The 330,000-nt window shown below is 45.6% G+C and carries 266 protein-coding genes, 5 tRNA genes and 1 pseudogene (1 of these 272 only partly in view); 136 read left to right on the top strand and 136 right to left on the bottom strand.

Going from position 1 to position 330,000, the window contains the following annotated elements:
* Both FN124_RS15930 and FN124_RS31645 read right to left on the bottom strand, forming a co-directional pair.
* Positions 1-952: the 5' portion of a proline and serine-rich protein 1 family protein gene (locus FN124_RS15930; RefSeq protein WP_142685804.1), read on the bottom strand. The gene continues 566 nt to the left of window position 1, outside the view; only the first 952 of its 1,518 coding nucleotides appear in the window; its start codon is at positions 950-952; its stop codon lies off the left edge, out of view.
* A gap of 36 nt (positions 953-988) precedes the next feature.
* On the bottom strand, positions 989-1,486 hold the full coding sequence (locus tag FN124_RS31645; protein ID WP_142685803.1) for a biotin/lipoyl-containing protein: 498 nt from the start codon (positions 1,484-1,486) through the stop codon (positions 989-991).
* 136 nt (positions 1,487-1,622) lie between these two features.
* Here FN124_RS31645 and FN124_RS15920 point away from each other — a divergent pair, with 136 nt between their 5' ends.
* Positions 1,623-4,169, top strand: coding sequence for a M1 family aminopeptidase (locus FN124_RS15920; protein ID WP_142685802.1), 2,547 nt, complete (start codon positions 1,623-1,625; stop codon positions 4,167-4,169).
* Positions 4,170-4,330: 161 nt separating this feature from the next.
* Here FN124_RS15920 and FN124_RS15915 read toward each other — a convergent pair whose 3' ends face one another.
* From FN124_RS15915 to FN124_RS15900, 4 genes are all read right to left on the bottom strand, one after another.
* Positions 4,331-5,260, bottom strand: a complete 930-nt coding sequence (locus tag FN124_RS15915) for a hypothetical protein (protein WP_142685801.1) — start codon at positions 5,258-5,260, stop codon at positions 4,331-4,333.
* A gap of 18 nt (positions 5,261-5,278) precedes the next feature.
* Positions 5,279-6,058, bottom strand: coding sequence for a TPM domain-containing protein (locus FN124_RS15910; RefSeq protein ID WP_185937232.1), 780 nt, complete (start codon positions 6,056-6,058; stop codon positions 5,279-5,281).
* Between the two features lie 35 nt (positions 6,059-6,093).
* Positions 6,094-6,552 carry a TPM domain-containing protein gene (locus FN124_RS15905; protein ID WP_142685800.1) on the bottom strand — a complete coding sequence of 153 codons (459 nt, stop codon included), beginning with the start codon at positions 6,550-6,552 and terminating at the stop codon, positions 6,094-6,096.
* Between the two features lie 82 nt (positions 6,553-6,634).
* Positions 6,635-7,213: a LemA family protein gene (locus FN124_RS15900; RefSeq protein WP_142685799.1), complete on the bottom strand. Its 579-nt coding sequence runs from the start codon at positions 7,211-7,213 to the stop codon at positions 6,635-6,637.
* Positions 7,214-7,601: 388 nt separating this feature from the next.
* Between FN124_RS15900 and FN124_RS15895 the strand changes: the two genes are divergently transcribed.
* Positions 7,602-8,066, top strand: coding sequence for a response regulator (locus FN124_RS15895; protein WP_142685798.1), 465 nt, complete (start codon positions 7,602-7,604; stop codon positions 8,064-8,066).
* A 113-nt stretch (positions 8,067-8,179) separates the two neighbouring features.
* Here the strand turns inward: FN124_RS15895 and FN124_RS15890 are convergent, their stop codons facing one another.
* Complete coding sequence (locus tag FN124_RS15890; protein WP_142685797.1) at positions 8,180-8,953, bottom strand: hypothetical protein; 774 nt, start codon at positions 8,951-8,953, stop codon at positions 8,180-8,182.
* Positions 8,954-9,184: 231 nt separating this feature from the next.
* Here FN124_RS15890 and FN124_RS15885 point away from each other — a divergent pair, with 231 nt between their 5' ends.
* The 4 genes from FN124_RS15885 to FN124_RS15870 all read left to right on the top strand — a co-directional run bounded on the left by FN124_RS15885 (position 9,185) and on the right by FN124_RS15870 (position 14,867).
* A complete protein-coding gene (locus FN124_RS15885) occupies positions 9,185-10,555 on the top strand; it encodes a dipeptidase (RefSeq protein WP_142685796.1) in 1,371 nt (456 codons plus the stop codon).
* Between the two features lie 46 nt (positions 10,556-10,601).
* On the top strand, positions 10,602-11,000 hold the full coding sequence (gene hslR, locus FN124_RS15880) for an Hsp15 family ribosome-associated heat shock protein (RefSeq protein WP_142685795.1): 399 nt from the start codon (positions 10,602-10,604) through the stop codon (positions 10,998-11,000).
* A gap of 86 nt (positions 11,001-11,086) precedes the next feature.
* Positions 11,087-12,310 (top strand): diaminopimelate decarboxylase, encoded by a 1,224-nt coding sequence (gene lysA, locus FN124_RS15875; RefSeq protein WP_142685794.1) that lies wholly within the window; start codon positions 11,087-11,089, stop codon positions 12,308-12,310.
* A 223-nt stretch (positions 12,311-12,533) separates the two neighbouring features.
* The gene (locus FN124_RS15870) at positions 12,534-14,867 is read left to right on the top strand and encodes a GAF domain-containing protein (protein WP_142685793.1); all 2,334 of its coding nucleotides are present in this window, start codon (positions 12,534-12,536) and stop codon (positions 14,865-14,867) included.
* A 69-nt stretch (positions 14,868-14,936) separates the two neighbouring features.
* Here FN124_RS15870 and FN124_RS15865 read toward each other — a convergent pair whose 3' ends face one another.
* The gene (locus FN124_RS15865; RefSeq protein ID WP_142685792.1) at positions 14,937-18,590 is read right to left on the bottom strand and encodes a BamA/TamA family outer membrane protein; all 3,654 of its coding nucleotides are present in this window, start codon (positions 18,588-18,590) and stop codon (positions 14,937-14,939) included.
* Positions 18,587-19,435, bottom strand: coding sequence for a YjiK family protein (locus tag FN124_RS15860; protein WP_142685791.1), 849 nt, complete (start codon positions 19,433-19,435; stop codon positions 18,587-18,589). Before FN124_RS15860 ends, FN124_RS15865 begins: the two co-directional genes overlap by 4 nt.
* Before the next feature lie 161 nt (positions 19,436-19,596).
* On the opposite strand from FN124_RS15860, the gene FN124_RS15855 reads away from it, so the two are divergent.
* The 5 genes from FN124_RS15855 to FN124_RS15835 are packed head-to-tail and all read left to right on the top strand — an operon-like array spanning position 19,597 to position 25,342.
* Positions 19,597-20,859 carry a Pycsar system effector family protein gene (locus FN124_RS15855; RefSeq protein WP_142685790.1) on the top strand — a complete coding sequence of 421 codons (1,263 nt, stop codon included), beginning with the start codon at positions 19,597-19,599 and terminating at the stop codon, positions 20,857-20,859.
* 6 nt (positions 20,860-20,865) lie between these two features.
* Positions 20,866-22,857, top strand: a complete 1,992-nt coding sequence (gene ppk1 / locus FN124_RS15850) for a polyphosphate kinase 1 (protein ID WP_142685789.1) — start codon at positions 20,866-20,868, stop codon at positions 22,855-22,857.
* Between the two features lie 27 nt (positions 22,858-22,884).
* The gene (locus FN124_RS15845; protein ID WP_142685788.1) at positions 22,885-23,388 is read left to right on the top strand and encodes a thioredoxin family protein; all 504 of its coding nucleotides are present in this window, start codon (positions 22,885-22,887) and stop codon (positions 23,386-23,388) included.
* A gap of 7 nt (positions 23,389-23,395) precedes the next feature.
* The gene (locus FN124_RS15840) at positions 23,396-23,905 is read left to right on the top strand and encodes a DUF4442 domain-containing protein (protein WP_142685787.1); all 510 of its coding nucleotides are present in this window, start codon (positions 23,396-23,398) and stop codon (positions 23,903-23,905) included.
* Between the two features lie 33 nt (positions 23,906-23,938).
* Positions 23,939-25,342 (top strand): MBL fold metallo-hydrolase RNA specificity domain-containing protein, encoded by a 1,404-nt coding sequence (locus FN124_RS15835; protein WP_142685786.1) that lies wholly within the window; start codon positions 23,939-23,941, stop codon positions 25,340-25,342.
* Positions 25,343-25,388: 46 nt separating this feature from the next.
* Here the strand turns inward: FN124_RS15835 and FN124_RS15830 are convergent, their stop codons facing one another.
* A complete protein-coding gene (locus tag FN124_RS15830; protein ID WP_142685785.1) occupies positions 25,389-28,586 on the bottom strand; it encodes a sensor histidine kinase in 3,198 nt (1,065 codons plus the stop codon).
* A gap of 389 nt (positions 28,587-28,975) precedes the next feature.
* On the opposite strand from FN124_RS15830, the gene FN124_RS15825 reads away from it, so the two are divergent.
* Positions 28,976-29,815, top strand: coding sequence for an alpha/beta fold hydrolase (locus FN124_RS15825; RefSeq protein WP_185937231.1), 840 nt, complete (start codon positions 28,976-28,978; stop codon positions 29,813-29,815).
* Positions 29,816-29,862: 47 nt separating this feature from the next.
* Here the strand turns inward: FN124_RS15825 and FN124_RS15820 are convergent, their stop codons facing one another.
* Positions 29,863-30,831, bottom strand: a complete 969-nt coding sequence (locus FN124_RS15820) for an ISAon1 family transposase (RefSeq protein ID WP_142685727.1) — start codon at positions 30,829-30,831, stop codon at positions 29,863-29,865.
* 7 nt (positions 30,832-30,838) lie between these two features.
* Positions 30,839-31,192: an ISAon1 family transposase N-terminal region protein gene (locus tag FN124_RS15815; RefSeq protein WP_260607324.1), complete on the bottom strand. Its 354-nt coding sequence runs from the start codon at positions 31,190-31,192 to the stop codon at positions 30,839-30,841.
* A 928-nt stretch (positions 31,193-32,120) separates the two neighbouring features.
* Here FN124_RS15815 and FN124_RS31455 point away from each other — a divergent pair.
* The 17 genes from FN124_RS31455 (at position 32,121) to FN124_RS15740 (ending at position 48,627) form a co-directional block, all read left to right on the top strand.
* Entirely contained in the window at positions 32,121-32,249 is a 129-nt protein-coding gene (locus FN124_RS31455; protein ID WP_260607469.1) for a hypothetical protein, read from the top strand.
* A 158-nt stretch (positions 32,250-32,407) separates the two neighbouring features.
* Entirely contained in the window at positions 32,408-33,586 is a 1,179-nt protein-coding gene (locus FN124_RS15810; protein ID WP_142685783.1) for a hypothetical protein, read from the top strand.
* 161 nt (positions 33,587-33,747) lie between these two features.
* On the top strand, positions 33,748-35,952 hold the full coding sequence (locus tag FN124_RS15805; RefSeq protein ID WP_142685782.1) for a peptidase domain-containing ABC transporter: 2,205 nt from the start codon (positions 33,748-33,750) through the stop codon (positions 35,950-35,952).
* 120 nt (positions 35,953-36,072) lie between these two features.
* Positions 36,073-37,260 carry a beta-barrel domain-containing protein gene (locus FN124_RS15800; protein WP_185937230.1) on the top strand — a complete coding sequence of 396 codons (1,188 nt, stop codon included), beginning with the start codon at positions 36,073-36,075 and terminating at the stop codon, positions 37,258-37,260.
* 18 nt (positions 37,261-37,278) lie between these two features.
* On the top strand, positions 37,279-38,733 hold the full coding sequence (locus FN124_RS15795; protein ID WP_142685780.1) for an MBL fold metallo-hydrolase: 1,455 nt from the start codon (positions 37,279-37,281) through the stop codon (positions 38,731-38,733).
* 136 nt (positions 38,734-38,869) lie between these two features.
* Entirely contained in the window at positions 38,870-39,142 is a 273-nt protein-coding gene (locus FN124_RS15790) for a hypothetical protein (RefSeq protein WP_142685779.1), read from the top strand.
* Between the two features lie 30 nt (positions 39,143-39,172).
* Positions 39,173-39,778 carry a hypothetical protein gene (locus FN124_RS15785; RefSeq protein WP_142685778.1) on the top strand — a complete coding sequence of 202 codons (606 nt, stop codon included), beginning with the start codon at positions 39,173-39,175 and terminating at the stop codon, positions 39,776-39,778.
* 166 nt (positions 39,779-39,944) lie between these two features.
* Positions 39,945-40,202: a hypothetical protein gene (locus FN124_RS15780; RefSeq protein ID WP_221887819.1), complete on the top strand. Its 258-nt coding sequence runs from the start codon at positions 39,945-39,947 to the stop codon at positions 40,200-40,202.
* A 23-nt stretch (positions 40,203-40,225) separates the two neighbouring features.
* The gene (gene tnpA, locus FN124_RS15775) at positions 40,226-40,492 is read left to right on the top strand and encodes an IS66 family insertion sequence element accessory protein TnpA (protein ID WP_142685777.1); all 267 of its coding nucleotides are present in this window, start codon (positions 40,226-40,228) and stop codon (positions 40,490-40,492) included.
* A gap of 140 nt (positions 40,493-40,632) precedes the next feature.
* Positions 40,633-40,914: a hypothetical protein gene (locus tag FN124_RS31780; protein WP_512745574.1), complete on the top strand. Its 282-nt coding sequence runs from the start codon at positions 40,633-40,635 to the stop codon at positions 40,912-40,914.
* 38 nt (positions 40,915-40,952) lie between these two features.
* Positions 40,953-41,234, top strand: coding sequence for a hypothetical protein (locus FN124_RS15770; protein ID WP_142685776.1), 282 nt, complete (start codon positions 40,953-40,955; stop codon positions 41,232-41,234).
* A 21-nt stretch (positions 41,235-41,255) separates the two neighbouring features.
* On the top strand, positions 41,256-42,866 hold the full coding sequence (locus FN124_RS15765; RefSeq protein ID WP_142685775.1) for a hypothetical protein: 1,611 nt from the start codon (positions 41,256-41,258) through the stop codon (positions 42,864-42,866).
* A gap of 165 nt (positions 42,867-43,031) precedes the next feature.
* Complete coding sequence (locus FN124_RS15760) at positions 43,032-43,430, top strand: plasmid mobilization protein (RefSeq protein ID WP_142685774.1); 399 nt, start codon at positions 43,032-43,034, stop codon at positions 43,428-43,430.
* Positions 43,415-44,722, top strand: coding sequence for a relaxase/mobilization nuclease domain-containing protein (locus tag FN124_RS15755; RefSeq protein WP_142685773.1), 1,308 nt, complete (start codon positions 43,415-43,417; stop codon positions 44,720-44,722). Before FN124_RS15760 ends, FN124_RS15755 begins: the two co-directional genes overlap by 16 nt.
* A 24-nt stretch (positions 44,723-44,746) precedes the next feature.
* On the top strand, positions 44,747-46,732 hold the full coding sequence (mobC, locus tag FN124_RS15750) for a conjugal transfer protein MobC (RefSeq protein ID WP_142685772.1): 1,986 nt from the start codon (positions 44,747-44,749) through the stop codon (positions 46,730-46,732).
* Between the two features lie 258 nt (positions 46,733-46,990).
* A complete protein-coding gene (locus FN124_RS15745; protein WP_142685771.1) occupies positions 46,991-47,758 on the top strand; it encodes a hypothetical protein in 768 nt (255 codons plus the stop codon).
* Between the two features lie 107 nt (positions 47,759-47,865).
* Positions 47,866-48,627 carry a hypothetical protein gene (locus tag FN124_RS15740; protein ID WP_142685770.1) on the top strand — a complete coding sequence of 254 codons (762 nt, stop codon included), beginning with the start codon at positions 47,866-47,868 and terminating at the stop codon, positions 48,625-48,627.
* A 123-nt stretch (positions 48,628-48,750) separates the two neighbouring features.
* Here the strand turns inward: FN124_RS15740 and FN124_RS15735 are convergent, their stop codons facing one another.
* The 6 genes and pseudogenes from FN124_RS15735 to FN124_RS15710 all read right to left on the bottom strand — a co-directional run bounded on the left by FN124_RS15735 (position 48,751) and on the right by FN124_RS15710 (position 52,535).
* Positions 48,751-49,608 carry a hypothetical protein gene (locus FN124_RS15735; RefSeq protein WP_142685769.1) on the bottom strand — a complete coding sequence of 286 codons (858 nt, stop codon included), beginning with the start codon at positions 49,606-49,608 and terminating at the stop codon, positions 48,751-48,753.
* Between the two features lie 10 nt (positions 49,609-49,618).
* The gene (locus FN124_RS15730; RefSeq protein WP_142685768.1) at positions 49,619-50,233 is read right to left on the bottom strand and encodes a DUF6630 family protein; all 615 of its coding nucleotides are present in this window, start codon (positions 50,231-50,233) and stop codon (positions 49,619-49,621) included.
* Positions 50,234-50,236: 3 nt separating this feature from the next.
* Positions 50,237-50,455 (bottom strand): bacteriocin immunity protein, encoded by a 219-nt coding sequence (locus tag FN124_RS15725; protein WP_221887818.1) that lies wholly within the window; start codon positions 50,453-50,455, stop codon positions 50,237-50,239.
* Positions 50,443-50,952, bottom strand: coding sequence for a hypothetical protein (locus FN124_RS15720; protein ID WP_142685767.1), 510 nt, complete (start codon positions 50,950-50,952; stop codon positions 50,443-50,445). The genes FN124_RS15725 and FN124_RS15720 overlap by 13 nt, the downstream gene beginning before the upstream one ends.
* Before the next feature lie 426 nt (positions 50,953-51,378).
* A pseudogene (locus tag FN124_RS15715) lies at positions 51,379-52,257 on the bottom strand (IS3 family transposase); the annotation flags it as partial.
* 11 nt (positions 52,258-52,268) lie between these two features.
* Entirely contained in the window at positions 52,269-52,535 is a 267-nt protein-coding gene (locus tag FN124_RS15710) for a transposase (protein WP_142685765.1), read from the bottom strand.
* 976 nt (positions 52,536-53,511) lie between these two features.
* Between FN124_RS15710 and FN124_RS15705 the strand changes: the two genes are divergently transcribed.
* Positions 53,512-56,307 (top strand): lantibiotic dehydratase, encoded by a 2,796-nt coding sequence (locus FN124_RS15705; RefSeq protein ID WP_142685764.1) that lies wholly within the window; start codon positions 53,512-53,514, stop codon positions 56,305-56,307.
* Here the strand turns inward: FN124_RS15705 and FN124_RS15700 are convergent.
* Both FN124_RS15700 and FN124_RS15695 read right to left on the bottom strand, forming a co-directional pair.
* Entirely contained in the window at positions 56,297-57,022 is a 726-nt protein-coding gene (locus tag FN124_RS15700; RefSeq protein ID WP_142685763.1) for a LytR/AlgR family response regulator transcription factor, read from the bottom strand. The two genes, FN124_RS15705 and FN124_RS15700, sit on opposite strands and share 11 nt — an antisense overlap.
* On the bottom strand, positions 57,019-58,062 hold the full coding sequence (locus FN124_RS15695; protein WP_142685762.1) for a sensor histidine kinase: 1,044 nt from the start codon (positions 58,060-58,062) through the stop codon (positions 57,019-57,021). Before FN124_RS15695 ends, FN124_RS15700 begins: the two co-directional genes overlap by 4 nt.
* A gap of 647 nt (positions 58,063-58,709) precedes the next feature.
* Here FN124_RS15695 and FN124_RS15690 point away from each other — a divergent pair.
* The gene (locus FN124_RS15690) at positions 58,710-59,006 is read left to right on the top strand and encodes a hypothetical protein (RefSeq protein WP_142685761.1); all 297 of its coding nucleotides are present in this window, start codon (positions 58,710-58,712) and stop codon (positions 59,004-59,006) included.
* Here FN124_RS15690 and FN124_RS15685 read toward each other — a convergent pair.
* The 6 genes from FN124_RS15685 to FN124_RS15660 all read right to left on the bottom strand — a co-directional run bounded on the left by FN124_RS15685 (position 59,001) and on the right by FN124_RS15660 (position 67,959).
* Positions 59,001-60,479 carry a TlpA family protein disulfide reductase gene (locus FN124_RS15685; RefSeq protein ID WP_142685760.1) on the bottom strand — a complete coding sequence of 493 codons (1,479 nt, stop codon included), beginning with the start codon at positions 60,477-60,479 and terminating at the stop codon, positions 59,001-59,003. The genes FN124_RS15690 and FN124_RS15685 overlap by 6 nt on opposite strands.
* A gap of 6 nt (positions 60,480-60,485) precedes the next feature.
* Complete coding sequence (locus FN124_RS15680; protein ID WP_142685759.1) at positions 60,486-61,877, bottom strand: RagB/SusD family nutrient uptake outer membrane protein; 1,392 nt, start codon at positions 61,875-61,877, stop codon at positions 60,486-60,488.
* A gap of 10 nt (positions 61,878-61,887) precedes the next feature.
* The gene (locus tag FN124_RS15675; protein ID WP_142685758.1) at positions 61,888-65,490 is read right to left on the bottom strand and encodes a SusC/RagA family TonB-linked outer membrane protein; all 3,603 of its coding nucleotides are present in this window, start codon (positions 65,488-65,490) and stop codon (positions 61,888-61,890) included.
* A gap of 137 nt (positions 65,491-65,627) precedes the next feature.
* Positions 65,628-66,800, bottom strand: a complete 1,173-nt coding sequence (locus tag FN124_RS15670; RefSeq protein WP_142685757.1) for a FecR family protein — start codon at positions 66,798-66,800, stop codon at positions 65,628-65,630.
* A 105-nt stretch (positions 66,801-66,905) separates the two neighbouring features.
* Positions 66,906-67,514, bottom strand: a complete 609-nt coding sequence (locus FN124_RS15665; protein WP_142685756.1) for an RNA polymerase sigma factor — start codon at positions 67,512-67,514, stop codon at positions 66,906-66,908.
* Positions 67,515-67,608: 94 nt separating this feature from the next.
* Positions 67,609-67,959 carry a hypothetical protein gene (locus FN124_RS15660; protein ID WP_142685755.1) on the bottom strand — a complete coding sequence of 117 codons (351 nt, stop codon included), beginning with the start codon at positions 67,957-67,959 and terminating at the stop codon, positions 67,609-67,611.
* Positions 67,960-68,059: 100 nt separating this feature from the next.
* Between FN124_RS15660 and FN124_RS15655 the strand changes: the two genes are divergently transcribed.
* Both FN124_RS15655 and FN124_RS15650 read left to right on the top strand, forming a co-directional pair.
* On the top strand, positions 68,060-68,938 hold the full coding sequence (locus FN124_RS15655; protein ID WP_142685754.1) for a LytR/AlgR family response regulator transcription factor: 879 nt from the start codon (positions 68,060-68,062) through the stop codon (positions 68,936-68,938).
* A gap of 271 nt (positions 68,939-69,209) precedes the next feature.
* On the top strand, positions 69,210-70,055 hold the full coding sequence (locus FN124_RS15650; protein WP_142685753.1) for an RteC domain-containing protein: 846 nt from the start codon (positions 69,210-69,212) through the stop codon (positions 70,053-70,055).
* Between the two features lie 295 nt (positions 70,056-70,350).
* Here FN124_RS15650 and FN124_RS15645 read toward each other — a convergent pair whose 3' ends face one another.
* The gene (locus FN124_RS15645; RefSeq protein ID WP_142685752.1) at positions 70,351-71,322 is read right to left on the bottom strand and encodes a hypothetical protein; all 972 of its coding nucleotides are present in this window, start codon (positions 71,320-71,322) and stop codon (positions 70,351-70,353) included.
* 328 nt (positions 71,323-71,650) lie between these two features.
* On the opposite strand from FN124_RS15645, the gene FN124_RS15640 reads away from it, so the two are divergent.
* From FN124_RS15640 to FN124_RS15530, 23 genes are all read left to right on the top strand, one after another.
* Positions 71,651-72,070 (top strand): hypothetical protein, encoded by a 420-nt coding sequence (locus FN124_RS15640; RefSeq protein WP_142685751.1) that lies wholly within the window; start codon positions 71,651-71,653, stop codon positions 72,068-72,070.
* Between the two features lie 36 nt (positions 72,071-72,106).
* Positions 72,107-72,439 (top strand): DUF4134 domain-containing protein, encoded by a 333-nt coding sequence (locus FN124_RS15635; RefSeq protein WP_446681733.1) that lies wholly within the window; start codon positions 72,107-72,109, stop codon positions 72,437-72,439.
* Between the two features lie 11 nt (positions 72,440-72,450).
* A complete protein-coding gene (locus FN124_RS15630) occupies positions 72,451-72,822 on the top strand; it encodes a hypothetical protein (protein WP_142685750.1) in 372 nt (123 codons plus the stop codon).
* 3 nt (positions 72,823-72,825) lie between these two features.
* The gene (locus FN124_RS15625) at positions 72,826-73,668 is read left to right on the top strand and encodes a hypothetical protein (RefSeq protein ID WP_142685749.1); all 843 of its coding nucleotides are present in this window, start codon (positions 72,826-72,828) and stop codon (positions 73,666-73,668) included.
* On the top strand, positions 73,668-74,003 hold the full coding sequence (locus tag FN124_RS15620) for a DUF4133 domain-containing protein (protein WP_142685748.1): 336 nt from the start codon (positions 73,668-73,670) through the stop codon (positions 74,001-74,003). Before FN124_RS15625 ends, FN124_RS15620 begins: the two co-directional genes overlap by 1 nt.
* On the top strand, positions 74,000-76,549 hold the full coding sequence (locus FN124_RS15615) for a TraG family conjugative transposon ATPase (protein WP_260607468.1): 2,550 nt from the start codon (positions 74,000-74,002) through the stop codon (positions 76,547-76,549). The genes FN124_RS15620 and FN124_RS15615 overlap by 4 nt, the downstream gene beginning before the upstream one ends.
* On the top strand, positions 76,546-77,244 hold the full coding sequence (locus FN124_RS15610) for a conjugal transfer protein TraI (RefSeq protein WP_142685747.1): 699 nt from the start codon (positions 76,546-76,548) through the stop codon (positions 77,242-77,244). Before FN124_RS15615 ends, FN124_RS15610 begins: the two co-directional genes overlap by 4 nt.
* Before the next feature lie 3 nt (positions 77,245-77,247).
* The gene (locus FN124_RS15605; RefSeq protein ID WP_142685746.1) at positions 77,248-77,682 is read left to right on the top strand and encodes a hypothetical protein; all 435 of its coding nucleotides are present in this window, start codon (positions 77,248-77,250) and stop codon (positions 77,680-77,682) included.
* A 41-nt stretch (positions 77,683-77,723) separates the two neighbouring features.
* A complete protein-coding gene (locus FN124_RS15600; protein ID WP_142685745.1) occupies positions 77,724-78,191 on the top strand; it encodes a hypothetical protein in 468 nt (155 codons plus the stop codon).
* The gene (locus FN124_RS15595; RefSeq protein WP_142685744.1) at positions 78,188-78,826 is read left to right on the top strand and encodes a hypothetical protein; all 639 of its coding nucleotides are present in this window, start codon (positions 78,188-78,190) and stop codon (positions 78,824-78,826) included. Before FN124_RS15600 ends, FN124_RS15595 begins: the two co-directional genes overlap by 4 nt.
* A 27-nt stretch (positions 78,827-78,853) precedes the next feature.
* Positions 78,854-79,492 carry a TerB family tellurite resistance protein gene (locus FN124_RS15590; protein WP_142685743.1) on the top strand — a complete coding sequence of 213 codons (639 nt, stop codon included), beginning with the start codon at positions 78,854-78,856 and terminating at the stop codon, positions 79,490-79,492.
* Positions 79,493-79,503: 11 nt separating this feature from the next.
* Entirely contained in the window at positions 79,504-80,493 is a 990-nt protein-coding gene (gene traJ / locus FN124_RS15585) for a conjugative transposon protein TraJ (RefSeq protein ID WP_142685742.1), read from the top strand.
* Positions 80,494-80,586: 93 nt separating this feature from the next.
* On the top strand, positions 80,587-81,204 hold the full coding sequence (traK, locus tag FN124_RS15580; protein WP_142685741.1) for a conjugative transposon protein TraK: 618 nt from the start codon (positions 80,587-80,589) through the stop codon (positions 81,202-81,204).
* A 302-nt stretch (positions 81,205-81,506) separates the two neighbouring features.
* Positions 81,507-82,772 (top strand): conjugative transposon protein TraM, encoded by a 1,266-nt coding sequence (gene traM, locus FN124_RS15575; protein ID WP_142685740.1) that lies wholly within the window; start codon positions 81,507-81,509, stop codon positions 82,770-82,772.
* Between the two features lie 30 nt (positions 82,773-82,802).
* On the top strand, positions 82,803-83,627 hold the full coding sequence (gene traN, locus FN124_RS15570) for a conjugative transposon protein TraN (protein ID WP_142685739.1): 825 nt from the start codon (positions 82,803-82,805) through the stop codon (positions 83,625-83,627).
* A 13-nt stretch (positions 83,628-83,640) separates the two neighbouring features.
* Complete coding sequence (locus tag FN124_RS15565; protein WP_142685738.1) at positions 83,641-84,180, top strand: hypothetical protein; 540 nt, start codon at positions 83,641-83,643, stop codon at positions 84,178-84,180.
* A 25-nt stretch (positions 84,181-84,205) separates the two neighbouring features.
* On the top strand, positions 84,206-85,042 hold the full coding sequence (locus tag FN124_RS15560; RefSeq protein ID WP_142685737.1) for a hypothetical protein: 837 nt from the start codon (positions 84,206-84,208) through the stop codon (positions 85,040-85,042).
* Positions 85,043-85,083: 41 nt separating this feature from the next.
* Positions 85,084-86,004: a hypothetical protein gene (locus FN124_RS15555; RefSeq protein WP_142685736.1), complete on the top strand. Its 921-nt coding sequence runs from the start codon at positions 85,084-85,086 to the stop codon at positions 86,002-86,004.
* Between the two features lie 34 nt (positions 86,005-86,038).
* Positions 86,039-86,854 (top strand): DNA adenine methylase, encoded by an 816-nt coding sequence (locus FN124_RS15550; protein ID WP_142685735.1) that lies wholly within the window; start codon positions 86,039-86,041, stop codon positions 86,852-86,854.
* A 99-nt stretch (positions 86,855-86,953) separates the two neighbouring features.
* The gene (locus tag FN124_RS15545; RefSeq protein WP_142685734.1) at positions 86,954-87,262 is read left to right on the top strand and encodes a hypothetical protein; all 309 of its coding nucleotides are present in this window, start codon (positions 86,954-86,956) and stop codon (positions 87,260-87,262) included.
* 189 nt (positions 87,263-87,451) lie between these two features.
* A complete protein-coding gene (locus tag FN124_RS15540; protein ID WP_142685733.1) occupies positions 87,452-88,894 on the top strand; it encodes a recombinase family protein in 1,443 nt (480 codons plus the stop codon).
* A 57-nt stretch (positions 88,895-88,951) separates the two neighbouring features.
* Positions 88,952-89,305, top strand: a complete 354-nt coding sequence (locus tag FN124_RS15535; protein WP_142685728.1) for an ISAon1 family transposase N-terminal region protein — start codon at positions 88,952-88,954, stop codon at positions 89,303-89,305.
* A gap of 7 nt (positions 89,306-89,312) precedes the next feature.
* Positions 89,313-90,281 (top strand): ISAon1 family transposase, encoded by a 969-nt coding sequence (locus tag FN124_RS15530; RefSeq protein WP_142685727.1) that lies wholly within the window; start codon positions 89,313-89,315, stop codon positions 90,279-90,281.
* Between the two features lie 136 nt (positions 90,282-90,417).
* Here FN124_RS15530 and FN124_RS15525 read toward each other — a convergent pair.
* From FN124_RS15525 to FN124_RS15495, 7 genes are all read right to left on the bottom strand, one after another.
* A tRNA-Glu gene (locus FN124_RS15525) sits at positions 90,418-90,489 on the bottom strand.
* A gap of 109 nt (positions 90,490-90,598) precedes the next feature.
* Positions 90,599-91,285 (bottom strand): DUF1345 domain-containing protein, encoded by a 687-nt coding sequence (locus tag FN124_RS15520; RefSeq protein ID WP_185937228.1) that lies wholly within the window; start codon positions 91,283-91,285, stop codon positions 90,599-90,601.
* A 61-nt stretch (positions 91,286-91,346) separates the two neighbouring features.
* Positions 91,347-92,345 carry a PorP/SprF family type IX secretion system membrane protein gene (locus FN124_RS15515; protein WP_260607467.1) on the bottom strand — a complete coding sequence of 333 codons (999 nt, stop codon included), beginning with the start codon at positions 92,343-92,345 and terminating at the stop codon, positions 91,347-91,349.
* A 9-nt stretch (positions 92,346-92,354) separates the two neighbouring features.
* A complete protein-coding gene (locus tag FN124_RS15510) occupies positions 92,355-93,290 on the bottom strand; it encodes a T9SS type B sorting domain-containing protein (protein ID WP_142685732.1) in 936 nt (311 codons plus the stop codon).
* Positions 93,291-93,295: 5 nt separating this feature from the next.
* On the bottom strand, positions 93,296-94,213 hold the full coding sequence (locus tag FN124_RS15505) for a hypothetical protein (protein ID WP_142685731.1): 918 nt from the start codon (positions 94,211-94,213) through the stop codon (positions 93,296-93,298).
* Between the two features lie 3 nt (positions 94,214-94,216).
* On the bottom strand, positions 94,217-95,644 hold the full coding sequence (locus FN124_RS15500) for an immunoglobulin domain-containing protein (RefSeq protein WP_142685730.1): 1,428 nt from the start codon (positions 95,642-95,644) through the stop codon (positions 94,217-94,219).
* Between the two features lie 316 nt (positions 95,645-95,960).
* Positions 95,961-97,844, bottom strand: coding sequence for an ATP-binding protein (locus FN124_RS15495; protein WP_142685729.1), 1,884 nt, complete (start codon positions 97,842-97,844; stop codon positions 95,961-95,963).
* A gap of 172 nt (positions 97,845-98,016) precedes the next feature.
* On the opposite strand from FN124_RS15495, the gene FN124_RS15490 reads away from it, so the two are divergent.
* Both FN124_RS15490 and FN124_RS15485 read left to right on the top strand, forming a co-directional pair.
* The gene (locus FN124_RS15490) at positions 98,017-98,370 is read left to right on the top strand and encodes an ISAon1 family transposase N-terminal region protein (RefSeq protein WP_142685728.1); all 354 of its coding nucleotides are present in this window, start codon (positions 98,017-98,019) and stop codon (positions 98,368-98,370) included.
* A 7-nt stretch (positions 98,371-98,377) separates the two neighbouring features.
* Positions 98,378-99,346 carry an ISAon1 family transposase gene (locus FN124_RS15485; RefSeq protein ID WP_142685727.1) on the top strand — a complete coding sequence of 323 codons (969 nt, stop codon included), beginning with the start codon at positions 98,378-98,380 and terminating at the stop codon, positions 99,344-99,346.
* 117 nt (positions 99,347-99,463) lie between these two features.
* Here the strand turns inward: FN124_RS15485 and FN124_RS15480 are convergent.
* Positions 99,464-99,535 (bottom strand) — tRNA-Glu (locus FN124_RS15480).
* A 140-nt stretch (positions 99,536-99,675) separates the two neighbouring features.
* On the opposite strand from FN124_RS15480, the gene gap reads away from it, so the two are divergent.
* The 3 genes from gap to FN124_RS15465 all read left to right on the top strand — a co-directional run bounded on the left by gap (position 99,676) and on the right by FN124_RS15465 (position 103,590).
* Entirely contained in the window at positions 99,676-100,692 is a 1,017-nt protein-coding gene (gene gap, locus FN124_RS15475; RefSeq protein ID WP_142685726.1) for a type I glyceraldehyde-3-phosphate dehydrogenase, read from the top strand.
* Positions 100,693-100,849: 157 nt separating this feature from the next.
* Positions 100,850-102,043 (top strand): phosphoglycerate kinase, encoded by a 1,194-nt coding sequence (locus FN124_RS15470; RefSeq protein ID WP_142685725.1) that lies wholly within the window; start codon positions 100,850-100,852, stop codon positions 102,041-102,043.
* Between the two features lie 134 nt (positions 102,044-102,177).
* Positions 102,178-103,590 carry a cation:proton antiporter domain-containing protein gene (locus tag FN124_RS15465; RefSeq protein WP_142685724.1) on the top strand — a complete coding sequence of 471 codons (1,413 nt, stop codon included), beginning with the start codon at positions 102,178-102,180 and terminating at the stop codon, positions 103,588-103,590.
* A 75-nt stretch (positions 103,591-103,665) separates the two neighbouring features.
* Here FN124_RS15465 and FN124_RS15460 read toward each other — a convergent pair whose 3' ends face one another.
* The 9 genes from FN124_RS15460 to FN124_RS15420 form a co-directional block, all read right to left on the bottom strand.
* The gene (locus FN124_RS15460; protein ID WP_142685723.1) at positions 103,666-104,946 is read right to left on the bottom strand and encodes a lytic transglycosylase domain-containing protein; all 1,281 of its coding nucleotides are present in this window, start codon (positions 104,944-104,946) and stop codon (positions 103,666-103,668) included.
* 10 nt (positions 104,947-104,956) lie between these two features.
* Positions 104,957-106,402, bottom strand: a complete 1,446-nt coding sequence (gatA, locus tag FN124_RS15455; RefSeq protein ID WP_142685722.1) for an Asp-tRNA(Asn)/Glu-tRNA(Gln) amidotransferase subunit GatA — start codon at positions 106,400-106,402, stop codon at positions 104,957-104,959.
* Positions 106,403-106,462: 60 nt separating this feature from the next.
* The gene (locus FN124_RS15450; protein ID WP_260607465.1) at positions 106,463-106,714 is read right to left on the bottom strand and encodes a Sec-independent protein translocase subunit TatA/TatB; all 252 of its coding nucleotides are present in this window, start codon (positions 106,712-106,714) and stop codon (positions 106,463-106,465) included.
* 191 nt (positions 106,715-106,905) lie between these two features.
* On the bottom strand, positions 106,906-107,253 hold the full coding sequence (gene rplS, locus FN124_RS15445; RefSeq protein WP_079473603.1) for a 50S ribosomal protein L19: 348 nt from the start codon (positions 107,251-107,253) through the stop codon (positions 106,906-106,908).
* A 119-nt stretch (positions 107,254-107,372) separates the two neighbouring features.
* Positions 107,373-108,044, bottom strand: coding sequence for a tRNA (guanosine(37)-N1)-methyltransferase TrmD (gene trmD / locus FN124_RS15440; protein WP_142685720.1), 672 nt, complete (start codon positions 108,042-108,044; stop codon positions 107,373-107,375).
* A gap of 14 nt (positions 108,045-108,058) precedes the next feature.
* Positions 108,059-108,580, bottom strand: a complete 522-nt coding sequence (gene rimM / locus FN124_RS15435; RefSeq protein ID WP_142685719.1) for a ribosome maturation factor RimM — start codon at positions 108,578-108,580, stop codon at positions 108,059-108,061.
* A gap of 115 nt (positions 108,581-108,695) precedes the next feature.
* Positions 108,696-109,160 (bottom strand): 30S ribosomal protein S16, encoded by a 465-nt coding sequence (gene rpsP, locus FN124_RS31775; protein ID WP_142685718.1) that lies wholly within the window; start codon positions 109,158-109,160, stop codon positions 108,696-108,698.
* A gap of 109 nt (positions 109,161-109,269) precedes the next feature.
* Positions 109,270-110,595, bottom strand: coding sequence for a signal recognition particle protein (gene ffh / locus FN124_RS15425; protein ID WP_142685717.1), 1,326 nt, complete (start codon positions 110,593-110,595; stop codon positions 109,270-109,272).
* Positions 110,596-110,962: 367 nt separating this feature from the next.
* Positions 110,963-111,829, bottom strand: coding sequence for a sigma-70 family RNA polymerase sigma factor (locus FN124_RS15420; RefSeq protein WP_079473598.1), 867 nt, complete (start codon positions 111,827-111,829; stop codon positions 110,963-110,965).
* Positions 111,830-112,193: 364 nt separating this feature from the next.
* On the opposite strand from FN124_RS15420, the gene FN124_RS15415 reads away from it, so the two are divergent.
* A complete protein-coding gene (locus FN124_RS15415) occupies positions 112,194-112,574 on the top strand; it encodes an START-like domain-containing protein (protein WP_142685716.1) in 381 nt (126 codons plus the stop codon).
* Here FN124_RS15415 and FN124_RS15410 read toward each other — a convergent pair.
* On the bottom strand, positions 112,571-113,182 hold the full coding sequence (locus FN124_RS15410; RefSeq protein WP_142685715.1) for a hypothetical protein: 612 nt from the start codon (positions 113,180-113,182) through the stop codon (positions 112,571-112,573). The two genes, FN124_RS15415 and FN124_RS15410, sit on opposite strands and share 4 nt — an antisense overlap.
* Positions 113,183-113,314: 132 nt before the next feature.
* On the opposite strand from FN124_RS15410, the gene FN124_RS15405 reads away from it, so the two are divergent.
* From FN124_RS15405 to FN124_RS15395, 3 genes are all read left to right on the top strand, one after another.
* On the top strand, positions 113,315-114,760 hold the full coding sequence (locus FN124_RS15405; protein WP_142685714.1) for an LptF/LptG family permease: 1,446 nt from the start codon (positions 113,315-113,317) through the stop codon (positions 114,758-114,760).
* 33 nt (positions 114,761-114,793) lie between these two features.
* Positions 114,794-115,468, top strand: coding sequence for a phosphatase PAP2 family protein (locus FN124_RS15400; protein ID WP_142685713.1), 675 nt, complete (start codon positions 114,794-114,796; stop codon positions 115,466-115,468).
* A 63-nt stretch (positions 115,469-115,531) separates the two neighbouring features.
* Positions 115,532-117,154: an ArnT family glycosyltransferase gene (locus tag FN124_RS15395; RefSeq protein ID WP_142685712.1), complete on the top strand. Its 1,623-nt coding sequence runs from the start codon at positions 115,532-115,534 to the stop codon at positions 117,152-117,154.
* 190 nt (positions 117,155-117,344) lie between these two features.
* Here FN124_RS15395 and FN124_RS15390 read toward each other — a convergent pair whose 3' ends face one another.
* Complete coding sequence (locus FN124_RS15390; RefSeq protein ID WP_142685711.1) at positions 117,345-118,073, bottom strand: superoxide dismutase; 729 nt, start codon at positions 118,071-118,073, stop codon at positions 117,345-117,347.
* A 451-nt stretch (positions 118,074-118,524) separates the two neighbouring features.
* Here FN124_RS15390 and FN124_RS15385 point away from each other — a divergent pair, with 451 nt between their 5' ends.
* From FN124_RS15385 to FN124_RS15360, 6 genes are all read left to right on the top strand, one after another.
* Positions 118,525-119,622 (top strand): Rv1355c family protein, encoded by a 1,098-nt coding sequence (locus FN124_RS15385; protein ID WP_142685710.1) that lies wholly within the window; start codon positions 118,525-118,527, stop codon positions 119,620-119,622.
* A gap of 86 nt (positions 119,623-119,708) precedes the next feature.
* Entirely contained in the window at positions 119,709-120,359 is a 651-nt protein-coding gene (locus tag FN124_RS15380; protein ID WP_260607464.1) for a hypothetical protein, read from the top strand.
* Positions 120,360-120,426: 67 nt separating this feature from the next.
* Entirely contained in the window at positions 120,427-122,577 is a 2,151-nt protein-coding gene (locus tag FN124_RS15375; RefSeq protein WP_142685708.1) for a sensor histidine kinase, read from the top strand.
* A gap of 19 nt (positions 122,578-122,596) precedes the next feature.
* On the top strand, positions 122,597-123,694 hold the full coding sequence (locus FN124_RS15370; protein ID WP_142685707.1) for a sensor histidine kinase: 1,098 nt from the start codon (positions 122,597-122,599) through the stop codon (positions 123,692-123,694).
* Positions 123,636-124,097, top strand: coding sequence for a response regulator (locus FN124_RS15365; protein WP_142685706.1), 462 nt, complete (start codon positions 123,636-123,638; stop codon positions 124,095-124,097). Before FN124_RS15370 ends, FN124_RS15365 begins: the two co-directional genes overlap by 59 nt.
* 54 nt (positions 124,098-124,151) lie before the next feature.
* Positions 124,152-124,224: transfer RNA gene (locus FN124_RS15360), tRNA-Ala, on the top strand.
* 133 nt (positions 124,225-124,357) lie between these two features.
* On the opposite strand, the gene FN124_RS15355 is transcribed toward FN124_RS15360, so the two are convergent.
* The 5 genes from FN124_RS15355 to FN124_RS15335 all read right to left on the bottom strand — a co-directional run bounded on the left by FN124_RS15355 (position 124,358) and on the right by FN124_RS15335 (position 131,527).
* Complete coding sequence (locus FN124_RS15355; protein WP_142685705.1) at positions 124,358-125,641, bottom strand: hybrid sensor histidine kinase/response regulator; 1,284 nt, start codon at positions 125,639-125,641, stop codon at positions 124,358-124,360.
* Positions 125,642-125,717: 76 nt separating this feature from the next.
* Positions 125,718-126,290: a chemotaxis protein CheB gene (locus FN124_RS15350; protein ID WP_142685704.1), complete on the bottom strand. Its 573-nt coding sequence runs from the start codon at positions 126,288-126,290 to the stop codon at positions 125,718-125,720.
* Between the two features lie 17 nt (positions 126,291-126,307).
* The gene (locus FN124_RS15345) at positions 126,308-127,153 is read right to left on the bottom strand and encodes a CheR family methyltransferase (RefSeq protein ID WP_142685703.1); all 846 of its coding nucleotides are present in this window, start codon (positions 127,151-127,153) and stop codon (positions 126,308-126,310) included.
* The gene (locus FN124_RS15340) at positions 127,138-127,512 is read right to left on the bottom strand and encodes a response regulator (RefSeq protein ID WP_142685702.1); all 375 of its coding nucleotides are present in this window, start codon (positions 127,510-127,512) and stop codon (positions 127,138-127,140) included. The genes FN124_RS15345 and FN124_RS15340 overlap by 16 nt, the downstream gene beginning before the upstream one ends.
* Before the next feature lie 4 nt (positions 127,513-127,516).
* The gene (locus FN124_RS15335) at positions 127,517-131,527 is read right to left on the bottom strand and encodes a response regulator (RefSeq protein ID WP_142685701.1); all 4,011 of its coding nucleotides are present in this window, start codon (positions 131,525-131,527) and stop codon (positions 127,517-127,519) included.
* Positions 131,528-131,662: 135 nt separating this feature from the next.
* Here FN124_RS15335 and FN124_RS15330 point away from each other — a divergent pair, with 135 nt between their 5' ends.
* Entirely contained in the window at positions 131,663-132,085 is a 423-nt protein-coding gene (locus FN124_RS15330; RefSeq protein ID WP_142685700.1) for a response regulator, read from the top strand.
* Positions 132,086-132,234: 149 nt separating this feature from the next.
* On the opposite strand, the gene FN124_RS15325 is transcribed toward FN124_RS15330, so the two are convergent.
* A complete protein-coding gene (locus tag FN124_RS15325) occupies positions 132,235-133,635 on the bottom strand; it encodes a S41 family peptidase (RefSeq protein ID WP_142685699.1) in 1,401 nt (466 codons plus the stop codon).
* A 127-nt stretch (positions 133,636-133,762) separates the two neighbouring features.
* Here FN124_RS15325 and FN124_RS15320 point away from each other — a divergent pair, with 127 nt between their 5' ends.
* A complete protein-coding gene (locus tag FN124_RS15320; protein WP_142685698.1) occupies positions 133,763-136,051 on the top strand; it encodes a tetratricopeptide repeat protein in 2,289 nt (762 codons plus the stop codon).
* 81 nt (positions 136,052-136,132) lie between these two features.
* Here the strand turns inward: FN124_RS15320 and FN124_RS15315 are convergent, their stop codons facing one another.
* Both FN124_RS15315 and FN124_RS15310 read right to left on the bottom strand, forming a co-directional pair.
* On the bottom strand, positions 136,133-136,549 hold the full coding sequence (locus FN124_RS15315) for a VOC family protein (RefSeq protein ID WP_142685697.1): 417 nt from the start codon (positions 136,547-136,549) through the stop codon (positions 136,133-136,135).
* A gap of 58 nt (positions 136,550-136,607) precedes the next feature.
* A complete protein-coding gene (locus tag FN124_RS15310; protein ID WP_142685696.1) occupies positions 136,608-137,831 on the bottom strand; it encodes an ROK family transcriptional regulator in 1,224 nt (407 codons plus the stop codon).
* Between the two features lie 233 nt (positions 137,832-138,064).
* Here FN124_RS15310 and FN124_RS15305 point away from each other — a divergent pair.
* The 5 genes from FN124_RS15305 (at position 138,065) to FN124_RS15285 (ending at position 142,239) form a co-directional block, all read left to right on the top strand.
* Positions 138,065-138,146, top strand: a tRNA-Leu gene (locus FN124_RS15305).
* Between the two features lie 216 nt (positions 138,147-138,362).
* The gene (gene tig / locus FN124_RS15300; RefSeq protein ID WP_142685695.1) at positions 138,363-139,742 is read left to right on the top strand and encodes a trigger factor; all 1,380 of its coding nucleotides are present in this window, start codon (positions 138,363-138,365) and stop codon (positions 139,740-139,742) included.
* Positions 139,732-140,433 carry an ATP-dependent Clp endopeptidase proteolytic subunit ClpP gene (gene clpP, locus FN124_RS15295; RefSeq protein WP_142685694.1) on the top strand — a complete coding sequence of 234 codons (702 nt, stop codon included), beginning with the start codon at positions 139,732-139,734 and terminating at the stop codon, positions 140,431-140,433. The genes tig and clpP overlap by 11 nt, the downstream gene beginning before the upstream one ends.
* Before the next feature lie 219 nt (positions 140,434-140,652).
* Entirely contained in the window at positions 140,653-141,897 is a 1,245-nt protein-coding gene (gene clpX, locus FN124_RS15290) for an ATP-dependent Clp protease ATP-binding subunit ClpX (RefSeq protein WP_142685693.1), read from the top strand.
* 54 nt (positions 141,898-141,951) lie between these two features.
* Complete coding sequence (locus FN124_RS15285; protein ID WP_142685692.1) at positions 141,952-142,239, top strand: hypothetical protein; 288 nt, start codon at positions 141,952-141,954, stop codon at positions 142,237-142,239.
* A gap of 282 nt (positions 142,240-142,521) precedes the next feature.
* Here FN124_RS15285 and FN124_RS15280 read toward each other — a convergent pair whose 3' ends face one another.
* The 6 genes from FN124_RS15280 to porX all read right to left on the bottom strand — a co-directional run bounded on the left by FN124_RS15280 (position 142,522) and on the right by porX (position 148,514).
* Positions 142,522-143,091, bottom strand: a complete 570-nt coding sequence (locus FN124_RS15280; protein ID WP_142685691.1) for a hypothetical protein — start codon at positions 143,089-143,091, stop codon at positions 142,522-142,524.
* Between the two features lie 483 nt (positions 143,092-143,574).
* Positions 143,575-144,714 carry an acyl-CoA dehydrogenase family protein gene (locus tag FN124_RS15275; RefSeq protein WP_142685690.1) on the bottom strand — a complete coding sequence of 380 codons (1,140 nt, stop codon included), beginning with the start codon at positions 144,712-144,714 and terminating at the stop codon, positions 143,575-143,577.
* A gap of 15 nt (positions 144,715-144,729) precedes the next feature.
* Complete coding sequence (locus FN124_RS15270; protein ID WP_142685689.1) at positions 144,730-145,752, bottom strand: ComEA family DNA-binding protein; 1,023 nt, start codon at positions 145,750-145,752, stop codon at positions 144,730-144,732.
* A 73-nt stretch (positions 145,753-145,825) separates the two neighbouring features.
* Positions 145,826-146,587, bottom strand: a complete 762-nt coding sequence (locus tag FN124_RS15265) for an MBL fold metallo-hydrolase (RefSeq protein WP_142685688.1) — start codon at positions 146,585-146,587, stop codon at positions 145,826-145,828.
* Between the two features lie 23 nt (positions 146,588-146,610).
* On the bottom strand, positions 146,611-146,934 hold the full coding sequence (locus tag FN124_RS15260; RefSeq protein WP_142685687.1) for a hypothetical protein: 324 nt from the start codon (positions 146,932-146,934) through the stop codon (positions 146,611-146,613).
* A gap of 26 nt (positions 146,935-146,960) precedes the next feature.
* Positions 146,961-148,514, bottom strand: a complete 1,554-nt coding sequence (gene porX / locus FN124_RS15255) for a T9SS response regulator signal transducer PorX (RefSeq protein ID WP_142685686.1) — start codon at positions 148,512-148,514, stop codon at positions 146,961-146,963.
* 340 nt (positions 148,515-148,854) lie between these two features.
* Between porX and FN124_RS15250 the strand changes: the two genes are divergently transcribed.
* The 8 genes from FN124_RS15250 (at position 148,855) to FN124_RS15215 (ending at position 156,727) form a co-directional block, all read left to right on the top strand.
* Complete coding sequence (locus FN124_RS15250; RefSeq protein ID WP_142685685.1) at positions 148,855-150,099, top strand: HD domain-containing protein; 1,245 nt, start codon at positions 148,855-148,857, stop codon at positions 150,097-150,099.
* 72 nt (positions 150,100-150,171) lie between these two features.
* Positions 150,172-151,221 carry a UDP-3-O-(3-hydroxymyristoyl)glucosamine N-acyltransferase gene (lpxD, locus tag FN124_RS15245; protein WP_079473567.1) on the top strand — a complete coding sequence of 350 codons (1,050 nt, stop codon included), beginning with the start codon at positions 150,172-150,174 and terminating at the stop codon, positions 151,219-151,221.
* Between the two features lie 40 nt (positions 151,222-151,261).
* Complete coding sequence (locus tag FN124_RS15240) at positions 151,262-152,677, top strand: bifunctional UDP-3-O-[3-hydroxymyristoyl] N-acetylglucosamine deacetylase/3-hydroxyacyl-ACP dehydratase (RefSeq protein ID WP_142685684.1); 1,416 nt, start codon at positions 151,262-151,264, stop codon at positions 152,675-152,677.
* Positions 152,678-152,681: 4 nt separating this feature from the next.
* On the top strand, positions 152,682-153,482 hold the full coding sequence (gene lpxA, locus FN124_RS15235) for an acyl-ACP--UDP-N-acetylglucosamine O-acyltransferase (RefSeq protein WP_079473565.1): 801 nt from the start codon (positions 152,682-152,684) through the stop codon (positions 153,480-153,482).
* Positions 153,466-154,083, top strand: a complete 618-nt coding sequence (locus tag FN124_RS15230; protein ID WP_142685683.1) for an ABC transporter ATP-binding protein — start codon at positions 153,466-153,468, stop codon at positions 154,081-154,083. Before lpxA ends, FN124_RS15230 begins: the two co-directional genes overlap by 17 nt.
* A gap of 47 nt (positions 154,084-154,130) precedes the next feature.
* Positions 154,131-155,405 carry an MFS transporter gene (locus FN124_RS15225; protein WP_142685682.1) on the top strand — a complete coding sequence of 425 codons (1,275 nt, stop codon included), beginning with the start codon at positions 154,131-154,133 and terminating at the stop codon, positions 155,403-155,405.
* A 44-nt stretch (positions 155,406-155,449) separates the two neighbouring features.
* Entirely contained in the window at positions 155,450-156,289 is an 840-nt protein-coding gene (locus FN124_RS15220) for an MBL fold metallo-hydrolase (protein ID WP_142685681.1), read from the top strand.
* 57 nt (positions 156,290-156,346) lie between these two features.
* Positions 156,347-156,727: a co-chaperone GroES gene (locus FN124_RS15215; RefSeq protein ID WP_260607463.1), complete on the top strand. Its 381-nt coding sequence runs from the start codon at positions 156,347-156,349 to the stop codon at positions 156,725-156,727.
* An 83-nt stretch (positions 156,728-156,810) separates the two neighbouring features.
* On the opposite strand, the gene FN124_RS15210 is transcribed toward FN124_RS15215, so the two are convergent.
* Both FN124_RS15210 and FN124_RS15205 read right to left on the bottom strand, forming a co-directional pair.
* Entirely contained in the window at positions 156,811-157,014 is a 204-nt protein-coding gene (locus FN124_RS15210) for a helix-turn-helix domain-containing protein (RefSeq protein ID WP_142685680.1), read from the bottom strand.
* Positions 157,015-157,035: 21 nt separating this feature from the next.
* Complete coding sequence (locus FN124_RS15205) at positions 157,036-157,518, bottom strand: DUF2975 domain-containing protein (protein ID WP_142685679.1); 483 nt, start codon at positions 157,516-157,518, stop codon at positions 157,036-157,038.
* A 166-nt stretch (positions 157,519-157,684) separates the two neighbouring features.
* Here FN124_RS15205 and FN124_RS15200 point away from each other — a divergent pair, with 166 nt between their 5' ends.
* Positions 157,685-159,238: a helicase HerA-like domain-containing protein gene (locus FN124_RS15200; protein ID WP_142685678.1), complete on the top strand. Its 1,554-nt coding sequence runs from the start codon at positions 157,685-157,687 to the stop codon at positions 159,236-159,238.
* 51 nt (positions 159,239-159,289) lie between these two features.
* Positions 159,290-160,336: a Gfo/Idh/MocA family oxidoreductase gene (locus tag FN124_RS15195; RefSeq protein WP_142685677.1), complete on the top strand. Its 1,047-nt coding sequence runs from the start codon at positions 159,290-159,292 to the stop codon at positions 160,334-160,336.
* A gap of 192 nt (positions 160,337-160,528) precedes the next feature.
* Here FN124_RS15195 and FN124_RS15190 read toward each other — a convergent pair whose 3' ends face one another.
* Both FN124_RS15190 and FN124_RS15185 read right to left on the bottom strand, forming a co-directional pair.
* Positions 160,529-162,433, bottom strand: coding sequence for a RecQ family ATP-dependent DNA helicase (locus FN124_RS15190; protein WP_142685676.1), 1,905 nt, complete (start codon positions 162,431-162,433; stop codon positions 160,529-160,531).
* A gap of 486 nt (positions 162,434-162,919) precedes the next feature.
* Complete coding sequence (locus FN124_RS15185; RefSeq protein ID WP_142685675.1) at positions 162,920-165,037, bottom strand: heavy metal translocating P-type ATPase; 2,118 nt, start codon at positions 165,035-165,037, stop codon at positions 162,920-162,922.
* A gap of 195 nt (positions 165,038-165,232) precedes the next feature.
* On the opposite strand from FN124_RS15185, the gene tsaE reads away from it, so the two are divergent.
* Entirely contained in the window at positions 165,233-165,670 is a 438-nt protein-coding gene (gene tsaE, locus FN124_RS15180; RefSeq protein WP_185937226.1) for a tRNA (adenosine(37)-N6)-threonylcarbamoyltransferase complex ATPase subunit type 1 TsaE, read from the top strand.
* Positions 165,671-165,712: 42 nt separating this feature from the next.
* The gene (locus FN124_RS15175) at positions 165,713-166,930 is read left to right on the top strand and encodes an alanine dehydrogenase (RefSeq protein ID WP_142685673.1); all 1,218 of its coding nucleotides are present in this window, start codon (positions 165,713-165,715) and stop codon (positions 166,928-166,930) included.
* Positions 166,931-166,932: 2 nt separating this feature from the next.
* On the opposite strand, the gene FN124_RS15170 is transcribed toward FN124_RS15175, so the two are convergent.
* The 3 genes from FN124_RS15170 to FN124_RS15160 all read right to left on the bottom strand — a co-directional run bounded on the left by FN124_RS15170 (position 166,933) and on the right by FN124_RS15160 (position 168,994).
* On the bottom strand, positions 166,933-167,733 hold the full coding sequence (locus FN124_RS15170; RefSeq protein ID WP_142685672.1) for an undecaprenyl-diphosphate phosphatase: 801 nt from the start codon (positions 167,731-167,733) through the stop codon (positions 166,933-166,935).
* A 75-nt stretch (positions 167,734-167,808) separates the two neighbouring features.
* A complete protein-coding gene (locus FN124_RS15165; RefSeq protein ID WP_142685671.1) occupies positions 167,809-168,084 on the bottom strand; it encodes a DUF3098 domain-containing protein in 276 nt (91 codons plus the stop codon).
* Between the two features lie 37 nt (positions 168,085-168,121).
* Entirely contained in the window at positions 168,122-168,994 is an 873-nt protein-coding gene (locus tag FN124_RS15160; protein ID WP_142685670.1) for a cell division protein FtsX, read from the bottom strand.
* 259 nt (positions 168,995-169,253) lie between these two features.
* Between FN124_RS15160 and leuS the strand changes: the two genes are divergently transcribed.
* A complete protein-coding gene (gene leuS / locus FN124_RS15155; protein WP_142685669.1) occupies positions 169,254-172,019 on the top strand; it encodes a leucine--tRNA ligase in 2,766 nt (921 codons plus the stop codon).
* Positions 172,020-172,166: 147 nt separating this feature from the next.
* On the opposite strand, the gene FN124_RS15150 is transcribed toward leuS, so the two are convergent.
* Genes FN124_RS15150 through FN124_RS15140 form a run of 3 tightly spaced genes read right to left on the bottom strand, consistent with a single transcriptional unit; the run spans position 172,167 to position 174,604 of the window.
* Positions 172,167-172,433: a hypothetical protein gene (locus tag FN124_RS15150; RefSeq protein ID WP_142685668.1), complete on the bottom strand. Its 267-nt coding sequence runs from the start codon at positions 172,431-172,433 to the stop codon at positions 172,167-172,169.
* A 10-nt stretch (positions 172,434-172,443) separates the two neighbouring features.
* A complete protein-coding gene (locus FN124_RS15145; RefSeq protein ID WP_142685667.1) occupies positions 172,444-173,853 on the bottom strand; it encodes a radical SAM protein in 1,410 nt (469 codons plus the stop codon).
* Positions 173,846-174,604: a prolipoprotein diacylglyceryl transferase gene (locus FN124_RS15140; RefSeq protein ID WP_142685666.1), complete on the bottom strand. Its 759-nt coding sequence runs from the start codon at positions 174,602-174,604 to the stop codon at positions 173,846-173,848. The genes FN124_RS15145 and FN124_RS15140 overlap by 8 nt, the downstream gene beginning before the upstream one ends.
* A 66-nt stretch (positions 174,605-174,670) precedes the next feature.
* Here FN124_RS15140 and FN124_RS15135 point away from each other — a divergent pair, with 66 nt between their 5' ends.
* Both FN124_RS15135 and FN124_RS15130 read left to right on the top strand, forming a co-directional pair.
* On the top strand, positions 174,671-175,357 hold the full coding sequence (locus FN124_RS15135) for a peptidoglycan DD-metalloendopeptidase family protein (RefSeq protein WP_142685665.1): 687 nt from the start codon (positions 174,671-174,673) through the stop codon (positions 175,355-175,357).
* A 109-nt stretch (positions 175,358-175,466) separates the two neighbouring features.
* A complete protein-coding gene (locus FN124_RS15130; protein ID WP_142685664.1) occupies positions 175,467-176,318 on the top strand; it encodes an endonuclease/exonuclease/phosphatase family protein in 852 nt (283 codons plus the stop codon).
* Between the two features lie 77 nt (positions 176,319-176,395).
* Here the strand turns inward: FN124_RS15130 and FN124_RS15125 are convergent, their stop codons facing one another.
* The 3 genes from FN124_RS15125 to FN124_RS15115 all read right to left on the bottom strand — a co-directional run bounded on the left by FN124_RS15125 (position 176,396) and on the right by FN124_RS15115 (position 181,029).
* The gene (locus FN124_RS15125; protein WP_142685663.1) at positions 176,396-177,157 is read right to left on the bottom strand and encodes a hypothetical protein; all 762 of its coding nucleotides are present in this window, start codon (positions 177,155-177,157) and stop codon (positions 176,396-176,398) included.
* A gap of 138 nt (positions 177,158-177,295) precedes the next feature.
* Positions 177,296-178,609, bottom strand: coding sequence for a M28 family metallopeptidase (locus tag FN124_RS15120; protein ID WP_142685662.1), 1,314 nt, complete (start codon positions 178,607-178,609; stop codon positions 177,296-177,298).
* 8 nt (positions 178,610-178,617) lie between these two features.
* Positions 178,618-181,029, bottom strand: a complete 2,412-nt coding sequence (locus FN124_RS15115; protein ID WP_142685661.1) for a TlpA family protein disulfide reductase — start codon at positions 181,027-181,029, stop codon at positions 178,618-178,620.
* 105 nt (positions 181,030-181,134) lie between these two features.
* Here FN124_RS15115 and ruvB point away from each other — a divergent pair, with 105 nt between their 5' ends.
* On the top strand, positions 181,135-182,163 hold the full coding sequence (gene ruvB, locus FN124_RS15110; protein WP_142685660.1) for a Holliday junction branch migration DNA helicase RuvB: 1,029 nt from the start codon (positions 181,135-181,137) through the stop codon (positions 182,161-182,163).
* A 181-nt stretch (positions 182,164-182,344) separates the two neighbouring features.
* Here the strand turns inward: ruvB and FN124_RS15105 are convergent, their stop codons facing one another.
* From FN124_RS15105 to FN124_RS15095, 3 genes are all read right to left on the bottom strand, one after another.
* Positions 182,345-183,046 carry a response regulator transcription factor gene (locus tag FN124_RS15105; RefSeq protein ID WP_142685659.1) on the bottom strand — a complete coding sequence of 234 codons (702 nt, stop codon included), beginning with the start codon at positions 183,044-183,046 and terminating at the stop codon, positions 182,345-182,347.
* 123 nt (positions 183,047-183,169) lie between these two features.
* Positions 183,170-183,961 carry a DUF3108 domain-containing protein gene (locus FN124_RS15100; protein WP_142685658.1) on the bottom strand — a complete coding sequence of 264 codons (792 nt, stop codon included), beginning with the start codon at positions 183,959-183,961 and terminating at the stop codon, positions 183,170-183,172.
* 9 nt (positions 183,962-183,970) lie between these two features.
* Complete coding sequence (locus FN124_RS15095) at positions 183,971-184,837, bottom strand: lysylphosphatidylglycerol synthase domain-containing protein (protein ID WP_376765850.1); 867 nt, start codon at positions 184,835-184,837, stop codon at positions 183,971-183,973.
* A gap of 154 nt (positions 184,838-184,991) precedes the next feature.
* Here FN124_RS15095 and ruvC point away from each other — a divergent pair, with 154 nt between their 5' ends.
* Together ruvC and FN124_RS15085 are read left to right on the top strand one after the other, a co-directional pair.
* On the top strand, positions 184,992-185,552 hold the full coding sequence (ruvC, locus tag FN124_RS15090) for a crossover junction endodeoxyribonuclease RuvC (RefSeq protein ID WP_185937224.1): 561 nt from the start codon (positions 184,992-184,994) through the stop codon (positions 185,550-185,552).
* Between the two features lie 182 nt (positions 185,553-185,734).
* Positions 185,735-186,430, top strand: coding sequence for a response regulator transcription factor (locus FN124_RS15085; RefSeq protein ID WP_142685655.1), 696 nt, complete (start codon positions 185,735-185,737; stop codon positions 186,428-186,430).
* Between the two features lie 3 nt (positions 186,431-186,433).
* Here the strand turns inward: FN124_RS15085 and FN124_RS15080 are convergent, their stop codons facing one another.
* From FN124_RS15080 to rsmA, 4 genes are all read right to left on the bottom strand, one after another.
* Positions 186,434-186,823, bottom strand: a complete 390-nt coding sequence (locus FN124_RS15080; RefSeq protein ID WP_142685654.1) for an HIT family protein — start codon at positions 186,821-186,823, stop codon at positions 186,434-186,436.
* 84 nt (positions 186,824-186,907) lie between these two features.
* Positions 186,908-187,381 carry a transcription elongation factor GreA gene (gene greA, locus FN124_RS15075; protein ID WP_142685653.1) on the bottom strand — a complete coding sequence of 158 codons (474 nt, stop codon included), beginning with the start codon at positions 187,379-187,381 and terminating at the stop codon, positions 186,908-186,910.
* 185 nt (positions 187,382-187,566) lie between these two features.
* Positions 187,567-188,496 carry an NAD(P)-dependent oxidoreductase gene (locus tag FN124_RS15070; RefSeq protein WP_142685652.1) on the bottom strand — a complete coding sequence of 310 codons (930 nt, stop codon included), beginning with the start codon at positions 188,494-188,496 and terminating at the stop codon, positions 187,567-187,569.
* Positions 188,493-189,248, bottom strand: a complete 756-nt coding sequence (gene rsmA, locus FN124_RS15065) for a 16S rRNA (adenine(1518)-N(6)/adenine(1519)-N(6))-dimethyltransferase RsmA (protein ID WP_142685651.1) — start codon at positions 189,246-189,248, stop codon at positions 188,493-188,495. Before rsmA ends, FN124_RS15070 begins: the two co-directional genes overlap by 4 nt.
* Before the next feature lie 130 nt (positions 189,249-189,378).
* Here rsmA and pdxA point away from each other — a divergent pair, with 130 nt between their 5' ends.
* Complete coding sequence (gene pdxA, locus FN124_RS15060) at positions 189,379-190,440, top strand: 4-hydroxythreonine-4-phosphate dehydrogenase PdxA (RefSeq protein WP_142685650.1); 1,062 nt, start codon at positions 189,379-189,381, stop codon at positions 190,438-190,440.
* A 2-nt stretch (positions 190,441-190,442) separates the two neighbouring features.
* Here pdxA and FN124_RS15055 read toward each other — a convergent pair whose 3' ends face one another.
* The 11 genes from FN124_RS15055 to FN124_RS15005 form a co-directional block, all read right to left on the bottom strand.
* Entirely contained in the window at positions 190,443-190,739 is a 297-nt protein-coding gene (locus tag FN124_RS15055; protein ID WP_142685649.1) for a winged helix-turn-helix domain-containing protein, read from the bottom strand.
* A 103-nt stretch (positions 190,740-190,842) separates the two neighbouring features.
* Positions 190,843-191,493, bottom strand: a complete 651-nt coding sequence (locus tag FN124_RS15050) for a hypothetical protein (protein WP_142685648.1) — start codon at positions 191,491-191,493, stop codon at positions 190,843-190,845.
* 11 nt (positions 191,494-191,504) lie between these two features.
* Positions 191,505-193,661, bottom strand: a complete 2,157-nt coding sequence (locus FN124_RS15045; RefSeq protein WP_142685647.1) for a TonB-dependent receptor — start codon at positions 193,659-193,661, stop codon at positions 191,505-191,507.
* 111 nt (positions 193,662-193,772) lie between these two features.
* Entirely contained in the window at positions 193,773-208,931 is a 15,159-nt protein-coding gene (locus tag FN124_RS15040; protein WP_185937223.1) for a DUF8696 domain-containing protein, read from the bottom strand.
* Positions 208,932-209,350: 419 nt separating this feature from the next.
* Entirely contained in the window at positions 209,351-210,928 is a 1,578-nt protein-coding gene (atpA, locus tag FN124_RS15035; protein ID WP_142685645.1) for a F0F1 ATP synthase subunit alpha, read from the bottom strand.
* Positions 210,929-211,010: 82 nt separating this feature from the next.
* Positions 211,011-211,571: an ATP synthase F1 subunit delta gene (gene atpH / locus FN124_RS15030; RefSeq protein ID WP_142685644.1), complete on the bottom strand. Its 561-nt coding sequence runs from the start codon at positions 211,569-211,571 to the stop codon at positions 211,011-211,013.
* 68 nt (positions 211,572-211,639) lie between these two features.
* A complete protein-coding gene (gene atpF / locus FN124_RS15025) occupies positions 211,640-212,134 on the bottom strand; it encodes a F0F1 ATP synthase subunit B (RefSeq protein ID WP_142685643.1) in 495 nt (164 codons plus the stop codon).
* 123 nt (positions 212,135-212,257) lie between these two features.
* A complete protein-coding gene (gene atpE / locus FN124_RS15020) occupies positions 212,258-212,515 on the bottom strand; it encodes an ATP synthase F0 subunit C (RefSeq protein ID WP_079471016.1) in 258 nt (85 codons plus the stop codon).
* Positions 212,516-212,608: 93 nt separating this feature from the next.
* Entirely contained in the window at positions 212,609-213,760 is a 1,152-nt protein-coding gene (gene atpB / locus FN124_RS15015; RefSeq protein WP_260607461.1) for a F0F1 ATP synthase subunit A, read from the bottom strand.
* Between the two features lie 274 nt (positions 213,761-214,034).
* Entirely contained in the window at positions 214,035-215,795 is a 1,761-nt protein-coding gene (locus FN124_RS15010) for an ABC transporter ATP-binding protein (protein ID WP_142685641.1), read from the bottom strand.
* 130 nt (positions 215,796-215,925) lie between these two features.
* The gene (locus tag FN124_RS15005) at positions 215,926-218,124 is read right to left on the bottom strand and encodes a hypothetical protein (protein WP_142685640.1); all 2,199 of its coding nucleotides are present in this window, start codon (positions 218,122-218,124) and stop codon (positions 215,926-215,928) included.
* Positions 218,125-218,493: 369 nt separating this feature from the next.
* Here FN124_RS15005 and FN124_RS15000 point away from each other — a divergent pair, with 369 nt between their 5' ends.
* The gene (locus FN124_RS15000; protein WP_079471020.1) at positions 218,494-219,177 is read left to right on the top strand and encodes a response regulator transcription factor; all 684 of its coding nucleotides are present in this window, start codon (positions 218,494-218,496) and stop codon (positions 219,175-219,177) included.
* Between the two features lie 169 nt (positions 219,178-219,346).
* Positions 219,347-220,396 (top strand): sensor histidine kinase, encoded by a 1,050-nt coding sequence (locus FN124_RS14995; protein WP_185937222.1) that lies wholly within the window; start codon positions 219,347-219,349, stop codon positions 220,394-220,396.
* A gap of 120 nt (positions 220,397-220,516) precedes the next feature.
* Here the strand turns inward: FN124_RS14995 and FN124_RS14990 are convergent, their stop codons facing one another.
* On the bottom strand, positions 220,517-222,064 hold the full coding sequence (locus tag FN124_RS14990; RefSeq protein WP_142683762.1) for an IS1182 family transposase: 1,548 nt from the start codon (positions 222,062-222,064) through the stop codon (positions 220,517-220,519).
* Positions 222,065-222,215: 151 nt separating this feature from the next.
* Entirely contained in the window at positions 222,216-223,463 is a 1,248-nt protein-coding gene (locus FN124_RS14985) for a porin (protein ID WP_260607460.1), read from the bottom strand.
* A gap of 253 nt (positions 223,464-223,716) precedes the next feature.
* On the opposite strand from FN124_RS14985, the gene FN124_RS14980 reads away from it, so the two are divergent.
* Entirely contained in the window at positions 223,717-224,640 is a 924-nt protein-coding gene (locus tag FN124_RS14980; protein WP_142685637.1) for a helix-turn-helix transcriptional regulator, read from the top strand.
* A gap of 6 nt (positions 224,641-224,646) precedes the next feature.
* Here the strand turns inward: FN124_RS14980 and FN124_RS14975 are convergent, their stop codons facing one another.
* The 12 genes from FN124_RS14975 to FN124_RS31880 all read right to left on the bottom strand — a co-directional run bounded on the left by FN124_RS14975 (position 224,647) and on the right by FN124_RS31880 (position 245,213).
* Positions 224,647-226,131 carry an MBOAT family O-acyltransferase gene (locus tag FN124_RS14975; protein ID WP_142685636.1) on the bottom strand — a complete coding sequence of 495 codons (1,485 nt, stop codon included), beginning with the start codon at positions 226,129-226,131 and terminating at the stop codon, positions 224,647-224,649.
* Positions 226,118-227,404: a GDSL-type esterase/lipase family protein gene (locus FN124_RS14970; protein WP_142685635.1), complete on the bottom strand. Its 1,287-nt coding sequence runs from the start codon at positions 227,402-227,404 to the stop codon at positions 226,118-226,120. The genes FN124_RS14975 and FN124_RS14970 overlap by 14 nt, the downstream gene beginning before the upstream one ends.
* Positions 227,376-228,782, bottom strand: a complete 1,407-nt coding sequence (locus FN124_RS14965) for an SGNH/GDSL hydrolase family protein (protein WP_142685634.1) — start codon at positions 228,780-228,782, stop codon at positions 227,376-227,378. The genes FN124_RS14970 and FN124_RS14965 overlap by 29 nt, the downstream gene beginning before the upstream one ends.
* Before the next feature lie 21 nt (positions 228,783-228,803).
* Positions 228,804-229,379, bottom strand: a complete 576-nt coding sequence (locus tag FN124_RS14960; RefSeq protein WP_185937221.1) for a glucosaminidase domain-containing protein — start codon at positions 229,377-229,379, stop codon at positions 228,804-228,806.
* A 326-nt stretch (positions 229,380-229,705) separates the two neighbouring features.
* Entirely contained in the window at positions 229,706-231,457 is a 1,752-nt protein-coding gene (aspS, locus tag FN124_RS14955) for an aspartate--tRNA ligase (protein ID WP_142685632.1), read from the bottom strand.
* Between the two features lie 128 nt (positions 231,458-231,585).
* A complete protein-coding gene (locus FN124_RS14950) occupies positions 231,586-232,635 on the bottom strand; it encodes an NAD(P)/FAD-dependent oxidoreductase (protein ID WP_185937220.1) in 1,050 nt (349 codons plus the stop codon).
* Positions 232,636-232,704: 69 nt separating this feature from the next.
* Positions 232,705-238,722, bottom strand: coding sequence for an alpha-2-macroglobulin family protein (locus FN124_RS14945; protein ID WP_142685630.1), 6,018 nt, complete (start codon positions 238,720-238,722; stop codon positions 232,705-232,707).
* 147 nt (positions 238,723-238,869) lie between these two features.
* Positions 238,870-239,757 (bottom strand): succinate--CoA ligase subunit alpha, encoded by an 888-nt coding sequence (gene sucD / locus FN124_RS14940; RefSeq protein ID WP_142685629.1) that lies wholly within the window; start codon positions 239,755-239,757, stop codon positions 238,870-238,872.
* Between the two features lie 221 nt (positions 239,758-239,978).
* Positions 239,979-240,794, bottom strand: coding sequence for an ABC transporter ATP-binding protein (locus FN124_RS14935; protein WP_142685628.1), 816 nt, complete (start codon positions 240,792-240,794; stop codon positions 239,979-239,981).
* A gap of 2 nt (positions 240,795-240,796) precedes the next feature.
* Entirely contained in the window at positions 240,797-241,540 is a 744-nt protein-coding gene (locus FN124_RS14930; RefSeq protein WP_142685627.1) for an MlaE family ABC transporter permease, read from the bottom strand.
* A gap of 62 nt (positions 241,541-241,602) precedes the next feature.
* Complete coding sequence (locus tag FN124_RS14925) at positions 241,603-242,634, bottom strand: hypothetical protein (RefSeq protein WP_142685626.1); 1,032 nt, start codon at positions 242,632-242,634, stop codon at positions 241,603-241,605.
* Between the two features lie 260 nt (positions 242,635-242,894).
* Complete coding sequence (locus FN124_RS31880; protein ID WP_142685625.1) at positions 242,895-245,213, bottom strand: NADP-dependent malic enzyme; 2,319 nt, start codon at positions 245,211-245,213, stop codon at positions 242,895-242,897.
* 145 nt (positions 245,214-245,358) lie between these two features.
* Between FN124_RS31880 and FN124_RS14915 the strand changes: the two genes are divergently transcribed.
* Positions 245,359-245,799, top strand: a complete 441-nt coding sequence (locus FN124_RS14915; protein ID WP_142685624.1) for a DUF4293 domain-containing protein — start codon at positions 245,359-245,361, stop codon at positions 245,797-245,799.
* Positions 245,800-245,876: 77 nt separating this feature from the next.
* On the opposite strand, the gene uvrA is transcribed toward FN124_RS14915, so the two are convergent.
* Positions 245,877-248,696, bottom strand: a complete 2,820-nt coding sequence (uvrA, locus tag FN124_RS14910) for an excinuclease ABC subunit UvrA (RefSeq protein WP_185937219.1) — start codon at positions 248,694-248,696, stop codon at positions 245,877-245,879.
* A 286-nt stretch (positions 248,697-248,982) separates the two neighbouring features.
* Between uvrA and FN124_RS14905 the strand changes: the two genes are divergently transcribed.
* The gene (locus tag FN124_RS14905; protein WP_235015960.1) at positions 248,983-249,564 is read left to right on the top strand and encodes an RNA polymerase sigma factor; all 582 of its coding nucleotides are present in this window, start codon (positions 248,983-248,985) and stop codon (positions 249,562-249,564) included.
* A 557-nt stretch (positions 249,565-250,121) separates the two neighbouring features.
* Here FN124_RS14905 and FN124_RS14900 read toward each other — a convergent pair.
* Positions 250,122-251,321: a thiolase family protein gene (locus tag FN124_RS14900; protein WP_142685623.1), complete on the bottom strand. Its 1,200-nt coding sequence runs from the start codon at positions 251,319-251,321 to the stop codon at positions 250,122-250,124.
* Positions 251,322-251,566: 245 nt separating this feature from the next.
* On the opposite strand from FN124_RS14900, the gene FN124_RS14895 reads away from it, so the two are divergent.
* From FN124_RS14895 to FN124_RS14880, 4 genes are all read left to right on the top strand, one after another.
* On the top strand, positions 251,567-253,495 hold the full coding sequence (locus FN124_RS14895; RefSeq protein WP_142685622.1) for a peptidoglycan DD-metalloendopeptidase family protein: 1,929 nt from the start codon (positions 251,567-251,569) through the stop codon (positions 253,493-253,495).
* A gap of 147 nt (positions 253,496-253,642) precedes the next feature.
* Positions 253,643-254,686, top strand: a complete 1,044-nt coding sequence (rlmN, locus tag FN124_RS14890; protein WP_142685621.1) for a dual-specificity RNA methyltransferase RlmN — start codon at positions 253,643-253,645, stop codon at positions 254,684-254,686.
* A 54-nt stretch (positions 254,687-254,740) separates the two neighbouring features.
* Entirely contained in the window at positions 254,741-256,303 is a 1,563-nt protein-coding gene (locus FN124_RS14885) for a pseudouridine synthase (protein ID WP_142685620.1), read from the top strand.
* A 15-nt stretch (positions 256,304-256,318) separates the two neighbouring features.
* Positions 256,319-257,062, top strand: a complete 744-nt coding sequence (locus FN124_RS14880; RefSeq protein WP_142685619.1) for an RluA family pseudouridine synthase — start codon at positions 256,319-256,321, stop codon at positions 257,060-257,062.
* 133 nt (positions 257,063-257,195) lie between these two features.
* On the opposite strand, the gene FN124_RS14875 is transcribed toward FN124_RS14880, so the two are convergent.
* From FN124_RS14875 to FN124_RS14845, 7 genes are all read right to left on the bottom strand, one after another.
* A complete protein-coding gene (locus FN124_RS14875) occupies positions 257,196-258,929 on the bottom strand; it encodes a metallophosphoesterase (RefSeq protein WP_142685618.1) in 1,734 nt (577 codons plus the stop codon).
* Positions 258,930-258,953: 24 nt separating this feature from the next.
* Positions 258,954-260,498, bottom strand: coding sequence for a RagB/SusD family nutrient uptake outer membrane protein (locus FN124_RS14870; protein WP_142685617.1), 1,545 nt, complete (start codon positions 260,496-260,498; stop codon positions 258,954-258,956).
* 20 nt (positions 260,499-260,518) lie between these two features.
* Entirely contained in the window at positions 260,519-263,824 is a 3,306-nt protein-coding gene (locus FN124_RS14865) for a TonB-dependent receptor (protein ID WP_142685616.1), read from the bottom strand.
* 255 nt (positions 263,825-264,079) lie between these two features.
* On the bottom strand, positions 264,080-265,087 hold the full coding sequence (locus FN124_RS14860; protein WP_142685615.1) for a FecR family protein: 1,008 nt from the start codon (positions 265,085-265,087) through the stop codon (positions 264,080-264,082).
* Between the two features lie 171 nt (positions 265,088-265,258).
* On the bottom strand, positions 265,259-265,861 hold the full coding sequence (locus FN124_RS14855) for an RNA polymerase sigma-70 factor (RefSeq protein ID WP_142685614.1): 603 nt from the start codon (positions 265,859-265,861) through the stop codon (positions 265,259-265,261).
* Between the two features lie 308 nt (positions 265,862-266,169).
* Positions 266,170-266,805 carry a peroxiredoxin gene (locus FN124_RS14850; RefSeq protein ID WP_142685613.1) on the bottom strand — a complete coding sequence of 212 codons (636 nt, stop codon included), beginning with the start codon at positions 266,803-266,805 and terminating at the stop codon, positions 266,170-266,172.
* Positions 266,806-267,241: 436 nt separating this feature from the next.
* Positions 267,242-267,871, bottom strand: coding sequence for a hypothetical protein (locus FN124_RS14845; protein WP_142685612.1), 630 nt, complete (start codon positions 267,869-267,871; stop codon positions 267,242-267,244).
* A 139-nt stretch (positions 267,872-268,010) separates the two neighbouring features.
* On the opposite strand from FN124_RS14845, the gene FN124_RS14840 reads away from it, so the two are divergent.
* Complete coding sequence (locus FN124_RS14840; protein WP_142685611.1) at positions 268,011-269,015, top strand: helix-turn-helix transcriptional regulator; 1,005 nt, start codon at positions 268,011-268,013, stop codon at positions 269,013-269,015.
* A gap of 46 nt (positions 269,016-269,061) precedes the next feature.
* Here the strand turns inward: FN124_RS14840 and FN124_RS14835 are convergent, their stop codons facing one another.
* Positions 269,062-269,784, bottom strand: a complete 723-nt coding sequence (locus FN124_RS14835; RefSeq protein ID WP_142685610.1) for a LolA family protein — start codon at positions 269,782-269,784, stop codon at positions 269,062-269,064.
* Positions 269,785-269,892: 108 nt separating this feature from the next.
* On the opposite strand from FN124_RS14835, the gene ade reads away from it, so the two are divergent.
* Positions 269,893-271,533 carry an adenine deaminase gene (gene ade / locus FN124_RS14830; protein WP_142685609.1) on the top strand — a complete coding sequence of 547 codons (1,641 nt, stop codon included), beginning with the start codon at positions 269,893-269,895 and terminating at the stop codon, positions 271,531-271,533.
* A 52-nt stretch (positions 271,534-271,585) separates the two neighbouring features.
* Here ade and FN124_RS14825 read toward each other — a convergent pair whose 3' ends face one another.
* Entirely contained in the window at positions 271,586-272,677 is a 1,092-nt protein-coding gene (locus tag FN124_RS14825; protein WP_142685608.1) for an anhydro-N-acetylmuramic acid kinase, read from the bottom strand.
* Between the two features lie 99 nt (positions 272,678-272,776).
* Between FN124_RS14825 and FN124_RS14820 the strand changes: the two genes are divergently transcribed.
* The 5 genes from FN124_RS14820 to FN124_RS14800 all read left to right on the top strand — a co-directional run bounded on the left by FN124_RS14820 (position 272,777) and on the right by FN124_RS14800 (position 278,202).
* Complete coding sequence (locus FN124_RS14820; protein ID WP_142685607.1) at positions 272,777-274,654, top strand: vWA domain-containing protein; 1,878 nt, start codon at positions 272,777-272,779, stop codon at positions 274,652-274,654.
* 43 nt (positions 274,655-274,697) lie between these two features.
* Positions 274,698-275,351: a uracil phosphoribosyltransferase gene (upp, locus tag FN124_RS14815; protein WP_142685606.1), complete on the top strand. Its 654-nt coding sequence runs from the start codon at positions 274,698-274,700 to the stop codon at positions 275,349-275,351.
* A gap of 170 nt (positions 275,352-275,521) precedes the next feature.
* Positions 275,522-276,535: a PorP/SprF family type IX secretion system membrane protein gene (locus tag FN124_RS14810; protein ID WP_142685605.1), complete on the top strand. Its 1,014-nt coding sequence runs from the start codon at positions 275,522-275,524 to the stop codon at positions 276,533-276,535.
* 189 nt (positions 276,536-276,724) lie between these two features.
* Positions 276,725-277,489, top strand: coding sequence for an EI24 domain-containing protein (locus FN124_RS14805; RefSeq protein WP_142685604.1), 765 nt, complete (start codon positions 276,725-276,727; stop codon positions 277,487-277,489).
* Positions 277,489-278,202 carry an SAM-dependent methyltransferase gene (locus FN124_RS14800; protein ID WP_142685603.1) on the top strand — a complete coding sequence of 238 codons (714 nt, stop codon included), beginning with the start codon at positions 277,489-277,491 and terminating at the stop codon, positions 278,200-278,202. Before FN124_RS14805 ends, FN124_RS14800 begins: the two co-directional genes overlap by 1 nt.
* A 38-nt stretch (positions 278,203-278,240) precedes the next feature.
* On the opposite strand, the gene FN124_RS14795 is transcribed toward FN124_RS14800, so the two are convergent.
* Together FN124_RS14795 and FN124_RS14790 are read right to left on the bottom strand one after the other, a co-directional pair.
* Positions 278,241-278,630, bottom strand: a complete 390-nt coding sequence (locus FN124_RS14795) for a hypothetical protein (protein WP_142685602.1) — start codon at positions 278,628-278,630, stop codon at positions 278,241-278,243.
* Between the two features lie 23 nt (positions 278,631-278,653).
* Entirely contained in the window at positions 278,654-280,027 is a 1,374-nt protein-coding gene (locus tag FN124_RS14790) for a M20/M25/M40 family metallo-hydrolase (RefSeq protein WP_142685601.1), read from the bottom strand.
* 179 nt (positions 280,028-280,206) lie between these two features.
* Between FN124_RS14790 and bshA the strand changes: the two genes are divergently transcribed.
* Entirely contained in the window at positions 280,207-281,346 is a 1,140-nt protein-coding gene (gene bshA / locus FN124_RS14785; protein ID WP_142685600.1) for an N-acetyl-alpha-D-glucosaminyl L-malate synthase BshA, read from the top strand.
* Here bshA and FN124_RS14780 read toward each other — a convergent pair.
* From FN124_RS14780 to porU, 8 genes are all read right to left on the bottom strand, one after another.
* Complete coding sequence (locus FN124_RS14780; RefSeq protein ID WP_185937218.1) at positions 281,343-282,716, bottom strand: murein hydrolase activator EnvC family protein; 1,374 nt, start codon at positions 282,714-282,716, stop codon at positions 281,343-281,345. The two genes, bshA and FN124_RS14780, sit on opposite strands and share 4 nt — an antisense overlap.
* Before the next feature lie 86 nt (positions 282,717-282,802).
* Entirely contained in the window at positions 282,803-284,239 is a 1,437-nt protein-coding gene (locus tag FN124_RS14775; protein ID WP_185937217.1) for a murein hydrolase activator EnvC family protein, read from the bottom strand.
* A 90-nt stretch (positions 284,240-284,329) separates the two neighbouring features.
* Positions 284,330-285,166 (bottom strand): lipoprotein insertase outer membrane protein LolB1, encoded by an 837-nt coding sequence (gene lolB1 / locus FN124_RS14770; RefSeq protein ID WP_142685597.1) that lies wholly within the window; start codon positions 285,164-285,166, stop codon positions 284,330-284,332.
* Positions 285,167-285,190: 24 nt separating this feature from the next.
* Positions 285,191-286,927, bottom strand: coding sequence for a tetratricopeptide repeat protein (locus FN124_RS14765; protein ID WP_142685596.1), 1,737 nt, complete (start codon positions 286,925-286,927; stop codon positions 285,191-285,193).
* A 3-nt stretch (positions 286,928-286,930) separates the two neighbouring features.
* The gene (dut, locus tag FN124_RS14760) at positions 286,931-287,374 is read right to left on the bottom strand and encodes a dUTP diphosphatase (RefSeq protein ID WP_111579902.1); all 444 of its coding nucleotides are present in this window, start codon (positions 287,372-287,374) and stop codon (positions 286,931-286,933) included.
* A 37-nt stretch (positions 287,375-287,411) separates the two neighbouring features.
* Positions 287,412-287,900, bottom strand: a complete 489-nt coding sequence (gene ispF, locus FN124_RS14755; RefSeq protein ID WP_142685595.1) for a 2-C-methyl-D-erythritol 2,4-cyclodiphosphate synthase — start codon at positions 287,898-287,900, stop codon at positions 287,412-287,414.
* A 124-nt stretch (positions 287,901-288,024) separates the two neighbouring features.
* A complete protein-coding gene (porV, locus tag FN124_RS14750) occupies positions 288,025-289,197 on the bottom strand; it encodes a type IX secretion system outer membrane channel protein PorV (RefSeq protein ID WP_142685594.1) in 1,173 nt (390 codons plus the stop codon).
* A 102-nt stretch (positions 289,198-289,299) separates the two neighbouring features.
* Entirely contained in the window at positions 289,300-292,602 is a 3,303-nt protein-coding gene (porU, locus tag FN124_RS14745; RefSeq protein ID WP_185937216.1) for a type IX secretion system sortase PorU, read from the bottom strand.
* 255 nt (positions 292,603-292,857) lie between these two features.
* Here porU and FN124_RS14740 point away from each other — a divergent pair, with 255 nt between their 5' ends.
* Complete coding sequence (locus FN124_RS14740; RefSeq protein WP_142685592.1) at positions 292,858-294,408, top strand: SUMF1/EgtB/PvdO family nonheme iron enzyme; 1,551 nt, start codon at positions 292,858-292,860, stop codon at positions 294,406-294,408.
* Between the two features lie 32 nt (positions 294,409-294,440).
* Here the strand turns inward: FN124_RS14740 and bcp are convergent, their stop codons facing one another.
* Together bcp and FN124_RS14730 are read right to left on the bottom strand one after the other, a co-directional pair.
* Positions 294,441-294,902: a thioredoxin-dependent thiol peroxidase gene (gene bcp, locus FN124_RS14735; protein ID WP_142685591.1), complete on the bottom strand. Its 462-nt coding sequence runs from the start codon at positions 294,900-294,902 to the stop codon at positions 294,441-294,443.
* 30 nt (positions 294,903-294,932) lie between these two features.
* Positions 294,933-296,621: a M23 family metallopeptidase gene (locus FN124_RS14730; protein WP_142685590.1), complete on the bottom strand. Its 1,689-nt coding sequence runs from the start codon at positions 296,619-296,621 to the stop codon at positions 294,933-294,935.
* 334 nt (positions 296,622-296,955) lie between these two features.
* On the opposite strand from FN124_RS14730, the gene gldA reads away from it, so the two are divergent.
* The 7 genes from gldA to FN124_RS14695 all read left to right on the top strand — a co-directional run bounded on the left by gldA (position 296,956) and on the right by FN124_RS14695 (position 303,437).
* Positions 296,956-297,882 carry a gliding motility-associated ABC transporter ATP-binding subunit GldA gene (gene gldA, locus FN124_RS14725; RefSeq protein WP_142685589.1) on the top strand — a complete coding sequence of 309 codons (927 nt, stop codon included), beginning with the start codon at positions 296,956-296,958 and terminating at the stop codon, positions 297,880-297,882.
* A gap of 90 nt (positions 297,883-297,972) precedes the next feature.
* On the top strand, positions 297,973-299,262 hold the full coding sequence (gene eno / locus FN124_RS14720; RefSeq protein WP_142685588.1) for a phosphopyruvate hydratase: 1,290 nt from the start codon (positions 297,973-297,975) through the stop codon (positions 299,260-299,262).
* Between the two features lie 87 nt (positions 299,263-299,349).
* The gene (locus FN124_RS14715) at positions 299,350-299,661 is read left to right on the top strand and encodes an FtsB family cell division protein (RefSeq protein ID WP_142685587.1); all 312 of its coding nucleotides are present in this window, start codon (positions 299,350-299,352) and stop codon (positions 299,659-299,661) included.
* A gap of 110 nt (positions 299,662-299,771) precedes the next feature.
* A complete protein-coding gene (locus tag FN124_RS14710; RefSeq protein ID WP_142685586.1) occupies positions 299,772-299,990 on the top strand; it encodes a hypothetical protein in 219 nt (72 codons plus the stop codon).
* A gap of 39 nt (positions 299,991-300,029) precedes the next feature.
* A complete protein-coding gene (gene nth / locus FN124_RS14705; RefSeq protein WP_142685585.1) occupies positions 300,030-300,677 on the top strand; it encodes an endonuclease III in 648 nt (215 codons plus the stop codon).
* A gap of 331 nt (positions 300,678-301,008) precedes the next feature.
* Positions 301,009-302,226 (top strand): nucleoside permease, encoded by a 1,218-nt coding sequence (locus FN124_RS14700; RefSeq protein ID WP_142685584.1) that lies wholly within the window; start codon positions 301,009-301,011, stop codon positions 302,224-302,226.
* 20 nt (positions 302,227-302,246) lie between these two features.
* On the top strand, positions 302,247-303,437 hold the full coding sequence (locus FN124_RS14695; RefSeq protein ID WP_142685583.1) for a Gfo/Idh/MocA family protein: 1,191 nt from the start codon (positions 302,247-302,249) through the stop codon (positions 303,435-303,437).
* Between the two features lie 55 nt (positions 303,438-303,492).
* Here FN124_RS14695 and FN124_RS14690 read toward each other — a convergent pair whose 3' ends face one another.
* Both FN124_RS14690 and FN124_RS14685 read right to left on the bottom strand, forming a co-directional pair.
* Entirely contained in the window at positions 303,493-304,080 is a 588-nt protein-coding gene (locus tag FN124_RS14690; RefSeq protein WP_142685582.1) for a DUF6134 family protein, read from the bottom strand.
* A gap of 129 nt (positions 304,081-304,209) precedes the next feature.
* Positions 304,210-306,060, bottom strand: coding sequence for a 2-oxoacid:acceptor oxidoreductase subunit alpha (locus FN124_RS14685; protein ID WP_142685581.1), 1,851 nt, complete (start codon positions 306,058-306,060; stop codon positions 304,210-304,212).
* A gap of 281 nt (positions 306,061-306,341) precedes the next feature.
* Between FN124_RS14685 and FN124_RS14680 the strand changes: the two genes are divergently transcribed.
* The 3 genes from FN124_RS14680 to FN124_RS14670 all read left to right on the top strand — a co-directional run bounded on the left by FN124_RS14680 (position 306,342) and on the right by FN124_RS14670 (position 308,571).
* Positions 306,342-307,082, top strand: coding sequence for a Bax inhibitor-1/YccA family protein (locus tag FN124_RS14680; protein WP_142685580.1), 741 nt, complete (start codon positions 306,342-306,344; stop codon positions 307,080-307,082).
* 250 nt (positions 307,083-307,332) lie between these two features.
* Entirely contained in the window at positions 307,333-307,650 is a 318-nt protein-coding gene (locus FN124_RS14675; protein ID WP_142685579.1) for a carboxypeptidase-like regulatory domain-containing protein, read from the top strand.
* A gap of 174 nt (positions 307,651-307,824) precedes the next feature.
* Positions 307,825-308,571, top strand: a complete 747-nt coding sequence (locus tag FN124_RS14670; RefSeq protein WP_185937215.1) for a head GIN domain-containing protein — start codon at positions 307,825-307,827, stop codon at positions 308,569-308,571.
* 103 nt (positions 308,572-308,674) lie between these two features.
* Here the strand turns inward: FN124_RS14670 and FN124_RS31640 are convergent, their stop codons facing one another.
* The 6 genes from FN124_RS31640 to FN124_RS14635 form a co-directional block, all read right to left on the bottom strand.
* Positions 308,675-310,012, bottom strand: a complete 1,338-nt coding sequence (locus FN124_RS31640; protein ID WP_312847228.1) for a 2'-5' RNA ligase family protein — start codon at positions 310,010-310,012, stop codon at positions 308,675-308,677.
* Positions 310,013-310,021: 9 nt separating this feature from the next.
* On the bottom strand, positions 310,022-311,290 hold the full coding sequence (kynU, locus tag FN124_RS14655) for a kynureninase (protein WP_142685577.1): 1,269 nt from the start codon (positions 311,288-311,290) through the stop codon (positions 310,022-310,024).
* A gap of 407 nt (positions 311,291-311,697) precedes the next feature.
* Positions 311,698-315,255, bottom strand: coding sequence for an efflux RND transporter permease subunit (locus tag FN124_RS14650; protein WP_142685576.1), 3,558 nt, complete (start codon positions 315,253-315,255; stop codon positions 311,698-311,700).
* A 29-nt stretch (positions 315,256-315,284) separates the two neighbouring features.
* On the bottom strand, positions 315,285-316,406 hold the full coding sequence (locus FN124_RS14645) for an efflux RND transporter periplasmic adaptor subunit (RefSeq protein WP_142685575.1): 1,122 nt from the start codon (positions 316,404-316,406) through the stop codon (positions 315,285-315,287).
* Between the two features lie 36 nt (positions 316,407-316,442).
* Positions 316,443-317,801: a TolC family protein gene (locus FN124_RS14640; RefSeq protein ID WP_142685574.1), complete on the bottom strand. Its 1,359-nt coding sequence runs from the start codon at positions 317,799-317,801 to the stop codon at positions 316,443-316,445.
* A gap of 4 nt (positions 317,802-317,805) precedes the next feature.
* A complete protein-coding gene (locus FN124_RS14635) occupies positions 317,806-318,417 on the bottom strand; it encodes a TetR/AcrR family transcriptional regulator (protein WP_142685573.1) in 612 nt (203 codons plus the stop codon).
* A 165-nt stretch (positions 318,418-318,582) separates the two neighbouring features.
* Here FN124_RS14635 and FN124_RS14630 point away from each other — a divergent pair, with 165 nt between their 5' ends.
* The 11 genes from FN124_RS14630 (at position 318,583) to FN124_RS14580 (ending at position 329,783) form a co-directional block, all read left to right on the top strand.
* Complete coding sequence (locus FN124_RS14630; RefSeq protein ID WP_142685572.1) at positions 318,583-319,191, top strand: DUF502 domain-containing protein; 609 nt, start codon at positions 318,583-318,585, stop codon at positions 319,189-319,191.
* Between the two features lie 108 nt (positions 319,192-319,299).
* Entirely contained in the window at positions 319,300-320,280 is a 981-nt protein-coding gene (locus tag FN124_RS14625; RefSeq protein WP_260607459.1) for a zinc dependent phospholipase C family protein, read from the top strand.
* Positions 320,281-320,473: 193 nt separating this feature from the next.
* On the top strand, positions 320,474-321,544 hold the full coding sequence (gene serC, locus FN124_RS14620) for a 3-phosphoserine/phosphohydroxythreonine transaminase (protein WP_142685571.1): 1,071 nt from the start codon (positions 320,474-320,476) through the stop codon (positions 321,542-321,544).
* A 98-nt stretch (positions 321,545-321,642) separates the two neighbouring features.
* Entirely contained in the window at positions 321,643-322,887 is a 1,245-nt protein-coding gene (locus FN124_RS14615) for a DUF1015 domain-containing protein (RefSeq protein WP_142685570.1), read from the top strand.
* 63 nt (positions 322,888-322,950) lie between these two features.
* A complete protein-coding gene (locus FN124_RS14610; protein ID WP_142685569.1) occupies positions 322,951-323,790 on the top strand; it encodes a CPBP family glutamic-type intramembrane protease in 840 nt (279 codons plus the stop codon).
* 95 nt (positions 323,791-323,885) lie between these two features.
* Positions 323,886-324,959 (top strand): tetratricopeptide repeat protein, encoded by a 1,074-nt coding sequence (locus tag FN124_RS14605; protein ID WP_185937214.1) that lies wholly within the window; start codon positions 323,886-323,888, stop codon positions 324,957-324,959.
* Positions 324,960-325,053: 94 nt separating this feature from the next.
* Positions 325,054-326,709, top strand: coding sequence for a phenylacetic acid degradation protein PaaN (gene paaN, locus FN124_RS14600; RefSeq protein ID WP_142685567.1), 1,656 nt, complete (start codon positions 325,054-325,056; stop codon positions 326,707-326,709).
* Positions 326,710-326,769: 60 nt separating this feature from the next.
* A complete protein-coding gene (locus FN124_RS14595) occupies positions 326,770-327,435 on the top strand; it encodes a YceI family protein (RefSeq protein ID WP_142685566.1) in 666 nt (221 codons plus the stop codon).
* Between the two features lie 82 nt (positions 327,436-327,517).
* On the top strand, positions 327,518-327,808 hold the full coding sequence (locus FN124_RS14590) for a 2TM domain-containing protein (protein ID WP_142685565.1): 291 nt from the start codon (positions 327,518-327,520) through the stop codon (positions 327,806-327,808).
* A 28-nt stretch (positions 327,809-327,836) separates the two neighbouring features.
* Positions 327,837-329,651, top strand: coding sequence for an AMP-dependent synthetase/ligase (locus tag FN124_RS14585; protein ID WP_142685564.1), 1,815 nt, complete (start codon positions 327,837-327,839; stop codon positions 329,649-329,651).
* 60 nt (positions 329,652-329,711) lie between these two features.
* Positions 329,712-329,783 (top strand) — tRNA-Arg (locus FN124_RS14580).
* The last annotated feature ends 217 nt before the right edge of the window (positions 329,784-330,000 follow it).

The raw sequence follows: 330,000 nt of genomic DNA, 5'->3' as shown, positions 1-330,000 counted from the left end.
GCACTTCCACTACTGAAGGCGCGGTGGCAGCGGCTTCAGTTGCTGCTGCAACAGGTGCAGGTGCGCCATCATCCTGGAATTCTATAAAGTCAGGATCCCCTTCCTTTGCCTTGCGTTTCTTCGATTTCTTTTTTACCGGCTCTTCTGTACCCGTGGCGACCTTGACAGCTTCTTCTGCAGCAGCTTCGCTGGCAGCTGTTTTATTTTCTTCTGCCAGTACCCCGCTCAAAATTGCCTGTTCTTCTTCCGTTAAAGGTGCTCTTTCTCCCCTGTTACGTTTCTTCCGGGATTTCTTCACTTCTCCTCCGGTAGCTACAGGCACGGCTTCCGCAGGAGCTACTTCCTTTTTCACTTCGGGCACCGGCTCGGGCTCGTCCCTGTCATCGCCACCCACCACTACTTTATCCAGCGCAGAGGCAAAGGAATTGCCTGATTTTGCCGGGGCAGATTTAGATGGACCGGTTACAATGGCTTTATCAGCAAAAGTGGTTTCAAGGTCTTTTTGCAGGTTGGACATCATTTCTTTTTTGGCGGTGTCCAATTCAGGCACAACAGCATCCGGAGCCGACGGAGCTGCTGCCAAAGCGGTTTCTCCTGCATCGGACCTGAGCTCCCGGAAGGTTTGCAGGTTATATAAAGAATAACCGGCTTCGCCAGACTGCTTCAGCAGGAAGCCCTGATCACTTTTGGTTATTCTCAGGTTAAACTGTGCTTCTTTGGATTCTTTGTTGGGGAAACCTACCGTAATAGGCGCTGTACCGGTTTCCAGCCGGGGGATGATAATATAGCCCCTGTCGGTGGAGCTCAACACTTTGCCGTTATGCTTTACATAAAACGGCTGTCCCTTCTCGCTCTGAATATATACGTAGTGAAGCTGTTCCTGCGCCCGCAACCGGCCGCATAGTAACAGACATGCCCATACGAATATTACTGTCCTGTATTTAAGATGCATACTATAGATTGGTATAAAACTGTCTCAGTGCAAATATTATTCCAGCACGATCAGCACTTCGCCCTTTTCCACCGCAGTGCGCTCTGACACCTTGATTTCTTTTACAATGGCGTCTGAACCGGCCTTGAACACATTTTCCATTTTCATGGCTTCCAGGATCAGTACCGGGTCGCCTTTCTTGATGGCCTGCCCCGGGGTTACCAGTACCTTGAGCACCAGGCCCGGCATAGGCGCCTTAATATCATTCACCTTCCTGGCCATAGCATCTTTAATCCCCATAGACGCCAGCAGCTGATCGATCGGCTCTTCTATCACCACCTCAAACTGCTGCTGGTTTACCTGTAACACTACAGTTTTAGTGTCTTTCTCTATCCTCAACACCTGCGCCTGGTAGCTGCGGCCGTCCATAATAACGCTGTAATCGCCGGAAGGCAGTTTCACCGCCGACCAATCCACTTCCTGGTTATCGCAGGTAATCCTTGTATCGTTATTAATGGCAAATGCAGATCTGCCATTCACTATTGCTTTGATCATAATGTTGTTTTTACCGGCCCCCGGGCGTAACAAAAATAGCATTTTTAACCACTTACCTCATATTTGGCCCATTTGTTTAAATTTGACCCTTTTAAATTGGCCCAAGCCAATACATTTGTTTAAAACAGTCTTTTACATGAATCTACATCTGAAGCAATCCCTGATGGGGATGCTGATCGGAGGAATAGCCGGTCTGGCGATGAGCACTAACCTGATGGCCCAATCCGACAACACAGCCCAGGACGACCCCGCATTAAAGATTTACCGCGCATCTGCCACCAAAGTGAACGACCTCGTACATACGAAGCTGGACGTACGTTTCGACTACGCCAAACGGTACCTCTATGGTAAGGCCTGGATAACCCTCAAGCCACATTTTTATGCCACCGACTCCCTCACGCTGGATGCAAAAGGCATGGACATTAAGGATGTAGCGATAGTAAAGGCAGGTAAAAACAGTCCGCTAAAATACAGCTACGACAGCCTCCAGCTGCATATCGCACTGGATAAACGTTACAAAGCCACCGAATCATATATCATCTATATAAGTTATACAGCAAAACCCGATGAGCTCAAAGTAAAAGGCAGCGCTGCTATCTCCGATGCCAAAGGGCTCTATTTCATCAACCCCGATGGCAAAGATCCAAATAAGCCCACCCAAATATGGACCCAGGGAGAAACAGAAAGCTCTTCTGCCTGGTTTCCCACTATCGATAAAACCAACCAGAAGTGCACCGAGGAGATCAGTATGACGGTGGAAAAGAAATATGTGACCCTTTCCAACGGTAAACTGGTAAAACAGCAAAACAATGCCGATGGTACCCGTACCGACACGTGGAAAATGGATCTTCCTCACTCCCCTTACCTGTTTATGATGGCCGTGGGCGAATATGCCGTTGTAAAAGACAGCTGGCGCGGAAAGGAAGTAAGCTATTACGTAGAAAAGCCTTTTGAGAAATATGCCAAAGCCATTTTTGGTAACACACCTGAAATGCTCAGCTTCTATTCCAAAATACTTGGATACGACTATCCCTGGGTGAAATACTCCCAGATCACCGGCCGCGACTATGTTTCCGGCGCCATGGAAAACACTACTGCCACGCTTCACGGAGAATTTATGCAGAAAACTGACCGTGAACTGCTCGATAACAACAACTATAACGAAAGCGTAATTGCCCACGAGCTGTTCCATCACTGGTTCGGCGACCTGGCCACTGCCGAGTCCTGGAGCAATCTTACCGTAAACGAATCCTTTGCCGATTACAGCGAATACCTGTGGCTGGAACATAAATACGGTAAAGACGCAGCAGACGAACATAGCCTGGAAGCAACGCAAACGTATATGTCGGCGATACAGTACTCCGGCGATAAAGACCTGGTACGCTTCCATTACCACGACAAAGAAGATATGTTTGACCAGATCACCTACCAGAAAGGCGGCCGTATTTTACATATGCTTCGCAATGCAGTTGGAGATTCTGCCTTCTTCAAGTCCCTGAACCTTTACCTGAAAACAAATGCCTTTAAGGCCACGGAAGCGCACCAGCTGCGCCTGGCAGTAGAAGAAGTAACCGGCAGGGATATGAACTGGTTCTTTAATGAATGGTACTTTGGTAAAGGCTTCCCCCAGCTGGATATCAGCTATAAGTATAATGACGCCGCCAATACGGTAACCGTTATCTTACAGCAGATCCAGAAAGACAGCAAAGTATGGCATATTCCAATGGCCATAGATATCTACGCAGGTGGTAAAACAGAAAGACATAACATCTTCATGGAAAACAGGATCGATTCCTTCACCTTCTCTTACACCACCAAACCAGACCTGGTGAATGTAGATGCAGATAAGGTAGTTTTGGCCAAGATAGATGATCACCGTGCATTCAGCACCTATGCTTATCAATACGCACACGCTCCCAACTATATGGACCGCCACATCGCTATTGATGAAGCAGCGGATGCACAAGCCACCAATCCTGAAGCAGTGAAGCTCCTGAGGCTGGCCCTGAAAGATAAATACCATGGTTTAAGAACCTATACAATAGGTAAGCTGAACCTGGGCAATGCAGCAGTAAAAGCGGCTGCCCTGCCCATCCTGATAGATCTTGCCAAACAAGACCCCAGTTCACTGGTACGCGCTGCTGCCCTGCAGCAACTGGGTGAACTGAAAGATCCACAGTACGCATCCTTATTTGAAGCAGCTACAAAAGATAAATCGTACGGTGTAGAGGCTGCTGGCCTGGAAGGCTTAGCCACACTGGATCTTGACAAAGCCTATAACATTGCCAAACAACTGGAAAGCGATACCAAAGGCAAACTGGTAAATGCTATTGCCGGTGTATACGCCAGAAAAGGAAATGCCGCAGACATAGCTTTCGTGGCCACCAAATTTGACGAAACCTCCGGCCAGGATAAGCTGAATGCGGCTTTCGACTACCTGGGCTTCCTCTCTAAGATCAACAATACCCCCGCGGTTATAAAAGGCGTGGACCAGGTAAAGGCTATGACTGTTCAATTCAACAATTCACAGGTAAGCACTTACATCACTAACTGGATGCAGGAGATCAGCAAAAGCAAATCGCAGGAGGCAACCGCCGTTTCCGGTGCCAACCGCGAGGAGCTGCTGAAGCAGTCGGACTATTTCCGTAAGGCGTCTGAGGAGATCCGGAAGAGTATTAAATAATGCAGCGGATTTTGTCTGACTCAGGATTATGATGATTTCGCTGAATATCCTGATTTTTATTTTTGAATTTTATATAAGAAGGGAGATGAAAGCAATACCGCTTTTATCTCCCTTTTTTATCTTACTAAAAAATAAATCAGCAAAATCATCATAATCCTGAGTCAGACAAAATCCGTTTCAATCTTCACAAGGGCATTGAGTTCGGGATCCCAGCGCCAGGGAGTGTTAGCGAGTCGGACTCCTCCGAGCCAGCGATGCTCCAATGATGCGTAGTCGAGGTAGTTTTCTTCTTCTTCCAGTATTTCTCTTCCAAGACTGGTAATTTTCAGCATCTGGTCATGCTCTTCGATTACGCCGGCGTTAGCCATGCGGTGTACGAGGATATCCAGCTGGAAGTTGGTGAAGCCGTAGATTTCAAGCTCGCTCCAGAAAAGCATGTAAAGGTCGTACCAGCGGTAGCTGCCGAGTACGAGGCGGAGCAGGAAGTAGTTTTCGATGATGCTCAGGCCGGTGTTGATATCAGGGAATCTTTTCAGGTGCGCAGTAATAGCCTCCGGGAGGTATTTCAGGTTTCCGGGAGGCAGCTTGCTAACGGTTTCCAGTACCTGTGGTGTGCTCAGGCACCAGGCATCCCAAACATCGGCGGCCCAGGTAAGGTCGCTGGGCTGAAGTGGTATGCGTTGTTCAAAAATTTGCGGGAACTCATCCGCTGTGGGGTGATGATGAAGATCTACCAGGCTGATAGTGGGAAGAGTGGTGAGCCGGCTGCTGAGATAATGGAGGATGAACAGCATATTGACCTGGCAAAACAGGTCGTACTCAAACCAGAGCACTATTTCGTCTGCAGCGGAGCCGGAGAGGTCTAACTTCTCCAGCTCCTGTACTACATTGGTAAAATAAGTTTGCCTGTCAATTCCGTAATGATATTCGAGGTGTTTGGCGCGGCTTTCAAAGAATTCTGTAAGATCTTTTGTGTATTTCACTTTGCCCTCGCACATCATTTCCCGGCACACCACAATTTCTCCCGGCACCTTGCTTTGCCGGAACAAGGCAAGGGTAGCATCTCCGTTTAACACATGCAAATATGACATAAAATAGTTTTCCTGCTATTACCAGCTGCCACTGGCGCCACCGCCGCCTCCGGAGCCTCCTCCGAAACCGCCGAAGCCACCTCCGCCTCCACCGCCGGACCATCCTCCACCGCTGCTGCCGCCTCCACCGAAGCCGCTCATGCCGCCTATCACCGGCCATATCCATCCGCCACGCCGGTTGTAGGTAGTACCACCACCCCGGCCGCCGCCACCGCGACTAATGATGGAAATGATAATCACGATCACCATAATGATCAGGAATATAGCTCCCGGGCTGATACCTGGTTCACTTTGCCTGGGGTCTGCACGGTATTCGCCGGCGGCTGCCTTCTGAATGGCTTCCACGGCTCCATCCAGCCCCTGGTAGTAGTGGCCTTCACGGAAGGCCGGTTTTATGATCTGGGAAATGATCTGGTTAGCGGTAGCGTCGGGCACTACGCCTTCCATACCATAACCTGTCTCTATCCTGATCTTCCTGTCTTCCAGTGAAACAAGAATAAGGATACCATTGTTCTTGCCTTTGGTACCTATTCCCCAATCACGCAATATTTTTAATGATACCTGGCTGATATCGTAGTCACCGATGGACTTGAGTGTAACAATGGCTATTTGAGTGGAGGTGCTGTCGAAGTAAGCCACTACTTTTTGTTCGAGGGCCTCATCTTCGCTTTTCAGCAGTATCCCTGCAAAGTCGTTCACTAAAGTGGGAGGATTAGGCCGGGGCGGTATATTCTGTGCATTGGCCAGCAAACCCGCCATCATTAATAATCCCGGTAAAAACCAGCGTAGTATCCTCATTGTATCAAAGCTAAAATCGTTAAAAAGAGTGGCTTTTATTTGCCGAAGACGATATCGTCGGGCAGTTCATTAGCATCATTACCGGCTTCATGCGGGAAAAAGGTACGGAGTGATTCCCCTATTTCCGCTATACATGCTTCGATGCCATCGATAATACGATTCTCCTGAAAGTGGCTGATCAATAACCCGGCTTCTTTTATCCAGAAGTCATTACCTACTTTCTCGTGTATGCCCTGGTCGCCCAGGATGGCAAACTGCCGGTCTTTGATGGCCACATATACCAATACGCCGTTGCGCAGTCTTGTTTTTCCCATATCCAGTGATACGAAGGCTTCCTTCGCTCTGTCCATAGGATCTACATAGCTGCAATGGCTTTCTACAAACAACCTGATTTCCCCTGAGGTAAGCCGTTCTGCTACCCGGATAGCGTGCACCAGTCTTTCTTTTTCTGATTCTGAAAAAATCTCTTTCCGTTTAAAAGGGAAAATGCGCATGCTGTATATTTTTTAATTCCGGTCCGGGATGCAGGTGTAATACCTGCATCCCGGAGGCGGCCAATCTTTTATGGGTTGCTTTTTAGAATTTTACCTGCGGAGCATTCTCGGAACCGGCAGCGGCTTCGAAATAGCCTTTCTGTTTAAAGCCGGTGATACCAGCCACGATATTATTCGGGAAGGTGCGCACGGAGCTGTTGTACACGTTTACTGCATCGTTAAAGTCGTTACGGGCTACGTTGATCCTGTTTTCCGTTCCTTCCAGTTGTGCCTGGAGGTTCTGGAAATTGGCGTTCGCCTTCAGGTCGGGGTAAGACTCAGATACGGCGAGCAGGCGGCCGAGAGCCTGGCTTAACTGTCCTTGTGCGGCCTGGTATTGCTGAATTTTTTCAGGGCTGAGATCATTCACATCGACTTTGATCTGGGTAGCGCTGGCACGGGCCTGTACTACTTTTTCAAGGGTTTCCGTTTCGAAGTTGGCAGCGCCCTTTACAGTGGCCACCAGGTTAGGGATCAGATCAGCACGGCGTTGATAGCTACTCTGTACCACTCCCCATTTATTTTTCACGGCTTCATCTTTGGTCACGAGGCCATTGTATTTTCCACAACCTAACATGACCAACAATGCGAGTACTACGATAACAATAATTCCTGTTTTCATCTGAATTTAAGTTTAAGTTTTAAGTGCCGGCAAACGTGCAAAAGGTATTCCCTAATTTACACTTGCCGGTGTAAGTAGTTTTTTCTCCGGTGAACGCTATAAAAAAAGCGGTTAACGCATGCTTTTCATGGCTACACGAAAATATGGAAACTCCCCCACTAAATAGCTATTGGATAAGGAAACGGCTATTTTTTAAAAAAGTTCATTCATCCTTGAAATATTCGTCATAAAACAGTATGTTTATATGTACCTTTGCCAGGTGTAAAACGTTGAACGTTTTACTATATACTTTAAGTTGAATGGGGCAGAATGGATACAAAATCGATATCGAAAGTTTCATTGTTTCTAACTCATTTATTATCAATAACTTGGAACTAAGTCTGCTTAAATGAGTGCACAACACATCCATATACTCTATATTGATGATGAAATACACAATCTGAATGCCTTTAAGGCTTCATTCAGGAGGCTGTACAACATAGTTACAGCCAGTTCCGCGGAAGACGCGGAAAAACTGCTGGCAGAAAACGAATTTCATATCATTATTTCCGACCAGCGAATGCCCAAAACTACCGGGATAGAGTTTTTTGAATCGATACTTGAAAAGTACCCCGAGCCAATACGTATGCTGCTTACCGGCTATGCCGACATTAATGCCGTAGTAGATGCCATCAATAAAGGACAGGTTTATAAGTATTTCTCCAAACCCTGGAATGAAGAGGAGCTGAAGCACAATATTGAGAAAGCATATGAAGTATACGCCCTCCGGAAAGAGAACAAGGAATTAACCGCCAAATTGCTTGATGTAAACCAGAAACTGGAGTTCCTGGTAAGACAAAAATTAATTTCCTGATCATTTACAGTAGTAGTGAAGATAAAGAGGGATGCCTGTGAAGTGGCTTCCGGATTGCTTATGCGATACTTTTGCCATGTACATAAGGTGGACTTGATCAGGAGAGGATATGCTCATTCCCGTTGTTGGGTTGCTACTGTATAAGGTATACCCGAAGTAACGGGGCACTTTTTAACGGCTTTCTTTTTATAAGACAATACCCTTTTGAGATCAGGCATTGCCTTTACCCGCTGTTTTGTTTTTGCCGGAACAACCACCCCGAGTATGTTTGCGGCCACAAAACAACGGTTTGCAGAAGCCTGTTGTTCATGGAAGCTTCTCGCCTGCAGGACTACCAGCAACGTGCCTTTTCCCGGTATTGCTGCGTCCAGTTCCATACCAGGAAAATGCGTATTTAAATTGATCATTACAACAGCTGTAGCCTGGCCGGTTACCAGGTGCTCTGCAAAACTGATGCGTACCGCAACCAGCTTTACTTCCATATAGGTAGCGGTTCCCTGCGATGGTAATGTTTGCGCGGGTATTGTTACCGTTCCTCCTGGTGAGATCAGTGGCTGGAGGCTGAAGAATTGCTCCACACCCGTATGCCTGTTGAACCGGAAGCCGTTTATAGTTTGCAGCTGATCTTTTCCTGCGGAGATCAGCGCTTTGTTGAGGCGGTTCACAAGTGATCCATCACAGGGGATGTTGAGGAGGGGAACGATAGCCTGCCGGATCAGCTTTCCTTTCCTGCTGGCGAGGCCAAAGTCCCTGGCTGCGTGCCCGGTAGCGGCGGTTTGCCGCACAGTTTCAGGCATGGTACGGAGAAAGTACTGACCGTTCCTCCGGTAACCGATCAGGTTACCCAGTTTGCCTGTAAAAGTGTTTATTCCTGTTTGTTTTGCCATTTGGGTTAACGTTTTTATTAAAAATACGGTAAAGCAGCGAATGCTTATCTGCCTGGAATTTAGCGAACCACAAACGGGAGAGCATTGGGCATTGGAGGTTATCCAAACAGAGATGGCCCGGTGTTGTCTTTTCTCTAAAGTGCAATGCTCTCCCCTTTGAAACTATCTAAATCTGCAAATGTTGATTTTCCTTTAACTTGCACCACATTGTGAACTTAATTTCATAGCATCATGCAAGTTTGGAAAGATTACCAGGCAGAGAATAAAGATCGTTTCCTGGAAGAATTACTGGAGCTGTTACGCATTCCTTCTGTGAGCGCGGATTCCCGTCACAATCAGGATACCCAACAGTGCGCAGAAGCGGTAAAAGTACGTTTGGAAGAAGCCGGCGCTGATAAAGTAGAAGTATGCCAAACGGCCGGCCACCCGATCGTTTATGGCGAAAAGATCATAGATCCTTCCTTACCCACAGTACTGGTGTACGGCCATTACGACGTACAGCCTGCAGATCCGCTGGAGTTGTGGCACAGCGGTCCGTTTGAGCCCGTGATCAAAGACGGTAATATATATGCCCGCGGCAGCGCGGACGACAAAGGCCAGTTTTTCATGCATGTGAAGGCTTTTGAAACCATGCACAAAACCAACACTATTCCCTGCAACATCAAATTCATGATTGAAGGGGAAGAAGAAGTAGGCTCTGCTAACCTGGGCATCTTCCTGAAGGAAAACAAAGAACGCCTGAAAGCTGACGTAGTATTGATTTCAGATACTTCCATGATCAGTCTTGATAACCCGTCGATAGATACCGGTTTGCGCGGGCTCGCCTATATGGAAGTAGAAGTAACCGGTCCTAACCGCGATCTGCACAGCGGCGTATACGGTGGCGCAGTGGCTAACCCGGCTACCATCCTGGCAAAAATGATTGCCTCCCTGCATGATGAAAATAACCACATCACTATTCCCGGCTTCTATGATAAAGTACAGGAACTGAGCACAGAAGAAAGAGCAGCACTGAACGCCGCTCCTTTTGATGAAGAAGAGTATAAAAAAGACCTTGGTGTAGCTGATGTTTGGGGTGAGAAAGGATATTCTACCATTGAAAGGACAGGTATCCGTCCAACGCTGGAGGTAAACGGTATATGGGGTGGCTACACCGGCGAAGGCTCCAAAACCGTATTGCCCTCCAAGGCTTTTGCCAAAATTTCCATGCGGCTTGTTCCTAACCAGGACTGGCACGAGATCTCTGACCTGTTCACCAAACATATTGAAGCCATTGCGCCCAAGAGCGTAAAAGTGAAAGTAACGAAGCATCATGGCGGCAGTCCATATGTTACCCCTATTGATTCAGTGGCATTCAAGGCGGCCCACCAGGCCATCCATACTACTTTTGGCAAAGATCCTATCCCCGTGCGGGGTGGAGGAAGTATTCCCATTGTAGCGTTATTTGAAAAAGAGCTGGGACTGAAAACAGTGCTGATGGGCTTTGGACTGGATAGCGACAACCTGCATTCTCCCAACGAGAAGTATGGTTTAGCCAATTATTACAAAGGCATTGAAACCATTCCTTATTTCCACAAATTTTTTGCGGAACTGAGCAAATAGTATTACTGGCGGCAGCTGCGGCTGTCGCCAGCTTAAAGTTTTGAATATGAGCAATACCGAAAAAGTACGCGTTGATAAATACCTCTGGTCTATCAGGGTGTTTAAAACCCGCAGCCAGGCTGCAGATGCCTGCGACAGCGGTAAAGTGAAGATGAACGGCGCATCTGTAAAAGCCGCCAAACCAGTAAACATAGGCGATAAGTTTGAAGTGAGGAGCGAAGCCCGTAAGTGGGTGATAGAGGTAACAGGGTTGATCTCCAACAGAGTGGCCTATTCTGAAGCCATTAAATATTACATCGACAATACCCCGGATGAAGACAAACTGGCTCCTGCCTATATTCCATCCGTATTCCAGACCGGTAAACGCCAGAGTAAGATCGGAAGGCCTACGAAAAAGGATCGCCGGAGCATTGAAGGGTTTATGGAAGGGGATGAAGAAGAGTGAGGGGTGATGAGATTCTCCCTTTTTTCTACAATTTCTCACTTTTGCGTAGTAATTTTGCATCCTCATTCTTAAACTAAGGATTTTCAATGCCTAAACAAAGCGACGTACTTACTGCCGATTTCCTCGTGAAAGTAGCAGAAGAATTTGGTACCCCGGTGTACATTTACCATGCAGAAAAGATTAAGACCCAGTATGAAAAGCTGCAGAAAGCGTTTCATAAGGCAGACACCCGCTTTTTCTACGCCTGTAAGGCATTGACCAACATCAATATCCTTAAGTACATCAATTCCATTGGCTGCGGCCTGGATACTGTGTCTATTCAGGAGGTACAGCTGGGCCTCCGGGCAGGTTTTGATCCGAAAAATATCATTTTTACCCCCAACTGTGTAGACCTGCAGGAAATTATTGCAGCGAAAGACCTGGGCGTGATCATTAATATAGACAACCTCTCTATCCTGGAGCAGTTTGGCAATAAGTTCGGCGGCAGCTACCCGATCTGTATCCGTTTGAACCCGCATATTATGGCAGGGGGCAACTTTAAGATCTCTACGGGGCATATCGACAGCAAGTTTGGTATTTCCATTCACCAGATGCGTCATATCGAACGCATTATCAATTCCACTAAACTGAAGGTAACGGGTCTGCATATGCACACCGGGTCCGAAATCAAAGACGTGGATGTGTTCCTGCGCGGTGTGGAAGTAATGTTTGAAATGGTGCAGCACTTCCCGGACCTGGAATCTATTGACCTGGGCAGTGGCTTCAAGGTAGCCTATCAACAGGGAGATCCCGAAACGGATATCGACCTGCTGGGCAAAAAACTGAGCGAAGCCTTCAACAACTTTGCTAAATCGTATGTACGCCCGCTGCAACTGTGGTTTGAACCAGGAAAGTTCCTGGTAAGCCAGAGCGGTTACTTTGTGGTGAAAGCTAATGTGATCAAGCAAACCACCGCCAACGTATTTGTAGGGGTGAACTCCGGCTTCAATCATTTGATCAGGCCGATGTTCTACGACGCATTCCACCTGATCCGCAACATCTCCAACCCTAAGGGTACGGAACGGATCTATACTGTAGTGGGTAATATTTGTGAAACAGACACTTTTGGCTGGGATCGTAAGATCAACGAGGTCCGGGAAGGCGATTACCTGGTGTTTTACAACGCCGGCGCCTATGGCTTTGAAATGTCGTCTAACTTTAACTCCCGCCTGAAACCGGCGGAAGTACTGGTAAAAGACGGTAAGCCACACCTGATCCGCAAACGTGATACTTTAGAAGATCTGCTTAAAAACCAGATCGAATTGCAATAGATCTTCTGGATTTCGACGGATTCAGGTATTTGATTATCAGGCTTATAGTACTTTTGACAAATACCTGAATCCCGGAATTCAAAATTGATACAATATTTCCCCTACCTTTGCGTCTACAATAGTACTCCCCTCTGTTATTCCTGCAATGTTTTACTGTAAATTGTAATAATAAGTTTATTACTGGCACTAAAAGGACAGCCTTTGGTTATAATTGTACGACAATATGAAAGTTTTAACTGCACACCCCGGCGTATTTAACGATGATAAAGTAATTGAGTCCAATATATCATTCGTACCATTCCTGAATTATCTGAAGGAAAAGGTAACCCATGAAGGAGAGGCCCGTTCATCTTTCTATAAACTGATCATTGACAAGTTTGAAAGCAACCCGGCGGTACTCAAGCCCATTCCCAGCGATGGAGATCTTACGCCTTATAAAGAATACCTGGATCTGCTGATAGCTGCTATTTTCCCGGTTACCACAGACTCCAGCAAAGACATCTATGGTATAGGCGTTCCTTTTAAGTTCGCCATCTTCCATTATTCTGATCTGTTTAAACAACTGTTCACAGATAACGGCTCTGAACTATCGGCTGTTCCGGATGGCATTTCTATAGCACAGGTAAAAAAAGACAAGATCACCTGGCTGTATAAACTGATCCTGGAAAAGGTGTTCCACTTCCCGATGAGCTATAAGAACGAGATTATCCATACAGTGGAAACACCCAATGGAAGCAAGCGTTACGTGAAAGTGAATATAGATCCCAGGTTTGTGGATGTAAAAGTGAACGGTGAACTGCCGAACCTGAACTACGACATGTTCTGTTCCAAACAGATGACCCCGGAAGCACTGCAACAGCTGCTGCCTACCAGTATGTTTTCCCTGGAAGGCTTTGTTATATGGACAGTGAAGGATGTGACCCAATCGGAATCGCTTAATAACATTAAGAGCCTGGTGATGAACATGCGCACCAGCAACGAAGTGGAAAGCTACCGGACCGTGGAAAAAATGGTTCCGGTGATCCTGGGCCTGCCTGATGTAACTGCCCACCTGGTGCCCTTCCCCAAAGTGAACGGTAAAAATGTACTGGAGGAACAGTTCTCCATTACAGACCCTATCCTTGGCGTAGGCAACAAAAAACAACAGCAACATTTCTTCCAGCTCCTGCTGGATCACCTGCAGCAAAACCCGGTACCGCTGATCGTGCCCGATGTGAATGATAATTCCATCGCGCCGCATGCGTTCCTGAAATATCTGCCCATCAAGAATATCCGGAGCTTCGTGATATTTCCCATCACCCATAAGAAAGAAATACTGGGTGTACTGGAACTGGCTTCATCTACTCCCAACGGGTTATCGGCTGAGCCGTTGTGGAAACTGCAAAACACTTATCCCCTGCTGGTGCTGATGCTGAACCGCAGCATGAACATCCTGGAAAGCCGGCTGAATGAAGTGATCAAAGACCAGTTCACGGCATTGCAACCCTCCGTGGAATGGAAGTTTGTGGATGCCGCATGGAACTACCTGCTCACACCGGAAGAGGAAAGAAAAGATATTGAAAGCATCAGCTTTGACGAAGTATACCCGCTGTACGGCGCTGTGGATATCCGCAACTCCTCTGTACAACAGGGCGCTGCCATCCGGGAAGATTTACAGGAACAGCTGGAACTGATCCGGGATACCCTGGAAACCATCGGCAAAACTATTCACCTGCCGTTGCTGGAAGAGCTGCAGTTCAAAACAAACGACCTGCTGGAGAACCTCAGCAATAGCCTGCAGGCAGGCGAAGACCTGAAGGTGAACGAATTCATGGACCAGGAAATTAAACCGGTACTGGAGCATTTGTGTGAAGACAATGCAGACCTGAAGCCGTTGCTGAACAGCTACTTTACCCAGATGGACAAATCAGAAGGACGTGTTTACCATCACCGGAGAGAGTATGAAGAAAGCCTGGCCAACATTAACATGGCTATCAGCCAGTACCTGGAGAAAGAGCGCCAGTACATACAGCAATCGTTCCCCTGCTACTTTGAAAAGTACCGTACCGATGGCGTAGAATACACTATTTATATTGGCCAATCTATAGCCCAGGAGAAAAAGTTTGATCAGCTGTACCTGCGGAACCTCCGCCTGTGGCAGCTTTCCTCTATGGCGCATATTGCAAGGCTCACGCATAAACTGGGACCTAAATTAAAAGTACCGCTGCAAACCACGCAGATGATCCTTATGCACAGCGCTCCTATCACCATCAGTTTCCGCAGCGATGAGCGCCGGTTTGACGTGGAAGGCGCCTACAATGTGCGTTATGAGATCATCAAAAAACGTATCGATAAAGTACACGTAAAAGATACCGGCGAACGCTTAACACAACCCGGTACTATTGCCATGGTATACTCTTACATAAGGGAAATGGAAGAGCTGAAAAAGTATATCACTTTCCTGCAAAGCAAGAAAATACTGCTACCGGAAATCGAGATGCTGGACCTGGAAGAATTACAGGGAGTAAGCGGCCTGAAAGCGCTTCGTGTAAAAGTAAATATGGAAGCTACAATATAAGAGAGTGAATCGTTGAAATATGTTCTCTACAAAAGAAAGGCCGCCTCGTTGTATGAGGCGGCCTTTCTTTTAAAATTTAAACCCGAAGGTGATATAAGGTACCGTTTCTTCTTTTGAATGTCCTACCACCGCCGTGATGATCAACGCATTTATAGGCGCTATATAAACGCCTCCCCCATATCCGTCGTGCCACACATGGGAAGTTTCATTTTCCCTCCATACACGGCCCACATCATTAAAGGCGATAAGCCCAACGCCTGCAGGCAGGATATATGTTTTCAGATCAAATAACTTCACGCGTATCTCCGTATTGTTATATACACTGGCATCGCCGGCAAAGCGGTAATTGCGGTAACCGCGGAGGTTTTGCACACCTCCCAGGGTAAGCGCCTGGAAGTATTCATAGTTACCCCATAATTTGCCGCCACCAAAACGGCTTACGATCACAAAGTTGGCCGGGATACGGAAGCTCATATAGAGGCTCAGATCCGACTGCAGCGATGTGGTGCTATAACTGTTACTGTTCACACCGAAGTTGCCGGCATAAGTGGTGGTCCACAGGATACCGCGGGTAGGAATGATCTTGTTGTTGCGGGTGTCGATAGTAGCTACTATTTTGCCACCGGCATATGCTTTATTGGCATAGATGCCTGCAGAATCCAACCCGTTGTTTTTAAAATCAGTGATGAAACGGTCATGGTTCTCATCTTTATTAAAAGCATAGTTATTAAATGCAGGCCCGTACGCAATGGTCATGTGATTACCCACGCTTGTTCTCAGCAATGCTTCTGCTGTATAAAAATTATACCGTGCCCTGTACCAGGAAATGGTTTTATTATCCGACTTATCAAACACTGTTTCATTTCCATAACCAAAGAAGTTGATGGTATTGTTTGGCGCCTTTGCCCTGGCGAACAACAACAGGTCCGTTTTCCCGATCACATCTGTATACTCTCCTTCGTAGCGGAAGTTCCAGGCGCGGGTGGCCAGCGAGTGTGTAGCAGTGAACAGATGTTTTGTGGAGAATGGCTCCCGGCGCCAGGAATGGCGGGTAAGGGACAAGCCCAAACCGAGTAAAACACCATCGTCGCGGTTATATCCACCGGCCAGTAGCGGCATTGCTTTTTCATACTGGAAGGCGTTGCGGTTATATTTGATATTGGCAGGATCGTTCGACAGGCGGCGTTGCTCATTACCGGTGAGCGCAAAGGTATCTTTACCGGTACGCTGATCGTATATGCGTACCCGTTTGCCTGCTTTTACAGTAGTGCTATCGATATAAGCATCTGCTTCCTTACCACCTACCAGGCGGATACGGATGGGCGTTGCATGATCCCCCTTTACCACGAAGCGGTCGTTTCCACCCATACCGTAAACATTTACTTCTTTGGTAACAGAAGGATCGAAAGTACGGGAGTAGATGTTTTGCTGAACGGCTCCTTTCTTGCTGATCTTGAAGATATCCAGCGCTACTTTGCCACCAGCCTGCTTTTCAACGGTGATGAGCTCATTCTTTTCTGTGGCCGGCACATCAACGCCTTTGGCGAGAAAACGGTAATACCTGAGGGTATTCTTTTCCAGGATATTGCGGCGGGCAGATAACCTCTCTATCATCATTGGGCCTACCTGCGACCGGATAGTATCGGGAAAAGCTTTTACTGCAGCTTCGATCACGCTGTCGGTCATCTTCCTTAATAACTTATCTGTTTGTTTCTTCCAGTCGCTTTCATCCATTTCGTTAAGGAAAGACCGGTCGAAATAGCGGGTGCTGAAGTTAAAGCCGTTGATATCCGGAATATCTTTCCGGAAGCCCTGTATAGCCGGCATGAACCAGGGACGGGCAGCCATCCAGGGGATTAGACCTCCGTTGAGGAAAAATGCCTGGTCGCGGTCGCGTGGCACGGGGTAATAATATTCCTCTCCTTTATGCTTCTCTTTATACCAGCGCCACTGGTCGTCGTGACGATCGAAATCCATGATATACATATCGAAGATACGTGCGCGGAGCACTGATTTCTGGTCGATGTGCACATCATTATCGCCCCAGATCTTAGCCAGTACTTTTGGTGTGTTGTAGGTTTTATCGTTGCTGCCGGTAACGGGCTCCCTTTCTTCGAAGAGGAACACTTCGTTGCCATAGTCGTTTGCATAGATGCCGAGCGAGCTATCGGCGGGCAGGTATACAAAGGTTGGATTGGTATGCGGCACACCGGCTGCTTCAGCCAATACGCTTACTGCCAGCGGGGCATAAGGATTGGCGGCGGAGATCTGGTCCTGTACCACATCGCGGGCAATGGTTTCACGCAGCATTTCAGGAATAGCCGCCAGCGGGAACTTTTTCAGGGAGCGCATGGACCATTCCGTGCCGGTACTGTCTTCCAGCCGGAGTGAATGCGTTTGTTTCCCGCCGCCGCGTTGCAGGATCTTCAGGCCTCCTTTGGCGGTTTTCAGGTCCAGCACCGGGAAATTCAGCGGGGTAGCCCATACCTGGCGATAGTTTTCGCCCAGTAATTTTTTATGAAAATTGGAGACATGGATATATTGTGTATCAGCAGCCACCCTGATAACTGGCGGCAATGATGCAGGCGGATGATAGGCAAGCGCCTGCTGCGGAATATCCTGCAGGCGGAACAGCGTATTGGTAAACACCGGTTGTGTGCCGTTGTCTGCAATATAATATTGTACCCTCACGGTACTGTCAGACATCAGTTCAATAGCGCTGAAGCCGTTGGCGGTGCTGGCGAACAATGATTTGGGCCCTTTCTTTACCCGGTTATTTTTCGCACCGCTGCCGCTTACCACATAGGCGTTCTGGTTATCTTTTATGAGCTGGAGCGTATGATCATGACCGGAAACAAATACCACGGGGCCATGCGGTTTCAGGGCAGTTTCCACTCCCTTGATCATCTGCTGGTACTTTGGATTCGGAATATCTTCCGGCGTACCAAAAACACCGCGGGCAATCGGATAGATAGAGCCTATCACGGGCAGTGGTACAAACAGCGCCGGGCGCAGGTCTGTGAGCGGGAAAATATGTTGCTTGATGGTATAGTAGCCTCCGTGGATACCATAACTGCGGAAGGGGTGATGCGTAGCAAATATGATCAGCTTGTTGCGGTTCATAGCCACTATTTCCGACAGCCTGCTGAGCACTTCGTCGTTGTCTTTACAATCGCAGGAAGATTCAAGGCCAGGTTTCTGGTAGGGGAACACCCACCACTCACTGTCCATGATAATGAGGGTAATGTTATCGGAGATCTTTACTTCCGTGGGGCCAGGGCAACCTTCTTTAGGCTCAAAGTGTACATTGTCCAGGTGCTGGGAATCCACGTAATGCTGCTGGTTGCGGATAATATCCCATCCATCGGGTTTGCTTTTGTCCCAGTCGTGGTTGCCGGGAATGATATATCCCTGTGCATTGGTACCGCGTACCAGGCCGATCTGGTAATCGATGATTTCCTTTGCCTGGGGAAATTTGTTGCTGGCGGAGTCGGGTAACCCTCTCGGGTATACGTTGTCGCCCAGGAAAAGGATGGTATTGCGGTTGTCCTGCAGGTCGAAGGTATTGCGGACGGCGTCCACTACAGAATTTTTACCGTTCTCGTGCAGTTCCCCGGCGTCGCCGATAAGGATCACCCGTTTTACCACCTGTGGCGATTGGGAGTAGCCGGTAGTGCAGGCAAAAATGAGTAAGGCGATAAAGATTATGGTTGATCTGATCATCTGGACTTGTAACTAAATTTAAGAATATTGGCGGTACCGTCGTAACCCCCTTCATTGGAAATATACATATCGCCATTCGGAGCAAAGGCCAGGCCTTCGGGCTGGAGGAACAAGCGGTGTTTCAGGTTATAGGCTTCCTGTACGTGGCCCTGCAGATCCGTGATCACAAGCAGCCCGTTTACAGAGGCAACAATATATAACCGTTTTTCGATAGGATGAATGGCTGCTGCCGATGGTTTAAAGAAGCGCATATCTGATCCTGCCAGGCGGGCAATTTCCTGGTTATTGAACCGGTAAGTGGCAGTGGTATCAAATGTTTTGCTAGCCAGGTTAAAGCGATAGGCGCTGGTAACGCCCAGCTTTTTATCATCTTCACAGTTTTTACAGATCATTACAATACTGTTGCCGGCGCGATCGTAATAAGTTGCTTCAAATTCCTTTTTCCCAGGTTTTTCCATTTTATAATGATCGCTGTATACGCTGTCGGTGAACAGGCCATGTACCTGGAACAGGGAACCATTACTTTTAAGCACAAACCAACCTCTATCGGTATGGCATATATCTTCATAGTCCCCATCCTTTGCAAATTTAAAATGGGGATAAGGTTCTTTTGCCAGTACATCCAACTGGTAAATACGGCCTTCCTCATCGTTGATAGCTATGATCCTGTGCTCATCGGGGAATAATTCGATGCCGGAAATTTCCTGCATGGATTCCCTTACCCGGTAGCGTACCGGCTCTTTCAGGTCGTATCCCCGGGGGGAGGCATATACTTTTTGTTCTCTGTCGCTCAGATTACATGACAGTAAGAAAAGGAGAAAGATTAACCCGATCCGGACATCCATAGTGTAACTTTATAGCATAAATTTAACTCAAAAATGCAGTAACTTAGGTTCAATTTGCGATTTGTAATACGCGAAATAGCGAACATACCGTTATTAGTACCATAAAGTACAAAGTAATAAAACGTATTTCGCAGTTCCTTATCTTAATTTTCGTCTTCCTTATGCAAAACAATGCTATTATAGATGCGGCCCGGGACTATGTTATGGCCCAGTATCAGCAACATCCGCGCCCTAACCTGGTTTATCATAATCTTGTACATACACAACAGGTAGTGCAGGCTGCCGGGCAGATTGCGGCCCATTACCGTTTGCAGGACGACGAATTAGCGGCAGTGTATGTAGCTGCCTGGTTCCATGACGCCGGCTACCTGCTTGGCGAAGGCAGCGCACACGAAGAAAACGGCGCCAAAGAGGCCCTGCAGTTCTTACAGCAACAACAGGTGCCTGAAAATGTTCAGTTGATGGTAAAGGGCGCTATCCTGGCCACCAAAATGCCACAGTCGCCCCAGAACCTGGTGGAACAGATTGTTTGCGACGCCGATCTTTCCCACCTGGGCTCCAAAGAGTTTGCCGACCGTAACAAACTGCTGCGGCAGGAAATGGAGCTTACCTATCATATAGATATCCCTGGTATCAAATGGCTGACCAACAATATTAAGTTCCTGACGGATCATCATTACTGGACCGATTATGCCCAGACCCTGTTCAAACAACAGAAAGAAGATAACCTGGAAAAGCTGAAAAAGAAACTGGAGAAGAAAACAAAAGAAGCCGGTGAAGAGCATCTGGCCTCTGTTGCCGCAGCGGCAGTTACGCCAGGTACCGAAGAAGCTCCTGTTACCGCTACGGAGAAAAAGAAAAAAGATAAAAACAAAGATAAGAGCAGTAAATCGGAACGCGGTGTGGAAACCATGTTCAGGACCACCTCCACCAATCATATCAGGCTCAGTTCCATGGCCGACAGCAAAGCGCATATTATGATCTCGGTGAATTCCATTATCATATCAGTGATATTGAGCGTACTGGTAAGACGGCTGGAAGATTATCCCAATATGGTGATCCCTTCCATTATTTTCCTGTTCACCGCGGTACTCACTGTAATCTTCTCCGTGCTGGCTACCCGTCCTAATGTAACCAGCGGTACTTTTACCAAAGCAGATATTGAAAAGAAAGATGCCAACCTTTTGTTCTTTGGCAACTTTTACAAGATGCACCTGGAAGAATACCAGTGGGGGATCAGGCAGATGATGGATGATTCAGACTTCCTGTACAGCAGCATGACAAGAGACATCTACTATCTCGGCGTAGTGTTGGGTCATAAATATAAACTGCTGCGTATCTCATATAATATTTTCATGTTTGGCCTGATCATTTCTGTAGGCGCATTCCTGATTGCAGCCATTTTCTTCCCGGTAAAAGCTTAACGATCCATGGGTATTCCTTTATATAACCGCGATCTGAGCTGGTTATCCTTTAATTACCGGGTGTTGTTGATGGCGGCTAACAAACAGGTACCGCTATACGAAAGGATTAAATTCCTTTCCATCTTTTCTTCCAACCTGGACGAATTTTTCCGGGTAAGAATGCCAGCCATTCTTACTATCAACAAAGTGCTGGAGAATGATCCGGCCGCCGGCGAAAATGAGTCCATCAGCAGTGATACGCTGCAGCAGGTATTGCAGGAAATAAACCGGCAGCAGCAGGAATACGGGCAGATCTTTACCGGTAGCGTGTTACCGGATCTGCAGGCACGGGGCGTACAATTGTATTATAACCAGCCCCTTCAAGCCGCTCATCTTCCCTTTACCAAAAATTATTTCCTTACTACCATACTGGCCTACCTGCAACCGGTATGGCTCAACGGAAAACATGAAAAGCTGTTTCTTGAAAACAACCAGTTATATCTTGCAGTAACACTGGTACCGGAACACAATACCGGCATACAGGAATATGTAATTGTAAATATACCTGCCGCCCTGCCCCGTTTCCAACAGCTGCCGTCCCTGGATGGCGTTCATTACATTGCTTTTCTCGACGATATTATACGCGCCCATCTCCCCTACCTGTTCCCCGGCTATACCGTGGAAAGCTGCCATAGCGTGAAGCTTACCCGCAACGCGGAAATGGATATGGACGAAATGAAAGGCGATATCCTGGAAGAGGTGGAAACACTGATCCGCAAGCGGGAACTCGGCGTGCCTACCCGTTTCCTTTACGATGCCACTATTCCCAGGTCGCTGCTGCATTTCCTGGCTATCCAGTTTGATGTGCAGGAAGATGAACAGGTGATGGGTGGACGTTACCACAACCTGAAAGACCTGGCTAACCTGCCGGCGCCGGCGGGATTGCAGCAGGTGGATTATCCCAAAGTTATTCCGGCGGAAAACAAAGCCATTGCGGCTACCGACCGGTTACTGGACCTGGTGCTGCAACAGGATCTGCTGGTGCATTTACCCTACCAGCGCTACGATTATATCCTCCGTTTTTTTAACGAAGCAGCTGCCGATCCTGATGTAGCTGAGATATATGTAACGCTGTACCGTATCGCTTCCGGCTCGCAGATAGCGCAGGCCCTGATCAGTGCAGCGAAGAACGGGAAAAAAGTGACGGTGTTCGTAGAACTGAAAGCCCGTTTTGATGAAGCCAATAATATCCGTTGGGCAAAGAAAATGAAAGACGCCGGTGTAAAGCTCATTTACAGTATCCCTGGCATGAAAGTACATGCCAAAACAGCGCTGGTAAAGCGTAACCGCGGCTACCAATGGGATTATTGCGGCCTGATTGCCACAGGTAATTTCAACGAAAGCACCGCGCGTTTTTATACTGATCATGTACTGTTTACCGGTCATAAAGATATTACCCGGGAGATGGAACTGCTGTTCCTTTACCTGCAAAGCAGGGAACAACCGGTTGGTTACCAGTTTTTGCAGTTCCGGCATTTGCTGGTAGCGCAGTTTAATATGACAGAGCGTTTTGCCGGGCTGATAAACCGCGAAATTGTGAACGTAAAAGAGGGAAAACCAGGCAGGATCATCATCAAAATAAATAACCTGCAGGAAAGAGGAATGATCAGCAAGCTGTATGAAGCCAGCCAGGCGGGGGTACAGATAGACCTGATTGTTCGCAGCATCAACTGCCTGGTGGCAGATATCCCTGAAAGTAAGCATATCCGCATAACCCGTATCGTAGACCGGTACCTGGAACATGCGCGGGTATTCATCTTCCATAATAATAACCAGGAAGAAGTATACATGGGCTCGGCCGACTGGATGAACCGTAACCTGCACCGCAGGATAGAAGTATGTGTGCCGGTATATGATCCCGCGCTTCAGCAGCAGCTGAAAGATATTGTGCAATTACAGTTGAAAGATCCCGGCAATGCCCAGCTGGCCATCCAGGGGTATGTGCAAAATATAGTGTAAATTAGATATCCTGATCAATTGTTTTTTATGAAGAAGTTTGTTTGGACATTGTTATTAAGTATGGCCTTTGCGATTCCTGCCACACAGGCGCAAACACATGACCTGGAACATATTTACAACCCTTCCGCCGATGCGAAGGCGGACATAGCTGCTGCAGAACAAAAGGCAGCTAAAGAAAACAAGCATGTATTGCTGCAAATAGGCGGCAACTGGTGTATCTGGTGTAAAAGACTGTATCAATTTGTGGAAGATGATGCAGCGCTGAAAGCAGCACTGAACGACAATTATGTAGTATATCATCTTAACTACAGTAAAGAAAACAAGAACCTTCCTATCCTGAAGGAGCTGGGTTATCCGCAGCGTTTCGGGTTCCCGGTGCTGGTGATACTGGATGCCAAAGGCAACCGGCTGCATACGCAGAATTCCGGTTTGCTGGAATCCGCCGATTCCTACGACAGGGAAAAAGTGCTGGAGTTCCTGAAACAATGGTCACCCGCTGCGTTGCAGCCCTCCCACTACATCAACGAATAAACTCGTTATGGATAACGGCATTACCACTTTCAACACGGATGCTGTGCAATCTTTTCAAAAGTTTGCACAGCATCCGTTTAAGTTTTCGGCCTACCTGTTCTGGAAACTGCCCGCAGCGTGGCTTGCGGGCGTGCGTTTAAAATCGCTGGAAACCAATACCTGTGTAACCACTGTTCCTTTCCGCTGGTTGTCGCAAAATCCTTTCCGTTCCACGTACTTTGCCTGCCTGGCCATGGCCGCAGAGCTAAGTACCGGTTTGCCCGCCATGATGTATGTGCGAAGCGCGCCGCGTCGTGTATCCATGCTCGTTACCGGGATGGAATCTTCCTTTGTGAAGAAGGCTACCGGTATCACTATCTTTACCTGCGCAGAGCTGCCGCTGCTGAGAGCCGCCATAGAACGCGCACTGAACGATAATTCCGCAGAAACTGTTACCCTTCACAGTGAAGGCAGGGATAAAGACGGCATATTAATTGCCTCCTTTGCCATCACCTGGTCGTTTAAATGTAAATCGTAAAATGGTGAACTATGTTCGCCCTAAATTTCAGATATGAAAATTGCATTTCATGGCGCTGCGCGCACTGTTACAGGATCAAAACACCTGATCACACTTAAGAATGGCAAAAAGGTTTTATTGGATTGCGGTATGTTCCAGGGCATGGGCCATGAAACAGATTCCCTTAACAGGGAGTTCGGGTTTGACCCGCAGGAGGTAACGTACATGGTGTTATCCCACGCGCATATTGACCATTCCGGTCTTATACCGCGATTGGTGAAACTGGGCTTCAGGGGCAGCATTTTCTGCACGCCTGCTACCCGCGACCTGGCGGAAATACTGCTGCTCGATTCCGCTGAAATACAGCGCGATGATGCGAAATTCACCAATAAAAAAATGGCCAAAGAAGGACTGCCATTCATAGAGCCATTGTATACTATAGACGATGCCAAACTGGCTATTGACAGTTTGAAGCCGATGGGTTATAATACCTGGACGAATATTGATCCGGATATACAACTGATGTTTACTGATGCAGGACATATTGTAGGCGCAGCTTCCGTACACCTGCGTATCACCGAGAACGGCAAAACGGAGCAGGTATCTTTCAGCGGCGATATTGGCCGTTATAACGATGCGATCCTGAAATCGCCACAGGTATTCCCTCAGGCAGATTATATCCTGATAGAATCCACCTACGGCAGTACCCTGCATGCCGATGCCGCTCCTGCTGATGATGAGCTGCTGCGGCATATCCGGGAAACCTGCGTGGGCAAAAAAGGGAAACTGATCATTCCGGCCTTTAGCGTGGGGCGTACCCAGGAACTGTTGTATGCGCTGAACAATGCGCAGCTGGCGGGCAAGCTGCCAAAGGTAGATATATTTGTAGACAGCCCTCTTTCCACGGAAGCAACGGCGGTTACCAAAGCACATCCCGAAGTGTTTAACAGGGAAGTAGCCAATATCCTGAAAAAGGATGATGATCCATTCGATTTTCCGGGTTTACGCTATATCAAAACAGTAGATGAATCCAAAGCACTGAACTTCCGCCAGGAGCCCTGTGTGATCATTTCTGCATCAGGCATGGCCGAAGCAGGACGTGTGAAACATCATATTGCGAATAACATCGACAATGCACGTAATACCATCCTTATTGTTGGTTATTGCGAGCCGCAGTCGCTGGGTGGTAAACTGATGCGCGGCGCGAAAGAGGTATCTATTTACGGCACCCGCTTTCATGTAAATGCGGAGGTGGGCGTGATCCGTTCTATGAGTGCGCATGGCGACTATGAAGATCTGAGCCAGTGGCTGGCCTGCCAGAATCCGAAAGGGGTGAAAAAACTTTTCCTGGTACATGGCGAATACGATGTGCAGCAGATCTTTAAAGCATGGCTGTTTAAAAAGGGTTTCCTGGATATTGAGATCCCGGACCGTCATTATGAAGTAGGCCTTGCATAAAAAATACTCCTGCAAAAGGAAAGACCGGCAGCGGTTTTTCCTTTTGCTATTCTTCTACAAACGGGAACCATAAGTTCACCCTTGTTCCCAGTGCTTTTCCTTCCTCATCTACCAGGTCTTCAATATCGAAGCTGGCATCTACATTAAAACGGCTATTGTACAACGAAAGACGGTCGCGGGTAATTTGCAGTCCGCGGGACTGGTGACGGGGTTTATTCACCCTTTTCATAGCCGCTGATTTTTCCCTGCCGATACCGTTATCTTCAATCGTGCACAGGATGCGGTCATCTACTTTTTTAAAGGTAATGGTTACTTTCCCTTTTCCTTTATCATGCAGCAACCCGTGCCAGATAGCGTTTTCCACGAAGGGTTGAATCACCATGGTGGGCACATCTACCATATGCGCATCGAGGGAAGGATCAACGATTATCTCGTATTCAAATTCATCAGTAAAGCGGAGCTTTTCCAGTTCCATATAGTTTTCCAACACACCGATTTCCTGTGCTACTGTAATGTTATTAAGCTGCGAATTATCGAGCACATTACGGATCAGTTTTGCAAAGCGGCTCAGGTAGGCCAGGGCCTGTTCCGTTTCGCTTTTCATCATGAAGGTTTGTATAGAGTTCAGCGCATTGAAAATAAAATGCGGGTTCATTTGAGCGCGCAGTGCTTTCATTTCCAGCTGGGCAATTTGTTGTTGTATTGCCTCGCGTTGTTTTGCTTCTTTTTTAATACCGGCAATACGGAGGCGGTAATAGAGGTATACCAGCGAGCCCGCCAGCAGCAGGCACAACAGCCGGAACCAGGTAGTTTGCCAGAAGGCCGGTTTAATAAAGATCTTCAGTGTGCTGATATGTTGTGAAAAGGTACCGGCAGTGTTTACAGCCCGTACGCGGAATGTATAATTTCCCGGAGGCAGGTTGGTATATTTTGCCATCAGGATATTATCTGTAAGCACCCAGTTCTCGTCTACTCCTTCCAGCTGGTAATAGTAGCGGATTCTTTCATCGTGGTATTGGAGGCTTTTGAATTCGATGCCTATAAAATTCTGTTTGTGGCTGAGGGTAACCGGCGTACTGTCGCGCAGGGCCGATTGGATCAGGATAATACTATCGAGCGCTTTCAGGTTCAGGATGGTTACATCCGGCGGTGGCGGTGCAGCATTCAGGCTGGCCGGATCGAAAGCAACAATATGATCGGAGGCGCCTACCAGCAGATTCCCATCTGCCAGCTTCACAATACGGCGTCTCACCTTGCGGGTATTATCAATAATATCGTCGCCCTGGATAAAGGTTTCCAGCCGGTTATCGGCCACGTGATAGCGATAAAATCCGTATTGTGTGGTGAACCATATCCTGCCGGGCCCGTCTTCCTCCATACTCAGTACCCATTGATCAAACAATTCGGTATTGGTGAGGAGCGGCTTATAGGTATGCCGCCGGGTGTTGTAGATCCACAACCCATGATCGGTGCCTGCCAGCAAAGTGGTGTCATTAAAGCGGTGCAGACTGGTGATATTGCTGTATATCTTTGTGTTCCATTCAAAGGTTTGCCGGTGCACTATACGCCGGGAACGGATGTTAAACTGAATAAGGCCTGCACTGCTGGAACCGAGCCACAGCAGGGAATCTCCATCTGGCACAATATCCATTACCGAAACGGGACGTTTTAAGGAATCCACTATTTCATGATAATGTTGAAAAGTATTTTCCTGTGGATTCCAGCTGGCAAGCCCTCTTTTATATAAACCTATCCAAACAGTAGTATTGTTTTGCGGATGCAGGTTAAGTATTGTTTGTTCATAGAGAACCGGAGATGTAAGATGTTTGATAAATTTCCCGGTTGTAGGATTAAATACGGAGATATAGGCGTTTTCCTGTCCGACGAGGACATCTCCATTTTCCAGTTCCGCGAAAGTCCATACCAGTCCACGTTCTTCGGGGAGAGTATATGCCGGGTCTCCATTATCGTGCACATAATTCCGGACCAGTTCCAGGTTTTTGTTTAAGCGGCTGAAGCCTTTTCCCCAGTAGCCCACATACACATCGCCACGGGATGACTGGAAGATGCCTGTTACTTCCATTGCGAGCAGGTGCTGGGAAGTATTGGGAAAAACGGTTCTGTTATCGAGGAGGCGGAATGTTTTGTTATGGAGGCTGATGATATTCACGCCCCGGTCCGTACCTATCCAGAGGTGGCCTTCCCGGTCGCTCAGGAAGCAATTGGCTTCGTAGTTGTAGTGAAATCCTTTTTCGTCGGTATTGTTAGCGATGATGTTCAGATCAAAGGTTTTCAGAGCGCGGTTAAAACGTAGTATTCCACCTTTTTCGGTGGCTATCCAGAGGTTTTTATCGCTGTCGGTAACCAGGTCGAAGATGGCATCATAATCTTCATCTTTGTCCTTTCCACCGGGCGGTTCAAAGGTATAGTGAGTGAGTTGCCGGGATGCCGGATCATAATTGTACAGGATACCGTGGCGGCCAGCCATCCATACCTGGTGATAAGTGTCTGTAAATATTTTCCTGAAGGTGTTATCGATGTTGAGCACCGGTAGTTGTTGCGGGTTATTGGCGGAGCTGTACAAGTTTTCCCGTTGGCGGTCCAGTATATATACACCGTGTTTACCGCTGATCCACAGGTTTCCGCTTTCATCTTCCATGATGGCATCCATCATCTGGATGCGGTCTTTTTCCGGGATAACGTCTGCTTTCCGGAAGTTAAAGTCTTTTTCGCTGAATTGCAGGAGCCCGTCGTGGGTAGTTGCCCAGATAACGCCGTTGTGGTCTTCCAGGATCTGGCTGCATTGGAGCCCTTCCGGGCGTACATCGCGGCCGGCCACCAGGAGGGATTTTACCCTATCTGTTACGGGGTCGTAGACGCGGATATTATCCGGGGTGCCCATCCAGATACGGCCTTTTTTATCTTCACACAGGCAGATATCATCGTAATAAATGGAACCGGGTACCCTGTCGAAACTGGCCACCGTTACGAGGTTGGCGCCATCATAGCGTTGCAGGGCGGTACTGGCGATCCATATAAATCCTTTCCTGTCTTGCAAAATGGCCGATACGTGGTTACTGGCCAGGCCGTTGTTGATATCGAGATGCGAGAAATTATAGGTAGGTGTTTCCCTTTTCTGGGCGGTGGCCGTGATAAGGGATAATAATATCCACAGCAGGTAAAAACTATACCTGGCTACAGTTTGCCATCGTTGGGCGTGCGCCTTTATATGACCATTAATCATTTCAGATTCAGGGAAAGTAGTGCTGTCGGATAAATGTACTAAATGTTGTTGTGAATTTGTTGCAGGAGGGATGATAAATGGAGGAAAATGGGGAAAAGACTTCGGGGAGGGAGGCGAAGAGAATAAGATGAAGGGCGGCGGCCATTTAAGTGAAGCTCAGCGGGCCTTCATTTTTTTTGACACATCCTGTTATTGTATAACTATATGGCATCAGGATTGTATTGAAACGGAACAGGCTTATGAAGATGCAGTAACGGATCAATACGTTAAAGAGCCCATAATTGTCACATAAACAATTGTCATCAGGATTCTTTTTATGATGGCAGCAGCTTTGTCAAACTAAATCTGCAATTGGTATGTCAAGACAAATCTATAACAGGACCATTAAGGTGGATGGAATTGATCTATTCTACCGGGAGGCGGGAGATAAAAAGAACCCCGCCCTGCTGCTTTTACATGGTTTTCCGACTTCATCGGTAGTTTTCAAAAACCTGATGATTGCGATGTCCGATCAGTATCATCTTGTTGCTCCGGATTACCCGGGTTTTGGCTTTAGTCAATTTCCCGTACCAGATGATTTTGAGTATACATTTGGGAACATATCGGTGTTGATAAACAAATTAACCGAAGCAATAAATTTAAACAAGTTCTTTATTTATCTCCATGATTACGGTGCACCGATCGGGCTTCAATTATGCATAAATCATCCTGAAAAGATTGCAGGGATAATTGTTCAGAGCGGCAATGCACATCGTGAAGGGATGGGGCCGGAATGGGACGAGTATATTGAATACTGGTATAACCCTACAGCCGAAAAAAAGAAGAAGCTTATTAAATTTTTAAGCGCCGAAGGTATAAAAAATCAATACTTCGGTGGGCTTCCCGAAGAGGTATTATCCAGGGTGAGCCCGGAATTCTGGATGCTTGACTGGGAGTTTCTGAGGAGACCAGGTAATATTGAAAAGCAGTTTGAGCTTAACTGTGATTTCAAAACTCACCTGGAAATGTTTCCTGCTTACCAGGAGTTTTTCCGTAAGCACCAGCCACCGGCGCTTGTTATGTGGGGAAAATATGATATATTTTTTTCAGTGAAGGAAGTTCCTTGTTATAAGCGCGACCTGCCCGGGGCGCAAATCCATGTTTTAGAGGGTGGGCACGATATACTGGATACTCATTTCGATGAGGTACTGACGCTGATAAAAAACTTTGTAAAGGAACAGGGAATCTAAGACATTGCTATGGATCAAGTTGAAAAGTTGGGGGATGTCCATAAATTTTAAGCATAGAGTTTAGTTAATCTATAGAGAAAGAATTCTACATCCCGCACCCCTCGTAGTGCATTTCTAAAGGACTTTACTTTTGCATTGAATGATTCTGCCGCCGCATTGGTGGCTCTGTTGTTGAAGAAGTTGAGGATACCCAGATAATGAGTTCTGATAGTCCTGGCAACGGTCTTGAAGGATAAAATCCCCGCTTCCTCCACGTCATTATACCACAAAGCCAGCTTCTTAAATGCTTCTTCTTTACACTTACAATGTCTGTAAACCTCACCGAGTCGCAGGGATAGCTGGTAGGATTTATGAATAAGGGGGTAATGACTAAATAAAAGTTCCGCTCTCTGCTGCTGCTCTCTGGTCCATAGTCTGGGATGCTTAAATAGCAAGTATCGGCTTCTGGCCAGCAGCTGTTTAGCTGTATCGCCGTTAGCGAGCCTGACTGGCTCATACTTCATTGCGGCTCGTTTTGCCTGCTCGTATTCCAGATTCTCCTGTTCCAGGGCTTCCCAGCGATGCTTTATTCTGATTTCCTGTACCGCATCAAAAGCCAGGTGTTGCACATGGAAGCGATCTATCACCCGATGGGCGTTAGGGAAACAGGCTTTAACAGCGCTATTAAGGCTACCAGACATATCGATGGTAACTTCCTGTACCATCCTACGCAGGCGCTTAGGGATTTTAAACAGTATTTCTTTCAGAAATTCAGACTGAGTGCCCTTGATCATAGCCACTATTGAGCCTTTGCGCCCTTTGGCCAGCTTATTAGTGACAATTGTATACAGTTCTCCACTGGAAAAGGCTGTCTCGTCTATACTTAAAGCGGCACCAATGTTTTGTTCAAAAAGCATCCATTCAGTAGCATGTTCTTTCTGCTCCCAACTGGAAAAATCACTTAAATGATGTTTGTATTGTTGCCCGAGTTGTTTACCGTCAACATTGTAAAGATGGCCAAGTTGAACGGGGCTGATGGGGTGATTATCTAAGTAGTCCTTTTAAAAAATAACCGAATTCCAATGTCATTCGCGTTCCTTTTTTCACTATTTCCCAATCTCTTGTTACTGTTTCTCCGGTGGCTACAACCTCCCACCGACGCCGCTTTACATATAAAGTAACCTTCTTTCTGCGGATAGGAAAATCCTGAACAGCAACGGGAGGAAGAAAGTCTTTGGCGTGAAGTTTTTTATGCTGATGCTCAGCTGGAACAATATTCTTTTCTTCTAAATAAATACTTATTTCAGTCTCACTTTGACAAGCATCAGTTATCTCGAAATAATATAAAATCCCTTCTGGTAGCAGGGCCTCGATCAGAAGGCTAAAATTCTTATCCACGGCTATTAATCTTAATTGGGCGCAAAAAAACTATTTTTTATCCTATCCCCCAACTTTTCAACTTGATCCATTGCTATTCCCGGAAATGACACAATAAAAAAAGCCTGCAAACTGCAGGCTTTTTGTACCGTGCTCGGGACATGGTTTGAACACTTGGGCAATTTATTCGATCATTTAGAGCCAATTTTGAAAGATAATAAAGTGTTGAAAAACAAGAGTATAAAATTATGAATTGGATTTTTGAAAATCTCCTAAGGGCTAAATTTCGAAAAACCACTTCTGCAGTTTGGCAAAACCTCTGAAACAAGTATGCCTGAATACTCAAAAATGACAAGACTGCTCGGATTTTCTTTGAACACTTTTTTGTTTGCACAATGTGGAAATGTCATTTATTTTTTCAGCAACGGTCAGAAACTAAAAAAAGGATTTATTAGAGCAAAGACAACAGCAATACAAGCAATTTAGAAATGTGCTAATAGCAGAGTTGACCGAAAAGTTGGGCTTTGCGTTATTTGCCCGATGAGCTAATTACATATGACCTTTGTTGTTTGGCAGCCAAAAATGGTGCCATCTTGGAAATTCCGACACGCCTGACCAGGTGATTCCGCAATTAGTTGACCATGACTGCAGTTGATATTCAATGCATTTCCTGATCAATGACTGTCGGAATGACATGATCTAGGTTTCCGGAGTATGAAGTGTATACGCCCTGTCAGCTGAAACAAACATGCCCCCGAGAGTTAATATTATCATAAATAATGTTTTTGTAGTGCATTTAAAATGCGTGCCGATATATCTTTAATTGAAAATTTACTAATTTTTAAATATTCATATTCTTAAACAATATCTCTCTACCTTTTTTGTACAAACGCTGAACAACCGTCCCATGGCGATAGACAGGGAAGGAAAATCTTAAATCTTAATATATATGCAACAAAACAAGAAGCTTTCTCTGGAAGAGCTGAAAGCAAAAGCCGCAACCACAAACATCCTTCAGAATGTTGAAGCCATTAAAGGCGGCGTAGCCGCAGATTGCCACGTTGGCAACAATGGTTAATCTTTAACCGATGAACAGAAACACGTTTGTGTTTTCTGGAAATCATACATTTTCAAGGTGGGAAGCTGACAGTTGCTGTCAGCTTCTTTCCTTAGCACCCTATAAATAAGCCTTGTTTATTGACATCATCATAGACCAGAAAACCTATAACTTTTAACATGTTAGCTTTTACCATTGAACCGCAAATTATCGAAAACGGTCTTAACGAGCTTTCAGAATGGATGAAGCTACACCTGCTTCAGGTAAATCCGGATATTTTTGACCGCCTGGATTTCGATAATGAGTCAACGTTCCTGGAGCCCGCACTCATTTTTCATTTTCTGGTCGGACAGCAAGCGGGTAACGCGTCACCGCTCGAGCAAATCCTCTGGGGGTATCGGCCAGACGAGTATAAAGATTCGGGTGTTAAAGTATTTGCCGACCAGTTCGGAACAATCAACCTGCCCAATTATGGTTGTTATAAATACCATCCACATCAGCACCTCACGCTTCACTGGGACAATCAGGCAAAAGTACCTTATTTCAAAAGCGATGCAGAAATTGTAAGTCTTGAAAAAATGGAAGATCGCTACCTGTCCGGTACGTCAATAAAATTATGCAACCATGTTCCTGAATTACTGACTAAGAGTTTTGGTACGCCTTTCTTGGAAGCAGTTGCAGAAACCACGGCAACCTTTCAAAAGAGCTGTGAGGAAGGGTTAGATATCATAAAGCAAATGGTGCCTGATCTGTATCACGCCATGTCTATGACTTGTCGGGAGGTTACTCTATTCAACAGTGAACACCAGGTATCGATGGCTGCGCTGGACTACTACGGAACCGCATTCCTGAATATCGAAAACCAGGATCACGACGAAGTTTTTTTTGTAGATGACCTTGCTCATCAATGCGGCCATCTTGTCTTTTATGCATTGACCCTACATCCCGAGAACTTTTTAAGGGTCTCCCGGGATACGCCACTGAAGGACTTCAGTGGTGTGGAATGGGAAGGCAGAAAAGTATATGGCATTTTTCATGGCCTCTTTACATACACCTGCATATTGTCCTGCCTGGACCGGTGTCTGGAACATGCTCTTTTTAGCGGAAAACAATACCGGGAAGCACTGGGGAGACTAGGGTTCTATATGAATAAGTTCCGGTGCGACCTTGGTTATATAAATGACCGGAGAATACTTTCCGCTGCTGGCTTTGCGTATTTTGATCAGTTTAAGGAGGGATACGACCGGCTGTACTGGAAATACAGGCACCTTCTTCACGAACTGGATTATAGCAACCAACCGTATATATTCAAGTTCGACAGATTTTCTGCGCTAAACACAAATCTTCAGCCAGTATAAAAAGCCGATAATAAGCCTGCAACGATATACTGCTGCTGGGGCTTCCAAAACCTGCTGATCTTTCCTTTATGGAAACAGACAGCGAACGATACAAAAGTGAACGACAAGTACCCAATAACATGAAATCAAAAAAACAAACCAACCCTTAAGTAAAACGTATTGTGCCTAAAAAATTTCAATTTTACAAACAACTGGATACGCATGACTGTGGACCGACCTGTCTGAGGATGATTGCAAAACATTATGGGAAAGCGATTACCCGGGAAGCACTCCGGGAAAAGACACATATTGGCAGGGATGGGGCTACTTTTGGCGGACTTGCAGATGCCGCAGAGGCAATCGGCATGCAAAGCCTGGCCTTGTCTGCAGACTTCGAGATGTTATCTAATGATATTCCTTTACCCTGCATTGCTTTCTGGAGGCAACGTCATTTTATTGTTATAGTCGAGATCCGGAAGGATAAGATCGAGGTTGCGGATCCTGGCTTCGGTCTTATTACCTATACGCACCAGGAGTTCCTGAACGGATGGCTGCCCAATAAGGATCGGGAAGGCGCTGTATTGGTACTGGAGCCTTTGCCAGGTTATGAAGACGATCATAGTTTAGCAGAACGGAGTGATAAAAAAAGAGAATTTACGGGCACATTGCTTGCTTATGTTAAGCCGCATCGCAGATTGTTGTTTCAGTTGTTTGCAGGATTACTTTTAGGTACGGCGATCCAGCTTGTATTTCCATTCCTTACGCAACTTATCGTGGATAAGGGGATCAACTATAACGACATCAACGTTATCAACCTCATCCTGGTAGCGCAGCTTGTATTGTTTATAGCAAGATATTCCGTAGAGGTGATCCGAGCCAGGATACTACTTTTCATTACAGGAAGAATGAACCTGAAGTTACTTTCCAACTTCCTGATGAAAGTAATGCGGCTAAAGATCAGTTTCTTTGAATCTAAGAATATCGGCGACCTGTTACAGCGGATACAGGATAATAATAGAATCCAGAATTTCCTGTCTTCTACGACAATATCTATTCTTTTCTCGTTAATCAATATCGTCATCTATGGTATTGTTCTTTGCATATACAATGTTTATATCTTTCTTGTATTTCTGCTGGCTTCAATATTGAATGTGCTTTGGATCCGGCTATTCATGAAGAAAAGGGCGATATTGGATTACAAGCGCTTCGACCAGTCTTCCTATAACTCCACGACAATTATTCAGATGCTGAACGGTATGCAGGAGATAAAGCTAAATGGATCGGAGAAAAGAAGAAGGTGGGAATGGGAGGCTATCCAGGCCCGGCTTTTCAGACTATCGGAAAAAAGCCTGTCCCTTTCCCAGGCACAGGATGTCGGAAGTAGTTTCATTATCCAGCTTATGAATATTATTATCACGTTTATTGCAGCAAAAGCTGTACTGAACGGCGATATTTCCCTTGGCGCCTTATTGTCAGTACAGTTCATGGTAGGACAGCTGAATGCCCCAATCTCCGGTTTGATTGGCTTTATCCAATCCTGGCAGGATTCTAAGCTTAGCTTTGAACGACTCGACGAAATTTTCACCATGCCCGATGAAGAGCATAATTCAGAAATTGTAATAAAGGACCGTCTGCCTGAAAACAAAACGATATCCTTTCATGCTGTCGGCTTCCAGTATGGGAGTTCAAGTTCACCTTGGGTATTGCGCGATATCAATATGACGGTGCCTAATCAAAAAGTAACGGCGATCGTAGGCGCCAGCGGAAGTGGTAAGACCACACTGTTGAAAATGCTTCTCAAATTCTTTGATCCAACAACCGGCAATATACAGCTTGGAGAAAACGATCTGCGCAAATACGGGAATAAACTGCTCCGCAGTTATTGCGGCGTGGTCATGCAGGACGGATTTCTTTTTGCCGATACTATCGCTAAAAATATTTCCGAATCAGACTCTGAAGCCGACATAGATTATGGACGTATGAAAAATGCCGCCAGAATCGCCAATATTCTTGAATTGATTGATGGCCTGCCCCTTGGATTCAATACAAAGATCGGGCGAAGCGGTATGTCGTTGAGCGGTGGCCAGGTACAGCGTATCCTGATCGCAAGGGCTGTATATAAGGATCCCGATTACATTTTCTTTGATGAAGCGACCAGCGCTTTGGATGCCAATAATGAAAAAGTAATCATCGACAATTTGCAGCAGTTCTTCCAGGGCAAGACCGTTGTTGTCGTTGCCCACAGGCTCAGTACCGTAAAAAATGCAGACAACATTATTGTGCTGGAAAACGGCGTAATTGTTGAGCAGGGTCAGCACAGTGACCTCATAAGGCAGAAAGGGTATTATTTTAATCTCGTTAAAAACCAACTGGAATTGGGCAACTAATATACTATGCCAGAACTGGAACCTATTGAAGCACCCGAAAGTCAAAGTCCTGATTTTTCCACTGCGATTAATGACATCGTATCCAATAGACCGGATTTCATTATCCGAAACGGAAGCGTCATGATCGTTTTTGCCGTCGTGCTCTTGCTTTTTATTGCCTGGTTTATCAGATATCCGGAAATCGTAACCACCTCAGCGGTTCTCACCGGGACAGATGCGCCCAAGGCCATCGTGGTACGACAAAACGGGAAATTACTAAAGCTGTTCCGGCAAAACAGCAACCATGTGCAGGCTAAGGAAATCATTGGTTTTATGGAAACTACCGCCGACTGGAATAAGGTAACCCGGTTGTCCACCCTCGTAGATTCGGTATGTCATTCAGTCAATAAAAATGATTACACCGGCGTGAAACTACTGGCAGGGGAAGATTTTGCCGACCTGGGAGAACTGCAAATGGCCTTCCAGGCCTTCGCACAGGCTTATGTGCCCTTCCGGGACTATGTACTGGGAAATTATGCGGGGAAGAAAAAAGCATTATTACATAGTGACATCACAACCTTAAATCAATCGAAGGCCGCATTACAGCAGCAACAGGAACTATATAGTCAGGATATGGTATTGAGTCAAAAAACACTGGATATCCATAAACAGTTGTTGCAGGATGGCGTTATCTCGCAACAGGAATACCGGCAAATGAACAGCGCGGCCATCAGCAAGAAACTTCCGCTTCCGCAGGTACAATCCAGTATCCTGGCCAATCAGTCCCTGAAGATCGAGAAGGAGAAAGAAATACTGGATCTGGATAATCAGGTAGCTACGCAAGTGACCCTATTTCGAGAAGCCCTGTACAATCTTAAAAGCGCGATCGACGAATGGAAGCGTCAATATCTTCTGGAAGCTCCGGTGTCCGGCATTCTTTCTTTCACAGGTTTCTTCCAGGAGAACGAACAGCTGGCGAACGGTGAAACAATAGCCTATGTTGTCCCGGAAGGCAACAAATACTATATGCAAGCAACGATACCCCAGGGTAACTTTGGGAAAATCAGTAAGGGGCAAAAAGCAATTCTGAAATTTCAGGCCTACCCCTGGCAGGAGTTTGGCAGCGTTGAAGGAGAGATAGATTACATCTCGCCGGTACCGATAGACAGTACCTATATAGCCCGGATTGTTTTGCCGAATGGCTTGCTCACCAATCATCATAAAAAACTTTTCTTTCGCCAGGGGCTGACTGCCAGGGCCGAAGTGATAACGAAAGATATGAGACTCCTCGAGCGCTTTTATTATAACATTATCAAACTGGAACAGTAATTGTAAAGCCACAACTGTATGAAAACTAAATTGATGTTGACATTTGGAATCTACGCATTTTGCTTAGCTGGGGCCAGGGCGCAGCAGTCAAAAAATGAGCTTGTCTTATGCTTTGACAGACAGGTGAAGCCCCTATTGTCGTCGCCGATCTCGCTGGCATACGAAGAAAAGCTCAGCCAGCTTGAACACAATGCTGTGCCTTGGCAGGCGACGGAGTACACCGGCCGTGGAAGCTTAGGGTACGGAAATGATTTTTTTTATAAGCAGGACACACTTCGTATCAGGGATAAAGTTTTCTATTCGCTCACCAACTTTAACGCACTCGGCTATCAGTTTAGAGACTATGGAGATAAACAAAACTCTGTTGTCACTTACCGCATGAAAGAGGAATTCCCGGTTACCGCAGCAAGATATGCACCAGTTCTGTTGCTACAGCATCTTGCCAAAGCGGCAAAAATAAATGAAGCGGCTGGTAACAAGTTCTATGCCGTATATACAGGGGAGATCGGCCGCTACAGGGTGAGCCTTTTTATCGGCAAAGTAAAGCACACGTTGGATAGCATACAAGTACGGTACTATGACGGCCTTTATGGTGATCTTACCGATGTGTATCATTATAGTGATTATCGTCAATTCGGTACATTATCATATCCTGCAAGGGTAACGATTAGTAAAAACAATAAACGATTGCAGGATACGGTCTTCCTAACCCGGAAAGAAAAGATTCCCGTGGCACCACAGGAGCTGTATAGTCCCGAAGGATATAAACTAACGGAAGAGCAGGCCGTAAAGACGGAAGTCAATGTTACCAGGTATTCAGATCATATCTATTTTGCCGAGCTTAAACACACGGACGACCGGTCAATGATTGTTGTATTCAAAGATTTTGTACTAGTGGCCGAAGCGCCGCTCAATAGCGAAAACGGGGACCTGATTATCAATGAAGCCCGAAAAATTGCGCCAGGTTTACCTATAAGATACTTCGTATTTGGCCATCACCATCCCCATTACATTGGTGGTATCCGTTCTTTTGTCCACGCGGGTGCAAGTATACTAACAGTACCGGAGAACCTGTCTTATGTCCAATCCCTGATTACTGCACAACACTCCTTAAATCCCGACAAACTGCAGCTGGAGGCTAAGCCATTAAAGACGCTATTGATTAAAGACAGCCTCCGAATAGCCGACAGCAGCTTTGCTTTGAATATTTATCATATCGGTAAACAATCCATGCATACTGATGATTACCTGATATATTATTTCCCCTCTGAAAAAATGCTATTTCAAGACGACCTTGTATGGATTCCGACAGACGGTGCGCAAAGGAAGGCTAGCCCCCGGCAGCGGGGACTTTATAGTGCGATTAAAAATCTGGGGCTTGATATCGAGGTCATTGTTCAGTCGTGGCCGGTTAACAATGAAGGTGTGATGACGATAATACCATTTAAGGTTTTAGAAGACCGGTCAAAGTAGTCGCATATAATCATAACCGTGATAATAAATAGAGGAGCCATCCTGTGCTCTAACACTTTATGCGGGCTATAATAATCCATTCGGTGATAGTGTAAATGTTGCCGGTATCTATGAAAAAAATGACAAGGGAGAATTTGTGAATCCTGGCGCAGTCGCGGGATTCGAATATTTTGCCTCAACAAAATTAGGTAAGCAGTACTTATTAGAGCATGCTGAAAAAGGATTTTCCTTGGAAGGAAGTGTAGTAAAAGATTTGAATATAGTAGCATCTGAAGAAGGATCGGCAAGTGCAAATGGTATCGACATAACATTTGGATTAGGAAATGATGTTGGTTCAGCTGCAGGAGCATATACTTCGTCATACGTCATTGGTTTAAGTTCCTGTAATCAGAAAATCAACAGATCATAATGTAAGCGACAATTAATCCGGCACTTTAAAATGAACAACAGAATACTTAAAGACATTCGTTACTACGAGAGTGACAAACCAAATATCGAAGGGCAAAGTCTGCCCGGAAACTTAGGCGGCATTTTCCTGCCTACAAAAGACACAAACTATATCGGACAAAGAATTGCCCGGAAGCTGAATGAACTAAAGTATTCATTCGGGGAGTGCGACCATCTCTATATCAATTTAACGACTGTTATCGGCGAAAACCAGATTCAGGTTTGTAATAGAAATATCGACAAAACAATTAAGTACATTGACTTTGGTGTCAGCCAATCAAGATACAACTCACTTACTGACGAACAAAAAGAAACTTTTCTAAAATCTTCGACCATCAACATCCTAAAGTCAATTAGTGACAAAGAGAATTTGGAATTAATAAAAGAAATGGAAAAGCAGGTTTTGCAGTTTGATACAGGGTTAAATATTCACTATAAAACAAAAGAAACAAGCGTTTATAAAATTGATATTTACTATCAAATAGCGCCCAGGGACAGTTTTACAAAAGCAATAATTGAATATCAGGAAAAAAAAACGGGACCTGTTATCGGGCTCATTTCAAATTACATTTTTACGAGGACATTTATCTATTGGTAGACACGGTGATATTAAAAGACAACAAAGTTGTTTTAAAACCCAGAAAATCTTTTAGAGCAGACCTATATAACGGAAGGTATAAGACACCAATTGAATTAAATATTAATGATTTTGAGAAATTTAACTGTAGCTAACAATATTTTTAAAGTGAACTTAATAAAGCGAAATGGATAGAGAAGAACCAATAAATATTTCATTGACAGGCACCAATAGTCATAGTTTCAAAATCTCACCAGGACAAGGAAGTTTTTCTATTGGCCTAGTGGGTATGGACAAGAAAAAATATGATGCTCTTGTTGAAGAAAAATTACCCATTAACTGGAGTGCATTCAATGAACTTTACACACCGCACGGAAAGCAAAATTCGCACTTGCACCCTAATGGAGATTGTGTAATCTCCCCTAAAATTAGCTACGATTATTAATGTAGTTTTATAAATTAGGGACAATGAAAAAAAGCAAATTCAGCGAGCCACAGATCATCAAGATCTTATCATTCCAGGAGTCAGGGCAATCGGTATCAGACATCTGCCGTGAGCATGGAATCAGTCAGGGAACATTCTATTCGTGGAAAAGCAAGTACTCAGGTCTTGAGCTTAATCAGCTCAAGCGGATGAAGGAGTTGGAAGCAGAGCTGGCCCAGTACAAGCGTATCGTAGCAGAGCAGACTTTTCAGATCACGGTAATGAAAGATGTGATTGAAAAAAAGCTTTAGGGCCTGCCGAAAAGCGAGAACTGGTTTCTTACTGCCATACGCATTACAGAACCAGTATTCGGCAGGCTTGTAATTGGTTCCACATTCAACCATCAGTGTATTACTACCGGCCACAACCTAAAGATGATGATCAGATAAGGATGTTGCTGTCAGAGTTGTCGATCCTTCATAATCGTTGGGGGTTCTGGATGATGCATTATCACTTACGTCATCTGAACTATCATTGGAATCATAAGAAGGTGTACCGCATTTATACAGCCATGAAATTAAACCTGAAACGGAAGTGTAAGAAGCGTTTGCCTGCAAGAGTTATGGAGCCTTTATTACAGCCGATCCATCCCAACATTACCTGGTCTATGGACTTCATGCATGATGTGCTGAGCACAGGCGTTAATTTTCGCTCTTTGAACTTACCAAAGTAGAAGGGCCTGCACGCAGCGAAATTGAAACCTTTCTATCCATGTTACCTGTTGATGACATGGATAAGAATGGTATACTTACTAGGTTGCTTCGAGGTGATATCTGTACAACCACACTCTATGGATTGGAGCCAATGCAGGTCAATATTTCGGTCGACCTGACTGCGAAAGCTTTAAAAATAACTACTCCGGATGGTCAGTCGATCCCTTATAACTTCAGGCTGGAGCCGCAAAAGCAGCAGCCACCACATAATATTCATCCGGGAAAATGGGAGCAGAGATCATCAAAAAAAAATAAAAAACGTAAAGGGCGAGGGATCTGATAACAATTAAATCAAAATAATATGAGCGAACAGGAAATGCAGGATCTGCTGGATGATCTTTCCAAAAGAGGCTTTAATGATGACCAACTAAGACAGGATATCGAAAAAAATGAAGCATATGGGTTGCCTCGCTTCTCTATTTCCAGGGTAAAAGAATTTGGAGAAGAACGTATGTATTACAAGTTAACTTTTCAATGGATGGAAAGCAGCCTTGGCTATGATTTTACCGCCATCCACGCCAACCACCGCATGCCAGTGGATATCGATCAAAAAATAGTTAATGGGATAAATTCCATCCAGCTTGACAAGGAGATGGCGAAGTTAAACTGGCCCAAGTATTGGGAAAGTAGATTAAAGGCAGAGCCCATTAATAGAGAATTTGAAATGGTTCCGCACTGCATAGATGGCCTTGCACAGCTTCTTTTATCAGAATCCTTACAGGCAAAATTTACAGGGGAATCGTTAATGTATAAACACTGGCCCTTCGATGTTTTTAAGAATTTTACTGAGGAACCGGGTAGGATGCGGCGCCTATACGAGCACGTATTTAGTTTCGATCTAGAAGACCATCCCCATATGACAGCAGAGCTGGCCTACCTGATCATATCCGAAAGGATAGATGCTATTAATATGCATATAAAGGATCTTGGAGCCAGCCAAATAAAAGAATCAGTAATCGAAAGGGAAGCTCATTCAATGCTGAAAGGACATCCAGAGAATACGAGTTTAAAGTTCTCTTTTTCCAGCCAGGAGTATTTTGCTACCCTGGAAGTACCTATATTCCTGGATAAGGGCTGGTACAATCTGGAGGGCTATACACTTGGCTTGGTCCAGCTTCCGGAAATAAATCATGGCACCTTTAATGGTGTGGACTCCGAGCGGCTGGATAAAAAATTAAGCACCGTGAACTGGAGAGAGGACAAAGACATTGTCTTTGTCGAAAAAGATTCTGAGGTTTGGTTCCCAAAGGATATCGAGTTATTGCAGGAGGAACTGTTCCGGATGGCACTCCATCCTGAAGGGAAGGAAGCAGCCGACCTGCTGATGCTCAAACACTGGCTTTACGCTCCCGTATTTGAGGATTTTATAAGTGAACAAGCAAAAGAAACTCTGTTAAGTCTTCCTATAAAAGCAGCGAAATTTTCATCAGATATTCAGGTTGATAAAGCCATAGGCTTGCTGTCCGGACGGCCAGTCTTCAAGGAATTGTCCGCAGATCACCTGAAAGGAATCTGGCAACGTATTGTTACGCCCATGGACGGACGGCCTGTTGGATTGGAAACCTTTGAGGCAATTTCAAAAAGGCAGCTCGGCGCCATTTATGACATGATCCCTGTTCCTGAAAACAAAAAAGAAACAATCCTTCACGAATTATTGAATGGCAAGGAGGTTATCGTGCAGGCAAATAACGGTCAAATGTTGTGTCTGGAGCTTACTGAAAAAGTCGATGGAGTCAGGATTGTTGACAGCAATGGCCAGGAAATTCCTTTCAATTTTCACCTTGACCCACTCTGGAAACCGGAACAGAAACAGGTCTTTTTTCAGCGGGACAGTCGGAAAATGTCCCAAAAAAACTCAATTAGCATTAGTGCAGAAAAAAGGAGCAAAAATAGCAAAGGAAGAGGCTTATAACTTTTCAGAATATGATGAATATCAAAATTGATGAAAAAACCTTTTTGTTTCTGGTTTTTAGCAAGATGTAGGTTTGTCGGACAAACCCATCTTGCCCTCAGCTTCCGGAGTCGCTGAGGGGCCGAAAAAACCTCCGGAGTCGGTTTTTTAATGTGAAGCATGATCATGAAGAAAGAGAAACAAAAACCAGAGACTGGGCGCAGGATTACGTTCAGACTTTCCTTCACCGAATGGCAAAATTTGGATACACTTCGCCGCAAAAGTAATTGTAGAACTGTAAGTAGCCTGATAAGAAAATCACTTTTCGATGGTAAGATCAAGCTGATAACCTATGACCAGTCCCTGGATAAAGTCATGGAGGAGTTATCGGCCATCCGGGAGGAGATCCGGTGTATTGGGGTCAATATTAATCAGGCGACAAGGAAGCTTCACCAATCTTCAAGCGCGGAAGGCAGGCTATACTCTGTTATGGAAATCACCCGACTGTACCAACAGACAGAGCAGAAGGTGACGGCTTTATTTGCTATAGTTTCCAATCTTTCCCGCCGATGGTTGCCCGAATAGTTAGCGGCAAAAGCATCAGGGGAATCCTAAATTATAATGAGCATAAAGTTAGCGAGTCGGAAGCGAAACTGCTTCTGGCTTCAGGGTTCCCACGTGATGCCAGCGAGCTATCTTTCAAAAGTAAGCTGGAGCGCTTCGAGAAATTGACGATGCTCAATGAACGTACAAAGACTAATGCGCTACATATAACGCTCAACTTTTCCAGGCAGGATCAGGTAGACGATGAGCTACTTTGTCAGCTGGCAAAGGATTATATGCAAGCTATTGGCTTTGGCGCACAACCTTTTTTGGTCTATAGGCATTTTGATGCCGCCCATCCTCATATCCATTTGGCTACGGTTAATATTGATTCCGATGGAAACAGGATCGAAACCCATAACATCGGTAAGATCCAATCTGAAAAAGCTCGCAAGGAAATTGAGCAGCGTTACGGCCTGATCAAAGCCGAAGACCAAAAAAAGGAGATCAATTTTCAGCTTAGAAAGATTGACCTGGAACGAGCTATCTATGGCAAGAGGGAAACCAAGGCAGCTATCTCATCCATTGTCCGGGAGGTTGTCGGCACTTATAAAATTGCTTCCCTGGCGGAGCTCAATGTTGCGCTCGGACAATTTGGAGTGGTAGCAGACCCAGGAGAGGAGGGTACCCTCATGCGAAGCAGGGGTGGGCTGATCTACAGTTTACTTAATGAGAAGGGTGAACGTTTGGGTATCCCTATAAAAGCCAGCTCAATTTACTCTTCACCAACGTTGAAGAATCTAGAGATTAAGTTCTCCATTAATAAGGAGGAAAGGAAACCTTATCTCCAGCGGATAAAGCACCTATTGGATAAGGCTCTTCGAACCGCAAAAAATGAGCATCATTTCCAGGAGCTACTCCATGCTCAGGGTTTGCGGATACTTATGCGGGAGAATATACAGGGGCAGGTCTATGGGATAACCTTTATTGATAATGCAACCCGAATTGTTGTCAATGGCAGCACACTCGGCAAAGAATATAGCGCCAGAGCATTTGCGGAAAAGCTGAATGCTTTACAGCGAGGGGCGTCCGAGCCACAGAATTTTCCTGTTGAAGATAGCGGACATGTTGCCCGCATCCAGGCGGAAGTTTCCAGTCCAACAGGCCGGGCAGCAGGGTCAGAAAAATCTGATATACCATTCCATCCCGCCTCTCAGGAAGCTACCATTGAACGGTTGCTCGATGTCGCTTTTTACGATGAGCATGACCAGGTTTCTTTTGACCCATTCCAAAGAAAGAAGAGAAAGAAGAAACGGCTGCAATCGCAGTCGTGAAGTGTTGAATTAAATATGTGAAGAATGAATACGGGGGAGAATGCTGAGGCATTAAGAAAGATCATTGATTTTATAAGGAAAGTTAGTTTACTGATTTTATTCCTTCATTTTTATGTTTACTGTTACAGGGCCTTTGATGAGTGGGGGCTGACCCATAAGATCGTCCGGGGTATATTGGAGCGGATCGGCAATACAGGATTATTTTCCGATTTCCAGTTCTCGAAGCTTGGAGCGCTGCTGCTGCTTATCGTATCCCTGGTCGGTTCGAAAGGTAAAAAGGACGAAAAGCTTAAACTCCTTACAGCACTTCGTTATTTTATTGTCGGTCTTATTATATATACAGTCAGCTACCTGCTCCTTAGCATGGAGGCGTCGGTGCAGGTTCTTGCCGGAATTTATATGACTGTGACCGGCATTGGTTATCTCCTGATCCTGCATGGGGGAAGCCTGTTATCCAGGATCATTCGTAACCGCCTAAATACTGATGTCTTTAATAAGCTTCAGGAAACTTTTCCCCAGGAAGAGCGCCTTCTGGAAAATGAATTCTCCATTAATCTGCCAGCCAAGTATAACCTTAAAGGAAGAGTTAGACAGTCCTGGATAAATTTTATCAATCCTTTCCGGGCATTGCTTGTCGTTGGAACGCCAGGTGCCGGCAAGAGTTATTTTGTTGTCCGGCATGTGATTACACAGCATATTGCCAAGGGCTTTTCGATGTTCATCTACGATTTCAAGTTCGATGACCTGTCGATCATAGCCTATAATGCCTTCCTTAAAAATAAGCACCGGTATAAAGTAGAACCGAAATTTTATGTTATCGACTTCGATAACATTTACCATAGATGTAATCCACTTTACCCGGAAAGCATGACCGATATCACGGATGCAACGGAAAGCAGCCGAACGATCATGCTGGGGCTCAATCGAGAATGGATCAAGAAGGCTGGGGATTTCTTTGTCGAGTCCCCAATCAATTTCCTTACCGGTATTATCTGGTACTTGCGCAAGTATAAGAATGGTAAATACTGCACCCTACCTCATTGCATCGAGCTGATGCAGATGCCTTACGACCAGCTTTTTCCGGTCCTTCGAACAGAGCCTGAGATTGAGGTGTTGATCAACCCTTTTGTTACCGCTTATATCAACGGCGCCATGGAACAGCTGGAAGGCCAGATCGCCTCAGCCAAGATAACTATGGCGAGGCTGGCATCGCCGAAGCTATACTATGTTCTTACCGGCAACGATTTTACCCTGGATGTCAATAATCCCGGAGACCCTAAGATCGTTTGTGTTGGTAATAACCCACAGAAGACCCAGGTTTATGGCGCAGTACTTTCTTTGTATGTTGCCCGAATGCTTAAGCTTGTCAACCAGAAAGACAAACTTAAAAGCTCTTTAATATTCGATGAATTTCCTACAATTTATATAGGCGGTGTTTCCGGTATTGAAGGTACTATAGCGACTGCACGCGGCAATAAGGTGGCTACAGTGCTTGCGGTCCAGGATATATCTCAGTTACGCAAAGATTACGGCAAAGAAAGTGCAGATGTGATCTTCAATATTGTCGGGAATGTCATTTCAGGACAGGTTTTGGGAGATACGGCTAAGACCCTCTCGGAAAGGTTCGGGAAGATCATGCAGGAGCGGGAAAGTCTATCCATTAATGCCAGTGACACTTCAGTAAGCAAATCAACTCAGTTGGAATCAGCAATACCCGCATCCACTATTTCCTCGCTTTCATCCGGAGAGTTTGTTGGCTCTGTTGCTGACAATCCCGAGCAAAAAATCGAGTTGAAAAATTTCCATTGCGAAATCATCAATGACCATGCTGCCTTAAAAGCTGAAGCCGATGCCTATGTGCCGATCCCAAAACCAAGGGAAGTTACTGCTAAAGAAATTGAGGAGAACTATCTACGCATCAAAGAAGATGTATTAATGATCATTGAATCAGAAATGGAAAGAATTTACGAAACTCCGGAGCTTGCACACCTGCTGATTGTAAGAGATTAAAACAGGAAAATAGAACACCAAATCAAAGTAATTGTCAAAAAAAAGATCTCACTAATGCGCGGCAGAGGAGCCAATGTTTACATACGCATTTGAGGTATTTTTTCAATAGACCAAAACTTAGGAAGTCTGCATAGCAGAATAAAATTTAAAGTTACCGAATGGTTCCAAAATTGAATAGCTACCCCAATAGTATCAATAATTTGATCTATTGATTTTCATATTTGAAACGGAAATATTTCCAGATTTAAAAGATTAAATATGAAAACTAAATTCTTATTATTTACTGTTTTGATTACAGTATTTTTTTTTGGGTGCAAGGATAATCCTGAAACTCAAGAATTAAACCATGATGAGCCGTCATCAGAATTGAAATCAGCTATCCCAATTAATAAGGCAGTAGCTAATTCAGCAAATCCATTCGATTTCTTAGGGGAAATACACAATATGGGTCTGCAGGAGCTCTTTAATTATACCGTTGCTACAGGAGATACTACTCGCCGCGGAAAAAGGCAAGTGTTAAGAAGATTTTTCAAGGAACGATTTGAAGTAACACCCAAGGGAAAAACAAACCCAGAACTCGAAAAAGTCATACTGAAGGATTATAGGTTAGTTCATGGATCTTTAAAAATGTCTCCTCTGGCCCATAGCTTCGTTGAAAACTTGAATAAATGTATTGATGATATTAAGACCCTAAATGAGTTTAAAGAATTCAAAAGGAAATTTGTTGATATCGAACTTAAGATTTCTAGATCGTCGCTTTCCCGTTTTGAACGAGAGTGCCTTCTAAAAACAGCTGCAATAATGAGGTATTCTGCATACTATTGGTTCAATTTCGCAAATAATAACGATAAAGCTGTTACAATGGGCTTGTTGCGAAAAATTGCTGGTATTATAACAGGAATTGCTGCCGACGGTACGTCAGCCTTATACTATGCTTTCGTAAGTGCAACCCTTTTTAAAATGCTTGAGAATAGTATTGAAATGTCGGAAATGTGCGGATTTTATACCGGGGGATTTTCATATTAGTAGATATCCGTTATTCTTTATGCTAGCCGGCTTCTCTATGCTTATTTTACAATTGTTGAATTTACACAAATCAATCCCCAATGCCCAATCACTTAAATTACACAAGAATGAAAATTAAAATGATATGCCTTATGGTTGTAGCTCTGACTGTAGGATGCAGCAAGGATGTTACAAAACCGGAAAATACAAATACAATAACCAAGGTCGCAAAAAAAGCAATAAAATTGGATCGTCCTGAGAACCCCGAAAATCCAGCCGATTCCATTGGGATCATTCACAACCAGGCTCTAGCCTATGTGTATCAAAAGCTCACGGTGAAAAAGGATTTCAGTAAAGACCTTAAAAAGAAATACGTCGTGGAATATTTTGAGAATCGTTATGGTGGGAACCTTATGAAGTCGATCGATGAAAGAGACGAAATTTACCGTAGGTATGATAATGTCCCAATTCTCGCCTTAACAAAAGAACTGCCATGCTCTGATGTTCTTGCACAGGTGGTCAATAGCATCATCTATGCTGCTTATGAAATGAAAGTTCCTGATGACTATAACACATTTAAACAGAAAATCATAACTCTTGAACAGCAGGTACTCAAAGGTAAAATAAAGATTAGTAGGACAGAAGCAGATCAATTATTACATTTTACCTCCATAATTCGACATTCAATGTGGTTTTGGATGGAGGCCGTTCCGAAAAATGAAAACCTTAATGAAACTAACTTTCTTCGTGGTTTTTTTAGGGGATTGCTTGGAGGACTTGCTGATGCACATGGAGCTTTGGTCAGCCTATTCAGCTACATGAGTTTTAGGTATGTGTTGGAAGATGCTGCCTTGGATAGTGCGATGATGCTTTTGGCATTTGGTTATTGATACCAATTCGACAAATCCTGAAACTGAGGAGTATTTCTTTGCTGAAATACTCCTTTTATTTGCATTAAATCATTTGTATTGAGGGTAATTATGTTTTACACGATGCTTTAATGAAAGATGACGTTAGTATTCTACCATATTAACCATTACTGCTTCAGGTTCATTTTGGCCATTGGGAAAATGGACGAAAATATCAACAACAGTTTTACGTGTTCCTTGAATTATGGCAAGTGCCCCCTCTCCGGATGGCTTTACCAGATGTAATAGTTTTCCATCACCGACGATTTCTACATATGAGCTTTTTAATCCACCAAGCTTAATGCCACCTTTATTAATGTAATTTTTCCAGCCGTTATACTGTTGTATTGCTTCGGCTTCTGACAAATAGTTAGTCTTAAATACAAGCATTTCCGCACCAGATAGCATTCCCATAAATGCATTGCCATTTCCCGCTTTCAGGTATTCAGCCATCTGCATGAACCAGGATTGGGCTTTTGTCATTCTTACTCTGTCATCCTTATTTACCACTGTGCTTTGTTGCCAGCCGGTTATTTTATGGGGGACATCGGCGTAGAAGGTGCCCGAATTAGCGCCCTTGCCTTCAAATCTCCATAGTTCTTTCGGTTCTTTCAGGCCACCGCCTTTTTGCCAGGCAGTTTCCGCTACAATCGCCTTGAGGCTACTACCTGCTTTAGCCTCGGACTTATAATCTATCCTGATCCGTTGCACACCGCTATTGAGAATTGCTGAATTGGCAAAGAAACTTAAGCTTCCCGAAATGCTTGTGCTCATTAATGGAATGTCATTTATAAAGACCCTATATGGGGTCTTTTCTGCTTCAACCGTTACTTTATAAACTGCACGGTTTTCGGGAATCGATAATTTACTAAAGTCCGGGGTCGCCGGTTTTATTGCATTTTGTGCGCCGACGACATTCGCCAGTAGGATGCCCAACAGAACAAAAATGTATTTAAACTTCATATGCTCTTAACTAAATATAATCCTTGATAACCTTAAATGGACAGTTTCCATTTGCATCAAAGAGTTGCCTTTCACAGTCCTGGCAGGTATCATCAGTTATGATTTCTCCACGTTTGACCTGCCAGACATTCGTGCTGCCACATTCACAGTTTACGGTATAAAGTACCTCACCTCTTGAATTACCAAATACAACAAACTTCCATGCGATATCGGTTTGCTTCTTTAATTTATCAATGTCCGTTTGCTTCATCAAGCCAAGGTAGTAACTGTCATTTCCAAGTTCCAGTAGCACTATGGTTAATCCAATTTTTTTTAACTGTGCCTTGAACTGTTTTAGAAGAAATGTTACACTGTCTCCCACAACCATTCTGCCATTTTTTACCTCAGCTATCAATTTAGAATAGGGTTCATGCACGCTTAGTGGTTCTCCGAATAAGGCTCGGGTTCTTTTCTGCAAGAAGTTGCCTATCTGCCAGTCTTCCTCTTCTCCCTTCCAATCTACTAGCAGCAGAAGCCGATGCTTAAAAAGGTATTCGAGCAGTTCTTCTCTGTCGGTAAAGGAAAATTGCGCAAATGTCTCGCGTTCACTTGAACTCATGAGCAATTGGGTAAACGTGGTTTCCATATTTTACAGTTGAATAGATTTATAAGCCAGCGCTTTATTTACAATTTCTTCGGAAGTAAGGTCTTCGTACTCTTTTTCATAAATATAATTGGCTGCTTCCGGATCTGGAACGTTTTCTAAAAATAAATCAAGAAGAGCATCATTTTCTTCTTCAGTCTGACCTTCTGCATTCCTGATCTTATTAACCAGCTCAACCAATGCATCTTTATTCATTTGTTCCATAACATTTCAACAATTTCATTAACACTGTACTCGTAATATTTACCACTTTTGTCCTTGTTCCTTTGAAATTGCTTGATATCATAATTTTCGAAATTCAGGGATAAAAGTTTATGATAGTATTGGTCAAGATAAATGGCAAAAGTTTCCGTGATATTTTCTTCATTTCCACGGGGTAGCTCAGGATTTTTTATTCTGGTAACGATCTCTGTAAGCTCTTCCTTCGTAAAATCCGGGACCTTTAAGGGATATGGCAGGCTGATCCTGAAGGCCAGAACCTCATCACCTTCCTCCTCCCACCATTCATCGAGGTTATAGGCTGCCATATCTTTCCCTGTAAGCTCATGGAGGATAGTAGTAAGTTTTGTGTAGGCATCTAAAGACTCGTCCCCGGATTCATCGATTAATTTTGTATAATCCCGTATAGCCTGCAGTACTATTGGATACCGCTCTTCGGCTAATGCTACATCAGGTTCAATTATGCTTCTTAATTTATTCATGATCCTTTTTAGAGGATAATTTTTTTTAATAGGGTAACCTATATTACGATTCGTACGACAAAGACAATTCCACAAATAATTAAAAGGAATTGAGCCTTTTTAGGCTGGGGACGTCACTAACTCATTATGCAGCGAAAATTATGCCATAGAATGAGAGAGTTACGGCTTTCTAAAATGACATAATAGCATATAGTCGCCACAGTCTTTAATATAATTGATAATAATTGAATCTTTCGCAGGCTCCAGTGTTTTTCTAAAAATGCCATTATTTCTCAATTCAAATTTGTCTTCCGGTAGTCTGTCAATTAGCTCTATTAGTGGCACTGTAAGCTCACCCTGACTGCTAACGATTAAAAGTAGAGTTTTCGATTTTTGATCATACTGTTTTTGCCCTATAAACCCTGGAGCCAGGGAAAATAAGATCTGTCATACTGTTGCAGCATTTACTAATTTTTCCCAGTTGCATTGTTCGTCTGCTATGAAGGTCGGGAAGTTAGTTTGCTTTTGATGTTGCTCTAAAAATGCAACCGGAGGCTTGTAATTCAGGGATTGATGAGGTCTTTGATTGTTGTATATCCACATCCATGCATGGGCCATAGCCTGAGCCTCTTTTATCCTGGTAAAACAATAAGCATCCAGAACTTCTTCCCTGAAGCTTCGGTTAAACCGCTCCATAAATCCATTCTGAAATGGTTTGCCTTTCTCTATAAATTTAAGCTCTATGCCACGTTCACTTGCCCATGAGGCCATAGCCTGTGCCACAAATTCAGGTCCGTTATCAACCCTTATTTTCCGGGGAACGCCACGCCAGCCGACTAACTGATCCAGTTGTCTGATTACACGTTTGCTGTTCAATGTTGTGTCAATAGTAATGCCAAGACATTCACGATTATAGTCATCAATAATATTCAAAGAGCGGAAATTAACGCCTGTGCTCAGCACATCATGCATGAAGTCCATAGACCAGGTAATGTTGGGATGGATCGGCTGTAATAAAGGCTCCATAACTCTTGCAGGCAAACGCTTCTTACACTTCCGTTTCAGGTTTAATTTCATGGCTGTATAAATGCGGTACACCTTCTTATGATTCCAATGATAGTTCAGATGACGTAAGTGATAATGCATCATCCAGAACCCCCAACGATTATGAAGGATCGACAACTCTGACAGCAACATCCTTATCTGATCATCATCTTTAGGTTGTGGCCGGTAGTAATACACTGATGGTTGAATGTGGAACCAATTACAAGCCTGCCGAATACTGGTTCTGTAATGCGTATGGCAGTAAGAAACCAGTTCTCGCTTTTCGGCAGGCCCTAAAGCTTTTTTTCAATCACATCTTTCATTACCGTGATCTGAAAAGTCTGCTCTGCTACGATACGCTTGTACTGGGCCAGCTCTGCTTCCAGCTCCTTCATCCGCTTGAGCTGATTAAGCTCAAGACCTGAGTACTTGCTTTTCCATTGATAAAAGGCCGCCTGGCTGATACCATGCTCCCGGCAAATCTCAGCAACGGGTTTTCCCGTTTCCTGCTCTTTCAAAATGCCAAGAATCTGGCTCTCTGTGAATTTTGATTTTTTCATTGCTTCAACTTTAAAATTAGCATTTTTATCTACTTTTAAATGCTACGATTTGAAGGGAAGCTTACAGCACCTCGCTTATTAGAGGGTAAGCCGCCGAGGAAGATGTAAACAGCATATTGATTCCTTCTTTATAGGGAACAATTGCAAGAACCTCGTCGGTATCGATCCTCACTGGTTGGCCATATTGGTAAATAGCAATGTCCTTTAAATTAGAGCTGCTGAATTCTTTCAGATATACAGGTAGGTCGAGATAGAAAAGGAGCAAAGTAAAATTAAAGAGTACCTCCAATTCAAATACCATGGCAATTGACCGATGGCTAATTAATTCCGGTGAAATATTAACAGCTGCAGTAGGTAAAAATGTAATACCGAATAGTTTTGGGGCAATTGAAGAATTAATAATAGGGGTAAGGTCAAACCAAAAATAATCTGCGCGAGCACAACTTTCGTTAATTTATGGGAGTCTGAGAACTGGAACTTAAGAGACCAAAATAAGTGCGTCCGATAGTTATACTCCAATAATAATAGAGTACAAAGGCAAATTATGCTTTTTGTTATCCAGTAATTTCCGTCAGAAATACTTTTCCCGGTGCTAATATAATTGAAGTCCATAATAAAGAAACCGGAAAGAACAGCAATTGTCGACCGAACCAATAATGTTGGATATTCTTTCAAATTCTCTGCACGTTTAATTAAAATTGGTCTGATTTTCAATGGGAATGATTTAGAAAGGTTTTGGAGTTAATCATCAAAAGTATTAAATATAAATATATGATTGGTCCTTTTAATTGATTCAACATTCCTTGGAAACCTATCCGACAAATTCTGAATTACAGAAATTGTTAACGACAAAAAATCATCATTAATTTCAGATAGCTGTTTAGGCATTTCACATAGTTATCTGCGCATTTTAAATAGCATTCTATAAAAATGGCCATTGTAAATGTTCAAATTGGTAGTATAGTTCTGCTACTCCATGAAAATGAAAATTGCAAACAAGATGCTGGTGCGCACACCCGCATTTTCAATCTGCGCGACACTTGAGCAAAGCTGGTCTGAATTAAAGGAAGCAATTAGATCAGCATCTCCGGATTTTTATAAGGAAATTAAGGATATCGAATTTGACGATATAGATCGGCTATCCCAGAGGCATAAGCTTACCATATATAAGTACTTCAACCGTGCTAAATACAGGCCAGTGCCATTTGGCGCGTTTTGTTCTGTTTCACTCCTTAATAACGATATAAATAAAGACGCAGTCCAGATCAGTCGTAAGCAAACATTATACAAACTACTGGACTGGCAAACGAAAAAAAATATAAAATTTACTTTCCAAGATCTCTTGAAAGCAAATGCACTTATTCAAGCCAATACCACCTGGTATAAGGCAGCTGGAAATATCCGTTTTATAACGGCTGGGCAGGGAAATAAATTTGAGATGAACGATATTCCATCAGATACGAACATCCTTTTTGCACTGGAAATTGCCAGTCAGGGTATTGCTATACAGGATTTGATATACAAGCTTCAAATCAAGTTAGGTGGGAATGCTGAGGCACTAAATTTCGTCGAAGCGTTTATCCATTCTGGTTTAGTTGTGACGAGCCTCGATGCTAATATAATTGGTGAGGACTATTTCACACGCATTGGTCATAAATTGGAAGAAAATTATCTGGATTATATTATAGCCCAAAGGTCCATTTCAGGAGGTTCTCCAAAGGAATTGCTAAAACAAATTCCGGAATTGATAGAAAGGCTTAGCATGATTGAGCAGCAAGAACAGCTTACGACTGATCTAGAGCGATTCAGAGACCTTTTTAAAGAGAAATTTGATCTGGAAGAAGTTTCATTAATGGTTGCTATCGATCCTGAAATTGGCGTAGGATATGGAAAGATGGAATCTGCGGCTTCAGCAAGCACTTTGATAGACTCTCTGTTACAAAGCACAAAGAACAACAATAAACGTAAAGATACCTATAAAGAACTTTTCGCTTCTGCTTTCGAATTTGAAGTCCCATCCTGTATCAATCTTGAAGCTGTTCTTCCTTTATCAGAAAAAAGATCTTCACCAAAGAAAATGGCCAATAGCATAAGTTGTATATTTTCAATCTCTGATGACCTTTTGATATTGGACCATATCGGCGGCTATAGTTTTAATCAAATTGCAGGAAGATTTACGATAGCCGATAAAGGGATATTAGATTTCTGCAGACAGCAGGCATCACTTGAAACTGAAGCAAATGCTGAAGTGGTTTTCTTTGACATCGGATACCTCTGCGAAATTCATGTGGATAATGTAAACCGACGAAGTTCTATTTATGATTATGAGCTACCCATTTTGTCTTATAGTACTTTGCCCGAATTTATTACACTCGGGGAGCTATATATCCGAATGTCTGGAAACGAGATCGTACTTTTCAGCAGGCGCCTCGGCAAACGTGTTGTTCCTAGAATGGCCACTGCCTATAATTTTGAACGCTCCAGTCTGCCACTGCTCAAATTTCTATGTGATTATATGCATTACGGCCTTAAGACGGAATTTCTACCCCAGATCTCCGGACTATTGCCGGGATTAAGACAGTATCCAAGGATTCAATTCAGAAATATCGTTTTGGGAAGAGCCCAATGGACTGTCTCCATTGATCATATCAAAGATCTGACTGCAGAACGGCTTAAAGAGCATTTAAAACAGCGTCAAGCACCGCGCTTTATACGTATTGGACAGGCTGATCAAACACTTGTTCTTGATTTGGATAACGGCCAAGATTACGAATTTTTATTTTCGCTTCTTAGAAGCAAAAAAGAAATCACGGTTGAAGAGGCAATATTGCCGGAAAGATCTTTGGTCACAGATGAGCATGGCAAACCATATATGGCACAGTTTGTTGCTGCATTAAACCATCATGAAAATGTATATTATAAGGCAAGGCCGATATGGATTGATTCAAAAAAAGAACAGGGATTCTTCCCTCCGGGATCTGAATGGTTATATTGCGAGATCTACAGTCATACCAATCATGCTAACAGTATATTATTTAAGTTAAATGCTTTTGCAGATGAGCAGCGGTCAACTATCGACAAGTGGTTTTTTATCCGTTATAATGAACCCCAGGATCACTTACGTGTACGTTTTTTGCTCCGAAAAGCTGAAGATGCCCAGGCTTTGCTAACTAACCTTAAAGCCTTGCTTGAAGAAGTAATGCAAAAAAGAATAGTTTCAGATTTCCAGGTCAAGGTTTATAAACGAGAGATGGAGCGTTATGGATTTGCAGGTATTGATAGAGTTGAAGCGCTGTTTTGTTTTGACACGCGATATACTCTTCAGATTCTTCAATTACCCGATCCGTTGAAATATCGACTTGCAATAATACTGTTGACCGGCATTATAAGCAGATTATCTCTGGATTCTGAAACAGTTCAAAACTGGCTTCAGAAAATCAGGGACGGCTACAATCATGAACATGGCTTAAAAGGAGAGGGTTTTAAACAGATTAACCAATATACGCGTGACCAGCATCTACTGGATGACAGTTTGCTGGATGAAACACAAAAACGGGAACTCCAAAGGATTTCCGACCAATATTTTAGCGTACTGAAAGAGCTGGAAGGTATAAGGGTTATGCCACTTCTTACCGATTTCTTTCATATGCATATAAACCGTTTATTTAGTGATCATCAGCGGTTACATGAAACGGTGATATATAATATTAAAGAAGCGGTGGATAGAAAAACAAAGGCGGATAGAAAAATTCAGATCAGTGCTAATTCCTAAAATCAATAAACCGCATTGTCTTCTCAAAATTATCTCGATAAGATTTGCTGACCGGGATTTCGTCACCATTAATTAAGAATACTGTTGTGGAATTATAACGGTCAATCTTGCTGACATTTACCAGATAGGATTTCTGTGTCCTGACAAAATGTGGCATGGGCAGCATTTCTTCGAACTTGGCAAGGGTGATATAAGTCATTATTTTCTCCTTTTCCAAATAGATATTACTGTAATTGCTTGCGGCCATTATATAGTTTATGTCTTCAATGGCAATTCTCCGCTTCATGGTTTTGCTGTTCTCCGGCACAGCGATCACGGGGTTCAGTTTAGAAAATTTAAACCTATTCAGTTCCGACCATTTCAGTTTTGCCTTTTCGACGGCCTGCACAAAATCTTCATAGAAAAGCGGTTTCAGTCTGTAATCGGCTACATTAAGTAAAAACGCCTCAGGACCATAATGTCTATGGCCGGAAACAAGCACAACGGCCATTTCTTTACTGATGATCGAAGTAAGTTCTGTTCCTTTAAAATGGGGCATTTCAATATCCATAAATACAATATCGGCCTTCAGCTTACCGCTTAGTAGTGATTCCCTGGCCTGACGTGCGTCTGTCTCTATTCCGATCAGGTAGAGTTCAGGATGTCTTTCTATATAGGAGCTCAATAAATCCGCACTCGATTGGTCATCATCAATTATTAACGCCCCTAATTTCATAGCTCCATATTTAACGTGAGTTCAAAAAGCATTTCATCATCGGTGACCCGCAAGTCATATTTACCGCTATAATAGCGTTCGAGCCTGTCTTTGAGATTGTTTAAGCCGATCCCCGTGCTTTGTGTTTCTATTCCAATCTTCGGTTTATGATTACTGGTATATAATGAAAACACTTTGCCTTGTTGACTGATGACAATTACGGCAGGCTCTGCAGAGGAATCATAAACCCCGTACTTTATAATATTGTCTACCAAGTCTATAAATAAAAGTGGCGGAATCATAATCTGTGGATCTTCATTACTAATATTTAGTTTGACATAAAATTTACCCTGCTTCAAAATGGTATGCAACTGTATGTACCTCCTAAGATTCTCCATGTCTTCGCTTAGTGGAACCTTACCAAGCTTATCTCCTGGTTGAAGACAATAATGGGTAACACCAGACCACAGTCTGAGGATTTCCAATGTATTTGTATCCTCAGCACTCAATCTCGCAAGAATACCATTGATAGAATTATTTAAAAGGTGAGGATTGATCTGGGAACGATACAACTCATTTTCAAGGCGGAGTATTTCATTTTCATTGAAAAGCATAGCTTTTTGCTCATCAGCGAGTTGACGCTCTTTGCTAACTCTATATTTGTTTTCCCAGACACCGAATGATATGGCCATTAAAAAAAAGCTTCTTGTCAATGCTACCAGATAATCTTCCTTTGAAATGAAAAATGTAAATGTACCTGTGAGATATGCCTTGGTAAGCAAATTACCCAGTATTAATATGCACGAATTGAACAAAACTGTAGCTGAAACAGCTATGAACCGTTTAATCTGTTGCGTATAATGGGTATATATGCCCGGCAGGAACCGGTATGCAGTCATGATGAAAATTGAAACATCTACCACGTAAAAAATGATATAAATGCCTGTGTCCATCATTTTGCCTCGCGCGATGATCAACCACAAGATATCCCAGGTCATATAAGCCAATATAGCGACTGTAAACCATGGAAATAATCTGTTAGAGTTAGCTAATATTTTCATTTCAAATAGTCATTTGCAGGTTTCAGATAGTTATTGTAGCATTTGAAATAGTTGTAGATCCCCACTGTAAATTCATGTTGTACTTTTATGTTGTACTTCATTAGGAAGTAATAACCAACATAAAACGCTATGAATAAAAACAATGAAAACACAATTTTTAAGCGGACCAAGGTTTTCGCTTTTAAGAAACAGGTAGAGAATAGCAATGCAAAAAGTACATTGCATCCCACCGCTACAACCGGTACAAATACATCTTATGTATTTGTATGCCATAAGTAAACTGGGAAGCTGCACTGCAGCTTCCTTGAATCCAGGAACCTGACGTTCCGAAATTAAAGTAGTACAAATTTTCAGCTCATTTTCATGAAGGATGATTGTAATGATCCAAAATAAAAGGAGCGGGTCGCGAACCCATAGATCGGTAAAACATGAAATTACGATATGTCTGTATACTAAACATCATTTTTAAATACTTAAATACCAGATTAAAAACTCAAATTTTTAAGATAAAAACCTGAATCACCTCATAATATAACCATTCACATTTTCTCACAGTGCTTGTAAAAGTTGCCTCCTCGAGGCTACAGTGGCACGCCTTTTCCTCAAAGTTTCTAAACCATCATTTTTTTACCACAAAAACATTTCTTATGAAAAAAGTAATCTTCGGCCTGTCCCTTCTGGCCCTGACCACCGCTGCATTTGCAAAAAATGAAATCCCTTCAAAAACAGAAGGAAAAACTCAGGCGTACTCAAATGTCTACTATGTTACCTCCTTTGATGGAACTAACTATCACCTATCAACCAATCCACCTGCGGAAGGTTGTTCAGTAGGTAGTGATCCTTGTGAGATCACTACCAAAGATCCGCAGGGTGACATGCAGATTACCCCATCAGAACTCAGTAATCCGAGCTTAGCAACAATTGAGGAAACTCGCGAACTATAAACCTAATTGTTTCTTTAGTAACTGAGTTACTTCATTTTTCAATGATGATTCTGAATAGAGCAAGGTTGTATTGAATTGTTCAATATAACCTTGCTTGTTTATTAAAATTGCGCAAGGCATGCCAGGAATATTAAAATCACTAATAAAAGGATGCCGAACTCCCAATTTACCTATATGTAAGTTATCCGCACCCTTTTCCGAAGTGTATAAACCACTAGCAATCCCTTCTTTCCACAGCATTGTGCGCTTGTCAACACAAATCGAAACAACCTTAAAGTCCCTATTGTCTTTAAAATACTCTTCTACTTTGGAAACTGTATGCTCGTAAAAGTAAGCACAACCACCACATCCAGTAAACCACAGATCGATCAACACGACCTTTCCTTTATAGGAGGCTAGGTTTACGCTGTTTCCTTTTATATCTTCAAAAATATAGTTACCTAAAGCGGCGTATTCGTATTTAGCTCTTATTTCTTCCAGAGCGATCCTATACTTTTTTGATTTAATTATTTGAAGGGCATTTTTATAATGAACAGTCGTAGAATCATCACCATCATTTCTGAGAAAAAACATAACCAGCAATTTTTCCTTCAATTCCTGATCGCTTTCTTTTAAGATTTTCCTAAAAACCAGACTTGGACGTTTTTTTCCATAATAGGCGACGGTTTGGGCGAATAGTGCGTTTAGGTAATATCTCGGATATTTGATTGAATATTTATAGTACTTTTTATCCTGCCTAGGAATATTGATGTTAAAGACAATTGAATCAAAATTTTGAACCAACATTTTTCGTTGAACAGAATCCTTAACTGCGCCACTAAAAACACTTACAGATCCACCATGATCTCTTTTGTATAAATTGTCAGCTTTCATTATCTGCAAGCTTTTGTACGATATTTTAGGTGAAAATTTCTGAAAAATATGCGACACCTTTTCAAGTGCTAAAGAATCGCCGTTTCGGAAAATGGAATCCTTCATATCTGCATATGGAACATCTCTTAAGTATAAATTTTTCAGTTCATTTTTTACCTGATATTTGGCACTTCCTTTCCCTTCAAAAGAAAATTCTGCCCATTCCGGCCTTCTTTCATGGAAAGGGAAGTAAATACCTATTTTTACATCGTCACCGATCTCCCAAAGACAATCCGTAAATATTCCCTTTAAATCGTATGATTTTCTGATTTTTTCAGGAAGTATTTTTGCTATGGATAAATAACCGGAGCTATCTTCAACAGGTATCCTAAAAAAGAATTGTTGACCTGAGATACGATCGGCTTTAATACTGCGGTGATGAAGATTATCCAAACCAGGATAAAGTACATTTTGCATTACTACAATTATCGTATCTGTGACAGGTCCCTTATAATTGACCTGTAGGTTAATGTAACCGATAGAATTTTGCAATTGGGTTTGCCCATTAACTCCCCAAATAAATAAAAGTGAAAGGCATACCATTAATATTAAATTTTTCATCTTTTCTTATCTTGGGTTTTGAATTAAACCGCTCAACTGAATTTCATTGTTCGGTATCGGTAATACATACTTTGGATCATTTGGCAATAGATCATATTGCACATTTTCCAGTCTTCTAGAAGTGCTAATAGCAGTGGAGTTATCCAGATTTAACCTGCGCAAATCCTCCCATCTGATATTTGCAGTAAAGGGTAACTCCTTTCTTCGCTCCGACAATATTGTTTTCAGAACATTTTCAATTGATGTAATAGGTGTAAATACATCTCTGGAAATTCTGTTCTTCAAAAGAAGGTTCAAATCTGCTATTGCTCCGCTAATATTTCCTGCTCTGCTTCTGCATTCGGCCCGGATCAATAGTATTTCATTGGTAGCTAGTCCCGAAAACAAAGCACCGGTACCGGAATAAGTGCCACAAAACCTTTTATAACCACTGGCTTGATCCGTTATATAAAAGAAGTTTTTTCGCAAATCATGCTCTGCATAAGAATTCATGAGCAGGGTATCAACAAAGGCAGGAGCTGCTGGACCTGGAACGATTGCACTATATCCATACCCATTACCAAAAAAAATGATCTCTGGGTTATCCCTTCCTGAAGCTGGAAAGCGATATGTTGTATTGAGGTCTGCCAATCGGCTGTTAAAGTCCATAAGACTACTCTTTGCTTTCAAAACCTGATCTGCATATAAAGCCGCCTGAGCATATTCTGCCTTTAGTAAATAGGCTTTACTGAGCAGTGCATGAGCCGCAATTTTGGAGGCCCTGTTTATCGACACAATATATTCGGGTAATAAATCGGCTGCAGTTTCTGCATCACCTATAATTCTTGTATAGGTTTCAGAAACCGTTGCTCGTTCAAATAGTATATTCACATCCGAAGTTGTGCGCAGTGGTATGCCCAGGTCAGTTGATGCAGACGAAGCAGCATATGGTTTGCAGAAGATCTGGGCAAGGTTATAGAAAGCCATTGCTCTGAGAAAATATGCTTGTCCTAATATAAACTTATATTCAGAAGAACTTTTGTTTTCCATCTTGCTCAGGCCATCAATAACAATATTGGTATACTCTACAATCTTGTAGCTATTTTCCCAATCAACAGACCTGTCCGTATCCCAAACGATTTTATCCCAGGTGTATAAGTTTCTCTGCACCTGAGAAAGCGTATTAAACACGTTTTGCGTGAGGAAGTAATTATCTGTGCCTAACAATCCGGCTATGGTGTTATGTTCGATTATAGTATTGTAATCGTCTAGAATGGCTTGGTAATCTGCTAAAGTTTCCGGTACAACAAGTGACTTTTGATTTTTGGCTTCTAGCCATTCATCCTGCTTCGCGCAACCGGATATTACAATCAGAAGGCAAGCAATTGTGAGGTAATTAATGTATTTTTTCAGTTTCATAATAATCAAATTAAAATTCTGCCGTAATACCAAAGGAATAGCTAGTTGGGTCTTTTATATCAACAACTGTTGAGCCCCCGGAACCGGGAGCATCAGGATCTATTCCCAATTTGTTTTTTCTCCAGATGATACCGAGGTTCTGAACATATCCATATACCTCGAATTTTCTAAAGCCAATTTTATCTATTAATGACTTTGGCAGGCTATATCCCAGACGGATATCTTGAAACCTGATATGATCGCCACTTTCCACCAATTCACCGGAGTAGCGATAAAAAGAATTTCTTCTGGAGTTTGATGGATATACCAAAGATGGAACGGAAGTGAAATTTTCATCCCCCGGTTTCTGCCAACGCGCATTATAATCTACATGCTGATACATGCCCAGGATATCCGTATAATTCAAACTGGTGCTTGTCCTACGGAAATAATAGTCAAGTTTATAAACAAGATTGATGGACAAGTTAATCCTTTTGTAACTAAAATCATTTCTGAACCCTCCAAATATTTTAGGTCTGCTACTGCCATGAAAATTCACACTATCAGGAGAAATATTATTCATGATAGCACTATAGTTTTTACTTGGTCCTCCGTTTAACCATCCGATAGGATCACCATTTTCAGGGTCCAATCCTTCCCATTTGTAACTGAAAATACCATATAGCGGATAACCTACAATTGGCGTAGGGGCACCGTTTGCCTGCAAATAAAATGAAGTTGGTTTTGGATCATAAGTAATCAGCTTATCACTTATAGTACTTAAGAGTAGGTTACTGCTCCAATTGAAAGCGCCCTTGATATTAGTTGAATTTAGTATCACATCTAGTCCCTTAGTCCTGGTTTTGGCAGCATTACTGATGTAATTAATAAACCCGGTCTGTGAAGCCAACGGGGTATTTTGGAGCAAGTCGCTTCCCTCTTTGTGGTAGTACTCAATTGTTCCATTGATCCTGTTATCTAAAGCCGCAAAATCAAGCCCCCAATTAATATTGCGTACTTTTTCCCATCTTAATTCAGGATTTGGTGGACTCGATATCCTAATGGAATTGTACCCGGTTATTGCGTCGTTGAAATAATATCCGTTCAGAAAAGCGGAAGTATTTCTCAAATTGCCATTATAACCATAACTGGCGCGAAGTTTTAAATAAGGGATAACATCACTAAGACCATAGAATTGTTCTTTATTGATAGTCCATCCCAACCCTGCTGACCACAGTGGCGTGACCTTTTTATTGGTATTGACACCAAAAATATTTGATCCGTCCTTTCGCGCGCTTAAAGTCACCTGATACTTGTCATCATAAATATAACTGGCGTTGGCGAAGTAGGATACATATCTTTCAAGATTTCCATCCATCGAATTACTCGGAACTGGAATAGTAGAACTACCTGTCGGTAAGATTGGGTAGGACTGTTGATAATTGAAATTGCCTACCGAAGTTCCGAACTGCTCATCATAACCATACAATGTCTGACTCCAGGTGTCCGACTTTAATTCCCGGATTTCAAATCCCGCCAGTCCGGATATCAAATGTTTGCCGATCTTGTTTTCATAATTCAGTTGCGCCCTAAAGTTATTATTCAGCCAGTCGGCAGAATTTTTATTGAATATAGCTCCATCAGGAAAAATATTTATTAATCTGCCGGAAGCCTGATCTGTCTGTGTAAATCTATTGACTAAGTTGCGAGCATAGTAGCTGTCTTTACCTTGAATATTTTCTGTATTGAATCGTTGCCGTTCATTAGAATATTGAAGGTCTAAATTGAGATTATCTCCAAACTTGTATTTTATACCTAGGCGGAAAAGAATATCGTTTACGTTGGTGTTGTAGTTGGCATTATTTATTTCGTCGATGGGCCGATAATACCAATCCTTATAGCCTAAGGCTTTTAGTCTTTCTATGTATTGGGAGGTATAACCTTTGAGAATTGATGATGGATTGCCATTTTCGCCCATTAATTGAGCATAGGGTAACATCTCAGTATACCATCCACCTAACGCATAAGAAGCATTTCCAAAAGTATTACTGAGGTTATTTAAAGCAGTGTTACTGTTTGTATAGTTAATCCCAAAAGAGATTTCCAGGTTCTTTATAGGAGTATAAGTGTTATAGGAATTTATGGTTGCCCTATTAAAACCATTTCTTTTAACAACATCATTACTTTTATCAAATCCGGCAGAAAGAGAATAAGCTAAATTATTAGTACCACCCCGTATCCCAATTGAATACTGCTGCCGGACACCAGGCTGATAAACGTATTTATTAAAATCCTCCCGGACATCACGGCTTTTAATGTAATTAATCTGTTCCTCTGCCTCCGCACTGCTGATCAAACCTCTTTTTTCTTTATCGAGAATTTCAACAACAGGTGAGACAGGTGTAAAAGTAGTGGTATTGACTAAATCCTGATTAAAAATACCTTTTGTGAATAGAAATTTCTCAACTTCGATATAATCACTGGACTGAAGATAATTTTTGACATTATAGAGATCGGGTTTGCTTGTTATCGTCAAATTACTGTTTACGGTAAAGCTCATTTTGCTACCAATTTTTCCTTTTTTTGTAGTTATGACAATTACACCGTTTCCCGCCCTCGCGCCCCAGATACTGGCAGCTGCGGCATCCTTTAAGATAGTTATGGATTCAATATCGTTTGGATTGATATTTTTAATTTCACCAGCGTAAGGGAAGTTGTCAAGGACAACGAGTGGGTCTTTCGCACTTAATAAAGAGCTTTCCCCTCGTATCGAGATACCTAAACGATCACCCGGAGATGCTTCCGGTATATCCATTCTATCCATTCCATTGAAATATAGTCCACTTGTTACTCCATCCAATCGGTCAATTATATTTGTAGATACTCGTCTGTTAATAATTGCACTATCAATTACTACAAAAGATCCTGTTGCTCTTTCTCTCGATATGGACTGATAACCGGTATTTACTGTAACTACAGCTTCGGACAGCATACCTTCAAAGGCTTGCATGATAATTGTCATGCCATTTTCGGGATCATTAATTTCTTGTCCACGATACCCTAAAAGGCTCATCGTGATAACGGCATTATCAGGTAAGTCGCGTAAATAAAAATTTCCTGAGTTATCAGACCTAGTAACCTGATCTGAATTTTTAATCCTGACAGTTACATTGGCAAGTGGACGCCCCAAACTATCGGCTACTGAACCTTTGAACGGTCTCTGTTCTTTATTAATTATTGTTTTGGTTGGTACGGTAGGAGTAACGGTTATTACTTTTCCGTTGATCTCATAACCTAAAGGCTGTCCTTTAAAGGTGAGTGGCAAAACTTGCAGAATTTCCTTATCCTTTACATTTAATGTCACAGGTTTGGCCTTGGCCATCAGCTGGTCATTGAAGATAAAGGCATAACCGCTTTGCTGCCGGAGTGATTGTAGTACCTCTTTTAATGGTCTGTCTGTTACATTTACACTGACTTTTTGTGCAGATGCTGCCAGGTAAAGAAATGTAAAAAATATTAACAGGAAGATGAATCTGAACCAGCTGTTCAGACCATATTTCTCAGGTACCCCCAGGCTCCTGAGCGTTATGCACTTATTTTTGTGCATAGTTCTTCGATGAATTTTATAATTCATACTTTTGTTTCTTAGTTAGGATATAAAATTAGTTTGCTTTGAACGGTACTCTTTTTTTAACCCTGGCATTAGCCGGAAGCGCTAACTTCCGGCTTTCTTATGCCAAGGACATAACATATTTAAACACATCTCTTTTCTTATCTGCCCACGATCCTCCTTCCTTCGATTTTAAATTTTATACCTGTTGCCCTCTCCAATGATTGAAGAAAATCTGCAAGTGCAATATTTCGGGGAAACTCGCCGGAGAAAGTATTTGCAGACTTCGGCAACTTTACCTCTACAGTCACATTATACCACCGCTCTACCTGTCTCATAACTTCATCCAGCCCCGCTTTACTGATCACAAACAGACCATCTTTCCACGCCGTTAATTCATATATATTGACCTTACGAACTTTTAAATTACCGGCTGCTGAAAACGCTTGTTCTCCCGGAGTAATTAAAACTGTTTTTTGTGATTTTGTATCTGATACGCGCAAGGAGCCTTCTACCAAAGTGGCAGCCCCATACGGTTCATTGGAATAGGTATTGACGTTAAACTGGGTACCCAGTGCCGTAACTTCCAGCGTTGAGGACTTTACTGTAAATGGTAACTTTTTATTTTTTACTACATCAAAATATCCCTCTCCAGTTAATTCCATGATACGGGATTGTGTGCCGAAACTAACCGGGTATCGAAGGGATGATCCTGAATTAAGCCAGGCTTTACTGCCATCGGGTAAGATTACTTTATACTGCCCACCTCTAGGTACCAATATGGTGTTGTAGGCCGATTCACCAGTATTTATGTTCCTGTTGCTGGAAATGTAACTGAGTGTACCATCAATGACCTGAGCGATATTTTCTCCTGAGCTATTTGTAATTATTGAATTGCTACTATCTGTAAGTGAAACTCTGCGACCATCAGAAAGGACAAGCACTGCCTTGTCCGTTCCGGGATGTATGTCTTGCCGTGCAGTTTGGATGGTATCGTTTTGCGGAATTTTACCGAGTTCAAAAACGTAAATCGCTGCAATACTTATTGCCAGTAGTATAGCAGCTGCTGCTGCAAGATAGATCCAGATTTGCTTTCCAGTTTCATTAGGCCGCAAACGTTCATCCAACCTCATTTTTACCTCTTTGCCTATTTGAGCAATATCATCTTGTTTAGCTTCGTAATCAGATTCCAGGACACTGCGGATTTCTGCCATAAGCGTTTCATCAGCCTCCTCTTTTCCAAAGTAATCCAAAAGAACTTGTAGTTCCGATTTGCTAATAGGACCGTTAAGGTATTTATTAAATAGCGTAAAGATATCTGTATTGGCTTTCACGGTTTATCTCCTTTTATAAGCCAATACGACCGGAATATAATTATCAATAGCTGTGATCTGCTATTTTTTTAAAAATCCTAAAATTCTTTGTTTGTGGCAGTAACCTTAAGACAAGTTCCCCAATAACACTGTAGCTGTTATAAGAGCAGGAAGACTTGGATGGCTGGAGAAATATTCTTTGAGAAAGGCATTAGCCTTAGTAACATGATCATTTACCGCGGCAGTAGAAATTCCGAGCATTTCACTTATTTCTTTATAGCTTTTTTCTTCAAGTTTACAGAGGCTATAAACTTTTTTGCGCTGTGGGGGTAATTTTTCTATTGCATTGTAAAGCATTTGCCTGTTTTCTTTTTCAAAAAGGGTCTTTTCAATGTGCTCGTAAGCTTCCGTGGTAAAGGCCATAAAATAGGCACGCATTTTTTCATCACGGGCGGCTTTACGGAAAGTATCATAAACGAGGTTCTCGCCAATTCGGAAGAGATAGGCTTTTATCGGTTTTTCTGGATCTACATTTTTTCGGTTATTCCAGAGACGTATAAAAATTTCTTGCAGGGCTTCGCCAACTAGGTCCCTGTTTTTAAGGAGTTTCATCAGATTGCCGGTAAGCTGTCGGTAGTAGCGCGCGTAGATCTCCTCAAAGGCTTCATAATCTCCCTCTTTAAGCCTTGTCAATAGGGCTCTCTCATCATCTGGTTCATGACCTCTGCTGCTCATCATTTTGGTAATTGGACTGGTCTAATGTCAGCATAATTATTCCTGAATCCAAGGAAAAAAATCTTTTTTACTTAAGAGCTTTAATCCTGCTCCTTTATTCTACGCTACTTTTTAACACAAGAATATTAATGGCTTTCCTTTGGGGATCGTTCTTAGCGCTTATCCTTTTACTTTTAGGTATGTCAGGGCCAACAAAATTTATGTTGAAATCATATCTGTTAATCAAACCTTCACCAACAATCATCGCAAATTCTACCTTAAAACTATCGTCCTGCTGGTAAAGCCAGTTTATTTGCTCATCATCTAAAATAAAATGATTGATGGACCAGTCTACAATATTAGTGTAAAGGTGGTTCGCTTCGATGTTTAACTGAGCGTCATCGAGACCATAAAGTTCATGCTGCTTCATCGCAATACCTACAGGAGTAAAAAGTACTTTCTGCATATTAATTCTGCTATTAATTTGAATATATTCTAATATAACAAAAATTTTGTAACTTTACATATACCAGATGGTTAAGGGGTAATAAATCTAAATTTATTGTATGGAGAACAGGGTTTATACAAACGGAGATACACCTGCGTATAATGATGTTTTTAAGCGAGTTATTTTATCGCTCTTAGGTGCACATTTTATCGTAGTATATGGTGATACAGAAGACATAGGAAAGATTATAAGGCAATTTGATTATTATAATGCGCTCATCGTAAGTTTTGTCATTGCTTTTCTTTTGCTGTATTACATCTGGATGATCACCCGGTACCTGGACCAAAAACTGGATTGGTTCCAGGAAACTAATAAAAGAATTGCAGCGCAGGTACTTCTTGGTGTTGTTCCAGCAGCAGCAATTGCGGTATTGCTCGCTTGGGTATATTTTAGCATGTATGGGCACAAGATCACTGAAACACCTTACTTTGACAGCGATTTTCCTGTAATAGTCCTATTCATTTTCCTGGCCAATATCTATTACTTCCTTTATTATCTTGTAGCCACCTTCTGGCCAAGGGACGAACTTCCTTCAGTTCAAAAAACAACGCCAGAGCAACAAACTACACCTAACACAACTTCCCTTGAACAAGAAAAATATAGAAAGGTAATTCTTGTTCAAACTCCGCTTAAAAGTATTCCTGTATCTGTAGAGGATATCGGATATTTTTTCAGGGAGAACAAACAAAACTATCTCCGCAAAAAAGATGGCGAGATTTATGAAATACAACTTTCCCTTGATGAATTGGAAGCGACACTCGACCCTTATGACTTCTTTCGGATCAATAGACAGATGATCATCTGTTTTTCATCCTGTAAGGAAATCAGGCCAACCACAGGTCCCCGCCTGGACTTACAACTGCTACCTGTTTATAATGATCAGGTGCTGGTAAGTGAAACCAAAGTAGCGGCCTTCAAGGGCTGGATCGAACGCTGATTCTGAATTCAAACAGCAAAAACCGGAATTCGTTGCACAAAATTCCGGTTCTGACCTTTTATTAGGGTCATATTCCTCCTGCAATTTATTCGCAGCAGACATAAACACTCTTCTTTCTCACGTAGTAATTGCTCATAATCTGAATTCGGACGTCAATTTACCGAATCCGGACATTTCTAATTATTTATGATTTCGAAATACGCTATACCAGCTATTAATTTTGAACCAATGCGACAGGGTGCACACTGTCAAAAACTAAATAAATCGAATTATGAATCAATTTCTCATAGACTTACAGAATAATATGGAGGTTGCTATGCAAGCTATCGCTGCAGAATCTGAGCACGATCTGGATATGGCAAAACGGAACCGGGCTTACCTCAACTCCACCATGAAAATGCTCAACGATTTTGTGCGGGATTACGAGTTTGAAACCGAACAGGATGAGATCCGTTTTTTTAAAGAACAAAGACCTTTGTTCTACTCAGAATTTATTTACTGGAATGAATTGGTATTTTTTGAGTCAAATCTTCAGGTAGGAAAAAAATGGCATATAGATTTTCTCAAAAAGAATTTAAAAAGGTTAAACGATTATATTGACCGGAACAAAGATCTTCATAAGTATTACAAGCAACAACAAACCATCCATGATCAATTGTTATTTGTAAGGTACCCTGACCAGTTACTACTTACCACGGAGGAAAATCCTGAATTGGATAGCCGCGTTTCAACTGCATATAGTTCAGTCTTTTCAAAATTCATTGCTTTTGAACGCTTGGCGTCAAAAATCCAAATGTCGATCACTAAACTCAAAGCCAATGATGGTATAGCTGATAAAAATCCAGGACAACGTTTGCAATGGACAGGTACTAAAGCTCAATTGATCGAGTTAATTTATGCCCTCGCCAGCAGTGGCATGATAAATAATGGAAAGATCACAGTAAAGCAGCTTTTTCAGATGTTGACTGATTTTTTCGGGATAGAAATTACCCATTTTTATCCCTATTTCCAGCGAATGAGGATCAAAAAGAAAGACAGGGCTCAGTTTCTTTCTTACCTGATGGAGTGTTTAATACGAAGAATGGATGAGAGTGATGAATTCCCCAGGTTTTCTTAATAAACAGAGTATAATTGAAATAGCCACCTGAAAAGGTGGCTATTATTTTTCCCTGTTTCGGCCTTAGCTGTTCCATTTTTAAATGGATTTATAACGATCGTAATTCGTAGTGCTTACAGGTAATGAACAAACGGGGATACCAATAAAATTCTCTATGTGTCTACAAATCAGACACAATATCTAAAAGTCCATGGGAATTTAATGCCCCTGGACTTTTGATTTCAATAACATAATACGAGAAAAAAAATAGCATTATCGAATCGGAAAAAATCAACCGATATGTTAAGTGCTAAAATTAACCTTGTTGTTCTGCACGCTTATTACCAGAGGCTTCTTTCCCGGCTTTAATGCCATCACCAAGTTTTACGTTGTAGCTCGCATTAGGGGTAACTTTTCCCGTTTCAGGATTGCGGCTGGCACCGGCACCAACACTTCCTGCCGATACAAACCCGCCAATATCCGCACCAGTCCGAGCGAACCAATTTCCAACGGCTTTAAGTACTTTCCCAATTCCTAACGTATTCATGGCACCAGGCAATAATCCTGGAACTGTATTATCGCTTTGATCAAAAACGACATACCAGTTACTTGTGGGCTGATTAAGCTTCTCATGCCAGTAATAGTAGCTGTATTTCCCAATTGCACAAGCTATAAGTAAATAGGTGGCCTTACCGTCATTGGTAGTAAGGTTAATTGTCCTATTAAGGTTTAAAGTAGTTGGAGCACCGTATTGCTGGATAATAGACAGTTCCAGTGCCTGAACATCGGTGGTAGCCTGATTCGGTGTTTTAGCATCAGAAATACTGGTAATGCCAGTTAGGGGCATGTTAATACCCAATGCAGATTGCAGGGCTAAGAGCTTTTGTCGTACATCCTCGGAAATGCTTCCAACGGTTTTAAGCTCATTAGGAATATTCAATGACTCCGCGAGACTGTAATTGGCATACTCTACGGCATTTGCAAGAGTGGCGAAACTGGTTGGATCAATCGACAAGCTACTGTTGGAAAAGCCTTCAACAATATTATGAACAGCCTGATCGGTAAGTGTAGCAAAATTCTGGTTGTTCCCTATTAGATCAAGGGCGGCATTATGACTTGCGCCAACGAAATTAAATGGATTCGTATTGTTGACGGTTAATGTCATTGTCTGTGATGGCGCTGATCCCTCAGGCGAATCTTGGGGACTTGGTGAAAGCTTTGTTGTTTTTTGACAGGCGCTCAGTAAAAGAGCGAAACCAGCTGCACTGGCAATCGTTTTAACTCTCATTTTTTGATGGTGTTTTATGGTTAAAGAAAAAGTTTATGTGTTTTTTTATTAAGGAATAACCCCAACAAAACTTCGCTGCAACTTTCCATCCGTCTCTCCTTTACAGCCACATTTACTACGCTGGCAATAACAATATAATGCTGCAGCGTGGCTTCCTTTTAACTGTGATGCAAACATCGAAATGCCCGGTGGCAAAAAATGCCCCCGGTTAAAAAAAAATAAAAAAAGGGTAGCTACCTCGTAAGTATCATTTTTTGAATCCGACTCTGGACAATTTTGCCTTCGTCAATCAGCAGGAAATGAATCCTGTTGAAAAAGCAAAAGCACTATGTTCAAATCAATATCCTGGCAAACTTATTTCCAGATTGTCGCCATCGTATCCGGTATTTATTACTGTGCAGTTATCCTGATTTTCTACCGTAAGGAAGCAGGATCACTCATCAGAAGGCTAATTGCTCCCAAGCCGAATAAAGTTCTGCAATCTACAATTGACAGCACACCGCACACTGAAATCCTTCAACAAAAAATAGACGATTTAAGGGGTATCCTTTTTCGTGCCGGAAGAGAGTGCAACAAGCAACAGCTCCTGGCATCACTACAAGACTCCCTGGCCGGTTATGACGGGCTACATCTTTCCTTACACAAGGACGCCCTTATCCTCTTTGTTTCCACTCAAGCTATGCAGATCTGCGGATTGGATCTGAGTGATCGTGAGATAGAAGAAGGTATTCCAGCCTTGGGCCAATAAACAGTATTAGTAAAAACTAAACACAAGTGAAGAGAAATGAAGAGAATGGAAAAAGTGTTTTTCAGAGGACTGGCCATCCTTACAATAATGGCTTTGAACGTAATATCCTCTTATGGACAGGGGCCTGGATCAAATACAGGATCAGCAGGTATTACCAATGCAACTAACGAAGTCAAGGGATATTTCGCTGTCGGTGTGGATCTCATGTATGCCATTGGTGCCATTGTTGGCTTAGTGGGAGCAGTCAAGGTTTACAATAAATGGAGTAACGGTGAACAGGATACCTCAAAGGTGGCATCAAGCTGGTTCGGCGCCTGTATTTTCCTGGTCGTGGTTGCTTCCATCTTAAAAGGATTCTTTAAAGTATAAAATAACGCTTTATGGGTAGAAAACTCTCAACCGTAGATATCAAAGGCACACTGTTCGAAGTAGATGCCTTCAGGGAAGCACTGATTGAAAAGGATTGTCCAAAAAATCGAATACCCTTTCAGGTATTCGATCAGGAAGGCAATGGTTATAGGTTTTTATACGACCAAAAGGAAAAGAACGTTCCCCGTAAAAAATCTGAAGTGCTGGAAGATCCGGAACGTTATTGCTGGGTTATTATCCAAGCTCTTATGGAACTCGATCCCGAAGGAATCGCCATGCGTTATGATATTCCATTGGAAATACTATGTCCCGATAGAACCATTATTCCGCGGAACATTATTGCAAACATAAAGCAGCTGAAGCTGCCTACTTCAAAATCCTGATCTATGGAAACGAATTTACCTATATACGAAATAAGGGATGTCCCTTTCTATGTCGATGTCGACAATAACCGCCTGTTTCAAAAAGGAAACGAGGACAATGTGCTCAGGTTTGATGACATGGAATATTGTCCGACGGGTTATGTAGCCCGCATTAATCCAGAATGTATGAGCCAGGCAAACCATTTTTCTAAACAAATCGTCGAAGAACCCATCGAACATATGGTAAAGCTCGATCCCGAAAGGATGGCAAAAAAATATGGTACCTCGGTAGATAAACTTCCGGTGAGCGATGGCTTGCTTACTTATAACAAAGATAATCTGGTAAGAAGGGTTATGGGCGAACTGCCAAGGATGATGATCTACGGCCATGAATTCATCATTGACCTTCGACTTGGCTTACTCAGGCCAGTAGATGATTTCCGTACTATGGGTATTGTTATTGATGAGCTACTTATGGATGCTTCCGGATCAGTTTATCAGTGCTTGTATGACTTCAATATGCATACCATAGCCATACCAGATATGTCGATTACCAGTATTCCTAAAAATATCATTCCTATTGAAATACCGAATGATGATACACTTGACCCATTTTTCTGTGCCAAAAAATATAGTGAACTCAATGGTCTTAGCAGGCAGTATCCGATTGGGAAAGCTGAGGTGGCCAATGCCATAGATTGGGAAAAGACAGAAATGTCGCAGTACTTCAGTCGGTACCCAGTGCGCTTCAATCTCGAAGCCAGGATTATTCCTTGGGAACGTACAGGGGTTATGGAAGTAATTAAGAAAAATCGGGACTTCCAAAAGAAAAATATGCCAAGGAAGAGAAAAGGAAAGGGTTTATAATGGATCGCGAAATCAGCTATACAATTAATAAAGGAATTAATAGGCCGCTCGAATTCAGAGGCTTGAAAGGCCAATATATATTCATACTTGTAATCGGCCTGGTCGCTTTACTCGTAGGATTCTCTATGATGTACATAACGGGGGTACCCTTATACGTTTGCGTGCCGGTAGTGTTTGTGTTTGGCTCTGGTTTGTTTATGGTGGTATACCGGCTTAATGCAAAGTATGGGCAATTCGGTCTTATGAAGGCCAGAGCGTTGCGAAGGGTGCCTTCCGTTATTTTCTCAAAGAACAGAAAAAGGATTTTTGAACGACTAAAGAAGGAAAAGCGATGATGACCGTAATGTTGATCCTTGCTGCAGTTGTACTGGCAGCAGTTCTATTGCAGATTAACCCACCAAGAAGCGGGGGTATAGAAATGGAAGAAATACTACCGATATGGAAGGTAGAAAAAGGATGTATACTCTCCAAAAAAGGAGACGTGACTATTGCCTTTAAAGTGACACTTCCAGAGATATTTACACTGTCCAGTGATGAGTATGATAGTCTGCACCATAGCTGGCTTAAGGCAATTAAGGTACTTCCGCACGGTACCATAGTTCATAAACAAGATTGGTTTTTAAAGAGCAGCTATAAACCAAAGTACAGCGGGGACAGCCAGTTTCTGTTGCAGGCAAGCGATCAGTTCTTTAATGAACGTCCTTTTCTCAGCCATGATTGTTACCTGATGATTACCCTCAAAGGGCCGGACCGTAAACCATCAAGCTCTGCGTTCTCCTCGCTCGTTCGCAGAAATATGGTGCCGGTTCAGTTAAGAGATGGTAAGCGCATGGAACGTCTTATGGAGCTTATTGGACAGTTCAGACGTATCCTGACCGATGGTGGTCTCATTGAATTGGAACAGCTTTCTGAGCAGGAAATTGTGGGAACTGCTTCAGCTCCGGGGTTATTGGAACGTTACCTGTATCTGAATGACCAGGGCACAGCACCGGAATTGAAAGACGTGGTTTTCAGACCCGAATGGAAAATCGGCAATAAAATCTGCAGGCTTTATTCCATGGCTGATGTAGAAGACTTGCCCGGTACAGTGGAGCCGAGAACCCATTATGATCCGTACTCCACAGACAGGACGCGTTTCAGCATCGGATTTGCAACACCTGTTAGTCTTTTGCTGCCAACCAACCATATCTATAATCAGTATATGGTAATCGGCGATCCGGCAGCAACCTTTAAACGGCTGGAAGGTAAACGAAGGAGGTTACAGTCCCTTTCAGATTTTAGCCGTGAAAATGCCATCGGACGCGATGCAACACAGGACTTTCTTAATGAGGCAATTTCTGAAGCGAGGACACCGATCAAAGCACACTTCAATATTATGTGCTGGACGGACGACCCCGCCGAAGTCAAGGAAATGCAGAACCTTACCGCTTCTGCGCTGGCCAAGATGAATATTGTGCCGCATCAGGAAACAGATGGCGCCCCACAATTATGGTGGGCGGGTATTCCGGGAAATGCGGCTGATCTACCGGAGAATGACACTTTTGAATCTTTTGCAGAGCCCTGTAGCTGTTTCCTCAATATGGAGACTGCTTATCGATCCTCAAAAAGCCCCTTCGGTATCCGTCTGGGAGACAGGCTTACAGGTACTCCGGTTCACGTAGATATCAGTGATGAATTGATGGGCAAGGTCATCAGCAACAGAAATAAGGTCGTTGTGGGCAGTAGTGGAGCTGGAAAGAGCATGTTCATGTGCCATCTTTTGCACAGCTATGTACAGCAACATGCCCATTGTGTCGTTATCGATGTCGGCCATAGTTATTCGGGACTTTGTGAATTACTGGGAGGATATTACTATACCTATAGCGAAGAAGATCCGATACGCTTCAATCCTTTTTACATCCCTGCAGGTGATGTTTTGGACACAGAAAAAAAGGAGAGCATAAAAACCTTGCTTGTCGCTCTGTGGAAACAAAGTGATGAAAGTTTCCGCAGAAGCGAATATGTGGCCATTTCCAATGCCCTACAATCCTATTACCTGCTGCTGGATAAACGGCCTGATATCTTTCCATGCTTTAATTCTTTTTATGAATTCCTACAGGAACATTTTGTAAAAGAGCTGGAAGCAGATAAGGTAAAGGACCGGGACTTTGATATGGCTAATTTTCTGTACGTCCTGAGACCGTTTTACCTGGGCGGGGAATTTGATTATTTATTGAATGCGCAGGAGAACCTGGATGTGCTCAATCAGCCCTTTGTAGTCCTAGAACTGGACAATATTAAGGATCATCCCATACTTTTTAGTATCGTGACCCTGATCATATGCGAGCTATTCATCTCAAAGATGCGCAAGCTTAAAGGTGTACGCAAGGTTATCGTCATTGAAGAAGCCTGGAAAGCGATAGCGAAGGCGGGCATGGCGGAATTTATGAAGTACCTCTACAAGACCATTAGGAAGTATTTCGGAGAGGCCATCACCGTGACGCAAGAGATAGATGACATTATCAGCTCGCCGATCATCAAAGAGGCCATTATCAATAATGCGGACTGCAAGATCATCCTGGACATGAAAAAATTCCAGAACAAATTTGAGGCGATCCAGCAAGTGCTTGGCATGTCAGACAAGGGCCGTGACCTGGTGCTTTCCATAAACAAGGCAAATGAAAAGGGACGTAACTACCGGGAGGTCTATATTGAACTGGGGAACCAGCTGATGAAGGTTTACCGTTATGAACCCAGCCCGCAGGAATATTTTGCTTATACAACAGAGCAGCCGGAAAAGCTCAAGCTTCAGCAATATTGTAAAAAATATGGCAGCATAGAAAAAGCTTTACGCGTCCTCGCTGCCGAATTCTATGAACAGCATAATCAAAAAAGGGCATGAAAAGAACATTTTTAAAAACAGCATTAACCGGTATTCTTATCCTGATGGCAACAGTAGGACCGGTACAAAAAGCAGAAGCCGTAATTCCGCTTGCAATTATCGAGGTAATAAAGGCAGGAATAAAAAAGGTGATTAAGGCCGTCGACCTTCAGATCCAGAGACAGCAGAACAAGATCATCTGGCTTCAGAATGCGCAGAAGGAACTGGAGAATGTAATGTCTAAACTTAAACTTAAGGAGATCTCTGAATGGACGGAAAAGCAACGCAAGCAATATGACCAGTATTTTCAGGAACTCTGGAAGATTAAAAATGCGATAAGTACCTGGACCAGGGTAAAGGATGTTATTCAAAGACAATTACAGCTGGTAGAAGAATATAAAAGAGCTTGGAACCTACTTAAAAGCGACAGGAGGTTTACCCCACAGGAAATTGATTATATGTACCGTGTGTATAGTGGACTCCTGGACGAAAGCCTGAAAAATATCGAACAACTGGCGATGGTTGTAAATGCTTTTCGTACACAGATGAGTGATGGTCAGCGTCTTGAATTTATTTCAACCATATCCGCAAAGCTGGAAAAAAATGTGGCTACCCTCAGAAGTTTCAGCGATCATAATTTCCGCTTAAGCCTGACCAGGGCTAAAAGTGCCCAGGAAGCAGAACAGGTTCGAAGGTTATATGGGTTAACTCCTTAATAAATGGAACAGTCACCAATTGATTTAGAAAAAGCGGTAAGGGATACTGCTTATATGATACGGCAATACGGATATAGGAACCGTTTTACCATTGAAATGCAAGGAAGCGGTATTTCAAAGTTCACTGGTAACCTCAACGACTGCCTTAACCGGTACCTGGCTGCAAGTATCAACGGGAAAATAGGTATCAATTCCTTCTTCGAACTGGAAACTGCTCTGCCCTTTAATCAACGAATCCTTTGCCGTTTTAAAATGGCATTTGATAACATTAGTGGATTTACAATAAAGCAATTGGAAATCAGTGACCGGGTATCGAAAACCAACAAGGTGTTTAATCTTCGATTAAATAAGGAGCTTCCGGGCAGCCAGACTATTGAAGGCTTATTTCCGAAACCAAGGCCCTGGGACTTTTTGCGAAAAGGAAAATTCAGGCCGTAGCGATGGAACAGCTTTTATTGCGGAAATAAATTAGGGTTTATATGGAAGATATTTTATTACAACAATGGCAAGAGGAGCTGCTGACTATTTGCAGAACGCTATGGAAAAAGCAATATGATGGTTGTTTTTTGAGCAGGTTGAGAACTGTTAACGGTGCATCAATTCGGCAGGAAGGATCGCTACATACTATTTTGAACGGTGCACTCCTTTATGCAAAATCGACGCCCACGGTAGCGTATGTTTTTCCGTTCAAGATTGAGACGTGGTGGAACAACAATAACTTAGGTTCACTTGCAGTAACATTCGACATCGCTCTGGATAAAGAAAATAGGATTACAATACCAGAATACTTCGTAGAAAGCTTTGATCGGAAAGGGTGTGCCGTATATGGTAAGCTATTTCCTTGCAATGGAATTGAAAATATCCCCGAAAAATCTAAAATAAAAGGATTGCTGCACATAGACCATCAACAATATTTACAAAGACAAAAAAGAAGAAGGCATTTATGAAAAGGACAATTTTAGTGCTATCGTCTGTATGCTCTATTTCGCTGGCGCAAGCACAGACATTTGGAGAATGGTTTAACCAGAAAAAGACCCAAAAGAAGTATTTGATCCAGCAGATCGCTGCCCTCGAAGCCTATAAATCTGTACTATCAAAAGGCTATGAGATCGTAAAGGACGGAACACAACTTATCGGTACGATCACAAACGGGGAGTTTAACCTGCATGCCGATTTCTTTTCCGGCCTAAAGCTCGTCAGTCCTGAGCTCAAACAAAAAAGTCGAGCTTCCGATATTGTTGCATTAAGGAACCAGATGGAACTCGATCGTAAGGATATGGAACGGCTTATCTCAGAAAAGGATTTTATATCTGTGCAGGAAAAGCAGCGCCTAAAAGCCTGGTATCACAACATTGCGATTGATGCAGATGCTGATCTGGAAGAATTGAAAATGCTGCTGACCGATGGCAGTCTGCAGCTTGAAGAGGCCGAAAGGATCAAACGGATAGATGTCCTATTTACAGGTATGCAACGCAAATACAGCCAGCAGCGCAAGTTCAGCAATAATCTCAAACAGACCATTTTGCAAAGGCAGCAAAAAATTGAAGACAGCAAAATACTCAAAAAAATGTACGGACTCTGATCCGTGTAATAATTTATAGTTAAGATTATGAAAACAAAATTCAGATACGGCCTCCTGCTATTATGCTGCATTCTGCAGCTACACCTTGCTTCCGCCCAAACGGCGGAGGTGACCCAGTTACTGCTGAACGTGGAAAAGCTTGCCCAGTTTAAGCAGATTCTCAAGGACATGAAAAAAGGCTATGACCTGGTAAGCAAAGGGTATGGAACGATACGTGATATCTCAGAAGGAAATTTTAGCCTTCACAGGGCTTTCCTTGACGGTCTTTGGATGGTCAATCCTGAGATTGCCAGATACAGAAAGGTGGCCGATATTATCCGATTTCAGGCGAATATCTTTTCTCAGTATAAATCTGCCTATAAAAGATACAGCTCAGGCAATTATCTCAATGTTCAAGAATTGGACTATTTATCGAAAGTGTTTACCCGTTTACTGGATGAAAGCATTGGAAACCTTGATGAGCTTACGATGATTCTCACCGCAAATAAAATGCGGATGTCAGATAATGAACGGCTCAGTGCTATTGACAGAATTTATGACGACATGCAGGGAAAACTGGTTTTTCTAAAGAGGTTCACTTTAAAAACAGATCAGTTAAGCAGGGAAAGAAAAAACAAATTGGATGATTTACATAAGCTGGAATTACTATCTGGTTCCCGCCCATAATACATATTAAAATGAAACAGAAATTAACATTAATCTTCTTGGTTCTTCTGGTCACGCTACCTGTATTTGCATCCGCGCAAACGGCAGGGGACAAGGTCTACGACCTAAATGGTATACTCGATAAGCTCTTTGATGAGATGATGCCTTTATGTGAAAAGCTAATGGATATAGGTCGGGCAATTGCCGGCTTTGCGGCGCTATGGTATATTAGCTTCCGTGTATGGAAACATATCGCTGCGGCGGAAGCCATCGATTTTTTTCCCTTGCTCAGACCGTTTGCTATCGGTATGTCAATAATGCTTTATCCTTCCATAATTGCGCTGATGATGGGTGTTTTAAAACCACTTGAAGTGGGGACAAGGGATATGTCCAAAGACTCCCATAAAGCAATCGCCGCCCATATCTTCCACCAGGAGCAGGAAGCAATGAAAGGCGATGAGGGGATAATAACCGATTCCGGACCAGATGATATCGAAAAATATGAACAGCGGGACGGCTCCTCAGAAGACGGTGTGTTCTCCGGGTTGAAAGCCGTGTTTAGCAAATTCTCGATCAAGCATATGATCGGGACCATGATCAGCGAAATCCTACATATACTCTTTGCTGCTGCAAGTTTGTGTATTAATACAATCCGAACGTTTTACCTGATCATTCTTGCTATTATTGGTCCCATCGTTTTTGGGTTATCAGTCTTTGACGGCTTTCAAAATAGTCTTGCCAGCTGGTTTGCGAGATTTATCCATGTTTATATGTGGTTGCCGGTTGCTAATATTTTTGGTGCCATATGCTCGAAGATCCTGGAAAACATGCTCAACCTCGATCAAAGTTTTATGAGCACTACTGCCTATTTGATCTTTATGGTCATAGCAATTGTAGGGTACACAACGGTACCAAATATAGCAGGCTACATTGTCCAGGCGGGAAGCAAAGATACACTGTTGCATAAGGTAAACAGCTACTCAAAGGCTGCTGCGGCTACTGCTGCCAAAGCACTGATTTAAGTCCATAATAAAGAATTGTGTGGTTTGGGCCTATGACCCGAACGGGGGAGTTATTGCTCGTAATTTAAAAATGAGGAGGAGGAAACAAAGGATATGTTTAAACAATTCAGCAATATAGAATCGGCATTTCGCCACGTAAAGTTATTTACTTATGTGATCATCAGCGCCTGCATTTTACTCTGCGCTTTTACGGTATATGAAAGCTACAGGATGGTCAGGTCCGCTGAAGAAAGGATTTATGTTCTTTCCAATGGCAAAGCATTAGAGGCCATAGCTGGAGAACGTAAGGATAATGTAGCAGTAGAAGCCAGGGATCATATCCGGATGTTTCATCATTATTTCTTTTCTCTTGATCCCGACGATAAGGTCATTGAGGCTAATATTTCTAAAGCCCTTTACCTGGCCGACGGTTCTGCTGCCAGTCAATATCGGGGCCTTAAAGAAAATGGATATTACAATTCAGTAATCAGCGGTAACATGAGCCAGGAGGTAGAAGCTGACAGTGTACAGATCGATCTGGAGCAATATCCTTATAGGTTTAGGTATTATGGAAAGCAGAAGATCGTAAGGCCAACAGCAGTGCTATCCCGCAGCTTGGTAACGGAAGGAACAATAAGGAATGTTAGCAGATCAGATAATAATTCGCATGGTTTTTTGATAGAACGCTGGCGCATCATTGAAAATCGGGATATCGAACTCCAGAACCGTTAAGGTATGATACTATTTAGAAAATCAAGACCACAACGACCATCTCCGGTTAAAGAGAAGGTGGCAAGGTCAATAGCCCAGCGATTAGTAAACCTACAACTTAGGGCTGCAAAATGGCTTCATCATTGGCAGGCCAGAATCTCTATCAAAAAGCGAAATCTTACATTAATCGCTCTGGCGATATTATGGTTTGCCTATTGTATTTATATTCTTATTGCAGCCATTATCGATTAAGTTCTGATAATAGAGTAAGCCGATTAAGCTATACATTCTAAAACAGGATAATATTTTTAAAACAATCAAATATGGAACAAATGACAGAAAAACAGCTGCGGTTTCGCAAACTGCTGTTAGTATTACCACTCATTACCCTTCCCTTTATAAGCCTTGCGTTCTGGGCGCTGGGAGGAGGGAAGGCGACCCCTGCTGTCGAGCAAAAACAGGTAGGTCTTAATACTGCATTGCCCGAGGCACAGCTAAAAACGTCCAATACGGACAAGCTGAGCCTTTACAAACAAAATGGCGTTGATACTGCAATTTTAGAATCTGTAAACAAAGATTCTATATCCGCAAATTCCGCCATCACCGGGGCACCATTTGGCTGGAACGGCGACTGGAATACATCGGGTTCAGGTAATCTTATGTCTTCGCAGAATATGCAGGAACAAAGACTCCAACAAAGGCTCGACGACCTGGAAAGGCTGATGCGACAACCGAATGAAGCTAATTATTCGAGGTCAGACTATTACCCGCAAGAACCAGGAAGCGCCAGCAGCTCCAACCAACAGCTCCAGCGTATCGAACAGCTCGTAAATAACGCAACTAATAACGACGATCAGCCAGATGCTGAACTTGACCAGCTTAATGGAATGCTCGAAAGGGTACTCGATATTCAACATCCTGAGCGGTACCGCGAAAAGCTAAAGGACTATTCGCTGGCCAAGAGAGGAAGAATACTTCCGGTGGGAAAAAAAAGAGAATCTTATACAGTACCAATATCCGGACAGGCTTTGGGTAATTATTTTCACGAAAATAATGGTGTCTTCAATTCACAACAGAGCGCATTTTACAGTTTGGATGATAAACCGGAAAAGGATAGTATGGAGATCAGGTCAATCAGTGCCATCGTTGCGGAAACACAGACTATTGTATCTGGCGCCAGCTTAAAGCTGCAACTCAATGAGGATATATACGTAGCAGGGACAATCATACCCAAAGGTACTCCGGTCTATGGCGCCTGTACCCTCGAAGGAGAAAGGTTGATGGTCAACATTTCCGGTATAAGACTGGGTAATCGCCATTTTCCTGTTGGATTAACTGTATATGGGCTTGATGCTATGGCTGGCATTCGTATCCCCGGAGCTATTACTCGCGATGCCGCAAAAGAAGGTGCTGACCGTGCAGTTCAAAGTATGCAGCTCCTGAGCCTTGATCCTTCCATTGGTGCTCAGGCCGCGGGAGCAGGCATAGAAGCTGCAAAAGGTCTGTTCAACAGAAAAATGAAACTTATACGCGCCACTGTAAATGCAGGCTTACAAATTCTGTTGGTAGGCGGCGATGCAAACGAATAATAAATCAATTCCTCATTTAAAAACAATACGATGAAATTAGTATTCTCATTATTATTTGCTGTATGCAGCATGGTTGCTTTCGGGCAGAATAAAGTAAAAGCCTTTGATATTGCAGGAGCTTATCCACTGGAAATTACAACGCATAAAACCACTCTGCTTATTTTTCCAGCTCCAATTGAAGATGGCGACCGGGGAGACCGTTCTGTTTCAGCGGAAAGAGTGGCCAAGGTAAGCAATCTACTAAAGGTAAAAGCACTGGATAGCGCAATGCAGGCAAGTACGCTGCATGTCGTCACTACGGACGGTAAGATCTATTCTTTTAGTGTTTCATATAGTCCTCAACCCGCCCAACATACCATAGACGTTTCCAAACTACCGTATAAGACAAAAGCCAGCTTTAAAGGGGTTTCCCTCAATGAGCGGGAAATAGAGGACTATGCTGCAACAGTACTTGGTTCGCCTGCATTTATGACCGGTGTCAAGGTAAAGGCAAACGGTTTAAAATTGAAACTGGAGGCCATCTTCATCAAAGACGACGTTCTCTTCTTTCGCTATAACTTGACTAATGATACCCGTATCGGGTACAATGCTTATCAGCCCAAGTTTTATATCCGGGATAAGGCAAGAGCAAAACGTACAGCAATCCAGAATACGGAAATCGATCCGATTTATATCCAGTATAAAGGAAAGCCGGAGGAGACAGCAGGCCAATCGATCATTGTAGCATTTTCAAAATTTACGATAGCTGAGAACAAGAACCTGATCATTTCGCTACATGAAGCTGATGGTGACCGAAACCTCGAGTGCGGCCTCTCCCAAAAGAAACTGCTAAAAGCAAAAGCCTTTTCTTACTGATAAAAAATTGAGCATGGAGTATACACTTGAGAAACAGGGAATGAAAAATTCCCTCCGTAATGATTTTGGACAATGGAACATGCTGGAGGACATGTTTAAGCAGCAGCTGAGCCAAAAAGATCTTGAAAGCAGACGATTCAGAAATATGAAGCTCAAAGAGTATAACAGGCTGATAAGGGTTTATAGCGGAGCGCCGTTAACACGAGATGAACAGGCTTTGATGATCGTAATGAAGTTTCAACGCGGCTCGCTAGTCCGTTCCTTGTATCCTGGACTATTGACCCGCATGGTTTACCTCGTTTCAAAAGGACTGGACAACCTATTTTTCCATAATAAAGAACTGGAAAGAGTCAAATTAGCAAACGACGAGCGGATCATCAACACGAGGATCAAATTGCCGGAGCAACCTTTGGAGCAATCCGAATCTTTCAATATATCAAAAGAAGCTGCCCCGGATAATGCTGCTGGACAGCATCAGAAGGTTTATGGACCGGATCTGGGGCAACGCAGTGTAAACAATGACCAGCAAAAATTTAAAGGGCCATCTATTTAATTGAACAGTTTAAATACTATATATTATGCAAGAAGAAAATTTTGAAAACCTGAAGACAACAGTGGGTATTAGAGGATTCGATCCCAGTATTTTCCCTGAACTGGAAAAAAACATGAAAGAGGGTAAAACGGATTTTGTTCTCCATTATTCGGAACGTCTGGATGAAGACCGGACTGTATTATGCCAGCTCTCCTTCAATAAACATAAGGAAGACGACCGTTATTTCTTTAACCGGTATCAGGCAACGCTAATGAACGAAGATGAGGTCATGGCACAAATATCGGTTAAGTCTTCCTGGAAAATTACCGTTCAGGAAGCAGCTAGAATCATGGAGTATGGTCAGAATGTAGCCGTATTTAAGCAGAATATCATTGGATACCGGCAGAATGAAGAGGGACAGGAAGCGCAACAATTCAAGTTTAATGCTTATATAACAATAGACCCCGAGGGAAAAACTGATGACCAGGGAAACCTTTTACTCAACAGCTATCACGACAATTATTATGCTAAGCGATCTTTTGATATTATAGAACAATTGGAAAATCCGGAAATTCCCTTCCGGACTAAACAAGATTATGCCAGTGTGGAGGCTCTTGTGAAAGATATCCATCAAGCCATTCCTGTCGAAATCGTGATGAACCGGAATGGTAAAGAAGAAGATGGTTTTCTGAATGTAAATGCCAGAAGGGGGAAACTCAATTTTATGGATGCAAAAGGTATCAGTATTGATCCTCCACAGGTAAAGCAGGAGCAGCGTAATACGGTAGCCGATAGTGGTGAAGTAAAAAAAAAGCCTTGGGTAAACCAGGGACCACAGAAAAGGGCATGGAAACCGAAACAGAGTAAGGGCATCTCGCGATAAAGGAAAACTAAGATCTATAACAGAAAATAATTTATTATGTTATGATAAGAGCAAAAGATTTAGAATCGATGGCTGAAAGCCTGAACCATCTTGGTTTACCTTTTAATGAATTCATCACCCGGCAGGAGATTGACTATAGTGCTAAAGAGTTCAACTTTAATATTCTGGATGCGAGTTTGAGTAATAATGCGATCTACCGGTTTTGTTTTAAAAAAGAAAATAATGGTGATTATGTCATTGAAGACTACGAGGCCAAGATGCTTATCGTACCAATTGAACATGGAAACCACGCCGGTATTGATACGCTCGAACTGGAAAACCAGATGAAGGAAATCAAATGGGCATTGTTCCCAATATATAAAAGGGATGCTTTACTAGGTTTATTTGAGAAGCTGGATCAGCTCAGGCATAGCGGGGATCTGAATGCAAAAAAAATCGGCGATAAACTCGCCATTAAGTATTTCTCAAACACACCATTGGAAGAAATGCTTCCGTTACCGGATAAAAGACCTTATGAGAAAACAATCATAATACCTATCCATAATAAAGGAAATGATGTAGATATCGGTCAGGCTGTACAATTGCTACAAGGTGGAATCCTGTTGAAGTATCTGGATAACAACAATGAATCGGGGGAACTATGTTGGCTCAAAGAAGACAAGGGATATTTGAAAATTTATTCCGATTTCAATGTAGCGGAGGTTGTAAAACAGATGCCTTTACTAAAACAGCCAGATATTATTGAATTATCTGAGATACTTACTGGTCTTGGCAATGGAAAGCCTTATGCAACATCTTTATTGATCAATAGCAGAATCGTAGGCGGAAAAATTCATGTAGATCCCGGTAACCAAAGTCTTGAATTTCGGGACAACAACGGAAAAACGGTCAATTGGAAATTGTGGACAAAATTGAAACAGAACAAAAAGCCCGGCAAAGGCAAAAAAGGGCCGGGCTTATAATACTAAATTAAAATTGTGAGCAAGAATAGTGGGTATGGAGAAAAAAACAAGATTAAGACCACCGTTAACTTATTATGGTGGCAAACAAACATTGGCACCCTGGATCATATCGCTCATACCTGAGCATATCCTTTATTGTGAACCCTTCTTCGGTGGCGGTGCAGTTTACTTTATGAAACCTCCTTCGGAGGTAGAGGTCATCAATGATACCAATAAGGAATTGATGAATTTTTATCGTGTTGCCAGCAAAAGATTTGACGAGCTTGCACAGCTTATCGAATTGACCTTGCACAGTAGGGATGCACATCACTCCGCAACATTAATTTACCACAATCCGGAACTCTTTGATGAAGTAAAGCGTGCCTGGGCGGTATGGACACTTTCAGCCCTTGGATTTTCCGGTAAACTTGAAGGGCCATTCGGCTTTGATAAGACACAGAACTCTACATCGAAAAGAATTGATGTCAAGCGGGAGAGTTTTGACCGACATTATCTGGCACGACTTCGCAAAACACAGATTGAATGTGCTGACGCGCTTTATGTAATACAGAGCCGAGACCACAAGGATGCCTTCTTTTATTGTGATCCGCCATATATTGGCTCTAATATGGGTCATTACAAAGGTTATACAGAAGAGGACTATGAAGGTTTATTAAAAATGCTTTCCTCTATTCAGGGAAAATTTCTCCTGTCATCATATCCATCAGAAATTCTTGATCGTTTTGTAAAAAAACATAAGTGGAATTTCATTCAAAAGGAGATGTTAGTTACTGTAAATATCAAAGGCGGAAATCCTAAGAAAAAGATTGAAATGCTTATTGCTAATTATCCCATTCAGGTTTCTAAATAGTATTGCAATATTTTTTTGATACTCAATTGAAATTAAAATAGTCACTTTCCTAATCTAGGAATTAAGGACTTTAATCTGATAATATTAAAACAGAAGCATATGGCAGAAATTAAAAAACGCATTTTGTCTTTTAGCAACGGTAAAACAATAAAGCTTTATGGTAATAGCGTAGCGATAGGTAAAAGCATGGAAATAGCAGAGGCATATACACCAAATATATTGGGGTTTAGTGCCCCACACGGAGATGAAAAAATTGGAACGGTGTTTAATCCTCATAAGCTTACTCCCGAAGAATTGCAGGAGCTTGCCGATTACAATATAAGATTGTGGATGGACTTAAAAGATGCAATCCGAAAATATGGCGCTAATAATCCAAAGGTTTTCAACAAAGAGGCTATATCAAATTAGCCAATTTTAATAATTATAGAGCCCTACAGGGCTCTATTTATTTAAGGTTTTAAGTGATGGGGAAAAGCAAGAATTATTTAAGTCAGGCAGAGAGCCAAAATCCTGCTAAATCTGATGAATGGACTGGGAATTCTGAGAAAGAACTCTTAGACTTGGTTGTCGAAATTTTAATCGAATTAATAATAGGAGATGAGGGAGAAAAATAATAATGCACTTGCATATAGAAGGTTAAGCGCCAGGGACCAATCAAAATACTCTTTAAGTTATCAGGAAAGATCAATAAAAGATTATTGCGATAGGAACGGCTTAAATTTATTAAACTTTTATACAGATAACGGCGAAAGCAGTTACACCTTTGATCGTCCAGACTATCAGGCCCTAGAATCATTTATCAAGAAACATAAAGGAAAAGCAAGATATCTTATTATAATGGACCATGATAGGTTCAGCAGGAACCTTACCGAAGCCCTGATGAAGATAGATGAGCTAGAAGAGAAATTCAATATAAAGGTGCTTGCAACCAACGAAGATTTAGATCTTGATACCGCCGATCCTGATATTTTTATACAGCGGGCATTCAAATATTTGATCGCCAATCAAGAACTTCTTAGGATTAGAAAGAGAACAAAGGATGGTATAAGGCAAGCACAAGGATTGGGCAGATATGTAAATATAGCCCCTTATGGTTATAAGAATAGCCGAGATGCAACAGGAAAAGGTATACTTGAGATCGACGAGGAGAAAGCAGCAATCGTCCGTTTTATATTTAAAGAATTTGTAAAGGGAACACCAGTATACATTATTCAAGATGCTGCAAAAAAAATGGGATTTGATCGCAGCGGCCATAGTGTAATATACAATATTGTATCTAATCCACTTTATTACGGTCAGGTGAAAGTTAATGCTGATAGAAAGAATCCCGAAAAGTTAGTAAATGGTATTCATCAACCTATAATTACCGAGTTGACATTTCTTCTAGCCCAGGAGCGTTTAGGAATTAAAAAGAATAAAAAAACTCGACCGAGGGAAGACTTTCCGTTAAGAGGAGTATTAAAGTGTTATTGCGGACATAACATGACGGCTGGATACTCCAAAGGAAAAAGTAAATACTATCTATATTACCGTTGTCATATTCATACTTCAAAAAATTATCCGGGGGAGTCCTTACATCAATCTTTTGACAAAATCCTTAATATGCTAAGCTTTAGTGATAGGCAAATTAAAATCATGACCGATAAAATCAATGCCAACATTAAAAACAAGTTGGAGGAGAAAACTCAAGCTGTAGCGGAAAGACAAAAGCAATTGGAACAGGTTTGTAATAAATTGGAACGTTTAGAAGAACGTCTGATTAATGATGAAATAGATGGTGCAATGTATAAGAAATGGAATGCTCGATTGAGACAAGAAAGATCTGTACTTGAGGATAGCTTAAACCATATGAGTACCGAAGGGATAAAAGGGAGGATTGATAAAATCAGACTGTATTTGCCATTACTTTCAAACCTCGGAGAGGTATATAAAAATTCAAAATTAAAGGGCAAACAATTGCTATTAAATACGGTGTTCAAACTTGGTATTACCATCAAAGAAGGTAAACTTAGAACACCTTACATTCATGGATCAAGTTGAAAAGTTGGGGGATAGGATAAAAAATAGTTTTTTTGCGCCCAATTAAGATTAATAGCCATGGATAAGAATTTTAGCCTTCTGATCGAGGCTCTGCTACCAGAAGGGATTTTATATTATTTCGAGATAGCTGATGCTTGTCAAAGTGAGACTGAAATAAGTATTTATTTAGAAGAAAAGAATATTGTTCCAGCTGAGCATCAGCATAAAAAACTTCACGCCAAAGACTTTCTTCCTCCCGTTGCTGTTCAGGATTTTCCTATCCGCAGAAAGAAGGTTACTTTATATGTAAAGCGGCGTCGGTGGGAGGTTGTAGCCACCGGAGAAACAGTAACAAGAGATTGGGAAATAGTGAAAAAAGGAACGCGAATGACATTGGAATTCGGTTATTTTTTAAAAGGACTACTTAGATAATCACCCCATCAGCCCCGTTCAACTTGGCCATCTTTACAATGTTGACGGTAAACAACTCGGGCAACAATACAAACATCATTTAAGTGATTTTTCCAGTTGGGAGCAGAAAGAACATGCTACTGAATGGATGCTTTTTGAACAAAACATTGGTGCCGCTTTAAGTATAGACGAGACAGCCTTTTCCAGTGGAGAACTGTATACAATTGTCACTAATAAGCTGGCCAAAGGGCGCAAAGGCTCAATAGTGGCTATGATCAAGGGCACTCAGTCTGAATTTCTGAAAGAAATACTGTTTAAAATCCCTAAGCGCCTGCGTAGGATGGTACAGGAAGTTACCATCGATATGTCTGGTAGCCTTAATAGCGCTGTTAAAGCCTGTTTCCCTAACGCCCATCGGGTGATAGATCGCTTCCATGTGCAACACCTGGCTTTTGATGCGGTACAGGAAATCAGAATAAAGCATCGCTGGGAAGCCCTGGAACAGGAGAATCTGGAATACGAGCAGGCAAAACGAGCCGCAATGAAGTATGAGCCAGTCAGGCTCGCTAACGGCGATACAGCTAAACAGCTGCTGGCCAGAAGCCGATACTTGCTATTTAAGCATCCCAGACTATGGACCAGAGAGCAGCAGCAGAGAGCGGAACTTTTATTTAGTCATTACCCCCTTATTCATAAATCCTACCAGCTATCCCTGCGACTCGGTGAGGTTTACAGACATTGTAAGTGTAAAGAAGAAGCATTTAAGAAGCTGGCTTTGTGGTATAATGACGTGGAGGAAGCGGGGATTTTATCCTTCAAGACCGTTGCCAGGACTATCAGAACTCATTATCTGGGTATCCTCAACTTCTTCAACAACAGAGCCACCAATGCGGCGGCAGAATCATTCAATGCAAAAGTAAAGTCCTTTAGAAATGCACTACGAGGGGTGCGGGATGTAGAATTCTTTCTCTATAGATTAACTAAACTCTATGCTTAAAATTTATGGACATCCCCCAACTTTTCAACTTGATCCACATTCATCCTGCATTATCTCATAACGTGTTAGCTATCAAAGAAAAAGGGCTCCTCGAAATAGAGGAGCCCTTATCTTCTTCGGGCAAAATCCCGAGCTGTACCACGTACGGGATTCGAACCCGTGATTCCTCCGTGAAAGGGAGGCGTCTTAACCCCTTGACCAACGCGGCGTTTCGTTTGGGATTGCAAAGATAGGAAAATGTTTTACAAACCAAAACTTTTTTTCGAATCTTTATTAAAGGTAAGAAGATTATAAAAAAAACTGCTGGTTGAAACGAGCTATTCCTTCAGGCCGGCGATCAGGTTGATGGTTAATGCCACCACAAATGTATTCAGCAAAAAGGAAAGTAAGCCATGCGCCAATGCTGTACGGCGGATTATCCTGCCGGTAATATCCACATCCGACACCTGGAAAGTCATACCGATCACGAAGGCGAAATAAGCGAAATCAATATAATCGGGTTTCTTTTCCTGTGGAAATTCCAGTCCGCCCGCATGCTTGGTGCTATCGTTCTCGTCATCATCATAATAGAGATGCGTATAATGAAAAGTGAGGATGGTATGTACCATTGCCCATGAGGCCAACATCCCCGAAACAGCTACCGGCAAATACAGGACCTTCGAGAGCCCTGTCAGCTCCTTCGACAGCATCATTAGCAGCACCAGCACCAGGCTTGCCACAGAAGCTATAACCACCGTTAGCGTCACAAAAGTGCGGCTGCCGTCGTCCACCCTTGCCCAGGTGCGGATCTCGTCTGTAGTACGGTTAAAAAATACGATCCAGCCGGTAGTGATGTAGGAAAGAGCGAAAATATCCCACAACATGGCAGATAACACCAGCGGATGTACTTCTATCTTCAGTAATAAAAGTACTATATATACCAAAACGGTAAATCCCAGGCTCACCAATACCCGCTGTACAGGATGCATGCGCACGAACAGGGAAGCAACTTTCTTTTTTCTCATAAAGGGAGACTTATGATTAAAGATAACCCTCATTTTCAAAGCATCCTATAATTTACTAAAGTTAAAAATAGGAACACCTTACCTGGCGGAGGGAGGTGCGCCTTGCATCATCCATCCTTTTAAAATAAAATCCTACAGATATTTCATGCGTACCATTGTTATAATTGCGGTATTTATTCAAGGCATAATCAAACGCATATCCTATCCTTAATTCCGGCAACACAAATACTTCCGCCATTGCTACTACTGCACCTGACCTGGTAAGCCCCGGCTGTAGTGCCGGCTTATTGTACAGGTTTACCGCTGTGCGGTATCCACCACCTACCCAAATCAGTTCCTTCAGCAATACAAACATATTCAAATCCAGGCTGGTAGGTCCTGCCCTGTCATCTTTCAACAGGAAAGACGGCTTCAGGAATACATTATCATTCATCCTTAGCAGTGCACCTCCGGTGAAATAAAAGTGTGGTTTGGGCACCGGGATAAAATGACCCAATGGTTTATTTTTTGCCTGGTACTGCGCCGTCAGATTATCTGCCGAAAAACCAACAAACCAGTTTTCAGTAGTATAATAAGCACCGGCCCTGATATCGAACAACAGCATATGCTGTGCAGCGCCACCCAGGTTAGGCTCGTTGGGATTGGTGAATTCCAGCTCATTGGGGTTGAGGCCCTGTTGCACAATACCAGCTCCAATACCCAGTGCCAGTCTGCCGGTTTCAGCACCCAGTGGTAGGCGGTATGCATAGTTCCCATACGCCGCCAGCTGGCTCTGCGCACCGATCTTATCGTGCGATACCTGTAGTGCCAGCCCTACCCTGTCGTTATTCACATTGCCATCAATTGCCAGCGACATAGTTTCCGGCGCACCGGGAACGCCTACCCACTGGTTCCTGTAAAAGGCATGCGCATTCAGTTCCTGCCGGTATCCCGCATACGCGGGATTTATATAGATTCCATTAAAGATATACTGGCTGAATTGCGCATCCTGTTGGGCCTGCAATGATTGTAGACCGCAAAGAAAACTTACCAGGAAAACAAAATATCTCTTCATACTCATAGTAAATGGTTATGGCTTCAGTAAAGTGATATATCCTTTAAATTCCTGCCAGTGACCGTTTTCATCCTTCACCCGCAGTAAATAAAAATAAGTGCCTGCATTTAATCCTTTCCCGTTCCAGTTTTGTGTATATCCTTTTTGTTCAAATACGTGATTACCCCACCTGTTGAGAATAGTAAGCTCATTTTCCGGGTAAAGCTCCAGACCGCCGATAATGAATACTTCATTTACACCATCGCCATTGGGGGTAATGGCGTTGGGAATGTGCAGCGCCAATACTTTCAGCTGATGCGTACTGGTATTATTCTGCAATACCTTATCATTTTCATTGGCGGTAACGGTGGCGGTATTGGTGATCAGCCCCGGTTCCAGCACTTTCACCTTGATGGATAAAGAAGCGGTGCCCCCCGTTTGCAGGTTATTCATTTTCCACCATACAGTGTGGTCATTTGCTTCATAGGTAGCGGTACCCGTAGTGGGTACCGACAACAGGTCCATGGCCAGGTACCCGGGCAACTTATCCATGATCACGATACCGGTGGCATTTGCCGGACCATTATTTGTTACTGTTAAATAATAGTTGAAAGAAGTGTTCACGCGAATGGTTCCCCTGTCGGCGGTTTTGCTGATCTGCATATCCGCATCCGGGCCCCTGCCGGTTATTTCAGCAATAATAACTGCATCAGACAGTTCCGACATACAGTCGTAACCGTTATATGCTTCCACGGTATACCTGCCCAGTGTTGCGGTGATATGCTCCGCCTGTGTTGCTCCTGTGATGGGCATACCATCGCGGTACCACTGATAGTGCTGCGCATTGGTAGCCGCTGCAGTAAGTTTCACCTGCTGACCGGGCATGATATACCTGACCGGTGGGGACTGCCCTAATGCGGAAGTAGCCCACCAGCCCAGGAATAAGAGGATAACAGTTATTTTTTTACCCATACCATTTACTGGATAGTAATAACCGGTTTACCTGGTTTAGGCGTAACAGTGATCACAGCATTCTGACCACCGGATTGCGCGATAGCGGTATAGTCGCCGCATGCCTTTACCGTGTACACTACCTTCACGCTGTAGTTATACTTCTTTTCCCCACCAGCCGTTGCTACAGCAGGTTCTGTTATCGTGTAATCGGCGCCTGTGCCTACATCTGTTTTGGAGGCAGGCGTGCCTACTTCTTCTTTAGACCACACATATTTCAGCTCAAAATCGCTCACTGTATAATCTTTCAGACCTGCGATCTTGCGGGGCGCTGTAGCGAAGGTCACAGTGCTTTTCAGGTTAATGGCCTTAGCGCCGGTTGGCGCACCATTGGCGGCGCAATAAGTGAGATTGGGGTTATTTGCAGGATCTACATCTGCCTTGATGCTCAGGTCGGGCAATATATAAACTGTAAAGATCACCGGATCCGCGGGGCACTCTGAAACACCGGTGGCGGCAGTTACCTGGTAGGTATGCCATCCCGGTGTAGCGGAAGCTACATTCAGTTTTTCCTTTGTGGCAACTGCTGTTGCCGGTAAAGGGCCAGGGTTACCATTTTCATCGACCTCCTTCCATTCCCAGCTGGTATAAGGTACGGGGGTTCCGGTTGCAGTAGGATCATTTAAACTGGAAGTGAGCGTGAATGCAGATTGATCAGTACAGAACAAGGTTGTACCTGTGGAGGTAGAGGTACCTTTTGACGGATCGTCGTTATCAGACAATTGTGCCGGTGTTTTGATGAGCGTGACAGTTTGTGCATGAACGCCTATGGTGCACAGCAGTAAGAACACCGCCAGCAGGTACTTCATAGCGGGATGGCGTAAAACAGGGATCATTAAAACAGGATGGAAAGGCCGGCGCATTCCGAAAGTAGCAATTTTCATATGTCAAGGGTTTAATTGAATGGTGAGTAATGGTTTTCCAGGGCGTGGTTCAACTATAACGTGAACGGGCACACGATTACTTACAACGCCACTGCACCCGTTCCTTACAGCTTCTACATACCATGTATAATTTCCTGCACTGGTAATTGCAGGCGTATAGGCGTTACCGGTATACAGCAGGGTATTATTGGTATCGTACCAGTTATATACAGCACAGGGGTCCGTATTGGTGATATTGAACTTCAGCTTGCCTGCATCTTTAATACAAATAGGGCTGGCAGTGAGGTTACCATCGATGGTCAGTGAATACACAGGAGCCGGTGTTACTACTTTTACATCATAGATGCGCAGGGAGGAAAGTGCGCCTGTCAATCCGCCCATCTGTATATCTATCCGGTCGAAAGCTGCCGGGATAGCAGCGCTGAGCACATACTTATTTCCCGGTCCGTTTAAAAGGCGGAGATTGAGCAATGTACCTGTATTGGTAATGGGGCTTCCTGCAGGGGTTGTTCCCATGTAGGGTTGTATGGTAAAACCCGTAAGCAAGCTAAGATCCAGCAGGGCGCTGCCTGGATCCTGCAGTACGAGGTATACAGAATCACCAGCCTTTGCCGGTGTATTGAATACCACTGTTTCAAACACCTGGCTCAGTACCTGCACGCCGGTATTGAGTTGCGCGTAAGTAGTGAGCGAAGGATCATTGTCGATGGCATTCCATTTATTCACTACTCCCCCGGTAGCGTTAAGCAGACTGATACCACCTGCGCGAACGCCAGCCAGTACATCTATAGCCTGGTTACAGTTAATATTGCCGGGAGGGTCCTGCATGATCCAGGCATCGTACACACTCATGCTTAGCGTTAATCCGGCTACGCCGGAAAGCCTTATCCATACGCCATCGTAGGCTACCGGCTTACCGGCGGCATCTTTCGGAGTGAGGTTGAGTTCCATATCGCCGGCCCCATTCAGAAGTGATAGCAGGTCGCCTACGGGAAAGGATATACCGGCTGCTTTCTCAACACCTTTATCATATATGAAAGGCTGCACTAAAGCTGAAGATCCCACTCCCAGGAGACCGGTGGGGTAGATAATTTTTATGCTGAGCGGTGTACCGGCGGCTACCAGGGCATCGAAACGGAGGTATTGTGTGGCGAAGGTGAGCCCCAGCAGGGGAACAGGTGCATTGAGTGTAGAAAAAGTGGCGGGTGTGGCGTCTGCGGCCAGCGTTTCATTGTCTATCCATCCCAGCAACGCCGCTGTTCTCTGGCCCGAAGCATACTTTCTTATTTTAGGCGCAGGGCATCCGGTTTGTGCATGTATCTGAAGGGGAACATAAAGAAAGCATACCAGTGCTGCAAACCATATCCGTCCGGGAGATCCAGGTAACAGGGAATTGATAACTGTATACAAGGCATGCAAAGGGATTCGCATAAGGATACTAAGTCACTTAATATATCGGGATTCGGGTACGGTATGGCTAAAGTATTGTAATAATCAGTGTTGTAGCGAGTTCCGGGAGTGAATGAATAAAATGAATAACGAGGAAGGATGATAAAAAATGCACAAAATGAACAACGCGGGATAAATATTTTACATGAAATAAAATACATATTATTACAGAAATATATTCAATGTCATTCAGCAAAACTGGCATTAAAAATAGGATACTGAGAGAGGGATTGTGAGGAGCTTAACTTATTGCGCTGTTGCCTGATGGCGACAAGTTTACGCGTGCAAACAAAGGTATTCAGGCTGTTTCCAGCGGAAGCTCGACAAAGAAAACAGTACCGTTACCAGGAGTGCTTTCGTACCAGATAGCGCCGCCATGCGCTTCTACGATCTGCCTGGAGATGGATAACCCAAGACCAAATGACTGTTCTCCGGCAGTGCCGGCCCTTCTTGATATAGTGAACATATCGAAGATATTATCTTTAATGTCTTCAGGTATACCGATTCCCTCGTCTTTCACCCTGATTTGCACTTTGCCATTCTTCAATTCCAGCAGCACCGAGATGCGGGCGCCATTGGGGCTGAACTTGATGGCATTGGTAATAAGGTTGCTTACCACACGCCAGATCTTCTCCCGGTTTACACGGATGATCACGTGCACTGCCGTCAGGGATATCCGCTGCATTTTTTCTTTTGCTTTAAATTGCAGTAACTCTACACAATATTGCAAAAGCTGGTACATTTCTACAGGCTCTTTGGTAAGCTCTTCTGCACGGGTATGCATAAGCAACAGGTTACTTACAAGATCAAGCGAGTTTTCCCCGGAGGTTTTGAGCAGTTCCAGTAGCACACGGTCGTTGTCGCTGCGTGGCCCGTCGTCCAACATCAGGCTGGCTATAGATGTCATGGCGCCTATGGGATTGCGGAGGTCATGCGCTACTATTTTAAGCATCTGGGTATTGTCTGCCTGGCTTTGTTCGAGTGCGGCCAGTGTATTCTGTAACTGGTGGTTCTGGTCCGAAATAATTTTATTCATCTGGCGGGAGCGCCTGTACTGGTAGTAAATAAAAGCGAGCAGCAGTATGGCTGCAGAGCAGATGCCAACCAGCATCCATATTTGGGTTGATTTGTTCCGGTTGCCAGCTTCCAGCAAATCGTTTTCCTCCCTGATTGCACTATAAACGGTGTAATCACCGATGAATTTTTTCAGGTTACTGTTGTCTGCCTCCAGCGCGGATGCCATCAGTTTTTGCATGTGGATGATCTGGTCCTTATTACCTACTAGCTCTGTGTTTTTTAGAATCTCATTTAGTAATTGCAGGTTAAAGTTTTTATAGCCGTTTTTCTCTGCAATCTGGTATGCAAGCGTATAGTATATCAGTGCGCTGTCTGGTTTGTTTTCCATGCAATTTCCATATAGTATCAGCGTACTGATCTCCAGGTATTCCATTCCTGTATTACGGGAATGCTCAAGGGCCGCCCTGATCAGCGGCAGCGCCTCCTGTCTGCGGTTATTAAGCACCATATACGTAGGAACCATTAGCATGGCCAGTGACTGCATGGGCTTGTCGTTATACTTTTCTGCAATAGCCTGCGCTTTGGCCAGGTAATGCCTGATGGTATCTTCCGGCAGTTCGGGATGGTCCAAGCAATAGTTGAGGTAGAGCAGGGTCTGGATGCTGTCTCCCTCCAGTTGCTGCCCCAGCTCGAAGCCCTGGCGGGCAAAGCTGATGGCTTTTTCACTGTCTGCCATATCTGTATACACGGTCGACATGTTAGAGAGCACCTGGGCAACATTGGCGGAATCACCCAATTCCCGGTAGGCATCCAGGCAATTGTTAAACAGTTCCAGCGCTTCCTTATAAAGCCCTTTAAAGTAAAGCGCAGCGGCAATTACGTTATCGGCATCGGTTTCACCTTTAGCATATCGCAGCCGGACCGAAAGCACTTTTGCTTTCATGCCATAGTAAAAACAACTGTCAACATCTTTCAGATAAAAAAGAATACCAATGCGATTAAGTTTGTCTGCAAACTCAACACTGTCTTTAATAGAAAGCAAATCACCCTGTTCTTTCCTGATCGTTGCGGATTGCGCCAGGGCATTATTTCCCAAAGAACAGAAAAATATGTATAAAATGAGTAGGGATACCACTTTGGAGAGGCTCATAAGGATGATGGTCAAAGTCCACCATTAATTTAAGGCTTTTACAGGAAAAGGGGGGAAGAATGTTACCGGCAACGGGGCAAGAATTTAACACGTACAACTTCGCTATTCACCATATATGGGATCAAGTTGAAAAGTTGGGGGATAGGATAAAAAATAGTTTTTTTGCGCCCAATTAAGATTAATAGCCATGGATAAGAATTTTAGCCTTCTGATCGAGGCTCTGCTACCAGAAGGGATTTTATATTATTTCGAGATAGCTGATGCTTGTCAAAGTGAGACTGAAATAAGTATTTATTTAGAAGAAAAGAATATTGTTCCAGCTGAGCATCAGCATAAAAAACTTCACGCCAAAGACTTTCTTCCTCCCGTTGCTGTTCAGGATTTTCCTATCCGCAGAAAGAAGGTTACTTTATATGTAAAGCGGCGTCGGTGGGAGGTTGTAGCCACCGGAGAAACAGTAACAAGAGATTGGGAAATAGTGAAAAAAGGAACGCGAATGACATTGGAATTCGGTTATTTTTTAAAAGGACTACTTAGATAATCACCCCATCAGCCCCGTTCAACTTGGCCATCTTTACAATGTTGACGGTAAACAACTCGGGCAACAATACAAACATCATTTAAGTGATTTTTCCAGTTGGGAGCAGAAAGAACATGCTACTGAATGGATGCTTTTTGAACAAAACATTGGTGCCGCTTTAAGTATAGACGAGACAGCCTTTTCCAGTGGAGAACTGTATACAATTGTCACTAATAAGCTGGCCAAAGGGCGCAAAGGCTCAATAGTGGCTATGATCAAGGGCACTCAGTCTGAATTTCTGAAAGAAATACTGTTTAAAATCCCTAAGCGCCTGCGTAGGATGGTACAGGAAGTTACCATCGATATGTCTGGTAGCCTTAATAGCGCTGTTAAAGCCTGTTTCCCTAACGCCCATCGGGTGATAGATCGCTTCCATGTGCAACACCTGGCTTTTGATGCGGTACAGGAAATCAGAATAAAGCATCGCTGGGAAGCCCTGGAACAGGAGAATCTGGAATACGAGCAGGCAAAACGAGCCGCAATGAAGTATGAGCCAGTCAGGCTCGCTAACGGCGATACAGCTAAACAGCTGCTGGCCAGAAGCCGATACTTGCTATTTAAGCATCCCAGACTATGGACCAGAGAGCAGCAGCAGAGAGCGGAACTTTTATTTAGTCATTACCCCCTTATTCATAAATCCTACCAGCTATCCCTGCGACTCGGTGAGGTTTACAGACATTGTAAGTGTAAAGAAGAAGCATTTAAGAAGCTGGCTTTGTGGTATAATGACGTGGAGGAAGCGGGGATTTTATCCTTCAAGACCGTTGCCAGGACTATCAGAACTCATTATCTGGGTATCCTCAACTTCTTCAACAACAGAGCCACCAATGCGGCGGCAGAATCATTCAATGCAAAAGTAAAGTCCTTTAGAAATGCACTACGAGGGGTGCGGGATGTAGAATTCTTTCTCTATAGATTAACTAAACTCTATGCTTAAAATTTATGGACATCCCCCAACTTTTCAACTTGATCCCATATATGGTAATCATTCAATGGCAGATAACGTATAAACTAAAAAGCTGCTAACACAGATAATGTTAGCAGCTTTTTCTTGTACCACGTACGGGAATCGAACCCGTGACTCCTCCGTGAAAGGGAGGCGTCTTAACCCCTTGACCAACGCGGCGTATCATTTTGGGATTGCAAAAGTATGATCTTATTTGATATTTCCAAAAAATATTTTCATAACCTAAAATTATATTGATTAATAAGGGTATTGATTGTAAATTCGCTCTCGATTTTTTCATACTCAAATCACGATGTAAAATGGGAACTACTCTCAAAATTGGTATTAATGGTTTCGGTCGTATCGGCCGTTTGGTATACCGCCAGATTTACAAAATGCCCGGCATTGATGTGGTAGCTATCAATGACCTCACCAGCCCCAATGTGCTGGCGCATTTGCTGAAATATGATTCAGCACAGGGTAGATTCGATGCAGACGTTAAGCATTCCGAAAACGCAATCAATGTGAACGGTGAAGATGTGAAAATATATGCACAGAGAGATCCGTCTCAAATTCCCTGGAAAGAGCACGACATCGATGTTGTGATCGAATGTACAGGTTTCTTTGCTGACAGGGATAAAGCTGCGGCTCACCTGACTGCGGGCGCTAAACGTGTTGTTATTTCCGCTCCGGCTACCGGTGATCTGAAAACGATCGTTTTCAACGTTAACCACGAAATCCTGGATGGCAGCGAAACTGTTATCTCCTGCGCTTCCTGCACCACCAACTGCCTGGCTCCGATGGCTAAGGTTCTGCAAGACAAATTCGGTATTGCTACCGGTTTAATGACCACTGTTCATGCTTACACCAACGACCAGAATACCCTGGATGCTCCGCATCCAAAAGGTGACCTGCGCCGCGCTCGTGCTGCTGCTGCCAACATCGTACCTAACAGTACCGGTGCTGCAAAAGCTATCGGCCTGGTACTGCCTGAGCTGAAAGGCAAACTGGATGGTAGCGCACAACGTGTTCCTACAATTACCGGTTCCTTAACTGAGCTGACTACCATTCTCAATAAAAAAGTAACTGCCGACGAGGTAAACGCTGCCATGAAAGCTGCTTCCAACGAATCTTTCGGTTATACCGAAGATGAAATTGTAAGCTCTGACATCATCGGTATCCATTTCGGTTCCCTGTTTGATGCTACTCAAACCAGGGTTCTTACTGTGGGCGAGCACCAGATGGTTAAAACCGTTTCCTGGTACGATAACGAAATGAGCTATGTATCACAGCTGGTTCGTACTGTGAAGTACTTTGCCGGTTTGATCAGCAAATAATTATATACAGTACTCCCGATGCAGGCCGGGAGTATTTAAATTCCGCGGAACTACACCATAGCAGCGATTGGCCAGATTATCCGGCTATATACCGCTTTGTGCTGTTGGACCGCGGTTTTTTATTTTACCACTCCCCGTTATCTTAAATCGATACATTATGAGTAAATTTTCCGACTATAACTTTAATGGCCGCAAAGCCTTGATCCGCGTGGACTTCAACGTTCCTCTGAACAACAAGTTCGAAATCACCGATGATAACCGCATGCGTGCAGCCGTGCCCACTATCCAGAAAATCCTGAAAGATGGCGGTGCTGTTATCCTGATGTCGCACCTGGGGCGCCCGAAAGATGGCCCTACTGATAAATATTCCTTAAAGCACCTGGTATACCACCTTATTTCCTTACTGAACGGCGCTACCGTGAAGTTTGCGGAAGACTGTGTTGGCCCTGTGGCTGAAAAAGCTGCGGCAGATCTGCAGATGGGAGAAGTACTGTTGCTGGAAAACCTTCGTTTTCACAAAGCAGAGGAAAAAGGCGATGCCTCCTTTGCTGAACAGCTGTCCAAACTGGGAGATGTTTATGTGAATGACGCCTTTGGTACTGCCCACCGCGCCCACGCTTCTACTGCCGTAATTGCACAATACTTTGCTCCTGAAAACCGTATGTTCGGTTTGCTGATGGAAGCCGAGGTAAACAGCGCACAGAAGGTGCTGAACGATGCAGCCTCTCCGTTTACCGCTATACTGGGCGGCGCCAAAGTGAGCGACAAGATCCTCATCATCGAAACCCTGATGGACCGTGCCAATAACCTGATCATTGGCGGCGGTATGGCTTACACCTTCCTGAAAGCCCAGGGCAAGGAAATTGGCAGCTCCCTCTGCGAAAATGATAAGCTGGACCTGGCCAATGAGCTGGTGGCCAAAGCTAAAGAAAAAGGCGTGCAGCTGTTGTTGCCTGTAGACTCTGTGGCTGCAGATAAATTTGCCGCTGATGCAAATACCCAGGTGGTTTCCAACGACAATATCCCTGCAGGATGGATGGGCCTCGACATAGGACCTAAGTCGGTAGCGCTTTTCGGCGAAACCATTGCCGCATCCAAAACCATTTTATGGAACGGACCTATGGGCGTATTCGAAATGGCTGCGTTCCAGGCTGGTACCAAAGGCGTAGCTGAAGCGATTGTAACAGCCACTGCCAAAGGTGCATTCTCCCTGGTGGGCGGCGGCGACTCCGTAGCTGCTGTAAACCAGTTCGGCATTGCAGATAAAGTAAGTTATGTTTCAACCGGTGGTGGCGCATTACTGGAGTTCTTTGAAGGAAAAGAACTGCCTGGAATTGCAGCTATCGGCTAAGCAACCAGTTGATATTTATTAAAAAGCTATTACAGCGACCACCGCATGCAGGATTTAATCTGCCACAGCGGGCCATCCCTGTAATAGCTTTTTGCTTTTTTATATCTTGCAGTTAACCATTAATATTTCCTGTCATGAATAAGCGCTTTTTATGGTACCCGGCGATCATTGGCATTTTCGGGGTCCTGATCTGGGTGATACTGCAGAAGGGACAATCTTTGCCGATGACCATGCATGCTGTTGCTACACCCGCACCGGTAACGGCGGGCACTGTGGCTGACAGCTGGTGGCGTTATCTCGACAACCTGAAACACCCGCTGGGATTGCTGCTGCTGCAAATCATCCTGATCATGCTGGCGGCGCGTGCATTCGGGATCCTGGCCAATAAGCTGAGACAGCCTGCTGTAGTGGGCGAGATCATTGCCGGCGTATTACTGGGCCCTTCCCTGCTGGGTTGGGTAGCCCCTTCCTTTTCTGGCTTTTTGTTCCCGGTGGAATCGTTGAAAAGCCTGCAGTTCCTCAGCCAGATAGGGCTTGCCTTCTTTATGTTTATTGTAGGGATGGAGCTGGATCTGAGTAAAATCAGGAATAAAGCCCACGATGCGGTAATGATCAGTCATGCAAGTATTATCATTCCTTTTTTTCTTGGTGTTTGGCTGGCCTATTTCCTTTTCACCCGCTTTGCGCCCGCCAATGTGAGTTTTTTATCTTTCGCATTGTTTATGGGTATTGCGATGAGTATTACCGCTTTCCCGGTACTGGCGCGTATTGTACAGGAACGGAAACTTACCCATACTCCCCTCGGCATTATAGCCATCACCTGCGCCGCAGCAGATGATATTACAGCGTGGTGTATCCTGGCGGTAGTAGTAGCTATTGTAAATGCCGGCGGGCTTATCAGTGCATTGGTCACCATTTTGCTGGCGATTGTATTTGTAGCAGTGATGCTGTTGCTGGTCAGGCCCTGGTTGAACCGGGTTATACAGTTACAGATGGCGAAAGGCAACCCGAAGGCGGCTGTATCGCTGGTATTTTTCATGCTGCTGATATCTGCCTGGGCAGCGGAGGTAATTGGTATTCATGCTTTGTTTGGCGCATTCCTGGCGGGAGTGATCATGCCACATGGTACTCCTATCAGGCAATTGCTGACAGATAAGCTGGAAGATGTGAGCGTGCTGCTGTTACTCCCTATTTTCTTTGTATTTACCGGTTTAAGAACACATATCGGGTTGTTGAACCAGGGGGATTTGTGGGTAGTAGCCGGAATGATCATGCTGGTAGCGGTTACAGGGAAATTTGGCGGCAGTACTATTACAGCGCGGTTAATAGGCCAGAGCTGGCGCCAGTCTGTTTCCATCGGGGCATTGATGAATACCCGCGGGCTCATGGAGCTGGTAGTATTGAATATAGGATTCGATCTTGGCATTTTATCCCCTGAAATATTCGCTATGCTGGTATTGATGGCATTGGCCACCACCTTTATGACTGGGCCGTTGCTTGACCTGGTGGCTTTCAGTGAAAGACGCAGGGGCTTGCTGACCACCTAGTATAATCTAATTAAAAAAGAGAGACCGCTGATGATCAGCGGTCTCTCTTTTTATTTCGTATACCCTTCCGGGTGGTTATTTTTTGGTGGTAGTTCTTTTCTTAGCAGTGGTCTTCTTCTTAGCAGTATAATGATGCTTTTTAGAAGTGTAGTGCTTTTTGGTGCTGGTAGTAGTTGCTTTCTTTGCGGCAGCGTTCTTGTCAGCCATTTTCACCGGCGGCGGGAATTTGGATTTATCCACACCCACAGCTTTATCGTCCAGTGTCATCTGTACTGATTCTTTCAGCATTTCGTCTTTTTCCGCCATGAACTGCTTCATCTTTTCTTTCGGGATGCGCAGGTCGTAATTATTTTCGGCACTGGCCATTGCTTTGGCAAAGCCTGGGTTAAAGCGGTCCAGTTCTGCCAGGTTCATATCCAGTTTCTTTGCGATAGCTTCCAGGCGGTATTTACCAGTTACGTTAATTTCAACAGTGCTGAAAATTTCATCTTCTGTTAAAGGGCCTCTTGCCACCGGCGCGGAGAGGTTATCTGCTACGGGTACATTTACGGTGATGGAGTTATCGTCGCTTACACCGAAGAAGTTATTGAACCTGTCAAGAATATATCCTGTAGCGATGAATTTGTACACATGATTACGAGATTCGGCAGGCAGGAAATATTGCATGCCCCAGAAATCGGTACGTCCGCTGGCTTTGATAGCGCGTTGTACACCACCTGCGCCGCAATTGTAAGCAGCTACCACCAGTAACCAGTCGTCGAACTGTGCGTACAGCTGGTTCAGGAACTGGGCAGCAGCCAGGGTAGATTTATAGAAATCCTTTCTTTCGTCTATTTTCTTACCTACGCTTAAACCAAAGATACGGGCGGTTCCGGCCATAAACTGCCAGGCACCTACTGCACCCACCCTCGAGCGGGCGTTGGTATTAAAGCTGGATTCGATTACAGCGAGGTATTTCATTTCCTCCGGGATACCATTATCGCGGAACACCTTTTCAATCATATTGAAATAAGGTTGTCCTTTATCGATCATGATTTGCAGATGCTGGCTATACCGGGTGGCATAGTTACTCACGTAACCGGCAACCAGGTTGTTGTTGATCTGTTCATACACTTTCGCGCTGCGAATGGTATTAGGCAGGCTTTGAGCGGCTTTTTTCACTGCCACGGATGTTGGTGATGGCAGTACAGCTGTATCTTTTGGTAAACGTACCTTGTGATTCAGCTTTACTACAGAGGTATCCGGGGAAAATACCGGCGGATACGCCATCTCTTTAGGATTGCTATTGCCTCCCATTGCACTCACACTCACTAAACTTATTGCTGGCAACAGCAGTAGTAAAAAGATTTTTCTCATACAATTTATTTTAAACAACAGTAACCTGTTCCTTAGCCATCAATTGATGCGCTATGTGTAACAAGTTTGCTTCGCTAAACTTCTTTGTGATGATCTGTACACCATATGGCATTCCGTTTGAATGCCGGTACAAGGGAACGGATATAGCCGGAACCCCTGCCAGATTTGCCAGTACCGTATAAATATCAGCCAGGTACATGGCAATAGGGTCGTCTGTTTTCTCCCCTAATTTAAATGCTGTGGTTGGCACAGTTGGCATTAAAATGGCGTCGTATTCTTCTAATATATCGTTGAGTTTTTCGGTTACAAGACGTCTAACCTGTTGTGCCTTAGTATAGTAAGCATCATAATAGCCTGCACTCAGCACAAAAGTCCCCAGTAATATACGACGTTTTACCTCTTTTCCGAACCCTTCGGATCTACTTTTTTTGTAAAATTCTGTCAGATCCAGGTTTTTCTCAGGGGTTCTGTGTCCATATTTTACCCCATCATAGCGGGATAAATTGGAGGAAGCCTCTGCTGTAGTGAGTACATAATATGCCGGAACTACATGGTCGAGGTATTCAAAACTTTTTCCTGATACCGTATGACCCAGAGTTTGTAAACTTTCAAAGAAATCAATATAGCCGTTCTTCATTTCTGCGTCCAGTCCTTCGTGGTACTGTGCATCCCTTAAATACGCAAAATTGAATGTTTTATTGTTCTCCAGGAGTGCTTTATAATCCGGTACTTCTTTCCGGGATGCGGTGCTATCGAATTCATCCGGACCAGCAATTACCTGTAGAACTGCCGCCACATCGGCAATATCCTTGCCAAAAATGCCAATCTGGTCAAATGAGGAGGCATAAGCGATGAGGCCGTAGCGGGAGATCCGGCCATAGGTCGGTTTCAGGCCAATAATACCGCAGAAGTCGGCCGGCTGGCGAACAGAGCCGCCTGTATCGCTGCCAAGACTTACCTGGCAAAGATCCGCCTGTACTGCTACGGCTGAGCCTCCTGAAGATCCTCCGGGGACGCGGGTATTATCCAGTGCGTTCAGGGTAGGGCCATAGGCAGAGTTTTCATTGGTAGATCCCATAGCGAATTCATCGCAGTTCAGGTCACCGATGATGATAGCATCTTCCGCCAGCAATCTTTCTACAGCAGTGGCAGAAAACAGGGAATTAAACCCTTCCAGTATATGGGAAGCGGCGCTTACATTATGGCCTTTATAGCAGATCACATCTTTAATACCTATCACCACGCCTGCAAGAGCGCCCAGCTTTTCCCCGTTTTTAAGGCGGGTATCAAGCTCGCGTGCTTTTTCCAGGGCTTCCTCTTCATACACTTCCAGGAAGGCATTCAAGTGCTTTAACTGAGCTATACGGCTGAGGTAATAGCGTACCCTCTCCGTACAGCTTGTGCTGCCGGCGTATAATGCTTTATGGAAAGTGATTATACTGCTGAATTCAGACAAGACTAAACCAGTTAAAATTAAATTAATCAGGATAACTCCTTAGCGGGAGTTGGCTACAGTTTATGCTTTTGGCAGTGTTGCGTCTTCAGTGCTGGTATGAGGTGCATCTGTAGTAGCTGGTGCTGCCTGAACAGGTTTTTCCCTCATTCCTTCTTCGATTTCCTGACGCACATTGTTCTTTGCGTCATTGAACTCGCGGATACCTTTACCGAGGCCACGCATTAATTCGGGGATTTTTTTACCTCCGAAAAGCAGCAATACTACTACGGCAATCAGCAACAGTTCAGACATACCAATATCCTGAAGGATCAAAAATGATGATTTAAAAAAAACAGCAGTCATCTTCTCAAGTGTTTATAAGTTCAGTCAACAAAGATAGCAGATATAATCGGCTTTTTCACCGTTTACAGGCTATCCTGCCGTAGTTTTAATACCATTTTAAGCACACGAAAAAAGCGGCACCGGTAATGGTCCCGCTTTTAACAAATTTCCCTGTATGTATACTAAACCCTTTTTTCTTTGATACGGGCTTTCTTACCAGCACGTTCGCGCAGGTAGTAAAGCTTAGCTCTTCTTACCTTACCCACCTTGTTCAACACGATACCATCGATATGAGGGGAGTAAAGCGGAAACAGTCTTTCCACACCAATGCCATCAGAAATTTTTCTAACAGTGAAAGACATTGTTGATCCTGTACCCTGGATTTTCAACACATCACCTTTAAAGGACTGGATCCTTTCTTTATTACCTTCCACGATTTTATAGTTGACAGTGACGTTGTCGCCTGCTTTAAACTTCGGGTACTGTTTGTTAGCTGTCAGTTGTTCGTGAACAAACGAAATTGCGTTCATCTTTCAAATATTTATGGGAGTGCAAAAGTAAGTCAAGAAATAGCATTTACCAAATTAAAAACCGAGAAATTATCTCTTTCAAATGGCAAAGCGATCTATATGACCTATGTATCATTCAGTTATAACAGGTCGGGCCTGCGTTGTTTTGTTCTTTCTACCGATTCCTGGTGCCTCCACTCCTCAATTTTTTTATGATCGCCGCTGAGGAGGATCTCCGGTACTTTCCAGCCGCGGAACTCTTCCGGGCGGGTATATACCGGGGGGGCCAGTAAATTATCCTGGAAGGAGTCTGTAAGGGCGCTGGTTTCGTTATTCAGCACGCCAGGCAACAGGCGGCCGATGGCGTCTACCAGTACGGCAGCGCCCAGTTCCCCCCCACTCAGCACATAGTCGCCGATAGAGATCTCCTTTGTGATAAAGTGGTCACGGATGCGCTGATCGATGCCCTTATAGTGGCCGCAAAGCATGAGCAGGTTTCCTTTCAGTGACAACTGGTTGGCCATTTTCTGGTTCAGTGTTTCGCCATCGGGGGTGAGATAGATCACCTCATCGTACTGCACTTTCGCCTGGAGCGACTCAATAGCATTTACAATGGGCTCCAGCATCATTACCATACCTGCACCGCCGCCAAACTGGTAATCGTCGACCTGGTTGTGTTTCAGGTTGGAATACTGCCTGAGCGGATGCACATGTATTTCCAGCAATCCTTTGGCCTGTGCCCTTTTCATGATAGAATGGGACAACGGGCTTTCGAGCAGTTCCGGCAATACGGTTATTATATCTATTCGCATGATTATCAGGTAACTTAACCGGTGTATAATTCAATCAGACCATCCGGCAGGTTAAGGAATACGGTCTGTTTTTTCCTGTCTATTTTTACCAGCGACTGTTCATTCACCGGCAGCAGTGCTTCCTTGCCCTTTATGAATACTTTTATGAGCACCTGCATAGGCATTTCAATCACTTCTTCCACGGTGCCCAGGGGGCCATACTGCTGGTCTTCCGCCATAAATCCCAGTAAAGCCAGGGGTGCGGAGGAGGCAGTTTGCTGTTTAAAGTCTTCCTCCTGCAGGTATACCTGCGCCGGCATCAGTTTTTGGGCTGCTTCCTTTGTATCTATTCCTTCCAGTTTGATATATACACTCTCGCTGTCTTTTACAGATACCTGCTGAACAAAGTAGGGAATAAAGCTGTTCCTGCGTTCTTCCAGGAATATAACGGTTACTCCTTTCAGAGCGGACCTTTTGCCCAGGCTGTGCCTTAGCACCAGGTCGCCCTGCAAACCATGGGCAGAAGCGAGCTTACCTATGCTAAAATAATTACTCATATAATTTAGTGAGGCCGGAACTGGTTACCGGCGAGGCTGTTCACAAAAATTAAAAAAGGAAATATTTGCGGCTGCAAATATTTCCTTTTTCAGGTATTGTTAAAACGTTGCCGTTTTATGCTTCGTTACCTTCTTCTGCTGCTGGTGCTTCAGTTGCAGGAGCAGCCGGAGTGTCTTCTACCTTTCTTACGATAGGAGCAGCAACTCTTGCTTTCTTGTGACCGTCGCGGCGGGCAGATACTTTTTGTTCGTGTTCAGCCTGCCATTGAGCGAACTTCTGATAAGCAGTAGGCTCGTCGAACAGGTTCAAAGTAACACCTCTTAACAGGTGTTTCAAATACAATACACCTTTGAATGACAAGATTCTTCTAACAGTATCGGTAGGTTGTGCACCTTTCTGCAACCAACGCAATGCCTTTTCGGTATCGATGTTGATGGAAGCCGGAACTGTTAAAGGATTGTAAGTACCAATTTTCTGGATGAATTTACCATCCCTTGGTGCGCGGGCGTCGGCTACTACGATAAAATAGAAAGGCCTTTTTTTCGCGCCATGTCTCTGCAGTCTGATTTTTACTGGCATAAATAAGTCGAGTTATTTTTTGCGAGTTAGGAAATATTGTTTAATTAGGGATGCAAATGTAATCAGTAAGTTGATATTTGCAAAATATATTTATGTCAATCTGATCCGTTTATCTCACCATTCCTTTCAAACCCTTACCACCGCCGCCAAATTTATTCATCATTTTCATCATCTGGCGCATTTGTTCAAACTGCTTCATGAACTGGTTTACATCCTGTATGGTTTTCCCGGCGCCCTTTGCAATGCGTTTGCGGCGGCTTCCGTCGATCATATCAGGGTCGGCCCGTTCTGCCTTCGTCATAGAGTTGATCATGGCTTCAATGCCTTTAAAAGCATCGTCGCTGATATCCAGGTCTTTCACCGCCTTTCCGACACCCGGGATCATGCCCATCAGGTCTTTCAGGTTACCCATTTTCTTGATCTGCTGGAGTTGTTCCTTGAAATCATCGAAATCGAACTGGTTCTGACGGATCTTCTTTTCGAGTTTTTTGGCCTGTTCCTCGTTGAACTGCTCCTGGGCGCGTTCTACGAGGGTGGTGATATCACCCATTCCGAGGATACGCTGCGCCATACGCTCAGGGTAGAAAACATCGAGTGTATCGAGCTTTTCACCCATGCTTACGAACTTGATGGGTTTTTCCACCGAGTATTTGATGGTAAGTGCGGCACCACCGCGGGTATCGCCATCGAGTTTGGTAAGTACTACCCCGGTAAAATCCAGCCGTTCGTTGAAGGCCTTGGCGGTGTTTACCGCATCCTGGCCGGTCATGGAGTCTACCACGAACAGGATTTCCTGTGGTTTCACAGCAGCTTTCACGGCGGCTACTTCCGTCATCATTGCCTCATCCACTGCCAGGCGGCCGGCGGTATCGATGATAATAACGTTGAAGTTATTTGCCTTGGCGTGTTTGATCGCGTTTTCAGCGATCTGAACAGCATTTTTATTTTCCGGTTCGCTGTAAACCTCCACTCCTATCTGCTCACCCAGTACTTTCAGCTGGTCTATTGCCGCCGGGCGGTAGATATCTGCCGCTACCAGCAGGGGTTTCTTATTTTTCTTTGTTTTCAGGAAGTTGCTGAGTTTACCGGAAAAGGTAGTTTTACCGGAACCCTGCAAACCTGCGATCAGCACGATGGTTGGATTGGATTTGACATCGAATTCGGCTTCTGTACCGCCCATCAGCTCAGCCAGCTCATCTTTTACGATCTTCACCATGAGCTGTCCGGGGGAAATAGATGTCAACACCTTTTCTCCCAGCGCCTTATCCTTTACTTTATCTGTAAATTCCTTTGCTATTTTATAGTTCACATCCGCATCCACCAATGCACGACGGATCTCTTTAACGGTAGAGGCTATATTTATTTCGGAAATCCGGCCTTCCCCTTTAAGCTGCTTAAACGCGGAGTCTAGTCTCTCTGATAATGATTCAAACATTGTTGGTATTTTAAACGGACTGCAAAAGTATATTTTTTTGCGGATTAACGCGGAATTTGTCTTGGAACACTGATTACGCTGATTTTGATGATTTCATTGATATCTTTTTAAGCGTATAAAAATTAAGGAGATAGAAGCGTTTCGCTTTTTATCTCCCTTAATTTTATAAAATCCAAAATAAAATCAAACTAGTCATCAAAATCAGCGTAATCAGTGTTCCAAGACAAAATCCGCACTTTACTAAAAAAAATCAGCGAAGAACGTTGCGGGTATACCACAACATGCTTCGCTAATCTTTAAAATCTTTACAAAATCAACTAAAAACCCAGGGTAATCAATATAATCCTGAGTCAGACAACATTCGCGCTTACCCGAGGTAGTTTCGCAGCAACTTGCTCCTGGAGGTAGTTCTTAATTTGGTAATGGCTTTGTCTTTGATCTGGCGCACGCGTTCGCGGGTCAGGCCAAATTTTTCGCCGATATCTTCGAGTGACATGGGATGTTCAACGGCAATGCCGAAGTACAGCATAATCACATCTTTCTGCCGGTCTGTTAAGGTAGAGAGGGAGCGCTCGATCTCGCGGCGGAGGGAATCGTGATGATCCAGTTCCTCGTCGGCACTCACCGCGTTCGGGTTTTCGAGTACATCCAGCAGGGAATTATCTTCCCCATCAATAAAAGGCGCATCCATTGATACGTGACGGGCGGCAACACCAAGGGTTGCTTCCACTTCTTCCGTATTGATTTCCAGGATGGTAGCCAGTTCATCGGGAGATGGTTCTCTTTCATATTCCTGTTCCAGCTGGGAATACGCTTTGCTGATCTTGTTGCTCAGGCCAACCTTATTCAGCGGGAGGCGAACAATCCTGGATTGTTCTGCCAGCGCCTGCAGGATAGACTGACGGATCCACCAAACGGCGTAGGAAATGAATTTAAAACCGCGCGTTTCATCAAAACGTTGAGCAGCTTTAATTAACCCGAGGTTCCCCTCGTTGATCAGGTCACTGAGTGACAGGCCCTGGTTCTGGTACTGTTTCGCAACGGATACCACAAAGCGGAGGTTTGCTTTGGTAAGCTTCTCCAACGCTCTCTGATCGCCCTGCTTGATCCGGATAGCGAGGTTTACCTCTTCTTCCGGCGTAATTAAATCCACTTTCCCAATCTCCTGCAGATACTTCTCCAGGGATTGTGATTCCCTGTTGGTAATGGATTTAGTGATTTTAAGTTGGCGCATTGACATAGAGTCGGAACAGTTACAGGTTAATAAAAAGTTAAGATTTGATGAATGCCTGACAAAAATAACTTTTTTTAGAAAGCCACCAAAAAAAATCTCTTCTTTTTAAATCATTTCCAAATAAAATCGATTGATCATTAAGGGCTTGCAATTGTCGCGGAAATTCGCCACTATGGGGGCGAAGCAGCCGGCGCTATCACATGCACTATTTTAATATTTATTATAAATGCAATATATATGGTTTTATTAAGGCGTATGAAAGTTTTTATCTATTCTATAAAAAAAAACCATAAATTATTTTGACAGAGTAAAATATTTTCTATAATTGCAACTGGATGATATTGATTTACTAATTATTTGAGAGATGTCTAAGAAAGTGCTTTATGAGTTAGAATTTCCGGTAAGGTGCTCGCCCGGTATCCTGTATGAATTCTTATCGACCCCTGCTGGCTTACAGGAGTGGTTTGCCGATAGGGTTGATTTCAGGGATAATGTTTTCTCCTTTTCATGGAACGGTACTGCTGAAGAAGCGGAAGTACTGGAACAGGAGGAAGATGAGTATATCCGGTTGCACTGGACGCATGCTCCCAAAGACGAATATTTTGAGTTCCGCATACAAATTTCTGAAGTAACGAATGAAACTATCCTGGTAGTAAAAGATTTCGCAGAGAAGAAAGAAGTGAAGGACCAAAGTCAGCTCTGGGAATACCAGGTGAAAGACCTCTTCCACCGCATAGGCAGTTAAGCCTTATTATCAAGTATATTGAGTAGCGTAGCATAAGCTTCCACTACCTCAGTTATGATTTTGCCCCAATGACCGATCACGAAAGGTTTAGCTATTTTAACAAAATCGTTCCGGCTGATCAGCGTTTTCCACTCATCTAAACTTAGGGTATCTATGAAACGATAGTTTCCATTTTCAAAATCGTGCTCCCAGGGATCTTCCTGAACATACACCTGAAATCCGGCCAGGCCCAGTTTTGCGAAACTGCTTTCCAGCACCGTATCGTAATGTTGTTTTACATTACCTCCCAGGTGCAGGGTAGCGCTGAAGTAATGTCCCCACCAGAACATGGTGCGGAAAGCAAAAACGCCTGTTTTACTGAAGTAGCGCGGATAATCCAGCATTACCCAGGGCAGCCCTTTGTATTGCTCTCCCTTCGATATTTTTCCTCCCTGAAGCAACCACTCCGGCTTAAAGGGAAAATCACTGTTACGGTCGTACGCAGCCAGGGCTTCCTGCAATTTTCCCATCAGTCCCATCACCTTCTCTATTGCACTGTTTTTCAGGAGAATAAAATGAGTGCTTTCTATAACGGCTGCTTCTTCCGGCGTTAATTCAAAACTTTCCATATAAATTTTAACGGTATTTTCAGGTTCTCCTTAACACTCCTTTGTGAAATCGTGCTAACTTTACCGTTTAGGAGTATCCTGACCAGTAGAATACGAAGATCGGGATTCCATTTTTTTAATACCGCATTATCAGTGAAAAAACTCGACAAGCTAATTATAAAAACCTTCCTGGGTCCTTTTGTAGCCACTTTTTTTGTTACCTTATTTGTACTGGTAATGCAATTCCTCTGGAAATATGTGGACGACCTGGTGGGTAAAGGCCTTGACACGGGTGTAATTATCCAGCTCATCGCCTACACCAGCGCTACACTGGTAACACTGGCCCTCCCCCTTGCGGTATTACTATCGTCTATCATGACCTTTGGTAACCTGGGAGAGAGTTTTGAGCTGGTAGCATTAAAATCTTCAGGTATTTCCCTGTTACGTTTCATACGCCCGCTGCTGCTGGTATGCTCCGTTATCGCTTTCCTGGCCTTCCTGTTTGCCAACTATGTGATCCCGGTGGCCAACCTGCAGGCCAAATCACTGCTCTACGACATTACCAATTCCAAACCCGCCTTTAATATCAAAGCCGGTGTGTTTTATAAAGATATTCCCGGTTATACCATCAAGGTAGCGCAGAAAGACAAAGACAACCAGACCATCCACCAGGTGATGATCTTCGATCACCAGAGTGGTGGCGGCGACCGGATCATCCTTGCCGAAAAAGGACAGATGGTGCTTACTGCCAATAAACGCTTCCTTTATTTTATCCTGGACAACGGGTGGAGATATGAGGAACGGAACAACCGCGGATACACCGTTCCCGGCGACATGATAAGGCTTGGCTTTAAAAAATACAGCAAGGCGTTTGACCTCAGCTCATTTGCTTTCAACCGCCTTAATATGGATCTTTTTGCATCCAACCAGCAGATGCTGAACGTAAGGCAGCTGGATGTAGCCATAGATTCCCTGCAGAAAGTGGAGAACCAGTTCAGCAAAACGGTAAATGCGTATGTAACTGTACGTTACCCATTCTTTAAATGGAAAGATTCTGCATGGGCAGCCAGCGCCCCCCCATTGAAAGTAAAGGATTTTGAAGACATCATACCGGAGAAAAGCCGCCGTAATGTGCTGGACAGGGCAGAACAGAATGTGCGTGAAACCCAGAGCGCCCTTGAACAGCCTACCCAGGAATTTGAAGATAAACATAGTGTGATCCTGATGCACAAAGTGGAATGGCAGCGTAAATTTACCCTTGCCGCAGCCTGTATCGTCATGTTCCTGATAGGTGCCCCGCTGGGCTCTATTATCAGAAAAGGGGGATTAGGTACCCCCCTGGTGTTTGCCGTGATCTTTTTCGTGATTTTCAATGTATTTTTCATGATCGGTGAAAAGATGGCCAGAAATGGCGTGATGTTCACCTGGTCGGGGATGTGGCTATCAAACATGGTATTACTTCCCATTGCAGGTTTCCTTATTGTTAAGGCTATGAATGATTCGCAGCTTTTTAATAAAGAATACTATTTTCGCGTTATTCAGCAAATAAAAAAGTTCTTATATAGATTTAGAAAGAAAGAAGTTCTTAAAGAGATTTAAGACTTAGCAACCTACAATTTAAAACCTACAAAATTGAAAACGCTGTTTACACTGTTCAGAAAGAACTCCTGGTTCTTTCTGCCCTTCCTGCTATGGCTAATAGTAGGCGGAGTAATGCTAACAACCTACAGTCAGCGGGACCTGTTTCTCAGTATAAACGGGGAACATTCCGACTGGGGAGATGTAATTGTTACCGGGTTAACCTACCTCGGTGATGGTATTATGTTTGGGATAGTGCTGTTCCTGATGCTGGTTACCCAGCGGTTCAGGCTATTCTTTATCGGGCTGGCCGTGCTGCTGCTGGTAACTATTATTGTGCAGGTGGCCAAACATTATTATAATGCACCCCGGCCCATTTCCTATTTTGGCGATGAAACGGCCACGCTGGTGCATACGGTAAAGTGGGTAAATGTGCATAGCAGCTGCAGTTTTCCATCCGGTCACTCTGCTGCGGCCTTTGGTATGTTCAGCTTCCTTGCTGTTATCGGGCGCAATAAAAAGCTGGGATTACTGTTATTAGTAATGGCGCTTTGCGCGGGTTATTCCCGTATTTACCTGGCACAGCATTTTTTTGTGGATGTATATGTGGGTAGCATCGTGGGCACACTGAGTACTGTTATTGTATATGGGCTTTTTAAATTCCGAGATACCACGTCATCGCCGGAAGTATGTGCAGAGGCGCTGTTACAGGCCAATGCCACAACATAGCAAGGTATAGGGCGAGCGGCCGGTAAGCGGGCCGCTCGTCATCCAATTTTTTAAATACTTTCAATGAAATACCTATTGATTGCCCTGGTGGCCGCTTTACTATTTATACCTTTTTTAGGGGCAGTACATTTATTTGACTGGGATGAAATCAACTTTGCAGAGGCAGCCCGGGAAATGATAGTAAGCCACAACTACAGCCAGGTGCAGATCGATTTCCGTCCTTTCTGGGAAAAGCCCCCTTTGTTTATATGGATGCAGGCTGCCAGCATGCACCTTTTCGGGATCAATGATTTTGCCGCCCGCTTCCCTAATGCCATCATAGGCATAGCCACACTGATCAGTTTATTTGCTATCGGTAAAAAGACAGTGGATGAAAGATTCGGTTTCTGGTGGGCCCTGGTGTATGCCGGTTCCTGGCTGCCGCATTTCTATTTTAAATCCGGTATCATAGATCCCACATTCAACTTTTTCATTTTCCTGGCCATCTACTTTGCATACCGTATAGGATATAACAGCAAACCTCTCCGCATGGCCATTCTCAGCGGTTTATTCCTGGGGCTGGCGGTATTAACCAAAGGGCCGGTGGCCATATTGGTAGCTTTGCTATGCCTGCTGGTGTACTGGATCTGGAATAAAGGAAAGATCAGTATCCGGTTTTCCCATATAGGATTAATTGCCTTGTTTGCCTGCATTACCACCCTGCTGTGGTTCGGGTATGAAATTATTGCGCATGGCTGGTGGTTTGTGAATGAGTTTGTGGCCTACCAGATCCGCCTGCTCACTACTGAAGATGCGGGTCATGGCGGTCCGTTCTTTTATCACTGGATTGTGTTACTGATCGGTTGTTTCCCGGCGAGCACCTTCCTTTTCACTTATCTGCAGAGCAGGAAAAAAACCATCTACTCCACCCCTGCTGCCATCGAGCTGAAGGATTTCAAGGTTTGGATGTGGGTGTTATTCTGGGTAGTACTGATCCTTTTTTCCATTGTAAAAACCAAGATTGTACACTATTCCTCGCTTTGTTATTTCCCCTTGTCGTTCCTGGCCGCCTGGCAGGTATACCAGCTTTCCGAAGGCAGGCAGCGGTTGCGCGGCTGGAACACTGCCCTGATACTTTTCATTGGAACAGTACTGGGAATTGCGATTGCCGCATTGCCACTTATAGGAGTTTACAAAAACATGCTGATCCCCTACATCGGCGACAAATTTGCCGTGGCCAACCTGCAGGCAGATGTGCCCTGGTCTGTATTGGAAGCGGGGTATGGTTTGGGTTATATTATACTGGTGATAGTAAGCTGCGTGCTGCTGATGCGTAAACAGCTCACCAAAGGGCTGTTGTGCTTATTTATCAGTACCATACTGGTGATACAGGTTACGGTGGTACACTTCGTGCCCAAAGTAGAGGCATATTCACAACGTGCCGCGATCGACTATTTTATTTCCCTGCAGGGAAAAGACGTATATGTGAAAGCGTTAGCCTACCACAGTTATGCACAGCATTACTATTCAAGGGAACAGCCACATGCCAATAAGAACTATTATAATGAAGACTGGCTGCTGAACGGGCCAATAGACAAGCCGGCCTATTTCATTTGCCGTATCACTGACAGTGAGCCTTACCGGCACCACCCCAACCTGGAGGTGATCGGGGAAAAGAACGGGTTTGTATTCCTGAAGCGGAAATAGATCGGATTTTGTCCTGGAACACTGATTACGCTGATTATACTGATTAGTTTGATTTTATTTTTTGTTTTATAAAAATTGAAGGGAGATATAAGCGGATATCGCTTTTTATCTCCCTTAATTTTTATATGCTTCAAAAAGATATCAATGAATCATCAAAATCAGCGTAATCAGTGTTCCAGGACAAAATCCGCTATACTGCTGCCTTGTAGCGTTTCTCCACTTCATCCCAGTTCACTGCATTCCAGAAAGCATCAATATATTCCGGGCGTTTGTTCTGATGCTTCAGGTAGTAGGCATGCTCCCAAACATCAAGCGCCAGGATGGGGGTGCCTTTATCTTTTACGATATTATGCATCAGCGGATTATCCTGGTTGGGGGTGTTGATGATGGCCAGTTTCTTCTCCGGTGTTACAATGAGCCATGCCCAACCGGATCCGAACACAGTTTTGGCGGCATCGTTAAACTTCGTCTGGAAGGTTTCCCAACTACCGAAAGCACTGCTGATAGCCGATTTCAGCTTATCAGAGGGCGTTTTTTTGGTAGGCGACAACAGCGTCCAGAAAAGGGAGTGGTTATAATGCCCGCCACCATTGTTGCGCACCGCTTTGTCTTTATCCGTTACCTTATTCAGGATTTGTTCCAGCGACAAAGTGGCAAATGCAGTACCGGCGAGATTATCATTTAGATTTTTCACGTAGGCCGCATGGTGCTTATCATGATGGATTTCCATAGTAAGCTTGTCGATATGAGGCTCGAGGGCATCATATGCATAAGGCAGCGCAGGAAGCACGAAAGGGGCTTTAGGATCGGCAAAGGCCGGCTGTCCGGACACAGAAGAAGTGGCCAGGCTGCTCAATGGCCCGCTCAGAACCGCGGCGCCGGCAAGACTGGTAAGCTTGAGAAATTCTCTCTTATCCATGTTTTTTTATTTAAATATATTATTGAGTAATAAAGATTGAGTCAGGTGGCGAAAAGCCGCAAATATTAAACCAAATCTCGCTGGTGGGAAGAGATGAAAAGTAATATTAAAACTAAGGTAAAAGTATAAAAACAGGAATTTAATATCAAAATAAAGGAAAACTTTTACTTTGTTTTCACATTAAATTACTATTTTACCTTACATTCATATCTTGATTACAGTGATGAGTTGTAATTGATTGTGTGATGCCAGATATATTTATCCCGGGCCTGGCAGGCAAACAAAGACCTGTTCATTAACCCGCCAATACGCCAACGTAATAACCGATCACATTTTAATTAAATTTTAAGCTAATACTAAGAGCAACAGGAATTGCTTTACACAACGATAATGATAATATAGCGTAATCCAGTGCAAGCAAACCTGGTCCAACCTCGATAAAGCAGGAAACATGATACAAGAGTACCTCAGGAAACAACAGGAAGAGAGCAATGACTACAAGCCTGTTTTTTATGATTTAAAAGACGAAAAAGACCGTCAGTCCTTCGAAAGCCTTCTGAAAACCCGTCCGCACCTACGTATTAACGACCATATCGATTCTCAGCTGAGGGAACTGATGAAAATCAGGAATCCTACAAAGCGTCTGACTGCAGTCGAATACGAGGAGAAGGTGCAGGCGTATCTTGATGGGGTTTCCCCGGAAGAATTTGGAGTATGGGTATATTATCCATGGAACGGCCAGGTAGTGCATATTGTGAATGAACCTGAGTTTATTGAATTACGTACCAGCCGGAACCAGCATAAGATCACCGCTGAAGAAATTGCCGTATTATCAAAAAAGAAGATTGGCATTGTTGGCTTGTCTGTTGGGCAGTCGATCGCACTTACCCTGGTAATGGAGCGCATTTGCGGAGAGCTGAGACTGGCAGATTTTGACAGGCTGGAGCTGACCAATATGAACAGGATCCGTTGCGGGATACATAACCTGCAGGTGCCAAAAGTGGTGATCGCAGCCCGCGAAATTGCAGAGCTGGATCCGTTTATCAAAGTAAAGATCTACGAAGACGGCATGACTGAAGCCAATATGGATGATTTCTTTACGAGCGGCGGCGTGCTGGATATTTTTGTGGAAGAATGTGATGGTGTGGATATTAAAATCCTGAGCAGGATAAAGGCAAAGTCCCTGAAGATTCCTGTTGTTATGGAGATGAACGACAGGGGCATGATAGATATTGAACGTTTTGATCTTGAGCCGGACAGGCCGCTGATGCATGGCCTGATACCGGAGGTGAATATCGACACCTTAAAAGGGCTGACGGATGCGGAGAAACTCCCGGTCTTCAGTCCTATGCTGGCCCTTGAAAATGCGTCGGCCAGGATGAAATACTCCCTGGGCGAGATTGGCAAAACCATTACCACCTGGCCTCAGCTCGCCTCTTCAGTTGTGCTTGGCGGAGCGTTGGTGGCCGATACATGCCGTCGTATCGCCCTGGATCAGTTAAAGAGTTCAGGCAGGTATTATGTTGATTTTGAGCAGTTGATTGTTTAACATACTTATGCCTTGTATAAGCGCTATTCCGCAATGTCATGATTAATGTAAGGGTATTTAGGGCTCCGGATGATCCTGAGGCTTGCATGAGATTTTATACCGGTCACCTGAAGTTGCTGGAAATTTATTTCGGCATAGCCCAGGTGACATCCGGCAGTGCTGACTGGATGCAACACGAGAACACGATAGTGATCATAGTGGAGGACGACACACGTACCAAAACATATGGTGGGGCACGCGTACAGCTTGCTGACGGCGTGTTGCCACTACCCATTGAAACGGCGATAGGCAAATACGATCCAAAAATATATTCTTATGTAAAAAAAGGCAGTGCTGAGATCTGCGGGATGTGGAATTCAAAGGAAGTGGCCGGAATGGGCATCGGCAGCCAGGTACTGGCAAGAGTAGGCGTTGTGCTGGGTGCGCAGCTACCAATAGATACCTATCACGTATTGTGCGCACCCATTACTACACGCGTGGGGAAACGCGTTGGTTTTGTTATAGATGAATCACTGGGCAACAACGGTACCTTCTTTTACCCGAAAGACGACTTCCTGGCCACGGCGATGGTGATCAACGATTGTTTCGACCTGCCTCATGCCGATCCGAAAGAGAAACTGCTGATTTCAGATCTGCGTGAAAATCCTATACAGTCCAAAATAGAAGTGGGCCCGAAGGGTTCCTATGAGGTAAACTACAGCCTCCGGATTCCCACACATGCCCACTCCACCCTGTAAGCAATTAACGGAACAGTATTTCTGAAAAAACACATAAATTCAAGCCTGATAACTAATCTCTTTCGTGATGCTGTATAAGATTGTAGGTTTATGGTCAATCTTTACCCTGATATCCCTGTTACAGATAACGGCGCAACCCGTTGTATATAAAAACAGCAAATCCCTGTTACAGATAGGCGGCTACCTCGAACTGTATACCGATAAGGCAGATACCCTCACCATCGCCTCCGCTCCTATGCAGCCTTTCAGGATCTCCAAACAGGACGTACCTAATCTGCAGATCACTCCATATACACAGTGGGCAAGGTTTTCCATCAACAATCAGTCGAAATCAGAAAAACTGTTGCTGGAAGTAGAATACCCGATTATTGATGACATCACACTGTATGAACTGAAGCCCGATGGCACTATTAAACAAAGCCGGCTGGGAGAATTCACCGCCTATAAGAACCGGGGATATGATCATCAGAACTACCAGTTTCCCCTGCGGCTGCTGCCTGGTGAAACAAGGCAGTTCTACCTGAAAGTTAAAGCAGGAGAGCAGTTGCAGTTGCCCATTTACCTGGGTACGCCGGAAAGCGTTTATGAAAAAAACAACAAACGGGAGCTCATTTTTGGTATATACGTAGGCGTTATCCTTGCAATGGCTTTCTATAATCTCTTCATTTTTATATCCACCCGCGACAACAGCTATCTTATTTACGTAAGCTACATCATTTGTGTGGGCCTTACCCAGGTAACGCTGCAGGGATATTCGTTCCGTTTCCTGTACCCCAACTACCCGTGGCTTGCCATGCATGCCACCGTACTGGTACCGATATTCAACGGGATTACCGCGCTGACATTTATCCAGAAGTTCCTTTCCACCAGGGTGAATTACCTGCTGGGACACAGGCTGATGAATGCAGTGAATATATTGTACCTGCTTTGTCTGATCCCTACTTTTCTGAACATGTACACGTTTGCGCAGATATTTGTACAACTGGATGCTTTCCTGGCGTCGACGATGGCCTTTGTTGTTGCCTGGCGCATCAGCCTGAAAGGAGTGAGAGACGCGCGTTACTTCCTGCTGGCGTGGTCTGTATTCCTGAGCAGTGTGTTCATTTTCGTATTGCGCAATTTTAATGTGCTGCCCTATAATAACTTTACCTACTACGCACTGCAGATCGGTTCGGGTATAGAAGTATTGCTGCTGTCGTTTGCCCTGGCACATAAGATCAATGTATTCAAAGCGGAAAAAGAAGCCTCACAGCAGATGGCCCTGGCTATATCACAGGAAAATGAAAGACTGGTAAGAGAACAGAACATCATCCTGGAAAGTAAAGTAAAAGACAGAACAGAAGACCTGCAGGCCACCAACCTGGAGCTGAACAATGCCTTAACCAACCTCAAAGATGCCCAAACCCGGCTGGTAGAGAAGGAGAAAATGGCGTCGCTTGGTCAGCTCACAGCTGGTATTGCCCATGAGATCAACAACCCGATCAACTTTGTTACTTCCAATATCAAACCGCTGAAACTGGATATTGCCGATCTGAGAGAATTATTGAACCGTTATGACGAATTGCCGGAAAGTACAGATATGTCCAGGTCGCTCGCAGAAATTGCAGCATTCAAAAAAGAGATTGATATTGATTATATCCACGAAGAAATTTCCTCTCTTATCAAAGGAATAGAAGACGGGGCTACGCGCACTGCGGAAATAGTGAAGGGGTTGCGTACTTTCAGCCGGCTGGATGAGAGCGAGGTAAAGTCCATTGATATCCATGAAGGGCTGGACTCCACGTTGGTGCTACTGCGTAACGCCATTCCTCCCTATGTGAACATTGTAAAAGATTATGCAGAGCTGCCAAAAATTGAGTGCTATGCCGGTAAAATAAACCAGGTGTTCATGAATATTTTCAGTAACGCACTGAACGCGATCAAATCCAAGAAAGAACATCACGACGAATTCATCTCCATAAAAACAAAACAGGAAAACAGTTTCATTGTTATTACTATCAAGGATACGGGTATCGGTATGTCGGAAGCTGTACGGGAAAAGATCTTTGATCCCTTCTTCACTACCAAGGATGTAGGGGAAGGCACGGGGTTGGGATTATCTATTGTATTCAGTATCATTGAGAAGCATAAAGGCAGGATTATCGTGCATTCAGCCCCTGGCGAAGGAGCGGAATTTATTATATATTTACCTCTTAATATCGCTAATCATTTATCGTAATTAACCATAAGGTCTTTTAATGAAAGAAAACCGCATAAGAATATTATACATAGATGATGAGATTCATAACCTGAATGCGTTCAAAGCGAGCTTCCGCAGAAGTTATGAGATTTATACGGCTACTTCAGCGCAGGAGGGTAAACTGCTGCTGAAAGAGATCATGGTGCATATTATCATTGCCGACCAGAAGATGCCGGTATCTACCGGTGTGGAATTCTTCAATGAAATAAAAGATACGCTGCCCGACCCGATGCGTATCCTGCTGACCGGTTATACGGATGTGGAAGATATTATAGACGCCATTAACAAAGGACATATCTATTCCTATATCAAGAAGCCCTGGGATGAGCATGAGCTGCATAAAACCATCAACAATGCCTACGAGATATACCGTACACGCAAACAATTGCGGGAGAAGATAGAAGAGCTGGAGAAAACGAACGATGAACTGAACCGTTTCATTTATTCCACTTCCCATGATCTGCGTTCCCCGCTGATGTCTGTATTGGGTATTATCAATTTATCCAGGCTGGATAATTCGATAGTGGACCCCAACGGTTATATGAACATGGTAGAGGCCTGTGTATTAAAGTTGGATGATTTTATCCAGAAGATCATCGAGTACTACCGCAATTCCCGGCTGGAAGTGGAATATGAAAGGATAGATTTCAATACACTGCTAAATGACTGCATCACTGCGTTCAAACCGCAGAACACCCAGATCCTTTTTCAGACGAATGTAGACCAGGCAGTGGATTTCAGGGGCGACACCTTCAGGATCAGTGTTATTTTAAACAATCTTATTTCAAATGCTGTTAAGTACCAGAAACCGGAGGAGACCAACCCGATGGTTAATCTGTCTGTTAAAGTAGAACCGCATAAAGCCACCATCTGCATACGTGATAATGGTATCGGAATTTTAAGCGAGCATCTCAATAATATTTTCAAGATGTTCTTCCGGTCCAAAAATAATAATAAACCTGGTAGTGGTATTGGCTTGTATATTGTTAAGGAAGCGCTTAGTAAAATAGGTGGCACCATTAACGTAGAGTCCAAATATGGCGAAGGCACCCAATTTGAAATTACCATCCCTAACAGAAATGAATTCGATACCTGACCTGCGAGTCATATTGATTGATGACAATGAGATTGATTTGTTACTGCATGAAAAGTTGATCGGATTTCAACAAATCAGCAGAACCGTGATATCATTTGCCAATGCCAATAAGGCACTGGAATTCCTGTCTTCCAACATCGCGTTGCCCAAAATTCCGCCTACCGTTATCCTGCTGGATATACAGATGCCTGAGATGGACGGCTTTGAATTCCTGCAGGCCTTTGACTCCTATCCCCAGAAGATCAAGTCGCAATGCCATATCGTAATGGTATCTTCTTCACTGGATTATGGGGATATTACCCGTACCAACGCCAATCCTATGGTAGTTAAATTATTGCGAAAACCCTTACTGCTAAAGGATCTGAAAGAAACCGTGGAAGGAATTTTCAAAGATTTTCTATAAAATGTTGGTGTTTACAGGAAAAAATATATTTTTGCATCCCAAACAACAATAAACGGGGGATTAGCTCATCTGGTAGAGCGCAAGCATGGCATGTTTGAGGTGAACGGTTCGAGCCCGTTATCCTCCACCCGTAAAGCCTGACACTCAGTGTCGGGCTTTTTTTATGCAGATACCCGCCTGCCCGTGATCAGGGATCAAGTTGAAAAGTTAGGGGATGTCCATAAATTTTAAGGGATCAAGCCTAAAAGTGGGAAAGGGGCTTACAACAACGCTTCACTCATTTCGGCAGGTATGGTCCTGGGCTGTTTAAGGGGCAACACAATAATAAAGGTGGAGCCCTCTCCCTCCCTGCTCCTGGCGGTAATAAGGCCGCCATGCTTGTCAATTACCTTTTTGGCGATAGCCAGCCCGATGCCCGTACCTTCATAAAGATCGGAGGTATGGAGGCGCTGGAAGATGGTAAATATTTTAGAGAGATATTTTTCATTGAACCCGATACCGTTGTCGCGGATAATGATGCGGCAGTATTGCCCCTCCGTAAAGGCCGCGCTGTCCGGATTCAGATCGGTTACCGTATCGGCGGAAATATTTATTTCGGGAGGAACATCTTTGCGGGAAAATTTCAATGCGTTACTGATGATGTTTTGAAACACCTGGCGTATTTGCCCCGGAACCGCTTCAATCTGAGGCATTTTTTCCACAGTGATGACCGCATTCCGTTCCGTGATCATCAGCTCCAGGTCCACCAGGATCTCCTCGATAATTTTATTGAAGTCGGTAATTTCGTTTATGCTTGCCACGGATAAACGTGAATAGCTCAGCAGGTCATTGATCAGCCTTGCCATGCGTTCTGAGGAGCTAACGATCCTCTCCATATAAGAGAGGGCGTTAGGGTCTGTTTGCAGGAACCGGTCTCTTAAAATAGCTCCAAAAAGCTGGATTTTACGCAGAGGCTCTTTCAGATCGTGGGAGGCTACGGATGCAAACTGCTGCAGATCATGGTTACTGGCTTCCAGCGATTTATTGATCTCCCTCAGCTCTTCTGTTCTCTCCCTTACTTTCTGTTCCAGCATATCATTCACCTGTTGTTGGTGTGCAATCAGGGCTTCCTGAGCGAGCTTTCTTACTTCTACTTCTTCCTTGAGCGACTGATGCATTTGCTTCAGCTCCTGGGACTGCTGGTAAAGGCGGGAAAATGTTTTCACCTTCATCAGGAGTATATCCGGATCCACGGGTTTGGTAATGTAGTCAATACCACCGGAGTCATATCCTCTTACAATAAAACGTTTGTCTTTATTTACGGCCGACAGGAATATAATGGGAATGTCTTTGGCTTTACTATGGCCTGATAACGCTTCGGCTACTTCAAAGCCGTCCATGCTGGGCATCTGCACATCCAGGATAATGAGCGTGTAGTTGTGCTTCAATATTTTTTTTAATGCTTCTTCACCGGACAAAGCAGTGTCAACCTCGAACTGGTAAAGTTCCAGGGTTTTCCTGATAGACAATATATTTTCCGGCTTATCATCTACAATTAAGATCATACAGCATAATCGTTAAACCCAGCGGGCAATGCAGGATACTGCCCCCTGTATTTTTTTTACAATGGCCTTTCAATAATCATACCCCTGCCATCCGGTTAATGAAAGCCGCCATTTCCTGCGGTTGCAGGATAACGTCAACAGGAGCCTGCATGATAGCTTGTTTTGGCATATAATCCACTTCCGCGCTGGCTGGGTCCTGTACGGCGGTGGTTCCCCCCGCATTATGTACGTCTATCAGGCCTTCCGTACCATCGATGTTGGCGCCGGAAAGCAATAGTGCGGTCATGTTGCTTCCATAGGCCAGCGCTGCAGACGTAAAGGTAACATCTATGCTCGGCCGGCTGAAATTCACTTTTTCCGAATCATCCAGGGAAAAGGTATGATCGGTTTCTATCAGCAGATGGTAATCTGCCGGCGCAATGTAAACAGTGGCCGGTTGCAAGGGCTCCTTTTCCGCCGCTTCCATTACTGGCAGGCAGCATCTGGTAGATAACAAGTCTGTTAATATAGATTCATAATGGCTTTGACGGTGTAAAACGATCAGAATGGCTGCCGGAAGCGAGGCTACGAGCCCCGGCAGCAGTGTTAAAATAGGTTGCAGCCCACCGGCTGAACCACCTATTACAAATAAGTATGGTGCTGTACTCATAAACTACTTATTTAGTATTACAACTGCACCTTCCGCCAGATTTTTTCCCGGTTCTCCAGTTGCCGGAACCTGTCGGCCACACTGGTGAAGTTAAGGGTTTCTTTACTTCCCAGTGCCAGGAAACCTAACTGCTCCAGGCTGTCGCTGAACAGTGTGAGTACCCGGTCCTGCAGTTTTTTATTAAAATAGATCAGCACGTTGCGGCATATGATCAGCTGAAATTCATTAAAGGAGCCATCTGTTACCAGGTTATGCGGGGAGAAGATGATCTTCCTGCCAAGATCTTCCCGGAACTTCGCATATTCATAGTTGGCCGTATAATACGACGAAAAATCTTCCCTGCCCCCTGCTTCCATATAGTTGCGGGAGTATTGCTGCATCTGTGAAAGCCGGAACATTCCCTTACGGCCTTTCTCCAACACGCCAGCATTGATGTCCGTTGCATAGATCACCGCCTTGTGCAGTAGTTTTGCTTCTTTAAGCAGGATAGCAAAGGAGTATACTTCTTCCCCGGTAGAACAGCCTGCATGCCATACGCGGATAGACGGATAGGTGGCCAGCACCGGTAATACCTGGGTACGCAATGCCTGGTAGAAAGAAGGGTCACGGAACATCTCCGTTACATTTACCGTAATCTCTTCTACAAACCGTAACGCATATGCCGGATCGGAAATAATGCGGTAGCGGTATTCAGCAAAGCTGGGAAAACGATCGGTCAGGTACAGGTGGTTTACCCGCCGGTTAATAGAGGCGGGAGCGTACTCTGTAAAATCATATCCATATCTTTCAAGTACGTCATTCAGCAACAGGGATACTTCCTGTTCACTTACCGGGTTCCTGCTCACATTTATACTGATAAACATTGCTGTAGCTGTAACAGTAACTCATCTACATCAATCGGTTTTGAAATATAATTATCGGCGCCCGCTTCAAGGCACTTTTCACGATCGCCCACCATTGCCTTTGCTGTTACTGCTATCAGCGGCAGGCGGCTGTTTCCGGGCAGCGCGCGGATAGCAGCAATGGTTTCGTAACCGTCCATATCGGGCATCATAATATCCATCAATACCGCTCCTACCGAATGGGCTGCGGACAGTAACCTTATTGCCTCCGTACCGGTACCAACAGCTATTGACGGAATATTCCTGGATCTCAGCACCGCTTTTAATGCAAAAATATTGCGGGCATCGTCATCTACAATTAATACCAGTTTCTGTTCCATTATATTATTTCATGGATTTATCGTATAGCCATACCCGTAGCAACGACAATAACTGGTCCACATCTACAGGTTTAGAAATATAATCGGAAGCGCCTGCCTGCAAACATTTCTCCCGGTCGCCCATCATTGCCTTGGCCGTTACGGCAATTACCGGCAATGCTCTCAGCCCAGGTTGCTTCCTGATGGCCGCAATCGCATCATACCCATCCATTTCGGGCATCATCATATCCATCAGCACTATGTCTACCCGGTGTTCTTTCAGCTGCTCCAAAGCTTCTTTACCATCAATGGCCGACAACACTTTCATCTGGTGCTTCTCCAGCGCTTTGGTAAGGGAGAAGATATTACGCACATCATCATCTGCCACCAGCACTGTTTTATCTTTCAGCACCTCATTCAGTACGCCCATTTTCCCGTTCCCCGCATGAGCAGCGGGTGCTTTTTCTGACACCAGGTGCAGGAACAGCGACACTTCATCCAGCATACGCTGATAGGAATGGGCCGTTTTCACCACAATGGAATCTGCATACTGCTTGATACGCTGTTCTTCTGCCTTTGATAAACTTTTACCGGTAAAAATGATAATGGGAAGATTTTCCAGTCCTTTTATTTCCTTAACCATTTCCAGCGCTTCATAGGCCCGCTGATCGGGAATACCCATGTCGAGGATCACACAATCAACATCCTGCTGCTGCAGAAGCGATACACCATCTTCCACACTATTGCTGATCTCTGAATTCACCTGGTAGTTACTGAGGAAGTAAGCCAGTGCTTTTGCATGTTTGGCATTTTCTTCCAGGATCAATACTTTCTTGGTGGAGCGCTGCAATACGAATTCCATTTTTTCAAAGATCAGCTGCATGCTCTGCGGGTCTACCGGCTTACTGATAAAGTCGACCGCCCCTTTCAGGAGGCTTTCTTTTTTTGCTTCCATGGAAGACATGATATGCACCGGTATCGGCCTGGTGGCCGGATCGTTTTTCAATTCTTCCATTACCTGCCAGCCATCTTTTATTGGCAGCTGTATATCCAGCAGGATACCGATAGGCTTATAGAGGCGCGCCAACTCCGCAGCTTCATCACCCCGAACAGATACGATCCCTTTATACCCTCTTGCATGAGTGAAATCAAGCAATGCCTTTGCAAAATGAGTATCGTCTTCCACGATAAGGATCACCGGATCACCGGTTTCAATAAGTCCACGGTCATCGTACACATCTTCCGGCACCGTAGGTGACAGGAATCTCTTCTTCTGTATTGTTTCCAGGTCTTCCACTACCGGCGACGGCAATACGGAAGGCTGCTCCGCTGGCACTACCTCCTTACGCATTATAGGAACTGTGATTATAAATGCACTTCCATCCCTGCCATTGCTCTTCACCGCTATCTGCCCGCCAAGCAGTTTTGCCAGTTCCCGGCTGATAGACAGCCCCAGGCCGGTGCCGCCATATTTCCTCCGGGTAGATCCGTCTGCCTGCTGGAAGGCTTCGAAAATCACCTGTTGTTTTTCTGCCGGGATACCAATGCCGGTATCTTTTACCGAAAAACGGATAGTTTGCAGATCTTCTCCTTCCATTACATCCAGCCGTACAAATCCTTTGGCGGTAAACTTCAGCGCATTCGACAGCAGGTTTTTAAGTATCTGTTCCAGCCTTACCTGGTCTGTTTCAATAGTGGCAGGTATGCCGGCATCTTTATGTATCTGCAGTTGCAGGCCTTTTTCTTTTGCTATAGGTTCAAATAGCGCTTGCATATTGGAGCATATATCCGAAATGGATACCTGGGTAAATTCCAGTTCCATTTTACCGGATTCGATTTTCGAAAGGTCGAGTATCTCATCGATCAGCGTGAGCAGGCCTTTACCTGAACTGTTGATCACCTGTGCATATTCCACCTGGTCGCCGTTGAGATTGGCGTCATGATTTTCAGAAAGCAGCCTTGACAACAATAAGATGGAGTTTAGCGGTGTGCGCAGCTCATGCGACATATTAGCCAGGAACTCTGATTTGTAGCGGGTGCTGAGCGCCAGCTCTTCTGCTTTTTTATGTATATCCAGGTTGCGTTCTACTATGATCTGGTTTTTCTCTTCCAGGAGCCGGCTTCTTTCTTCCAGTTCTGCATTCGACTGCATCAGTTCTTCCTGTTGCACTTTCAGTTCTTCTTCTGATACCTGGAGCTTTTGGGTTTGCGCTTCCAGTTCCACATTGAGGCTTTCCAGTTCACTGTGTTGCGTTTGCAGTTCTTCTGCCTGGGCCTGGGTTTCTTCCAGCAGTTCCTGAAGGCGTGTGCGGCTCCTGGTGCTTTGCAGGGCGATCGCAATATTTACTGCTGCCTGTTTGGCGAAATCCATCACATGTTCTTTAAATGGGAACAGGGAGCCTATCTCTATTACGCCTTCCACGATACCTGCATGGCTTAGCGGAATGATGAGCACATAACCAGGTTGTGCAGAGGCTGCGGCGCCCGCAATGTGCAGGAAATTGTCCGGCGCCTCCGTAAGGTATAATGGTTCTTTCTGTAATACACTTTGCCCAAGTAAGGTTTTTCCTACCTCGATAACCTTGGGGGCCGGGTGTGCAGGTGATAATGCGTATTCAGCAGATAAATGCAGTTCGCCTGAATGCCTGATGTACAGAACGCCCGTTTGTGCCCCGGTGTATTGTACAACATCCGTTAAAGCGTCTTTGCTGAGTGACTCCATATCCTTTTCACTGAGCAATGTTTCACTTACCCGGTTAAGCCCGGTTTGAATCCACATTTTCTGTTCGGCGTTGGAGCGGAACGCCTTCAGGTCGGCCGCCATTTGTACCACTGCATTACCAAGAATATCATCTTCACTGCGTGGCTTCACATCTATATTGAAGTTCCCTTTCCCTATACTATCTGCCGCAATGGCCAGGTCCTGGTTAGTTTGATCAATTACGTTAAAGGAACGCGCCAGGCTGCCGATGGCATCTTTTGTATGTACCTCCGGCGCTGCTCCCGGCACTCCCCTGGAAATCTTCAATGCAGCTGCCTGCAGCATTTCGAGGCTATCTGTGATACCTTTAATGGTATAGGTGATAAATACTATCACCAATATTATGATGCCCACCAATACCAACAGGTCCCGGGTTTTCAGGTCATTTTCCTTTTGGGAGATATTTTTTGCATCCCGGCTTATCTTGTCCATCACGGAGCGTTGCAGCTGCTTTAGCTGATCTACAGACAAGGAAGAATTATTCCACCAGGAATCTGCATTGAAAAGGGTATCAATTTTCCGGGAGACGATAGTGCTCCTGATAAAATCGTTGGTGACGGTCATTTCATTAGAAGACTCCATTTTCAGATAAGCCTTTGAAATAGCCGGGGAGGCTTTATCTACCAGTTCCGCCCGCAGGGAAGCGTACATATCGGCATTGTTTTCTACACGGGCAAAATCTTCCGGCCATACTTCCTTCTTCAGCATGAAATAATAAATATCCATGCGGATCATTCCCTGGTAGGCGGCCATCTGCGCCAGCAGGTATTGTGCATTCATGTCCTGCTGTACCGCTTTCAATACGGGGATATCCGGGATATTGGTGGTTGCCAGGTCGTTGAGACGGAAAATAAGATTGGAATAATAATCGAGCACTTCCCGTTGAGGCATGCTTTTATTGTCAATATCTTTTCTCTTTTTGGGAAGCGTATTTAGCAGGGAATATTCGAAGAATCGGCTATCACTGGCCAGCAGCCTGCCTTTCACAACATCGATGGCAAGATCTGTTTTGGCGCGTTGTGTAAGCAGATCATTCAGGCTCCCGGTTTGCAATACATAGTTCACACTATTCCGGCGTTCCATATGAATTTCATCCGCCACTTTCATAATGGTGGTAGCGGTGGTAATTTTCTGTAACAGGTTATCGATAGTAGTTATATCTTCACTCTGCTTATTGAATACAGCTATGCCAAAATATACAAGACATACCAGCGGTATTACAGCAACTAACATCAGTTTCCTTGGAAGCGGAAGCTGCATAAAGAATTTATTCATCTGCCTGAGCTTGTTTAATTTTTATAGGGTACTGTTCTGCAAATGGTGTTGCACACCGGCTTTTAGCATATTTCATTCCAACTGTACCACTAAACCGAATTATAATGATAATAAAATAACAACAAAATCATAGATTTGTCTCTATTCCAAAATGATATGCCTGATAGTTGTAAATATACCTCAGTCCTTTTAATTGACGATGATATAGATGACAGGATGATATTTGGTGAAGTATTAAAAGAACTGGCGCCAGATATCATTTACCACGAAGCTATAAACGGCGAAGATGCGTTGTTGAAGCTGAATAATGACATTGTACCCGACCTTATTTTCGTGGATCTGAATATGCCGCGGGTAGACGGGAAACAGTTCCTTGCAGAAATACAGCAGCAGGAACATTTGAAACATATTCCTGTCGTGATCTATAGTACATCCTCACATGAGTCGGATAAAAAAGAAACCAGGGAGCTGGGCGCGTCGTACTTCCTGACGAAGCCTAACAGTCTTCGTGAGCTTACACACATACTGACGGACCTTTTACAGCAGAAGTTATTTTAACAGAAAAGCCTCACAAGGAATTGTGAGGCAACGTTTCTACCATTGTTACTATTTTTAAACCCTCATATATGCGTGAGCATATGCTTTGTATCATAAAGATGGGTTTTAAATGATATCCAAGTGTTAACCAGATCTTAAAGACTTCTGCATTAAAATTGTTTTACTACTTCTTCCAGCCATCCTGCTGCATTAAAATTTATTTTCACCGCAGGCTGAATCCCTTTATTATCAATACCCAGACCAGCAGCCACTCTCCTTGAGCGGGTAACAGGATAATCAACCGAAAAATCGGGAGCTGTAAATTTCACCCTTGCTACATTGGAATAATCCAGTGCTCCGGCGGTAGGTGTTCCCATCAGTTTCACTTTCTGGCTCTGGGCAGCCTCCAGTAAAAACTGCTCCGCAGTATTACTGCAGCGACCATTGATCAGCACTGCCACTTTAGCCGGTAGGGGCACCGGAGCTGGCAGGATCATGTTTTCATCCGGTCCCATACTTACCAGCCGGCCCTGCAACCCGTCTCCCTGGTGGATGGCAGTGCGGATCTGCTCTACATATTCTTCAGGCAGTTTCCCGGTTTGTTCATCCAGGATATGACCCCAGGCTGCAATGTTATCAGGGGTGGCATAAAAGTCGGCCCCGGTGATCCGCACGGGCTGGGTATACAGCAAAGGCCGGAGCCGTTCAATGAGCTTATCGGCACCTAACCCGGCGTTACGGACATCTATCACCAGGTTGGGGTTTCTTCGCAGGTATTCATCGTTGGCGTTCAGTACGGAATCTGCCAGCGGATAAACGGTGGCGTCGAAGCTGCTGACCCTGAAGTAGGCAGTGCTGTCATTTATTTGCCGGAAGAAGAAGGGCGCTGCCGGCATATCGGCGAAGGCAGGGACTTCCGGCGTTATGCCGGCAGCCTGCTGTGGCAGCCCCGCCCCTGGCTTTTGCCAACCCAATGCAGCGAGCCCGTCATACCGCTTCCCAACGGTTAGGGTATCAAAATTCACCTGTTGTTCTGCATAGCTGATCAGGTCAAATTTATCCGGCCCGGTAGCGGCCAGTTCAAATAAAACGTCGCCAGGTTGCCAGCCGGGCGCCGACGATTCCATGATCACAGCGGCGTAGGTACGCAGTCCTCTCAGGTTTTTTACCAGGGCTACCCTATACAGTGAACCTGCCTGGTAAATGCCGGCGATGCCACTTAACGGTTGCTTCTGGAGCAGATCGAGCTGCTGGGGTGTGAGGACTATTTTTTCCTTTAGCGGCCTATAGCCAATGTGCAGGGAAAGATGCTGGTCTTTGAAAAAGCGCAGGTAACGGTTCACCAGCAGCAGGCAATGTGTGGCGCCTTTGATGGTGGCAGCCTGCAAGCGCATCTTTGTAAGCATGGCCGTATAAGCCTGCTGTGTAACAGGGGTTACTTTGTCGATAAAACCTACATAATTCTTTCTCAGATAAACCTGTACACTATCAAATTTCTTCCTGCAATCGCACTCCTGCGCATATACTGCTGTGTTGCACAGGAGTAATAACAATACTGCTATTGCTTTCATGGCAAAGGATTGAAGTTTCTGGCTGATAATAAATGGTCTTTAAATATATATATTCGGCGGGAAACTATCAGAAAATATTTATCATCATCCCCAATATTAATAAATTACAGGTCCTAATAAAGCGCATATGTATTTAGACGAACTGGAAAGGCTGTATAATGAACAGGCGTATACGGAAGCAATTACCAAACTTGAAACATACCTGCAGGATCATCCGGGAGAGACCCGGGGATGGCAGCTGCTGGGTTTGTCGCAGCTGGAAAACGCAAAGGCCACCGATAACCGGGACCTTGCCACTGCCATGTATAATGAGGCTTACGAGGCATTCAGCCAGGTACTGAGCATTGACCCCTCACATATTCAGGCCCGTGTACACCGCGCTTATATGGGAGCCAATATCATGGCCGACAAGGGAGATGAAACCATCAGCGACTGTGATATACTCATTGCCGGTGGCGATGAAGAATTAACTACCAAAGCATTATTATACCGCTTCCAGGTATGGGTGTTAAAGAATGAAACAGGCAAGGCGCTGGCAGATATGCACCATAATCTGCAGGTATATGAATCGTTGTATGCGGATGACCTGCCACAGTTGAATGTGGCGCGTTTTCAGTGTTTCACCCGTATCGGGGATGTATATTACCATACTGAAAACCGGCCGGCTGCACTGGAATACTATAAGCGGTCTTTTGAATGCACCGTATTTAATAACCGGCTGTTATCTACCACCTGGTTTGCCCTTGATATGGCAGACTATGAGTTTGCCGCCAGCATGCTGCAGGTAATGATCTCCTCAGGAGAGAATACCAAGGAAGATATGCTGCGTTTGCTCCGGCATATTCAGCAACTGCTTGCCGATGGCGTACGGAATGCGTCGCTGGCCAGGGAGTTCTGCAAAGGCACCACGGAATTCTGGCCGGAGTTTTTCGGGAACGATGATGATGAAGGCACCCTTGAACAGATTTCCACCGGCAAACGATTTATTTCGGAATACCCGGAGGAGGCCTATTTTTATCATTATACTGCTACTGCTTTCTTTAATATCGGCAGCTATCATGAAGCGCTGCCCTGGTATGAAAAATCACTGGCCATTAAACCGTATCCGTTCAGCATGGTAAGATGGTATTTCACCAGTTATAAGGTAAACGGACAGTTCCCTGAAAGCTGGCCTGAAGTGGAGCATAACATCCCGTACGACTGGTACGCAGCCGGCGTTATCTTTACCGAGATTATCCAGCTGGAAAATGATAACGGGGTAAAACAGGCGACTGCTGCGCTGAAGCGGTTCCTGTATAAAAAAGCATTTGATATTTATCATGCCTACTGGTATGAAAATTCAGGCAACTCCTATGCCGGTCATCCTCACCATTTTGCCATGTGCTGCAACAACTATGGCATTGCTTTATACGAAGGCGGCATCTTCGTGGAAGCGGCGCATATACATACAATAGGCTACAATATGTCGCCCTTCTGGGAACAACTGGAATCCAGGGCAGATGCGTATCACAGCATGGGAAAACTGGCAGAGGCCATCGCCGACAGGCAAACCATCCTGGATAACTTTACCGGGGTATTACCGCTCATGTATTATGTGTCTATCCATGAAAGAATGATAGACGACCTGTGCGCACTGGAGAAACATGCTGAGGCATTGCATCTCTATGAAAAAATACTGGAAGAGTACAATACCTGGATTGTGAAGGATATGGAATCGCTGGAAGATTACGATCGTGAAACCATTATCTATAACATCGACCGTATTAAAACCGGGCGCGCGTTTATCCGGACCAACAGTGCAGACGACCTGAATGAGCGCATACAGGCACTGGAAACACACCTGGTGGAAAAACCCGACGACAGCGACGCTTACTTTAACCTGATGTATCTGTATTTTGACAATACACAGTATGAGCATTGTATCGGCGCTATCAATAACCGTATTTCCATTGGCGGCATTCCTAAACTGCCGGTGATTTCACAGATGAAGATCTATTACTTCAGGGGAAAAGCAGCGTTAAAACTGGGCCGCTTCAAAGCCGCTATTGCAGACCTTTTACACACGCTGCAGATCATGTCTTCCGGCGATGCATCGGATAATGCACCGAACTACCGGTTTGGCGTATACGCTTTCCTGGCGGAAGCCTATCTTGGTAACAAAGAATATGATGAATGCCTGTCCTACGCCACCCAATGCCTGAATATTTATGCCGCCAATAACTGGGCATGGGATACCGAAGCTTCTGCTGTAAGATATACTATGGCGCTGGCTTACGAGGCCAAGGAAGATATAGGCGCCTGCAAAAAGATCATTGACCTGATTGTTACCAACGATCCGGAATTCCGGCCTGCAGCAGAGAAAAAAAATGAATTGCGGGGAGGAGGATTATTTTCTTTTTTCAGGAAGAAGAAATAAAAAATACAGCTGTTTACTTTTCCGGGATACCAGGAAAGTAAACAGCTGTAAAGCTTATCGTCTCTTTAAAAGATAACCTGGTTACATAGGCTTGTTAAAGCTTACCATCCAGGGGATTCCGTACTTATCGGTAAACATACCAAAGCGGTGCGCCCAGAAGGTTTCTGCCAGTGGCATTGTAACCTTGCCTCCGGCAGATAAAGCATTGAACAGTCTTTCCGATTCTTCGTTGGAGTCGGTGCCCAATGTAAGTGTAACGCTATTCCCGTTTGCAGGTGTTTGCCCCATCATACTGTCGGATGCCATGAGTTCAAACCCTGGTGCTTTCAGATATGCGTGCATCACCAGGTCCTTTGCGGCCTCGGGTTGCTTATCGCTTTCGGGGGCTTCACCCATGGTCATGATCTGTAACTCTCCTCCGAAAACGCTTTTGTAAAAATTCATTGCTTCACGGCAGTTAGTGCCGAATGTGAGGTACGTTGTTAATGTGGTGGACATAACAATCATTTTTTAGGGTAAGAAATGGAATTCAGGTAGATGATAAAGTTAGGTAAAACTAGCTTATGAGCACCTTATTTCTTACCAGCAGGCAGGCGCCGATAATGCCGGCGCTTTCGCCCAGCCGCGACATTTTCAATTTGGAATCATTACTAACCAGGCTGAGGGAATATTTTTTCATGGCGCTTTTTATAGGCAGGCGGATGTGGTCCTGTGTAGCGGCCAGTGCCCCGCCGAGTATCACCAGTTCGGGGTTGAAGATATTCATAAGCAGGGCTACGCCCCGGCCCAGGTTCTCTCCTACTTTGGCGATAAGCTCTATGGCCAGCATATCGTCGTTGTTGGCAGCCGCTATGATGTCGTGCAGGTGAATGTCTTCCGGCGACTGATGAGTACGTGTGAGCATAGACGAAGATCCTGCTGCCAGCTTTTGCCGGAACATATTTACCAGCGCCCATCCGGAGGCTTCTGTTTCCAGGCATCCTTTTTTCCCGCAATGACAGATGATTTCATTATCGAACATCGGGATATGCCCTACTTCCCCGCTGTAGCCGGACTTACCATAATACAGTTCCCCGTTGATAAGCACGCCCATACCAATGCCGTAGTCCAGGTTCAGGAACAGCACATTACGTTCTCCATTCACAAGGTCGGAGCAGAATTCGCCATAGGCCATTGCCCTTGAGTCATTCTCCAGGAAAACACGGATACCTACTTTAGCGGCAATGACTTTACTGAGGGGCTCGTCGTCAAAATAGAAGAGGCTGTAATTGTACCCGGTAGCGTAGTTGATACGCCCCTGGATGTTGATGCCGATGCCGAGGATCTTTTCCTTGGGAACGGTGAGCCCGTCAATAAAGTTGTTGATCAGGAGGCAAAGCTGCTCCAGGGAGTCTTTGGTGTTATCCAGTGCGTAAGGCAGTCCCTCCACCGTAGTAACGAGGTTTTTATGCAGGTCGGACAGACCCAGGTTGAGGTGGTCATGTTTCACGTCTACGCCGATGAAGAAGGCCGAATCCGGCACCAGGCCGTACAGGTTGGGCTTACGGCCGCCGGTAGACTCTATTTTGCCATAGTCCATTACCAGTCCGTCGGCAATGAGATCATTTACCAGGTTGGTCACTTTGGGAGTGCTGAGGTTGAGTTCCTTGCACAGGTCGGCAATGGTGGCGTTGCCGGAATTGGCAAAATAAGCCAGGGCAGCCTTTTTCAGGTTGATATTTTTATAGGCTACACCGGTAGCATTTGCGCTGTTCAGTTCTTCGAAGAAGGTTTTGGTCATAGCATCAGATAGACTTTTACAGTAATTGCCCTCCAATTTAACTGCTTAATTCTGATTTTTTAAAAAATTAGGGGAGGAAAGCGGCTGAATGTTGTCTATATAAATGATTTTGTTAATTCCCAAAAAATAATACCTTTGCAATCCTTTTTGAGCTAAAAAAGGGCTCTTGTCATGTACACCCGGGCGGTTTTCCGGGCGGGGGAACAGGGAGGAGTAAGTTCTTTTTATTTACTGCGGATGTGATGAAATTGGTAGACATGCCAGACTTAGGATCTGGTGCCGCGAGGCATGGGGGTTCGAGTCCCTTCATCCGCACATATAATATTATGTGGCAATGCGTCAATATGGCAACGTGATAATGCTATGCTCCCCCTCACTTTCATTGTCACTTATGTCTTATTCAGACACAGTTTCACCTGATTTTATTCAAAAATAATTTCCTGCCATTCCTACTTGCCGTTGTGACTTCATGGCAGAAAAATAAACAAGGAATCATTATTGCTTCTAAAGAACACTTTATACAATTCAATTATGGCAACCGTTACGAGAGAAAACATTGGTTTATTGAACGATAAGATCACTGTGAAAGTGAGCAAGGAAGATTACCTTCCTAATTTTGACAAGGCAGTAAAGCAATTCAGCAAAAATGCGAACATACCAGGCTTCCGCAAAGGAATGGTGCCTGCAGGTATGGTTAAGAAAATGCACGGTCAGGCTATCTTTGGCGACGAAATTCTGAAAACTGTTGAAAGAGAACTGATGGGCTATGTGCAGGCAGAAAAACTGGAAATCTTCGGCCAGCCATTGTCCCTGGAAAAACAGGCAAAAGACCTGGATTACAACAAACCTGCTGATTACGACTTCGAATTTGAAGTAGGTCTGAAACCATCCTTCACCGTTACTCCCCTTGAAAATAACAAGACCACCCTCACCAAATATAAAGTAACCGTTACCGACGAAATGGTAAACGATGAAGTTCAACGTTTACAGCTGAAAGGTGGCAAAACAACAGAACCTGAAACAATTACTTCTGAAGATAACGTGATTAACGTTAAATTCGAAGAATCAGACAAGGACGGTAATGTAGTGGAAGGCGGTATCGTAAAAGAGAACGCCTTACTGGTAAAATACTTTGCACCGGCTATCCAGGCTGAATTGCAGGGTAAAAAGAATGAAGACAGCATTGTATTCCAACTGGCTACTTCCTTTGATGAACAGCGCCTGGGCTGGGTCCTGAAAGATCTGGGCTTTGAAGCCGGCGACAAGGAAGCGGCGAAGAAATATTTCAAACTGACTATCACCAAAGTGGGTCTGATTGAAAAAAGAGAACTGAATGAAGAGTTCTTCAAAGAAGTTTATCCTGGAGAAGATATCACTACTGAAGAAGCTTTCCGCGCTAAACTGAAAGAAGAAATCGGCAAATACTGGGATTCTGAGAGTCGCAACCATCTTCACAACGACCTGTTTGAAGTACTGGTGCACGAAACGCCGATCGAATTACCAAAGGATTTCCTCAAACGCTGGCTGCAGGTTGGCGGTGAAAAACCCAAAACTGCGGAAGAGGCGGAAAAAGAATTCCCTTCGTTTGACCATCAATTACGTTGGACACTCATCAGCGATAAACTGGTTAAAGAAAATAAACTGGAAGTTTCTTTCGAAGACCTGAAAGAAAATGCCAAACAAAAAGTATTAGGCTACTATGGCGGCGCCGCTACTGATGGAGCAGAATGGTTAGACAGCTACCTGGACCGCCTGTTACAGGATGAGAAATTTGTAGACCAGACTTACCGCGAAATGATCACTGCCAGGTTATTTGACTGGGCTGAAACAAAGGTGAACGTGAAAGAAGAGGAAATCAAAGCAGAAGATTTTGTTAATTTACCTCATAAACATCACCATCATGAACATTAATAATGAATTTAGAAAATATGCCATCCAGCATCGGGGAATCAGCAGCCTGGTAGTAGACAGTTACGCTAAAAGCCACCAGATCAACAGTCTGACTCCTTATATCCTTGAAGAACGCCAGATGAATATGACCCAGATGGACGTTTTCTCCAGGTTGATGGCTGATCGTATTATTTTCCTCGGAGACCCGGTGAACGATTACGTGGCAAACGTGATTACCGCACAGCTGCTGTTCCTGGAATCTTCCGACCGTAACCGTGATATACAGATGTACATCAATAGCCCCGGAGGAAGCGTTTACGCCGGTCTGGGTATTTATGATACTATGCAGATCATTTCTCCTGATGTAGCTACTATCTGTACCGGTATGGCGGCCTCTTTCGGCGCTGTACTGCTGGTAGCGGGCACAAAAGGAAAACGCACTGCGCTGAAACATGCACGTGTAATGATCCACCAGCCTCATGGCGGTGCCGAAGGCCAGACTTCAGACATCGAAATCACTGCGCGTGAATTCGTGAAACTGAAAAAAGAGCTGAACGAAATCATTGCAGGCCATTGCGGACAGCCGATCAAAAAAGTGGAAAAAGACTCTGACCGTGATTACTGGATGACTGCGGATGAAGCAAAAGAATACGGCATTATTGATGACGTACTCCAGAAAAATCCAAAGAAAAACCTGGAAACACCTCAGTAATAGCTTAACGCTCAAGGCATAAATAAAGCTATTGTAGCGAAGATGACGGCGATACATATTAAAAAACGCTTCTATCTTCATTACAATAGCTTTTGTTTTGTGAGATGATAAGCTTTACCGTATTAAGACTTATGCTTTCGGCTATTTAGTGTAAATTTGTAACCCTGCAATTATCAATGCAGGCAATGATAGTTTCGTAGAAAAATAATCTATTCCGAAATGAAAGAATCTAAAATCCGATGCTCCTTTTGCAGCCGCTCCAAAGAAGAAGTGCAGATACTGATTGCAGGCGCAGAAGGACACATCTGTGAAAACTGCGTAGCCAACGCGCAGGAGATAATTGACCAGGAGTTATTTACCCCGGGCAAGAAAGCAGCTGCGGCCGTAGCTCCAAACTTCGCCCCAAAAGTGTCTAAACCCATTGACATGAAAAAATTCCTGGACGAATACGTAATTGGCCAGGATGATGCGAAGAAAATACTGGCAGTAGCCGTATACAACCACTATAAAAGACTCAATCAGCAGATTACTGATGATGAAGTAGAGATAGAAAAATCCAACATCATCATGGTAGGAGAAACCGGTACAGGTAAAACCCTGCTGGCTAAATCCATCGCTAAACAACTAAACGTTCCCTTCGCTATTGTGGACGCTACCGTGTTTACAGAAGCCGGCTATGTGGGTGAAGACGTGGAAAGTATCCTCAGCCGCCTGTTACAGGTATGTAACTATGATGTGGAAGCTGCTGAACGCGGCATCGTTTACATTGATGAAATCGATAAAATTGCCCGTAAAAACGATAATCCTTCCATCACCCGTGATGTAAGCGGAGAAGGCGTTCAACAGGGGCTTCTGAAGTTACTGGAAGGCACCGAGGTATTGGTACCACCACAGGGTGGCCGTAAACACCCGGAACAAAAACTGATCAAACTGAACACGCAAAATATTCTCTTCATCTGCGGTGGCGCATTTGATGGCGTGGAAAGAATTATCAGCAGAAGGATACAAACACACTCTATCGGCTTTACCGTTAACAAGGAAAAAGAAGAAGAGAACAGGAAACAGATCCTGCGTTACATCAATTCACAGGACCTGAAATCCTTTGGTCTGATTCCTGAATTACTGGGCCGTTTACCCGTGGTAACCTATCTCAACTCGCTCGACAGGGATACCCTGAAACTGATTCTTACCGAGCCTAAAAATGCATTGGTAAAACAGTACAAAAAACTTTTCAAGGTAGAAAACATCGATTTACAGATAGAAGAGGAAGCGATCGATTATATCGTTGACAAGGCAATGGAATACAAACTGGGTGCGCGTGGTTTACGCTCCATCTGTGAAGTGGTGCTGAGTGATGCGATGTATGAACTGCCGTCTGCCAATGAATCACACTTCCATCTTACCAGGGAATATGCACAGGCTAAACTGGAGCAATCTACCCTCGTTAAACTGAAAGTGGCCTAACTGTTCCCGTTATCCGTGAACAGTGGCACTATCTCTAACCATAAAACTCTATTTATGCAGGAACTCATTCAGCAATTACAGGACAAAGCCGGGCTTACAGCCGAACAGGCTGCACAGTCTATTGATGTGATAAAAGAATATGTGAAAGGCAAATTACCTCCTTTTATTGCAGGTACAGTTGATAACTGGTTTGCAGGTATGTCAGGAAAAGCCGAAGAAAAAAAGGCGGGCCTGATGGATCAGGCAGGGGATTTTCTGGATAATGTGAAAGATAAAGCAGAGGATTGGGCAGAAGAAGCAAAAGAAAAAGTGTCTGACTTCTTCAGCAAAGATAAAAAGTAAGTACAGATAATAGTGAAGAAGGGCTTTCCGGGAAGTATTTCGGGAAGGCCCTTCTTCTTTTTTAGAGGCTTCTGAGATAAAGATACAAAACGGTTAATTCTTCATCCGTGTACTAAGTGGTCATATTCCATGGCATATCTTTCACGTGCAGCTGCTTTCCCTCCGGCGTTCTGCCAGCACGCAGCGTGGTTATAAATTCATTACAGTTCCATTTCCCTACATGCCCGGTGGAGGTGATATCAGCTACCGGTGTAGCGCCCCGGACCGGGTTATCGCCAACCGCTAATACCGGCTTATGGCAGCCTGTGCAGGAATCCGCAGGTATTGGCCGTATTTTTTTGTGTCAGCTTGTTCATGGAGGTGATCAATTTTTTCAGCAGGAAACATCGGGATCTCTTCCTGCACAGAGAGGATTCTCCTCAACGGCACTACTCTGGGAATGGAAGGGGTATCTATTTGGAGCTGTGCGCTACAAAACGCAGTTACAGCCGCTATATCGGGATCATCCGTCCGGGTGAACTCTTCTGAAGGCATGAGCAATAAAAGCTTATTTGTGGTATTTAAACCATGCTCCAGGGCCTTTAACCGGTCTTCATTGCGGTAACTCTCCGACAAGCCTGCTGTTTCACAGGTAATATCACCACCGGCAATATGTCCGATGGCAGGATCATCTACCCCCATTTTGCCGCGCAGGTTTGCGCTGTGGCATTCGCCGTAGCCCTTTATTCCATATAAAGGCCGGCCTTCGGCAATAGTAACCGGATCATCCGGGATGGGAATGTTTCTTACCGTAACTGAATGCTTTTTGCTGGCATGCTGATGGAAAAGAAAACTGGAAACACCGTATATCAACAATACGGTTATAGGCAGGCCCCGGCACAATGTATACCGCCCGTTTTAAGATTCCGGAGAACATAACAATATCCGAATAGTTACGGATGTAAAAGTAATAGGGATAAATATTACAGGTATCAGTAGAACTACTGAATTAAAGAAGAATCATAACGTGGATTACAGGCTTCACATTTTACTAAGCATCTTTAATACGGGATAAACCAGCCAGACCCGGTATAGAAAAGCACCCGTGTTACAGGGTGCTTTTCATTGCGTAAATGTGTTTCAAATCTTTCTTGATTTTGTGTGTTAAGGTTGATAAACGGTAAAGAGTGATGAATTAACCCAAATTTAACGTTCCTTTTGCAATATTCAATAACACTAAAGGGGTAATATTAAGTTATTTTGAAAAAATGATGAACGGCTTATAAACGGGTTTTAAATAAATTATAAAAATTCCGATATCTCAATAGGATCAGTATCAATTGCAAAATCGTTATTTTATCTGAGCGCTTCCCGTGCAATCACAATTTTCTGGATCTCTGAGGTGCCTTCCCCGATGGTACATAATTTTGCATCTCGATAAAATTTTTCTACCGGGAAGTCCTTCGTATAACCATACCCACCAAAAATCTGTACCGCATCATTGGCTACCCTTACCGCTACCTCCGATGCATAATATTTAGCCATAGCGGCCTGCATGGTCATTTTTACCTTGCGGTTCTTCATATCAGCGGCCTGCAAGGTAAGCAATTCTGCGGCGGCTATTTCGGTAGCCATATCTGCCAGTTTGAAGGAAATGCCCTGGAAGTTGGAAATGGGCTGATCGAACTGGTGCCGTTCTTTTGAGTATTTCAGCGCCGCATCCATGGCGCCCTTGGCAATACCGAGCGATAATGCTGCGATAGAGATCCTGCCCCCGTCCAATACTTTCATGGACTGGATAAAGCCATCTCCCTCCTCTCCCAGCATATTTTCCGCAGGAATGCGGCAATTGTCGAATATCATCTCGGCGGTTTCAGATGCCCGCATTCCCAGTTTATTTTCTTTTTTGCCCCCGCTGAAACCGGGCGTTCCCTTCTCTACAATAAAGGCGCTCATGCCGTGACTATCGCGCACGTCGCCGGTACGGGCTATTACCACCGCCATATCACAACTTTTGCCGTGCGTGATCCAGCATTTAGTACCATTCAGTACCCAGTCGTTTCCCTCCTTCCTGGCTACACATTTCATATTCATGGCATCTGAACCGGTATTGGGCTCTGTAAGTCCCCAGGCGCCGATCCATTCGCCGGTAGCCAGCTTTGGCAGGTAGCGTTGTTTCTGCGCTTCATTGGCAAACTGCAGGGTATGGCCGGTACATAAGGAATTATGAGCCGCCACACTTAACCCTATAGCCCCGCAAATACGTGCAATTTCACTGATCACCGTTACGTATTCCAGGTACCCAAGTCCGCTGCCACCATATTCCTGTGGTACGAGTACACCCATAAGGCCCAGTTCTCCCAGCTGTTTGAATACCTGCACGGGAAATTCCTGTTGTTCATCCCATTCCATCACGTGAGGCTGCATGTTTATTTTTCCGAAATCCCGGATCATTTGTGCAATCTGTTGTTGCATTTCCGTAGGCGCAAAATTCATAACCGTGTGGATTTATTATTTGATCTCAATGTAATGTTCAATTTTACGATAAATAATCTCATCCACCAACGGCAGGTTGCGGAGGTCGGATACCGCCCTGAAACCCGCATGGCTACTGCGATACTGCACTATCAGACGGGCCAGTTTATAGCGTATGTATGGGTGAGCTGCCAAAGATTTTTCATCTGTGAGGTTGAGGTCTAGTTTTTTTAGAGAACTGCTACCGATTTGTAAGAACGGTTGAATTTTTTGAAATGTGGAGTCGGGTAAGCCATAGCATTCCGCCACCTGCTCCACGGAATAGAAGCCTCCCAACCGGTCGCGGAAAACAATTATCCGCCTTGCAAAGCCCGGTCCGATGCCGGGCAGGGATTGCCAGGCAGTGCTGTCTGCCAGGTTAATATCAATAGGAGCAGCCGACGCTTTCTTACGATAACGGGTAAACGAAATGGTATCATTTCCGGGGTAACGGCTACTGCTATCCCGGTAGTTATTGCTGTAATACCCTGAATAACGGCGACCGCTATCTTCTCTGCCACCGCCATAGCGCCTGGCATAATAGCGATCCGGCCTGTCATATCTCCCGGAAAAACCGGTATTGTCTTTACTTTCAATGCGTACATAAGGCATCAGCTGTGTGCACAATACCGGCGGCAATCCATAAATCTTTCCAAGATCAGCTGGTTTCCTGAACCGGCCGCCACTGGCCAGGTATTTCCTTATAGTAGCGGCCGTACGTTCACTTACTCCCAGCTGCTGCCAACCGGCAACCGCCAGGGTATTCGGATCAAAATAAAACAGGCCGGCATATGCAGGCGGCAATACTACCGGTTCTTCCTCAGCAGTCCCCATTCCCGCTTCAAAGGCCAGCACCGCCGCTTTCAGATCATCACTACCGGTAGCAGGCACACGCCGCTGAAAATAAAAGACCAGGTCGGGAATATAACTGGTGATGAGCATAAGTATTGCCAATGTTATTATTCCAAATTGTTCCTTCCGTGAAAACCGCAGGTATTCGCGGGCAAATGATCTCCACATGGGTCAACAACAATTTTGTTCCCAAGCTATTCCTTTATATGCAGTAATCTGTTAACAGAAATAAAACGGCTCCTTAAATTTCAAGGCTCAGGCCATCATAAGCCAAGTGCGTGCCGGCAGGTAACTCTTTTGATACCGATTCATGTAACCCCAGCTGGTGGCTGATGTGCGTAAGGTATACTTCCGGTACATTTAATTCCTTACCTAGTGCAATGGCTTCATCGAGTGTAAAATGAGAGATGTGTTTTTCGCGGCGCAGCGCATTCAGTACAAGGGTTTTTGAGCCCCGGATCTTTTCTTTTTCCTCCGGCGCAATGTAATTGGCATCTGTAATATAGGTAAAGTCATGAACGCGGAAACCCAGTACAGGCATCTGGTGATGCATAACATGGATAGGCGTAACCGTTAGCCCGTTCACGTCAAAAGGGCCATCTGAAATAGTTTGCAGGTTAATCTCCGGGATACCGGGATATTTGAAATCAGCAAAGGCATAAGCAAATTCGCGCTTAATAACGCTCTGCGAAAACTCGGTGGCATAAATATCTATAGCGCTTTTCTGAAAATAATTAAAAGCGCGGATATCATCCATGCCTGCAATATGATCTTTATGGGAATGGGTAATGAGCACAGCTTCCAGGTGGCCTACCTTTTCACGCAGCATCTGGTAGCGGAAATCCGGGGTGGTATCCACTACAATATTCCCCGCGGGAGCGGTGATCATAATACTGCTGCGTAAGCGTTTGTCTTTTTTATCGGTCGAGGAGCAAACTTCGCAACCACAAGCTATAACCGGAACTCCCTGCGACGTGCCCGTACCTAAAAATGTAACTTTCATCCAACATCATTTGTCTTTTGGGCCTATTCCGCAGCCTGTTCGCCCGGAGCCCCGTTTTCTTCGTCCCCCGCTTCGGGAATGGGTTTACTGGACTGTATCTGTTTGTACAGCTTATGCGACTCCGCCGTGAGCATTTCTTCGTCCAGCGGCAGGGTCGATAAAATATCGATCAGCGTATTGATACGCCCCTCCAGGTTCAGGAATTTGTTGATCACTACCACCTTCTTATGTTCAAGGATGCAGTAACCGGACAGGAAACTACCTTTTTCGAAGCGCAGTACATATTTAGCCTCCTCGAAGATCTTTTCCAGTTTGGTCAGGTTATTAGGTGTGATTTTGATATTCATGTTGCAAAAATAGCAAAAAGGTGTTGTTACTTCGTTACCATCCTGGCGAAAGGTACAATCATTTCTTCCAGGGAAATACCGCCATGCTGGAAGGTATTGCGGTAGTAATTCACAAAATAATTATAGTTGTTCGGATAACAGAGATACCCGTCCCCTTTTGCAAAAATATAGGAAGAGTTTACGTTGGGCTTTGGCAATCCTGCATCACGGGGATCGCGGAAGGCCAGTACTTCTTTCGGATCATAATTCAGGTTGCGTCCGTGTTTGTAGCGCAGGTTGGTGGTGGTTTGTTTATCCCCTATCACCTTCACAGGCGTTTTTACCCTTACGCTGCCATGGTCGGTGGCAATGATGAGATTTATTTTTTTGTCGCTGATGCGTTTCAGCGCCTGGTGCAGCGGGCTGTGCTCAAACCAGCTGGCGGTAATAGAGCGGTAAGAGGCTTCATCGCCGGCCAGTTCCTTGAGTACTTCCATTTCCGTACGGGCATGGCTGAGCATATCTACGAAGTTGTACACGATCACGCTCAGCGGGTAATCCAGCATATTATGGATATTGTTGAGCATTACCTGGGCATCGGCATGATTGGTCACCTTGGTGTAGGAAAAGCGGGGATCCAGTTTGAGCTGTTTCAGCTGGGCGGCGAAAAAATGTTCTTCGTAAAGGTTTTTTCCACCTTCCTCATCATCATTCTTCCATTCCTGGGGGAATTTATGTTCAATATCCACCGGCAGCAGGCCGGCAAAAATGGCATTACGGCTGTATTGTGTGCTGGTGGGCAGGATACTGTAAAAAGATTCTTCCTCCACCAAACGGAATGATTCCTGGAAAATAGGCTGGATCGCTTTCCACTGGTCGTACCGCAGGTTATCTATCAGCAGGAATACATTGGGCACGTTGGGATCCAGGTTAGGTACTACCTTATCGCGGAACAGGGTATGCGACAATACCGGGGCTTCCTTTGCCTTCGGATGTAGCCAGTCGCTGTAGTTACGGCTGATGAATTTGGAGAATTCGTTGTTGGCCTCCGTTTTCTGGGCGTTAAACACTTCCAGCATTTCCGGGCTATTGGTTTTGGTCATTTCCATTTCCCAATACACCAGTTTCTTATAAATGTCCATCCACTCATTAAAGTCGGGGTTAGAGCTGAGAGCCATAAACAGGCTGCGGAACTCCTGCTGGTATGCGGTGGTGGTCTTTTCGGCCACCAGTCTTTTGTTATCAATTATTTTTTTGAGAGATAATAATACCTGGTTGGGATTTACCGGTTTAATAAGATAATCGGTGATCTGGGAACCGATGGCATCGTCCATTACGTTTTCCGCCTCATTTTTAGTGATCATCACTACCGGGATCTGCTGGTCAATTTCCTTGATCTTGCTAAGGGTTTCCAGGCCGGTGATACCGGGCATGGATTCATCCAGCAGCACTACATCCACCACCTGTTCTTTCAGGAATTCAAGCGCATCATGCCCGTTGGTCAGGGGGGACACCTTATAGCCTTTGCTTTCCAGGAAGATAATCTGTGATTTGAGGGACTCTATTTCATCATCTACCCATAGTATATTTATCTGACTCATAATAAGATTTAAGGTTCCGGTAAAAAAAGGAATTTACCCTTATTTTTTGGCAAATATCATTCCCCGACTATCATTTGCCGGTAATTATATGTTAAAAAGGGCTGAACACGGTAAAATGATAGCAGGAAAAAGTGAACAGCCTGATAAAGTTATTTACCTTCGCATCCATGATTTACCTGTAACCTACCAATTGTTTTATACTGTCATAGGGGTATCGTGGATGCAGCGCGTCTTTATAAGTAAAAAAATTACATATAATAAATTTCGGGTGTAGTTTTGCATACAGGCACCAGGGATTCAGGCGCGGATGCTCCGCCTGAGATCGTATAATTAAATGCAAATGACCGAACGCAAGCGAAAAATTGTTAATGATCCGGTGTATGGCTTTATTACCATAGATCACCCGTTGATTTTTAACCTCATTTCACATCCATATTACCAGCGGCTCCGCCGCATACATCAGATGGCACTGGCCCACCTGGTGTATCCTGGTGCTATGCATACGCGGTTTCATCATAGCATGGGCGCCTATCATCTTATGAGCATGGCGTTGCTGGAGCTTCGCAGCAAAGGAACAGATATTACCCCTGAAGAAGAAGTGGCGGCAAAAATGGCCATTTTACTGCATGATATCGGGCATGGGCCTTATTCCCATGCACTGGAGAATGGTATTATTGAGGGCGTGTCGCATGAAGAGATCTCCCAATGGCTGATGGAGGCATTGAACAGGGAAATGAACGGGGCGCTGTCGCTTACACTGGATATTTTTAACGGGCGTTATCATAAAAAATTCCTGCACCAGTTGGTTTCCAGCCAGCTGGATGTGGACCGGATGGATTACCTGAACCGCGACAGCTTTTATACCGGGGTGGCCGAAGGCACCATCGGGTACGACCGCATTATCAAGATGCTGATTGTACATAAGGGGGAGCTGATGGTGGAAGAAAAGGGCATTTATTCTATTGAGAAGTTTATCATTGCCCGGAGGCTGATGTACTGGCAGGTATACCTGCATAAAACAGTGCTCAGTGCCGAAAATATGCTGGTAAAGATCCTGACCAGGGCGAAAGCGCTGGCCCAGGAGGGAAAGCAACTGTTCTGCTCCCCGGCTCTGGCATATTTCCTGTATAATACCATTACAAAGAACAACTTTGAGTGCGGGCCTGAATGCCTGGAACTATTTTGCCAACTGGACGATTATGATTTAATGGGAGCTATTAAGGTATGGACAACACACGAGGACCAAGTCTTGTCACTTTTATGTAAATGGTTAATAAACAGGAACTTATTTAAGGTTGTATTAAGTAATCAGGCTTTCGACGGAAGTGCAGCACTATTATTGAAGGAACAGGTCAGACAAAAATGGGGGATTGAGGGTGCAGACCTGGATTACTTTGTTTTTACCGGTGCGGCCTCGCTGAGGGCTTACAACGTTAACGACGAGAAGATCAATATCCTATTTAAAGATGGAACTGTAAAAGACATTTCCTCCATCGACAATGCACTGATTAGCCATACACTGGCGATACCGGTAAAAAAATTCTACATTTGTCATCCAAAAATTCAGGCTAACAACGTCTTATAAGGAATAAAATGTTAAATAAATAATAAGTTCATACTATCCGGTGTAGCCTGGAAAACATTACAATTTTAAACTATGCAGTTTAGCGCATTACAATTAGCTACCATGTTAGATGGTAAGCTGGAGGGAAATCCGGACGTAAAGGTGAGCAACATCGCCAAGATTGAGGAAGCTGGCGAGGGTATGCTCAGTTTCATTGCCAATCCTAAATATGAAGAATTCATATATACCACCAATGCCTCCATTCTGATCGTGAATGAGAGCCTGGTGATTGAGCGTCCCATCAAATCGACCCTTATCCGGGTAAAGGATGCCTATAGCAGCTTTGCGCTGTTACTGGAGCAGTACAGGTACCTGACCGGCAATAAGTCGGGCATACAGCAACCCTCCTACATTCCGGCCTCTGTAAAGATGGGTGAGAATGTATTTGTAGGCGCGTTCGCATACCTTGGCGAGAACGTAGTACTGGGCAATAACGTAAAAATATATCCCGGCGTTTACCTGGGCGATAACGTGATTGTTAACAACGATTCTATCCTGTATCCAGGCGTAAAGGTATATGATAACTGCATTGTGGGCAGCCGCGTAATGCTGCACGCCGGTTGCGTGATTGGCGGCGATGGCTTTGGCTTCGCCCCCCAGCCGGACGGTTCCTATAAAAAAGTGCCCCAGATCGGCAATGTAGTGATCCACGATGATGTGGAAATTGGCGCCAATACAACCATCGACCGGGCTACCATGGGCAGTACGGTGATCCGTAAGGGCGTAAAACTGGATAACCTGATCCAGGTGGCGCATAATGTGGATATTGGCATCAATACCGTAATTGCCGCCCAAACCGGGGTTTCCGGCAGTACCAAAATTGGCCAGAACTGCGTTATTGGCGGCCAGGTGGGTATGGTAGGACATATCCATATCGCCGACAACACCAAGATCAACGCACAGAGCGGCTTATCCAAATCTATTACAGTACCTAATACCTCCCTCACCGGCTCCCCGGCGTACGATTATAAAAGTTCGCTAAAAAGTCAGGCAATTTTTAGAAATTTGCCGGACCTCGAAAAGCGCGTGAAGGAACTTGAAGAGATGGTAAAACAACTGCTGCAGGAAAGGGCGGGTGTATAAATGATTACTGATTAAATAGTTATATATTAGTTAGCTTATTATGGAAATTCAACAGTTGCAATACCAGCATACCCTGAAAGGCGAAATTACCTTATCGGGTATCGGCTTGCATACAGGCGCCCAAGTTAATATGACCCTTAAGCCGGCAACACCGGGGCACGGGATTAAGTTTCAGCGTATCGACCTGCCGGGACAGCCCATCGTGAAAGCCGATGTGGATTATGTGGTAGAAACAACCCGCAGCACTACACTTGAGCACAATGGCGCCAGGGTAAGTACTGTGGAACACATCATGGCCGCCCTGGCAGGTACTGGTGTAGACAACGTGCTGGTGGAACTGGATGCCGGAGAAATTCCAATCATGGACGGCAGCGCCTATGCCTTTATTGAAGCGATAGAGAAAATTGGTTTACAGAACCAGGACGCAAAAAAAATATACTATACTATTGATACCAACATCAGTTATTATGATGAGAAGAAAAAGGTAGAAATGGTGGCGATGCCGGCAGTGGATTACCGTATTACCTGTCTTATCGATTTCAACTCCCCGGTATTGGGCACCCAGCACGCTAAAATGAAAGGGATTGAGGAGTTCAAAACCGAAATTGCACCCTGCCGTACTTTTTGTTTCCTGCATGAGCTGGAATACCAGCTGTCGCTTAACCTGATCAAAGGCGGCGATATCAACAATGCGATTGTAGTGGTAGATAAACCGGTAACGGAAGAAGAACTGACCCGGTTGGCAAAAGTATTTAACCGGGAAACCATTTCCGTACAGAAAGAAGGTATCCTGAACAATATAGAATTACGTTTCCCGAATGAGCCGGCACGTCATAAACTGCTGGATGTGGTAGGCGACCTGGCCCTGATCGGTTACCCGATCAATGCACATATCATCGCCAACCGACCGGGCCACGCATCAAACGTGGAGTTTGCCCGTGCCATTAAAGCGTATATCAAAAAGAACAAGCATAACAAAGACGTACCTGTATACGATCCCAATCAGCCACCTGTATTTGATACCCCACGTATTGAAAGGACATTGCCGCATCGTTACCCGATGCTGCTGGTAGATAAGATCATTGAACTGGGAGAAGAGAAAGTTGTAGGTATCAAGAACGTTACCTTCAACGAACATTTCTTCCAGGGCCATTTCCCTTCCAACCCTGTAATGCCGGGCGTTCTGCAACTGGAGGCGCTGGCGCAGGTAGGCGGTATCCTGGCACTGAACCGCGTACCTGATCCTGAAAACTATGATACCTATTTCCTCAAAATAGATAACTGCAAATTCAAACAGAAAGTAGTTCCGGGTGACACCATGATCCTGAAAATGGAGTTGCTGAGCCCCATCAGAAGAGGGCTTGTGGAAATGCGGGGGACAGTATTCATCGGCAATAAAGTAGCTACTGAAGCCGACATGATAGCACAAATTATAAAAACAAGAGAAGGCAAATAATAGCATGATCCACCCGCTTACATACATACATCCGGACGCCAAAGTTGCGCCTAATGTAAAAATTGATCCATTTACCGTTATACATAAAAACGTAGAAATCGGTGATGGTACCTGGATAGGTTCCAACGTAACCATTATGGAAGGAGCCCGTATCGGCAAGAACTGCCGTATTTTTCCGGGCGCTGTTATTTCTGCCATCCCCCAGGATTTGAAATTTGCGGGTGAAGAAACTACCGTTGAAATCGGCGACAATACCACTATCCGTGAATATGTGACGATTAACCGCGGTACTAAAGACAAATGGAAAACCAAAATCGGGAATAACTGCCTGATCATGGCATACAGCCACATTGCACACGATTGCGAAGTAGGTAACTACTGCGTATTTTCAAATAATACCACCCTCGCCGGGCATATTACTGTGGGCGACCACGTAGTGCTGGCCGGCATGGTGGCCATCCAACAGTTTTGTAAAGTAGGCGATCACGCATTTGTAACCGGTGGTTCCATGGTGCGTAAAGATGTACCTCCTTTCGTAAAAGCAGCACGTGAACCACTTTCCTATGTGGGCGTAAATTCCGTAGGACTGAAGAGAAGAGGTTTTTCTCTTGAAAAGATCAACTCTATCCTGGACATTTACCGCGTTATCTTTGTAAAAGGTTATAAATTATCAAAAGCCGTGAATATCATCGAAGCAGAATTTCCTGCCACCGATGAAAGAGATGAGATCCTGTCGTTCATCCGTGAATCAGGACGTGGTATCATGAGAGGCTACACTTCCAGAACCAATGACGATATCTCTTAACCAGGCAGGTAAGCGTTTTAACTACGACTGGATCTTCCGTCGGGTAACCCTCACCTTTAGTGAAGGCCAACGCTATGCCATACTGGGTCCCAATGGTTCAGGGAAATCCACTCTATTACAGGTGATCAGCGGCGCCATTCAGCATAATGAAGGCACCGTTACCTATAGCACGCCGGAAAAACCCATCGCTCCAGATGCGTTTTTCCGGTATTGTGCCATTGCAGCTCCATATCTTGAGCTCATTGAAGAATTCACTCTTACAGAGATCATCCAATTCCATCAACAGTTCAAAAATTTCCTGCCCGGTATCACACCGGCCATAGCCATGCAGCTGGTTGGACTGGAAAAAGCCGCCAATAAACAACTCCGCAATTTTTCTTCCGGGATGAAACAGCGTATCAAGCTGGCCCTGGCTATACTCTCAGATGTTCCTGTTCTCCTGCTCGACGAACCCTGTACCAATCTTGATGCTGCAGGCATCTCGGTATACCAGCAGCTCATCAATGATTATGGAGGCAACCGCCTTATTATTGTAAGCTCCAACGATGAACAGGAATACTTCATGTGCCGCGAGCATATTCATATCATGGATTATAAATAAAGATAAAATCAACGGGAATATTATCTTCGTGAAAAGCTAAAAGCTATATGAAGACTGCCAGTAAGAAAGTGATTAATGGCTGGGCCATGTACGATTGGGCTAACTCCGTGTACAACCTCGTTATCACCACTACTTTTTTTCCTATCTATTTCTTAGCGGTTACAGGCGAACATGTTTCCTTCCTCGGAATGAACTTTGTAAACTCCGCATTGTACAACTACTCCATGGCCGCCGCCTACCTGTTGGTGGCCTTCGCCTCTCCTATCCTGTCGTCTATTGCGGATACCAGGGGCAATAAAAAGAATTTTCTACGTTTCTTTACTATACTGGGCTCGCTCTCCTGCAGCGCGCTCTATTTTTTTGATGGCGACCATCTGCTGCTGGGCGTGATATGCTTTATCCTCTCTACCATCGGCTATTGCGGCGGCCTTGTATTTTATAATTCGTACCTGCCGGAAATCGCCGCTCCGGAAGACAGGGACCGTATCAGTGCCCGCGGCTACAGTTTAGGATATGTGGGCAGTGTGATTTTACAGTTGCTGGGATTTGGCCTGGTGGTAATGGGACCTAAACTGGGACTGGGTAAAAGCCAGCCGGTACAGCTTACCTTCCTGCTGGTTGGTATCTGGTGGTTTGGTTTTGCACAAATCACTTTTGCCCGCCTGCCCAAAAGCATTGCTACCAACCCACAGCACGGCGGCAGCGCATTTACGGAAGGTTTTAGAGAACTAAGGAAAGTATATGCCCAGGTAAAACAATTGCCGGTACTGAAAAGATTTCTCCGCGGATTTTTCTTTTACAGTATGGGCGTGCAAACTGTAATGATGGCAGCCACCATCTTCGGCGGTAAAGTATTGAAACTGCCGGATGAAATGCTGATCGTTACCGTAGTGATTATCCAGATAGTGGCTATTGCCGGTGCATGGAGCATGGCCAGGCTTTCTGCACACTTTGGCAATTTACCTGTATTGATTGCCGTTGTTATATTCTGGATAGGCATCTGTATTGCCGGTTACAAAATGCAAACAGCCATGCATTTTTATTTGCTGGCCACTGCGGTAGGGCTGGTAATGGGAGGCATACAATCGCTCAGCCGTTCTACGTATGCCAAGCTGATGCCGGAAACAGAAGATACCACTTCCTTCTTCAGTTACTACGACGTTACCGAAAAGCTGTCGATTGTAATTGGTATGTTTTCATTTGCTTATATAGATGATATCACCGAAGACATGCGTAATTCCGTACTGGCGCTGGTGGTATTTTTTGTGATCGGGCTGATCTGGATCATTTCTGCCCTGCGCAAGCAAAAACAGCTGGCCTGAATTAAGTACCTTTCAATAAGCAACTCCGGTAAAACTTAAGAATAATGAAATTATACACCATTGAAACAGGATTCTTTAAACTGGATGGCGGCGCCATGTTTGGCGTAGTGCCCAAAACTATCTGGAATAAACTGAACCCTGCAGATGAAAACAATCTATGTACCTGGGCCATGCGTTGCCTGCTCATTGAAGACGGCAACCGCCTCATCCTGGTAGATAACGGCATTGGCAACAAACAGGACGCAAAGTTCTTCAGCCATTATTATCTGCATGGCGATGCCACCCTTGATAAATCACTGGCAGCACATGGTTTCCACCGTGATGATATCACCGATATGTTCCTGACCCATCTTCACTTTGATCATTGCGGCGGCAGCATTATCCGCCAGGGCGAACGGCTGGTTCCCGCATTTAAAAATGCTACCTACTGGAGCAATGAGGACCACTGGAAATGGGCCACACAACCTAACGACCGGGAAAAGGCCTCTTTCCTGAAAGAAAATATACTGCCAATACAAGAAAGCGGTCAGCTGAAATTTATTGATCATCTTGAAGGAGTGAATTTCACTGAACATGTTTCGATCCGCTTTGCCAACGGACATACCGATGCCATGATGCTGCCACAGATCAGCTACAAGGGTAAAACTATTGTATACATGGCTGACCTGTTGCCTTCCACCGGTCATATTCCATTGCCATATGTAATGGCGTATGACATGTTTCCACTGAAAACATTGCAGGAAAAGAAGAGCTTCCTGCAGGAAGCTGCTGACAAGGAATTTATCCTTTACCTGGAACACGACCCAGTAAATGAATGCTGTATGCTGCAACAAACTGAAAAAGGTATCCGGGCAGGTGAAACTTTTTCACTCAGTAGTATTTAGATCACTGTCAGTCTGTCATTTTTTTTGCTGCTGCATTATATTTGATAGCAACAATGTATGGCTATACATATAACAACAGATAATAAATTGAAAAAACTGATCGTTGTGGGCGACCGTGTGCTGATAAAGCCAGCTACTCCCCACGAGCGTACCAGCAGTGGGTTATACCTACCCCCGGGAGTACAGGAAAAGGAAAAGGTTCAACGCGGCTATGTGATCAAAACAGGGCCGGGATATGTTATACCGGTACCGGCCGACAATGACGAAGCCTGGAAACCGGAAGAAGAAAAAGTAAAGTATATTCCATTACAGGTGAAAGAAGGCGACCTGGCTATTTTCCTGCTCAGTGGTTCCACAGCGGTGGTATACGAGGAGGAAACCTATTATATCGTACCGCAGGCTGCTATTTTAATGCTGGAAAGAGAAGAAGACCTGTAAAACATCTTATTCATCTTATTAAATAAAAAAAATCTGCTAACGAATAGCAGATTTTTTTTGTCTATCATGTATGAAAAAGCACTCTATTCCTTGTATTCCAATATATCGCCCGGCTGGCATTGCAGTACCCTGCAAATCTCTTCCAGTGTGGAAAAACGGATGGCTTTCGCTTTGCCGCTTTTTAATATACTGAGATTTGCCATCGTAATGCCCACCTGTACACTCAGCTCTGTCAGCGACATCTTTCTTTTGGCCAGCATCACGTCCAGATTGACAATTATCCCCATTGTATATTACAGTTTAGGTCATTAAATGGTGAGCGCCTGTTCTTCCTTGAGGCTTACCGCTCTTTCGAAAACGATGGCCAGCGCCAGGATCACCATGAAAGCCATCAGCAGCTCCCAGCTGGCTCCCAGTACACTCAGCAATCTGAAATAAAGCCGGTTGTTGTACACCTTCACATTATCTGCTGCTATCCATGCAAAAACAATTTTGGTGAGCAACAGGCCAGATAAAACAAGTAAGATCCCTTTTACTGCACTCAGATTTTTCCGGGAGATAATATCTTCACTTCCCGCACCAATCAGCAGCCGGAACAGGTAAAAGGTCATTAACAGGTAAAGTAATCCCAGTATAGTATTCTGAAGCACCGCTACTTTCAGGCCCGGCGTATCAGGATTAAACCCTGACTGAAAAAAAGCAACACCATTAAAGATCGTGATATAAACGCTGATCAATACAGAAACGAGCAGCACGATTTTCAACGGGAGAAGATACTTACTGATTTTCATGTTACGCCCTGTTTATTACCTCAAAGGTATTTCTACTTTATCGAAATTCAAAATAAATTTATCGATTATCAATAATTAATGATCGATAAACAGTACATAATGCCTGATAATAATTTGAAGCTCAACCGCTTGTTCTTTTTATTATCTTCATAAAAAAAATTACGTCATGGCCAATCAGGATGCATTTCTGGAATATATCAAAAGCGGCTATACTTTTAAAGGCGAGCATTTCAAGCTGGGTTGTGCCATGCTGAACGGTGAAGTAGTAACCGGCGCGGATGTTTTCCTGCCGCTTAAAACGCTTAACCGTCATGGATTAATTGCCGGCGCTACCGGTACAGGTAAAACAAAAACATTGCAGGTGATCGCTGAAGGGCTTAGCGATGCCAGTGTACCAGTGTTATTGATGGACATTAAAGGAGACCTCAGTGGTATCGCTGCTGCAGGTACCGACAATCCCAAAATTGCGGAACGTTACCAGAAAATAGGCGGTACCTGGAGCGCCGCAGCCTACCCTTCTGAGCTGTTATCGCTCAGCCAGGAAAAGGGCGTACGCTTACGCGCCACTGTTAGCGAGTTCGGACCTATCCTCCTGTCGAAGATACTGGAGCTGAACGACACGCAGGCAGGGCTGGTAGCCATGCTTTTCAAGTATTGCGATGATAATAAACTGCCCCTACTCGATCTGAAAGACTTTAAAAAAGTATTGCAGTTTGCAGGGGATGAAGGTAAAGCAGATCTGGAAAAAGATTACGGGAAGATATCTACTACCTCCACCGGCACAGTGTTGCGTAAGGTGATTGAACTGGAACAACAGGGCGCCGCGCTTTTTTTTGGAGAGAAATCTTTTGAGGTAGATGACCTGATGCGTATCAGCGACGATGGCCGTGGTATCATATCCATATTGCGTGTAAGTGATATACAGGACCGGCCGAAACTCTTTTCTACCTTCATGCTCAGCCTGCTGGCAGAACTGTACGCCACCCTTCCTGAAGAAGGCGACCTGGATAAGCCCAAGCTGGTAATGTTTATTGATGAAGCCCATCTTATTTTCAATGAGGCCAGCGATGCCCTGTTAAAACAGATAGACACTATTATTAAACTGATCCGTTCAAAAGGTGTGGGTATTTTCTTCTGTACCCAAAACCCGATGGATGTACCTCCTTCTGTACTGGGCCAACTCGGTCTTAAGGTACAACACGCCCTGCGCGCCTTTACTGCCAACGACCGGAAAACCATCAAGCAAACTGCGGAAAACTACCCGCTGTCCGACTTCTATAAAACAGATGAACTGCTTACCCAGATAGGCATTGGTGAAGCGCTCATCACCTGTTTAAATGAAAAGGGCGTTCCTACCCCCCTGGCCGCCACCATGCTGGTATCGCCCAGGTCACGCATGGATGTACTGACAACCGCAGAAATTGACGGGCTGGTAAATAACTCCAAGCTGGTAAAAAAATACGGCGAGGAAATTGACAGCCAGAGCGCTTATGAGATCCTTACCGCCAAGTTGCAGGAGGCAGCCGAAAAGACCGCTGCCGCTGAAGCAGCACCTAAATCTTCCGGCAAACAAAAACAGGAAAAAGGCGTATTGGAACAGGTAATGGATAGCTCTGTAGCCCGGCAGGTGGGCCGCACTGCCGCCAACATTATCACCCGCAGCCTCTTAGGCGCATTGGGTCTCGGCGGAAAAAGCAGTAAAAGTAAAAGCTGGTTTTAATTACGCAACGACAGCAATTCGCTGTCTGCTTACATCAATATATTTAAGAGTATGAGTAGAATTATTAAAACGGGCGTATGCTCGTACGGCATGTCTGGACAGATATTTCATGCCCCTTTCCTGCATGTGAACCCTGGATTTGAATTTACAGCAGTAGTAGAAAGAAGTAAAAACCTGGCACGTCAGCGCTATCCTAACGTTAAAGTATATACGAGCATGGAAGATATGCTGGCCGACAAAGACCTGGAACTGATTGTGGTAAATACACCCAACTACACACACTTCGATTTTGTAAAAGCCGCACTGGAAGCAGGAAAGAATGTGATCGTGGAAAAGCCCTTTACCGTCCACGCCGGAGAGGGGGAAAAACTGGCCGCATTGGCCGCTGAAAAAGGCCTGCTGCTCAGCGTTTACCACAATCGCCGCTACGACAGCGACTATAAAGTTGTAAAACAGGTATTGCAGTCCGGTCAGCTGGGCGATGTACTGGAAGCAGAAATACACTACGACCGTTTCAAGGAAGAGCTGAGCTATAAAAAGCATAAAGAAGTAGGAGGCCCTGGTACCGGCGCCCTGTACGACCTGGGCTCTCATCTCATCGACCAGGCCATTACCCTGTTTGGCATGCCTAAACGGGTATGGGCTGATATCCGCATCATCCGTCGCGATTCTGTTGTGGATGATTACTTTGAACTGGTACTTTACTACGATAACCTGCGGGCCCGCGTAAAGTGCAACTACCTGGTGCGTGAAGCCCTGCCGGCTTACCAGCTGCATGGCCGTATCGGTTCCTTTATCAAAACAAAATCCGATATCCAGGAAGCACAGTTACAGAGAGGCTTATTCCCCGACAGCCCGGACTGGGGAGCAGAACAACCACATGAATGGGGCCTGCTTCATACAGAAATTAATGGTGAAGTGGTAAAGAAGTATATTCCCGGTGGCCATGGCAACTACATGGATTATTACCAGGGCATTTACGAAGCATTGGTAAATAAAGCCCCTAACCCGGTACCTGCGCAGGATGCCATTAAAGTGATCAAAGTAATTGAAGCTGCTTTTGAAAGCAGCAAAGAAGGCAAGGTGATCGATCTATAGCGAGTTTTGTCTGACTCAGGATTAAACTTATTTCGCTGATTACGCTGATTGGATTACTTTGTATTTAAAATGATTTGGGGAGATTTAAGCGGATACTTTCGCTTATTTCTCCCCAAATCTTTTTAATCAGTTATAAAATCCAATCAGCGTAATCAGCGAAATAAGTTTAATCCTGAGTCAGACAAAATCCGCTTAAGGGCAGGAGAGCCGTCCGGCGTCGTCCCGTACTACCAGCCCTTCTTCGTTGAGGAATTGCAATACTTCCATCAGGTCGCTTCTTTTTACGTCAGGCAGTTTGTTTTGCAGCACATTAAACAGCAGTGGTTGCTCTTTCAGCACTGTGATAACGTGATCGGATATACGTTTAAACCCGGCGGCATCTATTGGCTGTGATTTCTTTTTCAAACAAACATCACAAACGCCGCAAGGTACAGCGTCTTTTTCCCCAAAGTAAGCCACCAGTTGCTGTGTGCGGCATATATCACGGTTACGGGCATACGTAAACATCGCTTCCAGCCGGTCGGCATACACTTTTTTACGCACTTCCACCCTCGCCATATTGATGCGCAGGTTTTGTGCAGATACCCGTTCCTGCAGGAAGCACAGCTGCGGTTCATCGCGGCGGGGCTGATAATTTATTATGCCATATTGGTGCAGTTGCTGCAGCTGGGCCGCGATCTCATCATCTTCCGTAAGCATAATACGGCCTATTTGCCGCTCGTAAATGGGTACTGCATTATCGAAAATCCCTTCGTAGGTGCGTAACAGTGTTTTAATGATTTCCTCCAGGGCGGGGTAAGCATTTTCAAATTCATAAAGGGACTCCTTATTGGTAACAAATTCTGCACGAGACGGGAGGAATACGCTTTCACTGAGTTGCAGCACGCCTTCCTGTTCCAGCAGGCGCACAGCGCTGTATGCCATGGTGAGATTAAGGTGAAAAGTGCGGGCAAAATCGTTGATATCAAAATCGAAGTACAAACCTTCTGCGCTGCCAACGGGCACCTGCAGGTAATTAACAATGCCCTGGTATACTTCCCTGATCTGTTCCAGTGTAGGAAACTGCAATGCAATCCGCTCATGCATTTCTGCAAGCTCCTCTTCATTGTATAACAGCACCGCATATGCTTTCTGTTCATCCCTGCCCGCGCGGCCGGCTTCCTGGTAATAGGCCTCCAGCCCGTCGGGCATATCGTAATGCACTACAATGCGCACATCGGGTTTATCGATGCCCATACCGAAGGCGTTGGTACAAACCATGATGCGTGTTTCATTATTGATCCAGGCTTCCTGTCTTGCGGCTCTTTCAGCCTGTGGCAAACCGGCATGGTAATAACTGGCAGGGATCCCCTGTAACTCCAGCAGCGACGCAATTTCTTTGGTACGTTTGCGGTTACGGCAATAAACAATGCCACAACCGGGCACGCGGTCCAGTATATGTTTTACCTTATCAATTTTAGTGGGTTCTTCCAGTACGCTGTATGAAAGATTAGACCTGGCAAAGCTTTTGGTAAAAACTCTGGCATCTTTCATCAGTAGTTTCTCGCAGATGTCTGCCTGTACCCGTGGGGTGGCTGAAGCGGTAAGCGCCAGCACCGGTGCATCGGGAAAGAAGCTACGGATATCTGCGATCTGCAGGTATGCCGGGCGGAAATCGTATCCCCACTGCGAGATACAATGTGCTTCATCAACAGCCAGCAAATTTACCGGGAGCCCATCACAATAGGTTTGAAAAAGTTTGCTTTGCAGTCGTTCAGGAGATACGTACAGGAACTTGCATCCTCCGCGCCGGGCGGCTTCCAGCACTCTTTCTACTTCCTGGAAGGGCATTCCGGAATACACAGCATAGGCGGTGATCCCTCTTTTTTTGAGATTAGCCACCTGGTCTTTCATCAGCGCAATGAGAGGAGTGATCACCAGGCATAGCCCGGGCTTTATCATGGCCGGCACCTGGAAACAAATGGACTTGCCGCCGCCGGTGGGAAGCAAAGCCAGTGTATCCTGTCTTTCCAGTACAGCGTTCACGATATCTTCCTGTAAGGGGCGAAACTGTTCGTATCCCCAATATTGCTGTAATATGGCTACGGGCGTGCTCAAATAAAAATTTAATGGTTAATGCGAAGATACGCGATTAGCGCGGATTTTGTCTGACTCAGGATTTTGATGATTTCGCTGATTACTTGATTTTAGTATTAGTATATCAGGGATCACCGAGGGATAATTCTCTGCATACAGGGCCGGGAGATTTGCGAAACAGTGGTAATTGAATGGGAGTACAGATACTTCCTGCATACCTGTCGCATACTTCTCAGATACTTAGGAGTCGTCTATGTGTAGTACTCACTATACAGTCCTCATACACCCCTCATACGGTCAACACGAACTACTGATGCACTTTCAATGCTTAGTGCATGTACTTAGCCCAGTTTGAGGCGTAAAAGCGGTTTGTAAATAGTTTGGCAAAAAACGGCAAAAACGGCGGATTGGTTTTGCCGCTTATTGCCCGGATGGTAATTTAGTGGTAGCATTTATAAAAAGAAAAAATAAAATCAAAGTAATCAGCGAAATCATCAAAATCCTGAGTCAGACAACCTTCGCGCCGGTCACTTTTTTATAGCGCAGCCTTATGGAGTTTATGGCCAGCACCACGTCTGAAATAGCCATAACACCAGCGCCCACAATAGGGTTCAGGAAGCCGAGGGCCGCTACCGGTATCGCCACTACGTTGTAAATAAATGCCCAGAAAAGATTCTGTTTGATGGTGAGATAAGTATGTTTGCCAAGTCCCAGTGCCAGTGGCAGGGAGCCAAGGTTATTATTGAGCAGTACTACGTTGGCGCTTTGCATGGCTACCTGTGTGGCATCACTAAGAGAGATTCCGATGGTGGCTTTTGCCAGTGCCGGCGCATCATTGATACCATCGCCCACCATAGCGGTAGGTGCGGCTTTCATGAGCGCGTCTATTTGCTGCAGCTTTTGTTCCGGCGACTGCTCCGCATATACTTCCGTGATACCCAGTTTGGCAGCCAGTTCGCTGCATTTGCGGGTAGTATCGCCACTCAGCAGAACGGCCTTAATGCCGGATTGCTGTAATTGTGTGATCACCTGGGCGGCTTCTGGCCTGATTTCATCGGTAAAATCGATCCATCCCGCCAGTTGCCTGTTCTTTATGAGGTACAGGTTATGGCTATCATCTTGCGTAACTCCGACCGCCATGCGGAAAGAGCCTAACTGCCATTCATTACCAGCTTTATCGCTGGCGCGCATGCCCAGGCCCTTGTGTTCCCGGACCTGTTGCAACGGCACTTCCCCGGCAGATTTCCAGATCGCCGCTATAGACCGCGCAATAGGATGTGAAGAATATTTTTCCAGGCTGTACACCACCTGTTTAAAGTCTTCCTCCGGCATATCAAAAAAGCGGTATTCTCCCAGCTGAAGCTTTCCTGTGGTGAGTGTACCTGTTTTATCGAATACAACCTGCCGGATGTCTTTAAACATTTCCAGGGTATGCCCTCCTTTGATGAGGATCCCATTGCGGGCAGCGCGGCCCAGTCCTACCATTACAGCGGCCGGTGTGGCCAATCCCATAGCACAGGGACATGAAATAACCAGTACGGCTACACTGCGCATCATGGCGGTGGCCAGGGTGGTATGCCCTATAAAATACCAGCCCAGGAAGGTAACCAGGGCGATGCCTAATACCAGGGGAACAAATATGGCGCTGATACGGTCGGCCAGTTTCTGCATGGGAGGCTTGTCGGATTGCGCCTGTTTTACCAGCTCAATGATGTACGACAGCACCGTATCCTTGCCGGTGGCAGTAATATATACTTTGATGGTCCCGTCTTCCAGTATGGTGCCACCTATTACTTTATCTTTTTCTTTTTTGCCCACAGGTGCGCTTTCACCGGTGATCATGGATTCGTTGGCATGGCCACTGCCCCAGTAGATGGTACCATCCATAGGTATTTTATCACCGGTATTCACCAATACGCAATCGCCTGTACGCAGGGTACGGTTATCTACTTCACGAATGTGCTCATGACCATGGTTGGTGTCGATAAGCCGGGCAGTGGTGATCTGCATGCGGGCCAGCTCGGCAATAGCGGTGGTGGTCTGTTTCACAGATCTTTCTTCCAGGAGGTTGCCCAGGAATACCAGCGTAATAATAGCCGCTGCAGTTTCATAAAACATATAATCCGGGTTGCCATATACCACGGTGCCTACAAAGCTGTAAACAAAAGCAGCCGTTGCCCCCAGAGACACCAGCACGTCCATATTGGCCATGCGGTTGATGATGGAGCGTATCGCACTGCGACCGAAGTGCCACATTCCCACCAGGTATACAGGCAGCGTAAGACCAAACTGTACCCATGGCTCATGTAACCAGGACCAACTAACCCACATATGCAGCAGCAGGGGCAATGTAAATATGAAACAAAAAATAAATTTGAATGTAAGTGTAGAGTATATCTTCTTTTCTGCGGGTTTATCTTCCGGCATTACTACACGGTATCCCATTTGGGTGATCCCGTTGAGAATTTCCGTTGAGTTAGCGCCTTCCGGTGCGGTGAAGCTCACTTCTTCGGTGGCAAAGCTGACATTAACGTCCTGCATCCCTTTTTTCTCCAGGTATTTGGAAACGCCGAGGGCACAACTGGTGCAATGCATTCCTTCTACCTTGCAATTAATGGCTATCATCTGACATCTCTCCGTTTTTTACAAAGTTAGCAGCAGATGAAATAGGCAGATAAAATATTAATGCAACGAAGCGGCAGAACTACAGGGGAAGCACCCGGAAACAGGCTGGACAAGGGCTTTAGCCTATTTTTGATGCAGTGCTGCAACTTTTGCAGAATCAGGTGTGGATCTATTGCTTTCTCCTTATTTTTGGGGATGCAATGGACATTTACACTGGATCAATTACCGGAAACTGCCCGGCAGTTCTGGGATCAATTCGCTGATAAACAGGTTTTCACGCTTGACGGCCCAATGGGGGCAGGGAAAACCACCCTGGTAAAGGCTTTATGCGCCGCCAAAGGCGTGCAGGACGCTACTGCGAGCCCTACATTTTCGATCATTAATGAATATGCCTACACGGATACCCAGGGAAAGCCCCGCAGGATCTTCCATCTGGACCTGTACCGGCTGCGGGACGAAGCCGACGCCATCAGCGCCGGCGTGGAAGACACCCTTTACCAGGACGCTATCTGCTTTGTAGAATGGCCCGATTTAGTAGCACATATGCTCCCCCCGGATACCGTTCACCTGCGGCTGGAAGTTCAGCCGGATCAAAAAAGGGTTCTGCGTGAAATCGCTTCATCTTCCAAATGATGTATCTTTGAATACTTCGATTTAAAAAAACTGAACACGCATATGGAGCAGAGGCAAAAACCTGTAGTAAGTGCCGGGTTTACCTATTCACCACTGGAAGAAACGCTGGATATTCCGCAGAAAAATTCCCGTTTGTTTATAGGTATCCCGAAAGAAACATCCTTCCAGGAAAACCGGATTGCCCTTACGCCCGATGCAGTCAGCATTCTAGCGGCACACGGACATCATATAGTAGTTGAGCATAAAGCCGGGGACGGCTCCCATTATTACGATACCGACTATTCAGAAGCCGGGGCAGAAATCGTATACGATAAAAAAGAGGTCTTTAAAGCGGAGATCATCGTGAAATCCGCACCGCTGAACGATGAGGAGATAGAACTGCTGCACCCGCACCAGATCGTTATTTCCCCTATTCACCTGGCTGCGCTGAAAGCGCCACAGGTGCAGAAAATGATGGATAAACGCATCACGCTGCTCTCTTTCGAGAACCTGAAAGATGATGCAGGCACCTACCCTATTGTAAGGGCCATGAGCGAAATAGCAGGGGGGGCCTGTATGCTGATTGCCGGACAATATCTGAGCAACGATAACAAAGGGAAAGGGATACTCCTGGGCGGTGTTACCGGTATTCCGCCTACTAAGGTAGTGATCATAGGCGCCGGCATCGTGGGTGAGTTTGCAGCCCGTACTGCGCTTGCCCTGGGATCTTCCGTAAAAGTATTTGATAATAATATTTACAAGCTGAAAAGGCTGCAGAACAACATCGGGGTACGTGTATTCACCTCCGTTATCCAGCCAAAAGTGCTGGCAGAGCAGCTTCGCAATGCCGATGTGGCCGTAGGAGCGTTATCATCGCAAAGCGGGCGCACACCTGTTGTGGTCAGTGAATCGATGGTGAGCAATATGAAAGCAGGCTCCGTGATCGTAGATGTGAGCATTGACCGGGGAGGCTGTTTTGAAACCTCTGAGATCACCACCCATGAAAACCCCGTATTCAAAAAGTATGATGTGGTGCATTATTGCGTACCCAACATTCCTTCTGGGTTTGCCCGTACCGCTTCTGAAGCCATCAGCAACGTGCTGATGCCTTTACTGGTGGAGGCCGCCGATGACGGCGGGTTTGAAAACCTGGTATGGATCAAGCGGGGCGTACGTAATGGCATTTATCTGTACAAAGGAGCACTTACCAATTACCATCTCAGCGAAAAATTCAAACTGAAATATACTGATCTTGAGTTGTTGCTGGCGGTAAAAGGTTAAGGTTATACTTCGAGCTGGTAGCCCAGCAGTATAGCCGCTATTATGATAATGCCCACCACGATGCGGTAATAGCCCCACATTTTGAATCCGTACTTCTTTACAGCGCCTATAAAGAATTTGATAGCGCCCAGGGCTACTATAAATGCCACGATATTACCAATCAGCAGCAACTTGAGGTTTTCCGGGTGCGCAGTTAATAACTCCTTCCCCTTCAGCAGTTTATAGCCGGTTGCAGCAGCCATGGTGGGCACTGCCAGGAAAAAAGAGAACTCGGCGGATACATTACGGGACAGCTTTTGCTGCATACCGCCAATAATGGAGGCTGCACTGCGGCTGGTACCGGGAATAAGCGCCAGGCACTGGTAAAATCCAATACGTAAGGCGGTGAAAATATCTATTTTTTCTTCTGTGAGAATCGTAGGCTCTTTAAACCAGTTGTCTACAAACAGGAGGATAATACCTCCTACCAGCAATGTGATACCTACTGTAAGGGGGCTTTCCAGCATGGCATCGATCTTTTTGCTGAACAGGACGCCGAGGATTAACGCGGGGATCACGGCTATGGCCAGTTTCAGGTAAAAGCTGAAGCGGTTTTTATCAAAAACCAGGAATTTTCTCCAATAAAATACCACCACCGCCAGGATGGCACCCAGCTGGATCACAACTTCAAATAGTTTGGTGAACTCATCTTTACCAATACCCAGCAGCGCGCTCACAATGATCATATGCCCGGTGGAGGAAACCGGCAGAAATTCCGTTAAACCTTCCACGATGGCAATAATGATAGCCTGAAAAACATTCATCGAATTTAATATGGTTAAAAGTTAAAAAAAAAGCGATGAGGGATCATCGCTGTTAAAATACTTTTATAGAAGCAATTATGCCTTTGGTTTTGGGCGGTGCATAATAGCATACACTTCTATCACCAGGCCCAGCACAATAACAATGGGCGCCAGGGTGATTCTGCGGAAGCTATATACCTGCTCCGGTTTGAAGCTGTTAGGATCACTGGAATCGCCTCCCATCATAAGAAGGAAGCCCAGGATGATCACCACAATACCGGCCAGCATGAATTTGTAGTTCTCTTTTGGAAAAATAGGGCGGCTATCGGCCAACGCCTTTTCTGCCCCCTTATTTAAAGCTGTTTTAGCCATAGTGTTTGGTATTATATCTTCATTAAAGGTTTTAAAATTAATACAGATCGTCCAGTTTAAGGCGCAGGTACTTCATTACCGAGCGGTGTGTGCTCACCAGTGAAATACTGATCCCTATCAGGATCATGCCTATGAAAAGGAGCGCTATCATCAGGTTATCACGCAGTCCTGCCAGTTCAGGCAACAGCTTATCGGCTACGGACATAATGCCTATCAGGCCGGCGATAGCTATTACTGCGGCAATGGCGCCATTGGCTATACTCCGCAGATCGAACGGTTTGGCGATAAACCAGCGGGTGGCCCCCACCATCTGCATGGTTTTGATCAGGAAGCGGTTACTGAACATGGCCAGGCGAATGGTATTATCTATCAGGAATATCACCACCAGGCAAAGCAACCCGCTGATGATCAGGATAATTAATCCTATCCTGTTTACATTTTCGTTCAGTTTGCTCACCAGCATGCGCTGATAAGATATTTCCCGTACAATGCTTTGCTGTGAGAGCTTATTTTCAATGATCTTCAGGCTGTCGTTGTTCACATAATTGGCGTTAGCCTTTATATTGATACTGCTGTACAGCGGGTTATATTGCAGGAGGGTAATAAAATCTTCCCCGAAATCCTTCCTGAACCGCTGTGCTGCCATGTCTTTAGACACATACTCAATGGACTTAATATATGGCTTGTGCGACATGGAATCGCGCAGGGCTATGGCCTGTGCTTCTTTTACATTGTCCCGGAGGATTACCTGTATCTCTATGCTTTCCTTAAAATACACACTCAGCTTATTAGCATGTATTACCACCAGACCCAGTGTGCCCAGTAAAAACAATACCAGTGCTACACCAATGATGGAGTACAGGTAGGATGGTTTCGACTTCTTTGCTGATGATTTCCCGGATTGCGCCATTAATCTGCAGTTTATCGGCGAAAATAATAAAAATTAGTAGTTATGTGTTTAATTTTGCCAACCCGGTCAGGTAATACAGTCTTTCCGGGCAATAGAACAGCAATATAGAGAGATGTTAGGGAATGACATTGGAGTATTAATGAATTTAACATTATTTTGCTGAACATGCATTGTACAACTTTTTAAATTATAACTGATAACGCCTTAATGACCGGACGTATTGTTATATCCGGACAATTAAGGTTCATCTACAACCGATATGGAATACAATTTCAGGGCAATCGAAAAAAAATGGCAGCAACAATGGGAGCAATCGCATGCTTACCGGGTGAGTAATGACAGTCCAAAGCCCAAATGTTATGTACTGGACATGTTCCCCTATCCTTCCGGGGCCGGCTTACACGTAGGTCATCCGCTGGGATACATTGCAACGGATATCTATTCCCGCTATAAAAGACTAAAAGGCTTTAATGTACTCCACGCAATGGGATACGATGCTTTTGGTTTGCCTACGGAGCAATATGCCCTTGAAACAGGTCAGCATCCTGCCGTGACCACCGAACAGAATATCAAAGCGTTCCGTGAACAACTGGATAATATTGGCTTTTGTTACGACTGGGACCGGCAGGTAACCACCAGCGATCCCGCCTATTATAAATGGACCCAGTGGATTTTCCTGCAGATCTTTGAAAGCTGGTACAACCGCAGCACAAAGAAAGCGGAGCCTATTGCTTCCCTGGTAGCTATTTTTGAGAAAGAAGGCAATGCCGGCCATATCTGCCCCGGCGACCGGAGCATACAATTCACTGCGGCTAACTGGAAAGGCTATAGCGAGAAAGAACAGCGCGATATACTGATGCAATACCGCCTGGCCTACCTGGCGCATGCAGAAGTAAACTGGTGCGCCGCATTGGGCACCGTGCTTGCCAACGACGAAGTAGTGAATGGTGTAAGTGAGCGCGGCGGGTACCCCGTGGTAAAAAAGAAAATGAGCCAGTGGTTCCTCCGTATCACCGAATATGCCAACCGCCTGCTGGAAGGACTGGAAACAGTAGCCTTCAGCGATGCCATGAAAGAAATGCAACGTAACTGGATCGGCAAGAGCCAGGGCGCAGAAATTAAGTTCGCCCTGAAAAACTCCACCGAACACGTAGAAGTATACACTACCCGTCCTGATACCATTTTTGGCGTGGACTTCATGGTGCTGGCGCCCGAGCATGACCTTGTAGCGCGGATCACTACCCCGGAACAAAAAGCAGAGATAGACAAATACCTGGAATATGTGCAAAGCCGTTCCGAACGGGAACGTATGGCCGATGTAAAACAAATCACCGGCTGCTTTACCGGCGCCTACGCCATCAACCCGTTTGATGGCCGTGAAATACCCGTGTGGATAGCGGAATATGTGCTGGCCGGTTACGGCACCGGGGCTATTATGGCAGTGCCCTGCGGCGATCAGCGCGACTATGGCTTTGCCCGGCATTTCAATATTCCCATCACCAATATCATTGGCGACGCCTTCAACGGGCAGGAAGCTAATCCTACCAAAGAAGCCAAACTGCAGAACAGCGGCTTTCTCAATGGCATGGACATGAAACCCGCTATGGATGTGGTGATCACCAAACTGGAAGAACTGGGTATCGGCAAACGCCAGATCAACTATAAAATGCGCGACGCCGGCTTCAGCCGCCAACGCTACTGGGGAGAGCCCTTCCCAATCGTTTATAAAGACGGGGTTCCATATGCCATGGACGAAAAAGATCTTCCACTGGAATTACCACACGTGGAAAACTATAAACCCGGGGAAGAAGGTGAAGGCCCCCTGGCCAATATCAGCGACTGGGTAAACATCGCCCCCGGCGTAAAACGCGAAACCAATACCATGCCTGGTTATGCCGGCAGCAGCTGGTATTTCCTGCGCTATATGGATCCGCACAATGATAAAACCTTTGCGGACCGTAAAGCCACCGATTACTGGAACCAGGTAGATGTATACGTAGGCGGCACCGAACACGCTGTGGGCCACCTGCTCTATTCCCGTATGTGGACCAAGGTATTGTACGACCTGGGACATATTGGTTTTGATGAGCCGTTTAAATCGCTGATCAACCAGGGTATGATTGGTGGCAGTTCCCGGCTGGTATATCGTGTTCGCGGAACGCATCAATATGTATCGCACGGTTTGAAAGACCAGTATGAAACAGATGAGCTGCACGTGGATGTAAATATTGTAGATGGGGTAGAACTGGATACAGAAGCATTCAAAAAATGGAAGCCGGACTTTGCAGATGCAACATTCATACTGGAGGATGGCAAATACATCTGCGGCGTACAGCTGGAAAAGATGAGCAAACGTTTATTCAATACCGTTAATCCAAATGACCTGGTAGAAAAATACGGCGCTGATACTTTCCGCATGTACGAAATGTTCCTGGGGCCGGTAGAACAATCCAAACCCTGGGATACCAAAGGTATTGAAGGCGTTCACCGTTTCCTGAAAAAACTGTGGCGCCTGTTTGCCGATGAGCAGAAAGGCATCCTCGTTTATGAGCAACCTGCCACACCGGAGGAGCTGAAAATACTCCACAAAACCATCCAGAAAATAGATCATGATACTGCCAGCTTCTCCTACAATACAGCAGTAAGCCAGTTTATGATCTGTGTAAATGAACTCGCCACATTGCGCTGTCACAAGCGGAGCATCCTGGAACCGTTGCTGATCCTGCTTACCCCATATGCACCTCACCTGTGCGAGGAACTGTGGCAGTACATAGGCAATAATGAAAGCATCCTGAATGCACATTACCCGGTATTTGAAGAGCAGTATATCAAAGAAAGCGCCTTCAATTACCCGATTGCCATCAACGGTAAAACCCGCTCTGAAATGGGCTTCCCCCTGGATGCCGCTATACCGGACATTGAAAAGGAAGTTCTTGCCAGTGAGATAGTACAGAAATGGCTGGAAGGTAAAGCGCCTAAAAAGGTGATCATTGTAAAAGGGAAAATGATCAATGTAGTGATATAAGGATCACTGAATTTTATAGAAAAGGGGGGTGTCAAAAAATGACACCCCCCTTTTCCTTGCCTGATGGAGATAGCCGGCAATTTTAGATCCCTGTGGGAGCAGCGATGCCAGCACCGCATGTTTTAAAATATTCTTCATATATGCTTCCTACCTGATAACACTTATCCCGCTTAAAGCAATCCCGCACATAGATAACCCGATCAGCAAAATAATCCCTGAAGAAAGCAACATCGCCTTCCCAATCTGATTTTTATTTGCAATGATCAGGATGAGGCCAACTATAAAATAGCCACCCACCAGTACGAGGGCCAGGATCCCCGCCATCACAATGCCTTCATCACTCATGCACATCAACAGCAAGATGGCCAGGGGGATAAGTGTAAATAAAAGTACGTTTTTGAAAAACTCATTCATACATCATCGTTTAAATAATGGGAATAAATGTCCGTTCTTCCTGGAGTTGCTTCAAATATGTTTCCTTATCATCACGGTAAAACAGGTTCATGGTTTCAAACGGGATGATACGGCCATCTTTATGAACAATATGGACACAGGATTTCTTGATAGCCCGTACATCAAAATCGTATGCGTCCAGGAAGCGCATGATCACGATGCGGAACAGGTTCGTATAGTCGAGGCCGGGAGCCTGTACCTGTGGCAGGCAGCAAAGCAGCGACTGCATATCATTGACAGCTGCATCAGTGGAGATACCGGTACTGAATATTTTCAGGATGTGCTGATGCAGTCTTTCATCCTGCTCATATACGATGGTATTTTTTGAGTTGTTCAGTAGTATGGCCGGGTCTACATAGCGGGTAAGTGGGTACACCTGCCCGTCAATTTTGAGCGCATAGGCCATAGCCAGGGCGTCGGGATTACAGGGAACGGGAATAATGTCATGATCATTCCAGACCGGCGATTGTTCGAGGATGCGCTGTCTCACTTCTGTTAGCGTAATACGGTCGGTAGCGGGGTCAAAGCCATCAGTACGGCCAGCCACCTGTACCGGCTGAAAGGTAACACCGCGAACACAGGGCTGCTTCAGGGCATACTCGATGATGGCTCCTATTTCATCTTCATTCACCCCACGTTGCAGTGTAACCACCAGCGTAGTACTGAGATTCACTTCATTGAGATTTTCCAGCGCCTGTTTTCGGACGTCCGTAAGATCCTTTCCCCGCATGCGTTCCAGCGCCTCCGGCTTAAAGCTGTCGAACTGAAGATATACTTCAAAATCCGGCATATAGGTAGCCAGGCGTGCGGTGAACTCTTTGTCCTTTGCTATGCGCACACCGTTGGTATTGATCATAAGATGCCTTATAGGCTTACGTTTGGCGATATCCAATATTTCAAAGAACTGTGGGTGGATAGTAGGCTCTCCCCCACTGAGCTGCACAACATCCGGCTGCCCTTCATTTTCCACGATGATATCCAGCATCTGTTCTATTTCTTCCAGGGTGCGGTGCCGGCCGTAATGTGGCGATGACATTGCATAACAGGTAGGACAGGTAAGGTTACAGCGATCTGTTACTTCAATCACGCTCAGGCAGGAATGCTGTTCGTGGTCTTTACAGAGCCCACAATCATACGGGCAGCCATAATGCGTGCTGGTATTGGTTTTAAGGGGCGCTTCAGACGGTTTGTTATAGTTACGGGTATTTTTATAATAATTGATATCAGTGGCTATCAACACCTTTTCCTTTCCGTGATGCGGGCAATGTTTTACCATGAAAACCTTTTCATCTTCAAATATCACCTTGGCATCTACACGACGCAAACAGGTACTGCAGATGCTGAGGGTAAAATCGTAATAGGTATAATTTTTTTCAGCCATATTGTTTTTGTGTTAGTCGTGATGGGAAAATGATCACCGGTGAATAATAAAGCAATCCTGCCAAACAGGCCAGCTGTATGGATCCCAGGCCGAAAGCAAAACGGTATCCGGGCTTGATAAAATCGAGCCCGAAACGGAACAGCAGGTAGCTGATCATGAAAAATTTAAACCGCGCGCCATTTACAAGGGGATAGCGCCGGCCGGCAGCTCTCAGCATCTGCCATAATAACATCAGAAAAATAATTTCGTAGAGAGATACAGGATGCCGGGAGATACCGTCGCCCAGGTCAAGGCCCCATGGCAATGAAGTGGGTAAACCGTAGGTTTCTTCATAAATGCCCATGGTAAAGCAGCCTATGCGGCCTATGATCATGGCCAGTATCAGCGGGTACACAAAAAGGTCGCCAGTAGAATGCCGCTCTCCTACCGCTTTTTTGATCAGCTCTACTCCTGCCAGGCCGCCGAGCAATCCTCCTACAATAGTTTTATTCTGATAAATGTAAAGCAGCAGGTTACTGGCCTGGTACAGGCCCGGAGGATTCTCCAGCGCACCTAACAACCGGCTTCCCAGCAAAGCGCCGAAAATAGCACCTATAATAGCCCAGAGGCGGTTATTGTTCTCCACCTGGTCGCCCTGCCGCCTGCGCAGGTATAAAAAATAGCGGAAGCCGGTAAACATGCCCAGGGTTTCCGTTACTGCATGCAGCGGAAGGTGTAAGGAAAACAAATTGATATAAACGGGGAACTGCAAAGGACCAGCATTATTTAATACACAAATTAATATTTATATTTAGACGAAAGTCAAGCCATACAAAATATGTTACAGGAGGTTTTAAAGAAACACCAATCCGCCTTCAAGCCGGTTATTCCGCTTTTGGGAGATCATGAATCCCTGCTGGTAATGGATTTCACCGCCAATAACACTACGCTCACTAAAAACATACTCCAGGATATCAACCGGTTTAGCAGGTATATAAACAATACACTGGAACAGAGCGGCTGCCGGCTGGGTATTGGCGGCTATGCCGAACACCGTACTATTTACGCGGTAAGCCCTCATTTTGACGCGGGGGAAGAGCCGCGCCGCCTCCACCTGGGCATTGATATATGGGGGGAGGCTGGTACCCGGCTTTATGCGCCTATGAATGCGCATGTACATAGTTTCCGTTTTAATGACCATTTCGGGGATTATGGCGCCACCATTATACTACAGCACCAGCTGGACGGATACACCTTTTATACGTTGTATGGCCACCTGAGTATTTCCAACCTGCAGGGATTATATGAAAATATGCCTATTACAGCCGGACAACCGTTGGCGCATTTCGGTACCCCGGCCGAAAACGGCGGATGGCCGCCACACCTGCATTTCCAGATAATTGAAGATATGCAGGGATTCCGCGGGGATTATCCCGGTGTATGCCGTTACAGTGAAAAAGAAAAATACCTGCAAAACTGCCCCGACCCCGATGTGATCCTCCAGCTGAATCAATACACCCACTAACGGGCAATTTTCCAGGATCAGACGATTCAATATCTTATTAATAAATTATTCCCCGCCATTAGGATTTATCCGTCCCCGTGCTATTTTTACAGGCTAAAATTGAATTTGTATGAGAAGATTATGGCTGACGGCTTTTTGCGGCCTGCTGGTGAATGCCCTTGCAGCACAGGTTCCATTGAAGGTGATGACTTTCAATATACGCTATAATAACCCGGACGACAGCGCCAACGCATGGCCTCACAGGAAAGATAAAGTAGCTTCGGAAATCCTGTTCCTGGGTGCAAATACACTTGGTGTACAGGAGGCGCTGAATGACCAGATGCAGGACCTCCAGCAAAGACTGCCACAGTATAAAATGATTGGCGTTGGCAGGGACGACGGAAAAACAAAAGGAGAATACTCCGCTATATTTTATGATACCGCCCGTTTACAATTATTAAAGAGCGAAACTTTCTGGCTGTCGGAAACCCCAACGGTAGCGGGTCACATAGGATGGGACGGCGCCTGCACCCGTATTGTAACCTGGGGAAAGTTCAGGGATAAGAAAACGAATAAAGTGTTTTATCATTTCAATACCCATTTTGATCACAAGGGGAAGATTGCACGAAGGGAAAGTGCAAAACTATTGCTGCAAAAAGTACATCAGATCACAGGGAAGGAGCCAGCTATTATTACCGGCGATTTCAACGCCACTCCGGATGATGAGCCCATTCAGATTATTATAAACCCGGGTGATCCGCTGCATTTAACAGACAGCAAGGCGATCAGTAAAACGCCTCACTTCGGTCCTGCCGGCACTTTCAACGGATGGAACATTGCAGAAATGGATGACCAGCCCATTGACTACATCTTTCTCAAAGGAAAGTATGATGTTTTAAAACACGCCAGTATTTCTGAGACCTGGAAAGGTAGGTATGCTTCCGATCATTTTGCCGTATACGCGGAAATCAATATCAGGTAGTGAAATAAATAACGGATCTGCAGAGAGATGCTCATCGTCTATCTTCCACAGATCCGTTATTTAAAAGGTTCTGCTGATTAGTCGTGGGTATGTTCCACCGACATGCTGTTTTCCAGGGCGTTTACCACTTTATTGTGGAGGTTGCCGTTAATGTCTACACTGATCTTTAACTTACCATTGGCGAAGGAACCGGTAAAGTCGCCGATCTGCAGTTTGGTGAGGATGAGGTCCATAGAAATTTTGAGGGAACCTTTCCAATCAATGTTGGTATCGGTTACCACTACATCCTTTCCTTTCGCCAGCAATTCGATCTGACCGGAGAGAAGTATTTCCACCGGTATTTTTTTGCTATCCCAGGTAATAAATCCTATCAGTCTTACAGCAGGATCTTTCTTATCTCCTTCTACCCTTGCATACACTCTTACCTGCTGGTAAGTTCCTTTAGGAATTTTAATGGCGCCCAGTATAGCAGGTACCTGTTTAAGGTCAATCTGCCTGTCTGTCTTCAATTTGAATTCCACTTCATCTTTACCACGTTTGGCATCGAAGCGGATTTCCCTTAAACGTGCGGTAGCAGTGTCCCAGGTAATGTCGAAACCACCAGAGGCTGCTTTAGCCATAGATGCGTCGCCGGTGATCGCTGACAAGCGTCCGGAGGCATCAGGTGATAAAGTAGCTGTTGGATTGATCGCTGAGATTTCGTAGCTCACGCTGGCAGCGTCCGCATCGTCGATTGGTTGATTAGTATCTGGTTTCGCCATGTCCGTACTGGCACACGAGGATAGCAAGATACTGGCAATGCCTATGGCACCACAGAAGTGTAAGATTCCGGTTTTCATATCGATATGGTTTTAATGACTATGGGGAAAAATTCGTGGGCTAAATTTAACAAAGAATTTGGAAAAAAAAATCAGTTTACTGTTAATTAATAAAGAATGATCCGGCTGAGCTTCGTTCAACCGGATCAATATATGATGCTATTTCTTCAACAGCTCTTTTTCAATTCGTGTAGGCGTATCCGTTCCATTCACAATTGACCCTGCGCTGATAGCTATTGCCTTAATAATATCTGTAATGTTCCTGATGTCCAATGTTGCCAGTTCATCTTTTACGGTATGATAATAGGCATCCTTATCGATCTGCGTGGTGGAAATGGTATGCGCCGGTACCCCTTGCCTGGCAAGGGTTGCATTGTCTGACCGGTAGAACAGGTTCTGTTCGGGGTAAGGATCCGGATGGAAACTGAAGGTAGATCCTTTAAGGTTCCGCTGAAGGATAGGACCGAAATCGGATCGTTCAAACCCGGTGATAAAGGCGCTGTTCTTACCAAATTTGGATTCCTTACCAATCATCTCGATATTAAACATGGCCACTACTTTTTCAGGATCCTGGTGCTCGGAGAAATAGCGTGATCCATGTCCGCCGGATTCTTCTGCAGTGAAGGCAACAAAGATCACCGAACGTGCCGGCGGGTGCTTGCTGAAATACTTCGACAGCATGATCACAGCGGTGGTACCCGAGGCATCGTCATCTGCGCCGTTGGCGATACTGTCGCCGGCTTCTGAAGGCAATATCCCCAGGTGATCATAGTGACCGGAGAAGATCACGAACTCATCCGGTTTTATTTTACCCCTGATCATACCAGCTACATTGGCAAAATGCTGGGCTGTAATTTCCCTTCGGATATGGATACTCCAGGATGCGGTATCTGACACGTCCCTGGGGGCGAATACAAGTATGACCTGTTTGCCTGCTACAGGCACTGCTTCCAGTTCATCTTTGGTATCATAACTATGTTCTGAAAAAGAAGCGGTGATGCCGCTGAGGTAACCATTCATGGCTGCTCCCACCCAAACAAGTGTGTTTTTCTCCACTGCTGCAGGGTTGCGCAGTATTTTCATGAGCTCAGCAGGGGCATTGGCGTGCACAATATTGTAGCTGCTGTCCTTTTCCCAGTCGAAGCTGCTGCCGGTACCCACCGGAACAACGGGCCAGTTCTTTTCCTCCCCGCTAACGGTAAGGGATACACTGGTAGTTTTCAGGCTGTACTTACTAAATTCCTGCAGGAAGTTTTTTTCGCCGGGAAGCGGCTGAAGACCGGCTTTGCCAAACTCGCTGCTGATAAACTGTGCGGCCTTTTCAATACCGGGCGTGCCGGGGAAACGTCCCTGCATATCATCTGCAGCCAGGGTGCTGATAATGCGCGCTACCTCTTTTTCTTTAATATCCTGTGCAAAGCCGGTAATGGAAAGGCTGCCGGCAGCCAGTAATAATAACAATGATTTCTTCATATAAGCGGTTAGTCCTTTTTTTTGTTGTTTATTCTGACGGGTGGTTGCTGCCCTTTTTCATTTGTAAAATAAGCATTACTATATGTTTGCAGGATGGCAGCATAATCTGCTCCAAACTGCAAGTCTAACATTTTCCCGTCAGGTGAAACTAACACTTTGGTAGGATAACCTCTTACTTTATATGATTCTTCTATCCGGGTATCGGAATGGGCTGCGGGGAAAACATATTTGTTGGCGGCTATAAAATCGCGGGCTGTTTCCAGTGATTCATGGCAGGAAATGGCCAGGATGGCATTCTGCGGGCGTTTTCCTTCATTTATTTCTTTTGCCAGTTCATTGAGATGGGGCAGATCCTCCCTGCAAGGTGCGCACCAGGTACCCCAGAAATCAAGCAACAGCCATTTTCCCCGATAATCCGCCAGGCGGATGTCTTCATTATTCATGCCTTTCAGGGTAAAATCCGGTGCGTCTTTCCATTCTTTCAGCAATACATCCCGGAAGTAATCATTAAAGGATTTACCGGGAAAATGTGCATTAAAAAAAGCCCTTGTGCTGTCCAGCATATCCGGCTGAACAGCCAGCTGTCCCGATAGCACTTTCATGGCGTCCTCCGGCTGGCCTAAAGCCGCCAGCTCCCTGGCAAAGTAAGCACTGTAGTTTTCTTCTCCATGAAGAAGCACCCGGTCGTAAAAGCTTTCGTATGCTTTGTCTGCATTACTTTTAGGCTCCATGGCTGCCGCCATGGACAGGTAATTCAGCGCGGCTTTCTTATCAGTTAGTTTGGTGGTTTCGTATTTGAGATAATAAGCGTGTGACAGCAGGTATTTATTAGCAGCCTTTTTTTCTTTCAGCTCCGGGTGCGCTGTCCAGAAGGCAGTATCGGCCAGGTTCACTTTAATATCGTTCAAAGCCTTATCCAGCAAGGCATCTGCGACAGCGGGCATATTGGCCTTCCGGAGTATATCCTGTACCAGCAACTCGTACCTGGCGGCTTTGCCTAACGTCATTTCTGCTGCGCCGGGGTTACCAAAGCTTGCGGCAATAGTTTTTAATATAGCCGTATCCGTTGTATACATAGCTTTGTTCCACAACGACATGGGCCTTACAGACGCCTGTAAAATACTATCCTTTTCCTTCAGCAACCGGTTCATCAGCAATTGCGCGCCGGCATGCGCTTTCCTGCTTTCCTCAAATATCTCCGCAATGCGGGCTTCGGAAACTCCCCGGCTCCGGAACTCCTTTCCCGCATCTGTTGTATCAAATTCACGCTGTGGCAGGCTTTGTACGAAAGACTGATCCAGCCAGGAGTTGAGCGACCACTGATTGGTGGATAGCAGTTTGATCAAAACCATCGCACTATCTACATTTTTGTAGTATGTATCCTGTAATTTGTTAAACAGATGCGGGGAGGATCCTGCCAATGCTGCTGCAGGCACGTCTTTCAGGGCATTCCGGTATTGCTCGTACATGTATTCAGAATCATGTCCGTAAATGTCGAGCTTCGCCAGTTTAAAGGCTAGCCGGTCGCCATACCTGGGTGTATTCACTGCCAGGAATTGTGCAATTTTTCCAGAATCAGCCTCTTTATTCACCTTTAGCCAGTTGCTGTAGTTGCTCATGCGCATCAGTGTATTAAACCAGGCGGTATCGGCTGGTAAAGGTTTTGAGACGGCAGCCGTCACGGTCACGTCTTTCGTTACCACAGCGCTACCGTCCTGCAGTACCAGCAGGCTCCGTAATTCCAATGCGTGTACATTGCCTTTATTACGGAACAGGCTATACGAAAAATTACCGGTTACCCGTATACTGTCTTTGTTATTTTCCTCCGGAACACCGGTTACCCTTACCAGGTCCTCATCTGCGCCTGTAATACGGAAGCTCCAGGGATGTTCATTCCATTCTTTATTTACAGCAAGCTGTGTTGGTTTACCGGGGAAGAAATACTTCAATTCAGCATGCATGAATGGCCAGGTGTATGTCAGTACCCCCTTGATATTATCGATGATAGCCACGGAAGCGGCAGCTGGTTCGGCAATGGCCATGGCATTCACCGGGGCGCTGATGCTATCGTTGGGGAATATTTTAAACATTAATGGCCGGTGTAGCAACAGCATGAATTCCATCATACGCCAGTCGCCGGTATATGTAGCAGGCTTCCCGGAATTAAAATCAAGCCCCGGCCTTTTCACTGCCATGCTTTCCAGTTCATAGGCAACAGTAGCACCGCCATCCGGCTCAGTGGCGGTAATGGTAAGCCTGACGGTTTTAGTTATATACGTTGCCTGGTTACCGGGAACGCTGTCTTTTGTGATCACCTGGTACCGCCAGGAATCATTCTTTTTAAACTTTGACTGGGCGGAAGTACGAAGGGATGAGCCAGCGAGGATGAGGTAAACAAGGAGCAACAGGTACTTTTGCATATAGGGGAACTTGATTTTAGATATTTAAAATACGTATATAAAAATGAACCCGCAATAGCTGCCTGCTACCTTTGAATATTTGTGTATTTTTGAGCATATACAATTATGTCCAATCAGCCTTTAAGACCAGAAGAGAGTAAGCTCAGCGCTGCTGACAAAGAGTTCGAAAATAGTATACGTCCCCGGGAGATCGTTGATTTTTCCGGCCAGGACCAAATTATCGAGAACCTGAAGATATTTATTAAAGCGGCGAAAATGCGTGGGGAAGCGCTTGACCATGTGTTGTTCCATGGCCCTCCGGGCCTGGGTAAAACCACTTTGTCACGTATTGTGGCCAATGAACTGGGCGTAAATATCCGTGAAACTTCAGGGCCGGTAATTGAGAAGCCCGGCGACCTGGCCGGTTTGCTCACCAACCTGGAGGACAAGGATGTGTTGTTTATTGATGAGATTCACCGGTTAAGCACAGTGGTGGAGGAATACCTGTATTCTGCCATGGAAGACTACCGTATTGATATTATGATCGACACCGGTCCGAGTGCACGTGCTATCCAGATCAACCTGCTACCATTTACCCTGATCGGTGCCACTACGCGGTCTGGGTTGCTCACTGCCCCGCTGTTATCGCGGTTTGGGATCAAATCAAGACTGGAATATTACAATGCAGCCACCCTGCACAAGATCATTTGGCGGGCTGCGGGTTTGCTGAATACAAAGATCACTTCAGATGCTGCGAGTGAAATAGCGCGGCGTTCGCGTGGCACCCCCCGTATTGCCAATGGATTGCTGCGCCGGGTACGCGACTTTGCCCAGGTAATAGGTAATGGGGTGATTGATATGGAAATAGCCCTCCTGAGCCTGAAAGCGCTGAATGTGGATGAATACGGCCTTGATGAGATGGATAACCGTATCCTCAATACCATCATTGAAAACTTCAAGGGAGGCCCGGTAGGCATCACCACTATTGCTACTGCGGTAGGGGAAGAAGCGGGTACCCTGGAAGAAGTATACGAGCCGTTCCTGATCCAGGAAGGGTTCATCAAACGTACCCCGCGGGGAAGGGAAGTAACGGAGAAAGCGTATATCCACCTGGGCAAAACCCCTTTCAGGGGTGGGTCCAATTTATTGTTCTGACACGCGGGTTTTGTCTTGGAACACTGATTAGGCTGATTATAGTGATTTGTTTGATTTAATCATATTGATTTAAAAAATTAAGGGAGATAGAAGCGATATCGGCTTTTATCTCCCTTAAATATTTTAAAAGATAGCAATGAAATCATGAAAATCATCGTAATCAGTGTTCCAAGACAAAATCCTAGTCTTTTACCACCAGGCGGAAGCCGTTACCATGAATGTTTACGATCTCGATATTATTATCTTCTTTCAGGTATTTGCGCAGTTTGGCTATGTATACATCCATACTGCGGCCGTTGAAGTAAGTATCGCTACCCCATATTTTCTTTAATGCAAGTTCCCGTGGCAGCAGATCATTTTTATGTTCACACAGCATGTGCAACAGTTCGTTTTCTTTAGGAGATAACGTATGTGTTTCACCGTTATGTGCCAGGGTGCGCAGGCGGGAGTTGAACGTATAAGAGCCGATCACAAATTCGTGTACTTCTTCTTCCTTGTTGTTCAGTTCCTGGTTGCGTTTCAGGATGGCTTTGATCTTCAGCAGCAGCAGTTCGCTGTCGAACGGTTTGGAGATGTAGTCATCTGCGCCGAGCTTATATCCCTGGATAATGTCTTCCTTCATGGTTTTGGCAGAGAGGAAAAAGAGGGGGATATCCGGGTCTACGTCCCTGATTTCTTCCGCCAGTTTAAATCCGTCCATATTGGGCATCATAATGTCCAGCAGGCAGATGTCAAATTTTTCGCGGCGGAAGGCTGCCAGGGCCAGGATACCATCGCGGCATAATTCCACATCATAGTCGTTCAGCTCCAGGTAATTCTTCAGCACCATGCCCAGGTTGGTATCATCCTCAGCCAATAATATTTTCGGTTTACGTTCTTCCATAATCATAAAGGGTTGATTATAACAAATATAAAGTTTTCTGCGGCACGAAAGGTCGGTAAAATTTGGGGGCCGGCCCTCAAATGAATTGTTAAACTTGTGGGTCGGTTGGCGGCTTAAGCCTTGTTATTTCTTGTTTAACAGCGAGGTGAAGGGGTAACGAAGGTTGGAGTAATTAATCATATCTACCACGATATTCCCTACAGATATAGGGCTTTCAATGCGAAGCGGTACCTTATTGGCGTCGTCGCTTACCCATACCGTCATTTTTTCACCGCCTTCGAAGATGGTTCCTTTGATGAGGAGGGGTTTAAACTTAATGGCCCGGAATTTCCCGAACTTGGTATTTACTTCTTCCTTACCCATGTACCTGATGTAGATGTTGTATACCTGGTCGTCCAGGAACATAGCGAAAGGCACTTTATCGCCGGTGTTATACTTGTTAAAGTCGATGTTACGGGCATAATAGATGGCGCTGATCACGTCCTGTACACAGGGGGGCACGGCAAAGGTGCCGTTTGTGCTGATAGCCTGGTGAGCGGCCTGGTTAAACACCACATTATTAAAGATCTTGTACCCGCCTTCGTTTACATTCCGGATAAATTTGAGGGGCTGCAGGGTGGCGGTGTCAATGTAGCTTTCGTATTTGTCGCGCACTTTAAAGATCCAGTCGTATGCCCGGTAGGTTTTGCCCTCGCCGGTAACATGATAAACATCGCGGTTGGCGAAGCGTTCCAGGGCCACGTTAAAGGTGGCTTCACCTGCGCCTACATACATTTTACCGAGGTTATAGAATACTTTCAGGGTGATGCTTTCACCGGCATTGAAACTGGAGTTACGGATGGAGCAAAAATCGTTTTGTGCTTCAACGGGTTGAATACAGGAAAGTCCTAAGATGATGAGTAGCAAATACTTCATGGATGGAAGCTATTTTTCCTTAAAAATTTTTACTCCTAACAACAGCACACTTCCCAAAACGGCTGGCAGTACCAGGTTAATCAGCCATATACCTACAGTGGCGGCCACAATGGCCACGGTATTGGAGCTGAGCAACCCAAGAAAAAAGATACTTACCTTTCCGCGAACGCCTAATTCAGCGATGGCGATGGTAGGAACTCCTGCCATTACCAGGTAGATGACACTGTTGAGCAGGAAGGCCTGCCACCATAGAAATTCCATGCCAAGTGCGTCCAACAAAATCAAATACTGTGCCGAGAAGACTACGTACCGGAGGGCTGAAAGCAGCAACAGGTAACGTAAATCGCCGGATGAGTACTTAACGATGATCTGCACAAACACCTTCGCTTTCCGAAGGAAGGGTATCTTTTCAAATACAGACAGAATGATTTGTAACCGAAAATATAACAATATCGTCAGGCCACAAATTACTGCGCCTGTAATCAGCACTAATTTCTGCCATAAAGAAGACGTAAGAAAGCCGTTTTCTTTTGCCAGTGCGAAGTTGTTGATATAATAGAGCAGGCCAATTAACCCAAAAATAATAGTGACAATCAGCTGGCTGAAGCTTCCTACAATAGTAGCCGCAATGGCTTTCAGCTTATTATGGTTTTTGAGATAAAGGATCCGTCCACCGTACTCGCCTACACGATTTGGGGTATTTATAGACAGGGATACGCCGGAAAGGATGGCACTGAACGACCGCAGGAAAGAAACTTCTTCCAGCGGTTTCACCAGCTTCTGCCACTTGCGGGCTTCCAGTCCCCAGTTGAAGAGCATAAGTACCATAACGAGGAAAATACCCACCCAGCCTCTCTCCTGTAGTGCTCCCCACATATGCCGCACAGATTCCTGCAGGTTATCACGATGGATGAGTTGCGAATAGATAGAGTATGCCAGCCAAGTAAAAAGCCCCGCTCCTAATAAGTAATTGAGAATTATTTTGGTACTTTTGTTCAGACAGTCAAATTTTGGCAAAAATAAACTCCTGTTGGCAAACAAGTCAAAAATAATTCTCGGCATTGACCCTGGCACCCTTGTAATGGGCTACGGGCTTATACTTATAGAAGGAAAAAAAGCCAGCCTCCTGGAGATGAGTGTATTGAAACTCTCTAAATTCAAAGATCACTACGAAAGACTACAACTGATTCATTGCAGGGTACAGGAGCTGATTCAGCAGCATAAACCAAGCAGTTTTGCCATTGAAGCGCCCTTTTTTGGTAAGAATGTGCAAAGTATGCTAAAACTGGGCCGTGCCCAGGGTGTGGCTATTGCTGCTGCTATTCAGGCCGGCCTTGAGGTCACCGAATATTCCCCGAAAAAAGTAAAACAATCTGTTACAGGTAATGGTAATGCAGATAAGGAACAGGTTTGGCTGATGTTGCAACGCATCCTCAGTATCTCAGAACGCCCTGATTACCTTGATGCTACAGATGCCCTCGCAGTGGCGGTATGCCACTTTTATCAGGAAAATAATCCGCTCGCAGGAATCACCAAGGCAAAAGGTTGGGATAAATTCCTTCAGCAGCACCCCGAAAGGATCTCAAGGTAAAAAGCACCCGGCTAAAAGGTTATTTCATAAATCCGTAAATTGTAGTTACTTTGGTTGAAATAAAAACCCAATTAAAAGCTAACGGCCATGTGCCCGGATAACAGCTTAACTATGAAAAGTCATCATTTGTTATACAGGAACCGTATAACAAGCTTTTTTATATTAATCAGCATCAGGCAGATATGAAAGCAAGAATCCTATTGGTGGAAGATGATCAAAATATTGGTGCGGTTACGAAGAAACGATTGGAAGAAGCGGGCTATGATGTAGTGCACAGTATAGACGGCCAGGCAGCCTGGGAACAATTCCAGTTACGCTCATTCGATATTTGTTTGCTCGACGTGGTAATGCCCAAAAAAGACGGTCTACAACTGGCGCAACAGATCCGCGAACTCAATGACCATGTTCCTATATTATTCCTCACTTCTAAAAATGAAAAAGAAGACAGAATAGCCGGACTCCAAATCGGTGCTGATGACTATATCAGTAAACCATTCAGTATGCAGGAACTGATCCTTCGGATAGAGGTTTTCCTTAAACGTACTATGAGCCGCGGGAAAGATAAATCGAACCTGTATGCTATAGGGCAACTGACCTTTGACTATGAAGATCTGCGCCTCTATACTTCCAGTGGTGATATATCCATTTCTGTTACACAAAAAGAAGCAGACCTGCTGAAATACTTCTGTAATAATCCCAATAAAACTTTAAAAAGAGAAGACATCCTTTCCAATGTATGGGGAAAAGATGACTATTTCCTGGGACGCAGTATGGATGTATTCATCACCAAACTGCGGAAACATTTCAAATCAGATCCGCAAATCAAGCTGGAAACCGTACATGGTGTAGGATTCCGCTTTAATATCCCCTCAAAATAGCCACTACATTGCAGCGATAATCCGCGCCTGTATCGCTTTAAATTCTTCTACAGACAGCTTTAGCTTACTGCGGGAAAAGTTCATATCATCTGCGGAATTGATCGGGATCAGATGCATATGCGCGTGCGGCACTTCCAGGCCTACCACACTAACGCCTATACGATTACAGGGAACCACTTTTTCTATGGCCCGTGCAATAGGCTTGGCAAACAATAACCACTCCTGCAGCAGGTTGTCGGCTACATCAAAGAACTTGTCCGTTTCAACTTTCGGTATCACCAGGGTATGTCCCTGTACCAGCGGAAAAATATCCAGGAAAGCATAAAAATGTTCGTTCTCTGCAATCTTATAACTTGGAATCTCGCCTTTGATAATTTTCGTGAAGATGGTCATAGTATGTAGTTCTTGGTAACATGATAAAAAGAAACAGGGGCTGCAAATGAATGCAACCCCTGCAAATATCACGAAAAAGTAGGCTTATGCAGTTATATTATCGATCTTAAATTTAATCTGCCCGTTTGGCGCCTGTACTTCCGCTACTTCGCCTACATGCTTGCCTAAAAGGCCTTTACCTATCGGGGAAGTCACTGAAATTTTGCCGGCCTTCAGATCTGCTTCCGTTTCTGAAACAATCTGGTAGGTAAAAGTCTTTTTATTAGCTACATTGGTAATGGTTACCTTACAAAGGATAGACACTTTTGAAGTATCAATTGCATCTGCACTCACTATCCGGGAAACAGCAATGGCATTTTCCAGTGCGGCAATCTTCGCTTCATGCAAACCCTGCGCTTCTTTGGCGGCATCATATTCGGCATTTTCCTTTAAGTCACCCTTTTCCCTGGCTTCTGAAATAGCACGTGCAATTTCTGCCCTTCCCTTTGTTTTAAGTAAGGTCAGCTCATTCATCATTTGATCAAGGGTTTCTTTCGTAACGTAATTTATGCCAGACATAACCTGTTGTGTTTTTTTTGGTTATAAGAAAAAAAAATCAACGCCTCCATTTGCACAGAAGCGTTGTTTACTGGTATTATTGCAAATATAATGAAATTTGTATAAAGAAAAAACCTCCTTATTTCGGATATAAATAAATTGATAATCAATCATTTATACCCAAAAAGCAACCTGTAGGGTCAGGTCTAAAGAATATTCAGTTTCTCCAATACAATACGGGCCATTTTGATGCTTGCCTGATGGGAATACCCGGCAATATGCGGGGTTACCACTACATTATCGGCTTTCAGCAACCAGGCCAATTGTTCTTTTTCTTCTTCGTTATAAGTAGTCAGTTTTTCATTTTCCAGCACATCCAGGCAGGCGCCTGCCAATACTCCGTTACTGAGTGCGGCAATCAGGTCGCGGTTATTCACCAGCTTGCCCCTTGCCACATTCATAAACCACACCGGCCGGGCAAAAGAAGCAAAAAAGGCCGAATTGCCCAGGTATTTTGTTTCAGCGGTAAGTGGCAGGTGCAGGCTTACTACATCTGCTTCCCGGAATATCTCCTCCATGGTAGCCTCTTTCACGGCTGCTGTACCAAAACCGGTTTTATATTTATCATATGCCAGGATATTAACATCGAACCCCTGCAATTTATGCGCAAAGGTGCTGCCTGTATTACCATAGCCGATTATCGCCACCGTTTTGCCGTTCAGCTCATATCCTCTGTTCCCGTCGCGCTCCCAGATCCCTTGCCTGAGCTCCAGGCTGCTCTTCAGCACATTATTCAACAGGCACAACAACATGCCCACGGCCTGTTCACCTACTGCATCACGATTACCTTCAGGGCTGCTCACGCAATGAATTCCTTTACTTTCTGCGTAAGGTACGTCTATCAGTTCCATGCCTGAGCCTAAACGTCCGATCCACTGAAGCTGCCGGGCCTGATCAATCATCTTTTTATCTACATGGATACGGGTGGTAACAATCAGCCCGGTACAGTCCCCGATTTCCCGGTATACTTCATCATAAGTAACAGCTGGCAGGTAGGTTACTTCATACCCTTTGTTTTCCAGCTGTTCAATCAGATACGGATGTGTTTTCGCTGTAATTAATACTTTTCTGCTCATATCATCTTATGGGATAATGCTGCAAAATCAGCCACACTTAGCTCCTCTGCTCTTTTTGTAAAGATGGGATCCTGTGCTAACAGCTCCTTGTCGAACATCGTTTTAAGCGGATTACGCAATTGCTTGCGCCGCTGGCCGAAAGCCGTTTTCACCAGTACAAAAAATTTGCGCTCAGAGGCAATATCTGCCGGTTGCTCCAGCCGGGTAAGGCGGATCACAGCAGATTTTACTTTGGGCGGCGGATTGAAGCAGTTTTCATGTACTTCAAACAAATATTCAATCTTATAATAAGCCTGTAACAATACGCTCAGGATACCATATTCCTTGTTCCCATGGGGTGCTGCAATACGTTGCGCCACCTCTTTCTGGAACATTCCTACAACCACATCCACCTGCTGGCGCCAGTCCAGCACCTTGAACATGATCTGGGTAGAAATATTATAGGGGAAGTTGCCGATCAGGCGGAACGGGCCTTCAAAAGGCAGGGCTGCATCGAGGATGCTTTCATTGATCAGCTTACCTTTGATGACAGGATATGTTTTTTCCAGGAACTCCACCTTCTCCTTATCCAGTTCTATGGCTTTAAAACGGATACCGGGCAGCTGCAACAGGTATTTTGTGATGGCGCCCCCGCCAGGGCCCACCTCCAGCACTTGCTGGCCGTCGATTACAGGTAGCGACTCCACAATCTTTCTCGAGATGTTTTCATCTGTGAGAAAGTGCTGGCCGAGTGATTTTTTTAGTGTATACATTGTGAAGCGCAAAGATAAAGTATTATTACCTTTTAGCCCCTGCCTTTTAGCTTTTGAGGAGGCTGCCGGCTAAAAGCTGAAAGCTAACCGCTAAATACTTTATATTTGCCATTCATTGAGGCAATTCAGCATGAGTACTACCCAGATCAACAAACCGGTAATCGGTATCACCATCGGTGACATCAACAGCATAGGCGCCGAAATCATTATCAAAACCTTTATGGACACGCGTATGATGGAATTTTGTACGCCGGTGATCTTCGCGTCCAACAAAACCATCAACTTTTACCGGAAGCTGATGAATGAAAATAATTTCAACTACCAGAGCATCAAAGACTTTACCCGGCTGAATCACAAGCAGGTGAACGTGTATAACTGCTGGGAAGAGGAAGTTCAGATCACCCCCGGAGTACTGAATGAAACCGGCGGCAAATACGCTGCCCGGGCACTGGAAGCTGCCATCAACTGTTTAAAGGATGGATATATCTCCGGCCTGGTAACAGCCCCCATCCATAAAAACAATATTCAAAGCAGCACCTTTAACTATACCGGTCACACTCCTTACCTGAGGGATTCCTTTAATGCAAAGGATGTACTCATGTTTATGACCGCTGATAATATGCGCGTGGGGCTTCTCACGGAACACGTGCCCCTGGCCGATGTAGCAAAATACGTCACTAAAGAAAACATCCTGGGCAAGCTGCACCTGATGAGAGATAGCCTGGTTAAGGATTTCGGCGTAGACCAGCCAAGGATCGCGGTATTGGGGCTCAACCCGCATGCCGGCGATGAAGGGTTGATAGGCCGGGAAGAAATTGATCATATTATCCCTGCCATCCGGCACGCTAAAGGCAATGGGATCCTCTGTTTCGGACCATATAGCGCCGATGCCTTCTTTGCAAGGGAAATGTTCAGACAGTTTGATGGTGTACTGGCTATGTACCACGACCAGGGTCTTATTCCATTTAAATCGCTGGCCAGCGGCAATGGCATTAATTATACCGCCGGATTGGGTATTGTACGTACTTCCCCCGATCATGGCACCGCCTTCGATATTGCCGGTAAAAACCTGGCAGACCCTGATTCTTTCAGACAAGCTATCTTCACCTGCCTGGAAATACTGGAACAGCGGCAGCGCTATGCAGAAAATACCCGGAACCCGCTGAAGAAAACAGAGCTGGCGTCTGAATAGCTTTATGACTTACCCGTTTTCAGGTAAGATTGAATAGAAGTAACATAATTTCCGAAGGCTTTCCTGCCGGCGGGTGTTATTTTACAGATGGTTTGCGGATAGTTGTCTTTAAACTGTTTCACTACAGAAATATATTCCGCATCGCGTAACTTATTAATCTGCACGCTCAGGTTGCCTGCAGTCGCATTTGTTTTTTCTTTCAACAGTGTAAATTCTGCTTCTTCTTCACTGATCAACACGGACATAATAGCCAGCCTCAATTGTGAATGTAATACCGGGTCCAGATCTTTAAAGTCCATGAGCTTAATTTCTTATACAGTTATTTTGATATTCAGCTATTTTGTTTCCATGGTAAATACCAGGGAAACAAAATAACTAAATATCCGGTAATATACTACCTTGCTATTTCTGACTTTGTTCCAGCAGTTTGCGGGTATATGTTTCTCCCCAATGTGGCGCGATACTGCTTTCCGGCTTGAATGCCGCAAATTTTTCCAGTGCCAGTTCCAGTGTCGTTTTCGCTTTTGATTTACTGCCACCCCATTGTTCAGGTGTAAATAATAAGGATTGTCCCTCTAACATATAGATCCGAGGATTTTCCGGATTGAGGCTTTTCGCCTGTTCAAGCTGGGCAGCGGCTTCCGGCCCAAACTTCATACCACGCGTCATAGGGTCTACTGTTAACCGGGCGGTAGCTACCAGTGAACGGATACATGCAATTTCTGAATTCTTAGGGCTTAGCGCTTCCGCTTTATCCAGGTTACTTTCTGCCTTATCTGCCAGCGGATCTATCTGGCTTTTGTCTTTCAGTGTAAATGCCTGCATCACCTGCATATAGGCTGCATAGTAATAAGGCAGCCACTGGCTTTTTTCCGCATCAGCAATACGTTCAAAAGTGTTGGCCTTTTGTTGTAACGCCTCCTGGGTAAAAGTACTGCTGCTGTCCAGGTCAGACGTTTGCTTTGTCATGGCTTCTGTGTATTGAGCGCTTTGCGCAACGGCAACCGTAGCCAGGCTACCGGTAAATAAAAAAGCAAGAAAGAGTCGTTTCATATTTATTGTGATTAGAGGTTATTAATAACATCCTGTCTTCTGTCGATTCCGAAATTCATGAACATACCCAGGTAAATAAATCTTGGTACGTTGGGAACTACCTCATCCCTGCGTAAACCATCGGAGGAGTAATGATAGCCGAACACCTGTTTATTGCCCAATACGTTGCTTACGGATAATACAAAAATGGTAAACGCTTTCCGGATATTAGTCAGGTAACTGGCGCTCACTCCCACGGAGTTATAGGTCATTGTGCGGTCGGACATAAACTTATCTGTGGGCTGATTTGGATTATAATAAGGACGGCCTGTTGCAAATGAATACGTTAATCCCAGGTTGGTACTGAGTTTGGGCAGGAAATGTTTGTACACAATGCTGGCGGTGTGATTGGCCGCGAAATCTGGTTGCACCCGGAACGGATAGTTCAGGTAATCGCGTTTTGTATCCAGGTAAGAATAGGAGATCCAGTAATCCACATTTTTAAAAGTTTTCCTGTCGCGCCAGAATAACTCTACACCCTGGGCATATCCGCTGCCATTGTTGTTATACGTTGGCACTGTTTTTACCAGGTCGGCATACTTCTTATAAAACACTTCTGTACGGAAAGTATAATCAGTAGCCACCCGTTGATAACTGAGGATGTAGTGTGTGGCTTTCATATAACCAAGGTTGCGGTCGAACCGGATATATTGTGGCTCCGGCTTCTGGTAATAATCACCATAAGCCACAGAGAACTGGCTGAAGTTATTTACTTTGTAGGCCAGCGACACACGGGGCGCAAAGTTCATTTCACCAAGAACAGAACTGTATTCCGCTCGGCCGCCTACACGCCCTACAAAGCTGGGCGTAAAATAAATATCCCCTTCTGCAAAAGCAGCCGTGTAATTATCTGTAAAATTGGCTTTGTTCCGGTTAAAGGCAGACCTTTCTTCTGCATACTGGTATTCACCGCCGAATCGCAATACGGAGAAGCGGCCGAGGTTCTTATAAAACATCACCCTGCTCTGGCTAAGGTTCGACTGTACTTTGATCAGTGAGGGCCCGGGATTTTTCTGTAAGGTATCTGCATCAATATTATCAGTATTACTGCTGAAAGAAGCCCCAATATACAGGTGCCAGTCGCGGCCGATGTTTTCCCGGTAAGTAAGATTCGTATATACGTTATTGTTATGCAGCTTAAAAGATTCCGTATAGCCCGGGTATTCCAGGCTGTTGGAGTTGAATCCCATTTTGGTCCAGTTCCCGTAGCCATAAAATTTGAGCATGCCCGTACGGGAGGTTTTGCGCCGGAAATTAACGGAGGTGCCAATAATTTCAGGGCCGAGATTGGGTGCATTCTTAGGCTTAATAATATTAAAGTAAGGCGCGAGGTTAGTATAGTCTGCCTCTATCCCGTAGGATGTTTTTTTATCTTTTGAGAGATTGTCCAGCCCTGCATTCACACCTATTACAGATACGCCCACTGTGGAAGAAGAGCGTTCGGGCAGATCGATAGATTCGAGGATAAGCGCAGACGACAATCCCTGGCCATACTGCGCGGAGTAGCCACCACTGCTGAAGGTGGTGCCCTTAAACAGGAATGGGGAAAAGCGGCCACGGCCCGGGATATCCGGCAGGCTGCTGTAAAAAGGATTCCTTACCAGCATGCCATCAATCAGGGTTTGCGTTTCATAACCTGTACCACCCCGTACAAACAGCCCTTCGCGATCGTTGGTTTGCTGGGCGCCTGGTAATGTTTTGATGGCATTGGCAATATCGGCGCCGGCGCCGGCCGTAGTTACAATATCCAGCGGTTTCAATACCGTGCCTTTCTTATCGTCGCTGGCTTCAAAGCTGCCGGCCGAAATGGTTACCACACGTAACGCGTTTACCGCACTCTTCAGCACAATGTTCAGCTGCTCCCCTGCTGCGGTATTTATTTTCAACTCCAGCGTCTGGTAACCTGTAAGCGAGGCGGATAATAGCTGGTCGCCGGTAGCCGTGGTAGGAAAGGAAAAAGAGCCGTCCGCCGCAGTAGTAGCGCCGTCGTAGGACCCTTTTAATGCGATGTTCACGCCTGGCAGGGGATGCTTTTTGCTGTCGGTCACTTTACCGCTGATCTTATTCTGTGCCAATGAGAATAAGGGTGTAAAAATGAAGAGACACAGATACCGGCTGATGTTGGACATATGAAGGGATTAATTATAGATCAAACATAAACTAGTTTATGTTATAAACCAAATACAATAAAAAGAAACCGGGTAAAATACCCGGTTTCTTCCGTAATTATCAGTTTTTAGCTATCGAAGCAGCTCAATCCAGCCTTTGTAGCTTCGTTCGCCCGTTGGTGTATTCAGCTTGAGTATGTAATAATAAGTGCCTTCATTCAGGGAATCACCGGTCCATTCGTTCTGGTAATTCTTCGACTGGTACACCATACTTCCCCAGCGGTTATAAATAAACAGGGAAGAATTGGGGTATCTCAGGATGCCGATGATAATGAACTTATCGTTCTTTCCATCGCCGTTAGGCGTAATTACATTCGGCACCAGGATATCATCGCCTGTAACGGTAACTACCTTACTCACCGCGATATTGTTGGATGGATCCGGATCAGGTAACAGCGAGGTGGCAGTGGCACTGTTAATCACATCGCCGGTATTGGTGATCCGGGTAGTATATTTCAGTGTAGCCGTTCGCGTGAGTACCAGGCTATCCAGGCGCCATACCAGTATCCGGGTGGCTGGGTCATAAGTAACTTCTCCAATGCCTGCATCAAATCCATTGATAATATCCAGGTTATCTTTCAGCGTATCCCTCACCTCAATCCGGGTGGCGCTAAACGGACCGGCATTATTCAATGTTAACACAAAGTCCGCCTTGCTTCCTACCTGCATAGGCGCCGTACTGAGCAGTTCTTTCTGCAATTGCAGATCTGCCGTTGGAATAGCCGACACAGTGGTAATTACAGTGGCGCTGGTATTATTGGCTGAAGCTGTATCCACAGTGCCTGCCGGAGCGGCAATAACCGCCTGATTACGCAACTGCACTGTACTGTTCACCTTACCGGTGATCACTATTGTAACAGCTGCTTCTGCCGGCAATGTGCCTATAGTAGCTTTTACCACATTTCCTGCATTCGTGGTTTGCACATTACCTGCTCCGCCGCTTACAGTTACCGACCGTATATAAGCTCCCTCAATATTTGCCGGGAGTATATCTGTGATCACGGCCCCGTCGCCTGCTGCCGGGCCACCATTTCGTGCAACAATGATATAGGTAATCGAATCATTTTCCATGAGTTGAACCGGGCCTGATTTGGTCACAGAAAGATCCAGTTTCCTGATACCGGGTACTATTTCAGTTGTCACAGGATCTGATGGCACAGGCGTACCTGTTCCCTGTTTTACAGTAGCTGTATTAGTAACGCCAGTGATCTCCGCATCTTCGGGGATAATACCTTTAATATTCACCTGGATGGTATTAGCGCTACTTGCCTCCAGGTTACCGGTTACAACGATATTATTGCCGCTACCCGTTGCCCCGGCGGTTACCTGTGAAGTACCATTGGCGGTAGCAGTCCAGGTTACCTGCGTAATGGCAGCATCCACCACATCAGTAATATTGATGCCTGCAGCGGCGGAAGGTCCTGTATTGGAAGCAATGATCACATAACGGATAGTGTCTCCTGCATTCACGCGGGCAGGTCCCGTTTTAACAATACCCAGCTGCGAGCGGCTGCTTACCTGTGTGGTAGCCGTTGCCGTTACGGTTTGATTATTTGCATCCTTAGCGTTGGCAATATTGGTAATACTACCAGTGAAGGTGGTATTAATTTTACCGCTGATCTTTATGTTGATGGCATTACCAGGGCCTGCACTGATATTACCATTCAATAACACATCGCCGCTACCACTGTTGCTGCCTGTGATCTGCGCGGCGCCTGTGGTGGTAGCCGTCCAGCTAACCCCGCTCAATGTATCGGATACCACATCACTGATCTGTATGCCTGTTGCATCGGACGGGCCATCGTTGGTAACCGTGATATTGTATTGCAAGCTGTCGCCTGCAACGGCGGTTGCTACTGCCTGTTTCACGATACGCAGGGATGGTTTCCTCGTTACCGTTGTTATTACCGGAATACTTGGCATGGAATCACCGGCTGATGGTTTCAACGTGGCTATATTTGACAATGCAGTAACTGTTGCGCCTGCAGGCACCACTCCACTTACATTGACCACTATAGCATTGCCGTTGCCTGCAGCAATATTACCGGTTACCAGCACCTGGTTACCACTGCCCGATGCACCGCTGTTAACCTGTGAAGCACCATTGGCAATTGCTGTCCAGGTAACGCCTGTAATAGCAACCGGCACCGCGTCACGGATGCTTACACCTGCCGCATCAGAAGGACCTGCATTAGTAGCGGTGATCACATAGTGAACAGAGTCGCCCGCATTTACCTCGGCATTACCTGTTTTTGTAATAGCCAGTACGGATTTGCCAATAGCCTGTGTGGTAACAGAGGAAGTAACTGTTTTTCCGCCGGTATCTGTGGCACTGGCAGTGTTAACGATGCTATCCCTAAGCCCTGCTGCGGTTTTACCGGTGATCCGGAGTTGCAGAGTATTACCGTTGCCTGCAGCAATATCTGCCGTCAGATTAACGGTGTTGCCGGTACCGGCTGCGGCGCCCGTGATCTGCGCATTACCGGCGGTTATGGCGGTCCAGCTTACGCCGGTAAGTGTAGCCGGCACAATGTCACTGATCTTTACATTATGTGCATCAGAAGGGCCGGTGTTACTTACAGTGATCACGTATTGCAAACTATCGCCTGCATTTACAGTTTGCGGCGCCACCTTCACAATGCTAATGCCCGGCGCATTCTGTATATTGGTTGTTACTGTTGGCGAGCTAACCGTATCACCACCTGCGGTTCTTCCGCCGGCTGTGTTCATAATAACGCCTGTAGCACCTGCAGCAATGCTGCCATTCACTGTAATCTGTATGGTGTTACCTGCGCCTGCAGCAATATCGCCCTGCAATTGTATGCTGTTACCTGTTCCGGCGGCTGGTGTTGTTACCTGAGCATTACCTGATGCCACGGCTGTCCAGCTCACATTGGCGATGGCCGCAGGTACTACATCCGTAATCGTAAATCCTTTCACATCAGACAATCCCTGATTGGATGCAGTAATCACATAACTGATACTGCTACCTGCTTTAACTGCAGCAGGGCCTATTTTATCCAGTTTAATAACGGCTTCTTTAACAACCGTCATACCTGTAACGGATGTGTATTCATTACCGCGATTATCAGTTGCTGTAGCGGTATTTGTAATATTACCTTCGTACTCCGGATCTATCTTACCGCTGATAGTCACCCGAATACCATTAGCTGTACCGGCAGGCACATCTCCACTGAAGGATATCCGGTTACCCACTCCTGTTACCGGCGTACCGGCAGCCAATGTGGCGGTTCCTCTCGTGGTAACAGCCCAGGTTACATTTGTTATCTGCGGCGGCACCACATCTGTTACCGCTGCATTCACCAGATCAGATGGACCCTGGTTGCCAAGATCTATCACATAGCTCACATTGCTGCCCGCGATAGCTTTCTGCGGACCGGATTTTGTGAATTGTACGCCCGGTTTATTGAGGATATGTGTATTAACAGAATCTCCGGAAACTATATTTCCGCTTATACTTACCAGTGCTTTATTCTGTATGATACCTGATAATCCCGGTGCAACAGTTCCCGTAATAGTTACGAGTATATTGTTGCCCGCACCTGCCGGAATGCTGCCACGCACACTGACATTGTTACCGGTGCCGGATGCAGCGCCAATCAGGGTACCGCCCGTAGCTGCCGCATTCCATGTTACCTGTTGTACCGCGGCAGGCACCAGGTCTGTAATAGTAATGCTGTCTGCATCTGATGGGCCTGCATTAGCTACCAGTAATGTATAATTAATAATGCCACCCGCAGTTATTGAATCGGGTGCTGATTTATTGATCCTTATAGTAGCTCTCTTATCCACCTTTGTAATTACCGGCGCTGTATTGGTACTGACCGCATTCAGGCTATAGGCAGCGATATTGGTAATATTTCCGGAGAAGGAAGCCGGAATGGTTCCACTCACGCTAACGACTACACGGTTATCTGCACCTGCAGGCACGTTGGCTGTAAAGCTAACGTTGCCTGCCCTGTTAACAATATTGCCCCCGTTAATACCTGCAGTTCCCTGTGCGGTAGCGGACCATACCGGGTTTTGCAATTCCGCTGGAAGCACGTCTGCTACAGTTACATTCAACGCATCGGAAGGACCGTTGTTGCTTAACACAAGGTTATAACTGATGGTACTGCCGGCTGCAGCAGTTGGCGGACCGGATTTGGTTAACTGTATTCCCGGCTTGCTGCTGATCTGTGTTACCACCTGGTTAGACGGATAATCCACCCCACCCGCATTAGCCCTTGCCTGGTTGGTTAAGCTGCCTGTTTGTGAAGAAGGAACCGTAGCTGTAACCACTATATGGATAGCGTTACCGTTACCTGCAGGAATACCTGCGGTGAAGTTTACGTTGCCAGGTTGCTGCTGCAGGTTGCCGCCATTGATGGAAGCAGTGCCCACTGCAGAGGCAGACCACCGCACATTTTGCAGGCCGGCCGGTAATGTATCTGCTATCACAATATTGGTGGCATCAGAAGGACCATCGTTATATACATCTATCGAATAGGAAATAGCATTACCGGCAGCCACTGTATCAGGCGCCGCTTTCACCAGCCTGATACCACTAAGGATTTTTATTACAGTGGTTACCGTATCCGTTAAAGCAGCGCCTGTAACAGGTGTTACAGCAGCTATATTTACCAGCTCGCCGGAAGCAGCAGGATCTGCTGTTCCATTCACGGTTACCTGGATAGTATTCGCACTGCCCGGTGGTATAGTTGCCTGGAAGCTCACATTACCGGTCTGGTTGCTGAGGTTACCTCCACTGATAGCCGCTGCGCCGCTGGCGGTGGCCGACCATACCGCATTCTTCAGCGCTGACGGCAATACATCTGTAACCGTTATGCCCTGCGCAGTAGAAACACCTGTATTGGTAACAGTGATGGTATATGCCAATGGCGCACCGGCAGCCACGCTGGCCGGACCGGATTTGCTGATGCCAATAGCCGGCCGGTTGATCACCTGGGTATTTACTTCATTACTTAAAACAGATTGCCCGTTGCTTTCCGCTACGGCCCTGTTCATTATATTTCCTGTAAATGCAGGATCTGTGTTACCTGCAATCGTTACTCTTATCAGGCCTCCAACAGGGATGTTCCCTGCTATTTGCAGTGAATTACCCGTACCGGTTCCACCACTGATGATGGTGGCATTGGTAGAGGTAGCACTCCACCGCACATTTTTCAGTTCTACAGGAATACTATCCCTGATACTTGTACCGTTAGCTACAGATGGCCCGTTATTGCGGATATCAATTGTATATCTCACCGTATCGCCGCCTGCAATCTGTGCGGGTCCTGATTTCAGTACAGATAATCCGGGTGCGGAGGTTACCTGTGTATTTACAGATACTGTGGCGGGGGTTGGATCCGTTACTCCTGCCGGCGGAGTGGCGGCAGCCGTATTAGTAAGTATGCCGTTAAAGGCAGGATCTACCATGCCTTCCACTGTGATAGTAATAACACCACTGTTAGCCGGTATATTTCCGGTCAGTGATATGGCATTGCCGTTACCATTACCATTATTTACAGTAGCGCCGCCGGTACCTACAGCTGTCCAGCTTACATTGGTAATGCCTGCAGGAACATTATCTGTGATCGTTGCTCCTGTTGCATTTGCCGGCCCTGCATTGGTTACTGTGATCACATAGGTGATCTGCTTACCTGCTGCAATGACTGCAGGCGCTGTTTTATTAATTCTAAGATCAGCAGAGTTGTTGACCGAAGTAACTACAGTACTTACTTTGCTGGTACCGGCAGAAGCGGTAACCGTATTTGTGATTGTAGTTGCGGCCAATGGGCTTACAGTACCGGTAATAGTGATAGTGATAGTGCCACTGTTGCTGGCTCCCAGCGATGCTCTTTCATTGCTGACAGAACCGCTGCCACTGAGATTTACCATAGATGCATTGCCACTCACCACAGCAGACCAGGTAACGCCTGTAATATCTGCAGGAACATTATCAGTAATAAACACTTCATTCGCATCAGACAGCCCGTTATTACTCAGCACAATGGTATACGTAATCTGATCATTTACATTCACACTTGCAGGCCCTGATTTAGATACCTGTAAACCAAGATCTGTAGTAACGTTGGTACTGATGCTGCTGGTGTTATTAGCAGGATTGGTTTCGGTTACAGTAGATGGCACGTTAACCGTTGTAGTATTCACAATGGTACCGCTAGCAGACGGATCTACAGTACCGGTAATGGTTACCATTACTGTGTTGTCCGGGCCCGCTGCTATACTTGCATTCAGGGTAACGGTATTGCCTGTAATCACGGGACTGCCGGCAATAGCATTTCCACCGGCCATTGCACTTACGTTGGTAATATGGATGGATGCCGGCACCACATCGGTAATGCTGGCAACATCCACATTGGAAATGCCATTATTGGTGACCACCAGCTTATAGGTGATTTGCTGTCCTGCTGCAATATTGGCCGGACCTGATTTCACGATCACCAGGTCGGCTTCTTTCTTCACATTTGTGACTACGCTGGAAGTAGCCGGGTTGGTATTGGTCATATCCGGTGGCGGCGTTACTGTAACGGTATTGGTAATATTGGTGCCGCTTACCGTAGCAGGGTCCAGGGTTCCATTTACAACAATGTCGATGCTGCCACTGCCTGCAGCTATATTAGCCTGCAGGGTTACATTCCCGGTGCCGCTGCCTGCTGATACAAAACTGCCGGCGCCGTTTGCTACCGCAGTCCATGTTGGTTGCAGTATACCGGCAGGAATAATATCCGAAATTGTGGCTCCACTTACATTAGACGGGCCTTCGTTGGTCACCTTAATGGTATAGCTAACCCGCTCGCCCGCTACTGCGCTGGCAGGCCCGCTCTTCACCACGCGCAAAACGGCTTTGCGGCTGGTGATGGTAGTTACAGCAGCAGTCACCGGCGCCTGTCCGGGGATAGTAGCTGTAACCGTATTAACAACCTGGGCACCGGCAAATTCAGGATCCAGTTTACCCGTTACCGTTATATCCACTGCATGCCCGGCGGATGCAGGAATATCAGCCGTAAGCTGGATATCTCCTGTGCCGCTATTACTGCTCACCGTGGTACCTGCACCGGCAACGGTTGCCGTCCATACCGGTTGTAGTATTGCCGGGTTAATAACATCTGTAATAGCTATACCTTTTGCATCCGATGGTCCGGTATTGGATACACGGATGGTATATGTAATTGTATCGCCGCTGAATGCGCTTCCCGGGCCATTCTTTGTGAGCACTATACCGGGCTGCGAATTAACTGCAGTATTTAGTGTATCCGTTAACGTTACAGGAAGATCAGGAGAGGTAACATAGGCAATATTCCGCAATGGCGCTCCGGTATAAGCGGGATCAACTGTTCCTTCAACAGTGATCACGATACTGTTGGCGGTAGCTCCTGCTGCAAGATCTGCGGATAGATTTACAAGATTGCCGGCATCTGAGCTGCTACCATGTATCACGGCATTTCCTGTTGCAACGGCTGTCCAGGTAACATTACCAACAGCAACAGGTACAGTATCCCTGATTTGCAAACCGGTAGCGTTAGACGGGCCATTGTTATGCAGTGTGATCTGGTAAACGATCCTGGCGCCCGCAGACACTGATGCCGGGCCTGTCTTACTTAAAAGCAAAGCAACCTGTTTACCTATGTGCGTAGTAGTTTCATTGGAACTAACAGGTGTGCTTCCCGCCGGCGTAACAGTAGCGGTATTCCTGATATCCCCGGTGGCAGCAGGGTTCACGGTGCCATGAACAGTGAGTATTATACTGTTACCTGCGCCTGCGGCGATAGCACCGTTTATGGTAATATTATTTCCATTTCCGGCACCTGTTTGTACAGATGCGTTACCAGCAGTAACGGCCGACCAGGTTACGTTTTGCACGGCAGCCGGCACTACGTCTGCAATAGCGATGGCCTGCGCATCAGACGGGCCAATATTGGTTACTGTAACCGTGAAGGTAATATTGCTGCCGGCAGGAATAGTATCCGGCGCGCTTTTCACTACCTGTATGCCGGGCGCATTAATCACTGTAGTGGTAATGCTGTCGCTTCTTACTGTATCTTTACCGGGCACTGCTACAGCAGCCGCATTCATCAGTGTGCCGGTATAGCTGGAAGCCAGTGTACCGGTAATATTTATGAAGATATAATTACCGGTGCCTGCATCCAGGTCTGCATTCATTGTTACATTGTTACCGGTACCTGTAGCCCCACTGGTAATATTTCCGCTGCCTGTAAGACTGCTTGTCCATTTCACATTTTTAACGGCTGCCGGTACAATATCCTGTATAACAATACCCCGGGCGTTGGAAACGCCAAAATTGGTGATGACCAGCTGGTAACTCACCTGTTCACCGGCTTTTACCTGGGAAGGACCTGTTTTACTGATATTTATGGCAGGATCATTCGTGATTAATGTTGTTACATTGGCTTCCACTGTTGGAGCGCCTGTTACCGCCGCGGTAGCGGTATTTTCCAGGGTGCCTGTCGCCGCTGCACTTACAATACCGTCTATAGTTACGGTAACATTGCCTCCTGTTGGAATATTTGCAGTCACCGCCACTGTATTGCCATTACCGGTATTTCCTGTTGTTATCACAGCCCCGCCGCCGGTAGTAGTTGCCCAGCTGGTATTTTGTACGATAGCATTTACATTGTCCGATATATTTACGCCCGTTGCGTCAGATACACCTGTATTCCTTACCTGTACAACGTACCGGATGCGCCCTCCTGCTGAAAGGGTGGTAGCGGCAGTTTTGGTGATCTGTAACTCCGGTTTGCTCGTAATATGGGTTTGTACAGTATCGGATGTAATCGTATTGCCGTTAACGTTAGCGGTAAAATGATTGGATAATGTTCCGGTAGCAGATGATGCAAGCGTTCCCTGTACGGTAATAACAATGGCCTGTCCTGCGCCGGCAGGAATATTACCGGTAACATTTACTGTATTGCCGGTACCTGAAGCGCCGCTGGTAATAACCGCTCCGCCCATGACAGTAGCGGTCCACTGCGTATTTGATAATGACGCAGGTACTACATCTGTGATCACCACGTTAACAGCGTCAGATAACCCACTGTTTGTTGCTGTCAGAGTATAGGTAACCGCTTGCCCTGCCACCGCGGTATCCGGAGCGCTCTTGGATAATTCCACACGCGGACTGTTTACCACATTTGTAACAACAGGATCAGATGGCACCTGTGTACCACCTTCGGTACCAGCAACAGCCCGGTTGGTTATCGGGCCGCTGAAGGACGGGTTTATCCTGCCACTGACATGGATCAATATATAATTGCTGTCGCCTGCCGGGATGTCGCCAACCAATTGTAATATCCCGTTATTAATTTCGGCAGTTAAATAAGAAGCAGTACCCTTTGTTGTTACCGTTAGCACCGGGTTCTGAACAGGTACCGGCAGTGTATCAAACAGTGTAACCTTAAACGCATCAGAAGGACCGCCGTTGTTGATTTGCAGGAGATAATCAATAGCGCCGCCTGCATCTGCTGTTGCAGGTCCACTCTTTGTGAGTGTAAGACCGGGCCGGTTGTTGATCTTTGTAATGATCTCCTCTGAGTTAACAGGCGGCTGATCAGTTGCTGCCACACTTGCTGTGTTATTGATATTACCTGTTGCACCAGGGCGTATGGTACCACGAACTATAATGGTCACCTTATTATTATTTCCCGCAGGAATGTTGGCATTCAATAATATCGTATTACCGTTACCGTTAGCACCGCTGTTGATCACAGCGTTGCCGGAAGCAGTAGCGGTCCAGCTCACATTTGTCAGCAATGCAGGAGCCACTTCGTCTGTAACAATAGCCTGCATTGCGTTTGAAGGACCTGTATTACTTACGGTGATGGTATAGGTTATCTCCGTTCCTGCATCAGCTGTTGCCGGGCCGGCCTTTACGATCTGTAGTCCCGGTTTATTATCTACCACTGTTTTATTAACAGCTGTAACAATAGTATCACCAGGCAATTCCGCAGTAGCGGTATTGGTGAGTGTGTCCACTGCGCCTGGAGATACGATGCCATTGATCCGTACAAGAACTGCATTTCCTGCGCCGGCCGGGATATTCACTATTGTGCTCACGTTATTGCCATTGCCTCCGCTGACACCACCTGTAGCAACAGCCGCTGCACCGGTAGTGGTAACCGTCCAGCTGGTATTGGTTATAGCGGCTGGCACTACATCTGTGATCGTTATACCGGTTGCATTTGATGGGCCGGCATTCACCAGTCGCAGCACATAATTCACCGGCTCTCCGGCGGCTACATGCCCTGTTGCCGGGCCTTGTTTAACAAGTGTAAGACCGGTGGTATTTATCAGTGTGGTATTAACGGTATTGGAAGACACCGGCGTACCTGCCGGAGGTGTTGCTGTAGCAGTATTTGAAACACTTCCGGTGGCAGCAGGATCTATCGTGCCATTGATATTTACAGTGATGGTATTGCCTGCACCGGCAGGTAAACCAGCTGTAAAATTAACAGCTCCATTGCCGCCAGGAACGCTGGTTGTAGCGCTGCCACCTGCTGTCACTGTCCATACCGGGTTTTGTATCTGTGCAGGCAGCTGATCTGCAATTACCACATTCGCTACATCCGAAGGGCCGTTGTTAACGATCAGCAACTGGTAACTGATACTGGTACCGGCTGTAGCGCTGGCCGGGCCTGTTTTTGCAATGTCAATATCTGTCTTAGGATCAGGCGTATCGGTATCAGATGCAGTATTACCGGATGGATTAATATTATTATAACCGGATGGAACATCAATGCTGGCAGTATTTGTAAGAGAGCCTGTAAATCCAGAGGGTATATCTATCGTTAACGTATATACGATTTCACTGCCTGCCGGCAAATTCACCTGTTCATTAATAGCACCGGATCCTGAGGTAGCGGACTGGCTTCCACCGGTGGTATTGGCTGTCCATGAAGCAGTGGTAACACCCGCCGGCAGCGGATCTCTGAAGGTGGCACCCGTCAGGTCAGATGGTCCTGTGTTCCGAACACTGATCTGGTAGGTGGTAGAAGTTCCCGCGGTGTAGGTAGCTGTATTATCGGTTTTGGTCACTTTTACCTCTACAGAACGGCCTACCGGTGTAACCAGTGTGCTGGTGGCAGGTGTGGAATCTGTTGTGGAGGCCGGAGGTATTGCTTTTACGGTATTGGTCAACCCGGTTCCTGTATATCGCCCTTCTACTTTACCGGCAATCGTTAGTGTTACCGATTTTCCCGGGGGTAGTAATACTCCTGTCCAACTGGCATTACCGGCTGAATAAATTCCTTCAGACGGCGTATAGTTATTTGCTATAAAGCCATCCGGCAGGGAATCATTTACAGTGAATGTTTCTCCCTGTGAAATAGTGGAAGGCCCGTTATTGGTAACCGTAATAGTATAAGTAAGAGGCAACCCTGCAGTGGCGTTGGCAGGAGAAGCGGTTTTAGTAACGCTGAGATCAATTACGCCAGCCTTCACCACAATATTTACTATTCCTATAGCACAAGCGCCCTGGTTATCACATACCTGGTACCTGTAAGAATCAGTGCCCACGGCACCTGCGGCCGGTGTATATGTAAATGTACCATCAGCATTCTGTATAACGGTGCCATAAGCTGGCTGTTCTATCAATGTAGTGGTTACCGTGATAGGCTGATTTTCCGGATCACTGTCGTTGGTCAATACATTGCCACTTACCGGCACATCCCTGGTGGTGGTGTAATTATCCGTTACTGCTACCGGTGGATTGTTAGGCACAATACTGCTCACCGTGGAGCTGTTGTTGGCTGCAACCGGATCGGGCATATCTGCCGGGCTGACTACGGAGGCCGTGTTGTTGATGGCATCGCCGCCTATTGCAGTTGCAGCAACTGTTCCTGTTACGGTGATCACAATTCTATTACCGGTTGCAAAAGGCAGGTTTCCTGTGGCATTCACAGATGGCCCTGTACCTGCAGCTGGCTGTACGCTAACGGCAGTGCCGCTTACAGAGGAAGTCCATGAAGCGTTCTCCATTTTTGCCGGGAGCAGATCCTGTATCTGCAAGCCTGAAACATCAGATGGGCCCAGGTTTTCAATGGTAAGTGTATAGGTAAGCGGGCTACCGGTTTTATACGTATTGCCTGCATCCGATTTGGTGATCTTCAGATCTGCCTGCCGGATATAATTGAGTACAACGGTATCATTTGATGCTGCGCAGTTTCCGTTGGAAATGGTCCAGACAAGTGTAGCGCTGGTATTGGGCTGTAATGTAACATTGGTACTAGCATTGGCGGTATCTGCAATTACTGCTGTTCCGCTGATCAGCGTCCAGGCGCCGGTACCATTTACCGGTGCATTGGCGTTCATTACAAAGCTGCCGCTGTTGTTTTTTGTCTGGTCCGGGCCGGCATTCGCCACATCCGGCTGCGCGTACACGTGTACCTGTACGGTATCTGCAGAGGAGGCACAGGTGCCGTTACTGATAGTCCAGGTAAATATATAGGTACCTGGTGTAAGATTTTGTATCCCTGTATTTGGTGAAGTTGCGTTTACAAAAGTAACAGTGCCCGGGCCGGCTATCTGTCTCCATGAGCCTGTACCTGTAGTGGCAGTATTAGCGGCCATTGTAGTGGTGCTGACGTTGCATAACCGCTGATCAGGACCGGCATTTGCGGCAGAAGGCAATGCATCAATTTTAACAGCAACGGTATCTGTAATAACATCAGCACAACCTGACCCTGCACTGCTCACCACCCTGCGGAACCAGGTACTCTGGCTAAGTACAGGGGCGTCGTACACCTGTTGCGTGGCGCCTGAAATATCTGTAAAGTTGATACTGTCTGTTGACGATTGCCAACGGTAAGTATATATTCCTGTTCCACCGGCAGGTGCAACAGACTGGGTAAATGCAGCAGGGTTGCCACTTCCGCAGAATACCTGGTTACCACTGATAGCTCCGGGTGTAAGTACCGGGTTTACTTTGATCAGTATTGCCAGGCTGGTGTCGCTGCAACTACCTGCTGTAACTACTCTCCTGTACCAGGTAGATTGCTGTAATGCCGGTGGCGTATAGTCTTTTCCGTTAGATGTTCCGGTAACGGTTGCAAATCCGCCGGTGGCACTGCTGGTGCTGCTTTGCCATAAGTATACCGGTGTTCCCGTAATTGTGGAACCCACTAATGGTGCAGGCACGCTGCCAAAGCAAACAGATTGTTCTGCAGTCACTGTATTACTTTGTATAGTTGGAGAAACCGAAACAGAACTGGTGGCGATATTGTTACACCCAACCCCTGACGGATCCCCGTTACATTCCACATCAGGATCGGTAGGCCCTGTACCGGAAGCGTTGGTGGCATCGGGGTCTGTTACGTCAGCTGGCCGGAGTATACTCGATTTTGTTACCAGGTTACCGCCGGAGGGCACTGCCGATACCGTACCTGAAATAACAAAAGAGATCACAGCGCCGTTGTTCATATTCACGGTAGCGCTGTAAGCATTTCCAATTACGCCACCAGACACGATTGCAGCTGTGCCTGTAATGGTGGGTGTAACGGTGACGCCGGTTAATTCTGCCGGAAAAGAGAAGTTAAACTTCGCACCCGATGCGGTATCTGGTCCGTTGTTCCTGATGCTGGTAGTAAAGGAAATCCTACTACCGGCACAAATAGCCGGCAAACTGGGGATGTTGTCAACCACCTGCAGATCGGCCTGCCTTTGTTTTACTGTGACGGTGATGTCACGCGGAGTACCGAATGCATAACTCCATGTATCAAGCAACACAGCATCGCCATAATTACTCGTATACTTATGCCCGTTAGCAAGGCTGTTAATTCCCGGGCTTGCAGAGGCATTAATAGGTGCCGGTGCGCCGGCGCGAGCGCCCAGCAATTCATCATTCCAGTAAACAGTGGAATTAGGTGCATTAGGGCCGTTGGTACGCGTAATAAAAATTCCATTTGCATTGTTTTCTACATCAATGTAAGGGAAATGCACTTCCCCCGAAAACAGCACAATGGATATGTTAATGGCTGTACCATCCGCCACATCGCTACCCTGGCCGTCCTTACCATCCCAGAAAACGACATTCTCCCCTATGACCGACGATCCGTTAATGATACGGTCTGTAGGATCATTAGTGCTCCCATTATTGTTTACATCCAATGAGATTCTGAAGTTACAATTCTGGTTGGCTGTAAACCGGATATATCCTCCAGCCAGGGGCGGCGTACCTGGTTGACTGGCTGCACCTTCTTTTCCGGTAAAAGAGATATTGGTAACAGTGGGGATAACAGGTGCGCTGATTAGCCACGTGGATGCTGCACTGCCGCTTCCCCAAACCGGCGCCGTGGCTGGCAGCGTATTATCCGGCGGGTTATAAAATATCTTTTGGGTTATATTGGTAGCATCATCCGGTAAAGTGGGATTATGAAATGAATAGGCGGCATTAGTCCCAACAGCCTGGTCGAGGTTTACGCTTTTGTATATAGGTACGCCTGTTGCCTTATCACGGGTACCTTTATTATTTACAAAGAAGGCAAAGAGAAAAGGCTGGATACCATTGCTGGCTGCAGTATAAGTAAAACCGTCTTTTGTAAGCACATTAAACTTGCCATAAAAAGAGGCAGTAGTGTTGCCCGCGTTCCCGGTAAAAACATTCAGATACGCCCGTCCCGGTTTTGCTACCCCGTCACTTGCCACTGTAATGTCCCAGGCTACAATAAACGGCAGCGCACTCACAGCAATTTGATTGGCGATTGTCCAATTGGCGTCTGCCACCGGCGGGATATACGCGGCTCCTATATTGGAAAAAGGATTTGGGGAAGTAAATTCCACGGTCCATATCCCTTCTTCTTCCGCTAATACAGTTCTGCTGTAAGCATCATACCCACCTGCGGCGAGTGCTGAAGGACCGGCTAGTTCTTCTGTCCTGTTATTGATCCGGCCTGTGGTAAGGGAAGCTCCCGTGGTATATACGGTACCGTTAGGCGCCACCAATCTCGTAGTTCCTACCCCTATGCCCTGTGCACTGGAGCCGATATAGATCACCTCTCCCGCTTTCGCATATACGAACATCCGCCCCGGGTTGAGAATGCTCCCTATCATCGGGTTAGGCGAACTCGTCATGTACGCCCGGTTGCCCTGGGCACCGGAAGGGTATATGTCTTTACTGCCCTCTGCCAGGCAGCTCACAGTGGGAAATAAGGCTAATAATACAATCGAACAAAGGGTCAGAAGTTTTCTCATAGAAAGGTTTTGCATTTCTGCCAACTGCTGAACAAACACATTTTCGTAATCGCATTAACCCGGGGTTCAGGCAACTGTACTCGATTTCAGGAAAAACGAACTAATTGTTTATGGATAGTGTACGGACTATTTTGGTGATACTTACTCTTTAGTGGTAAAGGCTATGAACAATACTCCGAGTGGAAGGAATTATGAACTGATCAGGACTCCTGACGAATAGATTTTGAACTAGCTACAGCAGCAAATTTATAGCGGCCTCACCATATAAAACGCGGATCTTTTATATTTTCTTTTTAAGAAGATTTATAAAATATAATATAATGAATTTTTAAAATTAGATAAGAGCAGGTGCCCGTATAAAAAATCCCCTCTGCCATCCTGGCAGAGGGGATCTGTATTTTTAGCGATAAACGCTGTTACTATGCGAATCTTGGCTTCAGTTCATTAGCCAGTGTAACCATTTTTTTCAGGCCATCTTCAGGCAGGTTACCTTTTTTGAACTCAGCGAGTACTTCTGGTAAACGTACCTGCATTTCATTCAGGAACGCTTCTTCGAAAGCACGAACCTGTTTAACAGGAACGTCGCGCAGTAAACCGTTGGTACCAAGGTAAATTACTGCAACCTGTTTTTCTACGGCATACGGGCTGAACTGGGCCTGTTTCAGGATCTCCACGTTACGTGCACCCTTGTCGATAACCGCTTTGGTAGCAGCATCCAGGTCGCCACCGAATTTGGAGAAAGCTTCCATTTCACGGTATTGTGCCTGATCGAGTTTCAGGGTACCGGATACTTTCTTCATGGATTTGATCTGCGCGTTACCACCCACGCGGCTTACAGAGATACCTACGTTGATAGCAGGACGGATACCGGCGTTGAACAGGTTACCTTCCAGGAAGATCTGACCATCGGTGATGGAGATTACGTTGGTAGGAATATATGCAGATACGTCACTTGCCTGTGTTTCGATGATAGGCAATGCAGTCAGGGAACCACCGCCTTTCACCAGGTGTTTGATAGATTCAGGCAGATCGTTCATCTGTTTTGCGATAGCATCATTGTTGATGATCTTAGCGGCACGCTCGAGCAAACGGCTATGCAGGTAGAATACGTCACCAGGATATGCTTCACGACCCGGAGGGCGTTTCAGCAGCAGGGACACCTCACGGTAAGCAACCGCCTGTTTGGACAGGTCATCATAAACGATCAGTGCAGGGCGGCCTGAATCACGGAAGAACTCCCCGATGGCAGCACCGGCAAACGGAGCGTAGAACTGCAGCGGTGCAGGATCAGCAGCGTTTGCAGCTACGATGGTAGTATAAGCCATAGCGCCTGCTTCCTGTAATGTTTTCATTACACCGGCAACAGTAGATGCTTTCTGGCCAATAGCTACGTATATGCAATAAACAGGTTTACCTGCATCGTAAAATTCTTTCTGGTTGATGATCGTATCGATACAGATAGCTGTTTTACCTGTCTGACGGTCACCGATTACCAGCTCACGCTGTCCACGGCCTACAGGGATCATGGCATCGATCGCCTTTACACCTGTTTGCAGTGGCTCTTTTACCGGTTCACGGTACAATACACCGGGTGCTTTACGCTCCAGCGGCATTTCATACAGTTCACCTTTGATAGGGCCTTTACCATCTATCGGCTCGCCCAGTGTATTGATTACGCGGCCAACAACACCTTCTCCCACGTTAATGGAAGCGATCTTGCTGGTACGGCGTACTTTATCACCTTCTTTAATACCTGCTGACTGACCCATCAATACCACACCCACATTGTCTTCTTCCAGGTTCAGTGCAATTGCTTTTACACCATTGCTGAATTCTACCAGTTCACCGTAACCTACATTGCCCAGTCCATATATGCGGGCAATACCATCACCCACCTGCAATACAGTGCCCACCTCTTCCAGGTCGGCAGAAGCATTGAAGTTGCTTAACTGCTGGCGTAAAATCGCCGAAATTTCATCAGGTTTAATATCAACCATAATTATGATTTTAAAAAAAGTCGTTAAAGAAAATTAGTATAACGACAACAGCTTTGCGTGTACGCAGCGGCTGCTGTATTGATTAACGTAATTCAGATACGTAAATATTCTTGTTAAACTGTTGCTTGATATCTTTCAGATCACGCAGGATAGAAGCATCAAACAACTGGTCGTTGGCTTCAAGTACAAAACCACCGATCAGCTCAGGATTTACGGCTGTTTCCAGCTGTACCTGCTGAGTGGTTTCACTGGCAATCTTCTGTTTGATCACATCCAGTGTAGTGTTATCCAAAGCAACAGCAGTGGTGATTTTCACCGGGCTGATGTTTTTCAGCACCATGTACTGGCGTGCAAACTCGGTGGTCATTTCAGCCAGCGCGCTTTCACGGCCTTTGCTTACCAGCAGGTTTACAAAAGAACTGGTAGTAGCGCTGATACGGCCTTCAAATATGGCGGCCAGTATTTTCTGTTTCTTATCGGCCTTTATGATAGGGCTTTTAAGCAAACTCACCACATCAGGGTTGCTTTTCATCACCTGTTGTAAGAACAGCATGTCTGTATGCACCACTTCCAGCTGGTTCAGTTCCTGAGCCAGGCCTATCAATGATTTTGCATACCGGGATGCTAAACGGGGATTCTGCATATTAAAAAAGCTTTAGCTTGCAACGTTCAGCGTTAGCTGTTTAACAGCCGGCGCCAGCCGCTGGTATCTTAGTTCAATTTGATTTCTTCTGCCAGTTGTTTCACGTAACCTTCCTGTGCTGCTTTATCAGCCAGTTCCCTTCTCAGTACTTTTTCAGCTACTTCGATCACGAGATTGCCTACCTGGTTCTTCACATCCGTTAACGCTGCCATTTTCTGGTTTTCGATAGCAGTGTATGCTTCACTGATGATCTTCTTTGCTTCTGCCTGCGCCTGCGTTTTGGCTTCGCTGATGATCATGTCTTTCGCCTCTTTTGCTTCTTTCAGGATCTTGCTTCTTTCAGCTTTAGCTTCCGCCAGCACATGCTCATGTTCAGCTTTCATCTGGGCCATTTCTTCCTTCACTCTTTCTGCAGTGGCAATAGAGTCGGTAATGGAACCTTCTCTTTCCTTCAGGGTAGCGAGGATTGGAGTCCAGGCAAATTTTTTCAGGATCAGGAAAACGACGATGAAAATGAATAATGAAATAAGAAACAAGCCTAACGCGGGTTGCAACAGATCCATATAATTAGAATTTTATTTTTTTTATGTTGATGTTTTCTGGATTCAGGTAGATTGATGATTCGCCTGTAATAAAAGATTACTGCATCCATTGCCCTGTGCGCCGGATGCAGTAAAAAGTTTGGCTTACAGAACTACCGCCAACAGACCAGCGATTACACCGAAGAGAGCAACACCCTCAACCAGCGCAGCAGCCAGGATCATGTTCGCACGGATGTCGTTAGCAGCTTCTGGTTGACGAGCAATAGACTCCAGAGCGCTCTTACCGATGTTACCAACACCAATACCAGCAGCGATAGCCGCGATACCAGCACCAACAGCACCACCAGCTTTAGCCAGACCAGATGCAGCAGCAGCCTGCAATAAAATAGACAAAAGTGCCATAATGAATATGTATTTGAATTATAAAAAATTTCGAACTAATAAGCGGTTGGTATCTAACTTTCGGGCAAAGGCTTAAAAGCTAATTCCGTATGCTTAGTGGTGGTGTGCCTCATCATGTGCACCTTCCATGGCCTGGCCAATAAATACGGCTGTCAGGTTAGCAAAGATGAACGCCTGGATAAATGCTACCAGCAGTTCCAGCATCATCATCACGATATTAAACAGAACAGTGATAGGCAGGAAGCCATAACCAGCTACCTTGTTTAAAGATCCAAAAATGAACACCAGGGATATAATACTCAGGATAATAATGTGACCTGCCAGGATATTGGCAAATAACCTGATCATCAGAGATACCGGTTTGGTAAATACGCCGATCAGCTCTACCGGCGCCAGGATGAACTTAACCCCAAAAGGAACCGGAGGATTGAAAATGTGACCCCAGAAATGTTTATTGGTGCTGAACATAGTGGCAATAAAGCTGATGATAGCCAATGCCGCCGTTACTGCCAGGTTACCCGTTACGTTGGCGGAGCCAGGCAACAGACCCAACAGGTTGTTGATCAGGATAAAAAAGAATATTGTCAGAATGAAAGGCGTATACCTTTCTGCATGTTTACCGGGAATATTAGGCCTTACCACTTCATCACGCATGAAAATGATCACCGGCTCTATAAGGCTCTGGAAACCTTTCGGGGCTTTCTTTGAACCACGTACCCTGTAAGCCTTTGCTACGCTCAGCATCAGGATCACCAGCAATACAGCGGCAATGATCATGGAAGTGATATTCTTGGTCATTGAAAAATCGTAGATCTTTTCATCGGTAGGGTTGCCATTGGCATCTACTGCAATCACCTTACCATCCATGTATTTGGCCGGATCCAGCCCTTTTTCATGCAGGTAGTGCGAATTTACCAGCTGGTAACCATCGTACGCTTTATGACCATGCTCAAATTTAGAAGAGGAAAATACAGAAGTGCCACGTGCAGGGTTGTAAATGATCACCGGTAAGGGGATAGTTACATGGGTGTCGCCCATACTGAACAGGTGCCAGTCGTGGGCATCCTTTACGTGTCCGAGAATTACTTCCTTAGCATCAAATTTTTTAGTCTCACCTTCTTCTCCCCCCTTACCTTCTTCTCCTTCATGAGGTGCAGCTGCCGCTGTTTCATGGTGGGAAACCTCCTGTGCAAAGGAAAAATTACTAAAACTGTGAAGGCCTAAAACCATCACAAGTGCTACCATTCTATGTTTGAACCAATTGAAAGAAATCACCGTTTTCTGAAATTTTGCGCAAAGATACTCGTTTTTATCTTCAAAATTAAGCGACTACGGAAAAAAAGTAAGATATATTGTAATTACATTGATAACCAGGCTATTGCGGGTTAAAAATGCCCCTTTTTTTAATTAAAAAAGGCCATTGAAAACAACAGTCCCGGAAACTATTTTCATATTAATATTTTCATCATTCATCCAGCCTCCGCTTTGCTCCTCTCCGGCTGGTTATCACATAAGCTTCTCACACCTTGCTCACATTAAACTGCATGCTATACAGTTTGAAATAAAAACCTTCCAGTTTCAGCAACTCATCATGGGTACCCATCTCCTTAATTTCCCCCTTATCCAGCACGATAATTTTATCGGCCTTGCTGATAGTGGAAAGCCGGTGGGCAATAATAATAGCCGTGCGGTCGGCAATCAGCTTGTCTATCGCCTGCTGTATCATCATTTCCGATTCGGTATCCACAGAAGAAGTGGCCTCATCCAGTACCAGGATAGCCGGGTCGTATAACAACGCCCGCACAAAAGAGATCAGCTGCCGCTGCCCCAGGGAAAGCGTGCTTCCCCGCTCCATCACCTGGTAATCGTATCCACCAGGAAGCTGCATAATGAAATCATGGATCCCTATCAGCCTGGAAGCCTCTTCTACCTTTGCCCTGCTGATGTTACTGTTATGCAGGGTAATATTATCATAAATAGACCCGGCAAACAGGAACACATCCTGCAATACCACCCCTATCTTACTGCGCAACGATTCCAGGGAATAAGCTGGCAGCTCAATATCATCTATCTTAATACTTCCCTTCTGTATTTCATATAACCTGTTAAGAATACTGATAATAGTGGTTTTACCGGAACCGGTATGCCCCACAATTGCCACCGTATTACCGGGCTTTGCATGAAAACTGATATTTTTCAGCACATAACGCTCATCTACATACGCAAAGCTCACATTGTCAAAAGTGATAGCCCCTTTCATGTTTCCGGCCGACTGATGCCCTCTGTCCGGAATATAATCCTGGTTGTCGAGCACTTTGAATACCCGTTCACTGGCCACCATACCCATCTGCAGCGTATTGAACTTATCTGCCAGCATGCGCAGCGGCCGGAACAGCATATTCAGGTACATGATGAAAGCGATCATCACCCCCTGGGTAACCTCGTAATTCAGTACCTTGTTGGCTCCCCACCATACCATTAACCCCAGCGAAATGGCCAGGATAATTTCCACAACCGGGAAAAAGACAGAATAGGCAAAAATGGCATCGATATTGGCTTTGCGGTGCTCCTTATTGATATGCTTAAAACGGGCAAACTCTCTTTTTTCAGCGGTAAAAGCCTGTACCACCACCATTCCTGTAAGATGCTCCTGCACAAAGGCATTCAGCGCCGATACCGCGTTACGTACCCTGTAAAAGGATTTATTCACGCTTTCCTTGAAGATGTATGTGGCAAAGATGAGCACCGGGAAAGGCGACAGGCTGATGAGGGTCAGCCGCCAGTCTTCCATAAACATCACTACCAGTATGGCAATGATCATTAACAGATCTGCCACAATAGAAATGATACCTTCTGAAAACACATCATTGATGGCCTCAATATCATTGATAGTCCTGGTGGTAAGCGTACCAATGGGGGTTTTATCAAAGAACGCCAGGTTCAGGTGCACAATCTTTTTATATACCGTTACCCGCAGGTCTTTTACCACAGATTGTCCCAGCCAGTTGGTGAGATAGGAAAAATAGAACCGCACCACGGTTTCCAGCAGTAACAACCCGATTTGCACAATCGTTACCAGGACCAGCATCTGCATCAGCTGACCGGCTATATACTTATCTACCGTTACCTGGATCAGGTAAGGGCGTAAAGGGGAAATAGCGGCCAGTACCACCGTTAATATCATGGAGATGTAGAAGGATCGTTTGTAAGGGGCCGCGAATGAGAAGATGCGCCGTAATAAACTGAAGTCAAATACTTTCTTTACCGCAAGATTTTCCAATGTGCCAGGTTTAAACTACGCAACAAACCTACGATAAAAAATAATTACGCAGGACTTACTGCGAATGTCGGGTACACAAAAAAAGAAGGCGCAGGAGTCCTGCGCCTTCCGGGAAAATAATTTATAACCCTTATTTCTTTTCGTCTTTCATAATCTGCTTGTAGGCCTTAATAAATATGGCGCCCAGGTTTTTATGCGGCGGCACATAATCGCTGAAAAGGTCTTTGTTGCGGGCATCACCGGCAAACCGTTTGGTGAGCTGCGCCCACATGATTACCCAGTCCACATTCTTGCCGGAACGCACCTGGTCTTCCAGGCTGTGGATAATAGGTTCGTTTACAAAACGGGTACCCACCTGTTTGGAGGAGATGATATGCGCCTCCGGCGATTTTTCCAACACGGTAGCCAGGTTATGATAACCGCCACAGGATCCCAGCACCACTATCTTGGCTGAGCTTTGCAGGTTATCCAGGGTGGTATTGATATGATAGCTATGTCCGCGGTGAATGAAGATAGTAGGATGGATATCGTTTTCATCCAGGTATTCAGACAGTTTGGAAATAGCTTCTTTATCCGCAGGCTCATCTGTTGGCAGGTTTGCGTAAATAGTAGTGGGCTTGCCTTTCAGCGAGGTGATGGTAGTCCAGTATTTATTTTTGCTTACTCTCCAATCGGACGAAGGGAAGTTGGTCATGAAGCTGGCGTACGACTCCTGGCCGTCTTTATCTCCATAAAAAAATACCTGCTGGTACACCCTTCCGCTATCGCTCTCAAGTGTATTAAAGGTAACGTAGTTGATAGGCGGCAACTGCAGCTTAGCAGCCATATCCGTGGCTTTGGACGAATCATTTTCTGACTTCGATTCGGTTTCAAACAGGCTGCTGAGCAGCTGGTAAATAACGGTTCCGCGTTTATCGTTATGCTTTCTTACATAGTTCAGATTCTTCTTTACCTCCTCGCGAAGGAATTCCAGCAGTTTCTCATCGCGGATACTGCCAAAGGAGTTGGCCACATCCACGGCATCTTCCAGGTCTTCGGTCTTTTCCAGGTTCTGCACGTATTTCTGCATGAGATAGTTGGAATTTTCCGGGGCCATGGACTTCAGAAAATTATCCAGCGTATTGAAACCGGCAGCCATGGCAATGAACTTTTTGAAACGGTCGAAATTCACCATCATCAGTAAGCTGTCGCCACGCGGAGGCTTCATGCGGAGCATCATCTGGTCGTACAGGCCGGCATTATTGTGATTGGTATAACTCGAAGTGTACAGTTCTTCCTGACCGTTGATGATCAGGTAATACAGTTCTTCCGGCGTAAAGTTCTTGACGATGGCAAACCTTACCGGGGCAGGCTCTTCATGCAGGTCGTTTACAGAGCGGATATACAGCAGCGATTTTGCCTGCATGTTTTCCATCATGGCCTTCAGGCCGTATGGATTTTGTCCGTCGCTTTTCATTTTCTGCAAGGCGATAGTGGACTTCACCATCTGTTTGAAATACTGGTAGTCGTTGTCTACTATGGGCTCCAGTTTCTCCACGGTAGTGGTACCGGCCAGGAGCTCGTCGATGAAAGGCAGTATCCTGGTGCTTTGGGGCGACTGCCCTATACGCACAATCTGTTGTACAATCGGATCCTGGTTACGTTTGATAGCATTGGCCATCGGGGTGTAGGAAGTAGCATAGGTAAGTATCTGGTTGGGATATTTACGCGCTACGGCTGCCACAATGGAATCAGTGCCCGGGTAATTAAGATAATCCGCCAGTTTGGGCATTACCGTTTCCAGGTTATTGAAGGCATATTTGGAGAATACCTGTCCCCTGGCATCTTTGTAGCCGGGGTTATCATGAAACGATTCGATGATCCTTTCGGATGCTTCATAAGAAAGGTTATTGATATAAGGCAGGATACTCTTCCCTTTAATATCGGCATGCATCATATTGCGGAAGGCAGCCACCATGGCGGGAGCTTCTTCCGGATCAATTTTACTGCGCGCCCGCTTCTGGTTGTAATCTTTCACCATTACATAAATAGCGGAGAGATACTTTACCTTCAACCGGTGATCCAGTGAATCGTTGTCCTCTATTTCCTGCTGCATATCATCCACCTCTTTTATCAGGGCGTTGGTCACCTGCAGGTTGATGGTCTGATCCTCCGAAACTTTCACGAGGTCATCCGCTTTCCCGTCAAATTTGGCGGCAGCGGCCTGCTCTTTATCGATGTTGTCATGAAACCCTTGTCTGCTGATTGGAATCGGATGGTGACTGCTTTGCGCCTGCATGTGGCTTGCTGCCAATACAGTCAGCGCGATTACTAATAAAAATCTTCTCATACTAAATGTGATCTTTTCCCAGGGACCAGATAGCAAATTTACAACCAAATACAGAGTTTGCCAGCATTTGGTTACTATCTATTGTTTTTTAAGAGGAAATATATTCATAATATTTCATATGTAAATAGATGATCCGGGTTTGGCTGATATTATCTTCAGAAAAACACAGAACGGTTTACTTTTTTCATAATCATATAGCTATGAATAGCGAATAGTTGTCATATTGACACTGCATCATTATTTGGCGTACCTTGTTGTGGAACGCGGAAAACCAGTCTGATATTGAATTAACAATTTCATAATGTTAATTTTCCATTAATCACGGAGATGGCTTTATAATTTTGTCCCGTCTTTTTAAAAGCAAAATTTATGATAGACCAAGCGGTTGCAGGAAAAATTCTGGTAGTAGATGACGAGTTGGATATTCTGGAAATTATCAGTTACAATCTTAAAACAGCAGGTTACGATACCGTAACGGCGAAAGATGGTAGCGAGGCTATCCAGAAAGCAAAGATATTCAGACCGGATCTGATTATGCTGGATATCATGATGCCGAACAAGAACGGGATCGATACCTGCCGCGAAATCAGGAAAATCCCTGAGTTCAAAGACACGATGGTATTGTTTCTAACTGCGCTCAATGATGAAAAATCGGAAGTAGACGGGTTAAATATGGGAGCAGACGATTACATTGCCAAACCCATTAAACCTAAGTTACTGGTAAGCCGTATCAATGCGCTTTTCCGCCGTTTACACAAACCCGAGGAAACCCGCGTAACACTGGGCGACCTGATCATCGACCGGGAAAAGTTCACTGTTACATACAAAGGGCAGGAAATCATCCTGGCAAAGAAAGAGTTTGAGCTGTTGCAGTTACTGGCGTCCAAACCCGGCCGTGTATTCCTGCGCAACGAGATCCTTAACCAGGTATGGGGTACCGAAGTGATTGTGGGCGACCGTACCATCGATGTGCATATCCGTAAGATACGCCAGAAAATAGGCATCGATTTAATCACGACCGTAAAAGGTGTAGGCTATAAATTTGAAATGTAGTCTACCGCCTGTTAGCCTTTAGCTGCCGGCATTCCCGCCGCAGCGTATTCAAATCCCACCAAAACATATTCGCCGGCAGCTAAATACTGCTGGTTAAAAGCTATTACTGTTGTCAAATAAAAAATTTAAAGTAATTTCCCATTATTACCTTAATTACTCACTTTGGAGTATGTTTAAAGCAAAAAACCTGTCCCCCCAGAAGTTAGCGGGGTTTACAGCCCTTATCATATCTGCCGTTATTGCACTGGGCAGCCTGGTAATAGATGGCAACTGGAAAGTGGTAGTGGGAGCTTTTGTGCTTACTTTCCTCGTGTCATATTACCTCTATCTTTATACCCTGCAGAATTTCATTTACAGGAAGATAAAGCTGATCTACAAATTCATTTACCAGACCAAAGCGTCGAAACGGGAAGAGTTCTTCCAGAAAAATATTCTTCCGTTGAAAACCATTGAAGAGGTAAGTGAAGATGTAGAAAAATGGGCCAGCCAGAAAAAAGAAGAACTGGAGAACCTCCGCAGGAATGAAGAGTTCCGCAAGGAATTCCTGCTGAACCTTTCCCATGAGCTGAAAACGCCCATTTTTGCCGTTCAGGGCTATATTCACACACTGCTGGATGGCGCGCTGGAAGATCCCAACGTAAATAAGCTGTTCCTGAAAAATGCTACCAAGAACATCGACCGCCTTTGCCGGCTGATCGATGACCTGGATGAAATATCCAAACTGGAAAGCGGGGAAATGACCGTGAATGCAGAAGTATTCGTTATCCAGGACCTGATAAAGGATGTATTTGATACCCTGTCGCTGAAAGCCAATACCAAAGGCATTAAGTTCAGTATCAAAAAAGGCTGCGAAGCGCCACAGCCGGTATATGCCGACAAAGAAAAGATCCGGCAGGTGCTCATTAACCTGGTCGATAACTCAATTAAATACGGCAAACCCGATGGCCATACCATTGCCAGCATTTACAGCATGGATGGCAAAAGAGTGCTGATAGAAATTTCCGACGATGGTATAGGGATGGCAGAAGAACACCTGCCTCGTGTATTTGAACGGTTTTACCGTACCGACAGGGCCCGTAGCCGCGACATTGGCGGCACCGGCCTGGGCCTGGCCATTGTTAAGCATATCGTGGAAGCCCACGATCAGTCCATTACCGTACGCAGCAAACCCGAAATAGGCAGTACGTTCGGGTTTACAATGGAATCAGGAAGAGAATAAATTAATCATTACCGATAAAGAAGAAGCTGTCTCATAAATATTGAGGCAGCTTCTTTCGTTTATAATAATATTTCCGTCAATTTGATTTGAAAATTAAAAACCAAGGGTTCGCCAGCCATTTTAAGCAGCCTTCTTACGAAGATTATGTGCTAATGCTAATAATCCGGCTTCAATACTCACTTTGTCCAGCCCTCGCATCATAAATCGCTTAAATAGGTGATTATGCTTGATATTAGCAAAAACAGGTTCGGTGTCATGGCATCTTTGCTTACGTTTTTCGATGCCCCGCTTGGTTTTCAGCCTTTTTTCTGCTCGCCGTTTTAAGCGGTTTAAATTGTGATTTACCTCGATTATTCGATTCCCTTTTTGCCCATGGCAATCACTCCGTAATGGACATCCATTACATTTTCCAGCTTTATACCTGGTGATGGTTTGCTTAAAGCCAGCCTTAGTAAGATGCTGGTGACTACCAATATTTTTCATCGTTTTCCCAGACGGACAGATATATTTGTCTTTTTCCTGATCATAGGTAAGTTTATCTGTCCTATATGGGTTTTTATTCCGGCTATTTCCATGTTGATCACGGTCAAAATGATTATACTTTACATAGGCCGTAATACGTTTTTTTTCAAGCCATTCGTAGTTTTGTTCACTTCCGTATCCTGCATCAGCCGTGATATTGGAAGGCATTTTCCCATACTGGCGTCTAAATATATTCAGATGCCCCTGCAGGGTATTGGTATCAGTGGTATTCTGATGAAGACTGTAATTGACAATGTATTGGTTATTAGTGCTTATCTGTAGGTTATATGCTGGTTTTAATTGTCCGTTTTTCATATGATCTTCCTTCATTCGCATAAAAGTGGCATCTTCATCTGTTTTGCTATAGCTGCTTCTGTCATCCCCCATTATGTTTTCCTGTTCGGCATAACGCGCTAGTGCAGAAGGCCAATTTTTCTTAGCATAGTTTAATCTCTGCCTTATTTTTTTATCTATTGGTTTGTCTTTTAATGCCTCATTTATCGTGGCTATTGTTTGCTCAATTTTTTCACTGGCAATTTTATCAAAGCCCGATGGATCGTGATCGTCATCTAACTCGGCAGCAGCAATAGATTGAGCGTATTGCCATAATTCATTCAGCTGCTGCTGCATTTTTGCCTTGTTGTTTTTTATGGAATTGCCCCATACAAAAGTGTATCTGTTTGCATTGGCTTCTATTTTTGTGCCGTCGGTGTAAAGTTCTTTCAAACTCAAAACTCCTTCTTCACATAATAGTAATACTACCTGCGTAAAGATAGGTTGCAAGGTTTTTTGAAGACGTTGGCCCCGGAATCGGTTAATTGTATTGTGATCGGGCTTACTCATGCCACTTAACCACATAAAGTTGATATTCTGATGAAGGGCTTCCTCTATCTTGCGACTACTATATATATTATTTATATATGCAAAAACCAGTACCTTCAGCAACATTCGGGGATGATAGTTACTTGCCCCTCCTGGTTTATACTGCTGCATTAACTGCCCAATGTCTACTTTGTCCAGAATATCGCTGACTACCCGTACAGGGTGATTTTGAGCCACCAGCTCACTTAAATCAGGAGGTAGGAGCATTCCCTGATACTGGTGATTGCTCTTAAAGGACACTACTAATGATTTTCCTCTTGCCATAAATTAAAAATAGGCAATCATTTTGGCTGCAAATACCCCAAAATCAAAATATTTATCAACCACCAACGTGGATAAATGGACCCTAATTAGTAAATAAAAAAAGGCTGCATCATTTATTTATGAGACAGCCTCTTCTTTATAAACCGTACTGTTAAAAGCGATACTGCATCCTGCAGGTAAGCACATTATCTTTCAGGTCATCTTTATATCCTTGCAGTTCCGTGCTTTCATTGGTAACCCAGTCGTAGTACACCATGAATTTCAGGTGTTCATTGGCATAGTAGAGGTAACCGATGCCTACCGTGTTATAGCGTATATCCGCGGGGGTTAGCCCTGCACCCGGGACGCCGATCTCTTTACCTTTTACCTTTGTGTTAGGATCGTACCAGTCGTACTTCAATACTGCCTGGTGTTTTACACTACCGAGGTTTTGAATATAATAAAGATATGCGCCGTCAAAACTGCGGATATACAGCGGTTGTAAACTTCCGTCTGCCGCAACAGGGATAGTGCCCGGCGTTTCAGTGGTGGACGCTGTGGCTGTTTGTTTTCCCCGTAGATACTCTGCGCGGAACTGGGTATAGCCCCTCTTTTCACCATTGGAGATCTTCCATTGTACATCTGCCCCGAAATAATGCCGGGGAGCGATTTTCCCTACATTAACCGTTGAAGAATCCACCATAAAAACAGGCTTCCCGCCGGTTGCCCCCATGGTATAAATTTGCCTGGTAAACTGCTGCATGCCGCCATATAGTACAGAGGCGCCACCCGATAACTGGCTCTTTGTTCCCTTTATTTTCTGAGGTTTTATGGCGATACGCCCGATAAAATCTTTATGGCTGTCGAAATCAGTGGTAGCTGTCAGCCCCTGCCCGTTAAATGCGCCCGCATCTATTTTCAGGAAACGCAGGGGATGATCCTTACGGCGTGGCTCAAAGGAGATCATTGCTCCCAGGTCCCGCTCTGTCCGCATCAGGATCTGTGACATCCGCCCACGCTCAGGGGTTTCACGGTCGGCCGACGACAGGTTCACTTCATAACCAAACGGGCGGGCGAACATTCCCCCCACCAGTGAGAACAAATTAAATTTCGTCTCAAAAAAACGACCATAGAAGTCCCGGATATTTACACCTCTTTCAGTACCATCGAACTGGAAAGCAAACTGCACCACCGGCATGTCTTCCTTGTTATAGCGTTCGTAATCCACCCGGATACGTCCGCGACGCAGGGTAAAGCGGTTATCGGAGGCTCCCGGGAAATTCCCTGCCGCATAGCTTTGGGCGCCCCTCGACTGCGCCATCTGGAATTGCGGCTGGATATACCCGCTGAACCGCAGTGCATCATATTTCATATACATGGATATCATCCCCTTCCCCATTTCGGTAGTGGTATCTATCATATCCATCAGAAATTGCGCACGGGCAGTTCCCGTGAAACATAACATCAAAATAACGATCGGAAAAATTCTGGCAGTGCGCATCAGGTACTAAAATTATTGCGCAAAAGTATAGAATTAGCCATTATTTAATCCAGTTGTTTATGCTAAAGCGGGTAAATCGTTAACAGCTCGTTAATCCATTCCTGTTGCGGCCGGCTTATCTGTTGCCTTCGGGCTTTAAAGTAAATTAGGTTACTCCAAAAATTACGCCTCCATGAAACCATCAACTTTTAACCATTGGGAGAAAAAATTGCAACTGGCTATTTCATTATCCCATGACGATCCCCAGGGCGACCGTGGCCTTAAGGAAGTAGCTGCACTGATCAGCGAATCTGTGGATAACTTCTCGCATAAATTTGCAGAGATGTACGGGACTTCTTACATGCATTTCACAAAAAGACGGAGAGTGGAAGCAGGTGCAGGATACCTCCGGCACAGTGATTACAGTGTGGGAATGATCAGTGAAATGTGCGGGTATACACAATCCAGCTTTACCAAAGCATTCAGAGAATTTTTTAATGAAGCCCCCATCAGCTTCCGCAACCGGCTTCACCTGGAAAGTGAGAAGAATACGCTGGAACGCACCAAAAGTGCCTCCACACCACATGATGATCCACAGCATCTCATTTTCACTACAGACCGTACGGAAGACATCAGGCTGCAGGATTACCTGCTGTACTATAATATCCTCCCCAGGAACGGCGGCGACCCGGTGAGAACAATGGTGGAATACCTCAGTAACTACCAGAAGCAGCTTTACGCCATTAAAACATCTCTGGAACTGCCCGGCGCCATGATCATCACAGGTACCCTGGACATAGTGCCCGTTACCGATTATTCAAAAATGATGATGTATGTAGGTATTATGATTCCCATGCAAAACAAGTACGATAAAGCCCACAATCAGGTGCGAAGCTCATTCCAGCAACCATACAGCCTTTTTACGAAACGTGTTCCAGGCGGTCATTATAAAAAACTGCCGGTGCCCATGAACTTCGCAGCGGCCGGCCTGCCCATGTACGAGTTTATTAACAACAGCTGCCGTGCAGGATACTTCAAAATGAGCGGTAACCACTTCTTCATTTCTCTGACAGGCGAAAATGATTCTGAAATCTATATTCCCTGGCAGAAACGGTAAAAGATATTAAAACTGGAAATAAATCGGGATCATCGGTTGGGTACTTTTTACCTGTACCAGTAACCAGATGAAAGCCACCATGATAGCTACACTACCTGCCACCGGAATACGACCAAGTATTTTCTCCACGGAGAATTCCACTCTGGAAGGCAGGAAATGTAATATAAAGCCGAGTACCATTACCCAGAACACAGCGGTATAACCGTTATACAGCTCCAGGGCTATCTCCGGCTGGAAATCGTATACTACCTGGTGTATCAGCGACCATGCGTCATGAAAAGTGGCTGCCTTGAAAAATACCCAGCAGAAACAAACAAAGTGGAAAGTGATAAGCACCCCAAGTATTTTAAAGAAAGTAGCTTTCCATCCCGTGATCACTTTTTTGCTTTTCTTCAGGTAATCGATCCTCACCTTATCAACCGCCAACGCACTACCGTGCATAGCCCCCCAAAAAATGAAATTCCAGCTGGCACCATGCCAGAAACCCCCAATCAGCATGGTTAGCGCCAGGTTAACATACTGGCGCACCTTTCCTTTACGGTTACCTCCCAATGGTATATACAGGTAATCGCGCAACCAGCTGGACAGCGAAATATGCCAGCGGCGCCAGAATTCAGTAATGGAAGAGCTCTGGTACGGGGAATCAAAGTTGGGAGGGATCTTAAAACCGGTCCACCGCGCAATACCCAGCGCCATATCAGAATAACCGGAGAAGTCACAATAAATTACCAACGCATAACCATACACGCCCATTAAACATTCCAGGCCGGTATGCTTGCTGGGATCATCAAAAATATATTGTACAAAGTTCTGGTAAATAAAATCCGAGATAACAATCTTCTTAAATAATCCCCCCATGATCAGGTACATTCCCTTACCGATATCTTCTGAACTAAGACGGTAAGGCATAGAGATCTGCGGGATAAAATCCGCCGCGCGCACAATAGGCCCCATCATCAGTTTCGGGAAGAAAGAGAGGAAGAAAAGATAGTCCATAAAATTATCCACGGGCTTGATTTCATCCCGGTACACATCTATGGTATAGCTAAGGTTCTCAAAAGTATAAAAAGAGATACCAATAGGCAGGATCAGCTTCAGCGTGGAAATATGCCCTGCTGTGATATCGTTGACGATCCCGATAAAAAAGTTGGTGTACTTGAAATAAAACAACAACCCGATATTCAGGAAAATACTCAGTATCAGCAGCGATTTCTTTACCTTTTTATCGGGGCTTTCATGGATCCATCTCGACAAATTAAAGTCTACAATCGCTGAAAGTATGACCAGTCCTACGTAATAACCGCAGGCTTTATAAAAGAAATAAAGTGAGAATACCGTATATACCCATACCCTGGCGGTTTTATTCCTGCTTACCAACAGGTAACACATCAGGAAAAGCGCAAAGTAATAAAAGAAGAACCCACTGTTAAAAAGAACCGGGTCTGACTCATGGTACGACAGTTGGTATAACAATTTATTAATGTCGATCATCGGAGGTTAATGGATTTTTCTTTGTTTGCTGTAGATAATGTGTATAAGAACGTTGCAGGGCTTCGTATAACAACTGACCCTGTAACTGGTATCCTCTTGCATTAAAATGAATGTGATCGGGGCCCCAGGCTCCTGCAAATCTGGCTTTCTGCGCTTTATTTACCGCATTAAAATTCCAGCAGGCGATGCCGTGCTGCCGTGCGTATCCCAGGATCTGCTGGGTCACCATCGAGATATACGGATTAGGATAATAAGCGGTATGGTATACTGTTCTGTATTTCTTTTTGCCTACTTTTTTACGGGTAGCTTTACGCACTACACGCATACAATCCGGAGGAGTGGTAAGCAGGATGTTTACGGAGGGGTCCTGTTCCCGGAGCAGGGTTACCGTTTTGTCTATTTCATCCCTGAAAGCCAGGGGATCCATTCTGCCGCCATAGGCTTCGTTAGTGCCCAGGGAAATGATAACCAGCCTGGGTTTCAGCACCGCCATCTGCGCCAGCAGGATATTGCTGATTTCATTGTAATGCTGGAACATGGCCCCGTTAATGCCAACACTGTGGTACAATACCCCGTTGCGGCTGTTTTCCATAATGGCGCCATAAAACCTGAATGGACCGTTGCCGGTGCCTTCCCATCTTGCCTGGAAAGATTGTGATGTTTGCAGGAAATCGAGAGTAGCTTTGCTCAGGGTAGATGAACCGGGAAAAGGGGCAGGCGTTACTGTTACCGTAGCATCCGGCACCACAAGGGTGTTATTGGTATTACCGGCATCATACAGGAGGGTTACTTTACGGAAATTATTATCCATTGCACCATCTGTTTTACCGCTGAACGACAGGGTAGGCGCATCATTCTGGGAAATGATGACAATACCGCCGGGACCCAGTACATCAGATTTATTCCGGTCTACCACCCGTTCTGAAGCCCACCTCACGGTGCTGTTCCACTTGAAATCTTCCGGTCCGTTGGTTCCTGCCAGGTTGTATGGGAAAACATATCCCCTGCCGGCATAGCCAAACCGGTTTTGCAACAGGGAGGCAACAGTAAGCGGGAAGTATCCTGCCTGCACGTGGGAATCGCCCAGGTGCAGGATGGATATTACATTACTGTCTGCTTCATGAAGCGAGAAAAAAACATTGTACAACGCCGTATCCTGCTGGATACTGCCGGCATCGGCCATTTGTTGTGCATAAGTTGTAAATCCGCTGAGTATCAGTAAAAGCACTGCCACCCATTTTGCGCTAAGGTTGTTGTGCCTGACTGTATTCATTCATAATAGCTTTATAAAGCAGCGCTCCAACTTTGGCTGCTCCCGTTCTGTTAAAGTGTGTATAGTCCTTGTTGGCCATCACGGTGTCTCCCTCTACCCACTTTACCATAGCACCTTCGCCGCCCATAGCGGCAAAAAGGTTCCAATAGGCGGTACCATGACCAGCGGCGAGATCGTGCTGTACTTTCAGCAGTGCTTCCACACCTGGTGCGGTAATATATTTGTCGGCTTTTCTGTAAGATTTATCGGCAGTACCGATGATCAGGAATGAAGTTGATGGCAGGTCCCGGCGGAGTGAGTCCATCACTTTCTTCATCGGGCGCTCATACCAGCTGTAGTCAGTGAGTTCCGGGCGGAATAATACATTGGCGCCATAGTGCATCACCACCAGGTCGTAAGGACGTTCCTCCTGCATGCGACGGATCATACTGGCAGACAAGCGGCCAAGTTCCACTCCGCTGATACCTCTGAACGAATAGTTATCTACATAAATACCATCCCCGTTTTCAAAGCAAACACCATAAAAAGGCATCGCGCCGCCGGTGTTGCGGATAACTACGGAAGCAGTTCCGGTATCCTGCCGCAGATCCAGCCTGTTCACCGGCTCATTACCAGAAAGCGTATAGGCCTTATCGTTAATAGTGATGGCACCTGATCCGGCAGGGCCGTACAATACAGACACTTCGCTGAATTTATCGAGCAGCGGCTTTTTCACAGGGGAATACTTCACCCAGCTGTTGCCACCGGGATAAAAGGTATGCCCTGATAATCCGAGGGTAACATCAGACGGCGGTGAATTCTTATAATGATAATCTTTCCAGTCGGTAGAAAAAGTATGTGTGATAGTGGTTCTGAAAGATGCTACCACAGAGGTAACCGGCACAAATCCTACACCACCTCCACCAAAATAATGCTGTAAGCTGTCGCGCAGATCACCGGTGATCAGGTCTCCTTCGATCATAGAATCACCGAAATAGGCAATCCTTACCTTGCGGCGTTTACCCGCTTTCAGCTCTTTAAGTGCAGTGAGGAATTGTTTCATCCCAACAATAGAGTCGCCGGGCACAGGGGAGGCATATTCCATGATGCCGGTATACGACATGAAGTCGTGGGTATGATCCGGGTTAGGCACATGCGGATTACCGGCTGTACCGGTGCTGTCTAAACCAGAAAGCTTACTGCTGTCGTTGCCGCCTGCAGTAAGCTTTTGATCGTCCGGGGAAGTGGAAGTTGTTCTCAGTTCTGATAACATATCCAGCTTCCGGAATTGAAAGTCTTTATATGAAAAGCTGTAATTGAGCTGTGACAGCCCTACTACGCAAACTAAAGTTCCCAGAATAATATAGAACGGGTAGGCAGACTTATTTTTGCCGGACATAGTTTAATGATCTGTAGCACATCACTGTTCGCCTGCTGCCGGCATGCCTACGGTTAACCATTTTTGTGATTCCGTTGCCACGCTATCCATACCTGCGTCCAGCTTATACAATTTATAGCGGTTAATAATGTTTGTCACTCTTTTTATCCACTCATGGCCGGCAGATGAATAACCGCTATGGTTCATCTTTTTGAGCCATACGGTAAATTCGGGGTTACCTTTTAATTCGCCAAACCATTTCTTACGTGCCAGTACTTCCACAAAATGCTCATAGGAAGCCATGTCTGATACATACTGTTTGTACACAGACCTTGCTCCCGGTTTAACTTTGGATATGTTATTTTGTCCAACGATACCAAAGTGGTTGTGCAATAATTTTGCATTCCTGCTTGTTCCGGTGCCTGATTCCAACATCGCTATCCCGAGGATAACGCTGGCTGGGATACCGGTTTCCTGCATTAATTCTACAGAAACCGGTTTAAATTTCTTCAGATATTTGTTTGTGGATTGTTGTGCAAACCCAACATTGCTGAGCATTAGCAATAGTAACACCGCACATAACCATACTGTCCTCTTAAAGAATGTTGAAATTCTCATGGTAGTATTTTTTGATACAGGTGATAGTTCCTTCTTTGTTTTCAGCATCATTTTCTTACCTCACATATCAACGATGATCACATCGCAATATTACTTTAAAAATTTAAATAATACGATCTCCTCTTTTTCTTATCTAACCCGTTAATCTCTTGTTAAAAAAAATTGTACCTCATATTTGTGCCAATCCCCTTTGATGCGGCACCTTGCCATATCAAAGGGGATTTTAGCGACAAAAGCATTCCCTCTTGCAAAGACTATGCCGGTAAGCCTTTTTCCCGCGGAAAGCATGTTAGCAACTTGTTAAACATGCTTTTGAAGCGGGCTTATTATGACTTTACCAGGCTGATCTTCAATTCATTCAGCTGTTGCTGATCAATTTCAGCGGGCGCATCCAGCATTACATCACGCCCGGAGTTATTTTTCGGGAAAGCGATAAAGTCGCGGATACTTTCACTGCCACCCAACAGCGAACACAGGCGATCAAATCCGAAGGCAATACCTCCATGTGGCGGCGCACCATATTCAAATGCCCCCAACAGGAAGCCAAATTTGTGTTCTGCCTCTTCCTTGCTCATTCCCAGGGCTGCAAACATTTTCTGCTGCAGGTCGCGCTGGAAAATACGGATGGAACCACCCCCTACTTCTGTGCCGTTTAAAACTATATCGTAGGCGTTAGCCTTAATTTTGCCGTATTGTGAAGGATCATCCATCAGAGCTATCTGCTCCGGCTTTGGTGACGTAAACGGATGGTGACGGGCCACCCAGCGGTTTTCCTCTTCAGCGTATTCAAATAACGGAAAGTCTATAACCCACAACGGTTTAAAGTCGTTTTTGTTGCGTAAACCAAGGCGTTCTCCCATTTCCAGGCGGAGCTCGCTGGCAGCTTTACGGGTACGCTCTTCCTTGCCAGCCAGCACCAGGATTAGATCTCCGGGTTGGGCCTGACATTTTTGCGCCCATAATTTGAGTTGCTCCTCGTCAAAAAACTTATCCACAGAGCTCTTTAACGTACCATCTGTGTTGTAACGCACATAGATGAGCCCGCTCATCCCGATCTGCGGGCGCTTTACCCAATCCGTAAGTTCATCCAGCTGTTTGCGGGTATATTCTGCACAACCCTTGGCAGCAATAGCCACCACCAGTTCTGCATCATCAAATACTTTAAAGCCCTTGTTTTTAGCGGTATCGTTCAGGTTTACCAGCTTCATTTCGAAGCGGATATCCGGTTTATCGTTACCATAATACTCCATCGCATCATCAAAAGTCATCCGCGGGAAGGCTTCAGGAAATTCAATGCCTTTTATTTCCCTGAAGATGTGCTTGAGCATATGCTCAAAGGTGCTCAGGATATCTTCCTGGTCTACAAAGCTCATCTCACAGTCGATCTGGGTAAACTCCGGCTGCCTGTCGGCACGAAGATCCTCATCCCTGAAGCATTTCACAATCTGGTAGTAACGGTCGTAGCCACTCACCATCAGCAATTGCTTAAAGGTTTGGGGCGACTGTGGCAGCGCATAGAACTCGTTGGGGTTCATGCGGCTGGGCACTACGAAATCGCGTGCGCCTTCCGGGGTGGATTTGATCAGGAAAGGAGTTTCTATATCCATAAACCCAGCCGTATGCAGGTAGTTGCGGGCAGCCCGTCCTACCTGATAACGCAGTTCCAGGTTTTGCCTTACAACGTTACGGCGCAGGTCGAGGAAGCGGTATTTCATCCGCAGCTCATCTCCTCCGTCGGTATCATCCTGCAGGGTAAACGGCGGCGTTTTAGCTGCATTAAGGATGGTAAAATCACTCACAGTGATCTCTATATCACCGGTAGGGATATTTTTATTTTTATTTGAACGCTCGGTTACGGTGCCTTTTACCTGGATTACAAACTCACGGCCCAGCGGCTGTGCATCCAGTTTAGCATTCAGGCTTTCCCCGAATAATAATTGAGTAATACCATAACGGTCCCGCAGATCAAAAAAATTGATACTGCCAAACTTTCTTACTGTCTGTATCCATCCGGCCAAAGTTACTTCCTGGCCCACCTGTTCCATTCGTAATTCCCCGCAAGTGTGCGTCCTATACATGCGTAAATAGTTGATTTAGTTAGTTTTATGGTTGCATTACGGGATAAGCAGGCATCAATTGGCGACCACTCTCCAGTTGTTCACTTATGCCCATAAGGGGGGCAAAGATACGGTTTGAATCGGGCATTTTATGCCCGGTGTATGTTAAAATATCGTTTGAGGTCTATTTCCGGCATCAGCGGTGCATTGGCAAGAAGTACATCCCTGAAATGCGCTGCCATAAAGGGAGCAAGCGAACATCCTTTTGTTCCCAGCCCGTTAAAAAGCCCTACAGGCGGTAGTTGGGGGTGGAAACCGGCTATAGGGCGACGGTCGTTCCCGGATGGCCTCACCGCCGAAAGCTGATCCACTATTTCATACGGCACTTTCAACAGCTGGCGGAGGCTTTTTTCCAATATTTCCCGCTGCTTTAAAGTAGGCAGGTCGTCTTCATAATCCCACACGAAAGAAGATCCTGCCCAGAATAACCCATTGTCCTGCGGTACCAGCGTGATCCCCTTCTTGATAATATCCCCGGTTTCCAGTCCAGGTATCTTCACCAGCAACACTTCTCCCTTATTAGGCAAAAACTTTATCTCCTTAAAAAAAGGAAGCCCCCGGGTACCCGCTCCATCACAGAAAATAATTTTAGCGGCAGATATATCTCCATAAACTACCTCATTCTCCCTGATCTCCAGGTATTCAATATCCAGGTGGACTTCCACCAGGGCATCCTGGTCCTGTAAGTAACGGCGATAAGCCGGCAAAAGCGAACGGAGGTTTACCGTAGCGCCACGTACAATAGCCGCGCCGTAAGGCTGATCCAGGAAAGCGGCATATTTCATGACAGCGGGCAGCTGCGTATATTCATTACCGGTAGTTTTATTCAGAAAAGCTTCCCTCATCTGCATCGATGGAAAAACCGTCCACAGTTCCCGTTCTGTAAAAACCGGCACCTGCAACAGGGCCGATAGCTGCTCATAGGTGATTTTGGCAAACGGGTAAATAGTATCATACATCCAGGCCGGTTCAAATCTGCGGCCAGACACAGGGTTAATGATCCCAGCCGCTACCCTGGATGCGCTGTTGGGTTTGCCGTCATCTATAACAATTACTTTTTTGCCTGCCTGCAACAGGAACCAGCTTAACATGGTACCTGCTATTCCCTGTCCTACAATAACGTAATCTGCGTTCCTCATGCCCTCAAAAATAACAATAAAAAAGGGCTGAAGGATATCCATCAGCCCTTTACAAACTATATCACAATTTTATTCAGTCACTTTTACATTAAGCCCGCTGCTATGTGCTGAAAACTCAGGCGCATACATACACTGGGCGGTACTGATACCATTGGAGAATTTACCCTGATGAGTAACAAACAGCGTGTATTCAAACACATAGGTTCCTTTTGGCAGATAACTGAAAAAGAAATCTGTAGAAGCGTCCCGGGTGCTTTCATAGTAGCTTAATCCATCCTGCCATTTGCTGCTGCTGATCACATTGGTTGGCTCAAAACAAGCTGCCCGCATGTCTTTCAGGTGAATGTATTCCATCTGCCTGTCGGCCCGCAGCACTATCCTCACTTTCACTTTGTCGCCAACTTTCAGCTCATTGCCTTCATTGATTTTTGTGAGCACCGGTCCTTTGTTGCTATTCACCTCTTTAAACAGCTCTTTTTCCAGCACCAGTGGTGTAGCTGCAGCGGTAATTTTATCCAGGTCTTCAAAGTATTGCCAGTACACGGCTCCCCAGGATGGCTGCCCCTTGCTGCCACTCACAGTTACACTGATATTGCCCATATCCGGTTTCACTGCTTTAGCGGCTATTTTTTCCTTAAAATAACCGGTGCCTGCTTCTTTGGCAACAGGCTTCACCGGGGTATTTCCAAGTTGTACGGATACTTCGGGAGAAGCGGCCAGCCAGTCATCGCCCTGTAGCAGCATAGCATAGCAGGCGTCTGCAGTGGCTTTGGTGGTATGCCAGTTATTGGTTTGCTTATTCTTTAACAACCAGGTTTTCATATCTGCCACGGCGGCGGCATCCTTGCCTGCTACCTGGAAGGCTTCTATCAGCAGCGACTGCGTTTCAACAGGCGCCTGGTACCAGTTGTAACCACCGGTTACATCTTTCCAGTACATACCCATTTCTTTGCTGTTCATGGCATTCTCTTTCAGTGATTTCAGTATAGCCGCCGGCGTTACCTGGTCATTCTTTTTAAACTGCGATAAGGCTATCATTCCCTGTGCGTAGCGGCTTTGTTTTGACCAGTATTTTTGTTGCTGTGCATAGTAAAAATCAAATGATTTCTTCATGGCAGCAGGCACCGGTTTATCGAAGAAGCTGCGGGCGTACAGGTAGTGGATCTGCACCTGGCCAATCTGCTGTTCTTTCATATTGGCCTTTGTTTTCACCAGCCTGTAATAATCTTCATCCAGTTCCTTATCCAGGTAATCGATCGCTTTCATTGCCATTGCAGTAGCGGCAGGATCTTTCTCCCCGGTAAGCTGCTGTAAATGGCCCAAACCGGCTACGATATACTGTGTGAGGAACCTGTCTTTCCACATACCGGTAAACCATGGAAACGCGCCATCCGGCAACTGCTGGGCAGTTAGCTTGTTCAACGCCGACTTCCTCTCCTTCTGCATCCGTTGCAGATCGAACAGCAGGGCAATATTCTTTTTCTGCTGCGCTTCATCCTTTGCCTCCAGCACCCAGGGGGTTTGCTGCAGCAATACCGATTTCAGCTCTTCATTTTTCGCCAGGTTGCTTTCCAATGCTGCTGTATCTGTGATCTTCCATTTATCGAAAATGGTTTTTAACCCTGGCGCAGTATTGGTAATATGGGTGGCCAATGCGTTGGCATAATAGCGGTTAAACACCTGCTCAGCGCATTCGTACGGAAATTCCATGAGGTAAGGCAGCGCCTGAACCGCATACCAGGCCGGGTTGCTGGTATATTCAACGGTAACACCATGTTGTACGATAGTTTGTGAAGAATCGCTGTGCAATAATTTATCAAAAGTAAAATCATGTTTGCCATCGCCACGAACCGGTAATGGCAGCGATTCTGTTACCAGCATCCGGTTGGTTAACACCGGTAATGCATTTTCTTCTCCATCGCTGAAATTCCCTGCCTGTGCGGTAACCCGGTAGATCAGGGCGCTCTGGAACCCGTGCGGTATCTGGATCGGGAAGCTCACCACGGTGCTCTGTCCTGCCTGGGCAGTGAAATGCTGTAACGGGAAAATATTCTGGAACCATCCGTCTACCGGCTGCATTGTAGTAGCATCCAGCAATTCCAGGTGTGCCTGGCCTATCAGCTGGGAGTCCGATAGGTTGCTCACCTTGGCAGTGAACTCCATTTTATCTCCCTCCCGCACAAACCGTGGCGTGTTAGGCTGCACCATCAGCACTTTTTGTGTTACAATGCTGGCGCTGGCATAACCAAAGGCCAGGTCTTTCGTATGAGCGAGGCCCTGGAAGTTCCATTTGGTAAGCGCTTCCGGAACGGTGAATTCAAAGGTGATGTTACCGTCTTTATCGGTGTGAAGGTCCGGGAAGAAGAAAGCCGTTTCCTGGAAGTTTTTACGGATGGAAGGTGTTGCAGGTTCTTTTTCATCTGCCGGAGCTTGTTCGCCACCGGCCTTGCTAGCAATGACTTGTTCAGTAATTCTGTCATCAGCTATAGCTGCCGGCGCGGGAGCCATGGCCATTTCCTGCAGAACAGGTTGATTACCTGCGTTTGCAGCAGACGCTTTATACCTTCTTGCGACTCCCACCCGGCCTCCGCCTCCGTAGCCGTCACCCATATTCCAATCGAACAGGTTCAGTGTTTCATATCTTTTTTCATCTGCAGCATGCGGTTTCCTTTCGGGATCATAAAGCCCTGCAGACACATCCATCTTAAAATTCTCCCGGCCATTAAACGTAAGAAGATTATATACATATGGATAGATAGAAGGCTTATACCATTGATGCGGTAAAAATTCATCAAGGGAGGCATCATACATAGATGCCAGCATTTCGGCGGCTACTTTTTCATTTTTATAACCGGAGATCTGCGCCGTCCATTTTTCTTTTTCTCCTGGTAATAATTTATCACGATGGGTGCCCAGCTTTATTTGCAGATCCTTGTTATCCCAGGCCACAGTTATTACTGGCCCCGCGGTAAATACCCGGTTATCCTTTACAAATACATGCGCCAGCGCTATATTCCCCCGCTCGTTTTCCGTTACAGGGAAATCAAGTTGCTTTATACCGGAGAACTCAAGCGAAGAAACGATCTCTTTGGTTGTCGCTGTTCTCTTTGTCTGGATCAGGTGAATATTACCGGCGGCAGAACCCAGCAGGATAGTAGCGGTTTTCCCCGGTGATACAGTAACGGCGGCAGGATAGCTCCATAAATAAACCGGCGCCGGCAGCGCTTTGGGATGGTCATCAATTAATTCAAAAGTCGTTTTCTGTACAACGGATTCATTGTTCCTGTCTTTTGTACTTACCTCCAGCTCATAGAATCCCGGGGCCAGCTTCCTGGTGTCCAATGTCACTTTCCCTTCAGGATCACCGGCAATGGTTTCCCGGATCACTGCTGCCTGGCGGGGCCAGTTCCTGCGATCATCTTCATTTTTATAGATATCTACCGGGAACGCCTGTACGTAACTGGCTTCATCCATTACAAACTGATCAGGCGCTTCCCAATAGCGGGGACGCAGCAGGCGTTTGTTAGGCGTAAGCGGTTTCACGGCTATAGTAAGACTGGCAGGCTCAAAGCCTCCGTTCAGGTTGCGGGAGTAGATCTTCAGCGTTTTAAAATCTTCCTGCTGCAGGCGATCGGGTGCGTTCACCACAATTTCCATAGACTGGTAGCCCACGCTGATAGTTTGGCTGCCACTGCGGGTCTCACCGTTCAGATCTGTTACATCGGCGTGCACCACGTAAGTAAATACCGGTTTGGTAGCCGGGTCTACTGATTTATCGCTAAGTGCCGGGAACTTTACCAGGAAAGCGCCGTTGGCGTCTGTAGTGGTTTCGCCATGACTAATTTCCCTGGAAGATCCGTATGGAACAGCTATCTTATAAAATAACCAGGGGTAAGGGTATCTCACTCTCCGCTCCACCCGGTAGGTAACTTTTGCGCCATCTATGTTATTCCCGGCAAAGGCCAGGGCTTTGGCATTGGCAGTAACGGTATCTCCTATACGATAAGTGCTTTTTATGGTATCGAACTGTACATAAAATTTAGGGCGTTTGTATTCTTCCACCTGGAAGGCCAGGTAACCGTTTCCTGTTTCATCTCTCAGGCTGTAACCCCCGTTCATACGGCCTTCCGGCAATGCAAACTTCCCGGAATAAGCGCCATATTCGTTAGTAGTTATGCTGATGGAATCAGCCTTATCGCCATTGGCGTCGTACAATGATAGGGTAGCTTTATAGTTCGTGAGCACATCGCTGCCGGTTTCATTGATCCGTTTCTTTAAAACAATTCCTTTAAAATAGATGGTCTGACCAGGGCGGTAAATGCTCCTGTCGGCAAACAGGAAAGTTTGTGGCTTAGGCTCCTGTTCCCGTTCATTGTTGGTATAATAATACCGGTGTGTATCTATGTATAATTCATCCTGCCCATTCTTCCAATACAGGCGCAGGTTGTTATTTTGTTTCATGGGCGCAGGTTTTACGCCGCCATCTTTACCGGTAGTTAGTTTTTCCACCAGTATCCATTCATCTGAATTGTTGTTCTTATTCCGCAGTACCTGGAGATCAATACCTCCCAGCGGCTTCCCGGTAGTGCGATGAAGGGCATAATAAGCATCCCCGTTTTCCAGGTAACTGATATTTGATACCCAGGTCATTTGCATGGCCATTGGGTTATTTTTCATCTTAAACGCCGGATCGGCGCTGGATAACAGCATGTAATGCCCTGCCGGCAGGGCATCTATTTTAATTTCTGCTTTATGGGTGATATAATCCTGCGGATCGGGCAGGGCCTGTTCCCAGGATTTCATCGCGGGGCGCGACAGCATCAGCTGCCAGTAGGTATTTGCCTGGTCGCGGTAATTATTCTGCGCTTTGCGTAACAGCTTCAGGAAGGTGTCGTCTATTTTAAAGATGCGCAGGTAGATCTTGTTAATATTCTTATATCTTACCAGGGTTCTGAATGGCAGCTCAGGAACATTTACTGATTCTGTTACCAGTTCCAGGGATTGTTCATTGATCTCATCCAACATATAAGCACAGGCTACCCCTCCGGCGGATGCCGGGGCCAGCGCTACTGCTTTTTCGCAGATAGCTTTTGCCTTCTTCATATTATCCCCTTTGGCATCATCACCTGCATTTGCTTTCTGCATATAGTAAGCAGCCTGCATCTGCATTACAACCGTTACCTCTTTTTCGCCTGTGTAAGCCAGTACCGCCTGATCCAGCGCCTGGAGGTAAAGGGCATCCTTATTCTCCATAACGGCCACCTGGTTTATCCAGCTTATCCTTTCCACATCAACATCCAGTAACGCTGCCTTATCGCCGGCATGCAAACGGGTCAGTTCCTGCAGGATCAGCAGGGCGTGGTATTGCAGGGAAGTGCTGTCGGAACTGGTAAAGCGGTGTGCGGCAAAGGTAGCGGCAGGCGCAAAGGCTGCCGGGTCGGTAAGCTCAAACTGGTTAGCAGGATTGGTGATAGCAGCTTCTCCCGATTTAAAATACTCCAGGGCGCGGTGGGCCAGTAAATCGTACAGGGTTGGCCGTAGCTGCCGGGTATTTTCTTTAACAATAATCGGGTCAAATGCAGTGAGACTTGTTTTCTCCAGCATTTCCCGGTTAAACAGGGAAGCTTGGTAAGCGGCTGTAATTTCCTGGTGCAGCCGGTCGGCCCCCCAGGTAGTTACATCCGTTCCTTCATCGCCTGCAATGGCAGTACGGTTATAAAACCTGTACCGGTTGTATTGAAAATACCGGTACAGCATTTCCGCCCTGATGCTTTGCAGGATGGCTTTTTGAGGGCCGGTGGCAGCAGCGGTCTGTTTTTCTATTTTCTGCAGGTTCTGGAGGGTACTGCTGTCATTGATCTCCGCATTGTACTTCATCTGGTAAATGAGCGCTTTGATCTGCTGAGCGGGTATTTTATCTTTTACAGCCTGTGCATAAATATCGTTGACTACCTCCAGGGCTGATTTGGGTAATCCCTTTTCTTCCAGTGCGGTGATCTTCTTCCAGGAGTTATCGTAATTGAACTGGGCCATTATCTTATTGCTGCTAATGATTAAAACAATGAATATTCCGATGAATAAACGCATATAGGATCGTTATTTACAGTAAGTTACTTCTTTTACTGATGAGGATGCCAGTACAGTCGTGGTTTCCATAAAGGGGAACAAAAAAGGTGAAAAGTGTTGGAATAAATCTCCTCACTTTTCACCTTATATATTTTTACCGGCAGATAATTATGCCAGGGCTGCTGTTTTACTTAATACTTCCGCCATTGTTTTACCAATGTTGGCAGGGCTTTCCACAACGTGAACCCCACATTCCGCCATGATCTTCATTTTCGCGGCAGCGGTATCTTCAGCGCCGCCAATGATAGCTCCGGCGTGACCCATACGGCGTCCCGGAGGCGCAGTCTGACCAGCAATGAAACCAACTACAGGCTTGGTGCCATTTTCCTTGATCCATTTGGCTGCATCAGCTTCCATGCTACCGCCAATTTCACCGATCATGATGATGCCTTCAGTTTCAGGATCGTTCATCAGCAGTTCCACAGCGTCTTTGGTAGGTGTACCGATAATAGGATCTCCACCAATACCGATAGCGGTAGAAACGCCTAAACCGGCTTTCGCCACCTGGTCGGCAGCTTCATAAGTTAAAGTTCCGGATTTGGAAACAATACCGATCTTACCCTTTTTGAAGATAAAGCCAGGCATGATACCTACTTTAGCTTCATCTGCAGTGATAACACCAGGGCAGTTTGGTCCGATGAGGCGGGTAGTTGTACCCTGCAGGAAATTCTTTGCCTTGATCATATCCTGTACAGGAATACCTTCTGTGATACATACTACCAGGGCAATACCCGCTTCGGTAGCTTCCATGATTGCGTCGGCTGCAAATGCAGGAGGTACAAAAATGATAGAAACATCTGCACCGGTTGCCTTTACCGCATCGGCTACTGTGTTGAATACCGGGCGCTCCAGGTGTGTAGTGCCGCCTTTACCAGGTGTAACACCACCCACTACCTGGGTACCGTATTCAATCATCTGTGTAGCGTGGAAAGTACCTTCTGTACCGGTAAATCCCTGAACAATCACTTTGCTATCCTTATTAACTAAAACACTCATCGCGCTTGTTTTATTGGTTTAATATTATATGTCTGATTCTTCTGGACGGCAAAAATAAGCCGATTTCCCTAATTCTGCAATTTAGTGCCTTTAAGATAAAGCTACCAATTGGTTGGGAAAATAATTGGCGGTAAATAAGGAGTACTCAGGCAGCTGGCAGTGCCGGCCAATACAAATCCGTATATTATATATTATCTTTTTTGCTGATAATCAAATATCTGTTACTTTTCTCCCTGCTCTTTTTTCAATTGCTCCCGCCACTTACCATCCTTAAATAATTCCAGCTGACGCATTTCCTTTGCTTCCCGCAGGAACTCGGAGGCAAAAATGAAGTCGTTTAATTTCTGGTCCTTGCTGAATACAATATCCTTATTGCTTCCCTCCCATTGCTTCTGGCCCTGGTACATATACACGATATGATCACCGCTTTCCATTACAGTGTTCATGTCATGGGTATTAATAACGGTAGTGATATTGTATTCCTGTGTAAGCTCCGTAATGAGCTTATCGATCAGCAGTGAGGTTTGCGGGTCCAGCCCGGAGTTGGGCTCATCACAAAAAAGGTATTTCGGGTTGAGCACAATGGCACGGGCAATCCCTACCCTTTTCTTCATTCCTCCACTGATCTCGGCAGGGAATTTTTTTGCGGCTTCTTTTAACTGTACTCTTTCGAGACATTCCGCTACCCTGGCCTTTTTCTCTTTCAGTGTACCTTTACCGAACATTTCCAGGGGAAACATTACATTCTGCTCAACGGTCATACTGTCGAACAGCGCGGAGCCCTGGAACAACATGCCTATTTCCTGGCGTATTACCTTTTTCTCTTTTTCATCCATGGCAGTAAAGTCCTGCTTATCATACAGTACTTTTCCTGCGTCTACGCCCATCAGTCCAACAATGCATTTCATCATCACGGTTTTACCGCTACCGCTGGAGCCGATAATGAGATTTACCTTGCCGGGTTCCATTATTGTTGATACGCCCTTCAGTATTTCCTTATCCCCAAAGCTCTTTCTTATGTCTTGCAGTTCAATCATGATTACAGTAATATGGCCGTTAATGCGTAGTCCATGAATAATATCAGCACGCAGCTTACCACTACGGCAGTAGTGCTGGCTTTACCTATTTCCAGTGCGCCGCCGGTAACATTATAGCCGTAGTAAGCAGATACGCTGGCAATAATAAACCCGAAAGTATAGGATTTGGCCATCGCAAAAAATACGTTGTATGCCTTGAATTCCTGCCGGAGCCCCTGCATAAACTGCTCGGAGGAGATAATGCCGGACAACACGCCCGCTTCCTTTCCTCCCCATATGCCAAGGAAGCCTGCAATAGCCACCAGTACCGGTATCATCAGTACGGCTGCCAGGATTTTAGGCAAAATCAGGTATCCCTTGGTGTTGATACCCATGATTTCCAGGGCGTCAATCTGTTCGGATATCCGCATGTTACCCAGTTCCGAGGCTATTTTTGACCCGATCACACCCGCCAGTACAATACAGGTAAGCGTTGGCGCAAATTCCAGGATAATAGTGTCTCTTACCACCTGTGCGATGGTGCTCTTTGGAATAATAGGGCTTACCAGCTGATAGGCGGTTTGCAGGGTAGTTACACCTCCCATGAACAGGGAAATAATAAATACTATCCCGAACGACCCTACGCCGATATCCACACATTGCTGCATAAATTGCTTCCAGTACATCTTCATGTTTTCCGGGCGGGAAAACATGCCTTTAAGCATGAGCAGGAAATTTCCGAAATGATAGAAGAATTTGAACTCCATAACTGATCAAAGATAGGAAGGATTTTTTCAATCATATCCTAATTTAAGATTTAATACAGGGCCTAACGTAAACTACTCACCAGCAAACGCTTCAAACTGCGCTCAATAATCTCCCCCATCGTTTTACAGCGGGAAAATACGGGATCATGATAATATTCTGCCAGCTCATCTCCCAGCTGCTGGATCTTCTCAGGAAAAGAAACCCGGTCGGTCATGATCACATCCCGCAGGTCCTTGATGCGGTGCCGCTGCACTTTAATACGGCGGGCAATTACGGCACGCTCCTCCTGCTGGTACTGTTTCACCACTTCTGCATTGAGGTGCTTGATGGCCAGTTCCACAAATATGCGGTTCTCTTTAAAATATTGGGGCATATATAAGGTACGCCGGCCCTCATAAAACTGCTGGTCAAAATCAATGGCACGGATACGGAACTGCACATCGTCAAAATCCGGGGTAATATCAAAAATGAAATTATAGGAACGCATATCACCCAGCAACCGCACAAAGCAACGCTCGTTGAATTTTACAAACTCTTTGGCTATACGTTTAGGGTTAAACTCTGGCCTGTTCAGGTAATGCAGGATAAACTGGTCGCCGGGCACCCCTGCAATATGCTCTTCCACAAGGGTGTTGCCATCTATCAGGAAATTCATCCAGTAGGGAGACAGGATATGTTCCAGTTCCAGGCCATAAATACGGGAGGCATCGGCAATTTTGATATAAAAATAGTCGTACACCTCGTTGTAATTATTTACAATTTTGATCCGGAAAGGATGTGAATTCCCAAAAGTACAATAATCGATACGCTCAATATGCAGATGCTCTTCGGCTGTCTGATCACCACCGGCTTTCAGGATGGAATATACCCGTTTCAGCCCTGCATGGATGGGGCCTACCATACTTTGCGGATAAAAAACGGTTTCCCACAACGTATCTTTTCCTTCCTTATCGTACACTGCTATGGCCTGGTCGTAATACCGCAGCTCCTCGTAAGATATAGGCAGCTTCACTTCCCGTTCATATAACTTAAGATACCTGCGGAAAGCGGAATTGATCGGAAAAAATATCTTCTTTCGGGAAATAGTTTGCATGGAATAAATATAGCGAATTTTGTCTGACTCAGGATTAAACGCGAAGGTTGTCTGACTCAGGATTAAACTGATTACGCTGATTACGCTGATTTGATCTTTGAGGATTTTTGAATGATTTAAATGATTTGGGGAGATAGAAGCAGATTCGCTTCTATCTCCCCAAATCATTTAAAATCAAAAAGATCAAATCAGCGTAATCAGCGTAATCAGCGTAATCAGTTTAATCCTGAGTCAGACAAAATTCGCATCGCCGAAGGCGATTATTTCTTCTTTTTCTTGTCTTTGTCCTTGCTGTCTTTTGCTTCGCGGCAGCATTTTTCCTGGGCGTCTACCACGGCAATGTTCACCATGTTCACAATTTGTCTTACAGTGCTTCCCAGCTGGAGGATGTGCACCGGCTTTTTCATTCCCAGCAGAATGGGGCCAATGGCATCAAACCCGGCTACTTCCTGCAACAGGTTATAAGCAATATTACCTGCAGCCAGGTTAGGGAAGATGAGTGTATTTACTTCTTCTTCCAGTAATTCCGTAAACGGATAATTATCTTTCAGGATTTCTTTATTGAAAGCCATTGCTGCCTGGATCTCTCCATCTACAATGAGGGATGGGTCGCGTTGCTTCACAATTTCACGGGCCTTGCTCATGGTCTGTGCTTCCGGCGTCTGGCTGCTGCCAAAGTTGGAGTAGGAAAGCATGGCAATGCGCGGTGTCAGGTTAAAATGCTTTACTTCCTTTGCCACCATCATGGTAATGTCCGCAATTTCCTCCGCAGTGGGGTTAAAGTTGACGGTAGTATCTGCAAGGAATAAAGGTCCGCGTTTAGTTTGAATGATATACATACCGGCTACACGCTTTGCACCATCTTCCATACCTATTACCTGCAGCGCCGGACGAATGGTATCAGGATATTTGCGTGTTAACCCGGAAATCAGTGCATCTGCTTCTCCTGTTTCCACCATCATACAGCCGAAATAGTTACGTTCCCGCATAATTTTACGCGCTTCATAAAGGTTCAATCCTTTACGCTGGCGTTTCTTGAAGAACAGGTCGCCAAAGCGGTGACGCATTTCCTTCATGTCTTCACTCTTCGGATCTATGATCACCACGTTATCAATTTCGATGGCATTTTCCAGCATCAGCTCACGGATACGGTTTTCGTTACCCAGCAGGATCGGGTAGGCGATGCCCTCATCGTTCACTACCTGTGCAGCTTTCAACACTTTCAGGTTATCTGCTTCCGCAAATACCACCTTCCTCGGATCACGACGGGCTTTGGTACCGATGATCCTGAAGAGCTGGTTATCCAGTCCCAGACGGTGATTCAGCTCATTCCTGTATGCTTCCCAATCGGTGATGGGCTTATGCGCCACGCCGCTTTCCATGGCAGCTTTGGCTACCGCAGGGGCTACCGTGCTAAGCAAGCGGGGATCCAGGGGTTTGGGAATGATATATTTAGGTCCGAAAAAAAGATTTCTTTCATTATAGGCAAGGTTCACGATGTCCGGTACCGGCGATTTTGCCATATCGGCCAGCGCCCGCACTGCAGCCAGTTTCATGGCCTCGTTGATCTGCGTAGCCCTCACGTCGAGCGCACCGCGGAAAATGTAAGGGAAACCCAGTACATTGTTTACCTGGTTGGGATAGTCGGAACGGCCGGTAGCCATAATAATATCCGGGCGTGCGGAAATAGCCGTTTCATAAGCGATTTCCGGGTCTGGGTTCGCCATCGCGAACACGATGGGGTTTTTCGCCATACTCTTGATCATTTCCGCCGTTACCACGTTTCCTACAGACAGTCCGAGGAACACATCCGCACCTTTCAGGGCTTCTGCCAGTGATTTAATTTTAGTATTGGTGGTGAATTGTTTATGTCTTTCTGAAAGACCCTGGCGGTCTTTGTTCAACACCCCGTCTTTATCAAACATGATAAAGTTTTCCGGTTTGGCGCCCAGCGCTACGTATAGCTTTACACAAGCCATGGCGGCGGCTCCTGCGCCATTCACCACTATCTTTACTTTCTCTATTTTCTTCTTTACCAGTTCCAGTGCATTCAGCAACGCTGCGGAAGAAATGATGGCCGTACCATGCTGATCATCATGCATGATCGGGATTTTCAGTTCTTTCCTGAGCCTGTCTTCAATTTCAAAACACTCAGGGCTTTTGATGTCTTCCAGGTTAATGCCTCCGAAAGTAGGCTCCAATGCTTTTACAGCAGCTACAAAGGTATCGGGGTCCTTCGCATCCAATTCTATATCAAATACGTCAATATCAGCAAATATTTTGAACAACACCGCTTTTCCTTCCATCACCGGTTTACCGGCCTCAGGGCCTATATCTCCTAATCCCAATACAGCGGTACCATTGCTAATAACGCCCACCAGGTTGCCTTTTGCGGTATATTTGTAAACGTTTTCTACATCATTGAAAATTTCTTTACACGGTTCTGCTACTCCAGGTGAGTAAGCAAGGGAGAGATCCCATTGTGATTTTGTGTCTTTCGTAGGTATGACTTCTATTTTGCCCGGCCTGCCCTTTGCATGATAATCCAACGCATCCTGCTTATTCAGTTTCTTTGCCATATAAATATAAGATTGTTATTGGGCGTGCAATATACGAAGTATTGGATTAAGGCCATCCACCCAAATAGTGGGATATCCCTTCATTATTAAGCATGCTAACCATTAAAATTACTTACTTTTACAGTGTTAAACATTCGTAAATATCATGATACAACGCATCCAGAGTCTCTATCTGCTATTGGCTGCCGCCGCAGGCGCTGCTGCTCTGTCTTTCGATCTGTGGAGAGCCACCCTTTCCAATGGTGTAAAACAATCTGTAAACGCCTCCAGCAACTATCTCCTGTTTGTACTGTACGTCGTTATCATCCTGCTGGCCCTGGTCACTATCTTCCTTTTTAAGAAACGTAAGCTACAGTTCAGGCTTACAATATTTAACATTCTTTTTAGCTTCGGGGCGCTGGGCTGGCAATATTACGTGGTACAGCAAACGGCGAATAAACTGAACAGCGGCGGTGTTTCCATTACCACGGCCTCTTATTTGCCGGCAGCTGTTTTACCTGTTGTTATCATTATACTCCTGTTCCTTGCCGCAAGAGGAATCTATAAAGATGAGAAACTGATCAAATCCCTCGACAGGCTGCGATAAAGCAGGAAAACCAACGGTATTAAAAAAGCCATTGCCTGCTGCAAATGCAACAGGCAATGGCTTTTAAGTTTTATTACTTATTTAAGGAATTTCCCTGTATAACTTTCTTTGACTTTTTTTAACCCCTCCGGCACCCCGGCATACAGCAGGTTACCGCCGCCAGCACCACCTTCAGGTCCAAGATCAATTACCCAGTCGGCACTCCTGATCACGTCCAGGTTATGTTCAATCACCAGCACTGTATGCCCCTGGTCAATAAGGGCATTAAATGAATCCAGCAACTTCCTGATATCATGAAAATGCAGGCCTGTTGTGGGCTCATCAAAAATAAACAGGATATGTCCCTGTGCTTTACCCTTGCCCAGGAAGGAAGCCAGCTTTACCCGCTGTGCCTCGCCACCGCTCAGCGTATCGCTGCTTTGGCCCAGTTTCACATAGCCTAATCCCACACTGCTCAACGGCCGTATCTTGTTGCACACATCTTTTTCATCTTTAAAAAAGTCCAGTGCTTCATCTACGCCCATTTCCAGTACTTCATAAATGTTTTTCCCTTTATAGGTTACTTCCAGTACTTCGTCTTTAAAGCGTTTGCCTCCGCAGCTTTCGCAGGTAAGATGCACATCGGCCAGGAACTGCATTTCCACGATCACTTCCCCTTCCCCTTTACATGCATCGCAGCGGCCACCATCAACATTAAAGGAAAAATGCTTTGGCTGGAAACCGCGCATCTTACTCAGTTGTTGCCGGGCATAAAGATCCCGGATCTCGTCGTAAGCCTTGATATAGGTAACCGGGTTGGAGCGCGATGATTTACCGATCGGGTTCTGGTCAATCATCTCCACCTGTGTAATGTCGTCCAGCGCGCCTTTGAGTGCTTTGTGATTTCCTACCCTTTCAGCAAACTCACCTTTCAGTTTCATCAGTGCCGGATACAGGATTTGCTTTACCAATGTGGTTTTACCGGATCCGCTCACGCCACTGATCACAGTTAGTACCTGCAATGGAAAATCAACGGTAATATCTTTCAGGTTATGCTGACGGGCGCCTTCAACAGTAATAGCTTTTTTCCATTTACGGATTTTGGCCGGCGGGTCAATGGTGTACTGGCCGCTGAGGTATTTTCCCGTAAGACTTTTACTGTCTTTTAAGATCTGCGGATAGGTACCTTCAAAAATCACTTCTCCTCCCAGGTGGCTGGCCAGTGGCCCCATATCGATGATATAATCGGCTTCTTCCATCATCTGCTCATCATGTTCCACTACTACTACCGTATTGCCAAGATCGCGCAGTTCTTTCAGCACCGAAATCAAACGGTGGGTATCCCGTGCATGCAAACCAATACTTGGCTCATCAAGAATATACATGGAATTGGTGAGGTTACTTCCCAGGGTGCGGGTGAGCTGAATACGCTGGCTTTCGCCACCACTGAGGGTATTGGCCACACGGTTCAGGGTAAGGTATCCTAACCCCACATCCAGCAATGTTTTGATCCGGTGGTTGATCTCAATGAGGATACGTTTCCCGATCTGTTGTTCAAACTCATTCAGCTGCAGGCCGTCAAACCATTGTTTCAGGTCTGATACCGGCATATCTACCAGCTCCGCGATATTGCGTCCGCCAACTTTTATATAGAGCGCTTCCTTGCGTAAACGTCCGCCTCCACAATCAGGGCATACGGTACGTCCGCGGTAGCGGGCCTGTAATACACGGTATTGCACCTTGTACAGGTTTTGCTCCACCATTTTAAAGAATTCGTTCAGCCCGTAGAAGTGCTCGTTGCCTGTCCAGAGCAGTTTTACCTGTTCATCGGTAAGCTCCGCAATGGGTTTATGAACGGGGAAGCCAAATTTACGGGCAGTTTTAATGAGCGCTTCTTTGTATTCGCCCATTTTTTCCCCCCGCCATGGAGCCACCGCACCTTCAAAAACGCTCAACCGTTTATCGGGGATCACCAGGTCGGCATCAATTCCCAGCACCTGCCCGAAACCTTCACAGGTAGGGCATGCGCCATATGGGTTATTGAATGAGAACAGGTTGGGGACCGGCTCTTCAAACTGGATCCCATCCAGCTCGAAACGGTTGGCGAAATGCTGGATATCCTTACCATCGGTTTCCACATAGCAATCGCCTTCACTTTCGTAAAACGCGGTTTGTACGCTATCGGCTATACGATGTTTATCATCTTCCTCAAAATCCTTTGCTACCAGGCGGTCAATGAGCACCCATGCGTTATCGGGAACAGCTATTTTCTTCTGTTCCAGCAATTCCTCTATACGTAACAAGCCGGTGCCCTCGCTACCGGGAACGTATAAACGGGAAAAACCTTTCTGTACCAGGATGTTCAGCTCTTCCTTCACGTCTCTTTTCGCATGCCTGCGGAAAGGCGCGAGCAGTAACACTTTAGTGCCATTTTTCAGGTTTATGATGTAATCCACCACATCGCTTACTTCGTGCTTTTTTACCAGTTTTCCGGAGATGGGGGAATAGGTTTTACCTATTCTTCCATACAATAACCGCAGATAGTCGTAGATCTCCGTCATCGATCCCACGGTAGACCGGGGCGTGCGGGTGATCACTTTCTGCTCAATCGCAATAGCGGGACAAATCCCCTTGATGTAATCCACATCGGGTTTGTTCATCCGCATAAGGAACTGCCGGGCATAAGAGCTTAAGCTTTCCGCGTACCTGCGCTGTCCTTCCGCATACAGGGTATCCATGGTAAGGGAGGATTTACCCGAACCGGACACACCAGTAACAACTACCAGCTTGCTGCGGGGAATGGAGACGCTTACATTCTTAAGATTATGTACCCTGGCTCCTTTTATGAAAATCTGGTCCTGTGGGCTAACTTCCTGAGGATCAATTATACTTGTTTGTTTCTTTACTTTTGTTGCCATGACAGAACAAATTTAAGGGAAAAGATGTTAGCTCCGCGGGTCACTTTTTACAGATGTCCAGGATACGCTAAAAGCTAATACCTATGCGCGGAAAGCTATTTTTTATTATTTGTTTTATTGAACTAATCTTTTATATTTGCATAGGACCAGATCTATCTCGCTGGATTTTCCAAAAATCATCTTTAACTAAAACTGTTCAATATCGCCTAAACTCTACTTAATTAAAACAACCGAACTGGCTGTAAAATCTGTATTTATTTACTAACCCGCCTAGTTGTAGAAGTTTATGCAAGTAATGTACAAATTGTGCGATGAGCAGTTGATTACCCTCTTTAAAAAGGGGCATTCTTCCGCATTAGAAGAGTTGGTTCACCGTCATAAAGATAAGGTGTTCACTTCTATTCTGTTACTGGTAAAGGATTCCTTCCTCGCGGAAGATATTTTCCAGGACACCTTCATTAAAATTATTGATACCATCAGGGCTGAGCGTTATACTGAAAAGGGAAAGTTTTTACCCTGGGCCATGCGTATTGCGCATAACCTTTGTGTAGATCATTTCCGCAAGATCAAGCGGACACCGATGATCAGGACAGGGGACGATAAGGATATTTTCGATGTGTTGGGCTTCAGCGACAGTTGTGCAGAAGAGAAGCTCATTACCCGCCAGAGCCACGATCGCGTTCGCAGGATGCTGGATATGCTGCCGGAAGAACAACGGGAAGTAATTATCCTGCGCCACTATGCAGAGTTAAGTTTTAAAGAAATTGCAGATCTCACGCAAGTGAGTATCAATACCGCACTGGGTCGGATGCGTTATGGTCTGATCAATCTCCGTAAAATGATGACGGAGAAACAAATCTGTCTATGAGGAACCCTTTTTTTTGCTTGCCAGCAACGAGCGGCCGGATGTAATGTCCGACCGCTCGCTATTTTAGGGGGTGCGAAGTTTGTTGGACTCAGGATTAAACTGATTACGCTGATTTTATTTTTTTGGGGTATAAATGATTTTAAAGCGGTATTGCCCGGTTAAGGCAAGAATGGGAGTATAGATGCTTCCCGGATACTTCTCAGATGCTTAGGAGTCGTCTATGTGTTGCACTCCCCAATATAGTCCTAATGCTCTCCTCATACACCCTAATACACTCCTGATGCACTTCCAATGCTTTGAGGCGTAAAAGCGCTTAATAAATCCTGAAAATAGTTTTGCAAAAACCGGCAAAACCGGCGGATTGGCTTTGCTACTCATTGCCCGGATGGTAATTTAGCGGTAGATTACCAGACAACAATGATTTAAAAGGATTTAAGGAGATATAAGCGGTTCACGTAAATCTCCCCAAATCCTTTTAAATCCAAAGTAATCAAATCAGCGTAATCAGTTTAATCCTGAGTCAGACAACATCCGCGTAATCGCCGAAGGCGATCTGCTCAGATCCGCTCAAACACCATGGCAGCGCCCTGCCCTACGCCCACGCACATGGTGGCTAGGCCATATCTTGCACCTTCCCTCCGTTTCATTTCGTGGAGCAGTGTGGCAGTTATGCGTGCACCGCTGCAACCCAGCGGGTGACCAATGGCAATAGCGCCTCCGTTTACATTTACGATATCGGGGTTTAATGCCAGGTCGCGCATACAGGCGAGCGACTGTGCAGCAAAGGCTTCATTAAGCTCAGCCAGGTGCAGCTGGTCTGCCGTTATGCCGGCACGCTGCAAAGCCTTCCTGGAGGCCGGTACCGGGCCTATCCCCATAATGGAGGGATCCACTCCCGCTACCGCCATGCTTTTTATTTGCGCCAGCGGCTGAAGATTAAACTGCTTCAGCGCTTTCTCAGATACAATTAATACGGCCGCCGCACCATCATTAATACCGGAAGAATTGCCCGCTGTAACGGAGCCGCCTTTTGCAAAAGCCGGACGCAAGCCGGAAAGCTTTTCCAGCGTGGTATCACGGGGATGCTCATCTTTTGAAAAAATAACCTGCTCCTCTTTATTAGGTGTGATGGGTACCGGGATAATTTCATCCTGCCATTTACCCGCTTCCAGCGCCTGCCTGTAAAGGGTTTGGCTCCGTAGCGCAAAAAGGTCCTGTTCTTCCCTGCCTATCTTCCATTGATTCGCCACATTTTCTGCAGTTTCACCCATGGAAAAAGGATAATACATGTCTGCCAGTTTTTTATTGGTAAAACGCCAGCCGATAGTAGAATCATACATCTCTGTTTTACGGCTGAAGGCCCCGTCGGATTTGCTCATCACAAAAGGCGCCCGGGTCATGCTTTCCACGCCGCCGGCCAGGTACACATCCCCTTCCCCGCACATAATGGCGCGTGCAGCATCCATAATTGCCTGCATACCGGAAGCGCATAAACGATTTACGGTATTACCTGCCACCGTTACCGGCAATCCCGCCAGCAAGGCCGCCATACGCGCCACATTCCGGTTGTCTTCACCAGCCTGGTTGGCAGCGCCGGCAATCACATCTTCTATTACAGCAGGATCAAGGGAAGGATTTCTTTCCATCAGCGCTTTGAGCAGCAGCGCCAGCAGGTCATCCGGGCGTACCATACTTAATGCGCCTCCATAGCGGCCTATGGGCGTACGCACCGCATCTACAATATATGCAACTTGCATGTGGTTGTTTTGGTTTATATGCAAATAAAACACATCCCGCTAACTCAACCAATAAAACTACCAGGGCGCCGCTATTGATAGCGGCTGGCCTAAGATGGGGAATTTTCATCCTGGTTACGCGAAAATTTACAAAAACCGCCAGATATAACCCTATTTCCGCCTTTCAGTAATTGTCGCTTGCCGGCTCCGGTTAGCGGAACTAGTTTTGCCGCTGTCATTAATTTTATCAAAAAATAACCCCAAAAATGAAACACCTTAGAAGCCTGGTGTGGCTGGCAACCTGTTTGCTCGGCATCACACCTGTAATTGTGAAAGCTCAGCAACCCGCAGGAGAAAATGAAGCAAATCTTTCCGAACTTCTGTACAGACCCATTAAGCCCACAGCCAAAATAATGGAAGGCCCCGAACCTTCCCGGCAGGTAGCCATTCCCCGTAGCGTCGTAAATGTAAGAAACCTCCGGGCCGCTCCTAAATGGAACATGGCGGCAGACAACAATACACGGCAAATCAATATCGATAACCTGCAGCTGCTGCCGGATAAAGTGATTACCTTTAAAAAAGTCAATGCCCCGGCGTATTGTACGCCCCCCACTGTAACCATCGGCTGCTGCAGTTATTCCATTAAAGACGAAGTAGCCGGCAAAAATCTCCTGTACGCCTCTCCGGCAGCGGTGTTCAGCAATGAAAACGATGCCCGCACCTTTGCACAGAGCCTGTCGCCCAAAGTACCGTTCTTCCTTCCGTATACCAACAGCAAGGTATACCCGGCCGGCGCCTGGAAATATGATAATGGCAGTGGTCACGGCTCGATCGACTTCCTTAAAACCAGCGATGCCTACGGCCCCGGCATAGATCCTACTTTTGGCGTGTATGCCTCTGCGGCCGGGAAAGTGGTTACCGCGATGTGGGACCCGTTCTTTGGGAATGTGGTGATCATAGAGCATAAAGCGGCAGATGGCACCTCTTACCGAACCGGTTACTTCCATCTGCGGGGAGGGTTTGATCATGATGTGGCCAATGCGAAAGCCATCAATGTAAAAGACCCCAATGATAAAGATGCCCGTGATACCAAGTATAAAAAATTCGCTAATCTTCCCAACCCCTCACAATTATTATGGGGTACCAATGCACAAAAGCTGAAAGTAAAGGCGGGAGATAATGTATATGCAGGTCAGCAAATTGCCTGGGCCGGCAACACTGGCTTTGGAGGTGCCGGATGGGGACTTAACCAGGATGGTACTCCCACCAATCCCAATACTGCCAATAACCACCTTCACTTCATGCTTTGGATAAAAAGCCCTGGTACCGGGGCCGACTGGATGGAAGTAGACCCCTATGGAGTGTATGCCACCTCAGAAAGCAGCAATAGCTCATGTTATGAAATTGGCGCCAATGGCGGGTTTAACAGGTTCTTTGCGCCATTCTATCCTTCCTTTCATAATGTACCGGTGCAATATATCACCCAATACTGGGGCTACTACACCGGTATGGGCATGGCCCTGCAAACACTGAGCGTACATAAATCAGGCAACCAGTACCTGGCTTCCGGCTCTTTCCAGCAGGGACTACCCGGCGCCTGGTACTGCCGCATTAACATGAACAGTACTCAATACCAGCAGTATTTCGACGAATACTACGGAAAAGGATATATTCCCCGGCAGATCTCCGTTACCAGCGATAATGCAGGTAATCCCCTGTTCACGGCTATCTGGCAGAAAAGAGGCAATGAAAGCTTTGCCGCCGTACACAATGCAACCGATGAGGTATATGCCGCCAAATGGAAAACCTTCGTGGAACAACAAAAAATGCGCGTAACCGAGCACGTAGTGTATTATGTGGGTGGAAAACGCTATCACGCCGGGGTATTCAGCAGCAGTAACCCCGGAGGATTTTATATGTATTATGGCATGAATGCTAACGACTTTGTGAAGAAGTTTGATGAACTGAACAAAGCCGGGCTCATGACCGTAAATGTAAATATCGAGGAGAATGGAAGCCAGAATAATGTGGGCGGGCTCTGGTGGCCCAAGAATAAGGCATATTATTCTTATATGAATATGTCTCCGGCCGACTACCAGTCTAAATTTACCGATCTCAACGCCCAGGGATACAGGCTGTTCAGGGTACAGGGATATGATAATTCCTCCCATTTTGCCGCCATCTGGATGAAGTAAACCGAATATACTCAGAAAAGCGGGTGCCACAGCTGGAAACGGCTGTGGCACTTGTTTTTAAGGTCATTCTGTCAGTACGCCAATATTACGTATCTTTGCAGTTACTTTCCGACTGCCGTAAGGCAGCCAGTGGCTCAAATAATGATAATGAAGTCTGACAATAAAAACATCCGGCACTTAAGTTTACCGGCTTTACAGGAATATTTCGGATCTATAGGCGAAAAGCCTTTCCGTGCAAAACAGGTATACGAATGGCTCTGGCTGCGGCATGCCGATAGCTTTGAGGCAATGACCAACCTCTCCAAAGAATTAAGACAAAAATTAACGGAGCATTTTACCCTTCCGGCTGTTAAGATAGATGCCGTGCAACAAAGCAATGACGGCACCATCAAGAGCCGTTTCCGCTTACATGATAATCACCTGGTGGAAGGTGTGCTGATCCCTACAGACACCCGGCAAACTGCCTGTGTGTCATCGCAGGTGGGCTGCAGCCTGAGCTGTAAGTTCTGCGCTACCGGCTATATGGACCGTAAGCGTAACCTCGATTACGATGAAATTTATGATGAAGTGGCCCTTATTAATAAACAGGCCCTGGAATCGTCCGGTAAAAAACTGAGCAACATCGTATTCATGGGCATGGGCGAGCCCCTGCTTAATTACAGGAACGTGCTGCAGGCAATTGAGCGCATCACTTCTCCCGATGGACTGGGTATGTCGCCAAAACGTATTACCGTTTCCACTGCCGGCGTAGCCAAAATGATCCGGCAGCTGGGCGATGATAAAGTGCGTTTTAACCTGGCATTGTCTTTACACGCCGCCAATGATAAAAAACGTAGTGAGATCATGCCTATCAACGATTCCAACAGCCTGAAGGAACTGATAGACGCATTGAACTACTTCTATAAGGCTACTGAAAATGAAATCTCTTTCGAATATATCCTCTTCAAAGATTTTAACGACTCAAAACAGGATGCTGATGAGCTGATTAAAATATACAGGCAGGTGCCTGCCGACCTGGTAAATATTATCGAATATAACCCGATCGATATGGCCAGGTTCCAGAAGCCGGATGCCCAGACTGCTGAAGAATTCATGGAATATCTTGCAAAAAACCGTGTGAATGCAAGATTACGCCGCAGTCGTGGTAAAGATATTGACGCTGCATGCGGGCAACTGGCCAATAAAGGCTGATACAATAATATTCCTATTGATCATCTGGGTATGATCATCAATCAATAATAATTTATGAAGAAAAAACAACCTGCTAAAAAAGGGTTTGGTCCATCAAGGGATAACAAATTTGGTAACAGCGACAAACCAGCAGGCAACCGCAACCGCTCTTCTGCTGATGGCGAAAGGCCAGGAAGAGCATCTGCAAAAGATAATCGCGGCGCTGATAGTTCCTCCTCCCGTAAACCCCGCTTTGACAGTGGAAATACCGGCGATGAAAAACCTTCTTTCCGCAAACGCACTTTCGACAGCAATGGCAGACCAGCCCGTAAAAAAGGCCCTGCTACCGATAGCCTGGGAAATGACAGGCCCCAGCGCGGCAAACGAAGCAACAGCGAAGATAAGCCGGCATTCAAACGCAGCTTCGGTGAAAAGAATGAAGAGAAACGCTCTTTCGGCAGAAGCGATGATAAACGTTCCTTTGGCCGCGACGAAAAACCTGGTTTCCGTAAACGTTTTGATAAAGACGAAAAACCTTACAAACGCAACAGCGATAACGATTTCAAAGACGGAAAAAATAAACCGGACAGCGAACGCGCTTTCAGCGCTTTCAGAAAAGATAACGAACGCCCGGAACGCACACGCAGCTTCGATAAAGAAGATAACGGTGAAAGGCCTCCGCGCAAACGTACCTACAACGCAGGAACCACCAGGAAAAGCGACGACAGCGCCTTTCATTTCCATGGAGAAAAGAAAAAAGGCGGCAAAGAAACACCCAGCGGTTTTAACCGTAAAAAATTCTTTGACAAAACCAATGAGCGCTTCGCTGATAAACAGGACAGGAAAAAAAGCATAAAAGTAAGAAGCACTAACGATAACGAACATACGAACGAACACAAGGAAAGTATATTCGGACCGGGGGAAATGCCGCTGAATAAATATGTGGCGCACTGCGGTCTTTGCTCCCGCAGGAAAGCGGTAGACCTGATCAAGGAAGGCAAAGTAACCGTAAACGGGAAAGTAGTGCTTGAACCTGCCACCAAAGTAACTGCCGCCGATGTGGTAACTATGCAGGATAAAAAGATCACTCCTACCAAAAACCTGGTATACATACTCCTGAATAAGCCAAAAGGCTACATCACCACCACCGATGACCCCGAAGGCCGCAAAACCGTAATGGACCTGATCCAGGACGCAGCTGAAAATGAAAGGGTATATCCTGTAGGACGCCTCGACCGTAATACTTCCGGGTTACTGCTCCTCACCAACGATGGCGAACTGGCGCAGCGCCTGGCGCATCCTAAAAACAATATCAAAAAGATCTACCAGGTAGAACTGGATAAACCGCTTACCAAAACCGATTTTGATAAGATCGTTGCCGGCGTAACCCTGGAAGATGGCGTAGCCTTTGTAGACGCATTAGGCTACGTGGATCCGAAAGATAAAAAGCAGGTAGGCATCGAAATCCACAGTGGTAAGAACCGTATTGTGCGCCGCATTTTTGAGCACCTGGAATATACGGTGGAAAAACTGGACCGTGTAATGTATGCGGGGCTTACCAAAAAAACACTGAACCGTGGCCAATGGCGCTTCCTCAGTGAGAAAGAAGTAATCCTGCTGAAACACTTTAAAAAATAACCGCCGAATTACGGGATGCGATTAACAGAACATATTATACTGGAAACGCCTGATTTTGTTGTGGTCAACAAGCCTTCAGGAATACTTACATTACCCGACCGTCATGATAACGAGCTTACTTCCCTCATAGCGGTTATGAAAAAAGCCTACGGGGAAATTTATACCGTGCACCGGCTCGACCGCGACACCAGCGGTATTATACTGTTTGCCCGTAACGAAGCGGCTCATAAATATTTCTCACAGCTTTTTGAAAGCAGGGATGTAAAGAAATTTTACCTGGGCCTCGTAAGCGGCCAACCGGTGCCTAAACAAGGTAACGTAAGCGAAGGTATTATGGAGCACCCTGTACAAAAAGGTAAGATGGTAACTAACCGCAAGGGAAAACCTTCTTCTACGGACTACGAAGTGCTGGAGGAATTCGGGCTTTACAGCCTGGTGAGAATGCAGATCCACACCGGCCGTACCCACCAGATCAGGGTGCATATGAAGTTCCTGGGTCATCCTATTGCAGTAGATGAATTTTATGGCAGCGCCCAACCTGTGATGTTATCCTCCATTAAGAAGAAATTCAAATTAGGTAAGCACACAGAAGAAGAAAGGCCCCTGCTAAGCCGGTTGGCCCTGCATGCCTCTATGCTGATCTTTAAGGATCCTAACGGCAAGGAATATACGATTGAAGCGCCTTTACCAAAAGATATGAGTGCGTTGCTGACACAGCTGCGAAAACATCGTGGCAAGCAGCCAGCCAATGAAGAATAAAAAAGAGGCTGTATCATAACTAACTTAATGGGTGTGAGAATCGCAAATACGAAAATTTTCTCCACCCGGTACCCGAGTAAAATCGGGTAAAAGTTATTTATGATACAGCCTCTTTTCACTGTTACTATCCTGACTATTTCACCAATTCAGTTGCTTTTCCCTGGTTTGCTGCTATAGTGCTCCCGTTTTCAAGATAGATCCTGCCATCCCTGTAAACGGCAGGGTAAGTTTTCCCATCTTTAAAATAATTCCCGGGAACCGGGATATCACCTGCCTTTCCAAGCTTTACCGGTGCTTTAAACCTGTCAATAATCCACTCCCCGGTAGAAGGACGGAATACGGCCATTTCAGCCCTGCCATCGCCATCATAATCACCGGGAACGGGAATATCGCCCGGCACATGTTTTACCTGCAGCGGGATATTACCCAAACTTGTTTGCCATATGGAATTATCGGTGCGGAATATTCCTACATCCAGCAAGCCATCCCCGTCATAGTCTGCCGGAACAGGAATACCCTTTTTATGCCCGAACCTGATACTGTCCATACCATTGAAATACCAGGTTAAATTAGACGGGCGGTACACTGCCACCTCTGCAAAACCATCCCCGTCATAATCGCCGCATACCGGGATATCGCCTTGCTGTCCGAGTGCAATTGCTTCTCCATCCTGGAAATAAAACCTGCCTTCTGAGGGTCTGAACACAGCCAACTCCGTTTTGCCGTCACCGTTATAATCTGCCGGAGCGGGAATATCCCCCTCTTTACCAAACGCTACATCCTGCTGCCCTGCTATCTTCCATACACCCCCGGTAAAGAAAGCGATATCAGTTTGCTGATCATTGTTGTAGTCATGATAACGGGCTACTGTTGTATGATGTAGCCAGGGAAGAGTAAATTCGCTGTCTGCATCCTTCTCTTCTTCCCCCGTATAGGGTGAAAAAGTGCTGACGCTGATCAGGTCTTTTGATCTGGAAAATTTCATCAAACGCATTAAGCCATGACCACCATCCGGCCGGCTCTGGTAATCGGATAAAAATGACCTGATAATATTGCCGGCATACCCATCCTGCCGGTATCCTTCGCCATTATCTCCTACATGTCCTGATAAGGTTAACATCACATTAGGGTAACTTTTCAACCGGTCGAATACGCGTTGTGCCTGTTTGGAAAATTTCGGAAAGCCTTTCTCATTGGTACCCGCTTTTTTATTGAAATGAATGATGGAGTGACTAACGAGTATTGCCTTCCTGTCGCTGTATTTCTCCAATAACTGGCTGGCCCATTTATTCATCCCCTCAATATCTTCTCCATAAGAATCATATTCTAAAAAGATACTGATGAACTTAATTCCACCGGCTTCAAAAAGATCATAGTGACTATCATTATTATCGCCATAGTGGCCCCCATACCATTTCTTATCTTTAAAATGCTCAATACCAAAATACTTGTTATACTGATCTGTTTTACCACTTACAGGATACTGGCTTTTAGTCTGATCGTGATTTCCTACCGCCAAGCCGTATGGAATACCCTGCGGATACCCTGGTTGTGGCTTCTCCAATACATACATCGACGCGGCAGCATTTTCCCATTGCCGGGGGAACTTCTCACCATCATCTGATATATCTCCCAGATGGATCACGTATTTAATGTTTTCCTTTATCGCATTCTTTACTATCCATTCCGTTTGTGCAGTAAACATCTCCTTCTTCCCCCCATTCTTCTCAGAAGTATAATACTGGGTATCGGGAAGAACAACAATTGAAAACTCATCTTCTTTTTGCACCTGCTCACCTGCAATGCTGTGGCCGGTTACAGCCAACAACAACAACAATATATAAAGGCCTTTGTGTAGTTTCATCATCACAACATACTCATTTAAAAACTGCTAAAAATAACCGGGATTCTGTATGATCTTCGGATTTAACCCTACCTCATTTTGCGGTATTGGAAATAATAACTGGTGCTTATCAATTGCATAAGCATCGGAAGAAAGATAAGGAAGCTGTTCCCTGATCTTTACACCAAAAGCATTGATCACCGTTAACGCCTTACCGCTTCTGAGCAGATCGGTCCAGCGATGGTTTTCAAATGCCAGTTCAACTCTCCGCTCATGAAAGATCTTTTCCCGCAGCTGGGCAGGATCGGTATTGGTGTAATCAGCCAGGCCGGCTCTTCTTCTTACCCTGTTTAAAGGGGCGAGTGCATCTGAAGATTTGCCCTGTTCATTTAAAGCCTCTGCAAGTAAGAGCAGGGCATCTGAAAAGCGATATACAGGAAAATCGTCGCCGGAGCCGGTAGGTGCCTCAAGCGGCGCATGCAGGTATTTTTTGATGTAGGGAACACCAATTTTCCCGGTAGCAGGAACATAGTTGATAATGCTTTTTGCTGCTGAATAACTGAAATACCGGCTGGCATCATAAGTACCTTCTGCAATGCCAATGGAAGCATCCAGGCGTTTATCGCCGGCCTCAAAATCACTGATCAGGTCATCGCTGGGCGTATTCCATCCGCCGGAGCCCGTATTGTCGATTGAAATACCTGTTAACAGTTTAGTGTCTTTACTTCTCGGTAAAAAATTAAAGGAAAGCGGATTTGGCGTAGCCCCGGTTAATGTACCACCAAGGAACTGGATCTCAAAAACCGACTCTTTACCATTTTTATTTGATGGCATAAATGCATCTGCATAGTTTGCATTGAGATCATATCCCATAGTAAGCATGCTGTTTAACAGCTTTTCTGCATCTGCCCATTTCTTCTGAAGGGCATACACTTCAGCAAGCAATATGGTAGCTGCTCCTTTTGTAGCTTCTCCGGTTTGCGGGAACTTTGCAGGAGGCGGCAGTTCAGCAATGGCGTCCTGTGCATCGGCAATGATCTGGGCATATACTTCTTCTTCCGTAGCCCGGGCTTTAAATGCTTCTTCTGCAGTGGTCACTTCTTTTATAAAGAGTGGAACGCCACCATATAAACGTACCAGTTTAAAATAGTTCAGCGCTCTTAAAAATTTGGCTTGTCCGTCGAGATTTGCCTTTACATCCTCTTTAAGATCGCTGCCTTTCAACCTTTCGATAACGATATTACACCGGGAAATGCCGGTATAACTGTGTTGCCAGGTAGCCGCAACATAAGCGTTGGTAGAAGTGTTCGTAAAGTCTGAAATGTTTTCACGCTCTACAATAGAGGTGCCCCTGTTACCTGGTATAGCCTGGTAAATAGTATTATCGGAGTGCATTTCGGAAGTGAAATAATCATTCACCAGCACATCCCTGAGCGGTGCGTAGGCAGCTATCACTGCTGCTCTGAATTGCTGCTCCGTTTTATAGAATACGCCATCAGTGTACGCATCTTCCGGCGACCGTTCAATAAAATCCTTGGTACAGGAGGTTGCTGCTGCACATAAGAGAGCGATCACTAAATATATCTTTTTCATATTTCGTCGGCGTTAAATGATTATTTAAATGTGGTGGTAAGTCCAAGAGAAAACGTTCTTGGTATAGGATAGGCGTTTTCGTCTACCCCAACACCCAGTGTAGGATCAGATCCGCCCACATTTATCTCCGGGTTCATACCTGAATAGCCTGTAAGAACAAAGGCCTGCTGCACGGAGGCAAAAACCCGCAGGTTCTTTATCATGGCGTTTCTTAACGGCACGGTATATCCCAATGTTATATTCTTCGCAGTCAGGTAAGATCCATCTTCTATCCATTGACTGTTTACCTGTCTTCCCATTGCGGTGGTACCGGATTTTGTGCGGGGATAAATACCTGAACCGGGGTTATCTTCCGAGCGCCAGCGATCGGCTGCCGCAGCCAATGGTACCCTGGAGCCATCCATATTGGTTTGATAAGCCCATTTGGCAGCATTCAGTATTTTTCCACCAACAGAAAAAGTCATGTCGATAGTCAGGTCAAAATGTTTATACCTGAAGTTATTGACAATACCACCCGTAAATGTTGGCGTGGGATCACCAATAAAAGTGCGGTCGTTTACATCATCAATTACGCCGTCGCCATTGATATCTTTGACTTTGATGGTTCCTATATCGGAGTTGCCATTTGGTTTGGCAGCAGTGCTTAAATACTTGGGAGAGTTGGCCAGGTCGGCAGCATCTTTATATAATCCTTCAAAAACAAAACCATAGAACTCACCAAGATGATGACCTACCTGCTGGCGGTAATAATCCGAGCTCACTGTTCCATTTCTCCTGATATATCCGGGATCTACAAGGTTAGTGATCAGGTTCCGGTCGAAAGACAATGCCAGGTTGGTATTCCACTGTAGCGCACCCGTCAGGTTTCTGGAGCTCACCGAAAATTCATGGCCCCACATTTTAAGCTCGCCTACATTGTAAATGATCTGGCTAAAGCCCGATGAAGTTGGAATGGCACGTTGCTGAATAAGTCCGTCTGTCAGTTTATGGTAGTAGTCGTACGTGAAGTTAAGGCGGTTATCGAACAGGCCAAGCTCCAGCCCGATATCCAACTGCTTATTGCGCTCCCATCTCAGGTCCTTATTAGGCAGCCTGTTAATGGTTTGCCCCTGGGTAACCGTATTATTAAAGTTGTAATAATAAGTTCCTATTGTGGCCTGCGGATCATAATTGCCGGCAAAAAAGTTGTTTCCTGTAATCCCGTAACTGGCGCGGAGCTTCAGGAAGCTAACGGGTTTTACATTCTTCATGAATGATTCGTCGCTAAGGATCCAGCCTGCAGACACTGATGGGAAACTGCCCCACTGCGTATTCATACCGAATTTTGAAGAGCCATCGCGCCTGAGTGCCGCCGATAAAAGGTACTTTCCTTTATAATTATAATTCAATCTTCCTATGGTCGACAGCAATGAATAAGATCCTGCACCACTGCTTCCGGTAACGCTTGTAGCGGCGCTCAGGTATTCAATATCATCACTGGTAAATCCAAGGCCAGTGAGTGTGTTACTATAAGTACTGTACTCCTGGGCTGAATAGCCTACCAATGCCTCTATATTATGGTCTTTCAGGAAGGTTTTGTTATATACCAGGTTTCCTTCTGCTGTCCATGAACCGTTATCAACAGCAGAGCTGGTGCCGGTGGTTTGCCCCTGCGTACCGGTAACCAGGCCTGACTGGAAATATTTACGTGTTTCTGCGCCCTTATCTGCTGCGAGGTTTGCTGTAACGCTTAACCCAGGTAAGAACTCGTAGTTCAGGTAAATGTTACCCAGTATACGGGTTGTTTTATAATCGTCGTTCGTTAATTCATAGGTAGCCAGCGGATTGATATAAGCCACCATACCGGGGGAAGCAACGTTGCGGGTATAGGTTCCATCTGCGTTGTAAGGACTTACCAGCGGGCTGGCTTCGAAGAATCTTTCGAAATACCCCCCCACACCATCACTACTCAGCCTGTTGTTATGATCCAGCCTGTAGCTCGGCGCCAGGTTAAAACCTGCTTTAAGTTTATTATTTGCAGTGGTGAAATCCTGGTTAAAGCGCATTGAGTATAACTTTGTCCCGGTGTTGATCAGCACACCCTGTTGTTCCTGGTAGCCGGCGATTACCGTAGAGGAGGAATGTTCACGGGCCGATTGCACCATGAGGTCATAACTTTGAATAGGAGCGGTTCTGGTTAACAGCTTAAACCAGTTGGTGCCCTCTCCATACTGCTCCGGATTATCATAGGCCGCGTGGTAGTCTGCAGAAACTGAGTAGCCGGGCTCATATTTCATTCCATCTTCTGCGCGTTCTTTCATAAACGTGGCAAACTCCCTTGCATTCATCATTCTCGGCAGTTTACCGGTAGGGATCTTTTGTAAACCGTAGTAGCTGGAGAATTCGATTTTTGCATCTCCCGGTTTTGCATGTTTGGTGGTAATAAGCACTACCCCGTTTGCAGCTCTTGATCCATACAATGCGGTAGCAGAAGCATCTTTCAGAAAACTATAACTTTCTATTTCTGCGGGATTAATATTATTGATACTTCCTGTGATCGGGTTGCCATCAATTACGAAAAGCGGTTGGTTACTGGAGTAAAAAGAGGCGGCGCCACGGATAATAAAACCCATACCACGTCCGGGCTGGCCGCTGGTTTGGGATACCTGTACACCGGCTACTTTTCCCTGCAGCTGCTGGGCAAACTGTGTTACAGGCATATCCTGCATGCCCGATGCATCTACAGTGGCAATGGAGCCGGTTATCTCGCGGCTTTTTTGTTTTCCGTAACTAACCACTACTTCCGTCAGTTTATTATCCGCCAGCTGCAAAGAGAAATCGAGCGTCGTGGTTTTTCCTTCTTTTATAACAGTGTTAGCTGATCTCTGGGATCTGAAAGAAATATAAGATACTTCAACTGTATAGCTGCCCGGGGGAAGTTTTAAGGTATAATTACCATTGGCATCGCTTTGAGCCACCTGGCCGCTCTCCAGCACCCGCAGTGTTGCGCCGGGTAAAGCAGCGCCTTTCTCATCAACCACCCGGCCTGATAATTTACCAGGTTCCTGTGGAACGGGCTTTGTGTCGATCACAACATATCCTTCCACTATTTTATAAGCAAGATTGGTTGATGCCAGCACTTTTTCGATCAGGTCTTTTACGGTTGATCTTTCGGAATCGATACTGATCTGCTGTTTAAGCCCTGTCATCAACTTTTCCGGCAACACGAACCTGATACCACTCTTTGCCTGGATGGTCAGCAGGCTTTCCTTTACACTGGCACGATCCAGCTTAACAGCAATCACTTTGTCCAGATGCTGGCCCCGGGCATTTCCGGCGAAAAGCATCCCGATAAAAGTAAGTTGTGCGACTAAAAGTATACATGAACATCTCATCATAAACTTAATTGTGGGATGTAATCCTTTTTGCATTAATTCTTGTATTAATAGTTGGCCCGGGATCAGCCGGAATTATTGTTACTTTACTCCTATATCCTTTTTGCCTTTGACGGGCCTGCGGTTCTGACAACATCAAATGCGGCGTCCTTCTCCAGGATGGACAGCTTTTTCTTAATACATACTCTTTGCTTTTATCTTTTAAGTTCAGCGAATAACGATCTCCCCGTTTTTCGTTTCGTAATTAAAATGTCCTGCGGCCGCGAGTACATTTAATATCTTATCTATTGATCCACTGGCATCCACTGTCAGTGTCATTCTTTCCGTTGATTTTGTATGCTGTCTGAATGTGATCTTCACATTATACCATCGCTGTAATACTTCAGCGATATCATTGAGTGATGTGTTACTGAATGTTAACCTCGCTTCCTTCAGATCCAGTACTTCTTCCGGGTCAACTGTTTGCATTTTAACTTCGTTATGATCGAACAGTATTTTCTGTCCTGTGGTCAACACTGCCAGTGACCTGGAAAAGCTACTGTCTACCTGGTCTACCCTTACTTTCCCTGTGGCTACTTCCACCAGCAAAGGCTTATTTTTAAATGCCTCTATTTTAAAAGAAGTGCCCAATACTTTTGTTTGCACCTGGCCGGTATGAACCGTAAATGGCTTATGTTTTTCCTGTGTTACTTCAAAAAAAGCTTCTCCGTATAAATAGATATCCCTGGTATCTTTTGAAAAATTTTCGGGATACTTCAGGCTGCTGCCTGCCCCCAGGTATACTACACTGCTATCGGAAAGAATTATTTTTGACCGGTGCCCGTTCGGGTTACGGGTTTCTACAAGGGCCACCTGGTCCTCTTTTTTATTGCTTAAATAGCTGATGGTGTAAACACTCATCGCTGCCAGGATCAGTCCAATCCAGATGGCTGCATTCCGCATGGATAATAGGCGTTTGAGCACACCCTTGCGTGCAGTAATTACCAGTCCTATCCTTTCATGCAATGATCTTTTCAGATCATGCTGCCGGGGATGAACAAACTGATCATGCTCAAACACTTCCCAGTCTTTAGCCGCGTTTGCCGACAGGACCTCATCCAGTAATCTTTCTGATGTGGGATCTTTCAGAAATAAGTTTACAAGCCTTTCTTCTTCGGCCGAACATTCGCCCGCTAAAAACTTCTTAATTAATTCCTGGTTTATTTGTATTGACATTCTATTTTAACAGAGCACAAAAGGTTCCCGTTACTTATATAGGGACAAAAAAGAAGAGGAAGGGCTATCCGTTACGTGAGCAAAACCAAGACATAACGTTCTGGTAACATTGGTATGGCTAATGAGGCATGGCAAAGCCTATGTGCATGTTATTCCTCATTCATGTTAACACTACGGGTGAGGAAAAAACAGCGTCATTGCAATAATCACCGGCAGTACGGTATCGCTATGGTTATTGAGCTGTTGTCTGAAATGATTCAGGGAGAATTTAATATGATTCTTAACGGTGTTAACAGAGATCTTGAGGTCGTTGGCAATTTCAGCATGGGTTCTGTTTCCTTCCCTGCTCATTTGAAATACGATTCTTCGCTGGGGACTCAGTGAGTCGAGATGGAAAAGATATTTCTCTTCCAGTTCCCTGGTATGTAGCTGATGATCGGCCGGAGAGGCTATAAAGGAAAGATCGTTCTCAATAAATTCTATGGGTGTTATAGCAACTGCCTTTTTGCGGATGGCCTTAATAGTTGCATTCCTGGCCGCTCTGAAGATATATGGTTTAAACTCACCTTCTATCTGCAGGGTATGTCTTTTATCCCATATCCACATCATCAGATCCATTATGGCCTCCTCTGCGAAATATTCATCTTTAACATAGCCAAGCGCATAATTATACAGCCTTCCAAAATAACGATCAAATAAGTTATTAAATGCTTTGAGATTATCTTTGGTACATTCTTCCAGTAGCTGCTTATCTGATAGTGAACTATATTCCATAAAAATGGATTGAATGTATTTTTCAGCAAAACTAGAGCCCAGCTTTTATTTTTCTGCTACGTGGAATGTTAACTGTGCATTAATAAACTGTTACCGGTTCATAATATTTGATGTTGGCGATGCAGGTGTTCCAGGTGCTTTAAACTGAAACCAGGTGTTTGGTATACGGGAGAAGAATAACCAGGCCGGAGATATGGGTGCTGCCGGTTTGCAGGGGCATAAAAAAAACGGGGAGAAATCCCCGTTTCGTAAAAATCAAAAACCAACCATTAAAAAGTCTTTATAGAGAAGCCTTACGGCTCTTTAAATTATTTATTGGGCTGTGGTGTTGTTCTCAGATAAGGCTTGATAATTTTATGACCTTTCGGAAAACGTGCAGGGATATCTGCTGTTGGCACCGCTGCCGTAACAATTACATCTTCTCCATCTTTCCAGTCTGCAGGGGTAGCCACGCTATACTTGGCGGTCAGCTGCAGAGAGTCCAATACACGGAGCACTTCTACGAAGTTCCTTCCGGTAGAGGCCGGGTAGGTAATGATGAGCTTTATTTTCTTGTCTGGCCCGATAATAAACAACGATCTGACCGTAAATGTTTCAGAGGCATTTGGATGAATCATATCATACAGGTTAGCCACTGTTTTGTTTTCGTCTGCAATAATAGGAAAAGTTACGTCACACTGTTGTGTTTCGTTAATATCATTTATCCAGCTCAGGTGTTTATCCAGCGGATCTACGCTTACAGCCAGCACTTTAGTGTTACGTTTTGCGAACTCGTCCTTTAACTGGGCAGTTCTGCCCAATTCGGTGGTACATACCGGTGTAAAGTCTGCCGGGTGAGAAAACAGGATACCCCAACCTTCGCCGAGGTAATCGTAAAAATCTATTTCCCCTATTGTAGTATTGGCCTTGAAATTAGGAGCGGTATCTCCCAGTCTTAAACTCATAGCTTTACGATTTAATTGACCAAAAATAGCACTTTCCTACAAGATTTATAGACTTTAAGGGATTTTTTTCAGAAATTTGCGCTTTTTTTTCCCGGGCGAAGAATTTGGGAGTTAACAAACAATGGAAATCAAGGGTTAATTCAAACGGATCCCGGGCAGATGCCTTTGGGTATCAGGGGTTAACGTGCAATGGATGTAAGGCAGGGCGGTAAACGAACATGGCCCGGGGCGAACATCAACAGATGTCCGGAAATTAACATACATGGAGGTGGGGGTTAACATAAATGGATTTTTTTTCATCATTATGTGTTTCAGGGCTAACGTAAAAATGGATACAGGGTTTTCAATGAATAAAAATGGTCAGGGTTAACTTAATGGACATAGCGCGTTTGTTCATGAACAAATACGGGTCTATCAATAAAAATATGGTCAATCTCTATTTGGCTGCAGAAGTATGCAACTGCCAGGCATAATAAGCCATACTGAACTTGTTATCGTTTTCCAGTGCGGCCATTGCCCGGGCTGTATCTTCTCCCAGTTCTAATTCAATAAATCCGAGATACAGGTTATACGCATCATGAAGCATTTGTATACAGTACTCCATTTTTTCGTTAATGTCGTTGGGGCTATACTGTGCCGCAGGCGGTAGTGTAGGCTGCACGGGCACCGGCATCTGGATCACGCGCTCAATATAGTAACACTCCTCATCCGCATATGCTTCCCAGTTGTCATCCTGCTGCAGGCATGGCCTTCTCATATGAAATATGAGACGATCAAATACCACTGCTGCCCCCAGGTCTGCCTCCAGGTCTATAATATCCGGCGTACGGCGCATATCTTCCAGCTTCTTCACAATGGTCATCTGTACGGCATCATGCCTGTCCTGGCTGAAACGCAGCATGGTGTTCATTACTTCATAAGTAGTTACAAAATCGCAGGGATACCACACCTCATCCAGTAGCGCCTGGCCCCAGAGCGTCAGGTAATTGGAGTCATCCATGATGATCTGCCCAATTGAAATGGCCTGTACCTGCGTAATTGCTGTAGTTGTATTTACCTTGTTCATAACCATGAGGTTTTAATAACACTACAAATCTACCGGCCCTGCACGCAAGGGATTTGCGTAGTGATCTTTTGATGATAATTTTTTTAATCCTCGTCGCAAAAGCGGGAATTGTTTATTTTTATTATCTAAATTTTATCTTTTGCCAAAGAATAAAGACGCGGTGTCGCGCTACCGCTGGATCGATGAGCGGCTGCGCAATAAGCAGAAACCCAAACCTACCCTGGAGAACCTGATTGAATATGTATCGGATAAAATGGGAACTGCAATATCTACCCGCACCATCCAGAAAGATATCCAGGATATGCGCCAGGACCCTGAACTGAATTATATGGCGCCTATCGTATATGAGCGCAGCAGCGGCACCTACCGCTACTCAGACGATAGTTTTTCCATCAGTAACTCCCCTATAGAAGAAGCAGATCTGCAGGGGCTGGAAATTGCCATTGGCATACTGGAACAATTCCGGAGCCTGCCGGTGGTACAGCAATTTGAAGACGCCATCCTGAAAATTGCGGCCAGTCTTAAAATGAACAGGGAAGCCCTCCAGCATAAAGGGCTTATTAAATTTACCAGGGCATCTCAATATAAAGGCGCAGAACATATCCCGGAAATAGTGGACGCCATTAAAAACCTGGAAGTGATCCGCATTGCCTACCAGAGCTTCGACCGCGATGAGCCCAAAGAACATTGGGTAGAGCCCTATCATCTCCGCGAATACCAGCACCGCTTTTACCTGATCGGCAAAAGCCAGAAAACACGCGGCGGCGCAGTAGTCACCTTTGCGCTGGACCGGGTAGTGAAGCTATGGCCCACCAATAAACATTTTGACGAAAAGAATTTTGATGAAGCCAGCTACTTCCAGCATGCAATAGGCATCACTGTACACGATGGAGATCCTGAACATGTATTACTGAGCTTTACCCCGCGGCAGGGTAAATATGTAAAGTCGCAGCCCATCCATTCCTCCCAGGAAATAGTGGAAGACAACAATGATGAATGCCGTATATCCCTTCACGTTGTTATCAACCCCGAACTTACCATGACCCTGCTGAGCTATGGCTCCCAGGTAAAAGTGCTGAAACCCGTGCACCTGGCTAAGAAAATGGCTGAGGAAGCCAAAGCCATGGCGGCGTTGTATAAATAGGCCAACCCGCTATCGGACTGTACATGGCCCGATAGCGGAACTGCGTTTAAGGATTGGGTTTGGCAAACAAACTATCCGCCACGGGCTGATTCGTTTCTATCTTCAGAATATTAATTTTCACTCCGCCCGGATCCTGCTCTGTTACGCCAGGGTAAGCCAGTCCCTCAGGCGTTTTCTTATAATCAGACAACAATGTTACCAAGTCCACCTCCTGTCCCTGTACACTCATATGATTAGTGGCCTTCACAAGCAGGTAGGTTTTGGCATCCAGGTAAGCAATACCCGATGTACCATCAGCAGCAGTGATCTTTAGCTTATAAGCCGGTGATCCGTTCACAGTATCTTTCCCCTGCACTTCTATCTTTTTGCCTTTGCTTTTGTAGTCATACAGCTCTCCTCTCAGGTCCAGCTGGGTTTTCATCAGCTTGAGCATCTCAGGGTTCATATCCTGGGGCGTTGTTTGCTGCATCACCGGCATCAGGCTCCAGCCTGCATTACGGGTTACCACCTGCACATTGCTGGCGCCATTTACCGTAAACTCCAGCCGCATGGCTTCCCCCTGCTTCACCCACCGCTTAATGGGAATCGTTTGCCCCTGTACTTCCATATTTCCTTCTGCATACTGCGATTTGATGCCTTTCAATTTCTCGTCACCTCCCATCGCCTCAATATTCCTGGCTATCAGCTCATCAGCAGATTGTGCGCCGGCACAATAACCAGCCATCAGTAAAGCGGTTAACAGTGTATAAAACCTGGTTCCTGTCATCATAAAAAATATTTTCCGTTGAACAATAAAGATACCTCAAAACAACTCCGGCATCTCTTTTCAAAAAATACGCCAGCATTGAAAATACGACCTATTCCTTAGCTTTGCAAAATGAATACATTCCAGCTCTCAGGCAACCTGGTAGATATACTGCAACAGGAAATATACCCGGCTACGCTTCATATAAAAAATGGCCGCATCAGCAGCATCGAACACAACAATAACCAATATGATACCTACCTGCTCCCGGGCTTTACGGATGCGCACGTACATGTGGAAAGCTCTATGCTCATTCCTTCGGAATTCGCCCGGCTGGCTGTTGTACACGGCACCATTGCCACAGTAAGCGATCCGCATGAAATAGCCAACGTTATGGGTGTGAAGGGTGTGGAATATATGCTTGAAAATGGCCGGAAAGTGCCCTTCCGGTTTAATTTCGGCGCTCCCTCCTGTGTGCCGGCCACCACTTTTGAAACTGCCGGGGCAACGGTAACCGTGGCAGATATTGAAGCATTACTGCAGAGGAACGACATCAGGTACCTTACAGAAATGATGAACTTCCCGGGCGTACTGCATAAAGATCCGGAAGTACTCGCGAAAATAGCCGCGGCCCAAAAAGCCGGGAAGCCTGTAGATGGCCATGCTCCGGGCCTTCGTGGCGAAACAGCCGCCGCATATATTGCCGCCGGCATCAGCACAGACCATGAATGCTTTACCATAGAAGAAGCCAGGGATAAGCTGCAATACGGCATGCATATCCTCATCCGCGAAGGAAGCGCTGCAAAGAACTTTGAAGCCCTGTATCCACTGCTGCATGATCATGCCGACCATATTATGTTCTGCAGCGACGACAAACACCCGGATAACCTGGTGGAAGGCCATATCAACCTGCTGGTAAAACGGGCGCTGGCCTACGGTGTTGACCTGTTCAAAGTATTAAAGGCAGCCTGTATTAACCCGGTACTGCATTACAAACTGGATAATGGCCTGCTCCGTGTAAATGACCCGGCAGATCTTATTGTAACAGATGATCTGCAAAACTTTAATATACTGGCCACCTATATCAATGGTGTGAAAGTGGCGGAAAACGGGCAAACGCTGATACCTTCCATTTCCTCTTCTCCCGTAAATAATTTTATAGCAGATCCCATAACCGCCGGTGATATTCGTATACCCGTTAACGATAGTAATGTAAAAGAGGTAAAAGTAAAGGTGATCGGTGCGATGGACGGGCAGCTGATCACGAACGCACTCTCCGCGGTAATACCAGTTACCAACGGCGGAATAGCTGGCGATACCCAACAGGATGTTCTCAAACTGGTGGTAATAAACCGTTACCAGAAAGCGCTGCCGGCAATAGCATTTATTCAGGGCTTCGGCCTGCAGCACGGCGCCATTGCATCTTCTGTGGCACACGACAGTCACAACATCATTGCAGTAGGCACTACCGATGAAGACATAGCCGCAGCTATCAATACCGTGATTGCCGAACAGGGCGGCATCAGCGCAGTGGGAAATGGAGTGGTACAGGTATTGCCATTACCGGTAGCAGGACTGATGAGTAACCTCGACGGCTATACGGTAGCCGCCCGGTACAGCGCGCTGGACAAAGCATCGAAAGAGCTGGGATCCACGCTTGCATCCCCTTTCATGACATTGTCCTTTATGGCATTGCTGGTAATACCGCATTTAAAACTGAGTGATCTTGGATTGTTTGATGGCGACAGCTTTCAATTCACGGCGCCTTACTAAATAAAGAAAGCAGCGGAATCCGCTGCTTTCTTTTATGACCTGATGTCTCCTGTTAACGGGTGGCCCACAGTGCACCGTTAATAGAATCCCTTGATGCCCCAGTAACCCCGCTCAATACATTTTCTTCCTGCCTCCAGCGCAATGTTCCGATGAGCGCCATGATCAGTGCTTCCTTGAAACTAACGGTTTGTTCATCGGGCACTTCCACGGTAACACCCAACGGCTCCAACTGTTGCCGGATCGTGTTTACCAGGAAAGTATTAAATGCGCCGCCACCGGTTACCAGCATTTTGCCAGGACCTTCCGGCAACTGCGCTTTCAGTGCTTTCACAGCAAGGGTCACCTGTGCGGCAATGTGCTCTACATACGTGCGGAGCTTACCCTGTACAGACAGACGTAAAGGCGCTATCAGCGGTAATATGGTATCGATGCCAAAATCGTTTGCCAGTGATTTGGGCCATGGTTTGGAATAATAATCCAGTTGATTCAATTGTTCCAACAGGCTGTTATCGGCCACTCCGCCGGCTGCCAGTGCCCCGCCATCATCGTAAGGCTTATTCAACGCTGCTGCCAGCGAATTCAGCACCCGGTTGGCCGGGCATATATCAAACGCAACAAACTGCTCCGGCAGCTGCGCAGAAATATTGGCAATGCCCCCCAGGTTAAGCCAGTACTGATAACCTGGCAACAGGTATTTTTCGCCGATAGGCACTATAGGAGCTCCCTGTCCGCCCAGCGCTACATCCACCGCCCTCAGGTCGTTGATAACGGGCAATCCCGTTACGGCCGCAATGGCAGCGCCATCGCCCAGCTGCGCCGTCATTTGCTGTGCGGGTATATGAAACGTGGTATGGCCATGTGAAGCAATAAAATGAACTTTATGATCCAGCTGGTTCTTTTCAATAAAATCCAGGATACGCCGGCCGGTATAATGCCCGTAAGCGGTATGCAGCAGCAGGTAATCTTTTGCCGGCAGGGAAGTGGCCTGCGCCAGCCTCTCCACCCATTCCGGCTCATAAGGCAGGCTCTCTGAAGCCCTGATAACATAGGTCCATTGTCCGCGTATCTCGGTCAGTTCTGCAAAAACTATATCTAATCCGTCTAATGAGCTACCAGACATGGTGCCAATCACGTTATATACCATCTACAAAAATTTCAGCAAAGGTAGTTTTAAAATATTTTTTTTACGACTTATGGAAACAGGACCCCTCCGTACATCCTACAGGCAGAAAACTACTTCGCCATGAAAAAATATCTCACTTTACTATTGCTCAACTGCCTGGTGGCAATTACCGCCACCGCCCAACAGGCAAGGGTTATTACAGGTATTGTAACAGACAGCCTGCTCAAAAGCCCCATTGCCAATGTGGTGATCAGGGTAAAAGGAACAGATGTATTAACCGCCACTGATAAAAAAGGACAGTTCAGCCTGAAAACCACCACCGGTGCGCTGATACTGGAAGTAAACGCCTCAGGATACCCGGTGAAGGAAATAACAGTACCTGCGGGGCAAAATAAACTGAAAGTGCAGCTAACCAGTTTGCAGCCGCTTGATAAAAAAAGGAACCAGTATGTAATGCAGGATAAGGCGCTGGCTGAAGTGGTGGTGATGGGCTACGCCGCAGCCGCACAAAAACGCAGGACCATGACTGGTTCTGTTTCCACTGTCAGGGGCAATCAGATGAGCTATATACCCTCGCCGGTACACAATACGGAAGACTACAGCCCTATTAACGAGAATATTTTCCATGCGGCCACCGACCAGCCACTCAGTACTTTCAGCATCGATGTGGACCGGGCGTCTTACAGTAACGTACGCCGCTTCCTGAACCAGGGCATGATGCCCGAACCGGATGCGGTAAGAGTGGAGGAAATGATCAATTATTTTGACTACCAGTATAAAGCCCCCGAAGGGAAAGACCCGGTGGCCATTTACACAGATATGGCCATTTGCCCCTGGAATACAAAGCATCAGCTGGTACGCGTGGCACTGAAAAGCAAACAGGTGGATACCCGTAACCTTCCTGCATCCAACCTGGTTTTCCTGATAGATGTTTCCGGTTCAATGTCTGGTGAAAACAGGCTGCCACTGGTAAAAAGGGCCTTTGCCGTATTAACGGAACAGCTCCGGCCGGAAGACAGGGTAGCTATTGTGGTATATGCCGGCGCCGCAGGAGTAGTGCTCCCCGCCACCAGCGGCAGCGATAAGAAAAAGATCCTCGCCGCACTTGATCAGCTGGAAGCCGGCGGCTCCACGGCAGGTGGCGAAGGCATAAAACTGGCCTATAACATTGCCGGCGAATTGTACTCAAAAAACAGCAATACCCGCGTAATACTTGCTACCGATGGTGATTTCAATGTAGGCGTTTCCAGCGATGGAGAGCTCACCCGGATGATTGAAAAAGAAAGGGAAAAAGGCATTTCTCTTTCAGTACTTGGTTTTGGTATGGGTAATTATAAGGATAATAAACTGGAACTGCTGGCAGATAAAGGCAATGGTAACTATGCCTATATCGATAATTTTGAAGAAGCCCGCAGAACCTTTGTGACCGAGTTTGGCGGTACACTTTTTACAGTAGCCAAAGATGTAAAGCTGCAGGTAGAGTTTAACCCGCAATTCGTACAGTCGTACCGGTTGGTAGGCTATGAAAACCGCCTGCTCACCAATGAAGATTTCAATAACGATAAAAAAGATGCAGGGGATATGGGTGTGGGGCATACCGTAACTGCCCTGTATGAAATAATTCCTTCCGGCGGGAAAAACGAAGCCGTTAACTGGGTAGACCCGCTGAAATACCAGCAGGGCAAAGTGATTGGTAATAAATCGGAAGTACTTACGGTGAAGCTGCGTTACAAACAGCCTGCCGGGGATCATAGTATCCTGATGGAAAAAGTGCTCCCCTACAGCAACCAGGAAATTACCGATGCTCCGGAAGATTTCCGTATGGCAGCTTCCGTGGCAGCCTTCGGACAATTGCTGCGCCGTTCTGCATTTAAAGGCACCGCCACCTATGATGACGTGTTATCCTGGGCAGGCAATTCCAGGGGAACAGATGCGGAAGGCTACCGCGCTGAATTCATCCAGCTGGTGAAAAAAGCGATGCTGCTTGACAAAGAGTAGTTCCACTATTTTTCGGTATTTTGCGGCCTCAAAGGAACAGCTCATGATTATCAATTTAAGTGAAACCAATTCATTGGTGGGAGAATGGCTAAGCGAGATCAGGAATATAGACGTTCAGCAGGACCGTATGCGTTTCCGGCGCAATATGGAACGGCTGGGAGAAGTAGCTGCATATGAGATCAGCAAAACCCTGGATTATGAAGAAAAGGAAGTAACTACTCCCATGGGTATTGCTACCTGCCGGGTGCTGAAATCACAACCGGTGCTGGCTACCATCCTGCGCGCAGGACTGGCATTGCACCAGGGTTTGTTACATTACTTCGATAAAGCAGACCACGCATTTGTTTCTGCTTACCGCAAACATAACCACGATGGTTCTTTTGACATCAGCCTGGAATATGTGAGCACTCCTTCCATCGACGGGCAAGTGCTTATCCTTTCCGATCCCATGCTCGCCACCGGCGCTTCACTGGTAAAAACCATAGAGCACCTGGAGGAAATTGGTAAGCCCAGTCATATACACCTGGTGGTAGCCATTGCATGTACGATAGGAATTGAATATGTATTGCGCAATACCAAAGCTAATCTTACCATCTGGGCAGGAGATATTGATGATGAGCTCACCGCCAAGGGGTACATAGTACCCGGGCTGGGAGACGCCGGGGACCTGGCCTTCGGAAATAAATTACAACAATAACATAGAATAATCGTTTTGCAGATAGCAGTTTTGTATCTTTAAAAAAGAACAAAGCTGCTATCGTTTTTTTATCTGATGGGATTTTTATACATGAATTTAATTTGATATGTGATTTTATTAGCGTACCTTCACCCGTATTGCATAATACCCTATGCTATAAGCTTAATTATATGAAAAGAGCTTTACTATTCTTGGCCATATTGCTTTATTTAAATCCTCTACGGGCGCAGGACCCGCACTTCTCGCAGTTTTTTGCGTCGCCGCTAACCCTTAACCCAGCATTTACAGGTTTATTTTCAGGAGATTATCGTTTATCCGGCAACTACAGGTCACAATGGAGGAGCATTTCCACTCCCTTTGTAACAGGTACTGCAGCTATTGATTTTGGCATTTTAAAAAACGTGATCTCTTATACCGACATCTGGGGGGTGGGTCTTATGGCGATGTACGACAGAAGTGGCGGCGGAGCGCTCACTTCCAGTTACCTTTCCTTCAGCACGGCCTATCACAAAGGGCTGGACCCGGAAGGAAATCATACCCTGGCTATCGGCCTTCAGGGAACGCTGGTACAAAAGAGGATAGACAATACCAAACTGCAGTTCGAAAACCAGATCGATAACAACGGTTATAATCCAATGATTCCCAGTAATGAAACACTGGTAAATCCAAAAATATCCTATTTCGATCCAAACATCGGTATTTTATACAACGGCCTCATCGGCGAAGCATCCAATATTTATATGGGCGCTTCCTATTACCATATCACCCAGCCTACTGAATCATTTATGAACCTTACCCAAAACCGGCTCAGCTACCGCTGGACGGTACACGGGGGCGGTTCTGTTCCGGTAAACGGGCAAGACAGGTTTCACGCCAGTATCCTGTACATGAAACAAAGCACAGCTTCCGAATTCACCTTTGGTGGCGCCTATGGCTTTATGCTCAACGATATGGATGATAATCCCACCACCTTTTACCTGGGTAGCTGGTACCGGATGAAAGATGCCATTATTCCTTATATAGGCCTTGAAATCAAAGGCTTCCAGATAGGCCTTACCTACGACACCAACGTGTCGAGCCTGAAGCCAGCCTCCAACTACCGTGGCGGCCTCGAAATTTCCCTTATCTATATTCACACCCGGAACGAAAACAACAAATATAAAACCCTCTGTCCGCGTTTCTAAGACAGCGATCTTCCTTTCGAAATCATTATCCTGACCCGGGAAAAATAGCAAAAGAACCTGCGCTATTCTTCCCGGATCAGGATAATCATTTAAAATCATAACAATCATTGTTAATTTTGCGTTAGTTTCGCTACTCTTTCATATAAACCAGGAAAAATACACATTCAGTTACAATAAAATATTCAGGCGTTGTTTTCATTCAGAGAAGTACTGTCGGCAGTCCAGTCTTACGGAAAAGCCCATCAATTCATACTACAGCATAAGTTATGGAAATGGATCCTGATTCCGGGAGTCATTTATTGCCTGTTGTTTTTTACAGGATTTTACTTTGTATGGGGCTACTCCGGCGATTTTGTGGAATACCTCACCCGCCTGCTGCACATCACAGAATGGGTACAGGACCTGGAAAGCAGCTGGCTGAGTTTTCTTTTTATCCTGGTAGCGTTTTCTATCCGGATAGTATTCGTGTTCTGGTATTTCTCCTATTTTAAGTATCTCTTCCTGATAGTGGCTTCCCCTGTATTTTCTTATTTGTCTGAGAAGACAGAAGCCATACTGGATCATAAAGACTTTCCCTTCAGCTGGTCCCAGCTGGGGGAAGATATCCTGCGGGGCATCAAGATGTCATGCCGGAATATCGTTTACCAGACAGGCGCCATACTAGCCCTGTTACTGCTTTCCTTTATACCGGTGCTGGGCTGGATCACCCCGATGCTGGGATTCTTTATTGAATCTTATTTCTACGGCTTTTCCATGATGGACTACAGCTGTGAGAGACACCGCCTGAATATGTCGGAAAGCATCAACTTTATCCGCCAGCACCGGGGCATGGCCATCGGCAATGGTATGGTATTCTACCTGTTTATGCTCATTCCCGTACTGGGCTGGATGCTGGCCCCTTCCTATGCTGTAATTGCAGCTACCATTGACTTACAAACAAAAAGACTGAAATAATGAATGCTACCGGCTATGTGTACCTGGTTCCTACTGTTTTGAGCGCCGATGCCCTGTTCAGTATTCCCGCTTATGTTACCGCTATTGTACAGCGGTTATCAGTTTTTTATGTAGAAAACGAAAGAACAGCCCGCAGGTACCTGAAATCGCTCGACAGAAATATCGTGATAGATAACCTGCAACTGCTGCCTATGAATGAAAACCAGGCGCCGGACCTGCTTCTTGCTAAAAAATTATTACTCGAAGGAAAAGATATAGGCATCCTCAGTGAAGCAGGATGCCCTGCCATCGCAGATCCTGGCCACCTCATCGTACAACTGGCACATTCCATCAATGCAAGGGTTATTCCCATGATTGGCCCCAACTCCATGCTGCTGGCCCTCATGGCCTCCGGTATGAATGGCCAGAATTTCCAGTTTGTTGGCTACCTGCCTGTCAAATCTCCCGAAAGAACAAAAATGATCCGCGACCTGGAACAGGAATCAGAAAGGAAAAAGCAAACACAATTGTTTATTGAAACACCCTACCGTAATAACCAGCTGCTGAAAGATATACTCGATAACTGTAAAGACTATACGCAACTTTGCATTGCAGCAGATATCACAGCTCCCACGGAATATATTAAAACGAAAACAGTGAAAGACTGGAAAAAACAGTTGCCCGACCTTCATAAACGGCCGGCCATTTTCCTGTTATACGCAGGTAAGGAATAAAAAAGGGGAATTACGATGCCGTAATTCCCTGGTATTTTTTAAGGCAGCTCCGGCCTCATTGGATCCTTGATAGAAATAATACTGTCTACAATAAAAGCACTGTACCCTCTCCACGGAATAGCTCCCAGGTACTCTTTGTAGTGAAGTTCCACCGTTTTCCCGCTCGCTGTCATCAATTGCTGTGCAACCCTTTCGCTGCTTACGGAAAACTGGAATTCGTTCGACTGGATCGTACCGGCTACCTTTCCGCGGTATCCCGACTGGATTACTTTGCCTTCATAGGTTTTAAAGATGTATCCCTTCTGCACAAAATAATTCAGCTCTCCTGCTTTAACTCCCTGTCCGAAAACAAAGTAGTACTTGTAAAAGAAAATACCGCCCAATACCAGTATAATAATAGATACAATGATAAAGACAAACCGGCCCATAGTTAGTTTTTAGTGATGGATGATCAGAAATTCTCATCTACAAGATAAATGAAACCTGCCATACCAAACGCACCCAATTCAAGTTCTCTTTTATTCACTGCTTCAAATACATCATTTGCCGCGTGGTGAAGATCAAAATAACGTTGGGAATCAGGAGAAAGCTCGGCCATAGGCGTACCTATTGCGGCATTCAGCTGCCCCACGTCCACGCCGCCTCCCGGTTCATCAAAATCATAGATGCCATAAGGCGCAAAAAGCGGCTTCCAGCTATCCACTTTGGATTTGAGGGCAGGGTCCATGGTGGTGGTGAAACCCCGTGGCGTAAAACCGCCGGCATCGCTTTCCAGGGCAAAAATATGCTTTTCACCGCGGGTTTTGGCTACTTCTGCGTACTTCTTGCCGCCACGGGTACCGTTTTCCTCGTTGGCAAACAGCACTACGCGCAAGGTATGTTCCGGCTTTAGGCCCAATGCCTTAAAAGCTCGCAGCACTTCTATGGATTGTACGCAGCCCGTGCCATCGTCGTGTGCGCCCTCAGCCACATCCCATGAATCAAGATGCCCACCAACTGTGATATACTGGTCGGGGTGTTTACTGCCTCTCAGTTCGGCGATCACGTTACGCCCGATCGTGTCTTTCTTCATTTCGCAATTGGTACGAAGAAATACACTGGCGCTGTTGTCATCCTTCAAACGCTGGCTCAAACGGTCGGCATCTTCCAGTCCGATGGCCACTGCCGGGATTTTGGGATAGGCACTGTCGTACTGCATGGCGCCTGTATGCGGGAAATTATTGGCGCCATGCGACATAGACCTTACGATCACCGCCAAAGCCCCATACTTCGCAGCCCGGCTGGCGCCCTGGCCACGATATTTTACGGCATCGCCATAAGAATAAAATGTTTTTATAAATGTGGGGTTAAAGTGATAGTTATAAAAAACGATCTTTCCCTTTACCTGGTCCTTCTTAGCTTCCAGGTCGTCGAAGGAAGCCACTTCCAGTACGGGAGCAGTTATTCCATCGGGACCACTGCCTACTGAATTACCCAGGGCCAACACTTCCAGCGGTGGTATAAAGTCCCGCCGTTTGGAGATAATGCGGGCTTCTTCCTTGGCGCCACGCACCCAATGTGGCACCATGCACTCCTGGAGATAAACGGTGTCTGCACCAGCCGCTTTAAGCGCCTTTACGCCCCATTGCTCGGCTTCCGCCATTTGCGGAGATCCCGCCAAACGGCCCCCAATCTGCTTGGTGAGCACCCGGAGGTTTTCGTAGGCGATGCTATGGGTCAATACTTCATCAGCTAGTTTCCTCAATGTCACTGAATCCTTCTCCTGCGCCACAGCCACGGCTGGCAGGGTACAGGCTAACAAAATTGGCACAATATAATTTCTCATTGCAGCAGGTTAATTTATGGTTAAAACTAATAAAAAAGTAGAAGGAGAAAAGCATAAAGGTGTCCGGCGGTCAATTCCTTTGGCATATCATTACCGGCTACCGCTCATCCCTCTCTCCTATGCATTATGTGATATCGTGTTGCTTTTTAGTACCTTTGCAGGATGCAAAAAATCAACTCATGCGCATAGGAATAGTATGTTACCCTACGTACGGTGGTAGTGGGGTGCTGGCCACAGAGCTGGGGAAAGCCCTGGCAGATAAAGGCCATATGGTCCACTTTATTACATATCAGCAGCCTGTAAGGCTTAACGCATTTCACGCTAATATATATTATCACGAGGTTCAGGTGCCTACATATCCACTTTTTGATTTTCCTCCCTATGAATCTGCCCTCAGCAGCACCATGGTGGATGTTATCATTAACCAGAAACTGGACCTGCTGCATGTTCACTATGCTATTCCACACGCATCTACCGCCTATATGGCCAAGCAGATCGTGAAAAAGCATGGCAGAACGGTACCTTTTATCACTACCCTGCACGGTACAGATATTACCCTGGTGGGTAAGGATAAAACCTATGAGCCGGTAGTAACCTTCTCCATCAACGAGTCGGACGCCATTACCGCCGTTTCTGAAAACCTGCGGGATGAAACCTATAAATCCTTCCCGATTGAAAAGGATATAGCGGTCATCTACAACTTTGTGGATACTCAACGCTTCAGCCGCCGGGAACTGCCTCATTTCAGACAGGCGATTGCGCCCAACGGCGAAAAGATCCTGTTGCATGTATCCAACTTCCGTAAAGTAAAACGGGTACCTGATGTGGTAAAGGTATTTGCCCGGGTACGTAAAGAGCTGCCGGCAAAACTGCTGCTGGTAGGCGACGGTCCTGACAGGCCTTCTATCGAATGTCTTTGCCGGGAATTGGGTATTTGTGAAGATGTAAGGTTTGTGGGAAAACAGGAGCAGCTGGAAGATGTGATGTCTATCAGTGACCTGTTCCTGCTGCCATCGGAATATGAAAGCTTTGGATTGGCGGCACTGGAAGCAATGGCTGCACGGGTACCTGTGCTTTCCTCCAATGCGGGAGGCTTACCGGAAATAAATATCCCGGGGCAAACCGGCTTTATGAGTAATGTGGGAGATGTGGAAGGAATGGCTGCCCATGCAATAAGACTGCTGAAAGATGAAGCCCTGCTGGAGCAGGTAAGACAGGGTGCCTGGGAACAGGCGCAGCGCTTCCACATCGATAATATCATTCCTCAATACGAGGCTTTATACGAAGAAGTATTACAAAAACAGGTACAGCTGCTCTAACGGGCGCGTATCCACTTTTCGGGATTCTGTTTCACCATGTTGCGATAAATCTGTAATTCTATCTCCCCGGCATTGCTACCTGCACCCGGAGCGGCTACACCAAGTGTTTGCCCGCGTTTTACAGAAGCACCCTTGCTAACACGAACATCCAGTAATCTCACATAGTTGGTAAAATATTTTCCGTGGCGCAGGGTTACCATATATCCTGCGCCCGGTACCATAAATACCATAATTACTTCTCCGTCAAAAATGGCTTTTACTGCGGCTCCCCTGGCAGTGGCGATGATAATGCCATTGTGATCCACTTCAATTTTACCTACCCTGCCGGCGCCGAAATGACCAGTCACACGGCCTGCATCAACCGGCCAGGGTAAACGGCCGCGGTTCGACTCAAAATCGCGCGATAATGTAAGCGCCTCCGGAGTGGCCACCAACGCATCTTCACTGGAAGTTTTCTCTAACGGGGCCTCCTCTTCTTCCTTCTCCTCCTTCTCTACTTTCACTGGTAATTTTTTCCCTACTTTTCTGGCGGCGGCAATAGCAGCTCTTTTACGGGCAGCAGCCTGTTCACGGCGACGGGCGTCTGCAGCCTTTTTGCGGGCCAGCGCTTGTGCCGCGGCCCTCTTCTGTGCCGCAGCTATTTCCCGCCTGATGGCATCCTGGATGGCCCGGTCTACCTGGCGGGCTTCAGCCTTATTTTTATTAATACGCTGCTGTAACTCCTGCTCCTGGTCTTTCAGCTGTGCAATAGCCTTATCTGCCTCTTTCTTATCTTCCAGCAGGTCTATCCGCTGTCGCTGCTCCGTTTGCAGCGCCCCTGTTTTCCTGGCTTTCTGCTGTTGCAGGGCTACCAGCTTCTCGCTAAGCAATACTTTGGTAGACAACAGGCTCTCTGCATCCCGGCGCCTGTTTTCGCGGTATTGCTGCAGGTACTGATAGCGGCGTATGGCATCATTAAAATTGGTGGCAGAAAAAAAGAAGTTCAGCACACTGTAAGAGTCACGGGTTTTATAAGTATACACCACCAGTTGTGCATACCTGGCCCGGAGAGAATCCACTTCTTTCTCCAGCGTTTGTACGTTACTGTTAGTATTGCTGATGTCTCCTTCTATTAAACTGATTTCATTGTTGATATGAACGATCTGTGCATTGCGGGTAGAAATCTTCTGCAATAGTTCCCGCTGCAGGGCTACATTTTGCCGGGTGGATTTCTTTGTTTGCTGCAGGGCTTTATTGGCTTCTTCTATTTCTTTTAACAACTCCTGCTTACGGTTTTCCAGTGCCGCGCGTGATTGCTTACTACCCCGCTGAGCATGCAACAGCGCAGGTAATAGCCATAGAGCCATCAAAAGAGGGATCAACTTTCTCAAAAAAAATTGCATTTGGTTAGTAAGCGCAAAGCTGAAAGCATCCTTAAATGCTTTCAGCTTTATCTCGTATAGTTTCAGCTATTAAATTATCTTCTCCTGATCCACTGCTCAGGATTCTGTTTGGTAATGCCTTTCCATATCTGCAGTTCCACCTCACCGGTATTTTCAATATCGTTGGTGCTGGCCGTACCAATTACCTGGCCCGTTTTAACATTATCTCCTTTCTTCACCCTGGTAGTTTGCAAACGTACATAGGTGGTAAAGTATTGTCCGTGACGGATAATAATTACATATCCTGAACCTGGCATCACTACCACGGATTTTACTTCCCCGTCAAATATAGATTTTACGGCGCCGCCTTTAGTGGTGGCAATCACAATACCATCGGAAGGCACCTGGATATGCTCCATCACTGCATGCTGGTGAATACCAAAATGCTCGATGATATTACCGGCATCAACCGGCCATGGGAGTTTACCACGATTGGCTTCAAAACTTTCAGACAATGCTAATGCCTCAGGAGTGGCTTCCAGCACGTTCTCTGTACGGGCCGCCGGTTTCTCCGGTTCAGGCGCCGGCTCCGGTGTTTTTGCCGGCGGAGGGGCCGGTGTTGGCGCCGGTGTATTGGCAGCGTTGTTATTGTTATTATTGGCGGCAGCTGCTTTTGCCCTCTCCGCAGCAGCCAGTGCAGCAGCTTTACGGGCTTCTTCCTCACGCCTGCGTTTTTCTTCTGCGGCTTTACGACGGGCAGCTTCTTCTTCCGCAGCCTTACGGCGGGCCTCTTCTATTTCCCTGCGGATTACCGCCCTGATGGCCAGTTGTACCTTCTGGGCATCTTTCTTACGCTGGTTAATATCTGCCACCAGCTCTTTCTCACGACCTTTCAGTTTATTCAGTACTTCATCTTTTTCCTTCTTATCTATTTCCAGGGTATTACGTTGCTCCTGCTCCGTTTTCAGCGCATCAGAGCGTCTTACCCGCTGCGATTCCAGGTTCTGGATCTTCTGGTTCAGCTGTTCCTGCGTAGACACGATATTATCTGCCTGGCGGCGGCGGTATTCACGGTATTGCTTCAGGTACTGAAAACGTTTTACTGCATCATTAAAACTTTCTGCAGAAAATACGAAGTTCAACATATCATAAGAAGAGCGGTTCTTATAAGCATAGATCACCAGTTGCGCATACTGGGCTTTCAGAGTGTCCAGGTCTTTCTGCAACGTTTTCACATCCCGCGCAGCGGTATTAATATCTCCGTTGATAAAATTAATCTCCTCATTGATATTATTGATCAAACGGGTACGCAGCGTGATCTTGTCGCGCAGGGCGCGCAGCTGGCCAAGACTTTCCCTGGTAGATTTCTTGGTTTCCTTTAATTGTTCATTTGCCTCATCTATTTCTCTTTGCAGGTCCTTCTTTCTTCGCTCCAGTTCTTCCCGCGATGGTTGCTGCTGCCCATTATTCTGGGCAACCAACATAGCTGGCAGTAACCATAGCACCAACATAAACGGGATAATCTTCTTCAAATACAACATGACTAAATTTAGTAACTGCAAATTAAATAAATATACAACGTTTATTAGTTTAATGAAGGCGGCATTTACTCAATTAACATTTTACATACGCTTATAGCTGGCGGGCATGCTGAATGGAAAAGAGAGCGGCACATCAAAATCGTACCGTGTAAAATCGAGCGCCACTTTGGTAACGTTCTTTTCTTCAATATAAATACGGCGGGTGGTAGGGAATTTGCGGCCGGCTACTTTGGTATAATCGCCATAGGTAAGCTCGCACGACCGTTTGGCAGTACCTGTACTGTCTTTATCCATCACTTTGCTTTGCTGCAATCCGTAGTCATCCGCAAAAACATTGAAGAGGCTGATAAACTTTGCATGATCGCAACTGAAAGAAATGATAGCGGGTGTTTTTACTACCTGGTATATGGAATCTGTAAGATACACCGGGTTACCGATCAGCATATCCTGCAGGGTATTGAAATCGAACGGAATATTCAGCAGCTCTTCAGCATCCGACATTTTCCGGAGAAATAACTGCTTATCCAAACGGTTGTACATTTTAAGGCTATCCCGCGTGATCACTGCCCTGATCACTTCATCTACAATCGGGGCTGAAACGGATATCCATATGATGCTGTCTTTTTTAATACGGAAAGTAGCATTCAGGTTATTATGGCTCTTCTTGTCTGTTTCAAAAGCCAGCTTCATTTTACCGGAAAAAGTATTGAATTCAATATGATTGGCGTGGATACCTTTCAGCATTTCGCCGGTGAAACGGGTCAGTTCCGCGTTCGAGGAGCTGTCGCCTCCAATGGTTACCTTATTTGTATCAGCTGCAGGGAAAGTACTCCGCGCCAGCTTCTTGGGATGACGGCAGGCCATCATTCCCAAACCGGTCATTATAATTAAAAGTGTGACTTCTATTTTTTTCTTCATTGAGCGATGACTTATAGCAAATGCTTATTGAATATATCTTTTTTCAGCGATCTTACGGGCCAGGTCTACAGAGGATGCTCCCTTATCTTTAGCCATCTGCCAGTATTCCACCGCTTTTGTAACTTCTTTCAGATTAAACAGGATATCACCATAATGTTCAAGCACATTCGGATTTTTCTGTGCTTCCGGGTATTGCAATGCCTTTTCAATCCACACTTTTGCTTCTGCAAATTTTTCCTGGCGGAAAAGGATCCAGGCATAGGTGTCCATGTAGGTGGGGCTTTCCGGTTCCAGTTCCAGTGATTGTTTTGACATTTCCGCCGCTCTTTCCAGGTTTTCGCCCCTTAAAGAAAGATAGTAGCTGTAATTATTCATGATCAGCGCATCTTTCGGACGAAGCAGCAAAGCGCGCTCATAGCTGCTGTCCGACTGCCGGTGCTGCCCGGTAGCATGATAGGAGTCGCCTAGCAGGGAATAAATATCTCCCAGGAATTTTTTTTCTCCATTGCCTATTTCCAGTGCAGTGTTCAGCGAACTGATAGCGCCCGGGTACTGCTGCAGGAGGAAACTGGCTACTCCTTTAAAATAGTAACCCATAAATTCTTTGGGGAATTTACCGGTTACATTATTGCTGAGTGCCAGTAATGCGGTGGGATCATCTTTACGGGAATAGATCCACATCAGCTGATACCAAACGGAGAAACGGCTGTCGTCAAGGCTCAGGGCCTTTTTATAGCTTACCTCTGCACTGTCCAGCATATCTGCCTGTGAAAACATATCCCCTCTGAGTGCATATGCTTTTGCATCTGCCGGATGTGCTTTGATGATGAGGGAAGTCAGCTGCAGTCCTTCATCCAGCTTGGCCGTATCCGTATTCATCATTTGCAGGTAGGGGTATACATACGCTACCTTTTCATCAATACTGTAACCCGGATTGGCGAATGCTTTGGTGAGATTGCTCCAGTAGGTGACCGTATCATTATTTTTCTTTGCGTAAGATGCCAGCGCGATGAGGGCCCTTGGATTATCAGGGTCTTTGGAAAGGATGGTATGATACACTGCTGCGGCATCCGGTATACGGTCGTTTGCATCGTAGATCTCTGCCAGCAGGTAGTAGTACCTGATCTCTTCCGGTTCCTGGCTGATCAGTTTTTTTATTTCTGCCGCCGCTTCATCCACCATACTCATTTTCAGCAGCAGTTTCTGCTTCTGGTAAATAAGTTCTTCCACAACGCCTACCTTCTTTTCCAGCTGGTCAAATACCGCAAGTGCAGAGGCGGGTTTATCGGCTTTTGCCAGTAAAATTCCTTTGTTATAAAGATAATCTTCGTTATCGGGGTATCTTTGGGTAAGGCCTTCAAACACATAGGCCGCACTGTCAAATTTCTCATTCACGGCATAGGCGTCTGCAAGCGTTACCTGGAACCAGTGGTTCTGCGGATCCAGTGCTGCAGCGCGACGGGCAAAGATGAGCGCGTTACCGGCATTCTGTACTTCTATAAAAAGACGTGCTAATTCGTAGTTAACGGTGGCGTTGTTTTTATTCAGCCGCAGGTAGTCCGCATACTGGGTAATAGCCGTGCGATAGTCACCCAGCATTTTGGAGCGCTGGGCAGCAAAGAAGAGGCTATCCGCCCGCTGCGACAGCACAGTGGAATTATTAATGGTGGCGTTTTTGCGTGATGCTGATTGTTTGGCACCACTACAGGCTCCCATTAATAACATCCCAGTCAGCCCTATAACGGTGAAGTATATCCGCATTTATCAGGATTTACCGGTATGTCCAAATCCTCCCACACCTCTAACGGTTTCTGTCAGCACGGTTACCGGTTCTATGACCGCCTGAACAAAAGGAGCAATAATCATCTGAGCAATACGGTCGCCAGGTTGTATGGTTTGCGGTTCATTGGATAAATTGATCATAATAATCTTAATCTCTCCGCGATAATCTGCATCTATCGTGCCAGGCGTATTCAGGAGCGTAAGCCCCTGCTTAATGGCTAAACCGCTACGGGGGCGGATCTGCGCTTCGTAGCCGGCAGGCAGTTCCATAAACAAGCCGGTGGGGATCAGCATTCTTTCCAGCGACTGCAGGGTTACTGCTGTTTCCAAATGTGCGCGAAGGTCCATTCCTGCCGCATCTGCCGTTGCATAGGCCGGTAATTCATTACCTGACTTATTGATTATTTTCACAATGATATCCGCCATTGAACAAAGATATTTTAAAATAATTATGAATGGTGAATTACTGGGTGATATGCTCCAGCAGTACCACCGCATGTGCTGTAACGCCTTCCTCACGGCCTACAAAACCCAGCTTTTCAGTGGTAGTGGCCTTCACAGATACATCTTCAATGCCCACATGCAGGATCTTCGCGATCACTGCCTGCATCTCGGGTACATACGGCTTCACTTTCGGCGCCTGCAAACACAAGGTACTGTCTACATTTACCACCTGGTATCCTTTCTCTCCTATCAGCTGTGCGCACCGGGCCAATAATATTTTACTGTCGATATTCTTGTAAATATTATCAGTATCCGGGAAATGTACTCCTATATCTCCCAGAGAAAGCGCTCCCAGCATGGCATCACAAATGGCATGTAATAATACATCGGCATCGCTGTGTCCCAGCGCACCTTTATGATGTGGCACCAGTACACCTCCCAGCCAGAATTCCCGGCCTTCTGTCAGCTGATGGAAATCTACTCCCAATCCTATACGTATCCTACTCATATTTGTAATATATTAAATCATTTTGCCAATCCGCAAGGTAAGCCAATAAATATAAAAATCCCCCCGTTTTGCGGAGGGATTCAATTGATTCAATCATTTATATAATTAAACGACTAAATATGTGTTACCATCCTGTACGGCTTTCTTCATCCCTGGGGCCCAGGTCGAATGTAAGCGTAAACCGAAGGGTATTGGAAAGCGGGTTACGCTGGATTCCTGAGCCTGAAGGTACCAGGTAGGAAAAGTTAAGCCCGAAGACGTCGTACTTAACACCAATACCAGCGGTAAAATATTTGCGGTTACCCTTGTTCTTATTTTCATTAAAGTAACCGGCCCGTACAGCAAACTGCTGGTTGTACCAATACTCCATACCAACAGAATACATCAGCTCCTGCAGTTCTTCCTTAAGAGGTGCATCTCCGAAAGAGCTAAAGATCCCTTCCAGTGTGCCTTTCTCCTTATATAAGCCGGCAGTATCCGGTGTAGGTACCAACAGCTTATTGATATCCAGCGCAAGGGTGAGCTGGTTGGCTGCATCCAGTGCTATGGTATAGGCCGTACCAATACCCAGGTTAGTTGGCAGGAAGTCTTTATTGGCCGCAGAACTGGTGTAGGAAATTTTGGTACCGATATTCGTAATAGCCAGCCCTACGTTCAGCCTGTTTACCAGGCCATCATCTTTCTCAAAATCTTTGGTGTAAAATCCAGACAAATCAGCTGCAAAGGCTTTACCTGGCTTAATGCTCACGCTGCCGTTGCTTTGCCCGCCAGCCAGGTTGGAGTAAATATAACGGGCTGTTAAGCCTATGCCGAAATGATCTGACAGTTTACGGGCATAACCTGCGTCCAGCGCAAACTCACGCGGACGGAAATCACCCGTGGGTGTGCCGGTTACATCTGTAAAGTTGATCGTTCCCAAAGAAAAATATCTTAACGAACCGGAAATGGCCTGCTGTTCATCCAGCTTTGTGTAACCGGATACTGTGGCCAGGAATACATCGTTTACCAGTTCTTTTAACCAGGGTGTATAAGTTACCGATAAACCGCCATTCTTTTCAGCAAATGGAAGCTTAGACAGGTTATTATAAATAGAAGATGCATCCGGTGATATGCCCACTCCCACGTCACCCATGGCTCCACTGCGTGCATCCGGTGTAATTCTCAGAAAAGGCACCGCGGTATTGATGGTGTTGGTACGCCCATCTGTTTGTCCCGGGTTAGGAATTTGCGCTGAGGTTTGTAAACTTATGAAAGTACCGTAAATGAACACAAGGCCCATTGTTACCTTTCGGATCATGCAGAATTTGTATTTGATAAGGATGTAAAAATAATCTTATTTATTAATATAACATAGAAAGGGGTTTATTGGGATAATGGTAAAATTATTTCCCGGCATAGACTACAATAACATCAGCTTACCGCCTTTTACTCTCGTACCCGTGGAAGTTCTGATTGTTAGCCTGTACACGTACAACCCTGTGGATAGTTTTGCTCCCGAATCATTACTACCATCCCAGGGCATGCCCTCAAAACGACCAGCGGTGGAAATTATTGTGCTCCGCATTGTTTTTACCAGTCTTCCGGCTAATGTAAACACCTGTAACGTAAGTTCCAGCTCTTCTCCCTGGCGGTTATGCAAAAAAGAAAAACGTGTCACATCATGAAAAGGATTTGGAAAATTCCTGACATCATCTACTGCCAGTACGCCCTGTTCAGCCACTTTGAAATAAATAGTTGCTGTAGCCCCATTGTTCCATGCATCCCATGCCCTGACCGTAATTTTATGTTCTCCAGTTGACAATCCCTTTAACGGGAAAAGTACATTACCTTTCTTATAGCTGTCCAAAGATGCCCCAAAATAATCATTTAACACAAAATATTCTGTACTATCCAGAATTGCCGTCAGCCTGTGAAGCTCATTATTCCCTGAAATGTTGATACCGCTGCTGTCTGCCAGATCTATTATCAGTAAAGGATCCGGGCCTGTGATATCCCCGCTTCTGAAATTACGGTTATCAAGCCAGGCATTTATTGCCGGACCGGTAACATCAGCCACCGGTGGTGAAGCCAGCCCTCCCGTGGTGAAATTATCAAAATAACCGTTACCATCCTGCCGGTCATTGCTGGTATAATAACTGATCTTTCCTTTACCATTACCTTCCCTGGTATCGGCGGGGGCCATAAATGTAAAAGAAAACCTGCCGCCACTCATTGTTTGGGTTCCCTGGAACAATACGTTCTGCTGCACCCTGTATGCAGCCACCTGGCTTCCGGCATCATTGCCACGGGTTTTCAACAGGGCCGGCTGATCGTATACCGTTGTATAAAGAGTGCCATTATAATTGGATACGGGGTTCCCCTGTGCATCTGCTATATGCCCTTTCACAGTATAGGTGCCAAGGCCCTTCACGGTATCGGGTAATCCTGTGGTTGCCCTCCCATTGATAGAATCTGTGATCACGCGGTAGGTGGGATATGCCAGGGTGAGCGCCGGGTCTCCGAGGAGCTGGAACTTACGGTTATTCACTGCATCGCCGGAACTGCTGTAAGTAAGGTTCTTCGCCAGCATGGCTGCAGTACCCAACGCAGGCATACGCCCATCTGCAGATGGTGTAAACGCCACTTTAAAATAGTTAGCGTTCATCAGCTGGTTGGAGGCTGCAAAAACCGCGCGGGTAGTAGTCATCAGCGCAATTGCCCCACCCGTATGCTGCAATAATATTTTATGCCCCAGCGAGGTGATGCCCGGATCATCATAGGGCGCAAAATCACAAGTGGCTGTAATAAACAAGGGAAGCCTGTTTTCGTTATGCCAGTCGTTGGTACTGGCAGCATCCATTATATTTTCGGCAGCCAGGCGCGTATTGCTGCCATGACCCGTATAATTCAGTACCAGCGTACCTTTATTTATCCTCCCGGCAATGGCTTTATTTACTTCCGGGTAAAGTGCGCCTGAGCTGCCTGTTTCCTGGGGATAGGCATCTGCATAGATCTTATCTGTATTCATCCCCCGCGCACTGCTCCATAGAATATCTCCCATTTTCTCCGCATCTTCAAAATGCAGGTTATCATCTTCATCATCGGCCAGCAGCGTTACCTGGTTACGCCAGGCGCCAAATGCAGCCGGCTGCCGGTACCGCAGGATCTTATCCACTGCCAGCCTGGCCTCTGCTTCATTACGCGCAGGAATACGGCCAATACCGATATCCAGCAGATCCGGTTTATCGTTCCGGGTAATGTCGCCATCATCTTTCAGGATGCCAAAATAATCGTCGGAAACATACGACCTGATGGCATCAAGGGAAGCCTCGCTTTGCCAGGAGGGAATATCATTGGTGTTGTTTTTTACCCGCTGCCGGTAGTCGTAAGACGCGGCGCCCAGCAACAGCAGGTAACGTGGCGCCGGCCCCCGGTCGTAAAACATTTTTACATAGTCCCTGATCGCTGTAGGATCCGGCGTTCCAGATGCAAACTCCTGGTATACCTGGTCAATAGTGGTTACCTGCACCAACAGCTGGTCTTCCTCCCTGTGCATGGCGGCCAGGCGCTCTGCCTGCGGCAGCAGCCTGCGTGTGGTAACAATGATCATATCCGCCGGGCTGCTGCCATGCAGGTCCTGGTTCGGTACAGTGCCGGCAAAAACGGGTGTCTTCGCGGCCGAGGTATTAAAAGCAAGGTATTCGTGCAGCCGGTCGTTTTTGCCGGTAAACAGCAGGGAATCCCCTTGCAGGGTGGTTTTCATTATCAGGGGTTGCAGCGGATCCGTAACATCCCAGATATACGTTTGCGCGTTGGCGTTATGTACTGCAAAACGGCTGGGCTGCCCGGTACCGGCATACCGGGTGCTGCGGAAATCCAGCATACCTGAAGCAGGCAATACCGGAGCACAACGTGCCTGTACCTCTAGGTAATCAAGCCACCCCCGGTCGTTGATATTTCCCGGTAAAAATTCCACGCCTATTTCCAGCGCTGCCTGATCCGTATTTGCACCGCCGGTAGTGGCAGCCGCGGTAGCCACACCTTCAAAGATATTACCGGTAACAGGCAGCAGGTACATATTGGTTATTGCCTCCGCTTTGTTTACGCTGGCGTTGAAATTGCTTCCACTGCCGCTACGTGCCGCTACCCGCATACTAACCCACACTTTTCCTTCCGGGGCCGCAGGCAATTTAAAACCGTAGCTGCGGGTAAGCCCAACTACTTTACTGAATTCCTGGCCCCACCATTGTTTCCCGCTGTTGAGGAAATTAATGCTGTCCCGCTCGTAAAAATCATGAAAGTCGAAGGTATATTCCGGCGCTGCAGCTGCCGGCTCATCGCCGGCGGCGCTTATCCTGAGCCCTGTTCCGGTGGTGGTGATATAATACCAGGCTGTATCGGCATACAGGTTCCGCTGATGCGTAAAGGTTTTGATGCTGCTGTTATAGAGCCAGCGATGCGGCCCTGGGGCATAAAAAAGGGCATAGTCGCTGCCATCCAGTATACCATCTCCCCCATCTTCTACCTGCAGGGCCACTTCCGGCAGGTCGTCGTAGCGTGGTACGGCATTAGGCTCCCCCAGCATCTGCCCCCCGCTGCCATACAGCCGCAGCCCCCCAGCGCGCAAATCCGTGATACCCAGGCTTTGCAGGAAGGCGGCATCTATTTTATAAACCCCGGGAGCGCTGATACCTATTTTATACCAGCTGCCGGTTGCCAGCACGGAATTTTTTTTATAGGGCCGAAGGCTGCTTTGGGCATATATTTCTCCCGTCCTCAAAAAAGAAAGCAGGAATAGGACTATAAAAATATAACTGAGTTTCATTACCTTAATCGCAGTTTTTCGGCCGGTTGATGTAGAAAGACCCTTATCAGCGGGAACGATCGGCAGCAAATTACAAATTAATTTTTTTCGCCATAAAATAAAAAAGAGTACATTTGCGTTTACTGTAAATATACTAGACTAAAGCTGTATCGCATGCGTAGATTAACCTCTTTATCATTGCTCGTAGGTACCAGCGTAATGCTATCCATGAGTGCCTGTCATAAAGACGGCGGGGGACTTTTCGGTAAGAAGAAGCAAGCTTCTTCCGCTACGGGCTGGAACTATAACGACCAGAAAATGGGTGGTTTCAGTGTAGCAAAAAACGTGAACCAGCAAACTGGTCCGGGCCTTGTTTTTGTACAGGGTGGTACATTCGCCATGGGGGCAACGGAACAGGATGTAATGGGCGACTGGAATAATATTCCGCGCCGTATTACGGTTTCTTCCTTCTATATCGATGAATCTGAAGTAGCCAACGTACATTACCGTGAATATCTTTACTGGCTGAACCGTGTATACGGGGAATCATTCCCTGAAGTATACCGCAACGCAATGCCGGATACCCTGGTATGGCGTAGTGAGCTGGCCTATAATGAGCCGCTGGTGGAATATTATTTCCGTCACCCGGCTTATAACGACTATCCTGTAGTAGGCGTTACCTGGAAACAGGCTACCGACTACTGTAAATGGCGTTCCAACCGTGTAAACGAAAAACTGCTGATGGATAAGGGGCTCCTTTCCAAAGCAGATGTGAATAACCAGTCGGACGACAATACCTTCGACACTAAATCTTACACTGCCGGTTTGTATGAAGGTACTCCGGGTAAAATGTCGAAGAGTGCAAAAGACCAGTTCAAAAATTCCGACGGAACTCCCCGTAATGCCGCTTTTGAAGATGGCATCATGTTACCCAACTATCGCCTTCCAACTGAAGCAGAATGGGAATATGCTGCACTGGGTTATATAGGTCAGAACCCCGGCCCTTCCAAAAAAGAAGGCAAACACGGAGAAGAGCTGATCATGAACAAACAGGTTTACTCCTGGGGCACCAACACCAGCGGTTTACGTGATATCCGCCGTGGTACCATGCAAGGCCAGTTCCTGGCCAACTTCAAGCGCGGTTCCGGTGATAACATGGGTGTGGCCGGCGGTTTGAACGACCGTGCTTCTATCCCTGGCCCTATCCGCTCCTTCTATCCTAACACATTCGGCATCTACAATATGTCAGGTAACGTGGCAGAATGGGTACTGGACGTATACAGACCACTCAACCCGATCGATGGGGAAGACTTCAACTACTTCCGTGGTAACAAATTCCAGACTGTTTACCAGAACGAGAACAAAGAGTTTGAAAAAGACAGCCTTGGTCACCTGAAAATGCGTGATGTAACTGATGAAGAAAGCGCCAACCGTCTTAACTACCAGAAAGGTGATGTGATCAACTATCTTGATGGTGACTCCCTCTCCCAGGTGGAATATGGTTATGGCATTACTACCCTGATCAACGATAAATCACATGTGATCAAAGGTGGTAGCTGGAACGACCGTGCTTACTGGCTTTCACCAGGTACGCGCCGTTACATGCAGGAAGATATGGCCACAAACACGGTTGGTTTCCGTTGTGCAATGGACCGCGTAGGCAGCCCTGAAGGTAACAAGTTCAAAACGGGTAACCTGTTTAAGAAACAACGTCAGAAGAGATAGTGCGGAAGTGATCGCCTTCGGCGATCCCTCCGCTACTTCCACAATTCCAGGATCTCTTCCGTATGATTCTTTGTGTCAGGCTTTTTGATGATATGCGCAATCACTCCTTTCTCATCAATAAGGAAAGTGGTCCGGTGAATACCATCATAGGTTCTGCCCATCATCTGCTTTTCTCCCCATACGCCATACTGATGTACAATCTTCTGGTCTTCGTCTGCCAGTAAGGTAAATGGCAGTTCGTATTTCTCAATAAATTTCTGGTGACTCTGTTCACTGTCTGTGCTTACACCTACTACTGCATATCCTTTTTTCAGCAGGGTATCATAGTTGTCGCGCAGGTTACAGGCCTGTGCTGTACATCCTGGCGTCATGTCTTTCGGATAAAAATACAATACCACCCGTTTGCCTTTAAAATCAGTCAGGGACACGGTTTTGCCATGCTGATCCTTTCCTTTGAAAACAGGAGCTTTATCGCCTTCTTTTAAGTTTGTCATATCTATGGTTTTAACTGTTTGAATGATCTCTTAACGTTTGAATGATAACCTGTAGCTGCCTTCATTCCCCGCTATATCAGTTACTTTCATCACCAATACATGCGCACCCGGCTGGCAATGCTCGTCGAACGTATAGGTGAGCACGTTACCCCTGCGCGAAAACATCAGCCATTTACCATCCAGCTCTGCACGGTAGTTTTTAATACCACTGGCATCGCTCATGGCAAATGATATTTTAGCGGCTTTTGAAAGTACAGCGCCGGGCTTCACTCCCAGCGGCGTTACCTTTGGAGCTACCGTATCCACTTCCAGGTGGAAGTTACCGAAATCACGGAATGTGCCTTTATACCAGCCATTCTCCAACGTGGTGGCAGAAGTGCTGCTGCCTTGTCCTTCCCGTACCATCACCATTTTCGACTGCAGGTATTCCGGAACATTCCGGGTAGCGCGAAGCCGTACATCGAACAGGTCGTGTACCGGTACCAGCGCATTATGCAGGTGATATATGTTGGAATAGGCTTTGGCACTTGCCGGCGCAGTTTCAAGGTAGTCAAAACATACCTGGTCGTACAACGCTGTTTCATCCAGGTAGAATTCCACCTGGTTATTTTCAAAAATATTGCGGGAATCAGGGTACATGGTATTGGCGCATGCTTTCTGCGTATCGTTGGTGCCCGACTGTTGCAGGGCCAGTTTTACGGTAGATGTATTTCCATACGCATCTTTTACAAGCAGTTTTACCTGGTGCACTTCCCCATCTGAAAGGTGGATGGTACCATCGCCTTTCAGGTCGTGGTAAATATCCAGTTTATTGCCTGGCAGGGAAAACACCAGCTGGTAGTATGGCCCCCCGCCTTTCTTTATTTTATAATCGATATGTGCATTCAGGTAGCGTGTTTCATCATAACCGATGTTATCCAGCTGGAAGTCGATATCCGGTTCATTATTCTGGAGCAGCGTTACTTCATAAATACCATAAATATTACCGGTGTTCATACGGTCTATAGCGCTGAGGCCAATGCCGGCCTTCGCAGTATTCACCTTCACCACAGGCTGGGTGGTTACGTATTCGCCGCCCACTTTCTTTAAGGGCAGGATGAGTGGCTTTTGTTCGTAGATACTTTTTTCGCGGTCGTATATGGCCAGGCGATATACATCCGGCGCCTTGGTATCTGCAATATCAAATCCAAAAAGCAACGGGTTCAGTGGCTTTTCAGTGGTGGTGTTCCTGATCTCAAAGTGCAGGTGCGGACCGGCAGATCCGCCTGTATTGCCGCTCCATGCTACAAAGTCCCCTTTCTTCACGGGAAACAGGCCGGCGGGGATGGTAAGGTCACTGGCCCAGCTTTCCGCCTGGTATTGCTGTTTCTTCACATACTGTTGCAGCGCAGGAAAAAAAGCATTCAGATGCGCATATACTGTCGTGTATCCATTGGGGTGAGTAATGTAAAGTACGTTCCCAAAACCCGTGTGCGATACACCTATGCGGCTTACATAACCATCTGCTGCGGCATGTACCGGCAGGTTTTCCTTTTGCTGCGTTTTAATATCCATTCCTGAATGAAAGTGATTGGGCCGCAGTTCCCCGAAGTTACCGGCGAGTATGATCGGTATACTCAGCGGGTTCCTGAAGTAGCCTTGCGGATAGTCCTTCACCGGGATAGATTGCGCCTGTAGTAGTTGTGGTAATAAACAAAATAGACCAATGACTCTTTTCATAATATGCAAATGTAAGCGGATTTTGTCTGACTCAGGATTATGATGATTACGCTGATTTTATTTTTTCATTTGGTTTTGTTTTTAGAGAGATATTGGACAAGGTTCATGCCAGTGGCTGGTAATATATTCCCGTATAATCCTTCCCGTATGAAGCATACCTGCTAAAGGTCTTTAAACATGCTGGTAAATGCGTATCCATCTCCCAAAATTTAAAAAACAAAATCAGCGTAATCAGCGTAATCAGCGTAATCATCATAATCCTGAGTCAGACAAAATCCGCGGCAAAATCCGCGCTTTTTTAAGTACTTTAGTCCCCGCAAAACGTGCAGCATACATGTCTATCCAGGTATCAGAACTCAGTAAAGTATACGGCGAACAAAGGGCAGTGGATGCAATTTCCTTTGAGTTGAAAAAGGGAGAGATCACTGGTTTCCTGGGCCCCAACGGTGCAGGAAAATCCACCACGATGAAAATGATCACCGGCTTTTTGCCGCCCAGCAGCGGTAAGGCCAGTGTATGTGGTTTCGACATTGTGTCCCAATCGCTGGAAGTGCGTAAAAGGGTAGGCTATCTGCCGGAATCCAACCCGTTGTACTATGATATGTATATCCGCGAATTCCTGGAGTTTGTGGCCGGTGTGCACCAGCTGGGAAAAGGCGGCGCAAAGCGTATTGCCGCCGTCATTGAACAAACGGGGCTGCAGCCGGAGCAGCACAAAAAGATCGGGGCATTATCCAACGGGTATAAGCAAAGGGTTGGCCTGGCCCAGGCCCTGCTGCATGATCCGGAAGTATTGATCCTGGACGAGCCCACTACCGGGCTGGATCCCAACCAGCTGGCCGATATCAGGCAGCTGATCAAAGAACTTGGCGCCAATAAAACCGTGATCCTTTCCACGCATATTATGCAGGAAGTGGAAGCCCTGTGCGACCGGGTGATCATCATTAACAAGGGAAAGATCATTGCAGACGATAAATTATCGTTAATCCGTGAAAACAGCAGCGGTAATGGATATTTACAGGTTACCTTTGCCGAGCCGATTACCGAAGCCGAATTGCTGGCAATTCCCGGCATTACCCGTGTGGTAGCCCGGGAAGACCATAGCTGGCAGTTGTTTACCGGCCAGGTGGACGAGGTGCGAAAAAACCTGTTACAATTTGCTTTGATTAATAACAGGAACATCCTTTCTTTGCAGAGCAATTCACAAAGCCTGGAAACAATTTTCCGGGAATTGACAAAAGCCCCAGGCAAACAACTGTAGCCGTTAGCAACCCGGGAGTGGTGAGGGACTAACAGCCGCGGCGAACGCCAGGTGCTAAATAAATAGCTAACAATAATAACTTTTCGAATTATGAGTACCATTTCAGAAATCCATGCCAGGCAGATCCTCGACAGCCGTGGTAATCCTACAATTGAGGTTGATGTAACCACAGAAGACGGACATTTTGGCCGTGCAGCAGTTCCATCCGGTGCTTCTACCGGTAAACACGAAGCAGTAGAACTGCGTGATAATGATAAAAGCGTTTATATGGGCAAAGGCGTACTGCAGGCCGTAAATAACGTAAACGATATCATCGCGGATGAACTGATTGGCTGGGAAGTGACGGATCAGGCCGGCATCGATAAAATGCTCATTCAACTTGATGGTACTCCTAATAAAGCTAAACTGGGCGCCAACGCCACCCTCGCAGTGAGCATGGCCGTAGCCAAAGCTGCTGCCGAAGAAAGCAACCAGCCACTGTACCGCTACCTCGGCGGTGTAAATGCTTTCACCCTCCCCATTCCTTTAATGAACATCATCAACGGTGGTGCGCACGCAGATAATAAAATCGACTTCCAGGAATTTATGATCGTACCGGTTGGCGCTCCTTCCTTCTCTGAAGGTTTGCGCTGGGGCGTGGAAATTTTCCACCACCTTAAATCCGTACTGAAAAAGAAAGGATACAGCACCAACGTAGGCGATGAAGGCGGTTTCGCTCCTGAAATCCAGAGCAACGAAGAAGCCATCGAAACCGTACTGGAAGCTATCAAAGCAGCCGGTTACGAACCAGGCACCCAGGTAGCTATCGCCCTGGATGCCGCCAGCAGCGAAATGTACGATGACGCTACCAAGAGCTACAAATTCTACAAAAGCTCCCAGAAAGTGATCAGCAGCGACGAAATGGTGGCTTACTGGACTGAATGGGTAAACAAATATCCTATCGTTTCCATCGAAGATGGTATGGCGGAAGATGACTGGGAAGGCTGGAAAAAACTGACTGAATCTGTAGGCAACCGCGTACAGCTGGTAGGCGACGATCTGTTTGTTACCAACGTACTCCGTCTGAAAGAAGGTATCGATAAAGGTATCGCCAACAGCATCCTGGTAAAAGTAAACCAGATCGGTACTGTAACGGAAACCATTGATGCAGTGAACATGGCCCACAAAGCCGGTTATACTTCCATCATGAGCCACCGTTCCGGCGAAACTGAAGATACTACCATCGCCGACCTCGCCGTAGCCCTGAACTGCGGCCAGATCAAAACCGGTTCCGCTTCCCGTACAGACCGTATGGCGAAATACAACCAATTACTCCGTATCGAAGAAGCACTGGGTGAAGTAGCGATCTATCCTACCAACTCCATCAGTGTAAAAAAATAACCCTCAGGGGAAAAATTTCTGGATCTCGGGTACCCGGCACATCAGCGCCGGGTATCTGAAATCCAAAAATCATTTGTAAATTGCTGTATGTCCGGATTAAAGTCCATAAAAGTGCCAAAGCTCCTGAAGAATAAGTTCTTCATAGCTTTTGCTGCCTTTATTATCTGGATAGCCTTCCTGGACAAAACCAACCTCATGCTCCAATACCAGTTCCAGACAGAGGTTAACAAGCTCGAAAACCAGAAGGAATTCTTTATCCGGGAAATCAGACAAACCCGGGAGGAACAGCAGGAACTGCTCTCCAGCCCCGAAAAACTGGAGAAATTTGCCCGCGAAAAATACTATATGAAAAAGGATAATGAAGACCTGTTCATTATCACCCCGGCACCCGCCCAGTAGCCCTGCTCACTACCCTTGTGCATCTTAAAAATTTATCTTAAATTAACAATAGAATCCGAGCAAAATCCGTTATAAAAGAGAACCTATTGTTAGTATTAAAATAATTATGCATGAGTAATTTTACACTTTCTGTACTTTCAACCCTGTGTCTTGTTACTAAAAGCGATATTAAACATCACCAGGAAGATCTTTCATTTACCCGGGAAGAACAAGCCAGCTTTGACGACACCAAAGCAGCCCTTAACACAGTACTCTATGCGCCAAGAGTGGCCACCCTCCAGCTGATTTTCGACTACGCAGCCGATAAACAAAAAATGGAGGAGCAGTAACAGCCACCTTACTTTTTCCATTTTTCCTATCTTTATGGCATGACTCAAAAAGAGCGTTATGCATTTGTTCTCAAATACTTTGAGGAACATGCTCCCAATGCCGAAACGGAACTCATCTACGACAATCCATACCAACTGCTGGTAGCCGTTATCCTGTCGGCCCAATGCACCGATAAACGGGTGAACATGACCACTCCTGCCATCTTTGCAAAATACCCGGACGTATACGCCCTCAGCACCGCCACATTCGACGAGCTGTTCCCGCTGATCCGCAGCATCAGCTATCCCAACAACAAAACGAAGCACCTCATCGGGATGGCACAAATGGTGGTGGAAGATTTTAACGGGGAAATACCCGCTACTGTGCCGGAACTGATAAAGCTCCCGGGAGTAGGCCGTAAAACAGCCAATGTGATCACCTCAGTGGTGCACCAGCAGCCCAATATGGCAGTAGACACGCATGTGTTCAGGGTTTCCGCGAGGATAGGGCTTACCACCAATGCCAAAACACCGCTGCAAACAGAACTGCAGCTGCTGAAAAATATTCCGAAAGAAAAAGTACATATCGCCCATCACTGGCTCATACTGCATGGCCGTTATATTTGTGTAGCCCGGAGCCCGAAATGTGGCGAATGCGGGCTAAGACCGGCATGTAAATATTATGCAAAACTGGTAAAGGCAAATTAATATGCGCCCATTCCTCACTGCAGCCTGGAGAAACCTCCTGATGCTCAACTTTGAAGCAGATCCTGCTAAACAGGCCGACGGATTTTGATTACCATTGCTGTACCCGCACATTGTACGGCGCCGCATTTGGGAACATGCTGCAGCAAACGCCTAAAAGCGCGCTACTTGCTGCGGGGTCCGGCATTACTGTAATGCCCGGTAAAAAGATCAGGCACAATACTTTGTGAACTGCCGGAGTTTATATTATCCATCAAGAATTTCACCTCACAATTATGAAATTTGCTTATCTTAAGCGGTTCATCAAGATTCAATCAATAAAGCATTAGTCGTTATGAGATCAGCTGTTAGGGTACAACTATCCTTTATGATGTTCCTGGAATTCTTTATCTGGGGCGCATGGTTTGTGACATTAGGAACCTTCGTATTAAAAAATCTGCAGGGCGCCACCGATACCCAGGTGGGATACGCCTTCCTTACACAATCTATCGGGGCAGTAATCGCACCTTTCATTGTAGGCATTATTGCCGACCGCTTTATTTCGGCACAGATCATCCTTGGGGTGATACACCTGGTGGGCGCTGCGCTGCTATGGATCTGCTCGGGCATGACCAGCTACGACAGTTTCTACCCCGTATTACTGGTGTACATGATCCTTTACATGCCTACACTGGCATTGGTGAACTCCATCTCCTTCCGGCAGATGAGCGATCCGAGTAAAGAGTTTTCTTTTATCCGCGTATTCGGCACTGTTGGCTGGATCATTGCCGGCCTGCTCATCGGATGGTTACAGTGGGAGAAAACAAACTCGCTTGACCTCACCTTTAAAATGGCAGCTGGCGCATCTCTCCTGCTGGGAGTGTTCAGCTTTACACTGCCTAAAACACCGCCTGCCAAAAAAGGTACGCAGATCTCGGTAAAAGAGATCCTGGGCCTCGATGCTATACGGATGCTGAAAAATCGCTCCTACCTGCTGTTCTTCCTGGCATCCATTGCCATCTGTATACCCCTGGCATTCTACTACAATTTCACGAATCCGTTCCTCAATGAAATAGGCATGAACGCAGCTGCCGGCAAGCAATCCATGGGGCAAATGTCAGAGTTCCTCTTCATGCTGGTAATGCCGTTGTTCTTCGCCAGGTTAGGTGTAAAGAAGATGCTGGCATTAGGTATGCTCGCCTGGGTGGTACGTTATACCCTGTTCTCTTTTGGCGATATTGATGCCAACTACTGGATGCTCATTATAGGTATCATCTTACACGGTATCTGCTATGATTTCTTCTTTGTAACCGGGCAGATCTACACCGATAAAATTGCCGGTGAAGAATTCAAGAGCTCTGCCCAGGGCTTTGTAACACTGGCTACATATGGTGTGGGAATGCTGATAGGCTTTATCATTTCCGGGCCTATTGTGGATGCTTATAAAACCGGCGCAAACAGTCACAACTGGCACACCATCTGGCTGATCCCCGCAGGTATCGCAGCGGCAGTATTAGTGCTGTTTATGTTGTTTTTCAGAGATAGTAACAAGAATACAGTTGTTAAACATTAATCATCGGCAAAACGATTATTATGGCAAAAATAGCAATGCTTGGTTCAGGTTTTATTGCGCGGTTCTACGCTGATTCCCTGCAGGGACAACGCAGCCGCGATAAAATTGTAAGCGTGTATTCCCGCCGGGAAGAAAGCGCACAAAAATTCGCCGCAGATTATGATGTCGCTTTTCAGACCACGGAAATGGAAGCCGCCATTGCCCGTGCAGAAGTAGATGTAGTTTGTGTATCGCTCCCCAATAACCTGCACGAAGCAGCCATCGACCTGTGCTGCAAGCATAAAAAGGCAGTGATCTGTACCAAACCACTGGGACGCAATGCCCAGGAAGCAAAACGGATGCTGGAAGCAGTGGAAAAGGCAGGTGTCTTCCATGGATACCTGGAAGACCTCGTGTACACTCCTAAGTTCCTTAAAGCACTGCAAAGCGTGAAAGACGGGGCATTGGGAAGGATACTCTGGGCTAAGTCGAGGGAAACGCATCCCGGCCCGCACAGCGAATGGTTTTGGGATAAAGAACAGGCCGGTGGTGGTTGTATCCTTGACCTGGGCTGCCACTGCGTGGAAATAGGCCGCAACTTTATCGGGAAAGATATTAAACCGGTAGAAGTGATGTGCTGGGCAGATACACAGGTAAAACCCATCGATGCCGAAGATCATGCCATTGGCCTGGTGAAATATGAAAACGGCGCTATCGGCCAGTTTGAAGTGAGCTGGACTTTCCGCGGCGGCCTCGATCTGCGCGATGAAGTAATGGGAACAGAAGGCACCATCTGGCTCAACAGCTTTTTACGTACCGGCTTTGATATGTTTACTACCGGCAAAGGCGCTGATTATGTAGCCGAGAAAGCAGAAAGCAACTCCGGCTGGCTGTTTCCCGTTGGTGATGAGCTCAATGAACTGGGATATAATCACATGTTCACCAATATGTTTGATGCGATGGAGACCGGCAGGGAAGCCAATGAAACTTTCTATGACGGTTATGTGGTGAACGCTATCCTGGATGCGGCTTACAAAAGTGCTGCCTCCAAGCAGTGGGAACCGGTACAACTGGAAATATGGCGCGGACAGGAAGGGCTTACCAAAGCAAAAACCTTAACCGACTACAACGATCAATATTACCTGGTCAAAGAAGAGATGACGCATTTCGGGGCAAAGAAACTGATCCTGAAAGATAAAGCGAGCGGGCAGATCATTGAACAGGTATTGTAATTAATAAGATGGAGGTGATTGTTCCGGTACATCTGCCAGGATAATCATCTCCTTCTCAGCTTATTTTTACAAACATGGCTTTACCAAGTGCATGATTTACTTCTACCGACATTAAGGTGCCGTTCTCATACCTGAACACATTCTTTTTTCCTTCCGGCAATATCAGCTCATACACACCCCCACCCAGTGATTTCAACGGCAGGAAACGGCCAAGCGTTTCGGAAAACACCCGGTTTATCTGCCTGGGCTCCGCGAAGTAAAGATCTGCTACGCACTCTTCTATTTCAGTATCCAGTACCGATTTTTCCCCGTTCACTATTATCGTATATTCTTTACCGTTACGCCTCACAATGGTCTGTTTATCTTCACCGGTTTTACCGGATACCCGCGATACCCTGGCATTGGTCAGTATGTTGTTATTATATTCGTTCACAATATCGCTGTTGATCTTTGAAAGCATTATCTGGATCCGTGTTCTTATAACGATGCTTTTGGCAGCGCCGGTAAGTTTGCGGTTAGCTTCAATAGTTCCTACAGCATGATTGGCAATACGCACTTCGAAAGTATTGGTTTGGGCACCTGCCTGCAAATACAATACAGCTACTGTGATAGTGGTAAACAAAAACCTTAAAAGACTATTCATAATAGTTGACTTAAACTAACAATATTTTCCTGAGGAAGTAGTAGCTGTAAATGTCTTCCCGTCAAGGAAAATACAAAAAATCCTGTCACAACGGACAGGATTTTTTATTGTGTGCTTTAAAATAATAGCTTACGCGAGCATTTCCCTGATCTTTGTGATCAGTTCCCCCTTTGTAATAGGTACGCCCATTATTTTATGATAACCCTGTGCATCAATGAGGTACTGATCGCGGATCACTTTGATCAGCTGCCCGTTATTGATTTCAGGGATCAGTACTTTATCGTAGCTGTGCAATATTTCTCCCAGGTTTTTAGGGAACGGGCGGATGTAGCGGATATGTGCATGTGCTACTTCATGTCCTTCTGCCAGCAGGTCCAGTACAGCGCTTTTAATGGCGCCATAGGTAGATCCCCAGCCCAGCACGAGGACTTTTCCTTTTTCCGGACCGAGCTCTATTTTCTGCAATGGAATATGATCTGCAATCTTATCTACTTTTTCCTGGCGGATCTTCACCATCAGCTGATGATTTTCCGGGTCATAACTAACATTACCGGTGATGTTTTGCTTTTCCAGGCCGCCAATACGGTGTTCCAGGCCTGGTGTGCCAGGTACTGCCCAGGGGCGTACCAGGTTCTCATCGCGATGATAAGGCAGGAATTGCTCCTCTCCTTCTTCCAGGCCTTTTTTGAATTTCACTTCAATGCCGGGAAGGTCTGCTGCTTTGGGGAAGCGCCAGGGCTCGGAACCATTGGCGATATAGCCATCACTGAGGAAAATAACCGGTGTCATATGCTTTACAGCGATCCTGAAAGCTTCAAATACAGCATCGAAACAATCTGCAGGAGTGGATGCAGAAACGATTGGCATCGGGCACTCCCCGTTGCGGCCGTAATATGCCTGTAACAGGTCGGATTGTTCCGTTTTGGTAGGCAAACCGGTAGAAGGTCCCCCACGTTGAATATCAACGATGATCAATGGTATTTCCAGCATTACGGCCAGGCCCATTGCCTCGCCTTTCAGGGCCATGCCGGGGCCTGAAGTAGTGGTAACCCCCATATGACCGCCATAGGAGGCGCCGATAGCGGAGGTAATACCGGCAATTTCGTCTTCCGCCTGGAAGGTACGGATCCCAAAATTCTTAAAGCGACTCAGCTCATGCAGGATATCAGAAGCCGGGGTAATGGGATAGGTACCCAGGAACAGCGGCAGGTTTGCTTTCTGCGAAGCGGCTACCAGGCCATAAGCCAGGGCGGTGTTACCTGTGATGCTGCGGTAGGTACCTGGCTCCATCCGGGCTTTTTCCACACGGTAGCGGGTGGTAAAGGCTTCTACGGTATCTGCAAAGTTGTAGCCGGCATGCAGTACTTTCAGGTTACTTTCCAGGATCTCCGGTTTTTTGCCGAATTTCTCCCGGAGAAATACTTCCGTATTTTCCATGTTACGGTCGTACAGCCAGTACAGGAATCCCAGCACGAACATGTTTTTCGCACGGTCTTTTTCCTTCATACCCAGGGTAGTATCTTTCAGCGCTTCACGCGTCATTTTGGTCACATCCATGGTATGCAGCTGGTAAGCGGCCAGGGATCCGTCTTCCAGCGGATTTACGCCTTCCGGGTAGTTAGCCAGGCGAAGGTTTTTGGCATCAAAACCATCTGTATTGGCGAGGATAATGCCGCCTTTTTTAAGCCCTTTCAGGTTTGCCTTCAATGCGGCGGCGTTCATCACCACCAGTACATCGCAGGCATCGCCCGGGGTAAATATCCTGTTCGAAGAAAAGTGAAGCTGGAAGCCGCTCACACCCGGCAAAGTACCTATCGGGGCACGGATCTCCGCCGGAAAATCAGGGAATGTGCTCAGGTCATTGCCGAATAACGCGGTATTATTCGAAAACTGGGTACCTGTTAACTGCATCCCGTCTCCACTGTCGCCTGCAAATTTTATCACTACATCCTCCAGCTGTTGAATCGAAGTATTAGGCATCTATTTATCTTTTAAGGTATTCTTTTTTAAAGATGTAAATTTAGGTAATCGGGAGCTAGGAACCCACTGGCCTGCAATATTATTCCCGATCCGACCACAAAAGTACACAACTTTAGTAGACTATTCTTGCCGGAATAAAGCATTCCCATTACTTATAGTTATGGCTGATAACGGGAAGTTATGGTTATAGAAATGCTAATTTTACCCGTTTTGAGCAGGATAACTGCTACTGGTATCAAATCAAGTCGTATTTTTAAGCCATTAAATTTAAACTATACTTTATGGCACTCTTTCAATCGAACAACCCTGTACTAAAGCAAAGTGTATTTGATAAAGCGCCTCACATTGCAGGGGAAACCATGACGATCCGTGGTACGGTGAATAAAATGTCTTTTATGCTCCTGATGTTAATGGCAGCAGCCGTTTTTTCATGGGGAGAATTTTACAGGAATAGCGGCAGTGTGTTGCCATTGGCATTTGGTGGGGCTATAGGCGGATTTATACTGGCATTGGTCATCATTTTCAAAAAAGAATGGTCGGCCTACCTGGCCCCCGCATACGCTATAGCAGAAGGTTTGTTCCTGGGAGCTATTTCCGCCATGTTTGAAGCAAAATGGCCGGGCATTGTAATGCAATCAGTAGGCTTAACGTTTGGTACTTTTATCGCCATGCTGATCCTGTACCGCACAGGTGTTATCCGGGCAACCGAGCGTTTTAAATCAATTGTGATGACGGCTACCCTGGGTATTGGTATCTTTTACCTGATCGCCATCGTACTGCGCATGTTTAACATTGAAATGCCGCTGATCCACAGCAGTGGCACCTTTGGAATTATATTTTCCCTGGTGGTGGTAGCTATTGCAGCCCTGAACCTGATCATGGATTTTGACATGATAGAACAGGGTGCTTTGCAGGGCGCTCCCAAATACTTTGAGTGGTATGCGTCTTTCGGACTGATGGTTACCCTCGTTTGGTTATACCTGGAAATACTCCGTCTTATGAGTAAGTTAAACAGGAGATAAGCGAGAGCGATAATATCTTTAAAAGGCCGTCACATTTACTGTGACGGCTTTTTTTAAATGCGCTTTTTCGTTTTTGTTAATGTCTTCCAAAAGATATGTTAAATGCCGGGGCTCAAAATATTATGGCATCGTAATTGCAAAATCGGGTTATAACAACAAGTTCTTTTACATCTTAAAACAGTGAAAAAAAATGCTAACACATTTACTTACCATGTAACCTTTATTGTTAAACCGTTTAAAATTGTAAGCTATGAAGAAGATAAAAGTAAGCATGTTAGCACTTGCAGCTGTAGCGTTTGGAGCATTCGCCTTTAAAGGCGCCGATGGCGGAACCATAGCAGGTAAAGTAACACCGGCAGAAGGAGCCACCGAAGCGTGGGCCATCCAGGGAACTGACACCTTAACATCGCCTGTTACTGATGGCGCATTTAATTTTCAGAATGCTAAACCCGGAGCATACACCGTTATTATAGGAGCGAAAGCACCATATAAGCCTGCAACTGTTACAGATGTTAAAGTGGATGATGGAAAATCCACTGATTTAGGAGAAATTAAATTAGAACATTAAACAAGAGCAATAGTTTGTTTTCATAGGGGTTAATCAAAAAGCCGGTTCCGTACGTCTGTACGGCCGGCTTCTTTCATTTATACCCTTTTTAAACATAATCTTTTCTGCCATGTAGGGGTAAATGTTTCTCTAAACGTCATTTCTTAAAGTACTTCCTTTTTTAAAATGATGTTTATGAAAAAGCAGTTTATTATAACGTATACAAGTTTGAGTATTGGATGGTTGCTGCTGATGATTGCCATCTTCAGCATTATTTTATCCGGTTGTACAAAAGAGCGTATTTCCGGCTCCGGCAATGTGGTAACGGAAACCCGCAGTACCGGCCCTTTCACAGATGTGGAAATATCCGGGGCATTTGAGGTACACCTGTTGCAGGAAAACAATTCAAAAGTAGAAATAAAGGCAGAGGATAATATTATCGGGTCGATAGAAACAGGTATACGCAGCAATACTTTATTTATCCGGGTAAAAAACCGGGTCAATATCCGCAATCACCAGCCAATGAAAATATATGTGCACAACCCTCTTTTTCAACGTATAAAGTTCGATGGTTCGGGATCCTTAGATAATCAGGATACCATACATACCTCCTTATTCAAGTATGAGATCAATGGCAGTGGCGATGCAGCCCTGGTATTGGATGCTGCCAACCTGAACGCCTCCATCAATGGTTCCGGCAACATTAAGCTCCGGGGATTTGCAGGTTCGCTGAACAGTGAAATCAATGGTAGCGGCAATATTGCGGCGATGAACCTGGAGGTGCAGCAGGCGCATATTACCATCCGCGGTTCCGGTGAGCATGGCGTGTATGTAAGAAAAAACCTGGACGCCAGGATCTACGGCAGCGGGAATATTTTTTATACCGGTGAGGCGAAAGTGGTAGCAGATGTAAAAGGCTCGGGCAGGGTGGTAAAGCAGTAAATGATCCAAACTTCGTGTAACCTACACTGTTATACTGTCTGTGTTTAAAACGAGAAGGCCCCCGCAATTGCGGAGGCCTTCATTATTTTAAGGGGATCCTTTATCAGGCGCCGCCTAATTTGCATTTCTGCAGCACTTCCCATGATTTACCGTTGTGACGGAGGAAGTAGAGGTTATTTACTTTAAATGTAGCCTCATACTCCTTGTTTTCATATTCAGGCCATGCCTTGTTGAATTGCTCATCTTCCAGATCTTTAAATGCCACGGTAACGTGTGGAGTAAATCCTGTACGTGCCAGCATGGTGCTGAAGCCAAATTCCTTACGCAGGAAGTTGATCAGCTGACGGTGCATAGCAGACATGGTTTCACTTTTTTCCACGTTGATGAACAGTACACGGTTCTGTTTATTCGGGAAAGTACCAAAGCCTTTCAGGGAAACTTCGAAAGGAGCCTGTGTTTTGGCAAATTCCGTCAGTTCGTCACAGAAAGCTTTTTCCAGTGCCGGATCAGCAGTGAAAGGAACCTGCAGGGTGATATGCGGTAATACTTTCAATGCGTACATTGGTCCGTATTGTTCTGCAAATTCCTGCTTGATCTTTATAATTTCTTTACCTACTTCTGCAGTTGGCAGCAGTGCGATAAAGTATATTTTATTGTCTGGTTTTGGCTCAAAGCGCTGAGGTCTTCCCCCTTGTCTTGGTGCGCCGCCGCCGCGATTGTAACCACCGCCGCCACCGCCGCGGTTGTAACCACCACCACCGCCGCCACGGTTGTAACCACCGCCGCCACCGCCGCGATCGTAACCACCGCCGCCACCGCCACGGTTGTATCCACCGCCACCGCGATCGTATCCACCGCCGCCACCGCCACGGTTGTAACCACCGCCGCGATCGTATCCGCCACCACTGCCACGGTCGTATCCACCACCGCCACTGCGGTCGTATCCGCCACCGCTGCCGCGATCATAACCACCGCCGCCGCCACTGCGATCGTATCCACCACCGCCACGGTTGTAGCCTCCGCCACCGCCGCCGCGATCGTATCCACCGCCGCCGTAACCACCACCACCGCGATTGTAGCCACCACCGCCACCGCGGTCGTATCCACCCCCACCGTTGTAGCCGCCACCTGCGCCATCACGGTTGTAATTGCTGCCACCACCATCACGGTTGTAGCCACCACCACCGCCGCGATCATAGCCACCACCTTCACGGTTGTAGCCTCCGCCGTCACGATTGTAGTCTGTACGCGGACGATATCCGCCTTCTCGATTGTAACCAGTGCGCCCTTCTGAGCCACCACTGTTGTAGTCGGGTTTGCCGCCTTCCCGCTCGTTATTTAAATTGGGTTTGTCATCGCCTTTCTCCTTATTGGGATCATTCTCTTTGTTGGTATCAGAAGAATAAGGCCTGCGGGGGCGTTCGTTTCTCTCAAAAGTCATCTTACTTAATTAAGCGTTTGAAGCAATATTAGCTATGATTTCATAAAAATGAAATACGTCCTGATAGGAGTTATATAAGGGTGCCGGTGATACCCTGATAACCCCGGGCTCTCTCCAGTCAACGATTATACCGGCATCGGTCATCCGTTGATGTATCTCTTTACCTTTGTCTAGGAACAACAAAGATAACTGAGCGCCACGTTCATTACAATTTTTCGGTGTTATAATCTGGAAATTTATGCCTTTTAACTGTTGCAAAAGAAATTCAAGATAATTGGTCATTCCTTCACTTTTGCTACGTAAAGCGCCGATACCGGCCGCTTCAAATAATTCCAGGGATGCTTTCAGGCTAACCATGTTAAACACCTGAGCGGTGCTCTGTTGCCATCCTTCAGCTTCTTTTTTAGGCACAAACCCTTTTCCCATTTTAAAACGTGCACTCTCTTCATTGCCCCACCAGCCTCCTAATCTTAAAAAATCACGGTTGCTGGCGTGTTTCTCATGCACAAATGCGCCTCCTACTGCGCCGGGTCCGCCATTCAGGTACTTATATGAGCACCAAACGGCAAAATCTACTTCCCAATTGTGCAACTCTACCGGTATATTTCCTGCTACGTGTGCCAGGTCGAAACCTGCGTAAGCGCCTGCTTTATGTGCAGCTGCTGCTATAGCGGGTATATCAAAAAACTGTCCGGTATAATAATTTATACCTCCAAACAAAACCAGTGCTAAGCTATCACTTTCTCGGTTAATAATCTCCAAAATATCTTCTAATCTTATCAAATATTCTCCGGGTCGCGGGGAAACTTCTATGATTGCACTCTCCGGATCGTATCCATGTAACTTTACCTGGGTTTCAACGGCATATTGGTCACTGGGAAATGCTCCTGCCTCCATTAACACTTTAAACCGCACTTTGTTTGGCCTGTAGAAACTTAACATCATCAGATGCAGGTTCACCGTTAAGGTATTCATCACTGTCAGCTCCTGCTGGCTCGCACCCAATATACCTGTTAAAGGCTTACTGCAATATTGCTGATAATATAACCAGGGATTTTTAGCCGACCAATATCCTTCCACTGCACACTGCTGCCAATCCGCCAATTCCTGTTCTATCGCCTTTTTCACATTTTTGGGCTGTAATCCGAGCGAGTTACCACATAAATAAATAGCATCCTTTCCGTTACGTTGTGGAAAATAAAACTGATCTCTGAATTTATTTAAGGTATCCTGTTGGTCCTTCTCCTTAGCAAATGCTAATGATGCTACATACTCCATGGTCTTCCAATCTTACGCCTTATTACTATTCTTTTAATGGCGGTACTGCTGTTGTCAAGAAAGCTGTGCTGATTATCTTATTTCTCTTTTCTCTGCTTATACTGATTATTATTACAGGCAAAATGGCCTAACTGTTCAAAACAGGCGTCTTAGTTTTATATTATATTCTCTCTTACTTTATCATATGGCATATAAGGCTAAGGCTGTATATGGCTAGTAACGTGTCAACAACTGTCTGAGGGGTCAAAAGTAATAAAGGCTTTTCAAATGCCACTCATTCCAAATGTTAAAATTTGTTAATGAAAGAAAAAAAATCTTTCCGGGTGTAATATACAAAAAAAATCCGTCCCGAAGAATCGGGACGGAGACTGTTAACCTACAACTGTTACACTGTATTGAAAAAAAGTTTAATTCACAGAAATCCCCTCTACCTTTTTCTTCCCTAATACCGGCTCCTCATCGGCCTCCGGCTGTGGGAAGAAATTATATGGCTTGGGCGACAAATATTTCGGATCATGCAATTTCCTTACCTCCTCCCGTTTCATGAATACAGCCTTGAGGATCAATACCAGGAAAGGCACATATTTCAGCCAGCGGGGCATGTTAAACCTGTCCAGCACATCTATGGAGCGCTTGTTCATGGCATACATCACCGGCACCAGCACCAGGGTCAGGAAGGTAGCGAAGATCAGCCCGTATACCATTGTCCAGGCCAGCGGCCCCCAGAAGGCCACGTTATCTCCTCCAAAGAAAATATGCGGCTTGAACTCACTGAACAGGGCGGCAAAATCAATATTAAAGCCCACTGCCAACGGGATAAGCCCCAGGATAGCAGCAATGGCAGTCAGTATTACCGGGGTCATACGGGTACGGCCCGCCTCCACTACCGCTTCATATACCGGCGTATTCTGCTGGATCAGCAGATCCGTAAACTCAACCAGTACAATACCGTTACGCACCACAATACCTGCCAGGGCCATAATACCTACCCCCGTCATTACAATGGAAATATCCATTTTAAAGATGGAGAAGCCCAGGAACACGCCTATAATACTGAACAGGATCTCCATAAAGATGATCATCGGACGGCCAATGGAATTGAACTGGGTTACCATAATCATCAGGATCAGCCCAAATGCACCCAGCATCGCCATCACCAGGAAGTTCATGGTTTCCTGCTGGTCTTCCTGCTCACCGGTCATTTTTATTGTCACAGAGTTCGGATGCGTGAAATCCTTCAGCGATGTTTCAATATGCTGCACTACCTCATTGGCATTCGCACCGGTTAAAATGTTGGAATACAGGGTAATTACACGCTTCTGGTCAATACGCCGGATACCTGCATAAGTATTGGAATAATGAATATCCGCTACGGCCGACAACGGTACCTGCCTTATCGCCCCACCCATGTTCATATCCCTGTACACCAGGTTGAGGTTCATTAGGTTATTGATATTATTCCGCTGATCCTCATTCAGTCTTATCATAATCTTATACTCATCTTTTGCATCACGGATCTTGGAGGCTTCAAATCCAAACAGCGCTGTACGGAGTGCCATACCTATCTGACGGGTAGAAATGCCCTCTGCATTCGCCCTCTCCCTGTCTATATTCACCACGATCTCCGGTTTGTTGTCTTCGAAATCGCTCTTCAGCTCTTCCACACCGGCAATCTGCAGGGAATCGAGGTAACGTTTAAGCCTGAACGACGTACTGGTGAGCTCATCAAAATTGTCGCCTGATATTTCAATGTTAATGGGCTTACCGGTTGGCGGACCCCCCTGCTCCTGCTCTACCGTAATATTTGTACCCGGGATACCTTTTACCGCTTCGCGGATCTTATCGAGATATTGTACGGTCGACTGCCCGTTCCTTGCACCAAACTCCACGAAAGCAACCGTCACTTTACCTTTCTGCGGCTGCACGCTGAGGTCCATCTGTGAAGGATCACCCGCGCCCTTAGCCACGTTGGAGATAATAGACTCTACAATCGGGTTCTTATCTCCCACCACTTTTGTAATACGCTTTTCCACCAGGTTGGTGATAGAATCGGTATACTTCTGGTCGGTACCGTTAGGCAGTTCTATATAAGTATAAATGAAATTGGGATCTGCCTGGGGGAAGAATACCACCTTTGGATTTCGTATAGCCGTTAACATGATACTGAAGATCAGCAATCCAAATGTGGCTACTATAATCCATACCGGGCGCCATCCCAGCAGGCACCACTGTAATATACGTTTATAACGCTCCTGTACCTTTGGCCAGAACCCATGCTGGAAGCGGCGTGCCACGCCACCTAACCAGAAACGCTCCAGTACGATCATCAGGTAAAGGAATACTACAAAATTACCTACTCCCATACTGCCATTGGCATAGCCTATCAGGGCTATAAGCGCAAATACACCGGAAAGGATGCTGAATTTCTTATCAAACTTAGGCTTCGGATGATTCTCCCCTTCATGCCTGTCCATAAAATCCACGGCAAACACCGGGTTAATGATATAGGCCACCACCAGGGAAGCACCCAGCGTTGTGATCAGGGTTACCGGCAGGTAAAACATGAACTTACCGATCACACCAGGCCAGAACAACAGCGGCACAAACGGCGCCAGTACCGTAAGCGTACCGGAAAATACCGGCAGGAACACTTCCCCCGCGGCTATTTTAGCCGCCTTCACAATGCCCAGGTCCTTTCGCTCATTATAGATACGGTGCACGTTTTCTATCACCACAATGGCATCATCTACCACAATACCCAATGCCAGCAGGAAGGAGAACAACACCATCATGTTTAACGTAAACCCATACACGGGCATCAGCAAAAACGCGATGAACATGGAGATAGGTACAGACAACGCCACGAAGATCGCGTTCACTGCTCCCATGAAAAACATGAGGATAACGGTTACCAGCAGGAAGCCGATGATAATGGTGTTGATCAGGTCATGCAGCGTTACACGTGTGGATTTCGACTGATCCGCGGTGATAGTTACATCCAGTCCCTTAGGAAAATAATTTTCCTTCATATCCTTTGTAATGGCCTGGATCTTATCAGATGCATCAATGAGGTTTTTACCACTCTGCTTGATGACGTTCAGCGTGATTACATTTTTACCGCCAAGGCGCGCATAGCTTTCCTGTTCCAGGAAACCATCTACCACGTTGGCAATATCTTTCAGGTACACCGTGGCGCCCGACTGTCCGCGTACAATAATGTTTCCTATCCTTGAAGGGTCCTTGTATTCTCCTTTTACGCTGAGGGTACGCTTCTGGCCATCCATAGCAACAAGACCACCGGAGATCGTAATATTTTCTCCCTGGATAGCGCCGATGATATCGTCAAAGCTGATCTTGGCAGCGTCCATCTTGTATTTGTCCACGTTGATCTGGATTTCCCGTTCCAGCTCCCCTACCAGGTCTACACGGGTAATTTCATTCAGCGCTTCAATCCGGTCTTTCATATCATCTGCATACCTCTTCAGGGTTTGCAGGTCAAAGTCGCCGGAAAGGTTCACGTTCATGATAGGGATCTGCGACACATCTATCTTCACGATCTGCGGCTCCTGGGTGAGGTCCTGCGGAAGATCTTTCTTTGCATCGTCCACTTTTTCCCGCACCTGCTGACGCGCGGCTTCAATGTCTTCATTGGCATTGAACTCAATGGTGATGGCAGAGAAATCCTGCATGGAAGTGCTCTTGATCTTCTTCACACCGGAGATGCCGTTCAGTTGTTTTTCTATCGGTTTAGTGACCGTTGTTTCCATATCTTCCGGGGAAGTACCGGCATTGATGGTATTGATATAGAACTGCGGGAACACTACTTCCGGAAACTGCTCCTTGGGCAGGTTGATATAAGAAAGTATACCTGCAAATGCAATGATAATGGTAGCCACATATACGCTCACCTTATTATCAATGGACCAGCTGGTAGGCTTAAATTCTTTATGAAGATTATCTTGCATACGCTTGGTTTTGGCTGTTTGAATCAGCTTTATAATTTAATCAGGTCGTTATCATTCAACCCCTGAAAACCGGTAGTGATTACTTTATCACCTGATGCCAGGCCACTCCTGACTTCAGCCTTATCGTTGTATGTACGGCCCAGATCTATTGTTTTGCGCTGTGCCACCATTTTACCGTTGGCGTTTTGCGCTACCATTACGTAAGGTTTTCCTGAAGTATACTGGATCACGCTTACAGGGATCACCACTGCATTTTTGGCGGTATAGTCTACGATCCTGATACGTGCAATCATGTTGGGACGCAGTCCTGCATCCGGTTTCAGCGGCACTTCAATTTTGATGGTACGGCTCAGCGGATCAATGGTCCTGGAAGCAAAACCAATAGTGCTGCGTATTTCACGGTTAATATCCGGGAAAGACAGGATCACTTCATCGCCTGATTTCAGCAAGCCGGCATAAGCTTCTGCAACATTGGCGGTTACCTTCAGGTTGTTGGCGTTTACCACGCGGAAGGCTGGCGCGCCGGGGGCGGCATTATCTCCCACTTTGGCGATCACCGCATCTACAGTACCGCTGATTGGGGCAATAATGCGGGTTTGCGCCTGTTGGTCCTGCAGGGTAGCCATCTTTTTTTCCAGGCTTTCTTTCTGGTTCTTTGCATTCAGGTATTGTACTTCAGAACCAATTTTCTGTGACCACAGGTTCTTCTGCTTTTCAAACAGCGTGTTGGCCAGTTCAAGCTGGGTACGTAGTTCAGCCATATTGGCCCTTAGTACCTGGTCATCTACCTGGGCCAGGGTCTGACCCTGCCTTACGGCCTGCCCTTCTCTTACCAGGATACTGGTGATGACACCGGGCACACGGGCGGAAACGTTTACGTTTTCGCGGGCGTCTACACTTCCCTGCACATCTATATAATGTTGAAATATGGTATCGGTAATTGCTGTTACCGTAACATCCTTCATTTTCTGCAGCGTATCTTTTACTCCCACTTCTTTTTCCAGTGCTGCTATCTTCTTATCGATCTCCTCATTATATTTTACTTTCTCCTGTTTGAGCTTTTCCAGCTGTTCGGATTTATTTCCTCCACCACCGCAGGCAGCGAGCACCAGTGTGATTGCAGGGATCAGGAAAGCATATTTTTTGGTCATATAGTTAGTAGTGAATGGTGATAGAAATAATGAAGCTTATAATTTGCCGTATGATTTCAGCAGGTCTACTTTTGCTACAATAGCGTTAAACAATGCAGTGAAATAATTATTCTGTGCAGTGAGCAGGTCGTTTTCCGCTGTAGTCATTTCCAGGCTGGAACCTACGCCCTCTCTGTATTTGATCTGGGTGGTATGATATACGTCCTGCGCCAGTTCCATGTTTTTCTCCTGCGCCTCCAGTGTAAGCACGTTATTCTTAAACGTGGAATACGACTGTTCTCTTTCCAGGTCGATGCCCAGCTTTGCATCTTCAATGGCTACTTCACTTTTCTTTACTGCCAGCCACGCCTGGTCTACCTGCCGCTTGCGCTGCATCCCGGTGAAGATGGGAACAGAGAGGTTCAGTCCTGTGTTTACATAACCGTACCACATCTGGTTCTGGAAGTAATCAAATTTATCACTTCCCCTGAGCGCGCCGGTAGAACCGAACAATTGCAGGGAAGGCAAACCTTTCAGCTTATATCTTTTCAGATCATATTCATTCGCTTTCTTTTGTGATTGCAGCAACTGGTATTCGATACGTTGTGAATAATCGAATTTGTCCATATCCAGTACATCTGCCACGATCTTCTCTGTAGAGAGTGTATCCGTTAACGTTATCTGCTGTTTCAATGGCATGCCCATCTGGTATTTGAGCGAAGCAGTGCCAAGTTCAATCAGGTTGCGGAGTTTTGTTTGCTCTGTTTGCAGGTTGGTGTATTGCACCACCAGGCGATCTACATCCAGTTTTTCAACAAGACCGTTTTTATAGATTTCTTTGGTTTCATTGAGGATCCTTTCCAGGGAGGTGATGTTTTCACTGAGGATCTGGAGCGCTTTGTTGGCAGACAGTACATTGTAATAGGCTTTGTACACGCTGGATTTCACATCTATTTCCGCTTTCCGCACCTGTTGGGATACCAGGTCTTCCAGGGTTTTGCGCGCCTGCAATGCTACCAGCACACTTGGGTCGAAGATCACCTGTGTAAGTTTTACTTCGCCAAGGAGGTTATGCGGCAGCTGGAAGGAAACAACAGTAAAGGAATCTTTGGGGAGACCAAAGTTCCTCATGTTAAACATCTGTTTCTGGGTGATCGGGTTGTACTGGTAAGAACCGGTACCGGCAATGTTGGGTAGTGCCAGGCCGCTAACCTCCTTGTTCTTCGCCAGCTGGATGAGTTCGTCCAGTTTAGCGGTTTTAACTGTGCTCTGATTGGCCAGGGCAAAGTCGACCGCTTCTTTGGCAGACAAACGGATGGGTTCAGGCGAAACCTGCTGCTGGGCGCCGGCAGTAATGGCCAGGTTCAGCAACCACACCATAAAAGCCATACTGGTGAGCCTTTTGATTGATAGCATAGTGTTATTTATTTTGCGATAGTTGTTTATATTCTTCAATAAGCTGGTATCCTTTTACAGATGCCACTCCATATAAAAAATTCTCCAGCAACACCTTCTGCACTTTGTTCATATCATTGGCGGCGGGGAACACTTCCGGCTGGAAACAGATCATACATCCGTGAATGCGGTACTGTGTCAGTATTTTAATGTCGATATCGGGCCGGTATACTCCTTCGCTGATACCTCTTTCCATGTTTTCCCGGATCATAGTGGCCAGGGTATTATTCTGGTAATCGAGGAACAGCTGGTAGGCTTTGGAATGGAATTTCTGCAGATCCAGGACAATGACCGGGTTCATATTGCGCAGGCGGCGGTCCAGCATATCCATTACCAGGAATAATTCTTCAATGGCGTCTTTCGATTTTTTCCGGTCTTCCATACAATCTTCCGTAACGATATTTATGAACCGGCCGATGGTCTGACAAACCATATCGTCCTTGTCAGTGAAGTGAGCATAAAGCGTTTTCTTCGAGATACCCATCCTCTCAGCAATGTCATCCATTGTAATGGAGCGGGTACCAAACTGACGGAAAAGGCTGAAAGCCGTGTCCATAATGCGTTCCTGTACTTCCATAAATTGCGGCGTTAACCCTGTAGTAATGCAGAACAAAACTATGGAAACTTTACAAACTTCCAAAGTTTCCAGTACTATTTTTTTAAATGTGGCAACATTCAATTAACGGGCCCTTACTTCCTGCTTTAAGGTTTATTGTCTAATTTGCAGCCCTAATCACAAACCATGTCGCCAAAGCTTAGATTAAAAGTATTTGCATCAAGATTGCTGCGTTACTTCTTTCAGGGACTGCTCATACTGGCGCCCATTGGTATTACTGCGCTTACCTTGTACTGGGCGTTTATCACTATAGATAATATTATTCCGAAGGAGCTGATCCCGGAAGATGCCTCGTTTAATTTCCTCAAGTATAAGGGGGTGGGATTTGCCCTGGTGCTGCTGCTGATCATCGTGGTAGGTTACCTGAGCTCCTCCTTTATCATAGGGCGGATCTTTGATTTATTTGATCATCTCCTGGAACGCACACCCTTTATTAAATATATTTATACCTCTATCAAAGATGTATTTGATGCGTTTGTAGGGGAGAAGAAAAAATTTGATCACCCGGTGCTGGTACAGATTTACGGGGTAGATGTTTGGGAGATGGGGTTCATTACGCAAACCGATGTGAGCAACCTGGGCCTGGAGGGATACATGGCCGTATATGTGCCGCACGCCTATGCCATTACCGGTAAGGTGTTTATGGTGCCAAAGGAAAGGGTTAAACCGCTCACCAACGTTTCCGCCGGGGAGGCTATGAAATTTGCCGTAAGCGGTGGGGTTACTCATATATGACCTGACAAAAACATTTGCTGCAACAATGTTGATATTTTTTTATCCCTGGAGATAAAATATCAGCATTCTTTTTTTCGCTATATTCGTCTTCCCAAAAAATATAGCGACATGTTAACCCACACCAGCCTGCGGATTCCCGCGTTCATTACCATTTTCCTGTTTTCCAGTGTAACCGTTTATGCATGGGGCTTTTTTGCGCACCAGCGGATCAACCGGCTGGCAGTGTTTTGCCTGCCGCCTGAAATGATGATCTTCTATAAACCGCACCTGGAGTACATCACAGCACATGCCACGGATCCGGACAAGCGCCGTTATGCCGTGGCTGCAGAAGGCGCCCGGCATTATATCGACATTGATCTGTTCGACAAGCCGCCCTACGCCCAGATCCCCCGCAACTGGGCGGATGCGGTAGCAAAATACGGTGCCGACTCGCTCAACAGGAATGGCATTTTACCCTGGCATCTTGAAAAGATGCTGGCCATGCTCACTGCCGCTTTCCGGGAAAAAGACGCCCGCCGCATCCTGCGGCTTTCTGCTGAAATGGGTCATTATATAGCGGATGCACATGTGCCCTTACATGTTTGCTCCAACCACAACGGCCAGTTTACCGGCCAGCAGGGAATCCATGGCCTGTGGGAATCCCGCATCCCCGAATTGCTGGCCGACCAGACCTTCGATTACTGGGCAGGAAAAGCAGCTTATATCTCCGAGCCCCGAAAGTATATCTGGAATATTATCAGGGTAAGCGGAATGGCCGCAGATACAGTGCTGGCCTGCGAAAAACGGTTAAGTGAACAGTTCCCTCCAGGAAGACGTTACGGATATGAAAACCGGAACGGGGTATTAATTCGTACTTACGCAGAAGACTATACGAAAGCATACGCGCTTTCCATGGGCGACATGGTAGAACGAAGGATGAAAAATGCGATAGCGGCTGTGGCAGCCGCCTGGTATACCGCCTGGGTAAATGCAGGGCAGCCCTCGTTGCAGGAACTGGCCCATACAGCCCTTACCCCGGAGGAACTGCCGGAGATGGAACAGCTGCAGCGAGAATGGCTGCAAGGTAAGCTGAAGGTGAGAGAAGAGTAGCCCGGTTAAAATATTTGTGGTATTACTTAATAATTAGAAAAGAAATTTTATCTTTGCCCATACCATCTTTTAGCCTGTCCTACACCACGCGCCTTACTGGTTTTAAAATACCCGTGCCGTTTTTTTTCCGTTTCCTTAGAAAAACCAAAACAAAGTGGAAAGATCAAAAAATGAATTTAATCTGAATCGCAACATGAAGGTGCATAATTTTAACGCAGGTCCTTCTGTATTACCCAACGAGGTATTGTACAAGGCCAGTAAAGCTCTGATCGACTTTGAGGGGTCGGGGATGTCTATACTGGAAATTGGCCACAGAACACAACCGTTTGTAGCGGTAATGGACGAGGCGCGTAACCTGGTGAGGGAACTGATGCAGCTTGATGACGACTTTGAAGTACTCTTTTTACATGGCGGCGCCACCACGCAGTTTATGCAGGTGCCGATGAACCTGCTGGAAAGCAGCGATTCCGCCGCTTATGTGGATACCGGAGTATGGTCCAACAAGGCCATCAAAGAAGCAAAATTGTTTGGCTTCACCGACGTTGTGGCGAGCTCCAAAGAAAGCAACTACAATCACATTCCCAAACAGTTTACCATCCCGCCACAGGCAAGCTATCTGCACATTACCACCAACAATACCATTTATGGTACGCAGTGGCAAATGACGCCTGTTACCGACGTTCCCCTGGTAGCAGACATGAGCAGTGATATCATGAGCCGCAGCATGGACTTTAACAAGTACTCGCTGATTTATGCCGGTGTACAGAAAAATATGGGCGCCGCCGGCGCTACCATGGTAGCTGTACGGAAAAGCATACTGGGCAAGGTAACACGCAAAATACCGGCTATACTGGATTACAGGAACCATATCGAAAATGGTTCCATGCTGAATACCCCTCCCGTTTTTGCCGTATACATCTCTATGCTAACCCTCCGGTGGCTTAAAGAACAGGGCGGCATTCCTGCCATTGAAAAGATCAATGAGAAAAAAGCCGCATTACTCTACGACGAAATTGATCACAACCCGCTGTTCCGCGGCACCGTTGTAAAAGAAGACCGTAGTAAAATGAATGCCTGCTTTATCATGGATAAACCGGAAATGGAGGAAGAGTTCCTGAAATTCTGTAAAAAAGAAGACATTGTTGGTATCAAAGGACACCGTCTCTCCGGTGGGTTCCGCGTATCTATGTATAACGCATTGCCATACGAAAGCGTAGAAGTAATGGTGGAAGCCATGAAATACTTCTCCCTGAAAAAGGCATAAAAAATATCCTGAATTAAATACGGAGTTGCAGACATCCCCCCGTCTGCAACTCCGTATTTTTTTTATTATTACATTTACCACTCACACATATCTACATCATGGCTATTATAAAACCGTTTAATGGATTAAGGCCAGCAGCAGATCTGGCAGCAAAAGTAGCTGCAAGGCCCTACGACGTACTCAGCTCGGAAGAAGCTAAGGCAGCGGCATCCGGTAACCCTTATTCATATTATCATGTTTCAAAATCTGAAATAGATCTGCCGGAAGGAACAGATACCCACAGCCAGCCCGTATATGATAAAGCCGCAGAAAACCTGCACCGGATGGTACAGGAAGGCACCCTTTTCCTGGAACCACAGGCCGCCTATTATATCTATAAGCTGGTGATGAACGGCCGCTCACAAACCGGCCTGGTATGCGTTTCCTCTATATCAGACTATGATAACGGCATCATTAAAAAACATGAGTTTACCCGGCCCGATAAAGAACTGGACCGTATCAATCATATCAAAACCACCAAAGCACAAACCGGCAACGTATTCCTTGCTTATAACGATGTGCCGGAAATAAACGCACTGGTAGACCACTGGCAGGAACATAACCAACCAGTATACGACTTCACTGCTGATGATGGTATCCAGCACACTGTTTGGGTGATCAATACCCCGGCAGCCATCCAGGAGATCACTACCCTTTTTGCCGAAAAAGTACCATGTACCTACATTGCAGACGGCCATCACCGCGCCGCTTCCGCCAGCCTGGTACGGGCCGGATTTGAAAAAGAAGGAAAGATCACTTCGGTCGATAACCCCGTAAATTATTTTCTCACTACCATTTTCCCGGCCAGCCAGCTGGCCATCCTGGATTATAACCGTGTAGTGAAAGATCTCAACGGCCTCAGTAAGGAAGCCCTGCTTTCCCAACTGGACTACGACTTCACCATGGAAGAGATCGGGCACCTGCCGCAACAACCTTCCATGCTGCATGAATTCAGCATGTACCTGGATGGCAAATGGTACCGCCTGGTGGCAAAAGAAGGCACCTACACCACCGATCCGATTGGCATCCTTGATGTAACTATCCTCTCCAATAATGTATTGGACAAACTGCTCGGCATCAAAGACCAGCGTACCGATAAACGTATCGATTTTGTAGGCGGCATCCGCGGCCTGGAAGAACTGGTGAAACGGGTAGACAGCGGGGAAATGAAAATAGCATTCGCCCTTTACCCCGTTACCATCCAGCAACTGTTTGATATTGCCGACAGCGGGAATGTGATGCCACCGAAAAGCACCTGGTTTGAACCCAAACTGCGGGACGGATTGATTACACATATTATTTAAGCACCCCTGGTTCCCACCTATGTGGGAACCAGCACCTATCCCATCATCTGAACCCTTACACCTATGCCTACGCACCCAAATCCTGATTTGCTCCAGGATATCCAGGAAGTGGATATCCCCACTTATCCTTCTATGAAACAAGCATGGTTAGTAGCACTCGTACTGTTCTTGTTAAGTAATGCTATCCATTTCTCTTTTTACTACCTCAGTGGCTATATCCCTTTTGAGTTGATTTATACTACATACCTGCTGGATGTAACGCTTCCGCTTTTGCTGATAACCGGTTACCTCGTGGTTCATCGTCAAAAAGCACATGGCGCCGAAATAGGCCCGTCGCTATATATTCCCAGGGGCAATAACCTCTGGATGTTGCTGGTTATTGTGCCAGCGCTATATTTCCAGCTGATCTTTCTACGATTCTTTATAAGAGAACTTTCTTTTACCTGGGATGGCCGCTGGCATATGATACATAACAAAATAATGTACTGCCTGGTATTTGTTCTGCTGATCCCGGCCATGCAGGAATTTGTTTTCCGTGGCGTTATATTAAACGGCTTATTAAAAAGGTACCCGCCAACTACCTCTGTTGTCACAGCTTCACTCATAGCTGTAACGCCTTATATTTATCCCACCAGTATGCTGCTTTACCTACCTGTTACTGCTTTCCTGTCATGGCTCTACTACCGGTCGCGCAGCCTGGTATTTACCTTTCTATCCAATGCCTTGCTTGGTATTATTCCGTTTGCCCTCAATTTTAGGAGGACAGAAAACACCATCATTGCGCGGGCTATAGCCGAAGGTACTGATGCTACTATATGGCTGGCCGTAGCCATACTTGTTTTCTGGGTTGGTATTATATTCTTTAATAAAGACATCCTGGGCTCGAATGACAATTTAAAATAATATAAATAAGATATTCCTTCTGTCTTCCTGCCCACAGATTGATGGGTGGCACATTACCCCATTTTCCTTACTTTTACAGCAAACGACAGACAGGGATGAACATACGGTCTTCTTTATTGAAAGCACTTTTTGTTGCGGGAGTTTTATTTTCACAGGTTGCAGTTGCACAGGATGCCAAAGAGTTGTATAACACAGCTACCGGCTTTATTCGTAGCGGGGATTATTCCAATGCCATACTGGTGCTGAACCAGGCATTGCAGCTTGAACCCGACAATTTTGAACTGAAAAAACAGCTGGGTTTTACTTACTACCTGAAAGGCGACCTGGTAAAAGCAAAGACCGTAATTGAACCGTTGCTCAGCAGCAGGGAGGCAGATGTACAGGTATTCCAGATTGCCGGGAATATCTACGTGGGACGGGAAGAATGGAAAACCGCACAGCGTATGTATGAGCGGGCTATCAAAAAATTTCCCAACAGCGGGGAACTATACAATGATAACGGTACACTGCTGATGAATTTCAAAATGTACGACGGGGCGCTTCGCAGCTGGATCAAAGGCATTGAACAGGATCCAGGGTTTCCCGGAAATTACTACAATGCCACTAAAACATACGACTTCAGCAATAACCCCCTGTGGTGCATCCTGTATGGAGAAACCTTCATGAATATGGAAAGTTTCACCACACGCACCGCGGAAATCAGAAATATAGTACTGGAATCTTATAAAAAATTATTCAATGATCCTTCCCTGTTTGAAAGCGCGTTACCGGAAGACAAGAAAGGCAGAAAGGGCGGTAACGAATTTGTAGAGGCATATAAAGCCTGTATGGGTAAACAGATCAGTGTGGTAACCGGGGGAATAGACCCTGATGCACTGATCATGGTACGTACCCGTTTCCTGCTGGACTGGTATAACTTTTACGGTATGAAATATCCATACGCCCTTTTCGATTACCAGCGCCGGTTGTTACGGGAAGGAATGTTTGAATCGTATAACCAGTGGCTGTTTGGCCCCAGTGCCAACCAGGCCAGCTACAAGGCGTGGGTAGGATTACACAAAACTGATTATGATGCTTTCCTGAAATTTCAGCGCAGCAATCCGTTAAAGCCGAAACCTGATGAATATTACAATGATGGAAGGTTTACGCTGATCAATTCCGGGTATTAGTATTTAGATATTTTTTGATTTACCGGTTTGGCCAATTAGTTGCTGTAGCAACTGAATGACTAAATCCGTAAATTGTAAATCTCAAAATCTGAATATGCTCGTTAACAAACACCAAAACATTATCGACAATGCTGTAAAGGCGAACCACGAACGAACTTTCTATTCGCAATACCCGGAGCACCCCAAAGCTTACGGTGAAGAGGCTCATGCAAAAGGCGTACAGAGCTATCAACAATTGCTGGGAAAGCCCTTCAAACAGTTACTGCAAACCGGTGAAACCGGCTGGAGCGGAGAAGAAATGTCGCCTTATACCCTTGAGGTGCTGGGCGTTACCTACCCTGTTTTTCCCGTGGGCGACCTGTTAAAGAAAGCCACAGAAGCCGGCAAAGGCTGGGCAAAAGTACCCGTGGCAGAAAGAGCCGGTATTCTCACAGAAACGCTGGAAAGGATAAAGGACTACTTCTTTGATATTGCCAACGCCACCATGCATACCACCGGCCAAAGCTTTATGATGAGCTTTCAGGCTTCCGGTCCGCATGCCAGCGACCGTGCCCTGGAAGCGATTGCCACCGGTTATCATGAACTGCAGCGGTATCCGCCCTCCGTAACCTGGGAAAAACCGATGGGCAAAACCAGCATTAAACTTTATAAAACCTTCAAACCTATACCCAAAGGCCCCGGCGTAGTGATTGGCTGCTCTACCTTCCCGGTGTGGAACACACTTCCCGGTGTATATGCCGACCTGATCACCGGCAACCCGGTGATTGTGAAGCCACATCCGAAAGCTGTGCTGCCTATTGCCATTGCAGTAAGCGCCATTCAGCAATCGCTTCGTGACAACGGCTACGATCCCCATTTGTGCCAGTTGGCAGCCGACAGCACCGACCACCTGATCGCAAAAGAATTGTGCGGGCATCCGGATGTGAAACTGATCGATTATACAGGCGGCAGCGCCTTTGGCAACTACGTGGAATCATTACCGGGCAAAACGGTATTTACGGAAAAAGCAGGCGTTAACTCAGTGATCCTCGACAGTGTTACCGACCTTGATGCAGTTATTCAGAACCTGGCATTTTCTGTGAGCTTATATTCCGGGCAGATGTGTACTGCGCCGCAGAACTTTTTTATCCCCGAACAAGGCATCAAAACTGCCAATGGGCAGGTACCCTTCAATGAGGTAGTGCAAAAATTCAAGGAAGCAGTAGTGGGCCTGGTAAACCACCCGAAAATGGGCGCCGGCACACTTGGCGCCATACAAAACGACAGCACCCTGGCCCGTGCAAAAGAAGCGCGCCACCTCGGTGGTAAAGTGATCCTGGAAGGCACCCCGGTAGTGAATGAAGAGTTCTCCAACGCCAGGGTATGTGCCCCCACTATTGTGGAGGTGACCAGCGCCGATACTTCCATCTATGAAAAAGAACTTTTCGGCCCGGTGATCCTCATCATTAAAACCAGGGACACCGCACACAGTATACAGCTGGCCAAACAGATGGCCCAGAAATACGGTGCCATTACCTGTGGAGCATATACCACAGATCCATCTGCCAAAGAAAAAATAATGGAAGAGATGAACAGCGTTTTTACTCCTGTATCTTTTAATCTTACCGGATTCATCTGGGTAAACCAACACGCTGCTTTTTCTGACTTTCATGTTACCGGTGGTAACCCTGCAGGTAATGCCAGTTTTACCAACCAGGAATTTATTGTGAAGCGGTTTGTGTGGGTAGGCAACCGGGAACTGGCGGAATAAGGAATATATCAACAAGCGCCCTTCCTAACCGGGCGCTTGTTTTAAAGTATATAAGTATTTATGAAAAGATGTTTATGTATAATGCTCGTAATAGCCTGTGGCATCATTGCATGTGAACAGGCGCCTAAAGCCGATAAAGCCAGGATCACCGATGCACAAACCGTGCAGGCGGGCACCGGCAACGCGTATCTTCCGGATACCGCAGCCAGCGTTGTGAAATGGATAGGCACAAAACCCACCGGTAAGCATCATGGCTCCCTGAAACTGGCCGGCGGCGCATTATACGTAAAAGACAGCCTCATTACCGGCGGTCAGTTTATCGTCAATATGCATTCACTCCAGGATATTGACCTGGCAGCTGATTCCGCAATGAAGCGCAAGCTGGAAACAGAGCTGAAAGGAGAAATGTTTTTTGACGTAAAAAAATATCCTGCCGCTACCTTCGAGATCACGGAAGTAACTCCTTTTCATCCGTCAGATGGCGATGAGCTTACACTCAGAAATGCCACCCATATTATCAAAGGGAACCTCACCCTTAAATCCGTTACAAAAAACATCTCCTTCCCTGCCAGGGTAACCTTCAAAGACAATAGTATTGCGGCAATCGCCAACTTCAATATAGACCGTACCCAGTGGGGTATCAGCTATCGCGCAGATAAATCCTTACAGGATAAACTCATCAATTCACAGGTAAACATCTCCTTCGATATCAGGGCTAACCGCTAAGCCTGTTTTTTCCGTTTTTTTCTGCATTAAGCCAATAAAATGCTTAAATTTAGTACAACACCAGTACCTAAAACTTACTTCCATGGAAACAACTCAAGAAAGAGATAACCGACTTTGGCGCATCGCAAAAGCCAGGGCTGGATTTAAGTCCCACCTGATCATTTATCTCGTGGTTAACCTGGGACTATGGGCAGTATGGTTTCTGACAGACAGTGATAAAACGCATGGTACTCCCTGGCCCATATGGCCGGCGCTGGGATGGGGTATTGCACTGGCTTTCCAATATTTTAATGCCTATCACAAAGATTCCTTCGGGAATGCCCTGGAAGAATATGAAAAACTGAAAGAACAAAAACAGCACACACGTATCTGATATTTAGCCAAAACAAAATTACAGCAGCATGGACCAACCGCAACGACTATTTGATGTGATTTCTTACCAGTTAGCCAATTATCCCAAAGAAGATATGCTGGCGGGCAAAGAAAACGGGCAATGGAAAAAGTACAGTACAAAGGAAGTAGCGGACCTTACTCTCAGATTCAGTTCCGGCCTGCTCAAACTGGGCATCAGGCCGGGCATTAAAAAGAACGAGGAGAAGGATAAAATAGCCATCATTTCACCCAACAGGCCGGAATGGATCATTACCGACCTGGCATGCCAGCAACTGGGCGCTGTGCTTACCCCCATTTACCCAACCATCAGTGAAACAGAACTGGCTTATGTATTGAATGATGCGGAAGCGCGCATCCTTTTTGTAAGCGATAAAGACCTGCTGGCTAAGGTTATCGCCATGAGGGACAAATTCCCTACCATCCGCGAAATATTCACCTTTAATAAAACAGAAGGCGCGCGCCACTGGTCGGAAATCCCCGAAATGGCCGATACTGCCGATTTTGAACAGATTAACGAGATAAAGAAGAATATTTCCCCGGAAGAACTGGTTACCATTATTTATACCTCAGGTACTACCGGCACGCCCAAAGGCGTAATGCTCAGTCACCATAATATTATGAGCAACGTACTGGCCTGCCAGCCCTATCTGCCCGTTAATAAAGAGGCCAAAGCCCTCAGCTTCCTGCCGTTGAACCACATATTTGAAAGGATGGTCACCTACCTGTATCTCTGCTCCGGCGTACCGGTTTACTACGCGGAGAATATGGAAACCATCGGCGACAACCTGAAAGAAGTAAAGCCCACCATCTTTACCACCGTGCCCCGGCTGCTGGAAAAGGTATATGAAAAGATCATGACTACCGGCCTGGAGCTCAAAGGCATTAAAAGGGCCCTGTTCTTTTGGGCGGTAGACATTGGTAAACGGTACGAAATCAATAAGGACCAGGGGGCCTGGTACAACCTTCAGCTCAAACTGGCCAATAAACTGGTTTTCAGTAAATGGCGGGCCGCCCTGGGTGGCAATATCCAGGCCGTTGTAAACGGCGCCGCCGCCTGCCAGGTGCGCCTGCTGAAGATCTTCACCGCCGGCGGTATACCTATCATGGAAGGTTACGGCCTCACTGAAACATCGCCTGTGATCAGCGTAAACCGCATCAATGTGGAAGACCGCATGTTTGGGACCGTAGGGCCTATTATCAGCGGCGTAGAGGTTAAGCTTGCGGAAGACGGGGAAATTCTCTGTAAAGGCCCCAATGTAACCATTGGCTACTACAAACGTCCCGATCTTACAGCAGATGTCATTAAAGACGGCTGGTTCCACACCGGTGATATAGGGGTTATAATCGACAATAAATTCCTGAAAATAACCGACCGGAAAAAGGAACTGTTTAAAACCTCCGGCGGCAAATTTGTGGCGCCGCAGCCGATCGAAAACAAATTCAAGGAATCGCCCTACATTGAACAGATCATGATTGTTGGGGAAGACCGTAAATTCACAGCAGCACTCATCGTTCCCGCCTTCAGCAACCTCCGTAACTGGGCGCAAAAGCGGGGTATTAACGCCACCTCCAATGAGGAGCTGATAAAAACCCCGGATGTACAGGACCTCTACAAACAGGCGGTAGATAAATACAACCAGTTTTTCAGCCATATTGAACAGGTAAAAAAATACCTGCTCCTCCCCCATGAATGGACGGTAGACGGGGGCGAGCTTACCCCTACCCTGAAGACCAAGCGGAAGGTGATCCTGGAGAAATTCAAAAAGGAGATCGACAGCATCTACGCCCCGGCCGGTGGAAAAGTAGATATAGAAAGTCTTTAAATATTAATTTAAAACCCTTACTTTTGCCACCCGATCCCAGGATTTGGGTTAAAAAGTGATGGCCTCATAGTTCAATGGATAGAATAGAAGTTTCCTAAACTTTAGATACAGGTTCGATCCCTGTTGAGGCTACAAAAACGTTTATTCGCCCAATTTCAGTTTTACTGAAATTGGGCGTTTTTCATTACTGGACGTGTATTTCAGTGGCAAGAACGGCAAAGAGAAATTAACTAATTGTTTGTATAAATAACCTTCAGGGCTTTGCTGATGCGATAGAAAGTATTTTCCTTCTTGCAACCTAATACAGCACAACTGTACATATGTCGAGAATAGGAACAGGTTCTAATTC

This window comes from Chitinophaga polysaccharea, from assembly GCF_902150045.1.
Taxonomy (GTDB): Bacteria; Bacteroidota; Bacteroidia; order Chitinophagales; family Chitinophagaceae; genus Chitinophaga; species Chitinophaga polysaccharea_A.
This window is presented reverse-complemented; position numbering and strand designations above follow the sequence as displayed.

What these genes read in the sequence shown, in the direction of transcription:
- FN124_RS31645 (WP_142685803.1), bottom strand. Translation starts at nt 1,486, where the DNA reads ATGATCAAAGCAATAGTGAATGGCAGATCTGCATTTGCCATTAATAAC.
- FN124_RS15920 (WP_142685802.1), top strand. Translation starts at nt 1,623, where the DNA reads ATGAATCTACATCTGAAGCAATCCCTGATGGGGATGCTGATCGGAGGA.
- FN124_RS15915 (WP_142685801.1), bottom strand. Translation starts at nt 5,260, where the DNA reads ATGTCATATTTGCATGTGTTAAACGGAGATGCTACCCTTGCCTTGTTC.
- FN124_RS15910 (WP_185937232.1), bottom strand. Translation starts at nt 6,058, where the DNA reads ATGAGGATACTACGCTGGTTTTTACCGGGATTATTAATGATGGCGGGT.
- FN124_RS15905 (WP_142685800.1), bottom strand. Translation starts at nt 6,552, where the DNA reads ATGCGCATTTTCCCTTTTAAACGGAAAGAGATTTTTTCAGAATCAGAA.
- FN124_RS15900 (WP_142685799.1), bottom strand. Translation starts at nt 7,213, where the DNA reads ATGAAAACAGGAATTATTGTTATCGTAGTACTCGCATTGTTGGTCATG.
- FN124_RS15895 (WP_142685798.1), top strand. Translation starts at nt 7,602, where the DNA reads ATGAGTGCACAACACATCCATATACTCTATATTGATGATGAAATACAC.
- FN124_RS15890 (WP_142685797.1), bottom strand. Translation starts at nt 8,953, where the DNA reads ATGGCAAAACAAACAGGAATAAACACTTTTACAGGCAAACTGGGTAAC.
- FN124_RS15885 (WP_142685796.1), top strand. Translation starts at nt 9,185, where the DNA reads ATGCAAGTTTGGAAAGATTACCAGGCAGAGAATAAAGATCGTTTCCTG.
- hslR (WP_142685795.1), top strand. Translation starts at nt 10,602, where the DNA reads ATGAGCAATACCGAAAAAGTACGCGTTGATAAATACCTCTGGTCTATC.
- lysA (WP_142685794.1), top strand. Translation starts at nt 11,087, where the DNA reads ATGCCTAAACAAAGCGACGTACTTACTGCCGATTTCCTCGTGAAAGTA.
- FN124_RS15870 (WP_142685793.1), top strand. Translation starts at nt 12,534, where the DNA reads ATGAAAGTTTTAACTGCACACCCCGGCGTATTTAACGATGATAAAGTA.
- FN124_RS15865 (WP_142685792.1), bottom strand. Translation starts at nt 18,590, where the DNA reads ATGATCAGATCAACCATAATCTTTATCGCCTTACTCATTTTTGCCTGC.
- FN124_RS15860 (WP_142685791.1), bottom strand. Translation starts at nt 19,435, where the DNA reads ATGGATGTCCGGATCGGGTTAATCTTTCTCCTTTTCTTACTGTCATGT.
- FN124_RS15855 (WP_142685790.1), top strand. Translation starts at nt 19,597, where the DNA reads ATGCAAAACAATGCTATTATAGATGCGGCCCGGGACTATGTTATGGCC.
- ppk1 (WP_142685789.1), top strand. Translation starts at nt 20,866, where the DNA reads ATGGGTATTCCTTTATATAACCGCGATCTGAGCTGGTTATCCTTTAAT.
- FN124_RS15845 (WP_142685788.1), top strand. Translation starts at nt 22,885, where the DNA reads ATGAAGAAGTTTGTTTGGACATTGTTATTAAGTATGGCCTTTGCGATT.
- FN124_RS15840 (WP_142685787.1), top strand. Translation starts at nt 23,396, where the DNA reads ATGGATAACGGCATTACCACTTTCAACACGGATGCTGTGCAATCTTTT.
- FN124_RS15835 (WP_142685786.1), top strand. Translation starts at nt 23,939, where the DNA reads ATGAAAATTGCATTTCATGGCGCTGCGCGCACTGTTACAGGATCAAAA.
- FN124_RS15830 (WP_142685785.1), bottom strand. Translation starts at nt 28,586, where the DNA reads ATGATTAATGGTCATATAAAGGCGCACGCCCAACGATGGCAAACTGTA.
- FN124_RS31455 (WP_260607469.1), top strand. Translation starts at nt 32,121, where the DNA reads ATGCAACAAAACAAGAAGCTTTCTCTGGAAGAGCTGAAAGCAAAAGCC.
- FN124_RS15810 (WP_142685783.1), top strand. Translation starts at nt 32,408, where the DNA reads ATGTTAGCTTTTACCATTGAACCGCAAATTATCGAAAACGGTCTTAAC.
- FN124_RS15800 (WP_185937230.1), top strand. Translation starts at nt 36,073, where the DNA reads ATGATCGTTTTTGCCGTCGTGCTCTTGCTTTTTATTGCCTGGTTTATC.
- FN124_RS15795 (WP_142685780.1), top strand. Translation starts at nt 37,279, where the DNA reads ATGAAAACTAAATTGATGTTGACATTTGGAATCTACGCATTTTGCTTA.
- FN124_RS15785 (WP_142685778.1), top strand. Translation starts at nt 39,173, where the DNA reads ATGAACAACAGAATACTTAAAGACATTCGTTACTACGAGAGTGACAAA.
- FN124_RS15780 (WP_221887819.1), top strand. Translation starts at nt 39,945, where the DNA reads ATGGATAGAGAAGAACCAATAAATATTTCATTGACAGGCACCAATAGT.
- tnpA (WP_142685777.1), top strand. Translation starts at nt 40,226, where the DNA reads ATGAAAAAAAGCAAATTCAGCGAGCCACAGATCATCAAGATCTTATCA.
- FN124_RS31780 (WP_512745574.1), top strand. Translation starts at nt 40,633, where the DNA reads ATGTTGCTGTCAGAGTTGTCGATCCTTCATAATCGTTGGGGGTTCTGG.
- FN124_RS15770 (WP_142685776.1), top strand. Translation starts at nt 40,953, where the DNA reads ATGTTACCTGTTGATGACATGGATAAGAATGGTATACTTACTAGGTTG.
- FN124_RS15765 (WP_142685775.1), top strand. Translation starts at nt 41,256, where the DNA reads ATGAGCGAACAGGAAATGCAGGATCTGCTGGATGATCTTTCCAAAAGA.
- FN124_RS15760 (WP_142685774.1), top strand. Translation starts at nt 43,032, where the DNA reads ATGAAGAAAGAGAAACAAAAACCAGAGACTGGGCGCAGGATTACGTTC.
- FN124_RS15755 (WP_142685773.1), top strand. Translation starts at nt 43,415, where the DNA reads ATGGTTGCCCGAATAGTTAGCGGCAAAAGCATCAGGGGAATCCTAAAT.
- mobC (WP_142685772.1), top strand. Translation starts at nt 44,747, where the DNA reads ATGAATACGGGGGAGAATGCTGAGGCATTAAGAAAGATCATTGATTTT.
- FN124_RS15745 (WP_142685771.1), top strand. Translation starts at nt 46,991, where the DNA reads ATGAAAACTAAATTCTTATTATTTACTGTTTTGATTACAGTATTTTTT.
- FN124_RS15740 (WP_142685770.1), top strand. Translation starts at nt 47,866, where the DNA reads ATGAAAATTAAAATGATATGCCTTATGGTTGTAGCTCTGACTGTAGGA.
- FN124_RS15735 (WP_142685769.1), bottom strand. Translation starts at nt 49,608, where the DNA reads ATGAAGTTTAAATACATTTTTGTTCTGTTGGGCATCCTACTGGCGAAT.
- FN124_RS15730 (WP_142685768.1), bottom strand. Translation starts at nt 50,233, where the DNA reads ATGGAAACCACGTTTACCCAATTGCTCATGAGTTCAAGTGAACGCGAG.
- FN124_RS15725 (WP_221887818.1), bottom strand. Translation starts at nt 50,455, where the DNA reads ATGGAACAAATGAATAAAGATGCATTGGTTGAGCTGGTTAATAAGATC.
- FN124_RS15720 (WP_142685767.1), bottom strand. Translation starts at nt 50,952, where the DNA reads ATGAATAAATTAAGAAGCATAATTGAACCTGATGTAGCATTAGCCGAA.
- FN124_RS15710 (WP_142685765.1), bottom strand. Translation starts at nt 52,535, where the DNA reads ATGAAAAAATCAAAATTCACAGAGAGCCAGATTCTTGGCATTTTGAAA.
- FN124_RS15705 (WP_142685764.1), top strand. Translation starts at nt 53,512, where the DNA reads ATGAAAATGAAAATTGCAAACAAGATGCTGGTGCGCACACCCGCATTT.
- FN124_RS15700 (WP_142685763.1), bottom strand. Translation starts at nt 57,022, where the DNA reads ATGAAATTAGGGGCGTTAATAATTGATGATGACCAATCGAGTGCGGAT.
- FN124_RS15695 (WP_142685762.1), bottom strand. Translation starts at nt 58,062, where the DNA reads ATGAAAATATTAGCTAACTCTAACAGATTATTTCCATGGTTTACAGTC.
- FN124_RS15690 (WP_142685761.1), top strand. Translation starts at nt 58,710, where the DNA reads ATGAAAAAAGTAATCTTCGGCCTGTCCCTTCTGGCCCTGACCACCGCT.
- FN124_RS15685 (WP_142685760.1), bottom strand. Translation starts at nt 60,479, where the DNA reads ATGAAAAATTTAATATTAATGGTATGCCTTTCACTTTTATTTATTTGG.
- FN124_RS15680 (WP_142685759.1), bottom strand. Translation starts at nt 61,877, where the DNA reads ATGAAACTGAAAAAATACATTAATTACCTCACAATTGCTTGCCTTCTG.
- FN124_RS15675 (WP_142685758.1), bottom strand. Translation starts at nt 65,490, where the DNA reads ATGAATTATAAAATTCATCGAAGAACTATGCACAAAAATAAGTGCATA.
- FN124_RS15665 (WP_142685756.1), bottom strand. Translation starts at nt 67,514, where the DNA reads ATGAGCAGCAGAGGTCATGAACCAGATGATGAGAGAGCCCTATTGACA.
- FN124_RS15660 (WP_142685755.1), bottom strand. Translation starts at nt 67,959, where the DNA reads ATGCAGAAAGTACTTTTTACTCCTGTAGGTATTGCGATGAAGCAGCAT.
- FN124_RS15655 (WP_142685754.1), top strand. Translation starts at nt 68,060, where the DNA reads ATGGAGAACAGGGTTTATACAAACGGAGATACACCTGCGTATAATGAT.
- FN124_RS15650 (WP_142685753.1), top strand. Translation starts at nt 69,210, where the DNA reads ATGAATCAATTTCTCATAGACTTACAGAATAATATGGAGGTTGCTATG.
- FN124_RS15645 (WP_142685752.1), bottom strand. Translation starts at nt 71,322, where the DNA reads ATGAGAGTTAAAACGATTGCCAGTGCAGCTGGTTTCGCTCTTTTACTG.
- FN124_RS15640 (WP_142685751.1), top strand. Translation starts at nt 71,651, where the DNA reads ATGTTCAAATCAATATCCTGGCAAACTTATTTCCAGATTGTCGCCATC.
- FN124_RS15635 (WP_446681733.1), top strand. Translation starts at nt 72,107, where the DNA reads ATGAAGAGAATGGAAAAAGTGTTTTTCAGAGGACTGGCCATCCTTACA.
- FN124_RS15630 (WP_142685750.1), top strand. Translation starts at nt 72,451, where the DNA reads ATGGGTAGAAAACTCTCAACCGTAGATATCAAAGGCACACTGTTCGAA.
- FN124_RS15625 (WP_142685749.1), top strand. Translation starts at nt 72,826, where the DNA reads ATGGAAACGAATTTACCTATATACGAAATAAGGGATGTCCCTTTCTAT.
- FN124_RS15620 (WP_142685748.1), top strand. Translation starts at nt 73,668, where the DNA reads ATGGATCGCGAAATCAGCTATACAATTAATAAAGGAATTAATAGGCCG.
- FN124_RS15615 (WP_260607468.1), top strand. Translation starts at nt 74,000, where the DNA reads ATGATGACCGTAATGTTGATCCTTGCTGCAGTTGTACTGGCAGCAGTT.
- FN124_RS15610 (WP_142685747.1), top strand. Translation starts at nt 76,546, where the DNA reads ATGAAAAGAACATTTTTAAAAACAGCATTAACCGGTATTCTTATCCTG.
- FN124_RS15605 (WP_142685746.1), top strand. Translation starts at nt 77,248, where the DNA reads ATGGAACAGTCACCAATTGATTTAGAAAAAGCGGTAAGGGATACTGCT.
- FN124_RS15600 (WP_142685745.1), top strand. Translation starts at nt 77,724, where the DNA reads ATGGAAGATATTTTATTACAACAATGGCAAGAGGAGCTGCTGACTATT.
- FN124_RS15595 (WP_142685744.1), top strand. Translation starts at nt 78,188, where the DNA reads ATGAAAAGGACAATTTTAGTGCTATCGTCTGTATGCTCTATTTCGCTG.
- FN124_RS15590 (WP_142685743.1), top strand. Translation starts at nt 78,854, where the DNA reads ATGAAAACAAAATTCAGATACGGCCTCCTGCTATTATGCTGCATTCTG.
- traJ (WP_142685742.1), top strand. Translation starts at nt 79,504, where the DNA reads ATGAAACAGAAATTAACATTAATCTTCTTGGTTCTTCTGGTCACGCTA.
- traK (WP_142685741.1), top strand. Translation starts at nt 80,587, where the DNA reads ATGTTTAAACAATTCAGCAATATAGAATCGGCATTTCGCCACGTAAAG.
- traM (WP_142685740.1), top strand. Translation starts at nt 81,507, where the DNA reads ATGGAACAAATGACAGAAAAACAGCTGCGGTTTCGCAAACTGCTGTTA.
- traN (WP_142685739.1), top strand. Translation starts at nt 82,803, where the DNA reads ATGAAATTAGTATTCTCATTATTATTTGCTGTATGCAGCATGGTTGCT.
- FN124_RS15565 (WP_142685738.1), top strand. Translation starts at nt 83,641, where the DNA reads ATGGAGTATACACTTGAGAAACAGGGAATGAAAAATTCCCTCCGTAAT.
- FN124_RS15560 (WP_142685737.1), top strand. Translation starts at nt 84,206, where the DNA reads ATGCAAGAAGAAAATTTTGAAAACCTGAAGACAACAGTGGGTATTAGA.
- FN124_RS15555 (WP_142685736.1), top strand. Translation starts at nt 85,084, where the DNA reads ATGATAAGAGCAAAAGATTTAGAATCGATGGCTGAAAGCCTGAACCAT.
- FN124_RS15550 (WP_142685735.1), top strand. Translation starts at nt 86,039, where the DNA reads ATGGAGAAAAAAACAAGATTAAGACCACCGTTAACTTATTATGGTGGC.
- FN124_RS15545 (WP_142685734.1), top strand. Translation starts at nt 86,954, where the DNA reads ATGGCAGAAATTAAAAAACGCATTTTGTCTTTTAGCAACGGTAAAACA.
- FN124_RS15540 (WP_142685733.1), top strand. Translation starts at nt 87,452, where the DNA reads ATGAGGGAGAAAAATAATAATGCACTTGCATATAGAAGGTTAAGCGCC.
- FN124_RS15535 (WP_142685728.1), top strand. Translation starts at nt 88,952, where the DNA reads ATGGATAAGAATTTTAGCCTTCTGATCGAGGCTCTGCTACCAGAAGGG.
- FN124_RS15520 (WP_185937228.1), bottom strand. Translation starts at nt 91,285, where the DNA reads ATGAGAAAAAAGAAAGTTGCTTCCCTGTTCGTGCGCATGCATCCTGTA.
- FN124_RS15515 (WP_260607467.1), bottom strand. Translation starts at nt 92,345, where the DNA reads ATGAGTATGAAGAGATATTTTGTTTTCCTGGTAAGTTTTCTTTGCGGT.
- FN124_RS15510 (WP_142685732.1), bottom strand. Translation starts at nt 93,290, where the DNA reads ATGGGTAAAAAAATAACTGTTATCCTCTTATTCCTGGGCTGGTGGGCT.
- FN124_RS15505 (WP_142685731.1), bottom strand. Translation starts at nt 94,213, where the DNA reads ATGAAAATTGCTACTTTCGGAATGCGCCGGCCTTTCCATCCTGTTTTA.
- FN124_RS15500 (WP_142685730.1), bottom strand. Translation starts at nt 95,644, where the DNA reads ATGCGAATCCCTTTGCATGCCTTGTATACAGTTATCAATTCCCTGTTA.
- FN124_RS15490 (WP_142685728.1), top strand. Translation starts at nt 98,017, where the DNA reads ATGGATAAGAATTTTAGCCTTCTGATCGAGGCTCTGCTACCAGAAGGG.
- gap (WP_142685726.1), top strand. Translation starts at nt 99,676, where the DNA reads ATGGGAACTACTCTCAAAATTGGTATTAATGGTTTCGGTCGTATCGGC.
- FN124_RS15470 (WP_142685725.1), top strand. Translation starts at nt 100,850, where the DNA reads ATGAGTAAATTTTCCGACTATAACTTTAATGGCCGCAAAGCCTTGATC.
- FN124_RS15465 (WP_142685724.1), top strand. Translation starts at nt 102,178, where the DNA reads ATGAATAAGCGCTTTTTATGGTACCCGGCGATCATTGGCATTTTCGGG.
- FN124_RS15460 (WP_142685723.1), bottom strand. Translation starts at nt 104,946, where the DNA reads ATGAGAAAAATCTTTTTACTACTGCTGTTGCCAGCAATAAGTTTAGTG.
- rplS (WP_079473603.1), bottom strand. Translation starts at nt 107,253, where the DNA reads ATGAACGCAATTTCGTTTGTTCACGAACAACTGACAGCTAACAAACAG.
- trmD (WP_142685720.1), bottom strand. Translation starts at nt 108,044, where the DNA reads ATGCGAATAGATATAATAACCGTATTGCCGGAACTGCTCGAAAGCCCG.
- rimM (WP_142685719.1), bottom strand. Translation starts at nt 108,580, where the DNA reads ATGAGTAATTATTTTAGCATAGGTAAGCTCGCTTCTGCCCATGGTTTG.
- rpsP (WP_142685718.1), bottom strand. Translation starts at nt 109,160, where the DNA reads ATGCCAGTAAAAATCAGACTGCAGAGACATGGCGCGAAAAAAAGGCCT.
- ffh (WP_142685717.1), bottom strand. Translation starts at nt 110,595, where the DNA reads ATGTTTGAATCATTATCAGAGAGACTAGACTCCGCGTTTAAGCAGCTT.
- FN124_RS15420 (WP_079473598.1), bottom strand. Translation starts at nt 111,829, where the DNA reads ATGCGCCAACTTAAAATCACTAAATCCATTACCAACAGGGAATCACAA.
- FN124_RS15415 (WP_142685716.1), top strand. Translation starts at nt 112,194, where the DNA reads ATGTCTAAGAAAGTGCTTTATGAGTTAGAATTTCCGGTAAGGTGCTCG.
- FN124_RS15410 (WP_142685715.1), bottom strand. Translation starts at nt 113,182, where the DNA reads ATGGAAAGTTTTGAATTAACGCCGGAAGAAGCAGCCGTTATAGAAAGC.
- FN124_RS15395 (WP_142685712.1), top strand. Translation starts at nt 115,532, where the DNA reads ATGAAATACCTATTGATTGCCCTGGTGGCCGCTTTACTATTTATACCT.
- FN124_RS15390 (WP_142685711.1), bottom strand. Translation starts at nt 118,073, where the DNA reads ATGGATAAGAGAGAATTTCTCAAGCTTACCAGTCTTGCCGGCGCCGCG.
- FN124_RS15385 (WP_142685710.1), top strand. Translation starts at nt 118,525, where the DNA reads ATGATACAAGAGTACCTCAGGAAACAACAGGAAGAGAGCAATGACTAC.
- FN124_RS15380 (WP_260607464.1), top strand. Translation starts at nt 119,709, where the DNA reads ATGAGATTTTATACCGGTCACCTGAAGTTGCTGGAAATTTATTTCGGC.
- FN124_RS15375 (WP_142685708.1), top strand. Translation starts at nt 120,427, where the DNA reads ATGCTGTATAAGATTGTAGGTTTATGGTCAATCTTTACCCTGATATCC.
- FN124_RS15370 (WP_142685707.1), top strand. Translation starts at nt 122,597, where the DNA reads ATGAAAGAAAACCGCATAAGAATATTATACATAGATGATGAGATTCAT.
- FN124_RS15365 (WP_142685706.1), top strand. Translation starts at nt 123,636, where the DNA reads ATGGCGAAGGCACCCAATTTGAAATTACCATCCCTAACAGAAATGAAT.
- FN124_RS15355 (WP_142685705.1), bottom strand. Translation starts at nt 125,641, where the DNA reads ATGATCTTAATTGTAGATGATAAGCCGGAAAATATATTGTCTATCAGG.
- FN124_RS15350 (WP_142685704.1), bottom strand. Translation starts at nt 126,290, where the DNA reads ATGAGTACAGCACCATACTTATTTGTAATAGGTGGTTCAGCCGGTGGG.
- FN124_RS15345 (WP_142685703.1), bottom strand. Translation starts at nt 127,153, where the DNA reads ATGTTTATCAGTATAAATGTGAGCAGGAACCCGGTAAGTGAACAGGAA.
- FN124_RS15340 (WP_142685702.1), bottom strand. Translation starts at nt 127,512, where the DNA reads ATGGAACAGAAACTGGTATTAATTGTAGATGACGATGCCCGCAATATT.
- FN124_RS15335 (WP_142685701.1), bottom strand. Translation starts at nt 131,527, where the DNA reads ATGAATAAATTCTTTATGCAGCTTCCGCTTCCAAGGAAACTGATGTTA.
- FN124_RS15325 (WP_142685699.1), bottom strand. Translation starts at nt 133,635, where the DNA reads ATGAAAGCAATAGCAGTATTGTTATTACTCCTGTGCAACACAGCAGTA.
- FN124_RS15320 (WP_142685698.1), top strand. Translation starts at nt 133,763, where the DNA reads ATGTATTTAGACGAACTGGAAAGGCTGTATAATGAACAGGCGTATACG.
- FN124_RS15315 (WP_142685697.1), bottom strand. Translation starts at nt 136,549, where the DNA reads ATGTCCACCACATTAACAACGTACCTCACATTCGGCACTAACTGCCGT.
- FN124_RS15310 (WP_142685696.1), bottom strand. Translation starts at nt 137,831, where the DNA reads ATGACCAAAACCTTCTTCGAAGAACTGAACAGCGCAAATGCTACCGGT.
- tig (WP_142685695.1), top strand. Translation starts at nt 138,363, where the DNA reads ATGGCAACCGTTACGAGAGAAAACATTGGTTTATTGAACGATAAGATC.
- clpP (WP_142685694.1), top strand. Translation starts at nt 139,732, where the DNA reads ATGAACATTAATAATGAATTTAGAAAATATGCCATCCAGCATCGGGGA.
- clpX (WP_142685693.1), top strand. Translation starts at nt 140,653, where the DNA reads ATGAAAGAATCTAAAATCCGATGCTCCTTTTGCAGCCGCTCCAAAGAA.
- FN124_RS15285 (WP_142685692.1), top strand. Translation starts at nt 141,952, where the DNA reads ATGCAGGAACTCATTCAGCAATTACAGGACAAAGCCGGGCTTACAGCC.
- FN124_RS15275 (WP_142685690.1), bottom strand. Translation starts at nt 144,714, where the DNA reads ATGAATTTTGCGCCTACGGAAATGCAACAACAGATTGCACAAATGATC.
- FN124_RS15270 (WP_142685689.1), bottom strand. Translation starts at nt 145,752, where the DNA reads ATGTGGAGATCATTTGCCCGCGAATACCTGCGGTTTTCACGGAAGGAA.
- FN124_RS15265 (WP_142685688.1), bottom strand. Translation starts at nt 146,587, where the DNA reads ATGAAAGTTACATTTTTAGGTACGGGCACGTCGCAGGGAGTTCCGGTT.
- FN124_RS15260 (WP_142685687.1), bottom strand. Translation starts at nt 146,934, where the DNA reads ATGAATATCAAAATCACACCTAATAACCTGACCAAACTGGAAAAGATC.
- porX (WP_142685686.1), bottom strand. Translation starts at nt 148,514, where the DNA reads ATGAGTCAGATAAATATACTATGGGTAGATGATGAAATAGAGTCCCTC.
- FN124_RS15250 (WP_142685685.1), top strand. Translation starts at nt 148,855, where the DNA reads ATGACCGAACGCAAGCGAAAAATTGTTAATGATCCGGTGTATGGCTTT.
- lpxD (WP_079473567.1), top strand. Translation starts at nt 150,172, where the DNA reads ATGCAGTTTAGCGCATTACAATTAGCTACCATGTTAGATGGTAAGCTG.
- FN124_RS15240 (WP_142685684.1), top strand. Translation starts at nt 151,262, where the DNA reads ATGGAAATTCAACAGTTGCAATACCAGCATACCCTGAAAGGCGAAATT.
- lpxA (WP_079473565.1), top strand. Translation starts at nt 152,682, where the DNA reads ATGATCCACCCGCTTACATACATACATCCGGACGCCAAAGTTGCGCCT.
- FN124_RS15230 (WP_142685683.1), top strand. Translation starts at nt 153,466, where the DNA reads ATGACGATATCTCTTAACCAGGCAGGTAAGCGTTTTAACTACGACTGG.
- FN124_RS15225 (WP_142685682.1), top strand. Translation starts at nt 154,131, where the DNA reads ATGAAGACTGCCAGTAAGAAAGTGATTAATGGCTGGGCCATGTACGAT.
- FN124_RS15220 (WP_142685681.1), top strand. Translation starts at nt 155,450, where the DNA reads ATGAAATTATACACCATTGAAACAGGATTCTTTAAACTGGATGGCGGC.
- FN124_RS15215 (WP_260607463.1), top strand. Translation starts at nt 156,347, where the DNA reads ATGGCTATACATATAACAACAGATAATAAATTGAAAAAACTGATCGTT.
- FN124_RS15210 (WP_142685680.1), bottom strand. Translation starts at nt 157,014, where the DNA reads ATGGGGATAATTGTCAATCTGGACGTGATGCTGGCCAAAAGAAAGATG.
- FN124_RS15205 (WP_142685679.1), bottom strand. Translation starts at nt 157,518, where the DNA reads ATGAAAATCAGTAAGTATCTTCTCCCGTTGAAAATCGTGCTGCTCGTT.
- FN124_RS15200 (WP_142685678.1), top strand. Translation starts at nt 157,685, where the DNA reads ATGGCCAATCAGGATGCATTTCTGGAATATATCAAAAGCGGCTATACT.
- FN124_RS15195 (WP_142685677.1), top strand. Translation starts at nt 159,290, where the DNA reads ATGAGTAGAATTATTAAAACGGGCGTATGCTCGTACGGCATGTCTGGA.
- FN124_RS15185 (WP_142685675.1), bottom strand. Translation starts at nt 165,037, where the DNA reads ATGATAGCCATTAATTGCAAGGTAGAAGGAATGCATTGCACCAGTTGT.
- tsaE (WP_185937226.1), top strand. Translation starts at nt 165,233, where the DNA reads ATGCAATGGACATTTACACTGGATCAATTACCGGAAACTGCCCGGCAG.
- FN124_RS15175 (WP_142685673.1), top strand. Translation starts at nt 165,713, where the DNA reads ATGGAGCAGAGGCAAAAACCTGTAGTAAGTGCCGGGTTTACCTATTCA.
- FN124_RS15170 (WP_142685672.1), bottom strand. Translation starts at nt 167,733, where the DNA reads ATGAATGTTTTTCAGGCTATCATTATTGCCATCGTGGAAGGTTTAACG.
- FN124_RS15165 (WP_142685671.1), bottom strand. Translation starts at nt 168,084, where the DNA reads ATGGCTAAAACAGCTTTAAATAAGGGGGCAGAAAAGGCGTTGGCCGAT.
- FN124_RS15160 (WP_142685670.1), bottom strand. Translation starts at nt 168,994, where the DNA reads ATGGCGCAATCCGGGAAATCATCAGCAAAGAAGTCGAAACCATCCTAC.
- leuS (WP_142685669.1), top strand. Translation starts at nt 169,254, where the DNA reads ATGGAATACAATTTCAGGGCAATCGAAAAAAAATGGCAGCAACAATGG.
- FN124_RS15150 (WP_142685668.1), bottom strand. Translation starts at nt 172,433, where the DNA reads ATGAATGAGTTTTTCAAAAACGTACTTTTATTTACACTTATCCCCCTG.
- FN124_RS15145 (WP_142685667.1), bottom strand. Translation starts at nt 173,853, where the DNA reads ATGGCTGAAAAAAATTATACCTATTACGATTTTACCCTCAGCATCTGC.
- FN124_RS15135 (WP_142685665.1), top strand. Translation starts at nt 174,671, where the DNA reads ATGTTACAGGAGGTTTTAAAGAAACACCAATCCGCCTTCAAGCCGGTT.
- FN124_RS15130 (WP_142685664.1), top strand. Translation starts at nt 175,467, where the DNA reads ATGAGAAGATTATGGCTGACGGCTTTTTGCGGCCTGCTGGTGAATGCC.
- FN124_RS15125 (WP_142685663.1), bottom strand. Translation starts at nt 177,157, where the DNA reads ATGAAAACCGGAATCTTACACTTCTGTGGTGCCATAGGCATTGCCAGT.
- FN124_RS15120 (WP_142685662.1), bottom strand. Translation starts at nt 178,609, where the DNA reads ATGAAGAAATCATTGTTATTATTACTGGCTGCCGGCAGCCTTTCCATT.
- FN124_RS15115 (WP_142685661.1), bottom strand. Translation starts at nt 181,029, where the DNA reads ATGCAAAAGTACCTGTTGCTCCTTGTTTACCTCATCCTCGCTGGCTCA.
- ruvB (WP_142685660.1), top strand. Translation starts at nt 181,135, where the DNA reads ATGTCCAATCAGCCTTTAAGACCAGAAGAGAGTAAGCTCAGCGCTGCT.
- FN124_RS15105 (WP_142685659.1), bottom strand. Translation starts at nt 183,046, where the DNA reads ATGGAAGAACGTAAACCGAAAATATTATTGGCTGAGGATGATACCAAC.
- FN124_RS15100 (WP_142685658.1), bottom strand. Translation starts at nt 183,961, where the DNA reads ATGAAGTATTTGCTACTCATCATCTTAGGACTTTCCTGTATTCAACCC.
- FN124_RS15095 (WP_376765850.1), bottom strand. Translation starts at nt 184,837, where the DNA reads ATGTGGGGAGCACTACAGGAGAGAGGCTGGGTGGGTATTTTCCTCGTT.
- FN124_RS15085 (WP_142685655.1), top strand. Translation starts at nt 185,735, where the DNA reads ATGAAAGCAAGAATCCTATTGGTGGAAGATGATCAAAATATTGGTGCG.
- FN124_RS15080 (WP_142685654.1), bottom strand. Translation starts at nt 186,823, where the DNA reads ATGACCATCTTCACGAAAATTATCAAAGGCGAGATTCCAAGTTATAAG.
- greA (WP_142685653.1), bottom strand. Translation starts at nt 187,381, where the DNA reads ATGTCTGGCATAAATTACGTTACGAAAGAAACCCTTGATCAAATGATG.
- FN124_RS15070 (WP_142685652.1), bottom strand. Translation starts at nt 188,496, where the DNA reads ATGAGCAGAAAAGTATTAATTACAGCGAAAACACATCCGTATCTGATT.
- rsmA (WP_142685651.1), bottom strand. Translation starts at nt 189,248, where the DNA reads ATGTATACACTAAAAAAATCACTCGGCCAGCACTTTCTCACAGATGAA.
- pdxA (WP_142685650.1), top strand. Translation starts at nt 189,379, where the DNA reads ATGAGTACTACCCAGATCAACAAACCGGTAATCGGTATCACCATCGGT.
- FN124_RS15055 (WP_142685649.1), bottom strand. Translation starts at nt 190,739, where the DNA reads ATGGACTTTAAAGATCTGGACCCGGTATTACATTCACAATTGAGGCTG.
- FN124_RS15050 (WP_142685648.1), bottom strand. Translation starts at nt 191,493, where the DNA reads ATGAAACGACTCTTTCTTGCTTTTTTATTTACCGGTAGCCTGGCTACG.
- FN124_RS15045 (WP_142685647.1), bottom strand. Translation starts at nt 193,661, where the DNA reads ATGTCCAACATCAGCCGGTATCTGTGTCTCTTCATTTTTACACCCTTA.
- FN124_RS15040 (WP_185937223.1), bottom strand. Translation starts at nt 208,931, where the DNA reads ATGAGAAAACTTCTGACCCTTTGTTCGATTGTATTATTAGCCTTATTT.
- atpA (WP_142685645.1), bottom strand. Translation starts at nt 210,928, where the DNA reads ATGGTTGATATTAAACCTGATGAAATTTCGGCGATTTTACGCCAGCAG.
- atpH (WP_142685644.1), bottom strand. Translation starts at nt 211,571, where the DNA reads ATGCAGAATCCCCGTTTAGCATCCCGGTATGCAAAATCATTGATAGGC.
- atpF (WP_142685643.1), bottom strand. Translation starts at nt 212,134, where the DNA reads ATGGATCTGTTGCAACCCGCGTTAGGCTTGTTTCTTATTTCATTATTC.
- atpE (WP_079471016.1), bottom strand. Translation starts at nt 212,515, where the DNA reads ATGGCACTTTTGTCTATTTTATTGCAGGCTGCTGCTGCATCTGGTCTG.
- atpB (WP_260607461.1), bottom strand. Translation starts at nt 213,760, where the DNA reads ATGGTAGCACTTGTGATGGTTTTAGGCCTTCACAGTTTTAGTAATTTT.
- FN124_RS15005 (WP_142685640.1), bottom strand. Translation starts at nt 218,124, where the DNA reads ATGAGAAGATTTTTATTAGTAATCGCGCTGACTGTATTGGCAGCAAGC.
- FN124_RS15000 (WP_079471020.1), top strand. Translation starts at nt 218,494, where the DNA reads ATGATAGACCAAGCGGTTGCAGGAAAAATTCTGGTAGTAGATGACGAG.
- FN124_RS14995 (WP_185937222.1), top strand. Translation starts at nt 219,347, where the DNA reads ATGTTTAAAGCAAAAAACCTGTCCCCCCAGAAGTTAGCGGGGTTTACA.
- FN124_RS14990 (WP_142683762.1), bottom strand. Translation starts at nt 222,064, where the DNA reads ATGGCAAGAGGAAAATCATTAGTAGTGTCCTTTAAGAGCAATCACCAG.
- FN124_RS14985 (WP_260607460.1), bottom strand. Translation starts at nt 223,463, where the DNA reads ATGATAGATACCACTACCGAAATGGGGAAGGGGATGATATCCATGTAT.
- FN124_RS14980 (WP_142685637.1), top strand. Translation starts at nt 223,717, where the DNA reads ATGAAACCATCAACTTTTAACCATTGGGAGAAAAAATTGCAACTGGCT.
- FN124_RS14975 (WP_142685636.1), bottom strand. Translation starts at nt 226,131, where the DNA reads ATGATCGACATTAATAAATTGTTATACCAACTGTCGTACCATGAGTCA.
- FN124_RS14970 (WP_142685635.1), bottom strand. Translation starts at nt 227,404, where the DNA reads ATGAATACAGTCAGGCACAACAACCTTAGCGCAAAATGGGTGGCAGTG.
- FN124_RS14965 (WP_142685634.1), bottom strand. Translation starts at nt 228,782, where the DNA reads ATGTCCGGCAAAAATAAGTCTGCCTACCCGTTCTATATTATTCTGGGA.
- FN124_RS14960 (WP_185937221.1), bottom strand. Translation starts at nt 229,379, where the DNA reads ATGAGAATTTCAACATTCTTTAAGAGGACAGTATGGTTATGTGCGGTG.
- aspS (WP_142685632.1), bottom strand. Translation starts at nt 231,457, where the DNA reads ATGTATAGGACGCACACTTGCGGGGAATTACGAATGGAACAGGTGGGC.
- FN124_RS14950 (WP_185937220.1), bottom strand. Translation starts at nt 232,635, where the DNA reads ATGAGGAACGCAGATTACGTTATTGTAGGACAGGGAATAGCAGGTACC.
- FN124_RS14945 (WP_142685630.1), bottom strand. Translation starts at nt 238,722, where the DNA reads ATGCGTTTATTCATCGGAATATTCATTGTTTTAATCATTAGCAGCAAT.
- sucD (WP_142685629.1), bottom strand. Translation starts at nt 239,757, where the DNA reads ATGAGTGTTTTAGTTAATAAGGATAGCAAAGTGATTGTTCAGGGATTT.
- FN124_RS14935 (WP_142685628.1), bottom strand. Translation starts at nt 240,794, where the DNA reads ATGATTGAACTGCAAGACATAAGAAAGAGCTTTGGGGATAAGGAAATA.
- FN124_RS14930 (WP_142685627.1), bottom strand. Translation starts at nt 241,540, where the DNA reads ATGGAGTTCAAATTCTTCTATCATTTCGGAAATTTCCTGCTCATGCTT.
- FN124_RS14925 (WP_142685626.1), bottom strand. Translation starts at nt 242,634, where the DNA reads ATGCAAACTATTTCCCGAAAGAAGATATTTTTTCCGATCAATTCCGCT.
- FN124_RS31880 (WP_142685625.1), bottom strand. Translation starts at nt 245,213, where the DNA reads ATGGCAAAGAAACTGAATAAGCAGGATGCGTTGGATTATCATGCAAAG.
- FN124_RS14915 (WP_142685624.1), top strand. Translation starts at nt 245,359, where the DNA reads ATGATACAACGCATCCAGAGTCTCTATCTGCTATTGGCTGCCGCCGCA.
- uvrA (WP_185937219.1), bottom strand. Translation starts at nt 248,696, where the DNA reads ATGGCAACAAAAGTAAAGAAACAAACAAGTATAATTGATCCTCAGGAA.
- FN124_RS14905 (WP_235015960.1), top strand. Translation starts at nt 248,983, where the DNA reads ATGCAAGTAATGTACAAATTGTGCGATGAGCAGTTGATTACCCTCTTT.
- FN124_RS14900 (WP_142685623.1), bottom strand. Translation starts at nt 251,321, where the DNA reads ATGCAAGTTGCATATATTGTAGATGCGGTGCGTACGCCCATAGGCCGC.
- FN124_RS14895 (WP_142685622.1), top strand. Translation starts at nt 251,567, where the DNA reads ATGAAACACCTTAGAAGCCTGGTGTGGCTGGCAACCTGTTTGCTCGGC.
- rlmN (WP_142685621.1), top strand. Translation starts at nt 253,643, where the DNA reads ATGAAGTCTGACAATAAAAACATCCGGCACTTAAGTTTACCGGCTTTA.
- FN124_RS14885 (WP_142685620.1), top strand. Translation starts at nt 254,741, where the DNA reads ATGAAGAAAAAACAACCTGCTAAAAAAGGGTTTGGTCCATCAAGGGAT.
- FN124_RS14880 (WP_142685619.1), top strand. Translation starts at nt 256,319, where the DNA reads ATGCGATTAACAGAACATATTATACTGGAAACGCCTGATTTTGTTGTG.
- FN124_RS14875 (WP_142685618.1), bottom strand. Translation starts at nt 258,929, where the DNA reads ATGATGAAACTACACAAAGGCCTTTATATATTGTTGTTGTTGTTGGCT.
- FN124_RS14870 (WP_142685617.1), bottom strand. Translation starts at nt 260,498, where the DNA reads ATGAAAAAGATATATTTAGTGATCGCTCTCTTATGTGCAGCAGCAACC.
- FN124_RS14865 (WP_142685616.1), bottom strand. Translation starts at nt 263,824, where the DNA reads ATGCTTTTCGCCGGAAATGCCCGGGGCCAGCATCTGGACAAAGTGATT.
- FN124_RS14860 (WP_142685615.1), bottom strand. Translation starts at nt 265,087, where the DNA reads ATGTCAATACAAATAAACCAGGAATTAATTAAGAAGTTTTTAGCGGGC.
- FN124_RS14855 (WP_142685614.1), bottom strand. Translation starts at nt 265,861, where the DNA reads ATGGAATATAGTTCACTATCAGATAAGCAGCTACTGGAAGAATGTACC.
- FN124_RS14850 (WP_142685613.1), bottom strand. Translation starts at nt 266,805, where the DNA reads ATGAGTTTAAGACTGGGAGATACCGCTCCTAATTTCAAGGCCAATACT.
- FN124_RS14845 (WP_142685612.1), bottom strand. Translation starts at nt 267,871, where the DNA reads ATGAACAAGGTAAATACAACTACAGCAATTACGCAGGTACAGGCCATT.
- FN124_RS14835 (WP_142685610.1), bottom strand. Translation starts at nt 269,784, where the DNA reads ATGATGACAGGAACCAGGTTTTATACACTGTTAACCGCTTTACTGATG.
- ade (WP_142685609.1), top strand. Translation starts at nt 269,893, where the DNA reads ATGAATACATTCCAGCTCTCAGGCAACCTGGTAGATATACTGCAACAG.
- FN124_RS14825 (WP_142685608.1), bottom strand. Translation starts at nt 272,677, where the DNA reads ATGGTATATAACGTGATTGGCACCATGTCTGGTAGCTCATTAGACGGA.
- FN124_RS14820 (WP_142685607.1), top strand. Translation starts at nt 272,777, where the DNA reads ATGAAAAAATATCTCACTTTACTATTGCTCAACTGCCTGGTGGCAATT.
- upp (WP_142685606.1), top strand. Translation starts at nt 274,698, where the DNA reads ATGATTATCAATTTAAGTGAAACCAATTCATTGGTGGGAGAATGGCTA.
- FN124_RS14810 (WP_142685605.1), top strand. Translation starts at nt 275,522, where the DNA reads ATGAAAAGAGCTTTACTATTCTTGGCCATATTGCTTTATTTAAATCCT.
- FN124_RS14800 (WP_142685603.1), top strand. Translation starts at nt 277,489, where the DNA reads ATGAATGCTACCGGCTATGTGTACCTGGTTCCTACTGTTTTGAGCGCC.
- FN124_RS14795 (WP_142685602.1), bottom strand. Translation starts at nt 278,630, where the DNA reads ATGGGCCGGTTTGTCTTTATCATTGTATCTATTATTATACTGGTATTG.
- FN124_RS14790 (WP_142685601.1), bottom strand. Translation starts at nt 280,027, where the DNA reads ATGAGAAATTATATTGTGCCAATTTTGTTAGCCTGTACCCTGCCAGCC.
- bshA (WP_142685600.1), top strand. Translation starts at nt 280,207, where the DNA reads ATGCGCATAGGAATAGTATGTTACCCTACGTACGGTGGTAGTGGGGTG.
- lolB1 (WP_142685597.1), bottom strand. Translation starts at nt 285,166, where the DNA reads ATGAAGAAAAAAATAGAAGTCACACTTTTAATTATAATGACCGGTTTG.
- FN124_RS14765 (WP_142685596.1), bottom strand. Translation starts at nt 286,927, where the DNA reads ATGCGGATATACTTCACCGTTATAGGGCTGACTGGGATGTTATTAATG.
- dut (WP_111579902.1), bottom strand. Translation starts at nt 287,374, where the DNA reads ATGGCGGATATCATTGTGAAAATAATCAATAAGTCAGGTAATGAATTA.
- ispF (WP_142685595.1), bottom strand. Translation starts at nt 287,900, where the DNA reads ATGAGTAGGATACGTATAGGATTGGGAGTAGATTTCCATCAGCTGACA.
- porV (WP_142685594.1), bottom strand. Translation starts at nt 289,197, where the DNA reads ATGATCCGAAAGGTAACAATGGGCCTTGTGTTCATTTACGGTACTTTC.
- FN124_RS14740 (WP_142685592.1), top strand. Translation starts at nt 292,858, where the DNA reads ATGCGTAGATTAACCTCTTTATCATTGCTCGTAGGTACCAGCGTAATG.
- bcp (WP_142685591.1), bottom strand. Translation starts at nt 294,902, where the DNA reads ATGACAAACTTAAAAGAAGGCGATAAAGCTCCTGTTTTCAAAGGAAAG.
- FN124_RS14730 (WP_142685590.1), bottom strand. Translation starts at nt 296,621, where the DNA reads ATGAAAAGAGTCATTGGTCTATTTTGTTTATTACCACAACTACTACAG.
- gldA (WP_142685589.1), top strand. Translation starts at nt 296,956, where the DNA reads ATGTCTATCCAGGTATCAGAACTCAGTAAAGTATACGGCGAACAAAGG.
- eno (WP_142685588.1), top strand. Translation starts at nt 297,973, where the DNA reads ATGAGTACCATTTCAGAAATCCATGCCAGGCAGATCCTCGACAGCCGT.
- FN124_RS14715 (WP_142685587.1), top strand. Translation starts at nt 299,350, where the DNA reads ATGTCCGGATTAAAGTCCATAAAAGTGCCAAAGCTCCTGAAGAATAAG.
- FN124_RS14710 (WP_142685586.1), top strand. Translation starts at nt 299,772, where the DNA reads ATGAGTAATTTTACACTTTCTGTACTTTCAACCCTGTGTCTTGTTACT.
- nth (WP_142685585.1), top strand. Translation starts at nt 300,030, where the DNA reads ATGACTCAAAAAGAGCGTTATGCATTTGTTCTCAAATACTTTGAGGAA.
- FN124_RS14700 (WP_142685584.1), top strand. Translation starts at nt 301,009, where the DNA reads ATGAGATCAGCTGTTAGGGTACAACTATCCTTTATGATGTTCCTGGAA.
- FN124_RS14695 (WP_142685583.1), top strand. Translation starts at nt 302,247, where the DNA reads ATGGCAAAAATAGCAATGCTTGGTTCAGGTTTTATTGCGCGGTTCTAC.
- FN124_RS14690 (WP_142685582.1), bottom strand. Translation starts at nt 304,080, where the DNA reads ATGAATAGTCTTTTAAGGTTTTTGTTTACCACTATCACAGTAGCTGTA.
- FN124_RS14685 (WP_142685581.1), bottom strand. Translation starts at nt 306,060, where the DNA reads ATGCCTAATACTTCGATTCAACAGCTGGAGGATGTAGTGATAAAATTT.
- FN124_RS14680 (WP_142685580.1), top strand. Translation starts at nt 306,342, where the DNA reads ATGGCACTCTTTCAATCGAACAACCCTGTACTAAAGCAAAGTGTATTT.
- FN124_RS14675 (WP_142685579.1), top strand. Translation starts at nt 307,333, where the DNA reads ATGAAGAAGATAAAAGTAAGCATGTTAGCACTTGCAGCTGTAGCGTTT.
- FN124_RS14670 (WP_185937215.1), top strand. Translation starts at nt 307,825, where the DNA reads ATGAAAAAGCAGTTTATTATAACGTATACAAGTTTGAGTATTGGATGG.
- FN124_RS31640 (WP_312847228.1), bottom strand. Translation starts at nt 310,012, where the DNA reads ATGACTTTTGAGAGAAACGAACGCCCCCGCAGGCCTTATTCTTCTGAT.
- kynU (WP_142685577.1), bottom strand. Translation starts at nt 311,290, where the DNA reads ATGGAGTATGTAGCATCATTAGCATTTGCTAAGGAGAAGGACCAACAG.
- FN124_RS14650 (WP_142685576.1), bottom strand. Translation starts at nt 315,255, where the DNA reads ATGCAAGATAATCTTCATAAAGAATTTAAGCCTACCAGCTGGTCCATT.
- FN124_RS14645 (WP_142685575.1), bottom strand. Translation starts at nt 316,406, where the DNA reads ATGACCAAAAAATATGCTTTCCTGATCCCTGCAATCACACTGGTGCTC.
- FN124_RS14640 (WP_142685574.1), bottom strand. Translation starts at nt 317,801, where the DNA reads ATGCTATCAATCAAAAGGCTCACCAGTATGGCTTTTATGGTGTGGTTG.
- FN124_RS14635 (WP_142685573.1), bottom strand. Translation starts at nt 318,417, where the DNA reads ATGGAAGTACAGGAACGCATTATGGACACGGCTTTCAGCCTTTTCCGT.
- FN124_RS14630 (WP_142685572.1), top strand. Translation starts at nt 318,583, where the DNA reads ATGTCGCCAAAGCTTAGATTAAAAGTATTTGCATCAAGATTGCTGCGT.
- FN124_RS14625 (WP_260607459.1), top strand. Translation starts at nt 319,300, where the DNA reads ATGTTAACCCACACCAGCCTGCGGATTCCCGCGTTCATTACCATTTTC.
- serC (WP_142685571.1), top strand. Translation starts at nt 320,474, where the DNA reads ATGAAGGTGCATAATTTTAACGCAGGTCCTTCTGTATTACCCAACGAG.
- FN124_RS14615 (WP_142685570.1), top strand. Translation starts at nt 321,643, where the DNA reads ATGGCTATTATAAAACCGTTTAATGGATTAAGGCCAGCAGCAGATCTG.
- FN124_RS14610 (WP_142685569.1), top strand. Translation starts at nt 322,951, where the DNA reads ATGCCTACGCACCCAAATCCTGATTTGCTCCAGGATATCCAGGAAGTG.
- FN124_RS14605 (WP_185937214.1), top strand. Translation starts at nt 323,886, where the DNA reads ATGAACATACGGTCTTCTTTATTGAAAGCACTTTTTGTTGCGGGAGTT.
- paaN (WP_142685567.1), top strand. Translation starts at nt 325,054, where the DNA reads ATGCTCGTTAACAAACACCAAAACATTATCGACAATGCTGTAAAGGCG.
- FN124_RS14595 (WP_142685566.1), top strand. Translation starts at nt 326,770, where the DNA reads ATGAAAAGATGTTTATGTATAATGCTCGTAATAGCCTGTGGCATCATT.
- FN124_RS14590 (WP_142685565.1), top strand. Translation starts at nt 327,518, where the DNA reads ATGGAAACAACTCAAGAAAGAGATAACCGACTTTGGCGCATCGCAAAA.
- FN124_RS14585 (WP_142685564.1), top strand. Translation starts at nt 327,837, where the DNA reads ATGGACCAACCGCAACGACTATTTGATGTGATTTCTTACCAGTTAGCC.